This is a genomic window from Aeromonas sp. 75A (assembly GCF_051919425.1).
Lineage (GTDB): Bacteria > Pseudomonadota > Gammaproteobacteria > Enterobacterales > Aeromonadaceae > Aeromonas > Aeromonas veronii.
In genome coordinates, this window is sequence record NZ_JBQBES010000002.1 from 921,598 (window position 1) to 1,275,000 (window position 353,403).

330 protein-coding genes, 10 tRNA genes, 2 rRNA genes, 1 riboswitch and 1 other annotated feature (2 of these 344 cut by a window edge) are annotated in these 353,403 nt (G+C 58.7%); of the genes, 152 read left to right on the forward strand and 190 right to left on the reverse strand.

Annotated features, from left to right (window positions below; all coding sequences use genetic code 11):
• The 3 genes from dtpB to ACTG2T_RS04045 form a co-directional block, all read right to left on the reverse strand.
• Nucleotides 1-1,064, reverse strand: the 5' portion of a protein-coding gene (gene dtpB / locus ACTG2T_RS04035) for a dipeptide/tripeptide permease DtpB (RefSeq protein ID WP_439973774.1). The gene continues 442 nt to the left of window position 1, outside the view; 1,064 of the gene's 1,506 nt are visible here — the first part of the coding sequence; its start codon is at nucleotides 1,062-1,064; its stop codon lies beyond the left edge, outside the window.
• Between the two features lie 718 nt (nucleotides 1,065-1,782).
• Complete coding sequence (gene yidZ, locus ACTG2T_RS04040) at nucleotides 1,783-2,751, reverse strand: HTH-type transcriptional regulator YidZ (protein ID WP_330124161.1); 969 nt, start codon at nucleotides 2,749-2,751, stop codon at nucleotides 1,783-1,785.
• A gap of 18 nt (nucleotides 2,752-2,769) precedes the next feature.
• The gene (locus ACTG2T_RS04045; RefSeq protein WP_330124052.1) at nucleotides 2,770-3,942 is read right to left on the reverse strand and encodes an MFS transporter; all 1,173 of its coding nucleotides are present in this window, start codon (nucleotides 3,940-3,942) and stop codon (nucleotides 2,770-2,772) included.
• Between the two features lie 356 nt (nucleotides 3,943-4,298).
• Here ACTG2T_RS04045 and ACTG2T_RS04050 point away from each other — a divergent pair, with 356 nt between their 5' ends.
• The 3 genes from ACTG2T_RS04050 to ACTG2T_RS04060 are packed head-to-tail and all read left to right on the forward strand — an operon-like array spanning nucleotide 4,299 to nucleotide 8,225.
• Nucleotides 4,299-5,228: an AAA family ATPase gene (locus tag ACTG2T_RS04050; protein WP_439973775.1), complete on the forward strand. Its 930-nt coding sequence runs from the start codon at nucleotides 4,299-4,301 to the stop codon at nucleotides 5,226-5,228.
• Complete coding sequence (locus tag ACTG2T_RS04055; protein WP_330124051.1) at nucleotides 5,228-6,223, forward strand: DUF58 domain-containing protein; 996 nt, start codon at nucleotides 5,228-5,230, stop codon at nucleotides 6,221-6,223. Before ACTG2T_RS04050 ends, ACTG2T_RS04055 begins: the two co-directional genes overlap by 1 nt.
• On the forward strand, nucleotides 6,210-8,225 hold the full coding sequence (locus tag ACTG2T_RS04060; protein ID WP_330124050.1) for a transglutaminase family protein: 2,016 nt from the start codon (nucleotides 6,210-6,212) through the stop codon (nucleotides 8,223-8,225). Before ACTG2T_RS04055 ends, ACTG2T_RS04060 begins: the two co-directional genes overlap by 14 nt.
• Before the next feature lie 62 nt (nucleotides 8,226-8,287).
• On the opposite strand, the gene ACTG2T_RS04065 is transcribed toward ACTG2T_RS04060, so the two are convergent.
• Entirely contained in the window at nucleotides 8,288-9,718 is a 1,431-nt protein-coding gene (locus tag ACTG2T_RS04065; protein ID WP_330124049.1) for an alanine/glycine:cation symporter family protein, read from the reverse strand.
• Nucleotides 9,719-10,419: 701 nt separating this feature from the next.
• Here ACTG2T_RS04065 and tal point away from each other — a divergent pair.
• Nucleotides 10,420-11,370: a transaldolase gene (tal, locus tag ACTG2T_RS04070; RefSeq protein WP_330124048.1), complete on the forward strand. Its 951-nt coding sequence runs from the start codon at nucleotides 10,420-10,422 to the stop codon at nucleotides 11,368-11,370.
• Between the two features lie 160 nt (nucleotides 11,371-11,530).
• Nucleotides 11,531-11,713 carry a DUF3545 family protein gene (locus ACTG2T_RS04075; RefSeq protein ID WP_005338547.1) on the forward strand — a complete coding sequence of 61 codons (183 nt, stop codon included), beginning with the start codon at nucleotides 11,531-11,533 and terminating at the stop codon, nucleotides 11,711-11,713.
• A 313-nt stretch (nucleotides 11,714-12,026) separates the two neighbouring features.
• Here the strand turns inward: ACTG2T_RS04075 and accA are convergent, their stop codons facing one another.
• The 17 genes from accA to rpsB form a co-directional block, all read right to left on the reverse strand.
• Nucleotides 12,027-12,977 carry an acetyl-CoA carboxylase carboxyl transferase subunit alpha gene (gene accA, locus ACTG2T_RS04080; RefSeq protein ID WP_005338549.1) on the reverse strand — a complete coding sequence of 317 codons (951 nt, stop codon included), beginning with the start codon at nucleotides 12,975-12,977 and terminating at the stop codon, nucleotides 12,027-12,029.
• Between the two features lie 15 nt (nucleotides 12,978-12,992).
• On the reverse strand, nucleotides 12,993-16,472 hold the full coding sequence (gene dnaE, locus ACTG2T_RS04085; protein ID WP_164537521.1) for a DNA polymerase III subunit alpha: 3,480 nt from the start codon (nucleotides 16,470-16,472) through the stop codon (nucleotides 12,993-12,995).
• 38 nt (nucleotides 16,473-16,510) lie between these two features.
• A complete protein-coding gene (gene rnhB / locus ACTG2T_RS04090; RefSeq protein WP_330124047.1) occupies nucleotides 16,511-17,101 on the reverse strand; it encodes a ribonuclease HII in 591 nt (196 codons plus the stop codon).
• A 119-nt stretch (nucleotides 17,102-17,220) separates the two neighbouring features.
• A complete protein-coding gene (gene lpxB, locus ACTG2T_RS04095; protein WP_040098041.1) occupies nucleotides 17,221-18,360 on the reverse strand; it encodes a lipid-A-disaccharide synthase in 1,140 nt (379 codons plus the stop codon).
• Entirely contained in the window at nucleotides 18,353-19,144 is a 792-nt protein-coding gene (gene lpxA / locus ACTG2T_RS04100; RefSeq protein WP_005338557.1) for an acyl-ACP--UDP-N-acetylglucosamine O-acyltransferase, read from the reverse strand. The genes lpxB and lpxA overlap by 8 nt, the downstream gene beginning before the upstream one ends.
• Nucleotides 19,145-19,149: 5 nt before the next feature.
• Nucleotides 19,150-19,611: a 3-hydroxyacyl-ACP dehydratase FabZ gene (gene fabZ / locus ACTG2T_RS04105; RefSeq protein WP_005338559.1), complete on the reverse strand. Its 462-nt coding sequence runs from the start codon at nucleotides 19,609-19,611 to the stop codon at nucleotides 19,150-19,152.
• Nucleotides 19,612-19,635: 24 nt separating this feature from the next.
• Nucleotides 19,636-20,655 carry a UDP-3-O-(3-hydroxymyristoyl)glucosamine N-acyltransferase gene (gene lpxD, locus ACTG2T_RS04110; RefSeq protein ID WP_236352924.1) on the reverse strand — a complete coding sequence of 340 codons (1,020 nt, stop codon included), beginning with the start codon at nucleotides 20,653-20,655 and terminating at the stop codon, nucleotides 19,636-19,638.
• A 3-nt stretch (nucleotides 20,656-20,658) separates the two neighbouring features.
• Nucleotides 20,659-21,171, reverse strand: a complete 513-nt coding sequence (locus tag ACTG2T_RS04115; RefSeq protein WP_005338563.1) for an OmpH family outer membrane protein — start codon at nucleotides 21,169-21,171, stop codon at nucleotides 20,659-20,661.
• A gap of 149 nt (nucleotides 21,172-21,320) precedes the next feature.
• On the reverse strand, nucleotides 21,321-23,852 hold the full coding sequence (gene bamA, locus ACTG2T_RS04120; protein ID WP_330124046.1) for an outer membrane protein assembly factor BamA: 2,532 nt from the start codon (nucleotides 23,850-23,852) through the stop codon (nucleotides 21,321-21,323).
• A 34-nt stretch (nucleotides 23,853-23,886) separates the two neighbouring features.
• Nucleotides 23,887-25,239 carry a sigma E protease regulator RseP gene (gene rseP / locus ACTG2T_RS04125; RefSeq protein WP_330124045.1) on the reverse strand — a complete coding sequence of 451 codons (1,353 nt, stop codon included), beginning with the start codon at nucleotides 25,237-25,239 and terminating at the stop codon, nucleotides 23,887-23,889.
• Nucleotides 25,239-26,435, reverse strand: a complete 1,197-nt coding sequence (ispC, locus tag ACTG2T_RS04130; protein WP_330124044.1) for a 1-deoxy-D-xylulose-5-phosphate reductoisomerase — start codon at nucleotides 26,433-26,435, stop codon at nucleotides 25,239-25,241. Before ispC ends, rseP begins: the two co-directional genes overlap by 1 nt.
• Complete coding sequence (locus ACTG2T_RS04135) at nucleotides 26,435-27,292, reverse strand: phosphatidate cytidylyltransferase (protein ID WP_026034918.1); 858 nt, start codon at nucleotides 27,290-27,292, stop codon at nucleotides 26,435-26,437. Before ACTG2T_RS04135 ends, ispC begins: the two co-directional genes overlap by 1 nt.
• Nucleotides 27,293-27,319: 27 nt before the next feature.
• Nucleotides 27,320-28,096 carry a polyprenyl diphosphate synthase gene (uppS, locus tag ACTG2T_RS04140; RefSeq protein ID WP_005338574.1) on the reverse strand — a complete coding sequence of 259 codons (777 nt, stop codon included), beginning with the start codon at nucleotides 28,094-28,096 and terminating at the stop codon, nucleotides 27,320-27,322.
• 72 nt (nucleotides 28,097-28,168) lie between these two features.
• A complete protein-coding gene (frr, locus tag ACTG2T_RS04145; protein ID WP_005338576.1) occupies nucleotides 28,169-28,726 on the reverse strand; it encodes a ribosome recycling factor in 558 nt (185 codons plus the stop codon).
• Between the two features lie 101 nt (nucleotides 28,727-28,827).
• Nucleotides 28,828-29,562, reverse strand: a complete 735-nt coding sequence (pyrH, locus tag ACTG2T_RS04150) for a UMP kinase (protein ID WP_005338577.1) — start codon at nucleotides 29,560-29,562, stop codon at nucleotides 28,828-28,830.
• 71 nt (nucleotides 29,563-29,633) lie between these two features.
• A complete protein-coding gene (tsf, locus tag ACTG2T_RS04155) occupies nucleotides 29,634-30,515 on the reverse strand; it encodes a translation elongation factor Ts (RefSeq protein ID WP_005338578.1) in 882 nt (293 codons plus the stop codon).
• A 104-nt stretch (nucleotides 30,516-30,619) separates the two neighbouring features.
• Nucleotides 30,620-31,348: a 30S ribosomal protein S2 gene (rpsB, locus tag ACTG2T_RS04160; RefSeq protein ID WP_005303470.1), complete on the reverse strand. Its 729-nt coding sequence runs from the start codon at nucleotides 31,346-31,348 to the stop codon at nucleotides 30,620-30,622.
• A gap of 371 nt (nucleotides 31,349-31,719) precedes the next feature.
• On the opposite strand from rpsB, the gene map reads away from it, so the two are divergent.
• The 4 genes from map to ACTG2T_RS04180 all read left to right on the forward strand — a co-directional run bounded on the left by map (nucleotide 31,720) and on the right by ACTG2T_RS04180 (nucleotide 36,755).
• Nucleotides 31,720-32,508 (forward strand): type I methionyl aminopeptidase, encoded by a 789-nt coding sequence (map, locus tag ACTG2T_RS04165; RefSeq protein ID WP_005338579.1) that lies wholly within the window; start codon nucleotides 31,720-31,722, stop codon nucleotides 32,506-32,508.
• Between the two features lie 86 nt (nucleotides 32,509-32,594).
• Nucleotides 32,595-35,243, forward strand: coding sequence for a bifunctional uridylyltransferase/uridylyl-removing protein GlnD (gene glnD / locus ACTG2T_RS04170; RefSeq protein WP_330124043.1), 2,649 nt, complete (start codon nucleotides 32,595-32,597; stop codon nucleotides 35,241-35,243).
• Nucleotides 35,244-35,417: 174 nt separating this feature from the next.
• Nucleotides 35,418-36,245, forward strand: coding sequence for a 2,3,4,5-tetrahydropyridine-2,6-dicarboxylate N-succinyltransferase (dapD, locus tag ACTG2T_RS04175; protein WP_330124042.1), 828 nt, complete (start codon nucleotides 35,418-35,420; stop codon nucleotides 36,243-36,245).
• Nucleotides 36,246-36,371: 126 nt separating this feature from the next.
• On the forward strand, nucleotides 36,372-36,755 hold the full coding sequence (locus ACTG2T_RS04180; RefSeq protein ID WP_005338583.1) for a DUF3461 family protein: 384 nt from the start codon (nucleotides 36,372-36,374) through the stop codon (nucleotides 36,753-36,755).
• 276 nt (nucleotides 36,756-37,031) lie between these two features.
• Here ACTG2T_RS04180 and ptsG read toward each other — a convergent pair whose 3' ends face one another.
• The 6 genes from ptsG to ACTG2T_RS04210 all read right to left on the reverse strand — a co-directional run bounded on the left by ptsG (nucleotide 37,032) and on the right by ACTG2T_RS04210 (nucleotide 43,489).
• The gene (ptsG, locus tag ACTG2T_RS04185; protein ID WP_005338586.1) at nucleotides 37,032-38,462 is read right to left on the reverse strand and encodes a PTS glucose transporter subunit IIBC; all 1,431 of its coding nucleotides are present in this window, start codon (nucleotides 38,460-38,462) and stop codon (nucleotides 37,032-37,034) included.
• Between the two features lie 423 nt (nucleotides 38,463-38,885).
• Nucleotides 38,886-39,857: a MalM family protein gene (locus ACTG2T_RS04190; RefSeq protein ID WP_330124041.1), complete on the reverse strand. Its 972-nt coding sequence runs from the start codon at nucleotides 39,855-39,857 to the stop codon at nucleotides 38,886-38,888.
• Nucleotides 39,858-39,948: 91 nt separating this feature from the next.
• On the reverse strand, nucleotides 39,949-41,310 hold the full coding sequence (locus ACTG2T_RS04195) for a maltoporin (protein ID WP_108612675.1): 1,362 nt from the start codon (nucleotides 41,308-41,310) through the stop codon (nucleotides 39,949-39,951).
• Nucleotides 41,311-41,852: 542 nt separating this feature from the next.
• A complete protein-coding gene (locus ACTG2T_RS04200) occupies nucleotides 41,853-42,293 on the reverse strand; it encodes a flavodoxin (protein WP_330124040.1) in 441 nt (146 codons plus the stop codon).
• A 90-nt stretch (nucleotides 42,294-42,383) separates the two neighbouring features.
• Complete coding sequence (gene truC, locus ACTG2T_RS04205; RefSeq protein WP_076492940.1) at nucleotides 42,384-43,157, reverse strand: tRNA pseudouridine(65) synthase TruC; 774 nt, start codon at nucleotides 43,155-43,157, stop codon at nucleotides 42,384-42,386.
• Nucleotides 43,154-43,489 carry a YqcC family protein gene (locus ACTG2T_RS04210; protein ID WP_005338596.1) on the reverse strand — a complete coding sequence of 112 codons (336 nt, stop codon included), beginning with the start codon at nucleotides 43,487-43,489 and terminating at the stop codon, nucleotides 43,154-43,156. Before ACTG2T_RS04210 ends, truC begins: the two co-directional genes overlap by 4 nt.
• A gap of 276 nt (nucleotides 43,490-43,765) precedes the next feature.
• On the opposite strand from ACTG2T_RS04210, the gene ACTG2T_RS04215 reads away from it, so the two are divergent.
• The 5 genes from ACTG2T_RS04215 to ACTG2T_RS04235 all read left to right on the forward strand — a co-directional run bounded on the left by ACTG2T_RS04215 (nucleotide 43,766) and on the right by ACTG2T_RS04235 (nucleotide 46,698).
• Nucleotides 43,766-44,806, forward strand: a complete 1,041-nt coding sequence (locus tag ACTG2T_RS04215) for a DUF3549 family protein (RefSeq protein WP_330124039.1) — start codon at nucleotides 43,766-43,768, stop codon at nucleotides 44,804-44,806.
• A gap of 111 nt (nucleotides 44,807-44,917) precedes the next feature.
• A complete protein-coding gene (locus ACTG2T_RS04220) occupies nucleotides 44,918-45,217 on the forward strand; it encodes a DUF3301 domain-containing protein (RefSeq protein WP_047435589.1) in 300 nt (99 codons plus the stop codon).
• Between the two features lie 74 nt (nucleotides 45,218-45,291).
• Nucleotides 45,292-45,528 carry a DUF2789 family protein gene (locus ACTG2T_RS04225; RefSeq protein ID WP_005338602.1) on the forward strand — a complete coding sequence of 79 codons (237 nt, stop codon included), beginning with the start codon at nucleotides 45,292-45,294 and terminating at the stop codon, nucleotides 45,526-45,528.
• Between the two features lie 84 nt (nucleotides 45,529-45,612).
• The gene (locus ACTG2T_RS04230; RefSeq protein WP_005343755.1) at nucleotides 45,613-45,909 is read left to right on the forward strand and encodes a DNA-binding protein; all 297 of its coding nucleotides are present in this window, start codon (nucleotides 45,613-45,615) and stop codon (nucleotides 45,907-45,909) included.
• A gap of 3 nt (nucleotides 45,910-45,912) precedes the next feature.
• Entirely contained in the window at nucleotides 45,913-46,698 is a 786-nt protein-coding gene (locus ACTG2T_RS04235; protein WP_330124037.1) for a Zn-ribbon-containing protein, read from the forward strand.
• A gap of 104 nt (nucleotides 46,699-46,802) precedes the next feature.
• Here the strand turns inward: ACTG2T_RS04235 and syd are convergent, their stop codons facing one another.
• Nucleotides 46,803-47,351: a SecY-interacting protein gene (syd, locus tag ACTG2T_RS04240; protein WP_330124036.1), complete on the reverse strand. Its 549-nt coding sequence runs from the start codon at nucleotides 47,349-47,351 to the stop codon at nucleotides 46,803-46,805.
• 204 nt (nucleotides 47,352-47,555) lie between these two features.
• On the opposite strand from syd, the gene queF reads away from it, so the two are divergent.
• From queF to ACTG2T_RS04275, 7 genes are all read left to right on the forward strand, one after another.
• Complete coding sequence (gene queF / locus ACTG2T_RS04245) at nucleotides 47,556-48,404, forward strand: NADPH-dependent 7-cyano-7-deazaguanine reductase QueF (RefSeq protein ID WP_330124035.1); 849 nt, start codon at nucleotides 47,556-47,558, stop codon at nucleotides 48,402-48,404.
• 209 nt (nucleotides 48,405-48,613) lie between these two features.
• Nucleotides 48,614-50,896, forward strand: coding sequence for a tetratricopeptide repeat protein (locus tag ACTG2T_RS04250; RefSeq protein ID WP_330124034.1), 2,283 nt, complete (start codon nucleotides 48,614-48,616; stop codon nucleotides 50,894-50,896).
• A gap of 83 nt (nucleotides 50,897-50,979) precedes the next feature.
• Nucleotides 50,980-52,596, forward strand: coding sequence for a GGDEF domain-containing protein (locus tag ACTG2T_RS04255; RefSeq protein WP_139477604.1), 1,617 nt, complete (start codon nucleotides 50,980-50,982; stop codon nucleotides 52,594-52,596).
• Nucleotides 52,597-52,744: 148 nt separating this feature from the next.
• Nucleotides 52,745-54,100 carry a nucleotide 5'-monophosphate nucleosidase PpnN gene (gene ppnN, locus ACTG2T_RS04260; protein WP_005338611.1) on the forward strand — a complete coding sequence of 452 codons (1,356 nt, stop codon included), beginning with the start codon at nucleotides 52,745-52,747 and terminating at the stop codon, nucleotides 54,098-54,100.
• Nucleotides 54,101-54,287: 187 nt separating this feature from the next.
• Complete coding sequence (gene xni, locus ACTG2T_RS04265) at nucleotides 54,288-55,088, forward strand: flap endonuclease Xni (RefSeq protein WP_330124033.1); 801 nt, start codon at nucleotides 54,288-54,290, stop codon at nucleotides 55,086-55,088.
• 159 nt (nucleotides 55,089-55,247) lie between these two features.
• The gene (locus ACTG2T_RS04270) at nucleotides 55,248-56,255 is read left to right on the forward strand and encodes an isocitrate dehydrogenase (protein WP_005349723.1); all 1,008 of its coding nucleotides are present in this window, start codon (nucleotides 55,248-55,250) and stop codon (nucleotides 56,253-56,255) included.
• 117 nt (nucleotides 56,256-56,372) lie between these two features.
• Entirely contained in the window at nucleotides 56,373-56,831 is a 459-nt protein-coding gene (locus ACTG2T_RS04275) for a hypothetical protein (RefSeq protein WP_005349721.1), read from the forward strand.
• A gap of 82 nt (nucleotides 56,832-56,913) precedes the next feature.
• Here ACTG2T_RS04275 and rlmM read toward each other — a convergent pair whose 3' ends face one another.
• The 6 genes from rlmM to dinB form a co-directional block, all read right to left on the reverse strand.
• Nucleotides 56,914-58,008, reverse strand: a complete 1,095-nt coding sequence (gene rlmM, locus ACTG2T_RS04280; RefSeq protein ID WP_139405780.1) for a 23S rRNA (cytidine(2498)-2'-O)-methyltransferase RlmM — start codon at nucleotides 58,006-58,008, stop codon at nucleotides 56,914-56,916.
• The gene (locus tag ACTG2T_RS04285; protein ID WP_106842357.1) at nucleotides 58,001-58,387 is read right to left on the reverse strand and encodes a DUF423 domain-containing protein; all 387 of its coding nucleotides are present in this window, start codon (nucleotides 58,385-58,387) and stop codon (nucleotides 58,001-58,003) included. Before ACTG2T_RS04285 ends, rlmM begins: the two co-directional genes overlap by 8 nt.
• Before the next feature lie 51 nt (nucleotides 58,388-58,438).
• Nucleotides 58,439-59,068 carry an alpha/beta family hydrolase gene (locus tag ACTG2T_RS04290; protein ID WP_330124032.1) on the reverse strand — a complete coding sequence of 210 codons (630 nt, stop codon included), beginning with the start codon at nucleotides 59,066-59,068 and terminating at the stop codon, nucleotides 58,439-58,441.
• Nucleotides 59,061-59,981 (reverse strand): transcriptional regulator GcvA, encoded by a 921-nt coding sequence (locus ACTG2T_RS04295; protein ID WP_005338622.1) that lies wholly within the window; start codon nucleotides 59,979-59,981, stop codon nucleotides 59,061-59,063. The genes ACTG2T_RS04290 and ACTG2T_RS04295 overlap by 8 nt, the downstream gene beginning before the upstream one ends.
• A gap of 284 nt (nucleotides 59,982-60,265) precedes the next feature.
• The gene (locus tag ACTG2T_RS04300; RefSeq protein ID WP_330124031.1) at nucleotides 60,266-62,407 is read right to left on the reverse strand and encodes a methyl-accepting chemotaxis protein; all 2,142 of its coding nucleotides are present in this window, start codon (nucleotides 62,405-62,407) and stop codon (nucleotides 60,266-60,268) included.
• A gap of 66 nt (nucleotides 62,408-62,473) precedes the next feature.
• The gene (gene dinB / locus ACTG2T_RS04305; RefSeq protein ID WP_080559470.1) at nucleotides 62,474-63,529 is read right to left on the reverse strand and encodes a DNA polymerase IV; all 1,056 of its coding nucleotides are present in this window, start codon (nucleotides 63,527-63,529) and stop codon (nucleotides 62,474-62,476) included.
• Nucleotides 63,530-63,660: 131 nt separating this feature from the next.
• Between dinB and ACTG2T_RS04310 the strand changes: the two genes are divergently transcribed.
• Complete coding sequence (locus ACTG2T_RS04310) at nucleotides 63,661-63,867, forward strand: hypothetical protein (RefSeq protein WP_005338629.1); 207 nt, start codon at nucleotides 63,661-63,663, stop codon at nucleotides 63,865-63,867.
• Nucleotides 63,868-63,978: 111 nt separating this feature from the next.
• Here ACTG2T_RS04310 and ACTG2T_RS04315 read toward each other — a convergent pair whose 3' ends face one another.
• Together ACTG2T_RS04315 and ACTG2T_RS04320 are read right to left on the reverse strand one after the other, a co-directional pair.
• Nucleotides 63,979-64,539, reverse strand: coding sequence for a DJ-1 family glyoxalase III (locus tag ACTG2T_RS04315; protein ID WP_330124030.1), 561 nt, complete (start codon nucleotides 64,537-64,539; stop codon nucleotides 63,979-63,981).
• A gap of 37 nt (nucleotides 64,540-64,576) precedes the next feature.
• Nucleotides 64,577-65,530, reverse strand: coding sequence for a ketopantoate reductase family protein (locus tag ACTG2T_RS04320; protein WP_330124029.1), 954 nt, complete (start codon nucleotides 65,528-65,530; stop codon nucleotides 64,577-64,579).
• 200 nt (nucleotides 65,531-65,730) lie between these two features.
• Here ACTG2T_RS04320 and ACTG2T_RS04325 point away from each other — a divergent pair, with 200 nt between their 5' ends.
• Nucleotides 65,731-66,213: a YajQ family cyclic di-GMP-binding protein gene (locus ACTG2T_RS04325; RefSeq protein WP_005338634.1), complete on the forward strand. Its 483-nt coding sequence runs from the start codon at nucleotides 65,731-65,733 to the stop codon at nucleotides 66,211-66,213.
• A gap of 107 nt (nucleotides 66,214-66,320) precedes the next feature.
• On the opposite strand, the gene ACTG2T_RS04330 is transcribed toward ACTG2T_RS04325, so the two are convergent.
• From ACTG2T_RS04330 to ACTG2T_RS04350, 5 genes are all read right to left on the reverse strand, one after another.
• The gene (locus ACTG2T_RS04330; RefSeq protein ID WP_005338635.1) at nucleotides 66,321-67,142 is read right to left on the reverse strand and encodes a nucleoside-specific channel-forming Tsx family protein; all 822 of its coding nucleotides are present in this window, start codon (nucleotides 67,140-67,142) and stop codon (nucleotides 66,321-66,323) included.
• A 156-nt stretch (nucleotides 67,143-67,298) separates the two neighbouring features.
• Nucleotides 67,299-68,678: an AmpG family muropeptide MFS transporter gene (locus tag ACTG2T_RS04335; protein ID WP_041202292.1), complete on the reverse strand. Its 1,380-nt coding sequence runs from the start codon at nucleotides 68,676-68,678 to the stop codon at nucleotides 67,299-67,301.
• Between the two features lie 172 nt (nucleotides 68,679-68,850).
• A complete protein-coding gene (locus ACTG2T_RS04340; RefSeq protein ID WP_042053243.1) occupies nucleotides 68,851-69,438 on the reverse strand; it encodes a peptidylprolyl isomerase in 588 nt (195 codons plus the stop codon).
• A 2-nt stretch (nucleotides 69,439-69,440) separates the two neighbouring features.
• On the reverse strand, nucleotides 69,441-70,025 hold the full coding sequence (locus ACTG2T_RS04345) for a YajG family lipoprotein (RefSeq protein ID WP_005349692.1): 585 nt from the start codon (nucleotides 70,023-70,025) through the stop codon (nucleotides 69,441-69,443).
• 17 nt (nucleotides 70,026-70,042) lie between these two features.
• Nucleotides 70,043-71,176: a methyltransferase gene (locus ACTG2T_RS04350; RefSeq protein ID WP_216948125.1), complete on the reverse strand. Its 1,134-nt coding sequence runs from the start codon at nucleotides 71,174-71,176 to the stop codon at nucleotides 70,043-70,045.
• A 204-nt stretch (nucleotides 71,177-71,380) separates the two neighbouring features.
• Between ACTG2T_RS04350 and ACTG2T_RS04355 the strand changes: the two genes are divergently transcribed.
• From ACTG2T_RS04355 to nqrM, 9 genes are all read left to right on the forward strand, one after another.
• The gene (locus tag ACTG2T_RS04355) at nucleotides 71,381-71,695 is read left to right on the forward strand and encodes a BolA family protein (RefSeq protein WP_330124028.1); all 315 of its coding nucleotides are present in this window, start codon (nucleotides 71,381-71,383) and stop codon (nucleotides 71,693-71,695) included.
• Nucleotides 71,696-72,130: 435 nt separating this feature from the next.
• A complete protein-coding gene (locus tag ACTG2T_RS04360) occupies nucleotides 72,131-73,474 on the forward strand; it encodes a Na(+)-translocating NADH-quinone reductase subunit A (RefSeq protein ID WP_005349684.1) in 1,344 nt (447 codons plus the stop codon).
• 3 nt (nucleotides 73,475-73,477) lie between these two features.
• Entirely contained in the window at nucleotides 73,478-74,707 is a 1,230-nt protein-coding gene (locus ACTG2T_RS04365) for an NADH:ubiquinone reductase (Na(+)-transporting) subunit B (protein WP_005338642.1), read from the forward strand.
• Nucleotides 74,697-75,485 carry a Na(+)-translocating NADH-quinone reductase subunit C gene (locus ACTG2T_RS04370; protein WP_005338643.1) on the forward strand — a complete coding sequence of 263 codons (789 nt, stop codon included), beginning with the start codon at nucleotides 74,697-74,699 and terminating at the stop codon, nucleotides 75,483-75,485. The genes ACTG2T_RS04365 and ACTG2T_RS04370 overlap by 11 nt, the downstream gene beginning before the upstream one ends.
• The gene (locus ACTG2T_RS04375; RefSeq protein WP_005338644.1) at nucleotides 75,478-76,110 is read left to right on the forward strand and encodes an NADH:ubiquinone reductase (Na(+)-transporting) subunit D; all 633 of its coding nucleotides are present in this window, start codon (nucleotides 75,478-75,480) and stop codon (nucleotides 76,108-76,110) included. Before ACTG2T_RS04370 ends, ACTG2T_RS04375 begins: the two co-directional genes overlap by 8 nt.
• Nucleotides 76,111-76,113: 3 nt before the next feature.
• Complete coding sequence (gene nqrE, locus ACTG2T_RS04380) at nucleotides 76,114-76,710, forward strand: NADH:ubiquinone reductase (Na(+)-transporting) subunit E (protein ID WP_005338645.1); 597 nt, start codon at nucleotides 76,114-76,116, stop codon at nucleotides 76,708-76,710.
• A gap of 32 nt (nucleotides 76,711-76,742) precedes the next feature.
• Entirely contained in the window at nucleotides 76,743-77,966 is a 1,224-nt protein-coding gene (gene nqrF / locus ACTG2T_RS04385; RefSeq protein ID WP_005338656.1) for an NADH:ubiquinone reductase (Na(+)-transporting) subunit F, read from the forward strand.
• A 3-nt stretch (nucleotides 77,967-77,969) separates the two neighbouring features.
• Entirely contained in the window at nucleotides 77,970-79,007 is a 1,038-nt protein-coding gene (locus ACTG2T_RS04390) for an FAD:protein FMN transferase ApbE (protein ID WP_005338666.1), read from the forward strand.
• A gap of 9 nt (nucleotides 79,008-79,016) precedes the next feature.
• Nucleotides 79,017-79,241 carry a (Na+)-NQR maturation NqrM gene (gene nqrM, locus ACTG2T_RS04395; RefSeq protein ID WP_005338668.1) on the forward strand — a complete coding sequence of 75 codons (225 nt, stop codon included), beginning with the start codon at nucleotides 79,017-79,019 and terminating at the stop codon, nucleotides 79,239-79,241.
• Nucleotides 79,242-79,314: 73 nt separating this feature from the next.
• On the opposite strand, the gene ACTG2T_RS04400 is transcribed toward nqrM, so the two are convergent.
• The 17 genes from ACTG2T_RS04400 to ACTG2T_RS04480 all read right to left on the reverse strand — a co-directional run bounded on the left by ACTG2T_RS04400 (nucleotide 79,315) and on the right by ACTG2T_RS04480 (nucleotide 92,354).
• Nucleotides 79,315-79,854 carry a DUF3833 domain-containing protein gene (locus ACTG2T_RS04400; RefSeq protein ID WP_330124027.1) on the reverse strand — a complete coding sequence of 180 codons (540 nt, stop codon included), beginning with the start codon at nucleotides 79,852-79,854 and terminating at the stop codon, nucleotides 79,315-79,317.
• 14 nt (nucleotides 79,855-79,868) lie between these two features.
• Complete coding sequence (locus ACTG2T_RS04405; protein WP_330124026.1) at nucleotides 79,869-80,411, reverse strand: chalcone isomerase family protein; 543 nt, start codon at nucleotides 80,409-80,411, stop codon at nucleotides 79,869-79,871.
• The gene (locus ACTG2T_RS04410) at nucleotides 80,368-80,586 is read right to left on the reverse strand and encodes a TIGR02450 family Trp-rich protein (protein WP_123174202.1); all 219 of its coding nucleotides are present in this window, start codon (nucleotides 80,584-80,586) and stop codon (nucleotides 80,368-80,370) included. The genes ACTG2T_RS04405 and ACTG2T_RS04410 overlap by 44 nt, the downstream gene beginning before the upstream one ends.
• Complete coding sequence (locus ACTG2T_RS04415) at nucleotides 80,586-81,062, reverse strand: DUF2878 domain-containing protein (protein ID WP_167556722.1); 477 nt, start codon at nucleotides 81,060-81,062, stop codon at nucleotides 80,586-80,588. Before ACTG2T_RS04415 ends, ACTG2T_RS04410 begins: the two co-directional genes overlap by 1 nt.
• A 2-nt stretch (nucleotides 81,063-81,064) precedes the next feature.
• Nucleotides 81,065-82,321 carry a cyclopropane-fatty-acyl-phospholipid synthase family protein gene (locus ACTG2T_RS04420; protein ID WP_330124025.1) on the reverse strand — a complete coding sequence of 419 codons (1,257 nt, stop codon included), beginning with the start codon at nucleotides 82,319-82,321 and terminating at the stop codon, nucleotides 81,065-81,067.
• The gene (locus ACTG2T_RS04425; RefSeq protein WP_330124024.1) at nucleotides 82,321-83,103 is read right to left on the reverse strand and encodes a DUF1365 domain-containing protein; all 783 of its coding nucleotides are present in this window, start codon (nucleotides 83,101-83,103) and stop codon (nucleotides 82,321-82,323) included. The genes ACTG2T_RS04420 and ACTG2T_RS04425 overlap by 1 nt, the downstream gene beginning before the upstream one ends.
• Nucleotides 83,100-84,359, reverse strand: a complete 1,260-nt coding sequence (locus ACTG2T_RS04430; protein ID WP_330124023.1) for an NAD(P)/FAD-dependent oxidoreductase — start codon at nucleotides 84,357-84,359, stop codon at nucleotides 83,100-83,102. Before ACTG2T_RS04430 ends, ACTG2T_RS04425 begins: the two co-directional genes overlap by 4 nt.
• A complete protein-coding gene (locus ACTG2T_RS04435; protein WP_330124022.1) occupies nucleotides 84,356-85,090 on the reverse strand; it encodes an SDR family NAD(P)-dependent oxidoreductase in 735 nt (244 codons plus the stop codon). The genes ACTG2T_RS04430 and ACTG2T_RS04435 overlap by 4 nt, the downstream gene beginning before the upstream one ends.
• Nucleotides 85,087-85,515, reverse strand: a complete 429-nt coding sequence (locus ACTG2T_RS04440) for a nuclear transport factor 2 family protein (RefSeq protein ID WP_043819061.1) — start codon at nucleotides 85,513-85,515, stop codon at nucleotides 85,087-85,089. The genes ACTG2T_RS04435 and ACTG2T_RS04440 overlap by 4 nt, the downstream gene beginning before the upstream one ends.
• 1 nt (nucleotide 85,516) lies before the next feature.
• Nucleotides 85,517-86,938 (reverse strand): deoxyribodipyrimidine photo-lyase, encoded by a 1,422-nt coding sequence (gene phrB, locus ACTG2T_RS04445; RefSeq protein WP_330124021.1) that lies wholly within the window; start codon nucleotides 86,936-86,938, stop codon nucleotides 85,517-85,519.
• Complete coding sequence (locus tag ACTG2T_RS04450) at nucleotides 86,935-87,822, reverse strand: MerR family transcriptional regulator (protein ID WP_323935509.1); 888 nt, start codon at nucleotides 87,820-87,822, stop codon at nucleotides 86,935-86,937. The genes phrB and ACTG2T_RS04450 overlap by 4 nt, the downstream gene beginning before the upstream one ends.
• Nucleotides 87,823-87,891: 69 nt before the next feature.
• A complete protein-coding gene (locus ACTG2T_RS04455) occupies nucleotides 87,892-88,839 on the reverse strand; it encodes a YbgA family protein (protein WP_123173627.1) in 948 nt (315 codons plus the stop codon).
• Nucleotides 88,840-89,019: 180 nt separating this feature from the next.
• On the reverse strand, nucleotides 89,020-89,661 hold the full coding sequence (locus tag ACTG2T_RS04460) for an autotransporter (protein WP_330124020.1): 642 nt from the start codon (nucleotides 89,659-89,661) through the stop codon (nucleotides 89,020-89,022).
• Between the two features lie 189 nt (nucleotides 89,662-89,850).
• Entirely contained in the window at nucleotides 89,851-90,423 is a 573-nt protein-coding gene (locus ACTG2T_RS04465; protein ID WP_252656046.1) for a DUF3157 family protein, read from the reverse strand.
• Between the two features lie 106 nt (nucleotides 90,424-90,529).
• Entirely contained in the window at nucleotides 90,530-91,366 is an 837-nt protein-coding gene (locus ACTG2T_RS04470) for a hypothetical protein (RefSeq protein ID WP_042080710.1), read from the reverse strand.
• Between the two features lie 79 nt (nucleotides 91,367-91,445).
• Nucleotides 91,446-91,724: a DUF6482 family protein gene (locus ACTG2T_RS04475; protein WP_139460088.1), complete on the reverse strand. Its 279-nt coding sequence runs from the start codon at nucleotides 91,722-91,724 to the stop codon at nucleotides 91,446-91,448.
• Nucleotides 91,725-91,742: 18 nt separating this feature from the next.
• Nucleotides 91,743-92,354, reverse strand: a complete 612-nt coding sequence (locus tag ACTG2T_RS04480; RefSeq protein WP_330124019.1) for an HAD family hydrolase — start codon at nucleotides 92,352-92,354, stop codon at nucleotides 91,743-91,745.
• Between the two features lie 170 nt (nucleotides 92,355-92,524).
• Nucleotides 92,525-92,646 (forward strand) — a sequence feature (Phe leader region).
• A 38-nt stretch (nucleotides 92,647-92,684) separates the two neighbouring features.
• On the opposite strand from ACTG2T_RS04480, the gene pheA reads away from it, so the two are divergent.
• Nucleotides 92,685-93,857: a prephenate dehydratase gene (gene pheA / locus ACTG2T_RS04485; protein WP_005343631.1), complete on the forward strand. Its 1,173-nt coding sequence runs from the start codon at nucleotides 92,685-92,687 to the stop codon at nucleotides 93,855-93,857.
• A gap of 76 nt (nucleotides 93,858-93,933) precedes the next feature.
• Here pheA and ACTG2T_RS04490 read toward each other — a convergent pair whose 3' ends face one another.
• Nucleotides 93,934-94,359 carry an LPP20 family lipoprotein gene (locus ACTG2T_RS04490; RefSeq protein ID WP_005349622.1) on the reverse strand — a complete coding sequence of 142 codons (426 nt, stop codon included), beginning with the start codon at nucleotides 94,357-94,359 and terminating at the stop codon, nucleotides 93,934-93,936.
• 10 nt (nucleotides 94,360-94,369) lie between these two features.
• Nucleotides 94,370-94,990: a FlgO family outer membrane protein gene (locus tag ACTG2T_RS04495; protein WP_005338718.1), complete on the reverse strand. Its 621-nt coding sequence runs from the start codon at nucleotides 94,988-94,990 to the stop codon at nucleotides 94,370-94,372.
• A 206-nt stretch (nucleotides 94,991-95,196) separates the two neighbouring features.
• Between ACTG2T_RS04495 and ACTG2T_RS04500 the strand changes: the two genes are divergently transcribed.
• The 6 genes from ACTG2T_RS04500 to ACTG2T_RS04525 all read left to right on the forward strand — a co-directional run bounded on the left by ACTG2T_RS04500 (nucleotide 95,197) and on the right by ACTG2T_RS04525 (nucleotide 102,515).
• Nucleotides 95,197-96,351, forward strand: coding sequence for a flagellar assembly protein FlgT (locus tag ACTG2T_RS04500; protein WP_019446850.1), 1,155 nt, complete (start codon nucleotides 95,197-95,199; stop codon nucleotides 96,349-96,351).
• A 50-nt stretch (nucleotides 96,352-96,401) separates the two neighbouring features.
• Nucleotides 96,402-96,478, forward strand: a tRNA-Arg gene (locus ACTG2T_RS04505).
• Between the two features lie 189 nt (nucleotides 96,479-96,667).
• Complete coding sequence (locus ACTG2T_RS04510) at nucleotides 96,668-97,552, forward strand: DMT family transporter (protein WP_323935500.1); 885 nt, start codon at nucleotides 96,668-96,670, stop codon at nucleotides 97,550-97,552.
• Nucleotides 97,553-97,657: 105 nt separating this feature from the next.
• Nucleotides 97,658-99,595 carry a methyl-accepting chemotaxis protein gene (locus tag ACTG2T_RS04515; protein WP_123173633.1) on the forward strand — a complete coding sequence of 646 codons (1,938 nt, stop codon included), beginning with the start codon at nucleotides 97,658-97,660 and terminating at the stop codon, nucleotides 99,593-99,595.
• Between the two features lie 502 nt (nucleotides 99,596-100,097).
• Complete coding sequence (locus ACTG2T_RS04520; protein WP_005338723.1) at nucleotides 100,098-101,546, forward strand: OprD family outer membrane porin; 1,449 nt, start codon at nucleotides 100,098-100,100, stop codon at nucleotides 101,544-101,546.
• Between the two features lie 141 nt (nucleotides 101,547-101,687).
• On the forward strand, nucleotides 101,688-102,515 hold the full coding sequence (locus ACTG2T_RS04525; RefSeq protein WP_042054211.1) for an SDR family oxidoreductase: 828 nt from the start codon (nucleotides 101,688-101,690) through the stop codon (nucleotides 102,513-102,515).
• Between the two features lie 91 nt (nucleotides 102,516-102,606).
• Here the strand turns inward: ACTG2T_RS04525 and ACTG2T_RS04530 are convergent, their stop codons facing one another.
• On the reverse strand, nucleotides 102,607-102,939 hold the full coding sequence (locus ACTG2T_RS04530) for a DUF1904 family protein (RefSeq protein WP_330124018.1): 333 nt from the start codon (nucleotides 102,937-102,939) through the stop codon (nucleotides 102,607-102,609).
• Nucleotides 102,940-103,027: 88 nt separating this feature from the next.
• Between ACTG2T_RS04530 and ACTG2T_RS04535 the strand changes: the two genes are divergently transcribed.
• From ACTG2T_RS04535 to ACTG2T_RS04550, 4 genes are all read left to right on the forward strand, one after another.
• Nucleotides 103,028-103,915 (forward strand): TraB/GumN family protein, encoded by an 888-nt coding sequence (locus ACTG2T_RS04535; protein ID WP_330124017.1) that lies wholly within the window; start codon nucleotides 103,028-103,030, stop codon nucleotides 103,913-103,915.
• Between the two features lie 136 nt (nucleotides 103,916-104,051).
• Nucleotides 104,052-104,231, forward strand: coding sequence for a DUF3149 domain-containing protein (locus ACTG2T_RS04540; protein ID WP_047439337.1), 180 nt, complete (start codon nucleotides 104,052-104,054; stop codon nucleotides 104,229-104,231).
• A 187-nt stretch (nucleotides 104,232-104,418) separates the two neighbouring features.
• On the forward strand, nucleotides 104,419-105,000 hold the full coding sequence (gene smrA, locus ACTG2T_RS04545) for a DNA endonuclease SmrA (protein ID WP_330124016.1): 582 nt from the start codon (nucleotides 104,419-104,421) through the stop codon (nucleotides 104,998-105,000).
• A 138-nt stretch (nucleotides 105,001-105,138) separates the two neighbouring features.
• A complete protein-coding gene (locus tag ACTG2T_RS04550) occupies nucleotides 105,139-106,617 on the forward strand; it encodes a carboxypeptidase M32 (RefSeq protein WP_323924036.1) in 1,479 nt (492 codons plus the stop codon).
• A 104-nt stretch (nucleotides 106,618-106,721) separates the two neighbouring features.
• Here the strand turns inward: ACTG2T_RS04550 and ACTG2T_RS04555 are convergent, their stop codons facing one another.
• The 6 genes from ACTG2T_RS04555 to ACTG2T_RS04580 form a co-directional block, all read right to left on the reverse strand.
• A complete protein-coding gene (locus ACTG2T_RS04555; RefSeq protein ID WP_005338740.1) occupies nucleotides 106,722-107,123 on the reverse strand; it encodes a VOC family protein in 402 nt (133 codons plus the stop codon).
• Between the two features lie 94 nt (nucleotides 107,124-107,217).
• Nucleotides 107,218-108,837 (reverse strand): DUF7305 domain-containing protein, encoded by a 1,620-nt coding sequence (locus ACTG2T_RS04560; RefSeq protein ID WP_330124015.1) that lies wholly within the window; start codon nucleotides 108,835-108,837, stop codon nucleotides 107,218-107,220.
• Complete coding sequence (locus ACTG2T_RS04565) at nucleotides 108,834-109,394, reverse strand: PilW family protein (protein ID WP_330124014.1); 561 nt, start codon at nucleotides 109,392-109,394, stop codon at nucleotides 108,834-108,836. The genes ACTG2T_RS04560 and ACTG2T_RS04565 overlap by 4 nt, the downstream gene beginning before the upstream one ends.
• The gene (locus tag ACTG2T_RS04570) at nucleotides 109,388-109,780 is read right to left on the reverse strand and encodes a type IV pilus modification PilV family protein (RefSeq protein ID WP_005358533.1); all 393 of its coding nucleotides are present in this window, start codon (nucleotides 109,778-109,780) and stop codon (nucleotides 109,388-109,390) included. Before ACTG2T_RS04570 ends, ACTG2T_RS04565 begins: the two co-directional genes overlap by 7 nt.
• Entirely contained in the window at nucleotides 109,777-110,196 is a 420-nt protein-coding gene (locus tag ACTG2T_RS04575; RefSeq protein WP_005338751.1) for a GspH/FimT family pseudopilin, read from the reverse strand. The genes ACTG2T_RS04570 and ACTG2T_RS04575 overlap by 4 nt, the downstream gene beginning before the upstream one ends.
• A 1-nt stretch (nucleotide 110,197) precedes the next feature.
• Nucleotides 110,198-110,587 carry a type IV pilin protein gene (locus tag ACTG2T_RS04580; protein ID WP_042080667.1) on the reverse strand — a complete coding sequence of 130 codons (390 nt, stop codon included), beginning with the start codon at nucleotides 110,585-110,587 and terminating at the stop codon, nucleotides 110,198-110,200.
• Nucleotides 110,588-110,998: 411 nt separating this feature from the next.
• On the opposite strand from ACTG2T_RS04580, the gene ACTG2T_RS04585 reads away from it, so the two are divergent.
• From ACTG2T_RS04585 to ACTG2T_RS04605, 5 genes are all read left to right on the forward strand, one after another.
• Nucleotides 110,999-112,543, forward strand: a complete 1,545-nt coding sequence (locus ACTG2T_RS04585; RefSeq protein ID WP_330124013.1) for a DNA-3-methyladenine glycosylase 2 family protein — start codon at nucleotides 110,999-111,001, stop codon at nucleotides 112,541-112,543.
• A complete protein-coding gene (locus ACTG2T_RS04590; RefSeq protein ID WP_330124012.1) occupies nucleotides 112,540-113,058 on the forward strand; it encodes a methylated-DNA--[protein]-cysteine S-methyltransferase in 519 nt (172 codons plus the stop codon). Before ACTG2T_RS04585 ends, ACTG2T_RS04590 begins: the two co-directional genes overlap by 4 nt.
• A gap of 136 nt (nucleotides 113,059-113,194) precedes the next feature.
• Nucleotides 113,195-113,416: an AAA family ATPase gene (locus ACTG2T_RS04595; protein WP_330124011.1), complete on the forward strand. Its 222-nt coding sequence runs from the start codon at nucleotides 113,195-113,197 to the stop codon at nucleotides 113,414-113,416.
• Entirely contained in the window at nucleotides 113,407-114,099 is a 693-nt protein-coding gene (locus ACTG2T_RS04600) for a hypothetical protein (protein ID WP_330124010.1), read from the forward strand. The genes ACTG2T_RS04595 and ACTG2T_RS04600 overlap by 10 nt, the downstream gene beginning before the upstream one ends.
• A gap of 184 nt (nucleotides 114,100-114,283) precedes the next feature.
• Nucleotides 114,284-115,087, forward strand: coding sequence for a hypothetical protein (locus tag ACTG2T_RS04605; RefSeq protein ID WP_330124009.1), 804 nt, complete (start codon nucleotides 114,284-114,286; stop codon nucleotides 115,085-115,087).
• A gap of 132 nt (nucleotides 115,088-115,219) precedes the next feature.
• On the opposite strand, the gene ACTG2T_RS04610 is transcribed toward ACTG2T_RS04605, so the two are convergent.
• From ACTG2T_RS04610 to ACTG2T_RS04620, 3 genes are all read right to left on the reverse strand, one after another.
• A complete protein-coding gene (locus ACTG2T_RS04610) occupies nucleotides 115,220-117,079 on the reverse strand; it encodes a peptidase U32 family protein (RefSeq protein WP_330124008.1) in 1,860 nt (619 codons plus the stop codon).
• A gap of 97 nt (nucleotides 117,080-117,176) precedes the next feature.
• Nucleotides 117,177-117,785 carry a LysE family translocator gene (locus ACTG2T_RS04615; protein ID WP_330124007.1) on the reverse strand — a complete coding sequence of 203 codons (609 nt, stop codon included), beginning with the start codon at nucleotides 117,783-117,785 and terminating at the stop codon, nucleotides 117,177-117,179.
• 127 nt (nucleotides 117,786-117,912) lie between these two features.
• Entirely contained in the window at nucleotides 117,913-118,854 is a 942-nt protein-coding gene (locus ACTG2T_RS04620) for a LysR family transcriptional regulator (RefSeq protein ID WP_330124006.1), read from the reverse strand.
• Between the two features lie 226 nt (nucleotides 118,855-119,080).
• On the opposite strand from ACTG2T_RS04620, the gene ACTG2T_RS04625 reads away from it, so the two are divergent.
• From ACTG2T_RS04625 to ACTG2T_RS04675, 11 genes are all read left to right on the forward strand, one after another.
• Complete coding sequence (locus ACTG2T_RS04625; protein WP_330124005.1) at nucleotides 119,081-120,169, forward strand: ketoacyl-ACP synthase III; 1,089 nt, start codon at nucleotides 119,081-119,083, stop codon at nucleotides 120,167-120,169.
• A gap of 254 nt (nucleotides 120,170-120,423) precedes the next feature.
• Complete coding sequence (locus tag ACTG2T_RS04630; RefSeq protein ID WP_330124004.1) at nucleotides 120,424-121,638, forward strand: methyl-accepting chemotaxis protein; 1,215 nt, start codon at nucleotides 120,424-120,426, stop codon at nucleotides 121,636-121,638.
• A gap of 9 nt (nucleotides 121,639-121,647) precedes the next feature.
• The gene (locus tag ACTG2T_RS04635) at nucleotides 121,648-122,016 is read left to right on the forward strand and encodes a response regulator (RefSeq protein ID WP_005338778.1); all 369 of its coding nucleotides are present in this window, start codon (nucleotides 121,648-121,650) and stop codon (nucleotides 122,014-122,016) included.
• Nucleotides 122,017-122,029: 13 nt separating this feature from the next.
• Entirely contained in the window at nucleotides 122,030-122,356 is a 327-nt protein-coding gene (locus ACTG2T_RS04640) for an STAS domain-containing protein (RefSeq protein ID WP_005358513.1), read from the forward strand.
• A gap of 22 nt (nucleotides 122,357-122,378) precedes the next feature.
• Nucleotides 122,379-124,589: a chemotaxis protein CheA gene (locus tag ACTG2T_RS04645; protein WP_330124003.1), complete on the forward strand. Its 2,211-nt coding sequence runs from the start codon at nucleotides 122,379-122,381 to the stop codon at nucleotides 124,587-124,589.
• A 10-nt stretch (nucleotides 124,590-124,599) separates the two neighbouring features.
• Nucleotides 124,600-126,525, forward strand: a complete 1,926-nt coding sequence (locus tag ACTG2T_RS04650; RefSeq protein WP_330124002.1) for a HAMP domain-containing methyl-accepting chemotaxis protein — start codon at nucleotides 124,600-124,602, stop codon at nucleotides 126,523-126,525.
• Nucleotides 126,526-126,537: 12 nt separating this feature from the next.
• Entirely contained in the window at nucleotides 126,538-127,107 is a 570-nt protein-coding gene (locus ACTG2T_RS04655; protein ID WP_257700099.1) for a chemotaxis protein CheW, read from the forward strand.
• Nucleotides 127,108-127,150: 43 nt separating this feature from the next.
• Nucleotides 127,151-128,905, forward strand: a complete 1,755-nt coding sequence (locus ACTG2T_RS04660; protein ID WP_330124001.1) for a methyl-accepting chemotaxis protein — start codon at nucleotides 127,151-127,153, stop codon at nucleotides 128,903-128,905.
• Nucleotides 128,906-128,961: 56 nt separating this feature from the next.
• Complete coding sequence (locus tag ACTG2T_RS04665) at nucleotides 128,962-129,765, forward strand: CheR family methyltransferase (RefSeq protein WP_330124000.1); 804 nt, start codon at nucleotides 128,962-128,964, stop codon at nucleotides 129,763-129,765.
• Nucleotides 129,766-129,768: 3 nt separating this feature from the next.
• Nucleotides 129,769-130,260, forward strand: coding sequence for a chemoreceptor glutamine deamidase CheD (gene cheD / locus ACTG2T_RS04670; protein WP_005338793.1), 492 nt, complete (start codon nucleotides 129,769-129,771; stop codon nucleotides 130,258-130,260).
• Nucleotides 130,257-131,315, forward strand: a complete 1,059-nt coding sequence (locus tag ACTG2T_RS04675) for a protein-glutamate methylesterase/protein-glutamine glutaminase (protein ID WP_042080649.1) — start codon at nucleotides 130,257-130,259, stop codon at nucleotides 131,313-131,315. Before cheD ends, ACTG2T_RS04675 begins: the two co-directional genes overlap by 4 nt.
• A gap of 98 nt (nucleotides 131,316-131,413) precedes the next feature.
• Here the strand turns inward: ACTG2T_RS04675 and pnp are convergent, their stop codons facing one another.
• From pnp to rlmE, 15 genes are all read right to left on the reverse strand, one after another.
• Nucleotides 131,414-133,561, reverse strand: a complete 2,148-nt coding sequence (gene pnp, locus ACTG2T_RS04680; RefSeq protein ID WP_201937376.1) for a polyribonucleotide nucleotidyltransferase — start codon at nucleotides 133,559-133,561, stop codon at nucleotides 131,414-131,416.
• A 167-nt stretch (nucleotides 133,562-133,728) separates the two neighbouring features.
• Nucleotides 133,729-133,998 carry a 30S ribosomal protein S15 gene (rpsO, locus tag ACTG2T_RS04685; protein WP_005338797.1) on the reverse strand — a complete coding sequence of 90 codons (270 nt, stop codon included), beginning with the start codon at nucleotides 133,996-133,998 and terminating at the stop codon, nucleotides 133,729-133,731.
• A gap of 143 nt (nucleotides 133,999-134,141) precedes the next feature.
• Nucleotides 134,142-135,092, reverse strand: a complete 951-nt coding sequence (gene truB, locus ACTG2T_RS04690) for a tRNA pseudouridine(55) synthase TruB (protein ID WP_005338798.1) — start codon at nucleotides 135,090-135,092, stop codon at nucleotides 134,142-134,144.
• Nucleotide 135,093: 1 nt separating this feature from the next.
• On the reverse strand, nucleotides 135,094-135,531 hold the full coding sequence (rbfA, locus tag ACTG2T_RS04695) for a 30S ribosome-binding factor RbfA (RefSeq protein ID WP_005338799.1): 438 nt from the start codon (nucleotides 135,529-135,531) through the stop codon (nucleotides 135,094-135,096).
• 55 nt (nucleotides 135,532-135,586) lie between these two features.
• Entirely contained in the window at nucleotides 135,587-138,280 is a 2,694-nt protein-coding gene (infB, locus tag ACTG2T_RS04700) for a translation initiation factor IF-2 (protein WP_005338806.1), read from the reverse strand.
• A 20-nt stretch (nucleotides 138,281-138,300) separates the two neighbouring features.
• Complete coding sequence (gene nusA, locus ACTG2T_RS04705) at nucleotides 138,301-139,803, reverse strand: transcription termination factor NusA (protein WP_005338808.1); 1,503 nt, start codon at nucleotides 139,801-139,803, stop codon at nucleotides 138,301-138,303.
• A 14-nt stretch (nucleotides 139,804-139,817) separates the two neighbouring features.
• Entirely contained in the window at nucleotides 139,818-140,276 is a 459-nt protein-coding gene (gene rimP, locus ACTG2T_RS04710; protein ID WP_005338809.1) for a ribosome maturation factor RimP, read from the reverse strand.
• A 166-nt stretch (nucleotides 140,277-140,442) separates the two neighbouring features.
• Nucleotides 140,443-140,519, reverse strand: a tRNA-Met gene (locus tag ACTG2T_RS04715).
• A gap of 91 nt (nucleotides 140,520-140,610) precedes the next feature.
• Nucleotides 140,611-140,695: transfer RNA gene (locus ACTG2T_RS04720), tRNA-Leu, on the reverse strand.
• 7 nt (nucleotides 140,696-140,702) lie between these two features.
• A complete protein-coding gene (secG, locus tag ACTG2T_RS04725; protein WP_005338811.1) occupies nucleotides 140,703-141,029 on the reverse strand; it encodes a preprotein translocase subunit SecG in 327 nt (108 codons plus the stop codon).
• Nucleotides 141,030-141,794, reverse strand: a complete 765-nt coding sequence (gene tpiA / locus ACTG2T_RS04730; protein WP_330123999.1) for a triose-phosphate isomerase — start codon at nucleotides 141,792-141,794, stop codon at nucleotides 141,030-141,032.
• Between the two features lie 131 nt (nucleotides 141,795-141,925).
• The gene (glmM, locus tag ACTG2T_RS04735; protein WP_113739043.1) at nucleotides 141,926-143,260 is read right to left on the reverse strand and encodes a phosphoglucosamine mutase; all 1,335 of its coding nucleotides are present in this window, start codon (nucleotides 143,258-143,260) and stop codon (nucleotides 141,926-141,928) included.
• Between the two features lie 15 nt (nucleotides 143,261-143,275).
• Nucleotides 143,276-144,121 (reverse strand): dihydropteroate synthase, encoded by an 846-nt coding sequence (gene folP / locus ACTG2T_RS04740; protein WP_113739044.1) that lies wholly within the window; start codon nucleotides 144,119-144,121, stop codon nucleotides 143,276-143,278.
• A gap of 59 nt (nucleotides 144,122-144,180) precedes the next feature.
• Nucleotides 144,181-146,127 (reverse strand): ATP-dependent zinc metalloprotease FtsH, encoded by a 1,947-nt coding sequence (gene ftsH, locus ACTG2T_RS04745; protein WP_042060094.1) that lies wholly within the window; start codon nucleotides 146,125-146,127, stop codon nucleotides 144,181-144,183.
• Between the two features lie 45 nt (nucleotides 146,128-146,172).
• Nucleotides 146,173-146,802, reverse strand: coding sequence for a 23S rRNA (uridine(2552)-2'-O)-methyltransferase RlmE (gene rlmE / locus ACTG2T_RS04750; RefSeq protein ID WP_005338828.1), 630 nt, complete (start codon nucleotides 146,800-146,802; stop codon nucleotides 146,173-146,175).
• 97 nt (nucleotides 146,803-146,899) lie between these two features.
• Here rlmE and yhbY point away from each other — a divergent pair, with 97 nt between their 5' ends.
• Nucleotides 146,900-147,196: a ribosome assembly RNA-binding protein YhbY gene (gene yhbY / locus ACTG2T_RS04755; protein ID WP_005338829.1), complete on the forward strand. Its 297-nt coding sequence runs from the start codon at nucleotides 146,900-146,902 to the stop codon at nucleotides 147,194-147,196.
• Between the two features lie 103 nt (nucleotides 147,197-147,299).
• Nucleotides 147,300-147,881 (forward strand): PilZ domain-containing protein, encoded by a 582-nt coding sequence (locus tag ACTG2T_RS04760; protein WP_127006339.1) that lies wholly within the window; start codon nucleotides 147,300-147,302, stop codon nucleotides 147,879-147,881.
• Between the two features lie 76 nt (nucleotides 147,882-147,957).
• On the opposite strand, the gene greA is transcribed toward ACTG2T_RS04760, so the two are convergent.
• The 3 genes from greA to pomA form a co-directional block, all read right to left on the reverse strand.
• Nucleotides 147,958-148,434 carry a transcription elongation factor GreA gene (greA, locus tag ACTG2T_RS04765; RefSeq protein WP_005338833.1) on the reverse strand — a complete coding sequence of 159 codons (477 nt, stop codon included), beginning with the start codon at nucleotides 148,432-148,434 and terminating at the stop codon, nucleotides 147,958-147,960.
• Nucleotides 148,435-148,590: 156 nt separating this feature from the next.
• On the reverse strand, nucleotides 148,591-149,484 hold the full coding sequence (locus ACTG2T_RS04770) for a flagellar motor protein MotB (protein ID WP_005349528.1): 894 nt from the start codon (nucleotides 149,482-149,484) through the stop codon (nucleotides 148,591-148,593).
• A gap of 8 nt (nucleotides 149,485-149,492) precedes the next feature.
• On the reverse strand, nucleotides 149,493-150,251 hold the full coding sequence (pomA, locus tag ACTG2T_RS04775) for a flagellar motor protein PomA (protein ID WP_005349525.1): 759 nt from the start codon (nucleotides 150,249-150,251) through the stop codon (nucleotides 149,493-149,495).
• 211 nt (nucleotides 150,252-150,462) lie between these two features.
• Here pomA and xseB point away from each other — a divergent pair, with 211 nt between their 5' ends.
• Genes xseB through dxs form a run of 3 tightly spaced genes read left to right on the forward strand, consistent with a single transcriptional unit; the run spans nucleotide 150,463 to nucleotide 153,495 of the window.
• Nucleotides 150,463-150,714 (forward strand): exodeoxyribonuclease VII small subunit, encoded by a 252-nt coding sequence (xseB, locus tag ACTG2T_RS04780; protein WP_005343524.1) that lies wholly within the window; start codon nucleotides 150,463-150,465, stop codon nucleotides 150,712-150,714.
• Entirely contained in the window at nucleotides 150,715-151,605 is an 891-nt protein-coding gene (gene ispA / locus ACTG2T_RS04785; RefSeq protein ID WP_042080637.1) for a (2E,6E)-farnesyl diphosphate synthase, read from the forward strand.
• A gap of 21 nt (nucleotides 151,606-151,626) precedes the next feature.
• A complete protein-coding gene (dxs, locus tag ACTG2T_RS04790) occupies nucleotides 151,627-153,495 on the forward strand; it encodes a 1-deoxy-D-xylulose-5-phosphate synthase (protein ID WP_150995891.1) in 1,869 nt (622 codons plus the stop codon).
• Between the two features lie 133 nt (nucleotides 153,496-153,628).
• Here the strand turns inward: dxs and ushA are convergent, their stop codons facing one another.
• Nucleotides 153,629-155,353: a bifunctional UDP-sugar hydrolase/5'-nucleotidase UshA gene (gene ushA, locus ACTG2T_RS04795; RefSeq protein WP_330123998.1), complete on the reverse strand. Its 1,725-nt coding sequence runs from the start codon at nucleotides 155,351-155,353 to the stop codon at nucleotides 153,629-153,631.
• Between the two features lie 268 nt (nucleotides 155,354-155,621).
• Between ushA and ACTG2T_RS04800 the strand changes: the two genes are divergently transcribed.
• The 3 genes from ACTG2T_RS04800 to ACTG2T_RS04810 all read left to right on the forward strand — a co-directional run bounded on the left by ACTG2T_RS04800 (nucleotide 155,622) and on the right by ACTG2T_RS04810 (nucleotide 157,429).
• Nucleotides 155,622-155,966 (forward strand): DUF2956 domain-containing protein, encoded by a 345-nt coding sequence (locus ACTG2T_RS04800; RefSeq protein WP_100654424.1) that lies wholly within the window; start codon nucleotides 155,622-155,624, stop codon nucleotides 155,964-155,966.
• A 144-nt stretch (nucleotides 155,967-156,110) separates the two neighbouring features.
• Entirely contained in the window at nucleotides 156,111-156,446 is a 336-nt protein-coding gene (locus ACTG2T_RS04805; protein ID WP_019446897.1) for a hypothetical protein, read from the forward strand.
• Between the two features lie 113 nt (nucleotides 156,447-156,559).
• Complete coding sequence (locus ACTG2T_RS04810; RefSeq protein WP_330123997.1) at nucleotides 156,560-157,429, forward strand: hypothetical protein; 870 nt, start codon at nucleotides 156,560-156,562, stop codon at nucleotides 157,427-157,429.
• A 54-nt stretch (nucleotides 157,430-157,483) separates the two neighbouring features.
• Here ACTG2T_RS04810 and ACTG2T_RS04815 read toward each other — a convergent pair whose 3' ends face one another.
• Both ACTG2T_RS04815 and fkpA read right to left on the reverse strand, forming a co-directional pair.
• Nucleotides 157,484-158,890 carry a sigma-54-dependent transcriptional regulator gene (locus ACTG2T_RS04815; RefSeq protein WP_100654426.1) on the reverse strand — a complete coding sequence of 469 codons (1,407 nt, stop codon included), beginning with the start codon at nucleotides 158,888-158,890 and terminating at the stop codon, nucleotides 157,484-157,486.
• Nucleotides 158,891-159,041: 151 nt separating this feature from the next.
• Nucleotides 159,042-159,845, reverse strand: coding sequence for an FKBP-type peptidyl-prolyl cis-trans isomerase (gene fkpA / locus ACTG2T_RS04820; protein WP_005335283.1), 804 nt, complete (start codon nucleotides 159,843-159,845; stop codon nucleotides 159,042-159,044).
• Nucleotides 159,846-159,963: 118 nt separating this feature from the next.
• Here fkpA and ACTG2T_RS04825 point away from each other — a divergent pair, with 118 nt between their 5' ends.
• Nucleotides 159,964-160,932 carry a hypothetical protein gene (locus ACTG2T_RS04825; protein WP_330123996.1) on the forward strand — a complete coding sequence of 323 codons (969 nt, stop codon included), beginning with the start codon at nucleotides 159,964-159,966 and terminating at the stop codon, nucleotides 160,930-160,932.
• 14 nt (nucleotides 160,933-160,946) lie between these two features.
• Nucleotides 160,947-161,162, forward strand: a complete 216-nt coding sequence (locus ACTG2T_RS04830) for a SlyX family protein (RefSeq protein ID WP_005335285.1) — start codon at nucleotides 160,947-160,949, stop codon at nucleotides 161,160-161,162.
• Nucleotides 161,163-161,288: 126 nt separating this feature from the next.
• Here ACTG2T_RS04830 and ACTG2T_RS04835 read toward each other — a convergent pair whose 3' ends face one another.
• The 13 genes from ACTG2T_RS04835 to glyA all read right to left on the reverse strand — a co-directional run bounded on the left by ACTG2T_RS04835 (nucleotide 161,289) and on the right by glyA (nucleotide 174,864).
• Nucleotides 161,289-162,230 (reverse strand): ABC transporter permease, encoded by a 942-nt coding sequence (locus ACTG2T_RS04835; RefSeq protein WP_040068611.1) that lies wholly within the window; start codon nucleotides 162,228-162,230, stop codon nucleotides 161,289-161,291.
• A gap of 2 nt (nucleotides 162,231-162,232) precedes the next feature.
• Nucleotides 162,233-163,207, reverse strand: a complete 975-nt coding sequence (locus ACTG2T_RS04840; RefSeq protein WP_113739053.1) for an ABC transporter permease — start codon at nucleotides 163,205-163,207, stop codon at nucleotides 162,233-162,235.
• A 99-nt stretch (nucleotides 163,208-163,306) separates the two neighbouring features.
• On the reverse strand, nucleotides 163,307-164,863 hold the full coding sequence (locus tag ACTG2T_RS04845; protein WP_021230378.1) for an ABC transporter substrate-binding protein: 1,557 nt from the start codon (nucleotides 164,861-164,863) through the stop codon (nucleotides 163,307-163,309).
• A 70-nt stretch (nucleotides 164,864-164,933) separates the two neighbouring features.
• Complete coding sequence (locus tag ACTG2T_RS04850) at nucleotides 164,934-166,658, reverse strand: dipeptide ABC transporter ATP-binding protein (protein WP_100654430.1); 1,725 nt, start codon at nucleotides 166,656-166,658, stop codon at nucleotides 164,934-164,936.
• A 487-nt stretch (nucleotides 166,659-167,145) separates the two neighbouring features.
• Nucleotides 167,146-167,640 carry a phosphatidylglycerophosphatase A family protein gene (locus tag ACTG2T_RS04855; RefSeq protein WP_151286983.1) on the reverse strand — a complete coding sequence of 165 codons (495 nt, stop codon included), beginning with the start codon at nucleotides 167,638-167,640 and terminating at the stop codon, nucleotides 167,146-167,148.
• A complete protein-coding gene (gene thiL, locus ACTG2T_RS04860; protein ID WP_026034998.1) occupies nucleotides 167,637-168,596 on the reverse strand; it encodes a thiamine-phosphate kinase in 960 nt (319 codons plus the stop codon). Before thiL ends, ACTG2T_RS04855 begins: the two co-directional genes overlap by 4 nt.
• Before the next feature lie 57 nt (nucleotides 168,597-168,653).
• Complete coding sequence (gene nusB / locus ACTG2T_RS04865; RefSeq protein WP_005343514.1) at nucleotides 168,654-169,067, reverse strand: transcription antitermination factor NusB; 414 nt, start codon at nucleotides 169,065-169,067, stop codon at nucleotides 168,654-168,656.
• A gap of 14 nt (nucleotides 169,068-169,081) precedes the next feature.
• The gene (gene ribH, locus ACTG2T_RS04870; RefSeq protein ID WP_005338866.1) at nucleotides 169,082-169,552 is read right to left on the reverse strand and encodes a 6,7-dimethyl-8-ribityllumazine synthase; all 471 of its coding nucleotides are present in this window, start codon (nucleotides 169,550-169,552) and stop codon (nucleotides 169,082-169,084) included.
• A 276-nt stretch (nucleotides 169,553-169,828) separates the two neighbouring features.
• A complete protein-coding gene (gene ribBA / locus ACTG2T_RS04875; RefSeq protein WP_265774469.1) occupies nucleotides 169,829-170,938 on the reverse strand; it encodes a bifunctional 3,4-dihydroxy-2-butanone-4-phosphate synthase/GTP cyclohydrolase II in 1,110 nt (369 codons plus the stop codon).
• 149 nt (nucleotides 170,939-171,087) lie between these two features.
• Complete coding sequence (locus ACTG2T_RS04880; protein ID WP_201952517.1) at nucleotides 171,088-171,741, reverse strand: riboflavin synthase; 654 nt, start codon at nucleotides 171,739-171,741, stop codon at nucleotides 171,088-171,090.
• Between the two features lie 55 nt (nucleotides 171,742-171,796).
• On the reverse strand, nucleotides 171,797-172,906 hold the full coding sequence (gene ribD, locus ACTG2T_RS04885) for a bifunctional diaminohydroxyphosphoribosylaminopyrimidine deaminase/5-amino-6-(5-phosphoribosylamino)uracil reductase RibD (RefSeq protein WP_330123995.1): 1,110 nt from the start codon (nucleotides 172,904-172,906) through the stop codon (nucleotides 171,797-171,799).
• Nucleotides 172,907-173,010: 104 nt separating this feature from the next.
• Complete coding sequence (gene nrdR / locus ACTG2T_RS04890) at nucleotides 173,011-173,460, reverse strand: transcriptional regulator NrdR (RefSeq protein ID WP_005338880.1); 450 nt, start codon at nucleotides 173,458-173,460, stop codon at nucleotides 173,011-173,013.
• A gap of 150 nt (nucleotides 173,461-173,610) precedes the next feature.
• A complete protein-coding gene (gene glyA, locus ACTG2T_RS04895; protein ID WP_159162994.1) occupies nucleotides 173,611-174,864 on the reverse strand; it encodes a serine hydroxymethyltransferase in 1,254 nt (417 codons plus the stop codon).
• A 324-nt stretch (nucleotides 174,865-175,188) separates the two neighbouring features.
• Between glyA and ACTG2T_RS04900 the strand changes: the two genes are divergently transcribed.
• Complete coding sequence (locus ACTG2T_RS04900; protein ID WP_100646668.1) at nucleotides 175,189-175,473, forward strand: hypothetical protein; 285 nt, start codon at nucleotides 175,189-175,191, stop codon at nucleotides 175,471-175,473.
• Between the two features lie 52 nt (nucleotides 175,474-175,525).
• Here ACTG2T_RS04900 and torS read toward each other — a convergent pair whose 3' ends face one another.
• Entirely contained in the window at nucleotides 175,526-178,351 is a 2,826-nt protein-coding gene (gene torS, locus ACTG2T_RS04905) for a TMAO reductase system sensor histidine kinase/response regulator TorS (protein ID WP_330123994.1), read from the reverse strand.
• Nucleotides 178,352-178,421: 70 nt separating this feature from the next.
• Here torS and torT point away from each other — a divergent pair, with 70 nt between their 5' ends.
• On the forward strand, nucleotides 178,422-179,468 hold the full coding sequence (gene torT, locus ACTG2T_RS04910) for a TMAO reductase system periplasmic protein TorT (protein ID WP_330123993.1): 1,047 nt from the start codon (nucleotides 178,422-178,424) through the stop codon (nucleotides 179,466-179,468).
• Between the two features lie 37 nt (nucleotides 179,469-179,505).
• A complete protein-coding gene (locus ACTG2T_RS04915; RefSeq protein WP_330123992.1) occupies nucleotides 179,506-179,910 on the forward strand; it encodes a GFA family protein in 405 nt (134 codons plus the stop codon).
• A gap of 36 nt (nucleotides 179,911-179,946) precedes the next feature.
• Here ACTG2T_RS04915 and torR read toward each other — a convergent pair whose 3' ends face one another.
• The gene (torR, locus tag ACTG2T_RS04920; protein ID WP_042080622.1) at nucleotides 179,947-180,660 is read right to left on the reverse strand and encodes a two-component system response regulator TorR; all 714 of its coding nucleotides are present in this window, start codon (nucleotides 180,658-180,660) and stop codon (nucleotides 179,947-179,949) included.
• Between the two features lie 145 nt (nucleotides 180,661-180,805).
• Here torR and torC point away from each other — a divergent pair, with 145 nt between their 5' ends.
• From torC to ACTG2T_RS04945, 5 genes are all read left to right on the forward strand, one after another.
• Nucleotides 180,806-181,972 (forward strand): pentaheme c-type cytochrome TorC, encoded by a 1,167-nt coding sequence (torC, locus tag ACTG2T_RS04925; protein ID WP_330123991.1) that lies wholly within the window; start codon nucleotides 180,806-180,808, stop codon nucleotides 181,970-181,972.
• Between the two features lie 27 nt (nucleotides 181,973-181,999).
• Nucleotides 182,000-184,492 (forward strand): trimethylamine-N-oxide reductase TorA, encoded by a 2,493-nt coding sequence (torA, locus tag ACTG2T_RS04930; protein ID WP_330123990.1) that lies wholly within the window; start codon nucleotides 182,000-182,002, stop codon nucleotides 184,490-184,492.
• Between the two features lie 99 nt (nucleotides 184,493-184,591).
• Complete coding sequence (gene torD, locus ACTG2T_RS04935; protein ID WP_042060061.1) at nucleotides 184,592-185,260, forward strand: molecular chaperone TorD; 669 nt, start codon at nucleotides 184,592-184,594, stop codon at nucleotides 185,258-185,260.
• A 7-nt stretch (nucleotides 185,261-185,267) separates the two neighbouring features.
• Entirely contained in the window at nucleotides 185,268-185,636 is a 369-nt protein-coding gene (locus ACTG2T_RS04940; RefSeq protein ID WP_042080620.1) for a hypothetical protein, read from the forward strand.
• A gap of 153 nt (nucleotides 185,637-185,789) precedes the next feature.
• The gene (locus tag ACTG2T_RS04945) at nucleotides 185,790-188,234 is read left to right on the forward strand and encodes a sensor domain-containing protein (RefSeq protein WP_047438153.1); all 2,445 of its coding nucleotides are present in this window, start codon (nucleotides 185,790-185,792) and stop codon (nucleotides 188,232-188,234) included.
• 55 nt (nucleotides 188,235-188,289) lie between these two features.
• Here ACTG2T_RS04945 and ACTG2T_RS04950 read toward each other — a convergent pair whose 3' ends face one another.
• Nucleotides 188,290-188,571, reverse strand: coding sequence for a hypothetical protein (locus ACTG2T_RS04950; protein ID WP_225315392.1), 282 nt, complete (start codon nucleotides 188,569-188,571; stop codon nucleotides 188,290-188,292).
• A gap of 167 nt (nucleotides 188,572-188,738) precedes the next feature.
• Here ACTG2T_RS04950 and acs point away from each other — a divergent pair, with 167 nt between their 5' ends.
• The 7 genes from acs (at nucleotide 188,739) to ACTG2T_RS04985 (ending at nucleotide 196,709) form a co-directional block, all read left to right on the forward strand.
• Nucleotides 188,739-190,685: an acetate--CoA ligase gene (acs, locus tag ACTG2T_RS04955; protein WP_330123989.1), complete on the forward strand. Its 1,947-nt coding sequence runs from the start codon at nucleotides 188,739-188,741 to the stop codon at nucleotides 190,683-190,685.
• Nucleotides 190,686-190,973: 288 nt separating this feature from the next.
• The gene (gene aroQ, locus ACTG2T_RS04960; protein ID WP_005338907.1) at nucleotides 190,974-191,423 is read left to right on the forward strand and encodes a type II 3-dehydroquinate dehydratase; all 450 of its coding nucleotides are present in this window, start codon (nucleotides 190,974-190,976) and stop codon (nucleotides 191,421-191,423) included.
• A 36-nt stretch (nucleotides 191,424-191,459) separates the two neighbouring features.
• Nucleotides 191,460-191,918 carry an acetyl-CoA carboxylase biotin carboxyl carrier protein gene (gene accB, locus ACTG2T_RS04965; RefSeq protein WP_005338908.1) on the forward strand — a complete coding sequence of 153 codons (459 nt, stop codon included), beginning with the start codon at nucleotides 191,460-191,462 and terminating at the stop codon, nucleotides 191,916-191,918.
• Nucleotides 191,919-191,933: 15 nt separating this feature from the next.
• Nucleotides 191,934-193,274: an acetyl-CoA carboxylase biotin carboxylase subunit gene (gene accC, locus ACTG2T_RS04970; RefSeq protein ID WP_005338910.1), complete on the forward strand. Its 1,341-nt coding sequence runs from the start codon at nucleotides 191,934-191,936 to the stop codon at nucleotides 193,272-193,274.
• A gap of 207 nt (nucleotides 193,275-193,481) precedes the next feature.
• Entirely contained in the window at nucleotides 193,482-193,745 is a 264-nt protein-coding gene (locus tag ACTG2T_RS04975) for a YhdT family protein (RefSeq protein ID WP_005349483.1), read from the forward strand.
• Nucleotides 193,735-195,192: a sodium/pantothenate symporter gene (gene panF, locus ACTG2T_RS04980; protein ID WP_021230396.1), complete on the forward strand. Its 1,458-nt coding sequence runs from the start codon at nucleotides 193,735-193,737 to the stop codon at nucleotides 195,190-195,192. Before ACTG2T_RS04975 ends, panF begins: the two co-directional genes overlap by 11 nt.
• An 89-nt stretch (nucleotides 195,193-195,281) precedes the next feature.
• Complete coding sequence (locus ACTG2T_RS04985; RefSeq protein ID WP_042080616.1) at nucleotides 195,282-196,709, forward strand: PTS transporter subunit EIIC; 1,428 nt, start codon at nucleotides 195,282-195,284, stop codon at nucleotides 196,707-196,709.
• 1 nt (nucleotide 196,710) lies between these two features.
• Here ACTG2T_RS04985 and ACTG2T_RS04990 read toward each other — a convergent pair whose 3' ends face one another.
• Nucleotides 196,711-197,583: a LysR family transcriptional regulator gene (locus ACTG2T_RS04990; RefSeq protein ID WP_005358412.1), complete on the reverse strand. Its 873-nt coding sequence runs from the start codon at nucleotides 197,581-197,583 to the stop codon at nucleotides 196,711-196,713.
• Nucleotides 197,584-197,683: 100 nt separating this feature from the next.
• On the opposite strand from ACTG2T_RS04990, the gene ACTG2T_RS04995 reads away from it, so the two are divergent.
• The 4 genes from ACTG2T_RS04995 (at nucleotide 197,684) to ACTG2T_RS05010 (ending at nucleotide 201,917) form a co-directional block, all read left to right on the forward strand.
• Nucleotides 197,684-198,700, forward strand: coding sequence for a zinc-binding alcohol dehydrogenase family protein (locus tag ACTG2T_RS04995; protein WP_139740031.1), 1,017 nt, complete (start codon nucleotides 197,684-197,686; stop codon nucleotides 198,698-198,700).
• Nucleotides 198,701-199,237: 537 nt separating this feature from the next.
• Nucleotides 199,238-200,116, forward strand: coding sequence for a 50S ribosomal protein L11 methyltransferase (gene prmA, locus ACTG2T_RS05000; protein WP_005338919.1), 879 nt, complete (start codon nucleotides 199,238-199,240; stop codon nucleotides 200,114-200,116).
• Between the two features lie 202 nt (nucleotides 200,117-200,318).
• Entirely contained in the window at nucleotides 200,319-201,296 is a 978-nt protein-coding gene (locus ACTG2T_RS05005; RefSeq protein WP_330123988.1) for a D-2-hydroxyacid dehydrogenase family protein, read from the forward strand.
• Between the two features lie 66 nt (nucleotides 201,297-201,362).
• Entirely contained in the window at nucleotides 201,363-201,917 is a 555-nt protein-coding gene (locus tag ACTG2T_RS05010) for a sugar O-acetyltransferase (protein ID WP_247823981.1), read from the forward strand.
• Between the two features lie 381 nt (nucleotides 201,918-202,298).
• On the opposite strand, the gene ACTG2T_RS05015 is transcribed toward ACTG2T_RS05010, so the two are convergent.
• Both ACTG2T_RS05015 and ACTG2T_RS05020 read right to left on the reverse strand, forming a co-directional pair.
• Nucleotides 202,299-202,847 carry an NAD(P)H nitroreductase gene (locus tag ACTG2T_RS05015; protein ID WP_182963008.1) on the reverse strand — a complete coding sequence of 183 codons (549 nt, stop codon included), beginning with the start codon at nucleotides 202,845-202,847 and terminating at the stop codon, nucleotides 202,299-202,301.
• 114 nt (nucleotides 202,848-202,961) lie between these two features.
• A complete protein-coding gene (locus tag ACTG2T_RS05020; protein WP_330123987.1) occupies nucleotides 202,962-204,989 on the reverse strand; it encodes an NADPH-dependent 2,4-dienoyl-CoA reductase in 2,028 nt (675 codons plus the stop codon).
• A gap of 208 nt (nucleotides 204,990-205,197) precedes the next feature.
• Between ACTG2T_RS05020 and sppA the strand changes: the two genes are divergently transcribed.
• Nucleotides 205,198-207,042, forward strand: a complete 1,845-nt coding sequence (gene sppA, locus ACTG2T_RS05025) for a signal peptide peptidase SppA (protein ID WP_330123986.1) — start codon at nucleotides 205,198-205,200, stop codon at nucleotides 207,040-207,042.
• A 92-nt stretch (nucleotides 207,043-207,134) separates the two neighbouring features.
• Here sppA and ACTG2T_RS05030 read toward each other — a convergent pair whose 3' ends face one another.
• The 8 genes from ACTG2T_RS05030 to ACTG2T_RS05065 all read right to left on the reverse strand — a co-directional run bounded on the left by ACTG2T_RS05030 (nucleotide 207,135) and on the right by ACTG2T_RS05065 (nucleotide 216,283).
• A complete protein-coding gene (locus tag ACTG2T_RS05030; protein WP_005338927.1) occupies nucleotides 207,135-208,055 on the reverse strand; it encodes a L,D-transpeptidase family protein in 921 nt (306 codons plus the stop codon).
• Between the two features lie 511 nt (nucleotides 208,056-208,566).
• Nucleotides 208,567-209,808, reverse strand: coding sequence for a tetratricopeptide repeat protein (locus ACTG2T_RS05035; RefSeq protein WP_330123985.1), 1,242 nt, complete (start codon nucleotides 209,806-209,808; stop codon nucleotides 208,567-208,569).
• Nucleotides 209,809-209,819: 11 nt separating this feature from the next.
• Nucleotides 209,820-210,455, reverse strand: coding sequence for an energy transducer TonB (locus ACTG2T_RS05040; RefSeq protein WP_005343441.1), 636 nt, complete (start codon nucleotides 210,453-210,455; stop codon nucleotides 209,820-209,822).
• A 16-nt stretch (nucleotides 210,456-210,471) separates the two neighbouring features.
• The gene (locus ACTG2T_RS05045; protein ID WP_005338933.1) at nucleotides 210,472-210,879 is read right to left on the reverse strand and encodes an ExbD/TolR family protein; all 408 of its coding nucleotides are present in this window, start codon (nucleotides 210,877-210,879) and stop codon (nucleotides 210,472-210,474) included.
• A 67-nt stretch (nucleotides 210,880-210,946) separates the two neighbouring features.
• Entirely contained in the window at nucleotides 210,947-211,474 is a 528-nt protein-coding gene (locus ACTG2T_RS05050; RefSeq protein WP_005338936.1) for a MotA/TolQ/ExbB proton channel family protein, read from the reverse strand.
• A gap of 10 nt (nucleotides 211,475-211,484) precedes the next feature.
• Nucleotides 211,485-212,858, reverse strand: a complete 1,374-nt coding sequence (locus tag ACTG2T_RS05055) for a MotA/TolQ/ExbB proton channel family protein (RefSeq protein ID WP_107682561.1) — start codon at nucleotides 212,856-212,858, stop codon at nucleotides 211,485-211,487.
• Nucleotides 212,855-213,619, reverse strand: a complete 765-nt coding sequence (locus ACTG2T_RS05060; RefSeq protein WP_160881524.1) for a DUF3450 domain-containing protein — start codon at nucleotides 213,617-213,619, stop codon at nucleotides 212,855-212,857. Before ACTG2T_RS05060 ends, ACTG2T_RS05055 begins: the two co-directional genes overlap by 4 nt.
• A gap of 108 nt (nucleotides 213,620-213,727) precedes the next feature.
• Nucleotides 213,728-216,283, reverse strand: a complete 2,556-nt coding sequence (locus ACTG2T_RS05065) for a TonB-dependent receptor (RefSeq protein WP_236340977.1) — start codon at nucleotides 216,281-216,283, stop codon at nucleotides 213,728-213,730.
• A gap of 739 nt (nucleotides 216,284-217,022) precedes the next feature.
• Between ACTG2T_RS05065 and ACTG2T_RS05070 the strand changes: the two genes are divergently transcribed.
• The 5 genes from ACTG2T_RS05070 (at nucleotide 217,023) to ACTG2T_RS05090 (ending at nucleotide 223,301) form a co-directional block, all read left to right on the forward strand.
• Entirely contained in the window at nucleotides 217,023-218,048 is a 1,026-nt protein-coding gene (locus tag ACTG2T_RS05070; protein ID WP_005349436.1) for an ABC transporter permease subunit, read from the forward strand.
• Nucleotides 218,049-218,157: 109 nt separating this feature from the next.
• Nucleotides 218,158-219,201: an ABC transporter permease gene (locus ACTG2T_RS05075; protein WP_013724081.1), complete on the forward strand. Its 1,044-nt coding sequence runs from the start codon at nucleotides 218,158-218,160 to the stop codon at nucleotides 219,199-219,201.
• A gap of 149 nt (nucleotides 219,202-219,350) precedes the next feature.
• Entirely contained in the window at nucleotides 219,351-221,168 is a 1,818-nt protein-coding gene (locus ACTG2T_RS05080) for an extracellular solute-binding protein (protein WP_330123984.1), read from the forward strand.
• Nucleotides 221,169-221,199: 31 nt separating this feature from the next.
• Nucleotides 221,200-222,258 (forward strand): ABC transporter ATP-binding protein, encoded by a 1,059-nt coding sequence (locus tag ACTG2T_RS05085; protein WP_330123983.1) that lies wholly within the window; start codon nucleotides 221,200-221,202, stop codon nucleotides 222,256-222,258.
• Nucleotides 222,255-223,301, forward strand: a complete 1,047-nt coding sequence (locus tag ACTG2T_RS05090; RefSeq protein ID WP_330123982.1) for an ABC transporter ATP-binding protein — start codon at nucleotides 222,255-222,257, stop codon at nucleotides 223,299-223,301. The genes ACTG2T_RS05085 and ACTG2T_RS05090 overlap by 4 nt, the downstream gene beginning before the upstream one ends.
• Before the next feature lie 101 nt (nucleotides 223,302-223,402).
• Here ACTG2T_RS05090 and ACTG2T_RS05095 read toward each other — a convergent pair whose 3' ends face one another.
• A complete protein-coding gene (locus ACTG2T_RS05095) occupies nucleotides 223,403-224,014 on the reverse strand; it encodes a YitT family protein (RefSeq protein WP_005349421.1) in 612 nt (203 codons plus the stop codon).
• Nucleotides 224,015-224,257: 243 nt separating this feature from the next.
• Between ACTG2T_RS05095 and ACTG2T_RS05100 the strand changes: the two genes are divergently transcribed.
• The 5 genes from ACTG2T_RS05100 (at nucleotide 224,258) to ACTG2T_RS05120 (ending at nucleotide 228,766) form a co-directional block, all read left to right on the forward strand.
• Nucleotides 224,258-225,637: a UDP-glucose dehydrogenase family protein gene (locus tag ACTG2T_RS05100; RefSeq protein WP_110303409.1), complete on the forward strand. Its 1,380-nt coding sequence runs from the start codon at nucleotides 224,258-224,260 to the stop codon at nucleotides 225,635-225,637.
• Nucleotides 225,634-226,647 (forward strand): NAD-dependent epimerase, encoded by a 1,014-nt coding sequence (locus ACTG2T_RS05105; protein WP_236315832.1) that lies wholly within the window; start codon nucleotides 225,634-225,636, stop codon nucleotides 226,645-226,647. Before ACTG2T_RS05100 ends, ACTG2T_RS05105 begins: the two co-directional genes overlap by 4 nt.
• A gap of 110 nt (nucleotides 226,648-226,757) precedes the next feature.
• On the forward strand, nucleotides 226,758-227,363 hold the full coding sequence (locus ACTG2T_RS05110) for a DUF2076 domain-containing protein (protein ID WP_064338692.1): 606 nt from the start codon (nucleotides 226,758-226,760) through the stop codon (nucleotides 227,361-227,363).
• Between the two features lie 204 nt (nucleotides 227,364-227,567).
• A complete protein-coding gene (locus ACTG2T_RS05115; RefSeq protein ID WP_064338693.1) occupies nucleotides 227,568-227,756 on the forward strand; it encodes a hypothetical protein in 189 nt (62 codons plus the stop codon).
• 155 nt (nucleotides 227,757-227,911) lie between these two features.
• On the forward strand, nucleotides 227,912-228,766 hold the full coding sequence (locus ACTG2T_RS05120) for a lytic transglycosylase domain-containing protein (protein WP_064338694.1): 855 nt from the start codon (nucleotides 227,912-227,914) through the stop codon (nucleotides 228,764-228,766).
• Between the two features lie 8 nt (nucleotides 228,767-228,774).
• On the opposite strand, the gene ACTG2T_RS05125 is transcribed toward ACTG2T_RS05120, so the two are convergent.
• Together ACTG2T_RS05125 and ACTG2T_RS05130 are read right to left on the reverse strand one after the other, a co-directional pair.
• The gene (locus tag ACTG2T_RS05125; RefSeq protein ID WP_168769907.1) at nucleotides 228,775-229,338 is read right to left on the reverse strand and encodes a YgjV family protein; all 564 of its coding nucleotides are present in this window, start codon (nucleotides 229,336-229,338) and stop codon (nucleotides 228,775-228,777) included.
• A 57-nt stretch (nucleotides 229,339-229,395) separates the two neighbouring features.
• Nucleotides 229,396-229,971, reverse strand: coding sequence for a Crp/Fnr family transcriptional regulator (locus ACTG2T_RS05130; protein ID WP_330123981.1), 576 nt, complete (start codon nucleotides 229,969-229,971; stop codon nucleotides 229,396-229,398).
• 242 nt (nucleotides 229,972-230,213) lie between these two features.
• Between ACTG2T_RS05130 and ettA the strand changes: the two genes are divergently transcribed.
• The 3 genes from ettA (at nucleotide 230,214) to ACTG2T_RS05145 (ending at nucleotide 233,912) form a co-directional block, all read left to right on the forward strand.
• Complete coding sequence (ettA, locus tag ACTG2T_RS05135) at nucleotides 230,214-231,881, forward strand: energy-dependent translational throttle protein EttA (RefSeq protein ID WP_005338959.1); 1,668 nt, start codon at nucleotides 230,214-230,216, stop codon at nucleotides 231,879-231,881.
• A 93-nt stretch (nucleotides 231,882-231,974) separates the two neighbouring features.
• Entirely contained in the window at nucleotides 231,975-232,304 is a 330-nt protein-coding gene (locus ACTG2T_RS05140; protein ID WP_330123980.1) for a hypothetical protein, read from the forward strand.
• Between the two features lie 264 nt (nucleotides 232,305-232,568).
• Nucleotides 232,569-233,912: an NCS2 family permease gene (locus ACTG2T_RS05145; protein ID WP_139461203.1), complete on the forward strand. Its 1,344-nt coding sequence runs from the start codon at nucleotides 232,569-232,571 to the stop codon at nucleotides 233,910-233,912.
• A 171-nt stretch (nucleotides 233,913-234,083) separates the two neighbouring features.
• On the opposite strand, the gene gltX is transcribed toward ACTG2T_RS05145, so the two are convergent.
• Nucleotides 234,084-235,499 (reverse strand): glutamate--tRNA ligase, encoded by a 1,416-nt coding sequence (gene gltX / locus ACTG2T_RS05150; protein WP_330123979.1) that lies wholly within the window; start codon nucleotides 235,497-235,499, stop codon nucleotides 234,084-234,086.
• A 274-nt stretch (nucleotides 235,500-235,773) separates the two neighbouring features.
• On the opposite strand from gltX, the gene ACTG2T_RS05155 reads away from it, so the two are divergent.
• The 3 genes from ACTG2T_RS05155 to ACTG2T_RS05165 all read left to right on the forward strand — a co-directional run bounded on the left by ACTG2T_RS05155 (nucleotide 235,774) and on the right by ACTG2T_RS05165 (nucleotide 239,128).
• Nucleotides 235,774-237,876: a methyl-accepting chemotaxis protein gene (locus ACTG2T_RS05155; protein WP_330123978.1), complete on the forward strand. Its 2,103-nt coding sequence runs from the start codon at nucleotides 235,774-235,776 to the stop codon at nucleotides 237,874-237,876.
• Nucleotides 237,877-237,975: 99 nt separating this feature from the next.
• A complete protein-coding gene (locus tag ACTG2T_RS05160; RefSeq protein WP_330123977.1) occupies nucleotides 237,976-238,644 on the forward strand; it encodes a LysM-like peptidoglycan-binding domain-containing protein in 669 nt (222 codons plus the stop codon).
• Between the two features lie 274 nt (nucleotides 238,645-238,918).
• Complete coding sequence (locus ACTG2T_RS05165; protein ID WP_005338972.1) at nucleotides 238,919-239,128, forward strand: cold-shock protein; 210 nt, start codon at nucleotides 238,919-238,921, stop codon at nucleotides 239,126-239,128.
• A 239-nt stretch (nucleotides 239,129-239,367) separates the two neighbouring features.
• Here the strand turns inward: ACTG2T_RS05165 and ACTG2T_RS05170 are convergent.
• The 8 genes from ACTG2T_RS05170 to orn all read right to left on the reverse strand — a co-directional run bounded on the left by ACTG2T_RS05170 (nucleotide 239,368) and on the right by orn (nucleotide 240,790).
• Nucleotides 239,368-239,443: transfer RNA gene (locus ACTG2T_RS05170), tRNA-Gly, on the reverse strand.
• A gap of 24 nt (nucleotides 239,444-239,467) precedes the next feature.
• Nucleotides 239,468-239,543: transfer RNA gene (locus tag ACTG2T_RS05175), tRNA-Gly, on the reverse strand.
• A 24-nt stretch (nucleotides 239,544-239,567) separates the two neighbouring features.
• A tRNA-Gly gene (locus tag ACTG2T_RS05180) sits at nucleotides 239,568-239,643 on the reverse strand.
• 24 nt (nucleotides 239,644-239,667) lie between these two features.
• Nucleotides 239,668-239,743, reverse strand: a tRNA-Gly gene (locus tag ACTG2T_RS05185).
• Between the two features lie 25 nt (nucleotides 239,744-239,768).
• A tRNA-Gly gene (locus ACTG2T_RS05190) sits at nucleotides 239,769-239,844 on the reverse strand.
• A gap of 33 nt (nucleotides 239,845-239,877) precedes the next feature.
• Nucleotides 239,878-239,953: transfer RNA gene (locus ACTG2T_RS05195), tRNA-Gly, on the reverse strand.
• Between the two features lie 37 nt (nucleotides 239,954-239,990).
• A tRNA-Gly gene (locus ACTG2T_RS05200) sits at nucleotides 239,991-240,066 on the reverse strand.
• 178 nt (nucleotides 240,067-240,244) lie between these two features.
• Nucleotides 240,245-240,790 (reverse strand): oligoribonuclease, encoded by a 546-nt coding sequence (gene orn, locus ACTG2T_RS05205; RefSeq protein ID WP_219277670.1) that lies wholly within the window; start codon nucleotides 240,788-240,790, stop codon nucleotides 240,245-240,247.
• A 91-nt stretch (nucleotides 240,791-240,881) separates the two neighbouring features.
• On the opposite strand from orn, the gene rsgA reads away from it, so the two are divergent.
• From rsgA to ACTG2T_RS05230, 5 genes are read left to right on the forward strand one after another with little or no spacing between them, the layout of a single operon-like run.
• A complete protein-coding gene (gene rsgA / locus ACTG2T_RS05210; protein ID WP_076492802.1) occupies nucleotides 240,882-241,916 on the forward strand; it encodes a small ribosomal subunit biogenesis GTPase RsgA in 1,035 nt (344 codons plus the stop codon).
• A gap of 28 nt (nucleotides 241,917-241,944) precedes the next feature.
• Nucleotides 241,945-242,817 (forward strand): archaetidylserine decarboxylase, encoded by an 873-nt coding sequence (gene asd / locus ACTG2T_RS05215; RefSeq protein ID WP_330125486.1) that lies wholly within the window; start codon nucleotides 241,945-241,947, stop codon nucleotides 242,815-242,817.
• Nucleotides 242,814-243,083, forward strand: a complete 270-nt coding sequence (locus ACTG2T_RS05220; RefSeq protein ID WP_005349372.1) for a VF530 family DNA-binding protein — start codon at nucleotides 242,814-242,816, stop codon at nucleotides 243,081-243,083. The genes asd and ACTG2T_RS05220 overlap by 4 nt, the downstream gene beginning before the upstream one ends.
• A complete protein-coding gene (locus ACTG2T_RS05225) occupies nucleotides 243,073-243,324 on the forward strand; it encodes a DUF2960 domain-containing protein (RefSeq protein ID WP_330125487.1) in 252 nt (83 codons plus the stop codon). Before ACTG2T_RS05220 ends, ACTG2T_RS05225 begins: the two co-directional genes overlap by 11 nt.
• 2 nt (nucleotides 243,325-243,326) lie before the next feature.
• A complete protein-coding gene (locus ACTG2T_RS05230) occupies nucleotides 243,327-243,716 on the forward strand; it encodes a hypothetical protein (RefSeq protein ID WP_330125488.1) in 390 nt (129 codons plus the stop codon).
• An 86-nt stretch (nucleotides 243,717-243,802) separates the two neighbouring features.
• Here ACTG2T_RS05230 and ACTG2T_RS05235 read toward each other — a convergent pair whose 3' ends face one another.
• From ACTG2T_RS05235 to gpt, 5 genes are all read right to left on the reverse strand, one after another.
• Nucleotides 243,803-245,056, reverse strand: coding sequence for a glutamate-5-semialdehyde dehydrogenase (locus tag ACTG2T_RS05235; RefSeq protein WP_236372646.1), 1,254 nt, complete (start codon nucleotides 245,054-245,056; stop codon nucleotides 243,803-243,805).
• Between the two features lie 34 nt (nucleotides 245,057-245,090).
• Nucleotides 245,091-246,194, reverse strand: a complete 1,104-nt coding sequence (gene proB / locus ACTG2T_RS05240; protein ID WP_279497509.1) for a glutamate 5-kinase — start codon at nucleotides 246,192-246,194, stop codon at nucleotides 245,091-245,093.
• Nucleotides 246,195-246,373: 179 nt separating this feature from the next.
• Entirely contained in the window at nucleotides 246,374-246,766 is a 393-nt protein-coding gene (gene crl / locus ACTG2T_RS05245; protein WP_005339003.1) for a sigma factor-binding protein Crl, read from the reverse strand.
• A gap of 62 nt (nucleotides 246,767-246,828) precedes the next feature.
• Entirely contained in the window at nucleotides 246,829-248,097 is a 1,269-nt protein-coding gene (gene frsA / locus ACTG2T_RS05250; protein ID WP_005349360.1) for an esterase FrsA, read from the reverse strand.
• 172 nt (nucleotides 248,098-248,269) lie between these two features.
• A complete protein-coding gene (gpt, locus tag ACTG2T_RS05255; RefSeq protein ID WP_005339007.1) occupies nucleotides 248,270-248,737 on the reverse strand; it encodes a xanthine phosphoribosyltransferase in 468 nt (155 codons plus the stop codon).
• A gap of 946 nt (nucleotides 248,738-249,683) precedes the next feature.
• Here gpt and ACTG2T_RS05260 point away from each other — a divergent pair.
• A complete protein-coding gene (locus ACTG2T_RS05260) occupies nucleotides 249,684-251,135 on the forward strand; it encodes an aminoacyl-histidine dipeptidase (protein ID WP_330125489.1) in 1,452 nt (483 codons plus the stop codon).
• Between the two features lie 81 nt (nucleotides 251,136-251,216).
• Here ACTG2T_RS05260 and djlA read toward each other — a convergent pair whose 3' ends face one another.
• Genes djlA through ACTG2T_RS05275 form a run of 3 tightly spaced genes read right to left on the reverse strand, consistent with a single transcriptional unit; the run spans nucleotide 251,217 to nucleotide 253,745 of the window.
• Nucleotides 251,217-252,050: a co-chaperone DjlA gene (gene djlA, locus ACTG2T_RS05265; protein WP_021231926.1), complete on the reverse strand. Its 834-nt coding sequence runs from the start codon at nucleotides 252,048-252,050 to the stop codon at nucleotides 251,217-251,219.
• Between the two features lie 19 nt (nucleotides 252,051-252,069).
• Nucleotides 252,070-252,738 carry an N-acetylmuramate alpha-1-phosphate uridylyltransferase MurU gene (gene murU, locus ACTG2T_RS05270; protein ID WP_330125490.1) on the reverse strand — a complete coding sequence of 223 codons (669 nt, stop codon included), beginning with the start codon at nucleotides 252,736-252,738 and terminating at the stop codon, nucleotides 252,070-252,072.
• A complete protein-coding gene (locus ACTG2T_RS05275; protein ID WP_330125491.1) occupies nucleotides 252,735-253,745 on the reverse strand; it encodes an aminoglycoside phosphotransferase family protein in 1,011 nt (336 codons plus the stop codon). Before ACTG2T_RS05275 ends, murU begins: the two co-directional genes overlap by 4 nt.
• A gap of 174 nt (nucleotides 253,746-253,919) precedes the next feature.
• On the opposite strand from ACTG2T_RS05275, the gene lptD reads away from it, so the two are divergent.
• From lptD to ACTG2T_RS05305, 6 genes are read left to right on the forward strand one after another with little or no spacing between them, the layout of a single operon-like run.
• Nucleotides 253,920-256,406, forward strand: coding sequence for an LPS assembly protein LptD (gene lptD, locus ACTG2T_RS05280; RefSeq protein ID WP_330125492.1), 2,487 nt, complete (start codon nucleotides 253,920-253,922; stop codon nucleotides 256,404-256,406).
• Between the two features lie 26 nt (nucleotides 256,407-256,432).
• The gene (surA, locus tag ACTG2T_RS05285) at nucleotides 256,433-257,731 is read left to right on the forward strand and encodes a peptidylprolyl isomerase SurA (RefSeq protein WP_005349338.1); all 1,299 of its coding nucleotides are present in this window, start codon (nucleotides 256,433-256,435) and stop codon (nucleotides 257,729-257,731) included.
• Nucleotides 257,731-258,726 (forward strand): 4-hydroxythreonine-4-phosphate dehydrogenase PdxA, encoded by a 996-nt coding sequence (gene pdxA, locus ACTG2T_RS05290; protein WP_330125493.1) that lies wholly within the window; start codon nucleotides 257,731-257,733, stop codon nucleotides 258,724-258,726. Before surA ends, pdxA begins: the two co-directional genes overlap by 1 nt.
• On the forward strand, nucleotides 258,716-259,528 hold the full coding sequence (gene rsmA / locus ACTG2T_RS05295) for a 16S rRNA (adenine(1518)-N(6)/adenine(1519)-N(6))-dimethyltransferase RsmA (protein ID WP_005339016.1): 813 nt from the start codon (nucleotides 258,716-258,718) through the stop codon (nucleotides 259,526-259,528). The genes pdxA and rsmA overlap by 11 nt, the downstream gene beginning before the upstream one ends.
• 4 nt (nucleotides 259,529-259,532) lie before the next feature.
• On the forward strand, nucleotides 259,533-259,895 hold the full coding sequence (apaG, locus tag ACTG2T_RS05300) for a Co2+/Mg2+ efflux protein ApaG (protein WP_139399085.1): 363 nt from the start codon (nucleotides 259,533-259,535) through the stop codon (nucleotides 259,893-259,895).
• A gap of 6 nt (nucleotides 259,896-259,901) precedes the next feature.
• Nucleotides 259,902-260,723 (forward strand): symmetrical bis(5'-nucleosyl)-tetraphosphatase, encoded by an 822-nt coding sequence (locus ACTG2T_RS05305; protein ID WP_330125494.1) that lies wholly within the window; start codon nucleotides 259,902-259,904, stop codon nucleotides 260,721-260,723.
• Between the two features lie 119 nt (nucleotides 260,724-260,842).
• Here the strand turns inward: ACTG2T_RS05305 and ACTG2T_RS05310 are convergent, their stop codons facing one another.
• Nucleotides 260,843-261,343 (reverse strand): 2TM domain-containing protein, encoded by a 501-nt coding sequence (locus ACTG2T_RS05310; RefSeq protein WP_021231934.1) that lies wholly within the window; start codon nucleotides 261,341-261,343, stop codon nucleotides 260,843-260,845.
• Nucleotides 261,344-261,515: 172 nt separating this feature from the next.
• Nucleotides 261,516-262,505 carry a luciferase-like monooxygenase gene (locus ACTG2T_RS05315; protein WP_330125495.1) on the reverse strand — a complete coding sequence of 330 codons (990 nt, stop codon included), beginning with the start codon at nucleotides 262,503-262,505 and terminating at the stop codon, nucleotides 261,516-261,518.
• A gap of 304 nt (nucleotides 262,506-262,809) precedes the next feature.
• Between ACTG2T_RS05315 and ACTG2T_RS05320 the strand changes: the two genes are divergently transcribed.
• Nucleotides 262,810-263,148: a hypothetical protein gene (locus ACTG2T_RS05320; protein WP_108542556.1), complete on the forward strand. Its 339-nt coding sequence runs from the start codon at nucleotides 262,810-262,812 to the stop codon at nucleotides 263,146-263,148.
• 84 nt (nucleotides 263,149-263,232) lie between these two features.
• Here the strand turns inward: ACTG2T_RS05320 and ACTG2T_RS05325 are convergent, their stop codons facing one another.
• The 4 genes from ACTG2T_RS05325 to rplU all read right to left on the reverse strand — a co-directional run bounded on the left by ACTG2T_RS05325 (nucleotide 263,233) and on the right by rplU (nucleotide 266,959).
• Nucleotides 263,233-264,603 carry a YjiH family protein gene (locus tag ACTG2T_RS05325; RefSeq protein WP_005339025.1) on the reverse strand — a complete coding sequence of 457 codons (1,371 nt, stop codon included), beginning with the start codon at nucleotides 264,601-264,603 and terminating at the stop codon, nucleotides 263,233-263,235.
• Nucleotides 264,604-264,969: 366 nt separating this feature from the next.
• Nucleotides 264,970-266,172, reverse strand: coding sequence for an Obg family GTPase CgtA (cgtA, locus tag ACTG2T_RS05330; RefSeq protein ID WP_005339026.1), 1,203 nt, complete (start codon nucleotides 266,170-266,172; stop codon nucleotides 264,970-264,972).
• Between the two features lie 200 nt (nucleotides 266,173-266,372).
• Nucleotides 266,373-266,630, reverse strand: a complete 258-nt coding sequence (gene rpmA / locus ACTG2T_RS05335; RefSeq protein ID WP_005339028.1) for a 50S ribosomal protein L27 — start codon at nucleotides 266,628-266,630, stop codon at nucleotides 266,373-266,375.
• A 17-nt stretch (nucleotides 266,631-266,647) separates the two neighbouring features.
• Nucleotides 266,648-266,959: a 50S ribosomal protein L21 gene (rplU, locus tag ACTG2T_RS05340; RefSeq protein WP_005304210.1), complete on the reverse strand. Its 312-nt coding sequence runs from the start codon at nucleotides 266,957-266,959 to the stop codon at nucleotides 266,648-266,650.
• Nucleotides 266,960-267,201: 242 nt separating this feature from the next.
• On the opposite strand from rplU, the gene ispB reads away from it, so the two are divergent.
• Nucleotides 267,202-268,173 carry an octaprenyl diphosphate synthase gene (gene ispB, locus ACTG2T_RS05345; RefSeq protein ID WP_330125496.1) on the forward strand — a complete coding sequence of 324 codons (972 nt, stop codon included), beginning with the start codon at nucleotides 267,202-267,204 and terminating at the stop codon, nucleotides 268,171-268,173.
• An 81-nt stretch (nucleotides 268,174-268,254) separates the two neighbouring features.
• Here ispB and ACTG2T_RS05350 read toward each other — a convergent pair whose 3' ends face one another.
• The 11 genes from ACTG2T_RS05350 to ACTG2T_RS05400 all read right to left on the reverse strand — a co-directional run bounded on the left by ACTG2T_RS05350 (nucleotide 268,255) and on the right by ACTG2T_RS05400 (nucleotide 279,063).
• Nucleotides 268,255-268,443, reverse strand: coding sequence for a DUF2065 domain-containing protein (locus ACTG2T_RS05350; RefSeq protein ID WP_058059476.1), 189 nt, complete (start codon nucleotides 268,441-268,443; stop codon nucleotides 268,255-268,257).
• Nucleotides 268,444-268,548: 105 nt separating this feature from the next.
• Nucleotides 268,549-269,433 carry a protease modulator HflC gene (gene hflC, locus ACTG2T_RS05355; protein ID WP_005339038.1) on the reverse strand — a complete coding sequence of 295 codons (885 nt, stop codon included), beginning with the start codon at nucleotides 269,431-269,433 and terminating at the stop codon, nucleotides 268,549-268,551.
• Nucleotides 269,434-269,436: 3 nt separating this feature from the next.
• Nucleotides 269,437-270,588, reverse strand: a complete 1,152-nt coding sequence (hflK, locus tag ACTG2T_RS05360; protein WP_005341060.1) for an FtsH protease activity modulator HflK — start codon at nucleotides 270,586-270,588, stop codon at nucleotides 269,437-269,439.
• Nucleotides 270,589-270,679: 91 nt separating this feature from the next.
• Nucleotides 270,680-271,966, reverse strand: coding sequence for a ribosome rescue GTPase HflX (hflX, locus tag ACTG2T_RS05365; protein ID WP_005339043.1), 1,287 nt, complete (start codon nucleotides 271,964-271,966; stop codon nucleotides 270,680-270,682).
• A 63-nt stretch (nucleotides 271,967-272,029) separates the two neighbouring features.
• Entirely contained in the window at nucleotides 272,030-272,293 is a 264-nt protein-coding gene (gene hfq, locus ACTG2T_RS05370; protein ID WP_330125497.1) for an RNA chaperone Hfq, read from the reverse strand.
• A 72-nt stretch (nucleotides 272,294-272,365) separates the two neighbouring features.
• Entirely contained in the window at nucleotides 272,366-273,295 is a 930-nt protein-coding gene (gene miaA, locus ACTG2T_RS05375; protein WP_330125498.1) for a tRNA (adenosine(37)-N6)-dimethylallyltransferase MiaA, read from the reverse strand.
• A complete protein-coding gene (mutL, locus tag ACTG2T_RS05380; RefSeq protein WP_330125528.1) occupies nucleotides 273,285-275,156 on the reverse strand; it encodes a DNA mismatch repair endonuclease MutL in 1,872 nt (623 codons plus the stop codon). Before mutL ends, miaA begins: the two co-directional genes overlap by 11 nt.
• A 3-nt stretch (nucleotides 275,157-275,159) precedes the next feature.
• On the reverse strand, nucleotides 275,160-275,339 hold the full coding sequence (locus ACTG2T_RS05385; protein WP_330125499.1) for a hypothetical protein: 180 nt from the start codon (nucleotides 275,337-275,339) through the stop codon (nucleotides 275,160-275,162).
• Nucleotides 275,340-275,355: 16 nt separating this feature from the next.
• The gene (locus ACTG2T_RS05390) at nucleotides 275,356-277,044 is read right to left on the reverse strand and encodes an N-acetylmuramoyl-L-alanine amidase (protein ID WP_330125500.1); all 1,689 of its coding nucleotides are present in this window, start codon (nucleotides 277,042-277,044) and stop codon (nucleotides 275,356-275,358) included.
• A gap of 23 nt (nucleotides 277,045-277,067) precedes the next feature.
• Nucleotides 277,068-277,541, reverse strand: coding sequence for a tRNA (adenosine(37)-N6)-threonylcarbamoyltransferase complex ATPase subunit type 1 TsaE (gene tsaE, locus ACTG2T_RS05395; protein WP_005339056.1), 474 nt, complete (start codon nucleotides 277,539-277,541; stop codon nucleotides 277,068-277,070).
• Nucleotides 277,542-277,551: 10 nt separating this feature from the next.
• Nucleotides 277,552-279,063 (reverse strand): NAD(P)H-hydrate dehydratase, encoded by a 1,512-nt coding sequence (locus ACTG2T_RS05400; protein WP_330125501.1) that lies wholly within the window; start codon nucleotides 279,061-279,063, stop codon nucleotides 277,552-277,554.
• A 60-nt stretch (nucleotides 279,064-279,123) separates the two neighbouring features.
• Between ACTG2T_RS05400 and queG the strand changes: the two genes are divergently transcribed.
• Together queG and ppgK are read left to right on the forward strand one after the other, a co-directional pair.
• Entirely contained in the window at nucleotides 279,124-280,278 is a 1,155-nt protein-coding gene (gene queG, locus ACTG2T_RS05405) for a tRNA epoxyqueuosine(34) reductase QueG (RefSeq protein ID WP_330125502.1), read from the forward strand.
• 111 nt (nucleotides 280,279-280,389) lie between these two features.
• Nucleotides 280,390-281,130: a polyphosphate--glucose phosphotransferase gene (gene ppgK, locus ACTG2T_RS05410; RefSeq protein ID WP_330125503.1), complete on the forward strand. Its 741-nt coding sequence runs from the start codon at nucleotides 280,390-280,392 to the stop codon at nucleotides 281,128-281,130.
• Nucleotides 281,131-281,234: 104 nt separating this feature from the next.
• On the opposite strand, the gene ACTG2T_RS05415 is transcribed toward ppgK, so the two are convergent.
• Nucleotides 281,235-281,690 carry a hypothetical protein gene (locus ACTG2T_RS05415; protein WP_064338722.1) on the reverse strand — a complete coding sequence of 152 codons (456 nt, stop codon included), beginning with the start codon at nucleotides 281,688-281,690 and terminating at the stop codon, nucleotides 281,235-281,237.
• A gap of 505 nt (nucleotides 281,691-282,195) precedes the next feature.
• On the opposite strand from ACTG2T_RS05415, the gene metN reads away from it, so the two are divergent.
• From metN to rfaH, 4 genes are all read left to right on the forward strand, one after another.
• Nucleotides 282,196-283,239 (forward strand): methionine ABC transporter ATP-binding protein MetN, encoded by a 1,044-nt coding sequence (gene metN / locus ACTG2T_RS05420; RefSeq protein ID WP_330125504.1) that lies wholly within the window; start codon nucleotides 282,196-282,198, stop codon nucleotides 283,237-283,239.
• The gene (locus tag ACTG2T_RS05425; RefSeq protein ID WP_005339070.1) at nucleotides 283,220-283,873 is read left to right on the forward strand and encodes a methionine ABC transporter permease; all 654 of its coding nucleotides are present in this window, start codon (nucleotides 283,220-283,222) and stop codon (nucleotides 283,871-283,873) included. The genes metN and ACTG2T_RS05425 overlap by 20 nt, the downstream gene beginning before the upstream one ends.
• Before the next feature lie 25 nt (nucleotides 283,874-283,898).
• Nucleotides 283,899-284,699 (forward strand): methionine ABC transporter substrate-binding lipoprotein MetQ, encoded by an 801-nt coding sequence (gene metQ / locus ACTG2T_RS05430; protein WP_127007865.1) that lies wholly within the window; start codon nucleotides 283,899-283,901, stop codon nucleotides 284,697-284,699.
• Between the two features lie 96 nt (nucleotides 284,700-284,795).
• Nucleotides 284,796-285,296 (forward strand): transcription/translation regulatory transformer protein RfaH, encoded by a 501-nt coding sequence (rfaH, locus tag ACTG2T_RS05435; protein ID WP_058057235.1) that lies wholly within the window; start codon nucleotides 284,796-284,798, stop codon nucleotides 285,294-285,296.
• A gap of 59 nt (nucleotides 285,297-285,355) precedes the next feature.
• On the opposite strand, the gene ACTG2T_RS05440 is transcribed toward rfaH, so the two are convergent.
• From ACTG2T_RS05440 to arcB, 6 genes are all read right to left on the reverse strand, one after another.
• Nucleotides 285,356-287,332 (reverse strand): HAMP domain-containing methyl-accepting chemotaxis protein, encoded by a 1,977-nt coding sequence (locus tag ACTG2T_RS05440; RefSeq protein ID WP_330125505.1) that lies wholly within the window; start codon nucleotides 287,330-287,332, stop codon nucleotides 285,356-285,358.
• Between the two features lie 39 nt (nucleotides 287,333-287,371).
• A complete protein-coding gene (locus tag ACTG2T_RS05445; protein ID WP_330125506.1) occupies nucleotides 287,372-288,583 on the reverse strand; it encodes an EAL domain-containing response regulator in 1,212 nt (403 codons plus the stop codon).
• Nucleotides 288,564-292,805 (reverse strand): ATP-binding protein, encoded by a 4,242-nt coding sequence (locus tag ACTG2T_RS05450; RefSeq protein ID WP_330125507.1) that lies wholly within the window; start codon nucleotides 292,803-292,805, stop codon nucleotides 288,564-288,566. The genes ACTG2T_RS05445 and ACTG2T_RS05450 overlap by 20 nt, the downstream gene beginning before the upstream one ends.
• Before the next feature lie 223 nt (nucleotides 292,806-293,028).
• Complete coding sequence (locus ACTG2T_RS05455) at nucleotides 293,029-293,232, reverse strand: hypothetical protein (RefSeq protein WP_005349248.1); 204 nt, start codon at nucleotides 293,230-293,232, stop codon at nucleotides 293,029-293,031.
• 315 nt (nucleotides 293,233-293,547) lie between these two features.
• Nucleotides 293,548-294,912, reverse strand: coding sequence for a dGTPase (gene dgt, locus ACTG2T_RS05460; protein WP_330125509.1), 1,365 nt, complete (start codon nucleotides 294,910-294,912; stop codon nucleotides 293,548-293,550).
• A 51-nt stretch (nucleotides 294,913-294,963) separates the two neighbouring features.
• Nucleotides 294,964-297,276 carry an aerobic respiration two-component sensor histidine kinase ArcB gene (arcB, locus tag ACTG2T_RS05465; protein ID WP_330125510.1) on the reverse strand — a complete coding sequence of 771 codons (2,313 nt, stop codon included), beginning with the start codon at nucleotides 297,274-297,276 and terminating at the stop codon, nucleotides 294,964-294,966.
• A 206-nt stretch (nucleotides 297,277-297,482) separates the two neighbouring features.
• Here arcB and ACTG2T_RS05470 point away from each other — a divergent pair, with 206 nt between their 5' ends.
• Complete coding sequence (locus ACTG2T_RS05470) at nucleotides 297,483-298,469, forward strand: DUF2860 family protein (RefSeq protein WP_064338730.1); 987 nt, start codon at nucleotides 297,483-297,485, stop codon at nucleotides 298,467-298,469.
• Between the two features lie 67 nt (nucleotides 298,470-298,536).
• Here the strand turns inward: ACTG2T_RS05470 and ACTG2T_RS05475 are convergent, their stop codons facing one another.
• The 4 genes from ACTG2T_RS05475 to ACTG2T_RS05490 all read right to left on the reverse strand — a co-directional run bounded on the left by ACTG2T_RS05475 (nucleotide 298,537) and on the right by ACTG2T_RS05490 (nucleotide 301,458).
• Entirely contained in the window at nucleotides 298,537-299,235 is a 699-nt protein-coding gene (locus ACTG2T_RS05475; RefSeq protein ID WP_164537653.1) for a DUF3334 family protein, read from the reverse strand.
• Between the two features lie 89 nt (nucleotides 299,236-299,324).
• The gene (locus tag ACTG2T_RS05480) at nucleotides 299,325-299,771 is read right to left on the reverse strand and encodes an HIT domain-containing protein (protein ID WP_005358267.1); all 447 of its coding nucleotides are present in this window, start codon (nucleotides 299,769-299,771) and stop codon (nucleotides 299,325-299,327) included.
• Between the two features lie 74 nt (nucleotides 299,772-299,845).
• Nucleotides 299,846-300,487, reverse strand: a complete 642-nt coding sequence (locus ACTG2T_RS05485) for a DUF2057 domain-containing protein (RefSeq protein ID WP_330125511.1) — start codon at nucleotides 300,485-300,487, stop codon at nucleotides 299,846-299,848.
• A 71-nt stretch (nucleotides 300,488-300,558) separates the two neighbouring features.
• A complete protein-coding gene (locus ACTG2T_RS05490) occupies nucleotides 300,559-301,458 on the reverse strand; it encodes a LysR family transcriptional regulator (protein ID WP_330125529.1) in 900 nt (299 codons plus the stop codon).
• A 97-nt stretch (nucleotides 301,459-301,555) separates the two neighbouring features.
• Here ACTG2T_RS05490 and ACTG2T_RS05495 point away from each other — a divergent pair, with 97 nt between their 5' ends.
• Nucleotides 301,556-302,158 carry a short chain dehydrogenase gene (locus ACTG2T_RS05495; protein ID WP_330125512.1) on the forward strand — a complete coding sequence of 201 codons (603 nt, stop codon included), beginning with the start codon at nucleotides 301,556-301,558 and terminating at the stop codon, nucleotides 302,156-302,158.
• 128 nt (nucleotides 302,159-302,286) lie between these two features.
• Here ACTG2T_RS05495 and ACTG2T_RS05500 read toward each other — a convergent pair whose 3' ends face one another.
• The 3 genes from ACTG2T_RS05500 to dapA all read right to left on the reverse strand — a co-directional run bounded on the left by ACTG2T_RS05500 (nucleotide 302,287) and on the right by dapA (nucleotide 305,565).
• On the reverse strand, nucleotides 302,287-303,390 hold the full coding sequence (locus tag ACTG2T_RS05500) for a phosphoribosylaminoimidazolesuccinocarboxamide synthase (protein ID WP_201938465.1): 1,104 nt from the start codon (nucleotides 303,388-303,390) through the stop codon (nucleotides 302,287-302,289).
• Between the two features lie 167 nt (nucleotides 303,391-303,557).
• A complete protein-coding gene (gene bamC / locus ACTG2T_RS05505; RefSeq protein ID WP_042080542.1) occupies nucleotides 303,558-304,685 on the reverse strand; it encodes an outer membrane protein assembly factor BamC in 1,128 nt (375 codons plus the stop codon).
• Nucleotides 304,678-305,565, reverse strand: coding sequence for a 4-hydroxy-tetrahydrodipicolinate synthase (gene dapA / locus ACTG2T_RS05510; protein WP_005349232.1), 888 nt, complete (start codon nucleotides 305,563-305,565; stop codon nucleotides 304,678-304,680). Before dapA ends, bamC begins: the two co-directional genes overlap by 8 nt.
• Nucleotides 305,566-305,770: 205 nt before the next feature.
• Here dapA and ACTG2T_RS05515 point away from each other — a divergent pair, with 205 nt between their 5' ends.
• From ACTG2T_RS05515 to ACTG2T_RS05525, 3 genes are all read left to right on the forward strand, one after another.
• Nucleotides 305,771-306,304 carry a glycine cleavage system protein R gene (locus ACTG2T_RS05515; protein WP_005349229.1) on the forward strand — a complete coding sequence of 178 codons (534 nt, stop codon included), beginning with the start codon at nucleotides 305,771-305,773 and terminating at the stop codon, nucleotides 306,302-306,304.
• Between the two features lie 24 nt (nucleotides 306,305-306,328).
• The gene (bcp, locus tag ACTG2T_RS05520) at nucleotides 306,329-306,793 is read left to right on the forward strand and encodes a thioredoxin-dependent thiol peroxidase (RefSeq protein ID WP_005358255.1); all 465 of its coding nucleotides are present in this window, start codon (nucleotides 306,329-306,331) and stop codon (nucleotides 306,791-306,793) included.
• Between the two features lie 163 nt (nucleotides 306,794-306,956).
• Nucleotides 306,957-307,457 (forward strand): YfbU family protein, encoded by a 501-nt coding sequence (locus ACTG2T_RS05525; protein ID WP_157161377.1) that lies wholly within the window; start codon nucleotides 306,957-306,959, stop codon nucleotides 307,455-307,457.
• A gap of 59 nt (nucleotides 307,458-307,516) precedes the next feature.
• Here ACTG2T_RS05525 and yfbV read toward each other — a convergent pair whose 3' ends face one another.
• Nucleotides 307,517-307,957 (reverse strand): terminus macrodomain insulation protein YfbV, encoded by a 441-nt coding sequence (gene yfbV / locus ACTG2T_RS05530; RefSeq protein ID WP_005339116.1) that lies wholly within the window; start codon nucleotides 307,955-307,957, stop codon nucleotides 307,517-307,519.
• 304 nt (nucleotides 307,958-308,261) lie between these two features.
• Here yfbV and ACTG2T_RS05535 point away from each other — a divergent pair, with 304 nt between their 5' ends.
• From ACTG2T_RS05535 to ACTG2T_RS05555, 5 genes are all read left to right on the forward strand, one after another.
• A complete protein-coding gene (locus ACTG2T_RS05535) occupies nucleotides 308,262-309,464 on the forward strand; it encodes an acetate kinase (RefSeq protein WP_005349210.1) in 1,203 nt (400 codons plus the stop codon).
• A gap of 54 nt (nucleotides 309,465-309,518) precedes the next feature.
• The gene (pta, locus tag ACTG2T_RS05540; protein WP_005339119.1) at nucleotides 309,519-311,699 is read left to right on the forward strand and encodes a phosphate acetyltransferase; all 2,181 of its coding nucleotides are present in this window, start codon (nucleotides 309,519-309,521) and stop codon (nucleotides 311,697-311,699) included.
• Between the two features lie 377 nt (nucleotides 311,700-312,076).
• The gene (locus ACTG2T_RS05545; RefSeq protein ID WP_150997405.1) at nucleotides 312,077-312,397 is read left to right on the forward strand and encodes a ComEA family DNA-binding protein; all 321 of its coding nucleotides are present in this window, start codon (nucleotides 312,077-312,079) and stop codon (nucleotides 312,395-312,397) included.
• A 95-nt stretch (nucleotides 312,398-312,492) separates the two neighbouring features.
• A complete protein-coding gene (gene galU / locus ACTG2T_RS05550; protein ID WP_111900684.1) occupies nucleotides 312,493-313,404 on the forward strand; it encodes a UTP--glucose-1-phosphate uridylyltransferase GalU in 912 nt (303 codons plus the stop codon).
• Nucleotides 313,405-313,617: 213 nt separating this feature from the next.
• The gene (locus ACTG2T_RS05555; RefSeq protein ID WP_040065012.1) at nucleotides 313,618-315,015 is read left to right on the forward strand and encodes a peptide MFS transporter; all 1,398 of its coding nucleotides are present in this window, start codon (nucleotides 313,618-313,620) and stop codon (nucleotides 315,013-315,015) included.
• Between the two features lie 74 nt (nucleotides 315,016-315,089).
• Here the strand turns inward: ACTG2T_RS05555 and ACTG2T_RS05560 are convergent, their stop codons facing one another.
• On the reverse strand, nucleotides 315,090-316,061 hold the full coding sequence (locus ACTG2T_RS05560) for a response regulator (RefSeq protein ID WP_330125513.1): 972 nt from the start codon (nucleotides 316,059-316,061) through the stop codon (nucleotides 315,090-315,092).
• Nucleotides 316,062-316,301: 240 nt separating this feature from the next.
• Here ACTG2T_RS05560 and ACTG2T_RS05565 point away from each other — a divergent pair, with 240 nt between their 5' ends.
• The 3 genes from ACTG2T_RS05565 to ACTG2T_RS05575 all read left to right on the forward strand — a co-directional run bounded on the left by ACTG2T_RS05565 (nucleotide 316,302) and on the right by ACTG2T_RS05575 (nucleotide 318,695).
• Nucleotides 316,302-317,000: a DnaT-like ssDNA-binding domain-containing protein gene (locus ACTG2T_RS05565; protein ID WP_005349201.1), complete on the forward strand. Its 699-nt coding sequence runs from the start codon at nucleotides 316,302-316,304 to the stop codon at nucleotides 316,998-317,000.
• Nucleotides 317,001-317,071: 71 nt separating this feature from the next.
• Nucleotides 317,072-317,926: a DnaA ATPase domain-containing protein gene (locus ACTG2T_RS05570; RefSeq protein ID WP_042010405.1), complete on the forward strand. Its 855-nt coding sequence runs from the start codon at nucleotides 317,072-317,074 to the stop codon at nucleotides 317,924-317,926.
• 133 nt (nucleotides 317,927-318,059) lie between these two features.
• Complete coding sequence (locus ACTG2T_RS05575) at nucleotides 318,060-318,695, forward strand: SDR family oxidoreductase (RefSeq protein ID WP_330125514.1); 636 nt, start codon at nucleotides 318,060-318,062, stop codon at nucleotides 318,693-318,695.
• A 110-nt stretch (nucleotides 318,696-318,805) separates the two neighbouring features.
• Here the strand turns inward: ACTG2T_RS05575 and ACTG2T_RS05580 are convergent, their stop codons facing one another.
• From ACTG2T_RS05580 to ACTG2T_RS05595, 4 genes are all read right to left on the reverse strand, one after another.
• On the reverse strand, nucleotides 318,806-320,002 hold the full coding sequence (locus ACTG2T_RS05580; protein WP_330125515.1) for an ABC transporter permease: 1,197 nt from the start codon (nucleotides 320,000-320,002) through the stop codon (nucleotides 318,806-318,808).
• Nucleotides 320,002-321,156 carry an ABC transporter permease gene (locus ACTG2T_RS05585; protein WP_330125516.1) on the reverse strand — a complete coding sequence of 385 codons (1,155 nt, stop codon included), beginning with the start codon at nucleotides 321,154-321,156 and terminating at the stop codon, nucleotides 320,002-320,004. Before ACTG2T_RS05585 ends, ACTG2T_RS05580 begins: the two co-directional genes overlap by 1 nt.
• Complete coding sequence (locus ACTG2T_RS05590; RefSeq protein ID WP_330125517.1) at nucleotides 321,156-322,160, reverse strand: HlyD family secretion protein; 1,005 nt, start codon at nucleotides 322,158-322,160, stop codon at nucleotides 321,156-321,158. Before ACTG2T_RS05590 ends, ACTG2T_RS05585 begins: the two co-directional genes overlap by 1 nt.
• 73 nt (nucleotides 322,161-322,233) lie before the next feature.
• Nucleotides 322,234-323,631 (reverse strand): TolC family protein, encoded by a 1,398-nt coding sequence (locus ACTG2T_RS05595; RefSeq protein ID WP_042656819.1) that lies wholly within the window; start codon nucleotides 323,629-323,631, stop codon nucleotides 322,234-322,236.
• Between the two features lie 292 nt (nucleotides 323,632-323,923).
• Between ACTG2T_RS05595 and dusB the strand changes: the two genes are divergently transcribed.
• The 6 genes from dusB to ACTG2T_RS05625 all read left to right on the forward strand — a co-directional run bounded on the left by dusB (nucleotide 323,924) and on the right by ACTG2T_RS05625 (nucleotide 328,910).
• A complete protein-coding gene (dusB, locus tag ACTG2T_RS05600; RefSeq protein ID WP_019445016.1) occupies nucleotides 323,924-324,889 on the forward strand; it encodes a tRNA dihydrouridine synthase DusB in 966 nt (321 codons plus the stop codon).
• A 26-nt stretch (nucleotides 324,890-324,915) separates the two neighbouring features.
• Nucleotides 324,916-325,212, forward strand: a complete 297-nt coding sequence (gene fis / locus ACTG2T_RS05605) for a DNA-binding transcriptional regulator Fis (protein ID WP_005309538.1) — start codon at nucleotides 324,916-324,918, stop codon at nucleotides 325,210-325,212.
• A 112-nt stretch (nucleotides 325,213-325,324) separates the two neighbouring features.
• Entirely contained in the window at nucleotides 325,325-326,206 is an 882-nt protein-coding gene (locus tag ACTG2T_RS05610) for a DMT family transporter (RefSeq protein ID WP_330125518.1), read from the forward strand.
• Nucleotides 326,207-326,464: 258 nt separating this feature from the next.
• Entirely contained in the window at nucleotides 326,465-327,283 is an 819-nt protein-coding gene (locus ACTG2T_RS05615) for a DUF3100 domain-containing protein (RefSeq protein WP_127007839.1), read from the forward strand.
• Entirely contained in the window at nucleotides 327,280-327,729 is a 450-nt protein-coding gene (locus ACTG2T_RS05620; protein WP_322862721.1) for a hypothetical protein, read from the forward strand. The genes ACTG2T_RS05615 and ACTG2T_RS05620 overlap by 4 nt, the downstream gene beginning before the upstream one ends.
• The gene (locus ACTG2T_RS05625; protein WP_330125519.1) at nucleotides 327,729-328,910 is read left to right on the forward strand and encodes a M20 metallopeptidase family protein; all 1,182 of its coding nucleotides are present in this window, start codon (nucleotides 327,729-327,731) and stop codon (nucleotides 328,908-328,910) included. The genes ACTG2T_RS05620 and ACTG2T_RS05625 overlap by 1 nt, the downstream gene beginning before the upstream one ends.
• A gap of 90 nt (nucleotides 328,911-329,000) precedes the next feature.
• Here the strand turns inward: ACTG2T_RS05625 and ACTG2T_RS05630 are convergent, their stop codons facing one another.
• The 8 genes from ACTG2T_RS05630 to ACTG2T_RS05665 all read right to left on the reverse strand — a co-directional run bounded on the left by ACTG2T_RS05630 (nucleotide 329,001) and on the right by ACTG2T_RS05665 (nucleotide 335,974).
• Entirely contained in the window at nucleotides 329,001-329,960 is a 960-nt protein-coding gene (locus ACTG2T_RS05630) for a LysR substrate-binding domain-containing protein (protein WP_330125520.1), read from the reverse strand.
• 134 nt (nucleotides 329,961-330,094) lie between these two features.
• Complete coding sequence (locus ACTG2T_RS05635; RefSeq protein ID WP_330125530.1) at nucleotides 330,095-330,721, reverse strand: LysE family translocator; 627 nt, start codon at nucleotides 330,719-330,721, stop codon at nucleotides 330,095-330,097.
• A gap of 103 nt (nucleotides 330,722-330,824) precedes the next feature.
• Nucleotides 330,825-331,319 (reverse strand): acetolactate synthase small subunit, encoded by a 495-nt coding sequence (gene ilvN, locus ACTG2T_RS05640; RefSeq protein ID WP_005311605.1) that lies wholly within the window; start codon nucleotides 331,317-331,319, stop codon nucleotides 330,825-330,827.
• Nucleotides 331,319-333,037, reverse strand: a complete 1,719-nt coding sequence (locus ACTG2T_RS05645; protein WP_330125521.1) for an acetolactate synthase 3 large subunit — start codon at nucleotides 333,035-333,037, stop codon at nucleotides 331,319-331,321. Before ACTG2T_RS05645 ends, ilvN begins: the two co-directional genes overlap by 1 nt.
• Nucleotides 333,038-333,427: 390 nt before the next feature.
• Nucleotides 333,428-333,580, reverse strand: coding sequence for a hypothetical protein (locus ACTG2T_RS05650; RefSeq protein WP_005339147.1), 153 nt, complete (start codon nucleotides 333,578-333,580; stop codon nucleotides 333,428-333,430).
• Between the two features lie 37 nt (nucleotides 333,581-333,617).
• On the reverse strand, nucleotides 333,618-334,727 hold the full coding sequence (locus ACTG2T_RS05655) for an MJ1255/VC2487 family glycosyltransferase (protein WP_330125522.1): 1,110 nt from the start codon (nucleotides 334,725-334,727) through the stop codon (nucleotides 333,618-333,620).
• On the reverse strand, nucleotides 334,724-335,227 hold the full coding sequence (locus ACTG2T_RS05660; protein ID WP_005339149.1) for a phosphatase PAP2 family protein: 504 nt from the start codon (nucleotides 335,225-335,227) through the stop codon (nucleotides 334,724-334,726). The genes ACTG2T_RS05655 and ACTG2T_RS05660 overlap by 4 nt, the downstream gene beginning before the upstream one ends.
• A 126-nt stretch (nucleotides 335,228-335,353) precedes the next feature.
• Nucleotides 335,354-335,974, reverse strand: a complete 621-nt coding sequence (locus ACTG2T_RS05665) for a TetR/AcrR family transcriptional regulator (RefSeq protein ID WP_005349170.1) — start codon at nucleotides 335,972-335,974, stop codon at nucleotides 335,354-335,356.
• Nucleotides 335,975-336,382: 408 nt separating this feature from the next.
• On the opposite strand from ACTG2T_RS05665, the gene leuA reads away from it, so the two are divergent.
• The 5 genes from leuA to ACTG2T_RS05690 all read left to right on the forward strand — a co-directional run bounded on the left by leuA (nucleotide 336,383) and on the right by ACTG2T_RS05690 (nucleotide 342,313).
• Nucleotides 336,383-337,945: a 2-isopropylmalate synthase gene (gene leuA / locus ACTG2T_RS05670; RefSeq protein ID WP_330125523.1), complete on the forward strand. Its 1,563-nt coding sequence runs from the start codon at nucleotides 336,383-336,385 to the stop codon at nucleotides 337,943-337,945.
• Nucleotides 337,946-338,137: 192 nt separating this feature from the next.
• The gene (leuB, locus tag ACTG2T_RS05675; protein WP_330125524.1) at nucleotides 338,138-339,223 is read left to right on the forward strand and encodes a 3-isopropylmalate dehydrogenase; all 1,086 of its coding nucleotides are present in this window, start codon (nucleotides 338,138-338,140) and stop codon (nucleotides 339,221-339,223) included.
• Nucleotides 339,224-339,256: 33 nt separating this feature from the next.
• On the forward strand, nucleotides 339,257-340,654 hold the full coding sequence (gene leuC / locus ACTG2T_RS05680; protein ID WP_330125525.1) for a 3-isopropylmalate dehydratase large subunit: 1,398 nt from the start codon (nucleotides 339,257-339,259) through the stop codon (nucleotides 340,652-340,654).
• Between the two features lie 12 nt (nucleotides 340,655-340,666).
• Nucleotides 340,667-341,266, forward strand: a complete 600-nt coding sequence (gene leuD / locus ACTG2T_RS05685) for a 3-isopropylmalate dehydratase small subunit (protein ID WP_330125531.1) — start codon at nucleotides 340,667-340,669, stop codon at nucleotides 341,264-341,266.
• A gap of 117 nt (nucleotides 341,267-341,383) precedes the next feature.
• The gene (locus ACTG2T_RS05690) at nucleotides 341,384-342,313 is read left to right on the forward strand and encodes a transglutaminase domain-containing protein (protein ID WP_330125532.1); all 930 of its coding nucleotides are present in this window, start codon (nucleotides 341,384-341,386) and stop codon (nucleotides 342,311-342,313) included.
• A 30-nt stretch (nucleotides 342,314-342,343) separates the two neighbouring features.
• Here ACTG2T_RS05690 and ACTG2T_RS05695 read toward each other — a convergent pair whose 3' ends face one another.
• The gene (locus tag ACTG2T_RS05695; protein WP_005339160.1) at nucleotides 342,344-342,634 is read right to left on the reverse strand and encodes a PilZ domain-containing protein; all 291 of its coding nucleotides are present in this window, start codon (nucleotides 342,632-342,634) and stop codon (nucleotides 342,344-342,346) included.
• An 89-nt stretch (nucleotides 342,635-342,723) separates the two neighbouring features.
• Nucleotides 342,724-342,814: riboswitch (TPP riboswitch) on the forward strand.
• A gap of 60 nt (nucleotides 342,815-342,874) precedes the next feature.
• Here ACTG2T_RS05695 and thiB point away from each other — a divergent pair.
• Genes thiB through thiQ form a run of 3 tightly spaced genes read left to right on the forward strand, consistent with a single transcriptional unit; the run spans nucleotide 342,875 to nucleotide 346,153 of the window.
• The gene (gene thiB / locus ACTG2T_RS05700; protein ID WP_330125526.1) at nucleotides 342,875-343,855 is read left to right on the forward strand and encodes a thiamine ABC transporter substrate binding subunit; all 981 of its coding nucleotides are present in this window, start codon (nucleotides 342,875-342,877) and stop codon (nucleotides 343,853-343,855) included.
• The gene (thiP, locus tag ACTG2T_RS05705) at nucleotides 343,852-345,471 is read left to right on the forward strand and encodes a thiamine/thiamine pyrophosphate ABC transporter permease (protein WP_330125533.1); all 1,620 of its coding nucleotides are present in this window, start codon (nucleotides 343,852-343,854) and stop codon (nucleotides 345,469-345,471) included. The genes thiB and thiP overlap by 4 nt, the downstream gene beginning before the upstream one ends.
• Nucleotides 345,458-346,153 carry a thiamine ABC transporter ATP-binding protein gene (gene thiQ, locus ACTG2T_RS05710; RefSeq protein ID WP_139710428.1) on the forward strand — a complete coding sequence of 232 codons (696 nt, stop codon included), beginning with the start codon at nucleotides 345,458-345,460 and terminating at the stop codon, nucleotides 346,151-346,153. The genes thiP and thiQ overlap by 14 nt, the downstream gene beginning before the upstream one ends.
• Before the next feature lie 82 nt (nucleotides 346,154-346,235).
• Here the strand turns inward: thiQ and ACTG2T_RS05715 are convergent, their stop codons facing one another.
• From ACTG2T_RS05715 to ACTG2T_RS05740, 6 genes are all read right to left on the reverse strand, one after another.
• Nucleotides 346,236-347,606 (reverse strand): PhoH family protein, encoded by a 1,371-nt coding sequence (locus ACTG2T_RS05715; protein WP_139747920.1) that lies wholly within the window; start codon nucleotides 347,604-347,606, stop codon nucleotides 346,236-346,238.
• Nucleotides 347,607-347,826: 220 nt separating this feature from the next.
• Nucleotides 347,827-348,510 (reverse strand): TSCPD domain-containing protein, encoded by a 684-nt coding sequence (locus tag ACTG2T_RS05720; protein WP_021231985.1) that lies wholly within the window; start codon nucleotides 348,508-348,510, stop codon nucleotides 347,827-347,829.
• A gap of 10 nt (nucleotides 348,511-348,520) precedes the next feature.
• Nucleotides 348,521-350,668, reverse strand: a complete 2,148-nt coding sequence (locus ACTG2T_RS05725) for an adenosylcobalamin-dependent ribonucleoside-diphosphate reductase (protein ID WP_330125527.1) — start codon at nucleotides 350,666-350,668, stop codon at nucleotides 348,521-348,523.
• 211 nt (nucleotides 350,669-350,879) lie between these two features.
• Nucleotides 350,880-351,332 (reverse strand): pullulanase, encoded by a 453-nt coding sequence (locus ACTG2T_RS05730; RefSeq protein WP_127007809.1) that lies wholly within the window; start codon nucleotides 351,330-351,332, stop codon nucleotides 350,880-350,882.
• A 282-nt stretch (nucleotides 351,333-351,614) separates the two neighbouring features.
• Nucleotides 351,615-351,729: ribosomal RNA gene (rrf, locus tag ACTG2T_RS05735) — 5S ribosomal RNA — on the reverse strand.
• Between the two features lie 121 nt (nucleotides 351,730-351,850).
• Nucleotides 351,851-353,403 (reverse strand): 23S ribosomal RNA (locus ACTG2T_RS05740) (it continues 1,337 nt past the right edge of the window).

Sequence of the window (353,403 nt, forward strand, 5' to 3'; positions counted from 1 at the left end):
AACATCCCGAGGGTGAACTTGAGCGGCATGGTGAGATCCCGCCCCTTGCTGCCCATTCGGGTATAGATCATCGCGAGTACCGGGCTACCCACCACCACCCAGAAGGGGTTGAGCGCCTGGAAGCTAATGGGGTTGACGCTCATGCCCAGCATCTCGTGGTGCATGTTGTTGATGGCAAAGAAGTTCAGAGACGTCGGCATCTGGGCATACAGCACGTAGAAGAGCACCGCCTCCAGCATCAGCACGAAGGCCACATACATCTTGTTGCGGCCCACTGTGTCGAGCCTGAATGCCTCGCGGAAGAAGAAGATCACCACGGCGATGGTCACCGTCATCAACACCATGTTGGCGATCACCACGTGGTGCATCAGCCAGGCGCAAAAGAAGACCATGGCTACCGAGCCCAATATAACCAGCAGCAGCTTGCTGTAATTAAGTGGCAGGTGATCCGGCGCGGAGCCAATATCCTTGACCATATTGCGGCAGGCAAAGAAGGTGAGCAGCGCAATAATCAGCCCCACCCCGCACAGGTTATAGGTCACGGTATAGCCGTAGTGATCGGCAATCACCGGAGCGAGCGAGAGGGAAATAAGGGAGCCGATATTGATCGACATATAGAACAGGGTAAACGCCCCATCCAGCCGCGGATCTTTTGGCTGGTAGCATTTTGACAGCAGGCTGGCCGGATTGGCCTTGAACAGGCAGTTACCGACCGCGATGGTGCCCAGCGCATAGAAAATCAGGTCGGGATTGTAGATCGACAGGCCGGTCATAAAATAACCGACCACCAACACGATAGCCCCGAGCACCATGGTGCGCTTGGTGCCGAGCACATGGTCGCCGACATAGCCGCCGACCGAGATCAGGCCATATACCAGCGCCGAGAAGGCGCCGAAAGTAATAAAGGATTGCTCTTGGGAAAATCCCAGTTGTTGCACAAAGAAAACAGCCAATATCCCCTGCACGCCGTAATAACCGAAGCGCTCCCAGAGTTCGACGAAAAATATCATGAAGAAGGGTTTGGGTTGTTGTAACAACCCTGTGGGTGCTGTTGCTGGACGCATATCAACCTGCCTTTGCTGAGATTTATTTTTATTAATCTGGTGGTGGCTGCCGCACTATTTTTGCCCGCCATTGCCATAACGGGGAGCTCAGTCAGCCTGCCAATCTGGCTATTTTCGGGTGCACGCGCCCCGTTCGATGAAAGGTGTCTTTCATCTAGCCGGTTTCAATTACGGGTTATCGGGGGATGATGAGTGGCATCTCCCAGTACAGTTACCGGCTCCGGGTTCTACCTTTGCTGCATCCCTTCACTCAAGCCGGTTTATCAACCTTGATGCTTATTCCCCTCTGCTCCGTCACTCATGGCTGGTGGCCAGATAGCCGGGGCATGACACGGCCACAGACGACCTGTGGGGCTGGCTCACGCCGCGCTCTAATGGCAGTCACCTACGCAGGCGCTATCTAACCTCGCCATTCCAAGGCGGGTCATGCTATATCACTGCAAATACAGGAACTTAATGGTCGATCACACTTTAAAAGTGACCATTAGTGAAGTTTTCTAATGAAACCACATGAATTTTTTTCGTGAAAAGAGCCTCACTCGAGACGTGCAACCAAGACCAATCTGTGCATAAAGAGAGTTGAATGGCACACAGCTTGAACCCGTGCCCCCCCGGCGCGGCACTTCAGTCGTGCAAAAGCCCACTCATCAGGGCGATGCGACAACAAAAAGCCGGAGCAGATGGCTCCGGCTCATCGATAGGCACCGTCACGGCCACATTAGCGTGAGCGTGGCGATTCGTCGTTGTAGAGTCGCCGGATCTCGTTGCGCAGCCACATCACCTTGGCATCCTGATTGTGCCGCTTGTGCCACAGCAGGATGAAGGCGATCTCCAGCTGGGCGTAGAGCTTCTCGGGGAGCGGCAGCGGCATGGCGATCAGATTGCCATGATGCCGACTGGCATAACCACCACAGTAAGAGGGCGCCACCGCAATCAGCTCATGGCTCGACTGGGAGGCAATATGCAGCGCCTGCTCGAAGCTGGAGACCATGATGGGCACCTCCCGCTTTAGCCCCTCGTCCTCCAGCAGACTGTCGAGGGCCCAGGTATCGTTCGCTTCCCACACCATGCTGATCTGGGGGCAGGCCAGAAAGTTCTCCAGCGACCACTTCTGCTGGAGCAAGGGGTGATCCTTGCGCAGAAAAACCACCGGGCGATCGGTGAACAGCACCTCGTGATCGATGTAGTAGGGCAACCGATTGACCTTGGCCTGAGAGCGGCCATGGGTCTCGCGGGCACAAAAGCCGAGATCCGCATCACCGTTGACGATGTCGTTGAGGGAGTGGTGATCCCACCCCAGCATCCTGACCACCGAGTTGGGGTACTTCTGGTAGATGGTCATGGGCAAATCGCTCAGGAAGCTGATGTAGAAGGGGGACTCCATCACCAGCGTGAAACGGGCACCGTCGGGGATCGCCTCGCTATTGAGCGAGGTGATGCTGTCGGTGAGCTGGAACCAGACCTTCAGCTCCTCCTCCAGGGTCAGGGAGAGGTTGGTGGGCTGCAACCCCTGCCGCACCCGCACAAACAGGGGATCGTCAAACCACTCCCGCAATTTGGCGAGAGACTTGCTCACCGCCGACGGAGTGACACAGAGCTTTTTGGCCGCCCCTGCCACACTGCGCTCCTGCATCAGGTACTTGAAGACCACCAGCAGGTTCAAATCGAGTTCACCCAGATTGCGCATATTCCCTCTCATCTTCCATCAGCCCTGCGATCGCGCTTCACGAAGCGCGATCCATGGTAACAGCCCTTTGATAGCCAGGTAACTGAGCAGAGCCAGCAGCAGGGCGCAGATCAGCATCTCGGACGGAGTAAAGCCGAGCTGGCCAAGCAACCAGATATAGAGGCCGGAGAGGCTGATCTGCATGATGCAGAGCACCGCGCTGGCGAACGCCACATTGTGTTGACAACCATCGAGCGCCTCCCCCATAGCTACCCCGAACCCACAGGAGAAGCCGACACAGACCAGTGCAAATCCCGGCAGCAGCAGATGGATATCGCCCCCCGTCTGCCAGCTGCCGATCAGTGAGCACGCCGCCAGCAGATAGGAGAGATGAGACAGCGCCAGAACTTTCTGTTTGCCCAGCCAGCGCAACAGCAGGGGCGTCAGGAAGGAGGTGGACATACTCACGCCGGCCATCACCATCATCACGATGGAGTACTGCTCGGTGGTGAAGCCAAACTCCTTCATCAGGATCAGCGGCGAGACGCTGACATAGACCAGAATGGCGGTCACGCTGGCACTGGTCAGCAGGGATAGCAACATAAAGCGCGGCGAGCGCAGGAGGGCAAAGGGCAGCGCAGCGCCACTGTCCGGTTGCCGCGCCGGGCGGGTCTCCTTGAGCAGCAACAAATTCACCAGACCGCTGATGGCCGCCACCAGCGCCATCGCCACGAAGATCCCGCGCCAGTCAAAATGGGACAGGATAAGGTAACCGAGCACCGGCGCCAGCACCGGGATCACGCAGATAACCCCGTTGATCATCGAGAGCGCCATCGCCAGCCGCTCCTGACACAGCACGTCCCGCAGCACAGTAAAGGTCATGATATAGAGCGCACCGGCCCCGACCCCCTGCCAGAAACGGCCGAAATAGAACTGACTTATCCCCTCCGCATTGCCTGCCACCAGCGAGGCGAGAACAAAAATCAGGGCGCCCCCGAGCACCACCCAGCGCCGCCCGAAGTGATCGGCAATCATCCCCCCCAGTAGCACGGTCGCTGCCATGCCAAACAGATAGATAGAGAAGGCGGTGTGGATCTGCGCCTCGCTCGCCTGCAGGGTATCGGCAATCTGGGGCACAGCGACCAGATAGAGATCGATCCCGACCGGATAGAGGATGATCATCAGAAAAGTGCACAACAGGAATACAGGCATGGATGCTCCATAACAGATTGGCGTGCCGATGCCTGCCAGATCACAGCGACAGGCGAACAGTGGCGGGGCCAAGGTGGTGACAAAGGTAGCAACACAGCGCGTCGCAATGGGGCAACTATATGGGCGCCCAGCGCCCTCACCTAGTGAAGAGATGGAGAACGGTACATTCCAATCAGGAAATATTCTATTGAGTTACGTGCCTGGACGGCCATATTGAATCGAGCAGACTCACTAATAAACCGGGTCACCTCCCGCTCATAGCCATCCCTGCACTGCACTTTTACCACCCGTCTGTTATCCGCCTTCGCCCTTGCGGGCGTATAAGCTGTAGGTGCGACGCAATACAGGGAATGTGTATGAAGGGAATGAAGAGAGAAGAGCAGATTGCCGGGCTGCTGGCGGCACTGGAGCAAGTCATTCTGGGCAAGCCGCTGCAACTGAAAATCGCGCTGGTCACCCTGCTGGCGCGCGGTCATCTGCTAATCGAGGATCTGCCCGGTATGGGCAAAACCACCCTGGCCCACGCGCTGGCACAGGTGCTGGGGCTGGCATGCAGGCGGATGCAGTTCACCGCCGATCTGCTCCCCGCCGACCTGCTGGGGCTTCAGATTTTTGACCCCCAGCAGCAAACATTTCGCTTTCACCCCGGCCCCATCTTCACCCAGGTGTTGCTGGCGGACGAGATCAACCGCGCCAGCCCCAAGGTACAGAGCGCCCTGCTGGAGGCGATGGCCGAGGGCAAGGTGAGCATTGAGGGGAATACACATTCCCTCCCCACTCCATTTTTCGTCATCGCTACCCAGAACCCTGCGGATCAGGCGGGCACCTATCCACTGCCGGAATCCCAGCTCGACCGCTTCGCCGTGCGACTCTCTTTGGGTTTTCCGCCGCGAGAAGCGGAGCGCCAGCTACTGCGGGGCAACAAGCCAACTGGCCCGTTGCCCGCCATGCTGGATGCTGCCGGACTCGCCACCTTGCAAAGCGAAGGGGATGCTATCCATGTTTCCGATGCCACCCTCGACTACCTGCTGGCGCTGGTGCACCAGAGCCGCTTTGATGGGGATCTGCCACAGCCCCTCTCCCCCCGTGCAGCCCAGACCTTGCTGGCGGTGAGCCGTGCTTGGGCGCTGGTGGCGGGGCGGCGCTTTGTCACGGTGGAGGATGTACAGGCAGTCTTCCCCTATGTGGCCGAGCATCGGCTGCGGGGCAGCTTTGGCGTACAGCACGGCGAAGCCTGTCCCCTTAGCCAGCGGCTGCTGGCCAGGGTCGATCCGGACAATCCCTGATGAGCAAATTGCTAAACCGTTGGCAGCAGTGGCGAGCCCGCTGGCAGCGACGCTGGCTCGACCGCCGCATTCCCCCGGCCCGCCAGATCACGTTGGGTACCCGCAGCCTCTTTATCCTCCCCACCCGCATGGGGCTGCTCTATCTGCTGGTGCTGCTCGCCATCTATCTGCTAGGCACCAACTACCAGAACAATCTGGTACTGCTGGTGGCCTACTGCCTCGGCAGCCTGTTTATGGCAGCCATGTGGCTCACCCACCGCAACCTGCTGGGGCTGGAGCTGCTGGGTGGCCCGCTGGTGCTCGGGGAAGCGGGTAGCCAGCTTCCTATCCGCATCTTGGTGCAGAGCCCGCGCCCGGTGCTGGCACTTCACTTTAGTCTCAACGAAGGCACCCTCTGGCTGGCACAGGCCGACGCTGTGCCCAGCACAGTTATCCTGCCAGTATCGGGCTCGCGCCGTGGACTACTGCCCCTTGGTCGATTGCGGGTCGAGAGCCGCTCCCCCCTCGGCCTGTTTCGCTGCTGGTCCCTGCTGGACTTGCAACTGGAGGGCTGGCTTTCCCCCAAACCCGCGTTCGGGGCGCTAAGAGGGGAACATGCGACCCAAAGCGAGGGGCATCAGGGCCAACCCGCTCCAGCAACTCTCGGTGACTTTGATACCCTGCGGACACATCAGGACGGTGAGCCACTGAGCCGGGTCGCCTGGAAGCAACTTGCCCAGGGGCGCGGCCTGCTGACCAAGCAGTTTCATGAACCTCAGCAGGATGACACTCACCTCACCTTGCAGCGGGTCACGGGTGGGGATCTGGAGCTGCGGCTGGCGGTGCTGGCCTGGTGGTGCGCCGATTACGGCAAGCGGGGCATCCCCTTTACCCTGACGCTGGCAAACCAGACGCTGGGGCCCGATAGCGGTGCCGCCTTTGTGCAGCGCTGCCTGCTGGCACTGGCCCGATTCAATGCCACACCACCGAAGAGCACGCCAGATGCTGCTCGATAACCGCCGCCTGCTGCCACTCATCGCCCTGCAACAGCTGCTGCTGGTCGCGGCGCTCTGGCCCCAGTTGCAAGTCTGGGTAGTGGCAGTAGGCGCCATCACCCTCGGCGTCCGGGCCATGATGCTGTGGCGCGGCTGGCCGCCCCTGCCTGCCCGCTGGTTGGCGCTGCTGGCCATCACTACTGTGCTGTTGCTGGGGCTGCAGTGGCGTGGGCTAGGAACCCTGCCAGCCCTGATCAATCTGCTCTGGCTCGGCTATAGCCTCAAGATGCTCGAGGTACGGCGCGAGCGGGATATCGAGCAGGTGCTGCTGCTCGCCTTCTTTCTGATCGCGCTGGCGCTGGTACAACGCCAAAGCATCGGCTGGACGGCCGGGATGGCAGTGGCACTCTGGCTGGCAGTGACCGCGCTGGTGGCAGCCATCGCTCCCGAGCAGAAATGGCCTTGGCGCAGCGCGGGTGGCTCCCTGCTGCTGGCGCTTCCACTGCTTATTACCCTGTTTTTGCTGCTGCCAAGGCTCCCGCCCCTCTGGCAGATGCCCACCACCAACCGCGCCCTGTCGGGGCTCTCGGAAGAGCTGGCCCCCGGCGATATCAACGAACTGGTCAACTCCTCCGAACTGGCGTTTCGGGTCACTTTTGCCGATGGCCCGCCCCCTGTCCGCGAGCGCTATTTTCCGGTGATGCGCCAAGAGGTTTTCGATGGCCAGCGCTGGTTGCTGAGCCCCGAGGTCAAAGCATGGCAGCAGACAGTGCCGGTGCAGACCGGGCTGACCCTTCTGGCATCCTCTTCACAGGCCAACACTCAACTGGCAGATAACCCGTTGCCAGCCGGGAGCTACGAGGTGATCGCCGAGCCCCAGCGCCACCGCTGGACCTTTGCCCTGAGTGAACCGCGTCTGCTGGCGGGCCCGGTGCTGCTTACCCCTCTCGACACCCTCTATCGGCAGGGGAGCGGCGAGGTGGCGATCCGCTATCGCATTGGCCGTGGCGAAGCGCTGCCCGAGGATGACCACCAAGCTGCCCAGCGCAACCTGCAACTGCCTGGCGGGGGCAACCCGAGAGCGCGAGCCTATGGCCAAGAGCTTGCGGCACGCTATCCGGATCGCAGCACGCTGGTCGCCGCCCTGCTCGAACAGTTTCGCAGCCAATCCTATTACTACACCCTGACCCCGCCACGACTTGGCCGTGACGGGGTGGATGAGTTTCTGTTCGATACCAAGCGCGGCTTTTGCGGCCACTACGCCATGGCGACCGCTTTCGTGCTGCGCGCCGCCGGTATTCCGGCACGGCTGGTCACCGGTTATCTCGGCGGCGAGTGGAATCCCAGAGGCAACTATCTTGCGGTACACCAGTTCGATGCTCATGCCTGGGTGGAGTATCTCGATGAAGGAGGAACATGGCGGCAAATCGACCCCACGGCGGCAGTGGCACCGGAGCGCATTGAAGGCGGCGTGAGGGAGGCGTTGAGCGACGAGTTTACCGCTGCCGACCCCCTCGCTTTGCAGCGTTATCGCAACTGGGCCCTGCTCAATCAGCTGCGCTGGTGGGGCAACAATATCGACTACCAGTGGAGTCGCTGGGTGATTGGTTACGATGCGGGCCAACTCTGGCAACAAATCGGCCTGCGCTGGCCCGCACTGGCGGGGCACACCCCTTGGTTGATCCTCGCCAGCCTGATGCTGGTCGCCCTGCTGGTGAGCCTGCCCCTGCTGTTGCCCGCCCGCCTGCCGCCAGAGCGGCGCATCTGGCAGCCCTTGCTCAAACGGGGCAAACGCAGCGGCTATCCCCCAGAGCCCGCCGAGAGCATGGGGGCATGGTGCGAGCGGCTGGCACGGCTGCGTCCCGACCTTGCCCACTCCCTGCTAAAGAGTGCGTGGCTCTATCGACTCTGGCGTTATGCCCCCCTCAGCGAACGGCAACAAGGGCGCTGTGGGCGCCAGTTGCAACGGCGTGTCAGGCAACTCGTTCGGCGCTGGGATCAACAGCCAACGAGTGCACCATAAAAGAAGGGGGAGCCACCGGCTCCCCCTTCAGGTTTTAATCAAGAGGTTTGACTCACCGCTTGTTATTTTTTGGTCGGATTGTCCCAAATCCCCTCTTCCAGCTGGGAGCGGATCTCGGGGTATTTGTTGGCATCGAAGGTGGGCACCTTGCCCAGCCGGAGCTGGTCGTTGTAATCCTTGGCCAGCTTGATGGCAACGCTGGAGAGCAGCAGGATCGCCACCAGGTTGACGATGGCCATCAGCCCCATGGAGACATCCGCCATCGCCCACACAATCGGCAACTCACCCACGGCACCGAACATCACCATCCCCAGTACGAACACCCGGAACAGCATCAGGCCACCCTTGTGGTTGTGCTCGAGGAACACCAGATTGGTCTCGGCATAGGAGTAGTTCGCCACGATAGAGGTGAAGGCGAAGAAGAAGATGGCCGCAGCAATGAAGATGTTGCCACCGCTGCCAATCTGGGAGGAGAGCGCCCGCTGGGTCAGCTCGACACCGGTCACGCCGGATCCCGGCTCAAACTGACCGGACATCAGGATGATGGCGGCGGTACAGCTGCAGATGACGATGGTGTCCATAAAGACCCCCAACATCTGCACATAACCCTGGGAGGCCGGATGCGGCGGATAGGGAGTGGCAGTCGCCGCAGCGTTGGGCGCAGAGCCCATCCCCGCTTCGTTGGAGAAGAGACCGCGCTTGATACCGTTGATCATCGCCTGAGAGATGGCATAACCGAGCGCACCTGAGCCTGCCTGCTCAATCCCGAAGGCGGACTTGATGATCAGCATGAAGACATGAGGCAACTCGGTGATGTTCATCGCCACGATCACCAGCGCCAGCAGGATATATGCCAGTGCCATAAAGGGCACCACCAGCTCTGCAAAACGGGCAATGCCACGAATGCCGCCGAAGATAATCAGGCCGGAGAGCGCCACCAGCGCCAGACCGCTGACCCAGTCAGGAATGCCAAATGCCACCTTCATCGCCAGACTGATGGAGTTGGCCTGCACCGCGTTGAACACCAGACCAAACGCCAGGATCAGGCAGAGCGAGAAGACCACCCCCATCCAGCGCATGCCAAGGCCTTTCTCCATGTAGTAGGCCGGGCCACCACGGTAGTTGCCATCCTCATCCTTGACCTTGTAGAGCTGGGCCAGGGTGCTTTCGACGAAGGCGGTCGCCATACCGATAAAGGCAATCAGCCACATCCAGAAGATGGCGCCGGGGCCACCCAGATAGATGGCGACAGCCACACCGGCCAGGTTGCCGGTGCCGACACGGGCGGCAAGGCTGGTACAGAGGGCCTGGAAGGAGGAGATGCCTGCGTTGTCCGATTTACGGCTGTTTTTCAGCACGGAAAACATGTGGCCAAAGTGACGGAGCTGGATAAAACCCAGGCGGAAGGTGAAAAAGATACCGACCCCGATGAGCAGGTAGATGAGCACGGCTCCCCACATCAGGTCGTTTAGCATCGCAATCAAGGTGTCCATAATTCTCTCGTTGTTATTCACATCCATGGTCAGTCTGCGCTGACCGTTTTCTGTCTGTCGTTTAATTAGCGTTTCGCTAAAGGGGCGGAATCTAGCACAGCGGGAGAGCCCGGAATAGTGATCCCGGTCACGCGAGACACAAAAAACGAACGGTAAAAGCCCATAAAGCTCCATTTAAATCGCAAACTTTCAACAAACTCAATAATTCAATCAGACAGGCTATCATTAAGCCCCATAAGAGAACCATTTTGATATATCCCCGATGAGCTATCCGAAAACGCAAACGCTTGCATGAAATGGCTTTCAAACGGCGATATTTCGCCAAACGTTTTCGCTGTAATTAAATTTCAAGTACGTAGCGAGATAATTTATGTGATCGACGACACAAATATGGATATTGGCTAAAAAAGTTCAGCTGAAAGCAAACCGGAGCGAGGTCGGGAGAAAATGTAAAAAACCTTACTAATCATATAGTTTCAAGCCATAAAACGGGATAACTCAACAGCCTGAATGTTTAACAACCAAGCGCCCCTATTGCAGGATGCAGCACATCAGTATTAATTAGGCAGGCAATGACGATGGGCCGCCCCCATCGCGCTTTTCTGAGTCTGAGGCACCAAGATCCTGTAATTTTATTTCAGAACCACCGTCTCAAGCCCGCAACCCAGGGATTACTCCCTCATTAAGAGATGATATTCGCTATGGCCGATAAATTAACCCAGCTGAAAGCCCTGACCACTGTTGTTGCCGACACCGGTGATATCGAAGCCATCAAACGCTATCAGCCCATCGATGCCACCACCAACCCCTCTCTGGTTCTGAAGGCCTCCGAGATCCCCGAGTACGCTCCGCTGATTGAAGACGCAATCAAGTGGGCCAAAGCCCAGAGCCAGGACAAGACACAGCAAATCATCGACGCGGGCGACAAGCTGGCCGTCAACATCGGTCTGGAAGTGCTGAAGATCGTTCCGGGCCGTATCTCTACCGAAGTGGATGCCCGTCTCTCCTTCGATACCGAAGCCAGCATCGCCAAGGCCCGCAAGCTGATCCGTCTTTACAACGAAGCCGGCATCAGCAACGACCGCATTCTGATCAAGCTGGCCTCCACCTGGGAAGGGATCCGTGCCGCCGAGGTACTGGAGAAAGAGGGTATCCAGTGCAACCTGACCCTGCTGTTCTCCTTCGCCCAAGCCCGTGCCTGTGCCGAAGCCGGTGCCTTCCTGATCTCCCCGTTCGTGGGTCGCATCCTCGACTGGTACAAGGCCAAGCACAACCGTGACTACACCGCCAGCGAAGATCCGGGCGTGGTCTCCGTCACCTCCATCTACAACTACTACAAGCAGCACGACTACCCGACCGTCGTGATGGGCGCCAGCTTCCGCAACACCGGCGAGATCCTGGAACTGGCCGGTTGCGACCGCCTGACCATTGGCCCGGCCCTGCTGGAAGAGCTGAGCAAGACCGAAGGGACCGTGGTACGCAAACTGGACTACACCGGTGAGCGCAAGGCCAAACCGACCCCGATGACCGAAGCCGAATTCCGCTGGGAACTGAACCAGGACGCCATGGCTCACGAGAAGCTGGGCGAAGGCATCCGCATGTTCGCCATCGACCAGGGCAAGCTGGAAACCATGCTGGCAAGCCGCCTGTAATCGGTTCTTTTTTCTGATAAAAACCGGGCCCCTACCAAGGGGCCCGGTTTTTTTTCATGGGCTTTTTTAGCGCTGTCATAGAGTCGTCACGAAAACGTTTTAATTTCAGATTCGTTATGTTATACGGGTGGTGAAAACGATAAAAACCAAGGAGGGAGCCATGGAAATGTTCAACTTCGATTATGACGAGGTGGTTGAACTCGGTTCGCGTAGCCGCGGGACAACGGGAAAAAAACGTAAATGGCGTGAAATCGAGGCGTTGAAAGACAAACATCGCCTGCAGAAGGAGCTGCAATCCATCGATATCGCCTATGAAGGTCTTACAGACGAGATTGAACTGTAATACCGCCAGACACCTGTAAAAGCGCTCCGCATAGTCGGGGCGCTTTTTTATGCCGCAATCGGATGAACACGTGGCTTGTCATGCCATCGCCAGCGATGCCACAGGATGCAGCGGGCAGGCGACAGACAACGCGTTGCCGCAGTCCCTGACAGCCCTCACCAACGGCATGGCATACCAATACAGCCCCTCACCCGCGAAGAGTGAGCTGCGCCGTTTCAGGGCGCGTTGGCGCAAACATCGCAAGACAGGTCATCAGCAATAAAAAGCCCCCGTCGCTGACGGGGGCCTGAATACTCGGGGCTGACGGCTGCGCTTAGCAGTAGCCGTAGCCCAGCAGACGCTGGTAACGCTGCTCCAGCAGCTGCTCGGTATCGAGCGGACGCAGAGCGTCCAAATCCTGCTTGATGCGAGCCTTGAGGTTTTTGGCCATCTTCTCCACATCGCGGTGGGCACCGCCGAGGGGCTCGTCGATCACGTGGTCGATCAGCTTGAGCTCCTTCAGACGCTGGGCAGTGATCCCCATCGCTTCGGCAGCCACAGAAGCCTTGTCTGCGCTCTTCCACAGGATGGAGGCACACCCTTCCGGCGAGATGACGGAGTAGGTGGAGTACTGCAGCATGTTGACCCGGTCACCCACGCCGATTGCCAGCGCACCACCGGAGCCACCCTCACCAATCACGGTGCAGACAACCGGCACGGTCAAACCTGCCATCACTTTCAGGTTGCGGGCAATCGCTTCGGACTGGCCACGCTCTTCGGCACCGACGCCGGGGTAAGCGCCCGGGGTGTCGATAAAGGTGATGATCGGCATCTTGAAGCGCTCGGCCATCTCCATCAGACGTAGGGCCTTGCGGTACCCTTCCGGACGCGGCATGCCGAAGTTGCGCTTGATCTTCTCTTTGGTCTCGCGACCCTTCTGGTGACCAATCACCATCACAGGCTCACCGTCGAGACGGGCGATGCCGCCGACGATAGCCTTGTCATCGGCATAGGCGCGATCGCCAGCCAACTCGTCGAAATCGGTGAAGATATGCTCGATATAGTCAAAGGTGTAGGGGCGCTGGGGATGACGCGCCATCTGGGATACCTGCCAGGCACCCAGATCACCGAAGATCTTCTTGGTCAGCTCTTCGTTTTTCTTCTCCAGCCGGCGGATCTCGTCTTTCAGATCCACGGCGTGATTGCCTTCACTCACATGTTTGAGTTCATCAATCTGCGCCTGCAACTCGGCAATCGGCTGTTCAAAATCCAGAAAAAGACTCATAGGGCCTTAGAACCTCTAATCAAAAACCAATTCAACCCGCTCTCGTCCAAGCAGGACTCGCAAGTCATCTATCAGTTGATCGGTGGGCGTCACCCGCCACTCGGTACCGAGCGTCAATCGCACCCGGGAGCCGGGGCGACGATAGTTTACCTGAACCGGACAGACTCCGGCACGGGCGGGCTCCAAAATCTCGCACAAACGCGGGAAAAAGCGATCATCAATCCGCTGTTCATCGAGGGAGATGCGGATTGCTCTGGCAAAACGCTCCCTCGCATCGTTGATATCCAGTAATTCTCGAGCCGACATTTTAAGGCCACCGGAGAAGTCATCAAAGCTGACCTGTCCAGAAACCACCAAAATGCGGTCTTTTTGCATCAATTCTTCATATTTTTCCAGCGCTTCACTGAACAGGGTCACATCGAGGCGACCGGAACGGTCGTCCAGGGTGAAGATCCCCATCTTGTTGCCACGCTTGGTCACCATGCTGCGGGCCGCGATCACCAGCCCCGCCGCCGTGGTTACGGTATCGCGGGAGGTGGGATGCAGATCGCACAGGCGACCCGAGGTATAACGACGCAATTCGCTGCTGTACTGGTTGATGGGGTGGCCGGTGAGATAGAGCCCGAGGGTCTCGCGCTCCCCTTCCAGCCACACCTTGTCAGGCCAGTGCGGCACGTTGGCAAACGCCTTCTTGACGTCGTCAATCTCTTCGGTGAGCACGCCGAACATGTCGACCTGCCCCACCGCCTGCGCCTTGGCGTGCTGCTCGGCGGCACGCATCGCCTCCTCCAGGGTCGCCATCAGGGCGGCGCGGTGCGGGCCGAGCCGATCCATGGCGCCGGAGAGGATCAGCTTCTCCATCACCCGCTTGTTGAGCTTCTTGATATCGACCCGGTTGCAGAAGTCGAACAGATCGCGGAACGGGCCGTCCTGATCCCGGGCGCTCAAGATCGCATCGATGGGGCCTTCACCGACCCCCTTCACCGCCCCGATCCCGTAGACGATATGGCCATCTTCGTTGACCGAGAAGCGATAGCGGCCGGTGTTCACATCAGGCGGAATCACGGTCAGCCCCATCCGCTGACACTCATCCACCAGGGTCACGATCTTGTCGGTGTTGTCCATATCGGCGGTCATGACCGCCGCCATAAACTCGGCCGGGAAGTGGGTCTTGAGCCAGAGGGTCTGGTAGGAGACCAGCGCGTAGGCGGCGGAGTGGGATTTGTTGAAGCCGTAGCCCGCAAACTTCTCCACCAGATCGAAGATCTTCATCGCCAGTTCGCCGTCGACGCCATTCTTGACGGCGCCCTCCTCGAAACCGGCCCGCTGCTTGGCCATCTCCTCGGGCTTTTTCTTACCCATCGCCCGGCGCAGCATGTCTGCGCCACCGAGCGTGTAGCCCGCCAGGGTCTGGGCGATCTGCATCACCTGCTCCTGATAGAGGATGATGCCGTAGGTCGGTTCCAGAATCGGTTTCAGGCTCTCGTGCTGCCACTTCTCATCCGGGTAGGAGATAGCTTCATTACCGTGTTTACGGTCGATGAAGTTATCCACCATGCCTGACTGGAGCGGGCCCGGACGGAACAGGGCCACCAGTGCGATCATGTCTTCGAAGCAGTCGGGACGCAGCCGCTTGATGAGATCCTTCATGCCGCGGGATTCGAGCTGGAATACCGCTGTGGTCTCGTAGCGCTGGAGCAGGTCGAACGACTTCTTGTCATCGATAGGGATGGCGGCAATATCCACCGGCGGCTTGCCCTCTTTGGCAAGACGCGGGTTTATCATGCCGAGCGCCCAGTCGATGATGGTGAGCGTTCGCAGACCCAGGAAGTCGAACTTCACCAGACCCGCGTATTCCACGTCGTTCTTGTCGAACTGGGTGACCGGGTGATGGCCCTCATCATCGCAATAGAGCGGCGCAAAGTCGGTGATCTTGGTGGGCGCGATCACCACGCCACCTGCGTGTTTACCGGCGTTGCGTACGACCCCTTCCAAGCGGCGGGCCATGTCGATGAGGTCTTTGACCTCCTCATCCTGCTCGTAGAGCTCGGGCAGCTTGGGCTCGGCCTCGAATGCCTTGGCAAGCGTCATGCCCGGATCCGGCGGGATCAGCTTGGAGATACGATCCACAAAGCCGTAAGCGTGGCCCAGCACCCGGCCCACGTCCCGCACTACTGCCTTGGCCGCCATGCTACCGAAGGTGATGATCTGGGAGACCGCATCCCGGCCATACATGTCGGAGACGTGCTCGATCACCTCGTCGCGTCGGTCCATGCAGAAGTCGACGTCGAAGTCGGGCATGGATACCCGCTCGGGGTTCAGGAAACGTTCGAACAGCAGGTCAAATTCCAGCGGGTCGAGGTCGGTGATCTTGAGGGCGTAAGCCACCAGAGAGCCCGCCCCCGAGCCCCGGCCCGGGCCAACGGGAATGCCGTTGTCCTTGGACCACTGGATAAACTCCATCACGATGAGGAAGTAACCCGGGAAGCCCATCTGGTTGATCACTTTCAGCTCGACATCGAGGCGCTCGTCATACTCGGGACGGCGCTCGGCCCGCACCGCCGGATCCGGGAACAGAAACTCGAGACGCTCCTCCAGACCCTCTTTCGACTTGGCCACCAGAAAATCTTCGGTAGTCATGTCACCGGTCGGGAAGTTGGGCAGGAAGTATTCGCCAAGACGCACCGTCACGTTGCAGCGCTTGGCGATCTCCACCGTGTTTTCCAGCGCTTCGGGGATATCGGCAAACAGCTCCGCCATCTCCTCCTGACTGCGCAGGTACTGCTGGGGGCTGTAGCGACGGGGACGGCGTTTGTCCATCAGGGTATAGCCATCGTGGATGGCAACCCGGATCTCGTGGGCATCGAAGTCATCGGCGTTGAGGAACACCACCTCGTTGGTGGCGACCACTGGCAGCTCGAACTCGGTGGCGATGGCCACCGCCATGTGCAAGTAGACCTCTTCGTCAGGTCGACCGGTACGCAGCAGTTCGAGGTAGTAGGCATCGGGGAAGTGGGTCTGATAGAAGGCGACGCACTGCTCGGTCATCTGCCGGTTGCCCTTGAGCAGGAACTTGCCCACATCCCCCTCGCGCCCGCCGGAGAGGACGATCACCCCCTTGGCATGCTCGGCGAGCCAGCTCTTGTCGATAACCGGACGCCCCTGCACGTGGCCGCGCTGGTAACCGCGGGAAATAAGCAGGGTGATGTTCTGGTAGCCGTCGTTATCCATGGCCAGCAGGGTGAGACGGAACTGCTCGTCGCCGAGCTCATCGCTCTGCACCCAAAAGTCGGCACCGACGATGGGCTTGATCCCCTTGCCGTGGGCCGCGCCATAGAAGCGCACCAGACCGCACATATTCATCTGATCGGTCAGCGCCAGCGCCGGCATGTTGTTGGCCGCCGCCGCCCCGACGATGGGGTTGATCTTCTGCAGGCCATCGACCATGGAGAAGTCGGAGTGGACTCGCAGGTGGATAAAACGGGGTTCAGCCATCGTCATCTCCTCTCGCTGCTCAAACTAAATGGCATGGTCTACTCGATCCCCAGTGCGCGGCGCACCGGTTTGAAGCTCTTGCGATATTCGGGCAACGGGCCACGCTCGGCCAGAATGGCGAGGTGCTCAGGCGTAGGGTAACCCTTGTGGCGGGCAAAACCATACTCGGGATGGCGACTGTCCAGCTCGGTCATCTCCGCATCTCGGGTCACCTTGGCGAGGATCGAGGCGGCACTGATGGCGGCCACCAGGCTATCGCCCTTGACCACGGCACGCGCCTCCATCGGCAAACTTGGGCAGCGGTTGCCATCGATAAAGACCAGTTCGGGGGTGACCTTCAATCCCGCCACAGCGCGCTGCATCGCCAGCATGGTGGCATGCAGGATGTTGAGCTCGTCGATCTCCTCCGGAGTGGCGCGACCGATGGCCCAGGCGAGCGCTTTCTCTTTGATCTCGTCAAACAGCGCCAGCCGCTTCTTCTCGGAGAGCTTCTTGGAGTCGTTGAGCCCCGCGATCGGATTGGCGGGATCGAGAATGACCGCAGCGGTGACCACGTCACCCACCAGGGGGCCACGGCCCACTTCGTCCACACCGGCAACCAGCTTGTCGTCAGGAATATCGATCATCATCTTGTAGCCTTGAATCAAAACAGGCCCCGTGGGGCCTGACAGGGGTCGACTGGCGCGGCATCACCGCTCGGAAAACGGATTAACGGGCTGTGCGGCGCAATCGACGGTCCGAAATAGCGTTATCTGCCAAGCAGATCCGCCACCGCATCGGCGGCCTGCGAGTCTGCATTGCAGCGGATCAGCTGGTGCAGCTCGGTGAAGGTGTTGACCAGCGCACTGTTGTCGTGCTCGAAGTACTTGCTCACCTCTTCCACCAGATTCTCCGGGGTGCACTCGTGCTGGATGAGTTCCGGCACCAGCATGCGCCCAGCCAGCAGGTTGGGCAGAGAGACAAATTCGGTCTTTACCAGTCGCTGGGCCAGCCAGTAGCTGAAGGGCTTGAGCTTGTAGCCCACCACCATCGGCTTTTTCACCAGCATGGCTTCGAGCGCCGCGGTGCCAGAGGCCAGCATCACCACGTCGGCAGCGATCATCGCCTCGCGGCCCTGCCCTTCCAGCAGCACCATGTCGAGACCCGGCGCTACCTCGGCCTTGATGGCCATAAACTGCTCGCGCCGTTTCTGGTTGACCAGCGGCACGATGAAGCCGAGATCCGGATAGCGCACCGTCAGGTGTTTGCACGCTTCGAGAAACAGGGGGGACATAAAGCCCACTTCTGCGGTGCGGCTGCCCGGCAGCACTGCCAGCCAGCGGCGATTGGCATCGATACCGAGATTGCGACGCACGGCAGCCTGATCCGGCACCAATGGAATATCATCCGCCATGGTGTGACCGACAAAACGGCAAGGGGCGTCGAAGCGGTCGTAAAAGGCTTTCTCGAACGGCAGGAAGGCGAGCACCATGTCGGTAGCGGCCTTGATCTTGTGAATGCGGTTCTGGCGCCAGGCCCACACAGAGGGGCTGACATAGTGAACCGTCTTGATACCGGCGCGGCGCAGTTTCAGCTCCACTCCGATATTGAAATCCGGTGCATCCACGCCGATGAAGATATCGGGCGGATTGGCAATAAAGTGGCGCAGCAGTTCGCGACGGACCTTGAGAATACGCGGCAGACGGCCCAGCACCTCGGTGATCCCCATGACGGAGAGCTCTTCCATCTCGAACAGCGCCTTGACGCCGAGGGCCTGCATCCGCGGCCCGGCGATCCCTTCGAACTGCGCATCCGGGTAGCGGGCCTGCAGCTCGCGCACCAGACCGGCAGCCAGAATGTCGCCGGAGACTTCTCCGGCGACGATACCGATACGAACCGGATCAGGCACGGATGATCCCGCGCTCGTTATCTTTGAGGAAGTCCACATAGAGCTGGACGGCCGGTTCGGCTTGCGCCATCTCGATCAGCACCGGCAGCACCTCTTCGATGGTCTTGCCGGAACGGAAGATCTCTTTGTAGGCACGCTTGACGGCAGAGATGGCCTCGGCGCTGAAACCGCGGCGACGCAGACCTTCGGAGTTGACCCCGAACGGCTTGGCGTAGTTGCCGGCGGCCATCACGTAAGGCGGCACGTCCTTGTTCAGGGCGGCGCAGCCACCGACGAAGGCGTGGGAACCGACGCGGCCGAACTGGTGAATGGCGGAGAGACCACCGAAGATCACGAAGTCACCGATCACCACGTGGCCCGCCAGGGTCGCGTTGTTGGCGAAGATGCAGTTGTCACCGATGATGCAGTCGTGGGCAACATGAACGTTGACCATGAACAGGTTGCCGCTGCCGACCTTGGTCAGGGATTGATCCTGAATGGTGCCACGGTGGAAGGTGCAGTTCTCGCGAATGACGTTGTTGTCGCCAATTTCGAGGAAGGTGCGCTCACCGGCGTACTTCTTGTCCTGGCAATCCTCACCGATGGAGGTGTGCTGGAAGATCTTGTTGCCGCGACCAATCTTGGTCGGGCCCTTGATCACCACATGGGAACCTACCCAGGTGTTGTCACCGATTTCCACCTCGGCGCCGATGACAGAAAAGGGGCCGATTTCAACCCCTTTACCGATCACGGCAGACTCATGGACGATGGCAGTATCGTGAATGATGGCAGTCTGGTCGATCACGTGTGTTAAACCTCGCGTTTGGCGCACATCAGCTCGGCGGTACAGACCACTTCACCGTCGACGGTGGCGACACCGGTGAACTTGGCAATACCGCGACGCTCTTTCAGGAACTCCACGTCGAGCACCAGTTGGTCACCGGGGCCGACCGGACGCTTGAAGCGAGCGTTGTCGATTGAGGCAAAATAGTAGAGTTCGTTGGGAGACGGCTTGCCCACCATGGTAAAGGCCAGGATACCGGTGGCCTGTGCCATCGCTTCCAGGATCAGTACGCCCGGGAACACCGGCTTGGCCGGGAAGTGCCCCTGGAAGATCGGCTCGTTGAACGAGACGTTCTTGATGGCGCGCAGGGTTTTGCGCTCATCGCTGATCTCGTAGTCGTCTACACGATCCACCATCAGAAACGGATAACGGTGGGGCAGCAGATCCATGATTTCCTGGATACCCAGGCTCTTCTTTTCAGTAGTCAAAACAGTACCCTATACCAATCGTGATTATTCTTGATCCAGCTTCTTCTCAAGCTTGCTTAACCGCTTGTGCATCTCTTCGATACGCATCACCCGGGCGGCGGTCTTGCGCCACTCTTTATTGGTTTGCAGAGGGATGCCGGAAGAGTAGACACCGGGCTCGGTAATGGGTCGCATCACCATGGCCATACCGGTGACGGTGGCCTGGTCGCAGATCTCCATATGCCCGTTAAAGACGGAAGCGCCGCCAATGATACAGTATTTGCCGACCTTGAGACTACCAGCCATCACGGTAGAGCCCGCCACGGCGGTGCCGTAACCGATCTCCACGTTGTGGGCGATCTGGCACTGGTTGTCGATGATGACGTTGTCAGCAATGCGGGTATCTTCCAGCGCACCGCGGTCAATGGTGGTACAGGCACCGATCTCGACCCGGTTGCCAATGGTCACACCGCCGAGCTGGGGGATCTTGATCCACTCGCCACGCTCGTTGGCATAACCGAAACCATCGGCGCCGATCACTGTGCCGGATTGAACCAGACAGTCGGTACCCATGGTCACATTGTGATAGAGGGTGACGTTGGCCCACAGCCGGGAGCGGGCTCCCAGCCGGGTATTTCTGCCAATAAAACAGCCCGGGCCAATGCGTACATCGTCACCCAGCACGACGCCGGATTCGATCACTGCATTGGCGCCGATGGCCACTCTCTCGCCCAGTTGCACGTCAGCCGCGATAACGGCGCTCGGATGGATATCCGTGGCCGGCTGCGGGGTGGTGTCCAGCAGTTGGGCTACCCGGGCAAAGCCCACATAGGGGTCTTTGAGCACCAGGGCATTGGTGGGACAAAATGGCAGATCCGCTTCTGTAATAAGCACGGCGGTCGCCTTGCTCTGCTCCAGATAGTGCCGGTACTTCTTATTGGACAGGAAGGTGATATCCCCCTCCCCGGCCTTTTCCAGTGTCGCTACCTTGCGGATTTCCAGGGTTCCGTCGCCATGGACCTGGGCCCCCAGTTGCTGGGCCAGCTGTGCGAGAGTGAATGCCATCAATTAGTTGCTCTTGCTTACCTGAGAAATAACCTGGCCGGAGATGTCCAGCTTGCTGGCGGCATACGGGGCGGCATTGCGCTCCAGCACCAGATCGTAACCATTGCTCTTGGCGATGGAATCGATGGCAGCCTGCACCTTGGTCAGGATCTTGTTGCGCTCTTCGGACTGACGGCGACCGTTGTCCTGCTCAAAGGCTTGACGCTTCTGGTTGAACTCCATCTGCAGCTTGGCCAGCTTCTCCTGGTTCTGCTTCTTCTGCTCGGCGCTCATGAAGGCTTCATCCTTGCGGAACTTCTCGACCAGCTTCTGGCCTTCCTGTTCCAGCTTCTGCAGCTCACGCATACGCGGCTCGAATTCACCTTTCAGCTTGGCTGCAACGGCTTCACGCTGGGGCAGCTTTTGGAAGACTTCGCCCATATCAACCACGGCGATCTTGGTCTCAGCGAAGGCAGAACCCATGCCGGCAGCCATCAGTGCAAAGCTCAAACCAGCTACTTTCAACGCTTTATTCACACTTACTCCTTGTTCCCTCATGGCGAGGGCTACCTGATTTACCCGATTATGCAAGCGGCGTTAGGACCGTCTTGTTACCTGGTGAGGCACGCATACCGCGCGTCCCATCATTGAAGACCCCCACCGCATGGGTGGGGGCGAAACTCTGCTTAGAAAGTACGACCGATGTTGAAGGAGAAGACTTCGGTGCGATCCCCTTCATATTTCTTGATCGGCTTGGCCAAGGCAAACACCAGCGGGCCCATCGGCGAGAGCCACTGCAGGGAGACACCGGCAGAGACCCGGATATTGCCCGGGTTGGAGTAGTCCTGGCTCAGATAGTTGCAATCAGAACCGGCGGCGCAAGGATATGCCCCGTTGGCAAAATCAGTGCTCCAGACGGTACCTGCGTCCATAAAGACGGTGGAACGGATCTGCGGACGATAGGTCTCGGAGACGAACGGGGTCGGGAAGACAAGCTCCAGTGAGGCGACGGCCAGAGCGTTACCGCCCACCGAGGTGTCGGAACCTTCATAGTAGCCAGTTTCACACGGCTGAGACCCCGTGCAACTGCCAGCACCCGGCTTGTTGTAGGTCTTGTAGATCGCCTTGGGACCAATGGTATTGCTCTTGAAACCACGCACCGTATCGAAACCACCGGCATAGTAGTTCTCGAAGAACGGCAGCATGGAGTCATCGCCATAGCCGTTACCGTAGGAGACACGACCCTTGCCGATCATTACCCAACTGTGATCCGCATCGAGCGGGAAGTAGTGGGCATCTTCGGCAGAGAGCTTGTAGTACTGCAGCTCCATGCCCGGTACGGTCACCTTGGCGTTGATACGCTGACGATCGCCAGAAGTCGGGAACATCCCCTTGTTCAGGGTAGAGCGGGTCCAGCCAGCGGTGACATCAACGGTCACGAAATCGAGGTTGGAACCATCCTGTGAGTAAGCATTCCAGAACTGATCCATCTGTACCGACTGGCGGTTATCATTCCACTGATCCCAGCAATAGGTATTGCCATCAGTATCCGGATTGTCCTTCAGACACTCCTGATAGTTCTGGGCATTGAATGACGGACGGCTCAGCTTGGTGCTCTCGATACCGGTACTGAAGTCGAGACGGTTGAACTCGTTGACCGGGAAGCCGCTGGAGAGACGGAAACCGATGGTTTCGTTCTCGTAATCAACGATATCGGCATCATCGGCGCGGAACTGGTTGTAGTAGACCCGACCACCCAGGCTGACACCATCCACGGTGAAGTAGGGGTCGTTGTAGCTCAGGTCAACGTTCTTGGAGTAGTCGTTGGTGCTGGCGTTGATGGAGACCTTTTTACCGGTACCCATAAAGTTGTCCTGGGAGATCCCCGCCTGCAGGCTCAGACCAGATTCGGTACCGTAACCGATACCGGCGTTGATGGAGCCTGCTGGCTGCTCCTTGACCTTGAAGTCGAGGTCAACCAGATCATCGTTGCCCGGCACCCGCTTGGTGTCCACTTCGACGCTCTCGAAGTAGCCAAGGCGGTTGAGACGGCTCTTGGACTGCTCGATGTTGTCGGAGGAGAGCCAGGTGCCCTCCATCTGGCGCATCTCACGACGCAGTACCTGATCTTCGGTAGTGGCGTTACCGCTGAAGTTGATATTGCGCACATAGACACGGGGGCCCGGCTCAACGTTGACGATCAGCTCGACTTCTTTGGTCTTGTCATTGACCTGTGGGAAGGTGACCACTTTCGGATAGGCATAACCGTAACGGCCGAGGAACTTGGAGAGCACCTCTTCGGTATGAGTCACCTGACTGGCAGAGTAAGTGCTGCCGGCAACGATCGGGATCAACCCCTTCATCTCGCCACCACGGTCGATCAGGTCACCCTTGAGCTGGACACCGGAGACCTTGTACTGATCCCCTTCCTTGATGTTGAGGGTGACATAGACCCCCTTCTTGTCGGGGGTCATGGAGACCTGGGTAGACTCCTGCTGGAAGCGGATATAGCCGCGGTCCATGTAGTAAGAGCGCAGGGTCTCGATATCACCGGCCAGTTTCTGCTTCTGATAGCGCTGATCGGCGGTGAAGTTCCACCAGGGCACTTCGTCGCGCAGGGAGAGCTGGGCAATCAGCTTCTCTTCAGGGAAAACGCTGTTGCCGACGATGTTGATCTGCTGGATCTTGGCCGCTTCCCCTTCCACGAAGGTGAACTTGAGGTCGACCCGGTTGCGCGGCAACGGGGTGACGATGGCCTTGACCTTGGCGGAATATTTACCCACGCCATAGTAGAAATCTTCCAGTCCCTTCTCGAGGGAGGTGAGCACGGTGCGATCCAGCGGATCGCCCACACGGATACCGGAGGACTCCAGACTCTGGGTCAGTTGCTCCTCTTTGATATCCTTGTTGCCGGCAAACTCGATGCTGGAGATGGTCGGACGCTCCTTGACCATCACTTGCAGCACTTGGCCGTCACGGTAAACCTTCACATCCTCGAAGTTACCCGAGGCATAGAGCTTTTTGATGGCGCTGGCCAGAGCCACGGAGTCGACGGTATCACCGACCCGGATCGGCAGGTTCAACAGTGCGGCACCCAGGGTCACCCGTTGCAGACCTTCGACCTGGATATCTTGCACCACAAAAGAGGCAGGGGCCGCCTGGACCAGGAAACTGGCACCCAGCAGGCAACTCAACACCAATGCTTTTTTAACAGCCATTTTGTTCTTATGTGTCCTTGTTGATGCTCTGGCCTCAGAGGCGAGCGAAATCATTAAACAGCGCAATGCCCATCAATAACATCAGAATGGCGGCGCCGATCCTGAAACCCACTTCCTGTATTTTCTCTGATACCGGCTTGCCGGTGACCGCTTCGATCAGGAAATAGACCAGATGGCCACCGTCGAGCACCGGCAGGGGGAACAGATTGATAATCCCCAGGTTGACGCTGATCAGCGCCAGAAAACTCAAGAAATAGACCAGACCATAGTCGGCACTGCTGCCGGCGCCCTTGGCAATGGAGATGGGGCCGCTCAGGTTGTCCAGCGACACGATGCCACCGATCAACTTGCCAATCATGTCAAAGGTGAGCGTGATCAGGCTCCAAGTCTTGTCCCCGCCATGCCACAGCGCCTGCAAAGGCCCATACTGTAACAGAATTCGATATTCATCCGGTAATGGAACCAGTTGCGGTGAGAGACCGACGAATCCAACAAGCTTGCCCTGCACCTTGCGGCTATCCGGGGTCAGGGTCACGTTGAGATCACTGTTGTTGCGCTCAACCACCACTTGCAGGGGTTCACCCGGTGCCTGCTGCACCAGCTCGACAAACTCGGCCCACGCGGTAATAGGCTGATCGCCGACCTGTTTGATACGGTCACCAACCTGCAGCCCCGCCTTTTCACTGGCACTCTTGGCCACCACGGCAGCCACGACTGGCAGCACTTTGCCACTCAGGGGGACAATTCCCAAGCTGCCGATGGGCGACTCTTTATCCGGATCGAAGGTCCAGCCGGTCAGCGACAAGGTTTTATCGGTGGCATAGCTGGTATTGGGTGCCTGCACCTTGAGAGTCACAGCATCATCACCCAGATGGCTGATAAGGGCGTAAGTGACGCTCTCCCAGTCACCGGTCTGCTCATCGCCAACCCCGACAATCTCCATCCCCGGCAGCACACCCGCCTCGGCCACGATGGATGCAGGACGCACCTCACCGATCACCGGCTTGACGCTCGGCACCCCGATGATAAACATCAGCCAGAGGGCAAACAGGGCAAAGACGAAGTTGGCCATGGGACCCGCGGCGACAATCGCCATTCGCGCCCAGACACTCTTGTGGTTGAAGGCATACTGCTCGTCACCGGGTTTGAGTTCGTCGACCCGGCCATCGAGCATCTTGACGTAACCGCCGAGCGGGATCAGCGCCAGCACATATTCGGTGCCATCTTTACCCATCCTGCGCCAGATCGCCTTGCCAAAACCGATGGAGAAGCGCTCAACCTTGACGCCACAACGACGGGCCACCCAGAAGTGACCAAACTCGTGCACTGCGACCAGCAGGCCCAGCGCAACAACAAAGGCACCGATATTCCACAACACACCGCCCATCAGCCAAGCTCCTCAATCAAAGTGTGAGCACGGGCTCTTGCCGCACCGTCCAGGGCAAACAGATCATCGAGCGAGCCGACGGCGCTGCTCTCCAGCGCCAGCATCACTGCCTCGTTGATCCGGGCAATATCCATAAAACCGATGCGCCCGGCCAGGAAGGCGGCAACCGCCTCCTCGTTGGCTCCATTGAGCGCAGTGGTCGCCGCTTGTCCCTTCTGGCAGGCATTGATGGCCAGCGCCAGACAGGGATAGCGATCATAATCAGGCCGGATAAAGCTGAACTCTCCGACACTGAAGAAATCCAAAGGTTCCACACTGGAGGGGATGCGATTGGGATAAGCCAGCGCATGGGCGATGGGGGTACACATATCCGGATTGCCAAGCTGAGCCAGCACGGAGCCATCCTTGTACTGCACCATGGAGTGGATCACCGACTGCGGGTGGATCACCACCTGAATCTGCTCGGGCGCAGCATTGAACAGCCAGCGCGCCTCGATGTACTCCAGCCCCTTGTTGATCATGGTGGCGGAGTCGACCGAAATCTTGGCCCCCATCGACCAGTTGGGATGGGCGATGGCCTGCGCCGGTGTCACCTTGGCCAGCTCGCCGATCTCGGTGTAACGGAACGGGCCGCCGGAACCAGTCAGCAAAATCTTGCTGATCCCCGCCGCCGCCAGATCGCAAAAACCGGGCTGGCGCTGCACAGCGGTCGGCAGACACTGGAAGATGGCATTGTGTTCGCTGTCGATGGGCAGCAGCTCGGCGCCATGTTCGCGCACGGCCTCCATGAAGAAAGCACCGGACATCACCAGCGCCTCCTTGTTGGCCAGCAAAATACGCTTGCCGGCACGTACCGCGGCCATGGTCGGGGCCAGACCGGCCGCCCCCACAATGGCGGCCATCACGCTATGGGCGTCGGGGTGAGCGGCAACCTCGCAAAGGGCTGCGGCACCAGACATGACCCGGGTCGCACTGCCGTGCGCTTTCAGACGGGCAGCCAGTTCACGGGCGGCATCCTCATCGACCATCACGGCAAAACGGGGGGAGAATTCGAGGCAGTCCCGCAACATGGCATCCACGTTGCGGGCGGCGGTCAACGCCAATACTTGCCAACTGCCCGGGTTATGGCGCAGCACTTTCAAGGTACTCTGACCGATGGAGCCGGAGGCTCCCAGAATAACCAGTGACTTGTGCATCAAAACTCCTGACTGAGTAGCAGATAACTGAGCAGAAACACCGGCAGGGCGGCGGTCAGGCTGTCAATCCGGTCGAGAATGCCCCCATGACCCGGCAGCAGGGTGCCGGAGTCCTTGATGCCCGCTTCGCGCTTGAACATGCTCTCGGTCAGATCACCGAGTACGGAGGCAAGCACCGCCAGCAGAGAGCAAAACAGCACGGTGATCATCTTGGCAGGAACAAATCCCATCGACCAGGTAACGCCGATGGCCAGCAGGCTGGCGGTAAAGAGGCCGCCACACATTCCTTCGATGGTTTTGCCCGGACTCACAGCCGGTGCCAGCTTGTGCTTACCGAACGCCTTGCCGAAAAAATACGCGCCAGAATCTGCCGCCCAGACCAGTCCCATCACGAACAACAGGATCCAGGCCCCCATCATGGGGTCATGGTAAAAGTTGTAACCACGGATTGCGACCAGCGACCAGAAGAAGGGAACCAGGGTCACCAGACCAAACAGCGACTTGAGCCAGATAGACTCTTTCCACAGCTTGGCGCTTTGGGGATAGCGCAGCACCAGCAGCAGGCCCAGCAGCCACCAGCTTACCGCGGTCCAGAGCACGCCCATCACCAGGGGGTGCAGATGGGGCGTCCAGAGTTGCTCTACCGGCAGCCAAAAGAGGCTGGCACCGAGCAACAGACAAAATACGATGGGCAACCATTGCTGCGGAGCAGCAGAGACAAACCCACTCCATTCGCGACTGGCCAACAAAAACACCAGCGCTGCCAACAGGGCAAAAAATTTCAATGGCAGAAAGAAGAGCGCCCCCAACACCAGGGGGATCAACATCAAAGCAGTAATAATTCGTTGTTTTAGCAAAAGAAACCTCTCTCTTGGGAGCGGGGTTTAGCCGGTCTGCTGCTCGGCGATCAATTCCCGTATCTGTTCACCCGTGCAACCGAAGCGACGCTCGCGGGCAACGAAAGAGGCAACCGCCTCACTGAACTCGGCCTCGTTGAAATCAGGCCACAATACCGGGGTAAAATAGAGCTCGGCATAGGCGAGCTGCCATAACACAAAGTTGCTGATGCGATGATCGCCACCGGTGCGGATCAACAGGTCCACGGGTGGCAGATCGGCCATGCAAACCTCGCGGGTCAACATGGATTCATCAATGTCGTCAGCGGCCAGTTCACCGGCCGCCACTGCTTTAGCCAGCTTGCGGGCCGCCTGGGCGATATCCCACTGGCCGCCATAGTTGGCCGCAATGTTCAGGGTCAACCCCTTGTTATTGGCGGTCAAGGCTTCCGCCTTGGCGATTTTGGCCTGCAACCGCTCACTAAAGCGAGCAGTATCGCCAATCACCTTGAGCCGGATCCCGTTGTTGTGCAGTTTCTGCACCTCACGACCCAGCACTGTGATGAACAGTTCCATCAAGGCACTGACCTCCCCTTCCGGGCGGCGCCAGTTCTCGCTGGAGAATGCAAACAGGGTCAATGCCTCGATCTTGGCTCGCGCAGCAAAGGTAACGGCCTCGCGCACTGACTTGACGCCCGCCTTGTGGCCATAAACCCGCATCTTGCCTCGGTTCTGGGCCCAGCGACCGTTACCATCCATGATGATGGCGACGTGACGGGGTAAAGACGAGTTGGCACAATCACCCAACGCAGCCAAAAGCGACATGTAATTCTCCCACAAAGACAAAAGCGCCGTGCAGGGGCACTACACGGCGCTCGTAATATACCTTTCAGACGGTTAGATTTCCATTAGCTCCTTCTCCTTTACGGCAAGGGCCTCATCGACCAGCTTGATGTAGGAGTCGGTCAGTTTCTGGATCTCTTCCTGGGCGCGACGATCATCGTCTTCGGAGATCTCTTTGTCCTTCAGCAGCGCTTTCAGATCGGCGTTGGCGTCACGACGGATGTTGCGCACGGCAACACGGGCGTTTTCCGCTTCGGCACGGACGATCTTGGTCAGGTCACGACGGCGCTCTTCGGTCAGCGGCGGCAGCGGCACGCGCAGGGTCTGGCCATTGCTGGACGGGTTCAGGCCCAGATCGGAGGTCAGGATCGCCTTCTCTACCGCCTGGATCATGGAGCGGTCAAAAATGGAGATGGAGAGGGTGCGAGCATCTTCTGCCACGACGTTGGCCAACTGTTTCAGCGGAGTGGCAGCACCGTAATACTCAACCTGGATGCCGTCGAGCAGGCTCGGGTGAGCGCGGCCGGTACGGATCTTGGACATTTGAGTCTTGAGCGCTTCTACGCTCTTGCCCATACGGTCCTTGGCGTCGTTTTTAATCTCGTTGATCACAGTGGTTTTCCTTTTGGCGAACGAGCCGCTACACGGCCCGTGTCTATCTTATTTACTGACGTGATGGATAGGATAAGAGCGCCAGGTGGCTCACTTTTATCTTATTTACCAACGTGGTGGATCAGAGTGCCTTCCGGTTCACCCATGACAACCCGGCGCAGGGCACCCGGTTTGTTCATGTTGAACACACGGATCGGCAGATCATGGTCACGTGCCAGGGTAAAGGCAGCAAGATCCATCACCTTGAGCTCTTTTTCAAGAACTTCATCATAACTCAGTTCATGATACAGCACGGCATCCGGATTCTTGACCGGATCTTCGTTGTATACACCATCAACCTTGGTGGCTTTGAGCACCACGTCAGCTTCGATCTCGATCCCGCGCAGGCAAGCCGCAGAATCGGTAGTGAAGAAGGGGTTGCCGGTACCGGCAGAGAAGATAACGACTTTGCCAGCACGCAGCTGGCTGATTGCCTCAGCCCAGCTGTAGGAGTCGCAGACGCCTTGCAGGGAGATGGCTGACATAAGACGGGCATTCACATAAGCACGATGCAGGGCATCACGCATGGCCAGACCGTTCATCACGGTTGCCAGCATACCCATGTGGTCGCCCACCACGCGGTTCATGCCCGCTTTGGCAAGACCGGCACCACGGAACAGGTTGCCGCCACCGATGACCAGACCGACCTGAACACCCAACTCAACCAGTTCTTTGATCTCTTGGGCCATCCGCTCCAGCACCGCCGGATCAATGCCGAAACCCTCGGATCCTTGCAGGGCTTCACCACTCAACTTCAGAAGAACACGTCTGTATGCAGGTTTGGGATTGGTACTCATGTCACTGATTCCTGGTCATATAAAGACCGCGACATAAGTCGCGGTCTGGGGAAACGGAAAAACCGGTTCGATTAGGCCTTTTGAGCGGCCGCGATTTGGGCTGCAACTTCAGCAGCGAAATCGGTCTCTTGCTTCTCGATGCCTTCGCCCACTTCGAAACGGGTGAAGGAGACAACGTCAGCGCCTTCTTTCTTCAGCAGCTCGGCAACGGTCATGGAAGGATCTTTCACGAACGGTTGACCAGTCAGGGAAACCTCACCGGTGAACTTCTTCATGCGGCCTTCAACCATCTTCTCGGCGATCTCTTTCGGCTTGCCGGAGTTGATGGCGATGTCGATCTGAATTTCGCGCTCTTTGGCAACGACTTCAGCAGACACGTCTTCAGGCTTGACGAATTGCGGGCTGTTGGCAGCAACGTGCATGGCCAGATCTTTGGCCAGCTCGGCAGAACCACCGGTCAGCTTGGTGATAACACCAATGCGGGAACCGTGAACGTAGGTACCCAGGTTGTCACCTTCAACCAGCATCACGCGACGCAGGTTCATGTTCTCACCGATCTTGGCGATCAGGTTGGTGATGGTCAGCTCGACGGATTCGCCGTTACCGAAGTCAGCGGCTTTCAGCGCGTCAACGTCAGCAATTTTCTGGGTCGCAGCGATGTCAGCGATCTTCTGGCCCATTGCCATGAAGCTGGCATCTTTGGCGACGAAGTCGGTTTCGCTGTTCAGCTCGATCATGACGGCAACGTTGCCTTCGGTGCGAGCAAAGATAACGCCTTCAGCGGCGATACGGCCAGCTTTCTTGGCGGCTTTGGCCTGACCGGATTTGCGCATGTTCTCAATTGCCAGCTCGATATCACCAGCAGCTTCTTCCAGTGCTTTTTTGCAATCCATCATGCCAGCGGCAGTGCGCTCGCGCAGTTCTTTTACCAGGGCGGCAGTAACGTTAGCCATGTCCAGTATCCTCGGTCTTGAATTGACAAGAAACAGGGGCCACAAGGGCCCCTGCTAACCAATTACATCAGCTTGGTTAATAAGGGCTTTACAGTCCTTATCAATTACTCAGCTTCAACGAAGCCATCTTGTTCGGCTTGAACAACGATGTCCTGAGCGCGAGCTTCCAGTACGGTGTCAGCAGCAGCATTCAGGTACAGCTGTACGGCACGGATAGCGTCGTCGTTACCCGGGATGACATAGTCAACGCCGTCCGGGTTGGAGTTGGTATCAACGATGGAAACTACCGGGATACCCAGGTTATTGGCTTCTTTGATAGCGATATGCTCGTGGTCGGCATCGACAACGAACAGAACGTCAGGCAGGCCGCCCATGTTCTTGATACCACCCAGGCTCTTCTCCAGCTTTTCCATTTCGCGAGTACGCATCAGCGCCTCTTTCTTGGTCAGCTTGTCGAAGGTACCGTCCTGGCTCTGGGTTTCCAGATCTTTCAGGCGCTTGATAGACTGACGAACGGTTTTCCAGTTGGTCAGCATACCGCCCAGCCAGCGGTGGTTTACATAGAACTGGTCGCAACGCTCAGCGGCTTCTTTTACGGCTTCAGACGCGGCACGCTTGGTACCAACGAACAGTACCTTGCCTTTCTTGGCAGCTACGGAGCTGATGAAGTTCATGGCATCGTCAAACATCGGAACGGTTTTTTCCAGGTTGATGATGTGAACTTTGCTGCGTGCACCGAAGATGTAGGATTTCATTTTCGGGTTCCAGTAACGAGTCTGGTGACCGAAGTGAACGCCGGCTTGCAGCATGTCGCGCATAGAAACTTTAGCCATTTTATACCTCTGTATTGGGGTTAGGCCTCCACACATCCCATATAACCGACCCGTTAAGGCACCCCGGCATATGTGTCGATGTGTGTGTGTTGTTTAAGTAAGGGTGATGAAATCGGGACGCAAGTTCCCCATTCCGGCGCGCTTTATACCATAACTTTGTTCAGGACACCACCGGCCGACACCCTAAACAGATGTAAATATGGATCCCGCCAGAGGATGCTGCGACGCCGATTTGACGTTGTGATGACAATCACACTGGAAGTACGCGGGGGTTGCGGATAAAATTTTGCCCTGATTGCAAACGCATCTATTTTTCATTACCTGTCCTGTCTGCCCTCGCAGGCCCAGTGGCAGGCCGCAAGAGAGATCCCATGTCCATTAAAATCAAGACACCGGAAGAGATTGAAAAGATGCGCGTTGCCGGCCAATTGGCCGCCGATGTGCTGGTCATGATTGCGCCCCATGTCAAAGCTGGCGTCACCACTGACGAACTGAACACCCTCTGCCACGACTATATTGTCGACGTACAACAGGCGGTTCCAGCTCCGCTCAACTACCACGGCTTCCCCAAATCCATCTGCACCTCGGTGAACGATGTGATCTGCCACGGTATCCCGAATCACAAGAAGCTGCGCGATGGCGACATCATTAATCTGGATATCACCGTTATCAAGGATGGCTACCACGGCGATACTTCTGCCATGTTCATCGTGGGCGAGACCACTCCACTGCGCCGCCAGCTCTGCAAAGTTGCGCAAGAGAGCCTCTACGCCGCCATCAAGAAGGTGCGTCCGGGTGCCTGCATTACCGAGATTGGCGCAGTGATCCAGCCCATCGTCGAGAAGGCCGGTTTCTCCGTGGTGCGTGACTATTGTGGTCACGGCATCGGTGCCGAGTTCCACGAAGAGCCGCAGATCCTGCACTACCGCAACAGTGGCAAGCTTGAGCTGAAAGCGGGCATGTGCTTCACCATCGAGCCCATGGTCAACAGCAAGAAGTATCACTGCAAGGTCAATCCGAAGGATGGCTGGACCGTGACCACCAAGGATGGCGGCGACTCCGCCCAGTGGGAACACACCCTGCTGGTGACCGAGGATGGCTGCGAGGTGCTCACCCTGCGCCCCGATGACACTATCGACCGCTTCATCAAACACAGCTAACATCGAACCCCGGCCCTGAACTTCCAAAGCGCCGGGGTTTTTACTTCTGTTTCAGCCGTTTGCCTGCCACTTGCGTGTGAGATGCCATGGACGCCAGCCTGCTTTCCCCCCATTTGTTACCCGATGACCAGCTCACTCGCGACAACTGCAAAGAGTACCTGAGCCGCTTTCTCGGCTGGCTGCACGCCCGTTTTGATGCCGGCGACAACATCATCGAGCTGGTCGCCACCCGCTCCGAGTATATGGATCAGCTGCTCTGCCGGCTGTGGCAGAAGTTCGGCTTTGACAAGAGCGATTTGACCCTGATCGCGGTAGGGGGCTATGGCCGTGGCGAGCTGCACCCCCACTCCGACATCGACCTGCTGATCCTCTATGATGGCGACGAACTGGACGAGGTGTTGGGACTGCGCATCGGCGAGTTCATCACCTTGCTGTGGGATCTCAAGCTGGAGGTGGGTCAGGCGGTGCGCAACGTGGCGGAGTGCCTCGAGCAGGGGCGCGCCGATATTACGGTAGCAACCAACCTCATCGAGGCCCGCTACATCACAGGTCGCCAAGAGGGCTTCCAGCAGCTCAAGGAGGCCACCGGCCCCCAGTACTTCTGGCCGAGCGAAGCCTTCTTTCGCGCCAAGCGCCAGGAGCAGGCGGAGCGTCATCAGCAGTTTCTCGGCACAGCCTACAAGCTGGAGCCGGATCTCAAGAGCAATCCGGGCGGCCTGCGGGATATTCAAACCCTCGCCTGGGTCGCCCGCCGCCACTTCGGCGCCACTACCTTGTTCGAGATGACCAGCCACGGCTTTCTCAACCGCGCCGAGTATCGTGAGCTGCTCGACTGCCAGAATTTTCTCTGGAAGGTGCGCTTTGCCCTGCATATGGCAATCAACAAGGGAGATAACCGCCTACTGTTCGATCGCCAGCGCACTGTAGCCCAAATGTTGGGGTTCGAGGGGGAAGGCAACACTCCGGTCGAGCAGATGATGAAGCGCTTCTACCAGACGGTGCGGCGGGTCTCCGAACTCAACGAGATGCTGCTGCAGCTGTTTGACGAGGCGATCCTCGGCAACACCGCCATGGATGTGCGCCGCCTCTCCGACGAGTTCCAGCTCCGTGGCCGCCTCATCGATGCGGTGGATGCGGAGCTGTTTAGCCGTGAACCGGCCGCTATCCTGCGCCTCTTCTATCAGATGGCCCAGCATCCCGAGATTGCGGGCATCCACTCGGCCACCTTGCGCCAGCTGCGCGAGGCTCGCCGCAAACTGAACTGCTGGTTGCAGGACTTGCCTGACTGCCGTCGCCTCTTTATGGCGCTGCTGCGCCACCCCAACGGCATCGGCCTGCCGCTCACCCTGATGCACAAGTACGGCATTCTGGCGGCCTATCTGCCCCAGTGGAACCTGATCGTCGGCCAGATGCAGTTCGATATGTTCCACGCCTACACGGTGGATGAGCACACCCACAGGCTGCTCAAGAACATTCATCAGTTTCCCAATCCGACCAGTCGCCAGAGCCACCCGCTCTGCCACGAGGTGTTCACCCGGCTGCGCAAACCAGAGCTGCTCAGCATCGCCGCCCTGTTCCACGACATCGCCAAGGGACGGCGCGGCGATCACTCGGAACTCGGCGCCGTCGATGCGCTGGAGTTCTGCCAGCTGCACGGCCTCGATCGCTACGAGAGTCGACTGGTCGCCTGGCTGGTGCGCCACCATCTGCTGATGTCGGTCACAGCCCAGCGCCGCGATATCTACGATCCCGACGTGGTCACCGACTTTGCCCAGAAGGTGCGCGACGAGCAGCATCTCGACCTGCTCTACTGCCTCACCGTGGCCGATATCTGCGCCACCAACGATACCCTGTGGAACGACTGGAAGGGCACCCTGCTGCGCGAGCTCTACTTCGCCACCCAGAAGGCGCTGCGCCAGGGGCTGGAGAATCCGCCCGACATGCGGCTGCGCATTCGCGAGAACCAGCGTCAGGCCAAGCAACTGCTGGCGCAACGGGATGTATCGGAAGAGGCGATCAACCAGCTCTGGGCCGATTTCAAGGCCGACTACTTCCTGCGTCACAGCCCGGAACAGATCGCCTGGCACTGCCGCCACATCATCGAGCATGGCGACAACCCGGCACCGCTGGTGATCATCGGCAAACACCCGACCCGTGGTGGCAGCGAGGTGTTTATCTACTGCCGCGATACCCCGAATCTGTTTGCCACCGTCGCCTCGGCGCTGGATCAGAAGAACCTCAACATTCACGACGCCCAGATCATGAACTCGCGCAGTAACTATGTGCTCGATACCTTCGTGGTACTGGAGCCGAGCGGCGAACCCATCAGCCCCAACCGCACCGCCACCATCAAGAAAGCGCTGGAGAAGGCGCTGCAGGAGCCGGGCAAGCTGGTGCTGCGCAACAAGCCGCTGTCGCGGCGCCACCGCCAGTTCAGCGTGCCGACCCGGGTGGTCTTCCTGCCCCGCTCTTCGCCCACTAAAGGGGAGAGCCGTCATACCCTGATGGAGCTGACGGCCCTCGATACCCCCGGCCTGCTGGCGCGGATCGGTGCCGTTTTCCAGCAGTGCGGGCTGTCGCTGCACGCCGCCAAAATTGCCACTTTCGGTGAGAGGGTCGAGGACTTTTTCAGCCTGACCAGCCTCGATGGCGAGCCATTGACCGCCGAGCAGCAAAAACAGCTGGAAGAGCGACTGGTACACCAGCTCAATCCCCAGCAGTCGGTACTGGATTAAGCGAAGAGTGATTCGAAAGAGGCTGATTGTCGGGCGTTTTTTGCCATGCCAAACAACTGGTTGGCGCACACCGGATGAAGAAATGGCCGCTGGCCGGAAGAATTCCGGTCAACCCCTTAAAAACAGTCGGAAAAGTGTGATACAACAAACAGAATTTTTTAAAGGAAACCTGTCATGACCGAGTTGCAACAGATCATTGAAGCGGCCTTCGAGCGCCGCGACACCATTACTCCGGGCTCCGTGGATAGCGCCACCAAGTCCGCCATCCTGCAAGCCATCGACCTGCTGGACTCTGGCAAGGCACGGGTTGCCGAGAAGATTGCCGGTAAGTGGGTTGTCCATCAGTGGTTGAAGAAAGCGGTACTGCTCTACTTCCGCATCAACGACAACGGCATCATCAAGGGCGACGATGCCCAGTACTACGACAAGGTTCCCCTCAAGTTCTCCAACTACACCGCCGAGCAGTTCAAGGAAGCGGGTGTGCGCGTGGTGCCGCCGGCAACGGCCCGCAAAGGCTCTTTTATCGCCCCTAATACAGTGCTGATGCCCTCCTATGTCAACATCGGCGCCTTTGTTGACGAAGGTACCATGGTCGATACCTGGGCTACTGTCGGCTCTTGCGCCCAGATCGGTAAGAACGTCCACCTCTCCGGCGGCGTCGGCATCGGCGGCGTACTGGAACCGCTGCAGGCCAACCCGACCATCATCGAAGACAACTGCTTTATCGGTGCCCGCTCCGAAGTGGTTGAAGGGGTCATCGTCGAGGAAGGTTCCGTCATCTCCATGGGCGTCTTCATCGGCCAGTCCACCCGCATCTATGACCGTGAAACCGGCGAAATCCACTACGGCCGCGTACCGGCTGGCTCTGTAGTAGTCTCCGGCTCCCTGCCCTCCAAGTGCGGCAAGTACAGCCTCTACGCGGCGGTGATCGTCAAAAAGGTCGATGCCAAAACCCGTGCCAAAGTCGGCATCAACGCCCTGCTGCGCTCCATCGACGAGTAATCAGCATTGCGGTGATGAAAGGGCGCCTTATGGTGCCCTTTTCATTTTGGCGCCCCTGTCACAGGCAAGCCATGAGGCATCGGTTAAGATGGATGGGACAGGATCGTTTCAAACCGAGGAAGCCTGATGTACGAGAATCTGAAGAGCCTGGGGATCCAGGATCCCGCCTCCGTCGACAGCTACACCCTGCGCCAGGAGGCCAACCACGACATCCTCAAGATCTACTTCAAGAAGCAGAAGGGCGAGTTCTTCGCCAAGAGTGTCAAATTCAAATACCCGCGCCAGCGCAAAACCATGCTGGTTGACTCGGGCACCCATGAGTACAAGGATGTCACCGAGATCAATGCCAACCTCAAATATGTGGTGGATGAGCTGGACAACCTGACCCAGGGCGTCCATCAGCAAGCCGACCCTGACATCAAGCAGAAGATCCTGCGCGACCTGCGCCATCTGGAAAAAGTGGTGCAGAACAAGATCAGCGAAATCGAGCGGGATCTGGAGAAACTCTAATCCCCTCGACTCGACAAAAGAGCGCCCAGGTGGCGCTCTTTTTATTGGCTGATTACTGGATGACTTTATCTGGCTATAAGGTTGATCTGGTGATGGTGTGCGATAAGGCGAGCGAGGCACAACGCCGACAGAGGGTATCCCGTTACACATCGCATCTTGGGCAACGAGACTCCTGCCGAGATCGATCTACAGCGACTCGCACGCTCCATAACCACAAATAGCAAGAGGGAGGCTTTCGCCTCCCTCTTCAAACACGCTGATATTCAGGCAACAGAATTAGTTGCTCTTCATCCAGATGTCCATGTCGGTTTTCAGGTTGTCGGACTTGGTACCGAAGATGGCTTGAACGCCGGAACCAGCCACTACCACACCGGCAGCACCCAGCTTCTTCAGACCAGCCTGGTCAACCTTGGCAACATCTTTCACGCCAACACGCAGACGAGTGATGCAGGCATCCAGAGAAGCGATGTTCTCTTTACCACCGAAGGCGGCAACCAGAGCAGCAGACATCTCGTCTTTGCCTTGGCCAACGGCCTCTTCAGCAGTCTCGTCTTCACGACCCGGGGTTTTCAGGTTCATGGCACGGATAACGAAGCTGAATACGACGTAGTAGATGGCCGCGTAAACCAGACCCAGACCTACCAGCAGCAGCATGTTGTCAGCACGCGGAGATTGCACCACGAAGTCGATGAAGCCGTTGGAGAAGGTGTGACCGTGTACGATACCCAGAGAGTTGGTCAGCACATAAGCCAGACCAGCCAGTACAGCGTGAATGGCGTACAGAACCGGAGCGATGAACAGGAAGGAGAATTCAATCGGCTCGGTGATACCGGTCAGGAAAGAGGTCAGGGCAGCAGAGGCCATGATACCAACGATCTTGGCGCGGTTTTCCGGCTTGGCAGCGTGAGCGATGGCGAACGCAGCAGCAGGCAGACCGAACATTTTGAACAGATAGCCACCAGCCAGCTGACCAAAGCCGTTACCGGCAGCGCGGGACGCGTCATCAGCAGTCAGGAAGCAGGTCATGATACCGTGAACAGTTTCACCGGCACCGTTAACGCAAGTACCAGCCTGATAGAAGAACGGTACGTTCCAGATGTGGTGCAGACCGAACGGGATCAGGGAGCGCTCAACCACGCCGTAGATACCGAAGGCCAGTACCGGGTTCTGGTTGGCAGCCCAGTCAGAGAAGGCACCGATAGCGCCACCAACTGGCGGCCAAATCACGGACAGGATCACACCCAGACCGATGGAGAGGAAACCGGTGATGATGGGTACGGCACGTTTGCCCGCGAAGAAACCCAGGTACTCTGGCAGCTGGATCTTGTAGAAACGGTTGAACGCCCAGGCAGCGATACCACCGGCCAGGATACCCCCCAGCACGCCGGTTTCGATGGTTTCAACACCCATCACAGGTGCCATGACCTTCAGGGTTGCGACCATGATGCCGTAGCCAACGATAGCTGACAGACCGGATACACCGTCGTTATTGGTAAAGCCCAGAGCAACACCCACTGCAAACAGCAGGGCCATCTGGCCAAATACGGAACCACCGGCTTGCTCCATCAATTGGGAGACAATTTCCGGCATCCAGCTGAAGTGGGCAGCCCCCACCCCCAGCAGAATACCTGCGACTGGCAAGACTGATACTGGCAGCATCAGCGCCTTACCAACCTTTTGCAGATTAGAGAAAGCATTTTTGAACATTGTGTGCGCTCCTGAATGGATTGTCGTCCCTGAACGATCTATCTGGATGAAATAAGGACTGATTCATTCAGATATCTTCGAGTCGGGCTTGTTTATTTTGACCATCAGAATATAACCCAGCGGGTCAAAAATTGCTGCTTTCGAAGGCGGGGGAATATTGAATTTGGAGGGAAGATCACAACTTGTTTAGCGGCTAAAAAACGCATCTAATACAAGTTAATAATCTGCATTGTCACTCTATTACAAAGACATATAAATAGCAGTTTCACTTTGTATTTTAATAATGCCATTTACATCAAAAAGCAACTCACTGTAACCAAATGTAACGGCGTGATTTTTATTTATTACAGTCTACCGATTAAAAAGGCCTCCAACAAGGGAGGCCTCAATAAATATATCTGACCAACAAAGAGTCGTATTATTCTATTTTTGCGAGCGCTTGACCGCATCAATAAACACGCTTTTTGCCTTGGTTGAACCGGCCCGTTCAGCCTCGTTCACCAGCTTCATCGCCTTGTCGATATCCCCCGCCTTGACCGCTTTTTCGATCTGGCTCTGGTAGAAGGCTTCTGTTTCACTCAGCATGGCAGGAGCAGGTTTGGCTGCGACCGCAGCTGTTGCAGTTGTGGTAACGGCTGCGGTAGTCGCTATCGCTGCAACCTGCTGACCCTGGCTCATGGCCACCTTGTCGGCATATTCGGGTTTGAATACCGCTTCAAGACCACTTCCACGGGCCATATCTTTGACTTTGATCTGCACCAAACCCCACGGGGAGTGCGGGATCACCGGATCCTTGATATCAGGCTCAACGGTACCATTAGCGCGAGCAAATGCTTTTGATGGATGCAGGATTGTTGTGCTGCCAGAGAGCTTATCCGCGGGCGCATAAACGATCATGTATGTTTCGCTGGCCGGGTTGCCAGGCATGCTGCGGTCAACAAAAACACGTCCTTCGATACGGTCGTTATCGAGCAAGTGAGCAGGCTGATAGCTGAATACTGACTCACCCAGGACCCGAGTCACCTTGAACTCGGCATCCAGCATAATGACCTTGGGCACCATCACGGTTTTACTCACCTGTGATGCCAGGTTGATCGCCAGATTGCCGGTGTTGGTCGGCAAGCGATAAGCAGCAAAGTAACTCATCCCCTCATCAAACTGAAAAGTGGGTTGCTTGCCATCAATGGCCAGCAAGGTCTCACCTTCAGGCAAGGGGGCATAACTGAAATCTTTAAACGCCACACAGCAGCTTGAGGCTTTGGCCAACGCTTGCTTGGCTTGATCTGCATCGCTCAAGATCGAGCCATGTTCTTCAAGAGGAACAACCATGTTTCCGGCACAACCGGTTAATAGCGCAGTGATTACGGCTGCAATAGACATCTTTACCCGTTTCATTTTTCTTATCTCCATAATCCGGTGGCCGTGATCCGGCGAAACAAAACTGCCCCCATAAGGGGGCAGTCACTAACTTAACTTAAACTTTTGCTTACCACCAAGCTTCTGCTTGAACACCAAATTGGTAGGTGTCTTTGGAGGTATTGCCTTCGAAGACTTTCTTGTCTTCGTCGTTAGCCAGATAGGAGGCGAACACACGGATTTCCGGACGGGCCCAGAAGCTGGAACCGGCAGACCAAGCTTGTGCCAGGGTCAGCTTGTAGCCAGCATCTTTGTCTTCGCTACCATTGGTAGACTTGTTGTTGTCCTTGAAGTAGCCGCCTTCAAAGATGGTCTTGTTGAAGTCATCCCACTTGTACATCGGGCGGATAACAGCGGACATGGTTTCGTACTTGTCGTTGCCGTCCCACATTTCGTTGCCTACACCGTAAACCAGCTGGTGACCCATCTCCCAGGAGTTGCCCATCGGAACAACGCCCCAGTTGATGATACGGAAACCATCAGCACCGTCTTTGGCTTCAGCGCCGTACCAGGAACCATCGCCATAGAAAGCCATGGTCTTGGAGTAACCTTCGGTACCGTATTGCAGCACGGTTTTGTTGAAACCACCGAGGATGCCTGCGGTCAGTTCAGCAGTCAGCATAACGCCGTCTTTCGGGTCTTTTTTCAGTGCTTTCTGATCATTGGTCTCATTGACCAGAGCGTAATCCACGCCCAGCTCCAGAGAAGCATCGGTCCACAGCGGGATGCCGGCATAACGCAGATCCAGAGTATTGACGTTCAGGTCTTCATTCTTGGTGTAAGTAGGCTCTTCGATGTAATTACCGGTCGGATTACCATTGGCATCCAAAACGGGTTTCTTAGTTACACCTGTTTTGGTGTATTGGCCAAACACATCGGCAGCGCTGCGATCGTTGCGTACCCATGCGAAAGAGACTTTACCCGGACCAGCCTGGATGCCTTCGATACCAGCACCAGCACCGGAGATGTTCCAGTAGTAGAAGTCGGAGATATGGATGTCATGGCGTTGATAGTAACGCTTACCAGCCCACAGGGTTGCTTCAGGAGCAAAGTTCAGCAAGCCTTTGGCTTGTACGTTGAACTGACGCAGAGCGAAGTCAGAATCACCATTGCACTGCTTGGCATCGAAGTTACAAACAGTACCGGTACCTTCCCAGTCGTTTGAACCGTTGGAAGCCATGGCAAACATGGAATCAACATAGAAAGTCTTGCCATCTTTGTTGAATACTTCCTGACCCAGTTGCACTTCACCGTAGGTATCATTTTCGTTACCCAGACGGCCAACTTTATTGACGTTGTATTTAACCATGTCGCCGTCGCCGGAAACACCGACGCCGGAACGGAAGTAACCGTGGAAATCTACGGCAAAGGCGGCTTGGGAAGCCAGGGCGGCAGTAACAGCTGCTGCAATCGGGAGCCACTTCATTTTCATTGTCATATTCCTTATTTCCCGCAGTGAGGAGTGTGATCCTGAATATTCAACTTCTTATCACCATGTAATCCTGTTGGTGATAACCGAGGTTGATTATAGGGAGCGTATTTCACGACAAATATGAAGCGACTCACAAAATGGCGACAAATCGCTCGGCAAACGATAGCCACAACACCTGCCAGCAAAAAAACGGCCAACAAGGCAACAGTTAACCAATAAAACCGCAAAACAAGCAACCACACCAAACCTGAAAGCGTTACCAGTAATTAATTCGCGACTGAACCAAAGTCGTTATTTTACGATCGAATGACAAAAACATGACTGAGATCGCTTTCAAGATTGAACTTTTATTTGGAGAACGGGTCTGCGGTGCGCTTGAAACCATTACGCCGATGGAATGCCAAAAGGGGAAAATATCCCTCCGCCACTATCGACAATAAGAGTGGGAAATATGCTTGCTGAGTGAGATGACATTTGTGCAAATAACAATCCCCTGCCGGTTAAGGATCAGGGGATTGATATGGCTCTTTTTCAGAGAATATTCAGGGCTGAATATCCCACTTTTTCAGCCAGCTGAGTGCCACCTGTTCGGGTTCATCGTGCACGGTAGCATCTAGCTCCAGCGGGGGAATCACTCGCGTGGCGCCCAGCTCTTGCAGCAATCCGTCCAGCCGACGGCCCGCGCCACAAAAATGGTCATAGCTGCTGTCGCCCATGGCAATCAGGGCATACCGCAGCCCCTTGAGCCAGGGCGCCTTGTCAGCCAGCTCGCTGGCAAAGGGCTGCAGATTGGGAGGAATGTCCCCCTGTCCTGTAGTGGCACTTACCAGCAATAAAAAACGGCCGGGGTCGATGTCCGCCAGCCGAGCTTCTTCGTGCAGAGAACAGTGATGCTCCTTGCGTTCCAGCTCATCTGCCAAGGTCTCGGCCACCAGCATGGCTGCGCCGTAGACAGTTCCTACCACGATATCGATCTGCGCCATTCTCCTCTCCCTGCTTGAGTCACTCTTTTGAGCAACTCTATCAGCAAGCTGGCGTCAGATGCCACCGGTTCAAGGCTGAGGATCAGGCGCTTAGTAGTCGCTCTCGCTGGCGGGCCAGCCCAGCTCGGCAAACAGGCGCAACACATCCTGACCGAGCGGCGCCTGGATCCGCATCGGCACCTTGAGCACCGGATGGGTAAAGCTCAGGGTGCGGGCCACCAGCAGCAGCCGTTCGCAGCCGAAGTGCTCGCGAAAAAAACGGTTGTGGCGCCCATCCCCGTGGGTGGTATCGCCCACAATAGGATGGAACAGATGATCCATATGGCGGCGCAACTGATGCTTGCGGCCGGTCTTCGGGAACAATCTGACCAGACTGTAGCGACTGGTAGGGTGCTTCTTGGAGACCGCGTGGGGCAGCTCGACCTTATGCAGGCGCCGGAAGGTGGTGACGGCATCCTGCGCCGGGCGATCCGGGTTGCTCATGGCATCGGCAATCTTGTCCAGCTGCTCCTTGAGGGGATAGTCGATCACCCCCTGCTCGGGCGCCCAGCCACGCACCAATGCCAGATACTCCTTGTGCACCTGACGTTGGGTAAAGGCTTCGGTCAGTGCGCGGGCAATCACCGGATCGAGCGCAAACAGCAGCACACCGGAGGTGGGTCGGTCGAGGCGATGCACCGGATAGACATGGCGACCACCGATGAGATCCCGGGTCATCTGCATGGCAAAACGGGTCTCGCCCTTGTCGAGCCAGCTGCGGTGCACCAGCAGACCGGACGGCTTGTTGACCGCCACCAGCCACTCATCCTGATAGAGCAGGGTCAGCTTCAGGTCACTCTCTTCTCGGGTTTGCGCTGGCATCATTGTTCGATCACTTTGCCGGAAAGCAGCAGATCGAAGCGGGCGATCAGGCGCAGCAGCGCTTCTGCTTCGGCCAGATCTTCTTTGTAGACTTCGCTGGCCATGGGATAGAGGGAGACGCTGGTGGGCAGCGGAGCCTGCAACATCACCAACTGCTCCATGCGCGGGATCAGCACGAACTGCAGCCACTGATCAAAGCTCAGGGTATCGACACAAAAAGGCAGGGTGCTTGCCAGGGCTTCGTCACCGGGATGGTCAGCTTGCCAGCGCTCAAGGCGCTGCAACTCGGCGGTGAGTTCCCCCAACAGGCCAGCTACCAGCAAATATTGATTCATCTCGCTCTCTTCCTCATAACCACAGATTGATCCGCTGACCCGACAGGGTCAGCCAGGATGCCGATACATTCGGTCGCGCAGCACCGGCGATTAAGCCTGCTCGTCGACATACACGGCAGCCAGCGCGGCCTGCCGACTTTAAAAAAGGGCGATACTATACACCTCCCCCCGCATGGCTGCCATGTTGATATCTGCCGCAACGCGCGTCTGCTGCCACTGGCTATCCTCGGCAAGGGCCTTATAATCGGCCCGCATCACCATTAGCCGGATCTCACCATGTCTGTGACGCCTACTGCCATCAATACCTTGACCGAATTTCTGACTCAGGCTGGCACCCAGTTCCAGCTGTTTGACATGGGCCGCCAGGTGCGGCCACTGGCAAGCGATACCTTTGTCCGCATCGAACAGCAGCAGGAGCCCTACCCCTGGCCGCTGCAGCAGCACGCCTGGCTGGGTGTGCACTTCTTCCAGCCGAGCGAGTCTCGCCACTACCTCTGGTTCCTCAAGTTTGCCCTCGATGAGCGCGGCCTGCTGATGTCAAATGGCCCCAAGCTGTTCATGGATCAGGTGGTGGAGACCCTGGGCTACAAGCTCACCGGCGATCTGGATGAAGAGAAAGCCCAGCGCTTGGCCGACAATCCCTACACCTTCCGCCCGGCGGAGTCCAAGATGGCCAGTCTGCATGCCAAGCTGGCGCGACAACTGGAGCAGGCCCCTTCTGCCTATTACGATGCCCTCTGCCACTATCTGGCCGCCCCCAACGACACCGGTTGGCAGACGCTGGGGCTGCAGGGCTTTGCCGACCTTGCGGAGCGGCTGCATGATGAGCGCAATCTGGCGCTGATCTGCAAGGCGCTGCCCAAACTGCCGCAAGAGCCGCTCTATGCCCTCTGCCAGAGCCTTGAAAACGCCCCGCTGCCGCCAGCAGTACAAGGCGCCCTGCTTGAGCGGATCGGCAAGGAGCAGGAGTGCGCCGCCCCCAACCCTGAGACCCTAGCCTACCTCTGCCGCGCCATGGCCTCCTGCCCCGGCAGCACTTTGCGCACCAACAAGCTGCTGACCCTGCTGCAAACCCAGCCGAGCCCTGCGCTGCTGCTCGCCATCGCCGGCCGGCTCTGGCCCGATCTGAAAGATGCCAATCTGCTCAGCCACTATCTGGAACAGCTGGCACTGCAACCGACCCAGTTCTTCAATCAGGTTTTTGCCGAGTTGGTCACTTTACCGGCCCTTCGCAATGATATGCTGGCCAGACTACGTGACCCCGACCGCAGCGATGCGCTGGGCAAGGCCATCGGCCGTCTGTTTGCCTCGGCCTGATCCCTCGCCTCCCCCTCACGCCACGAGGCAACACGGCGGGAAATAGAAAAGGAGATCGGGAGTGCCGAGCAGGACTCCCGGTTATCGACATCACGATAAGGAAGCCCGCCTATGGGAGAGATGCTCGGAATTTTGTTGCTGATTGCCGTAGCCGGCCTGTTCTGGCTGCAACGCCAACAGGCAGAAGTGGCCTGGCAATACATGCGCCGCTACTGCCAACACCATGATCTGCAACTGCTGTCGCTGGCTCGCCATCGGCGGGAGCTGGCGCATAATCCCCTGCGGCTGCTGACTCACTATCAGTTTGAATTCTCCAGCGATGGCGAGAGCCACTATCAGGGCACCCTCAAGATGCAGGGACTGCACATCGTGGGCGTCGATCTGCCCCCCCATCGCATCCCCTCTGCCTGATCCCCAATCTCGTCTCTGCACCCGGTTGCTGTGCCTGTCTATAATCTCAGGGATTAAACAAAGGGAGAGACGAGATGGAACCCCTTGTCCATGATCTGCCAGCCCTGTTTGCCCAGCTCGGGATGGCCAACGACGAGCTGAGCCTGCACCGCTTTGTGCACGACCATCACCTCGACAATGAGACCCTGCTGCCGGAGGCCGGTTTCTGGAACGCCGCCCAGGCCAGCTTTCTGCGCGACGCCCTGTGGAACGATTCCGACTGGTGCGAAGCGATCGACCAGCTCGATGTGATGTTGCGCCAGCCCCGCTAAGCCGCCCGCCCCTTTCCTCCCCTGATGGCTTTGGTTAAGATCCCGCCCCGATATCGATCCCTCCTTCTCACCCAGAGCATGCTTATGTCCGCCCACGAGATCATCCGAATTGCCAACGAGCTGGCCGCCAAGGGCCTGACACCCACCACCGCCATGATCAAGGCCCGCCTTACCCAGCCCGTGCCGATGGCAGAGCTGCTGAAAGTGCTGAGCCAGTGGAAGCAGCAGCCCGTCGCGACCGCCGAGAGCGAGATCCTGCCAGAGGCAGTGCCCCAGCCTGCACCGGAGCTCACCTTGCAACAACTCGCCGAACAGCTCGCACGCATCGAACAGAAGGTGGATCGCCTGACCGACCTGCTCCTCCAGCAGGGGCAAGGCTGAACCATGTATATCGTCGAACTCTGCTTTGAGTGCTACCGCGATACCTCCCTTGGCGAAGCCGAGCGGGCTATCGTCAACTACCTCGACATGCTGCGTTATCAGGGCCAGATCCTCGGGCGGGAGTTCCCCACCAGCATGCACGACGGCTATTTCGTCAGTCGGGTGGTCTGCCCGGAGCAGGATAGTTTGCATCCGGACAACCAGAGCGATCAGGTCAAGCTGGCCGAACAGCAGCTCAATCAGGCCGGACTGCTGGCGCCCAAACTCCAGCTGCAGGGGGCAGATTTACTCTCTGACAGCACCGACCCTTGCGGCGAGCAGGGCGAGCGGCCGAGCTGGATGCTGCTCTATACCAGCTTTTTGCATACCTGCTCGCCGCTGCGCTGTGGCGACCACTTCGCCCCCATTCCGCTCTACCAGCTGCCCGCAGTCGCCAACGGAGATCAGAAGCAGATCATCAAGTGGCAGGAGGATTGGGAGGCGTGCGATCAGCTGCAGATGAACGGCTCCATCGCCGAACATGCGGCGCTGCACGAAATCGGCGAAGTGGGCAGCCGGCTCTACCGGCGCGGCAGCGATCTGGCCAAACGGCTGGAAGTGCTGAGCGGCATCCCTACCTACTACTACCTCTACCGGGTGGGCGGGCTGAGCGCGGCCGAGGAGAAGGCGCGCCCCTGCCCCAGCTGTGGCGGTGAGTGGGCGCTGGCAGAGCCACTGCACGAGATCTTCGACTTCAAGTGCGACAGCTGTCGCTTGGTCTCCAACCTCTCCTGGGATTTCAAGGATTAAGCGCGTTCCCTGTACGCGATGCCATAAAAAAGAGCCTTGCCGCATGGCAAGGCGCTTTTTGTTTCGATATCTGTTCCGCCAAGCGATGGTGGCTCGGACAGACGCTATTGCGGCAACGTCTCCAACCGTTCAAGAAACGCCGGCAAGGAGGGAGCCAGCGTCAGACGGCGGCCTGAATCGAGCCACTCCAGCCACACCTGACCACTCTCGTTATCCAGCGAGATGAGCGTCATCTCGTTGCGGGTGGTGGCAATAAAGATGGAGGGGGTTCGTTTTAACTTGCGCAGCATCAGCAGGTGGCCGATGAGGTTCTCCCTGAGCAGGTCGAGATCCGCCTCGTTCCACGGCAGGATCAGTTCAAGGTGCAGCCCCTTGAAGAGGCAGGGGATGGGGCGGCTGAACCAGTGCCCGAACAGGGCAATGGCGCAGGGATGAATCGTCAGCTCAAGGGCATCGGCCATGGCCGTAAAATCGGCGGGTTCGGGGCGCTGGTGAGGGCGCCAGGCCACCCGACCATCGGCGGGCTCACCAAGCTGGCAGGGGGAACGCCAGTCCGCCTCCCACTCGCACAGGGGCAGGCCTCGTCTGGCCTCGCCATCCCGTTGCCAGCGGGCAAAAAAGTGCTCCAGGGCAGACAAAACTTGATCCGACATCGAAAATCCCCACAATTGCTGGCAAAGTCCGCTATTGCACCACCAAACCCGGTAACAGACAAGGTTGCCAGCCGACCTAGTGACCCGAGAAACAGAATCCGGGATACAGAGAGGCCAACGCCCAAGCCAAGCGGCTGCAACCATCCGGCCCTGCAATGGCCCGTTTCATTCCACTCATCATGAGCACATTACGTGAGCAACCCTGTGAGCAAACAAGATAGATACGCCGGAGCCAGCGCCCTGACCGGCCTGAGCCTGGGCCAGCAATCCGATTACATCAGCCAGTACACCCCCTCCCTGCTGCAGCCGGTTCCCCGCAGCCTGAACCGGGATGATCTCCAGCTGGGCGATGACCTGCCCTTCACCGGTTGCGATGTCTGGACCCTCTATGAGCTCTCCTGGCTCAACGCCAAGGGCAAACCGATGGTGGCGGTGGGTGAAGTGACCATCCCGGCCACCAGTCCGAATCTGATCGAATCCAAATCCTTCAAGCTCTACCTCAACTCCTTCAACCAGACCCGTTGCGACTCTATCGAGACAGTCGCCGCCATGCTGACCAAGGATCTGAGTGCCTGTGCGGGCGAGACCGTCAAAGTGACCCTGTTCCCCCTCGACAAGGCGCCGCACCAGATTGCCCAGCTGCCCGGCGAGTGCATCGACGAGCAGGATATCGAGGTAGACAATTACGAGTTTGATGCGTCCCTGCTGCAAGGTGCAGCCGGTAGCGATCAGGTAGAAGAGACCCTGCACAGCCACCTGCTCAAATCCAACTGTCTGGTGACCAGCCAGCCCGACTGGGGCTCTGTGGTGATCCGCTACAAGGGGCCGAAACTCGATCGGGAGAAGCTGCTGCGCTATCTCATCTCGTTTCGCCAGCACAACGAGTTCCACGAGCAGTGCATCGAGCGGATCTTTATCGACCTCAAGCACTATTGCCAGCCTGAGCAGTTGACCGTCTATGCCCGCTATACCCGCCGCGGCGGCCTCGACATCAACCCGTTCCGCTCCGATTTCGAAGCCGTGCCCGCCAACCTGCGTCTGATCCGCCAATAAAGTCGAGCTGCGACAGAGAGGGCAGGTACGCTGCCCTCCATGACTGGCAAAAGGCTTCAATTGATGCTTTACGCAGCAGGGATAAGGGGGCTGGATAATAAAATCCAGACGAAACCCACTTGCCGGCCACCAGCAAACCACAGTAAACGCTGGACTCGCAGGGGGGGGCTTGGATAACATGCCAACACCTCTGCGCCGTCCTTAATCCAATGAATCAACTGTTTTTTCTGGCCATGATGATGTCCTCCCTGTCAGCTCCGAATCTGGATCTGGACAAGGAGCAACTCTCTATCGATCTGCAACAAGCGCAATCGATGGTACTGACCGATCCTGCCAGATGCGTCCAGATCACCACCGCCTTCCTGACGCGCGCAGCCAATAATCCCCAGCAAATCATCAGCAATCGCCAGGAGTTCGGTTATCGCGAGCCCATCCTGAGTTACAGCACGGCGGCCCAGACTATAAGCGCCCATCTGCTCAAAGGGGAGTGTCTGCTGCAACTGGGCCAATATCAGGCCACCCAGCAAGCGCTCGACAAGGCGATGGCGCTGGCAGACAAAGAGCGACAACCGGAACTCAAGGCCCACGGCCTCTATCTCAAGATCCGTAGTCAGGCCCTCAAACCGGATAACCAGAGCACCAGCCGCGCCCTGATGGATCAACTGGACGAGCAGCTGGCCGTCCCCACGCTCAAGCAGAGCCAGCTCCAGATTTATGGCCGCCTGCAACGCACCAGCTACGACATCGAGAACCAGCACTTCGATGATGCCAAGGCCCACTTGGCAGATGCGCGGATCTGGGCCGCCAAGACCCCCAATCCCCTCGCCAGTGCCTGGGTCAGCGCCATCAGCGGCGATCTTTATCGCGCGCTGCAGCAGCCGCAACTGGCGCTGGGGGAATATATCGATGCCCAGCAACAGGCCAAAAGCCTCAATGACCCGCTCTTTCTCGGCCTGCTGTCGAACCAGATAGTGAAACTCTACCAGCAGGAGCAGGAGCCCCAGAAAGCGCTGCAGTATGCCAATGAGGCGGCCAACTACTTCCACTCCATCGGCAACCCCTCCCTGCTGTGTGACTCCCTGATGGTGCTGGCGCGACTCAATCGCGAGCAGGGCGACCTCAATATGGCGCTGGTCTACTTCTTCAATGCGCTGGATCTGCTCGATGAGGGGAGCAACCGACCACAAGCCTCCCTGCTCAAATACGAAATCGGCAAAACCTACCTGCAAAGCGGCAACCTCTCGCTGGCCAGCAACTACCTCAATGCGGCCCGTCAGTCCCACGAGCTGAGCGATGCCAAAGAGCCGCTGATCGATACCCTGCTGCTGCTCGGCGAGCTCTATCTGAAGAAGCAGGAGGCCGCCATCGCCATCTTGCAGTTGGAGAACGCCCGCGCGCTGGCCAATCAGCTCGGTGATACCCGCCGTCAGTACGAGGTATTCCGCCTGTTGTCGCTGGCCTACGAGCAGAAGGGGTATCTGCGTCAGGCTCTCGACAGCTACAAGCGCTTCCACCGTCTTGGCGAGGAGGTGCGCCAGCAGGAGCAGGCCATGGAGCAAGCGGCGATCCGTGACAACTATGTCCAGGTCGAGCGGGTGCAACATATCAAGGAGCTGGAGCAGCGGCTTAACAACAGCCAACATCAGCAGGAGCGCTATCTCTGGTCGAGTATCACCACCAGCCTGCTGCTGGCGCTCTTTATCTACCTCTTCTTCACCCTCTGGCTCAAGCTGCGTACTGCCCGCCTGCAACTGAAACGGACCAATGAGGCCCTGCTGATCGAGCCACGCTCGGGGCTAGCCAACTGGCAGCGGCTGATGAACCGCTGGCCGCGGGAGATGGCAAAGCGCCAGCTGAAATCGGATCGCTGGTACCTCAGCGAACAGCCCTCCAGCGAGTTCGATGACAAGCTGCACTATCTGCTGTTCCGGGTGCCTTTCCTGGTCAACACGCTGGAGCGCCACGGCTATCAGGCCAGCAGAGAAATCGAGCAGGCCTTCGGTGCCTATATGGACACCCTGACCCCGCAAGATGGCCGTATCTATGACTTGCGTGAAGGACACATGCTCTATGTGGTGCCACAGCGCCACGTCACCAACCTGCATCAACTGGCGGGAGACCTGCTGACCGCCATCGCCGCCTTCCCTTGCAACTATCCGCTGGATCGCCGGATCAGCCTCGGGATTGTCAGTCACCCCTTCCTGCCGAAAGCGGCAACCGCGCTCGATCACAATGGCCTGTTTGACCTCTGCTATCTCGCCCTGTCGGGAGCCATTCAGCTCAGTGAAAAATGCCAGCAAAACGCCTGGTTGGAGCTCGCGGCGATCGATTGCCAACAAGCGGCATTTTTTAATGGAGATGTGTGGCAATGCGGCCTGATGGCAATTGACAAGGGACTGGTAAAAGTCAATTCTTCTCATGAAAAGCAATGGGTTAATTGGCCCAGCCTTGCAAGGAAGCCGGCAGCCGATAACCACCAGGAAATAATGTAGATAACAGGCGAGGATCGAAACCAAGTTCGACCACTGTTGCTATCCAACACCAAAAACAATAATGACAACAGGGCGACCTGATAATGAATGACATCGCTGCCGTAGCAGGACAATTGGCAAGACTCAGGGAATCCCTTCAGCAGAAACAGCTGGAACTCGACGGCGTACTGTCGTTTTCCGATGCAGAGCGTGCTCGCGGTATCCAGTTTATCAACAAGTTGATGCTCTCCTGCCGTGGCTTCGACCGCGAGCTGGACAATCGCTTCGCCAAGCTCAAGCAGAAACTGGATAACAATCCCGCATTTACCGCGCTAGACGAGGATCTGCTGGCCATTGAAAAACTGCTGCAGCAGCACAGCAATGCGCTGGAAGAGTCGATCACCCTGACCCAGACCGCCATCGAACTTGGTTCCAAACAGCTGAAAAACATCAAGGGCTTCCCGGAAGAGACCCGCAAGTCCCTCAAGGAATTTCTGGCAAGTCCCGCCGGTTACGGCATTGCCGATCACCAAAAGAAGGTGATCAAGCTGCTGGAGTTTTACCAGCAGGCGATCAAGATCCAGCTGCTGCCAAGCCAACCCCTGTTGGCACCGTCAGGTGCAACTCAACAAGAAAGTGATACTGCCAACAACGATGGCCAACCCGATGTAGACCCGTTTGATCTCAAGGATCACGCCCGTATCGCCGATGAGCTGCAGCGGCTTATCACCGAACTCGACTTTGCCGGCGCCATCGGCGAGAGCCTGAGCGACATTCGCCGCCAACTGCTGATCGGGATCAACCCTGCCCTGCTGGCGGAAACCTGCCTGCAGGTGATCGAGCTCATCATCGAAGGCACCCGTGAGGAGCGCAAAGCCTCCCGCGCCTTCCTCAGCTCCCTCAACGAAAGCCTGTCTGCAGTACATGTCGGCTTTACCGAATCCCTCGATGAGGGGCGTGCGCTGCAAAACGAAACCCGAGAGACCCGCGAGGCGCTGGTCAACGAGTTGCAGGCGATCGATCACTCCCTGGCCAGCCATAACTCCATCGATGCGCTCAAGCGCGCCATCTCCGGCCATATGGGCGCCATCAACCTGCTGCTGCAGGAGCGTGACAGTACGGCGGCGCGGGAGCGTCACCTGCTCACCCGCCTCTCCACCATGGAGTCCAAGCTGCGCTTGATGAAGGAGGAGACCGCCGAGTACAAGAAGCGGCTGACCATTCAAAAACACAAGCTGTTCCTCGACAGCCTGACCCAGGTACACAACCGGGCCGCCCTTGATGAACGGCTGGAGCAGGAGTACAAACGTTGGCTTCGTTACCGCACTCCGCTCTGCATGGCGATCATCGACATCGATCACTTCAAGAACATCAATGACAACTACGGCCATATGGCGGGTGACAAGGCACTGAAAGTGGTCGCCAAAGCACTGCAGAGTGCACTGCGTGACACCGACTTCATCGCCCGCTTTGGTGGGGAAGAGTTCGTGGTGTTGCTGCCCAACATCAACCCGGACAAGTTCCAGAAGCCGCTGGAGACCCTGCGCCAGACCATCAAGAGCATCCCGTTCCGTTTTCGCGATGCCAAGGTGGAGATCACCATCTCCATCGGTGCAACCCTGTTCAAGGATGGGGACAACCCGTCAGATGTGTTCGAGCGGGCGGACAAGGCGCTCTACCACTCCAAGCACACCGGTCGGGATCAAGTGACACTGGCCTGACAAGCGGCTAAAAAAACAGCGAACAGTCGTCGCCCTATTTCCCTCCACCCTCTGTTACCACTACTATCGATCTCAGGGGATGCAACATAGCGTCCCCTTTTCTCCCCAGGGAAAAACACAACGATAACAAGTGAGTAAAGGGGAACCTATGATTACGCACATCAATCCCGTCGGCAGCATGGATTTGCTGTCACAGCTTGAGGTGGATCGCCTCAAGCAGACTGCCTCCAGCGATATCTATCAACTGTTTCGCAACTGCTCGCTGGCAGTGCTCAATTCCGGTAGCCATACCGACAGCTCCAAGGAGATCCTGGAGCGCTTCAAATCGTTCGATATTCATGTGATCCGGCGCGAGCGCGGGGTCAAGCTGGAACTGTTCAATGCCCCCGAGCACGCCTTTGTCGATGGCGAGATCATTCGCGGCATTCAGGAGCACCTCTTCTCTGTGCTGCGCGACATTCTCTATGTCTCCAATCAGCTCGAGTCCAACCGCCAGGTCAATCTGACCAACTCCACTCATATCTCCAACGTGGTGTTCGCCATTCTGCGCAACGCCAAGGTGATCCTGCCCGGCGCCGATCCCAACCTGATCGTCTGCTGGGGTGGCCACTCCATCAACGAGATCGAATACCAGTACACCCGCGCCGTGGGCAGCGAACTGGGCTTGCGTGAGCTGAACATCTGTACCGGCTGTGGCCCGGGTGCCATGGAGGGCCCGATGAAGGGTGCCGCCGTCGGCCATGCCAAACAGCGGGTACGCAACGGCCGCTACATCGGCCTCACGGAGCCTTCCATCATTGCGGCCGAACCGCCCAACCCCATCGTCAACGAGCTGGTGATCCTGCCGGATATCGAGAAACGGCTGGAAGCCTTCGTGCGCCTCGGCCACGGCATCATCATCTTCCCGGGCGGAGTCGGCACCGCCGAAGAGCTGCTCTATCTGCTCGGCATCATGATGCATCCGGCCAACGAGCGGCAACCGATGCCCATCATCCTGACCGGCCCGAAAGAGAGTGCCGACTACTTCCGTGCTATCGACGACTTCATCAAGGCGACCCTCGGTGAACCGGCGACCAAGCTCTACCGGATTATTGTCGGCGATGCACCGGAAGTGGCCCGGGTGATGAAAGAGGCGATGCCGAAAATCCGCGAATACCGCAAATCGGTCGGCGATGCCTACTCCTTCAACTGGTCCCTCAAGATTGAGCCGGAGTTCCAACTCCCCTTCGAGCCGGATCACGCCAGCATGGCCAGTCTGGATCTGCACCGCAACCAGCCGCCCCAGTTGCTGGCCGCCAACCTGCGTCGTGCCTTCTCCGGCATCGTCGCCGGCAACGTCAAGGAAGGGGGCATTCGCGCCATCGAGAAGAAGGGCCCCTTCAAGCTGCACGGCGACAAGGAGCTGATGCACCTGATGGACAAGCTGCTGGAGAGCTTCGTCAAGCAGCAGCGGATGAAGCTGCCGGGCAGCCAGTATGTACCCTGCTACGAAATCGTCCGCTAGGGTACAGATACATCATCGACAGAGGGGCGCATCGGCGCCCCTCTTTATTGGCGCTATGCCTTCCCGACTGCCATCAATCCCCCATAAGGCGAGCGGTTTGTTACAATGGGGCGTCCCGACCGCCATCAATCCCCCATAAGGCGAGCGGTTTGTTACAATGGGGCGTCCCGACCGCCAAGAGTGCCCCATGTCAACTATCCGGCCACACCTGCTCATCATCGATGCCCTCAACCTCATTCGCCGTCTGCACGCGGTACAGGCCCAGCAGGCACTGACCCCTGCCCAGGCGCTGGTTGCAACCCGCGCCAACCTTATAAATACCTGCCGCAAGCTGCTGGCCAATAGCGAGCCGACCCATGTCATTGCCGTGTTTGATGGCGAGGTGCATAGCTGGCGCAAAGAGGTCTATCCGGCCTACAAGGAGGGGCGAACCCCCATGCCCCCCGAACTGCGTGAAGGGCTGGCGACCCTGCAGGATGCCTTCTGGGAGTGCGGTGTCGATGCCCTGCTCTCCGAGACCGATGAAGCGGATGACCTGATCGCCACCCTGGCCAGCGGCATCGCCAGCCATGGCCATCAGGCGACCATCATCTCCACCGACAAGGGCTTCTGCCAACTGATCTGCCAGCAGATCCAGGTGCGCGACTACTTCAACAAGCGCTGGCTGGATGCGGCCTTCGTCCAGCAGCAATATGGGGTAGCCCCTGCTCAGCTGGTCGACTTCTGGGCCCTGACAGGTATCAGCGGTTCCAATATCAAGGGGGTTCCGGGGATTGGCCCCAAGACCGCCACCCAGTTGTTGCAGCAATATTGCAATCTTGCAGCCATGCTCGAGGCCTGCCAGCAAGAGGATGCAGCCAAGCCACTGATCAAGCTGCGCCAACATCAGGATGAGGCCCTGCTGGCCCAGCGGCTGGTGCGCTTGCAGCGGGATATTCCGCTGGGATTCAACCTGCGGGACATCCGCTACCCGCCCCAGCCGGACTAAAGTGCCGAACAAAAATGCAGGCAAGGGCGTGAACCATGACGAGACTCACCCTCGCTGTTGATAAAAGTGAGTAGAATGTAAAGGAATGTGGTTGGTTTGCTGAGTAAATGCTATAAAGCAGCCCCATCCTCCCCTATACCCTGGAAGTGGAACCCTCTCATGTCCAAAAGAAAAATTACCGTGATCCCCGGCGACGGCATCGGCCCCAGCATCATTGAATCAGCCATCCAGATCCTGACCCATGCGGGCTGTGACTTTGAGTACGAATACGCTGATGCGGGTCTGGTTGCCCTCGAGAAGCATGGCGAGCTGCTGCCCCAGGCTACCTTGGATCTGATTGAGAAGAACAAGGTGAGCCTGAAAGGGCCATTGACCACCCCGGTCGGCGGCGGTTTTACCTCCATCAACGTCTCCCTGCGCAAGAAATTCAACCTCTACGCCAACGTGCGTCCGGTCATCTCCTTCAAGGGCACCAGAAGCCGTTACGACAACATCGACATCATCACAGTGCGTGAAAACACCGAAGGGATGTACTCGGGAGCAGGTCAGAAGCGCAGCGATGACAACAAGAGTGCCGAGGCGATGAGCATCATCACCCGCGAAGGGGCCGAGCGCATCGTCAAGTTCGCCTTCGAGCTGGCCCGTCAGGAAGGGCGCAAGAAGGTCACCATCATCCACAAGGCGAACATCCTCAAGTCGACCTCCGGCCTGTTCCTCGAAGTGGCACGTGAAATCGCCAGCCACTACCCAGATATCCAGAGCGAAGAGATGATCGTCGATGCCGCCTGCATGAACCTGGTGATGTACCCGGAGCGTTTCGATGTCATGGTCACCACCAACCTGTTCGGCGATATCCTTTCGGATCTTTGCGCCGGTCTGGTTGGCGGCCTTGGTATGGCGCCCGGCGCCAACATCGGCGATGGCGCCGCCATCTTCGAAGCGGTGCACGGCTCGGCACCGGATATCGCAGGCAAGAATATCGCCAACCCGACCTCGGTGATCCTAGCCTCCATCCAGATGCTGGAGTACCTCGGCATGCAGGATAAAGCAGAGCGGATCCGCGAAGCAGTACGAGCCACCATCGAATCCGGTGATCGGGTCACCCGCGATCTGGGTGGCACGGCTTCCACCAGCGAATTCACCCAGGCCATCATCGATCGTCTGTGAGTTAATTCATTGATTTTAAAAGGGAGCTTCTGCTCCCTTTTTTATATTTCCGAATCCTTTGCCACTCCCCGAACAGCAACTATGTTCAATAGAGAAGAAGAACAGGGAGTGTTTTTCATGAAGGGATACGGGTGCTATCTGGTTTCGGGTCTGATGCTGGTTTGTGGTACTGCCAGTGCTTTCGAGCAGGATCAACAGACCCAAACCGCCAAACTGCCACAGCAGGAAAAACGGACTGCCACCGAGGTATGGCGCTCGAGCCTGAATACCAACGACCTGCTCAAGGCACCCAAACCCCTGTCGTTTGGTATTGAAGTCTCCACCGACAACTTTGGCAATCAAAAGATCACCTCCTACCCGCAGCTTAATCTAACCCCGGAAAAGAGCGTCAGTCTGTCGGTTGAACGCTTCAGACCCAAGGTCAAGTTCAAGGCTGGCGGAATGAACACCGCCCTCAGGCTGAGAGGAGATGGGATAAAGATGCAATTCAATCCGGTCGACAAAACCATCCCGTTGCAGATAGAGATCAAGGTGACCGACGACGAATCCTCCCTGCGCCTCGATTACCGTTTCTGATATTTTCCGGCAGCCGAATAGCAAAAGGCCGACAGGTTTCCCTGTCGGCCTTGGTATTTATCGTACGGGCAGAACTGCTACATCACGCCTTGGGCTCGAGTTTGGAGACCCAGTACTTGTTGTAAACATGCACGGTGATCTCTTCTCGATCGTGATAGAGCTGCTTGGCCTGGATCACGAACGCGTTGTCGATCTCCTTGAGCATCTCGCGCAGCACCTCGATATTGTGCACCGACTCGGCATAACGCTTCTTCATCGGCAGCTTGAGGTTGAACATCGCCTCCTGGCAGTCACCCTCACGGAACCAGTCCGCAATCATGTGAACGACCCGCGCCGGTTTATCGACCATGTCGCACACCAGCCAGTAGGTGTTCTTCTTGCTCGGACGCCAGACGAAACCGTCATCCCGGATATGCTTGACCTGACCGGTATCCATCAGGGATTGGGCCATCATACCGTTGTCGACCGCCGTCACCATCATGCCACGGCGCACCAACTGATAGGTCCAGCCACCCGGGCAGGCGCCCAGATCCACCGCCTTCATGCCTGAACAGAGACGCACATCCCACTCTTCCCGCGGCACGAACACGTAAAACGCCTCCTCCAGCTTGAGGCTGGAGCGGCTCGGTGCATCGGCCGGGAAGCGCAGGCGCGGGATCCCCATGTGGAATCCGGAGTTGTTGAACGAGTAGGAGTAACCCAGCAACACGTGATCATTGGCCATGAAGAAGGCGTGGAACACCGGACGGTTTGGCGTCTCCTTCTTGGTCAGGATCTCGTTGCTGCGCAGCGCCTGACGAAGCGGCACGGTGAACTTGCGGCAGAAGGCCGACAGCTCTTTCGCTTCGTTGGTATCCGCGGTTTCGACCCGCAGATCGCCGCAAATGGTGTAGTCACTCACCGCCTCAAGGATGGGGGAGATCCTGTCCGCGACATCCAGCTCCTTCAGCTCATGGGTGACCACCAGCATCTGGCGGATGAAGATGAGCTCCCGGAATGGCAGCTTGCGAGCCAGCAGGTCCGCCTGCTCCTCGTCATACAGTTCGAAGATCACATAACCGCTGTCGTCCTTGACCCGGGCGAAACCGTAGCACTGCATGTTACCGGCACGCTCGGTGATCTCTGCAGCCGCCTCTTTCTCAAAACCGGGGCGGCAATAAAGCAGCAGATTATTCATTTTTTCCTCCAAGACGACAGCCAGCCCAGATCAGGGCCGTCCATCCCAACATAAAACAGAGGCCACCGGCCGGGGTAATCAACCCCAGCCCCTTGCTGCCAAGCAGCACCATGGCGTAAATACTGCCGGAGAATCCGATGATCCCCAGCACAAAAGCGGTGCCAGCTAGGTGGATCACCCTGCTGCGCACACCACACCAGCCCAGAACCAGCAGGGCCAGTGCGTGAAAAAACTGATATTGCACGGCGGTATTGAACGCCACCAGACGCTCGGGCGTAATGCCGGTCGCCGCCAATCCATGGGCGCCATAAGCCCCCAGCATGGTGGCCGTCAACCCGAAGAGACCGGCCAGTATCAGCCAATGTCGATGGATCTGCATCCTCACACTCCCTCTCTCATCACGGCTGGCAATCAAACCAACCCTCTCGTGCTATCCGTGCCGGGCCACAAAATGGCTGATGGCCGCCGCTGCATGCTGCATATTCTCCTGCTCACTCACGCCACTGGCTTTACGCGGTTTGAAACCATGATCACCATCGGTCAACCAATGGACCGATACGGCGGGTGAGAAGGGGAAATCGGCCAGTTCGGCGCGACTACCGAAGGTATCGCGCTCCCCCTGCAACAGCAGAGTTGGCACTGCAATATGCTTGAGTACCTCGCCTCGCCAGCTGTCGGGCTTGGCCGGAGGGTGGAAAGGATACCCGAGAATGAGCAATCCTGCAGCATTCATCTCACCCTCGCCTTCGCTATACAGTTCCGCCGCCATCCGCCCGCCCATCGACTTGCCCGCCAGAAACAGCCGTGGATGGGCAAACTCGCGGATCATGTCGCGCCAATGGGCGAGCAGCACATGTGCTCTGTCCGGCGGACGGCGCTTGCCATCCTGTGCTCGCTTGGTCATGTAGGGAAAGTTGAAGCGCACCACTTCGATGTCGGGGCCAGCCAGCAGACGTGACATCTCGGCAAGAAAGACATGATCCATCCCCGCGCCTGCCCCGTGGGCCAGCAAAATGCGAACGGGGGCATCAACTGCCCCCTCGCGGATCACCTCATGCATCGGCGAGCCTTGCCCTGCGACGCGCCTCTTCCTGCTCCACCAGCTCCAGCATCCAGTCGCGGAAGGCAACGATCTTGCCCTGATCCGACTGCTGCTCCTGGCACACCAGATAGAAAGCATTCTTACTCACCAGCACCTGCTCAAACGGACAGATGAGGCGACCAGCCTCAATCTCGGGCTGAGCCAGCACGCTGTGACCAAGTGCCACTCCCTGACCGTGGATCGCCGCCTGGATCACCATGGTGGAGTGGCTGAAGATGGGGCCCTGATTGACGTTGGGGGCATCGATGTCGAGCTGGCGGAACCAGGCCTTCCAGTCGCGGCGGGAGGTATCGTGCAGCAGGGTATGAAGTGTCAAATCTTGCGGCGTACGCAGCGGTTTGGGCCCGGTCAGCAGCAAGGGGGAACAGACCGGGATCAGGTATTCGGTATGCAGCTTGTCCGAGCGCAGACCCGGCCAGTTTCCGCGCCCGTAGTAGATGGCGACATCCACATCGTCGGTGAGCGACCCTTCGTCGAGATCGACCGCCTTGATCCGCACGTCGATATCGGGGTGGCGCTCGCTGAATTTGACCAACCGCGGCACCAGCCACTGGATGGCGAAACTCGGCTGCAAACTGACAGTCAACGCCCCCTTGGCACTGCGGGCCAGCAGCTTGTCGGTCGCCTCAGAGATGGAGGCAAAGATGTCCTTGATATCCAGGAAATAGCCCTGCCCCTCTTCGGTCAGCAACAAGGAGCGGTTTTTGCGGCGGAACAGCTTGATGCCAAGATACTCCTCCAGCGCCTTGATCTGGTGACTGATGGCAGCCTGAGTCACAAACAACTCTTCTGCTGCGCGGGTAAAGCTTAAGTGACGAGCCGCTGCTTCAAAGGCCTTGAGGGCATTGAGCGGGGGTAAACGACGAGACATGACACCAGCCGACGATGAGTTTTTCTAATGGGGCGCATTATAATTTGTCGGTTGCGGGTCGACCAGTGAATAAACATAATTCGCCCAGCAATCAGTCGTCATATGGCTCACATTTTCTACTACGTGTTGGTTTACATGTGTTTTTAGTGAGTCTTTCGACTGCGATTGTGGTGTTGTGTTTCTTCCTCTGCGGGAAGAGGGGCTCAAATCTCACCGGTTTGACCCAGTCTGTCATCTGAATGTGTTTGGCGCCTCCAGCTGGATGGCGCCTTTTTTCATCCCTTCTATACCTTGAACTGCCCCACCAGCTGCTGCTGTTTGTCCGCCAGCGCAGAGAGCTCGCGACCATTTTCGGCGGAGGTCGCCGCCTCGGCCCGGATGGTGTGGCTCACATCGCGAATGTTGCTGACGTTGCGGTTGATCTCATCCGCCACCCGGCTCTGCTCCTGTGCCGCCCGGGCAATCTGCTCGTTCATCTGATGGATGGTGGAGACCGACTGGATAATCTGCTCCAGCACCTGCACCGAGAGATCCACCTTGGCGAGGGTCTCGTCAGCCTGTCCATGACCATCGCGAATCGCCTTGACCACGGCGCCGGTACCGGATTGCAGTTGGCTGATCAGAGTCTGGATCTCGACGATGGCATTCTGGGTGCGACCCGCCAGATTGCGCACCTCATCAGCCACCACGGCAAAGCCACGGCCCTGCTCACCGGCCCGCGCCGCTTCAATAGCCGCATTCAGCGCAAGCAAGTTGGTCTGCTCGGCAATTCCCTGGATCACGATGAGGATGTCATTAATGTTGTCGCTGTTGGCGGAGAGTCGCTCCACCACCGGCTGGGCATCGTTGATGATGGTCATCAGCTTGCGCATCGCCTCCTGGGTATCGGCAACGACATATTTACCCTCTTGCGCCGCGGCATCAGTGGTGTTGGCGGCAGCCACCGCCGAGCCGGCATTACCGGAGACCTGCAACGCCGTGGCGCTCAGCTCCTCAAATGCCGTCGCCACCAGATCGATCTCCTGATACTGGGCCTGCATGCCACTGCTGGTGCGCTCGGCCACTTGCGCGGCTCGCTCGGCACTGTTGCGCGTACCGGAGACGGTATCAATCACCTGACTGATGGTGGATTGCAACTTGTTGAGGAAGCTGTTGAACCACTTGGCCAGCTCGCCGATCTCGTCTTGCCGCTGGATCTCGATACGCTGGGTCAAATCCCCCTCACCACTGGCGATATCCTTGAGGCGGGCAACTACAGCGCGGATGGGTGCCACAATCTGGCGCGCCATCAACCAGATAAAACTCAGGGCAACCAGCGAGATCAGCACTCCGATCGACAGCTGCGAGACCACGCTGCGATTGGCTTCACTGGCCAGCTCATCTTGCAATTGCTGGGCCGAGGCCAGCACTACGGCCCGTGGCAATTCAATGTAGATGCCCCATTTACGGTCGGTGCCACGCATGGATACCGGGACAAAGGTCTGCAACAAGGTGCCATCGCTACTCCAGCGAGTCAGCTCCTGACCCTGACTGAGCCAGCCTTTCAGCTCGCTGGCCAGCCCCTGATACTTCTGATCCAGCCCGCGCCCCATGGTCACATCGAACTCATCGGCTCCCGCCACGCGCCCCTCGTGACTGACCAGCAATATTCTGCCCTTGCCGTCATAGAGCTCCTTGTCCATGGTGCTGACCAGACTCTGCAAAGTGGCCAGCGAGATATCGACCCCGACCATCCCCAGCAAGGTCTCCTGCTCCAGTAGTGGGACCGTCACCGAGGTCATCAATATCTGTTTATCGCCCACATCGTCCAGATAGGGCTCCAGCAGGCAGAGGGCACGGGTGCGAATACTGCAGCGATACCACTCGTTTTCGATTCCACCAGCCTCGGTCGGGCTCTCATCGGCCAGTACATCCTCATTCTGCACTTCCGGCTCAATCTTGCCGTTGTCATAGGCCCAGTAACTGGAAAAACGCCCCTTGTTGTTGGAACCCAGCGCCGTTGAGCCCTGATAGTTGCTGTCTTCCCCATCCAGCTGATCAGGCTCGAACACCGCGTAGACACCAAGCAGATTGGTCGATGAGGCAACTGCATCGTGCAGTTGCTGATTGACGGCGCTGCGCAGCGCCTCCGAATGGACAAAGTTCTCGGCCGCATTCTTGCGCTGGAACAACACGCTCTCCGCCAGCAAACTGGCGCGGAAATAGGCCTCATCGAGATAGCTGGTCACCTTGGCCGCCTGCTCCGAGCCCATCGCCTTCATCCAGTTCTCGGCCGACTGCTGCGCCTCATGCATGGTGGCTTGCCGCACCTGCTGTTGCATCTTGTTCGCGTTGTAAATCGAAGAGGCAACCAGAGCGGCGGCTGTCACCAACAGACAGCAACCGGCGATCAGGGTAATCCGACCCTGGACAGAAAGAGCGCTCATGCCAATATTCCTACGTCATACAGATATGGATAGATTATCGACTTTATAAACAAAAACTTAACTCTCTCACAGCAAATCCAGCGAGAGTTGATTAACTTCACCCTCTTTTGGCAAACCCACCACCAAGCCCAGCAGGCGAACCGAACGCCCTTGCGCCCGCTGTAATCCCTCTTTGAGCAGGGGAACGAACAAGGCTGGCTGATAGCCACCCTGACTGCGATAGACGGTGGTCTGGTGGAAGTCGGCAAACTTGAGTTTAATCCCCTGCCCCATCACCTGCTCGGCAGGACACGCCAGCTGAAATCGCCGCTCCAGCTCCGGCAGCAGTTGCTGCAATACCGTCAGGCAGGCGGCTTCGTCACAAACATCGCTCGCCAAGGTGGTCTCCACCCCGATGGTTTTACGGATCCGGTGTGCCTGCACCGGCTGTTCATCCAGCCCCCAGATCCGGGTCGTCAGCATCTCTCCCAGCTTGCCAAAACGACTGCACAGCTCTTGTGCCGACAAGGCCCGCGCATCCTCACAGGTGTAGAGCCCCTGTGCCTCCAGCCGCTCGGCAGTCTTGCGCCCCACCCCGGGCAGTTTGCCGAGGGGCAACTGGCAGACAAATTCGGCCACTTCGTCGGGACGAATGACAAACAGACCATCAGGCTTGCGCTGCTCCGAGGCGAGCTTGGCGAGAAACTTGTTGGGAGCCACTCCGGCCGAGGCGGTCAATCCCAGTTCGGTGACGATGGCTTGCCGGATCTCTTGCGCCATCAGGGTGGCGCTGCCGCCACAACAGCGACTGTGGGTCACGTCGAGGTAAGCCTCGTCCAGCGACAGCGGTTCAACCTGATCGGTATAGCGCAGGAAAATGGCCCTGAGCTGACGGGAGATATCCTTGTACACCGCCATTCGCCCAGGGATCAGTACCAGCGGTGGGCAGAGTTTTTTCGCCAGCGCGCTCGGCATGGCGGAGCGCACACCGAACCTGCGCGCCACATAGTTGCAGGTCGAGATGACGCCGCGCCGCTCGGAGGACCCACCGATGGCGAGCGGCACCTCCCGCAACGCCGGATTGTCCCGCATCTCCACCGCGGCAAAAAAGCAGTCCATGTCGATATGGATGATCTTGCGCATACTACTGTATAAATAAACAGACATGGCATCATCTTACCCCAAGGATAACCGCAGCTCTATCTCTCTCGTTGCGGCTAAAATAGTAGACTCCAAGGAGACCTTTACTACCACAATGACAAGGAGCGTTCGGGATGAAATATCTTTGGCTGGGACTCTGTTTGCTGCCGTTGACCGGCATCGGCAAGAACAACCCGACGGCAGAGTGCCGCTGGCTATACGACCGGATTGAGATACTGGAACAGGCCATCAAGAAAGGGGACAAGCTCGGCACAGAGCAAGAATTGGCACGCTGGAAAACTGAGTACAACAAAAAACAGTGCTCACAGTACGACTACTGAGCCGGACAAGATGGCGTGACCGACAACAGCAGATAACAAACGGGCCCCGATCAAGATGACCGGGGCCCGTTTTTCAAAGCATGGCCAGCTTGATTCTGCAGCAGAGTGCGCTCAAGGCAGCACCATAGGGCCAGCGACAGTGGCCGCCACTTCATCCCCACGCAGCACCCGGACCAGTTCAAGCGCAAACTCGATGGCGCTGCCCGGCCCCTGGCTGGTGATAAGGCGATGAGCCTCATCTCTGACTACCCGCTCATGTGACAGCTGCGATGTCGGTAGTCGGGACTGAAAGCCGGGATGACAGGTAACGATGGCATCACCCAGCAGACTGTGATGTTGCAACACCACCACAGGGGCGGCGCAGATGGCAGCACGCCAGCGACCAAGAGCGGCCTGCTCTTTGAGCAGATCAATGGCCAGCGGGGTATCGCGGATCACTTCGCTGCCGGGCAGCCCACCGGGTACCACGATGGCTTCAAAGTCCCGACGGGTTAGCTCGTCGATATGACAATCGGCCACCAGCTGTACCCCGCGCGATGCCTTCACCTGCCGGGATCCGGCAGGGCAGCAAGAGGCCAGCACCACCTCGATGCTGGCGCGCACCAGGGTATCGACAATCGCAACCGTCTCTATCTCTTCCGACCCGGGGGCCACCAGCACCAGTACACTCACGTTCGCCTCCTTGCTGCTTGCTCTGCCATGTAGAAGATCAGACGACCTGACTCTTCTCTTTGATTGCCTGATAGAGACCCTGATTGACCGGTACGGCGATGCCATGCCGGGCTGCCTTGGCCAGCAGGAAGCCGGTGATGGCCTCAATCTCGGTCTCGCGTCCCAGCTCCATATCCTGATGCATGGAGGAGTAATTGTCAGCGGTCAGTTCCACCACTGTCATCACCCGACGTTGCAACTCCTCTGCCGTGGTCGCAACTCCTTCGGCACACATCACATCCACCACTTCCACGCAGATCTGCTGCAGGGCATCGGCAAAACGGGGGCCAGCCAGCTCGCCATTTTTCAGCTTGTAGAGGGCCGTCAGGGGATTGATGGCACAGTTGATGGCAAGCTTTTGCCACTGGCGCGTCAATACCTGTTCATCCCAGCCAGCCTGCCCCAATGCCAGCGCCAGCTCGTCCGCGAGCCCAGCATGGGCCTTGGCGGCATCGTTGATCGGACCAAGCCAGGTTTCCCCCTTGCCAGTATGACGGAAGACAAAATGGCCGCACTGCATGGCACCATGGCTGGTGACACCGGCAATCACCGGATTGTGCGGGAACATCTCGACCACCTGCTCGGCAATGCCCATCCCGTTGTGCAGCAGCACGATCGGCACGCCGGCATCCAGATTGCCCACCAGCGGTGTCAGTGCGGCAATCACCTGACTGGCCTTGGTCATCACCAGCAGACGCTGGATCTTGCCGGGTTTGCTGACAAACCCGCGCTCGATATTGAGCAGCTGGACATGCCCCTCCAGCGAGGTGAAATCGATCCCCGGATGGAGCGTGGACTTATGATGTTCGCGCAACAAGACACGGGTGGATTGACCACTCTGGGTCAGCAGGGAGGCAAAAACGCCGCCGAGGGCGCCACAACCCAACAGTGACCACTTCGGAGTAACGGGTGGAATAACGGGCTGTCGGGAATTTTTTAATCCGCTTGGCATGGTGTGACTCTGTCAGGGTAAGGGTTGCAATCCTCTCAACCTGTTACCGGGGATAAGTGAAGATGTCGCTGGTGGACACTAACGGGTCCACCCGTCCTGTGCGCAGGGGATTCTAGCAGAGCAACCCCATCAAAATCAGCAAATTTGCCCGTTTTCTGGTAGATTTGCCCCCCGATAACGCAACATGAGGAGCTCCGGCTATGCCGTCATTCGATATTGTCTCTGAAGTCAAAATGAACGAGGTGTTGAACGCAGTCGACAACGCCAATCGTGAACTGGCCACCCGTTTCGATTTTCGTGGGGTAGAAGCCAGCTTCGAGTTGAACAAGGAAGAGGTAAAACTGGAAGCCGATGCCGATTTCCAGCTCAAGCAGATGGTCGAAATCCTGCGCGGCGCCCTGCTCAAGCGCAACATCGAAAACAGCTCCATGGAAGTGGGTGACTCGGTTCACTCCGGCAAGCGTTTCCACCTGACTGTCAAATTCAAGCAGGGGATCGAGAAAGAGATCGCCAAGAAGCTGGTCAAGCTGATCAAGGACTCCAAAATCAAGGTACAGGTCGCCATCCAGGGTGATGAAGTACGTGTCACCGGCAAGAAGCGTGACGATCTGCAAGAGACCATGGCACTGGTCCGTGGCGCCGAACTGGGTCAACCGATGCAGTTCCAGAACTTCCGCGACTGATTTATCCACTAAGCCGCGGCGCACTTGATGACTCGCGCCACGCTATCTAAATCGCGGCCATAAAAAAACCGGAGCAGATGCTCCGGTTTTTTGTACCCCAAGTTTTATTAGAACTTGTAGGTAACAGAGAAGTAGTGACCGAAACCGGTAGTGTTCAGACCACCAAAGGCACCATTGTTGATACCGTAGATTTCGTTGAAGTACTTCAGACCGTAACCAACCGCGTAGCGATCGGAGTGCCAGTAGATACCGTGGAAAGTACCCAAACCGTTAGCACTCTGGTTGTTGTCGCCATGGATATCTTTATCAAACAGATAATCCAGGTAGCCCTGATAGGAGACGAAGCTGCCGTTGGAGAAGGTATAGAAAGGCTTGAACCAGTTCATGGAGAACTGATAACCGTTCCAGTCACCCTCTTCGGCCTTGAAGCCACTTTCGGTTGCATGGCGAGCATACAGGTTCATGCCAACTTTACCGAACCAAGGCACCTGTACATCAGCACCCAGACCGATCATGTTCTCCATCATGGAGTCATCAACGTTGTTCAGGGTAGCGATGTAGAGCTCTTGTACCGGGCCGAAGGAGAGATCTTTACCAGTCAGGGCATCCAGAGAAAGACGCGGGGCGAACTTCATGAAGATGTTCTGGCCATTGTGTTTGTCGCTATGGCTGCTTTGGAAAATATCGAACACATCGACATAGCCATACAGATCAAACATACCGGAACGACCACCGAATTCCATTTCCAGGTAGGTGTCGTTGTAGTCGCTGCCCATGTAAGGACGCTGGTCAATGGTATGCATTACGTTGAACTGCATCCATTTGAAATCATTCTTGTGGATATCACCGCTGTAGTCAGCAGCGAAGGCCGGGGTAGCGGCAGCAGCCAGCAGACCGGCAGCGATCAGAGTCTTGGTAAATTTGGCCATTTTATTGGTCTCTTGTGCGTTAGTTGAGGTTTTCCGTAGCCTGCCCACAAGGAGCGAGAGGGATTCTAATCAAATAAAATTGGGGGTGAAACAACTTCTCGGGAACTTTATCCGGAAGTGTGAATCTAATCACCCCCGATTCTACGCAAACGCTTGCTATTTGTCAGCCGTTGAGAGCAACTCACTCCCTTTTCTGGCGACAAGCACAATCAACAACAACACGGGCAAGCCCAATAAACTGGTTCCGACAAAGAAGGCACTGTAGCCAATCTGCTCCACAACCTGCCCGGAAAAACCGGCCAGCAACTTGGGTAGCAGCAACATTACCGAGCTGAACAGGGCGTACTGAGTGGCCGAAAATGCCACATTGGTCAGGCTGGAGAGATAGGTCACGAAGGCTGCGGTAGCGATACCGGCACTGAGGTTGTCGAGGGAAATGATCAGCGTCAGCAGTTCCAGATTGTGACCAACCTGATTGAGCAGGGCAAAGAGCAGGTTGGTGCTGGCGGTGAGCAGCGCCCCCAAGAACAGGATGCGCAGCGTGCCGAAGCGCATCACCAGCACTCCCCCCAAGGCCGCTCCCACTAACGTCATGATGACGCCAAACACCTTGGTAATGGTGGCAACCTCGGTCTTGCTGAACTGCATATCCACATAGAAGCTGTTGGACATCACCCCCATCACCACATCGGCAACCCGATAGCAGGCGATCAGAGCCAGGATCAGCAGCGCCGAGCTGCCATAGCGACGAAAGAAGTCAGCAAACGGACACCAGACCGCCTCATAGCCCCAGGCCCCCGCACTAGCCAGCAGCGCAGGCCACCCTTTTTCCAGGAGCTGCGCCTTGCGTTCGGCCTGTTGTTTGCCCTGCTCGGCCAGATCGATATCCGGCTCGTGGCAAAACAGCGTGGTGATGACCCCGAGTGACATCAGACCCGCCATCACCAGATAGGTAATCTGCCAGCCACGATAGTCATAGCCACTATTGCTGCCAAACCAGGCTGCCAGCGCCAGCGCACCGGCGCCCGCCATGATCATCGCCAGCCGGTAACCGGTCATGTAGGAGGCCGCCATCGCCGCCTGCAGCCGCTCGGGGGCGGATTCGATGCGATAGGCGTCGATGACGATATCCTGCGTGGCCGAGGCAAAGGCCACCAGCAGGGCAAACATCGCCAGCTGGGCCAGCTCGGTCTTGGGATCGCAAAACGCCATGCCGACCAGCGCGGCGGCAATCAGCAGTTGGGAGAAGAACATCCAGCTACGGCGACGCCCCAGCAGCGTGGAGAGCAACGGCAGCGGCATGCGATCCACCAGCGGTGACCACAGCCATTTAAAGCCATAGGCGAGCGCCACCCAGCTCATATAGCCGATATCGGTCAGGCTGACATCGGCCTCACGCAACCAGAATGAGAGAGTACCGAACACCAGCAGCAGCGGCAGACCCGATGAAAAACCCATGGCAAAGAGAATAAACACCCGAAATTCGAGATAAACGGCGAGGGACTCTCTCCAGCTTGGTTTGCGGATCATGTTCAACTACCTGACGACTTTGGAAAAGTGCGTCATTTTGGCAGGTTGATGGCAGATAGCCAAGGCGAGCAAAGAGATAGGTCAAAGAAGCCCGGATAGAGAAAAGGCCCATCCCGAACGGGATGAGCCTTGTATCGTGACCTGACGAGGCGAGGTGACGAGCCGCGTCCGATGAGGATTACTTGCCCGCTTTCTTGTCGACTTTCTTGTCTGCTGGAGTTTCTGCCAGCAAGACCACCTTCTTCAGAATGATGGGACTGGTCGGCACATCGTTGGCGCGCAAAATGGGGCTGTAACCGGTCTGTACCTGAGCCAGCTTGTCCAGCACCTCCATCCCCTGAACCACCTGACCGAACACGGTATAACCCGCAGAGCCACCGGCGTTGAGGTTATTGTTGTCGACCAGATTGAAGTAGAACTGGCGAGTAGCGCTGTCGACCGCCTGGGTGCGAGCCATAGCGATGGAGCCACGCTTGTTGGGCAGACCGCCGCGCGACTCGTTGACCACAGGCTCATAGGTTGGCAGTTGCTGGAACTGCTGGTTATAGCCCCCACCCTGCACCACGAAATCCTGGATCACCCGGTGGAAGATGCTGCCGTCATAGCTGCCATCAGCCACGTAACGCAGGAAGTTCTTCACCGTCTGGGGCGCCTGCTTGGACGCCAACTCCACTACGATATTGCCGTGGTTGGTCTCCATTCTGACTTTCGGGCCTGCAAACGCCAGCGGGGCGATCAGCATGGCCAGCAACCAGAGTTTTTTCATCATCAGACCCCTGCACCGTTCGGTTGACCTTTCAGGTAACCGCGCAGCGCATCATCCGCCATGATCTGCTGCAGCACGCTACCCAGTTGCAGGTTCAGTGTAGACTCCAGATCGGCCATGCTTGGCTCGCTCGGGCTCTCCTTGCTGGAGGACATGTTGAACTGCTTGGTCAGACGGTTGCCCTGGAAATCGGCGATCACCTGCAGGCTGACGCGGGATTTGGTGACATAGGTAAAGGTCTTCTCTTCCACATTGACTGCGGCGTTGGAGATCACCAGCGTCAGGTTGGTGGTGCCACTGTTGCCCACTTCGAGACCCTGGCTGCGCAGCCCTTCGGCCAGCCGCTCGGCCATCAGCAGGTTGAGCGGACGCTCGCTGTTGACCAGCACGGGGGCTTTCTCTTTATGTTTGATGGAGAAGACGTAGGCAGCCTCACGCTTGTCTACCCCTTCCATGGTGATGCGATTGCCAGAGTAGTATTGCTGGTTGGCGGGGATCACCTGCGGATTGAGCAGCGCAGTCTCCGGCCAATGAGTGGCACACCCGCCCAGCATCAGGGCGGCCAGCAGCAAGAGTGACTTTTTCATCATGGTTTCCTTTGGCTTTAGCGTTTGATGGCTTTCAAAATAACGAATTTGCTGTTCGACGCAACGACTTGTGCGTTGGCAAACAAGCGCTTGAGTTTGTTGTGATAGTCCAGATGACGGTTGCCTACTATCCAGAGTTCCCCCCCCTGAGGCAACACCCGGTGCGCATCACTGAACATCTGCCAGGCGATATGATCGGTGATCGCCTGCAGCTGATGGAAAGGAGGGTTGCAGAGGATCCGATCCGCCGAGCCGACCGCCACCCCGTCGAGACAGTTATTGACCATAAAGCGGGCACGCGGCAGTGCATCGGGCAGATTGTGCTCGACGTTGAGCTGTGCCGAGGCGACCGCCATATAGGATTCATCGATAAAGGTCACCTCCACCTCGCTGTCTTTGGCGAGCAGCGACAGACCCAGCACCCCGTTGCCACAGCCCAGATCGATCACCTTGCGGGCACTGTGGATGGGCAGGTTGTCCAGCATAAAGCGGGCACCGATATCGAGACTGGTGCGCGAGAAGACGTTGGCATGGTTGTGGATGAGCATGCCACTCCCCTCCAGCGGCCAGACAGTCGGGAAGGGGTTGGCCAGCGCGGGACGTTCTGCCTGCGGCTCGCAGTGAATGAGGCGCGCCTTCTTCCAGGCCAGCGAGGTACGGGTAGGCCCCAGATACTTCTCGAACAACTTGAGGGTGGAGGTATGAATATCCTTCGCCTTGCCGGCAGCGATAACGCGGGTTGCCGGTGTCACCACCGCACGCAATGCCAGCAGTTGCTGCTCCAGCAGTGCCTGATATTTGGAGACCTTGATCACTACCAGCGCAGGAGCATCGGGCAGCGGCGCCAGCGCATCCTGCAAGCGGATCCCACCTGCATCCAACCCGTTTTCGGCCAGATTGGCCAGGGTCGCCCGCTCACTGATGTAGGAGTCGGTGACGCAGCAGGGGGAGTGCGGATGCAGATAGGCGGCCAGCGCGCCAAAGCCATCATTCATGATGATGACGGGGCCCGCCTGCTCGAGGGGAGACTCCGCCAGGGTATTGATCAGATATTCGTCAGCCGCATCCCAGGCTTGCAGGGTCTCCTGACTCTGGCGCGGATAGCGGTAGAGCGTGAGCTGGCAATGGGGAGTGTCGAGAAGGGTTTGCATAGGAAAAGTCCAACCTCGGCTTTATTCGTGTATACAGGCGCCAGGGGCGACGCAAAGTGGCGCTATTCTAGCGAGGAGCAGGAATTTCACCAGTTCGATGCGCATCAAGGGGGCAACTGACGGGTGATTTCCCTCTTCCGGGGGCTTATTCCATCCCGCGACTGCCGATAGAATGGCCCGACATTCACTCTGGAAGCCGATCCGATGACCATCCAACAACTGATTGAAGCCAAGCTGACCGCCGCCCTCTCCCCCACCGTGCTGGAGGTGATCAACGAGAGCCACATGCACCGTGTGGAACCAGGATCTGAGAGCCACTTCAAGGTGGTGATCGTCAGTGAGCAATTTGCAGGGCAGCGACTGCTGGCCCGTCATCGTCAGGTCAATGCGGTGCTGGACGACGAGCTGGCCGGTGCCGTTCATGCACTGGCACTGCATACCTACACAGAGAGCGAGTGGCAGGAAAAAGGCCACGCCCCGCGCACCCCGAGCTGCGTTGGCAAACCGTCACTCTCCTGAAACCGGTTGTACCACAGGATTTCCCTCGAGAACCTGCCAACAAAAATTAAACAAATTTCCCCCATTGGCCCCGAAAAGGCTACATCCAAGGGGGTATATTTCGGCATCAAGGCTTTTTTGCTCATAGTGGAGGCAACGGCAAATACCCCCATCGAGGTATCGAAATAAAAAAACCTTTAAAACCACTACTTACAAGGTGTCAGGGGCTTATTCATTGCAGGTTAATTTTGTGATGGCACGGGGATTTTGCCCATTTGGCATGGCAGAAAATGCACCTTAAGTGGTAAACTCAAGCGCTTTTGAGTGAGCCTGCATGTTGAATAATTGTTGAGCCTGCCCACCTGGCGCAACCACAACACCGACTCATTCAACCACCCGTCGTGATGTATTTCTCGGCGCTAACCAACCTCTCCCGTAACGGTAGTGCAAGTAAGTATGATTACAATCAAAAGAGGACTGGACATCCCCGTGCTGGGTGCGCCAGAGCAAGTAATCTACGATGGCCCCGCCATCACCCGTGTTGCGACACTGGGCGAGGAGTTTGTGGGGATGCGACCTACTATGTTCGTCAAAGTAGGTGATCGCGTCATCAAAGGTCAGGATCTTTTTGAAGACAAGAAGAATCCGGGCGTTAAATTCACAGCTCCTGCCACCGGTGTGGTTTCAGAGATCAACCGTGGTGCCAAACGTGTTCTCCAGTCTGTGGTCATCGACCTGGACGGTTCCGATGAACAGGTGACGTTTGAGCATTTTGCCTCTGCCGAGCTGGCCAAGCTCGAGCGCAGCAAGGTGCAAGAGATCCTGGTCGCATCAGGTCAGTGGACTGCGTTGCGTACCCGTCCGTTCAGCAAAGTCCCCGCGGTAGCGTCTGCCCCGCGCGCCATCTTTGTGACTGCAATGGACACCAACCCGCTGGCAGCCGATGCCGAGCTGATTATCAAGGAACAGCCGCAGGCCTTCCTCGATGGTCTGGCCGTATTGACCCGCCTGACCGACGGCGCAGTCTACGTCTGTAAAGGCGAAGGCAGTCTGCCCCACTCTCCGCTGGCTCAGGTCAAGGAAGAGATCTTCGTTGGTCCGCACCCTGCCGGTCTGCCGGGTACCCATATCCACTTCCTGGATCCGGTCAGCAGCACCAAGGTGCAGTGGCACATCAACTATCAGGATGTGATTGCATTCGGCAAGCTGTTCACCACCGGTCAGATCTTCACTGACAAGGTGATCGCGCTGGCTGGCCCGAACGTGCTCAAGCCGCGTCTGCTGCGTACCCGTCTGGGCGCCTGCATCAGTCAGCTCACCAATAATGAGCTGCGTGCCGACGAAAACCGTATCATCTCCGGTTCTATCCTGAGTGGTGCCAAAGCCGAAGGTGTTCACGACTACCTGGGCCGCTACCACAATCAGGTTTGCGTGCTGGGTGAAGGTCGCGAGAAAGAGTTCCTGGGCTGGATCAACCCCAGCGCCAACAAGTTCTCTATCACCCGTACCACCCTCTCTCATCTGATGAAGGGCAAGCTGATCAACTTCACCACCACTACCAACGGTAGTGACCGTTCCATGGTGCCTATCGGCAACTATGAGCGGGTGATGCCACTCGACATCCTGCCGACCCTGCTGCTGCGGGACATGGTCTCCGGCGATACCGACGGTGCGCAAGCACTGGGCTGCCTGGAGCTGGATGAGGAAGATTTGGCGCTCTGTACCTTTGTCTGCCCCGGCAAGACAGAGTACGGCCCGATCTTGCGTGAGTGCCTGACCAAGATTGAACTGGAAGGTTAAGCGATGAGTTTCAAGCAACTTCTTGAAAATATGGAACACCACTTCGAACCGGGTGGAAAGTACGCCAAGTACTATGCCCTGTTCGAAGCGGCGTACACCCTGTTCTACACCCCGGGTAGCGTTACCCGCAACGCCTCCCACGTTCGTGATGCGCTCGATCTGAAGCGCATGATGATCATGGTGTGGCTGGCCGTGTTCCCGGCCATGTTCTGGGGCATGTACAACGTTGGTAACCAGGCGATTGCCGCCATTGCCCACATGGGCTCGGCTGCTGGTGCCAGCAGCTGGCAATATGCCCTGGCTACCATGCTGGGCGCCTCCCTCGATCCGGCTGTTGCCGGTATCGGCAGCAAGATGCTGATCGGCGCCACCCACTTCTTCCCGATCTACATCACCGTCTTCTTTGTCGGTGGTTTCTGGGAAGTGCTGTTCGCCATGGTGCGCAAACACGAGATCAACGAAGGCTTCTTCGTGACCTCCATTCTGTTTGCCCTGATCGTGCCGCCCGAGCTGCCCCTGTGGCAAGCCGCGCTGGGTATCACCTTCGGTGTGGTGATGGCCAAAGAGGTGTTCGGTGGTACCGGCAAGAACTTCCTGAACCCGGCGCTGGCTGGTCGTGCGTTCCTGTTCTTCGCCTACCCGGGCCAGATCTCCGGTGACGCAGTGTGGGTTGCTGTTGACGGCTTCTCCGGCGCGACTGCCCTGAGCCAGTGGGCCCAAGGCGGCCAGATGGCGCTGATCAACGGTGCAACCGGCCAGGCTATCAGCTGGATGGACGCTTTCCTGGGTAACCTGCCGGGTTCCATCGGTGAAGTCTCTACCCTGATGATCCTGCTGGGTGCCGCCATGATCGTCTACATGCGCATCGCCTCCTGGCGCATCATCGCCGGCGTGATGATCGGTATGATCGCCACCTCCCTGCTGTTCAACGTCATCGGTTCCGATACCAACCCCATGTTCAACATGCCGTGGCACTGGCATCTGGTACTGGGTGGCTTCGCCTTCGGTATGGCCTTCATGGCGACCGACCCAGTCTCCGCCGCCTTTACCAACAAAGGCAAGTGGTGGTATGGCGCCCTGATCGGCGTAATGGTCGTGCTGGTTCGCGTGGTTAACCCTGCGTTCCCGGAAGGCATGATGCTGGCCATTCTGTTTGCGAACCTGTTTGCGCCCCTGTTTGACCACTTCGTCGCTCAGGCAAACATCAAGCGGAGGATTGCTCGTGGCGTTTAATAAAGATTCAACCCTCGGCACCGTCAGCGTGGTCACCGGCCTCTGTCTGGCCTGTTCCATCGTGGTATCCGTTGCCGCTGTGGGCCTGCGTTCTACCCAGCAGGAAAACAAGGCGCTGGACAAGCAGAGCAACATTCTCGCCGTAGCCGGTGTGGATGTAAGCGAAGTGGCCAAGCGCGACCTGGCCAAACTGTACGGCGAGAAGATCGAAGCGCGTCTGGTGGATCTGGCGACCGGTGACTTTGTTGACGGCGATGCCGACAACTTCGACACCAAGCAGGCAGCCAAAGATCCGGCCCGCAGCATCCGTCTTGCCGCCGCTGACGACAAGGCCAGCCTGCGTCAGATCTCCAAGCAGATCCCGGTATTCTTCGCCAAGGATGCCGAAGGCAAGATCGACAGCATCATCCTGCCCATCTACGGTCAGGGTCTGTGGTCGACCATGTATGCCTTCGTCGCCGTTGCCGCTGATGGCCAGACCATCAAGGGCATCACCTACTATGACCACGGTGAAACCCCGGGTCTGGGTGGCGAGATCGAAAACCCGGCCTGGCAGGCGCTGTTCAAGGACAAGAAACTGTTCGACCAGAATGGCATGCCGGCGCTGCGCGTCATCAAGGGCCATGCTCCGGCGGGCTCCGAGCACGAGATCGATGGTCTCTCCGGTGCCACTCTGACCGGTAACGGCGTACAGCATACCTTCGACTTCTGGATGGGTCCCAAGGGCTTCGGTCCTTTCCTGGCCAAGGTTCGTGCAGGAGAAATCAACAATGGCTGACAAGAGCGAAATGAAGAAGTTGCTGTTGACGCCTGTGCTGGGCAACAACCCCATCGCCTTGCAGGTGCTGGGTGTCTGTTCTGCACTGGCGGTTACCAGCCAGATGAAAACTGCGTTTGTAATGACCCTCGCGGTCATGGCGGTCACCGCCTTCTCAAACCTGTTCATCTCCCTGATCCGCAACCAGATCCCGAACAGCGTCCGGATCATCGTGCAGATGGCGATCATCGCCTCACTGGTTATCGTGGTTGACCAGGTGCTCAAGGCGTACGCCTATGACATCTCCAAGCAACTGTCGGTCTTCGTGGGTCTGATCATCACCAACTGTATCGTAATGGGCCGCGCCGAAGCGTACGCCATGAAGAGTGCCCCGCTCCCCTCCTTCCTGGATGGTATCGGCAACGGTCTGGGCTATGGCGCCATTCTGCTGAGTGTCGCGACCGTGCGTGAACTGCTGGGCTCCGGCACCTGGTTTGGCATCGAGCTGCTGCCGCTGGTGAACAACGGTGGCTGGTATGTGCCCAACGGCCTGCTGCTGCTGCCGCCGAGTGCATTCTTCATCATTGGTCTGATCATTTGGGGCGTACGCACCAAGGATCCCAAGCAGGTGGAGGCGAAGGATTAAGGTATGGAACACTATCTGAGTCTGTTGATTAAATCGATCTTCATCGAAAACCTGGCACTCTCCTTCTTCCTGGGGATGTGTACCTTCCTGGCGGTGTCCAAGAAGGTAAAGACCTCCATGGGTCTGGGTATTGCCGTTATTGTGGTGCAGACCATCGCGGTTCCTGCCAACAACCTGATCTACAACTACGTGCTTAAAGATGGCGCTCTGGTATCCGGTCTGGATCTGAGCTTCCTGAGCTTCATCACCTTCATCGGTGTGATTGCAGCACTGGTACAGATCCTGGAGATGGCGCTGGACAAGTACTTCCCGGCACTCTACAACGCGCTGGGTATCTTCCTGCCGCTCATCACCGTGAACTGCGCCATCTTCGGTGGCGTCTCCTTCATGGTGCAGCGTGACTACAACTTCATGGAGTCTGTGGTCTACGGTGTGGGTTCAGGGGCAGGCTGGATGCTGGCGATCGTTGCGCTGGCGGGTATCCGCGAGAAGATGAAGTACTCCGATGTTCCAGAAGGCCTGCGCGGTCTGGGCATCACCTTCATCACCGCCGGTCTGATGGCGCTGGGCTTCATGTCCTTCTCTGGTATCTCCCTGTAATCGGCTTTCCTGCAATCAGAAAGGAACGATAGATGGAAATTATTTTGGGTGTGGTCATGTTTACCGTGATCCTGCTGGCACTGGTGGCAGTCATTCTGTTCGCCAAGTCCAAGCTGGTGACCGCGGGCGACGTGACAATCAGCATCAATGGTGACCCGGCCAAGGCTGTGACCAGCCCGGCCGGTGGCAAGCTGCTCGGCGTGCTGGCTGGCAGCGGTATCTTCGTCTCCTCCGCCTGTGGCGGCGGTGGCTCCTGCGGCCAGTGCAAGGTACGGGTGAAATCCGGTGGCGGCGACATTCTGCCGACCGAACTGGATCACATCAGCAAGGGCGAAGCCCGTCATGGCGAGCGTCTGGCCTGTCAGGTTACCGTTCGCTCCGACATGGATATCGAACTGCCGGAAGAGATCTTCGGGGTCAAGAAGTGGGAATGTACTGTTATCTCCAACGATAACAAGGCCACCTTCATCAAGGAGCTCAAGCTGCAGATCCCCGATGGAGAGAGCGTGCCGTTCCGCGCCGGTGGTTATATCCAGATTGAAGCCCCGGCTCACCACGTGCACTACAAGAACTTCGATATTCCCGAGGAGTATCGCGGTGACTGGGATCGCTTCAAGATCTTTGAGCTGGAGTCCAAGGTCGATGAGCCGATCATCCGTGCCTACTCCATGGCCAACTATCCGGAAGAGTTCGGCATTATCATGCTGAACGTGCGTATCGCGACCCCGCCCCCGAGCAACTGGACTGCCCCTCCGGGACAGATGTCCTCCTACATCTTCAGCCTGAAGGCTGGCGACAAGGTGACTATCTCCGGTCCGTTCGGTGAGTTCTTCGCCAAAGACACCGATGCCGAAATGGTATTCATCGGTGGTGGTGCAGGTATGGCGCCGATGCGTTCCCATATCTTCGACCAGCTGCGTCGCCTGAAGTCCAAGCGCAAGATGAGCTTCTGGTACGGTGCCCGTTCCAAGCGCGAAATGTTCTATGTCGAAGACTTTGACATGCTCGCCGCCGAGAACGAGAACTTCACCTGGAATGTCGCGCTGTCTGATCCGCAACCGGAAGACAACTGGGACGGCTACACCGGCTTCATCCACAACGTGCTCTACGAGAACTATCTCAAGAACCACGAAGCACCGGAAGATTGCGAGTTCTACATGTGTGGACCTCCGGTGATGAACGCTGCCGTCATCAACATGCTCAAAGACTTGGGCGTTGAAGACGAAAACATCCTGTTGGATGACTTTGGTGGTTAATCCATGCACAGTGTTGTAAAGACCTGGCTAGCCTTCGGGCTAGCCTTTTTCTTGACTGGGTGCGGTCAGGAGACGGTCCAATCCAAACCGGAGATCCACATCACCGGCAGCACCATGGGCACTTATTACTCCATCAAGGTGGCGGACAGCGCCATCAGCGATCCGGCCAAGCTTCAAGCTGAGGTGGATGTGTTGCTGGAGCGGGTCAACGATCAGATGTCGACCTATCGCCCCGATTCCGAGCTGTCGCGCTTCAACCAGAGCCGTGACAACAAACCGGTAGTGGTCTCCCGCGATACCGCACGGGTCGTCACAGAGGCCATTCACATTGGCCGTGAGAGCCAGGGGGCGCTGGACGTCACCGTTGGCCCCTTGGTCAATCTGTGGGGCTTTGGCCCGGACAAGAAGCCGACCAAGGTCCCCTCCGACGAGCTGATCACCCAGACTCGCCAGAAGACCGGTCTGGGCAACCTGCACGTCATCACCTCGGTGGATGCCGATACCCTGCAAAAAGACATTCCGGATCTTTACGTCGATCTCTCTGCCATCGCCAAAGGCTTTGGTGTGGACAAGGTAGCCGAGTATCTGGAGTCACTGGGTGCGCGTAACTATCTGGTGGAGATTGGCGGCGAGTTGCGGATCAATGGCGTCAACGGCAAGGGTCACCCCTGGCGCGTGGCCATCGAGAAGCCCACCGCAGGCACCGGCACGGTGCAAGAGGTGATCGTGCCCGGTGACAACGGGGTGGCCACCTCCGGCGATTACCGCAACTACTATGAACTGGATGGTCAGCGCTTCTCCCACACCATAGATCCGCGCAGCGGCAAGCCGATCCAGCACCGCCTGGTATCGGTCACCGTGATCCACCCCTCCTGCATGACCGCAGACGGGCTGGCCACCGTGTTTATGGTGATGGGGACCGAGAAAAGCCTGGCCTATGCCAACGAGCGCGGCCTGGCGATCTTCGTGATCACCAAGACGGACAACGGCTTTGAAGAGGCTTACTCCGATGCCTTCAAGCCCTATCTGGTCAAGAAGTAAGAGGTAGAGATGCAGATTTTTCTGATCACCTTCGGGGTATTCATGCTGGTGATAGCCGCCATGGCTATCGGTTATATCTTCCAGAAGAAGACCATCTCCGGCTCCTGTGGCGGTCTGGGTAGTGTCGGCATCGAGAAAGAGTGCGATTGCCCGGAACCCTGCGACAACCGCAAGAAGAAGATGGCCAAGGAAGAGGCCCGTCGCAAGATGCTGGAAGAGAACCGCATCATCTGATGACTCTGGTTTTTCGGTAAACAAAAGCGCGCCATCGGCGCGCTTTTTACTGGCCGTTATCTTGCGTTAACGGTCAGGGCTGACGTTCGATATAGAGGATCACCTCACCCAGATGGATACCGAACTTGCTGATCTCGGCACGATTGATCAGACGATCTTCGTCCAGCAGGTACATCCAGTCATCGAAGCTCACCCGCACTACCTCGCCATCCGGCAGCGCCAGATCAAGCTGATAACGCCAGTTGAGGGCGAACCCTTCGCTTTTACCCACCGCCTCTCCCACCACATCGGAAGCATTACCTCGCCAGTGACCGTCAACCCCCTTGCTCAGATACCAGGTACGGGTCTGTTGGCGGCCATCATCAAAGTAGAACTGCTCGAACAACTCTCCCTTGCCATCCTTCCAACGACCCACCATCTCGACCCGAAAGCGACTGGTCACTTCGCCGCTGCGGTCGGTCACCAGGCCGTGAGCCACCAATTTGCCATTGAAGAAACGGGCGAGATCCCAGTTTGGCCCCTGCCCCCGATAGTCATCGAGACTGGCACCACAGCCACCCAGCAGCAGAAAGGGGAGCAACAACAACCAGCGGTATGCACGATAGAAAGGCATCAGAGACTCCATGTTCAGGGTTGGCCACGCAGGCGGCGGGTCAGGGCGGGATCGCGGCTGTTGTCAGCCAGCCAGATGGCGAGAAAAGCGGCCGAGAATTGCGGATCGGCCAGAGTGCCGAGGGGTTTTTCCTGCCACCAGAAGTGGCCTACCCCGCCCTTGTCGACATAGAAGGTGAGCTTGTCACCTGCCTGCACATCGGGCCAGAGTGATGCGAGCTGGCCGAGCCAGCGCTGACGCTCGACTTCAGTGCCAAGACCGAGCCGCTGCCACTCGGCGGCGGTGGCGCTCAGCAGGTCTTCCCGCTCGATGGATCTGGCATAGGTGAGGGTCAGGGCCTGCGGATAGTGACCGGGCTGATAGTGCCCGCTCGCACTGTAGAGGGTGGCATCGTAGAGCTTCAACCAGAGCCAGTTCATCTCCCCCTGCCCGACCGGGCGCAGCTGCTGCCAGGGGGCGGCAGAAGCCTGCACTGCGGTTGCAGCAAAGAGCGTAAACGCCAGCAGTTGCGGGTTAATTCCACCCCATATGCCAGTGGTTGGGGTCTTCCAGTTCATGCCAGTCCATCTCCTGTTCCTGCAGGGTGTTGATATCCTGCATCACCACCTGCACCAGCTGCCCTTGCGCATCCCGCTGGCAGGCAACCACCAGATAGAAGCGATCAGTCAGCTCATGCTGGCTCTCTTTGGTCCATTTGGAAAAAAGCAACGAGTCGGTCGAAAAGGTGTTTATCATGACTCACCCTCCAGCTTGACCATTACCCACAGGAGTACGGGTAACCACCACATCCAGATCACAGCCAGCAGCGCCGTGCTGATCCAGATGCCCCAGGGTAAGTGTACTGCCCCCATGGCAGCCCCCGCCACATAGGAGGAGGCACCGCCAAACACGCCAAACAGCGCCTGCTGCCAGCGAGGCAAGCGCAGCAGCCAGCGCATACCGTGGGCCAGCGTCAGGGCAAAACCGAGCCAGAGCAGCACCAGCCAGAGGGGAAAACCGGACGGGAACCGGAACAGGCCGAGCTGCCAGAGCAGCACATCCAGCAGACAGCCGGCCACCGCGATGGGGAGCAGCCGCCAGTCACGCAGGCGGCTGGGTGAGAAGAGAAAGTGCAGCAGCAAGATTGCCAGCAGCGGGCCCGGCTGCTGCCACTTCACCGCCAGCAACCAGTAGAGGTTGAACCCCAGCAGGTGAGCCCACTGCCACATGATCAGTGACCGCTTACTGGCACATCACCCGACCAGCCAGCGGGCCCCGGCTTGGCGGCCTCCAACTGCACCAGACTGATGGTGCGCTCCCAGAATCCCCCCTCGCAATAGGCGAAGTAGAAGTGCCACAGCCGGATGAAATCCTGGCTGTAACCGAGCTTGGGCAGCTCGGGCGCCAACGCCAGAAAGCGCTCGCACCAGTGAGCCAGGGTGCGGGCATAGTGATGGCCGTGATCGTGCAACCGCACCAGCTGCATGTCGGTCTCCCGCGCCAGCAACCCCGCCATCTGGGAGACGCTCGGCAAGCAGCCACCGGGGAAGATGTAGCGCTGGATGAAATCGACTCCGCGCAGATATTGGGCGTGGCGCTGATCGGCGATGGTGATGGCCTGAATGAGCAGGCGGCCACCGGGCTTGAGCAGCCGTGACAACTGGCGGAAATAGTCGGGCAGGAAGGCGTGCCCCACCGCCTCGATCATCTCGATGGAGACCAGCTTGTCATAGGTGCCTTCCAGCTTGCGGTAATCCTCCAGCAGCAAGGTGATGCGATCCCCCAGCCCCTCCCGCGCAATCCACTCCTTGGCATAGTCATGCTGGGCCCGGGAGATAGTCGTGGTGGTCACCCGGCAGCCATAGTGGCGGGCGGCATAGACGGCGAGGCCACCCCAGCCGGTGCCGATCTCCAGCAGATGATCGTCAGGCCCCAGCTCCAGCCGCTCGCAGATGGTGCGCAACTTGGCTTGCTGACCCTCTTCCAAAGTGGCCTCGGCGCTCGGGTAGATGGCGCTCGAGTACTGCATATGGCTGTCGAGAAAGCCCTGATAGAGGGTATTGCCGAGATCGTAGTGGGCGGCGATGTTGGAGCGCGAACCGGTCAGGGTATTGCGGTTGAGCCAGTGGCGCACCTTGTTGAAGGGGAAGCTGAGCCAGCCGAGGCGCCGTTCGAGGGAGTCGAGCAGGGTCAGATTGCGGGCCAGCAGCCGCACCAGCGCCACCGGATCCGGGCTGGTCCAGAGTCCCTCCACCCAGGTTTCTCCGGCGGCAATGCTGCCCCCCAGCAACAGGCGACGATAGAAGGCAGGATCCAGCACCACCAGTTCGGCATGCAGATCGGTACCCACGACGCCAAAGCTGTGGCGCTCACCGCCATCCCGCAGCAGCAGCTGGCCATGTTCGAGGCGACCCAGCAGATTGAGCAGCAGTTGCCTTGCCCCCTTGTCGATGAAAGAGGCAGAGAGGGTTGATTGAGCAAGTTCCATTAGCGGCTCTCCGGATGGGTAAATATCGGGGTTCGTTTGATAAATAGACGCAGGGCCTGCCAGTAGATCCCGAGCAGCACCTTCATGGTCATCCAGGGCCAGCGGGCCAGCAGGGCCACCAGCCCCTTGCGCGACAAGGGTTCGCGAGTGAGCGCCAGGGTTGCGTCAAACAGCTTGGCTTCACCGGATACGGGATGACTCTCGATGTGGATCAGTGTCTCCTGTGCGGGCGGCCTGATCCGCCAGTGATAACGCATCGCCAGCCCCATAAAGGGGGAGACGTGAAAATCCTTGTCATGGGGTGCCAGCGCCGCCAAATCCAGCAGGTAGTAGTGACGCTCGTTCCAGGGGGTGTTCGACACCTCTGCCAGCAGATAGCGCGCCTCGCCCTGCCGGTAGCAGAAGTAGAAGTTGACCGGGCTGAAGTAGAACCCCAGACAGCGCACATTGCCGAGCAGCAGTACCCGCCCCTCGGGCTCGGCATCGCCACCCAGTTCGCTCACCTTTTGCCACACCGCCTGCTTGAGGCTTCCCTCACTCCCCTTGAGATAGTCATGGCTGTGAAACGAAAGCAGCCCCGAGCGCTCCACCCCGAACCAGCGCCCCTGATCGAGCTTCGGCAGCTCGTCGAGATCCAGTCCCAGCATAAAAAGGCTGTAGGAGAAGGCGTGAGCCCGCGGCGCAAAACGGCGGTGGCGTACCGAGCCCTGCCAGATAGCGCTGGTAACACCGGCCAGTTCGTCGGCACGCTCATGTGCGGTGGCCACGGTGGCGCCGTTCATAGCTCGGCCCCGAGGCGTCTGACGACATCCAGCGCGCTGCGCACCCCATCCTCATGGAAGCCGTTGTACCAGTAGGCGCCGCAGAAGTGGGTGTGCTGCTGACCACAGATCTCCGCCCGCCGCTGCTGGGCGGCGATGGAGGCCTGATTGAACACCGGATGGTGGTAGACGAAGCGGCGCAGTACCTTGCTCTCATCCACCTTGCCCTTGGGATTGAGGCTGACACAGAAGGGCTCCGGCGAGTTCACCCCCTGCAGGATGTTCATGTTGTAGCTCACCAGCGGCCGCGCCTCGTCGTTGCCATCTAGCTGATAGTTCCAGCTGGCCCATGCCTTGCGGCGGGTGGGCAGGCAGCGAGCATCGGTATGGAGCCAGACATCGTTGGCCTGATAGGGCATATCGCCGAGAATAGCCTGCTCCCGCTCGCCGGGATCCGCCAGCAGCGCCAGCGCCTGATCGCTGTGGCAGGCGAAGATCACCTCGTCAAACCGCTCCTCGCCGTAACTGCTCTGGATCACCACGCCATCCGCTTCCCGTCGCACACTCTGCACCGGACAGGCGAGGCGGATCTGCGACTGCCAGCCCGCGGTAAGGGGGCCGATATATTCCCGCGAGCCACCCGGGATCACATACCACTGGGGGCGATTGGCCACATCCAGCAGACCGTGGTTGGCAAAAAAGCGCAGGAAGAAGCCAAGGGGGAAGGCGCGCATATCGGCCAGGGTCGATGACCAGATTGCCGCCCCCATCGGCAAGATGTAGTGGCGGGCGAAGTAGTCGCTAAACTCCCCCGCCAGCAAAAAATCTCCCAGGGTCAGCTCGGGACCCGTCCCCTGATGTTGACCATCCGCCAGCCAGGCTCGCGCCTCCCGGTTGAACCGCAAGATCTCGGCGACAAAACCGTAGAAACGGGGGCTCAACAGATTGCTGCGCTGGGCAAACAGGGTGTCGAGGTTGTGACCGTTATACTCCAGCCCCTCCGGGCTCTTCACCGAGAAGCTCATCTCGGCCGGTTGCCGTGCCATGCCGATCCGCGCCAGCAACTTCAAGAAGTTGGGATAGGTGCGATCGTTGAAGACGATAAAACCGGTGTCGATGGCATAGCTGCGGCCAGCCTGATTCACATCGACGGTCGCAGTATGGCCGCCCAGGGTCGGCGCCGCCTCGAACAGGGTGATGTCATGGAGTTTGTAGAGCAGAAAACCGGCGGTGAGCCCCGAGATCCCTGAACCGACGATGGCGATCTTTTTCTTCATGAATGGCTTCCTTTCGATACGAGTGCGCGGCCAAGGCGCAGCCAGAGCCCCACCGGCAGCGCACCAAGCAGGCGCAGCAACCAGATGAAACGGCGGGGAAAGTGGATCTGGTGACGACCAGCGGTCAGCCCGTCCATGATGGCGCGGGAGGCCTGCTCCACCGTCACCAGGCAGGGCATGGGAAAATCATTTTTGGCGGTGAGCGGCGTCTGGACAAAGCCGGGGCGGATCAGGGTCACCCCGATCCCTTTGCTGGCCAAATCGAGGCGCAAGGTATCCGCCAGATAGTCGAGGGCCGCCTTGGAGGCACCATAGGCCTCGGCTCGCGGCAGCGGCAGCCAGCTCACCGACGAGCTGACGATGGCCAGCCGAGATCCCGCCCCGAGCAACGGCAAGAAGGCAGCCAAAGCATGGCCGGTGGCGGTCAGATTGGTCTCAATCACCCGGGCAAACAGCTCGCTGTCGAACCCCTCCGCCACATCCATGTACTCGCAGTTGCCTGCGTTGAGGATTAGCAGATCAAGGGATGGCAGCGTAGCAGCCACCCCGCTCATTGCGGCCAGATCCCGGGCATCGAACTGCAGCGGCGTGATGCCGTGCAGCCCCAGCGCCTGCAGCCGTTCGCCATCGCGGCCACAACCCCACACCTGCCAGCCTGCACGCTGGTAATCGAGCGCCAACTGGCGACCGATGCCGGAAGTCGCGCCTGTAATAAGCACCCGGCCGCTCATGCGCCAAGCCTCATCTTGATAGTGCGCACCACGGGCCCGAGCAGCGGCAACTGCTCGTAAAGCATGGCGCCCAGGTCAAAATAGTCCCGGTGCTGGCACACCTTGCCCGCTTCGTCGAATTCGAGGCGGGTGGCCCCCTCCACCGTCACCGGCTCACCACCACGCAATCTGGGGTGAGAGAAGGTCATAGTCCAGCCGAGCCAGGCCTGCGGCCCTTGCTGCTGCTGACTGGTGATGACGAAGCGACAGTAGGCGAGGCGCTGATAGAGGGCGGCAAAATAATCGCCAAGGGCCGCCAGCCCCTCAATGCGGTGGGCCGGATCGGTAAAGACCACCTGTTCGGCATAGACCTCGGGCAATCGATGCAACTGCTGTTTGTCCAATTGCTGATAGAGGCCAATAAAGCGGGCCAGCGGCTCGTTCATCCTATTTCTCCAGAGAGCGAAACATCTCGATGGCTCTCACCCGGGCAACGGCGTGATCCACCATGGGTGCCGGATAATCCTGTCGTCCCTTGAGCCGCAGCCAGTCGTGGGGCTGATGCACATAAGCGGCAGGAATATCGGCAAGTTCAGTTACCCAGGTACGGATAAACTCCCCTTGTGGATCAAATCGTTGCCCCTGAGTGGTGGGGTTGAAGACCCGAAAGTAGGGGGCCGCATCGGCGCCGGTCCCCGCTGCCCACTGCCAGCCGCCGTTGTTGGCCGCCAGATCTCCATCGATGAGCCGACTCATGAAGTAATCCTCCCCGAGCCGCCAGTGGATATGGAGATCCTTGGTGAGAAAGCTCGCCACTATCATCCGCAGCCGGTTGTGCATCCAGCCGGTGGCGTTGAGGCAGCGCATCGCCGCATCGACGATGGGGTAGCCAGTGCGCCCCTCGCACCAAGCGGCGAAGGCATCCGGGTCCCAGCTCCACGGCAAGGCCGCCATCTCCGCCTTGAAAGGGCGATTCATCGAAAGAGTCGGGATCAGCACCAGCAGGTGGCGATAGAACTCGCGCCAGATGAGTTCATTGAGCCAGACAAAGCCGGGCTGGGCCTTGGACTGGGGCCGATAGCCAAGCCGCTGCTGGAGCGCCGCCACACACTGACGCGGGCTGATGATGCCCGCCGCCAGATAGGGGGAGATCACGGACGTGCCCGCGATGGCAGGAAAATCCCGGGTCTCCCCATAGTCGAGCACCGCCTGCTCCAGAAAATCGTTCAAACGGCGCCGGGCTTCCGCCTCCCCCACTGGCCAGCGTGGATCAGGCGTCAGCTCGCCGAGCGCCTCATCAACCCACGCCCGCTCGGCCAGCGGCTGCCACGGCAGTGGCTCGCCCCGTGGCGCAGGAGCGCGATGAATGACAAACCCCTCCTCATCGAGTGCCTTGAGCCAGGCTCGGCTGAAAGGGGTGAAGACCTTGAACATCTCACCCGAGCCGGTCAGCACCCGCCCCGGCGGCAATACGCAGCAGCCGTTGAACCAGTGACCGCTCACCGCCTGCTCTGCCAGCGCGGCAGTGACGGCATGGTCGCGACGCAGCTCATCGATCTCGATAGCCTGATTGGCGTAGAGCTGGGTCACCCCCTGCTCGCGGCAGAGGTCTGCCAACGCAGCGGGCACCTCGGCAAAGGTCTCTACTCGCAGCAGATGGAGCTGGATGCCGAGGGCCGCCAGCTCGCGTCCCAGCACATCGACCTGCGCCAACATAAAGCGCTGACGGACGGGGGCCATTTTGTGCTGCCGCCACTGGGTGGGAGAGATGATAAAGAGCGCGACCACCGGCTCATCACCGGCGCAGGCATGCCGTAGCGCAGGGTTGTCGGCAAGGCGCAGATCATTGCGCAACCAGACCAGCTTCATGATTTTTTCCTCCCGCGTCCGCTGGCGCCAGCCGCAGCAGGTACGTCCACCATCAGCTCGGCAAGGCTCGCCTGCCAGCCGTGGGCGTTAAGCCACTCATCGTCGTAGAGGCGCCCCAGCTCGCCAAACAGGCGCGTACCGGCGGGCCACCCGGCGGCCAGCTCCTGTTTGCCAAGACCGGCTCCCAGCAATACCAGCCAGGGGGTAACAGCACGTCCTTCCAGCAGGCTGACATGGCGAGGTTCGACCGCCCCCAGCAGTTGCACCTCATAGCCCTGACCGATCAGCTCGTAGGCGACCCAGACCAGATCGAGGGGGCCGACCAGTCCCCAGCTCGCCAAGGTGATCGGCACGCCCTTCTCCTGCTCGATCAGGTGGCGGGCGAAGCGGGTATGGAGCCAACCCAGCCACACCTGTTGCAGCAACTCGCCATCGGGCCGCTCGCGCCACAGCCCCAGCAGCCGCTCCACCAGCGGTTGCAGTACCCGGCTGCGCACCAGCTCGAATGGATAACTCGCCAGCAGGTCGTTGAGCTCGGCCTCCGCCTTGCGCTGGTTGAAGGCGAGCAGCGCCTGACTGAACTGCTCCAGGGTCTGCTGCCAGTGATCGCTCACCGGCGCGGAATGAGGTTCGCTCAAGAGCCCCTTCACCTGCCCGATACTCACTCCCCGCTCCAGCCAGCTCAGGATCTCGCCGATTTGGCGGATATCCTGCTCGCTGTAGAGGCGGTGGCCCTTTTCGGTGCGGGCCGGTTGCACCAGACCGTAGCGGCGCTGCCAGGCGCGCAGGGTCACGGCGTTGACGCCGGTGAGGCGGGAGACCTCGCGAATGGGGTAGATCCCCTCATCAGCCAGAGGAGCAATTTCTTGCGATAAATCAGACATGACAACGTCCATCAAACAGAGGGGTAAGGCTCCCCGGCGCAAACCATGCGCCGGGGCAACAGAACGGATTCAGAGCCCGTAACGCAGCTTGAGCGTATCGGGGTGCGGATTGAGATAAACCTGCTCGGCGAGATAGGGATTGGGGTACTCGCGCAGGTAGTGACGGATCAGGGTGAGCGGCACCAGCAAGGGGAATATGCCGGTGCGGTACTTGTCGATGGTATCGGCCAGCTCCTGCTTCTGGGCCGGGGTCAGCACCCGCTTGAAGTAGCCCTGCAGGTGCATCAGCACATTGGTGTGGCTGCGGCGGTTGGCTCGCAGGGTCAGCGCCGTCATCAATCCCTTGATGTAGTTGTCGGCCACCTCCTGCAAATTGGTGGACTTGCCCAGATTGCCGAGCAGCTTGCCGAGCGCCCTGTAGTGGGTGGTGGCGTGGGAGAGCACCAGATACTTGTAGCGGGAGTGGAAGCGGATCAGCGCAGAGGCGGTAATGCCGCGGGCGCAGAGTTGCTGCCAGTCATGGTAGGCGAAGACCCGCAGCACAAAGTTCTCCCGCAGGATGGGGTCGCACAGGCGGCCATCCTCTTCCACCGGCAACAAGGGGTTGGCCTCCATCAACGCCTTGGCAAAGAGGCCAATCCCCTCCTTGGCGCTCCCCTCGTTGTTGGCGCCATAGACCTTGACCCGCTCCATACCGCAGCTGGGTGATTTGGCACAGAGGATGTAGCCGGAGATAAAGTCGAGCTGACGAGCCTTCTGCTCGCTGAAGGCAATCAGCTGTTCGGTGACATCGAAGCTACCGTTGCTCGCCTCGGCGCGGATCTCGCCGTTGCGCTTGACCAGCCGGATGGCGGCACGGGGCGCCCCCAGACCAATGGCCATCTCGGGACAGACGGGGTGATAGTCAAAGTGAGCGCCAAGATCCCGTTCACAGAAGCTGGAGCGCTTGTGGCCCCCATCGAAACGTACCTCTTGTCCCAGCAGGCAGGCACTGATACCGACTTTAATCTTGTACATGATGACACTCCTTGTATAAGCATTGATTCAGTTATAGCAGTTATACAAAAAAATGAAAGTTGTATAACTATTTGCGACTGATACGACACAAGGAGAAAAAAGGGATCACCGGAAAAAGAAAAAACCCATGGCGAACGCCATGGGTAAAAATCAAGACACTACGGACTACGGGAAGGAAAATTAGAAGCTGTACTTCACACCCAGGCTGGAGATGGAACCTTTTTGCAGATCCCAGTTGCGATAGGTGTAATCGGCTGTCAGTGCCCAGTTCTGGTTGAGCTTGTAGGCACCGCCCACCTTGAAGTCGTGCATATCATCGGTCATGTTGGCGTAGCGGTAGGCAGTGGAGAGCTCGACATTACCGATGTCATAGCGCAGACCCACTTCACCGTACATGCTGCCGCTATCTTTGCGAGCAACAGCATCCCACCCTTTGTTAGCGATATCGCTGGCAAGTTCACGCTCCAGGGTGTAGCCCATCACACCGGTTTCACCGTAGAGGTTCAGACCCGTGCTGAGCGGAGTAAAGACACCGACACCGATGCTGGAGATCGACATGCTGTCGTTGCCGTTGCTGCGAGAGGTGTATTCAGTGCTGCCGCGACCATAGAAATTGGAGCCGAAGCTCTTGGAGAGATCCAGGCTCAGACCGCCAAAATCACGGGTTCCTTTGCTGTCATTGCTGAAGGTACCGTTGAGATAGTCGGATTTGGTGTGCGCCCAGGTAGCAGCGCCCTTACCGTAGCTAAAGGCATCCTGCGCCATGACGGAAGTAGAGGCAAACCCGGCCAGAACCAGAAGAGAGACAGTTGCTTTTTTCATGATGATAACTCCATGTGATTGGGCCCGTTGCTAGCGAGCTGGTATGGAGTCATTGTGCGATCAGGTTCCCGGCTTGCCGAGCTGCAAGCTGTTGCAGAACCATGTCAGATGTAAGCAGATATTGCAGGGGGTGTCAGCGGCAACAAGTTGCCGGCCCACACGGTTTGCATGGGCCGGAACAACGCCAAATCAGCGGAAGACCACCTCGTCAATTTCAACCCGCACCAGCGGCTGACCGGTCAATCCGGCAGGACGGGGGATCTCGAGTGCCAGTGACGGACGGGCTTGCCCCTTGCGCAGATAGGTTTCCGGCAGGCGGTTCTCGGCAACCCAGAAGCGGGCCTCCTGACGGCTCAGCTGCACCCCGTCAGCACTGAACAGGGTCACCATGCCACGCACCCCGACTACATTGCGGGTGCCGGTATTGCTCACCATAAAGGTCAGCACCAGCGGGTCAGATCCCGCGATCTTGTCCAGCTTGACCACCACACCGTCACGCGCCATCTGGGCAAGCAGTTCCGGATTGGCCTTGGCCTGATCGGTCAGCACCGGAGCAGCGACGGCAACCACGGCCCCAGCCTTCCCATCAGCAGCCACGCCCTTTACGGACTCGGCCGGTTTGACCACCAGATACTCCCAGGTGAAGTCGTCGTTGAGCTGAACCTGCCGACCATCGGGCAGCGTCACCTGAGAAAGAGGGGCAGCCTGCGCCAATACGGGGGAGAGGCACAGGGCAATCAGCAGACGGGAGAAGGGTTTCATTGGGCGAAGCTCGGTAACGGGTGAAAGGGCGACAGTATAAACAGTCCCGTCGCCCCTTGCCTATGACGGCACTCACGTTCTGGCACCCGCATCGCTTGCCCGCAGGCTAGATGGCGAGATCGTGCCGCTCTTTCTGTGCCATATCCAGGGTCACCAGATCAAACTTGCTCCCCTTGAGGGCGGACAAAATATCCGATTGCATATCAAAGGCCTGCGCACGCTGATGCTCGGGCAGACGCACCCGGGCCAGGGTGGTGGAGCAGTCGCACAGGGTATGGAAAAAGACCTGTGCCTCGTCCAGCCCCATGTCGGCCAGCATCTGCTCTGCCTGATCCACCATTCGCAGATAACGCTGCTCAAGCTGCCGTGGATTGGTGAAGCGATTGCTGAGGCAACCGTTGCTCCCCTTGCCCCAACGACCGAGCTGACGCTTGTTGAAGCCGTAACGATAATCGCGGCGCATCAATCCGTTGTCGGCAAAAAACCAGATGGAGTTGGCAGGCAGAGACCCGAACTGGGCAAGATAATCATCACGCTCCTCCACCGCTGCCGGAACCAGTAACGGCAGATGAGTCCATTCCGGACGAGTCTGCACATACTCACCAATGCGGCGAACCGGGTCGATCAGCCCTTCAATATTTGGCAGGCGATCGCAAAAGACGATCTCGTCACTCTTGATGACCCAGTGATCGATGCCATAACGCTGGCAATAACGGCGGGCTCGGGCCACTTCGCTGCGACTGCGGGTCGGATTATCGAGGGTAATTGCGTGGATTTTCACACCGGCAGCGCGGCACAACTCGATGCTGTAGCAGGATTCCAACCGTCCCGAAAAAGAGACAACCAGCTCGTCAAAACTTGCCAGTCGCTCAATCAGCAGCTGTTCCCTGGCTTGAAAAGAGTGATCATATCCCTGATTCAGTACAACTACATTGGCACCCATTAAACAGCTCCGGATGATGAACAGGTGCAGTATTGTGCGGCAAACAAACTGAATAGACCCTTAAAGAGTCTGGTTAAAATTAAAACTTGATGATTATTTCCTGTGATTCTGCTGCTAAATCTTCATTTTGGGCGTCATAAATTCGTAATCTTGCTTGGTGAACCAGATGGGCTCGTAAGAAACCCTGCGCCTGATCCAGCGAGGTGAAGGTCAGGCGCCCTCCCTCGCTGTCGGTCAGGCAGAGGCACTCCCCTTCTGCCTCAACACAGAGCTGATAACCGCTGCCATCCTTGCAGGCGATGATCAGGGTCGCCTCGGGATAATGACTGAGCCAATTGCGAAACCGGCCATGCTCCATAGTGCTCCTAGAGGGGCATCACCCCCTGCCGGTGGCGGGCAAACAGCCCAGCTCACCCAGTTGCTGGCGGCAACTTGCCGCGTCGGTAAAGACGATCCCCCTGATACCGAGGGCCTCGGCGGCCGCGATGTTGGCAGGACTGTCATCGATGAAGATGCACTCTGCCGGTTTCAGATCGAACGACACCAGCAGATAGCGGTAGATATCCGGCTCCGGCTTCATCATCCGCACCCGCGCCGAGACCACCTTGCCGCTGAAGAAGCGCCAGAAATCCTGATGCTGCTCCAACCAGTCGATGCTGGCATGACCCATGTTGGAGAGGGCATACAGAGTGTGCCCCGCCCCGTGCAGCTCGGCTATCAGGGTTAGCATAGCGGGATCTGGCTGCAGGGAGGCCGGAACGGCCTGTAAAATGGCCAGATTCTCCGCCGCCGAGAGGCCGGTACGCGCTTGCGCTTCCCGGGCCATGGTGTGGAGCGACATGGTGCCTCTGTCTACCTCCAGCCAGTCCGGGTGGTTAAAGAGCAGCTCAGCCAACTGTTCGGCTCCTTGCGGGCCACGCACGGAACGCACTATGCCTACCGGATCCCAGCTCACCACCACCCGTCCCAGATCGAAAATAATCGCCATCGTCTTTACCTCCCCCACTGGATTTCAGTCATAAAAACAGAGTCAATAGAACATCGCTCATATGCCATTTTCTTAACCGGATACCCTGCCCCCATCCCCGCCCGCGGGCAAGTTTTACTTGCATCAGGCCGACAAATCCCTTAATGGTTATGACGTTACTTCAAGGACACACCTATGCACGCACCATTCTTCTTTGCTTTCTCGTTTATCCGGCCCGCTTGAGGGAAGGCCTGTCGTCGTGTGAACAGAAAGCAAAGACGAATCGAGCCTCCCCTAGCGGAGGCTTTTTTTTGCATTAATATCAATCGATTACTTGGATAGGGAACAATCATGGCAACGCTCGACGAGATCAGACAAGACATCACCCGGTTGGATCAGGAGCTGCTTGCCCTGCTGGCGAAACGCAAGACACTCAGCATCGAGGTCGCCCGTGCCAAGCAAGCCAACCCGCGCCCCATCCGTGACCACCAGCGGGAGCAGGAGCTGCTGGTCGCCCTGATCCAGAAAGGGCGTGTGCTGGGGCTGGACGCCCAGTACATCACCCGCATCTATCACACCATCATCGAAGACTCTGTGCTCTCCCAGCAGGCCTATCTGCAGAGCCTGCTCAACCCGGAGCAGCAGGAGCCGATGACCAGCGTCGCCTATCTGGGACCGCGTGGTTCCTACTCCAGCCTGGCCGCCCGCAAATATCTGGCGCGCTACAAGGATCAGGTGATCGAGGTGAACTGCCAGAACTTCCGCGAAGTGCTGGATGCGGTGGAGTCAGGCCGCGCCGCCTTTGGCGTGCTGCCCATCGAAAACACCAGCTCGGGCTCCATCAACGAAGTCTATGACGTGATGCAGCATACCAGCCTCTCCATCGTCGGCGAGCTAACCTACCCCATCGAGCACTGCATCCTCACCGCCGTACCGACCGAGCTGAGTCGCATCAAAACCTTCTATGCCCACCCGCAGGTGTTCCAGCAGTGCTCCCACTATCTGAGCAAGCTGGAAGGTGCCCGTCACGAGATCTGCGACTCCTCCTCCAGCGCCATGATGAAGGTGAAAGAACTGGCCAGCCCGGAGGCCGCCGCCATCGGCAGCGCCGCCGGTGGCGAACTGTATGGTCTGGATGTGCTGGCCGAGCAGCTCGCCAACCAGAAAGAGAACTACAGCCGCTTTATCGTGGTGGCGCGCAAGCCCATCGACGTGGCACCGCAGATCCCGGCCAAGACCACCCTCATCATGTCCACCTCCCAGAAACCGGGTTCGCTGGTCGAGGCGTTGCTGGTACTGCGCAGCCACGAGATCAACATGACCAAGCTCGAATCCCGTCCGGTGCAGGGCAACCCGTGGGAAGAGATGTTCTATCTGGATGTCTCCGCCAACCTGCAGACCCCAGCGATGCAGGCCGCACTGGTGGAGCTGACCAAGATCACCCGCTATATCAAGGTGCTGGGCTGCTACCCGAGCGAGGATGTGAAACCCACCGCAGTGCCGCCGGTGCTGATGGGAAGCTAAACAGCCCACAACGACAAAAGGCGAGCACCCTGCTCGCCTTTTGTTTTGATGCCTGTTTTCAGGTCAGGCAATCAACTCAGAACTGACCCGCCATCAACTGATTGATGTTATAGAGGGCACGGGTATCGAGCTCCATCTCGGTGGCATAGGTATTGCCGCGCGGATAAGAGGCAACCACCCGGGCACCACGCACCACACCGGCGACCGACACATCCAGCGAGTTGGAGGTCTGGGTCAAGTCACGATAGCTGCTCTGGCCGCGCACCTGCTGACCATTGAGCTGCTCGGCCAGCTCGCGATATGCATCCATTTTGGAAGCGCGAATGGCTTGCAGCATCTTCTCCGACTGGGAGGGGCCAGGCTGGATGTCGATCACCGCATAGCCTACCGCCTTGAGCACCGGAAAATCATCGGGCTTGCCACCCTGGGTGTAATCCACCACCCGGTTGTAGCTGCAACCAGTGAGCAAGAGTGCCAACAGGCAACCAAACAGGATCTTCATGACTCGCTCCTCACGGGGTCAGGTTGACCAGATGACCGCCCGGCCGGGCCTGACTGTCACGCATCAGATAACCGCGATTGATCGATGCCCGACCAAACGAATTGTTGGCACCGAACAGATATTTTTGCGGGATCAGGCTCTGGGCCGTGGTCTCCACCATCTTGGTGCGCATGTCGATAACGCGGGCGTTGACCAGGATCCCCTTGCTGTTGCGGCTGAAGGTGCCGACCAGAATGCGGGAGATCGGCAAACGGGAAGAGAGCTCCTTGTAGTTGCGGCTCAGCACGAAGTCCCCCTGCGGCGTTACCTTGATACTGCCGGTCAGCTTGAAGTCCACCACCACCTCGCCGCGGCGGTTGAGCTCGTAGATAAAGCTCTCCTCAATCTGCTGCCCCATCCAGTTGGTATCCTGCAGGGTGTCGAGATCAACGAAAGAGGCCACCGCGATGGGCTCGGTCAGGGTGGTCAGCGATTTGCGCTCCATCAGCTGATCGGTCATGCGCGCCACCAGCCAGTTGAGCTCCATCCCCTGCGCCGCCTGGCGGGGGTCACCCTGATCCCGATTGATAGGGTCGGAGCCGCACCCGGTCAATGCCAGGGCAAGCGCCAACGCCGTGATGAGTTTGTTCATGGATACCTTTCCTGTATCTGCACCTGACTTATTATCGGACGCGCTGGACAAAGCTTGAGCCGGGAATGAGGCATGATTCTTGCTTTTTAATGGTCATCGTCAGCGCCAACGTGCGCTGCCAATTGGAACGTGTTGTGATCCATGTCGGCCAGTAGGTGCCATTTCCTCAAAATGGCTCGGCTGCCCGCCAACTCAAGGTATCTGCTATGAAATTACCGCTGCTGTTGACCCTGCTGCTGGCCAGCCTGAGCGCCCGCGCCGAGCTTATCGAAGCGCAGGGCAGCGCCGCCATTCTGGGGGGCGATGAGGTCTATGCCCGCGAGCAGGCGACCCGCGACGCCCTGCGTCAGGCGCTGCTGGCCAGCGGCGCGGCCGTTTCCAGCGTCCAGCGTCTGGAAAATGGCAGCCTGCGCTCCGAGCAGATCCAGATCCGCTCCGGCGGCGACATTCGCCAGTACCGGCTCAAGCGGGAAGAGGTGCGCAACGGCCGCATGTATATCACGCTAGTGGCCGACATTCAGGCCGAGCGCCAGATCTGCCAGACCCAGCACTTCGCCAAGGATTTGACACTGGTCAGGCTGCGGATGCGCTATCCGGACCAAGCCAGCTACGGCGCCATGGACGACATGCCGGAAAACCTCTCGCGCCGGCTGTTCGAAACCCTCGCCAACGCGCCGCAAGGGGTCGCGGTGCGCCAGTGGCTGGATGAAAACCTGCGCATCGATCCGCTCCATCTGCAACAGGGGGATCGCAGTGCCCTCGAAGAGATCAAGGCCCTCAGCCTGCGCACCGACAGTCAGTATCTGGTGCTCGGCAGCATCGACGATCTCTCCATCGAGCCGCAGGGCAACCAGCTGACCAGCTGGTATGAGGATCCCGTACGCAACTTTCGCATGCAGCTCTACCTGTTCGATGGCATCAACGGCAGTCTGGTCAACCGCAAGGTCTACGAAGGGCGTGCCACCTGGACCTTTGGCAAGCGGGAACAGGTGGGCAGCAGCAGCGGCCAGTTCTGGCAGTCAAGCTATGGCCAGGAGGTCAACTACCAGTTGCAGCAGGCGGCTCAGGATCTGGTAGCCCAGCTCACCTGCGCCCCGGTCACCGCCCGGGTGGTTGGCCAGAACGAACGCGGCCCCTACATCAATCTGGGGCGGCGCAACGGTGTCAAGCTTGGCGATCAGTTCCGCATCCAGCACAACGCCGACTTTATCGACCCCTACGGCAAGTCGCGCATGATGCGCAACCCAGCCGACGGCCTGTTTGAGGTAGTACAGGTATTCGACGATGGCGCCATCATCAGCAGCCAGAACAAATATTCGCCGTTTAACATCCAGAATGGGGATTTGGCAGTATTGGAATAAGAATCAAGGGTTTAAAAGGGAATTGCTTCTTGTATAATGCCCGCCACACAGCTCCCGTAGCTCAGCAGGATAGAGCGGTCCCCTCCTAAGGGACAGGTCACTGGTTCGACTCCAGTCGGGAGCGCCATATAAAACAAGGGGTTGGCATCATTACGATGCCAACCCCTTGGTCGTTTTTGGCGACAACGAATCCGACCATCCAACCGTAATGACCCTCTCCTTTCTGCGTTCAGAGCGTGCGATCTCTCTGATAGACTGCTTGCCTTTGGCTTGTCTTTGAGGCCAAGCCCTGTTTCATCTTGCAAAGGAGTGTTGGATGTCCGGATGTTCCTGGTGGGATAGATCCACCGGTTTTGCACTGCTGACCATTGTGCTGTGGGCCTCGCTGGCGGCGCTGACGTCACGGGTCACCAGCGTGTCACCGCTGGTGCTGGTCGGGCTGGTGCTGTTGTTCTGCGGGGTCGGGGCTTTGCCGTTCTGGCGCCAATGGCGCGCTCGCCCTATTACCTGGCTGGTGACGGTTACGGCATTGCTGCTCTACCATCTGCTGCTCTTTATGAGCTTTCGCCATGCCCCGGTGCTGGAGGCCAACCTCATCAACTACCTCTGGCCGCTCTGCATCATTCTGTTCACCCCGCTGTTGTTGCCCGGCCATCCACTCCATGCCCATCACCTGCTGGCTGGCGCCTTTGGTCTGGCGGGCTCCATGCTGGTGATGGTCAACGGCGAGCTGCAACTACAGCAGACCTATCTGCCGGGATACCTGTTGGCGCTCGGTGCAGCTGTCGTCTGGGGAGCCTACTCGGTATTATCACGCCGTCTGCCGCCAGCCCCCGCCGTGGTCACTGCGGCAGCCTGTCTGCCCGCGGGTTTGCTGGCGCTGCTGCTTGCCCGTCTGCTGGAGGGGCCCCTGCCACTCGCGCAGATCCCCACCAGTGACTGGTGGCTCATCATCGGGCTGGCGCTGGGCCCCATGGGGGCGGCCTTTGTGACCTGGTATCTGGCACTGCGAGACGGCGATCCACGCCGGATCGGTGCCCTTGCCTACCTGACACCGCTGCTGAGTACCTTGCTGCTGGTGTTGCTCAATGGAGAAAGGCTGACCTCGCGCCATCTGCTGGCCGGTGCACTTATCATGGGCGGCGCCCTGCTCGGTATGCTGGGCCAACGCAACAGAGCACTGGCATCCCCAGCCAGTTAAGTCGGTAAAATAGGGCCACCTGACCATGCTGTCATAAAAACGCCATCATCCCTGTTTAGGCTCGGGCCACGCTCCCCCATGGTCTGTGCTGACAGGAATTACCCCGTGAAAATCGCCCATTACGCCACCCTCTCCTCCCTTGTTTTGTTACTGGTCGCGGGAGGACAGGCGCTGGCCCTCTACCACGGCTGGCAGCAGCTTGCCCGTACCAATCAGGCCCAGCATCAGCACGAGACGCTGCAACAACTTGTGACCGTGACCCTGCAAAACAGCCTGCGTGACTACCTCAACAGCGGCGATCCGCAACAACTGACAGCAGCGGAGAAGGTCCGCCAGCAAGCGCTCTCCTCGCTGGCCGCTCAGGATGATGCCGTGGCAGCCCCGCTCAGACAGCAACTCGAACAGATGGCGCAGCGCATCGCGCACGACTATCAGGCCGCAGGCAAGCTCTCGGGCAACAGCCAGCTGCTGCTGCAAAATGCCGAGAGTGAGCTGGGCAGCCAGGCCATGGAGCTGATCCGCTATGGGGAGCAAGGTGCCAACACGGAACAATCTGCCGCGGCACAGCAATATCGCCGCGGTGCGGCCGAGATCCTGGCGGGCCTGCCGCGCCTCGCCCATTTGCGCCAAAGCTATATGGAGCAGGGCAATGAAAAGCTGCTCGAAGGGATCCGCTTTGAACTGGAGGCACTGCAAAAACAGGCGCAAGCGCTGCAAGCCTTGCCGCTGCTCGGCCTGTATGAAGAGGCGCCCGCCGATGAATTCACGCTGGGGGAGCCGGTACGCAAGGAGCTGGGAGATCAACCGCGCAGCGAATTACGCTCGCTGCTGGGTCGCTATCCGCAGGAATTGGCCAACAGCCGCACGGCGCTTCAGCAACAACAGGCTGGCCGCCAGACCGTGCAGCAAGACATCATGGCGATGTTGCAAGCGACCAGACAGATGGGGGAACAACTTGCCCACGAACGGCAAGCCGTCAATCAGGAGCTGGCCACCATCCTCGGCACGCTGGCGCTCTGTCTGGTGATAGTCGCCCTGCTGTTTGCGCTGGTGCAACGACGCTGGCTGCTCACCCCCTTGTTGCGACTGCGCGGAGCCTTTATGCAGCTTGATCAGACGGGGCAGGCCGAGCCGTTGCCTGCCGGGCGCGATCGCAACGAGCTGGCCGATATTGTTGCCAGCTACAATCGGCTGATCGGTCGCCTGCAACTGGACCAACAACAAAAAGAGGGGCAGCTGTCAGCGGTATCCCTCAGCCTGCAAGGGATGGTCAGTCAGGTTGACGAGATCCACCACAGCACCCGCACCACCGAACAGGTGGTCGACGAGAGCGGCCAGATGATGGATGAGCTGAACCAGCTGGCCGGAGAGGTCCATCAGGTCGCCGCCGACATCGCCCAGCATGCCCACCATAACGAACAGGCAATGAGCCAGAGCGAAGATCTGGTGGGGAGCATGCTGCATGCCACTCATCAGACAGGACTGGCGATTGACGAGAGCGATGAGGCGCTGCAAGCCCTCACCCGCTCGGTTGCCGATGTGACGGCCATTGTCGATGTGATCGGTCATATCGCTCAGCAGACCAACTTGCTGGCCCTCAACGCCGCCATCGAAGCGGCCCGCGCAGGGGAACAGGGACGGGGCTTTGCGGTGGTCGCCGATGAAGTACGCCACCTCTCGGCCAATACCCAGCAATCCCTCAACCAGATCACCGATATTCTGGGGCGCCTGACCCAATCCGGCGAACAACTTGGCACTGTACTGAACCGAATAACCAGCGAATCAAGCCGCCAGCGGGCACAGGCGGAACAACTGCGCCAGACTACCCAGGCGGTGCGGGAGATCGCCCGCAACACCGCAGTGATCGCCCTGCAGGGCGCCGACAACGCCAAAAGTCAGGAGCACAAACTGGCCAGTTTTGCCGATCTGATCACCCGTATCCATCAGCATGCCCGTCAGGTGAGTCAGCTCTCGGTGCAGGTCTCCTCCCATATTCACCATCAGGCGCAGCAGATCCCCCGCATCCTCGGCCAGCAAGGCTGAACCCTATTCGCCCCGCATCCTCACCAGATCACTTTCCCTCAACCAGAGGGAAAGTTTTTTTGTAGCACAAAATTATCTGTTATCGGCAGGTTAACTGACACCTCTTCCCCCGTACCGGATGAAAACCCGTACTAGCGCTGGCCGCAGCCTCAAGAAAACGCTCTCATCACCGTGATACCTGCCATGAGGCTGTTTACGACCTTGCCCATGATTATTTGCACTCGGTCATACTTTTGAAACGTTGAGGGAACTTTTCATTGATATTTCGCACCGCGAACGTACTCTTGAGGTTGTCCGATAGCCAAGAATCGGAACATAAAAAAACAACATGTGATGATCAGGACTGCCAACTACAGATGTGCCAAGACATCCGGGTTTGCAGGTAGCCAAGACAAGATTTTTTGCCCTTCGGGGTTTTGATTGCAATGCCAATACCGAGCGGTAGGCCCGATGCCAACTGCCGGAAAAAAAAGCTAAGTCCATAAAATCAGGAGCAATAAAAATGGAAAAAGTGATCTTCAAGCGCGCCGCTTTGAGTGCCGCTGTGGTAGCCGCTCTGGTCGCCCCCGGTATGGCGTTGGCAGCTCAGGATATGATGAGCCCGGAATACGGCCAGTCCTATGAAACCTTCGTTAAAGACTCCAAACTGACCGGCGGTCTGTTCTACTTCCAGCGTGATCGTCAGCGCATCGATGGTGACCCGACTGCAGCCAAGAAAGAAGGCAAATACCAGTCCAACCTGAGCCATTCCACCGTGCAAGCCGCTCTTAACTTCAACTCCGGTTATGCCTGGGACACCGTAGGTCTGGATCTGGGCGGCTTCGGTGCCTATGACTTGGCCGTTACCGAAAATCACCCGGTCAACCAGGAAAACGAATTCTCCTTCGCTGGCCGTTCTTGGGGCAACAACGCCAAAGATGGCTCCCCTGAAGGTGGTTTCAGCCTCTCCAACGCAGCGATGAAGCTGAAATTCCTGGACGGCGGCATCACTGCCAAGGGTGGTTATACCCAGCTGTATGTCCCTGGCCAAATCGGTGTTAACTGGTCTTATCAGCCGGGTACCTATCGTGGTGGTCAAGTTGAAGGTAACTTCGGTGGCCTCTACCTGACCTACGCCATCGCTGACGAGTACAAGGCCCCCTGGTACAAAGAGACTCAGGTCTTCTCCCGTGCCAAAGCGTGGATGGATCCGTTCGCTGATGAAAACGTCATCGACTACATCCACGGTATCGCAGCCCGTTACACCTTCGAAAATGGCACTGCAGTGACCGGTTCTTTCGGTCAGTCCGAAGGCTACATGGACAGCTACCACTTCAAACTGGCTCACAAGTTTGACGTACTGGGCGGCCTCTCCACCAGCTACCAGTTCTACGGTTCCGAGACCGAGACCTACACCAAGGGCGCTTCCCAGATCGAGACTTATGACGGTCTGGCATGGCAACAAGCTCTGACAGCTGCCTGGGGCATGGGCCCGTACGGCTTCCGTCTGGAAGGTCTGTGGACCAAGGCTGAAGGTGCGGAAGGCAACTACCTGCCCCGTCTGACCCGTGGCTACGCCAACTCCCAGGGTGCCAACGAAATTTGGTGGGACTCCCGCTCTGACTGGAACGCCAACAACGAGAAAGCGCTGTTCTTCGGCGTGACCCGTTCTCTGGATGACCTGGTTGGTGCGCCTGGCTGGTCCGTCGGTGTATCCGGTGCTTACGGTTGGGATATCGAAACCGGTCAAGGCAAGAAAGCAGCCAACGGTGAAGATACCGAATGGGCAGCCAACTTCGATGTCACCTATACCGTGCAGGATGGCAAGCTGAAAGGCACCCTGTTCAAACTGCACTACACCGACTACAACAACGACATCAGCCAGGGCGGCGGTTGGACCGATTACCCCAACATCTTCGCCTCCGAGCACGACGTCAAGTTCCACATCATCATGCCGCTTACCTTCATGTAATCAGGCAATACGATGTCAGCAAACCGGGCCACTTGGCCCGGTTTTCTTTTTGCCGGTTGGCAAGCTAACATGCGAGCCGGATAAGAATTTTACCCGCTCACCTACCCACACGCTTTTGTCAGCAGTCACAAGGACGCCATCATGCCCCGTTTTGTTCTGATCACCGGTTGTTCCAGCGGTATTGGCCTCGCCGCCGCACAGGCGCTGGGGCAGCACGGTTTTACCGTGATCGCCTCGGCACGCAAGGCGGAAGATGTGGCCCGTTTGCAGCAACAGGGATTGCTGGCGGTACAGCTGGATCTGGCGGACCCTGCTTCCATCGAGCTGGGTGCCAGTGCGGCGCTCCATCTGGCGGGCGGACGCCTCTATGGCCTGTTCAACAATGGCGCTTATGGCCAACCCGGGGCGCTGGAAGATCTGCCTACCGAAGCGCTCAGGGAGCAGTTCAATACCAACCTGTTTGGCTGGCACCATCTGATCCGTCAGGTGCTGCCGCCGATGCTGGAGGCCAAAGAGGGTCGGATAGTGCAGAACAGCTCGGTACTGGGGCTGGTTGCCATGAAGTATCGCGGCGCCTACAACGCCAGCAAATTTGCACTGGAAGGTTATAGCGACACTCTGCGCCTCGAACTGGCGGGTAGCGGGGTACATATCAGCCTGATTGAACCGGGCCCCATCGATACCCGTTTTCGTGCCAATGCCCGCAGCGCCTTCTTGCGGCACATCGATCCGGCCCAGAGCCGTCATCAGTCGGCCTACCGCCAGACCCTGACACGGCTGGAAAAAGAGGGGGCCACCAGCGGCTTTACCCTCCCAAGCGAAGCCTGCATCCCGCCGCTGCTCCATGCGCTGACCCACGCCCATCCCAAGGCACGCTATCCGGTGACCACTCCGACCCGGCTGTTTGCCTTCCTGCGACGGGTATTGCCCACTCGCTGGCTCGATAAACTGCTGGCCAAATCGGCCTGATCCCGTGATGGGCGACAAGCATCCTGCCGCCCAAGTGGCGTTAGCCGGGTAGCGGCATCACCCGTCCCGCCAACCTGGTTTTTCCCTCTCTTCAATAGTGCTCGCCATTGCTGTAGTAGGCGCTCTTGACCAGAGGGATCACCTGCACCACCACATAGGTCTGCTCCCCCAGCACCCGTTTCAAATGGCGCGTGATAAGGCGCGCGGCCGCGTCCTGCATCTCTTGTGGCCGCTCGAACCAGTGCAGCTCAACAAACGGAAAACCCGTCTCTGGCTCGCCGTTGCGGATCCAGCAGCTATCAATCCGCTCCATGGTGACAAACTCCGGCTTGCCGCCGGTCAGCTCGCAAAGCTCGGCCAGCAGCGGGCCGCTAACCTGTTGCAGGGTATCGAACGTCACGGCGCGAAAACGAAGATGGGGCATGGCAAACCTCTTGGTTATCTGAAATGAGGACTTATCATAGGGGTTATTGTCAGCAAGAGAAGTCACCCGGCGCATATTAAGGATCCCCATGAGTTTTCATCGCACCCTCTTTGCCTTCCTGCTCTGCCTGCTGCTACCGCTGCACGCCTTTGCCGATCCCGCCTTCTATCGGGTGAGCAAGGGCAACCAGCAACACTGGCTGCTGGGCTCCATCCATGCGGGCAAACCTTCCCTCTATCCTCTGCCCGAGCCGGTGGAGCGTGCCTGGCTGCAGAGTCACGCACTGGTGATGGAGGTGGACATGAACAGCATCACGCCGGATCAGTGGCAACAAACCAGCTCCCTCACCCGACTGGTGGATGGCAAACCGCTCAAGGATCATCTGCCTGCCGAGCTCTATCAACGCACCCTGATGGCGGGCGCCCGCTATGGCATCGACGAGGCGACCCTCGCCACCCTGCGCCCCTGGTTTGCCGCCATTACCCTGACCCAGGCCGCCATGGCCCGCTCCGACTTCAAGAGTGAACTCGGGATAGACCAGCACTTTGCCACCCGGGCCGCCAAAGAGGGCAAACCTGTGGTGGGCTTTGAAACCTTGCTGGAACAGCTCGGTTATCTGGCCAGCGTGGGTGACAACCAGACCCTGATGCTCGCCAGCACCCTGGATGAGCTACCGATGCTGGAGAGTGGTTTCGCCGCCGTGATGAAGGCGTGGCAGCAGGGAGATGAGGCAACGCTGATCAATCTGCTCAAGGAGGAGATGGCCCCGCCCGCGCTACAGAGCTGGATGGAGCAGACCCTGCTGGCCGAGCGCAACCATAACTGGCTGAAAAAATGGTCCACCCTGCCCAACGAGAGCTTTATCGTGGTAGGCGCCCTGCACCTTTACGGCGAACAGGGGTTGCTGGCGTTGCTGGAGCAGCAAGGGTGGCGCATTACCCCGCTCACCACACCGGGCCCTGTGCAGGCTCGGTAGCAAGGAGTCCAGTGAGAACGATCACAGATCGCGCTGGTTATTAAACAACCTGCAAGGGAGTTGATCGGGATCATCCCGGACGGGGCAAAGAGGTATTTATCATGCCTGTCATCAACTGGGTGACAGGAGCAATAAAATGGACTTTTGGCTGGACCTGATGTTTGGCAACAGCGTGGGATTGATGTCGATGCTGGTGATTATCGGCACCTTCTTGCTCATCAGCTCTTACGCGGCCTACTTCATCTACAAGGTGATGCACTCGCAACCGCCTCATTCACAGCACCCCCATTCTCAACAACCCAAAGAGGGCAAATAATCCTCTGACCACAGGCGGCAGTTCACACTGACCGCCTGTGCTGTTTTATGGTTCGCGACTGTGATTCCCGGGCCAGACTGCACTAATGTCCATGCTGGGCGCCCCTTATCCCCTCCCCCTTTCCCCGTTTTCTGTGCCGGTTGCGGCCGTTATAATGGCCCCCACTTTTTCTTATGGGGAGCCTGCCGTGTCTCATAACGACGAACTCTCGCTATTCATGAATGAAGTGGCCGACGTGCGGCCCATTCGCAGCGACAACATCCATCCCCATGCGGCCAAATCCGCCCCGACCGAGGCACAGCTCGCTCGCCGTCAGGCTGCCACCGCCGAACAACTCGCCCTCGACCACCTCACCATGGAGGCCATCGAGATGCTAGATCCGCACGAAATCGTCGGCTTCAAGCGTGATGGGGTGCAGGAGGGGGTCTACAAGAAGCTGCGGCTCGGCAAATACGAGCTGCAGGCCAGCCTGGACTTGCACCAGAAAACCCTCAATGAGGCACGCCAGACGCTGGTGCAGTTCATTGCGGATTGTGAAGTCCGGGATATCCGCTGTCTGCTGATCCTGCACGGCAAGGGGGATCGCAGCACCCCGCGCGCCCTGCTGAAAAGCTATGTGAGCGCCTGGTTGCCGCAACTGCCCGCCGTCATGGCGATCCACAGCGCCGAGCGTCGCCACGGCGGCAGCGGTGCTCTATACGTGCTGCTGCGCAAAAGCGAACGCAAAAAAGCGGAAAACCGCGAACGGCACCAGAAGCGGCTCGGCTAATCCGCGTTTCGCCCCCACGCCTTTGGCCCGCCTGCATGAAGGTGGTCAACTATACAGCGGCGGTGTTAGCATCGAACGGCCCCGATCATGCCAGGTACGGGGCGGCATACCATCAGGGACGATAACAAGGACAATCCCATGTCATATCAAAAGCTTGAACAACATCAGCAGCAGATCCACCGCTTTAGCCATCTCGCCGCCATCTGCGGCTGGGATCAGGCGGCCATGATGCCGGAAGGGGGCAATGATGCCCGCGCCGAAGCGATGGCCGAACTCGGTCTGCTGATCCACCAGAAGCGCACCGCTCCCGAGCTGGGCGACTGGATTGCCAAGGCCGAGAGCGAACCGCTCGATGAAGTGCAACGTGCCAACCTCGGCGAGATCAAGCGCCAGTGGCAAGATGCCAGCCTGCTGCCCGGTGAGCTGGTCGAAGCGCTATCGCTCGCTGGCAGCAAGTGCGAGCACGCCTGGCGCAGCCAGCGCAAGAACAACGACTGGGCCGGTTTTGCCCCCAATCTCGAGGAGGTGGTGAAACTCTCCCGTGAAGTAGCGCAGCTGCGGGCCGATGCGCTTGGCGTGCGCCCCTACGACGCCATGCTGGCGCTCTATGAGCCGGGCATGACCAGCGCACGGCTCGATCAGATCTTCGGCGATCTCGCCAGCTGGCTGCCGGCTCTTATCCAGACCGTGAGTGAACAACAAAAGGGCGATGCCCTGCTGCTGCCGCAAGGCCCCTTCCCCATCCCGACCCAACAGGCACTCGGTCAGGAGGTGATGGGACTGCTCGGCTTTGATTTCGCCCACGGCCGGCTCGATGTGAGCAGTCACCCCTTCTGTGGCGGCGTGCCGACCGACGTGCGGATCACCACCCGCTATAACGAGCAGGAGTTTGTCTCCAGCCTGATGGGCATAGTGCACGAGACCGGTCACGCCCGTTACGAGCAGGGGCTGCCGCACCATCTGCTGGGTCAGCCGGTGGCCGAAGCGCGCTCCATGGCGATCCACGAGAGTCAGAGCCTGTTTTGCGAGATGCAGCTGGGGCATCATCCGGCCTTCCTCGCGCTGCTGGCACCACGCATTCGTCACCACTTCGGCGAGCAGGCGGCGTTTGCGCCGGACAATCTGGCCAAGCTCTACAGCCGGGTCGAGCCGGGCTTTATCCGGGTCGATGCGGACGAGGTGACCTATCCGGCCCACGTTATCCTGCGCTACGAGCTGGAGCGCGATCTGGTGGAAGGGAAGATCGAGGTGGCCGACATCCCCGAGCTGTGGGATGCCAAGATGCAGCAGTGGCTGGGGCTCTCCACCAAGGGCAACTACCGCAATGGCTGCATGCAGGATATTCACTGGACCGACGGTTCGTTTGGCTACTTCCCGAGCTACACCCTGGGCGCCATGTATGCCGCCCAGCTGCGCTTTGCCCTCGAGAAAGAGCTGGGCAGCATGGGTGAGGTGATCGCGGCGGGCCGCCTGCCGGAGATCTTCGGCTGGCTCGGACGCAACATCTGGTCACAGGGGAGCCGGCACAGTACCGACGAGCTGGTGCGCCGCGCCACCGGTGAAGCGCTCAACCCGCACTGGCTGCGCCAGCATCTGGAACAGCGCTACCTGAAGTAATGAGCGCAGTAAGCTAACAGCAGAACGGGGCCCTTTTTAGTTGACCACTATAGGGCCCCGTTTTTATGGCGGTGCATGGCACACATGCTGTAAAAAGAGAAAATTCAGAGAGGATCAGGGGAACCCAGCAACTCGCGCAGTTGCAGGATATTGCCCTCCGGGTCGAAGGCGTTGCGCACCACAAAGCCGGGCCCAGTCCACTGCTGTGGCAGCAGGCCGCCGCCGAGATCCGCCGCCTTCGCTTCCGCCCAGGCGAGGCTGGATACGGTGAAGAACAGCTTGATGGCCCCCTCTTCCCGCAGTGCTGGCGGCCGCTTGATAACGACTTGCCCGGCATAAGGCTCAGGAATGGCATGGATCAGCAGCTGGATATCGCTGTTTTCCAGCACTACCAGCTGCTCATCCTGACTGCAGACCACCATCTGCAGCAATGTACGGTAAAAGTGGGTCAGCAGGCCCGGATCCTTGGCATAGATCAGGGCACCGGCGCGAGCGGGGCCTGGCATGGAGCACTCCTCAATAGTGAACTGCTGGGTGGACAGATCTCCACCTTCTCACAGTTGCGTGCCCCATTCGATCCTTTTTAGCGGCTCGCCAGCCTCACTGCACAAAGTGCCACTGCCGCAGTGCCAGCGTCGGAGGCGGCCCCTGATCGTCCCCCAGATCTGCCATGCCCAGCGCCTCGTCGTAATGCACACCGCCCGCACCGCTCTCGGTCAGGTGCTTGGCACGCACCGCCCCGTACAGACCGCCACTTCCGCTGATCTGCATCTCGGTCAGCGGGGCATAGAGGGCGGCATAGAGCGGGGTATTGCCCGACAGCTTGATCCCATCCTTGCCGCTATAGGCGGAATAGATGGAGATAGCAGGCGTACCGCCAGCAGTCAGCCCCTGCTTGGCTGCCGTCACCTCGGCTCCGGCCCCGAGATCGACCTTGCCGCTGACGATCAGGGTCAGGCTGCTCCCCTCGCTCACCGTCAACTTGTTGCTGCCAGTCATGGTGAAATCCTTGTCGATCAGCAGCACCACATCCCCCTTGATGGTGAGGCTGGCATCGGCCCCCATATTGAGGCTGTCGAGCTGATAAATGGTCTGATCCTTGCCAAACAGCTCCCCCTTGCCGGGTAGCGGCAGCCCGGGCTTGTGCTGGTTGCTGCTGGTGACCGAGCCAGTGGCAGGATCCGTGGTCAGCACCATCTGCTGGGTGGCGCCCAGCGTCAGGGGCCCATTGATGGGCAATGTTGCAGGGGGAAACGATTTGGGCAACGCGGCCACATTGAGCGGGTCACACACCTGCCCGGCCACGGGTGGCAACTTGGGGTGGGTGCGGTACTCGGGATCCAGATATTTCTGGTTCTCCTGATCTTTAAAAAAACCAGCGCCACCATAATTGAGCTTGCCGCTGTCGATGCTGGTGCCCCAATCCATGGAGACATTACCGTTGACCGCCACCTGACCACCGATGCGTCCCCCTTTCAGAGTCAAACTGCCGCTCCCTTTCACATTGCCGGAAACCCGGACAATCTTGTCCGAAGAGGGGGAGATAATGACGTCGCTCCCGGCATTCACGTTGCCGGAGATGGGAGAAGATCCGTTCAGGGTCACGGAGCCGGTCGCCCGTACATCGCCCCAAATTGGCGAATTGCCGTCGAGCACTACATTGGCCTTGTCACTGACGGTCGCCACCTTGGCATTCTGGTTAATGTTGGTGCCGCCATATTTGCCCTTGCGCGAGTCATAGCTGTCGATAAAACCGCTACCGGAGAGGCTCAGCCCTTCACACGCCACCACCGAATCCTGAAAGATGAAATTGCCGGGCTCGCGCTTAAGGGCAAACAGGGCATTGAGGCTGGCATTTCCCTCCAGATAGCGGCCATGGCTCTGCAACGCCAGCTTGCTGCCGGCGGAGGCATCCAGCTGATCGATGCTAAAGCGACTGCCCGCCATGGCCCCTTCCCCCTTGCCAGGCACCTTCTGCACCAGTTGCTCCCACTCTATCCGCGGTTCGGCGCCAAGCGCCTGATGCAGGGCACGATAACTCTCGTTCATCCCCTGCTCGGCACTGAGCTGCGCATTGATCTTCTTGTGAAAATTGCCGCTCAGGCGAGTCTGCAACTGGTTCTCCTGAATGCTGGTAAACACCAGCAGACTCGACAGCAGGCTCACCACCAGTACCACCAGCAGTACGGCTCCTCGCTGCCCCTGTAATCCCTTGTTCATCCCGCTCCCCCTGCTGTGGCGTTGGCACCGGATGTGGCCAACGCTGCTGCCCAGACCGCCTTGCGGCGGGCCACCTGCACCTCTACTCCCGGTGCCAGATAGCTCGGCAGCCCTTCGGGCAAGATGCGGATATTGACCAGTGCACCCTGCTGGCCGAATTCAAGATCCTGAAGATGTGCCAGCAACAGGCGCGGGCCATCTCCGTCATCGCAACTGAGCACCGGCGGTGTGAAGCGGTACTGCTCGGTAAAATCGGCGGTTTTCTGGTTGCCAAGGCAGGAGAGCACCTGATTGCCCCCCTCCACCTTGAAAGCCAGCGTAAGGCGATAAGGGGTGACGGCTATCAGCTGATCCGCCTGCTTGATGCTGTTGGTAAAGGTGAGAGTGGCAAAGCGCAGCACTTCGTTCGCCTGCTCCAGCGCCTTGCTCTGTTCGACCGTGCTCTTGATTGGGGCGTAACCGGCAAAAATCGCCAGCATCAGCATCAGACCGAGCACCATGGAGATCATCAGCTCGACGAGACTGACGCCTCGTTGCCGTGAGGGGACGCTCAGCATAAAGGCGGAAATCCTGCGTTCAGCTCCACCCGCTTGGCGCCGGAGACCCGCTCATCCTGCCACTCGATAGCGACCACAAAGTTGTCGCTATAACGGTTCGGTAGCACCAGCCGGTGGCCATCCTGCAGGGTGAAACGGGCAAGAAAATCGGCCTGGGTGAACCGCTCGGGCTTGCGCTGCACTTCGCACAGTGAACTCCAGATCTGCTCCACGCTGTTGCTCGCCTCGATCGTGGCCAGCGTGCTCTGCAAGCTGTAGTGCGCCTGCTGCAACGAGACCACCTGCCCCTTGGCGAGACCGAGAAACACCATCACAGCCAACACCATGGAAACCATGATCTCCACCAGATTGAAACCCTGCTGGCGGGCAAGTGCGGCGTGTCTCATGAGCAGCTCCCCTGCAGCAGCTGGCCGCTCGGGGCCACGCAGAGCACCCGCTGCTCACCGAGCCGATTGGCCAGAATGATCTCGGCATGGCTGCTGCTGCCGGTTGGCGCGATCTGGATGGGGTCAAACGGCTTGATCACCACTCCGCCTGCAGGTGCTGCCGCCTGACGCAGCAACTTGCTGTCAGCCATCACCTCCCAGCCACCGTTCTCGGTGCCCTGCAGTACCACCGGCAGGGTCAGCTTGACCGCTTCGCTGCGGGCAAAGCGGTAGGCTGACGCGAGCTCGGTCGCACTGCGATCGAGCCGTTCGGCCGCGAGGCGCTGACTCATGGAGGGCAACCCGACCAATAGCAAGATGGCGGCGATGCCGACCGTGATCATCAACTCAATCAGAGTAAATCCGCGCACATTCATCTTATGATCCCCAGCAGTCATGGCGATTGGCCGCGCGATAACCGGTCTGATCGAGAGTCAGAGTGCCGCACTCATCCTGTTGTCGCGTCGTTGGAATGGCTTTAAGCAGGTAGTCGCCAGCATCTTGCTGGCTGTAGCTGAACTGGTAGAAATCCGTGTTGGAAGGGGTGGCAAACGTGTCGGGATAACGGCCCTGTTGGGTATAGATACGTTCGAGGGTGAGCGCCTGCTCTAGCAATTGCTGTTGCGCTTCGTAACGACGTCCCTGTTGCAGATAACCCTGATACGCAGGCAACGCGATGGCCGCGAGAATGCTGACAACCGTCATGGCGATCAACAACTCGATCAGACTAAACCCCCGGCAATGGGGCCATGCCTTACAGTCGTTCACTTATCATCCTTGGCAAGTGTTGTTGTTATTGGTCGGCCCTGGGCCGCAAATACGATGACTTAATAATCACCAAAAATTAACTGACTCGATTGAACAACACAAAATCACCACACTCAATGTAAAAAAGATAATTATGTGATCTGTTATTAATTTTTAAGCAGTTTTCGCCGCCACTAATCTCGCTAAGCAAATAAAGCTAAGCCAATCGTGCCTACGACCCATCCGTTATGCCCCCTTCTGTCGAGCCGCGATACATGAATAACAGCGTGACGAAGAGTGAAACCCGGCCGTGCAATAAAAGAGCAAAAAAACCTTTGGCCAATTTTTGCTATCTCTGTCCGTTTCTGGCTAGTCATGGCCCCCGAGCCCCCTTACTCTTTTGCCATCTATTCCAGCAAAGCCGCCAACACCATGAATGCAAAGCCCAGCCCAGAGTCGTCACCGGATGAGGTGATCAACACCCTCAGCCGCGAGCAGTGTCACGCCGCACGGCTCGCCCGCGATGCTCGCTTCGATGGCCGCTTCTTTACCGGCGTGCTCTCGACCGGCATCTACTGCCGGCCTGTCTGCCCGGCACGGCCACCGCACGAGCACAATGTGCGCTACTTCCAAAGCGCCGCAGCTGCCGAGCAGTATGGGCTGCGTCCCTGCCTGCGCTGCCGCCCAGAGCTGGCCCCCGCAGCCCGTGGCGATCTGCCGGTTGAACTGGCTCGCCTGCTGGCGCGTATCGATCGCGGCGAGCTGGCAGACAGCACGCTCGCCGAACTGGCAGCGGAGAGCGGTATCAGTGAGCGCACCCTGCGCCGCCAGTTCGAGGCATACCTTGGCGCCTCACCAAAACAGGTGGAGCAGACGCGCCGCCTGCTGCTCGCGAAACGGCTGCTGACTGAAACTGGGCTGCCCATTACCGACATCGCGTTTGCCGCCGGCTTTGCCAGTATCCGCCGCTTCAATGACGCCTGGCTCAACGCCTACGGACTGGCCCCGCGCTCCCTGCGCCAGCAGGAGCAGCACGGTGACGCGCCAGAGCACATGAGCGCGCAGCCGCGCGGCGCAACCCTGACACTGCAACTGCCCTACCGCCCCCCGTATGACGTGGCGGCCATGCTGGCATTCTACCGGCTGCGAGCTATCCCCGGGCTGGAGCGGGTAGATGGCGAGGTGTATGAGCGACGCTACCGGGTCGGCGATCTTGTCGCGCTGGTGCGCATCGCGCAGGGCAAGGGGCACAGCCTGCAACTCACAGTCCATGATCTGCCGCTCGCAGCACTGCCCGATCTGCTCTATCGGGTGCGCCGGATGTGGGACCTCGATGCCGACATGCAGCGGATCGGCGATCAGCTCGGTCAGGATCCACTACTGGGCCGTTTGCAGACACGCTGGCCCGGCGTGCGGCTGCCGGGTGGCTGGGACGAATACGAGGTGATGCTGCGCGCCATCGTCGGCCAACAGGTCTCGGTCAAGGGAGCCATCACCATACTCGGGCGACTGGTAGCCCGTACCGAGGTGCAATTCGGGGTGGCGCAACTACCGACCCCCGCCCAGTTGTGCGAACTCGATCTCGACGGTATCGGCATGCCCGGCAGCCGTATTCGTACCCTGCGGGGCGTGGCACAGGCGCTGGCCAGCGGCGAGCTGACCCTCACGACAGCAAGTAACGAGCAGTTGCTGGCGCTGCCGGGCATAGGCCCGTGGACGGTCTCTTACTGGCGGCTGCGCTGCGGGCTGGATACCGATGCCTTCCCCGCTTCCGATCTGGTGCTGCAAAAGGCACTCGGCGGCGGCACCAAGCTGCCGGTAAAAGAGGTGTTGGCGCAAAGCGCAGCATGGCAGCCGTGGCGCAGCTATGCGGCCAGCTGGCTGTGGCATGCCATGAGTGAAGCGCCCGATTTGCTACTCCGTGCCACTGGCAACGAACAACAGCCAGATACCCAACAACAGGAGATAACACCATGATCCGCTACGATATTCTGCCGACCCGCTGCGGCGATCTGCTGGTCGCCATCAATGAATCCGGTCTGGTGCACGTGGACTTTGTGGCGGGCCTGCGGGCACTGCCCGATATGAGTGGCTGGCAGCAAGATCACGGAGCGCTGGCTCCCTTCCTCGCCGAATTTGACGCCTATTTTGCCGGTCGCTTGCAGCGCTTCTCCCTGCCCCTTGCCGCCCGTGGCACCGCCTTTCAGCAGGCGGTATGGCAAGCATTGTGCGACATCCCATACGGCGAGACCCGCAGCTACAGCGATATCGCTCGCACCATCGGCAAACCCGATGCGGTGCGGGCCGTGGGCGCGGCGAACGGCCGCAATCCGCTCTCGATCATCGTCCCCTGCCATCGGGTGATCGGCCAAAACGGCAGCCTGACCGGCTATGCGGGGGGATTGGAGATTAAAAAAACGCTGCTGACTCTGGAAGTAAAAACATTATTGAAGCCCAATCTTAGCCCTAGTGAGTCATACCTAAAAAGGTAAATCACAGTGACAAGTCTCTCACAACTTGGCAGAAGAGCTTCATTCTAAACCCAACAACACATATAATGACAAAACAATCATTTGATGCATTTTCCTCCACCATGAGGCAGGATTAAGAACATTATTAAGGTATTTTATGTTGATAGGATGTTTCATTCGTGGTTACAAGATATTCCATACAGTAACATTTGTTCCGTTTTTATCAAAAGAAAAAACAACTCTGAGTATTTTTATCGGTGATAATGGCGTAGGTAAATCATCTATATTAGAAGCATTAGATCTTGCATTTAATGATCGCGAATGGAATGTAAATAATACAGCCAAAAATCAGAAGCATTTATTTGCCCTGTGTTTCTGATTGAAAAAAAGACATGTCAGATAAAAAATAAAGCTCTTTCTCTTGTTAGTGACATTTTTTGGAGCTATAAGCCTCCCATCACGCAAAATAACTTCTCATATGATGGTATGGATAAGTTCATTTCATTTCGAGATGAACTAACTGAATGGGCAAATCCTGCAGACTATTACTTAATATCTGTTGGGTTAAATATTGACAAAGAAACATACTTTACATCAACCCTTGACAAAAAGATCAGAACCTCTCTACGCCCGAAGTCAGTTTCTGGTTCAGACCTAAATGAGTTAAAAAATGAGATATATAAACTCTATGAATTTATATATCTTCCTGTTGATGTATCTTCAAAACAAATCTTAGATATTCAATCCGATGCTTTACAAGGATTGATGGATAAGAATTTAACAACTGAAATAGAAAAACTATTGAATCAACAACGAGAAAAAGGTGGTAGTATCGTTTCTGAAATAAATGAAAAATTAGATCTTTTTCTTACAGAAATTAATAAAAAACTTTTTAATGATGACTACAATTTTGCCACCCCTACTATTGGTAAAAAAACAATTCATGCCAGTGATATTACTGACTCGATCATTAAAGGTTATTTTGAGATAAGAACACTACAGAAAGAAAAGAAAAGAAAAACATATCAAATCTCAGCTCAGGAGAACAGAGAAGAGCACTAATTGATGTTGCTAGTGTATTTGTCAAAGATACTCTTGAACGTAGAAAAAATTAATTCTATGCATTGATGAGCCTGAAGCCTCTCTATCCGTTACTTCATGCTACGAGCAATTTAAAAAAATATTTGATATATCTCTGGCAAATCAGGTCCAAATGATAATATCAACCCATTGGTATGGTGTGTTGATGTCATCTGAAAAAGCTTCACTACATCACTTGTCTAATGAAGGGAGTAAGATTGAACTGAAATCATTTAATCTACATTCTGTACATGAAGAGAGGCGATCATTTCCTGCATCTGTTGAAATGAAAAGTTTTTTGGATTTAGTTTCATCTATGCTGATGATTATGAAAAGCGCTGGAGGGAAATGGATTGTTTGTGAAGGTTCAGATGATAAAAATTATTTAGAGAAATTAATAGACCCTCGCCATAATGATGTTAACATTTTACCCCTTGGCGGTGTTTCAAATGTTGTCAAGCTCTTCGAATACTTTAGAATTGCAGCATCTGACAAAATTGAGCGGATAGCTTTAAAAGGTAAGATATTATTTATTATTGACAGTGATAAAGTTCGACTAGACATTGATGCATCTGTCCACAAGGAAGTATGTAACAAAATATCAATCAGACGCTTTCAAATGTTTGATGATGGCCCCAAACTGATTGAACCTAAAAATGCTGGGTTATATACAGAAACAGAACTAGAGGATTGTCTTGATGCTGCCGACTTTTATTTTGCAGCAGAGCAGATCATTACTGAAAATTACAATGCATTCAGCAAAAACTTCAAACAAAATAAAGATTTAAAATTTACCGAAATTAATAATTTATTAAAATTCCTTATTCCAAAAGGGGCAAAGGGATATCAAGACTTAAATGTCATAAAATCTATACTTTCAAACCACAAAATAAAATATGACATTTCTATGAATTATAAACAATCATCTCCTTTAGCGTGGGCGAATGATATTAATAGTTATTTTGATTGATGTTTTAATACATAGTTAGAACAACATAAAACATCTTCTCTTACTCTATGTATAAAGGGGCAAGTCCAATAACACAGAAAAATCTGTTTACTTGGTTGCCCCTCAATAATTCTCTTCGAGAACGGCGACAGCCTATTGTTTTAATCTCCCCATCACATGCATCTCGCAGCGGTTACAGTCAAAACGCAGGCGGAAGGTGTCTTTACCCATCTTGAGTTCCAGCGGCTCGGCCTTGAGACCGGGCACCTCGTTCGGACAGAGGTTCTGGCTGTAGCGGATGCAGTGTTTGGTGATCATCAGCACCACTTCCCGCTCCTCCTTGTTCGCCTCATAGGCGGGAGCAATCCGCTCCACCCCGTGTTCGCGGAAGAACTGCTCGGCCGCGCTGTTCAGCACATTGCCAAGGTAGGAGAGACGGTGCTGGGGATAGTTGATATCCCGCAGGGCGATACGTCGCTCGGGGCGCTGGTAGCTGGCCACGCGTGCGGCCTCCAGCACAGCGATGCCATCCCGGCGCAAGCCATTGAGCTGTGATGCGGCGATAAATAGCGGGTGAGTGAATGCCAACTCAATCTTGCGCGCCACAAACAGGGTATTGCCGAGCTTGCCAAGTTGATCCCGCGCCTGTTGCAGCGCCCGCTCCGGATTGTCGGCAGGTTGTTTGTCACAGGGAAGCGTCACCACGGCACTGATGCCCTGCTCGTCGTTGAGCGTGAGGCTCACGCCCTCATCGCTCTCTGCCAGCACCATATCGACCCGGATACGGCGATCCGCGCTCGCCTTCTCCAGCATCTTGCTGAACGCCTGATCGTGGTTGCGGTAGATTTCTGTCCCCACCTTCAGCCCCGGCATGCGTTCTGACAGGAGTAACTGCTTACCTTCGACTTTGTTGAGACGCATCCCCACCAGCTCGTTATTCGGCTTGAAGAAGCCCAGACCGTCGCCGTTGTTGAGGGTGACCTGTCTGCCATCGATCTCGATACCGTCACGGGTCACCTTGGTGACCCGCCCCAGCGGTTCGCCCACATATTTCGGGCTTTTGGTGGAGTCGATACCCTGCTGGCGACCATGGAGGAAGTAGTCTGTGCTGCCGCGGTTGAAACTTTTCTTGGGGTCAGGCGTGAAGCTGTAGCTGCAACGGCCAGCAGAGGCAGCCACCAGATCGGAGCGACTATCCAGAATGGCGTCCAGCTTCTGCCGATACCAGGCGGTAACGTTCTTGACGTAGTCGAGCCCCTTGAGGCGCCCTTCAATCTTGAAGGAGCGGATCCCCGCCTCGATCAAGGCCTCCAGGTTGTCAGTCTGATCCATATCCTTGAGTGACAACAGGTGGCTGTCTGCCACCAGCACTTCGCCATCCGGCTTTTGCAGCGAGCAGGGCAGACGGCAGAGCTGGGCACACTCACCACGGTTGGCACTGCGGCCGGTACGGGCATGGCTGATATTGCACTGGCCGCTGTAGGAGACACAGAGCGCGCCGTGGATAAAGAACTCCAGCTGCACATTGGTCGCCGCACTGATCTCGCGGATCTGCGCAAGGGACAGTTCGCGCGCCAGCACCACCTGAGAGAAGCCCACATCCTGCAGAAACTTCACCTTCTCCGGCGTGCGGTTGTCGGTCTGGGTACTGGCATGAAGCGCGATGGGTGGCAGATCGAGCGCCAGCAGCCCCATATCCTGCACGATGAGCGCATCGGCACCCGCTTCATAGATTTGGTGGGTCAGGCGCCGGGCCTGCTCCAGCTCGTGATCGTGCAGCAGAGTGTTGAAGGCGACAAAGACCTGGGCGCCGAAACGGTGGGCGTGGCGCGCCAGCGCTTCGATATCCTCGATGGAGTTGCCCGCCGCACTGCGGGCGCCAAAGGCAGGGCCACCAATGTAGACGGCATCGGCGCCATGGTTGATGGCTTCGATGCCGTAGGCGAGGTTCTTGGCCGGAGCCAGCAGCTCCAACCGGTTGTTGTGGCTTAACGGGTGCTTGTTCTGGTGCATGGTCTCGGGATCAGGGCGGACAGCAAATGGGCGCTACTCTAGCCCATTCACCACCCACGTGCCTTGATCCCGCTTAAGGTATCTGCGAAATACAGGATTACATAACCACCTTGAGTGCCAGTCCCAACAGCACCAAGCCGCTCACCTTATCGATCACAAAGGATTTGGCTTTAAGCCACGCCAGCACCGGCCCGCGTGAGAGCACCAGCGCCACCAGCACGTACCAGACTGCATCGATCCCGCCCGCGGTGAGCATCATGATGCCCCCTTCGCTCCAGCCGGTATCGGCCCGCACAAACTGGCTGAACAGGGCGATGAAGAAGACCGCCAGCTGGGGGTTAAGGAAGGCCACCATAAAACCTTCAAAGGCCCCTTGCCGACCACGCAGCTGGTGCATCTCTTCACTCGCTTCACCACTGGCTGGTTTTGCCAGCAGGGCTTTCACCCCGAGCCAGGCAAGAAACGCAGCACCGCCGTAGCGGATCAGATCAAACAGGATAGGGGTCTGGGTGATCAGGATCGAGAGGCCAAGCGCGGTTACCAGCGCATAGATACCAACCCCGAGGCCGTGGCCAAGCGCAGTGGCGACGCCGTGCCTCTGCCCGCCCTGCACCGTGTTGCGGATGATCAGCGCCAGACTCGGCCCCGGGCTGATGGCCCCCATCACGCAGATTGCGGCCAGTGCCAGCCAACTCGTCAGTTCCATGCTTTTCCTCTTTTGTGCTCGATATGATGACCTGCACTCAGGGTACGGGCTGACTCATTATGCCAGTAGTGAAAGTTATGAATAGAACCCATAACCCATGGCTATGGTGCCATACAACTGACCGGGGCTAACCGCCGAGCTCGAGCAGCTTGCGACTCTCGCCAACGGTAAGTTGCAGGTGATCCCGCAGGAAGGGGTAGGCCAGCTCGCGAAACCAGCGGTGGGCCGGATCCTGATGGTGGCGCTGATGCCACAGCAGATGATACTGCTGGTCGCGGGTCGCAAAGGGCAAGTCGACAAAGGTGAGCTCATGGCCGCAGGAGAGCTGCCAGGCGATATGGGCCGGGGTAGTCATCAGGCAATCGGTGCGCAACAACACCTCCACCGCCGCCTGAAAGAAGGGAACTCTGGCAAACCAGCGCCGCCTCAGTCCCTGCGGCGCTAACACCTGCTCCACCGGGCTGTCCTTGTCGCCACCGCCACTCACCTGCAGGTGAGGCCAAGCGAGATAGTCATCGAGACTCAGCGCCTTGCCTGCCAGCGGATGCTGACGTCCCATCAGCACCGCCAGTCGATCTTCCCCCTGATGCAGACCACGGATCTGCTCCGGTACCAGCTCGGTGATGGTGGAGACCAGATCGAGCTCGGACTGCCACAACTGCGGCAGCTGACGCTTGTCCCACAGGCTGTACTCCAGCGCCGCCAACGGCGCCTCTTTGGAAAGCGCGGCGCAGATATCGGGCAGAATATGTTGGGCAACATAATCAGAAGACGCGAGCCGAAATACCCGCTCGCAGCGGCTCGGGTCAAATCCGGGCGCCTCGTAGAGCCGCTCCAGCGCACCGAGAGAATCCGCAAGCTGAGCGGCCAACAGTTCGGCCCGTGGCGTCAGCAGCCAGCGTTGCCCCTCCCGCACCAACAACTCGTCATCAAACTCGCTGCGCAACTGGGCAAGCTGCTTGCTGATGGAGGGCTGGCTAAGGTGCAGCAGCTCGGCGGCGCGACTGATATTACGGGTCTCCAGCAGCACCTTGAGGGTCGGCAACAAGTTGAGATTGGCTCTGAGCAAGGAGATACCCTCATAGGTGGTGAAACGCCTATATTAGGGCAGAGGAGTCCCGCGTTTTAAGCAAAATTTCCTGCCATGTTCAGCACGTTGCAGCCCTTTGCGACCAGATGGCACAGCGGATCCCCCCGCACATAACCATGACCACAAGATGACAGTGGTTGTCTCGTACGGCATAATTGCACGATTTTCCGCCCGCGGGCGATCCACTTTGAGAAGCGGTAACAAGATGAAATACGCCAATATCACCGGCTGGGGCAAATGCCTGCCTCCCTCTGTGCTGACCAACGACGACCTCAGCACCATCATGGATACGTCAGACGAGTGGATCTATCCGCGCACCGGCATCAAGGCCCGCCGGATCTCCCATGTCAGCACTTCGGATCTCGCCACCCTGGCCGGTCGCCGCGCGCTGGCCTGCGCCGGTCTGGAAGCGAGCGATCTCGATGGCATCATCCTGGCCACCGCCACCCCGGACAACCTGCTGCCAAGTGCCGCCTCTGCGGTGCAAAAGAAGCTCGGCGCCGTCAACGCCGCCGTGTTTGACCTCAACGCTGCCTGCACCGGTTTCGTCTACTCCCTTTCCGTCGCTACCTCGCTGGTGCAGACCGGCATGATGAAGAAGGTGCTGGTGATTGGTGCCGAGCGCCTCACCTACCTGCTGGACTGGGCGCGCCGCGATACCGCCGTGCTGTTTGGCGATGGTGCCGGTGCCGTGGTGATCGAGGCAAGCGAGCAGGAGTGTGGCCTGCTCGCCAACAAGCTGGGCTGCGACAGCGAAGCGCGGGAGATCCTGCACGTACCGAACTTCGGTACCGATCGGGTGCGTTTTGCCGATATCGATGGGCTGTTCACCTTCAACTTCGAAGGGCCGGAGATCTTCAAACGCGCCGTGCGCGGCATGGGTGAAGCCACCAGCACTGTGCTGGCACAAGCTGGCATTGCGCCGGAGCAGGTCGACCTGATCGTTCCCCATCAGGCCAATTTCCGCATCATCGAGACCCTCGCCAAACGGATGAATGCGCCGATGGAGAAAGTGATGGTCAACATCGAAAACTATGGCAACACCTCCGCAGCCACAGTGCCCATCGCCCTGTGCGAAGCGCTGGAGCAGGGCCGCGTCAAGCCGAACTCCTATCTGCTGACCGCCGCTTTCGGTGCCGGCCTGACCTGGGGGGCCGCCATCATCAAGTGGGGCGATCGCGTCACCCCTATTAAGGCGTGCGATGCCGAACTGCCCCCGTGCGACCAGAGCGCGCTGGAGCTCATCGCCCATGCCGTCGAAGGGTGCCAGAAGGCCCACGCCAACGAGGCGTGATCCTCATCAGGAGCCTGAATCCTCAGGCTCCTTCTCTCCTTTTCATCCCCACCTGGCTCACCCCCCCCACCTCGCAAGCCGCTTGATACGGCAATCGCTGATACAAACAACTCCGATTTGCAGCCAATTAATTTTTTTCCGCTAACCTTATTGTGCCAACTATAAATAAAGAAAAGAGCGTCAAGGGGCACCATGACTGTTTCGGTCCTGCGCCTTTACCTCTTACCAAATAATTGCACAGGGATAAGCTACGTATGGCACAACACAAAAGTGGCGTGAACACACCGCTTTGGGAACCGGTTTGCTGGATTTGCTGCATCGGGCTTGCTCTGCTGAGCTGCCTGTTGCTGCAGCTCGCCGATGCGCTGTCACCTCTCTACCTGCTGCTCAATGTGCTGGTTGCTATTGCCGCCGCGCTCTGGACATCAAATCACTTCCACCAGCACCCACTCCGACATCGTGCAGGAGAGGAACAAACCGTCGCAACCGATCCTCTCGCCCACTCCATCATCGGGCTCGAACAGGTGTGCGAGAAGGCACTCCCCATCTGGTCCCAGCAAATTGAAAGCTCTCGTCAACAAACCGAAGCCGCGATGATTGACCTGACTCAACGCTTCAGCGGCTTGGCCAACAAGCTGGAAGAAGCCGTCAATGCTTCTCATCTGGCAGCCGGAGAACTGGGTGATGCCAATTCCCGTGGCATGGCAGGAGTCTTGAGCGAGAGCCAGCAGCAACTCAATGAGGTAGTGGCCATCCTGCACTCCGCCCAAGCCAATCGGGACGCCATGCTGGGTGAGATAAAAAGCCTGACCACCTACACCATAGAGCTCAACACCATGGCCATGGATGTGGCCAAAATCGCCTCCCAGACCAACCTGCTGGCCCTCAACGCCGCCATTGAAGCGGCTCGTGCAGGGGAAGCAGGCCGTGGCTTTGCTGTGGTCGCTGATGAAGTGCGCAACCTCTCCCGCCTCTCCAGCGAAACCGCCCAGAAGATGACCGACAAGGTTGACACCATCAATACTGCTATCGGTCGCGCCTTCCAGATTGCCGAAAATGCTGCCGCACGGGATCACGCCTCGGCGCTCAACTCGGAGCAGACAATCGAACAGGTACTGGCCCGTTTTCGCCATGCCACTGACAGCCTGGCGGAATCCGCCTCCCTGCTGCAAAACGAGAGCACCGATATCCATCGCGAAATCTCCAGCGTCATTGTCTCGCTGCAATTTCAAGACAGGGTCAGCCAGATCCTCAGCCACGTCAGACAAAACATGGAGAGCCTCTCCAGCCACCTGGTTGCTTCGGAGCAGAGCAGCAATGCGACAGGGCCAATCCAGATCGATGCCAATCGCTGGCTGGCAGAGATGGAACTCTCATACGCCACCGACGAACAGCGCAATATTCACCATGGTCGCACCACCCGTTCTGTCAACGCGCAACCAAGCAGCGCCGACATCACATTTTTCTAGGAGAGAGATATGGGCAAAACGATCCTGATCGTGGATGACTCGGCAACTATTCGCCAAGTCGTAGGCATGACCCTCAAGGGAGCCGGTTATGAGGTCATGGAAGCCTCTGACGGCAAAGATGCGCTCAACAAACTAGATGGCAAGAAGATCAACCTGATCATCAGTGACGTCAACATGCCGAACATGGATGGCATCACCTTCGTCAAAGAGGCTAAAAAGCTGGCCAACTACAAATTTACCCCTGTCATCATGCTAACCACCGAGTCTCAGGACAGCAAGAAGCAGGAGGGACAAGCCGCGGGGGCCAAAGCCTGGGTGGTCAAACCCTTCCAGCCCGAACAGATGCTGGCCGCAGTCGCCAAGCTCATCATGCCGTGACCCGGAGCGCATCATGCAACTACAGAGTGAGCTACTCGACAACAAGGTAGTGGTGACCATGCCGGACGAGATCACCATTTATACAGTCAGCGAGCTGAAAGATGCCCTCTCGCCCTTATTGCATCAGGGGAACGAACTGGAGCTGAATCTGGCAGCGGTATCCGAGATAGACAGCGCCGGGCTGCAACTGCTGCTGGCAGCGAAGAAAACCGCTCTGCAGCAAGGCTCCTCCCTGGCACTGGTCTGGCACAGCCATGTTGTGCTTGAACTGCTGGAGCTCTGCCAGCTCTCGGCCTTTTTTGGCGACCCCACCCTCATCACCCATGGCGAACGGCCCTGAGCCACCATGACAAGGAGTCACCGTGAGCATCGATCTTGATCAGGCTTTACAAACCTATATCGCCGAGGCACGCGAGTTGCTTGAAGAGATGGAGTCAGCCCTTCTATCACTGGAATCTGACCCTGACAATAGCGAGCTGATTGGAGCCATCTTCCGTGCTGCTCATACCATCAAGGGGTCGGCTGGCCTGTTTGGTCTGCAACCAATAGTCGGGTTTACCCATATTGTCGAGGATCTGCTAGACCAGATCCGCAATCAGCAGCTCACCGTCACCTCTCCTCTGATCAAGGATCTGCTGGAGAGCTGTGACCACATCCAGACGCTCATCAGTGTCGTTGCAGAGCAGGGCAGCACGTTAAGCGATGGCGATGCCAACCAGGATGAACGGCTGAGGCTCACCCTCACCCGTCATCAGTGCGTCCCCCATGCCACGCTGCCAGATACTGTACATACGCCGGAACCCAAGATCGAAAAAGAGGGAGGGATTACCAGCTCCGCCTCCCTGTGGCATATCTCCCTGCGTTTTGGTCCCGATGTGCTGCGCAATGGCATGGATCCGGCCGCATTTCTGCGCTATCTCGGCACTCTCGGAACCATATGCTCGGTGGAGACTATCCATCAGGTGCTACCGGATTGGGAACAGTTCGATCCGGAGAATTGCTACCTAGGCTACGAGATAGACTTCGACTCGCAGGCAGACAAGACGGCCATCAGCGATGTCTTTGAATTTGTCAGAGATGACTGCCAGATCAGCATCTTGCCACCCCACAGCAAGATCGCCGAGTACATCAACCTGATCGAGTCGCTGCCTGAAGATAGCGCCATGTTGGGGCAGTTGCTGGTCAACACCGGCGCCCTGACGGCAGAGGAGTTAGCAAGCGGTCTGCAGGCACAACAAGCGACCCCGGCAGAACAAGCGCCAAGACTCGGAGAAATCCTTATTGCGCAGGGTGCCGTCAACGAAGCCGTCGTCGATGCTGCTCTGAAAAAACAGAACCAGACCAAGGAGAGCAAGAGCAAAGAGGGCCGTTACGTCAGGGTGCATGCCGACAAGCTGGACGATCTAATCAATCTGGTCGGGGAGTTGGTAGTCGCCAGTTCAGGAGCCAATCTGCTGGCCCAACGTACCCGCGAAAGCCAGCTGCAGGAAGCCACCTCGGTCATTGCCATGCTGGTGGAAGAGATCCGCGACAGTGCACTGCGCCTGCGCATGGTGCCTATCGGCGATACCTTCAACCGCTTCCAGCGGGTGGTGCGCGATGTCAGTCAGGAACTGAACAAGGATATCACTCTGGTGATCTCCGGAGCCGAGACTGAACTGGACAAGTCGGTGGTAGAGAAGATCGGCGATCCGCTGATGCATCTGGTCAGAAACTCGATGGATCATGGCATTGAATCGGCAGAGCAACGGCTGCTGGCAGGAAAACCCCCCCGTGGCACCCTGAATCTCAATGCCTATCACGACTCCAACAGTATCGTCATCGAAATTCGGGATGACGGTGCAGGTCTCAACAAAACCAAGATCCAGCAAAAAGCCATCGAGCGCGGTCTGATCAGCCCAACCACCACGCTGACGGATCAGGAGATATACAACCTGATCTTCGAGCCGGGGTTCTCTACCGCCGAGGCGATAACCAACCTCTCCGGTCGCGGGGTTGGCATGGATGTCGTCAAACGCAACATCACTGCCCTGCGCGGCACGGTCGATCTGGACAGCATCCCGGGAAAAGGAACCCGTGTGCAGATCCGCCTGCCGCTCACCCTTGCCATCATCGACGGCTTCCTGGTGCGAGTCTGCGACACCCACTACGTCATTCCCCTCGATATGGTGATCGAGTGCGTTGAATTGACCCAGAGTGCACTGTCCGACACCCAGGGTCGCAATTACATCAATTTGCGTGGCGAGGTGCTGCCCTTTATCCGCCTGCAACACTACTTCGATACCAATGGCAGCAAGGGGCGGCGCGAGAACATTGTCGTGGTCAGCCACGCAGGCAAAAAATCCGGACTGGTGGTGGATGAGCTGCTGGGAGAATTCCAGACCGTCATCAAACCGTTGGGAAAATTGTTCCAGCGCCTGCAGGGCATCAGTGGCTCAACCATTCTGGGGGGGGGAGAGGTAGCCCTGATCCTCGACATTCCTTCGCTGATCCAGCACGCAATCACTCAGGAATCCTGTCAGCTCAACAGGTTGACAGTGTCGCGCAACCTGCCTCAATCCAGCATCAACTGAGGGGACCATCATGTTAAAAAATTCCACCATCAAATTGCGTCTTATTGTACTGCTCTGCATGCTCTGCCTGCTGCTGCTGGCCGTTGGCAGCCTCGGGTTATACAACATGCAGAGCAGCAATACCGGGTTGCAGCGCGTTTACAACGACAGGGTGGTTCCCCTCAAGCAGCTGAAGACCATCTCCGACAGCTATGCCGTCTCGATCATCGACAACCTCAACAAGGCCAATGCGGGGCTGATCCCAGCAGAAGAGGCTTTGAAGCAGATACAACAGGCCCAGCAGACAATCAAAAACGAGTGGCATCACTACCAGTCCACCACTCTCACACCGGATGAACAGCGTTTGTCAGCCGAGGCGACAACCCTGTTCAACGCGGCTGATACCGATATTGGCAAGCTGGAGAAATACCTCGCCACCCAGCACGGCATGATTACTGGCATGCTGAACAATTTTGACGGCGCCCTCTATGGCTCCATCGACCCGATAGGCAACAAAATCACCGAGCTGGTCAACCTGCAGCTCAATGTGGCCAAGTCGGAATATACCGCAGCGCAATCCTGGTATGGCGTGATGCTGATAACCATGGCGGTGGTTATCGCGGTCGGCATCGCACTCGCAGCCTGGTTTGGCACCCTGCTGATCAAAAGCATCGTCACCCCTATCGAACAGGCTCTGCGCGTGGCCAATAGTCTGGCCGATGGCAATCTGGATGTATCGATCCAGATAGACTCCAACGATGAAGCGGGTCAGCTCTTGATGGCGATGGATAACATGGTCAAGAAACTGGGGGCCTTGATCACGGATATCGAGACGCTGGTCACCGCCGCTGTCGAACAGGGCGACTTCAGCCACAAGATTGCGCTGGAGGATCGTCAGGGCTACATCAAGCGGGTATCAGAGCTGCTGAATCGCCTCTCCCATGTGACAGATACCAGCCTGGAAGATGTGATGCGCATCGCCACCGCACTCTCCAAGGGTGATCTGACCCAACGGATCGATGAGCCCTACCCAGGTATTTTCGGCCAGACCAAAGACGGCCTCAACCGGACCATCACTGCGCTGACCAATATCATCGAAGAGGTACGCAACGCCGCCGACAACCTGACCAATGCCTCCAATCAGGTGAGCAACACGGCGCAGGCATTGAGCCAAGCCACCAGCGAGCAAGCGGCCAGCGTTGAAGAGACCAGCGCCTCTATCGAGCAGATGAGCGCCAGCATCAATCAGAACACCGAGAACGCCAAGATCACCGACAGCATGGCCAGCAACTCGGTGTTGGAGGCCACCGAAGGGGGCCAATCCGTTCAACAGACGGTGACCGCCATGCAGCAAATCGCCAAGAAAGTCAGCATCATCGACGACATTGCCTACCAGACCAACCTGCTTGCCCTCAACGCCGCCATCGAGGCGGCTCGCGCCGGAGAGCATGGCAAAGGCTTCGCGGTGGTTGCTGCCGAGGTGAGAAAACTGGCAGAACGCAGCCAGATCGCTGCGCAGGAGATTGGCGAGCTCTCCTCCGACAGCGTCAGCAAGGCAGAGAGGGCTGGCAACCTGCTGGAGAGGATCGTCCCCTCCATTCGCAAAACCTCTGACCTGGTACAAGAGATCAATGCCGCCTCAGGTGAACAAGCCAGTGCAGCCAACCAGATCAGTCTGGCCATGAACCAGCTTAATCAGGTGACACAACAGAATGCGGCCAGTAGCGAGGAGCTGGCGGCCACGGCCGAAGAGATGAGCTCGCAAGCCAGCGAACTGCAGCAAACCATGGCCTTTTTTGCTCTGGAAAAAAGTGCGCAACTCAACACCAGGACCCATGAAACCGGCCACAAGGGCATTCCCCCCAGAGGCAGTTTCATCGCCCCCCCACAACGGGCCAGCCAGCCCAATCAACCATCATCCCATTCCATTGATGACGCGGATTTTGTCCGCTTTTAACCGGAGGCGACCATGCATACATCCACCGACATCACGGTGCCATCAGCGGCCGCTGACGAGAGCAGTGGCGATGCCCAGTACCTGACATTTCTGATCAACAACGAGATGTTCGCCATCAATATTCTGGGGGTCAAAGAGATCATCGAATACGGCAATATCACTCCGGTTCCGATGATGCCAGGTTTTATTCGCGGCGTAATCAACCTCAGAGGAGCGGTAGTGTCGGTCGTAGACTTGAATGCCCGCTTTGGCAATGCACCTTCGGTCATCACTCGCCGCAGTTGCATCGTCATTATTGAGGGGGTGGCCCCGCAGGGCGATGAACCTGTAGGTCAGGATATTGGCGTTGTGGTGGATTCCGTATCGGAAGTACTGGGTATCCCACAAGCAGATATCGAGCCCCCACCCAGTTTTGGTGCCCGCATCCGGGCCGATTTCATCAGCGGCATGGGCAAGGTCAACGGCAAATTCGTCATCCTCATCGATACCGGGAAAGTGTTGTCACTCGATGAGATGGCTCAACTCAGCGAACTGGCCCAGCCACAGGCAAGGTTGCCACAAGGCAACCTGCAACCCTCCTGAACAGGCCTCCATACTCCACGACATGCAGCATAAGGAAACGCTCATGACCCAATCACTCTTAGGAAAACTCTTCGGAGACAATGCCACCGAAGTGAGGCAGCGGACCCAGTTACTCGACGCAATAGGCCAGTTGCAACACGCAGTCCTGGCAGAGCAGGTTCCAGCACCACTCGATCTTTCCGGTATGGATAGCCCCTTGCGTGAAGTAGGACATGCCATCAACGAGGTGGTCACCTTGCTCAGTGACAAGCTGGAACAGAGCCGCAACGACATTAAAAAGAACCAGGTGCTGCTCCATGAGAACCAGCTGGTTCGCAAAGCACTCGACTGCGCCAGCACCAACGTGATGATTGCCGATACCAACCTCGACATTATCTATATGAACGAGGCTGTGACCGGCATGCTCAATCAGGCCGAGACCGACATCAAGAAAGAGCTATACAGCTTCAACGCCAATCAGCTGATGGGCGCCAACATCGACAGCTTTCATAAAAATCCCGGCCATCAGCGCGCCATGCTGGCCAAACTCAACAGCACCTACCGTACCCAGATTCAGCTGGGGGGGCGCACCTTCTCCCTGATCGCCAATCCGGTCTTCAACGATACCGGTGAACGGTTGGGATCCGTGGTCGAATGGGCCGACAGAACCAAGGAGGTGATGATAGAGAAAGAGATGTCCGACATTGTGCAGGCCGTGATCAATGGCGAGCTGCACCGCAGGATGGAACTTGCTGGCAAGAGCGGCTTCTTTCAGGCGATGGGAGAAGGGATCAACCAGATTGCCGAAGTGATCGACAGCACCCTCAACGACGTCATCCGGGTCGTGCAATGTCTGGCAAAAGGTGACCTGACCCAACAGATTGAGGCGGACTATCCCGGCGTGTTTGGCACCACCAAGGATGCGCTCAACAAGACCATCGCATCGCTCACCAACATCGTCACCGAAGTGCGCGGCGCCTCTGACAACCTCTCCAGTGCCGCCGAGCAGGTAAGCGCGACCGCCCAGTCGATCAGCCAATCCAGCAGTGAACAGGCCTCCAGCATGGAGGAGACCAGCGCCTCCATCGAGCAGATGAGCGCCAGCATCAACCAGAATACCGACAATGCCCAGGTCACCGATGGCATGGCCAGCAAGGCAGCCAAAGAGGCCGTAGAGGGAGGAGAAGCGGTCAAACTGACTGTGGATGCCATGAAGCAGATCGCCAGACGGATTGGCATCATCGATGACATCGCCTACCAGACCAATCTGTTGGCACTCAACGCAGCTATCGAAGCGGCGCGGGCAGGCGATCACGGCAAAGGCTTTGCCGTAGTGGCGGCGGAGGTGCGCAAACTGGCCGAACGCAGCCAGGTGGCAGCACAGGAGATTGGCGAGCTGGCCTCCAGCAGTGTCGAGATGGCGGAAAAAGCAGGTCGCCTGCTCGATCAAATGGTGCCCTCCATCAACAAGACCTCGGATCTGGTTCAGGAGATCAGTGCCGCTTCGGTTGAGCAATCCACCGGTGTCAGCCAGATCAATCAGGCCATGAACCAGCTGAGTCAGGTTACCCAGCAGAATGCCTCTTGCAGCGAAGAGCTGGCTGCCACAGCAGAAGAGATGAGCAGCCAGGCTGAACAGCTGCAGTTGGCCATGGAGTTCTTTACCCTGGAGGCCCACACCAAAGAAGGTAAAGCAGCCACCTCGCATCTTCACCCCAATACCCGAGGTCGCTTTATGAACGAGAGCACGGCCAACAGTCGGGAACGAGCCGCCACAGTCCAACGCCCCACGGGCGATGGCGATTTTGTCCGGTTCTAGTCACGGGAGAGGCGTTGCCTCTCCCATCTCCGACAACACAGGTAGAGGGATAGTTTTTGTATCAAACCCAGCTGCATGATGATGAGTTCTCCCGTTTCCAACGCTGGCTTCATCAAACGGCGGGGATAGAGCTGTCTCCTGCCAAGAAGGCGCTGGTAGCCAGCCGCCTGGCGAAACGCCTCTGCCACTATGAGCTGGATAGTTATGACGACTATTTCCAGCTCATCATGAACGATCGCAGCAGCGAACTGCAGCTGGCACTTGATCTCCTTACCACCAACGAAACCTACTTTTTCAGGGAGCCCAAACACTTCGAGTTTCTGACGCGGGAGATAGTCTCAGCGCTCCCGCCCGAGCAACCACTGCGGGTCTGGAGCGCTGCCAGCTCATCCGGCGAGGAGCCCTACAGTCTGGCCATGACCCTCGCGGAAAAACGCAGCACCTTCAACTGGGAGATCCTGGCCTCCGATATCTCGTCCAGGGTGCTGGAACAGGCGATGAGCGGTCGCTACCCCATCGAGCGGGCGCAAAATATTCCACTGCCCTTTTTGATGAAATATTGCCTCAAGGGTGTGGGCCTGCAGGAGGGCATCTTCATCATCGATCGCAAGTTGCGGGACAAGGTGCAGTTCATGCAGATCAACCTCAATCAGGATCTGCCGGACATCGGCATGTTTGACGTCATCTTCATCAGAAACGTGATGATCTACTTCAACAAGGAGACCAAAGGGCAAGTATTGCAGCGGCTGGTACCCAGACTCAAACCCGGTGGCTACCTGCTGGTGAGCCACACCGAGAGCCTGCATGGCCTGCACCACGGCCTGCTGCTTGTCTCGCCTTCCATCTATCAGAAGAGATAAGTCATGACTCGGGAGGTGATCCTGCAACCGGGAGAGCTCTTTTTTGGCAAGGAGGATGTGGTGGTCAGAACCGTACTGGGCTCCTGTATTGCCATCACCTTGTGGCATCCGGAGCAGAAGCAGGGAGGAATGTGTCACTACATGCTGCCAAGTCGGCGCAATCCCTCTGCCAAGCTGGATGGGCGCTATGCCGATGAGGCCCTCGCCTTGCTGCTGCAAGCGGCCAGTCACTATCCCGCCCCCATCCATGAATATGAGGCCAAGTTGTTCGGGGGTGGCAACATGTTTACCGAGCCTCAATACGCACAGAGCGACAACAATGTCGCCGCCAAAAATATTCAGGCAGCCTGGCAGCTGACCCGACACCTTGGCCTTGATATCAAGGCTCATCATCTTGGCCATAGCGGCCACCGAAGCTTGCTCTTTGAGCTCAGCAACGGCAGTGTCTGGCTCCGCCATCATCGTCTGCCACATCAACGGGAGTCGCGAGAATGAAGCAGATCCGGGTCATGCTGGTGGATGATTCCGCCGTGGTCAGACAGGTATTGCAAGCGGTGCTGGAGCAGGAGCCTGATATCCGGGTGATAGCCACGGCATCGGATCCCCTGTTTGCCCAGGAAAAACTGAAGAAAGAGTGGCCTGACGTCATCGTGCTCGATGTGGAGATGCCCCGTATGGATGGCATCACTTTTCTCTCCAAGATCATGGCAGAGCATCCAACCCCGGTGGTGATCTGCTCCTCCCTCACAGAAAAAGGGGCCGAGACCACCCTGCAGGCAATGGCTGCCGGCGCGGTGGACATCATCACCAAACCGACCATGGGGATAAAAAGCTTTCTGCAAGAATCTGCCCACGACCTGGCCATGGCAGTACGTGCCGCGGCCCAGGCCAACCTCAAGCGCGTGGGCAAGCCCTCCTCTGTGCCGGTCAGCACCAAACTCAACGCGGATGCCATGCTGGCGCCCAACCAGCACGCCATGGCACAAACCACCGAGCGGCTCATCGCCATCGGCACCTCGACCGGCGGTACCCAGGCGCTGGAAGCCGTGCTGACAGCCTTGCCCCGGGTAAGCCCCGGCATTGTCATCGTGCAGCACATGCCGGAGAAATTTACCGCCATGTTTGCCGAGCGGTTGAACGGGGTCTGCCAGATAGAAGTGCGGGAGGCGAGGAACAATGACCGGGTAATCCCGGGGCTGGCGCTGATTGCCCCCGGAGGCAAGCATATGCTGCTCAAACGCAGCGGTGCCTACTATCACGTCGAGGTAGTCGACGGGCCGCTTATCAATCGCCATCGCCCCTCGGTAGATGTGCTGTTTCGCTCCGTCGCCAAATATGCCGGCAAGAATGCCACCGGCATCATCATGACCGGCATGGGGGATGACGGAGCCCGGGGATTGCGCGAGATGCTGGATGCGGGTGCCAACACCTATGCCCAGGATGAGGCCTCCTGCGTGGTCTTCGGCATGCCCAAGGAGGCGATCAAGCTGGGAGCAGCCCGCCATGTACTTCCCTTGCAAGAGATGCAGTACGCCATCCTCGGCAAGTAATCCCTTATTGCGCGTTTTGACCATAAAAAAATCCGGCTCCCATTGGGGAGCCGGATTTTTTACATCAACCGGAACCTATCCGGTATCAGGCGAGCAGATTACTCTGCAGCAGGCGCTTCTTCTGCGACCGGAGCGGCGTCAGCAGCAGGTGCAGCTGCTTCGGTCGGGGCGTTCGCTTCCTTGATGGAGAGACGTACGCGGCCCTGACGGTCCACTTCCAGTACCTTCACCTTGACTACGTCACCGATGGTCAGGTGGTCAGCCACGTTCTGCACGCGAGCGTCGGTGATCTGGGAGATGTGTACCAGACCATCTTTGCCCGGCAGAATGTTGACGAATGCACCGAAATCGGCCAGACGAACAACTTTACCTTCATAGATGCGGTTCACTTCGATCTCGGCGGTGATGGCCTCGATGCGACGGATCGCTTCCATGGCGGCTTCGTTGGCCACGGCGGAGATACGTACAGTACCGTCATCATCCAGCTCGATGTTGGTGCCGGTCTCTTCGGTCAGCGCACGGATCACGGAACCACCCTTACCGATCACGTCCTTGATCTTCTCGGGATTGATCTTGATGGTGTGGATACGCGGTGCGAAATCGGAAATCTGGGCACGGGGAGCCTGGATAGCTTCGTCCATCACTTTCAGGATGTGCAGACGAGCGCCACGAGCTTGCTTCAGCGCAATCTCCATGATCTCTTTGGTGATGCCTTCGATCTTGATGTCCATCTGCAGCGCGGTCACACCTTCGGTGGTACCGGCTACTTTGAAGTCCATGTCGCCCAGGTGATCTTCGTCACCCAGAATGTCGGACAGCACGACGAAACCTTCTTCTTCCTTCACCAGACCCATGGCGATACCGGCAACGGAGGCCTTGATCGGCACACCGGCATCCATCAGCGCCAGAGAGGAACCACAGACAGACGCCATGGAGGAGGAGCCGTTGGATTCGGTGATTTCAGAGACCACGCGCACCACGTACGGGAACTCGGCGGCGCTCGGCATCACGGCAGCAACGCCGCGCTTGGCCAGACGGCCGTGACCGATTTCACGACGCTTCGGGCTACCCATCATGCCGGTCTCACCGACACAGTATGGCGGGAAGTTGTAGTGCAGCATGAAGCGATCGGCACGGTTGCCGGTCAGCTCGTCGATGTTCTGGGCGTCACGCTCGGTACCCAGAGTGGCGACCACGATGGCCTGAGTTTCACCACGGGTGAACAGGGCAGAACCGTGGGCACGGGGCAGAATACCGGTACCTACGCTCAGGGCGCGGATCATTTCCGGATCGCGACCATCGATACGCGGCTCACCACGTACTACGCGACCACGAACGATGCGGCTTTCCAGGCTGTGGAACTCTTCGCCGATCTTCTTGGCATCTTCTTCCACACCGGAAGCGATAACTTGCTCAACCACACGACCCTTGATGGCCGCGATAGTTTCGTAACGAACAGCCTTCTCGGTGATGCGGTAGGCTTCACCCAGCTCGGCGCTCGCCAGCTCGGCAACCTTGGCTTTCAGCGCTTCGTTGACGGCAGGCGGAGTCCAGTCCCACGGCTTGGTGCCGACGGCAGCGGCAAACTCGTTGATCGCATTGATCACGGTCTGCATCTGCTCGTGACCGTACACCACGGCGCCCAGCATCACTTCTTCGGAAAGGATGGCCGCTTCGGACTCAACCATCAGCACGGCATTGGCAGTACCGGCAACCACCAGATCCAGATCGCTCTGCGGCAGTTCGGTAGTGGTCGGGTTCAGCACATACTGACCGTTCATGTAACCCACGCGAGCAGCACCGATCGGGCCGCCAAACGGGATACCGGAGATGGCCAGTGCAGCAGAGGCACCGATCATGGCAACGATGTCGGGGGATACGGCCGGATTCACGGACATTACGGTCGCAACGACCTGAACCTCATTGAGGAAGCCTTCCGGGAACAGCGGACGAATAGGACGGTCGATCAGACGGGAGATGAGGGTCTCGCCTTCGCTCGGACGGCCTTCACGACGGAAGAAACCACCCGGGATACGACCAGCAGCATAGGTACGCTCCTGGTAGTTGACGGTCAGCGGGAAGAAATCACGGCCGTGATCGGCCTCTTTCTTGCCGACTACGGTCACAAATACGCAGGTATCGTCCATGCTGACCATAACGGCCGCAGTGGCTTGACGGGCCATCACACCGGTTTCCAGAGTGACGGTGTGTTGACCGTACTGGAATGACTTTACAATAGGATTCACGTGAATTTCCTTTTTACAATTTGGCTCTTTAAATTCGCGCACAAGTATACTTGATTCGATGCAAAAGGTAAGCGGCGACGCGAATTCTGTGAGGCAGGCAACGGCTTGAAGAGCAATAAAAAAGGGGAACCTGACGGTTCCCCTTTTTCGCGAAATCTGATGGTCGATTAACGACGCAGACCCAGCTTGGCGATCAGAGCAGCATAACGCTCGGAATCTTTACGCTTCAGGTAGTCCAGCAGCTTACGACGCTGGGAAACCATGCGCAGCAGACCGCGACGACCGTGGTGGTCCTTGGAGTGCTCTTTGAAGTGACCTTGCAGATGGTTGATCTGGGCAGTCAGCAGGGCAACTTGCACTTCGGGGGAACCGGTGTCGTTGGCGCAACGAGCGTTGTCAGCAACGATTTGAGCTTTGATCTCAGCATTTAGAGACATGGTAATACTCCAGTAGAGTGTTTAAAGGTTCACAGCCAATCTCTAATTCAGCCGTGAAATGAGGGCCGTATCATAATCGTCCCCGCCCCTTTTCGCAACGATAAAGAGGCGAAACGGGAAAGACGCGCAGATACGCCTGAGGATCACTCCTCGTCGTGATAACGCACCAGTCGCTTGGGGGCGACGCGGCCATCATCATCAATCTCGCCAACACCGATGAACTCGCGCTCCGGGCCGACCGTCATGCGAACCTGACCGCTTTGCGGCGCACCCGCTACCTGCACGGCCTGGCCCTGATTCACATAGGCAGCCACAACAGCCAGCATGTTCACCTCGGGCAAGCTTGCCACGGCGGTATCCATCGGTAACAACAGCGGATCCAGCTGCTCGCGCGGCGGGATGCTCTCGGCCTTGGCCTGCTCGAAGATGCACTCGAGTTGCTCCAGAGTCAGCATCCGCTCGTACGGATAGCTGGCCACCTGGGTACGACGCAACTGAGTCACGTGGGCACCACAGCCCAGCACTTCACCCAGATCATCCACCAGAGAGCGGATGTAGGTGCCTTTGCTGCAGTGCACTTCAAGGCGCACTTCATCACCTTCGAAGCTCAGCAGTTTGAGCTCGAATACGGTGATGGGACGGGCTTCACGCTCAATCTCGATGCCTTCGCGGGCATATTCGTAGAGCGGACGGCCGTTGTGCTTGAGCGCGGAGTACATGGAGGGCACCTGCATGATGGGGCCACGGAACTGGTCCAGCGCCTCGATCAGGGTACCGACAGCCACGTTCACCGGACGGGTGGAGACCACCTCACCGTCGGAGTCGCTGGTGTTGGTGCGCTCGCCCAGTTTGGCGGTCACCTCATAGCGCTTGTCCGCTTCCAGCAAATACTGGGAGAACTTGGTGGCCTCGCCGAGGCAGATCGGCAGCATGCCGGTCGCCAGCGGATCCAGTGCGCCGGTGTGACCGGCCTTGGCGGCGTTGTAGATGCGCTTGACCTTCTGCAACACATCGTTGGAGGTCAGGCCGGTCGGCTTGTCCAGCAGCAGAATGCCGTGCACATCACGGCCCTTGAAACGACGTCTTCGGGTCATCTCAGGCTTTATCCTCAGTCGTGTCATCCGGTGCGGATTCAGCTTCTTCGTCACGGCCGGATTCGGCCATGCGACGCTTGTCTTCACGCACAGTGTTGGTCACCAGGTTGGAGAGACGCATCCCCTCGACCAGGGTCTGGTCGTAGTAGAAACGCAGCTCGGGCACCACGCGCAGACGCATGGCACTGCCCAGCAGACTACGGATATATCCGGCTGCTTCGGTCAGACCCTGCAAGCCTTCCTTGATGCGCTCGGCATCATTTTCCAGCTGCAAGAAGGTGACGTAAATCTTGGCATAGTTGAGGTCACGGGACACTTCCACATCGGAAACGGTCACCATGCCGATGCGCGGGTCTTTCACCTCGCGCTGCAGGATCAGCGCAATTTCACGCTGGATCTGCTGTCCGACCCGACGGGTCCGGCTGAATTCTCTGGCCATATTCTATCCTGCGATAAAAGGGGGCCGCGGCCCCCTATTTTGTCTAACTCTCGGCTTACAGAGTCCGTTGGATTTCAACAGTCTCGTAAACTTCGATCTGGTCGCCTTCGCGTACGTCGTTGTAGTTCTTGACCGCAATACCACACTCGTAGCCGTTGCGAACTTCGTTGACGTCATCCTTGAAGCGGCGCAGGGATTCCAGCTCGCCTTCATAGATAACCACGTTGTCACGCAGAACGCGGATACGGTTGGAACGCTTGACCACACCTTCGGTAACCATACAGCCGGCAACGGCGCCGAACTTCGGAGACTTGAAGACGCTACGCACTTCAGCCAGACCGATGATCTCCTGACGATACTCAGGGGCCAGCTTGCCGCTCATGGCCTGCTTCACTTCGTCGATCAGGTCATAGATGACGGAGTAGTAACGCAGATCCAGGCTCTCGGATTCGATGACCTTGCGCGCAGATGCGTCGGCACGGACGTTGAAACCAACCAGGATGGCGCTGGAAGCAGCAGCCAGGGTCGCGTCGGTTTCGGTGATACCACCTACGCCGGAACCCACGATCTTCACCTTCACTTCGTCGGTGGAGAGTTTAACCAGCGCATCGCAGATCGCTTCCACAGAACCTTGTACGTCGGCCTTGATCACCACGTTCACTTCGGACACTTCGCCCTCGGTCATGTTGGCGAACATGTTTTCCAGCTTGGCCTTCTGCTGGCGAGCCAGCTTGACTTCGCGGAACTTGCCCTGACGATAGAGCGCCACTTCACGGGCTTTCTTCTCGTCACGGACAACGGTGGCTTCGTCACCGGCAGAGGGAACGCCGGACAGACCCAGAATTTCCACCGGCAGGGACGGACCCGCTTCCTTGATCTCGCGACCCAGTTCGTCACGCATGGCGCGAACACGGCCGTACTCGAGACCACACAGAACGATGTCGCCCTGACGCAGAGTACCTTCTTGTACCAGTACGGTAGCAACCGGACCACGACCTTTATCCAGGAAGGATTCGATCACCACGCCGTTGGCCATGCCGTCAACCACCGCTTTCAGCTCCAGTACTTCAGCCTGGATCAGGATGGCTTCCAGCAGGTCGTCGATGCCTTCGCCAGACTTGGCGGATACGTGCACGAACTGGCAGTCTCCACCCCAATCTTCGGACATGACGTTGTAACGGGCCAGTTCGGTCTTGACGCGATCCGGATCCGCTTCAGGCTTATCGATCTTGTTGACCGCAACAACCAGCGGCACACCGGCAGCCTTGGCGTGCTGGATAGCTTCGATGGTTTGCGGCATCACGCCGTCGTCAGCTGCAACAACCAGAACAACGATATCGGTCGCCTTGGCACCACGAGCACGCATGGAGGTAAACGCCGCGTGACCCGGGGTATCCAGGAAGGTGATCATGCCACTGTCAGTCTGGACGTGGTAAGCACCGATATGCTGGGTAATACCACCGGCTTCGCCAGCAGCAACCTTGGCTTTACGAATGTAGTCGAGCAGCGAGGTCTTACCGTGGTCAACGTGACCCATGATGGTAACGACCGGTGCGCGCGGCTTGGCTTCGGAGGTCTCGTCACGATCGGACAGTACCGCCTCTTCCAGCTCGTTCTCACGACGCAGCACAACCTTGTGACCCATCTCCTCGGCGACCAGCTGAGCAGTCTCCTGGTCGATCACCTGGTTGATGGTGGCCATGGCGCCCATCTTCATCATCACCTTGATGACTTCAACGCCCTTGACGGCCATCTTGTTGGCCAGCTCAGCCACGGTGATGGTCTCGCCGATGACGACGTCGCGGTTCACCACGGCAGCCGGCTTGTTGAAGCCGTGCTTCATGGCGTTCGGCATGGCGACCTTGCCGCGCTTGCCTTTGCGGGCTCGCGGGTTGCGAGAGTCGCGATCATCTTCACGACGACCGGCTTTCTTCGGTGCCTTGGCAGCTGCAGCAGTGCGGCGGCTGGTCTCTTCTTTCCGATCCAACTCGTCTTCTGCGGCTTGCGCATGCTTGTTGGTGGTCAGATGGTAGTCGCTGCTCTCTTTGGCGCGAGCGGCCTCTTCTTCAGCCCAGCGGGCTGCGTTCTGTTCCGCCATGAGACGAGCCTCTTCGGCTTTCTTCGCGGCGAGTTCTTCAGCTTTTTTCAAAGCTGTTTGTTCCTGTTGGCGCTTCAGTTCTTCTGCTTCGCGCTTGGCCATCTTTTCTGCCTCTTGCTGAGCTGTGCTACTGGCTGCTTTGGCGGGCTGTGAAGCCTGTCGAGCCTTTGATTGTGCCTCGATCCGCGCCTTTTCCTCAGCTTCACGACGAGCCTGCTCAGCCTCACGGCGAGCCTTCTCTTCAGCTTCGAGGCGAGCCTTCTCTTCGGCCTCGCGACGAGCTTTTTCTTCTGCTTCCAAACGCGCTGTTTCCTCGGCTTCCGCCTGACGCTGTTCATCTTCCAGCGCCGAGCGTCTTACATAGGTGCGAGACTTGCGCACTTCTACCTGCACTTCCTTGTTCTTGCCGCCAGTACCCTGAACACTGATGGTGCTCTTGGTTTTGCGCTGCAAGGTCATGCGGGCAGGAGCGGCGACCTCGTCACCTCCATGCTGTTTCTTCAGGTGTGCCAGCAGGGCCTGTTTCTCAGACTCGCTGACCATGTCGTCGGCCTTGCTCTTGCTGATACCGGCATCGACAAACTGCTGGAGAAGACGATCAACCGGTGTGTCGATGTCAGTGGCAAGTTGTTTGACTGATACTTCTGCCATTCATTTTCCTCCGTTTGATCTTACTCGGACTGCTCTTCTCCGAACCAACAGATATTGCGAGCAGCCATAATGAGCTCACCTGCCTTCTCGGCAGTCAGCCCTTCAATATCAGCAAGGTCATCGATACCTTGCTCAGCCAAATCTTCCAGGGTGCCCACGCCACGGCCCGCCAGAGCGTAAGCCAGTTCGCGGCTCAGACCGTTCAGATTGAGCAGCTCTTCGGACGGCTCAACACCATCGAAAGACTCTTCTTTGGCCAGTGCCTTGGTAGTCAGGGCATCTTTGGCGCGCTTGCGCAGCTCTTCGACCATGTCTTCATCCAGACCGTCGATAGCCAGCAGCTCGTTGACCGGTACAAAGGCGATCTCTTCCAGGGTAGAGAAGCCCTCTTCCATCAGCAGACCGGCGAAATCGTCGTCGATATCCAAAGTGCTGGTGAACAGGTTCATGATGCGGTCGTTTTCGGCCTGGTGCTTGGCACGCATGTCCTCAACGGTCATCACGTTCAGCTCCCAACCGGTCAGCTGGGAGGCCAGACGCACGTTCTGACCATTGCGACCGATGGCCTGAGCCAGGTTGGCAGCTTCCACGGCGATATCCATGGTGTGGTTGTCTTCATCAACGATGATGGAAGCCACATCGGCAGGTGCCATGGCATTGATCACGTACTGGGCCGGGTTGTCATCGTACAGCACGATGTCAGCGCGCTCACCGCTCAGCTCGGCGGAGACAGCTTGCACACGGGCGCCACGCATGCCGATACAGGCACCGATCGGGTCGATACGACGATCGTTGGTCTTCACCGCGATCTTGGCGCGGGAACCCGGATCACGGGCCGCGCCCATGATTTCGATCATCTCTTCACCGATCTCCGGTACTTCGATACGGAACAGCTCTTTCAGGAAGTCCGGGCTGGAACGACTGACAAACAGCTGGGAACCACGGGCTTCCGGGCGTACTGCGTAGAGCAGGCCACGGACACGGTCGCCCGGGCGGAAGGTTTCACGCGGCAGCATGTCATCACGGAAGATCACGGCTTCAGCATTGCTGCCCAGATCCAGGATGACGTTGTCGCGGTTGCTCTTCTTGACCACACCACTGATGATGGTGCCTTCTTTATCTTTAAACTGATCAACTACTTGTGAACGCTCGGCTTCGCGCACTTTCTGCACGATAACCTGCTTGGCGGTCTGGGTAGTGATACGGTCGAAGGTCACAGAGTCGATCTGGTCTTCAACATACTCACCGATCTGGATTTCCGGCTGATCAATTTGTGCCGCTTCCAGGGTGATTTCAGCATAGGGGTTCTCCATCGCGGCTTGATCCGCAATTACTACCCAGCGGCGATAAGTGTCGTAGTCACCGGTCTTGCGATCGATTTCGACCCGGACTTCAATCTCGCCTTCATATTTCTTCTTGGTCGCAGTCGCCAGCGCGGTTTCCAGAGCCTGGAAGATCTTCTCGCGGGGTACCGCTTTCTCGTTGGATACTGCGTCAACGACCAGCAAAATCTCTTTATTCATATCCGATAGCCTCGTTAACCAAAGTTCGGCACTATGTTCGCTTTTTGGATATTGGTGAAAGCCAACACGTCGTCCTTACCATCTACTGTCAGGGTGATCATGTCGCCTTGCACAGCTTTGATTACGCCTTTGAACTTGCGGCGGTTGTTTGTTGCCATCCGAAGCGTTACCGCCGCCTCTTGGCCAACGTATTTTTCGAAATGGGCAACCTTGAACAGGGGACGATCCAGGCCGGGGGAGGATACCTCGAGGTAATACTCCTCGGTGATGGGATCTTCGACGTCCATGATGGCGCCAACCTGATGGCTGACCTCAGCACAGTTCTCGACAGTCACACCCTGCTCGCCGTCGATATAGACACGCAAGGTGGAGTGTTTACCCGCGCGGATAAACTCAATACCCCAAAGTTCAAAACCCAAGGCAACGACCGGAGCCTCGAGCAGATCGGTCAAACGTTGTTCCAACGTAGCCAAAGTCACCCTCCGAAAAACAAAAAAAGGGCATAAAGCCCAGATAGAGATCGATTCAGAGTAAATCGCACATAACAAAAAGCCCCGATGTCAAATCGGGGCTTGGCGCTTTACCCTGATTGTCGCCTCGCAGCGACCGCCTTCCTGAGCGTAGGAAATGCGTGAAATTTGGTTGCGGGGGCCGGATTTGAACCGACGACCTTCGGGTTATGAGCCCGACGAGCTACCATGCTGCTCCACCCCGCGTCCGAAATCGTGCGAGATTATAGCCACTTCATTCTTTCTATACAAGACTGACTTGGCTATAACATCCCGGTTACCCGGGTCACTGCTTAATTGGTGCCGTGGGCGGGACTCGAACCCGCACACCCTAGAGCACTACCCCCTCAAGATAGCGTGTCTACCAATTCCACCACCACGGCAAAACTCTTATTCGGGAACGTCAGTATCTTTCTTCACTGGCGCTTTGGTCTGCTCAACCTGTTGGGTTTGTTGCAGATTTTCCCATTCACTGCCCTGTTTTACCTTGTTGCTGGACATAGAGCCGAGCACCAAGCTGATAACGAAAAACAGAGTAGCCAAAATTGCTGTTGTTCGGGTCAGGAAACTGCCTGAACCACCGGAGCCGAATACTGTGTTCGATGCCCCTGCGCCGAAGGAGGCGCCCATATCAGCCCCTTTACCTTGCTGAATCATCACAAGACCAATCAGGGCCAGTGAAACCAGCAGATAAACGACTAAAAGAATCTCGTACATTTAACTTGCACCCTTTGCCGCTTCAACAATTCCTAAAAACGCATCGCTATCGAGGCTTGCTCCGCCAATCAGTCCGCCATCAATGTCGGGCTGTGCAAACAAATCTCTCGCGTTGCTTGGCGTTACGCTCCCACCATAGATGATTCTAACTTTCTCACCTATTACCGGAGTATCCTCCGCCAAGCGACCACGTATAAAGGAATGAACCTCTTGTGCCTGCTCGGGTGTGGCGCATTTACCTGTACCTACAGCCCAAATCGGCTCGTAGGCGATGATAGCATTATCGAAAGCCATCGCGCCATTTTTCTCTATGACGATATCCAGCTCTTCAGCGATCACCTCGAAGGCTCTTCTCGCCTGCCTCGCCGCGCCTGATTCACCTAAACAGAGGATGGGAATCAAGCCTGCCGCTCTGGCTGCCGCAAACTTCTCTGCGACGATAAAACTGGTCTCACCAAAGATACGCCTGCGCTCGGAGTGCCCTACCAATACGTAACGACACCCTGCCTCAACCAGCATCTGACACGAGATTTCTCCGGTGTAAGCGCCAGCCTCGTGCTGACTCACATTCTGAGCCCCCAACTTTATTACATTCTGCTCATTAAGCAGTGAAGCGCTAAAGTCGAGATGCACATGGGAGGGACAGAGAACCACATCTACTTTTCCGTCAACGCCGTTTAGGCACTGACTTGTAAACTGCTCTAACTGCGACCTACTACCGTGCAACTTCCAGTTGGCTGCTACAAACGGCTTGCGATGTCCCATCGGCAACTCCCTTGCGAAAGCGGGGCTGATAATATCCAGAGGATGCTCAGCTGACAAGTGCTATTTTTAAATTTTTGAATCGTTTGAACAAGATACAACCAGGGCGGCTAAAAAGCCGCCCCGAGTGTTCATTAAAACGCCGATTCAACCTGCTTGGCGATGCGCTGAGCCATGTCACGTACCTGCTGTTCATGCTCCCCTTCGACCATGACCCGGATCAGCGGTTCGGTACCTGATTTACGCAACAGTACGCGACCACGACCAGACAGCTCCTGTTCCACCTTGGCAACCTCAGCCATGACAGCATCCGCGGCCAGCGGATCCTTGCCTTCGGCAAAGCGAACATTCACCAGCACCTGCGGGAACTTGCTCATGCCGGAGCGCAGCTTGGCAAGCGGCATCTCGGCACTGCGCATGGCGGTAAGTACCTGCAAGGCAGCCACGATGCCATCCCCGGTGGTAGTCTGATCCAGACAGATAATGTGACCGGAGTTCTCGCCACCGATACGCCAGCCCTTCTCTTCCATCATCTCCAGCACATAGCGGTCACCCACTTTGGCACGGGCAAACGGAATGCCCAGGGTTTGCAGCGCCAGCTCCAGACCCATGTTGGCCATCAGGGTGCCGACGACACCGCCTTTGAGGCGACCATTGCGCAGGGCATCGCGCGCGATGATATAGAGCACTTCATCACCGTCGATGAGATAGCCGGTATGGTCAACCATGATCAGACGATCACCATCACCATCAAAGGCAACCCCCAGATCGGCCTTGCACTCCAGCACCTTGGCCACCAGAGCGTCAGGTGCAGTCGAACCGACACCATCGTTGATGTTGAGACCATCCGGGGCACAGCCCATGGTGATCACTTCGGCACCCAGTTCGCGGAAAACCGACGGCGCAATGTGGTAAGTGGCGCCGTGGCCACAGTCGACCACCATTTTCACCCCATCCAGATTCATGTGGGAGGGGAAGGTGCTCTTGCAGAATTCGATATAGCGACCGGCGGCATCATCAATGCGCACCGCTTTGCCAAGTTCGGCCGACTCGACACACTTGAGCTCGTGATCCAGCTCGGCTTCGATAGCCAGCTCGACATCATCGGGCAGCTTGGTGCCGTCGGCGGAGAAGAACTTGATGCCGTTGTCGTAGAAGGGATTGTGGGAAGCGCTGATGACGATGCCAGCTTCGGCACGGAAAGTGCGAGTCAGGTAGGCAACCGCCGGCGTGGGCATCGGTCCCATCAGAATGGCCTTGAGGCCTGCCGCAGAGAGCCCCGCTTCCAGCGCGGATTCCAGCATGTAACCGGAGATGCGGGTATCTTTGCCAATCAGCACCTTTTTGGTGCCCTTCTTGGAGAGCACCTTGCCGGCAGCCCAACCTAATTTCATTACAAAATCAGGGGTGATCGGGTATTCGCCAACCTTGCCGCGCACACCATCGGTACCGAAATACTTTCTTGCCATTGTCTGTTCTCTTTATTATCTGGAAATAAAATCTTGTCCCGTCATTGCCAGCCAACCGACGCGCAATGCGTCCATGGTCTCCCGTACATCATGTACCCTGATGATGCGGGCCCCATGCTGCATGCCGATAAGGGCGCATGCCAGACTGCCCGCCAGACGCTCATCCACCGGACGGCCCAGCAGGTTGCCTATCATAGACTTTCGCGACATCCCCACCAATAGCGGCAAGCCATAATCAAGCAGTTCCTTTTGAGCCGCCAACAGCTGATAGTTGTGTGCAAGGGTTTTGCCAAAGCCATATCCCGGATCCAGCAACAGCTCTTCACGACGGATCCCGACCGCCAGACAAGCCGCAATACGCTCATCAAAGAAGGCGCGCACCTCCCCGATCAGGTCGTCATAGTGCGGCTCGACTTGCATGGTTCTCGGCTGCCCCTGCATATGCATCAGACAGACCGGAACCCGCGCTTCGGCCGCGGCTTGCAGTGCTCCCGGCTCTTGCAGTGCCCGCACATCGTTGATCAGATGGGCTCCCGCCTTGCAACCCTCCCGCATCACAGCCGCTTTGGAGGTATCGAGGGAGATCATCACATCCAGCTCACGGGCCATCTGCTCCACGACAGGAATGACCCTGTCCAGCTCCTCCTGCTCGTTCACATCGGGCGCACCAGGGCGGGTTGACTCGCCACCGATATCGATAAGGGTCGCCCCATCCGCCACCATTTGACGGGCATGGGCCATTGCCCGTTCAAACTGGTTGAAATTACCGCCATCGGAGAAGGAGTCGGGCGTCACATTGAGGATCCCCATCACATGGGGACGATCGAGGGAGAGGCTGAGCCCCTTGCTGGTTAACTGCATTTTCACGTCCATCTGATAAAGAAAAACCCCGGGCAAGCCCGGGGTTTGGAGAGTCACAATTATTTAGCCGGCGCGTCATTGGCTTTGTCGATAGTGACATCCGCCACCGGTGCAGCCTCATCGGCAGGCTTGGCCTCGGCAGCCACAGTGGAACCGCCTTGCGGGGTATCACCATGCTCGTCATGCCAGTTGCTCGGAGCACGAACCTCGCGACGGGCCATCAGATCATCGATCTGTTTGGCGTCGATGGTTTCGTACTTCATCAGCGCATCTTTCATGCTGTGCAACACGTCCATATTATCCAGCAGGATCTGCTTGGAACGGGCGTAGTTGCGGTCGATGACCTGCTTGACCTCTGCATCGATCACGCGAGCGGTATCGTCGGACATATGCTTGGCCTTGGCCATGCTGCGACCGAGGAACACCTCGCCATCTTCTTCCGCATAGAGCATCGGGCCGAGACGCTCGGACATACCCCACTGGGTCACCATCTTGCGTGCAATCTCGGTGGCACGCTCGATATCGTTGGATGCACCGGTCGATACCTTCTCGGCACCGTAGATCAGCTCTTCTGCCAGACGACCGCCATACAGACTGGAGATCATCGACTCCAGATGCTGCTTGGAGTGGCTCCAGCGATCCTGCTCCGGCAGATACATGGTCACACCCAGCGCACGACCGCGCGGAATGATGGAGACCTTGTAAACCGGGTCATGGTCAGGAACGAGACGACCAATGATGGCGTGACCAGCTTCATGATACGCAGTCATCTCTTTCTCGGACTCTTTCATCACCATGGAGCGACGTTCTGCGCCCATCATGATCTTGTCCTTCGCCTTCTCGAACTCAGCCATGGAGACCACACGGCGACTTTCGCGAGCGGAGAAGAGCGCAGCTTCGTTGACCAGGTTAGCAAGGTCAGCGCCGGAGAAGCCGGGCGTGCCGCGGGCAATCAGCGCCGGGTTGACATCATCTGCCAACGGAACCTTGCGCATGTGTACTTTCAGGATCTGCTCGCGACCACGGACATCCGGCAGACCGACCACAACCTGACGGTCGAAACGGCCCGGACGCAGCAGTGCCGGATCCAGTACGTCAGGACGGTTGGTGGCAGCAATGACGATGATGCCTTCATTGCCTTCAAAACCATCCATCTCGACCAGCATCTGGTTAAGAGTCTGCTCACGCTCATCATGACCACCGCCCAGACCGGCGCCACGCTGGCGACCGACGGCGTCGATTTCATCGATGAAGATGATGCAGGGAGAGGATTTCTTGGCCTGCTCGAACATGTCGCGTACCCGGGAGGCACCGACACCGACGAACATCTCCACGAAATCGGAACCCGAGATGGTGAAGAACGGCACCTTGGCCTCACCCGCAATGGCCTTGGCCAGCAGAGTTTTACCGGTACCGGGAGGACCAACCAGCAGTACGCCAGTCGGGATCTTGCCACCCAGTTTCTGGAATTTGCTCGGGTCGCGCAGATAGTCGACCAGCTCCTTCACCTCTTCCTTGGCTTCATCGCAACCTGCAACATCGGCAAAGGTAGTCTTGATCTGATCTTCGCTCATCAGGCGAGCCTTGCTCTTGCCGAACGACATGGCACCTTTGCCACCGCCGCCCTGCATCTGACGCATGAAGAAGACCCAGACACCGATCAGCAGCAGCATCGGGAACCAGGAGATGAAGATAGAGGTCAACAGAGACGGCTCTTCCGGCTTCTCGCCCATCACTTTGACATTGTGATTGAGCATGTCGTTGAGCAGCTGGGGATCCGGCGCAGGGATGATGGTGGTGAATCGTTCACCAGTACGCTTGACGCCATTAATGACCTTACCGTCCATCCGCACTTCACGGATCTGCTCTTGGGTCACCTCTTTAACGAAGCTGGAATAGTCCAGCTGGCGACTGGTGGTATCGCTGGGGCTGAAGCTATTGAACACCGACATCAAAACGACGGCGATGACCAGCCACAGGATTAAGTTTTTCGCCATGTCACTCAAATCAGTAACCTCGCAGACTGACAGTTAACGATGAAGGTTAGGGTACTACAGTTTAAAACCGGTAGCCACAATGTAGACTTCCCGTGATCTGGCGCGGGATGAGTCTGGTTTACGAATTTTGACAGCGGAGAAAAGTTTACGAATTTCATTGAGATAGGCATCAAAGCCCTCTCCCTGAAACACCTTCACTACGAAACTGCCGTCACTACGCAATACCTGATTGCACATGTCCAGCGCCAGCTCGACCAGATACATGGCGCGAGCCTGATCCACCTGCTGGGTACCGCTCATGTTGGGCGCCATATCAGACATCACGACATCGACCTTGTCGGGACCCACTCGCTCCAGCAAAGCGCCGAGTACAGTTTCCTCCCGAAAGTCCCCTTGCAGGAAATCGACACCAGCAATGGGATCCATCGGCAAAATGTCACATGCGATGACGCGACCCGAATCACCAACCTGTTCAACCGCGAACTGGGACCAACCACCGGGGGCTGCTCCCAAATCCACTACGGTCATGCCATGTTTCAGCAAGCGATCCTTGCCCTGGATCTCGTCAATCTTGAAAACAGCACGAGAACGCAGGCCCATTTTCTGGGCTTTTTTGACGTATTGATCGTCGAAATGTTCTTTTAACCAGCGAGTTGAACTGGGGGAACGTTTTTTCTGGGTCATGATAATCGACTTTAAAAAACCACAAGGGTTATTAGTATTAAGGGCTAAGTGGGGGTAGAATACGCCCCTTTCAACCCTGACTTATGAAGAAATTGCGATGATTCTCAACAATAAACAGAAACAGTACCTCAAGGGCCTTGCCCATAGCCTCAAGCCTGTCGTCCTGCTGGGTCAGCATGGTCTGACCGAAGGTGTACTGGCCGAGATCGATCTGGCACTGAACCATCACGAGCTGATCAAGGTTAAGGTTGCCTCTGAAGATCGCGAAATGAAACAACTGGTTATGGATGCTATCGTCCGTGAAACCGGTTCAATCAAGGTGCAAAGCATGGGTCATGTGCTGACCATTTATCGTCAAGCCAACGAACCCAAAATCCAGCTGCCCCGCAAGTAAAAGGAAAGAGCATCGCTCTTTCCTTATTCCACTTCTTCCCGAGTCGCTTGCCAAAGTAGTCGCAAAGCCCTTAACCTGCGATGAATACTTCCGGACACGCATTATGGCTCACCATCCTATTCTGACCGACGATGAGCTGGCCATGCTGCGGGACTTGGGGAGCAATCAGGACACCCATGTTCTGAGTGGTCACCTCGATGCCCCCATGCTTGGCTTGCTGCAAAAAGCCGAACACCTTGTACTCGAAGCCCGCTTCGCAGGTCATCAGCTGCGTTTTCCCCTGAGCTTTACCCAAGGGGAAGATGGCTTCGTCGAGCCCCGGTTATCTGCACCGGTCATCAGGGAGCTGGGGTTTGCCCAACCGCGCGCCTGGCGTCTCACCCAAAAAGCCAAGCTTTGCAGCGAGCTGGGCCTGTTTCAGGTGCTCAGCCTCTCCCTCAACGGCCTCATCGTGGAAAATTTGCCAACCGACATGGTGGCCGATACCCCCATCAACGGCGAGCTCTGCATCGAGCAAGAGGCCCCTCTTCCCTTGCAGGGACGACTGGTAAGGCGCATCAAAGCCAATGCCGACCATGCCACCTGGGCGCTGAGCTTTCAGATGAGCGAGAACAACATCGAACGGCTGCGCCACTGGTTGTTTCAGCGCCATCAGGACGCCTTTACCGAGGCGTATCTGTCCTGATTTTTATCAATAATCACATAGATAAAGACAAACAGGGGAGCGCAAGCCCCCCTGTTTCATCGTCTGTAGCATTCGCTTAGATATAAGCGACTTCCAGTACTTCGTATTCCACATCACCGCCCGGGGTCTTGACGATTGCGACATCGTCCACTTCCTTGCCAATCAGGGCGCGGGCAATGGGGGAGTTGACAGAGATGAGGTTCTGTTTGATATCAGCCTCATCATCACCCACGATGCGGTAAACCACCTCTTCCTCTGTCTCGCTCTTGAGCAGAGTCACAGTCGCGCCAAAAATAACGCGGCCGTTGTTGGTCATCTTGGTGACATCGATCACCTGAGCATTGGAGAGCTTGGCTTCAATCTCCTGAATGCGGCCTTCACAGAACCCCTGCTGCTCGCGAGCGGCATGGTATTCGGCGTTTTCCTTCAGATCGCCGTGCTCACGGGCATCGGCAATCGCTTCGATAATCTGGGGACGAAGCTCGGTCTTGAGATAATCGAGCTCTTCGCGCAGCTTCTCAGCGCCGCGAACAGTCATCGGAGTATGATTCATAGTCGAAACCTGGGTTGCTTGAAAATAGAAACTGCGGCCATCTGCAAGGAGGCCGCAGCAATCGGTTCGGATGAGGCATCTTAATATGAAGCCAACACAAAATCCACGTCAGCCCCCTGATGCAGATCCCACTTGCGTCATCGATATTACCCTCGCTTACTTCCCTTCCGGTACGGAAATGGGGGCCGAAACAGTCGGTTTGCCCTGCATGATGGCGATCTCCACCCGCCGGTTCATCCGACGATTTTCCGGGGTCGTATTGGGCACCAATGGTTGGGAGTCCGCCATCCCCTGCACAACCAGTCGCCCCTGATCAAAACCGGGGACCTTCAGCATCTGGTGCGCCACCGCCACCGCCCGTTGCGACGACAGCTCCCAGTTGGATTGGAACAGCTCATCTTCGGTCGCCACGTTGTCGGTGTGACCGGAGATGGTGATTTCACCCGGCACATCCTTGAGCAGGGTCGCGACCTTGCGAATGACCGGCCAGAACTGGGGCTGCAGAAACGCCGAACCAGCCGGGAACGACGCTTTTTCCCTGATCCGGATGATGATCTGCTGGCCCAGCGCCTCAATTTCGATAGCACCGTCCTGGATCTGATCTTTCATCTGCTCTGCGAGGGCTTTGGCCAGGGTATTGGACTGTTCTTGCGCCTTCTTCGCATCCTGCGCGGTATCGCCCCCCGTCTGTTTGCCATCACTCTTGTCCTGACCACCGGCCTGATCCGACTCGCCGGGCAGAAACTCCAGTTCTGTCTGGGTCAGATCGATAGTCTGCTGCATCACAGTATCAATTGGCGTGGGTTCCGGGCGACCGGGCCTGAACTCCTGGGCAATCACCGAGGTTCCCTTGGGAATATCTTTCACCTCAAGGATGTTCTGTACCCCGAATGCCTTGTCCATGGAACCGGCTATCTGTTTGAACTTCTGCACATCCATCTCGGCAAAGGAGAGCAATAGCACGAAGAAGCACATCAGCAACGACATCAGGTCGGCAAAGGTTCCCATGTAACCAGGGAGCCCTGGTGGCGGGCACTTGCAATCAGACATAACGCCCCCTATTCGGTGCCGGTATTACGTTTGGACTGGTTCAGATAGTTTTGCAGCATGGACTGGATCACCCGCGGATTCTGACCATCCTGAATCCCCATAATGGCATCAAGGATCAGGGTACGACTGAGCTTCTCCTCCCCGCTGCGCAGCTCCAGCTTGTCGGCAATCGGGATCGCCAACATATTGGCCTCTATCGCACCGTACAGGGTGGTAAGCAAGGCCACCGCCATCGCCGGCCCGATCGACTTGGGGTCACTCATGTTGGCCAGCATGGCCACCAGGCCCACCAACGTACCTATCATCCCCATGGCAGGGCCCAGATCCCCAAGGGTACGGAAGACCTTGATGGCAATGACATGGCGCTCGGCTGTCAGATCGATATCCTTTTCCATCACGGCGCGCACCACTTCGGCATCGTGACCATCCACCAGCATATCGATCCCTTTTTTCATAAATGCATTGGGGATCTCTGCGGCCTCCAGCGCAAGAAAGCCCCCTTTGCGAGCCGCGTCAGCCAGTTCAACGGCTTTGGTAATCAGGTCTTCAAGCTTGTCGCCCTTGTACATAAAGGCTTTACCCGCCACCTTGAATGCCATCAGGAACTGGCCAAGGTTGAACTTCATCATGGCGATGAAGATTGAGCCCAATACAGTGATGTAGACCGATGGCATATCAACATACATGCTCATGGGGCCACCCAGCAGCATGCCGTACACCACCACCCCGAAACCCAGCACTATCCCTATCAGACTGCCTAGATCCACGTCCCTACTCCTGTCACCGGTTCTTATGTCTATTTATAGTTTGTTGAATTTTCTGCTATTGCGACCCATGCGGCAAGCATGCATCCACTGAGAATGATGGCTCATTATCGGCCAGTTTAGCGAGAGTTTGAGGGGGCAATGCTTTTCTGCCTCCCCCCTGTGGACGGTCGATGTTAATATAAGCCGTTTTTTTCAATCCCCGAGGATGGACATGGCCAGTAAAAAAATCGACCGTCTGAGTTTTGATGCCACTCTGGAAGAGCTGGAAACCATCGTTCATCAGCTGGAACAAGGTTCCCTACCCCTGGAAGAGGCACTCAAGCAGTTCGAGCAGGGCGTTCATCTGGTTCGGGCCGGTCAGCAGAAGCTGGAGCAAGCCGAACAGAAGATCCAGATCCTGCTCAGTCAAGCCGATGGCAGTGACCAGCTCGCCCCCTTCCAGCCAGAACAAGGAGAGGAGTGAGTGGCGCTGGACCATTTTTCCCGTCTGCATCGTCAGCGTATTGACGACTGTCTGTCAGCACAACTTGAATCCTTGCCCGCCATGGCACCGCGCCTGCGCGATGCCATGAGTTATGGCCTGCTGCTGGGCGGCAAACGGGTTCGCCCGTTTCTGGTCTACGCGGTCGGCGAGATGCTGGGCGTCAAGAGCGAACTGCTGGATGGCCCCGCGGCTGCCGTGGAGTGCATCCACGCCTACTCCCTGCTGCACGATGACCTGCCCGCCATGGATAACGACGACCTGCGTCGTGGTCAGCCAACCGTTCACAAGGCGTTTGACGAAGGAACCGCCATTCTGGCCGGTGATGCGCTACAGACCCTGGCGTTCTCCATTCTGGCCGATCACCCCATGCCCGATACCTTGATGGCCAACCGGGTGCGGATGCTGAGTACCCTCGCCCGCGCCTCCGGCTATCTCGGTATGTGTGGTGGTCAGGCGCTGGACCTGCAGGCTGAAGGGCGCCAGATCACGCTTGCCGAACTGGAGCAGGTACACCGCCACAAGACCGGTGCGCTGATTGAATGTGCCGTGGCGCTCGGCGCCCTGTGCAAAGCCGATGTCGATGACGCCACGCTGGCTGCACTGCAAACCTACGCCGCCGCGATTGGCCTCGCCTTTCAGGTGCAGGATGACATCCTCGACATCACAGGTGATACCGCCACCTTGGGCAAGCCACAAGGTTCTGACCTGGCGCTGGAGAAAAGTACCTATCCGGCCCTGCTCGGACTCGAAAATGCCCGTGAGCTGGCTCGCGAACTGCATGGGAAAGCCTTAACAGCCCTGCAATCCTTGCCCTACAATACCGACATTCTGGAAGCGTTTGCCGATTACATCATCGAGCGAACCCACTAAACGCTGGATAACAGTAACAATATGAGCGTTGATATTAGCAATTTCCCCAACCTGGCCCTCGCGGACACTCCGGTCGAGCTGCGTTCCTTGCCCAAAGATCGGCTGCCGGTGCTGTGCAACGAGCTGCGCGAATATCTGCTGCGCTCTGTCAGCCGCTCCAGCGGACACTTTGCCTCCGGTCTCGGCACGGTCGAACTGACCGTCGCCCTGCACTACGTCTACAACACCCCGTTCGATCGGCTGATCTGGGATGTGGGCCATCAGGCCTATCCCCACAAGATCCTGACCGGGCGCCGTGACCAGATCCACACCATCCGGCAGAAGGATGGCCTGCACCCCTTCCCCTGGCGTGGCGAGAGCGAGTACGACGTGCTCTCCGTCGGCCACTCCAGCACCTCCATCGGTGCGGCGCTCGGTATGGCGGTCGCCGCCGAGAGTGAAGGGCTGGGTCGCAAGGTCGTTGCCGTGATCGGTGACGGCGCCATTACCGCAGGGATGGCTTTTGAAGCGCTCAACCACGCCGGCGATGTTCACAAGGACATGCTGGTGATCCTCAACGACAACGAGATGTCCATCTCCGAGAATGTCGGGGCGCTGAACAACCATCTGGCCCGGGTCATGTCCGGCAAGCTCTACACCACCATCCGCGAAGGCGGCAAGAAGGTGCTGGCGGGTTTGCCACCGGTCAAGGAGCTGGCCAAGCGGGCCGAAGAGCACCTCAAGGGGATGGTGGTGCCCGGCACCCTGTTCGAGGAGTTCGGCTTCAACTATATCGGCCCCATCGACGGTCACGATATCGAGGCGCTGGTCGAAACCCTGCGCAACATGCGCAACCTCAAGGGCCCGCAGCTGCTGCACGTCAAAACCAAGAAGGGCAAGGGTTACGAGCCGGCGGAGAAAGACCCCATCGGTTATCACGCCGTGCCCAAGTTCAATCCGGACGAGTGCGCCCTGCCCAAGGCGAGCAGCGCCAAACCCACCTTCTCCGCCATCTTTGGCCAATGGCTGTGCGACATGGCCGCCAAAGACGAAAAGCTGGTCGGCATCACCCCCGCCATGCGCGAAGGCTCGGGGCTGGTAAAATTCAGCCAGCAATATCCGGATCGCTACTTCGATGTGGCCATTGCAGAGCAGCATGCGGTCACGTTCGCCGCGGGTCTTGCCATCGCCGACAAGAAGCCTGTGGTGGCCATCTATTCGAGCTTCCTGCAGCGCGCCTACGATCAGGTGATCCACGACGTAGCGCTGCAAGATCTGCCGGTGCTATTCGCCATCGACCGGGCCGGTCTGGTGGGCGCCGATGGCCCGACCCATCAGGGGGCGTTCGACATCAGCTTCCTGCGCACCGTGCCCAACATGGTAGTGATGACGCCATCTGATGAGAATGAGTGCCGCCAGATGCTCTATACCGGCTATCTCCATCAGGGCCCTGCCGCAGTGCGCTACCCCCGCGGCAGCAGCCTGAGCGACGCCCCCATCTCGTCAGAAATGCAGGCACTGGAGCTCGGCAAGGGACGAATCCTGCGAGAGGGCAAGGGCACTGCCATTCTGGCGTTTGGCACCTTGCTGCACCACGCGAAAGCGGCCGCCGAAGCACTGGATGCCACCCTGGTGGACATGCGCTTTGTCAAACCGATGGATGAGGCGCTGGTGCTGTCGCTGGCGGCCAGCCACGATCACTTCGTCACCATCGAAGACAACGCCATCATGGGCGGCGCCGGTTCGGCGGTGAACGAACTGCTGATGCGCAGCAAGCAGTGCAAGCCGGTGCTCAACCTCGGCTTGCCGGATCGCTTCGTGGAACAGGGTACCCAGCAGGAGATCTATGCCCTGCTCGGTCTGGACGATGCAGGCATCCAGCGCAGCATCGAAAGCTGGCTGCAAGCCTGACGAGACACGATGTGATGCAATAGACTGGAAAATTCACTAACGGTTCGAAAAAATCCCCAGGTAATGCCTGGGGATTTTTTTAAGAAGACAGCAGAGTGTGACTACTGTTGTGACGATACCGAATCGACAGCGCTTAGTTACACCCTTCGGTAGAGGCTGAGTTCAGGTAGCTCACCTCATTGCCTGGCTGATAATCAGCCACGTTGATGGTCTTCTTGATCTCGATGTACTCCTTCAGCACGGCAGCATCGACCAAACCGGCATTGATGGTATCGATCTTCGGATAGCCATCACCACCGGAGGCGCTGAAGCTCGGGATCGCGAAGCTGTAAGTTGCTGCCGGATCAAACGCCTTGCCACCGATACTGGTGATATTGACGCTCTTGGCCTGGCAATCCACCGCCATGTTGATACCGCCAAACTGGGCATAACCACCGGTATTGCGGGTCTTGCTTGCCACTTGGCCCAGATAGGTCGCCAGATCGCTTCCCTTCATGACAGCCTTGTTGACCGTGTTGCCAAACGGGTGCACCAGCAACACGCTGCGGTAGGTGATATCACCGGCCGGGATGCTGTCACGGACGCCGCCAGAGTTGACGATACCAAAGTCGACACCCAGCTTGCTGCTGGTCGCCGTGGTGATGAGGCGACCCAGGTTGGTCTGCTTGTTGCGAACCGAGTTGCGATCACCAACCAGCAAGCCATCTGCCGAGCCAATGACGACATTCAGCTCTTGCTGACCTTTCTCCTGATAACCCAGCAGGGTGTTATACAGCTCGGGATCCTTGGTGATCTCGTCCTGTACGAACTGCATCTTGGCCGGATCCTTGGTTACGGCGCCGTTGGCATCGATCGCCTCGCCCTTGGCGTTGCGCTTGATCAGGTTGACCGGGATCAGGTCATAGCTGGTCAGGGTCAATTTGCCATTCTGGTACTCAAACTGGGCACGGCCCACATACTTGCCCCACTCGTGAGCCTGCATGATCCAGGTGCCGTTTTGCTGATCCGGCTGGCAGTTATCACCCGGTTTGAAATTGGCGTACTTGTTGGTGGTACCCGGTTCCATACAGACCGGATTCTGGGAGTGGCCACCAATGATGGCATCCAGAGTCCCTGCCGGCAGTGCACGAGCCATCTCTACATCGCCCGGCGCATTGCTGCCGTGCTGACCATTCTCGTAATGGCCCATGTGAGTGATGGCGAAGACCAGATTGGCCTCCTTGTTACTGCGGATCTGCTGGCCCAGTTTGGCCGCCTCGCTGGTCGGATCGCGGAACTCCAGGGTCTGCACGTTGTTGGGATCAACCAGCTGGGCGGTATCCTCGGTGGTCAGGCCCAGTACGGCAACCTTGAGACCGCTCTCCAACTTGAACACCTTGTAGGGGTCAAAGTAGTGTTTGCCACTGGCCTTGTCGTAGATGTTGGCCGAGAGCATGGGGAACTGGGCCCACTTGCGCTGCCTCTCCAGTACGTTGAGGGGGTTGTCGAATTCATGGTTGCCCACCGCCATGGCATCGTAGCGAATGTTGTTCATCGCCATGAAGTCAGGCTCGGCATCCTGCAGATCGGACTCCGGCACGCCGGTATTCACATCACCACCGGAGAGAACCAGTACGTCACTGCCAGCAGCCTTGGCATCCGCACGCAGCTGTTCGACCAGAGTCTTCTGGGCAGCCATACCATACTCATTTTCAGCGTTGTGCCAGAAACGGCCGTGGGTATCGTTGGTGTGCAGGATAGTCAGTTTGCAGACATTTTCGGTGCAGGGTGCAACGGTGTCATTGGTCGAGGTATTACAGCCAGTCAGTGCAGCAAGCACGGCCAGTGCCACGCCGCCTTTGATAAAGTTATTATTCATTTCCATATCACCTTGATTGTTTTGTTATTTATCAACCCTGTCCAGCGGGTCGGGCGCCAATATAACAAACAACAGATGACCGTTTTTCATCGATGACTCACAAATTCTGCTAAATGTGATCTTCGGCCCAACATCCAGCTTCCTGCTGATTTATCAGTTTTTTTGTTGAGCAGTCACTCACTTGCTCCCCTCCCGCACCAAGGAGGCGCCACCCGGACGCGCCTTTATGGCATACTCCCCAGCCAGCCATGCCCGAGGAGATGATTTGATGGCCAAGTACGACAAGATTTCCCCCGAGACTCAGCAGGAGGCGATGAAAATTGCCCGTGCCAACCAGAAGCCGGGGCAGAGCAAGGAACAGACCCAGCTTATCGCGCAAGGGATCCAGAAAGGCATCGACGAATACAAGAAACAGATGAAGGCGCGGGCCCGTGAAGCGAGCCGCCAGAAAAAATTGCAGGCCAAAGCCAGGCAGCCACAGGGCGCGCCCCAAACCGAAGAGCCAGACGATCAGCTGGAGCTGGTTGAAGTAAGCCATCAGCATCCCCTGCCCTGGATCTTGCTGGTGCTGAGCTGGCTGGGATTTGCGGCAGCCTGGTTCTGGTTGCACTAAGAGTGCGCTAGCAAACCTTTATCCGGGATCCTCTTCACAGCCCGGGCCCGGGCTGCTGGTGATTACCTGCGAAGAGTGGTTAAATCCCGCGCCTCTTGCACCGGATAACCGGTTTTTTGACGATCAGTTTTCAGGAAAGATGTTATGAACCCCGCTCCGCTCTATCTGCTGGCCCCTTTTGTTCTGTTCCTTGTGACCATGCTGCTCTATCGCATTTCGCCGCTGCGGGCGGTCGCCGCCGGTGGGGTACGCTGGTTTATCCTGCCGGCCTTCACCCTGTTTATTTTGCTGATCATCATCAACAGTGCCGCCGATCCCGCCCTGCGCGATCCGGCATTCCACTGGTTGATGCCGGGCCTTGGCTTTGCCCTGAGCCTGTTTCCGGCCCTGCCCAAGGCGCTGGTACCACGGCTCGCCATCAAAGAGGGGGCCTTTGCCGCCCTCGGTCTGATGCTGATGAGCCTGGCTATGGTCTACTGAGCAACTGGCCACAGCCGTTAACATGACTCAAGGGGCGCTCTGTGACGGGCGCCCCTTGTACAAACAATGGCCTGCAGGCATCTTGGTGACAGGATAACCAGCAAGGAGGCCAAATGGACAATCCGCCCGATTTCATGGCGCTGTGGGATTATCAGGATCCCGCCGCCAGTGCCCTTCGTTTTCACACCCTTCTTCCCGAAGCGCGCGCCGCCGCCGACCTGCAACTCGAACTGGAGTTGCTGACCCAAATTGCCCGCACCCATTCACTGCAGCGCCAGTTTGCCGAAGCCCATCAGCTGCTCGACGAGATAGATCCTCGCCTCACAGATACAACCCCCAGAGCCCGGATCCGGACCTTGCTGGAGCGAGGCCGCACCTTTAACTCGGCGGGCGACAAAGCCAGTGCCAAACCGCTGTTTGAACAAGCCTGGCAATGGGGGCTCAAGGAGAAGGAAACCTATCTCGCCATCGACGCCGCTCACATGATCGCCATCGCCGCACCACTGGAAGAGCAGAGCCGCTGGCATCAACTGGCGATGGAGCTGGCGGAACGCAGCAGTGACGAGAAGGTGCGTGGCTGGCTGGCCCCCCTTTACAACAATCAGGGCTGGACCCTGTTCGAACTGGGCCGCTTTGATGAGGCGAAAATCCAGCAACAGAAGTGTCTGGCCTGGCATCTGCAACATAACCAGCCGGCCAAGGCGTTTATCGCTCGCTGGAGTCTGGCTCGCCTGACCCGGGCCCAGGGTCAGCACCAGCAGGCACTGGCAGAGCTGCACCAACTCAAGGTTGATATGGCCGAGGCAGGCGAACCTGAGGATGGTTATCTGTTCGAGGAGCTGGGGGAGAATGCCTTGGTGCTGGACGATCCGCTGGCCGCGGAATACTTTTCCCGCGCCTGGTTTCTGCTGTCACAGGACCGCTGGTTCAGCGCCAACGAGGGAGAGCGACTGGCCCGCCTCAAGCGCCTAGCCAAACTCTGATCCCCAAAATAGCAAGGGCGGCACGCTAGCCGCCCTTTCTGCTGACAAGATGGTTCAGGCCCGATTGGACTCCTCCCACCCCTGCTTTTTACGGTAAATGGTGGAGGGGCTGATCTCGAGCAGGGCCGCCGCCTTGGGAATATTGCCGTCACAGCTGGCGATCGCCTGTTCGATCACCTCTTTCTCCACCAGCCAGAGCGGACGAATCGGCCCGTTGGCCACGCCAGTGGCGGCCGGAGCCGATGCCACCGCTGCCGCAATCGCAGTCGGCAGCTGGGGGCGCACCCCATTGAGCGGTGGCGGCAGAATATCCGGGCTCACCAGCTCCTTGTCATTGAGCACCACGATATTGCGCACCACGTTTTGCAGCTCGCGTACGTTGCCGGGCCAGGGGTAGTCGAGCAGCACTCGCGCCGCCTCAACGTCAAAATCCTTGAAGCGTTTGTTCTCCTCCTTGGCGTAGCTCTGCAGCAGGGTGCGCGCCAGCAGCAGTATATCCTCGCCCCGCTCCCGCAGCGGCGGCAGGGTGAGGGGAATGACGTGGAGCCGATAGTAGAGATCCTCGCGAAAACGGCCCGCTTTTACCTCTACCAGCGGATCCCTGTTGGTGGCGCAGATAAAGCGCACATCCACCGTCTCGAGCTTGCCGCTACCGACCCGCTGCACTGTGCCGGTCTGGATAAAGCGCAGCAGCTTGCTCTGCAGGTCGAGATCCATCTCGCAGATCTCGTCGAGAAACAGGGTACCGCCATCGGCCAGACTGGCCGCCCCCTTGCGATCCCCCTGGGCGCCGGTAAAAGAGCCCTTCACATGACCGAAGATCTCGCTCTCCATCAAATCATGGGGAATGGCGGCGCAGTTGAGGGCAATAAAGGGCTGCTCGCTACGGGGACTGCACTGGTGAATCGCCTCGGCACACACCTCTTTGCCGGTGCCGCTCTCGCCAGTGATAAAGACGGTCGCCTTGCTGGGCGCAGCGCTCTCGATGATGCGATAAACCGCCTGCATCGACATGGAGGCACCGATAAAACCGAAGAAGGAGCTGCGCTCGAAGTTCTCCCGATAGTGGGCAACCAGCGAGCTCAACTGCTGGTGTTTCAAGGCATTGCGAACGGTGGCGCAGAGCCGCTTGCTGTCAAACGGCTTGGTCAGAAAATCGAAGGCACCGAGGCGCATCGCCTCCACCGCCACATCTACCGAGCCGTGGGCGGTGATCACCACCACAGAGCAAGGCAACTGCTGTTCGGTGATCATCTGCAGAATATCCATACCGGACATATCCGGCAGCTCCAGATCCAGCAGCACCACGGGGGGAGGACTTGCCAGCAACTGCGCCAACGCCTGCTGACCACAATCGGCCAGCACCACCTCATACCCCTCCTGGCGCAGGTACTGTTCATAGACCACCGCCAGACTACGGGTATCTTCCACCAGCAGGACACGCGATTTATTTTCAGCCACTGGACTCATCCTTGTATTTGATTCTGCGATCTATTTTGCCTTATTTTCGCGCGCAAACCCAACGCCAAGACAGCTCTGTTATCCCGCGATTGCAGGGAATACACAAGTAAAAACGGCTCCTTAAGGAGCCGTTTTTAACTACAAGAAGGGATTACTTCTTGGCGTCGTCTGCAGTCGGCTTCTCGATAGCCAGCAGCTCAACGTCAAACACCAGCACGGCGTTCGCCGGGATGGAGCCTGCACCGTGCTCGCCATAGGCCAGCTTGGACGGCAGGAAGAACTTGAACTTGGAACCAACCGGCATCAGCTGAACACCTTCAGTCCAACCCGGGATAACCTGATTGAGCGGGAAGGTAGCCGGCTCGCCGCGATCGACGGAGCTGTCGAACTTGGTGCCGTCGGTCAGGGTACCGGTGTAGTGAACCTTGACGATGTCGGTAGATTTCGGCTTGGCGCCAGTGCCCATCTTCTCGACCACGTACTGCAGGCCGGATTCAGTGCTCTTCACACCCTCTTTCTTGGCGTTGGCAGCCAGGAACTCTTCGCCCTTCTTCAGATTCTCAACGGCGTCTTTCTCGGCCTTGGCCTTGGTCAGCTCGTTGATCTTGGCGTCGTAATCCTGCAGTACCTTCTGGATCTCTTCATCAGTCATCTTGGCTTCTTTGCCCAGACCGTCAGTCACCCCTTTCAGGATCACGGCGTTGTCCAGTTTGATGCCCAGTTCCTGCTGACGCTCCAGGGTATTGGCGATGTAACGACCCATGGAGAGGCCAATTGCGTAGCCAGATTGCTCTTCAAAGCTCTTGGCTTCGGCCTTGGTCGCCTCTGCCGGCTTGCTGGCTTCTGCCTTCACTTCGGCGGTATTGGCCGCAGCAGGCTTCTCGTCTTTTTGGCAAGCAGTCAGACCGACGGCAACGGCCGCCGCCAACAGGGACACCTTCAGAAATTTGTTCATCAGTTTCTCCAAACTCCAAATACCGCTCTCGGTTCCATCGTGAAATGAGAGGTTTATCGTGATAAGCGCCTTATACTAACGCCGTGATCGCAGGTAACAAAAGCGTGAGACCGCAAAAATGATAAAAAGTGCCATTTATCTGGTGAGCCTCTGTTTAATGCTCACCGGTTGCGAGCAGAGCTCCCAACCCAACCAGCAAATGACCCTCGCCAGCACGGGTCTGCTGACCGCAGATCTCTCCAGTGATGGCAAGCAGGCCATCGTCTCCAGCATCAGCCAGGGCATCATCGTCTGGGATCTGGAACAGAACCGTCAACGCTGGCGCTGGAAGCAATCCGACTCTGCGGAAGATCTGGTATTCATTACCCGCTTTTCCGAAGGCAACAGCCATGCCGTCACCGCCACCCACGATACCTTTGCAACCTGGCGGCTGAGCGACGGGCAATCACAAGGCTACTACTCACTTCCTGAATCCAGGCTGAGGGACATCGCGCTCTCTGCCGACGGTCGTTATGTGCTGATCGGGCGGGAAGATGGCAAGGCCGAGTGGCTCGATACCCGAAGCGGTCGTCGCCTGCAGTTTCTGGGGCACACCGAGCAGGTCAATACGGTGGATCTCTCCGCCAACGGTCGCTATGCCCTGACCGGCGGCAACGACTATAGCGCCTATCTGTGGGATACCCGCAGCGGGCAGGTAATTTGGCGCTTCAACCATGGTGGCCGAGTGATCATGGCCAGGCTGGAGCCGAGCGGCCGCTACGCCTTCACCGCCGACAGCAGCCGGGCCAGCATCTGGGATCTGAAAACCGGCAAGGAGGTGAGTCAGCTGCAATATGATCACCGCTTCGAGGTCTACACCAGCGCCCGCTTTGCCAACGATGGCAAGTGGCTCATCACCGGCGCCCCTTCCCGTCAGCTCTCCCTGTGGCAAGTGAGCGATGGTGCCCTGCTGCAGAGCTGGCGCGTCTCGCCGCAACCCAAGGTGAAACCGCCCAGCGCAGTGGTCTACGGCGTCGCTTTGCGCGACAATAGCCACCTTGTCAGTGCCAGCTCTAGTGGTCTGGCCGAAATCTGGACAATCAAGTAAGGACCCGAAGGCCCATGAGTCAGCAACTTAACGATCGCATCGAAACCCTGGAAACCCGTCTCGCCTATGCGGAGTACACCATAGAGCAGCTCAACGACGAGGTAACCACCCAGGGCCGTGAACTCGATCGGCTCAAATACCAGATCCAGCTGCTGATCGACAAACTGCAAAGCGTACAACCCAGCCAGATTGCCAGCATGGCCGAAGAGACCCCGCCGCCGCACTATTGATGGGTGTGGAATCAACAAGCTGTCTGCTCAAGACCAATAAAAATCCGAAACCGGCTAAACCGGTTTCGGATTTTTTTATCCAAATGACCTGATAGCTGCGACTCGGCGCCTCAGAATCAGCCCGCGTTAACCTTTGTAGATCTTGGGGTTAAACACATCCCGCAGCCAGTCACCCAGCAGGTTGATGACCAGCACCAGCACCACCAGACAGATGCCCGGGAAGGCGGTGATCCACCAGGAGCCGGAGAAGATGTAGTTGAAGCCGACGCTGATAAGCGAACCGAGCGAGGGCTGATCAACCGGCATCCCCAGACCGAGGAAGGAGAGCGCCGCTTCGCTCATGATGGCGTTGGCCACCTGCACGGTGGAGATCACCAGAATGGGCGACAGGCAGTTGGGCAGAATGTGACGGAACATGATGCGCGGGGCGCGGAACCCCATCACCTTGGCCGCTTCCACATACTCCTTCTTCTTCTCCGCCAGCACAGAGGCGCGCACAGTACGGGCGTACTGCGGCCACTCGGCGATACCGATGATCACCACCAGCATCATGATGGCAAACTTCGAGTAAAACTCGGAGCCAAATGTTGCCTGAAAGATAGCGGAGATGATGATCGCCACCATCATGGTGGAGAACGACAACTGCACGTCGGCAAAGCGCATCAGTAGGTTGTCGATGCGGCCACCGAAGTAACCGGCAATCAGACCGATGACGATACCCAGCACCAGCTGCAGCGCCACCGCAAACAGGCCGATGGTGAGAGAGATACGGGCGCCATAGAGAATGGTGCTCCAGATATCCCGCCCCTGGTTATCGGTACCAAGCCAGAAGCGCTCCTCGCCGCCTTCGAGCCAAGAGGGGGGCAACTCGGCATCCATCAGATCAAAACTGGTCTGGTCATAGACGTTGTGCGGGGCGAGCCAGGGCGCCAGCAGCGCCGCCAGCACGAACACCACAAACACCGCAAAGCTGAACATGGCTACCTTGTCCCGCAGGAAGTAGTAGACGATGTCAGAGTTCTTGAATCGTGCCCAACGGCTTGGGCTTGCAGTTACAGCGTTACTCATGCTTACCCCTTGGCAGTCAGGTTAACGGTCGGGTTAATCAACCCGTAGAGCAGGTCGACCAGGGTATTGGTCACCACGAAGATCAGTCCCACGAAGATGACGTAGGCGGTGATGAGGGGCGTATCGACCCGGTGGATCGCCTCGAGGAACAGGAAGCCGGTACCCGGCCACTGGAACACACTCTCGGTCAGAATGGTGTAGGCCACCATGGTGCCGATCTGCACCCCGCCGACGGTAATAACCGGCAGCATGGTGTTCTTCAGAGCGTGCTGATAGTAGACCTTGTTGTTATCCAGCCCTTTGGCGCGGGCGAATTTGACGTACTCGGAGGAGAGCTGCTCCAGCATCTCGGAGCGCACCAGCCGGATAAACAGCGGCAGCATGATGGAAGAGAGGGACACCGCGGGCAGGATCAGGTGCAGGATGCCATCCCAGGTAAAGAAGCCCGACTCCCAGCCCAGCAGGTTATGGGTCTCGCCGCGGCCATAGGCAGGCAGCCAGCCCAGCTGGATGGAGAAGAGGTACATCAGCATGATGGCGGTCAAAAATACCGGGATCGAGATGCCGATACTGCTCCCCGCCATGATGATCTTGGTGGGAATGCTGCGCGGGCGGATCGCCGAATAGACACCGAGTGGAATGGAAACCACCACGATGATGAGCGCGGCAGCAAACACCAGCTCAAGGGTAGCCACCAGCTTGTCGAGGATCACCTCGAGAGCGGGTCGCTTGAAGAAATAGGAGGTGCCCAAATCCCCATGCACCGCATTTTTCAGAAAGCGGCTGTATTTGATGAGGAAGGGATCGTTAAGGCCCATCTTCTCGCGCAACTCGTGACGCTGGGCTTCGGAGACGGATTGTCCCACCAGCTCACGCAACGGGTCACCCAGGTTGTCCTGGATGGAGAAGGCGACCAGGCTGATGACGAACATCACTATCACGGCCTGATAGAACCGTTTCAGCAGGAATGTAAACATGCTTGTCCTTCTACGTGGCCTGTGTCGTGGCACAGGCTTCTGTTAGTGGGCGGAGTGGCCAGCTGACCACCCCGCCCCGTCCTTCCTTGCGACGTTCTCTTACTTGCTGACCACCAGGTCACCCAGGTAAGGGAAGTTCATCACGTTGACCACTGGCTTGATGTCGACGTTCTTCTTGGCGCCATAGGCCAGATCTTCCCAGTGCAACGGCACGTAGGCAGCATCTTCGATCAGCATGGCTTCGACCTTCTTCAGCATCTCTGCACGCTTGGCCGGATCGGTCTCGGCGTTGGCATCCATCACCAGCTTGTCAGCTTCGGCGTTGGCGTAACCGGCGCAGTTGTACTGACCCATACCGGTCTTGGCATCCTTGGTGAAGGTCAGGAACTCGAAGAAGTTCGCGGTATCTTCAGTGTCGGAGTGCCAGCCAATCAGCTGCATGTCTGCGGCGCACTTGTCAAACTCAGGCCAGTACTGGGCCACCGGCATGGTCTTCAGATCCACCTTGATGTTGATCTTGGCCAGCATGGCGGAGACAGCCTGGGCAATCTTGACGTCGTTGACGTAGCGGGCAGCCGGGGAGATGAAGGTCATCTTGAAGCCTTTCTCGTAACCGGCCTCTTTCATCAGCTCCTTGGCCTTGGCCAGATCATACTGGGGCACCAGCGCCTCGTTGTGACCGGCATAGCCTTTCGGGCTCAGCTGGCCAGCAGGGGTACCGAAGCCCTTGTTGATCTTCTCGACAATGCCCACCTGGTTGATGGCGTAGTTGATCGCCTGACGTACACGCTTGTCTTTCAGCGCCGGGTTGGTGTTCTGGTTCAGCTCGATGATGATGGCGCGGGTACCGGACAGGGTGACCAGCTGGGAATCCTTGCCATTCTTCACGCGCTCCAGATCGTTCGGCGCAACCGGATAGATCATGTCCACGTCGCCACCCAGCAGGGCTGCAACACGGGTCGCATCTTCCTTGATCGGCACCACGGTCAGGTTCTCGACGTTACCCTTGGAGGCTTTGTCCCAGTAGTTGGCGTTGCGGGCATAATCCAGCTTCACACCCTGCTCGCGGAACTTGACGGTGAACGGGCCAGTACCGGAGACGTGGGTAGAGGCATAGGAGTCGCCGTTTTTGACGATCTCGGCCTTGTCTTTGCCCGCTTCGGTCTTGCCGGTGTAGAACTTGGAGTCCATCGGGAAGATGTAGGTGACGGTCTGCAGCACCAGCGGGAACGGCTTGGCGGTGACGAGATCCACGGTGTAGTCATCGACCTTCTTCACTTCGCTGATGGGATCGAAGATCGCCTTGAAGTCGACGGAGGATTTCAGGCGGTTGACGGTCCACACCACGTCGTCTGCGGTGAAGTCGTTACCGGAGTGGAACTTGACCCCTTTGCGCAGATGGAAGCGGACGGTCTTGTCATCGACACGCTCGAACTTCTCGGCCAGACGGGGCTCGAACTGCAAGTCCTGGGTGTAACGCATCAGGGGATCGAATACCAGGTGCGACATCTCCAGGGTCTGACCGGAGAGCTGCTCCTGCGGATCCAGCGAAGTGGCGTCAGAGGCGACACCCACCTTGATATCAGCGGCTGAGACACTGAAGGCGAAACCGGCGGCAAACAGCGCCAGGGCAATCTTGGACAATCCTTTCTTCATCTTGTTCTCCATGCTTTTGGCTTTCTTATGACACTTTTTTTGACAAGCAGACCGGCGCACCGGCGCTCTCCTAGCTTGCGATTTCCAGCCCCTCGCGGGACATTCCCTTGAACTCCGGCATGAGGGAGATCAGCTTGCGGCTGTACTCATGCTCGGCATTGGTAAAAAGTTTCTCGGTCTCGGCCACTTCCACCAGATGACCATGCTGCATCACCCCGATGCGGTCGCACATCTGGCGGATCACTGGCAGATCGTGGCTGATAAACAGCATGGTGAGCTTGAGCTCCTGCTGCAGATCCTTGAGCAGGTTGAGGATCTGGGCCTGCACCGACACATCCAGCGCCGAGGTCGGCTCGTCACAGATAAGGAAGCGCGGGCGAGTGGCCAATGCGCGGGCAATGGAGATTCGCTGGCGCTGACCGCCGGAGAACTCGTGGGGATACTTGAGGCCAGCACCACGGCCAAGACCCACGTGATCCAGCAGATCGCCGACAATCCCCTCGATCTGGCTCTCGCTGCTCGCCAGCTGATGGAAGCGGATCGGCTCGGCAATGATGTCGCGCACCTTCATCCGCGGGTTCATCGACGAATAGGGGTTCTGAAACACCATCTGCATCTGGCGACGCAGCGGGCGACGCTCGCGCTCGCTCTTGAGAGCGGTCAGATCGATCCCCTCGAAGAAAATCTTGCCGGTATCAGGCGGATAGAGACCGGTGATGGCGCGGGCAATGGTCGATTTGCCGGAGCCGGACTCCCCCACCAGACCGAAGGTCTCCCCTTCGAAGATCTCGAAGCTGATGTTATTGCAGGCGCGAACATACTGGCGGCGGCTCGGGAAGATGGAGTCCTTGGTGACGAACTTCAGATCGACGTTCTCCACCCGCAGCAGCGCCCCTTCATAGGCACGCTCGTCCTGACTCTGGCCGAGCCAGTGGGTCTTGAGGTCGATATTGGTATCCGGCGCACTGGCATCCTCGATATAGGAGACCAGCGGGAAACGCACCAGCTTCACGTCGGAACGGGGGACCGCCGAGATGAGGCTGCGGGTATAGGGGTGATTGGGGCTGCCCAGCACCTGTTCGGTAAGGCCGAACTCCACCAGATCGCCGCGATACATCACCGCCACCTTGTCGGTAACGTTGGAGACCACGCCCATGTCGTGGGTCACCAGCATGCAGCCCACCTGACGCTCTTTGCAGAGGGCGCGGATAAGCTGGAGGATCTGATCCTGGATGGAGACATCCAACGCAGTGGTAGGCTCATCGGCGATGATCAGCTCCGGATCGCAGGAGAGCGCGATGGCGATAACCACCCGCTGACGCATGCCACCGGAGAACTGGTGCGGATACTGCTTGATGCGCAGCTCCGGCTGTGGAATACCCACCGCCCCCATCAGCTCCAATGCCTTGGCAAAAGCGGCTTCGCGAGAGAGGTCGGTATTGGCCAGAATGGTCTCCACCAGCTGATGCTCAACGGTGAACAGCGGGTTGAGGGAGGTCATGGGGTCCTGGAAGATGAACCCGATACGGGAGCCACGGATGGCCCGCATCTCATTCTGGCTCTTGCCGGAGATGAGTTCGCCATTGAGATAGATATCGCCACGGGCGATGCGACCCGGCGGGCTCAGGAGATCGATAACGGCGTTGCCGATGGTGGACTTGCCGGCGCCGGATTCACCGACCACTCCGACAATCTCACCCTTTTCGATAGAGAAAGAGAGATCCTTCACCGCGGCCAGCACCCCGTAGCGGGAGGGGTACTCGATCCGCAAGTTCTTTACTTCGAGCAAGGACATGTTTACCTCTGCGGGGGACATCCGTCCCAAATAATTCGTCCGTAAATCAGCCGCAGATGCCGGTTGTTACCTTGGGCAATATTTGCTCAATCCATGAGGCAGCGAAACCAGCGATCCGGGCGGGTTTTTTGCATTTTTTTGGAATAACCCGCGAGTAACTTAGACGGTTTGACCACGGGTGTAAATGATTGAGTTATACAATTCCGCAATGTTTTGTGCAGATAACCACCAATTCGGCAGAGATAAATGATGATATTCATCACACAAATGGCCGGTGCGTCCGTACTTCTATTGGTATCATTACTTTAATTTCAACAACAACGCAACAAGCAGCATTTATCACTATTTCCAAAACAATCACGAGCCCCGAATGAGTAGTGAATATTTATGTGAAATGGATGATAAACGGCAGCATATGCCGATGAATGAAAATTAAGCAGATATAAATCGGGGAATGCCAGAACGGTCATCCCCCGGAAGATGGCTCTCAACCGAGCCAGAATGCCAGTAATTGCATACAAAACAGGGCGAACAGGCCGGCGATCAGATCGTCCAGCATGATGCCCAGGCCACCGTGGATCCGGCGATCAAACCAGGAGATGGGCCAGGGCTTGAGCACATCAAACAACCGGAACAGCGCGAAGCCCGCCACCACCCACTCCCAACCGGCTGGCGCGGCGATCATGGTGACGCCAAAGCCGATCACCTCGTCCCAGACGATGGCGCCGTGATCCGGCATGCCGATGGCATCGGTGGCGCTCTGGCAGATGCGGATACCGATCAGGAATCCCACCACCAGCAGGGCGATAAACCAATAGGTCGGCAGCCCGCTCACCAGCAGGTAGAGCGGAATGGCCGCCAGGGTGCCCATGGTGCCCGGCGCCTTGGGGGAGAGACCGGAACCAAACCCCACCGCCAAAAAATGAAGCGGATTTTTCAGATCCAGTCGTGTCAGCTCGGGCTTTATCCTGAACAAACTCATGCGAAGTGATCCCACCCTTTCAGTTGCAACTCGACCGCCTGGTCGCCACGCAGGTAGTCGATGCCCGGCTCGCCCGCCACGATGCGGCCGATGCGGCTGAACTTGACCCCGCTGTGGGCCAGCGCCGTATCGAGCGCGCCGCGGTGCTCCTCCGGTACGGTGAAGCAGAGCTCATAGTCATCGCCACCGGCCAGCGCCAGTTGCCACGCCTCCTGCTCGCTCACCGCATCCTGCAGCACCGGCGAGAGCGGCAGCAGATCGAGATCGATCTGGGCCCGTACACCGGAGGCCTTAAGGATATGGCCGAGATCGGATGCCAGACCATCGGAGAGATCCAGCGCACTGCCCGCCAGCCCGCGCAGCGCCTGACCGGCCAGAATGCGGGGATGGGGGTGGTCGAGCCGTGGCAGCACCGCGGCCAGCTGGTTCTCGTTGAGGGTGCGTTTGCCCAGCAGGTGGGAAAGCGCCAGCGCGGCATCTCCCAAAGTGCCGGTCACATAGATGCCGTCACCGGCTTTGGCGCCGCTGCGCATCAGGGCGCGACCGGCAGGCACCGACCCCTTCACCGAGATGGTGATGGAGAGCGGCCCGCGGGTCATGTCTCCGCCCACCAGCGCCACGTTGTAGTACTCGGCCAGCTCCAGAAACCCTTCGGCAAAACCGGCAACCCAACCTTCGTTGATGGCAGGCAGGGTCAGCGCCAGCGACACCCAGCGTGGCTCGGCACCCATGGCGGCGAGATCGGAGAGATTGACCGCCAGCGCCTTGTAGCCGAGATCCACCGGATCCATGTCGGGAAAGAAGTGTACGCCGCTCACCAGAGTGTCGGTGCTCACCGCCAGCTGGGTATCGGGGGGCAGGGTCAGCAGGGCACAGTCATCTCCAGGGCCCATCACCACGTCCTTGCGGGCGTGGGGGACCTTGAAGTACTTATCAATCAGCTCAAATTCACCCATACAGTAAAAAGCCAGCAATAAGCTGGCTCCTCTCTTAGATGCTGACGGACAGCAGGATCAACGCTTGTTCAGCGATTTGATCACCTTGTCCAGTACACCGTTGACAAACTTGTGGCTGTCATCGGCAGCAAAAGCTTTGGCCAGCTCGATCGCTTCGTTGATGACCACGCGCGGCGGTACATCATCACGACGGGTCAGCTCGTAGGTCGCCAGACGCAGGATCGCCTTGTCCACCATGTCCACTTCTTCCAGCGGGCGGGAGAGGAAAGGTGCAAACACCTTGTCCAGCTCGCTGCAGTGGAGGGCTACCCCGAACAGCAGATCGCGGAAATAGTTCAGGTCTACACCCTTGGTGTCCTGATCGATCTTGAACTGCTCTTCGATGTCACCCACGTTAGCCTTGGTCATCTGCCACTGGTAGATGGCCTGGGTGGCGCAATGGCGGGCTTTACGGCGCTCAGACGGTTTCAATGTACTTCTCCTCGTTACACGTCCAGTTCTTTCAGGACGTTGATCATTTCGAGCGCTGCCAGTGCAGCCTCTGCACCCTTGTTACCCGCCTTGGTACCTGCACGCTCGATGGCTTGTTCAATGTTTTCAGTGGTCAACACACCGAAGGCAACGGGAATTTCATATTCCATCATTACCTGTGCCATGCCCTTGCTGTTCTCGTTTGCCACCAGGTCGAAGTGGTAGGTGCCGCCACGGATGACAGTACCGACCGCCACGATGGCATCGTATTGACCACTCTTGGCCAGCTTCTTGATGACCAATGGCATTTCAACCGCGCCCGGCACTTTTACCAGTGTCAGGTTGCTGTCCTGCACTTGACCTTGACGCTTCAGTACGTCCACCGCGCCGTTCACCAGACTGTCGTTGATGAAGCTGTTGAAACGGGCAACAACAATAGCAACGCGCGCCTCAGGAGCGGCGATATTTCCTTCGATAACCTTCATTGGAAATCCTGTATCTGTGCAATCAAAAGGGCCGGAGTCAAAAGTGCGCACATTCTAGCACAACAGACCCACGACAAAAACCATGGCCGCAATAGACGGCCATGATCGCGATTTAACCAGTCCGGCGCGCTTACTCGCCGGTAAATTCCACGACTTCCAAGCCGAAACAGCACGGAAGGGGATGGTACTGCTCTGGTAGAACTTTACTCGCCGATGTACTCAACCACTACCAGACCGAAGCCACCCGGAAGGGGATGGTACTTCTCTGGTGGAACTTTACTCGCCGACGTACTCAACCACTTCCAGACCGAAACCACCGAGGGCATGGTACTTCTTCGGCGAGCTCAACAGGCGCATCTTGCTTACGCCAAGGGCCTTGAGGATCTGGGAGCCAACGCCCACCCGACGCGAAGTACCCTGCCACTTGGCTCCTTCCGGCGCCAACCCCTTGTCGGCAGCTTCAAAACCCTTGACCCGGGCCAGCAGCTCGGCGCCGTGGGCTTCCGCCCCCAGGATCACCAGCACCCCGCCCTCGTCGGCAATGCGAGCCATGGACTTGGGCAGCGGCCAGCTGCGGGCGGCATGGCGATCGGTCAGCAGCAGATCGCTCAGCACGTCGTGCAGATGGACACGAACCAGGGTCGGCTGGTCGGCCTGCACCTCACCCTTTTTCAGAGCGAAGTGAACCTGATTGTCGATGGTGTCGCGGAAGGTGATGAGGTCGAACTCGCCAAACTCGGTGGGCAGCTTGCACTCGGCCACCTTCTCGACCGTGGTCTCGTGCTGGTTGCGGTACTCGATAAGGTCGGCGATGGTGCCGAGCTTGATGCCGTGCTCCTCGGCGAAGATCTCCAGGTCAGGACGGCGCGCCATGGTGCCATCTTCATTGAGGATCTCGACGATGACGGCGGCAGGCTCGAAACCGGCCAGACGGGCCAGATCGCAGCCCGCTTCGGTGTGGCCGGCACGGGTCAGCACGCCGCCATCCTGCGCCATCAGCGGGAAGATGTGGCCCGGCTGCACCAGATCGGCCGCCTTGGCGTTGGGCGCCACAGCCGCCTGCACGGTCACCGCGCGATCGGCGGCGGAGATACCTGTGGTCACCCCTTCTGCCGCCTCGATGGAGACGGTAAAGGCGGTGGAGAACTGGGCATTGTTGCGATCCACCATCAGCGGCAGCGCTAATTGCTTGCAGCGATCCCGGGTCAATGTCAGGCAGATGAGGCCACGGCCGTAGCGGGCCATGAAGTTGATATCCTCCGGACGGACGCAGGAAGCGGCCATGATGAGGTCCCCTTCGTTCTCCCTGTCTTCGTCATCCATCAGGATCACCATCTTGCCAGCCTTGATATCGGCAATGATTTCCTGGGTTGTGCTCAGCGCCATGGGCTACTCCATCAGTGTGCTTGGGGGTTGAGCCAGCAGGCTCAACGCAAATGCGAGTGTATGTTGCTCTAGATTGGGGCTAGCGGCTCCATTTCAATCAGAGCGGGATCACAGAAAATCGTTTTGGGGGCCAGATTCAGCGCTCACCGTCAGAGAAAACCGGCCTTGGCCAGCGTCTCCATGGTCAGGGTCGAGGCGCTGCTCTCCTGACTTTTCCCCATCATCAGCCGCTCCAGATAGCGGGCGATCTGATCCACCTCGAGGTTGACCTTGTGGCCCGGCTTCCAGCTGGCGATGGTGGTCTCCTGGGCGGTGTGGGGCACGATCGTCAGGCGGAAAAGGTCCCCCTGCACCGCGTTGACGGTGAGGCTGATGCCATCCACCGCAATGGATCCCTTCTCGGCGATATAGCGGGAGAGCTCGCCCGGAGCCTTGATCCAGTACTCGATAGCGCGGCCGCTGCTGGAGATGCTTTTCACCTCCCCGACCCCGTCCACGTGGCCGGAGACCAGATGGCCGCCGAGGCGGGAGGTGGGCATCAGCGCCTTCTCGAGGTTGACCCGATCGCCCACTCTGGCGGCGGCAAAGCCGGTACGGGAGAGGGTTTCCAGCGACACGTCGGCGGTATAACTCTTGTCGCCCAGCGCCACCACGGTGAGGCAGACGCCGTTGGTAGCGATGGAGTCGCCCAGTTTGACGTCGCTAAAATCCAGACCTGGTGCGTGGACGGTGAGGGCCATGTCATCGCCCTGACGTCGCAGCTCGGCCAGGGTTCCCACCGCTTCGATAATTCCGGTAAACATGCAGATCACCTTGCTGATGACGGGGGCTGATTATACCCCCTTGAACATTGATAAATCAGGCTATTTTGGCGGTAATGCGAATATCCGGCCCCACCATGCGCACGTCCTTGATGGCGAGCTTGGGCGCCTGGAACAGCCGGGTCAGGCCCGGCAGATGGAACAGGCCGCGCCCTTCGTCACCCATCAGTTTGGGTGCCTGATAGAGCACCAGCTCATCCACCAGCCCTTTTTCCAGCAGAGCGCCGCAGAGCCGCGGGCCCGCCTCGACCAGCACCGAGTTGACGTTCTGCTTGGCCAGCAGCATGAAGAGGCTGACCAGATCCAGCTTGCCATCCAGCAGCGGCAGCTCCAGCTGCTGCACCCACTCGGGCCACTCGCCGGACGCCTTGTGACGGGCCAGCAGCACCGGGCTCTCGCTCTGGAATAGCGGCAGATCCGGGGTGAGCCGGTTTTGCGAATCGACGATGACCCGCAGCGGCTGGCGCAGGGTCTCCTTGGGATAACTCGCCTTGACCGAGGGGGGCAGCTCGTCCCAGCGCACGATCAAGGAGGCACCGTCAGCCAGCACGGTTTCAGCACTGGAGAGCACCGCATCGTGGCGGGCCCGCAGCCGCTGCACGTCACGGCGCGCATCGGGGGAGGTGATCCACTGGCTCTCGCCGCTCGCCATGGCGGTGCGGCCATCGAGGCTGGCCCCCAGCTTGACGGTCACTCGCGGGAAGGCGGTACGCATCCGCTTGAAAAAGCCCGGGTTGAGCGCCTCGGCTTCACTCGCCAGCAGGCCGAAATCGGTCTTGATGCCCGCTTCGGAGAGCATCCGCAGGCCACGCCCGCCCACCTGGGGATTGGGATCGACCATGGCCGCCACCACCCGCGCTACGCCAGCATTGATCAGCGCCTCGGCGCAGGGGGGAGTACGACCGTGATGGGAGCAGGGTTCGAGGGTTACATAGGCGGTAGCGCCACGGGCGTTGTCACCGGCGGCGCGCAGGGCATAGACCTCGGCATGGGGCTCGCCCGCCTTCTGATGCCACCCTTCGCCAACCACCACGCCATTTTTGACCAGCACGGCGCCGACGCAGGGGTTGGGGGCCGTGGTGTAGCGGCCGCGGCGGGCCAGTTCGAGGGCCCGACTCATCCATTGGTAATCATCTTGACTAAACATTCGGGCTCCTGTTTTCAACAACATCCAAGCCGTATCGCATCAGGTAATGGCTGCGTTACCGCATCCGATGACGCTTCGCTAATCGAGCCAGCTTCCGGGAAGATTTATTTTTCCAGCTTGGCAATCTCTTCGCCGAACTCGCGAATATCTTCGAAGCTGCGATAGACGGAGGCAAAGCGGATATAGGCCACCTTGTCCAGACTCTTGAGCTCATCCATCACCAGATTGCCCACCAGCTCGGAGGCGACTTCGCGCTCGCCGGTGGCACGCAGGCGGGATTTGATATGGTTGACCGCTTTTTCGATGGCCTCCATGCTCACCGGCCGCTTCTCCAGCGCCCGCAGGATGCCGGCGCGCAGCTTGTCTTCGTTGAACGGCTCGCGGGAGCCGTTGGACTTGATGACGCGGGGCATCACCAGCTCGGCCATCTCGAAGGTGGTAAAACGCTCGTGACAGAGCAGACACTCACGACGGCGGCGCACCTGATGGCCTTCTGCCACCAAACGGGAATCGATCACCTTGGTATCAACCGCACTACAGAATGGGCAATGCATCGGACCTCCGGCGTTAATGGAACAGGGACCGGCCCGGCGGGCCAGGATCTAGGTCGGCCAGTGTAGCACGGCCATCCAAAACCGGTAAAAGCCAGAAAAAACAATGCCACCCGCAGGTGGCATTGGTCTCAAACCGGATGGTCTGACTTATCAGCCATAAACCGGGAAGCGGCGGCAGATATCCAGCACCTTCTCACGCACGGTGGCCAGCACGGCATCGTTGTCGTGGTTGTCCAGTACGTCGCAGATCCAGTGGGTCAGCTGGATGGACTCGGCTTCCTTGAAACCGCGGCGGGTGATGGCCGGGGTACCGATCCGCACACCGGAGGTGACGAACGGGGAGCGCGGGTCGTTGGGCACGGAGTTCTTGTTGACGGTGATGTTGGCTTTGCCCAACGCAGCGTCAGCATCCTTACCGGTCAGCTCGCGGCCGATCAGGTCAACCAGCATCAGATGGTTGTCGGTACCGCCGGAGACGATCTTGTAACCGCGCTCGATAAAGGTGGCAGCCATCGCCTTGGCGTTCTTGACAACCTGAGCCTGATAGGTCTTGAACTCCGGCTCCAGCGCCTCTTTGAAGGCAACGGCTTTACCGGCAATAACGTGCATCAGTGGGCCACCCTGACCACCTGGGAAGACGGCAGAGTTGAGCTTCTTGTAGAGCTCCTCGTCGTCAGCGGCGGAGAGGATCAGACCACCGCGCGGACCGGCCAGGGTCTTGTGGGTGGTGGAGGTGACCACGTGAGCGTGGGGAACCGGGTTCGGGTAGACGCCAGCGGCAATCAGACCCGCCACGTGAGCCATGTCGACGAACAGGTAAGCACCGACCTTGTCGGCGATTTCGCGCATGCGGGCCCAGTCAACGATGCCGGAGTAGGCGGAGAAGCCACCGATCATCATCTTCGGCTTGTGCTCGACAGCCTGACGTTCCATGTCGTCGTAGTCGATCTTGCCGGACTCATCGATACCGTAAGGCACAATGTTGTACAGCTTGCCGGAGAAGTTGACCGGAGAGCCGTGGGTCAGGTGACCGCCGTGTGCCAGGTTCATGCCCAGTACGGTGTCGCCCGGCTGCAGCAGAGCCATGTAAACGGCGCTGTTGGCCTGAGAGCCGGAGTGCGGCTGCACGTTGGCGTAAGTGGCACCGAACAGCTCTTTGGCGCGCTCGATAGCCAGGGTTTCGACCACATCCACATACTCGCAACCACCGTAGTAACGCTTGGAGGGGTAACCTTCGGCGTACTTGTTGGTCAGCTGGGAGCCCTGGGCTTCCATGACACGGGGGCTGGTGTAGTTCTCAGACGCAATCAGCTCGATATGCTCTTCCTGACGACGGGTTTCGTCTGTGATGGCCTGCCACAATTGCGGATCATAATTGGCGATGGTCATGTCACGTTTCAACATCCGTTTCTCTCCTGAAAATCGTTTGCGCGTTAGGTGAAGTGGGCGCGGGCATTGTAACGTGAGCTGGATCAAAGAGACAGTCCAACCACCTAAAAAAATGTTGAATTTATGTTGTAAAAAGCAAGATTCCCTCCCCGTTCAATACCCTGGCCGCTCCGCCAAACGGCACATTTTTCATCCCGCTGCGGACGGGCAAAACCCGAAGGGGATCACAACGCCCTCTTTATCCATCCAGTAACATATTCATTCGAAACAAATTTAATGATGATGGAGCTGATTGCAGCCATGCATCCGAGGGGCTGCACCTAACCGGAGGAGTTCAAGATGGACCATCTGCTGACATTCGTGATCCTGGCTGTCTTTTTTCTGTTCTACTGGGTCTACTACACCAGCCAACGCAAACATCTCCCCACCACCTCGTGGGAGCAGCTCCCCACCAAAGCCGAATATCTGGCGGCCCACCCTGAATCAGTCGATGGCGACATCATCTTCTGTTATCACTGCGGCCACCACGAGTTGCTGGAGGTAGGCATGGTGCACCTGACCGATTTTCGCCGGGAATGGGTCTGTGCCAAGTGCAAGCAGGTGCTATTTCGGGAGATCGAATAAACGGCGCAGGGACTGGCCACCCCCTATGAACGTTGTACATCGCCAGCAGGGATCAGAACGGCGCATCCCTGTTGGCCGCCAGCCACTGCTGCAACCCGCTCACCGCCGCGTCAAATTGCGCCCCGATTGTCGCAGGCTCCCCGCCTCCCGCCTCAAGAGCCGCACAGTGGCTGGCAAATTCGGTCAACCCAAGCGCCAGCGCACTCCCCTTGAGCTTGTGCGCCAGCTGACGTTGCTCACTTCCCTCACCCTGAGCCAACTTATCTACCAACACCCGCCCTTGCGACTCAAACAGCGCGACCAGCTGGCGGATCCGCGCCATGCCGAGCAGGGGCAGATCGGCATCCAGTACCGGATTGGCCCACCCGGGCTGGTTAATTGGGGGCACGGCTACTGATAACTGCACCTGCGGCTCGATAGAGGCCCCTTCTTGTCGAAATAGTTGATCTATGGCGTTCGCCAGCACCGCCAGCCGCACCGGCTTGCCGACAAAATCGACAAACCCGGCGGCAAGGCAGTGGCGGATATCCTCCGGATACATCTGGGCCGAGATGGCGATGGCGGGCAGCGGCCGCTCATGCATCTCCTCGCTGATGGCTGCCAGATCCTCGCGCAGGGTCATGCCGTCCATATCGGGCAGATTGATATCGAGCAGCGCCAGCTCGAAGGGACGCTCGGTCACCAGCGCCAGTGCGCTGCGACCATCCTCCGCCAGGGTGACGCGATGGCCGAGGCGGGTCAGCATGCCGTGCGCCACCAGCCGGTTGATCTCGTTATCCTCCACCAGCAGGATGTCACGGGACTGGCCAAGGTGCAGCGGTTGCGCCTCGGCAGGCAGCTGGGCACTCGAGCGTTGCAAGGGCAGGCTGAAGCTGAATTCACACCCCTTGCCCGGTTCGCTGGCAAGGATAAGCTCGCCCCCCATGGCGGCCACCAGCTTGCGACTGATCGCCAGTCCCAACCCGGTGCCGCCCTGATGGCCTATATCGCGCTTGCGCTGGCGAAACGCCTCGAACACCGCCTCCTGCTCATCGGCAGGAATGCCGGGGCCGGTATCGCGCACCACGAAGCGGATGCAGGGCTCGGCGCAAGGGCCTTGGCAGGCAAGAGGCGCCACCGTCAGGGTAATCTGGCCACGGGCGATAAACTTGACCGCATTGCCGAGCAAGTTGCCGAGCACCTGGCGCAGCTTGCCCAGATCCCCCTCGACCACAGGCGCCAGCCCGGGCGCATATTCCAGCGCCAGAGTGACCCCCTTGGCCGCAGCCTTTGGCCGGAACAGCGAGCTGAGCTCATCCACCAGCTGGAACAGGGGGAAGGGTTCGCGGCGCGCCTCCACATGGCCCGCCTCTATCTTGGAGTAGTCGAGAATGTCGTTGAGGATCTCCAGCAGGGATTCGCCACTGTGCTCGATGGCGGCCAGATAGCGCTGCTGGGTATCGCTCAGGTGGGTATCTTCCAGCAGCGTCAGACCGCCCAGAATACCGTTCATGGGGGTGCGGATCTCGTGGCTCATGGTGGCGAGAAACACCGACTTGGCCCGGTTGGCCTGCTCGGCCTCGGCGCGGGCCTGCCGCTGCTTCTCCACCTCCTCATTGAGGCGCTCGTTGGCGTGGCTGAGCTGGCCGGTGCGCTCCTCGACCCGCGACTCCAGCTCGCGCTGATAGCGGCCCAGCTCCACCGCATTGTCACGAAACACCTGCAAGGCCCGCCCCAGCTCCGCCAGCTCATCGCGCCCGGTACTGGCGATAGGCTCAAGATGGGCCAGATCCCCGCGCGCCAACCGGCTCATCCCCGCCACCGCCCGTTGCAGCGGCCAGACGATCCGGCCATAGACCATACGCCACATCAGCAGCATCAGTAGTAGCAGGGTGAGCAGGCCAATGGCCATCAACGCCTGCTCCAGCAGCCTGAGGCGCTGGCTTAGCGCCTGCTGGCTCTGCCCCAGCGAATCGCGGGCACGGCTGACCAGCTCTCCGACCTGCTGGTTGAGACTGCTCATCAGAGCTTCATTGGCATTGGCCAGCACCCGCAGCGCCTCCCCCTTGCCGAGCCAGTCGCTGCGCAGTTGCACCAGCTTGTCGCTCTGTGCCAGCACGGTCAGCGCCTGTTCCACCGCCTGCCGGCGGGCCGGGTCGGTCACAGCCCCGGCCCGCAGTTGCAAGATGGCCAGCTCCCGCAGCCCCTCTTGCAATAGCGTTTGCAACTGTTCCTGTCGTTCGCTGCGCCACATCTCCTCGATGCGCTGCTGCTGCATCAGGGTACGATGACGCAGCTCGGTCATCTGCTCCAGCCAGTCAAGATCCTGCTCCAGCAGGCGGTCCAACGTCCGGGTCGCCTGCGCACCTTGCTGTTGGTAGAGGGAACCCAACCCCGCCACCATCACGGTTTCGGCGTTCTCCATCTGGCTTCTCGCCAGCTCGGCGATCTGCCCAGCCGCCGCCACCAGACGGGCCCGCTGCGCCTCCCCCTGCGCCATCAGGGTCAGTCGCTCTCCCACCAGCCAGCCCTGCTGACCCAGATTACCAATAATGCTCTGGCTGAGCTGATCGAGGCTTGTTGAACCCTGCCCACGGCCAAGTTGTGCCAGTACCTGCTGCAACTGTTGCCCCTGCAGAGTGAGCAAGCGCCCCTGATGCTCCCGCTCCTGCTCGCTGGTTGCGGTGGCCAGCAGCCGAGACGCGCTCTGGATCTCGCCGCTGAGGCGAGAGAGCGTGCGGGCCAGCTCCTGATCGGCCAGAGTCTGCTGCACCCCTTGCTCCAGCTGGCGCAGATGGCTAAGCCCCACCCAGCCCAGCAGGGAGGCACTCAGGGTCAGCAACGCCATCAGGGAGAAGGCCAGCAGCAACTTGCCACCCAGGCCGGAAAAGATTCTCACGGGAAGTCCCTTGGTTGTGGTCGGCTTTGACCGGATAATATGGCCCAACACTTTAACAAAACCCCTGGCCATGCGAAGCGTCTATCTCTCCCCGTTGTTGCTGATCTGGTTGCTAATGCTTCCCCGCGCCGCCCTCGCCTTTGCGGTCGATATCTGGCGCGGCGGCGAATTCAGCGGCCAGCCGGTGCGCCAGCAGTGGCCGGAACCCGCAGCGGCAACCAAACCGCTGACCCTCTGTGCCCTCTACCCCCATCTGCGCGACGCCTACTGGCTTTCGGTCAATCAGGGCATGGTTGACGAGGCGAAGCGGCTGGGAGTCAAGTTGCAGATCCACGAAGCGGGGGGGTACGGCGCCCTCGCCGAGCAGCGCCAGCAGTTGCAACGCTGCGTGCAGGAAGGAAGCGATGCCATCTTGCTCGGCGCGGTGAGCTATCAGGGCCTGCGCGAGGCCATCAAGGCCACGCCGCTGCCGCTCTTTGGACTGGTCAACGATCTGCCCAGCGGTCTGGTGCAGGCGAAGGTGGGGGTCTCCTGGTACCAGATGGGCTGGCAAATCGGCCACTGGCTGGCGCAGCGTCACCCCGCCGGCAGCAAGCCGGTCTCGGTCGCCCTCTTCCCCGGCCCGCAGGCAAGCGGCGGCAACAACTTCGTCGAGCCGGGCTTTGCCGATGCCATCAAGGGGAGCGCCATCAAGCTGGTCACCACCGAACGCGGCGACAACAGCCGGGAAATCCAGCGCACGCTGGTGCAGCAAACTCTGGCCCACTATCCCGACCTCGACTATCTGGTGGGGGGCGCCATCGCCGCCGAAGTGGCCGTCAACGAGCTGGCGCAGCGCCATCTTGACAGGCCCCAGGTGCTGAGCACCTACTTCAGCCACGGGGTACAGCGGGGCCTGCGCCGGGGCAAGATCCTCGCCGCCAACAGCGATCAGATGCGGCTGCAGGGGCGCCTTGCGGTGGCTCAGGCGGTCTGCCTGCTACAACACCCTGATGCCAATGCCGAGCAGTGCCCTCGGGTGATGGGGCCACCCATTCTGACGCTGTCTGCCCCGCTGGCCAACCCCGCCGATTCCCTCTCGGATGGCGCTTTTCGCCCCGTCTATCGGGTCGAATAGCCGTTCCAAATCCGATTAGCACACTCAAGGAGAAGAGATGAAAGAGTTACATGCCAGCTGCCTGTGCGGCGCCGTCGCCCTGACCCTGCCGGATCAGTTCGACTATATGGGGAACTGCCACTGCAGCGAATGTCGCAAGTTTTCAGGGGGAGATTACGCCTCGGTTGGCGGACTGGATGGCAGCAAGGTCAGCATAGTGAAGGGAGAAGAGGCCATCGGCCGCTACCGGAAATCGGCAGAGACCACCCTCGCCTTCTGTCGTCACTGCGGCTCCAGCCTGTTCAGCCAGAAGATCAGCAGCGGCAAGATCAATCTGCGGTTGGGGGTACTGGACGACGTGCCGAGCCAGCGACCCGCGTTTCACATCTTTGTCGGCTCCAAGGCGCCCTGGCACCAGATTGGCGACGACTGCCCGCAATTTGATACCCGCCCGCCGGTCTGATACCCGGTCAAACAGGTCAAGGCCACCGTAACGGGCTCAGGAGGCTATCTCGCCGGCAAACAGATAGCCTTCACCATGGACGGTGACAAACAGCTGGGGATCCCGCGGATCCGCTTCCATCTTGCCGCGCAGCCGCCGGATCAACACGTCTATGGTGCGATCGCTCGGGCCATCGCCGCGATGGCTGATGAGGGTCAGGATCCGCTCCCGACTGAGCACCCGTCCGGCATGGGCGACAAAGGCCACCAGCACTTCATATTCCGCCTTGGTCAGACGCACCGGCACTCCGTCCTTGCTGAGCTGGCGGCGGGGAATATCAAAACGCCAGGGGCCAAAGCGCACCGCATCGTCAGCCACCGCAGGCTCGCTCGGCGCGGCGGCCGCCAGCGAGATCCGCCACAGCAGATTCTTGACCCGCACCAGCAGTTCCCTGAGCTCGAACGGCTTGGTGACATAGTCATCGGCCCCCATCTCGAGGCCGACTATCCGGTCTACCGCATCACTGCGGCCGGTGACCAGAATGATCCCCACCGTGCTGCGCGCCCGCAGTTCACGGGTCAGCAGCAGACCATCTTCCCCCGGCAGGTTGATATCCAGCATCACCAGATCGACCGTCTGTTCCGCCAGCACGGCGCGCATCTCCTGGCCATTTTCGACCGCCGTCACCCGATAGCCCTCCCGCTCGAAATAGCCGGTCAGCTTCTCGCGGGTAACCGCGTCATCTTCAACAACCAGAATGTGGTAGCTCATGGGCAGGGTTCACGATGGTCGACAAGGGAGGATTATTCTATTCACATTTTGTCATAAATACCCCTATTTCATTAATTTGTGGCGGCAGCCCTGTTCACAACGCCTCCCTATCATGGCTCCCATCAAAAAAGTGATGTGAGAGAGCATGATGAAAAAACTGTGGCACTTCCTGCGCACCCCCAGCCGTCGCTGGTCGGTACTGGCGCTGCTTCTGGTGGGCGTCGGCGTCACCCTCGCGGGCACCGTCGGCCTGCACTATGGCTTTGAGAAAACCAGCAGCCTCGAATTCTGTATCTCCTGCCACTCCATGAAAGACACCGTCTATCCGGAGTACAAGGAGTCCATCCACTTCAAGAATGCCTCAGGGGTACAGGCGGTCTGTACCGACTGTCATCAGCCGAAAGATTTCGTCGGCAAGGTGGCCCGCAAGATGGAGGCGGCCAACGACCTCTATCAGGAGTACATAGGCCACAGCATCGACACCCAGGAGAAGTTCGAGGACCGGCGCCTGCATCTGGCCGAGAAGGTGTGGGCGCGGATGAGCAGCCAGAACTCCAAGACCTGCAAGTCCTGCCACAGCTACGACAACATGGATCACGCCAAGCAGTCCCCGGCGGCTGCGCTGGCGATGAAAGATGCGGCGGCGAAGAACATGAACTGCATCGAGTGCCACAAGGGCATCGCCCACGAACTGCCCAACATGGCGGGCGGCTTCCGGGCCACTTACGCCACCCTGGTCAACGACGCGCAAGAGGCGCCAGCCGCCGAGACCCTCTACAACCTGGGTGAAAAAGATCTCTATGCCAGCGAACAGAGCACCGACCCGGTCGGCAAACTGCTGCCCGCCTCCCGTATCGACGTGGTGGACCGCAGCGGCGATCGCCTCAAGGTGACCATCGAAGGGTGGCGCGAGAGCGATGGCAAGGGGCGGGTGCTGAGCGAATACATGGGCAAGCGGGTCTTCGTCGCCACCATCCGTGACGAACTGAAAGCGAACGAGAAAGTGCTCAAACAGGAGACCGACAGCGCCACCCATATCAAGTGGGAGCAGGTTCAGGTGCAGGCCTGGGTCGATGGAAAGGGCTTTGAGTCCTCGCTCAAGCCGATCTGGGATTACGCCGGCGAGATGTACAAATCCACCTGCAACTCCTGCCACGGCGCGCCGGATCCCGCTCACTTCACTGCCAACGGCTGGATCTCGGGGCTCAAGGCGATGTCTGCCTACTATCGCCTGAGCAAGGAAGAGGAGCGCACCCTGCTCAAATACCTGCAAAACCATGCCGCCGATACCGGTGGTCAGGGCAGCCACTAAGTCCGGATTCGAAAGAGGAATAACAAGATGATCAATATTTCCCGTCGTGGTTTTTTGGGTGGCTTGCTGGCCAGCGGTGCCTCTGCCCTGATTGGCCCCTCCCTGCTCGGTCGCGCCGTGATGGCCGCCGAGTCTGGCGACAAGCTGGTGCAGTCCGGCTCCCACTGGGGCGCCTTCCGTGCCCGGGTGGTCGATGGCCGCTGGGTCGAGACCCTGCCGTTCGAGCATGACAAGCACCCCACCGACATGCTCAAAGCCTTGAGTGAAGTGGTCTACAACCCCTCCCGCATCCGCTACCCCATGGTGCGGCTGGACTGGCTGCGCAAGGGCCACCAGTCCGACACCAGCGAACGCGGCCAGAACCGCTTCGTGCGGGTCACCTGGTCCCAGGCGCTGGACTTCTTCTATCACGAGCTGGAGCGGGTGCAGAAGACCTATGGCCCGAGCGCCCTCTATGCCGGTCACTCCGGCTGGCAGTCGGTGGGCAAGCTGCACTCTGCTGGCGCCATGTTGGGGCGTGCCATGAACCTGCACGGCACCTATCTGGCCAAGGCCGGTGACTACTCCACCGGTGCCGCCCAGGTGATCCTGCCCCACGTGGCGGGCGCCATGGAGGTGTATGAGCAGCAGACCTCCTGGCCGCTGGTGCTGGAGCACAGCAAAACCATCGTTATCTGGGGCTCGGATCCCATCAAGAACCTGCAGGTGGGCTGGCTGGTGCCGGATCACAGCGTCTACGACTACTGGGCACAGCTGAAAGAGAAGGTGGCCAAGGGCGAGATCCGGGTGATCAGTGTCGATCCGGTCAAATCCAAGACCCAGAAGTACCTCAATTGCGATCAGGTGACCCTGAATCCGCAGACCGACGTACCGCTGATGCTGGGCATCGCCCACACCCTCTACAGCGAGAAGCGCCACGACGAGGCGTTCCTGAAGAACTACACCACCGGTTTTGACAAGTTCCTGCCCTACCTGCTGGGCACCAGCGATGGTCAGGTGAAGGACGCCGAGTGGGCCGCCGCCATCTGTGGCGTACCAGCCGAGACCATCCGCGAGCTGGCCCGCACCATGAGCAGCGGCCGCACCCAGCTTATCGGCGGCTGGTGCGTGCAGCGCATGCACCACGGCGAACAGTACGCCTGGATGTTGGTGGTTCTGGCCTCGATGATTGGCCAGATCGGCCTGCCGGGGGGCGGTTACGGCTTTGGCTGGCACTACAACGGGGCGGGCACCATCACCTCCAGCGGCCCCATCATGTCCGGTTTCAGCTCGGTCATTCCCGGGGTCAAGCCGATCCATGATGGCGACTGGAAGGGCTACTCCAAATTCATTCCGGTGGCACGTTTCGTCGACTGCATCCTCAATCCGGGCAAGCAGATCGCCTTCAACGGCCAGACCATCACCTACCCCCACATGAAGATGGCGGTGTTCTGCGGCAACAACCCGTTCCACCACCAGCAGGATCGCAACAAGATGGTTGCCGCCTGGCGCAAGCTGGAAACCGTGGTCAGCATCGATCACCAGTGGACCGCCAGCTGCCGCTTCGCCGATATCGTGCTGCCCGCCACCACCACTTATGAGCGGGATGACATCGAGCAGTGGGGTTCTCATTCCAACGCGGGCATTCTGGCCATGTACAAGGTGATGGAGCCGCTGTTCGAGGCGCGCGATGACTACGACATCTTCGCCGACCTCTGCCGTCGCTTCGGTCGTGAGGCCGAGTTCACCGGTGGCAAGAGCAAGCTGGAGTGGATCCAGAGCATCTATGACGACGCCCGCCTGCAGGGCCGCGGCATCGGCATTCGTCTGCCCCGTTTCAGCCAGTTCTGGCACGGCGAGGGCTTCGTCACCTTCCCGGCGGGCCAACCCTGGGTGCGCCACGAGTCGTTCCGTCAGGAGCCGGATCTGGAGCCGCTGGGCACCCCGTCTGGCCTTATCGAGATCTACTCCAAGACCATCGCCGACTACGGCTATGGGGATTGCCCGGGCCATCCGGTCTGGATCGAGCCCTACGAGCGCTCCCACGGCGGGCCGGGCAGCAAACAGTACCCGCTGCACCTGCAATCCTGCCACCCGGACAAGCGGCTGCACAGCCAGCTCTGCTCCTCCGACAACTACCGCGCCACCTACACGGTGCAGGGTCGCGAACCTGTCTACATGAATCCGCAGGATGCCAAATCCCGCGGCCTCAAGGACGGCGATCTGGTGCGGGTGTTCAACGGCCGCGGTCAGGTATTGGCTGGTCTGGTGGTGAGCGATGATTACGCCCCCGGCGTGGTGCGCATTCAGGAAGGTGCCTGGTATGGCCCGCTAGAGGGTGGCAAGGTGGGGACTCTCTGTACCTACGGCGATCCCAACGTGCTGACCGCCGACATCGGCTCTTCCAGCCTGGCGCAGGCCACCACGGCCCATACCGCGCTGGTGGAGATCGAGAAGTTCCGCGGGCAGGCACCGGCAGTCACTGCCTTCGGCGCGCCGGAATCGGCCAAGGGCATCGACCCCATGTTCCCGGCACTCTGACCCCAAGGGGACGAAAGCGCCCCCTTGAGTTTCCTTTATTTTTAAAGTCGTTAGAATCGGGAGCCATCAAGGCTCCCGATTGCCATCCACGGAGGAAAAATGCAGGAATTTATGGCTACCAGCGAACGCCGGGCCGAACTCTACTGGTGGTTCTCCACCCTGTTCGCCGCCGAACTCAGTGATGAGCAGATCGCCGAATATGACACCTATGATGTGCGAAGCTTCCTGAAAAGCCTCTCCACCCTGGATCCGATGCGCGAAGCCGTGGCCGAACTCAACGAGGCCATCGCCCGCCTGCTGGTGCGCCCGGATCGCCAACTCGAACTCGCTGCCGACTTCGCCGGCCTGTTTCTGGTGGATCCCAAACAGGGCGCCCTGCCCTACGAATCGCTCTACCGTGGCGATGCCAAGCTGCTGATGCAGGCCCCGATGGCCGAGATGCAGGCTCGCCTCGATCGCCTTGGTATCAATGTCAGCGACAAATACAAAGAGCCTGCCGACCATCTGGCCATCGAGCTGGATCTGATGGGCAATCTCATCATCCGTGCGGCGGAAGCCAAGAGTGCGGCCGAGCGGGAACGCTGGCTCGACGAGCAGGAAGCACTGCTGCACGGTCATCTGCTGGGCTGGTTTGACAAGTTCGAAAGCGCCTGTCGCGCCGCCGACCGGTTTGGCTTTTACGGCGCCAGTGCCCGTCTGCTGGGGGTCTTCCTCAAGATGGATGCCAACTACCTCTCTCTGGTCAAACCGGCACCGTCTGCCGACTGAGGCCGCGATGAAGACAGCCCTGCTTCTGATTGCATGCTGGCTGCTGGCCCTGATCCCGCTGGATCAGGGCATTACTCCCCTGATTGCGCTGCTGTTCAACCCGGATCGCGAGCTCTACGGCACCGCCCAGCTCACCGGCTTTGCCGGCATCCTGCTCACCCTCTACCTTGCCAATCTCGGCGTCGAGGTGGTGCTGCGCCGCCGCTTCCAGATTGCCGGCATGCTGGCGCTGCTGGCCGCCTGGATCGACTTCATCAACAGCAGTGGCAGCGAGTCGCACTTCCTGCTGCTCTATCTGCTTGCCCTCCCGTTCCATCTGCTCGGCTGGCTGGTATTTGTGCGCGGTATTCAGGCGTTTGGTCGCCAGAAGGGATAACCACTCGCCCCCTTTTTCCATCCTTTTTATCAGGTTTTTCTGCCTATTCTTGCCGTCAAAACAACCAGATAACTCCGCTTGACTCCCGGCCAAACAGTTCGTGCCATACTGACAACTGATGCAAGTGATAAAACAATCAATGCCGAGGTCATCATGGATGGGAAGCTTTTCAACGCCGACACCGAGGCAATGTTGACCCAGCTGTCAGATCATACCGTCCTGGAACAGCTGATGGATAATGCCCCTCTGGGCATCGGCGTCTTTGACTGCGAATTTCGCTACCGTAAAGTCAATCAGGTGCTGGCCGACATCAATGGCAAAAGCATCGAGGAGCATCAGGGCAAGCACCTCAGAGAGGTGGTTCCCAAGCTGGCACCGACTCTGGAGCCCATGTTTCAGCAGATCATGCGAAGCGGCATGCCCTACGTGGATATCGCCATCACGGGCCAAACCGCGGCGTATGACAGCAGCTCCCGCCGCTTTCAGGCCACCTACAGCCCGATGCGTGATGAGAAGGGGGAGCTGAACGGTATCCTCGCCATCGTGCGGGACATCACCGAGCAGTACGAAACCGAGCAACGGCTGCAACTGGCAATGCGAGCGGCCCAAATCGGGGTGTGGGAGTGGCACGTGGCGGAGGACAGATTGCTGTTCGACGGCCAGATTGAGCCGCTGCTGGGCATCGAGGCCAACCAGTTCCACGGCGGGCTGCAAGCGTTCGTCGACTGTTTTGAACCGGAATCCGGCAGCCAGCTCAAGGCCGCCCTGCAAAGTCATGACCCCATCCATCTCACCCTGAGCTACCTTACCGCACTCAACGAGCGCCACTGGGTCGATATTCATGCCGACCATGTCCCCGCCACCGAGTCGGTCGGCCACCGGGTCATGGGGGTCATTCACAATGCCACCGCCCGCCGCCGTCAGGAGGAGCGGCTCCATCAGGCCAACGTGGTATTCGATACCACGGCCGAGGGGATCATCATCCTCGACAGCGAGCACCATATTCTGTCGGTCAACCCGGCCTTCACCATGCTGACCCAATACAATGCCGAGGAGGTGATAGGCCGTACCCCGGATATCATCATGCATCCCAGGCGCTACACCGACCTCGACTATCCCTGGTATCACCTGCGCCCCGGCAACAACGCCTGGCATGGCGAGATGGTTTGTCTGCGCAAGGATGGCAGCTACTTCTCCTCCTGGCAGCAGATCAGCGCTGTCTATGACAACTTCAACAACACTACTCACTATGTGATCGCCCTCTCCGACATCAGCGCCATTCGCAAGGTGGAGGCCGAACTGAATCACCTTGCCTATCACGATCCCCTGACCGAGCTGGGCAATCGTCATCTGTTGCAGGAGCGGCTGGCCCTTGAGCTGAAAACCGCGCAGCTCAATCGCAAACGGTTGGGGCTGCTCTTTATCGATCTGGATGGCTTCAAGCTGATCAACGACAGCCTGGGCCACGGGGTTGGCGATGAGCTGCTCAAGCGGCTGGCAGAGCGGATCCGCGGCTGCCTGCAGCACAACGATCTGGCGACCCGCCTCGGGGGAGACGAGTTTCTGGTGCTGATCCCCTATCTGGAGGAGCCTGACGAGCTGGCAACCCTGGCCAATACCCTGCTGACCGTGTTGCGTGAACCGGTTGAGCTGGCCCATGAGCTGGTGGCAATCTCGGCAAGTATCGGTATCGCCATCTATCCGGATCATGCAGACAGCCCGGAAACCCTAGTCAGCGCCGCCGACAGCGCCATGTACGAGGCGAAAAGTCAGGGGCGCAACGGATTCCAGTTCTATACCCCCTGCATGGCGGCTCGAGCCCGCGAGCGGATGCAAATTGAGCAGGGTCTGCTCAAGGCCCTGGAGCTCGAACAGCTCTGCATTTTCTATCAACCCATGACCAATCTGGCCAACGGCCACCTGAGTGGACTGGAAGCCCTGCTGCGCTGGCAGCATCCGAATGAGGGGATGATAGCGCCGACCCGTTTTATTCCGGTGGCGGAGGAGTGCGGCCTGATCGAGAAGATTGGGGAGTGGGTGATGCGCAACGCCTGCGAGCAGGGACAAAACTGGCTGGCCGCCGGACTGCCGGTGCCTCGCTTGTCAGTCAACGTCTCGGTGCGGGAGATGCGCTCCCCGGGCTATGTTGAACGGGTCGCCGCCATTCTGGCCGAGACCGGATTTCCGCCAGAACGGCTCGAGATCGAGGTGACGGAGAGCATCATCCAGCGGGTCGAACAGAGTCTGGATCTCTTTACCCGCCTGAAAAATCTCGGCGTGCAGATTGCCATCGATGACTTTGGCACCGGCTTCTCGTCACTGAGTCTGCTCAAGACCCTGCCGATCGATCGCATCAAGATCGACCGGGCGTTTGTGCAGGCATTACCGGAAGACAAGAACAGTCGGGAGCTCTGCCGCACCATCATCAATCTGGCCGACAGTCTGGATATGGAGGTCACCGCCGAAGGGATTGAAACCAAGGCACAACACGCCTTTTTGCAGTCACTCAACTGCGGCGAAGGACAGGGCTATCTGTTCAGCAAACCACTGCATGTCGAACATATGGGAGATCGCCTGCATCAACGCTACGTCTCATAGCGGCAGGCAATCATCATCACCAGCCGGGAGGCATCCGCCTCCTGGCTGGACCGGATTACCACTCGATCTGCAAGCGGGATTCCCAACCATCATCACGATCATTGAGCATGCGCGTCAGCGGTGATTCGCCAGCATAACGGGGGGCTGGCTCGCTGAAGGTAAGTCTGGTACCGGGCTCCTTGGCCTGCCATGCATGACCAAGCTGATCGGCCACCCGATCCCGCAGCGCAGGTGAGGCCTCCTGATGGGTGATCGCAAACTCTTTCGGGGGTTCGCCAGCGGGCACTGGCGCATCAAACTGCCAGAGGGATGCACAGAGCAACAGAGAAAACATCATGACCTCCAATTAATCGACACGCCCCCTTTTACCCACTCGCCGATTAATTGTCACTCTTTGTCCTGTAACCAACTGTTGCCGCCTATCCAAAAGTCTAATTGCCCCCCGCTACCAAAGGTATAAGTTGTTACTTAATTATTAAAAGTATGTGTTCAAAGGAGTGAGTGATGAGCGAGAGCAAGGTCTACCCGGTCAAACCCCACATCAGCAGCAATGCACTGCTCGACAAGGGCGACTACGCCGCCATGTATCAGGCCTCCGTCGAGGATCCCGATACCTTCTGGGGAGAGCAGGGAAAAATTCTCGACTGGATGAAACCCTATAGCAAGGTCAAGAACACCTCCTACGATCCGGGCCATGTCTCCATCAAATGGTTTGAAGATGGCCAGCTCAACGTCTCGGCCAACTGTCTCGATCGCCATCTCGCCGAACGGGGTGACAAGGTCGCCATCATCTGGGAAGGGGACAACCCGGCCGAAGATCGCAAACTCACTTACCGCGAGCTGCACAGCGAAGTGTGCAAGTTCGCCAACGTCTTGAAAGCACAAGGGGTTCACCGCGGCGACGTGGTCTGCCTCTATATGCCCATGGTGCCCGAAGCCGCCATCGCCATGCTGGCCTGTACCCGCATCGGCGCGGTACACAGCATCGTATTCGGCGGCTTCTCGCCGGAAGCACTGGCTGGTCGTATCATCGACTCGGGCTCGCGCATCGTGATCACCGCCGACGAGGGACTGCGTGGCGGCCGTCCGGTGCCACTCAAGAAGAATGTGGATGAAGCGCTCACCAACCCGGATACCCAGGTCAACAAGGTGATCGTGCTCAAGCGCACCGGCGGCAATGTCGCCTGGCACAACCACCGCGACATCTGGTGGCATGAAGCGACCGCAGCCGTCAGCAGCGACTGCCCGCCCGAGGCGATGAACGCCGAAGATCCGCTCTTTATCCTCTATACCTCCGGCTCCACCGGCAAACCCAAAGGGGTGCTGCACACCACCGGCGGCTATCTGGTCTATGCCACCCTCACCTTCAAGTATGTGTTCGACTACCACGAAGAGGATATCTACTGGTGTACCGCCGATGTGGGCTGGGTTACCGGTCACTCCTATCTGATCTACGGGCCGCTTGCCAACGGCGCCACCACCATCATGTTCGAAGGGGTGCCCAACTACCCGGCCACCAACCGCATGAGTCAGGTGGTGGACAAGCACCAGGTCACCATTCTCTATACCGCCCCCACCGCCATCCGCGCCCTGATGGCCAAAGGCAACGAAGCGGTCACCGGCACCTCGCGCCAGAGCCTGCGCATCATGGGCTCGGTGGGTGAACCCATCAACCCGGAAGCCTGGGAGTGGTACTACCGCACCATTGGCGATGAGCGCTGCCCCATTGTCGATACCTGGTGGCAGACCGAGACCGGCGGCATCCTGATTACGCCGCTGCCCGGCGTCACCGACCTGAAACCGGGCTCGGCGACTCGTCCCTTCTTCGGGGTGCAACCGGCGCTGGTCGACAACATGGGCGAGCCGCTGGAGGGCGCCACCGAGGGCAATCTGGTGATCACCGACTCCTGGCCGGGCCAAATGCGCACCGTATTCGGCGATCACGAGCGCTTCGAGCAGACCTACTTCTCCACCTTCCCGGGCCGCTACTTCACCGGCGACGGTGCCCGTCGCGACGAGGACGGCTACTACTGGATTACCGGTCGGGTGGATGATGTACTGAACGTCTCCGGCCACCGCATGGGTACCGCCGAAATTGAATCGGCGCTGGTGGCCCATCCCAAGATCGCTGAAGCGGCGGTGGTGGGGGTTCCTCACGAGATCAAGGGTCAAGGCATCTATGCCTATGTCACCCTGATCGCCGGGGAAGAGCCGAGCCGCGAGCTGCACAAAGAGGTGAAGGAGTGGGTGCGCAAGGAGATTGGCGCCATCGCTACGCCAGATGTCATTCACTGGGCGGAAGGGCTGCCGAAGACCCGTTCCGGCAAAATCATGCGCCGCATCTTGCGCAAGATCGCTACCGGCGAGACCGACAGTCTGGGGGATATCTCCACCCTGGCGGATCCGGGCGTAGTAGACAAACTCATCCGCGAGAAGTCGGAAGCTGCATGATCCCGCTTCGTTTGTTGCTCAACAAAGCCGGCCTTGTGCCGGCTTTGTCGTTTCTCATCCGCCAGCAAACAGCAAGGCGGTAGCTACGAAGCCTTGCTGACCAAAATGTGCAATAAATAGCCAGATGTAGAGATTAGACCAGTAAAATGCTGCTAATTTTCACGAAATCAATATAATTGCGAAATCTGTGTGCCAGGGCACACCGATTTGCGCAGAAAATGGCTAGATTTCTGGTAGTCCACAAGATAGCTGATAGATAGCAGCATTATCATCGAGGATGTACTCAATATGTCGCAAAATCACCGAATCCTCCTGCTCAACGGACCAAACCTGAATCTGCTGGGCAAACGGGAACCGGGTATCTACGGCAGCAAGACGCTTGATGAGATCGTCGCCGATCTGAAGCTTAACGCCAGCGAACTCGGTGTCACTCTGGAACATCTGCAATCCAATGCCGAACATGAGTTGGTCGGCCGCATCCATCAGGCCATGGGCCAGGTGGATTTTATCATCATCAATCCAGCCGCCTTCACCCACACCAGCGTCGCCATTCGCGATGCGCTGCTGGGTGTCGCCATCCCTTTTATCGAGGTTCACCTGTCAAATGTCCATGCCAGGGAGCCGTTCCGTCATCACTCCTATCTGTCTGATGTCGCAAAAGGGGTCATTTGTGGTCTGGGGGCCGATGGCTACCAATTCGCTTTAACCGCGGCCGTGCACCATCTGCGCGCGGCTTGATAATCACTGATCAGATAAAGAAGAAAGAGAATGCTAATGGATATCCGCAAAATCAAGAAGCTGATTGAACTGGTTGAAGAGTCCGGCATCGCCGAACTGGAGATCTCCGAAGGTGAAGAGTCCGTTCGCATCAGCCGCAACTTCTCCGGTCAGGTGACCACCGCCATGCCGCAGATGATGATGCAGCAAGCCGCTCCGGTTGCCGCACCTGCTGCTGCCGCCCCGGTTGCCGCCGCACCGGCCGCCGATGCCGCCCCGAGCGGTCACCTGATGCGCTCCCCGATGGTTGGCTCCTTCTACCGCTCCTCCAGCCCGGATGCCAAGCCGTTCGCGGAAGTGGGTCAGCAAGTCAATGTCGGCGACACCCTGTGCATCGTCGAAGCCATGAAAATGATGAACCAAATCGAGTCTGACAAGGCCGGTGTGATCAAAGCGATCCTGGTTGAAAATGGTCAGGCCGTCGAATTTGACGAGCCGCTGTTCATCATCGAATAAGGGAAATCGCCACCCATGTTGGACAAAGTAGTCATCGCCAACCGCGGTGAAATTGCCCTGCGGATCCTGCGCGCCTGTAAAGAGCTCGGGATCAAGACAGTGGCCGTTCACTCCACCGCCGACCGGGAGCTCAAACATGTGCTGCTGGCCGACGAATCCATCTGTATCGGCAGACCGGCCAGTACTGAATCCTACCTCAACGTCCCGGCCATCATCGCCGCCGCCGAGGTAACCGGTGCCGTGGCCATCCACCCGGGTTACGGCTTCCTCTCCGAGAACGCCGATTTCGCCGAAGTGGTCGAAAAATCCGGCTTCATCTTCATCGGCCCGCGCGCCGAGACCATTCGCCTGATGGGTGACAAGGTCTCCGCCATCGAAGCGATGAAGAAAGCGGGCGTACCGTGTGTACCGGGCTCTGACGGCCCCGTCGACAACGACGCCAAGCACAACGCCGCCATTGCCAAGCGCATCGGCTATCCGGTGATCATCAAGGCCGCCGGTGGCGGTGGTGGTCGCGGTATGCGCGTGGTGCGCAATGAAGCGGAACTGGCGGGCGCCATCGCCCTGACCAAGTCCGAAGCAGGCCAGTTCTTCAAGAACGACATGGTCTACATGGAGAAGTACCTGGAAAACCCGCGCCACATCGAAATTCAGGTGTTGGCAGACGGCCAGGGCAACGCCCTCTATCTGGGCGAGCGTGACTGCTCCATGCAGCGTCGCCACCAGAAAGTGGTGGAAGAGGCACCGGCACCCGGCATCACCGCCGAAATGCGCAAGTTCATCGGTGAGCGCTGCGTGCGCGCCTGTATCGAGATCGGTTACCGCGGTGCGGGTACTTTCGAGTTCCTGTACGAGAACGGCGAGTTCTATTTCATCGAAATGAACACCCGTATTCAGGTTGAGCATCCGGTCACCGAGATGGTCACCGGTATCGATCTGATCAAGGAGCAGCTGCGCATCGCCGCCGGCCAGCCCCTGTCGATCACCCAGCAGGATATCCGCATCCGTGGCCATGCCATCGAGTGCCGGATCAACGCCGAAGATCCGGCCACCTTCATGCCCTCTCCGGGTCTGGTTCAGCGCTTCCACGCGCCGGGTGGTCTGGGCGTGCGTTGGGACTCCCACATCTATGCCGGTTACAAGGTACCGCCCCACTACGATTCGATGATCGGCAAGCTGATCTGCTACGGCGAGAATCGTGACATTGCCATCGCCCGCATGCGTCATGCGCTGGACGAGCTGGTGGTGGAAGGGATCAAGACCAACGTACCGTTGCAAAAAGAGATCATGAAAGACGAAAACTTCCAGCACGGTGGCACCAATATCCACTACCTGCACAAGAAGTTAGGTCTGTAAGGATCGCTGATAGAGACCCGATGACATTGCACGGTGGCAGTACCAACGCCCACTATCTGCACAAGAAGTTGGGTCTGTAAGGATCGCTGATAGAGACCGGACTTCCGGTGGAAGTCTGCTCCGCAAGGAGCCTCTGCTGAAAAAGGGCCATGGCGACATGGCCCTTTTTTGTTATCCTTGCGCCCCTCAAATTTGTCGGAGGCCAAGGTGAACCGTTTTGCTCTCGCCCGCCGGGAAGCAGCTTTCTGCCTGCTGCTGACCCTGTTCTACTTCTTTGCCTGGTATGGCACCGCCTATTTTATCCCGCTCCAGCTGGAGTTGTGGGGGCTGCCGCTATGGTTCCTGCTCAGTTGCATGGTGATGCCGCTGCTGTTCATTCTGCTCTGCGCCCTGATGGTGAACCGGCTGTTTGTGGAGATCCCCCTCGATACCCACTCCCCTTCCGGCAAGGAGTCATCCCATGAATCTTGAGTTGATGCTGCCGCTCGTTATCTATCTGGTGCTGGTGCTGGGGGTGGGTTTCTGGGCCAGCCGCCATCGCGCGCAAGGCAACTTCGTGCAGGAGTACTTCATCGGCAACCGCAGCATGGGCGGGCTGGTGCTGGCGATGACGCTAGTGGCCACCTACACCTCGGCCTCCTCCTTTATCGGTGGGCCGGGCGCGGCCTACAAGATCGGTCTGGGCTGGGTGTTGCTGGCGATGATCCAGCTGCCCACCGTCTGGCTCACTCTGGGGGTGCTTGGCAAGAAGTTCGCCATCATCGCCCGCCGGGTCAATGCGGTGACCATCAACGATATGCTGTGGGCCCGCTACCAGAGCAAGGCGGTGGTGATCCTCGGCTCCGTTACTATCATCCTCGCCTTTATCGCGACTATGGTGGTGCAGTTTATCGGCGGCGCCCGCCTGCTGGAGACCGCCACCGGCCTCTCCTACCAGCAGGGGTTGATGCTGTTTGCCAGCTGTGTGCTGCTCTACACCATCATCGGCGGCTTCCGCGCCGTGGTGATGACTGATGCCCTGCAGGGGATCATCATGCTGATCGGCACCGGCGCCCTGCTGGCAGGAATTCTGATTGCCGGTGACGGCCTGCCGAACCTTATCCACCAGCTCAGGGAGATCGATCCCAAGCTGGTAAGCCCGCAAGGGGCCGGCGACATGCTGACCCAGCCCTTTATGCTGAGCTTCTGGATCCTGGTCTGTGTCGGGGTGGTGGGGCTGCCCCACTCGGCATTGCGCTGTTTTGGCTATCGCGACAGCAAGGCGCTCCATCGCGGCATTCTGATCGGCACCGTGGTCAGCGCCCTGCTGATGTTCGGCATGCATCTGGCGGGCGCCCTCGGCCGCGCCATCCTGCCCGGCATGGACAGCCCTGACAAGATCATGCCCTCCCTGATGATGGAAGTGCTGCCCCCCTGGCTGGCCGGGGTCTTCCTGGCTGCGCCGATGGCGGCCATCATGTCCACCATCGACTCCCAGCTGATCCAGGCTTCCGCCACTCTGGTGAAAGATCTCTACCTCAACTATCTGAGTCCAAAGCAGGAGAAGCTGGAGGTGCGCATTCCCCGCCTCTCTCTGCTCTGCACCCTGATCTTGGGCACTCTGGTGCTGCTGGCGGCGTTGCAACCGCCCGAGATGATCATCTGGCTCAACCTGCTCGCCTTTGGCGGCCTGCAGGCGGTGTTCCTCTGGCCGCTGGTGCTCGGTCTCTACTGGTCACGGGCCAACGGCCCGGGCGCGCTGGCCAGCATGGTAAGCGGCATCGTCTGCTATGGGGTACTCAGTCAGTGGGGGATCAAGCTGGCTGGCCTGCACGCCATCGTGCCAAGCCTCACGCTGGCACTGGTGGTCTTTATCACGGTCAGCCTGCTGACGGCACCGCCCTCGCGGGAAGTGCGCGAGCTTTTCGGGCAGAAATAATAAAAATATAAATTAGGGGTTCCAAAACTATCCCCAAATAGGTGTTTTCCGGTTAAACTGTGCGCCAAGTCACAGAACGTAGCCGCTGTATGCCCGTTAAAGCCACTCGACAAGTCGTTACTCAAGCCCTGCAGCGGCTCGGTTATGCCCTGCTGCTGCCCGTCTCCATCCTGCCGATGGCGGCGTTGATCTACCGGCTTGGACAACCCGACGTGCTCGATTTGGCGGTGCTCTCCCTCACCGGTCAGGCGATCTTCAGCCAGATGCCGCTTATCTATGCGGTGGCGATCGCCTTTGGTCTGAGTCGGCAGGAGCTGGGCGGACAGACGCTGGCGGGGGCGGTCAACTTCCTGCTGCTCAGCACCGCCTTCAATACGCTGGCCCCCAACCTGCACGCCGACATGATCTGCGGCCTGTTGGCGGGGCTCACCACCGCCATCATCTACCCCTGGGTACACCAGCAAACCCTGCCCCGCTGGCTGCAGATCGCCAGGGGGGAGTTTCCCAGCCTGCTGGTGTCGGCCTTGGCCTGCCTGCTGATCGCCATCCCCCTCTCGCTGCTGTGGCCGCCACTGGAACGCGGGCTGACCCTGCTCACCTCCGAGCTGCTCACCACGCCGTTTGGCGCCTTCTGCTACGGCACCCTCAACCGACTGCTGATCCCGCTCGGGCTCCATCAGGTATTGGGCAGCGTCATCGGCCTTGGCGAGAGCAACCTGCAGGCGCTGGCCACCGCCCAACCCCTTCATGAAGGGTATGTGGCCGGTCTTTACCCCATCATCATGTTCGGCCTGCCGGGCGCCTGTTTTGCCATCTGGCTGCACCGCCAGCGGATGCAGCGGCTGCCACAAGGCGGGCTGCTGCTCACCCTGGCGCTCACCTCGGCACTGGTGGGTATCACCGAACCTATCGAATTTCTGTTCGCCTTTACCGCCCCCTGGCTGTTTCTCGCCCACGCCCTGCTGACCGGGCTATCGCTGGCGGTCTGTAGCGGGCTGGGGATCAAGGTGGGCAGTTACTTCTCCGCTGGTCTGCTGGATCTGGTGCTGAGCTATCAGGCAGGGGAGCACAGCTTCTGGCTCATTCCGGTCGGTATCCTGTTCTTCGTTGCCTACACCCTGCTGTTCTATCAACTGCTGGAGCGTGCCCCCCTCAGCATGCCGAGCAAGCCCATCGCGGTGGAGCATCCGCGCCTTGCCAGCGTTGCCCCCTCCGACCCGCAGATGCTGGCGATCCAGTACCTCAAGGTGCTGGGCGGGATGGACAATCTGGTGGCGATGAGTGTCTGTATCACCCGCCTCAGCCTGCGGGTGCGCGATATTTCACTGGTGGATGAATCTCGCCTGCTGGGCCTCGGCTGCCTCTCCTGGATCCAGCTCAACGACCACCAGCTGGTGCTGGTGCTGGGCCCCAGCGCCAGCCTGATTGAAGGGCAGATCCGCATGCTGGCGGAGCGCCAGTCGGTCCCCCTTGGCCTCAAACCCAATCAGGAGTCGGCCAGCCAGAGCAGTTGGTAACTCAGGCGAACGGCAACCGCTCGGCCACGAAATCCATCAGGGTGCGCAGGGCGGGAGCCAAATGCTCCCGGCTCGGATAGATAAGGTAAAACGGGTTGGCCGGAATGGGCTGATCCGGCAACACCTTCTGCAATCGCCCCGCTGCCAAATCCCCTTCACAGACATGGTGGGGCAACAGGGCAATCCCCCCGTCATGGAGTGCCATCTCCCGCAGCGCCAGCAAGCTGTTGCTGACACAGGCCCCCTGCGGCCGCCAGCCGCCCTCCTGCAATGGCCACACCGGCATGGCCGAGTGCACCAGACAGGCATAACGACCCAGCTCGCTCAGCTGTTGCGGCATGCCGTGGGCCGCCAGATAGGCGGGCGCTGCCACCAGATGACGCGCCACCTGACCGATACGCCGACAGATGAGGCTGGAGTCTTTCAGCGGCGCCGCCCGCAGCGCCAAATCATAACCTTCCCCCACCAGATCGAGCTGTTCATCGCTCAGGGTCAGTTCCAGCACCACTTCGGGATAGAGGGCGCGAAACTCGGCGAGGATCCGGCCAAGCAGCAGGGTGCCGGTTGCCTCAGGGGCTGTGATCCGCACCCGCCCCGCCGGGGCCGAGCGCAGCCGTGCCATCGCCAGATTGGCGCTGCGGGCCAGTGCCAGCAGCCCCTGACAGTGCTCCACATAGAGCTCCCCCTGCGGGGTCAGGCTCAACCTGCGGGTGGTGCGCTGCAACAGCCGTACCCCGAGCTGGGATTCCAGCCGCGAGATCTTCTGGCTCACCGATGACTTGGGCATACCAAGCAGCTCGGCGGCCCGGGTAAAGCTTCCCTGCTCCACCACGGTGGCAAACAGTCCCATCAACTCCAGATCGACATTGTTCATATATTCAAACAGTCTTTACCGATTACCCATCTTAATCTTGATAATCAACCAGACTAGAGTGAGTGGCAATCCCGAACACAGCGATTTGAAAGGAAAAACCATGAAAGCCATTGCCCTGACTCACTATCTGCCAAGCGACCACCCCGACTGCTTCATCGCCGCCAACCTGCCCGATCCGGTTCCGGGTCCGCGGGATCTGCTGGTACGGGTCACCGCCACCTCCGTCAATCCGGTGGATACCAAGGTGCGTTCCCCCAAGGCCAAAATTGAAAGTTCGCCCCGGGTACTGGGCTGGGATGCGGTGGGGGAAGTGATCGCCATCGGCAGCGAAGTCACCCTGTTCAAGGCGGGCGACCGGGTCTGGTATGCCGGCGATATCAGCCGTCCGGGCAGCAACAGCGCCCTGCAACTGGTGGATGAACGCATCGCCGCCATCGCCCCCACCAGCTTGAGCGATGTGGAAGCCGCCGCCCTGCCGCTCACCGCCATCACCGCCTGGGAGACCCTGTTCGAGCGCTTCGCTCTTACCCGCGAAAGTCGTGGCAAACTGCTGATCATCGGCGGCGCCGGTGGCGTGGGCTCCATCGCCATCCAGCTGGCCCGCCAGCTCACTGGCATGGAGGTGATTGCGACCGCCTCCCGCCCCGAGAGCCGCGAGTGGTGCCTCGAGATGGGCGCCCATCAGGTCGTAAACCACCACAAGTTGCAGGAGGAGCTGACCGCCCTTGGCATCACTCAGGTCGATGCCATCTTCTGCACCAACGCCACCGCCGAGCACTGGGCCACCATGGCCGGGCTGATCCGCCCGTTCGGCCATATCTGCACCATCGCCGAATCGAGCGAGCCGTGGGATCTCTCCCTGCTCAAGAGCAAGAGCGTCACCTTCAGCCAGGAGTTCATGTTCACCCGCTCCCTGTTCCAGACGCCGGACATGATCGAGCAGCACCGCCTGCTCGGCCGGGTGGCGGCACTGGTCGATGAAGGGGTATTGCAGACCACCCTGACCAGAACCATCCCGTCACTGACCCCGGTCACGCTGGCTCAGGCCCATGCCGAGGTGGAAGCGGGCCGTATGGTTGGCAAGCTGGTGATCGACATGAGCGGCTTTGCCAACTAAGCCCTCCAACGCACCATGATGGGATAAGTTCACCAAGGAGATGCCCCAAACGGGCACAATCAGCGGCACTCATGACAGCCTGTGGCAGACCAACGCCCGACAATCAGCCAAAAAAGAGGCCATTTCGCGAGAAATGGCCTGAATACCTGAACATTGGGGTAACAATCACACACATATCCTTATGCAGGACATATTAGTCTGTGCATCTGGCGTGCCAACAGCAGCATGAATGCGCCAAAACGGCGTCAGCCCGTCCTTGAGCAAGGTGCCGACCTTGCTCTTTTTTTATCTGGCAGACTTTTTACCAGGCAAACAAGTGCAGATAAAAAAATGCCACCCGAGGGTGGCAGTGAAAGATGACGGAACTTGAGCAAAGCGTTCAGCGAAAACCGGTCGTCTTCGCCTGCATAGAGCAATACAGGAACCGTGCCAATCCGGCAAAAGCCCCCGAATCCCTCCACGTCATGGGCAAACCACGACAGCACTGCCCCATGATGGTAGAATCTCGCGGTTTCACATTTATGAAGAGTCGACGCCATGCCCTGGATACAAATTCGAATCAACGCCACTGCCAAGACCGCAGACAAGGTGAGCAACATGCTGCTGGGGCGTGGAGCCCAGGCGGTGACCTTTATGGATGCCAAGGATGTGCCCGTCTACGAACCCATGCCCGGTGAAACCCCGCTCTGGGGCGAGACCGAAGTGATGGGTCTGTTCGATGCCGAAACCGATCCGGCCCCCACCATCGCCTTCTTCCAGCAGATCTTCGGCGAAAATGTCGGCTACAAGGTCGAGCAGCTGGAGGACAAGGACTGGGTGCGCGAGTGGATGGATCACTTCCATCCCATGCAGTTTGGCGAGCGCCTCTGGATCTGCCCGAGCTGGCGCGATGTGCCGAACCCCGATGCGGTCAACGTCATGCTGGATCCGGGTCTGGCCTTCGGTACCGGTACCCACCCCACCACCGCGCTTTGCCTGCAGTGGCTGGACGGACTGGATCTGACCGGTAAAACCGTGGTCGATTTTGGCTGTGGCTCCGGCATTCTCGGCATCGCCGCCCTGAAACTGGGTGCCGCCCGCGTCATCGGCATCGACATCGACCCGCAGGCCATTCAGGCCAGCCGCGACAACGCCGCGCGCAACGGCGTTGCCGACCAGATTGAGCTCTATCTGCCAGCCGACCAGCCGCAAGATGTCGAAGCGGACGTGGTGGTTGCCAACATCCTGGCCGGCCCGCTGCGCGAACTGGCACCGCTGATCGCCGGCCACGGTAAAGCGGGCAGCCTGATGGCCCTCTCCGGCGTGCTGGAGAGCCAGGCCCCGGAGCTGGAAACCATCTACGGCCAGTGGTTCGAGATGGACCCGACCGCCGTCAAGGAGGAGTGGTGCCGCCTCTCCGGCCGCAAGCACGGCTAAGCGCGGGCAACATAGACGCCAACCTCATGCCATCAGGGCTCCCATTCGGGGGCCCTGATTGTTTTGGCCTGTCAGGCTCTTCCCGGTCCGTGGACATGGGCTTGATCGCCCTCCCTTCTGATTGTGTTCGTTTGAAAACAACAGACACCTTTTATTCCGGTAAGATAGCGGTCCGAGCCAACGCAACCGAGAAGGATTTCTTATGCGGATTGCCATTCTGGATGACTATCAGGATCAGGTGCGCCACCTCCCCTGCTTTGCCCTGCTGGCGGGTCATGACGTCACCATCCTCAACCAGAGCGAACCCGATACAACGCGCCTTGCCGCACTGCTGGAAGGAATGGAAGCACTGGTGCTGATCCGCGAGCGTACCCGCATCGACGAACAGCTGCTGATACAGCTTCCCACCCTTAAACTCATCAGCCAGACCGGCAAAGTCAGCCAACATATCGACCCGGTACTGTGCCAGCAGTACGGCGTTGCCGTGGCAGAAGGGATCGGCAGCCCTATTGCTCCCGCCGAGCTCTGCTGGGCGCTCATCATGGCAGCCTCCCGCCATATACCTGCTTACAGCCAGGCGTTAAGCCAAGGCCAATGGCAGCAATCTGGTGACCTAGGTTTGGGACGCACGCTGCATGGGTTGACGCTCGGCATCTGGGGCTACGGCAAGATAGGCCAGCGGATCGCCCGCTATGGCAAGGCATTTGGCATGTCGTTACTGATATGGGGCAGTGAGGCTTCGCGCAGGCAGGCCGAGCTGGATGGCTATGCCTGCGCCTCCAGCAAGGAGGCGCTTTTCAGTCAAGCCGATATCCTCACGCTGCATCTGCGCCTGAGCGAGGCAACCCGCGGCGCTGTTACACGCGCAGACCTGGCCCGCATGAAAGTTGACTCTCTGCTGGTCAATACCAGCCGTGCCGAACTTATCGAGCCGGGCGCCCTCTATGCAGAGCTCAGTAACCATCCTGAGAAACGGGCCGCGCTCGATGTATTTGACATCGAGCCGGCGACACAGGAAAGCGAGCCCCTGCTGCGTCTGCCCAACGTATTGGCGACGCCTCATCTCGGCTATGTGGAGCAAAACAGCTACGAACTCTACTTTCGCGTGGCGTTCGAGAATGTGCTGGCCTTTGCCGAAGGCAGACCTGCCAACCTGGTTCTGCCCATATCGGGTGGATGATCACGTTACTTCTGCCGTATTGGCGCCAATATCCAAATCCCTGGCAGATAAAGGAAAGCAACCTTCATGATCGAATACCAGAAGATGATCAGCAGCCAACCGTACAACTGCATGGCACCCGAGTTGGCCCAGTTGCGCCGGGAGGCGGCACGGCGCTATCGCCGTTTCAATCAGGCGGAAGAGGAGACAGAGCAGCGGGCACTACTGGCGGAGCTGATTGGCGAACTGGCAGAGAATGCCTTTATCTGCCCGCCCCTCTACTGCACCTATGGCCGCCACATCCACCTGGGCAAGGACTCCTACATCAATATGGGGGCGACCCTGCTGGACAATGCCCCCATTCGCATCGGCGCCCATGTGATGATTGGGCCAAACGTGCAGATCTATACCGCAGCCCATGCACTGGAGGCCGACGAACGGATTCAGGGCACAGAGACGGCGCTGCCGGTCACCATTGAAGACAAGGTCTGGATTGGGGGCGGCGCCATCTTGCTGCCCGGCGTCACCATAGGGCGGGAGGCGATCGTCGGCGCGGGCGCCGTAGTCACCAAAGATGTACCGGCCGGAGCTCGGGTAGTCGGCAATCCAGCCCGGATCCTGCCAGCCAAAAACAGGGCATAAGGCTGCCAACCGGGCTGCATCTTGATGCCGCCATCAACTCACAACAACCCCGACACCCCATAAAAAATAAAGCCCAATGTCACGAAGACGTTGGGCTGTTAAAAGGTGCTACGGAATTGCGACTCTCATCGCAGAAAAATTAGAAGGAGTACCCTTCTAAACTGGCAGTGAGATATTAGCGAATGCGCAAACGTTTTACATAGTGAAATACAACAGGATTGCGAGGTACATCGCACTATTTAAATAATTACCTGCTATGGTGCGCGAAGCCTCTTTGACCCATTTATTTTCCCCAATCACTCTGGTTACTATTCACGGTTAAACAGAAAAGCCCCGATATCTCGAGGCTTTGCTTCTCTTAACCGCAACGTGGCCGAAAAATCAGAAACGGCGGACAAACTCATCGAGCGGCAGCTCGCGCAGTTTGCGTGCTTCCAGCATGGGGGTGCCGAGATAGAGGAAACCCACCAGCTGATCCTCTGCCGCCAGTCCCAGTCCCTTGTTGATCTGCTCATCAAAGATAAACCAGCCGGAGCGCCAGATGCCGTTGAAGCCCTGCGCCTGCGCCGCCATCTGCATCGCCATCAGGGCGCAACCTGCGGAGAGCTCCTGCTCCAGTTTCGGCACCTTGGGGTGATCCTGATAACGGGTTGCCACGGCGATGACCAAGGGTGCCCGCAGCGGCGCTTCGTTGCACTTCTTGATGCTCTCTTCATCTTCGCCACGGGCACGGGCGGCGTCCGCCAACAGCTTGCCCAGCCGCTCGCGCCCCTCTCCTTCAAACAGAATGAACTGCCAAGGGGTCAGGGTGCCGTGATCCGGCGCGCGCAAGCCCGCCTTGAGGATATTGTCGAGCACCTCACCGCTCGGGGCGGGATCGGCGAGACGGCCACAGGAGTGGCGATTGAGCAACAGGGTGAGGGCATCCATGGGCAATTCCTTCTCTAGGGCAATGATGGCGCTACCTTAGCACAGCACCGAATGAAGAAAACCCCTGAGGCTCAGGGGTTTATCGCACTATAAAGGACAAGAGGGCACAGTTTGCTAGATGATCGCAGCCAGCTCGGCCCCTTGCCGGATGGCGCGCTTGGCATCCAGCTCGGCAGCCACGTCGGCTCCGCCGATGATATGCACCGGCTTGCCTGCCGCCTGCAACCCGGCCTGCAGTTCTTTAAGGGGCTCCTGCCCGGCGCAGACGATAACCTGATCCACCGGCAGACACTGCTTGGTCTCGCCCACCTGAATGTGCAAGCCCTCGTCATCGATCCCCAGATATTGCACCCCGGAGAGCATCTGCACCTTGCGGTTCTTGAGCACGGTACGGTGGATCCAGCCGGTGGTCTTGCCAAGGCCGTCGCCCACCTTGCTCTCCTTGCGCTGGAGCAGCCAGATCTGGCGCTCGGGCGCATCGACTTCAGGGGTGGTGAGGCCACCGCGCTCGCCGAGATGCTTGTCGATGCCCCACTCCTTGAGCCAGTGATCACGGTGCCCATCGGCATCCATCTCCACCTTCTTCTCTACCAGATACTCAGCCACATCGAAACCGATGCCGCCGGCACCGATCACCGCCACCTTCTGGCCGACCGGCTTGTGATCCCGCAATACATCGAGGTAGTTCAATACCTTGGGATGCTCGATCCCCGGGATATTGGGGGTGCGCGGACGGATACCGGTAGCGAGGATCACCTCGTCAAAACCGCCGCCGAGCAGGCTCTCGGCACTCTGGCGCTGGCCGAGATAGAGCTCGACGCCGCACTTCTCCAGCCGTTTGGCGAAATAGCGCAGGGTTTCGTGAAACTCCTCCTTGCCCGGGATCTGCTTGGCGAAGTTGAACTGGCCGCCGATTTCGCTGGCCTGATCGAACAGGCTCACCTGATGACCGCGCTCGGCAGCGTAGCAGGCAAATGCCAGCCCGGCCGGGCCCGCCCCCACCACCGCCAGCTTTTTGGGCTGGGGCACGCGGCCAAAAGTCAGCTCGGTCTCGAAACAGGCGCGAGGATTGACCAGACAGGAGGCTCGCTTCTGCTTGAACACATGGTCAAGGCAGGCTTGATTGCAGGCGATGCAGGTGTTGATCTCGTCCGCACGGTTCTCGGCCGCCTTGATGACAAACTCGGGATCCGCCAGGAAGGGGCGCGCCATGGAGACCATATCCGCCTCGCCACCCGCCAGAATGCGTTCGGCCACCTCGGGGGTGTTGATACGGTTGGTGGTAATGAGGGGCACCTTGAGGTGTTTTTTCAGCTCGGCGGTCACCCAGCTGAAGGCGCCGCGCGGCACACTGGTGGCGATGGTGGGAATGCGCGCCTCGTGCCAACCGATGCCAGTGTTGATCAGGGTCACCCCCACCGCTTCCAGCGCTTTGCCAAGGGCAATCACCTCTTCCAGGGTCGAACCCTGTTCCACCAGATCCAGCATGGAGAGGCGGAAGATAATGATGAAGTCGGTGCCGACCCGCTCGCGGATGGCGCGGACAATCTCCACCGGGAAGCGCATCCGGTTTTCACTGCTGCCGCCCCAACCATCGGTGCGCTTGTTGGTGCGCTCGCAAATGAACTGGTTGATGAGATAACCTTCCGAGCCCATCACCTCGACGCCGTCATAACCGGCCGCCTTGGCCAGCGCTGCTGTAGCCGCGAAGTCGCGAATAGTGCCGCGGATCTGCCGCTCGCTCATGGCGCGTGGTTTGAACGGAGAGATGGGGGCCTTGAGGGCGCTCGGCGCCAGACTGAACGGATGATAGGCGTAACGACCGGCATGGAGGATCTGCAGCGCTATCTTGCCCCCCTCCTGATGCACGGCGCTGGTCACCTTCTTGTGCTTGCTCACCTGCCAGGGGAAGCTCAGCTGGGAGCCGTGAGGTACCAGCCGACCGCGCAGATTGGGGGCAATGCCGCCGGTGACGATAAGACCGACGCCACCACGGGCACGCTCGGCGTAAAAGGCGGCCAGCTTGTCAAAACCGCCCTTCTCCTCTTCGAGGCCGGTGTGCATGGAGCCCATCAACACACGGTTGCGCAGCTGGGTAAAACCAAGGTCGAGCGGGGTCAGCAGGGTCGGATAGCGGCTCACGATGCCTCCAGTTAATTTTTTGTTATCAAACTGAGGCTAGAGTAAAGAATCGAAAATTCTTTTTCAAACAAATGTTTGGACAATTTTTCAGCGAACAGCCGTGCCCTGAACGAAGATAGGCGGGATCCGCCAGTCGGAAATGGCAATTTCGCCCGCAACTGGTTAATAATGGCTCTTCTCTACCCATTAACAGGGCGATAACGCGACTATGTCTATTTTCAAAGGTCTGGGTTGGTTGTTCCGCAGCCTGTGGCGCCTGCTCAATTTCACCCGGCTGATGCTGGTCAATCTGCTGTTTCTCATCGTAGTGCTGGTCATCGTCTTCAGCGTCAGCCAGAAAGAGGCCCCCAAGGCGCCCATCGAAGGGGCGCTAACCCTCAATCTCAACGGCGTACTGGTGGAGCAACGCTCCCAGACAGATCCCACCGTACAACTGCTGCGCCAGATGGACAGCAGCGACGAGCAGCCGAGCGAGATCGTCCTCTCCGACCTGCTGTGGGCCATCAAGAGTGCCAAGGATGACGAGCGCATCAAGGCGCTGGTGATCAAGCCGCAAGGGCTGCAGGGAGCCAACTTCACCAAACTGCAGGAGGTGGCGAGTGCCATCGACTCCTTCCGGGAGAGCGGCAAACCGGTGATCGCCATGGCCGACTTCTACACTCAGGGGCAATACCTGCTGGCGGCCCACGCCGATCACGTGCTGCTCAACCAGAGCGGCGCCGTGGTGATCGAGGGGCTTGGTGTCTACCAGACCTACTTCAAGTCGGCGCTGGAGAAGCTCAACATCACCCCGCATGTATTCAAGGTCGGCACCTACAAATCCTTCGTCGAACCCTATACCCGCGACGAGATGTCTCCCGAGAGCAAAGAAGCAAACCAGCGCTGGCTGGATCAGCTGTGGCAATCCTATGTGGCTGACGTAGCCGAGCAGCGGGAGACCGAACCCGATGCGGTCGCGCCGGGCAAGGATCGCTTCCTCGAGCTGCTGCGCAAAGCCGGTGGCAATGCCGCTAACTACGCCCTCGACAACGGGCTGGTGGATCAGCTGGCCACCCGCGACGAGATGACCCAGGCGGTCATTAAAGAGGTGGGTGAAGCGGACGATCACGGCTGGAAAGGGGTCGGCCTGAAAGAGTATCTGGCTGCCATTCCGGAACAATATCCCCAGAGCGGCAAGGATGAGGTGGGTCTGGTGGTCGCAAGCGGCGCCATCATGGATGGCGTCCAGCCTGCCGGTACCATAGGCGGTGATAGCCTCTCCGACCTGCTGGCCGATGCCCGCCGCGATGACAAGGTCAAAGCCGTGGTCCTGCGGGTCGACAGCCCCGGCGGCAGCGCCTTCGCCGCCGAGCAGATCCGCGCCGAGCTGCTGGCCCTGAAACAGGCAGGCAAACCGGTAGTGGTCTCCATGGGCAGCTATGCCGCCTCCGGTGGCTACTGGATCTCCGCCGATGCGGACAAAATCTTCGCCTCCCCCACCACCCTCACCGGCTCCATCGGGGTGTTCGGCATGTTCGCCACCATCGACAAGGCGTTGGCCCAGTTCGGCGTGCATACCGACGGGGTTGGCACCACAGATTACGTCGGCGTCGGCCCGACCCGCGCCCTGCCGGATCACGTCGGTCAGGCCATCCAGCTGAGCGTGGAAGATACCTACCAGCGCTTCATAGGTCTGGTGAGCAAGGGCCGCGGTCTGAGCCCGGAAGAGGCCGAGAAAGCGGCCGAAGGCCGAGTCTGGACCGGCGAAGATGCCAAGGCCCTGGGTCTGGTGGACGAGTTCGGCAATCTGGATGACGCCATCAAGGCCGCCGCCGAGCTGGCCAACCTCAAAGAGTGGCAGGTGACCCCCATCGAGCAGGAGGAGTCCACCAAGGACAAGTTCCTGCGCCAGCTGTTTGACAGCAGTGCCCAAGTGCTGGCCCCCCAGTTGCAAAGCTGGCTGCCGGCTGGATTTGGCAAGGCATTGGTGGAAGTGAACCGCAGTCTCAACCCGCTCACCCGCTTCAACGATCCGCAAGGCACCTACGCCTTCTGCCCGGTCTGCGTGCAGTGAGCAAGCGGTGACTCTCCCCATAAAAAACGGCGACCATCTGGTCGCCGTTTTCTTTATTTAGCCAGTGCGCGCGGCACCGCCAACTTGCTCAATCAGGGATTGAGGCGGGTCGGCATACCGGTACGCTGTTCCAGCACCTGCTTGACCACGTTGGAGTCAGACTCGGCGTGAGCAATGAAGCGGGTGATGGCCGGTGTCATCGGGAGCGGCACGGAGGCGGTGGAGTTGAACTCCTCCTCGGTGCGCGACAGCGGCTCGTGTACTTCCATGTAGCGACCGCCATCCGGCTCGACCGTGGTCTTGACCGGCTGGTTGACGAACTGGACGCGGGTGCCGACCGGCACGTTGTCGAACAGATACTTGATGTCGTCAGCGCGCAGACGCACGCAGCCGCTGCTCACCCGCAGACCGATACCGAAGGTGGCGTTAGTGCCGTGGATGGCATAGAGGTTGCCGATGTAAAGGGCGTGCAGACCCATGGGGTTATCCGGACCGGCTGGCCAGACTGCCGGCAGGGTCTTGCCCTGGGCGGCATAGCGACGACGGATGTTCTCGGTCGGGGTCCAGGTCGGGTTGGCGCGCTTGCGCTCTACCTTGGTGATCCAGTTCTCCGGGGTGTTTACCCCCAGCTGACCGATGCCGATGGGCAGCACTTCCACCACGTTCTTCCCTTTCGGGTAGTAGTAGAGACGCATCTCGGCAACGTTGATGACGATCCCTTCGCGGGGCGCGTTGGGCAGGATCAGCTGGTGTGGGATGATCAGGGTGCTACCCGCCTTCGGCAGATAGGGATCAACGCCCGGGTTGGCTTCCATGATGTTGGTCAGACCCAGCTGGAAGTCAGCTGCGATCTGCTCCAGCGGACGGTTGTCCGCAGGCACCACGTATTCCTGGTTTTCACCGATCAGGCGGCTGTTGGCCGCAGGCAGACGGTACTCGACGGCGGCAGCCTGCTGGCTGACCAGCGCAAATGTGCATAAAAGGGCCGAAGCGGCAGTGCGAAGGGGATTCATAAAATTCCTGTGTGGTTTCCTGTACCAAATGGGCCGGGGGCCGTCTCATCCTCGGTCTGCCGGTGGCGGGTCAACCTGCCCCACGACGCCAATAACCGAGCGCGCATTCTTTCCTGAGTCGGCCAAAATTTCAACTTCCATATGTTGCTTTTCTTGTTAAAAGTAGCCGTTTTCGGTGTGACGCTTATCAACAGGGCAAAAGCCACACTGGCAAGTCGCAGCAAAGAGAAAGATGAATGGCTCGGCCCGCCTGGCTGCGAGCCACCCGAGCACCCGTCCACCACAGCGCTGCACTACCTTGTGTCACGGTTGCAGCAGTGGTTAAAACGTTTGTCACATCGGGAGAGATAGACCAATGTCGAGGGAGGCTCTTTATTGGCATGAAGAGGGATAAAACAGCGCATCGGCCACCCGCCGGTGCTGGCTGCCACCATAAAAAAACCGCTCCGAAGAGCGGTTAATGGAGCCACCAGGCAACCATAAAAGGGACTACAGGTAGTTGTCATTGGAATTACTGGACGGCTGCCTCCCCTGCACCGCTCTGCTCTTTGAGGAAGCTGATCCAGGGGGATGCCCGACCGCTGACGTTGCCATTCTGAGCCGCCTGGGTGAAGGCGTTGAGGGCCTCCTTCGGCTTTTGTTGCTCAAAATAGGCGACCCCGGTCAGGAACTTGAGATCAGCACGCTGTTCACCATTGGCATTGGCTGCCGGTTTGGCGGCCAGCGCCACCAGATCCTGATAGCGCTTGCTCTGGATCATCATGCGCGCCATTTTCAGCTGCAATTCGGCGCTCGGGGCCAGCTGGTAGGACTTGGCCAGGGTGTCGATGGCCGGATCCAGCTCCTTGGCCTGATGCCAGTAGTTGGCCAAGGTCTTGTAGTTGCTGGCGCTCTGCTCAATCACCCCGTCCTTCATCCCCTTCTCCATCACCCGGGCGGCGCGATGGGGAATACCGGTGAAGGCGAGGTAGTTGGCGAGGCGCTGCAGTTCGGCGGCCTCGGTCAACATGCCGAGGTTATAGGCTGACTCCAGCGCCGCCAGCGCCTTGGCATCGTTGCCTGCCTGCATATGCATGGCCGACAGCTGGGTCCAGTACTTCTTCTTCTCCGGGAAGATGTTGACCAGAGAGGTCAGCACCTCGGTCGCCGGTTTGTACTGTTTCAGCTCGTAGTGAGCGCCCATCTTCAGCAGATACCAGGACTCCGGCGCTTTACCTGCAGACAGCTTGATCGCCTGATCCACCGCCGGGATCGCGTCACGGTACTGCTTGAGCTGCACGTGGGCGTTAGCCAGCGTGATATAGGCATGGGAGTTGGGCTTGTCATCCTTGCCCTGGTTGGCAAACCACTCCTTCATGGTCTTGATCGACCCCTGATAATTGCCCTCCGCCATATAGAGCTGGGCCAGGTTGTAGCGTACCTGCTGGGCCACCGGTGGCGGCAGGCCGCCTGTCGCGATGGCATCGGCAAAGTACTTGGTTGCCTGACCGTATTTCTCCTGCTGTGCGGCCACGAAACCGAGAGTCTGCAATATGACCCCCTTGTCGTAGACTCGCTCGCCCGCGCCGGAGAGCGCATCTTGCAGCTTGGCATTGGCCTCACCGTATTTCTTCTCGGTGATCAGCTCCTGCGCCTTGTTGACCGCACGATAGGCCCGATCCGACAGGGCCGGCTGCTCGGCGGCCCAACTGGCGGTGCTGAGCAGCACCGCCATGGCGACCGGGGCGAGGATCATCTTGTGTAACTTGTTCATCGCCACCTTCCTTAGTTGACCGCAAACTCGATCTCTTGCTGCATACGGCTCGCCTGCGGCTTGCCATCCACCATGGCCGGTTTGAACGTCCACTTGGCGATGGTTTTGCGCGCCTCTTTGCCGAGGTCATAGCTGCGCGGCTCTTCCTTGACGATCCGCACGTTGCTGACGGTGCCGCGCTCGGTGACGGTGAACTCCACCAGCACCTTGCCGGAGGCCAGCCCCGCCAGTGCCGCCTTGCGGGGCATCATGGGCTCGAAGGTTGCCAGCGGAATGGCGCCGTTGTTGCCACCGACGCCACCACCACCGCCGCCGGTGCTGTAGGCACCCAGCGCGTTGCCACCACCGATGTTGACCGGGATGTCGAGCTTGGGCATGTCCATCGGCGCGCTCTCCATCTTCGGCCTATCCGTGCTGGCCACCTCCATCTCGGGAGGCGGTGGCGGACGCTTGGGCGGCGGCGGTTTGGGCAGCTCCCGCTGTTTCTCTTGCAGGGTCTCCTGGGGCTTGAGGCGAATGAAATCGGTCATGGTGACGTCATCCTTCTCCACCAGCTCCCGGTGATCCGGTGTGATCAGCTTGTTCATTCCCAGAAACAGAAAGAACACCACCACACAGGAGACCGCCAACGATATCAGGTATCTCATAGGTCTCTCTCCGGCATCAGCTGCTCTTGTCTGCCGCGATGGAGATGTTCTGGACACCGGCCATGCGGATCTGATCCATGACCTGCACCACCAGACCGGAACGGGATTCGTTATCGGCCTGGATCACCACGGCGCTCTCCGGGTTTTCGGCCCGCAGCCGCTCGATGTTGGCGCGTACCGCCCCCACCTCGACCACCCGCTTGTCGACCCAGACCTGACCGTTTTCGCGCACCGCGACCATGATATTGCCCTTCTTCACCGTCTCGGCCGTGCTGGCACTGGGACGGTTGATCTCGACACCGGACTCCTTGACGAAGGAGGTGGTGACGATGAAGAAGATCAGCATGATGAACACTATGTCCAGCATGGGGGTCAAATCGATAGCCGCCTCGTCAGCACCGCTGTCGCTGTAACGTTTTCTCATAGCAGAAACTCCTTGCTTGTTCTGTGCCCCCGGCAGGCCATGCCTCGCCGGGGGTATGCATCCTGCATCAACCGTGTTTCAGGTTGTCTTCCAGCTTTTGCACCGCCAGTTTGGCCTTGTGATCGAGCTGGTTGACAAAAAACAGGCCGGAAAGGGCGGCGATCATGCCCGCCATGGTCGGTACCGTTGCCTTGGAGATCCCCGATGCCATCGCCCGCGGCGAACCGGTGCCGGTGATGGCCAAAGTGTCAAACACCTGCACCATCCCCACCACGGTCCCGAGCAGCCCCATCAACGGGCAGAGAGCGATCAGCACCTTGATGACCGGCATCCCCTTGTCCACCGCCATGGCAACCCGTGAGACCAGCTCGCGGCGGATCTGCTTGGCAGACCAGGAGAGATGATCGGTACGGGCCAGCCAGGTCGCCTTGGTCTGCTTCACCTGCTTGGGGTAGACCGCCATGAAGTAGAACCAGCGCTCCAGCAACAGGGCCCACATCATCAGGGTCAGGAAGAACAGGGCGACCAATACATCGCCCCCCAATCCCAAAAACCGGCGGACCGACTCGACTTCTTCAATCAACCAGAACCACATGGGTGACTCCTTACGCTGCGGCTTTGGAGGCGTGCAGACGTTCCTGATAACGGGCAACGAAACCGGCGCTCTGCTCTTCCAGCACCTGGATCAGACGACGGCTCTGGGTCTGCACAATGGTGTAGAGGAACAGCATGGGCACCGCGACGACCAGACCCTGCATGGTGGTCACCAGCGCCTCGGAGATACCGCCCGCCATCAGCTTGGGATCGCCGGTACCGAACAATGTGATGGCCTGGAAGGTGGCGATCATCCCCACTACGGTGCCAAGCAGCCCCAGCAGCGGCGCGACGGAAGCGATCAGCTTGATGATGCTGATACCCTTCTCGAACTTGGGCACGTTGCGCAGGATAATCTCGTCGAGCTTGGACTCCAGATCCTCGATGTTGTCACCGCGATGGCTCTGGTAGGCCCCCAGCATGTCACCAATGGGGTTGCCCTTGATGATCTGATCGGATTTCAGCTGCTTGCGCATGGACGAGCCGATCAGCGACAGGCGGATACCGCAGAAGATGGCCAGCAGGGTACCGAGCACACCGAGCACCATGATGACGTAACCCACTTCACCACCCTGATCGATCCGCTCCTTGAGAGTCGGTGACTGCACCAGCAGAGAGAGGATCACGCCGCGAGACGGGTCGATAAAGATGGGTTTGACCCCGTCACCGCCCTGTTCAAACTCGGCGATCGGTTCCAGCACCCCCTTGTCAGGTTGACGGGAAAGCTGCTCGAACTTGCCGGTCTCCGGCACGAAGGTGAGGTACTTGCCTTCGGAGACAGTGTTGAACTCACCGATCTGGGTGACGGTCTTCTCGGCCTGGTTGCCTTCGCCATAGACCACAGTCGCCGGGATCTGGCTCACCTTGCCACCGTCCACCATGCGGCTGAGGGTGGTGGTCCAGAACGCTTCCAGATCGTCGCTGGAGGGGAGCTCTTTACTCTCGGCCAGACGGGTCAGCAGCGCGGTCTGTTCCGGATGCTCGACCCGACGGGCGGAGGCGTTGAAGATACCCTTGAACTCACCGGCGAACTGACGCAGTACGCCGAACATCTCGCCCATGTTGCCGGAACGCTGGCGCAGGGTTTCAGTCAGCTCGGTCAGCTGCTTGTCATTGGCATCGAAGGTCGCCTTGAGCTGCTCGCCCTTGGCGGTTTCGGCAGCCAGCTCGGCCTTGGCCTTGGCCAGCAGCGCCCCCTGCTCGTTCTTGTCAGCCAGGAAGCGGGCTTCCCGCTCCTTGTTGAGTTGGGATTCGCTCAGGCTGGAGGCCTTGACCTGATTCAGCAGCGCATTGAGATCCACCGGTTTTTCGGCGGCGGTCACCGGCAGGGTGACCAGGGTTGCTCCCGCAATCAGGGAGGCAATCGCAAGTTTGATTCCTTTCATGATGCTTTCTCCGCAGTTTGAACCGGCAGCTTGATCAGAGCGGGAGGCGCCTGCTTCTTGGCGATGCGAAGGCCCTGTTCAACCGCACTGCGATACTCCTGGGGCAACTCTTCCCACTGGCGGGTCTGCTTGTTCCACATCCCGGTTTCATTGCCATCCGGGGATTGATAAAGCAGCGCGATGCGGCCAACCCGCAGGAACTCGTAGGTCTTCTCGCTGCCATCCTTGTCCAGGCTCGCCTTGTAGGATTCGATGGTGCGGCTGAAGCCCTCCTCGATCTGGTAGGCCTCCAGGATCTTGCGGTACTTCTCGGAGATGGTGACATCGGCCCGGTTCATCAGGTCGGTCAGGGCTGCTACGCGGTCCTCGCGCTCGACCTTCTGGAACGGCAGATCCAGCGCCACAAACTGCTCGAGGGAGTCGATCATCTTGAGCATCAAGGGCACCACTTCGGTGCTGGTCTGATCAATCTGGGCGATCTGCTTTTGCATCGACGCCAGCTCGGCGCTCTGGGACTCGACCATCTTGCTCACCTGCTCGTTGTAGGTGCGCAGACTGTCGACCTGACGCAGGGCAGCCTTGTACTGGGCCAGTGCGGATTCGGCAGATTCGGCATAGCTGTCGATTTTCTGCTGGGAAACTTTGGATGCGTTGTCGGTGGCGGCTTGAGCGTCCACGGCCTGACCGGCAGTGGCTGCACTCAGATTGAAGCTGGTCAACAAGGCGGCCGAAACCAGGCTGCCAAGGAGCGCTTTCTTCATTGTAATGGTCCTTGTCTTCATAGGATTACCCTATCTCCGTAACTTCCTTGGACGTTGGGCACAGCCGGCCCGACCGGGCCGGCTGAGGTTGTATATCAACAGGGTTGATTAGAACTTCTGGGTGTAGTCGATGTAGTAGACGCGACCGTCGATGCCGTAGAGGTATTCATCGTAAGTGAAACCATCGTTGGACAGGGAAGGCCCGCGGTTGAACATGTTCTTCACACCGGTCTGGATCTTGGCATTCCAGCTGGTATCGACCGCCACGTTCAGGTTCCAGATGGTGTTGGAAGCGATATGGCCCTCTTCCTTGTCATCCACATAGTCCTGACTCTGGGAATCGATATAGTTGGTGCTCAGGTAGGTATCCAGATTCCACAGCTGCGGGAAGTTGGCACCGATCCCGGAGTTGAAGCGGAAGTCGGGTTTGCCATTCCAGCCCTTCTTGTCGACCATTGGGCCACCAGCAAACAGACCTTCCTCATATTTCAGGATGTAGCTGCTGCCAAAGTCGTAACGCAGGGTGAAAGAGTTGAAGTCGTACTTGTAGTCCGCCTTGAAGTCGATACCACTGGTCTTGAGCTGCCCCAGGTTGACCATGCCGGCATAGACCTTCTCGACATCGCCGTTGGCATCACGGATGACGTTCGGGTTGCTGCCGGTATTGAGCTCCTGATAGAACTGGGTCTGGGTGGTAGCCAGCTGGATCACGTCATCAATCTTGATGTAGTAGTAATCGAGCGACAGGTTCAGGTTGTCCAGCGGGTTGTAAGCAGCACCGATGGTAAAGGTGTCAGCCGTCTCTTCCTTCAGGTTCTTGTTGGATTGACGTGTTGTCTCGTACTGCGCTTCGGAACAGTTGGCAATGCCATTGGCCTGGCAGTAGACATAGTCCTTGGCAAAGTCCGCTGACTGGGCATCCGCCGCATAGAGATCGTTCAGACCCGGCGCGCGGAAAGACTGGGACCAGGAGGTACGGAACATCAGCTGGTCGAGCGGTTGATAACGCAGACTCGCTTTGGGCGAGAAGGCGCTGCCAAAGTCGCTGTACTTGTCGTAACGACCCGCCAGGTTAAGCTCGATCTGCTCGGTGATGGGGATCAGGCTCTCGATATAGGTGGCAAACACATCGCGCACACCGCCACCAGAGTTACCGGATGAGCCCAGTACGTTGCCTGCTTCGGACTGGCTGTCATAGGTATCGGAGTAAACCCAATCGTTATACTCGGCCCCCAGATACCAGCTGACCGGGCCAGCGGGCAGTTCACCCATCTCCCAACCCACGCCACCGTACCACTGGAAGAAGTCCATCTTGGAGTTGCGGCTGGTGGTATAGGAGAGATCCTTGGTAGCCGCATCAGAGAAGCTGCCATTAACGAACTTGCCGGTATTGACCTGAGTTTCCACAGCGGGGGCCAGCACATACCCATTACCAGTACTCTGGTTATCTGTTTTGGAATACATGTAACCGGCATTCCATTCCAGATCGCCTACCGCTTCGGTCGGCACCACCCCTTCAAAACCCAAGTTCAGGGTACCGGTCAAGTCAGTCACATCGTTGTCACGGGGACCGACGTTGTTAAAGCGGTAGTAAACGGTCGCGGCCTTGGCGGTGCTGAAGTTGTTGGCAGACAGAACTGCTGCGCTTTCAGGGGTGGAACCATCCACGGTAAAGGCACCGGCAGCTGGCGCGAAGCGGCCAAAACTGGTGACGCGGGAACCAATCATCTGTGGCACGAAATCCACATTGTCGTTGATATGGTAGCGCCCGTTGAGATAGACGGTATCGCGGGTACGAGAGGCAGTCTTGGCAGCGACCTGGGCAAAGTCGAAGCGGCAAGCCGTGCCCTTGGTGACGAAACCGGTGCCGGTACCTTCACAGTCAACTCCCTTCAGGGTACGGGTAACCGTCTTGCCGGTAGTGGCATCCACTCCCTTGATATTGCGGCCATAGAGACTCGGAGCAGTTGCCCCCTCTTTCGCCAGATAGTCGCGATCCTTGTAATAGATCTCGTCTTTCACATCGTGCTCGTAGACCATCATCAGGGAGCCTTTCTCACCCGAGATGCCGCTAACGATGGAACCACTCTGCTCGTCACCACCCTCTTCGGTCGGTGAACCGACGCGCCCCTGGAATGACAAACCTTCAAAACCCTCTTTGAGGATCACGTTGATAACGCCGCCGATGGCATCAGAGCCATAGAGTGCGGAGCCACCATCCAGGTTCACTTCCACCCGCTCAACCGCCGCCATGGGGATGGTATTGAGGTTGATGGCAGTGCCACCCATAGAGGGAGAACCAGCGATACGCTTGCCATTAAGTAGCACCAGCGTGCGATCTTCACCAAGGCCACGCAGCCCTACTGTGGCTTGTGACTGGGCAGAACTACCGGAGGATGGGGAGAAACCACCAAAGGAGTTGTAGGAGGCCTGTTTCAGATAATCCGCCACAGTCTGCTGACCAGACTGTTCAATTTGAGCCTTGCTGACAGAGACAACCGGAGTCGCCCCCTCAACATCAACACGGGAGATACGGGAGCCAGTGACTTTGATTTTCTGCAGTTTTTCGACGTTCTGCCCTTCTTCGGCAGATACGGATGGGGCCGCTGCAAGGCTCGCCAAGGCGAACGCAATCGCAGCAGAGATTCTGCTCTTCCTAAGCATCGCTTATATCCTTCCTGGTTGTTTATTGTTTGCTTCCTGATACCGCCCTCTTTGGAGCGATGTGTAAGGCTTATCAATCTTTGACTAGCGACGTCAATGGAGCAGGGGTGTGGCGAGGTCAGGCGTAGAATAAGCGGAGTGTATTAATTTTGACCGGAATAATTAGTGAATAATTCTGCCAAAAACAACCCGCGCAATGTAAAAACATTGTTAAATGGCATAAATGGCGCTGAATTAAAATTTGATGAACTTATTAGTTAACGTGCTGTCCGTTTATATCTTATTTTGATTTATCGGCCTTAATAAGAATAAAACACTAACTTCATGAGGGTTGAACCTGACCGCTCCCATGGGGATAACAGTTAAAGTCGTTGAGATGATATCGTTTTCCTTCAATTTCACCACCCAAACAAAAGCACTATAAATCAACAACTTAAAATCACTAAAAACTCAAACAAACAGCTGTTTATGTTTTTTAAAATAATGTTGAGCAGTAGCGTTTTGTTTTGATTTTCACTTTTCAGATAAAAAACGTCATTTTTCGGTGCTTTTGGTCTCAGCGGGTCATTTGTCCCAGTTTTCCATTTCCTTGTACTTGATTTTTGTTGCAGAGCTTTTACAGTGGCCAAGCGGATTGTCTGCTGTTTGGCAACCAATCCAGCGCGTAATGCCAGGAAGGACAGGCCCGTCACCGGATTTGACTGGCCGCAAAAAAGAACAACAAGGACGAGGTTCCACCATGCTGTCGTATTTCCTACGCCGGATGCTTTTGATCATCCCGACGTTTCTCGGTATCACCCTGCTCGTCTTCACCATCACCCGTTTCGTGCCGGGCGGTCCGGTCGAACGCATGCTGCTGCAAGCCCAGGTTTCCCAGAATGAATCTGGCCGCTCCAGTGGCAGCAAGGGGGCGCAGGCCCTCTCCGATGAACAGATCGAGGAGCTCAAGGCCTTCTATGGGCTCGACAAGCCGATGCTGGTCGCCTACTGGGAGTGGCTGCAGAAGCTGGCGGTGCTGGATCTGGGCGAATCGACCCGCTACTACGAGCCGGTGTGGGATCTCATCAAGGATCGGCTCCCGGTCACCGCCTTCTTCGGGCTGGCGACCTTTCTGCTGAGCTATGCGGTCTCCATTCCGCTGGGGGTGGCGAAGGCGCTCAGGCACAACAGCCGCTTCGATTCGTTGAGCTCCATGCTCATCTACATGGCCTATGCCCTGCCCGCCTACGTGGTGGGGATCTTCCTCATCACCGTCTTCGCCTTCCATCTGGAGTGGCTGCCGATGGGCGGTTTTCCGGGGGATGATTTTGAGTACATGGAGAGCAGCTGGGATCAGATCCGCACCGTCTTTGCCCACGCCCTGCTGCCGCTTATCGCCTACGCCATCGGCGATTTCGCCATCCTCACCATGACCATGAAAAACAGCCTGATGGAGAACCTGTCGGCCGATTATGTGCGTACCGCCGTGGCCAAGGGACTGCCGTTTCGCAAGGCGGTCACCGACCATGCCATGCGCAACAGCCTGATCCCCATCGCCAGCCACCTGGGGTCTGTGCTCACCGTTTTCTTTGGCGGCTCCTTCCTCATCGAGACCATCTTCAACATCGACGGCATCGGCCTGCTCGGTTACGAGGCGATCGTCGAGCGGGATTACCCCACCGTCATGGGCATTCTGGCCATCACCTCCATGCTGATGCTGATAGGCAATATCGTCTCCGATATCTGCGTTGCCCTTGTTGATCCCCGCGTGCGGTTTGGAGATTGACCATGAACCAGACCTCTATTGCCATGCCGATGCTGATATCACGCCATATCGTCTCCGATATTTGTGTTGCACCCTCTGTTGACCCCCGCGTGCGGTTTGGAGACTGACCATGAAGCTCAATCCGGTTACCTTGAAAAAACTCAAGCGCTTCAAGTCGATCAAGCGCGGTTACTACTCCTTCATCATCTTCACCACCCTGGTGCTGCTCTCCCTGCTGGCGGAGCTGCTGGTCAACAGCCGGGCACTGATGGTGAGCTATCAGGGCCAGCTGCATTTCCCCACCTATGGCGATGTGATCCCCGGTCAGCAGTTCGGGCTCGATTACGAGTACGAAACCAACTACCGCCAGCTCAAGGCCAAGTTTGCCGCAGAGGGCCAGGGCGACTGGGTACTGCTGCCGCCGGTACCCTGGAACCCCTACGAGCAGGATTTCAAGGAGGATGCCTACCCACCCTACGCCCCCAGCGCGGCCGAGCGCCACTTCCTCGGCACCGACACCAGCGGCCGAGACGTGCTGGCGCGACTGGTTTACGGCTTTCGCATCGCCATCGGCTTTGCCTTTATCGCGCTGGCGGCCAGTTACGCCATCGGGGTAACCATCGGCTGTCTGATGGGCTTTCTCGGCGGCCGCTTCGATCTCATCCTGCAACGCTTTATCGAGATCTGGTCCCAGGTGCCGTTTCTCTACGTCATCATGATCTTGGTGTCGCTGGCCAAGCCCAACTTCGGCCTGTTTGTCGCCATCAACGTGCTGTTCGGCTGGATGGGGATCACCTGGTATATGCGCACCCTCACCTACAAGGAGCGGGCACGGGACTATGTGATGGCAGCACGGGCGCAAGGGGCGACTACCGGGCGGATCATCTTCAACCACATCCTGCCCAACACCCTGATGATGATCGTCACCCTGGCGCCATTCGCCGTGGTGGGCAATATCTCCACCCTGACGGCCCTCGACTATCTGGGCTTCGGGCTGGCACCGCCGACCCCGAGCTGGGGGGAGCTGCTCTCCCAGGGTATCAACAATCTGGATGCCATCTGGATCGTCAGCTCAGTGGTGGCAGCGGTGAGTCTGGTGCTGATCATGGTCTCCTTTATCGGTGAGGCGATCCGCGAGGCGTTTGATCCGCGCAAATTTACCCGTTACCAATAAGCCAGCCGATGCCAGCGCATCGGCAGGCGCCGGGTAACGAACAGTGATTAATGAAGGACGGGCCGCCGCCATCGGCGGTCCCGGGAGCAAGGGATAATCCCGTTATCAATCAAGACCCCCAGTGCAGGGGCCAGACCTGGAAGTCAAACATGAAAAATAAAATCAAATGGATAGGTGCTCTCTTTGTGCTGGTAAACGGATCCTGGGTCTGGGCGGCCAGCCTGCCCGCGGATCTCAAATGGGAGACCAACGACACGGATCCTGTGTTCGCCTCCCCCAAGGCGCTGCCGGGTGGCAACCTCAATATGTTTGTGGAGAGCTTTCCGCTGACGTTCCGCACCGTAGGGCCTGACTCCAACGGTTCGTTCCGCTCCTTTATTCTCGATAACCAGTTGCGACTCATCAGCTTTCACCCCAATACCGGCAACCCCATCCCCTCGCTCGCGACCCACTGGGCCATCGCGCCAGACAGCCAGACCGTCTACTTCAAGCTGGATCCCCGCGCCAAATGGTCGGATGGCAAGCCGGTCAATGCTGACGACTACACCTTCGGCTACGAGATGATGCGCTCCAAACACATCAAGGGGCCCTGGTTCAACAACTACTACACCACTGAAGTGGTAGCGGTAGAGAAGATCGATGATCACACCATTATGGTCAAAGCAGGCAACCGCAAGGCCAAGATGGACCTGCTCAACACCACCGAGCTGTGGCCCCAGCCCAAGCACTACTACAAGCTGACCCCCAACTGGGTGAAGCAGTACAACTGGGCCGTGGTGCCCACCACAGGTCCCTACGTGATCAGCGACGTCAAGAAGGGCAAGTCGGTCACCTTCAGCAAGCAGAAGGATTGGTGGGCAAAAGACGATCGCTATAACCAGCACAGATTCAACATCGACACCATCAAGGTACAGGTGATCCGCGACCACAACATCGCCTTCCGCCACTTCCTGAAAGGGGAGATCGATACCTTCGAGATGATCCTGCCCAACTGGTGGCATGAAAAAGCGGTCACCCCGGAGTACAAAAAAGGCTACGTGCAGAAGGTGATGGCCATGACCGACACCAAACAGGGCGGTCAGGGGGTGCACCTCAATGTGGCCAACCCCAAGCTGGCGGACGTAAACGTGCGCCTCGGCATCCAGCACGCCTTCAACATCGACAAGATGATCGAGACCGTGCTACGCGGCGACTACGACAGAGCCACCACCTTCGACTCGGGCTTTGGCGAGTTCACTGACATCACGCTGCCGGAGCGGGCTTATGACATTGGCAAGGCGCGGGAGTACTTTGCCAAGGGCAGCTACAACAAGCCGGGGCCGGACGGCATCCTGCAAAATGAGAAGGGGGAGCGGCTGACACTGGCGCTCACCTACACCAGTCAGGAGCACTCCAAGCGACTGACCGTGCTGAAAGAAGAGGCCAAGAAAGCGGGTCTGGATCTGGAACTTAACCTAGTGGATGGCGCAACCGGTTTCAAGGTGATGCTGGAGAAGAAACACGAAGCGGCCTGGCTCGGCTGGGGCGGCGGCGGTCTCTATCCGCAATATTGGGAGTTTTTCCACTCCGCCAACGCCAACAAGCCGCAGACCAACAACTTGTTCAACGTAGCGGACAAGGAGCTGGACGCGCTGATCGACGCCTACAACGTCGAATTCGACATGGCCAAGCGGGCCAAGCTCTCCCAGCAGATCCAGCAGCGCATCTATGATCTCGCCATCTTCGTGCCCGGGGTGCAGCTCAACTATGTGCGGGCCAGCAGCTGGCGTTATGTGATGCTGCCGGAGGTGCCTGCCACTAAGAACACGCCGGATCTGCTCTACTGGCCGATGGACGGTTATCCTCACAGTAGTGGCGGTCTGCTCTGGCTCGATCCCAAGGTGAAGGAAGAGACCCGCAACGCCAAGGAGGCAGGGGAGGCGCTGGCGCCCATCAACCTGCTCGACAAGACCTATGCACGTCATTGATATTCAGGCCATTGCGAAGGGAGCAGCCGTTATGCCCAACACTCAGGCCCCCATTCTTGACGTACCGGATAACGGGGGGGAGTTCGCCGTTGATAACGGCCAGCACCAGGCCCCAATCCTCGAAGTACGTGATCTTGAGGTGGAGTTCGCCGTCGATGACGGCAAGATCAAGGTGCTCGATGGGGTCAGCTTCAAGGTGGCCCCCGGTCAAACTCTGGGGATCGTCGGTGAGTCCGGCTGTGGCAAGAGCGTTACCTCGCTCGCCATCATGGGGCTGCTGCCCAAACCCCACGGTCAGGTGGTCGCCGGTTCCATCCGCTTTCAGGGGGAGGAGCTGCTGTCGCTCGCGCCGGATCAGATGTACAAGGTGCGCGGCAACCGCATCTCGATGATCTTTCAGGAGCCGATGACGGCCCTCAACCCGGTGCAGACGGTGGGGGAGCAGCTGATGGAGGTGTTTCGCCTCCACCGCCCGGAGTATGACAAGGCCCAGCGTAAAGCCGCAGCCATCGCCATGCTGCAGAAGGTGGGGATCCCTGAGCCTGCCCAGCGCTTTGCCGTTTACCCTCACAACCTCTCAGGCGGCATGCGCCAGCGGGTGATGATCGCCATGGCGCTCTCCTGCGAGCCGGACCTGCTTATCTGCGACGAGCCGACCACGGCGCTGGATGTCACCATTCAGGCCCAGATCCTCGAACTGATGAAAGAGCTACAGGCCCAGACCGGGATGGCCATCATCTTTATCACCCACGATCTGGGGGTGGTTGCAGAGCTGTGTGACGAAGTGGTGGTGATGTATGCCGGGCGGGCGGTAGAGCAGGCCGACGTGTTCGAACTGTTTGACCACCCCCGTCACCCCTATACCCACGGCTTGATGAGCTCAATCCCGCGCCTTGAGGATGAGCCCAAGAGCCTGCTCAAGACCATCAAGGGACAGGTGCCAGCCCTGCACGAGATGCCCGCTGGCTGCCGCTTCTCCAACCGCTGCCCCCATGCGACCGATCTCTGCATCAGTGCCATTCCGGCGGTGGAGCAACTCAATCCGCGCCACCATGTCGCCTGTCACTACTGGAAGGAGTTGACCCCATGAGCACTCTGTTATCGGTCAGGGATCTGAAACAGCACTTCCGGCTGGGAGGCGGCTTCCTGCGCAAGCAATATACGGTTCATGCGGTGGATGGCATCAGCTTCGATCTCAAGCAGGGGGAGACGCTGGGGCTGGTGGGTGAGTCGGGCTGCGGCAAGTCCACCCTCGGGCGCAGCCTGCTCAAGCTGTTCGAGCCGACCGCTGGTACCATCACCTTCGAGGGGCGCGACATCACCGCCCTCAGCCCGAAGGAGATGCGCTCCCTGCGCCAGGAGATGCAGATGGTGTTTCAGGATCCTGCAGAATCTCTCAACAGCCGCCACACCGTGGGCCAGATTTTGGAAGAGCCCTTTATCATCCACGGTAAAGGCAACACTGAGCAGCGGCGCGGCTGGGTGCAGGAGTTGCTGGCAAAAGTGGGCCTGCCGGGCAGTGCGGTGGATCGCTACCCCCACGAGTTTTCCGGCGGTCAGCGCCAGCGGATCGGCATCGCCCGCGCCATCGCCCTCAAGCCCAAGCTGCTGGTGTGCGACGAGGCGGTCTCGGCCCTCGATGTCTCGGTGCAGTCGCAGATCGTCAACCTGCTGCTCAGCCTGCAGCGGGAGATGAATCTCTCCATCATCTTCATCGCCCACGATCTGTCGGTGGTCAAACATATCTCGGATCGGATTGCAGTGATGTATCTGGGACGGATCGTCGAACTGGCGGATGCCCAGTCGCTCTATCTGGCGCCACGCCACCCCTATACCCAGGCACTGATCTCCGCCATTCCGGTGCCGGATCCACGCAGGCGCAGCCAGCGCATTCTGCTGACCGGCGATGTGCCCTCCCCAATCTCGCCGCCAAGCGGCTGCCACTTCCACCAGCGCTGCCCCCATGCGACCGAGTTGTGCAAAAGCAAGGCGCCCAAGCTTGAGGCGTGTGATGAGTCCCATCATCAGGTGGCCTGTCACACCCCGCTCGCTGTTGGTGGTCACGCTATCAGCGGCAGCGCCATCAGTGGCCACGCCATGAGCGGCGACAGCAGGCTGGAGCAGGCGAGCTAGGCGCAGCGAACAAACATCAGGGTAGAAACAGACGAGGCGGCCATCAGGCCGCCTCGTGCTATCGGGTCACTCTTGTCTTATCGGGTCACGGCTACCGCTCATCAGGCAATCTGGTAGCGGCCCGGCTTGTGGTTGAGTGTCAACACCAGATTACAGATAACCGCCGCCACGATGGAGAGCGCCAGAATCCAGGGCTGCACCACGAAAAACGAGGCGACAACAATGGCGCAATCGAGCCCCATCTGCAGCTTGCCAGCCCGGATGCCAAAGCGATCCTGAATAAAGAGCGCCAGTATGTTGAAGCCCCCCAGACTCGACTTGTGGCGAAACATAATGAGCAGACCCATGCCAATCAGGGTACCGCCGATCAGCGCCGCATAGAGAGGCTCTATCTTGCCGATCTGCAACACCCCGTTGAGGTGATCTGTCATGTAGGAGACCGCCGCCACCGAGACAAAGGTGTTGAAGGTAAAACGGGGCCCCATCCGCAGCCATGCCAGCGCATAGAAGGGCAGGTTGATGCCGAAAAACAGCAGGCCGAAGCTGATACCGGTCACCTTTTGCAGCAGCAGCGCCAGCCCGGCAGTACCGCCAGTGAGCAGGCCAACCTGATGAAACAGAAAGATGCCGAGGGAAACAAAGCCGGCCGCCGTCAGCAGGGCCAGCACATCCTCATAAATAGGATGAGCAGTGCGAATCGAGGTGTTGTCCATAACCTGTATCCAAGCGAAGTAAAGAGAGAGTGTCTGTCGCCTGCCGTTGCGGGCGGGCTGCGAGCCCTGTCCACAGGGCTTCGTTATGGGGTCCAGTCTATTTTTTGTGAAAAGGATCACAACAGTCAGGCTGAACGCCCCATTCTGGTGCCTGTCATCTGGCATTGACACCCGCTGCACCAAGATGCAGCATGCCGCGGTTTAAGCGCACCATCACCCCATTCACAGCACGAGGCACTTTTCATGAAGGTCACCATTTTTGGCACAGGCTATGTCGGGCTGGTGCAGGCCGCCGTTCTGGCCGAGGTGGGCCATCAGGTCTGTTGCGTGGATGTGGATGATGAACGGATCGCCACCCTCAGGCTGGGGCAGATCCCCTTCTATGAGCCGGGGCTGGCCCCGCTGGTCGAGAGCCATCTGGCCAGCGGCCGCCTGAGCTTCACGGTCGATCCCGCCATTGGCGTGGCACACGCCGACCTGCTGCTGATCGCCGTGGGTACCCCGGCTGACGAGGATGGCTCGGCCGATCTGCAACATGTGCTGGCGGTGGCCGACACCATAGGCCGACTGATGAGCCGCCCCAAGCTGGTGGTGACCAAAAGCACTGTGCCGGTCGGCACGGCGCAGCAAGTAAGAGAACACATTGAGCAGCAGTTGGCCGAGCGTGGGCTGGACCTCGCCTGCGAGGTGGCCGCCAATCCCGAGTTTCTCAAGGAGGGAGCGGCGGTCAACGACTGCATGCGGCCAGATCGCATCATCATCGGCTGTGACAGCGAGCGGGCACTTGAGCAGTTGCGCGCCCTCTACGCCCCCTTCAACCGCAATCACGACCGGATCGTGGTGATGGATCTGCGCAGCGCCGAGCTCACCAAATACGCCGCCAACGCCATGCTGGCCACCAAGATCTCCTTTATGAACGAGATGGCGGCCCTCGCCGAGCAGCTGGGGGCCGATATCGAGGCGGTGCGTCAGGGGATGGGAGCCGATCCCCGCATCGGTTACCACTTTATCTACCCGGGCTGCGGCTACGGAGGCTCCTGCTTCCCCAAGGATATCAAATCGTTGCGCCATACCGCGGCGAGTGTCGGCTGCGACGCCCCGCTTTTAGCGGCGGTCGAGCAGGTCAACCAGCGCCAGCAACAGAAGATGGCGCAAACCCTGCTGACCCGCTTCGGCCCGGATCTGCGCGGCCGCACCTTCGCCCTGTGGGGGCTGGCGTTCAAACCCGGCACCGACGACATGCGCGATGCGCCGAGCCGCCCGCTGCTGGCCGCCATCTGGGCTGCCGGTGGCCGGGTGCAGGCCTTTGATCCCAAGGCGATGGAGCGCGCCCGCCAGATCTACGGCCAGCGGCCGGATCTGCTGCTCTGCCCCACTCAGGAATCTGCGCTGGAAGGGGCTGATGCCCTGCTGATCTGTACCGAATGGCAGGCGTTTCGCGCCCCCGATTTCCAACAGTTGAAAGCACTGCTCAACCAGCCTGTCATCATCGATGGCCGCAACCTCTATGACCCGCGCCAGCTCAGCGAACTCGGGTTTGACTATCACGCCATCGGGCGACCACATCTTCCCGCCAAAAAGCCGCCTGCCAACACCAGCTGCAACCCGGAGACTCAACCATGATCTATCTGGTCACCGGCGTCGCCGGTTTTATCGGCTTTCACGTGGCCAGCCAGCTGTGCGCCGCAGGTCATCAGGTGGTGGGGATCGACAACCTCAACGACTACTACGAGGTGAGTCTGAAAGAGGCGCGGCTGGCCCAACTGGCCAGTTTCCCCAATTTTCGCTTCGAGCGGCTGGATCTGGCGGATCGCGAGGCGATGGCGACCCTGTTTGCCAGCAACCGTTTCGAACGGGTGATCCATCTGGGTGCGCAAGCGGGGGTGCGCTACTCCATCGACAATCCGTTCGCCTATGCCGACAGCAACCTCACCGGTATGCTGACGGTGCTGGAGGGGTGTCGTCACCACGGGATTCAGCACCTCATCTACGCCTCCTCCAGCTCGGTCTATGGCATGGGGGATCAGATGCCCTACTCCACCGCACAGCAGGTGGATCACCCGGTCTCCCTCTACGCCGCCACCAAGAAGAGCGGCGAGCTGATGGCCCACGCCTACTCGGCGCTCTATGGCCTGCCCACCACAGGGTTGCGCTTCTTTACCGTCTACGGCCCCTGGGGTCGGCCCGACATGGCCATCATCAAGTTCACCCGCGCCATTCTGGCGGGGGAGCCCATCGACGTGTACAACCACGGCGATCTCAGCCGCGACTTCACCTACATAGACGACATCGTCGCTGGGATCCTCGCCGTCGCCGATCAGCCGCCCCGCCCCAATTCCGATTGGCACGCCAGCGAGCAGAGAGCGGCCGAGAGCGCCGCTCCCTACCGCATCCTCAATATCGGCAACGGCCAGCCGGTGCGGCTGCTCGATTTTATCGAGGCGCTGGAGGATTCCATCGGCAAGCCCGCCATCAAGCGGATGCTGCCGATGCAGGCAGGTGACATGCACGCCACCTGGGCTGACAGCGAACCGCTGCACACCCTCACCGGCCTGCGCCCCGCCACGCCCCTCAAGCAGGGGGTTGCCGAGTTTGTCCGCTGGTATCTCGACTACTACCGGCCCGCCCGCTGACGAGCGCGGGTAGCCCCTCGGTCATTGATGAGTTAATCAGATACCACTGATGCCCCGCGGGTTTTAGGATGGCTGAACGCACTGTCTGCGCACCATAGCGAGGATTTGAGATGCAATCACAGGAACAGGGTCTGATCGATGGACTGTTCGACCGCCTCAAGCAAGCGCAAGCCAGGGATAGCAAGCGAGACCAACAAGCGGATCAGCTGATCCGCCAGCATCTGGCCCAGCAGCCCGATGCCCCCTACTACATGGCCCAGGCGCTGCTGCTTCAGCATGCTGCCCTTACTCGCCTCAACGAGCGGATCAAGGAGCTGGAAGCCAGCCAGAGCACCCCAAGTGGTGGCAGTTTTCTCTCCGGCCTGTTTGGTAGCGAAAGCAGCCCGCCTCCGCGCTTTACGCCGCCACCGGCATCCGCGCCTGCCCAGCCAGCATCCCGTACCAGCTCCTTTTTGGGCGGCGCCCTGCAAACCGCCGCCGGTGTGGCCGGTGGCGTCATGTTGGCCGATATGATCGGCGGGCTGTTTCACAGCAATCGGCCCGAGGAGATCATCGACATCATAGAGCCTGCCCCCATCGCCAATCCGGTCGATGCGGAACCGGTTCGCTGGGACGGCTGGGATTCACCTCCCGATGCTGGCAGCAGTTTTCTCGACGACGATAACCTGAGTGGCGGCTGGGCCGACAGTGACGATAACAACGGCGGTTTCTTCTGACCGTCAAACCATTACTGGCCCCGCATCTGGCGGGGCCCAACTCGATACGAAACCCATGACTATGGAAAGTGTGATGACACCACGGATCGGCAGCGGCATGACGCGATATACTCAGTGCGCTTCGTGCCACCCGGGAACAACTCCCGACCCCAGGCGCTCTGTCCGTGGCCACGCAACACCCCCATGACGACAAGGAGCCACCTCATGATCCGAACCCTGCTTTTGATCGGTGCCGCCATTGCGGCCTATGCCCTGACCCAGAGCCACTCTCTGCTTCCCCTGCTCAGCCTGCTGGCCCTGCTTTCGCTCTGGGTTGTCAGCGAAATTGGCAGCTTCTATCGCGCGCTTCCTCCCGCCGTAGTGGATGAGCAGGAGTATCACCACGACTTTTAACCGGATGAAAAATGGTGTGAAACGGTCGAGATGCCGTTAGTTCCATACCGTTTTGCTCTCTGAAATCTCCACGCTATAACAACAGGATCCACTGGGTTCGTGGCGATAGCAGCCATGTTCCTCTATATCTTCTGTACTCAAACAGGAGATAACCCATGAGGCACATCAGCGAAAACGGACTGTTTTTGCTGCTTTTTTTGTCGTTGTTACTGGCAGGTACGCCGCGGGCGATGGCACAAGGCAGGGATTTCAGACAGGCCCCCAAGGCGCTAACGGCGATCAAGCAGGGTCAAGTGGCCCAGCAACACGGCAATCTGCAAAAGGCGATAGCCCTCTATTGCGTAGCCGCCAGCACCGGCAATCCCGAAGGTTACTTCCGGATCGGGCGTCTGCTCGCCACCGGCCCCGCCTCGGTGCGCAGCGCGAAAATGGCCAACAGCTATCTCGCCATGGCGATGCGCCTTGGCAACCAGCAGGCCAGCCGCTACTACAACCCGCGGGTCGGCAATGCCCCCATGGGCGATCAGTGCGGTGTCGGCATGCGCGGCGGACAAGGGAGTTATTTCGCCCTGCCCAGCACACCGTTCAATGTCGAGGCCTATCTGGCGCGCCAGTCACCGGGCAAACAGAAGCTGGCCACCATGCTGCGCCACGCAGCCAAGCGCCATCAGGTCGATGCACGGCTGGTACTGGCGATTGCCATCGCCGAATCCAATCTCAACAGCCGCGCCGTTTCACCCAAGAATGCTCAGGGGCTGATGCAACTCATCCCCGAAACCCAGCAGCGTTTTGGTGTCACTCAACCCTTTGATCCTGCTCAGAACATCAAGGGCGGCGTCAGTTATCTCAAGTGGCTGGATCGCCGCTTCGATGGCGACTGGGTGCGGATCTCGGCGGCCTACAATGCCGGGGAAAAAGCGGTGGAACGCTATGGCGGCATCCCACCCTATGACGAAACACAGGAGTACGTGAAACGGGTGCTTTACTTCGCTGGCCACAAGCAGCCCTGAGCGGAAAATCAGAAGGTCGCCCGATCGGAAGGCGGCACACTTATCTTTCTACGCTCACTGTGGCGGCCACGCCCCCAATAATCGAAGCCATAGTGGCGGTAGTAACCCACCAGATTGCTGATCAGAAACAGCCCCTCCATCAGCACGGCGACCGGTGAGCCCACCAGCAAGTTGTTACCCAGCCAGCAGAGGGTACCGAGCAGCATCCAGCGCCTCAACAGGCGATCATCCGGGCAAAACGCGGCACGGGTTTGCAGAAAGCTCGCCAGCAGCCCGATCCATGAGAGCAGGCCCTGATAGGTCGCCAGCGCCGCTGCACAGGCCAACCCCATGAAAAACCACATCAAGATGCGGCGAACCAGCCAGATACTCACAACAAAGCGCATACTGGCCAGCAGCAACAGGCTGGCGGCCGACCACTGCCCGAGCAGGGTAAAGTGACCGGCATTGAGCGCGCAGGAGAGGGCCAGACAGGCCAGGATCCTACGGCGATCCCGCAACTGAAACGACAACAGATCGAGCAACAAGGCCAGGCTCACTACCAGCTGCGACCACAGAAACAGCGACATCATCCACACCTCATCCGTCATTTGGATGGCGCAGCATGAGGGGATGGTCGGAGAGCGGCATTAACCCGTGTTAATGCGCCTGCGGATCCGTGACAGGGTGACCGGGCTGATACCGATATAGTTGGCGAGCTGCACCTGAGTGAGCCGCGCAGGCCAGTGAGGGAAGGTGTGGCAGAGCTCCCGATAACGCTCCTCGGGAGAGTGGAGCAGCAAAAACGCCTCCTTGCGCTCCTTGTAACCGAGCTGCTGTCGCAGCAGGGCCATGCAAACCGGCTGCCAAACGGGCTCTTCCAGCAGGGCGATCGGAACCCGCACAACTTGCAACTCCGTCAGCGCCTCCAGCTGGTAGCGGGCGGGCGCCCCCGTGAGCCAGCTGTCATAGAGCAGGCAGAGCTCCCCTTCGAAGTAGAACTCCTTGCAGCGCTCCTGTCCGTCCCGGGTGTAGTGGCAGGCGCGAGCGATGCCCGCTTCGATATAGAAGGCAGCTTCCTGTTCGGCCCCTTGCGCCAACAGTGCCTGACCGGCGCGCAGCGTCTGCCGTGGCAAGCGCAGGCTGATGGCTTCGCTCAGCGCGGCGTCCAATCCCATTGTGCAGAGAAAGGTGGCCAGTGAGGGGGCTTGAGTAGATGGGGTCATGAGGGCTCCGGAACAAAACGGCAGCCCACATCATGCCCAAATTGCAAGGCTGATGCAGCAAGGCGTGACCGCTGCGGCAAAGGGGGGACATAGCCGGGTGCCACCTTTGCCCACCCTCGTCCGTTGGTTTACAATCGACGGGTTTTTTGGAACCCGGTTGACCTGTGTCGACCTGGCCCCACCACGACATCAGTCTGTTAATGCCAAGACATTAACCTGCTGAAAAGGAAGAGAATTAGCCAATGGCTCAATTTATTTACACCATGAACCGGGTCGGCAAGGTAGTGCCGCCCAAGCGTCATATTCTCAAGAACATCTCCTTGAGCTTCTTCCCGGGCGCCAAGATCGGCGTGCTGGGTCTGAACGGCGCCGGTAAATCGACCCTGCTGCGCATCATGGCGGGCATCGACACCGAGATCGAAGGGGAAGCCCGTCCGCAGCCCGGCATCAAGATCGGCTACCTGCCACAGGAGCCGAAGCTGGAACCGGAGCAGACCGTACGCGAAGCAGTCGAAGAGGCCGTTGGCGAGGTGAAGCGCGCCATGGCCCGTCTGGACGAAGTCTATGCGGCCTACGCCGACCCGGATGCCGACTTTGACAAGCTGGCCCGCGAACAGGGCGAGCTGGAGGCCATCATCCAGGCCCAGGGCGGTCACAACATGGAAAACCAGCTGGAGCGTGCGGCCGATGCCCTGCGCCTGCCGGCATGGGATGCCAAGATCAAGCACCTCTCCGGTGGTGAGCGCCGCCGTGTGGCACTCTGCCGTCTGCTGCTGGAAAAGCCGGACATGCTGCTGCTGGACGAACCGACCAACCACCTGGATGCGGAATCCGTGGCCTGGCTGGAGCGCTTCCTGCACGACTACGAAGGCACTGTTGTGGCCATCACCCACGACCGTTACTTCCTCGACAACGTGGCGGGCTGGATCCTGGAGCTGGACCGCGGCGAAGGTATCCCGTGGGAAGGCAACTACTCCTCCTGGCTGGAGCAGAAGGACGCCCGTCTGGCGCAGGAAGCAAGTTCCGAAGCGGCCCGTCGCAAGTCCATCGAGAAAGAGCTGGAGTGGGTTCGTCAAAACCCGAAAGGGCGTCAGGCCAAGTCCAAGGCCCGTATGGCTCGCTTCGAAGAGCTCAACACCAACGACTACCAGAAGCGCAACGAGACCAACGAGCTGTTCATTCCGCCCGGACCGCGCCTCGGCGACAAGGTGGTGGAAGTGGCCAACCTGCGCAAATCCTATGGTGATCGGGTGCTGATCGACGATCTGTCGTTTGCCATTCCGAAAGGGGCCATCGTCGGCATCATCGGTCCTAACGGTGCCGGTAAGTCGACCCTGTTCCGCATGATGTCGGGTCAGGAGCAGCCGGATTCCGGTGCCATCACGTTAGGTGAAACCGTGGTGCTGGCCTCTGTCGATCAGTTCCGCGACAGCATGGATGACAAGAAGACGGTATTCGAAGAGGTCGCTGACGGTCAGGATATCTTGCGCATCGGCAACTACGAGTTCCCGAGCCGCGCCTATATCGGCCGCTTCAACTTCAAGGGTTCCGATCAGCAGAAGCGGGTTGGCGAACTCTCCGGTGGTGAGCGCGGTCGTCTGCATCTGGCCAAGCTGCTGCAGACCGGCGGCAACGTGCTGCTGCTGGATGAACCGACCAACGATCTGGATATCGAAACCCTGCGCGCCCTCGAGAACGCCCTGCTGGAGTTCCCGGGTTGTGCCATGGTCATCTCCCACGACCGCTGGTTCCTCGACCGTATCGCCACTCACATCCTCGACTATCAGGATGAGGGCAAGATCGAGTTCTTCGAAGGTAACTTTACCGAATACGAAGAGTGGAAGAAGAAGACCTATGGCGCCGAGGCGATCCAGCCCCATCGCGCCAAGTACAAGCGCATCGCCAAATAAGGCTGACTGCGTGTTGAGGGGAGCTTCGGCTCCCCTTTCTCTTGCCTTTTGACTTACAATCCTAGACGGATGCCTTTGCATGGATGTAGCACGATGACGACCCCGATAGAGAAAAAACTCACCATCCAGATCCGGGTTGAACCGGGTTGCCTCGGGCCGGATGGCAAGGAGCACATAGAGACCTTCTGTGCCGCCGCCGCCAAGATGTTTGCCGCCGTGGAGCCCGAGCTGGTGAGCTGGGTGCTGATCCCCCGCTACGACAAGCAACTGCCGGAGCAGGAGTTCTTTATCGAGGGGCGCAAGCTAACCGAAGAGCAGGCAAGCCTCTTTCTGCGCCGCTTCGGCCGCGAGCTGGGTGAGTTACAAGACCGGCTCGACTCGGTGCTGGCCCAGCTGGTCGAACGCTACTTCAAAACCCTGTAAGCCCCCAATTTTCGATAAAAGGTTCTCTGCTGAGAACCTTTTCTCATGCTCAAAAAGCAAACGTTTGAATTTTTGCTCTATTCATTGATCTGCTTCGCAGATCCGGGGTTTGTAAACGGCGCCGCCTGTGTAAAAATGTGCGCGCTGTCACGGTATCAGGACGAGTCTGGTTACTTAACCGCCAGAAACAGGGCAATTTACCCCGCATGGATGGGATAGCCCGTTCCCCTGCTGCTTATTTCACGTCACCTATTGGAATCCAACATGAATCAACAACACCAAGCTGCCAATCAGGCTGCCGGGCAAGGATTGCTTGAGCGCCTGTTTGCCCTGCAAGGCCATGGCACTAACGCCCGCACCGAGGTGATCGCCGGTATCACCACCTTCCTGACCATGGTCTACATCGTGTTCGTCAACCCGCAGATCCTCTCTGCGGCGGGCATGGACACCCAGGCCGTGTTCGTCACCACCTGCCTCATCGCCGGTATCGGCAGCATCCTGATGGGCCTGTTGGCCAACCTGCCGATCGCGCTGGCCCCCGCCATGGGCCTCAATGCCTTCTTCGCCTTCGTGGTGGTTGCAGGTATGGGCTACTCCTGGCAAGTGGGTATGGGCACCATCTTCTGGGGCGCCATGGGTCTGTTGATCCTCACCCTGCTGCGGGTGCGTTATTGGCTGATCGGCAACATCCCGCTCACCCTGCGGGTTGGCATCACCGCCGGTATCGGTCTGCTGATCGCCCTGCTCGGCCTGCACAACGCCGGGATCGTCGTGGCCAGCCCCGCGACTATGGTGACCGTGGGCAATCTCACCTCCCTGCCCTGCCTGCTGGGTCTGCTCGGTTTCTTCCTGATCTGCATCTTCTCCGCCCGCGGCGTCCACTCCGCCGTGCTGATCGCCATCGTGGTCACTACCGGTCTGGGCTGGCTGTTTGGCGATGTCACCTTCAAGGGCTTTGTTTCCATGCCCCCCAGCATCGAGCCAGTGTTCGGCCAGCTGGATCTGATGGGCTCGCTCGATATCAGCCTCGCCGGGATTATATTCTCCTTTATGCTGGTCAACCTGTTCGACTCCTCCGGCACCCTGATCGGCGTCACCAACCGCGCCAAGCTGGCCGATGACAAGGGCCACTTCCCGCGCATGAAACAGGCGCTGATGGTCGATAGCGTCAGTTCCGTCGGCGGCGCCTTCATGGGCACCTCCTCGGTCACCGCCTTTATCGAGAGCAGCTCCGGCGTTGCCGTCGGCGGCCGTACCGGTCTGACTGCCATCGTGGTCGGCCTGCTGTTCCTGCTGGCGATCTTCTTCTCTCCGGTCGCCGCCATGGTGCCGGCCTACGCCGCCGCTGGCGCCCTTATCTATGTGGGTGTGCTGATGTGCTCCGAGCTGACCCGGGTGAAGTGGGAAGATCTGACCGAAGCGGTACCGGCCTTTATGACCGCGGTGATGATGCCGTTCAGCTTCTCCATCACCGAGGGGATCGCCGTGGGCTTTATCTCCTACTGCGTGATGAAGGCAGGCACCGGCCGCTGGCGCGAAATCAACCCCTGCGTGCTGGTGGTAGCCCTGCTGTTCGTGCTCAAGTTCGTCTGGGTCGACAGCCACTAAGCGGCACTCTGTCCCAATAAAAATGCCAGTCAGCTGACTGGCGTTTTTTTATCCAAAGCTTTTCGGCCTGTGCGCAGGCCATAAAAAAATCCGAAACCTGTGGTTTCGGATTTTTGCTATTCAGCATATGGCAGAGCGAGGTTATCCCCTCGCCTGCCACCTCGGCAGCACTTACTCGGCAGCCATGCGGGCTTCGATGTAAGCCAGTGCGCGGTCGATACGCGCCAGTACACGCTCTTTGCCCACCAGTGCCATCACGGCATCGATGGCAGGAGATTGGCCTAGGCCGGTGACGGCCACACGCAGCGGCATACCAACCTTGCCCATGCCCTGACCCAGCTCGGCGGCGGTCGCTTCAATCAGCTCGTGCAGCGCCTCGGTGGTCCAGCTCTCCAGGGCCGCCAGCTTGGTCTTGGCCAGAGCCAGCGGCTCGGCAGCGACGCCACGCAGGTGCTTCTTGGCAGCCGCTTCGTCGATCGCCTCAAAATCTTCGAACAGATAGCGACTCTGCGCGGCCATCTCGACCAGGGTGTTGCAGCGCTCGGCCAGCAGGGTGACTACCTCGGCCAGTGCCGGGCCATTGCTGGTGTCGATCTTCTGGTTTTCCATGTGCCAGGCCAGGTGCTTGGCCACATAGGCCGGATCCAGGCTGCGCATGTAGTGGTTGTTCAGCCACAAGAGCTTGTCGGTGTTGAAGGCAGAGGCGGACTTGGAGATGGCATCCAGGCTGAACAGCTTGATCATCTCTTCCAGGGTGAAGATCTCCTGATCGCCGTGGGACCAGCCCAGACGTACCAGATAGTTCAGCAGCGCTTCCGGCAGGTAGCCGTCATCGCGGTACTGCATCACGGAAACGGCACCGTGGCGCTTGGAGAGCTTGGCACCGTCATCACCCAGGATCATGGAGACGTGGGCAAACTCCGGCACCGGTGCGTTCAGCGCCTTGTAGATGTTGATCTGGCGCGGGGTGTTGTTGATGTGGTCTTCACCACGCACCACATGGGTGATCTCCATGTCCCAGTCATCGACCACTACGCAGAAGTTGTAGGTCGGCGCGCCGTCGGTACGGCGGATAATCAGATCGTCCAGCTCGGTGTTGGCGAACTCGATGCGGCCACGGACGTGGTCATCGAACACCACGGAACCTTCGGTCGGGTTGCGGAAGCGGATGACGTGCGGCGCATCGGCCGGGTGATCGTGGGCGTGGTCGCGGCACTTGCCGTCGTAACGGGGCTTCTCGCCGTTGGCCATCTGGCCTTCGCGCAGTGCTTCCAGACGCTCTTTGGAGCAGAAGCACTTGTAGGCGCGGCCATCAGCCAGCATCTCGTCGATCAGACCGTTGTAGCGATCGAAGCGCTTGGTCTGGTAGTAGGGGCCCTCATCCCAGTTCAGCTCCAGCCATTCCATGCCCTCAATGATGGCGTCGATCGCCTCCTGAGTGGAACGTTCCAGATCGGTATCCTCGATACGCAGCACGAACTCACCGCCCTGGTTCTTTGCAAACAACCAGGAATAGAGTGCGGTACGGGCACCGCCGACATGCAAAAAGCCGGTCGGGCTGGGAGCAAAACGGGTTTTGACTTTCATCTTTAAGCCTTGTGTAGAGGGCCTTGGGCCAATTCGTTAGAAAAAACCGTCGCATTTTAGCACCGACAATCACGGATGGGAAAACCATGACGCCATTGCGGACTAAAGTAGGGGATTAAATCTGTCGCCATTTGCATCTGTAGCCCGATATTTGAAGAGGATCGCAAAACAGAAGCCCCGTTTCCGATTTGCTATGCACAATGCTGGAGAGCTGCCTCCTCCGGTCGATACCCAGATAACGCTCACCACACTTCTCACGAACAAGGAAGAGACGATGCAGTTCCGTTCTATCCAGAATCGCATTCTAGTGATGGCCGGGATCGCCATGACCGCAGCCCTGGTCATCCTGATCCTGCTCAACCAATACTCCGGCCAACAGACCCAACAACTGACCATCAGCTCCAGCCGTGAAGCGCTGCAGCAGGAGGCATGGCAGAAGGTCAGCGCCAATGCCCGCGCCGAGGCGGCCACCATCACCCAGCTGCTGCAAAAAGGGCTCTCCTACACCCAGCAGATGGCCAGCGCCCTCGCCCTGCAACAACAGGGCAAACTGCCGCTGGATCGCCAGCAGGCCACCGACCTGCTCAAGGCACAACTGGCGTTGGAGCCCCAGCTTTATGGCGCCTTCGCCGGCTTCGAGCCCAACGGTTTCGACGGTCAGGATGCCAGCTTTGCTGGCCAGAGTGCGCTGGGCAGTGATGACAAGGGGCGCTTCGTGCCCTACTTCTATCGCGACAAGGATCAAATCGGTACCGATCTGCTGCTCTCCATCGAAAAAACCGACCCGGACGAATTCGGCAATCCCGCCAACGACTACTACGCCTGCCCGAAGCGGGAAGGACGCTCTTGCCTCATCGATCCCTTCAAGGTGGATATCAACGGTCAGCAGGTGCTGGTCAGCACCATCACCACCCCCATCATGGTGAATGGTCAGTTCAAGGGGATCGCAGCGCTCGATCTGGCGGTGGACTCCATCAGCCGTCAGGCCAAGAGCCTCAACAGCAACATCTATGACGGCCAGGGCGAAACCCTGATCGTCAGCGCCGCCGGTGTCATCACCGGCACCAGCGGCGATGCCAGCCTGCTCGGCAGCAGCGCAAGTAAGGTGCTGGGCAACCAGTGGCAGCAGTACCTGAAACCGGAAGTTCAGCGTCAGGAGCTGGACGAGTCATTCCGCATTTCCGTCCCCATCATGGTGCCGGGAATGAGCCGCAACTGGGCCATCATCGTCACCCTGCCCTACAAGGTGGTACTGGCGGGGGCCGATCAACTGGAAAGCCAGCTGAGCGACATGAACCAGGCAGCCATGACCCAGCAATTGGTGGGTGCCGTTATCGTACTGGTGCTGGCGCTGGCCACCATGCTGGTGATTGCCCGCAGTATCACTGGCCCCATTCGTCAGATGGTCAGCCTGGTGGATGACATCGCCGATGGGGAAGGGGATCTCACCAAGCGCCTCGCAACCCGCTCGGTGGATGAGCTGGGGGATCTCGCCAAGGGGATCAACCGCTTTATCGACAAGCTGCAAGGGCTGCTCGGGGATGTGCTCAAGACTGCCAGCGAGGTGAACCGCTACGCCGGTGATACCGATCGCATCGCTGGCCAGACCGACACCAACCTGCAGCATCATCAGGCCGAGATGGAGCAGATGCTGACCGCGGTGCAGGAGATGTCCTACGTCAGTCAGGAGGTCGCCACCCACGCCAACAACACCGCCGACTCGGCCAAACAGGCGCAAAGCGCCGCCGATCAGGGTAAGGAGCGCTTCCAGCAGGTGATCCAGTCTATGCACAAGGTCGCAGCAGAAGCCGGCAAAGGGGCAGAAGTGGTGGAAGGGCTGGCTCACGACAGCGCCCAGATCACCAGCATCCTCACCGTCATTCAGGGGATTGCCGATCAGACCAACCTGCTTGCCCTCAACGCCGCCATCGAGGCAGCGCGGGCCGGTGAGCAGGGACGCGGTTTCGCGGTGGTTGCCGACGAGGTGCGCAAACTGGCGGGCAACACCCAGCAGGCGGTACAGAACACCCAGGAGCTGATCGAGAAAATCCGCCTCAGCTCCACCAATGCAGTCAACGCCATCACCCAGAGCCAGCAGCTGACCCATCAGGCGGTGAGCGAAGCGGATCTGGCGGAAGAAGCGCTCGGCAGCATCTACCAGGCCATCTCCACCATCAACGACATGACCTATCAGATCGCCTCCGCCGCCGAAGAGCAGAGCTCTGTCTCAGAAACCGTCTCCGGCAACCTGTCAAAAACCAACGCACTGGCCAACGACATTGCTCAGGATGCGACCGAAACGGCCAAAGCCAGTCAGGCTTTGCGTCAGGCTGCCGACAAATTGCAGCAATTATTGGGTCAATTTCGTCTCAGTTGATAATTTTCCGCCTCAGGACTCTCCCCCTCGGGGGCGAGTCCGTTTACCATAGGCGACGAATTTGCCTGATGGCAGGCAATGTAGTGAGAGGTAAATGCCGTGCCCACCCCGGACCGTCGCCCACGAGGCCATAACAGACGAGCCCAGCAGCGTCGCCAAGACGAATCACAAGGATCCCTGCTCCATCGCATCAATGCCGCGACCCTGTCCCTGCGCCAACGTTTTGGCCAAGGGATGAGCAACCTCGGCCAACGTCGCCAGGATGCCAAAGCAGGCAAATTCAAGCTGTCCAGCCCGTTGCCCCACAAAAACACCATAGGTCTGCTGATCCTGATCCCGCTCTGGTTGCTGGTACTGGCCTGGGAGCCGGCACCATCCGCTCCCAAAGCAGCCCCTTCCGGCTCGCTGGAAGTGCCGCTGGCCGTACCTGCTCAAGCTCTAACTGTCGGCAGTGGCGCGGCAGGCGGTGCGCCCGTGGCAGCCAAGCCGGTCGAAGAGAAGGTCAACGGCACCTGGCTGCAACACGATGTGCAGGCGGGTGAGACCCTCTACTCCATCTGGCGTAAATTCGAGTTGCCGGGTGCCGAGCTGAGCCGCCTGATCGCCATCGAGGGGCCGGATCGCCCCCTGACCCGCCTGCAATCGGGCCGCTCTATCTTCATCCTGGTGGACGACACCCGCCGCATCCAGCGGGTGGAGATCCGCTCCTACGGTCAGGCAGTCTACCGCTACGACCGGCAAGGCGAAGGGTTCGCCCTCAAGGAATAATAAAAACGGGAGGCGCTGGCCTCCCGTTTTTTTCAGTCAAATATCTTCAAATAAGCTACTGACTTCACAATATTTTTAGCTTGTTCAAAAAACGAAAGGGGTCAAATTGACAAGGATCGGCGCTAACGTACAATCGTTTGTGCTTTAGACAGGGATTGTTCTACGTGCTACTGGGACAAAGAGACGTGGTCAGTCATGAGCCAACCCCTGCTTGCAAGGCAAATGCAGCCCAGCACGGGCTTAGTTTCATTTTGTTATTGATAGGATTTAGCACATGTCTGACATTCGCACCGGCCAGGTAAAATGGTTCAACGAAACCAAGGGTTTTGGCTTTATTGAACAATCCCAGGGTCCGGACGTATTCGTTCACTTCTCCTCCATCCAGAGCACCGGTTTCAAAACCCTGGCTGAAGGTCAAAAAGTCCAGTTCACTGTGACCCAGGGTAAAAAAGGCCCTCAGGCTGAAAACGTTACTCTGGTCTAAGCCCGCGCCAGTGAATCATGCAGGAGGAGCCAAGGCCCCTCCTCTTTTTTGCCCGCAATTCTCGCCTCCCACCACCTGTTACAACCGCTTGCCTCGTACAATCCGCACCATGAGCCCACATCCCCTTACTGTTGGCAGGAGGTGGTAGAGACGCGCCTAGTAAACGCCAGATACAACAAAACATCGCAGCGCGATGTGAAGGGCAATTCAAAGGGATTATGAAAACTTCGAAGAGAGATTGGAGCGGGAAACGAGACTCGAACTCGCGACCCCGACCTTGGCAAGGTCGTGCTCTACCAACTGAGCTATTCCCGCAACAGAATGTCATTTACAAGTGATTGGAGCGGGAAACGAGACTCGAACTCGCGACCCCGACCTTGGCAAGGTCGTGCTCTACCAACTGAGCTATTCCCGCAACGGAATGTCACTTACAAATGTTTGGAGCGGGAAACGAGACTCGAACTCGCGACCCCGACCTTGGCAAGGTCGTGCTCTACCAACTGAGCTATTCCCGCAACAGAATGTCATCTGCAAGTGATTGGAGCGGGAAACGAGACTCGAACTCGCGACCCCGACCTTGGCAAGGTCGTGCTCTACCAACTGAGCTATTCCCGCATCGGAATATCACTTACAAATTTTTTGGAGCGGGAAACGAGACTCGAACTCGCGACCCCGACCTTGGCAAGGTCGTGCTCTACCAACTGAGCTATTCCCGCAACAATTTGGTTGTCTTTAGGCTGGCTGATGATTGGAGCGGGAAACGAGACTCGAACTCGCGACCCCGACCTTGGCAAGGTCGTGCTCTACCAACTGAGCTATTCCCGCATCGGGCTGGTTTGCACCAGTGTCATCATCAGATTTTTGGAGCGGGAAACGAGACTCGAACTCGCGACCCCGACCTTGGCAAGGTCGTGCTCTACCAACTGAGCTATTCCCGCAACTACCTTAAAACAGGCCGTACAGCATTTGGTTGCTTGCGCTACTGTACGGGAGCCGAATTATAAGAGCAGTCATTCCAATTGCAAGGGCTTTTTTGTCTGGTTGCGCGCGTTCGCTCAAAAGCTGGCCGAACTGTCGATTTTAGCAGCCAGAGTATGACAAACCCTTGCCGGGGAATCAGATCTTAAAGACGTGGCTGCGATAGAACTGCAGCTCGGCGATAGATTCACGGATGTCGTCCAGCGCCTGATGGGTACCGCTCTTCTTGAACTGATCCAGCAACTCCGGCTGCCAGCGGCGTACCAGCTCCTTGATGGTGCTGACGTCGACGTTGCGGTAGTGAAAGAAGGCTTCCAGCTCGGCCATGTGCTTGACCATGAAGCGGCGATCCTGACCGATGCTGTTGCCGCACAGCGGGCTGGTTCGCTCCGGCACCCACTGACGAATGAACTCGAGGGTCTCGGCAACGGCTTTCGCCTCGTCGTGCTGGCTCGCCTTGACCCGGGCCACCAGACCGCTCTTGGTATGGGTGTTGACGTTCCACTCGTCCATCTTGGCCAGCTCTTCATCACTCTGATGAATGGCGATGACCGGCCCTTCGGCCAGTACGTTCAGATCCTTGTCGGTGACTATGGTGGCAATCTCCAGTACCACGTTCTCTTCGGGGTCAAGACCCGTCATCTCCATGTCGATCCATACCAGGTTCTGCGCGCTGACTGTCATGATTGCTCTCTCTATTGGGAGGAATGGCGGAATTTTGCCAATTTGCATGTATCATACTGGCTTTGGATCTGTTCATAAACTGGCGAATCGAGTGGCAAAGAAAGCAAAACTCAATCTGGGTCAACAAAGGCGCGTCCAGGCCAACCGCGAACGGCGGCTGCAAAAAGATCACACCACAGTGGTGGATGACACCCTGTTTGGCCCCGCCATCGAAGGGGTGGTGATCAGCCGTTTTGGTCAGCACGCAGACGTGGAAGCGGTCGATGGCACCATCCACCGCAGCAACCTGCGGCGCAGCAGCATCAGCAGTCTGGTCTGTGGCGACAAGGTGGTGTGGCGTCCCGGCCTCAATGCCGCGACAGCGGGCGTCATCGAGGCGGTGCATCCGCGCCACTCGGTACTGACCCGGCCGGACTTCTACGACGGGGTCAAACCCATCGCCGCCAATATCGACCAGATCATCATCGTCTCGGCGGTGATGCCCGAGTTCTCCACCAACATCGTCGACCGCTATCTGGTGGCCGCCGAGGATGTGGAGATCCGCCCCCTCATCGTGCTGAACAAGGTCGATATGCTCGATGATGTGGCCCGCGCGCGCATCGAGAGCCAGCTCGAAACCTATCGCAAACTCAATTACGAGGTGCTGCTGGTGAGCTGCGAGAGCGGCGAAGGGCTGGATGAGCTTAAAGCCGCACTGACCGACAAGATCAGCATCTTCGTCGGCCAGTCCGGGGTGGGCAAATCCTCGCTCACCAATGCCCTGATGCCGGGGCTGGATGTGCTCACCGGCGAGATATCCGAAAACTCGGGGCTCGGCCAGCACACCACCACCACGGCGCGGCTCTACCACTTCCCGAGCGGTGGCGATCTCATTGACTCCCCCGGGATCCGCGAGTTCGCCCTCTGGCATCTGGAGGCCGACCGCATCACCTGGTGCTTCGTCGAGTTTCGCGACTATCTGGGTGGCTGCAAGTTCCGCGACTGTACCCACAAGGACGATCCCGGCTGTGCCCTGCGCGCCGCGGTCGACGCGGGCGCTATCAGCGCCGATCGCTTCCACAACTATCACCGCATCCTGGAAACCATGCAGGAAGCCCGTCACGGTCGCCAGCAAGCGCGCCTGTGACCCTAATAAACCTACGTTGATGATGAACATGAGCATTACTGACAACCTGAAAATTGCCGGTCAATACTGTCTGCCCAAGCACGCCCTCTCCCGTCTGATCGGCAAGTTTGCCGCCGCCGAAGCGGGCAACATCACCACCAAGGTGATCGAGGCTTTTATCAAGCAGTATCAGGTCGACATGAGCGAGGCGCTGCACGAGAGCCCGGCCCACTACAAGAGCTTCAACGAGTTCTTCACTCGCGAGCTCAAGCCCGGTATCCGTCCCGTGGTAGAAGATGCCATGACCCTGGCGCTGCCGGTGGATGGCACCGTCAGCCAGCTCGGTCCGATCCAGCAAGGTCGCATCATTCAGGCCAAGGGCCACGACTACAGCGCTCGCGAGCTGCTGGGCGGCTATGAGGATCTGGTTACGCCGTTCAAGGATGGCGACTTCGCCACCATCTATCTGGCGCCCAAGGATTACCACCGCATCCACATGCCGCTGGACGGCGTGCTGGAGAGCATGGTGTTCGTGCCGGGGGATCTCTTCTCCGTCAACCCGCTCACCGCCGAGAACGTGCCCAACCTGTTTGCCCGCAACGAGCGGGTGGTCGCCACCTTCCGCACCCCGCACGGCCCCATGGCGCTGGTGCTGGTCGGTGCCACGATCGTGGCCAGCATCGAGACCATCTGGGCCGGCAACATTGCGCCGACCAAAGAGAAGAAGGTGGTGCGCTGGGACTACACCGGCGACGAAGCCATTACCCTGCAGAAAGGCGCCGAGATGGGCCTGTTCAAGCTGGGCAGCACCGTGGTCTGCCTGTTTGGCCCGGGCATGCTGGCCGGTTTCGAACCCCATCTGGCCAATGGCGTCACCACCCGCATGGGCCAGCCCTTTGCCAAGCTGGCGGAGCAGGCATGAGCGAGCAACCGAATGCCTCGCAGAAAAACAACCCGCTGCACGGGCTGACGCTGGAAGCCATCGTCACCGCACTGGTCGAGCACTATGGCTGGGAAGAGCTGGGGCAGCAGATCAATATCCGCTGCTTCACCGATAATCCCAGCATCAAGTCCAGCCTGAAGTTCTTGCGCAAGACCCCCTGGGCTCGGGAGAAGGTCGAAAGCCTCTACCTCTACGTCCAGCGCAAGCAAGCCAAATCGAAGAAGGAAGGGCAAGATGGCCTTTAAGATTACGTACACCTATAAAAAACAGGCCAAAGAGATCGGCTACGCGAACGACAAGTTCCGCAGCATCTACGACGCCGTCGCCGCTGCTGAAGGGCTGGATCTCACCAGTTTTCACACCATGGAGGCCCAGCTGGCTCAGGTGTGCCGGCGCGACAAGAAAAGCGTGAAGGATTATCAGGAGAACTACTTCAAAGAGTTGGGATTCTCCAACATCGTCATCGAACGGGATCTGCAGGAGTAACCATGCGCACCTTGACCCTGATGGCCGCCTCTCTGCTGCTGGCGGCATGCAGTACACCGGAACAACATCTGGTTGGCAGCGATCGCGACAGCCACGGCTGTATCGGCAGTGCGGGCTATCAGTGGTCAGCACTGACTGGCAAATGTGTGCGCCTGTTTGAGCAGGGTATCCGGCTCAATCCGACCGATGCCAGCCAGACCAGCAGCGCCTTCGTGCTGTTCAATGCAGACCAGACGCAGGCCGAACTGCATCTACCAAGCGGCGAGCAGCACCTGCTGACCCGTCAAGGTGCGGAGGGCAACTGGTCGTGGCAGGGTAGCGGCTACACCCTCTTCCCCTGGAAGGGCTATGTGCTCAAATCCGGTGACAAGGTGCTCTATCAGGGGGAGTAACCCGAGCGCCTGATATCTTCCCGATATCCGCCAAATAAAATGCCGACCCAAGTGGTCGGCATTTTTGTATGTGAAACAGACTGTTATCAGGCGCGGCTGAGGTAATCGGCCTGCCCTACCCACTTGTAGCTGGTGAGCTCGGTCAACCCCATGGGGCCACGGGCATGCAGCATCTGGGTCGACACCGCCACTTCAGCGCCCAGACCAAACTGGCCACCATCAGTGAAACGGGTGGAGGCGTTGACATAGACAGCCGCCGAACCGGCCCCGTTGACAAAACGCTCGGCGTTGGCCAGATCGTTGGTCAGGATGGCATCGGAGTGACCGGCGTTGTGCTCGCGCATATGGGCCAGTGCCTCGTTCACATCCGCCACCAACTTGACCCCCAGGGTCAGCCCGAGCCACTCGGTATCGAAATCCTCCGGCCCCGCCTCGCACAGGTTGTCGGCGCCCGCCAGCAGCGTCATGGCGTTGGGCGCGGCCACCAGCGTCACCTTGCGCTCGTTCATCAGCGTCACCAGCTGCGGCAGGAAGGTGGCAGCCACCTTCTCGTGCACCAGCAGGGTATCGAGGGCATTGCAGGCGGAGGGGCGTTGCACCTTGGCGTTGTCGATGACCGCCAGAGAGCGCACCAGATCGGCACTCTCGTCGACGAAAATATGGCTGATACCGAACCCGCCGATGATGACCGGAATCGAGCTGTTCTCCTTGCACATCTTGTGCAAGCCGGCACCACCGCGGGGAATGATCATGTCCACATAGCGGTCGAGGCGCAGCAACTCGCCGACCAGCGCCCGATCCGGGTTGTCGATGTACTGCACCGCCGCCTCGGGCAGACCGGAGGCCGCCAAGGCATGCTGGATCACCCGCACCAGCTCCAGATTGGAGTGGAAGGTCTCGCGCCCGCCACGCAATATGCTGGCGTTGCCAGTCTTGAGGCAAAGGCTGGCGATATCGATGGTGACGTTGGGGCGCGCCTCGTAGATGACGCCGATAACCCCGATGGGCACCCGACGACGAGAGAGCCGCAGGCCATTTTCCAGCACCCGGCTATCCATTTCGGCGCCGACCGGATCATCCAGAGTAATTACCTTGCGCACATCCGCCACGATACCGGCCAGCCGGGCCGGATTGAGTAGCAGGCGATCCAGCATGGCTTCTGACAAGCCTGCCTCACGGCCGGCGGCGATATCTTTCGCATTGGCGGCGAGGATCTGCTCACTGCGCGCCTCCAGCTCGTCGGCGATGGCGGCCAGCGCCCGATTCTTCTGCGCCGTGCTGATGGTAGCCAGCTGATAGGCGGCTTCTCGGGCCGCCTGCCCCATTTTCTCCAGACTCATCTCATTTCCCTTTGTTCATGCTGTGCCGCCCTGATTAGAGCAGCACCATATCGTCTCGATGGATGGCTACTGAACCATATCCATAGCCCAGTACCTGCTCAATCTGATCCGAGTGGACGCCGCGCAGTTTATCCAGCTCCAGATGGTCGTAACGGCAGATACCGCGCGCCAACTCGGCGCCTTTGGGATCAAGAATACGCACCACATCGCCCCGAATGAAATCGCCCTTGACTGCCACAATCCCCTTGGGCAGCAGGCTGGAGCCTTTCTCCTTCATGGCGGCCACTGCGCCCGGATCCACATGCACTTCGCCGTGAGGAGGTGGGCCTGCCAGGATCCAGCTCTTGCGTCCTTCCAGCGGGGACGCCAGCGCGGGAAACAGGGTGCCAATCCGCTCCCCCTTGGCAAGACGGCCAATCACCTCCGGCATCTGGCCGGTCGCGATCACCACGTTGACACCAGCTCGACGGGCCACATCGGCGGCCTGCAGCTTGGTAGCCATGCCGCCGGTGCCAAGGCCGCTGACACTGTCACCCGCCAACGAGCGCAGGGTATCGTCGATGGTCTGCACCTCTTCAATGAGCTGGGCATCGGGATTGGTACGCGGATCGGCGGTAAACAGCCCCTTCTGGTCTGTCAGCAGGATCAGCAGATCCGCATCCGCCAGAATGGCGGCCCGTGCGGAGAGGTTGTCGTTGTCGCCGACCTTGATCTCGGCGGTCGCCACCGCATCGTTTTCGTTGATGACCGGAATAATGCGGTGATCAAGCAGGGTGCGCATGGTGTCGCGGGCGTTGAGGTAGCGCTCCCGATCTTCCAGATCGGCGCGGGTCAGCAGCATCTGGCCGATATGCAGACCGTAGAGGTTGAACAGATCTTGCCATACCCGAATAAGCTGGGTCTGACCAACCGCCGCCAGCATCTGCTTGTTGGGCAGGGTTGGCGCCAGTGGCGGGTGACCCAGATGTTCACGCCCGGCGGCGATAGCCCCTGATGTGACGACCACGACCCTGTGGCCGTGACGGTGCAAGGCCGCACACTGTCTGACCAGCTCTACCATATGGGCACGATTGAGCTGGGAAGACCCCCCTGTGAGCACGCTGGTGCCCAACTTGACAACTATGGTTCTGTTTTCCATGGGAGCATAAAGGCTAAAAAGTAAGGAATATCTTTATACCCACGGCCATGGAGCCCTGCAAGGCAATTAACGCCGGAGGGAGGAGATGTGGCAAAGGCTCGGATGATTGCGGGCGGAAGGGAAGATGGCTGACTGATGGCCCGGCAAACAGCGGGATGCTGCTCGCCGGGCATCAGGGATCAAGCCGCGGTCACGGTCAACTCATTGGTGACCTGATCCGCTGGCGCTAACTGGCACTCCAGTGCCGTCAGTTTGTCGCTGATGAGCTTGTAGAAACGGTTGAGGGTCCGTTCCACTTCTACCTGGTGCTTCTTGGGGATCGGCTTGTCCAGCCACTCACCATCAGCATTGTAGAAACCGAGCTGATAGTGGTAACGGAAGTGGTGATCGTCCTGCTCCAGTACCAGCCACCAGCCCCAGAACTCCCGCTTGTCCGGCGCCGGCTTGGCACTGACACAGACCGACAGGCAGTCGAAACGATAACGCCCCTCTTCGCAGAGATCTTCGCGCAAATAGGGGCCAATGGCAGCAAACTGCCTCAGCAGTCGCTTGTAGGTCACTCTTTCAGACATGTTAACCTCCCTGTTAAACAAGCCGCGCCACCTCGGGATGGCGTCAGTTCTTTAGCGCAATGTCAGGTACACAAATGCTGTTTCAGCCACTCGACGATTTCGTCCAGCGCCTTGTCATACACCTCCAGCAAAGGCTGTTTGTCGAATACGATGGCCTTGCCGTTACGACTGGCCGCCGCCAATGCCCGTACATCCTGCTCGGGACAAATAAAATCTCGCTTGTGTCCAATACTCAATATCGGCACTGAGGTGCGAGTCCCCAGTAATCCTTGCGTTTTAAGTGAAAAAACCTGGCACTTGGTGCGCATGCCGTCCCACTGCGCCGCATCCGCCCCCAACCGGTTGGCCAGACTATCCCGCATCATGCGCGGGCACTTGGCAAACAGCTCCTGATTGGTAAACACCTGATTGACCCCGGCGCCGACACAGACCACGGTGCGCAGCTTGAACGGTTCGATAAAGGCCAGTCTGGCCGCGATATTGCCCGCCAGACGCATCCCCACCATGGCGATACGCTGATGATCGACCCAGGCCACTTCGGAGAGGTAATGGAGCACCGCCTGATGGAGGCGGCTGGTATCCTGCACCAGCGGCCAATGCTCGGCATAGCCGACCCCGGGCATATCGAGGGAGAGCATGCCGATGCCGTTGGGCTCGAGCCGTTTGAGATAGAAGTTGAGGAAATCGAGCTGCAGGGAGTCGATCCCGCCGCTGATGATCACCAGCGGCACCGGTTTTTCGGTCGTCGGCAGGTGGAGATAACCCTGAATATGCTTGCCGCGAAAAGGCACCTGGATCTCTTTGAGCGGCACCTTGAACAGGCGACCCGCCTCGCGATAGGCCATGTTGCCAAGCAGCTGGGCCTGATCCGCCAGCTCGTCATCCTTGAGATGGGGATAGCTGGCGATGGAGTAGTAGCGCACCGCCTTGAGCAGCTGTTTCAAGGCGCCAGAAGGATCACCCTTCTCGCGCAGTTCGCGGCCCTGCTTGAAATAGTTGCCAGCCACCTGGCTCCACTCGTAGATCCAGTTGCCGGGCACATAGCCCTTGATGGTATCGAGATAGCAGTCATGGGTACGCTCGCCGGTCGCCATGGCGATACGGGCCAGGGTCTGCTCCACTTCGATGGGATCAGCACCCTGCCAGGTCCAGGAGGGGCGACGCAGCAAGCGATACCAGCTCTTTGACATGGAGCCGTCGATAAACATCTCGTCTGACTCGGCTTGCGCCAGATCAGCCGCACTGGAGTTGGAGATCTCGGATGTTTCCAATACCTTCTTGACGCGGGTAAAGAGCTGTTCGGTCAGGTTTAGGTCTTCGTTCAAGTCCAAGATAGTATCCCATTCATATCAGGCAATAGCTCATCTTAACCACTTTTACTGCCCATCAGCCACCCTGCAACAGATTGATACACAAAAAAACAGGGCTCCAAATTGGAGCCCTGTGAAACCATTATTGCCGGTTGCGACCAATGGACGCAGCGAGCGTCACATCCCGATCCCGTTACTTTTCATCGCAGATCGGTGTGGCGAACTCCAGTGCCATATCCCACGGCTGTTCGATCCAGGTATCCTGCGGGATCGCCACTTCGAAATCGTCCAACAGCGCTTCGCCCATCGGCTTGGCGAAGATCGCGATGAACTTGGCTTTCGGGTAGAGCTCGCGGATCGCCTTGGCGGTAGTGCCGGTGTCGACCAGATCTTCCACCACCAGCCAGCCTTCGCCGTCACCAGCGGTGGTGGCAGCCTTCACGACCACCAGCTCGCGCTGGCTGTCATGGTCATAGCTGGAGATGCAGAGGGTTTCCACATTACGAATGCCAAGTTCACGGGCCATCAGGGCTGCGGGCACCAGGCCACCACGGCTGACCGCGATGATACCTTTCCACTGGCTGACAGGCAGCTGACGACGGGCCAGACGGCGAGCTTCACGTTGCAGGTTGTCCCACGACACATAGAACTTTTTCGGCATGTTATCTATCTCGAATAGTTATTTAAAAACAATCACTTAAAATAACAACACCCGCAATTATCCCTGCGGATGCCAGTAAATGGCGGCCCTTGCCCGACTGAATTCAGATTGCACTTCGGCTGCCTCAGGGCTAAGCCTCGGCAGCAAATCTGATAACAATGGAAGCAAGATGGGCTTATCCGGCGATCGGTTAGATGATGTGTCCAAACCGCGAACAGGCTGTTGGGCCGATATGATAGCACCGTTTGCAGAGAAAATGCCTGGCAAACGTATGCCAAAAACAGGAAAAATCGGCATCACCCTCTCCATTCGGCACATCTCGAGCGCCAAACGACTAACCTTCCGTCCCTGCTGCCGAGTCCTAATGGGCTGTGCGGCAAATCGCAGATAAAAAAATAGCAGGGGGAGGATTTACCTCACGCACCTGCTGCTTTCTCGCCTCGCCTGGTTGGGCAGCTCGTCTTAGCGACGAGTGACGAAGGGGTTAGGGTAGCTGAAACCCTGGGTATACAAAGAGGGGGCAAACCAATAGGTTGAGTTGCTGCCTGGCATATTGAAACTCCTGATTGCTTAACAAGTTACGTACCTTTAATGCGGGCTCAAATCCTTGAACGAACACTCGGTTCCATGGAGGCGCACTTGCTTTGCTTCGGTTCCCTGGAGGCTTTCATCGTCATCCTGACGGGTGGCGAACCACGGGAGCTAATTTACCAGTCGGTGCGTTAAATTCAATATTTTTGTGAGATCGGTCACACATTTTCTTTTCTATCGGTCAGCGTCGTCCGAACCTGACGATCGTACTGCCTGGTTGCCATCAGCCAGCACACGCTGCCTGCGATTTGCGCTGATTGCTCACATTTTTGTGTGATTGACTGTATTATCGTTATCCTCTTCCCCGGCCCGCTGATGGGGCCCTGTTAATTCCGTGCTGGTAAGGAGTCCCGACGTGGCACAGCTTAGCTCTCTCTCTCCCAAACTGATTTGGCATTTCTTCGAACAGATCTGCTCCATCCCACACCCTTCCAAACATGAAGCCAAACTGAGCGCCTGGATCATCCAATGGGCTCAAGGGGAAGGTCTGACGGTCAAGCAGGACAAGGTCGGCAACATCATCATCAAGAAACCGGCCACCCCGGGGATGGAAAACCGCAAAGCCGTGGTACTGCAAGCTCACATCGACATGGTGCCGCAGGCCAACGCCGACACCAAACACGACTTCGCGACCGATCCCATCGATGCCTATGTCGATGGCGAGTGGGTCACGGCCCGTGGCACCACGCTGGGTGCCGACAACGGCATAGGCATGGCCGGTTGCCTGGCAGTGCTGGCTGACAAGACCATCAAACACGGTCCGCTGGAAGTGCTGCTGACCACCGACGAAGAGACCGGCATGACCGGCGCATTCGGTCTGGAAGCCGGCTGGTTGGAGGGCGAAATTCTGCTCAACACCGACTCCGAAGAGGATGGCGAAGTCTATATGGGCTGCGCTGGCGGTGTGGATGCCAATATCCGCTTCCCGCTCGAGCTGGTTGACGCCAGCGAAGGCGAAGCGTTCGAGCTGGCCGTGAAAGGGCTGCGTGGCGGTCACTCCGGTTGCGATATCCATCGCGGTCGTGGCAACGCCAACAAGCTGCTGGTGCGTCTGCTCAAAGCAGCCGAGCCGCTGGGTGTTCGTCTGGCCGAGATCCACGGCGGCACTCTGCGCAACGCCATCCCGCGCGAAGCCCGTGCCACCCTGCTGGTGCCCGCTGCCAGCGTAAACGAGTTCAAGGCGCTGGTTGACCGCTACACCGGGATCTACCAGACCGAACTGGCCGCCACCGAGCCGAACCTGACCGTGCTGGTCAACAACGCCGCCAAACCGGCCAAGTTGATGAGCGTCTCCCTGCAGCAGCGCCTGCTGGATGCCCTGATGGCCTGCCCGAACGGCGTGATGCGCATGAGCGATGCCATGCCCGGCGTGACCGAAACCTCTACCAACCTGGGGGTCATCAAGACTCAGGATGGCGAAGTGTACGTCCAGTGCCTGATCCGCTCCCTGATTGACTCCGGCCGCGAGAGCATCGAGCAGATGACCCGCTCCCTGTTCACCTTGGCAGGCGCCAGCTGCGAATTCACCGGGGCCTATCCGGGTTGGGCGCCGAACGTGGACTCCCCCGTCATGGCGCTGGTACGCAACAGCTACCAGACCCTGTTTGGCACCATGCCCAACGTCATGGTGATCCACGCCGGCCTCGAGTGCGGTCTGTTCAAGAGCGCCTATCCGGAGTGGGACATGGTCTCCTTCGGCCCGACCATCCGCGGTGCCCACTCCCCTGACGAGAAGGTACATATCCCGGCGGTCGAACGTTTCTGGCAACTGCTGGTGCACGTGCTGGAAGCGATTCCGGCCAAATAACCCGGCCTGCGCCACACGGCAAAACAAAGCCCCGCACTGCTGCGGGGCTTTTTATTGTCTGTTACAGCCAGATTTTGGCGCTTAACGGATGCCGCGGGCCTCGCGGATCCACTCCCAGGCTTGCTGGATCTCCTGGGTCTTCTCCTTGGCCATCTCCATCATCTCCGGCGGCAACCCCTTGGCGGCCAGCTTGTCCGGGTGATGTTTGCTCATCTCCTTGCGGTAGGCGCGCTTGATATCCTGATCGCTGTCGCTCTCGCTCACCCCCAGCAGCTGGTAGGCATTCTTGAGGCGCTCCGCAGAGGGTGCCGCCTGCCGATACTGCTGGCCACCGGAATGGCCCCCCTGATACTGGCCATGGGCCTGATTGAAGAAGTTCATCTGCGCTTCGGCCATTGCCAGAATGCGAGCCAGCTCGATGCGGCTGAAACCCAGCTCGTCGGCAATGGTGTGCAGAATGGCGCGCTCGCCCTCCTCTACCCGACCATCTGCAAAGGCCGCCTGCAACTGCACTTCGAGGAAGAAGCGCAGAATATCGCGCTGCCCCAGACTGGCACGGCGGAACTCGGCCAGGGTTTCGCGCAGCGGGAAGTCAGCCTCCTTACCGAGACGAAACGACTCCTGCGCCCGGGCACGCTGTTCGCCCGCCAGCCGCATACGATCCATCAGGTTGGAAGCAACCCGGATCTCCTGTTCGGTCACCTGACCGCTTGACTTGGCGATGTGACCCATCACCGAGAAAGTGGCATGGAAGAAGACGGCTTGCTGCTCCTGACTCGGACCGCGACGAAACGCCCCCTGCAGCCCCATGCCACGGTCGAAACGGTGGCCGATCCAGAGGCCAATCAGGGCGCCGATGATATTGCCGAGCAGAAAACCGAAGAAGGCGCCCAGCACCTTACCCCAAATACGCATGGTTCAAGACCTCTTGAAGTTAATGAGTGCGGGCCTGGAGCTGGTCATCCAGCTCGCGCAGACGGTCGACCGTGCCGATATCGCGCCACTCGCCAGCGAGCAGGCTGCCGCCCACCCGCCCTTGCGCCATCCAGTCACGGAGCAGGGGCGCCAGTTTGCGGGCACCGCCCGCGAGACCGGCAAAGGCCGCCGGATCATATAGTCCGACCCCGCTGAAGGTAAACGCTGGCGTATCCACGACTCGCCCTTCTTGCAGGGCAAAGTCCCCGTTCGGGTGCTGGGGCGGATTGGGCACCAGCCAAAGGTGGGCCAGATCCGTACCCAAGGGCTGAGTCACCAAGGTGTGATAATCGAGGTCGAGCCAGGTGTCGCCGTTGATCACCAAAAAGGGTTCAGAGCCCAGCAGCGGCAGCGCCTGCACAATGCCGCCCGCGGTCTCCAGTGCGCTCTCCTCGGCTGACCAGTGGATGGTCACGCCAAGCGCACTGCCATCACCAAGGCTCTCGACCAGCTTGTGGCCAAGCCAGGCGTGGTTGATCACCAGCTCGGTCACGCCAGCGGCTTTGAGTTTTTCGATGTGATGAACGATGAGCGGCTTGCCCCCCACCGCCAGCAGCGGCTTGGGCAGCAGGTCAGTCAGCGGGCGCATCCGCTCGCCACGGCCAGCGGCCAGGATCATCGCCTTCATGATTTAACTCCAGCATTGGCGATCCCCGGCAACACCACCTGCTCCAGCCACTGACCAAAACGGGCCAATACCGGATAGGCGCTACCGTGAGTGCGACAGACATCCACCACATAGCCGAGGGTACGGGGAATATCCTTGAGATAGCCGGACTTGCCGTCGCGATGATAGAGACGGGTAAAGATTCCGGCCGCTTTGAGGTGGCGCTGCATGCCGGTCAGGTCGGCATCACGACGGAAACTGGCATAATCGAGCTCGCCAAGCAGACCCGCCTGTTGCAGGGTGGCAAAGCCGTGGCGCATACCTTCATCGATCACCTCGTCAGGCCAGCGCACGTAACAATCTTTCAGCAGGGAAACCAGATCATAAGTGAGCGGCCCGATGACCATATCCTGAAAATCGATGATGGCGAGTTCGCTGCTATCAGGAGTGCCTCCGCCGCACACCATCAGGTTGCGACTGTGGAAGTCACGGTGCATGACCCCTTGCGGCTGAGCCAGATTGCAGGCGGTGAGGCAGGCGAAGGTCTCGTCCAGCAGTTGCTGCTCTTCATGGCTCAGGCGCAGTTGCAGATGATGGCCCAGCAGCCACTCGGGGAAAATGCTGTTTTCCCGCTCCATAAAAGCCGCATCGAAGGGTTCAAGCGCCAGTTCAACCGCCCCCAGGCGGGGCAGCAAATCAATCGCCTTGCCATACCAGGCCAGCACATTGTGCTCGTTCAGGCAGCTGATCAGCTGGGTATCGCCCAGGTCACTGACCGCCAGCAGACCCTGTTCGTAGTCCACCGCCTTCACCTCTGGCGCCAACAGCTGACGCGCCTGCAAGGCGGCCGCGTTACGAACAAACTCATGATTTTTTTCGGTTTTCGGATTGGCATCCACCCACACCAAACCACCACCACGAGAGTAGCGGCGGAAGCTGGCATCACCGGAAATGAGGGTCAACTGAAGATTGGCATCACCGGAAATACGGCGTGCCCACTGCAATAGCAGGGAATCGCGATCGTGCATAAGTAGAGGACCAAGGTGGAAAGCAGCACTTGGCTGTTAGCCCTGGCCGCAATAATGCTTTATCATTGCCGGCTAACATAAAGCAATGACATGCAATGTCAACTCGATGAAACCTGTCGTAAAATGCATGCCTTGGATCAACCGTATCTATCACGGATTGCACGAGTCTTTCACATGACAAAATGGACACTGGGGTACCGCTATCCCATCGCCCTGACTATCAGCCTGGCCCCCGCACTCACCCCTATGATGGTGCAGGCGGCCCCGTTCGAAGCGCCGCCAGCCACCGGCATTCTCGATAGTCTCTGCTATGACTATGTTCCCAAGATAGAGAAGCCTGCATCGGATCAGGATGCCAACGCGCAGCCGGTCGAGGTTGATGCCGACCGTCTCGAGGCCAAACAGGGCGGCACCGCCGTCTATGAAGGTGACGTCAAGGTTCGTCAGGGTGTTCGCAAGTTTGACTCCGACTATGCCCAACTCGACCAGAAGAGCCGGGATGTCATCGCCATCGGCAACATCTATTACAACGACGGTCAGGTGACCGTCACCAGCGACAAGACTCTCAAATCCAACCTGGATACCAAGAACTCCGAACTGGAAGAGGGCAAGTATCAGGTGCATGGCTCACCGGTGCGCGGCTTTGCCAAGCGCGTGGTGATGACCAACAACAACCAGAACATCACCATGGAGGGGGCCCAGTACACCACCTGTCCCCCCGGTCAGGAAGTGTGGACCCTCAAGGCGGGCAGCATCGACATCGACCAGAAAGAGGTGTTCGGCGAAGCCTGGAACGCCAGCCTCTGGCTCTATGACTACCCGGTGTTCTACTTCCCCTATATCAACTTCCCCATCAAGGATGAGCGGAAGACCGGTCTGCTCTACCCGGGTTACAAGCAAAGCTCCAGCAACGGCATGGATATCACCCAGCCCTTCTACTGGAACATTGCCCCCAACTATGATGCCACCATCACCTCCCGTTTTATGGATAAACGCGGCCTGATGGAACAGGTGGAGTTCCGCTACATGCCGGACCCCGCCCACACCGGCACCCTCTATTTTGAAAGCCTCAGGGATGACAAGCAGTATGATGCTGGCAACCCGAGCTTTACCAACCCTTCGACAGGGACTCCGTACCTCTCCGATGGGCATCGTTACCTGATGAACGTCCGTCACGGCTCCGCCCTGATGGATGGCAGCCTGCGTTTGGGCATCGACTACACCCAGGTGCGCGACAAGGACTACAACTATTTCAACGACTTCAGCCCGCAAGTGGGCACTCAGGTCGACAGCCAGTTGCAGCAATCCTTCACCGCCGGCTACTACCAGCACAACTGGAACCTCACCTCCGAGGTGCGCCGCTACCAGATCCTGAGTCCGTATGCGCAGCTGCCCCACGAGATGTTGCCGCGTATCGACTACAACTACTTCCAGCAGGGCAAGTGGTTCGATCTGGCCTGGAACAGCGAACTGACCAAGTTTGGCTATAACAGCGGCAGTGCCACCATCCAGCAAGCCGGTGAGCGCTATACAGCTACTCGCCTGCATCTGGCACCGACCCTGACTGTGCCCCTGGTGGATGCACCGGGTTACTACCTGACCAGTCAGTACAAACTGATGTTTACCTCTTACAACCAAGATGTTCCAAAACAACTTACTCAAGCCGATATCAATAACTTCGATCCGATAAGAAAACAGGGTGAAAATGGTCGTCAAGAAAATGTAGTTCTCAAAGACGGCACCATTACCCGCACTCTGCCGTCCTTCCGCCTCAAGGGAGGGATCAACTTTGATCGGCCGCTCGACTGGTATGATGGCAAGGGGACACAGACCCTGGAACCCGAGTTCCAGTACCTCTATATCCCTTATAAAAACCAGGACGAGATCGGGATCTACGACACCACTACCACCCGTCAGGATTACTACAGCCTGTTCAGTGATCGCCGCTTTGCCGGTCTTGACCGCATCAGCGATGCCAACCGGGTCACCGTTGGCCTGACCAGCCGGGTCTATGACAATGTGGGTGATGAACGGTTGCGTCTGGCAGTAGCCCAGGCCTTCGAAATGACGCCACCCAAGGTGCGCCTCTACCCTTCAAATCCGGAAAGCACCAACGCCCGCTCCCTGCTCTCGTTTGAGGGGGATGCACGGATCACCGATGAGTGGTTTGCCCACGCGGGGACCCAATACGATACCTCAGAGGGTGAATTTACAGCTGGCAATGGTGCGGTCGAGTACCGGACCGGCAAGCTGACCACTCAGGCCAACTACCGCTACATCAAGGATGGCAACCTAGACTATCGCTATCCGACCAACACGGCACTGGCAGAAGATCTGAGCCAGGCGGGTCTGGTGATGATGGCGCCGATCGCCGATCAGTGGCAGATGTATGGCGGTTACTACCGTGACATCAAGCAGGATGTGAACATTGACCGCAAGATCGGTGTCAAATACGACTCCTGCTGCTGGAGCATCAACATGAGCCTGGAGTGGCACAATCAGCCGGACAACGTCACCCTGAAGCCCACTTCGGAAAAAGTCATTGGTCTGCAGTTTGAAATGAAGGGACTTGGCAGCGTTGGTACCGGTGGCCGCAGCGTCACACTGGATACCGAGCTGTTGCCCTATGTTCGCCCGTTTAATCTGAAAGGCCAGCAATGATGCTGGTCCAGCCTTGAGAGATGGATATGAAAAAGACCCTGATTGCCCTGCTGACCGCGGGAATGTTCGGTGCCATGAGCCAGGCCGCACTGGCTGCGCCCGAGCTGATGGACAAGGTGCTGGCCGTGGTCAACAAGGACGTGGTGCTGTCCAGCCAACAGGACGCACTGGTCAACAAGGTAAAACTCTCCGCTCAGGAGAGCGGCCAGTCCCTGCCTGACGATGCCACCCTGCGCAAACAGGCGCTGGATCGGCTGATCCAGGAGAGCCTGCAGCTGCAACTGGCGGAGCGCCAGGGGCTGAAGATCAGCGACACCCAGCTGGAACAGGCTATTCAGGGCATCGCTGCCGACAACAAGATGACCCTGGATCAGCTGCGGGCCCAGCTCGCCCGTGAAGGGATGACCTATGCCCAGTATCGGGAAGAGGTTCGCCGCGAGATCCTGATGAACGAGGTGCGCCGCAACCAGGTGCGCCGCCGTATCAACATCTCCGAGCAAGAGGTGAAGCAGGTGGTGGAGATCCTGAAGAAACAGGGTCAACAGCAGAACGAATACCACGTCGGCCATATCCAGATTGCCCTGCCGGACAACCCCACTGCCGCCCAGCTGGATGCAGCAAAGAGCAAGATCGAGCGCATTCTGGCCGCCCTCAAGCAAGGTGCCGACTTCCGCAAACTGGCCATTGCCGAGAGTAACGGTCCCAAGGCGCTGGAAGGGGGCGACTGGGGCTGGATGAGCCCGCAAGAGATGCCGACCCTGATGGCGGAAGCGGTACAGGGTGCCAAGAAGGGCGACATCGTCGGCCCGCTGCGCTCCGGCGCCGGCCTGCACATCGTCAAGGTGTTCGACACCAAGGGTCAGCAGCAAGTGATGCAGACCGAGGTGAAAGCACGTCACATCCTGATCAAGCCCTCCATCATCCTGAGCGAAGAGAAAGCCAAGGGGATGCTGGATGGCATTCTGCACGACATCAAGAGCGGCAAGGCCAGCTTCGCCAGCATGGCAGAGAAGTACTCCGAAGATCCGGGCTCTGCGGTGCAGGGTGGCGAACTGGGCTGGTCTGATCCCAACGTCTATGTCCCCGAGTTCCGCGACATGGTCAACCGTCTGCAACCGGGCCAGATCAGTGCCCCGTTCCGTACCAGCCACGGCTGGCACATCGTGCAGGTGGAAGATCGCCGCAGCCAGGATGCGACCGACAAGGCTCAGGAGCAGCGCGCCTACCAGCTGATCTACAACCGTCGCTTCGTGGAAGAGTCCCAGGCGTGGCTGGATGAGCTGCGTGACGAGGCCTACATCCAGATCGAAGGAGCCGGTAGCTGATGAGCTGCCGTCGCCTTGCCGTTACCCCGGGCGAACCGGCCGGGATCGGCCCGGATCTGGTGCTGCAGATTGCCCAGCAGGATTGGCCCCACCAGTTGGTAGTGATTGCCGATCAGGTATTGCTGCGCGAGCGGGCGGCCCTGCTGGGACTGCCCATCGAGCTTGAGCCCTACGATGCCGCCGCCCCTGCTCATCCGCAGCGGGCGGGCACCCTGACCGTCTGTCCGGTCACCCTCGGCGCCCCCGTGGTGCCGGGCGAGCTGAACGAAGGCAATGGCGCCTATGTGCTGGCAACCCTGCAGCGCGCCTGTGATGGCAACATGAGCGGCGAATTTGCCGCCGTGGTGACCGGGCCGGTGCACAAGGGGATCATCAACCAGGCCGGGGTCTCGTTCAGCGGCCACACCGAGTTCTTTGCCCAGCAATCCAACACCGCAGATGTAGTGATGATGCTGGCAACCGAGGGGCTGCGGGTCGCATTGGCGACCACCCATATTCCGCTGGCCTATGTGGCGATGGCCATCACCGAGGATCGCCTCGGCAAGGTGATCCGGATCCTCAATGAGGATCTCGCCACCAAGTTTGGCATCGCCAAACCCCGTATTTACGTCTGCGGCCTCAACCCCCATGCGGGGGAAGGTGGCCATCTCGGACGTGAAGAGATTGACGTGATCGAACCCGCTCTGGCCACCCTGCGCCAGGAAGGGATCGATCTGGTCGGCCCATTGCCGGCCGACACTCTGTTCCAGGAGAAATACCTCAAGGATGCGGATGCGGTACTCGCCATGTACCACGACCAGGGGCTGCCCGTGCTCAAGTACAAGGGCTTCGGCAGTTCGGTCAATATCACCCTGGGGCTTCCCTTCATCCGCACTTCGGTGGATCACGGCACCGCGCTGGATCTGGCAGGCAAGGGCCTGGCGGATTCGGGCAGCCTTGTCACCGCGATTAACCACGCCATCAAGATGGTAGAGAAAAAAAGATATGAGCAGTAAGGTGCACATGGGCCACACGGCCCGTAAGCGTTTCGGTCAAAACTTCTTGCACGACCGGTATGTGATCGATCAGATCGTCGCCGCCATCAACCCGCAGCCGGGTCAGAATCTGGTGGAGATCGGTCCGGGTCTGGCCGCGCTGACCGAGCCGGTTGCCGCCCAGATGGACAAAATGACCGTGGTCGAGCTTGACCGGGACCTGGCAGCTCGCCTGCGCGAGCACCCGACCCTCAAAGACAAGCTGACCGTCATCGAAGCGGATGCCATGCGTTTCGACTTCGGCACCCTGATGGGTGAAGGCAAGGGGCCGCTGCGCATCTTCGGCAACCTGCCCTACAACATCTCCACCCCGCTCATCTTCCACCTGTGCGAGTTCGCTGATCGGGTAGAGGACATGCACTTCATGCTGCAAAAAGAAGTGGTGTTGCGCCTGGCCGCTGGCCCGGGCAGCAAGGCTTATGGTCGGCTGAGCGTGATGACCCAGTACTACTGTCAGGTAGTGCCTGTGCTGGAAGTGGGCCCGGGAGCCTTCAAACCGGCGCCAAAGGTGGACTCTGCCGTAGTTCGCCTGATCCCGCACAAGAATCCGACCATAGTCGCAAAAGATATTCGTTGTCTGAATCGGGTCTGTACCGAAGGCTTTGGCCAGCGTCGCAAGACCATCCGCAACAGCTTCTCCAACTTCATCACCGACGCCCAGCTGACCGAGCTTGGTATCGATGGCAACCTGCGCCCGGAGAATCTCTCCCTCGAGCAGTTTGTCATGATCGCCAACTGGCTGGCGGATCAGCAACAGGCCTGATGCCGTGGCACCCCCGCACATCGAGATCCGCCCATACCCCGTGTATGTGGCGGGCTCCAAAGACCCTTACCAGTTTCACTATCTGATCGAGATTGAGAATCTGGGGCCCGGTCCGGTGCAACTGCTGCATCGGCGCTGGCTCATCACCGATGCCAATGGCAAGATGCTGGAAGTGGCAGGCCCGGGCGTGGTCGGGGAACAACCCGTCATTGCCGAAGGTGAGACCTACCGCTACCAGAGCGGCGTGCCGCTGGCGACCCCGCTTGGGGTGATGGAAGGGAGCTATACCCTGCAAGATGGCTCTGGTCAGCAGTTTGAGGCGCCCATCGCCCCCTTCACGCTGGCTATCCCCAATATTATCAACTGAGGTTTCATGGCGAACTGTTTTGTCGGTGACATCCAGGGCTGTTACGACGACTTGCGCCGTCTGCTGGATCTTGCCGCGTTCGATCCCGACCAAGACGTGCTCTGGCTCTGCGGCGATCTGGTCGCCCGCGGCCCGGACTCCCTCAATACCCTGCGTTTTGTCAAAGGGCTGGGCAACCGTGCAGTTACCGTGCTCGGCAACCACGACCTGCACCTGCTGGCGGTCGCCGATGGCGTTGCACCGCTCAAGAAGAAAGACAAGCTGCAAAGCCTGATGGATGCCCCTGATCGGGATGAACTGCTGGAGTGGCTGCGCCACCGCCCGCTACTGGCAGAGCATCCGGAGCTGCCCATCATGATGGTGCATGCGGGGATCTCCCCTGCATGGGATGCCCGTACCGCCCGCAACTGTGCCCGTGAGGTAGAGAGCCTGCTGCGCGGAGACCAATACAGCTGGCTGCTGCACAACATGTATGGCGACCTGCCCGATGGCTGGAAAGATGATCTGGTCGGGATCGACCGCTACCGCTACATCATCAACACCTTCACCCGGATGCGCTTCTGCTATTTCGATGGCCGACTCGACTTCAAATGCAAGAAGGGGCCCAAGGAGTCGACCCCGGGGCTGCGTCCCTGGTTCGAACAGCGCGAACACCACGTGGATGACCCCATTCTGGTGTTCGGCCACTGGGCCGCCCTGATGGGCAACACCGGCAAGAGCGATATCAAGGCGCTCGATACCGGCTGCGTCTGGGGCAACAGCCTCACCCTGTGGCGCTACGAGGATGATGCCCTGATCACCACCCCCTGCCCAGTTCACGCCAGCTAGGGAGTGCGCTGCAATCGGGCGGTCGCTGCCGCACGGATTGCCACAACCTGCACCAATAACAAAGCCCGGCAGGTTGCCGGGCTTGCTGTTTTAGGTTCCCTGTTTTCCGGCGAATGAAGTTACAACTTGCGCCCCAGCCGCTTCTCGATCTGGCGCCTCTCCCACTCAGGGCCAAACAGCTTGAAGGGCTGAAACACCCGAACAGCATGGGAGGCAAGCCCCAGCCCCCATCCCAGGGTTGGCCACCAGGCCCAGATGTACTCCGGATTGCTCAGGTAGTTGATGACAAACAGCCCGCAGATCACCACCACATAGCTGGCGACATGGTGATAGAAGCCCTTGAGCTCCTCCACATAGCGCATTGCCGCCCGCTCCTCTGCCGATACCTGCACCGCATCCTGACCCATAGTGTCACTTCCTCTCATCTCGCGCTCCTGTTGCTCTGATCCATCCAGTTGAGCCACATCGAGTTCAAAGACGGCGGCCAGGGCCTTGAGAGATTCCAGTCCGGGTTGCTGCCCCTGCTCGATCCGCTGGATAGTGCGGACACTCAAACCAGTCAACGTTGCCAACTGATCCTGAGACCAACCCCGTTGCAATCTCAACTTCCTGACGATCATCTCGAACTCCTTGTGGTAATTGACAGGGCCAGCATAGGGCTTGCGCCGCGAAAGGTGACACGACAGATGGCCGACATCAACCTGACAACTCTTTTAAATCAATTAGTTGAATAAACATAAAGAGATATAAGGCCAAGCTCTGGCACACATGCAGATGTGCCCGGATGTGTAATCACAGGCTCTGCATCAGCTCGGCGGCAATTTCAAAGGTGCGCAGTCGGGCCTGATGATCGACGATGGGGCCATTGAACATCAGCTCATCGGCACGGGTTTCCGCCAGCAGCGCCTTGAGGCCATGACGAACCTGTTCAGGGTCACCCACCAGAGAGCGCGCAAGGGTCTGCTCCATCGCCATCAGCTCACGGGGTGCCCACTCGTCGCCAAGCTGGACGACCGGCGCGGGCAGCTTGCCCGCATCACCGCGATGAAGGCGCAAGAACTGCTGCTGCACGGTAGTGAACTGGAAGCGGGCCTCCTGCTCGCTGTCGGCGGCGATCATGTTGATGCAGACCACCGCATGGGGCTTGGGCCAGCGAGCAGAGGGGCGATACTGGCTACGATAGATCTCCAGCGCCTGCAGCAACATGGCGGGCGCAAAATGGGAGGCAAACCCGAACGGCAAACCCATCGCCGCCGCCAGTTGCGCGCTGTAAAGGCTGGAACCCAGCAGCCAGATGGGCAGATGCAGCCCCTGGCCGGGCACCGCCTGCACCGCGCCGATCTCGTCGCCAAAATAACTCATCAGCTCACGCACATCGGCTGGGAAATCATCCACCTCACCGCTGCGCATACGTCGCAGCGCCCGCATGGTGCGCTGATCGGTCCCGGGGGCGCGACCAAGGCCCAAATCGATGCGGTCGGGATAGAGAGAAGCCAAAGTGCCAAACTGTTCGGCAATCACCAGCGGCGAGTGGTTCGGCAGCATGATGCCACCCGCGCCGATCCGCAAAGTGGTGGTGGCCTCGGCCAGATGACCGATCAGCACCGAGGTGGCGGCACTGGCAATGCCCGGCATGTTGTGATGCTCGGCCAGCCAGTAGCGCTGGTAACCCCAACCCTCGGCATGGCGGGCAAGATCCCGCGAACGGCGAAATGACTCGGCAGGCACGGAACCCTCGGCAACAGGCACCAGATCGAGCACGGAATAGGGGATGGCAGACATGGGTCACTCCATTGATTTACAGACCAGTAACAAGTGGGGCAATGTAGCACGGGATACCTGAATGAATCACTATCTCCTGCCACACTCTGCCTGCCAAGCGCAGCAATCGAACGGAACAAATCTCAGGCAAGTATTGTTTGAACGCTCATCCTGCTGGCCGCGCATGCCCGAGGGTGGATCATATTTTCTTACATTTGCGGGCTGGCCTGAGCGCCCCCGGCTGGTTATAACGGTGCCCCTATAGCGAAGGGGGAGCAATAGACTCCCCCTCACTCTTTGTCACACCACACTGTTCAGGTTATCTATGTCAAAACATCTCATTCTGCTGGGCGCGCTGACGCTCTCCGGTTGCGCCCTGTTGTCTCCCCCCGCCCCTACCGTCACCCCTGTGCACCTTGCCGATACCAGCCAACGCGGCTTCTACATCGAGTGCAGCAGCATGAAAGCCTGCTTCCAGCAGGCCAACCAGACCTGCCCACAAGGTTACAAGGAGACCGACCGTCGTCAGCAGACGCTCTACAGCACCCAGTATCTGGGGGGAAGCTATGACGACGAGAAGAAGGTCTACAAGGCAGCCAAGCCCTATCGCATCGCCAACACAATCCACTCGCTGACCATCCAGTGTCCCGTCACTACAGGCTAAACCAACCGATGGGGTACTCTCTCCCGTTACTGCGAAAAAGAAAACGGTCAACCGAGGTTGACCGTTTTTCACTGCGCTGCGCCCTTAGAACAGCAGGTGTGCCACCCCGGCAATAACCGGCAAGGTAACCAGAGTGCGCAGCAGGAAGATAACGAACAGCTCCCACAGCTTGACCGGGATCTTGCTGCCCAGCAGCAGGGCGCCCACTTCCGACATATAGATCAGCTGGGTTACCGACATGGCGGCAATCACGAAGCGGGTCATGTCACTCTCGATGGTCGAGGCCAGCACCGCCGGAATGAACATGTCGGCAAAACCGACCATGATGGTCTTGGAAGCCGCTTCCGCCTCCGGCAGTTGCAGCAGCTCCAGCAAGGGGACGAACGGAGCGCCGAGCCAGTTGAAGATAGGGGTATGTTCCGCCAGCATCAGGGCACAGGTACCTATCGCCATCACCACCGGCAGCACACCAAATACCATATCCAGTGCATTCTTCACCCCTTCCCGTGCGACGGCGCCGAGATCAGTCATGCTGTCAGCCTTGGTCAGCGCACGCTCGAAACCATAGCTCATTACGCTGTGCTGGTGCGGCACTGCTTCCTGCTTGCGGCACAGGGGAGTGCCATCGGCATAGATGTCCTTCTTCCAGCAAAGTGGCGGCAAACGCGGCACCACGATGGCGGCAACCACCCCCGCCAGACAGACGGTCAGGTAGAAGGGGACAAACATGTGTTCCAGCTTCACCTGGGAGATCACCACCAGACAGAAGGTGATGGAGACAGCAGAGAAAGTGGTGCCAATCACCGCGGCTTCACGCTGGGTATAGAACTTCCCTTCGTACTGCTTGCTGGTCAGCAGGATACCGACGCTGCCATCGCCAAGCCAGGAGGCAAAGCAGTCCACAGCCGAACGACCCGGCAACCGGAACACCGGACGCATGATGCGGGTCATCATGGTGCCGACAAATTCCAGCAGCCCGAAATCGAGCAGCAACGGCAGCAGCAGGCCGGCAAAAATGAAGACCGAGAACAGTACCGGCAGCAGATCGTTGAGCACCAGTCCACCGGTTGCGCCGGAGTAAAGCACCTCTGGCCCCACCTGGAAGAAGGTCAGCAGCACGAAGATACCGCCCAATACCCGCACGCAGGCCCAGAAAGGGGAGACATTGAACAAACTGTTGAGGAAAGGACGACGCACCAGAATCGCTGGCTTGAACAGCCAGGCAATCACCGTCATCAGCATGGTGGTGGTGATCACCGCACTGACCATGGCGACCAGATAATCGGCAAAAACGCGCTGTACCAGCTTGGCCAGCACGGCCACCGGGATGGTGACGTTACCGTCATAGACGACCGGCGTCATGAACAGCAGGATCCCGATAAGTGACGGAACCAGAAACATCAACAAATTACGGCGAGTATTGACCGCAGGTGCTTCGAGACTCTTTTCCAACATGATATGACTGCCCTAATGTTACTTTTCCCTAGCCCGGCCAACCTGCGTATTCATGCATTAACCGGCAAAACGGGCGCAAGAATACTCCAAAAAAATGCACAAACAAGCCCTTAAGGCAGAAATCTGCGCATAAATATTTCCACAGGTAAACCTTCCATTAAAACAATAAGATACAGCGGCGCATATCGATTCAATCGACATCGCCAGATGATTGTTTCGTTATTGTTAATTTTGGTGGGCAGTATAATCGGTTATCAGTAGCAGGCAATAAGTGACATCACAAATATACCTAATGAGTTGCTGCTCGATAGACATAAAAAAACCGGAGCCTGTTCAGGCTCCGGTTTTCAATGAGAGTGACGGGGATCAGTCACGGACGTAGATGACTTCAACGCCATCATCTTCGTCGTCATCCCAATCGTCATCATCAAGCCCTTCATCGAAGGCAAGAGAGGCAGCCAGTGCTTCCGCTTCAGCCTTGGCCAGCTGGTTCTTGTGGTAGTCGTCCCACTTAAACTCCACCTTCTCGATGGCGTCTTTGGCATCTTCCGCCAGCTGACGGGGCATGGTATCCAGCAGATCCAGAATGTCGTAGCAGACCTTCTTGGTGCCTTCCTTGCTGATGGCAGTGATGGCATAGACCGGACCTTCGTGGTTCAGGGCCGCCTTGACGCGATCCATCACCTCCTGGGCTTCTTCTTCCAGGATCAGATCCATCTTGTTAAACACCAACCAGCGCGGCTTGCCAGCCAGTTCCGGGCTGTACTTCTCCAGCTCCTTGACGATGGTCACGGCATTTTCAGCAGGATCGGAGCCATCAACCGGGCAGATATCCACCAGGTGGATCAGCACGCGGCAACGCTCGAGGTGTTTCAGGAAGCGGATACCCAGACCTGCGCCTTCGGCAGCACCTTCGATCAGACCAGGGATATCGGCGATCACGAAGGAGCGGGAGTTTTCACCACGCACCACACCCAGGTTCGGTACCAGGGTAGTGAAGGGGTAATCAGCCACTTTCGGGCGAGCCGCAGAAACGGCGCGAATAAAGGTAGACTTGCCTGCGTTGGGCAGACCCAGCATGCCGACATCGGCCAGCAGCAGCAGTTCCAGCTTCAGGGTACGCACTTCACCCGGAGTACCATTACTCTTCTGGCGGGGAGCACGGTTGACGGAGCTCTTGAAGCGGGTGTTGCCCAGACCGTGGAAACCACCTTTGGCAACCAGCAGCTTCTGCTCGTGGTGGGTCAGATCCCCCAGCAATTCACCGGTATCCTCATCGGTCGCCCGGGTACCGACAGGCACACGCAGGATCTTGTCCTTGCCGCGGCGACCGGTACAGTTGGCGCTCTGGCCATTCTCACCGCGCTCGGCAGCATGGAAACGCTCGAAACGGTAGTCGATCAGGGTATTGAGGTTCTCGTCGGCGATCAGATATACGTCGCCACCATCACCGCCGTCACCGCCGTCCGGACCACCGTTGGGAATATATTTTTCACGGCGAAAGCTTACACAACCGTTACCACCGTCACCGGCATCGACTCGAATCTGGACTTCATCAACAAACTTCATAGGTAACCGTCACCTTAATTCGAAAAACCGATACGCAATTATAGTGGTACAGACCCCTGCGGGCGATACGCATCTTGCCAATCATGCCCGTCAGAGCCAAAGTCAGCTGCGTTCCGTTTTTTCGTCAACGACATCAGAAAGACGTCAGAAAAACAAAAGCCCCGCCTGTTGGCGGGGCTTCGGATCCTTGCGGTCCGTAATTACTCAGCAACGATGCTAACGTACTTACGATTCAGCGGACCTTTAACTTCGAACAGGATTTTACCAGTCGCGGTAGCGAACAGGGTGTGATCCTTGCCCAGACCAACGTTGGTGCCAGCGTGGAATTTGGTACCACGTTGACGAACGATGATGCTGCCAGCCAGAACTGTTTCGCCGCCGAAACGCTTCACGCCCAGGCGTTTAGCTTCAGAATCGCGACCGTTGCGGGATGAACCGCCAGCTTTTTTGTGTGCCATTTATCGGACTCCTCTAATTAAGCGCTGATGCCAGTGATTTTGACTTCAGTGAACCACTGACGGTGGCCCGCTTGCTTACGATGGTGCTTACGACGACGGAACTTGACGATAGTCACTTTCTCGCCACGGCCGTGAGCCACAACTTCAGCTACAACCTTGCCACCTTCAACGAAAGGAGCACCTACTTTAAAAGTGTCGCCTGCAGCAACCATCAGAACTTCGTTGAAGTCGATGGTAGCGCCAGTCTCAACGTTCAGCTTTTCCAGACGAACGATTTGACCTTCGGCCACACGGTGTTGTTTTCCGCCGCTTTGGAATACCGCGTACATTTGATTAACTCCGTAAAGGCATGTCTTTTGCTCAAGGCTAGACATGCGCAAAAACCTATAACAATGGGCGGGCATTCTACGCAAATCGATCTGCTCAGGCAAGGCCAATTTAGCAAAAAGTTTATTTTGTGCGCATATCTGCCGCCGTGGATAAACGCCTAACTGTAACCCATTGTGAAATCGTGTAGAATCCCTGCCATTACTAAAATCGCAGTTATTGCTGCTGTCACGTTACGAGACTTATGGACCAACAGACTATCCGTGCGCTCTGTGCCGCCGACATGACGGCGGTCAATGAACTGATCCTGGCCCGACTCCAGTCCGACGTTAGTCTGATTAATCAGCTGGGTTTCTACATTGTCAGCGCCGGCGGGAAACGGATGCGCCCCATGCTGACCGTGATGGCTGCGCGTGCGCTCGGCTATGAGGGTGAGGATCACCTGAAACTGGCCGCCATCATCGAATTCATTCACACCTCTACCCTGCTGCATGACGACGTGGTCGACGAATCCGACCTGCGCCGTGGCCGAGAGACCGCCAACGCCATGTTTGGCAATGCCGCCAGCGTGCTGGTCGGTGACTACCTTTATAGCCGCTCCTTTCAGATGATGGCCGAACTCTCCAACCTGCGGGTGATGGAGATCCTCTCGGATGCCACCAACACCATCGCCGAAGGGGAAGTTTTGCAGCTGATGAACTGCAACGATCCGGATACCACCGAAGAGAGCTACATGACGGTCATCTACTGCAAGACCGCCAAGCTGTTCGAGGCCGCTACCCGACTCGCCGCCGTGCTGACCCATCAGCCCGAGCCCGTCGAACAGGCCATGACCGATTACGGCAAGTATCTGGGCACCGCGTTCCAGATCATTGATGACGTGATGGACTACTGCTCCCAGAGCGAAGAGATGGGCAAGAACGTCGGCGACGATTTGGCCGAAGGCAAACCGACCCTGCCGCTGCTGCGCGCCATGGAAGTGGGCACGCCGGAAGAGCGCCAGCTGATGCGCGATGCCATCGAGCACCGCAACGGTATGGAACATCTTGAGCAGATCCTCGGGATTCTCGACCGTACCGGCGCGCTGGAGTACTCCCGCATGCGGGCCCGGGAAGAGGCCGACAAGGCCATTGCCGCCCTCGCCATCCTGCCGGACTCCCCGCACAAGCACGCGCTGGAAACACTGGCCCACATGGCCGTGCAGCGCAGTGCCTGAGTAAACGACATGCATGAAAAAAGAGGCCGTTGGCCTCTTTTTTATTGTCTGCTATCTGCTGAACTGTGCATTGCGCCAGACTCAGCGACTCAGCATCCAGAGGATCACGCTACCCGCAACCACTAGCGAGCCGCCGATACGGCGCAACTGCTCCGGTGGCTGATCGCTCAGCAACCGTAACATCTGCTGCCATGCCTTGGGCATCAACAACGGGCCTAGCCCCTCGAACAACAGCAGCAATCCCAACCCCATCAGCATGGATGTCAGCATCCGACCTCCTTCAATGCAACCAGCCCCCTGGGTCGACGGCTGGCATTGGCACCAAAAACAAAAGGGTCTGACAATGCAGACCCTTTGAATGTGACCTCGTGGCGATTACTGCTTGGTGCCGTGAGGAGACTTGAGGTAACGGAAGAACTCGCTGTCCGGCTTCAACACCATCAGGTCGTTGCCACCGGCGAAGCTCTTGCGATAGGCCTCCATGCTACGCACGAAGCTGAAAAACTCAGGGTCTTTCTTGTAGCTGTCGGCATAGATCTTGGCAGCTTCCGCATCCCCTTCACCGCGCAGCTGGCGAGCGTTACTCTCGGCGTCGGCGATCATGACGGTCACCTTGCGGTCGATATCGGCACGCAGGATTTCAGCCTTCTCGCGACCCTGAGAGCGGTGCTCACGGGCGACAGCGGTACGTTCGGCACGCATCCGTTGGTAGATGGAGTTGGAGACTTCCACCGGCAGGTTGATCTGCTTGATCCGCACATCCACCACCTTGATACCGAGCTCGGAGGAGCGCGCCATCTTCTTCAGGGCATCTTCCATTACGGTACTGCGCTCACCGGAGACGATGTCCTTGATGGTGCGGTTACCAATCTCGGAACGCAGACCGTTGTTGATCTTGCGCTTGAGCAGGTCTTCAGCCTGCAGCTTGTTGCCACCACCGGTTGCCAGGTAGTACTTGGAGAAGTCCTCGATCTTCCACTTCACGTAGGAGTCGATGATCAGGTCTTTCTTCTCGGAGGTGACAAAACGGTCGGCCTGGCTGTCAATGGTCTGGATGCGGGCATCCATCTTGCGAACCTGGTCGATGAGCGGCACCTTGAAGTGCAGGCCCGGCTCATAGAGGCGGGGTTCACCGGAGTCAACCCGCTTCACCTTGCCAAACTGCACCACAATCCCCTTCTGACCTTCATCAACGATAAAGACAGAGGAGAAGCAGACCATGGCCGCGACAGCGATTGCACCAATAGCTAGCTTTTTCATCTATCAGTTTCTCCCTGAGCTGAAGCGGTCACCGCTACGCAGCGGCATTGTCGGGGTAGAGTTGGCACCCTCGTTGGAAACGGGGACCTGCTCTGTGACCGGGGCGGCAGTGGCACGATCAGACTGGGTTACCTTCGGCTTGCCAGACAGCTTGTCGAGCGGCAGGTAGATCATGCTGTTGTTGCCAGCCGGCATGTCGACCACCACCTTGTTGGCCTGCTGATAGAGCTCTTCCATGGTTTCCAGATAGATACGCTCACGGGTCAGCTCGGGGGCAGCCAGATACTGGGGCAGCAGCTCGTTGAAGCGAGCAACTTCACCCTGGGCTTTCAACACGATCTGGGATTTGTAAGCTTCCGCTTCCTGCTCCAGACGCTTCACCTGACCACGGGCCTTGGGCTCCACTTCACGGGCATAGGCTTCTGCTTCACGAATGAAGCGCTGTTCATCTTCCTGAGCGGAGATGGCGTCATCAAAGGCGTCTTTCACCTCTTCCGGCGGACGCGCCGGCAAGAAGTTGACGTCGACGATCTGCAGACCCATCTGGTAGGGCTCGATGATGCCATCGATCACCTGCCAGGTCTCCTGACGCACCTTCTCACGACCGGTAGTCAGGACGTCATCCATCCGGGTATGACCCACCACGTAGCGCAGGGCGCTATCGGTGGCCTGACCCAGACTCTCGTCGGCATTGGTCACGCTGAACAGATACTGCTCGGGATTGACCACACGGTACTGCACGTCCATCTCGACCCGTACCACGTTCTCATCCTGAGTCAGCATGAAACCGGAGGCAGGCAGGGAGCGCACGGACTCGACGTCCACCGGGATCACCTGATCGATAAAGGTCGGCTTCCAGCGCAGGCCCGGCTCGACAATATGGGAAAACTTGCCAAACCGCAGCACGGCACCACGCTCCGCTTCGCGAATGGTGTAGAAGCCGCTGACGACCCACACCACCACAGCCACAACCAGCGCGATGGAGATACCAAAGCGACCTACATCGCCGCCAGATTTGCCGCCACCAAACAAGCCACCGAAACGGCGACTCACTTTGCGCAGCATTTCATCCAGATCAGGGGGTCCCTGATTCTTGCCGTTATTCCCCCAAGGGTCACGGTCTTTGCCGTTGTTACCAGGCTCATTCCAAGCCATCAGCGTCTCCATTAATACATGCGGATGGATATCATCTCTATCGGGCCATCATACGTTGAGAAGCCCCTAAGGGTTCACCTTCATCAACGAATCAATGCCTGATAAAGCGTTGTAAACTCTCACCTTCCTGTTTCACGAGGCGGTTCCAGTCGGCCACTTGCAAGCGGACTTCCAGCACGAAATCCCCCTCCTCGCTAAAACCTTCCTGCTCAATCCCTTTCAGCTGATAGAGCGCACTGCGCAATCTCGCGGCAGAAGGAGGCAACTGCAGGGTGTGATGCACCATGGAGCCAGCCAGCAATTCGGTCAGCGCCGTAAACAGATGCTCACAACCTTCACCGGTCTGGGCCGACAACCAGACGCGCAACGGGCGCCCCTCGTCATCTCGCTCCAGACCTGCCGGACGATCCGCCAGCTTGTCGATCTTGTTGCAGATCATCAGCTGGGGCCTGTCATCGGCTTCAATCTCGGCCAATACCTGCTGCACGGAGTCGATATTCTCCTGCATCTGCTCATCGGCACAGTCCACCACATGCAGCAGCAGATCCGCTTCACGGGTCTCCTGCAGGGTCGCCTTGAAGGCCGCGACCAGATCATGGGGCAAGTGTCGAATAAATCCAACTGTATCCGCCAAAATCACATCACCCACATCTCGGATCACCAGTTTACGCAGGGTGGGATCCAGAGTTGCGAACAATTGGTCGGCAGCATACACGCTGGCAGCTGTAAGTTGGTTGAACAAAGTGGACTTTCCGGCGTTGGTATAACCAACCAGTGACACCGTCGGCACTTCGTTGCGGTTGCGGGCGCGGCGTCCCTGCTCCCGCTGCTTGGCCACCTTGTCGAGCCGACGCAAAATCGCCTTGATGCGTTCCCGCAGCAGACGTCGGTCAGTTTCAAGCTGAGTTTCACCCGGGCCACGCAGACCGATCCCGCCCTTTTGACGCTCAAGGTGGGTCCAGCCTCGCACCAGACGAGTGGAAAGATGGCGCAACTGGGCCAGTTCGACCTGCAGTTTACCTTCGTGGGTACGGGCGCGCTGGGCAAAGATATCGAGGATCAGGCCGGTTCGATCCACCACCCGGCACTGGAACAGACGCTCCAGGTTGCGCTCCTGGGCAGGGGTCAGGGCATGGTTGAAGATCACCACGTCGGCATCCAGCATCTGGACTTGGGACGCGATCTCTTCAGCCTTGCCACTGCCGACAAAAAATTTGGCACTGGGCGCACTGCGACTGGTGGTAATTACCCCCAGCGCATTGACTCCGGCCGAGCTCACCAACATCTTGAGCTCTTCCAGATCCTCCCGCTCACCCTCATCACTGAAGTTGACATGCACCAGAACGGCCTGTTCGCCAGCTTCATAACGGTCAAACAAGCGCTTGCTCCTTAACAGGAATCATGATGAATCTGAGTTGGCGAGTCGACTCGCCCAGGGATATCACGCTTCGGCATCACCCTGTTCATCAGCCGCGCCACCCAGAGTGGGCTGGTGATGATTGACGGCACGGGCCGGTACGACAGTCGAGATGGCGTGCTTGTAAACCATCTGGCTCACGGTGTTTTTCAGCAGGATAACAAACTGGTCAAAAGACTCGATCTGACCTTGCAGTTTGATGCCGTTCACCAAATAGATAGAAACAGGAATCCGCTCACGGCGCAGCGCATTCAAAAACGGGTCTTGGAGAGATTGCCCCTTAGCCATTTTTCTTTTCCTTATAGTTTGTTGTTTTTAAACACCGAATATCAATATAACAACCTGATTATACAGGGAGTGTCAAGCCGCACCAGCGCGAGCAAGCACGCGGTCGAGATTGCCAGACTCACCAGATTCCAACCAGGTCACATCGGGCCAGCCGCGCAACCAGGTCATCTGTCGTTTTGCCAATTGGCGTGTGGCAACAATGCCACGATAACGCATCTCATCATACCCCACTTCACCGCACAGGTAGTCCCACATTTGGCGATAACCCACACAGCGAATGGAGGGGAGATCCGGGGTCAGATCGCCGCGCGCCATCAGCGCACGAACCTCCTGTTCAAAGCCACCTTGCAGCATCTTGTCAAAGCGCTGTTCGATCCGCTGATGCAGCACGGCGCGATCGCTCGGGGCGATGGCAAACTGCTGCACCCGATAGGGTAAGCCCTCCCCCTGCACCTGCGTCAGTTCGGTAAGGGTCTTGCCGCTGATGCGGTAGACCTCCAGCGCCCGGGAGAGCCGCTGCGGGTCATTGGGGTGGATCCGCGCCCCGGCCACCGGGTCGATGCGTACCAGCTCATCGTGCAGCGCCTGCCAACCGAGGCGGGCTGCCTCTTCCTCAATCCCGGCACGAACGGCGGGATCGGCGGAGGGCAATGGGGACAATCCCTCCAGCAACGCCTTGAAATAGAGCATGGTGCCGCCTACCAGCAGCGGAATGCGGCCGCAATCGGCGATCTCTTTCATCTCTCGCAGGGCATCCCTGCAAAAATCGGCTGCCGAATAGCTCAAGGCCGGGTCAAGAATGTCGATCAGCCGGTGCGGGGCACGTGCCAGTTCATCGGCGGTGGGCTTGGCCGTACCGATATCCATGCCGCGATAGATCAGCGCCGAATCGACGCTGATGATGTCGCAGGGCAGCGCCTGGCACAGTTCAATGGCGAGATCCGTCTTGCCGGAGGCCGTCGGCCCCATCAGAAAAATTGCGGTCGGCAAGTCACTCGCCATGTTCAAACTCCTCTAGCACGGTCGCCAGCGAAAGGGGGCGCACCATGCGAATGTCTGCCAGTTGGTCACTGAAATCAGTCACAAGTTCCGTCAGCAGACGACTGGCAGTTGAAAAATCGTATATCTTCTCGCGGCTTATCCCCTGCTCCACCAGCCATTGGCATAATACTTCAGCCTGCTGACCAGCATCACTGTCAGATCCGCCCTCGATAATTTGCAGCAATTCGGGTAACAGACGCACCAGATCGGTCTGGCGCAGCAGAGCCGGCACCCGAGTCAGGATCATGGTGTCACGCCCCCCGCTTTTCAACTCCAGCCCCATCCGTTTCAGCAAACGTTCCTGCTCGGTCACCAGCGCGATCAGATTCTTCGGCAATTTGAAGGAGACCGGCAGCAACAGTGGCTGGGCCGCCAGTCCCTGGCCCCAGGTCTCCAGCAGCCAGTGGCGCAGCAGTACCCGCTCGGCGCGCACCAGCGATAGCAGCGCCAGCTGATTATCCCGCTCGATCAACAGGTAGGCCTGATCCACCAGTGTCAGGGCGCGACATCCCCCCTGTTTGGGTGACGGCACTGTGTCGGTGGACTGTGCGGGAGCAGCCTCAGCCGCAGTTGCGATAGGCAGCGTAGTGAGCAGAGCGCCCATGCCGCGCATCGCCTCCCGGCTTGGGGGCTCGGGCGGTTGATAATTGCTGGCTCGGCCAGCCCCACCGCCCCCCTCACGCACCTGTGCAGGTGCCCGGTAGCTGTGCTCGGCACCGTACCACTCCGGGCGTGGCGCCTGACCGGGATATTCAATCTGCGGACTGACCGGCAACTCGACCAGGGTTTCGGCCAGCGGCGCGTCCTGATGAACGGCGCTGACTCCTTCGCGGCGCAGCGCAGTAAACAGCGCCTGAAAGATAAAGTCGTGGATCAGTCGCGCCTGATGGAAGCGCACCTCATGCTTGGCCGGGTGGACGTTGACATCCACCTGACGGGGATCCAGCTCGATATAGAGCACATAAGCGGCGAAGCGATCGGGAGGCAGCAACTCGTCATAGGCCTGACGAATGGCGTGGTTGATGAGCTTGTCGCGCATCATCCGGCCGTTGACATAGGTGTATTGCAGATCGTTTTGTGGTCTTGCCCCCTCCGGAGTCGCCAACCAGCCCCACAACCGCACGTCGCTGTGTTCGCTCTCCACCGCCAGCGCATGGTGCATGAAGGGGGTTCCGCAAACGGCGGCGAGGCGACGCTCCTGCTCCGGCACGGTATTGGCGGCCTTGTACTGGCGCACCACCTTGCCATTGTGGCGCAGGATCAGGGTGGCATCGAAGCGGGAGAGCGCGATGCGGCGCACCAGCTCGTCGATATGGGCAAACTCGGTCTTTTCACTGCGCATGAACTTGCGACGCGCGGGGGTATTGAAGAAGAGGTCCACTACCTCCACCGTGGTGCCCACCGGATGGGCCGCCGGCTTGATGGTGACGCTCATCTCCCGCCCTTCTGCCTGGGCTTGCCAGGCTTCGGACTGCTCGGCGGTACGGGAGGTGAAGGTGAGACGGGAGACCGAGCTGATTGAGGCGAGCGCCTCGCCACGAAAACCGAGGCTGTTGATCCCTTCCAGATCGTCCAGCGTGGCCACCTTGGAGGTCGCATGACGCGACAGCGCCAGCACCAGCTCATCTTTGGCGACGCCACAGCCGTTGTCACGGATGCGGATCAGCTTGGCGCCCCCCTTGTCGATGTCGATCTCGACCCTGTCGGCCCCCGCATCCAGGCTGTTCTCCACCAGCTCTTTCACCACAGAAGAGGGCCGCTCCACCACCTCTCCGGCTGCAATCTGGTTAGCCAGAATGGGTGGCAAAATACGGATCGGCATCATTTACTCCTGAATTTCTATCTTGCGGATGGTCAGTCTCTTAAGGCTCCAGGAGGGCCGCACCACCACCTCTCCACCAACCGGAATCTGGTTAGCCAGGATAGGGGGCAATATACGGATCGGCATCACTTGCTCCTGAATTTCAATCTTGCTGATGGTATTCGCTAACAACGGGAGCGGCATAACCCGCTCCCGCGCGTCAGTTTTGCGGAATGTAGAGCACCTGCCCTACCTGAATATTCCGCGACTTGAGCTTGTTGATCTCTACCAGCCGTGCCTGACTCACCCCATGTTTCTCGGCAAGGCGGGAGAGACTCTCCCCCCGCTTGACCACATGGCGGATCATCTGCGACTTGTCGTCACTACGAACGGGAGCAGCAGCGCGGCTCTGCCCCTGCTGGGGAATATAGATAGTCTGACCAATCTGAATATCCCGGCTGCGCAGCTGGTTGATCTCCACCAGAGTGGACTGACTCACTCCATGCTTCTCGGCAAGGCGAGAGAGGCTCTCGCCCCGTTTGACCACATGGCGGAGCATCCGCGATTTGTCATAGTCGCCCACACTGCTGACCGGTGCACCGCTATCCTGCGCTGCCGCCGAGTAAGGCTTGATCACCCCGGCGCCGGAACCGCTCCCAGTACCGCCGTCGCGGGCAGTGGCGGGCATCTTGTTGGTCACTACCGGCTGCGACTGTGCCTGCCTGGGCTGGCTCACCGGCTGCCGGGCTACCGGTGCAGGGCGAGTAGCAGCAGGTTGGCTCACCTGCCCCTTACCGGTCAGCATGGCCCCCTTGGTCGGGTGGGCGCGGTAGTAGTTGCGGATCCCCTCGAAGATGGCGCGGGCCAGCTGGTCCTGATAGCTGGCGGTGGCCAGTAGCTTCTCCTCCGCATGGTTGGAGATAAAACCGGTCTCCACCAGCACCGAGGGAATATCCGGCGCCTTCAGCACCGCCAGACTGGCGTGCTCCGGCGCCTTCTTGTGCAGTCGGGCAACCTTGCCCATGGAGCGCAGGATCTGGCGGCTGACGTCATACCCTTCGGCACGGGACTTGTCCATGGAGAGGTCGAGGAAGGTCTGCGCCAGATAGGGGTTGGGATCAGATTCCGCCAACACCTTGCCGACACCGCCCAGCAGCTCGCCCTGCTTCTCTTGCTTCTCCAGCCAGCTACCCATCTCGCGGTTGGCACGGTTGGTCGACAAGACCCAGACCGAGGCACCACGCGGAGTCGAGTTATGAAAACTGTCTGCATGGATAGAGACCAGCAGATCAGCCTTGGCCTTGCGGGCAATCTCGGAGCGCTTGTTGAGATCGACGAAGTAGTCGCCACGACGGGTCATCACGGCACGCATCCCCGGCTCGCGGTCGATCAGTGCCGCCAGCTTCTGGGAGACCGCCAGCGTGACCCGTTTTTCATAGGTACGGCGCGGGCCGATGGAGCCCGGGTCTTCTCCGCCGTGGCCCGGGTCGATAGCAATCACCACTCCCTTGCCCTTGCCACCGACGGGCGTGGATTGCACCGCAGCCGCCGAGCGCTTCTCTTCATAAGGCAGGTCGATGACCAGACGGTGGCCATAAGGCCCGGCAGGCACCAGCGGAAAGACCACCGGTTTGATGGCGGAGCTGAGATCCATCACCAGCCGCAGACCCCCCTTCTCCAGCGGAGTGCTCTGGCGGATCTTGCGCACCAGTTCGCTGTTGTTCTCGATCCGGGCCAGATTGGCGGCGTTGCTCGCCCCTTTCAGATCGATTACCAGCCGATCCGGGCCGGTGAGGGTGAAGTAGTTGTAATTGGGGGCGCTGCTCATATCGAGCACCACCCGGGTGTTATCCGGTGATGGCCAGATTCGTACGCTCTTGAGCTGATTCGCCCAAGAGGGTAACGCCATCAAAGAGAGAGCAATAACAAGGATCAAGCGCACGTAGATGACAACCGTTCCAGAATGGCTTCGCCAATAGCAGTGCGGGCCTCTATCAGAACCTCGCGCTGCTCGCCTACATAAGTGAGGGTAATTTCCAGGTCGGGAGCCGGTAACCAGCCCTCGCCCTTCTCGGACCACTCCACCAGACAGAGAGTGTTGGCGGCAAAATAGTCCCGAATGCCCATGAATTCCAGCTCTTCCGGATCAGCCAGGCGATAGAGATCGAAATGGTAGACTTGCCAGCCATCGAGCTCATAGGGTTCGACCAGAGTGTAAGTCGGGCTTTTTACCTTGCCCTGATGGCCAAGGCCCTGCACCCAGCCGCGGGTCAGGGTGGTTTTACCGGCACCAAGCGTGCCATGCAAAAACACTGTGGTCGCCTGCTGGCAGGCCTGTGCCAGACGGCCACCCAGTGCCACGGTTGCTGCCTCGTCCGGCAGTGTCATCATCAACTGTTTTGCCATGTTCTTCTTTTTAACTTGTAATGGTGTCGGGATTAACCAGTTTGCGGATCAGCGGCAGCAGATCTGACGCCAGCATGCCCCGCTCGCCGTCGGCGGCAGCCTGATCTGCAGCCTCGCCGTGGATCACGGCGCCCAGCCAGCTTGCCATGGTGGCAGACCAGCCCTGGGCCAAAAGGGCGGCGATTATACCAGATAACAGATCGCCCATGCCGCCACTTGCCATGCCGGGATTGCCTTCACAACAGAGAGCGACCCGCTCGCCGTCATAAATAAGTGTTCCCGCCCCTTTTAACAACACCACACCGCCATAACGCCGCTGCAGCGCCTGCACGGCGGCAAACCGGTCGGTTTCAATCTCGGCAATGGAGCATCCCAGCAGGCGCGCTGCTTCGCCGGGATGGGGCGTGAGCACCCAATTATCCTGATGGCGGGGAGATTGCGCCAGCCAATTCAATCCATCGGCGTCCAAAACCAGTGGCAGCCGATCGGTGAGATTACGAGCGATTTGCGCGCTTCCCCACTCATCCTGACCAAGCCCGGGGCCAATGACCCGCACCGACGCCCACCCCTCGTCATCTGCGGTAGTGAGACTCATCAGTTCGGGTTGATAGAGGCTGACCGGCGGATGTTCCGGATGCTGACACACCCGCACCAACCCTGCCCCCGCCCGCAGGCAAGCGCGGGCCGCCAGCACGAGGGCCCCCTGCATGCCGCGATTGCCCCCCACCAGCAGTACCTTGCCATAAGAGCCCTTGTGGGAAGCGCGCGGGCGCGGGGTCAACTGCGTGCTCAGCTGCGGATAATCGATACGCCAGGCGGCGGGCAGCATAGTGTCATCAGGCATGACGCCAAGGGGATCACAGTCGAGCTGGCCGACACAATCCACCCCGTCGCCGGTGAGCATCCCCTGCTTGATACAGATAAAGGTGAGGGTGCGAGTGGCCTGCACCACGGCCCCCATGGCACGGCCGGTATCGCCGTTGAGGCCGGAGGGGAGATCCACCGCCAGCACGGGCACAGCAAAGCCATTGATTGTTGCGACGATCTTTGTCAGTAGTGGCGAGAGGGGCGTGTTGACGCCGGTGCCAAGCAGGGCATCGACTACCAGATCCGGGGTGGAGTGCTGGTCCTTATCAAACTGCTCGGCCAGCCAGACCCGGCCACCGGCCGCCAGCCACTCATCGGCGGCCCGTCTGGCATCCCCCTTCAGCTGGTCGGGTGCCCTGGCGGCAATCACCACCACCTCGATGCCAATCTGGCGGGCAAGGCGGGCCAGCACATAGCCATCACCGCCGTTATTACCGGGGCCGACGAAAATCCACCAGCAGCGACTGTCGGGCCAATGCAGGGTGGCATAGGTGTGCAGCGCAGCACCGGCTCGCTCCATCAGGGCATAGAGAGGTTGCCCCTCACGCACGGCCCAGTTGCGCTCCAGTGTGCGGATCTGTTCAGTCTGCCACAGCCCCTGTGGTAAACTGCCGCCCTCTTTTGTGCCCAACGCGCTCCTGATGATCTCTACCATGACGGCTCCCGCCTCTTATCAATCGACCCACGCCAGCAAACACCGGCCAGGCCAAGCCGCATGAGCGCACCTGACTTCCACCAGCTGGCCCACGATATCAAGCTCTGGGCACGGGAGCTAGGATTTGACCAGGCGGGCATCACCGACACCGACCTGCGTATCGAAGAGCCGAGATTGCAGGCCTGGCTGGATGCGGGCTATCACGGCAGCATGGATTACATGGCGCGCCACGGCATGATGCGGGTGCGCCCCCACGAGCTGCTGCCGGGCACGGTGCGGGTGTTGTCGGTGCGGATGAACTACCTGCCGTTCGAGGCGGGTTTTGCCGCCACCCTGCGCGATCCGACCCTCGGCTATATCAGCCGCTATGCCCTCGGCCGTGACTACCACAAGGTGCTGCGCAACCGGCTCAAACAGCTGGGTGATCGCATTGAAGCGCGCTGCGCCGAGCTGTTTCAAGGCACCGAAGATACCTTGGGTGAGTGGCGCCCCTTCGTTGACTCCGCCCCCATCCTCGAGCGGCCGCTGGCAGCCAAGGCGGGCCTCGGCTGGGTTGGCAAACACTCACTGCTGCTCAACGAATCGGCCGGCTCCTTCTTCTTTCTCGGTGAGCTGTTGCTCAACCTGCCGCTGCCGCTCGACCAGCCAGTGGAGAAGGAGCAGTGCGGCAAGTGTGTCGCCTGCATCAACATCTGCCCGACCGGCGCCATTGTCGCCCCCTATGTAGTAGATGGCCGCCGCTGCATCTCCTATCTCACCATAGAGAATGACGGCCCTATTCCGGAAGAGTTTCGCCCCCTGATGGGCAACCGCATCTACGGCTGCGACGACTGCCAGCTTATCTGCCCCTGGAATCGCTACGCCGATGCCAGCCCGGAACCCGACTTCAGCCCCCGCTCCAGTCTGCACCGCCCCCCCCTGCTGGCGCTGTGGTGCTGGAGCGAGAGCGACTTTCTCAAGCAGACCGAAGGGAGCCCGATCCGCCGCATCGGTTACCAGCGCTGGCGCCGCAATCTGGCAGTCGCCCTTGGCAATGGCCCGGCGACCCCCGAGGTGATCGCGGCCCTGCAACTGGGGCTGACCACCGCCGATCCCATGGTGGCCGAACATATCGAATGGGCGCTGGCCACCCTTGCCCGGCGTCAGGATGAAGAGAACAAGAAGACCCGTTTGCTGATCCGCTGCATCGAAAAAGGTCTGTCGGATCACGCATAAGTGATCTGCCCCTTGCCGGATTGCAGCACTTTTTTCATGCTCTGCCGACCTGCAGTGCCCATAACAGCATGGTCACTGCAAACTGGTCGGCACACAACAAGGACAACACAGATGCATATGTTGGGAGTGGATATTGGAGGCTCAGGGATCAAGGGCTGTCTGGTCGATACCAAAACCGGCGAATTGATTGGCGAGCGCCATCGCATTGCCACACCGCAACCGGCTACCCCAGCCGCCATCGCCCATACCCTCAAGGCACTGGTCGAACACTTCGACTGGAAAGGGCCAGTGGGCTGTGGCTTTCCCGCCACCATCCACAACGGGGTTGCCAAGAGTGCCGCCAACATCGACAAGAGCTGGATCGAAACCGACGCCGAGCATCTGTTTGCCGATGTCACCGGCAAGCCCTGCTATGTGCTGAACGATGCCGATGCCGCCGGTCTGGCCGAGATGCGCTTTGGCGCCGGCAAGGATCGCAAGGGGGTCATCATCCTCATCACGGTCGGTACCGGCATCGGCACCGCCATCTTCGTCAACGGCCATCTGCTGCCCAACACCGAGCTGGGCCATCTGATTCTGGAAGGAATGGTCGCCGAGCACTACTGCTCCGACGCAGTGCGCAAGCGTGAGGATCTCTCCTGGGGGCGCTGGGGCAAACGCTTCAACAAATATCTGGCTCGCCTCGAGTTTCTCTTCTCCCCCGACCTCTTCATTCTGGGGGGCGGCAGCGCAGCCAAGCTGGATAAGTTTGTCGATCGCATCGAGACCCGGGCGCCGCTTATTCCGGCGGCCAGCCTCAATCAGGCGGGCATTATCGGGGCCGCGCTCTACGCGGCCGAGCAGCAGGGCTAACCGACGCTCACTGCAAGTCAGCAGATATCAATGGAAAGGGCCCGGCACTGCTGCCGGGCCCTTTTGTTTGGCCGTCATCTTGCGTGTTTGGCGCTTATCACCCGCTACATGTCGTCGAGTCGGTGCACTCCGTGCACCAGTCGGGTCAGGCGGGTCTGCTCCAGCCTGGCCAGATTCTCGAGCAAGGCGGTGGTGGCCGGTGTCGGACACTCCCGGGCCAGATGGCTCAGCTCGCCCACCAGCTGCTCTTCCCAGCGGCATACCTGAGTAACGATATCCTGGGTCTGGACTGATGCCGGCAGCTCGAAGCGGGTAATGGCAGGCAACATATCCTCGCTGAAACTCTGGTTCAGCCAGGTCTCCCTGACCGCCTCTCCCAGCTGAGCGGCATATTCGTGCAAATGGGCACTGGCCGCATCCTCACGCCCTTGCAGATAGACCAGCAACATCCGGCTCCGCTCGCTGTCCACCTGACTGGTCAAACGCCCGTAACAGAGTCCGAGCTGATGGTGAACCTGCTCAAGATAGTGCAGCAACTCTTTGATCTGTTGGAATCTCATCGCACTGCCCTCCATGCTTGTCGACGTCATTAGTATAAAAAAACGGCGCCACCGACCCAATCCCTATCCGAGCCCCCCTTGCGCTGCATCAAGGTTGACGCCGACAAAGTGGCCGCCAGGTGAGCCTGTCACGAATAGGGAACGATTTGTGCAGCAATTTGTGCAACGATGGAGGAACATTAAGCTCGACAGCAGATGTGAACAGAAACGGGCTGGCACACTAATAAAACCAGCATATACCCGATATAAACCATCTTTAATTCGGTTATCTGCCGCAGGGACGAAACAGGATCTGGCAGAGCAACACTACCATCCTGATCGTTATCCGCCTGACAGAAATCCTTATCAGTTTTTTAGACGTCTAGACGTAAAAACATGCGTTGACATGGCCATCCAGACATCTTAGCATCATCCTCCATGATGACAGAGTAACCCAGTGGAACCTCTGCCCAATTTCCCCGCCTGTAGCGCCCTGTGCTTTAAGGCTGTTAGCACGGAAGAATCCATGATTAAGTTGATCGGTCTCAACAAAGTCTACGGTACAGGCAGTGACGCCGTGCACGCCCTGCGTGATGTGAGTCTGCATGTACCCCAAGGCAAAATTTTCGGGGTGATCGGTGCCTCCGGTGCCGGCAAGAGTACCCTCATTCGTTGTGTCAACCTGCTGGAGCGCCCGACAGAGGGTCAAGTCATCGTTGATGGCCAGGATCTGGTCGCCCTGAACGAACGGGATCTGACCCAGGCTCGCCGCCAGATCGGGATGATTTTCCAGCACTTCAACCTGCTTGCCTCCCGCACCGTGTTTGCCAACATCGCCTTTCCGCTGGAGCTGGCAGGCTGGAGCAAAGAGAAGATCCAGCAACGGGTTGCCGAGCTGCTGGCGCTGGTCGGGCTGGAAGCCCGTGCCCAGGCCTATCCGTCCGAGCTTTCCGGCGGTCAGAAACAGCGCGTCGCCATTGCCCGCGCACTGGCACCGGCCCCCAAGGTGCTGCTCTGCGACGAGGCCACCTCGGCCCTCGACCCGCAGACCACCCGCTCGATCCTGACCCTGCTCAAGGAGATCAACGTCAAGCTGGGGCTCACCATCCTGCTCATCACCCACGAGATGGATGTGGTGAAGGGGATCTGTGACGAAGTGGCCATCATCAGCGACGGCCGTCTGATCGAGCAGGGCGAAGTGGCCTGGTTCTTCAGTAATGCCAAAACCCAGCTGGCGCGTGACTTCATCCACTCCACCATCCATCTGGAGGTACCGCAGGAGTATCAGGATCGGATGAGTGCGGAGCGGGTGCCGAGCAGTTACCCGCTGGTGAAGCTCGGCTTTACCGGCAGCACGGTCGATACGCCGCTGATCTCCGAGGCGAGCCGCCGTTTCAATATCGACATCAGCATTCTGAGCGCGGACATCGAGTACGCCGGTGGCGTCAAATTCGGTTTCCTGCTGGCCGAGCTGTTCGGGGATGAAGCCCAATGCGAGGCCACCCAGCAGTTCCTTATCGACAACCACATTCAGCTGGAGGTAATGGGTTATGTCCGAAGCCATGATTAATCTGCTCATCACGGCCCTGGGCGACACCCTGATCATGGTGTTTGCCTCCGCTCTGTTCGGCTGCCTGCTGGGTCTGCCGCTCGGCGTGGCACTGCATGTGACCAAGGCGGGCCAGATCCTGGCCAACCCCTTGCTCAACCGTACTCTGGGCATGGTGGTCAACGTGGGTCGCTCGGTGCCCTTTATCATCCTGCTGGTCGCCATCATTCCGCTAACCCGGCTGATTGTCGGCACCAGTATCGGCACCATCGCCGCCATCGTGCCGCTGACTGTCGGCTGCATCCCCTTCATTGCCCGTCTGGTGGAAGGGGCCCTGATGGAGGTGCCGGACGGCCTGCTGGAAGCGGCCAAGGCGATGGGCGCCAAGCCGCTGCAAATCATCACCAAGGTGCTGCTGCCCGAGGCTCTGCCCGGCATCCTCAACAGTGTCACCATTACCCTCGTCACGCTGGTGAACTACTCGGCCATGGCCGGAGCTATCGGTGGCGGTGGTCTGGGGGATGTGGGTATTCGTTATGGTTATCAGCGCTTTGACCCGACCGTCATGCTGGTGACCGTAGTTATCCTGGTAGTACTGGTTCAACTTATCCAGAGCGCGGGTGAGCGCCTGGTCAACAAATGTGATCATCGTTAATCGTCGATTTCTGACAGGAGGTTTTATGAAATTTGGCATCAAATCCGTTGCTGCTGCCCTGCTGGCTGGTCTGGTTCTGGCCGGTTGCGGTCAAAAAGAAGAGAACAAGGTTCTGAAAGTGGGCGCTATTGCCGGCCCGGAGACCGAACTGGTTGAAGTGGCTGCCAAGGTAGCCAAAGAGAAATACGGTCTGACCGTCGAGGTGGTCAACTTCTCCGACTACGTCACCCCGAACGTGGCGCTGAACGATGGCAGCATCGACGTCAACGCCTTCCAGCACAAACCCTATCTGGATGCGCAGGTGCGTGATCGCGGCTTCAAGCTGGTGCCGGTTGGCAACACCTTCGTCTACCCGATTGCCGGTTACTCGAAGAAGATCAAGGCACTGAGCGAGCTGCAAGATGGCGCCCAGATCGCGGTACCGAACGATCCGACCAACCTGGGTCGCTCCCTGATCCTGCTGGCCAAACAGGGTCTGATCACCCTGAAGGATGGCGCCGGTCTGGAAGCGACCGTGTTGGATATCGCCAGCAACCCGCGCAACTTCAAGATTGTGGAACTGGAAGCAGCACAGCTGCCCCGTTCGCTGGAAGATGTGGATCTCGCTATCATCAACAACACCTTCGCCGGCCAGATTGGTCTGACCCCGACTGAAAACGGCCTGTTTGTTGAGGACAAAGAGTCCCCCTACGTCAACCTGATCGTCGCCCGCGACAACAACAAGGATGACGAGAAGGTTAAACAGTTCGTACAAGCTTTCCAGACCGATGATGTCTACAAGAAAGGTCTCGAGCTGTTCAAAGGCGGCCTGGTAAAAGGTTGGTAATTGCTCACTCGGCAAAAAAGGCCACGCAATGCGTGGCCTTTTTTATTGGCGCCGCTATCATATCCGCGAGCACGGCAACACGAACATACTCATAACATGAAAAAATGGTATCTGGCCTACTGCAAGCCAAAAGAAGAGGCCCGCGCCCGCGCCCACCTCGATGCCCAGGGTATCGAATCCTATTACCCCATGGTGGAGATCGAGAAGCTGCGCCGGGGCAAGCGAGTTCCGGTACGGGAACCCATGTTCCCCAACTATCTGTTTATCTTCGTTGATTTGGAAGAGGTGACACCGGTCACCCTGAAATCGACCCGCGGCATCAGCCGGATCATCCACTTTGGCAGTGAATGGACCCCCATCAGCAGCAAGCTGGTCTATCAGCTGATGAGTCGCGATGACAGCGATGAGGCGAGAGCCAGCTACGCTAACCTGCCCTGCTCGGGCGACAAGGTGCTGATTGAAGAGGGGCCGCTTGCCGGCTTCGAAGCCATCTATATGGAGCCGGATGGGGAGAAACGTGCGATTTTGCTGGTCAGCCTGCTCAACCGGGAGACTACCAGCAGCTTCGACAACCACACCTTCAGACGTCTGGACTAAACCCACGGGCCAGACGGCTCGGTAAATGGCAATAGCAATGGCGGGATGATCCCGCCATCTCATGCATCAAGATCAAAGCGGGCGATGACCGCCTTCAGCTTGCCGGTATCGCCAGCCAGTCTGGCTACGATCTCCTCCCCCTGCTGACTACGCTGACAGGATTGCCGACTGAGCGCGGCAATGTCGTCGACCGTCCCGGATACCTCGGCGGCCACCCGCGACTGCTGCTCGGTTGCCACCGAAATGGCCTCCAGCTGGCCCGACAGCGACTGTACCAGCTGGTTCATGGCACTCAGGGTATCTGTCACCAATCCAACAGCATCCCGGCCTTGCTCTACCAACCGGGTACCGCTGCTGACGGTACTCACCGTCTGGCGAGTCTGCTGGGAGATGGCCGCAATAGTCTGGCTGATCTCGGCGGTTGATTGATGGGTGCGGGTCGCCAGCTGGCGCACCTCGTCGGCCACCACCGCAAAACCGCGCCCCTGCTCGCCTGCCCGCGCCGCTTCTATCGCCGCATTGAGTGCCAGCAGATTGGTCTGCTCGGCTATAGTGGCGATCACCTCGGTGATCTGCCCCACCTGTTCACTCTGATGCTCCAGCAGCCCCATGGCTTCGTTGGCCTGGCCAATCATGGTGGCAATCTGCTGCATGGTATCGCTCATTCGCGTCAGCGCGGCCTCTCCCTGACGGGTCTGCTGCCGCACCTGATGGGCTCCATCCGCCACACCGGCAATGTTGCCAGCCACATCACGAGCACTCACTGACATCTGATCGATAGCCGCCGCCACCGCATCGACCCGCTGATCCTGCTCCGTCAGATCCACCACTATGGCTCTGGTGGTGCTGCCCACATCGAGACAGGCCACCTCGACCTGCCCCACTGCGCCCTGCAACTCCCCGACCAGATGATGTAACTGGGCAGACATCCGGTTGATGGAACCGGTCAACTCTCCCAACTCATCCTGCCCTGTGATTGGCAAGGGCTCGGCCGCCAACCGGCCATCCGCAACCTGCCCCGCCCGGGTCACCAGACAGGCAATGTCACGGGTCAGACGGCGACTAAAGAGCCATGCGACCACCATGCCAAGCACGATGGCGCTGCCGGTAGCCAACAGCAGTGTCTGGTTGATAGCCCTCCCGGCTCCGGTCATCTGCGCCGAAATCTGATCCACCTCGGCACGGGTTTTCCCCACCTGCTGGACCAACTGCTCGCTGAGGCTGGACTGCATCGGCTCGATGTCGGTGGCCATCAGGTAGTTTGCCTGATCCCAATCCGGCGCCTGGCGTTTCTCGATCACCTGCCCCACCAGCTCGGAGAAGGGGGTCGCCATCTCTTCAAACAGCTGCCAGAGGCTCAGCTGGGTGTCGGTAAAGAGCGCGGCTTGCTGCTTAACCTCAGCCACACGCTGCTGATGAAACTGGTAGTAATCCTGATACTTGCTGCGGTATTCGGGGTCGCCGGAGATGAGAAAATCCCGCAGGGCAGAGAGGGCGTTGGCGAGGCTGTTATAGGCATCTCCCACCTGTTTGAGCAGCATGCGGCGATCGCCGGAGAGTTGATCCTGCGGAGTGCCAACTTCTTCATTGGCAAAGGATTGCAACTGATCGAGCGCCGCCTCCGCCAGCGGACCCGCCTCCTGCAGCATCAGGGTGTGAGCGGGCAGATTCTCTTCACTCTGGGCGATGATCCACACCTTCTCCTGATGGCTTTTGAAGGTCTCGAGAGACTTGGCGAGCGCCGGACTGAAGGCCTGATGGGCGATGGCCTGCCAGGCCGACTCCCACTCCTGCTTGAGGCGGGAAGCCTGAGCCGGATCCTTGCCGAGGATCAGATAGCCACGCAAGGCAGAAACGGTGGCAACCAGCGCCTTCTGGCTCGTTTCATCCCGCTGCAGAGCGGGCAGCGCCTGCTCCAGCAGGGTGTGTTGGGCCTGATTGATCTGGGTCAGCCGGTAATAGACCAGCGTGGAGGAGAGCAGGATCAGCAGGTTGATAAAACCGAAGCTGAGCAGCAACTTGCTTGAGATTTTCATGAACATCCTTGTTCAAACGGAGGGATCCAGCCAACAGAATCAGATAGATATCAGTGTAGGCAATCTATCTTGCCAAGTCCGGTACCAATTAGCCAATTCACTGCGCGGCATCGGGCGGGCAGAGAAAAATCCCTGACAAAGGTCGCAACCGAGTTGGGCCAGCACTCGCCAGGTCGCCTCATCTTCTACCCCTTCCGCCACCGACTTCAGCCCCAGCTTGCGGGCCAACTCGATACTGGACTCGATGATAGCCAAACGTGACGGATCGGCATGGCAGCGATCGACGAAAGAGCGATCCAGCTTGAGCTCGGTGAACGGCAACAGTGCCAGCTGCTGCATCGAGGAGTAGCCGGTACCAAAATCATCGATGGAGAGGCCAAAACCATGCATCCTTAGCCGGGTCAGCACCTCCAGAGACTTGCCCAGATCCTGTACGAATGCGCTCTCGGTCACCTCCAGAGTGATAAGCTCCGGATTGATACTCCAGCGCTTGCACTGATCAATCAATAAGTTGCAAAGATCCCCTTCAATGAGTGAGGTGGTGGAGAGGTTCATCGACAGATTGAGTGACAACCCGGTTTCCTCCCATAAATGGCCATCACTCAGAGATTTGCTGATGATCACCTCGGTCAACGGATCGATAAGCACGTTGCTCTCCGCCAGTGAAATAAAACGCCCGGGCGGGATCAGGCCAAACTCGGGGTGTTGCCAGCGAGCCAACGCCTCCATCCCGACCCACTCGCCGGATGCAAAACTCACCTTGGGCTGATACCAGGGCAGCAGTTGATCTTGTTCGATCGCCCGACGCAACTCATCGAGTCCTATTCTGTGCCCCTCTTTCTCCCTGACGAGTTCCTGCCGGGGTGACCAAGCCTGGATAAGCCGCTGGAGCTGCTGCGGCGTTGAGGGTTTCTCTATGCGACCCAGCACCTGCAAGCCATAAGCGGTACTCATACGCAATACAGCTTCCACCACATCCCCCTCAAGTGCGCTGGAGAGGATAATGCCGCCCTGAAAACCACCCAGCGACAGGCGGCGCAACAGCGCCATGCCATCCATTCCGGGCATTCGCAGATCGCAAAACAGGATATCGACGTTGTGTTGCTGGCTAAGCGCCAACGCCTCGATACCATCAACCGCTTCCAGCAGATTCTGGTAACCCAGGCTGCGGATCTGGTGCAGCAGCGCCTTGCGCTGAAATCCATGGTCTTCCACGACCATGATGACCAACTCATGTTGTGCTTTTTTCATCGAGCCATAATCCAATGTCGTGGGCAATCGCCGTCATCAACCTCTGCACTGTGCTGACCAGATCGTCGAGCTCGTCGAGCCGCTTCAATCGCGCTGCCGATTCCAGCATGGCAGCCTGGCTGGCAAGCTCCTCCAACCCGACCATTCGGGCAGCCCCCTTGATCCGGTGGGCTGTCTCTACCAAAGCGCTGGCATCATGACAAATCAGTGCTGCCATCATGGCCTCGCCATCCTGCCGGTTGGAATCGAGATACTCCACCGCCATGGCTCGCGCGGTCAGCTCGTCACCAAACAACGCCAACCAGCGTTCAGCCTGCATGCCTGTAGCCCCATCAACGGGCGCAACCGCGCTTCTGGTTGGCGTCTTCTCTGCCAGCCAATGGGCCAGCATCTGGCGCAAGATATCCAGCGGGTAGGGCTTCAGTAACATGTCACTCATGCCAGCCTCTACCATACGAGCACTCGCCTCTTCCGACGTATCTGCCGTTACCCCTATGATGGGGGCCGTCACTCCCGCAGCCCGCAGCGCCTTGGTCAGGGCATAACCATCCATCACCGGCATATGGCAATCAGTCAGCAGCATAGAGAATTGTTGTCCCTGCCAGGCCCGCAGAGCCTTCTCGCCATCTTCCACAACCTGAGCCTCGATACCAAGAATGGCTAACTGCCGTGCCAACAAGGCACGATTGACCGGATGATCATCGGCCACCAGTACTTTGCCACCCAGCTTCTCTGCAAGCGCTGGGAGGTGCAGTGTGACCCGCTCCTGTAGCAATTCGTGGCAGCTCTCCAGCAGAAGATCCGGATAGAGAGGAGATAGACCCAGGCGCCACCATTTCTGTTCACCAATCCGACCCCGTAACGCCTCATCGGGTGACGCTATGATCCCCTTCAGCGCAGAGTGTTGCAGCCAGCTTTGCCATTCCCCCCCAAGCGCTTGCTCAAGCCACCGTTGATCGGCCAACAGCAACCCTGCCAGTGAGCGACTGAGCTCATTGGCCCCCAAGTACCTGAGCTTGGCCCCCTGCCGTACCATGGCCGCTTCGAGGTTGGCGTCATCGCTAAAGAACCACCATTCTGTGTCAGCCAGAGCTGGGGGATCCCACTGCGGATTGGTAAGCGGTACGGTAAAGCGGAAGCAGGAGCCCTCTCCTGCCTTGCTGGTCAGTGTCAGTGCCCCCCCCATTTTGCACACCAGCTGCTCACAGATTGCCAACCCCAGTCCGGTGCCACCAAAACGACGGTTGATATCTGACTCCACCTGCTCAAAAGGCGTGAACAGCAGCGCCTGCTTCTCTTCGGCGATCCCGATACCGGTGTCACTGACACTGATGGTCAGTTGCTCGCTCAGGTAGCTGACCCGGATAGTAATCCCCCCTTGTTCGGTAAACTTCACCGCATTGTTGAGCAGGTTGGAGATGACCTGACCGATACGTACCCCGTCGATGTCGGCCCAATCCGGCACATGATGCTCCCACTCCAGCACCACGTTGAGCCCCTTGTTATGAGCCAGTGCCGCATGGCCACGAATGGCATCGCAGATCACCGTTTGCAACCGGCTGCTCTGGTAATTCAACTGCAACTGACCCGCTTCTATCTTGGAAAAATCAAGGATGTCATTGACCAGATAGAGCAGGTTATTGGTCGAGGTGACCACATTGCGCACCATAAAACGCTGGTCGTCGTTCAGCTCGCTCATTTGCAGCAATTCGAGCATGCCATGCATGCCTGAGATGGGTGTTCGTAGTTCATGGCTCATGGTTGCCAAAAAGCGGCTGCGAGCCTGCATCGCCTGCTCGGCATAGGCGCGAGCTTCGCGCAGCTCATATTCCTGTTGCTTGAGGGCAGTGATGTCCTGAATCACCCCGTTAAGGATCAGTGCCTGCTGCTCCTGTCTGACAAAGTTGCCACGCACTTGCAGATAGCGATCTCCATCAGGTCGCTCCACCTTGACCTCCAGGTCGAGGGGAGCCAGAGTCTCGGCATGATTGGCCACCTTGCTGACAAAATCCTGAAGCGCCTCTTCGGTAAAGCCGAACACCTCACCACCCGATTCGGCATTGAACAGGTCCTGCCGGGAAGCACCTAGGATCTCGCTGGCCCCCTGAGAGGCATACAAAAACCGCCCCTTGCCGGGTCCTTGCCACAAATACTGATAGACCACCCCAGGCATGCTGTCGGTAATCTGGGTAAGGCGATTTTCAGCCTGACGGGCGCGCTCCTCAGCCTCCTTGATCCGACTGACATCGGTCAGTACTGTCAACACCCCCAGCATATTGCCATCGGGATCGCGATAAGGGCGTTTGGCATAGATAACATGGCAGGGCGTACCATCAGCTCGCAGGTTGCTCCCTGCCCCCTCCAGATCCTGTCCTGTCTGCCACACTAAACGCTCTTCTTCCAACACACTGTTTCTGAGTGTCTCTGGCATGTTTTGCAGCTCCTCACTGCAACTGCCAGCACCGAGAAAAGCATCGCGATAGGCCTGATTGCACAAGGTGATCCGCTGCTCGCTATCACGTAGCGCCACCATGGTTGGCAGTGAGTTGAGCAAAGTCTGCACAAACAGCAACTGTTCGTTCAGCTTGTCCTCTGCGATTTTCCGCTGCGCAATCTGGCGACGCAAACTGCGAGCCCAGAACATCACCAGCAAACCGCTGACGAGCAAGGCGCCCCCCCCTATGGCCAACCATTTGTAAATCAGGGTGTAATCGGATTCGATATTGACCAACACATTGAGCCAGCGTCGCTCCAGCAGTTGCCATTCCTCATCCGTGATGGTCAGCAGCAACTTGTCCATGATGCGGAGCAACTCGGGCTGAGCATTGTCGACAGCCATACTGATAGGTACGGAAAATTCGGGGGAGCTCAGCACCACCTGATACTTCTCATTGAAACCCTTCATTGCCTGCTGTCCCAGATTGGTCATGGTCAACAGCACATATTCAGCTCGCCCAGTGTCGAGCAAGGTCAGTAAATCGGCATCTTTGCCTACTTCGATAATATTGGCGCCCAGCGAGTGAATGAGAGAGGCTTCGTAAGAGCCCGTCACACCACCAATCAGACGCCCTTTCAGCTCGACCAACGACTTCAGCGGGCGAGCACCGTGTCTGGCTACGACATAGCTGTCGAACTTCAGATAGGAGGAGGTAAAAGAGGCAAAGGACTGACGATCCTTGAGCGGTGTCATCAAGGGAATAAGGTCCACTTTATGCTCTTTCAGCAGTTTAAGTGACTCTTGCCAGGTATTTGTCGACACCAGCTCAAAGCGGATCCCGGAGCGCAGACTCAACAACTTCATCAGGTCTGCCGTATAGCCATGCAATTCACCTTCGTCATCGATTTCACTGATGCCAGCAAATCCGGGGGCAACGGCGAACTTGATGACCTTGTTTCTCTGCTTCAGCCAACTGGCCTCATCTGGTTCCAGCAAAAGGCCAGCGTTGGCGCGTTCATCTTTCTGATGCAACCGTAATCGTGAGTCTGCAACGGGTATCTGTTGATATGCATGCCAAAGCTTTTCGCTCAGTTCTGGCTGGCGGGAGCTGGTCGCCATCGTCAGCGTGCTGCCAGAAAGCCACCCAGGAGCGACAACCCCCATTGATGCAGGCATTCTCTCCATCTTAAGGGAAACAATTGGTTCCAAATCAAGATATGCATCGACAGCGCCCAGCTTGACCATATAGGTCGCCTCGTCACGGCTCTCAAGCTCAGTTACATCAGAGATCCCCAAACGATCCAACTCAGTGCAACTGCCAAACCCGCGAATACAGACCCAGCGTAACTTGCGCGCCTGCTCCAGGGTCAATCGCTGATCCGGGGTATGCATTAAAATGGAGCGAGCATAAGAACCGATACTGCCAATAGGGTTTATCCCCTTCAATTCAAGAGCATTACGTTCAACCCCGATTAATGCATCGATCTGGCCGCCCTGGAGAGCAATCTGGGCATCCACGTAGGAGTTGTAGGGGATATAACGCAATGACACGCCCATTTCGGCTGCAATACGCGAGGCCAGCTCCTTGAGCGGACCGGCATAACGCAGGTTGGGGAGTTGATAGATGAAAGGGAGATAGCCGCCACGGGGAACCCCAACCAGCAGCTCCTTTTGTGCAGAAATCTCGTTACTTATGCTCTCATCTTGCGGTTGGGGAGCCGCAACAGCCAACATGCATGAAAACAACAGCAAAATGGGAAGAAAAAGCTGACGAAGGAGTGGCATAAGGTCTTGTCCTGATGAGTAAAACAGATAGGGCTGCCACCTCTAATCTTGCAGACCCTGACGACGCAAGGCGAGAAAACAATCGCAGCTGTTACAAAGAGGGCGGAGAGGATAATACTGAGTCACCAACATGTGAACTTGGAATCAACCATAAGATGGAAAAATGGCAGGCATGCAGCCTGCCATTTCACTAGCGAGGGGGATCTTATTCTCCCCTTCGCGATCAGGTTATTCGATTCCCGAGGCGGAAGCCGGTTTGATACTCCCGCTCGCGAACGAGGGCGATTTGACCCTGATATCCTTCCAGCCCGATATCCCTGAGCAGGGCGGGCGACAGATTGACCTGCACGAGACGACGCTCGACCCGGGCAATCCTTCTCTGGACCAGGGATTCAACACTGCGCAGTAAAACCAGTTCGATAGACATGACATTCTCCAGTTGAACATGCGGTTCTCCCGGAGAAAGTGGATATCACCCTGCGGGACGAACCGCGGGTGATAAAAAGACAGGGGTTACCTGTTTACGCCACGCGGTAAAAGAGCACGAGATTTCACGCCGCACGCAGTGCCGCGAGAGAATGCAATATTGAGCATCAGATGTTGCATTTTCGTCTCCTTACCGGGTAAAAGTTGAACAGGTTGCAGAAGTCTAAAAAATATCCGAATTTAAAACAAGCCTCTTGCGACTCCTTTTTAAACGTTTTTACGGCATTTTATGCTGCCCGACAGGGAGCTTGGGGCATCAGATCCCCGAGAGTAGCCGGTACTCTTCCAGTACATAGGTATCCGTCATGCCGCTGACATAATCGAGCAGCAACCGCACCCGGTAATACCACTCCTGCTCGTTCTGGCAGGCAAAACGCGGATCCGGGGTGGCGATCGCTAATCGATAGGCCTTGAGATGGCGGGCCGAGAGGCGGTGATAGAGGCGGCGCGCAAAGAACAGCGCCTGACTCCCCTCCCCGGCCAGCAGACGGGCAAACTGTGGCGCTGGCAGCGCCAACAGACAGGCATAACTGGTCAGCACCCCGCGCAGCGCCGCATACCCTTCCAGTTCGAGAGCCTCGACTTCGGGTCGCATAAAGACCAGCTCGCGGGCCACCTGCTTGAGGATATCGAGCACCCGCGCCGCCGGCGCCTGACCGTGCAGCAGCGCTTGCGGATAGGATCCCTGCAAAATGGCCTGATGTTCGCTGACATAGCTCTGCGCCGCCAACGCCACCAGATCCCGGGTCAGCTGCTGGCGAAAATGGGGGAAAAAGCCCCGACCAGAAGCCAGCGCCTCATCCAGCAAGGTGCCCATGTAGTCACTCTGGTCAGCGGCCCGCAGTGCCGCCAGCAGTTCACCCTGAGTCAGGATCCGCCGATCTACCGCATCTTCCAGATCGGCGATGCAGTAGGAGATGTCATCGGCCGCCTCCATGATGTAGACCAGCGGATGACGGCAGCCGGGGGCCAATCCCAGACTCTGGCCGAGGGCACGGTAGAGCGGCTGCTCGCTAAAGAAGATGCCTCGTTTGCTGCTCCAGCCATGATGCTGGCCATAGCTCACGCCGGGTTGCGGCTGCTGCGGGTATTTGCAGAGTGCCGCCAGCTGCCCGAGCGTCAGGTTAAGCTCGTGAAGGCTGTGCACCAGCCGCAGACTCTGGGCGTTGCCATCAAACAGTTGCAGGTCCTGACGCAATTCAGCCCACTGGGCCGAGGGTGTCTGCGCCAGCGCCTGCTGATAGAGGGGATCAAGCATCTCGCCGAGCCACTGGCTCATCACCTGCTCGCCAAAGTGGCCAAACGGCGGGTTACCCACGTCGTGGAGCAGGCAGGACATCTCCACCAGATTGATAAAAGCCCCTTCACAGACCATCCCGGCAGGCAAGGCAGCCAGAATGCGGCGGCTGATCTGGCGGCCGGTCTCCTGCACCTCCAGCGAGTGGGTGAGGCGGCTGCGCACCGAGGCCTTCACATCGAGCGGAAAGACCTGGGTCTTCTGTTGCAACCGGCGCACTGGCGCGGCCTGCACGATACGGGCGCGATCCTGCTCGGTCGCCTCCAGCAGCTCCTCATCCCCCCAGGAGTGGATGCGCGCGGGGGTAATCAAACGGCTATACATCCTGCAGCTCCTTGCCAACAACGTCCCTCAGACTCAAGACAACCTCCAGCCTCAAGACAACAACCAGCGCCGCAGACGGGCGATGTCGCCCGGATATTCCCGGCGCAGCGTCTCAATCCAGTCTTCCACGTTTTCCCACCAGGCGGGGTGATCCGGGCTCTGGATCAACTGTGCCGTCTGCTGCAATCGCCGCAGGCCAATGGATCCTGCCGCCCCTTTTATCTTGTGTGCCTCTTCAACCACCCCAGCTTGATCCTTGGCAATCATGTTGGAGTCGAGCACAGCCATGTAGTCCGGCATCATCTTCTCGAACAGATCAACGCTGGAGAGCAGCACCGGCTTGCCCACGGTATCGGCGTAATCGGTGAGGAAGGGGATATCCAGCAGGGCATCCTGATTGCCCGCATCAGCCTGCTCGTCCGCTTCATCCTCGGCCAGATCGGCAAACAGGTGACCAATCACCTCCCGCACCGCTTTGGAGCCAAGCGGCTTGTTGATCACATCCTGCATGCCGTGATCCCGGTAGTACTGGCGATCGCCGGTGGAGTTGGCGGTGAGCGCCACCATGGGTGGCAGGCTGTCGCCATAACGCTCCAGCAGGGTTTTCGCCACATCGAAGCCGGTCATGTCCGGCAGCTGGATATCGAGCAAAATGAGGTCGAAATCATCCGGGTTGGCCATCGCCAACGCCTGGGTGCCGTCCCGTGCCACCTGCACCTGATGACCCAGCTTGTTGAGCAAGGCGCAGGCCACCGTCACGTTAAGCTCCACATCCTCCACCAGCAGGATATCGAGGGAGGGCATCTCCTCCTCCTGCTCTGGCAACACAGGCTCGGCGCAAGCTACCTCCAGCTCGGCGGTAAAGCAGGAGCCTTCGCCCGGATCGCTGTCCACATAGAGCTGCCCGCCCATGGCCTGCACCAGCTGACGGGAGACCGCGAGGCCAATGCCGGTGCCGGTGGCGTGCTTCTTGCCCTGCACCTGATAGTACATGGCGAAGATCTTCTCCTGCTGGGCGCGCGGGATGCCGATGCCGGTATCCTCCACCTCGAAGTGCAGGGCCAGCTTACCCGGCTCGTCGGCGGGATGGGAGAGACAACGCACGGTGACGCCCCCCTCATCGGTAAACTTGACCGCATTGCCCACCAGATTCCACAGCACCTGACGCAGGCGGGTGCCGTCAGCCATCACAAATTGCGGCATGTCGCCATCGCGATCGAAATGGAGATAGAGCCCCTTCTGCTCCGCCTGAATGCGCGACAGGGTCTCCAGCTCGTCGAGGAAGGCGGGCAGGTCGATACGGGTCGGCGCAATTTCGAGGCGACGGCGATCGAGTTTGTCCAAGTCAATGATGTCGTTGAAGATATTGCCAAGGGTCACCGCACTCAGGTGAATGGTCTTGAGCTGCTGGTGCTGCTTGGGATCGAGGGGGGTATCCATCAGTATCCGGCTTAAGCCCACGATGCCGTTGAGTGGAGTACGCAGCTCGTGGCTGATGGTGGAGATGAAGGTGGTCTTGTCGCGGCTCGCCTTCTCCAGTTTGTCCTGATACTGCTTGCGCTCGGTGATGTCACGGCCAAAGCCGAGCAGGCCGAGTCGCTTGCCGAAGCGGTCGAAGAAGGGCACCTTGCGCAGCTCGAAATAAGCCTTGCGGCCATCGGGATATTCCAGCCACTGCTCGTAGGTGAGCGGCTCGTTGCTGGCAAAAACCTGCTTGTCGGTCTCTACCACCTTGTTGGCAATCTCCTGCTTGTAGACATCGAACGGGGTCAGACCGATCAGCTCGGCCTCCACCTTGCCGGTCAGCTCCTCCATGGCGCGGTTGCAACCGGAAAACTGCTCGTCCTCGTTGCGGTAGTAGACCAGATCAGGGGAGCAGTCGATAAAGGAGCGCAGCAGCGCGGTGCGCTCCCCCAGATGAAGCTGGGCTTTCTCTCGCTGGAACACCTCGTTCTCGAGATCCTCGATAGCCTGCAGACGCAGGCTCTCGGCCCGGTTGGTCTCGGCAATCTGGGCGTTGAGGCGGCTGATGTTCTCCTGCAGTTGGGTATTGAGCTCCAGATCCCGCTCGCGCATATCTTGCAGCTTGCGCACCATCCGGCTCAGTCGCTGACGGGAATCCTCCAGCTGATCCACCACGATGGAGAGAAAATAGACCGCCCAGGGGGTCACCAGCAGGCCAAAAAAGACCGAGCGAACGAAGTCGATCACATCGATATTGCCGCGCAGGAACAGGGTCACCCCCATCTGGATGGCGACCGCCAGCACGATAATGCCCGCCGCCAGGAACATGCTGAAGCGCACCAGTCCCAGCTTGGTCATCAGATCGACATAATATTGCGCCCAGGATTTAATCTGTTTCATCTTATTGTTTTCCCCCGATATTCGCGGTACAGAATACCAGCACAACCGAGTGAACTCTTCTTAATCTCGCACAATTAATTAACGATTCGCCGAATGAAATGAGTGGGTTAGGATAATTGGCAATATTGAGTCAGTTGCCATTAAGGTTTTTTCTTTATACTCACCGGCCGAAAAAATTCACCACCATTTAATTTAGGAGTTATCCGATGCGCAATACTACCTTGCTGGGCCTGGGCCTGCTGGTCGCAAATAGTGCTTATGCTGATTTGGGTGAAATTCCCAAGGAGTCTGGCTGGTCCGGTTTCCTGCTTGGCGGGGTCAGTGTCATCAATTACGAATCAAATTTTTATAGCGGTGATGATGAAAACCGCCGCCTGAGCGGACTGGGCAGTGCCGAGAGCAGCTCCGCCGTTGCCCCGCTGCTCAACGCCGATATCCGCTACACCTTTGCCGATACCCGCACCCAGGTCTTCCTCGGTAACCTGATCCAGGATGCCATCCGTTTCGACTTCACCCAGCAGCTCGGTATCCGTCAGGAGATGAGCGATAAGGGCATCGTAGCTGGCTCCGTGGTCTTTAATGCCATGCCGACCGAGCAGTGGAGCGATCCGTTCGATACAAATCATGATCGCCAGTCGACCGATATCAAGTCAAAAGGGGTTCGCTTCGCCTGGGACAGCATCTGGGGTAGCAACTTCAATGGTAGCCTGACCACCCGCAACATCGAGGTGGATGAGGAGCGCAGCGGCAGCCAGTATGGCGCCGATACTGCCGCCAAGCTGGATCGCAACGGCAAGATCCACGCCCTCGACCTCTCCTACAAATGGCAGCTGGCACCCGGTCAGATGCTGGAGCCAGCCTTTATCTACCGCCAAGCCGATCTGGATGGCAGCGCCCAAAGCTACAAAAGCAACGGCCTGCAGTTGACCTACGGCATGCGCGCTTCCCAATGGTCTTTCGTCAGCAACGCCTATCTGGGCCAGACCAAATATGATGAGGCCAACCCCATCTTTGGCCAAAACGCCGACTCCGACGAGTTTGCCCTGACCGGTACCTTCTTCTGGCACCGCCTGTTCGGTATTGCGCCGCTCTCCGCAACCTTTACCGCTGGCTACGCCAAGTCCGATTCCGACATCAACTTCTACGATTCTGAATCCGTGATGTTCAACACCGGCCTGCTCTACAACTTCTAACAACGGTTGTTCGCACCGATACAACAAGGCCACCCGAAGGTGGCCTTGTTGCTATCCGGCGATTGACTCAAATACCCAGGGAGTCGAGCAGATCGTCGTGATCGTTGGCAACCGGGGCAGCAGCCTGAGCCGGCTTGGCGGCATCCTGCTTGGCCTGGGCGATCAGCGTATCGGGATCCAGCTCTTCATGCTCCATCCCCTCATTGTGGATGCGGATGAACTCTGTTTTGTCCATCGCCAGCTCCAGATAGAAGATGTTGTTGCGGGCGGTGAAGAAAGTGACGCGGCGGGACTCCGGGCTGTCGAGATTGGTATCGACACTCAGCATCACCTGCTTGTTGAGGGCCAGCATCTTCGGCTGGTTCTGGGTGATGTGGGTCTGCAGATCCCGGCCCACCTTGACGGTGAAGCTGCCGACGATCTGGTTCATCAGCTCGCCCATCACGTTGCTCACCTCGTCAGAGGTGTGGGAGATGGCGAGATCCTCTTTGGAGAGTCCCATGCTGAGCATGTAGCTCTCGTACAGCTCCATGGCGGCGGCGGCGGAGAAGTTGATCACCACCAGACCGGAAAAACCGCCATCGAACAGCACGAAACAACCGATATCCGGCTTGAGGCAGGTCTTGCTGATCCGCTGCACCATGCCGGAAAACCGCACCTGACTCATGGTCGCGGCACTCAAAACGTCCGTCACCGAGTTGCACAGGCTGAGCAGCACATCCTCTGTGGTCAATACGGCATCGTCATCGGATCTTGTCACTATCATGGGACCTTCCTGAACATCGAAAATGGGCTTATCTATACCATAACTCTAACAGATGGCGCGGCCCGGAGACTGAAATAGCGACACGCCTCTCAGTTGACTCCGTTATCAGCAGCTACAGGGGTGAAACCGCTCAGCTTGGCGAGCCGGGCACGCCATATATCGGCCTGCTGGGCCAAAACTTGTGGCTCATAAGGCACGACCGGATGAGCGCCCCAGATGGGGCCTGGCCAGGCGCGATCCGTCGCAAAGCGGGCGACATGGTGAAGGTGGAGTTGCGGCACCAGATTGCCCAGCGCCCCAATGTTGATCTTGTCCGGGCTGAGGGCCTGTTCCATCAGGGCGGCGACGGCGCAGGACTCCTGCATCAGCTGTTGCTGCTGCTCCGGCGCCAGATGGTGAATTTCCCGCAGGTTGGCTACTCGCGGTACCAGGATCAGCCAGGGATACTGGCTGTCTTTGGCCAGCAAGACACGGCAGAGGGGCAGATCCCCGAGCCACCGTGTATCTGCCTGCAGGCGTGAATGCAATTCAAACATGAAAACCTCGTTGAGTACGATGAACAGAGCGCCTGAAAAAAGGAGTGTCCACGTTACTGCAACGGGCAGAAAACTTAAAGCTGTGGAACGGCCCAACCGATAAAGCGCTTGCGCAAGGCAGGATCGGCCTGGAGGAACAACTGCTGCAACTGCCCTTCCAGCTCGCTGGCAGCCACAACGGGTTGCGTCCCGCTGGCGATCGTGGCAGTTGGCTGCGTAGCAACGGCGCCAGCCGTCAGCGCCGCCTTGCCGCCGCTGCGGTTGTATTCAGCCAGTTTCCCGTTCCAATCCACCCCAAGCAGCATGCCACTGGTCACCAGCACATCCTGCTGGATGGCAAGCCCGCGGCCATTCTCCTGCAACGCCACCACCGGATCCTTGGCATAGGCCTGCATCCCCCGCTCGTCTCCCGGTACGCTGGCCGTCAGCTGCAAATGCTGATTGCTGCCCTGATAGCGCACCACCTGCGGCTCGGAGCTTACCTGCCGATCATTCTCGCTGCTGCTGCGACTGGGGATCACCCCCTCGAAGCGCACCAGCAGTTGCTGCTCGCCATCCGCCAGGGTGGCATGCTGCTCATCCTGCAAGGTGCCGTTGCTCACCGCGAGGATGCGGAAATTCTCCGGCACCTTCACTTCCACCATGGCCTGTACACTGCCGGCCCCCAACACTGCACAGAGCAGCACAAACCCGGTCAACCCTCTATTACTCTTCATTCCCGCTGATCTTCCTGATGCCGATGATGGGCGCAGGGTAGCAGCCGAAGATGACAGAAAAATAACGCTGCTCAGAGCAGGTAGTGGGGTCGCTCGGCAAACCACTGGGCCAGCACCTGCTTGAACAGCCGGATCTTGCGCGGCACCCGCCGCTGCTGGGCATGCAGCACATGAAGCTGGTGCAGGCCGCACTGCCACTCATCTAGCACGGTCACCAGCTCCCCTGCCCTCAGCTGCGATTCCACCAGCATCAGCGGGCACTTGGCATAGCCCATACCGGCACGTGCCAATTGCAACACGGTACTGTAGTGGTTGGCTCGCACCTTGCCTTGTACCAGAATGTGGGCCTCTTCCCCCTCACGGATAAAGTGCCACTGCTCCCAGGCCGGATTGTGCCCCTGCAACAGGCAGCTGCGCCCGCTCAGCTCATAGGGAGTGGCAGGACGCCCCTCTCGCGCCACCAGTGCGGGGCTCGCCACCACCACATCCTTGAGCCGACCGAGCGGCAGGGCCACCAGATTGTCCGGCACCTCGCTCATGGCGCGCAGGGCGATGTCGTTTTCTCCCTGACTCATGTCGACCATCTGGTTGGTGAAGTTGAGCTCCACCTCCACTCCCGGGCAAAGCGCGGCAAAGCTGGTCAGCAGTTCGCTCACCATGCGATCGCCGGTGCTGACCGGGCAGGTAAAGCGCAGGCGGCCGCAATCCTCTTCGGTCAGCGCCTGAATATCCTGCTCCGCCTGCCGTGCCAGCGCGAAGATCTCCCCCGCCTGCTGATAGAGGGTCTTGCCCGCCTCGGTCAGGCTGAGGCGGCGGGTAGTGCGCTGCAACAGTTGTGCATTGAGGGAGGCCTCCAGCGCGCTGACGTGGCGGCTCAGCATCCCCTTGCTCACTCCCAGCGTATCGGCAGCGGCCGAGAAACTGCCGCGCAGCACCACCTCATAAAAGCTGGCCAGATGGGCGATATCCATCATTAGCTCCAATATGGAAACAATGGGTTTATTTTACGCGCTTTTTCGCATTTTATGTTGCGCTAGAATCAACACATCCCAACCAGGAGTGATGCAGATGAAAATTGTGATTGTGGGTGCCTCCGGCACCGTCGGCTCAGCTGTCAGTGAACTGCTTGCCAAAGATCATCAGGTGATCCGGGTCGGCCACAGCCGTGGCGATGCCACGGTCGACATGCGCGATCCCGCCTCCATCAAGGCGCTGTTTGCCCAAGTGGGCCAGTTTGATGCGCTGGTCGTCGCCAGCGGCAGCGTGGCCTTCAACGGCCTGACCGAGATGACCGACGAGCAGTGGCAGGTGGGACTGGAGAGCAAGCTGATGGGCCAGATCAACCTGACCCGCGCCGCCATTCCCTATCTGACTGACAAGGGTTCCATCACTTTGATCAGCGGTATTCTGAGCGAGGAGCCGATCAACTGGGGCGTGAGCGCCAGCACCGTCAACGGCGCCATCGATCACTTTGTGAAAGCGGCCGCCTGCGAGCTGCCAAGGGGCATTCGCATCAACGTGGTGAGCCCCACCGTGCTGGCGGAGTCGATGGAGAAATACGCCGACTTCTTCCCGGGCTTCGTGCCGGTGCCCGCCGCCAAGGTGGCGCAGGCTTACAAAAAATCGGTGTTGGGCATCCAGACCGGCCAGGTGTTCAGGGTCAACGGCTAATCGCCGCTCGCTTGCCGCCAGACCAGCAATAAAAACGGGCCCCATAGCGGGGCCCGTCTGTTTCTCTGCCTCTCTCCATCGCCACCGGCAAACGTTTGTTTGTTGGCAACAAAAAAAGAGAGCAACCCTTAGTCGATCAGACCGTACTGATCGCGCAGCACCTCGATGATCTCCTGCTTGGGATTGGCAGAACGCGCCAGCTTGTGGCCGATTATCTTCTCGGCGATCCCTACATAGGTGTTGGAGATATCCATCATCACTTCAGTCGGCAGCTTGTTGTCGCGGGCCAGGGCGAAACGTTCCGGCATTCGGTTCTTGTTGAGCAGAATGTCCGGATCCGGGAAGTGGTTGAGCAGCCACTGACGGAAACCCTCTTTCGACTTCTCGACAATCTGACCGTCGCGCAGGGCCGCGCCATCCCAGATACGGGAGCTGTCGGGGGTGCCCACTTCGTCCATGTAGATCAGCTTTTCGTTGCCGGCGGCATCGTGGACGTAGCCAAACTCGAACTTGGTATCGACGAAGACCTGATCCAGCCCGGCCAGTGCGTCGCTGATGACGTTGAAGCCCTCTTTGAGCAGCACTTCGTAGCGGTCGATATCGGCCGGCTTGCTGAAGTTGAAGCCCTGATAGTGGCGCTCGATATCGGCACGGGAGACGTTGACGTCATCGGCTTCCGGCACGCCATCCAGCCCTTTCAGCACGCCCTTGGTGGAAGGGGTGATGAGGATTTCCGGCAGCTTTTGATCCTTTTTGAGCCCTTCCGGCAGGGTGATGCCGCAGAACTCGCGCTCGCCATCCTTGTAGGCACGCCACATGGAGCCGGTGATGTACTGGCGGGCAATCGCCTCGATCATCACCGGACGGGCTTTTTGCACGATCCAGACGAAGGGGTGTGGAATATCCAGAATGTGGCTGTCGGCCAGTCCCTTCTCCTTGAACAGCTTGAACCAGTGGCTGGAGATGGCGTTGAGCGCAGCCCCTTTGCCCGGTACGCCGTTCAGGCCATCCACACCTTGCCAGATGCAATCGAAGGCCGAGATGCGATCGCTGATCACCATGAGGGCGAGGGGCGCATCGGCCGGCACATCATAGCCTTTCTCTTTTATGAGCCGGGCACTGTCTTCGGGGGTCAACCAGTAGACGCTGCGCACTTTGCCGGAATGGACAGGTTTATCGGTACGGATCGGCAAATCGTCATTCACCGCCAATACTTGATCTGCAAGACTCATGGCTAATAACACTTCCTGTTTGTGGGGGGTAAACATCGCGAGTTCCTCACCTGCGCGCTCTGTTTGCAACGGGCTGGCAAGGGGGCTCGCATCATCGAAAACCGCTCGGAATCCCCGCGTTTTCAGGGGGATTCAGATAACAAAACAGGGGCACAAGGCCCCTGTATTTATTCTGCTTTTGCTGCTGCCTGATCGGCCAGCCCCTTGGCGAACGCCTCGGACAGGCTGATATACATCTGGGAGATAACCCCGGACGATACCGGCTTCTTGTCCTTGTCGAACAGGGTGATGGAGGTCTTGCCTCCCGCCATTTCGCCAAGCTGGAAGCGGTATTTCTCCTCCTCCAGTTTGAACGGCTCGCTCCCTTTCGCCTTCCAGAACTCGGCACCCGGCTCTTCGTACTCGACGTCGATCCAGCCCAGAGACTGCTGGGTATCCTTGATGGTGAAACCATAAGCAGGCAGTACCTGGTTGAGGCGACGCCACACCTGATCAAAGGAGCCTTCGGCAATCCATGCGCTCAGTTCATTGTTGTCCAGACCCAGTTGCAGACCCATGCCATCGTTGGACTTGTGCTGCTCGCGGGCTTTCAGCTGGCTGTCGTAATAGAGCGAGAACTGGTTCAGCACCCGCGCGGCATAGCGCTGGGCATCGGCAGGGGTCAGCTTGTTGCTGGTCTCGCCGTCGATGGTCTCTTCGTGATCCAGCACCCGGACCGACATGTTGACGGCGTGGCGCTGGGCATCGTTGCGTACGGTGAACTGGTAACGCTGACGGATTTTGAAGTCTTCGTCATCTTCACCCCAGCCATCGAGGGCGACCGTGTTGTCAAACCAGCCGGTCTGCAATACGCCATCCTGCTGATCCAGCTTCTCGGTGGTGACCTTGTACTTGGCCAGGAAGTTCATCAGGAACGACCAGGTATCGCGCTCCACGCTCTGGCTGGTGCTCAGGGCATAGAAGGCAACGGTCGGTTCGGTTGCGGTCTGCACCACCTGACTGCCCGGTACCACGGTCAGCAGTTGAGCGGGTGGGCGCACATCGACCTGGGCGCCGAGGGCACCTTCACGGCTGCTCTCGGGAAGCGGCGGGATATCGTACTGGCTGTTGAAGGTGGGGGCACTCAATCCTGCGGGGATCAAGAACGCGCGGCCCTCGAGGCGGGCATCTTCATAACCGAAGTCGCGGTTGGCCATTTTGCGATCCTGGGGGGTGCTGCAACCGGCCAATACGGCCACAGTCGCAACGCTCAGCACCAGACGTGCTCTATTTCCCTTTCCATTAGATTTAAACACTCGCCATCAACTCCGCTGTGGTCAGTGCTCGCGCCATCAGCTGTTCGCCCTCGGGGGTGAGGTCAACCAGCGGCAAGCGCAAGGTGGCTGTTGCAATCAACCCCAGTTGGGCACAGGCCCATTTCACCGGGGTGGGGCTCGGTTCGCAGAACAGAGTCTTGTGCAACGGCATCAAGAGATTGTTGATGTCATGCGCCTGCCCGGCATCACCGGCCAGCGCAGCACGACACATGTCGGCCATCTGGGCCGCTGCAATATTGGTGGTGACCGAAATCACGCCATCGCCACCTTGCAGCATAAAATCACAACCAGTGGCATCGTCGCCACTGTAGAGAGCAAACTCCGGCCCGCACAGCTCGCGCAGCAGCGGGGTGCGGCTCAAATCGCCGGTTGCCTCTTTCAAACCGATAATGCCGGGAACCTTGGCCAGACGGGCCACTGTCTCCGGTTTGAGATCGCAACAGGTGCGACCGGGCACATTATAAAGAATTTGGGGCAGACCACTAGCCTCGGCGATCGCACAATAGTGGCGATAGAGACCTTCCTGAGTGGGCTTGTTGTAGTAAGGAGTCACCGAGAGACCCGCCACCACGCCGGTTTTGGCCAGTCGCTTTGCCAATTCAATGGCATGGGCAGTATTGTTGGAGCCGCAACCGGCGATGACGGGAATGCGTCCGGCGGCATACTCAACGGTCTTTTCAACGACGGCGATATGCTCCTGCTCGCTCAGGGTCACCGATTCCCCTGTGGTACCCACCGCAACAATGGCACTGGTCCCAGCGCTGACATGATAGTCGACCAGTTTGGCCAGACTGGCCCAATCGACTTCACCTGAAGCCAGCATGGGGGTAACGAGCGCAACAATACTACCGCGTAACATGGACTTTTCTCCCGATTTTCAGGGGCGTAATGGTAAAGCTGACCCCTTTGAAAAACAAGGGAGAGAGGGGGCAAGCCGTGATACCATCCGGAACAAAAAGTAATGGACGAAAGTCGGCAGCGTCCCTCAGGGAGTGGTCATCAGGGCCGGAGGGTTGACTTGCCAGCGCGGCTTTCGCAACGAAATAACGGACGAGAGAAGATTTATGACTCACTACCTGGTCGTAACGGCCATCGGCACGGACAGGCCTGGCATCGTCAATGAAGTGACCCGCCACGTCAGTGGCTGTGGTTGCAACATTGTGGACAGCCGCCTTGGCATCTTCGGCAATGAATTTACCTTTATCATGCTGCTCTCGGGCGACTGGAACAGCATGATGCAACTCGAAATCAGCCTGCCCCTGCGTAGCCAGGAGTGGGATCTCATCACCATGATGAAACGCACCGAGCGCCACCAGTCCCTGCAGTATGACGTCCGCGCCAGTGCCGACCTGTTGATCCGCGACGAGCCCGGCATCGTAAGCCAGTGCACCCAGTTCTTCAGCGAACATGGCTGGAACATTCAGGCGATGCAATCCATGACTCTGGAGCAGCAGCCGTTCAACCTGCTGAAGATCAGTTTCCAGCTCAATCTGGCCAGAGAAGGTGAAGTGGAAGGTTCGCAAACCGCCTTCGCTGAATTCTGTCGTCAACTGGGTGCCGAATCGTTCGAGTTTATCGTCAATCGCAAACACGCCTGAAGGCGTTTTACCCGAGGAGAGCCCATGCAACCACTACAAGCTGGCAGCCCCGCCCCCGATTTCTCCCTGCCCGACCAGAATGGCAATCAGGTCAGCCTCGCTGGCCTGCGCGGCAAGAAGGTGCTGGTCTATTTCTACCCCAAGGCGATGACCCCCGGCTGCACCACCCAGGCCTGCAGCCTGCGCGATGTGAACGCCGAGTTGGCCGCCCTCAATGTGGTGGTGCTTGGCATCAGCCCGGATCCGGCCAAACGGCTGAAAAAGTTCGAAGAGCGGGACCAGCTCAACTTCACCCTGCTGGCTGATGAAGACCACGCCGTCGCCGATGCCTTTGGCGTCTGGGGCCCGAAGAAGTTCATGGGCAAAGAGTATGACGGCATTCACCGTCAGAGCTTCCTGATCGACGAAGAGGGCAAGATTGCCCACCACTTCGACAAGTTCAAAACCAGCGATCACCATCAGGTGGTACTGGATTTCCTCAAGGGATAATCCTCCCCTGCGTCATTGAAAGGCCTGCCATGCAGGCCTTTTTTGTCTGGTCAGCCGCCCCTTGCCAGCGGATTTTTCTCACCAACTCCCCCGCCCAGATCAAAAAATTCATTTTATATATGGGTTAACGTGACCCCAGAATCATCTTCCAGCGAGATATCCCATGAACATGAGCAACACTGAGCGTTTGATCCTGAGCAACCAGTACGAAATTCTGGCGAAACTCAATCCGGAGAAAGCGGACGTCTACCAGCGCGCCAGTACCATAATCGAGCGCGGCTACTGCCTGCAGATCCTCGAGCTGGAGAAGAGCTTCGGCCATCTTGATCTGGCGACCTGCCAGGAGGTAATCGACACACTGGAGCTGCACCACGCACTGGCCATCTCATGGGGCAATCTGGATGGAGCCGATCAGGGCGAGATCAACGCCAGCCGGCTGGAGTTCAACGGCTACAGCCGCAGCCAGGAGCGGGAGCTGGCTGACTACGTCTGCTTCCTGCTGGAGGTGGACAAGCGCTTCCCCGAGCTCAAGTGCCCGTGCGACGAGCTCTCCAGCGACATCGCCATGCGTGACAAGTACCAGCGGATGCTGCAGATGTGGCGTCAGTGCCCGCGTCAGTACAAGCTCTCCATCCAGGAGATCCGCAAGGTACTGGCAGCCTGATCCGCATACCAACCGCAACAAAAAAGGCGCCACTGGCGCCTTTTTGCATCTGAATCGGGTTATTCGTAGAGAAAGGATTTATCGAGCTGCTGGAAGGCGGCCTTGAGGGTATCGGCCAGCTCTTCATAGCGGGGCTGAGAGACCAGCTGACGACGGCCACCCTGCTCGTTCATCTTGCCGTTGATCTCCCGATACCAGCTCGCCAGCGACGGGGGCAAGCGGGTGTCGGCACGCTGGCCGAGCCAGTAGTAACCCTGCAGCGGCAAACTGAGCAGAAACAGCACCGAGGTGATAACGGAGGGCCAGTAGTGCAGCTCGCCAAACTGGAACTGCAGCATCACGCTCAGCACCGCCAGCGCGGGGATCACCTTGAGGGCGAACTCGGTCGCCTTGATCACCCGATTTTCAGGAAACATCGAATTGAGCTCGGGACGGCGCGGCCAAAGCGTCATATAATGGCGGCCTTGCTGTAACTTAGTTCCAAAAATGTTCATGCTCATACTACCTCCGAGCGCTTTTTGAACGTACTAACGGCAAAACCTCGACAAAATTTGATGCAAAGTAACAAAGGTTGAGGATGACTTTGTTATTTTTCAACAATCGGGTTATCCTTTGTACGCCCATTTTTGCGTCAAAAGCTTCTTGCTATTGACCTGTCAGGGACGTCTGGATTTCGGGTCTTGTATCACTATACAAGGGGCAAGCAACAGATTGCCAACCCTCATAAGGATAAGTTGAAAGTTTTTGGCCGCACCGCGTCCAACGCATCCGCCTACACAACCCAATCTGCGATAGGATTTATTCATGAGTAAGCTGGTTCTTGTTCTTAACTGTGGCAGCTCTTCCCTGAAGTTTGCCGTCATTGACGCAACCACCGGTGATGACCTGCTGTCCGGCCTGGCCGAGTGCTTCAACCTCGACGACGCCCGCATCAAGTGGAAACTGAATGGCGAGAAAGGCAGTGCCGATCTGGGCGCGGGTGCCGCTCACCAGGAAGCGCTGGACTTCATCGTCAACAAGATCCTGCCGCTCAATCCGGAACTGTCCAAGAACCTGATCGCCATCGGTCACCGTGTTGTTCACGGCGGCGAGCGCTTCACCTCTTCCGTTGTCATCTGCGAAGACGTGATCGCCGGCATCGAAGCTGCTGTTCCGTACGCACCGCTGCACAACCCGGCTCACCTGATCGGTATCCGTGAAGCTCGCCGCGTATTCCCGGCGCTGGCTGACAAGAACGTGGCCGTATTCGATACCGCGTTCCACCAGACCATGCCGGAAGAAGCCTTCCTGTACGCCCTGCCGTACAAACTCTACAAAGAGAACGGCATCCGTCGCTACGGCGCTCACGGCACCAGCCACTACTACATCAGCCTGGAAGCTGCCAAGCAGCTGAACAAGCCGGTTGAAGAGCTGAACATCATCAACTGCCACCTGGGCAACGGCGGTTCCGTCTGCGCCATCAAGAACGGCAAATCCGTTGATACCTCCATGGGCCTGACCCCGCTGGAAGGTCTGGTGATGGGTACCCGCTCCGGCGATCTGGACCCGGCCATCATCTTCTTCCTGCACGACAAGCTGGGCATGAGCGTTGCCGATATCAACACCATGCTGACCAAAGAGTCCGGCCTGCAGGGTCTGACCGAAGTGACCTCCGACTGCCGTTTTGTTGAAGACAACTACGACAGCAAAGAAGAAGCCAAGCGTGCCATGGACGTTTACTGCTATCGCCTGGCCAAGTACATCGGCGCCTACGCTGCCGCCATGGACGGTCGTCTGGACGCCGTTGTTTTCACCGGTGGTATCGGTGAAAACTCCGCCCCGATCCGTGAAATCACCCTGAACAAGCTGGGTCTGCTGGGCTTTGACGTCGATCACGACGCCAACCTGAAGGCTCGTTTCGGCAAGGGTGGCGAGATCACCAAGGCTGGCTCTACCAAGGCCCTGGTTATCCCGACCAACGAAGAGTGGGTTATCGCCCACGACGCGCTGGAACTGGTCGGCGCTTAATTGACGCAGTAACTCGAGGCCGCCCACAGGGCGGCCTTTTCCTGATCCCAAAAAATGAACAAGGGGTATAAAGTGGCACGCACTATTATGCTTATCCCGGTCGGCACTGGTGTCGGCGTAACTTCCGTGAGTCTGGGCGTTGTTCGCGCCATGGAACGTCACGGTGTCAATGTCAGCTTCTTCAAACCGGTTGCCCAGCCGCGTCCGGGTGAAACCGGTGCCGAGCGCTCAACCGCCGTTATCCGCGCTGCTGCCAACATCAATCCGCCCGAGCCCTTCACCCTCTCCTACGCCGAGAACATGATCAGCTCCAGCAACACCGACATCCTGCTGGAAGAGATTGTTGCCCGCTTCGAAGAGCACGTGAAATCCAGTGGTGCCGAAGTGCTGGTTGTCGAAGGTATGGTGCCGACCGACAAGCAGCCCTTTGCCAACAAGCTGAACTACGACGTTGCCAAGGCTCTGGATGCCGACATGGTATTCGTGACCCACCCGGGCCATGACTCCAGCCAGAAGCTGAAAGAGCGCATCGAACTGGCCTGCTCCAACTTCGGTGGTGTCAACAACCCCCGCATCGTTGGTTGCGTGATCAACAAGGTTGGCGCGCCGGTTGACGAGCATGGCGTAACCCGTCCTGACCTGACCGAGATGTTCGAAGCCCATCACCACGCTTCCGACGCTGCCCACAACCTGGAAGTGCTGCAAGTGTTTGGCAAGAGCCCGCTGCGCATCCTGGGTTGCATCCCCTGGAACACCCAGCTGATCGCCCCGCGCGCCAAGGATCTCGCCAAGCATCTGGCCGCCAAGATCCTGCACAAGGGTGAGCTGGACAGCCGTCGCCTGCAGACCGTGACCTTCTGCGCCCGCTCCATCCACAACATGGTCGAGCACTTCCGTCCGGGCAGCCTGCTGGTCACCTCTGGCGACCGCTCTGACGTCATCGTCTCCGCCTGCCTCTCCGCCATGAACGGCGTCAAGCTGGGCGCCCTGCTGCTGACCGGTAACTATCATCCGGAGCCGCAGGTAATGGCGCTGTGCCAACAGGCCATGGCCACCGGCCTGCCGATCATGATGACCGGTACCAACACCTGGCAGACCGCAGTCAGCCTGCAGAACTTCAACGTCGATATTCCGGAAGATGACCGCGAGCGTATCGAGCTGGTACAGGACTATGTCGCTGGCCACATCGACAAGCACTGGATCGAGTCGCTGACCGTCAGCTCTACCCGTTCCCGTCGTCTGAGCCCGCCGGCATTCCGTTATCAGCTGACCGAGCTGGCCCGTCAGGCCAACAAGCGTGTCGTGCTGCCGGAAGGCGACGAGCCGCGCACCATCAAGGCTGCCGCCATCTGTGCCGAGCGTGGCATTGCCCGTCCGGTGCTGCTGGGTAACCCGGAAGAGATCCGTCGTGTTGCCGAGCAGCAGGGTGTAGTTCTGACCGATCGCGTCGAAATCATCGATCCGGCCGTTGTGCGCGAGCGCTATGTGCCGCGTCTGGTCGAGCTGCGCAAGAACAAAGGCATGACCGAAGTGGTTGCCCGCGAGCAGCTGGAAGACAACGTGGTACTGGGTACCATGATGCTGGAGCGCAATGAAGTTGACGGCCTGGTATCCGGCGCGGTGCACACCACTGCCAACACCATCCGTCCGCCGATGCAGATCATCAAGACCGCTCCGGGCTCTTCCCTGATCTCCTCCATCTTCTTCATGCTGCTGCCTGACCAGGTTCTGGTCTACGGTGACTGCGCGATCAACCCGGATCCGACTGCCGAGCAGCTGGCCGAGATCGCCATCCAGTCCGCCGACTCTGCTGCCGCTTTCGGCATCGAGCCGCGTGTAGCCATGATCTCCTACTCCACCGGCACCTCTGGCGCCGGTGCCGATGTAGAGAAAGTGCGTGAAGCGACCGAGCTGGCCAAGGCCAAGCGCCCCGACCTCATCATCGACGGCCCGCTGCAGTACGATGCGGCCATCATGGAGAACGTGGCCAAGTCCAAGGCACCGAACTCACCGGTTGCCGGTAAAGCCACCGTGTTCGTCTTCCCGGACCTGAATACCGGTAACACCACTTACAAAGCGGTGCAGCGTTCCGCTGACCTGGTCTCCATCGGCCCGATGCTGCAAGGCATGCGCAAGCCGGTCAACGACCTCTCCCGTGGCGCCCTAGTTGACGACATCGTCTACACCATCGCCCTGACCGGTATCCAGGCTGCACAGGCTGACGAACAAGCCTAATCAGTGCCTGTCTGAAAAAACAGATCACAAAGGCTGCTCACCCCAAGTGAGCAGCCTTTTTTATTGGTTCTCTTTTGAAGACCAGTGAAACATGCCATCAGCGCAGTGTTGCACAGAACAATGCCATGTGATGTGCCAGAAATGCCTCGAGCGTAGCGCTGCGGGAAAGCGTGCCCGCCACCTTAAAGATGCATCTAAAATAGATTCAAGATCATACGGTTGGATTTATGAGGGCATTCATAGTGAAGCGCTTATAGCAAATATTTCGCCATCGGCATGAGGATTTGACCTGTTAGAAATAGCAGTGAAAAAGACCCGTTCGATACGCTATTCATCAATGTGCCACTCGGCAATATCCACATCATGGAGGAATGGAAATGCTGATGAAGAAGCTCTCTGCAATCATGCTGCTGGCCTGCTTGCCACTGTTCAGCCAACCTGTGCTGGCCGTAGATAAGGCAGCACCCAAGCAAACAACCACGACCGAGGTCGCCAAGGAGACCGGTAAGCTGAACATCAATACGGCCACCCTTGCCGAACTCACCAGCCTGAAAGGGATTGGCGACAAGAAGGCACAAGCCATCGTCGACTATCGGGAAAAACAGGGAAAGTTCACCTCGGTCGATCAGCTGGCGGATGTCAATGGCATTGGCCCGGCCACGCTGGAAGCCAACAGGGACATGATAATAGTCAAATAAAGTCGAATGGATCAGTTGCAAATGGGGCAGCCTGTGGCTGCCCCATTTTTCTTGGGGTATGATTGCCGCACTTTAATCCCACTGGATAGTTTTCCATGAAAAAGACTCCTCTTGTTGTTCGTAAGGCCGTGCTCCCGGTAGCCGGTCTGGGTACCCGTATGCTGCCAGCCACCAAGGCCATCCCGAAAGAGATGTTGCCGGTGGTCGACAAACCGCTGATCCAGTACGTAGTGCGCGAAGCCATCGCCGCCGGTATCAAGGAGATCGTGCTGGTCACCCACTCCAGTAAAAACTCCATCGAAAACCACTTCGACAAGAGTTTCGAACTGGAAGCGACCCTCGAGAAGCGAGTCAAGCGTCAGTTGCTGGAAGAGGTGCAACAGATCTGCCCGAAAGACGTCACCATCATGCACGTCCGTCAGGGGGAGGCCAAAGGTCTGGGCCACGCTGTGTTGTGTGCCCGCCCGCTGATCGGTGACAACCCGTTTGCCGTGCTGCTGCCGGATGTACTGATTGATGAAGTGGCCAGCGACCCGAAAAAAGACAACCTGGCCGAAATGGTGCACATGTTCGAAGAGAACCAGATCAGCCAGATCATGGTGGAAGCGGTTCCCGAGAGCGAAGTGGACAAGTATGGCATCGCCGACATCAAGGGCGAGGCCCTGAGCGAGGGGATGTCCCTTCCGATGCAGGCCATTGTCGAGAAGCCACCCCGTGACGAAGCCCCCTCCAATCTGGCGGTGGTGGGTCGTTACGTCCTCTCCTCCAATATCTGGCCGCTGCTGGAGAAGACACCGGCCGGTGCCGGTGACGAGATCCAGCTGACTGACGCCATCGCCATGCTGATGGAGCAGGAGCAGGTCAACGCCTACTTTATGAAGGGCAAGAGCCACGATTGCGGCAGCAAGCTGGGCTACATGAAAGCCAATGTGGAATATGGTGTGCGCCATCACGAGCTGAATGGTGAATTCATCGGCTGGCTGAAGCAGTTCGTCAAGCAGTTGTAATCGCTGATAAATCTGTTTTTTATAGACGTATTTAAGGGGCATCAAATGATGCTCCTTTTTCATTTTTGCAACAAAAAATCAATCAAGAGTAAATAAACTCTCAGCAAATCATAATGTTGTAATTTATTCACACATGCTCTATAAGGATTGAGGCGTGTTTCTCGCCCTTGCATAAAAAACTCAAAAAAATATAAGACACAGGTGGAAGTTCCAATGAATAACCCGTCAAAAGGGACCTTTTTAGGTCACCCTAAAGGGCTTTTTTTGCTCTTTAGTACTGAACTGTGGGAGAGATTCTCCTATTACGGCATGCGTGCCGTGCTGGTGCTCTATCTGACCGACCTGACTGCCAACGGCGGTCTGGGCTGGAGTCAGGCAGATGCCCTCAAACTCTACGGTATCTATACCGGTCTGGTTTATATCACTCCGCTGATCGGCGGCTGGCTGGCTGACACCTTCCTGGGTCAACGTCGCGCCATCCTGATCGGTGCCGTACTGATGGCCGCAGGTCAGTTCACTCTGGCACTGCCCCACGCCATGTTCCCGGATATGGTCAACACCATGTTCTACGCGGGCCTCGCGTTGCTGATCGTGGGTAACGGCCTGTTCAAACCGAACATCTCCACCATGGTGGGTGACCTCTATGAAGAGGGTGATCACCGCCGTGATGGTGCTTTCACCATCTTCTACATGGGTATCAACCTGGGTTCCCTGCTGGCAGGTGTGATCTGTGGTGCTGCCGCTACGGCCTACGGCTGGCAAGCAGCCTTCGTCGGCGCCGGTATCGGTATGCTGCTCTCTCTGGTGATCCAGGCAACCATGGCCCAGCGTTTCCTGGGTGACATCGGTCGCGTCACTGCCGCCCAGCGCGCAGCCGCCCTGCGTACTACCGAGCAGAAAGCACCGCTAACCAAGCAGGAAGTGGATCGCATCAAGGTTATTCTGGTACTGGGTCTGTTCACCATCATCTTCTGGGCCGGTTTCGAGCAGGCCGGTGGTCTGATGAACCTCTACACCCAGGAGTATACCGACCGCATGATCGGCAGCTTCGAAGTACCGACTGCTTGGTTCCAGTCCCTGAACCCCTTCTTCATTATCACCCTGGCACCGGTCGTTGCGGCCATCTGGATCAAGCTCGGCAAGAAAGAGCCGAACTCTCCGGTGAAATTCGCCATGGGTCTGCTGTTCCTGGCTATCGGCTTCCTGTTCATGGTCGGTGCCGTGCTGCAGCAGGGTGGTGACAACACCGTCAAAACCTCCATGTTCTGGCTGGTAGGTGCTTACCTGTTCCACACCCTAGGCGAGCTCTGCCTCTCCCCGATCGGCCTCTCCATGGTGACCAAACTGGCTCCGCTGCGTCTGGCTTCCCTGATGATGGGTGCCTGGTTTGGCTTCGTTGCCCTGGCCAACTACGCTGCGGGCTTTATCGGCTCCTTCGTAGGTGAAGCCGGTCCGATCGCCATCTTCGGTGGCATCGCCCTGGCTGCGATACTGAGCGCCCTGATCCTGCTGACCATGGCCAACCGCCTGGTCTACTGGATGCACGGTGCCGAAGGCCCGGCCAAAGAGCCGCAAGCTCAAGAGAAGAAACTGCAATCCGCCACCGTCTAAACGGTCAGGATTGTAAACAATAAACAGGGCGCCCATCGGCGCCCTGTTTGTTTTGGCCTGTTTATCAGGCGGCATCAGTGATGACGAACCTGCACATCCAGCGAGCCGCCGCTGTCGCTGCGAAACTGCAGGGCGAACGGTTCATGCCAGCTGCGTTTGTGCAGGGCGTAGTGGCTACTGCGCATCAGGCCAAGGGGCAAGCCGCCGGAGCGCATCAGCCAGTGGGGAGAGGTGAGCCCTGCGTTGGCAAACACCAACCCATCATGCTGATCAAACAGTAGCGCCGCCATGGCAAAAGAGTGACGAAGCCCGGACGCCATCAACTGATGGTTGAGGTAGTCGAGCAACCGGTGCGGCTGGCTCAGCAACCGGCTCTCGTTCTGCTGAAACTGGCGGTAGGGGACGTTCATCAAGGATCGCACCAGTGCCCCACAAAATGCCGCATCCGTCCCCATGATCGGCAGTTCCATCACCAGCACCAGCAGCTTGTCTTCCACCTTGAAGGTATCGGGAATAAACAACTGCCCCAGCCCCTTGAACGTGACCTGCCAGGGGCCCCACTCCTGCAAGCCCGGCGGCTTGAGCCCCGCCAGCAGGCGGCTGGCCGCCTTGTCGTGGGCACTGAAATAGTCGATGTGATCCATCAGTTCCAGTTGCTGCGCCCGGTTGACGCTGCCGTTGAGACACTGTTCAATGCTGCGCTCGACCAGCGCGTAATCCTCAAGGGGTTTGATCAGATAGTCCCGCGCACCGGCACGCAAGGCGCTGGCGACCGCCTCCATGGTGCTCTGGGCCGAAATGACGATAACCGGAATATGGGGATAGCGCGCAGAGAGGCAGGCGATCACCTCGTGGCCATCCATATTGGGCATATTGAGATCGCAGAGCACCACATCGGGATGGTAGAGAGCAGCGGCCGATAGCCCCTCAATGCCATCTTCGGCCTGAAAGACAGTTACCCCGTCCCGTGCGAGGTAACTCACTAACGAGTGGCGAAAAACAGCCTCGTCCTCCACCACCAGGATCCGTAGCCCGGCTTTTGACATCTTGATAAAGCTCTTATTAGTCAATTGGTTATTTAGGTATTAAGACTAGCTCAAAAGTGCGGTCAGCGCGGAAACCCTGCGTCAAAAGTAGACCTCGATCATACGAAGGCATCAAGAGAACCCCATCCGTCCGCGCAGCTCTATTCGCTCGGGTTGCCCCGCGACTACGACCGCCATCTGAATTGTGCAAGTGGGCGCCATAAGGGATAATGCCCCCCACTCCAGCTCGTGAAGAAGACCATGACCCCAGCCGAATACAGCGCCCTTGCCCACCCAAGATTGTCCCATCCGGCTCGCAGTCTCTACACCCTGCAGCTGCGCCGACTGGTGCTGGAAAATCAGGCTGCCCGGCTCAACTATCCCGAGCTGGGTCGGGCGCTGGCGGTGGTCGATCCGGGTGATCCCTGCGGCTTTTCGTTTCAGGTCAATGCCCGCCAGCTCACCGAGCTGTTCGATGAACTGATGGAGGCGGGCCTGCTGCAAGTCGAGGCTCAGCCCGAGAGTGAGCACTACCATCAGTGCCCGTTCCAGTTGCCACTGCTGACCCAGAAATTGCGCAGCCCGCTGCCGGAACGCCCCTTCCAGATGCATCTGCAGTGGCGCCCGGACGAAGAGCTGCCCGCCCTCGCCCGTCTGTGCGGAGTGATCGATGCCAGCTACAGCGAAGAGGATCTGGGGGAGTTTATCGCCTACTGGCTGGGGCGCCCCGAGGTGTTCGACTCCCAGCATCAATGGATGCTCAAGTTCATTCGCGCCCTCAAGACCCGCCGCTATACCCGTCGCAAACCGATGGAGGTGCAGGGCTACCAGCAGGTGACGCCGGCCCCGGCAGAGTCGGGCCCCAGCAAACGGGCCCAACAGATGATTGAAGAGGCCAAGCGACTGGCCCAACAGCAGACGCAAGAACCCGCAGCGCAGCAGGAGCCGGATAATGATTGATAGCGGCCCCCGCCTGCAGGCAGAATCAACCCCTTGTCTACCCATCCCTGATCGAGCAGAAGGAGCATTCCATGACTGACCCGCAAGATCCCCTGCGCCAGGAGCTGGAAGAGATCGAAGCCAAGCGCCAGAAGATCGCCAAGGCCAAGCAGGATCACCGCATTCACGACCCGGAATTGAGCCGCCATGTGGGTGGCCTGCTGGAGCGCATTCGTCGCCTGCAACAAGAGACCGGCGGCGGTCAGTATGACTACGAGACCCTGCGCAAGGAGTACGACGCCAAGGCCAACGCCGAGGTGCGCGAGCTGCAGAAGGCAGCCCGCCAGGAACGGATCCAGAAACTGATCGCCCAGGCCGACCTCAACCCCGACTGGGTGTTCGACAAAATGGATGCCACAGATCCGGCGCTGCAATACCCTATCGAAACCGCCCGTTACTTTATCAGCGGCTTCGAGCACTGGGAGAAGAGCGGTGGCGGCTGCATGCTGATCTATGGCGACTACGGCACCGGCAAGTCGACCCTCGCGGGGGCGGTAGCGCATGAGCTGATCGCCCGTCACCAGAAATCGGTGATCTTCCAGCAGTGGGCCTCCATCGTCGATCGGCTGTTCTTCAACGTGATCCCCGATCAGGACGAGCGCAACCAGTACCGCCGCGCGCTGGAAGAGGTGGATCTGCTGATCATCGATGAGGTATCGGCCAACCGCGCCAAGATGGCGGAGAGCCAGTCCAGCTTCCTCGGCCACCTGCTGCGCCGCCGTCGCAACCTGTCAAAGAGCGTCATCATCATCACCAACCACACGCCCCAGAGCCTGCATCAGGCGATCGGTGATTTCAGCTATGAGGCGATCAAGGCGTTCAATCCGGTGGATATCCACCTGAGCGGCCCCAGCCGTCGCCCCAGCATCGGCAACTACAACGGCTGATCCCTCTCAAAGAGTGCGAGTCGCTGACGGCTCGCACCTTCTCCTCCTTGCTGACTCACAAATAGAAACAACTCTCATTTACAGCAGACGAACAAGCCACTAGGCTAGCCCCTTTTGCCAAGGGAGCTCATCTATGCCAACCACACTGATTTTCGGAGCCAGCCGCGGGCTGGGCCGCGCCTTTACTCATCACGCCCTGAACCAAGGGCACCGGGTCGTTGCGCTGGTGCGCAGCCTCGAGATGGCTACGGAACTGGAGACGCTGGGAGTTGAGGTGATCGAGGGGGATGCGCTGGATCCGGCTGCGGTGCAGCAGGCCTGCATTGCGGCAGGGCAAGATGCCCAAGTCGTCTCAACCCTCGGCAGCTTCCGTCAGACAGCGCCAGTGGACTATCAGGGCAACCGCCATGTGATCGATGCCATGGAGCAGGCAGGCCTGAAACGGCTGCTGCTGGTCACCTCCCTCGGCTGTGGCGACAGCTGGCAGTATCTGCCGGAGCGGGCCCGCGCCGCCTTCGGTCACGAGGTACGTCTCAAGAGTCTGGCGGAGAGCTGGCTGCAGACCAGCTCCCTCGCGTGGACCATTCTGCGCCCGGCGGGCCTGCAGGATGGCGATGCCACCGGCCGCGCCGAACTGAGTCAGGACAAGGAGGTGCACGGACTGGTGCGCCGCGCAGATGTGGCCGCCCAAGGGCTGCGCCTGCTGGCGGATGAGACGGCGGTAGGACAGATCTACGCCATCGGCGATCCCGAACTCCAGCGCGGCTAAAGCAGCAGTAAAACTGCTTAACCCCACCACATAACAAAACGGTCAGCCCAAGAGCTGACCGTTTTCGCTTTACCGCACACGCTATCTCACGCGCGCTTGCACCATCCAGCTTAACCGGCGGTCATTTCACTCTGCACGACTGACGGGCGAGCAACCGGCAACGACAGCTGCCGCCAACGCAGCAGCAGGCAGGCCAGCACACCGTAGAGCAGCGCCAGACCCCACAGCTGCCACCAGTAGCGGGCAACCTGCGCGAAGTCGGCCCCCATCTGGTTAAGGCGCAGAAAACCCTCGATGGCGGGGATAGTGGGCACCCACTGAGCCAGCCAGTTGAGAGGCGCCGGGATCAGCTCGAGCGGCCAGATAAAGCCCGCCAGAAAAACCAGCGGCAGGGAGGAGATCAGCACCACCTGAGTCGGCAGATCCCGCCGGGTAAATATCGCGCCGAGCACCACGCCAAACCAGCAGGTCGCCAGCAGGAATGGCAGGGCGAACAGCCAAAGCTGCACAGGGTCAGCATGGCGAGCGATGTTGTAGTGATCGAAGCAGAAGCCGAGGAAGTAGCTCACCGGTAACAGGAACAACCCCGCCAGCACCAGGGTTCTGGCCAGCAGCAGCGGCAACACCGGCGCGCTTTGCCAGTAACCATGCTCGCCGCGGCAACTGCGCTGGTTCTGGGTCGCCCCCAGGATCCCCGCCCCCATCAGCAACACCTGATGGAGGATCAGCACGAACACCGCCGGCACCACGTAATTCACATAGCCCATGGTGGGGTTGAACACCGGTACCACGTTGAGGGCCACCGCATTCCAGCCCATGGCCGCTTGTGGTAGCGCCTCGCCGTGGCTCAACAGCCGCGCCACCTTCACCTGCGCGGCGAGAGTGCCACCGGCCTGCGCCAGTCCTTCGGCAATGGTGCCGTAGACCAGAAAGTAGGAGGCATCACCGGCATAGCTCAGGGTGACGCTCTTGCCCAGCATCAGATCCCGATAGAAGTGGTTGGGGATATGCAGGATGCCGCTCGCCTCCCCGGCCATCATCAACTGACGCGCCTCGGCCAGCGAATTGGCTCGCGCCACCAGCTTTACCTGCGGCGTGGCATCGGCCATAAACTCCAGCTGACGCGACAGCTGACTGCCATCGTCGTTGACCACCACCACCGCCTCTTCCCGCGGCAGTTGATGCAGATAGGGCTGGGGATAGAGAAACGAGTAGAAGATCACCCCGCCAAACAGGGTGAGCATGATGGCGCGATCCGCCAGCAGGGTGCGCAGCTCTAGGCGCAACAGATCGACAAATCCCAGCATCACTCAGGCTCCTTCTCGGCGACGGCCACTACGGCTGATTGACGGGCAAGCTCGGCCTGCTGCTTGTAACGGCGTACCACCAGCAGCAGGGGGAGCAGGAACAGCAGCAGCGCCCCCAGTTGCGGCAGCGCCGATGCGAGGGGCAGACCGTAGTTGCTCTGACCAATCTGCAGCTCCACATAGTGAGAGACCGGCAACAGGCTGCGCCAGAAGCGGGCGAAATCCCCCATGGCACTCACCGGAAAGGTAACTCCCATAAAGGCGAAACCGGGCGCCGTGTAAGCCCCCGCCAGCGACAGGGCGCGGGCCGGATCCCGAATGATGCCGTAAAAGAAGGCCCCCATAGTGACGCAGGCAGCCGAGGCAAGCCCCAGCCCCACCACCAGCACCAGCCAGCTGCCGTGCATGGGGTAGGAGAAGCCCTTGAACAACAGCAGCGTCCAGACTATCCCCCACCCCCAGCCAATCAGCACGTGGGGCAACAGGGTGCGCCAGAGACCAAACCAGACCCCGCGAGTGGTCCAGTCCAGCCCCAGCCGATCATTACGGGCCAGCGCATTGAGGCCGAACAGCACCACCAGGATCTGCCATACGGCTGGCAGAATGGCACTCAACAGAAACTGGGCGTAGCTGGAGTTGAGGTTATAGAGCGCCGTTACCTGACTGCTGATAGGCACCGACTGCCCGAGTGCGCCGGGCAGCGCCTTGCCATCGGCCATCGCCTCCAGCACGCCGACCTGACCGTTGAGAGTGCCTACCACCTGCGCCAGCGCCGAGTTGACCAGCTTGGCGATCAGGATGAACTGGCCGTTGTTGAACACCGTCACCTGCGGCTGGGTGCCCTGACGGGCATCCCGCTCCAGATGGTTGGGGATCACCACCAGCGCATAGATGTCGCCACCGCGCAAGGCGCGCGCCCCGGCCTCGATGGAGTCAAACTGTTGCGCCACCTTGAGCCCGGCCGAGCCATCCAGCGAGAAGGCGAGCTGGCGCGAGAGCATGCTGTGGTCGAGATCCACCAGCCCCACCTTGAGGTCGCGGACCAACCCTGCCGAGAAGATCCAGCAGAGGATCCCCATCAGCAGCAGCGGCACCCAGCTCATCAGGGCACGGCTGAATGGATCCTGCCACAGCAGCCGAAATTCACGTCCCATCAGAGTTCAACCAGCACACTCATGCCAACCCGCAGCCCCTCAACCGGTTGCAGCGGGCGAGCCTCCACCTGGAAGCTATTCATATCGAAACCCTGACGGGTATCGGTAGCACGCCAAGTGGCGAAATCCCCCATCACGGCCACATGGGTCACCTTGAAGCGCACGGTCTGGTCGCCAAGGCCCGGGATGCGGGCATCAAACTCGGTACCGACCGGGAAACGGGGCAGCAGATCCTCGCGAACGTGGAACTGGGCCCAGGCATCGCTCATGTCGAGCAGGGTCACGACAGGGAAGCCTTGTGGCGCCAGCTCGCCGCTGCGCAGCAGTACCTGACTCACTTCACCATTGTGGGGGCTGGTGATGCGGGTATCGGCCAGATAGGCCTCAACCTCGGCCACGGAACCCGCCGCCATCTTGGCCTTCTCGCGAGCGGCGATCTTGGTCTCTTCCCGCGCCCCTTCCAACGCCATCTGGTACTGTTGCCACGCCATCCCTTCGCTGTAGCGTGCAGCTTGCCAGGCAGTCCAGGCCTCATCGCGCTTTTGCAGCGGCATTACGCCGTCGCGGTGCAGGCTGGCAACCCGCTCATAGGTCTTGCCACGCAGTTGGGCGGCAGCCTTGGCTTTTTGCCACTGATCCTTGGCGGCAGCGATCTGTTGGGCACGGGCCCCCTTCTCCGCCTCTTGCGCCAGCGCACCCGCAGCGGCCTCACCGGCCTTGGCCTGGCTCAGCTTGGCTTCAATCTCGGGGCTCGCCAGGGTAAAGACCAGCTGATCCTTGGTCAGCTGATCACCCTTTTTCACCAGCACCTCGTCGATGCGGCCCGGCACCTTGGAGGAGACCGAGTACTGCTGCGCTTCAATCTGCCCTTGCAGATGCACCGGCTCCGGCTGATAAGCGAGCCAGAAGCGCCAGCCGAGCCAGACCACCAGGATCACCAGCACCAGCGGCAACAACAGCGGTTTACCCTGGCTCATCTTCTTTTTGATGGGGGGATGGCTCATCACTTCACCTCGACAAACGGGCGACCCTTGGCGGTCGAAACAGAGATAGAAAAAGGAACGGACTGGAGTGCGATCATGAGTTCACCTCGATCACCTGACCGTGCTGATATTGATTGAAACTGTTCATCTGGCCGGAGAGCGCCAGCAGACGGGCCAGCGACACCACATATTGATAGGCCGCCGCCGCACGCTGGGTCTTGACCCCCGCCAGCTGGTTTTGGGCATCCACCACATCAAGGGAGGTAGAAAGTCCCTGACCGAAGGCCTTGTCCCGCAGCAGCACGTTCTCCTCTGCCAACGCCTGAGTGGAAGAGAGGGATTGATACTCCTCCAGCCCCTGCGCCGCTTCGCGCCAGGTCTTCTCTACCAGCAACTCCAGATCCTGGCGGGTCTTGGCCTGCAGCAGATTGACCTGCAGCTCGGCGCTCTTGGCGGCCTGCACCGTCTCGGAGCGGCCATCGCGACTCACCAGCGGCATGCTGACCCCCACCCCCACCAGCCAGTCCGGCGCGGTCTTGGAGGCGAGAGAATCATCTTCATAGAGGTTGTAGTTGCCGAACAGGAATACTTCGGGGGCATATTTGCCCTGCTCGACCCGGATCAGCCCCTTGGCCTGCTCCTTCTTGGCGCTGAGCAGCTTGAGACCGGGGTGCACCTCCAAGGTCTGGCTCACCAACCCCTCAAGGCGCGGCAGCTCCTTGTTGACGAACAGGCCGCTGCCCGGCTGGGCATTTGGCAACTTCAGCATGCGGCCGAGGGCCAGTTCGGCGATCTCGAGGCTGCGGCGCGCCTTCTGGGTATCGATGCGGGCGCGGTCATAGGCCGACTGGGCGGAAAGGCGCTCCACCCTGGCGATCTGGCCCTGCGCTTCGAGCTTCTTGGCGTGATCCAGATGGTGGGCCAGCCCCTCTTCGATCTCCTGTTTGGTCTGCACCACCTGAGCAGCCAGCACCACGCCGAAATAGGTCTGGGAGAGGCTCTCGAAAGTGGATTGCTGCTTGAGCACCAGCAGCTGCTGCGCCTCGCTCACCTGCGCCTGGCGGATATCCTGCGCCGCATCGATGCGACCACCGGCAAACAGCGGCCAGAGCATCTTGACCGAGCTGGTCACCACATTCTGTTTGGTCAGGGGGGTGACAAATGCGTTGGCCCCGACCCCGAACAGGCTGCCGAGCGCCAGGATCAGATCTTTCTGCTTGGCCAGCGGATTGAGATCGAGGGCATCAAGTTCAATCGGCTGATCAAGATGGGTATAGCTGGCCCCCAAATCCACCTTGGGCAGATACATGTCCTTGGCCGCCTCGCGCAGCTGCTTGGCCCGATCGACCCCGGCCTGTTCGGCAGCCAGCCCTTCATCCTGCTGGATGACCCGGGTCCAGGCTTCACCGAAACTGATGGTTTGCGCCTGTGCCGACCCCAGCACGGCCCCCATCAGACACGGCCAGAGTGATTTAATGAACCTTGACGTCATAGATCCCCAATCCGCTTTTGTTGCATAAATGTTTGGAGCATTTGCTCGACTTAAGCCCGCTATCATAACGCAAAGCGGGCCTGCAAGTGGACTGACAATTATGCAGGCGTCCGACCCGAATGGTACAGCGCTCACTCTCCGGCAATCTGGCCGTTTTTCAATAACTCCAGAATTTGCAAGCCTTGGCGCGACGTTTTTTTCAGAAAAAAATGGCTGACGCTCAAATACTAACCTTTTCTCCTGCCTAAAAAATGCGTAATATACGCCGCCCTAAGCCGATGGTAACCGTGGAATGCAGATAGGTCCCCACACGCTTGAAACTCCCTTGATTGTGGCTCCCATGGCCGGTGTAACTGACCGACCATTCCGTGAACTTTGTTTGCGATTGGGGGCTGGCATGGCCGTTTCCGAGATGCTGCTGGCCAACCCGGATGTCTGGGATACCCAGAAAACCCGGATGAGGATGGATCACTCTGCAGAAGGCGGATTGCGTTCGGTCCAGATTGCCGGAGCCGACCCCGAGATGATGGCGTTTGCTGCCCGCTACAACGTGGAGCAGGGCGCACAGATCGTCGACATCAACATGGGATGTCCGGCAAAAAAAGTGAATAAGAAGTTGGCAGGTTCTGCCCTGCTGCGTGCCCCCGATCAGGTCAAAGCAATTTGCCGGGCCGTGGTGGATGCAGTGGAGGTGCCTGTCACCTTGAAGATCCGCACAGGATGGGATCCGGATAACCGCAATGGCGTGGAGATCGCCCGAATCGCCGAAGATTGCGGTATCGCGGCCCTTGCCGTGCATGGTCGTACCCGTGCCTGCCTCTACAAGGGCGAAGCGGAGTACGACACGATCAGGGCGATTAAGCAGGCCGTATCGATTCCTGTTGTCGCCAATGGTGACATCAACAGCCCGGAGAAAGCCCGGTATGTCCTCGACTATACCGGTGTCGACGCCGTGATGATCGGCCGAGCTGCGCAAGGACGACCCTGGATTTTCCGGGAAATCCGTCATTTTCTTGAGACGGGCACCAAGCTGCCGCCTCCCGAGAGGGAAGAGGTTCGCACCCTGATGAACGAGCATGTAACCAACCTGCACCGGTTTTATGGTGCATATCTGGGAGCGCGCATAGCCCGTAAACACGTGGGCTGGTATCTGGATGAAGAAGAGACGGGCCGAGAATTCCGTAAGCACTTCAATGCCCTGGATTGCGCAGACGCGCAACTTGAGGCACTCGAAGCGTATTTCGATGGATTAGGTTAACAAGATAACTAAAGAGCCGACCGAATATGTTCGAACAAACCCTGACTTCTGATGCATTGGTAACAACTACTCACAATCACGCTGCCGAGCCGACCCAGCGCCCCCTGCGTGACTCTGTGCAACAGGCCCTGCGTAACTACCTGGCCCAGTTGAACGGTCAGGAAGTGATTGATCTGTACGATATGGTTCTCTCCGAAGTCGAAGCGCCGATGCTGGACGTGATCATGCAGTACACCCGTGGTAACCAGACTCGCGCTGCCGTGATGATGGGTATCAACCGTGGCACCCTGCGCAAGAAGCTCAAGCGTTACGGCATGAACTGATTGCTGGCCGCGAGCCGCGACGGCGGTTCAAGGCAGATGCGAAAGGCGCCAGGTAGCAATACCTGGCGCCTTTCCTTTATGCTCTCCCATCCATTTCACCATGGCGACCCCGATGAACCGCACTCCCCTGCTGCTGATGGTACTGGTCACCCTGCTAGCCGCTGCTGGCTGGCTCTTCTCGAAAGAGGCGATCCGCGAACTGCCCCCTGCCGCCTTTATTGGTAGCCGCTTCCTGCTGGCCGCCCTGCTGCTGCTCCCCCTCGCCTGGCTGCGTGAACCGCCGCCGACCCGAGCCCAGCTGGCGCGCGCCGCCGGCTGCGGCACATTGCTCGGTGCCAGCCTGCTGCTGTGGGTCACCGCCATCAGCCAGAGCGATGCACTGGGCAGCGGCGCCTTTATCATGAGCGTCGCCACCCTGATGGCCCCGCTGGCCGCCTGGGGAGCCTTTCGAGCCAAGCCCGGCCGCCACTACTGGCTCACCCTGCCCATCGCCATCGCCGGTTTGCTGCTGCTCTCCAGCAGTACCCACTGGGGCGTGTCGCTCTCGCTGTTCTGGTTTCTGGCAGCGGCCACCACCCTCGGCATCCAGCTTGCCGTCCATCGCCACTTCGCCCAATCCATTGCCCCCACCTGGCTCACCTGCATCCAGCTGGCGATGACCGGCCTGCTCGGCACCCTGCTCTCCCTGCTGACCGAGCAGTGGCCAGAGGCTGGAGTCAGCCACGGCATCTGGGGCTGGTTTGCAGCGAGCGTCTTGATCGCCACCACATTGCGCTACTGGCTGCTCACCCATGCGTTGAGCAAGATGACCACCGCCCACGCCGCCCTGATGATGCTGCTGGAGCCGGTCTGGACTCTGCTGCTGAGCACCCTCTTCTACAACGAACCCCTCGGCGGCGCCAAACTGGCCGGTGCCGGACTGGTACTCGGCGCCCTGGTGCTCTACCAACTGCCCCTGCTGCTGCGCAGTGCACGGCTCAAAACGCCAGCCTGATACGCGTCACCGCCCTGCGGGGCGGTGTCACCATTTCCCTCCTGTTTGCTTATCTTGTCCTGCCAATGCTGACGTTCTGTTAATGGCATTTAACCCTTGGTATCCATAGGGTTAAAGGGCATACCCCATGAAAAAATGCCATATGGACAGCTTGATGAAGGTCACATTCCTACCCCTCTTCGCTCCCTATGATGCCCCCATCATAGGTCTGGACAATCCTGACGATGGCCACACATGGGAATAACAAGAGAAAAGACTATGCAGCAAACCAGCCCCCTCAAGACGGTCACGGTCAGCATATTGGCAACCGCCATGCTGATCTTTGTGGCCCAGTACCTGATAGGCAAACAGGAGCTCAAGATCGGCATCGCCATCATCCCGATCCTGCCGATGCTCTTTGCCGTCATCATCGGCATGATTGTCTCCGCCAAACCGGTCAAGGATCGCATACCCGGCTGGAAGCAGCTCTTCACCGAGAAAGAAGAGGGCTTCTGCGGCAAGATGGTGGGCTTCAGCCTGCTGATCCTGGGCACCCAGTACGCGGGGATGATCATCCCCAACCTGAAGATGATCCTGAGCGTCGGCGTGCCGCTGTTCCTGCAGGAGATTGGCAACCTGCTGCCGATCCTGATCGCCATTCCGCTGGCGGTGAAGTTCGGCTTTGGCCGCCGCGCCATCGGGGCCTGCTCCTCCATCAGTCGCGAGCCGTCCGTCGCGGTAATTCAGGGCAAGTTCGGCACCGGCTCCCAGGAGTACATCGGCGTGCTCGCAATCTACCTGTGCGGCTCCGTGATCGGCACCCTCTGGTTCAGCGTGCTGGGCAGTATCGCCCCGCTCACCGGCCTGCACCCGCTGGCGCTGGCTGCCGGCTCCGGCGTGGGCTCAGGCTCCATGCTGAGTGCCGCCTCCGGCGCCCTGATCAACGGTCTCGACGAAGCGCTGGCTCAGCAGGTGTTGAGTATCGCGGCAGCCTCGAACCTGCTCTCGTCTGCCCTCGGCGCCCTCTCCCTCACCTATCTGGGTCTGCCGCTCGCTGAAAAAATCTATGCCCTGACTGCCAAAGGAGAGAAAGCATGAAAAGCATCGTAATGGATATGCGGTTCGTCTTTCTGGCGATCCTGCTGGCCATGTTTACCCAGACCCTGACCACCGGCACTCCGCTCTGGCTTATGGGTGACAGCTTCGTCGCCATGTCACTGGTGGTGTTCGCTTCGCTGATTGCCAAGCGCTATCTGCCCTCCTCCCTGCCGGCATTTGCCTATGCCACCATCATCGGCATTCTCATCTGCCTGCCGGAAACCCCGGTGCGCGGCCTCTTCATTGACGCAGTTGCCAAGATATCCTTCCTCTCCTGCTGCGTACCGCTGCTGGCCTTCGCCGGTCTCTCGGTGGGCGGTCAGCTGGAAGAGCTGAAGAAGATGTCCTGGAAAGTGATCCTGATCTTCATGATCGTCTCCACCTGCTGCTTCTTCGGCGCCTCGCTGGTGGCCCAGCTCGGCTTCTCCATGCAAGGGATCATCTGATGAACAACATCCACATTGAACCGGCCCTGCTGGCCCTGCGCGACTTCAGTCAGGAAGTGCGCCACCATCTGCACACCATTCCGGAAGCCTCCGGCGTCGAGTTCAAGACCTCGGCCTACTGCCGCGAGCTGATGGCAGGCTTTGGCTATCGCCTCACCGACTATCCGGGCTTCACCGGTTTTCACGGCGATCTGGTGGTTGATCCTGTGCTGCCGACCATCGCCTTCCGTGCCGACATGGATGGCCTCGAGATGCACGACATGAGCGACGTTGCGTTCAAGTCAACCCACGAGGGAATGGCTCACAACTGTGGTCACGACTCCCATATGGCAATCGCCCTGACTGCAGCCAAGTTTCTGGCCGCCAACCGCGATCGCCTGCAGTACAACGTCCGCTTTATCTTTCAGATGGCGGAAGAGGACATGCGGGTGCCGGGAGCCGAGAAGATGGTGGAACTGGGCTGCATGAAGGGGGTAGACGAGGTCTATGCCCTCCATAACGACGGCGCCATGGAGACCGGCACCATCAAGTTCAACAACGGAGTCATGTCCTCCTGGGGCTCTGCTTGGACGCTGGATGTGCACGGTATCTCCGCCCACGGCTCGACCCCCCACAAGGGGCTGGATGCCATCCGCGAAGCGGTGCGGATCATCGAGGATATGGACTACATCGTCGCCAAGCGCACCAGCCCGTTCAGCCCGGCGGTGTTTGGCTGCGGCATGATCAACGGCGGCACCATCCCCAACGCCATCGCCGACCATGTGCAGGCGCGCGGCACCATCCGTGCCATGGATGCCGAGACCGACCAGATCCTGAAGAACAGCTTCAAGGAGATCGTGGCCCAGAGCGAACTGCGCGGCTTCAAGACCAAGATGGTCTATGCCGGGTATCCGGCGGTTGAGAACCACGCCGATGCATGCGCCCGTCTGCTGCAAGCGGCCGCCGATGTATTGCCCTCCGAGGGGATCAACGCTCAGGGTCAGCCGATGACCGGCAGCGAAGACTTCAGCTATATGGTCAACGCCTGCCGTGGCCGCAAGGGGGCCATATTCTTCCTCGGCAGCGGCTGTCAGGCCAAGGGGATCTGCAACTACCTGCATGCGAATCCCTACTACCTCGATGACGACTGCCTGCTGGTCGGAGCCCAGATCTTTATCAATCTGGCGACCCGCAGCGCGTAATCCCGTATACCGATAAAACCAAAAGAGAGGCCACGGCCTCTCTTTTTTTATCTCTGCATGTTTGCTCTGTGCGTGGCAAACAACCCGCGGCTAGAGCCACGGCAGCTCCGCCATATTGGTGGCAGGCGGCTGATTGATCAGATGAAGTTGCACCGTCTCCCGGCTGATATGGGGGGCGTAGAGGTGGATAAAGTCGTACATGTAGTCACGTAGATGGGCATGCTTGCGCAGGCAGATGTGGGTCGCGCTCGAGGCGATCAGGTGGTCGATATTGAGGCTCACCAGATCCTCCCGATCCCCCTCGTCGAAGGCCACGCTGGCAATCACCCCGACCCCCATCCCGAGCCGGACGTAGTGCTTGATCACGTCGGTGTCGGTGGCGGTCAGCACGATTTTCGGCGAGAGGCCGTGGCGGCTGAAAGCCTTATCCATCTTGGAGCGACCGGTAAAGCCGAACACATAGGTGATGAGTGGATAACGAGCCAGATCCGCCATCGACAGCGGCTGACAGTCGATCAGCGGATGGCCGTGGGGCACCACCACGCTGCGGCCCCAACGATGGCAGGGGACGGCGGCCAGCTCATCGAACAGATACATGGATTCGGTGGCGATCGCCATATCCACATCGCCACTTTGCACCATCTGGGCCAGCTGGGCCGGTGCCCCCTGATGGATCTGGATCGCCACCTCGGGATAGCGGCGGCTGAACTCGGTGATCACCGCTGGCAGCTTGTAGCGCGCCTGGGTGTGGGTGGTGGCGATGCGCAGCACCCCGCTGGTGGCCAGTTGCTCTCCCAGCGACAGCTGGTTGATCTGCTCTACCTGCGCCACTACCCCCTTGGCCAGCTCCATCACCTTTTCACCCGCGCTGGTCAAACCGACCAGATTCTTCCCCTTGCGGGTAAAGAGGGCGAGCCCCAGCTCATCTTCCAGCATCTTCATCTGCTTGCTGAGGGTCGGCTGGGAGGTGTAGAGCTTCTCCGCCGTCGCCGAGATGTTGAAGTTGTTCTTCACGATCTCGGTAAAGTTCTTGAGCCGGACGATGTTCATCTGGGCAAGGGATCTCGCTGCTGCGGCCAGCAATGCTGGCGTTTATAAGAGAGCGCGGGAGAGACCCGCAGCTAACAGCCGACCATACCACAGCGCCGCGCGCGATAACCTGCCCCAGGTCAGAAAGCCGCGAGCTAGTCGCTGGCGAGCTTGAGCCCGAGCCCGACAAACAGGGTACCGATGCCTCGGTTGAGCCAGCGGCCGAGACGCTGTGACAACCGTACTTTGTGGCTGGCATAGACGGCGGTAAAGACCAGCAAGTGACACCAGATGATGCCGCCCAGGTTGAAGATGCAACCGAGCAAGATAAAGGCGAGCGCCTTGTCGGGGGCATCCGGTGCGATGAACTGGGGCACAAAGGCGAGAAAAAAGAGCGCTACTTTGGGATTGAGCACATTGGTCAGCACCCCTTGCCGGTAAATCTGGCCATAGGATAGGGCAGGCAAGGTGATCCCTCTCTCCATTGCACCCGTTGCCTGCTGGCGCAGCAAGGAAAACCCCAGATAGATGAGGTAGATGGCGCCAGCCAGCTTGATAAGGGCAAACAACTCGGCCGAGGCACTGAGCAGGGCCGACAGACCGAGGGCCGCCGCCAGCACATGCACCATGACACCTGTGCCGATACCCAACGTCGCGACCGAACCGGCACGCCACCCTTGCGAGCCGCTGCGCAGCATGACCAGCAGGGAGTCCGGCCCCGGCATGATATTGAGCAGCAGCCCCGAGACCATAAACAGTGCAAGATCATGAATACCGAACATCATCCCTCCCCTCGTAAAGCAAAACCAAACAAAAAGGGCTCCGCAGAGCCCTCTTTCCTTTCCTCTGCGGCAGCTGACGCATCATCAGCTGTCCCGCCAGCCATCAGGGCCGCAACGCCTTGTCCGCCCGCGAGATACCGCAGACGCCGGAGCGCACCACTTCGATGATCTCGTTGGTCTGGGCGGCAGTCTTGATAAAGGCATCCAGCTTCTCGCTGGTGCCCACCAACTGTACCGTGTACTGCTCGGGGGTGACGTCGACGATCTGGCCACGGAAGATATCCGCCAGCCGTTTCAGCTCGTCACGGGCTCCACCGGCGGCGCGCGCCTTGACCAGCGCAATCTCCCGCTCGATATGCTCCCCTTCGCTCAAGTCGCACACCTTGAGCACATCCACCAGCTTGTGCAGCTGCTTCTGGATCTGCTCCAGCACCCGCTCGTCACCCATGGTGACTATGGTCATGCGCGACAGGGTGGGATCCTCGGTCGGCGCCACCGTCAGGGTCTCGATGTTGTAGCCGCGCTGGGAAAAGAGGCCCACCACGCGGCTCAGGGCGCCGGATTCGTTCTCCAGCAGAACGGAAATTATATGTCTCATCAGGTTCTCTCCGTCTTGCTCAGCCACATCTCGTCCATGGCACCAAACTTGATCTGCATCGGATAGACGTGCTCATCCGGGTCGACCGAGATATCCATGAACACCAGCCGATCCTTCATGGCGAAGGCCTTCTCCATGGCGCTCTCCAGCTCCACCGGATCGCTCACCGCGATACCGACGTGGCCGTAGGCTTCCGCCAGTTTGACGAAGTCCGGCAGGGACTCCATGTAGGAGTGGCTGTGACGGCCGCCGTAGAACATCTTCTGCCACTGCTTGACCATGCCCAGTGCACGGTTGTTGATGGAGATGATCTTGATGGGCACCCCGTACTGCATGCAGGTAGAGAGCTCCTGAATGTTCATCTGCACCGAGCCATCCCCGGTGACGCAGCAGACCACCGCATCCGGGTTGGCAAACTGGGCCCCCATGGCAGCCGGAATACCGAAGCCCATGGTGCCGAGGCCCCCTGAGTTGATCCACTGGCGCGGTTTGGCAAACGGGTAGTAGAGGGCAGCAAACATCTGGTGCTGGCCGACGTCGGAGGCAACGAACGCCTGACCCTGAGTCACCTTGTAGAGGGTCTCGATAACCTGTTGCGGCTTGATCTGGGTGGCCGACTTTTCGTAGGCCAGACAGTGACGGGAGCGCCACTGGTTGATCTGGCTCCACCAGTCCGCCAGCGCCTCCTTGTCGTTATCGAAGCCACACTCGCGGATCACTTCCAGCATCTGCTCCAGCACGGTTTCCACCGAGCCGACGATAGGCACATGGGCCTGCACCGTCTTGGAGATGGAGGTGGGGTCGATATCGATATGAACCACGGTCGCATTTGGGCAGAACTTGGCCACGTTGTTGGTGACGCGGTCATCGAAGCGGGCTCCCACGGCGAAGATGAGATCCGCGTTGTGCATGGTCTTGTTGGCTTCGAAGGTGCCGTGCATCCCCAGCATGCCGATAAATTGCGGATGGACACCGGAGAAAGCCCCCAGCCCCATCAGGGTGGTGGTCACCGGCAGATTCAGCAGCTCCGCCAGCTTGGTCACCAGATGGTCCGCATTGGCGTTGATGGCACCACCGCCCACGTACATCACCGGGCGCTGGGCTTCTACCAGCAGCTTAGCAGCCCGCTTGATCTGCCCTTTATGGCCAGACTTGGTCGGGTTGTAGGAGCGCAGGGAGACCGTCTCGGGATACTGGTAGGGGAATTTTTCTTTCGGGTTCTGCACATCTTTGGGCAGATCCACCACCACCGGCCCCGGGCGGCCGCTGGCGGCAATGTAGTAGGCCTTCTTGATGGCCTCGGGAATATCGCTCGCCTTCTTGCACAGGAAGCTGTGCTTCACCACCGGGCGGGAGATACCGATCATGTCGGTCTCCTGGAACGCATCCTCACCGATCATGCTGGTCGGCACCTGGCCGGAGAGGATCACCAGCGGAATGGAATCCATATAGGCGGTGGCAATACCGGTAATGCAGTTGGTCGCTCCCGGGCCTGACGTTACCAGCACAGTCCCCACCTTGCCGGTGGAACGGGCGTAACCGTCAGCCATGTGAACCGCGGCTTGCTCGTGCCGCACCAAGACATGCTCCATCTTGCCGTTTTCGAAGAGAGCGTCATAGATGTCGAGCACTGAGCCACCAGGGTAGCCGAAGACGTGCTCAACTCCCTGATCTTCCAGCGCTCTAACCACCATCTGGGCGCCTGATAACATCTCCATGATAAAGCCCTCCAGGCTTTGCTCCGTTTAGCGAATCCCGCCGACGATGCCGTGCTTCCCGGCACAGCCCGATCCATTTCTTGTTGTTATCTGAATGCAGATCGGTCCAATTCAGCCCCGTCGACAGTAGAAAAAAAGGATTTTTCCATCATTCACCCGAAAATAGGGTGAAAAACCAACTTAACCCGCTTCATAACGCTTGTCCACGGCTTTATCTGACCAGAACAGTCATACATTTCAACCGGCTATTAACATTCAATGACTTGCCGTAGCGACCATGAGACAAAAGGGAAGGAAGTCGGGGAATGGCCAGCGGATCATTCCGCAGAGGGGAAAAACAGCCACAAAAAAGCCCACCGCTCAGCGATGGGCTTGATGCCGAATGATGACTCAGTTCTCCTGATCCGGCTCCGCCAACCAGATCTGCTGATCCGGATCGGTCTCTTCACTGACCGAAATGCTGACACCCATATCGAGCAACTCGTGCAGGGTGAGATTGTCAGCCAGGTTCATGACTTCGCCGTTTTCATTGGTAAAGCGCATTTGCTCCGTCCTCTCCTTGGTGGGATCGCCTTTCAGTCTAGTCAACAACGCTCACTTGCGATAACCAGCAACTGGATAAACAGTCGCCCCCATCCAGCTCGCTCAGGCGATCACTCACCTCCTCCGGAAACAGGGTGCGAGCCCAGAGCCGCCGCGACAGAGAGGCCACGCTCTCGTCAGCGCCCGCCGCTAGCCAGCGGGCCAGCTCCCCCGCTACATCGGGGTAGCAGACCGCCCCCGGCGAGGCGCTGTCGAGCCAGGTGCGCACCAGATTGGCATCGAGCACATCCATCAGGGTCGCCAGTCCCATCATCTCGAGGGTCTTGCCGTTGGTCAGCTGCTCGAACTGGCCGCCGAGGGGTTTGACCAGCAGCTTCTTGCCGAGAGTGAGCGCCTCGGAAGCCAGCTCGAAACCCGCGTTGGAGATGACGCCGCGACAACCGGCCAGTACGGCGATAAACCCGTGCCGCGATGGTGGTTCGAAGCGCAGGTTGCGCCATTTGCTCGGGGTGCGAATGGCGGGATGAAAACAGACGAAGCGCTGCTGACCACAGCGCGACAACAGGGCGGCGATCGCCTCGGTCTGCTCGAATGGCAGATAGACCAGGATCTCGCCGTTATCCGGTGCGGCGGCGATGGGGTCGATCACCGGCGGCAACAAGGGGTGACCAAAGTGAAACCAGTGCAGCCCGAGTGGCTGATCCACAGGAGCAAAGTGGCGCATCAGCTGGCGGCTGACCCCATCCTCCCCCCAGCGCGGGATGGGCCAGTTGAAGCTGGCCTGATGGCTGACGGTGAGGCTCGGCTTGCCATAGCGGCGGGCTGCGTGGGCAGTCAGCGGCTCAAAATCGCTCACCACCAGATCGTATTCGCTGCAGTCGAGAGACCGCAGATCCCGCCAGAAGGTGAGCGGCGAGGCGGCTTGCAGGGTACGCCACGGAGAAACTCGCCCCTCGTGACTGACAAAAGTGAGGCCGGGAAAGGCGCGGTAGGCGCCAAACTCCTCCATGTCGAAGTAGCGGTCGGCAGGGCGACCGCTGAAGAGATAATCCACCTCGACCCCTGCCGTGCGTAGCGCCCGCGCCAGGGTGCGACTGCGACTGATATGACCGTTGCCAGTGCCTTGCACCCCAAACAGTATCCTCATGAGTGGCTCCAGCCGAGCGCCAGCACGGCGCAACCGCCCCCCAGCAGGGCACCGGCCACCAGATCGCTCAGATAGTGTACCCCGAGCAGTAGCCGGGATGCTCCCACCAGCGCCGCCCAGCCAAACAGCAGGGGCGCCCAGAGCGGAAAGCCGGTGGCCAGTATGGTGGCCATCAGAAAAGCGGCGGCGGTGTGGCCGGAGGGGAGGCTGTAGCGATCGGAAGGAGTGATAAAGACTGGCAAGCCGACCGGCCGTTGCCGTTTCAGGCTGTTTTTTAGCAGCAGATAGAGGGGCAGTTCGATGGCGAAGGCAAGCAGCGCCAGTCGCACCAATTCCCGCTCTGCTTCCCCCTGCCACCAGAGCAGGGCGGCCAGCACGGCGTAAAGCGGGCCATCACCGGTACGGGAAATGAGACGACTCACCCTCGCCTGCTGCCGGTTGTAGCCGTGAAGCAGGCAGACACGGCACACCTGCAGGTCCCATTGCTGGATCTTGTTCATATCCCCTCCTTCCCTGAATTCTGCTTGCAGAGTAAGAAAGCGGGATGACGTTACGTTGAACAAGGGATAACAGATTTATGAAAAAAGGGCCGAATGGCCCTTTTTAATCTCGATGTTTCGGCAAAATCAGTGGCTGCCGCGCAGACCGGTCTCCATCAGACGGCAGTTGTGGTCAGCCAGACGGGCCATGAAGTGCTCATCCACTTTCAGGCCAAACACCTGCTCGTAGAGATCTTTCATCACGAATGGCTGCCACATCATGCTGAGGAAGGAGATCTTCAGCATGTCGGGATCCAGGTTGTCACCCAGCTCGCCGTTGGACTTCATGGTTTCCAGCAGGGCATCGAACTGCGGCAGCTGACGTTCCAGCAGGCGGTTCAGCACAAAATCCCGGCCCGGGCTCTTCTCGGTTGACAATGCGCTGGAGATGGCCGAGGTCAGCTCGCTGTTGGGCGCCATCACCTGATAGTAGGTGTTGAGAAGCTCGTTGAGGCTGTGATTGCTGTGTTCATCTTGCCAGGCATGGTCGAGGGGCTCGGCGACATCGCCCAGCACCGCTTTGTAAAGACCCTCTTTACTGCCGAAGTAGTAGTGGATCATTGCCAGATTGGAGCCAGCAAGCTCCGCGATTTCGCGTGTAGTCACCTTGCTATAGGGAGTATTGAGAAAACGCTCACGGGCGGCAGCAAGCAACTTGTCACGAATGTCAGAACGTCCGACCGGACGACCAGGTCTACGTTTTTCCATTTAACACCTCAGATAATTCAGCCAATGCTGATAAGTCGATCTGGTTGTGCAGAGAATAGAGCACAGCAGGAATGACCAGATAATCGGTCATGGGCCGAATATGGGACAAGGAAATTTGCAATCCTTTACAATCCGATTAAATACGTCAGCAGATTGCCCCTGACCTTCCGTGTTGACACAGCATAAAAATCTCGATATTGGTAAAAGCGTTATCGACTGGAAGGAATAACAACGTCATGCGTATCGCCACCCCGCTACTACTAATCTCCCTAATCGCGTTAACTCGCGCGGGATCCTTGTAGCCGGGCTAAGGCATAGCCGGAATTTACAAAAACCCGTGCACCCTGCACGGGTTTTTTTATGCCGCCGCAGGATGCACGTTACCGAACTTAGGAAGAGGGAAGTCACATGTCAGATCGGGTCATCATATTCGACACCACCTTGCGTGATGGTGAGCAGGCCCTGGCGGCCAGTTTGACAGTCAAGGAGAAGCTGCAGATCGCCCAGGCACTGGAACGGCTCGGTGTCGACGTCATGGAGGTGGGCTTCCCGGTCTCTTCTCCCGGCGATTTTCAATCGGTGCAGACCATCGCCCGCCACATCAAAAACAGCCGGGTCTGCGCCCTCGCCCGCGCCCTGCCCAAGGATATCGATGCCGCCGGTGAAGCCTTGCGGGTCGCCGAGGCGTTTCGCATCCACACCTTTATCTCCACCTCCTCCATCCACGTGGAGAGCAAGCTGAAAAAGAGCTTCGAGGATGTGCTGGAGATGGGGGTCGGCGCCATCAAGCACGCCCTGCGCTACACCGATGATGTGGAGTTCTCCTGCGAGGATGCAGGCCGCACGCCGATCGATAATCTCTGCCGCATGGTGGAGGCCGCCATCAAGGCTGGCGCCCGCACCATCAATATCCCTGATACCGTGGGCTACACGGTGCCGACCGAATTCTCCGGCATCATCCACACCCTGTTCAACCGGGTACCCAACATCGACAAGGCGATCATCTCGGTCCACTGCCACGATGATCTGGGGCTCTCGGTGGCCAACTCCATCGGCGCGGTGCAGATGGGTGCCCGCCAGATCGAATGCACCATCAACGGCATCGGCGAGCGGGCGGGCAACTGCTCGCTGGAAGAGGTGGCGATGATCCTCAAAACCCGCGCCGACCTGCTCGGGGTGCAAACCAATATCCGCCACAACGAAATTCATCGCACCAGCACGCTGGTCAGCCAGCTGTGCAACATGCCGGTGCAGCCCAACAAGGCGATCGTCGGGGCCAACGCTTTCTCCCACAGCTCCGGCATCCATCAGGATGGGGTGCTCAAGGCGAAAAATACCTACGAAATCATCACTCCCGAGAGCATCGGCCTGACCCAGAACAACCTCAACATGACCTCCCGCTCCGGCCGCCACGTCATCAAGCACCGGATGGAGTCCATGGGCTACGCCGAGAGCAGCTACGACCTCGACCACCTCTACGGCAAGTTCCTGACCCTGGCCGACAAGAAGGGGCAGGTATTCGACTACGACCTCGAAGCGCTGGCCTTCTTCAGCCAGATCCACGAGGAGCCGGAGCACTTCAAACTGGAGTACCTCGGGGTGCAGAGCGGCAGCTCGGTACTGGCCACCGCCTCGGTCAAATTGAAGGTGGGTCAGGATCTGATCTGCGAAGCAGCCACCGGCAATGGCCCGGTGGATGCGGTCTACCAGTGCATCAACCGCATCACCGGCTATGAGATCCGCATCGATAAATATGCTCTCAAGAGCAAGGGCGAAGGGGAAGATGCCCTCGGTCAGGTCGATATCGTCGCCGAGTACAAAGGACGCAAATTTCACGGCATGGGGCTGGCCACCGACATCATCGAATCCTCAGCCCACGCCCTGCTCCATGTGATCAACAGCATCTGGCGCGCCGATCAGGTGGCCGAGCAGATGGAACGCAATCACAGCATCAAATCAGAAACCGTCTGAGCCGAACTCGATACCAAACAGACGGAATGGAATGACAGCATCAAATCGGAAACCGTCTGAGCAGGACTCGCAGCCACACAGACGGCATGGAATGACAACATCAGGACGGGGAACGTCTGAACCGGCAACCGCGCGCAGCGTCGGGGAAACCGGACAGAGGGATCTCAAAGACAATATCAGGATGGAGAGTGTATGAGCAGTTATCGGATCGCAGTATTGCCGGGTGACGGCATTGGCCCTGAAGTGATGGCCGAGGCCATCAAGGTGCTGGAGAAGGTGCAGGCCAGGTTCGGCCTCGCCTTCGAGTATGATCGCCATGACGTGGGCGGTATCGCCATCGACAACCACGGCACCCCGCTGCAGCAAAGCACCATCAAAGGCTGTGAAGCGGCCGATGCTGTGCTGTTTGGCTCGGTGGGCGGCCCGAAATGGGAACATCTGCCACCCAACGATCAGCCTGAACGTGGCGCCCTGCTGCCCCTGCGCGCCCACTTCAAGCTGTTCTGCAACCTGCGTCCGGCCCGTATCTATACCGGTCTGGAACAGTTCTCACCCCTGCGCGCCGACATCTCCGATCGCGGTTTTGACATCGCCTGCGTGCGCGAGCTGACCGGCGGCATCTACTTCGGCCAGCCCAAGGGGCGCGAGGGAGAGGGGGCGAACGAGAAGGCGTTCGACACCGAGGTGTACCATCGCTTCGAGATTGAGCGCATCGCCAAGATTGCCTTTGAGTCGGCTCGCGTGCGCCGTGGCAAGGTCACCTCCATCGACAAGGCCAACGTACTCGCCTCTTCCATTCTGTGGCGCGAGGTGGTGACGCAAGTCGCCAAGTCCTATCCGGACGTAACCCTCAACCATATGTACATCGATAACGCCACCATGCAGCTCATCAAGGATCCGTCCCAGTTCGATGTGCTGCTCTGCTCCAACCTGTTCGGTGACATCCTCTCCGACGAGTGCGCCATGATCACCGGCTCCATGGGACTGCTCCCCTCCGCCAGCCTCAACGAATCGGGTTTCGGCCTGTTCGAACCGGCCGGTGGTTCGGCCCCGGATATCGCCGGCAAAGGGATTGCCAACCCCATCGCCCAGATCCTCTCCGCCGCCCTGATGCTGCGCTACAGCCTGGGCCAGGAAGCTGCCGCACAGGCCATCGAGCAGGCCGTGGCCCAGACCTTGGCCGAGGGTTACTTCACCACCGACCTGCATCAGGCCAGCGCCCGCCATCCGGTGCAGAGCACGTCCGAGATGGGTAGCCAGATCGCCGCCCGGATCTGAGCCGCATAACAGATAACAAGGAAGAGAGAAGCAATGGCCAAGACCCTCTATCAGAAAGTATTCGACGCCCACGTGGTACGGGAAGTGGAAGGGGAGACCCCCCTCATCTACATCGACCGCCATCTGGTGCATGAAGTGACCAGCCCGCAGGCATTCGACGGCCTGCGCGCCATGAATCGCCAGCTGCGCCGCCCGGATCTGACCTGGGCCACCATGGATCACAACGTCTCCACCACTACCAAGGACATCGCCGCCTCCGGCGAGATGGCTCGCATCCAGATGGAGACGCTGGCCGACAACTGCAAAGAGTTCGGGGTTCGCCTCTACGATCTCAACCACAAATATCAGGGGATCGTCCATGTGATGGGCCCCGAGCTCGGCATCACCCTGCCCGGCACCACCATCGTCTGCGGCGACTCCCACACCGCCACTCACGGCGCCTTCGGCTCGCTGGCGTTTGGCATCGGCACTTCCGAAGTGGAACATGTGATGGCGACCCAGACCCTGAAACAGGGCCGCGCCAGGACCATGCGCATTTCGGTCAACGGCAAGCTGGCCGAGGGCATCAGTGCCAAGGACGTGGTACTGGCCATTATCGGCAAGGTCGGCCACGCCGGTGGTACCGGCTACGTGGTGGAGTTCGCTGGCGATGCCATTGCGAGCCTCTCCATGGAAGGGCGGATGACGGTCTGCAACATGGCCATCGAGCTGGGCGCCAAAGCGGGGATGATTGCCCCCGACCAGACCACCATCGACTACATCCGTGGCAAGGAGTTTGCTCCCAAGGGCGAGGTACTGGAGCAGGCCATCGCCTACTGGCAGAGCCTCAAGAGCGACGATGGTGCCCACTTCGATGCCGAAGTGGTGCTGGACGCCGCCGACATCGCCCCGCAGGTCACCTGGGGCACCAATCCAGGTCAGGTGATTGCCGTCAATGAACCGATTCCGGCACCGGAATCCTTCAACGACCTGATGGAACAACAGTCCGCCCGCAAGGCGCTCGCCTACATGGACTTGCAACCGGGCCAGAAGCTCTCCGACGTCGCCATCGACAAAGTATTTATCGGGTCGTGCACCAACAGCCGCATCGAGGATCTGCGCGCCGCCGCCGCCATCGCCCGCGGTCGCAAGGTGGCCGCTGGCGTGCAGGCGCTGGTGGTGCCGGGTTCCGAGCAGGTGAAGGCCCAGGCCGAAGCCGAGGGTCTGGACAAGATCTTCATCGAGGCCGGTTTTGAGTGGCGCCTGCCCGGCTGCTCCATGTGTCTGGCCATGAACAACGACCGGCTGCAACCGGGGGAGCGCTGCGCCTCCACCAGCAACCGCAACTTCGAAGGGCGTCAGGGCCGCGCCGGCCGCACCCATCTGGTCAGCCCGGCCATGGCCGCCGCCGCCGCCGTCACCGGCCGCTTCGCCGACATTCGTGCACTGTAAGAGGAACCAATGATGACAGGATTCAAACAGCATAAAGGGATCGTCGTCCCCCTCGACAGCGCCAACGTCGACACCGACGCCATCATTCCCAAGCAGTTTTTGCAGAAGGTCAACCGCATCGGTTTTGGCAAGCACCTGTTCCACGACTGGCGCTTCCTCGACGATACCGGCCTGCAACCCAACCCCGAGTTTGTACTGAACCAGCCGCAATTTGCCGGTGCCAGCATCCTGTTGGCCCGCGAGAACTTCGGCTGCGGCTCGAGCCGCGAGCACGCCCCTTGGGCGCTGGCCGACTACGGCTTCAAGACCATCATTGCGCCGAGCTTTGCCGACATCTTCTACGGCAACGCCATCAACAACGGCATGGTGCCGGTGCGCCTGAAGGAGGAGGAGGTCGACGCCCTGTTCCAGCTGGTCGCCGCCCAGCCGGGCATCGAGATCGAAGTAGATCTGGAAGCCAATCAGGTGCGGGCAGGTAGCCTCACGTTCGGCTTCGAGATCGACGAATTCCGCCGCTACTGTCTGCTCAACGGCTTGGATGCCATCGGCCTGACCCTGCAGCACGAGGCCGCCATCAGCGCCTTTGAGGCGAAGCAGCCGAGCTGGATTTAACGCGCCAGTTGCAAAAAAACGAGTAGAATCAACAGGGAGCTTCGGCTCCCTGTTTTACTGTCCGCTACGCTTCCCACTTTGGGCCACCGGAACTGGCCCGTGCCACAGGAAAGGATGATGAAGAGACCGACGGCAATTCCTCTGCTCTGTGCCCTGCTGCTTGCCCTGCCTGCGGGTGCCAGCCAAACCAGCTTCAACAACAGCCTCGGCCAGATCAGCGTCGGCTGGCAGGATAGCGAAGGTAAACCCCAACAGCTCACCTACCGGCTCGAACAGGGCAAGTTGCCGCCTCTCATCGCCTATCGCCCGGCGAGAATGCAGGAGGAGGTGTTGCAGGTGTTGCTGCGGGAGGTGCGCCAGAACTACCCCGAGGTGCAGTTCACCCTCGCCCGTCCCTCGCTGGAGCTGCATCTGAAAAGCCGCAATCAGGACAAGGCGCGCGAGGCGATGGCCTTTCTGCAGTCCAAGCGGAGCAAAGAGGAGCAGGCGTGGCTGACCAAACACTACTTCCAGTACTTCAACACCCCCGACGGGCAGCTGGCGGTGAAGCAGGATCATGTGCGCATCGCGCTGGAGAGCCGCAGTGGGCTGGCTCCACTGGCGGATCAACTCAAACAGCAGGGCAGTACCGAAACAGAAGCGCGCCAGAAAACCGTGGCCCATATGCTCACCTTTATCCAGAGCATCCCCTATCAGCAGCTCGACAGCCTGAACGGCAGGCAGGGCAAGGGATTTCTATCCCCCCGTCAGGTGCTGGAGCAGAACCGGGGTGATTGCGACAGCAAGGTAACCCTGATGGCCGCCATGCTGGCCCAGCTCTTTCCAGAGCTGAAACAGGCCATGGTGTTCGTCCCCGGCCATGCCCTGCTGGCCGTTGACCTGCCCGCCAAGCCGGGGGATGTGACCCTCAACTGGCAGGGGCAGAACTACCTGCTGCTCGAACCTACCGGCCCCGCCACCTTGCCTGCTGGCCAAATAGCATCGACCAGCAAAACGCTGGTCGATAGCAAGCAGTTGAGTGTGCAGCCGGTTCAGGGGAAAGGCTAATCCCCTCCCTCTGCCGATGGGGAGAGAGGGTTAACCCTGAGGCAGAAACTCTACCGCCAGCAGCAACCCGCTCTCCTCCTCCAGCACCCGGATAATACGGGCATGGGCTTCAAAGGGAGGCAACAGGTTGTTATTGGTAGCAAGACTGATCCGGATGGGCTGATTGATGTCGAGCTGGTGTTCAGAGACAGCAATCCCCATGCCGTTGGCACTGAGATCCCGGCAGATCCCCTCCAGCACCAGCTGCTGCTGATAGACGGTGACCGGAGCATTGATGACCATGCGCGCAAAGGCACGCCTTTCCTTGGTATTGGTAAGCACGCGAACATCCTCTGTTGGGTGGGCGTCATCTCATGGGTATTGCACAATTGTGCTGGTCTACCCAAAAGAACGTTAATACAATGCGGTTCGTTTCTCAAACGGGGTGCGGTTTACCGCTGAGATTATACCCGTGTACCTGATCCAGATAATGCTGGCGGAGGAATTTGAGGCATGGCGCTCATTTTTTGCGCCCTCACCCGCTGGCACCTCGTTATTAACAAGTAATAGGGAGTGCCACCCATGAAGACCCTGCTGCTGGTCACCACCGGCCTGCTGTCGGCCAATGTGTTCGCCGCCGACACCCTCACCGTCTACACCTACAGCTCTTTCACTGCCGAGTGGGGTCCGGGACCCAAGATCAAACAGGCCTTCGAGAAAGAGTGCGACTGCACCCTCAATCTGGTTCCCCTCGAAGATGGGGTCGCCATCCTCAACCGGCTGCGGCTGGAGGGCAACCACAGCAAGGCCGATCTGGTGCTGGGGCTTGACGATGCCCTCATCAGCGAAGCCAAGCAGAGCGGTCTGTTCGCCCCCCATCCCGCCAAGCTGGATGGCATCAAGGTGCCGGGTGGCTGGCAGGATGACACCTTCGTCCCCTACGACTACGGCTACTTCGCCTTCGTCTATGACAAAGACAAACTCAAGCAGCCGCCCAAGAGCCTGGAAGATCTGGTGGAGCGTCCCGACCTCAAAGTGATCTATCAGGATCCCCGCACCTCCACCCCGGGGCAGGGGCTGATGCTGTGGATGAAGTCTGTCTACGGCGACAAGGCGCCTGCCGCCTGGGCCGAGCTTGCCAAAAAGACGGTCACCGTCACCAAGGGGTGGTCAGAGGCTTATGGCATGTTCCTTGATGGCGAAGCGGACATGGTGCTCTCCTACACCACCTCTCCGGCCTATCACCTGATTGCCGAGAACAAGCCCCAGTATCAGGCTGCGGCGTTTGAAGAGGGGCACTACCGTCAGGTAGAAGTGGCTGCCAAGCTGAAGAGTGCCAAACAGGAGAAGCTGGCTGACCAGTTCCTGCAATTTATGGTGAACCCCGCCTTCCAGAACGAGATCCCGACCGGCAACTGGATGTATCCCGTTATCGACACGCCGCTGCCCAAGGGCTTCGAGCAGATGATCACCGTAACCAAGCCGCTCGCCTTCAGCAGCGATGAGGTGGCCGCCAATCGCAAAGGGTGGATCCGCGAGTGGCTGCAAGCCGTCACCCAGTGAGCCGTTATCTGAAACCACAGGCTCGTCCCCTCTGGTGGTTGCCGGGCAGTGCCGCCACCCTGTTGATCCTGCTGTTATCCCTCGGGCCGCTTGCGGCCCTATTGTGGCAGGCCGGTTCACTGGCCCCCCGCACCCTGCTCGCAGATCCTTATCTGCGTCATGTGCTGGGCTTCAGTCTGGGGCAGGCACTGCTCTCCACTCTGCTGAGCCTGGGGCTGGCCATTCCGGTGGCCCGCGCGCTGGCACGGCGCCGCTTCGTTGGCCGCACCCTGCTGATCAAGCTGTTTGGTCTCTCGCTGGTGCTGCCAGTCATCATCGCCATCTTCGGCATAGTAGCGGTACACGGCAAACAGGGGTGGCTGCCGCAGCTGCTGCGCACCCTGGGGCTGGATCCCGGCAATTATCTCTACGGCCTGTTCGGTATCCTGCTGGCCCACGTCTTCTTCAATATGCCGCTGGCGGCACGCCTGATGCTGCAGAGCATAGAGAGCATCCCCGAATCGAGCTGGCGCCTCGCCAGCCAGCTCGGCATGCGCTCATCCCATATCTTCCGGCTGCTGGAGTGGCCGCTTATTCGCGGCATCTTGCCGGGGCTGGCTAGTCTCATCTTTATGCTCTGCTTCACCAGCTTCACCACAGTGCTGGCGCTGGGAGGCGGGCCGAAATCGACCACCCTGGAGGTGGCCGTCTATCAGGCGCTACGCTTTGACTTCGATCTCGCCACCGCGGGCGGATTGGCGCTGGTGCAGCTCATCCTGACCGCCGCCCTGCTCGCCCTGCAGCACAAGCTGCAGAGTACCCCGGCCAGCAGGGTGACTCCCCGTCGCCCCTGTCTGCGGCCGGACCGTCATCAGCCGGGCACGGCCGTGGTGGATCTGCTCTCGCTCTGTATCGGGCTCGCCATCTTTCTGCCGCCACTGCTGGCCATCGTGGTGGCAGGCCTCCACCCCGGTCTGCTGACAGCACTCACCTCCAGCAAGCTATGGCAGGCGAGCGGCCAGTCGCTGCTGATTGCGCTGGCGGCAGGCACCCTGGCGACCCTGCTCGGCAGCGGCCTGCTGCTCACCAGTCGCCACCTCAAGGTGCGCACCCGCCAGCGGCGGGCTGCCGCCGTGTGGGAGGCCAGCGGCTCGATGATCCTGATGATCCCGGCGGTAGTACTCTCCACCGGTCTCTTCATCCTGTTTATGCCCTTTGCCGACGTGTTCGCCCTCGGCCCCTGGCTGGTAGTACTGGTCAACGCCCTGATGGCGCTGCCCTATGTGCTGCGCACCCTCTCCGCCCCCATGCAACTGGTGGTGCGCCAATACGATCGGCTGGCGGACAGTCTGGGGGTACGCGGCCTGCATCGCCTGCGGCTGGTGGAGTGGCCGCTGCTGCGCCGCCCGCTGGCACTGGCGATGGCGCTGTCGATGCTCCTCTCGCTGGGGGATCTCGGCGCCATCGCCATGTTTGGCAGTCAGGAGCTCACCACCCTGCCCTGGCTGCTCTACCAGCAGCTTGGCAGCTATCGATTGACCGAGGCAGCCGCCACCGCTCTGCTGCTGCTGACGCTCTGTTTCTCCCTGTTCTGGCTGGTGGAACGGGGGCTTGGAGGAAAACATGCTGAACATTGATACGCTGGTGACCAGCTACCCCGACTGGCGCGTCAGCTTCAGCGCGACCCTGCCCAAGGGAGAGGTCACCGCACTGATCGGCCCAAGCGGCGCAGGTAAATCGACCCTGCTCGGGATGATCGCCGGCTTCGTGCCGGTGGAGTCAGGCTGCCTCAGCTTCGATGGCGAAGATCTGTTGCCGCTGGGCCCGGCCGAGCGACCAGTCACCACCCTGTTTCAGGATCACAACCTGTTCCTGCACCTGTCGGTGTTCGACAATATCGCCATCGGCTTGCACCCGGGTCTGCGCCTGAGTGCCGCCCAGCGGGCACAGGTGATCGATGCAGCCGCGCGGGTTGGCCTCGGCGAGATGCTAAGCCGCCTGCCGGAGCAGCTCTCCGGCGGCCAGCAGCAGCGGGTCGGGCTGGCCCGTGCGCTGGTGCGGGGCAAACCGCTGCTGCTGCTGGATGAACCCTTCTCTGCCCTCGATCCCGCCCTGCGCCGGGAGATGCTGGCGGAAGTGGCGAGGCTAGCCTGCGAACAGGGCATTACCGTACTGATGGTCTCCCACAATCCGGAAGATGCCCAGCTGATTGCCGATCAGGTGCTGTTTGTCGACGAGGGCCGCATCGCCCTGCAAGGCAAGCCGGATATTCTGCAAAATAGCGACCACCCGGGGCTGCTGCGCTACCTTGGACAGTGACCCAAGGACACTGAACTGGTGACGGGATCAAAAAAGGGAAGCCAAGTGGCTTCCCTTTTTCATATGAAGATAGTCAGCTAAATCAGAGATTTTCCTCGGCGAACGAAGCCAGTCGGCTGCGCACCACGCCATTGAGGAAGATGTTGGCACTGCCGTCGAAATCCTTGAAACGCTCGACGATGTAGGTGAGCCCCGAAGTCACCGGGCTCAGGTAGTTGGAGTCGATCTGGGCCAGGTTACCGGAGCAGACGATCTTGGTGCCCTCGCCGCAACGGGTAATGATGGTCTTGATCTGGGATGCGGTCAGGTTCTGACACTCATCCAGCAGCACGAAGGTATTCTGGATGCTGCGCCCGCGCATAAAGTTGACCGATTTGAACTGGATGTTGGCCTTCTCCATGATGTAGCTGAGCGAGCCACTCATGTTCTCGTCCTGCTTGTGCAGCACCTCCAGGGTGTCAGTCACCGCCGCCAGCCAGGGCATCATCTTCTCCTCTTCGGTGCCGGGCAGGAAGCCGATGCTTTCGGCAATTTCCGGGGTATTCCGGGTGACGATCACCTTCTCGTAAATGCCCTTCTCAATCACCAACTCCAGCGCAGCAGCCATTGCCAGCAAGGTTTTACCGCAACCGGCCGGGCCAGTCAGGATCACCAGATCGATGTGCGGATCGAGCAGTGCATCCAACGCCATCCCCTGATAGACGTTCTTGGGATGTACACCCCACGCCTTGCGGGACATCAGTCGCTCGCGGCCCAGATCCTTGATGCGGATCTTGCTGCCATCGTGGCTGAGCACCCGGGCTGCGAAGAAATTCTCCTCATCCACCAGATACTGGTTTACGTGAACTCCCTCCAGCAGGTTGGCATCGATCACATGGATGGTGTCGCGGCCGTGGGTCTCGCTCTCGCACTCGCCGACGCGCTCCCAGAAGCTGCCGGACACAACCTGAAAGCCCTTGGCCAGCAGGCGGATATCGTCGATCAGCTGGTCGCTGCGGTAATCTTCAACGTGAGCAAGCCCGGCCCCTTTAGCCTTGAGGCGCATGTTGATGTCTTTGGTGACCAGCACCACCTGACGCTTCAACTCGTGCTTTTGCAGATAGAGGGCCGCGTTGATGATGCGGTTGTCGGCCTCCTTGTCGGTAAAGACCTCGGCATCCTGCGGCAGATGGTGATCGCTGAAGATGCAGATATTGCCGCTCGCTTCGCCAGCCAGCGGAACGCCTTGGGTGATCTGATCCGGGGTTGCATCGCGGAACACATCTTCCAGCGCACGAATGGCCACCCGCGCGTCGCGGCTGACATCCTTGTTGCGATCCTTGATGTTATCGAGCTCTTCCAGCACCGTCATGGGGATGAGCACGTCGTGCTCTTTGAAGGAGTAGATAGCGAGGGGTTCGTGAAGCAGAACGTTGGTATCCAGGATAAACAGCTTTCGGTCCGTATTGTCCATAAGCATCCTCCTTGGCACTGAAGGGCCACGTGTGTGAATCTCAGATGTCATTGAAACCACACGGCCGTGACAGTTTTATTACCTTCAACGCTACGCCCGATTTTACTATCGCGCAACAAATCACTTGGCCGCCTGATTTGATTGCGCATAAAAACAGCAATGCAAAGACCGGCACTGCGGCCGGTCTTTTCTCTATCGTTCAACTACTTGGGCATGTCTGTCAGCCGCACTTGGAGTCGCCACAGTTGAGGCAGGTCATGCAGCCATCCTTCAGCACCAGTGCCTTGGTATGGCACTTGTAGCAGAGCGCGGCATTGGCCGGAAAACCACTGCTCGCCTGCTGCTCTTCAGCCTCCTGAGCGGCTTTCAACTCGGCCTGCTTCTCGGCCAGAAATGCCTGCTGATGCTCGTCCAACCCCGGCGCCTTGAGCATGCCTATCTCGGTGAGATGGCTCTCGATCACGTTGCCAATTTCGGCGATCAGCGATGGTACATACTTGCCCTTGTTCCAGTAGCCGCCCTTGGGATCGAATACGGAACGCAGCTCCTCGACCAGGAAGGTGACATCCCCACCCTTGCGGAATACCGCCGAGATGATGCGGGTTAGCGCCACGATCCACTGATAGTGCTCCAGGCTCTTGGAGTTGATGAAAATCTCGAACGGACGGCGAGTTTCGTGCACTGTGCCCTCGTTGAGAATGATGTCGTTGATGGTGATGAACAGTGAATGCTCGGAGACATGCTCAGGCGTCTTCAGTTTGTAGGTGGTGCCCATCAGCCGCTCCGGGCGCAGCACGGTTTCGTGCATGTGCACCACGTCATCCTGCGCAGAGAGATCTTCTTGCGGCTCATCCTTGGTACGCACCTTGTAGGCGACGATTTTCTTGTCGATCTTCTTGACCATAATGTCGTTCTCAGAATTTACCGTAATAGCCTTCTTTCAAGGCGTCGTAGAGGTTGGCGGCCGTATGCAGCTCGCCATCATATTCGATCTCTTCGTTCCCCTTGACGGAGATGACGGAGCCATCCTCCAGGGTGAAATCGTACAGGGTGTTCTCCAGATCCTTCTCCTTCACCAGCACGCCCTGGAAAGCCTCCGGATTGAAGCGGAAGGTGGTGCAGCCCTTGAGGCCAGAGTCCGAGGCATACATGTAGATGTCCTTGAACTGCTCGAACGGGAAATCGGTTGGCACATTGGCAGTCTTGGAGATGGAGGAGTCAATCCAGCGCTGGGCCGCCGCCTGAATGTCCACATGCTGGGCCGGGCTGATGTCATCGGCAGTAATGAAATAGTCCGGCAGACGGCTCGCCTCATCATCGGCATAGGGCATGGCGGCCGGATTCACCAGCTCGCGGTAGGCCAGCAGCTCGAAGGAGTAGACATCGACGCTCTCCTTGCTCTTTTTGCCCGGCTTGATGACGTTGCGGCTGTAGTGGTGGGCAAAGCTCGGCTCGATGCCGTTGCTGGCGTTGTTGGCCAGTGACAGCGAGATGGTGCCGGTGGGCGCAATACTGCTGTGGTGAGTGAAACGCCCACCCACTTCGGCCAGCTCGGCGACCAGCGCAGGATCCACTTCGGCAACCTGCTGCATATAGCGGCTGTAGCGCGCATGCAGCACCTTGCCCTTCACCTTGTCGCCTACCTTGATGCCATCAGCCGCCATTTCCGGGCGCAGACGCAGCATCTTGCCGGTTACTTCGAACTCCTGCTCCATTATTGGGGCAGAGCCCTTCTCCTTGGCTAGACGCAGGGACTCCTGCCAGCCGGTCATCGCCAGCTCCTGGGATACCTGCTCGGTAAAGGCCACGGATGCAGCGGAGCCGTACTTGATCTGCAGCATGGTGAGGGTCGAACCAAGCCCCAGGAAGCCCATGCCGTGACGGCGCTTGGCAGTGATCTCCTCGCGCTGTTTGGCCAGCGGCAGTTGGTTGATCTCTACCACGTTGTCGAGCATGCGGGTAAAGATGGCTACCACCTTGCGAAACGCCTGCCAATCGAACGCAGCGCTTTCAGTAAAAGGGTCGCGCACAAACTTGGTCAGATTGACCGAGCCCAGCAGGCAGGCGCCATAAGGCGGCAAAGGCTGCTCGCCACAGGGGTTGGTCGCGCGGATCTCTTCACAGAACCAGTTGTTGTTCATCTGGTTGACCTTGTCGATCAGGATGAAGCCGGGCTCTGCATAGTCATAGGTGGAGGTCATGATGACATTCCACAGCTTGCGGGCGGGCATGGTCTTGTAGACCTTGCAGGCGACCTGCCCCAACTCGTTGAATACAACCCCTTCCTTGTTGGGCCAGTCGGCCCATAGCACCTGAGCGGGATCGTTCAGCCCAATGCCATCCTGCTCCACCTCTTTAGCGGTATAGGGGAAGATCAGCGACCAGGGGGCATCCTCTTTCACCGCCTTGACGAAATCTTCGGTGATGAGCAGAGAGAGGTTGAACTGACGCAGGCGGCCATCTTCACGCTTGGCCTGTATAAACTCGATCACATCGGGATGGCGGATATCCATGGTGCCCATCTGGGCGCCGCGACGGCCACCGGCTGACGAGACGGTGAAACACATCTTGTCATAGATATCCATAAAGGAGAGCGGGCCGGAAGTGTAGGCTCCGGCACCGGAGACAAAGGCACCGCGCGGGCGCAGGGTCGAGAAGTCATAGCCGATACCGCACCCAGCTTTCAGGGTCAGACCGGCCTCGTGCACCTTGCCGAGGATATCGTCCATCGAATCTTCGATGGTGCCGGAAACAGTACAGTTGATGGTTGAAGTGGCAGGCTTGTGCTCAAACGCCCCCGCATTAGAGGTGATGCGGCCCGCCGGAATGGCCCCATTGCGCAGCGCCCACAGGAACGGCTCATACCAGGCTTCCGGCTCCAGCTCCTGCTCTGCCAACGCACGGGCTACCCGCTGGTAGGTCTCGTCGATAGAGCTGTCGATGGGAGTGCCATCCTTGCTCTTGAGGCGATACTTGCTGTCCCAGATCTCGAGGGACGTTTCCTGCATGGGGATAAGGCGGGAGCCAAGCTCACTCTCCAGCACCGGGTTCGATTTAGCCATTTTCAATCAACCTTATGTGAATGCATCAACATCATGACAACAGCAGAAAACACCACTAATGGTGCCATCTAAAATTAATGGCACAACATATAGTACACCTGATGCCATGAGGGCGCCGATTCTAACCTAAAAAAATGCCCCGGCCAGCAGATTTCTGGGCCAGGGCACTTAACTGATTAATTTGCAGAGGGATTTAACACTCAGAGATAGATCAGGGCTTCTTGACGTAAACTGACGGCGTTTCACCCGCCATATTCAGATAGAACTCATAGACGCCATCAGCATCCGGTGAGAACTTCATGTCCTCATACTTGGAGCAGGGGTTAACCGGCACCGCCTCACCACCCAACACGGCAACACCATCACTCGGGCTCTTGTAGCCAAAGTTGGTACCGCAGCTCCAGCCTGAATCAGCAAACTTGAACTTGTAGGGGGCCCACTCTTTCTTGAGGGTGCCTTTGGCCATATAGAGCTTGTCGGCCACCTTGACTACCTTGCTTTCATCAGTGGCCATCCAGTCGTTCATCTCCCCGCGCAGGTAGATGGACTTGCCACCGAAGTCGCTGTTGTCTGCCCCCGCCTGCTCTGCACCACCATTGGATGCGCAACCGCCTAATACCAGGGTTCCCGCCACCAGCATCATCGTTACTGTTCTTTTGAACATGGGTCTATTCCTTAAATTATTGTGATTCCTTGGTCCATCCATGTGGACTGAAGAATTAAACCAGAGCAGGCATCACAAGAAAGGTAGAGGCATCACATTCTGTGCTTTTTATATCCAACACATTGAACTAGTGAGGAAATATCGAACAGAAAAGAGGCCTTTTTGGGGCTTTAGAAGGGTAATCAATGAATGACAAGAAGGGGAAAGTCTAATAATCCGGCGACGTGCTGAATTGCAGGCAATAAAAAACCCCGCTCGATGAGCGGGGTTCTTAAATTGGGTGCCTGGCAGTGTCCTACTCTCGCATGGCGAATGCCACACTACCATCGGCGCTACCGCGTTTCACTTCTGAGTTCGGCATGGGATCAGGTGGTTCCACGGCGCTATGGCCGCCAGGCAAAATCTTCAATCTTGGAAAGCTGACGTGAGTAGTGATGTTGCGCTTGGCTTGTCACTATCACTGAATTTGAGTAGTTCGCTCATTCGCTACAAGGCCCAGAACACTTCTTGGGTGTTGTATGGTTAAGCCTCACGGGTAATTAGTATGGGTTAGCTCAACACGTCGCCGCGCTTACACACCCCACCTATCAACGTTGTGGTCTCCAACGGCCCTTTAGGACCCTCAAGGGGTCAGGGATGACTCATCTCAGGGCTCGCTTCCCGCTTAGATGCTTTCAGCGGTTATCGATTCCGAACTTAGCTACCGGGCAGTGCCACTGGCGTGACAACCCGAACACCAGAGGTTCGTTCACTCCGGTCCTCTCGTACTAGGAGCAACTCCCTTCAATCATCCAACGCCCACGGCAGATAGGGACCGAACTGTCTCACGACGTTCTGAACCCAGCTCGCGTACCACTTTAAATGGCGAACAGCCATACCCTTGGGACCGACTTCAGCCCCAGGATGTGATGAGCCGACATCGAGGTGCCAAACACCGCCGTCGATATGAACTCTTGGGCGGTATCAGCCTGTTATCCCCGGAGTACCTTTTATCCGTTGAGCGATGGCCCTTCCATTCAGAACCACCGGATCACTATGACCTACTTTCGTACCTGCTCGACCTGTCCGTCTCGCAGTTAAGCTGGCTTATGCCATTGCACTAACCTCCTGATGTCCGACCAGGATTAGCCAACCTTCGTGCTCCTCCGTTACTCTTTGGGAGGAGACCGCCCCAGTCAAACTACCCACCAGGCACTGTCCGCGAGCCCGATTCAGGGCCCTGCGTTAGAACATCAAACATACAAGGGTGGTATTTCAAGGACGGCTCCAGCGCAACTGGCGTCACGCCTTCAAAGCCTCCCACCTATCCTACACATGTAGGTTCAATGTTCAGTGCCAAGCTGTAGTAAAGGTTCACGGGGTCTTTCCGTCTAGCCGCGGGTACACCGCATCTTCACGGCGAATTCGATTTCACTGAGTCTCGGGTGGAGACAGCATGGCCATGGTTACACCATTCGTGCAGGTCGGAACTTACCCGACAAGGAATTTCGCTACCTTAGGACCGTTATAGTTACGGCCGCCGTTTACCGGGGCTTCGATCAAGAGCTTCGCTTGCGCTAACCCCATCAATTAACCTTCCGGCACCGGGCAGGTGTCACACCCTATACGTCCACTTTCGTGTTTGCAGAGTGCTGTGTTTTTGATAAACAGTCCCAGCCATCTGGTCACTGCGACTCCCAACTGCTCCATCCGCAAGGGACTTCACTGTCAAGAGCGAACCTTCTCCCGAAGTTACGGTTCTATTTTGCCTAGTTCCTTCACCCGAGTTCTCTCAAGCGCCTTGGTATTCTCTACCCGACCACCTGTGTCGGTTTGGGGTACGATGACTTGTAATCTGAAGCTTAGAGGCTTTTCCTGGAAGCAGGGCATCAATGGCTTCCGCACCGTAGTGCGTTCGTCTCGTGTCTCAGTGTTGTGTCTCCGGATTTGCCTAGAAACACCACCTACGCACTTTCACCAGGACAACCGTCGCCTGGCCCACCTAGCCTTCTCCGTCCCCCCATCGCAATTACAAGTCGTGCAGGAATATTAACCTGCTTCCCATCGACTACGCCTTTCGGCCTCGCCTTAG

Bases quoted from the DNA above. Each gene is read 5' to 3' on its own strand.
- ACTG2T_RS05115 (WP_064338693.1), top strand. From the start codon at position 227,568: ATGATCCGAACCCTGCTTTTGATCGGTGCCGCCATTGCGGCCTATGCC.
- ACTG2T_RS04595 (WP_330124011.1), top strand. From the start codon at position 113,195: ATGTTGATAGGATGTTTCATTCGTGGTTACAAGATATTCCATACAGTA.
- ettA (WP_005338959.1), top strand. From the start codon at position 230,214: ATGGCTCAATTTATTTACACCATGAACCGGGTCGGCAAGGTAGTGCCG.
- rfaH (WP_058057235.1), top strand. From the start codon at position 284,796: ATGAAAAAATGGTATCTGGCCTACTGCAAGCCAAAAGAAGAGGCCCGC.
- ACTG2T_RS05425 (WP_005339070.1), top strand. From the start codon at position 283,220: ATGTCCGAAGCCATGATTAATCTGCTCATCACGGCCCTGGGCGACACC.
- fkpA (WP_005335283.1), bottom strand. From the start codon at position 159,845: ATGAACAAATTTCTGAAGGTGTCCCTGTTGGCGGCGGCCGTTGCCGTC.
- ACTG2T_RS05385 (WP_330125499.1), bottom strand. From the start codon at position 275,339: ATGCCGCTCCCGTTGTTAGCGAATACCATCAGCAAGATTGAAATTCAG.
- yhbY (WP_005338829.1), top strand. From the start codon at position 146,900: ATGATTCTCAACAATAAACAGAAACAGTACCTCAAGGGCCTTGCCCAT.
- ACTG2T_RS04055 (WP_330124051.1), top strand. From the start codon at position 5,228: ATGAGCAAATTGCTAAACCGTTGGCAGCAGTGGCGAGCCCGCTGGCAG.
- ppgK (WP_330125503.1), top strand. From the start codon at position 280,390: ATGCATATGTTGGGAGTGGATATTGGAGGCTCAGGGATCAAGGGCTGT.
- rlmM (WP_139405780.1), bottom strand. From the start codon at position 58,008: ATGAATAATCTGCTGCTTTATTGCCGCCCCGGTTTTGAGAAAGAGGCG.
- dapD (WP_330124042.1), top strand. From the start codon at position 35,418: ATGACCGAGTTGCAACAGATCATTGAAGCGGCCTTCGAGCGCCGCGAC.
- thiQ (WP_139710428.1), top strand. From the start codon at position 345,458: ATGCTGAACATTGATACGCTGGTGACCAGCTACCCCGACTGGCGCGTC.
- xseB (WP_005343524.1), top strand. From the start codon at position 150,463: ATGGCCAGTAAAAAAATCGACCGTCTGAGTTTTGATGCCACTCTGGAA.
- ACTG2T_RS04435 (WP_330124022.1), bottom strand. From the start codon at position 85,090: ATGAGCGGCCGGGTGCTTATTACAGGCGCGACTTCCGGCATCGGTCGC.
- dusB (WP_019445016.1), top strand. From the start codon at position 323,924: ATGCAGATAGGTCCCCACACGCTTGAAACTCCCTTGATTGTGGCTCCC.
- ACTG2T_RS05690 (WP_330125532.1), top strand. From the start codon at position 341,384: ATGAAGAGACCGACGGCAATTCCTCTGCTCTGTGCCCTGCTGCTTGCC.
- ACTG2T_RS05085 (WP_330123983.1), top strand. From the start codon at position 221,200: ATGCCCAACACTCAGGCCCCCATTCTTGACGTACCGGATAACGGGGGG.
- torT (WP_330123993.1), top strand. From the start codon at position 178,422: ATGCGAAGCGTCTATCTCTCCCCGTTGTTGCTGATCTGGTTGCTAATG.
- ACTG2T_RS04520 (WP_005338723.1), top strand. From the start codon at position 100,098: ATGGAAAAAGTGATCTTCAAGCGCGCCGCTTTGAGTGCCGCTGTGGTA.
- ACTG2T_RS05075 (WP_013724081.1), top strand. From the start codon at position 218,158: ATGAAGCTCAATCCGGTTACCTTGAAAAAACTCAAGCGCTTCAAGTCG.
- accA (WP_005338549.1), bottom strand. From the start codon at position 12,977: ATGAGTCTTTTTCTGGATTTTGAACAGCCGATTGCCGAGTTGCAGGCG.
- miaA (WP_330125498.1), bottom strand. From the start codon at position 273,295: ATGGCGAGTGACTTGCCGACCGCAATTTTTCTGATGGGGCCGACGGCC.
- ACTG2T_RS05305 (WP_330125494.1), top strand. From the start codon at position 259,902: ATGGCGAACTGTTTTGTCGGTGACATCCAGGGCTGTTACGACGACTTG.
- tal (WP_330124048.1), top strand. From the start codon at position 10,420: ATGGCCGATAAATTAACCCAGCTGAAAGCCCTGACCACTGTTGTTGCC.
- dxs (WP_150995891.1), top strand. From the start codon at position 151,627: ATGAGCGTTGATATTAGCAATTTCCCCAACCTGGCCCTCGCGGACACT.
- ACTG2T_RS04830 (WP_005335285.1), top strand. From the start codon at position 160,947: ATGAGTCAGCAACTTAACGATCGCATCGAAACCCTGGAAACCCGTCTC.
- ACTG2T_RS04195 (WP_108612675.1), bottom strand. From the start codon at position 41,310: ATGAAAATGAAGTGGCTCCCGATTGCAGCAGCTGTTACTGCCGCCCTG.
- uppS (WP_005338574.1), bottom strand. From the start codon at position 28,096: ATGTCGCTTTTGGCTGCGTTGGGTGATTGTGCCAACTCGTCTTTACCC.
- djlA (WP_021231926.1), bottom strand. From the start codon at position 252,050: ATGCGTATTTGGGGTAAGGTGCTGGGCGCCTTCTTCGGTTTTCTGCTC.
- nqrM (WP_005338668.1), top strand. From the start codon at position 79,017: ATGCAGATTTTTCTGATCACCTTCGGGGTATTCATGCTGGTGATAGCC.
- ACTG2T_RS04440 (WP_043819061.1), bottom strand. From the start codon at position 85,515: ATGAACGAGCCGCTGGCCCGCTTTATTGGCCTCTATCAGCAATTGGAC.
- ACTG2T_RS04560 (WP_330124015.1), bottom strand. From the start codon at position 108,837: ATGAACAAGGGATTACAGGGGCAGCGAGGAGCCGTACTGCTGGTGGTA.
- ACTG2T_RS05155 (WP_330123978.1), top strand. From the start codon at position 235,774: ATGCAGTTCCGTTCTATCCAGAATCGCATTCTAGTGATGGCCGGGATC.
- bamA (WP_330124046.1), bottom strand. From the start codon at position 23,852: ATGGCTGTTAAAAAAGCATTGGTGTTGAGTTGCCTGCTGGGTGCCAGT.
- ACTG2T_RS04835 (WP_040068611.1), bottom strand. From the start codon at position 162,230: ATGAGTAACGCTGTAACTGCAAGCCCAAGCCGTTGGGCACGATTCAAG.
- ACTG2T_RS05665 (WP_005349170.1), bottom strand. From the start codon at position 335,974: ATGGAAAAACGTAGACCTGGTCGTCCGGTCGGACGTTCTGACATTCGT.
- hfq (WP_330125497.1), bottom strand. From the start codon at position 272,293: ATGGCTAAGGGGCAATCTCTCCAAGACCCGTTTTTGAATGCGCTGCGC.
- ACTG2T_RS04540 (WP_047439337.1), top strand. From the start codon at position 104,052: ATGGACTTTTGGCTGGACCTGATGTTTGGCAACAGCGTGGGATTGATG.
- ACTG2T_RS04455 (WP_123173627.1), bottom strand. From the start codon at position 88,839: ATGTACAAGATTAAAGTCGGTATCAGTGCCTGCCTGCTGGGACAAGAG.
- ACTG2T_RS04225 (WP_005338602.1), top strand. From the start codon at position 45,292: ATGGAACCCCTTGTCCATGATCTGCCAGCCCTGTTTGCCCAGCTCGGG.
- ACTG2T_RS04625 (WP_330124005.1), top strand. From the start codon at position 119,081: ATGAAATACGCCAATATCACCGGCTGGGGCAAATGCCTGCCTCCCTCT.
- ACTG2T_RS04650 (WP_330124002.1), top strand. From the start codon at position 124,600: ATGTTAAAAAATTCCACCATCAAATTGCGTCTTATTGTACTGCTCTGC.
- torA (WP_330123990.1), top strand. From the start codon at position 182,000: ATGATCAATATTTCCCGTCGTGGTTTTTTGGGTGGCTTGCTGGCCAGC.
- ACTG2T_RS05040 (WP_005343441.1), bottom strand. From the start codon at position 210,455: ATGAGATACCTGATATCGTTGGCGGTCTCCTGTGTGGTGGTGTTCTTT.
- ACTG2T_RS05235 (WP_236372646.1), bottom strand. From the start codon at position 245,056: ATGAGTCTGGAGAAAATGGGGCAGGCGGCCCGAGAAGCCGCCTATCAG.
- galU (WP_111900684.1), top strand. From the start codon at position 312,493: ATGAAAAAGACTCCTCTTGTTGTTCGTAAGGCCGTGCTCCCGGTAGCC.
- ptsG (WP_005338586.1), bottom strand. From the start codon at position 38,462: ATGTTCAAAAATGCTTTCTCTAATCTGCAAAAGGTTGGTAAGGCGCTG.
- arcB (WP_330125510.1), bottom strand. From the start codon at position 297,276: ATGAAACAGATTAAATCCTGGGCGCAATATTATGTCGATCTGATGACC.
- ACTG2T_RS05615 (WP_127007839.1), top strand. From the start codon at position 326,465: ATGCAGCAAACCAGCCCCCTCAAGACGGTCACGGTCAGCATATTGGCA.
- glmM (WP_113739043.1), bottom strand. From the start codon at position 143,260: ATGGCAAGAAAGTATTTCGGTACCGATGGTGTGCGCGGCAAGGTTGGC.
- surA (WP_005349338.1), top strand. From the start codon at position 256,433: ATGAAAAAGACCCTGATTGCCCTGCTGACCGCGGGAATGTTCGGTGCC.
- ACTG2T_RS05145 (WP_139461203.1), top strand. From the start codon at position 232,569: ATGAATCAACAACACCAAGCTGCCAATCAGGCTGCCGGGCAAGGATTG.
- ACTG2T_RS04415 (WP_167556722.1), bottom strand. From the start codon at position 81,062: ATGTGGCAGTGGGCTCACCTGCTGGGGTTCAACCTCTACTGGTTGCTG.
- ACTG2T_RS04945 (WP_047438153.1), top strand. From the start codon at position 185,790: ATGGATGGGAAGCTTTTCAACGCCGACACCGAGGCAATGTTGACCCAG.
- ACTG2T_RS05470 (WP_064338730.1), top strand. From the start codon at position 297,483: ATGCGCAATACTACCTTGCTGGGCCTGGGCCTGCTGGTCGCAAATAGT.
- ACTG2T_RS05130 (WP_330123981.1), bottom strand. From the start codon at position 229,971: ATGACCCCATCTACTCAAGCCCCCTCACTGGCCACCTTTCTCTGCACA.
- ACTG2T_RS05095 (WP_005349421.1), bottom strand. From the start codon at position 224,014: ATGGACAACACCTCGATTCGCACTGCTCATCCTATTTATGAGGATGTG.
- lpxD (WP_236352924.1), bottom strand. From the start codon at position 20,655: ATGGCATTCACTCTCGCACAGCTGGCCCAGCAACTGGGGGCCCAGGTC.
- ACTG2T_RS04345 (WP_005349692.1), bottom strand. From the start codon at position 70,025: ATGAAAAAGTCACTCTTGCTGCTGGCCGCCCTGATGCTGGGCGGGTGT.
- ACTG2T_RS05610 (WP_330125518.1), top strand. From the start codon at position 325,325: ATGAACCGCACTCCCCTGCTGCTGATGGTACTGGTCACCCTGCTAGCC.
- ACTG2T_RS05055 (WP_107682561.1), bottom strand. From the start codon at position 212,858: ATGAAAGGAATCAAACTTGCGATTGCCTCCCTGATTGCGGGAGCAACC.
- ACTG2T_RS04500 (WP_019446850.1), top strand. From the start codon at position 95,197: ATGAAATTACCGCTGCTGTTGACCCTGCTGCTGGCCAGCCTGAGCGCC.
- glyA (WP_159162994.1), bottom strand. From the start codon at position 174,864: ATGTTGAAACGTGACATGACCATCGCCAATTATGATCCGCAATTGTGG.
- ACTG2T_RS05660 (WP_005339149.1), bottom strand. From the start codon at position 335,227: ATGAACAAGATCCAGCAATGGGACCTGCAGGTGTGCCGTGTCTGCCTG.
- torC (WP_330123991.1), top strand. From the start codon at position 180,806: ATGATGAAAAAACTGTGGCACTTCCTGCGCACCCCCAGCCGTCGCTGG.
- ACTG2T_RS04840 (WP_113739053.1), bottom strand. From the start codon at position 163,207: ATGTTTACATTCCTGCTGAAACGGTTCTATCAGGCCGTGATAGTGATG.
- rpsO (WP_005338797.1), bottom strand. From the start codon at position 133,998: ATGTCTCTAAATGCTGAGATCAAAGCTCAAATCGTTGCTGACAACGCT.
- ACTG2T_RS05310 (WP_021231934.1), bottom strand. From the start codon at position 261,343: ATGATCGTCAGGAAGTTGAGATTGCAACGGGGTTGGTCTCAGGATCAG.
- ACTG2T_RS04555 (WP_005338740.1), bottom strand. From the start codon at position 107,123: ATGCCAGGCCCCGCTCGCGCCGGTGCCCTGATCTATGCCAAGGATCCG.
- ACTG2T_RS05565 (WP_005349201.1), top strand. From the start codon at position 316,302: ATGACCCCAGCCGAATACAGCGCCCTTGCCCACCCAAGATTGTCCCAT.
- ACTG2T_RS04530 (WP_330124018.1), bottom strand. From the start codon at position 102,939: ATGCCCCATCTTCGTTTTCGCGCCGTGACGTTCGATACCCTGCAACAG.
- rnhB (WP_330124047.1), bottom strand. From the start codon at position 17,101: ATGATGATCGATATTCCTGACGACAAGCTGGTTGCCGGTGTGGACGAA.
- ACTG2T_RS05585 (WP_330125516.1), bottom strand. From the start codon at position 321,156: ATGGGACGTGAATTTCGGCTGCTGTGGCAGGATCCATTCAGCCGTGCC.
- leuB (WP_330125524.1), top strand. From the start codon at position 338,138: ATGAGCAGTTATCGGATCGCAGTATTGCCGGGTGACGGCATTGGCCCT.
- ACTG2T_RS05490 (WP_330125529.1), bottom strand. From the start codon at position 301,458: ATGGATATCGCCCATCTGGCCAGCTTTTATGAGGTGGTGCTGCGCGGC.
- pta (WP_005339119.1), top strand. From the start codon at position 309,519: ATGAACAAGGGGTATAAAGTGGCACGCACTATTATGCTTATCCCGGTC.
- ACTG2T_RS04235 (WP_330124037.1), top strand. From the start codon at position 45,913: ATGTATATCGTCGAACTCTGCTTTGAGTGCTACCGCGATACCTCCCTT.
- ACTG2T_RS04575 (WP_005338751.1), bottom strand. From the start codon at position 110,196: ATGAATGTGCGCGGATTTACTCTGATTGAGTTGATGATCACGGTCGGC.
- hflC (WP_005339038.1), bottom strand. From the start codon at position 269,433: ATGAAAAAGCTAGCTATTGGTGCAATCGCTGTCGCGGCCATGGTCTGC.
- ACTG2T_RS05220 (WP_005349372.1), top strand. From the start codon at position 242,814: ATGAGCGAGCAACCGAATGCCTCGCAGAAAAACAACCCGCTGCACGGG.
- ACTG2T_RS05515 (WP_005349229.1), top strand. From the start codon at position 305,771: ATGACTCACTACCTGGTCGTAACGGCCATCGGCACGGACAGGCCTGGC.
- ACTG2T_RS04950 (WP_225315392.1), bottom strand. From the start codon at position 188,571: ATGATGTTTTCTCTGTTGCTCTGTGCATCCCTCTGGCAGTTTGATGCG.
- ACTG2T_RS05325 (WP_005339025.1), bottom strand. From the start codon at position 264,603: ATGTTGGAAAAGAGTCTCGAAGCACCTGCGGTCAATACTCGCCGTAAT.
- ACTG2T_RS04615 (WP_330124007.1), bottom strand. From the start codon at position 117,785: ATGGAACTGACGAGTTGGCTGGCACTGGCCGCAATCTGCGTGATGGGG.
- ppnN (WP_005338611.1), top strand. From the start codon at position 52,745: ATGATTACGCACATCAATCCCGTCGGCAGCATGGATTTGCTGTCACAG.
- ACTG2T_RS05495 (WP_330125512.1), top strand. From the start codon at position 301,556: ATGAAAATTGTGATTGTGGGTGCCTCCGGCACCGTCGGCTCAGCTGTC.
- metN (WP_330125504.1), top strand. From the start codon at position 282,196: ATGATTAAGTTGATCGGTCTCAACAAAGTCTACGGTACAGGCAGTGAC.
- ACTG2T_RS04060 (WP_330124050.1), top strand. From the start codon at position 6,210: ATGCTGCTCGATAACCGCCGCCTGCTGCCACTCATCGCCCTGCAACAG.
- acs (WP_330123989.1), top strand. From the start codon at position 188,739: ATGAGCGAGAGCAAGGTCTACCCGGTCAAACCCCACATCAGCAGCAAT.
- gltX (WP_330123979.1), bottom strand. From the start codon at position 235,499: ATGAAAGTCAAAACCCGTTTTGCTCCCAGCCCGACCGGCTTTTTGCAT.
- ACTG2T_RS05575 (WP_330125514.1), top strand. From the start codon at position 318,060: ATGCCAACCACACTGATTTTCGGAGCCAGCCGCGGGCTGGGCCGCGCC.
- ACTG2T_RS05445 (WP_330125506.1), bottom strand. From the start codon at position 288,583: ATGAAAAAAGCACAACATGAGTTGGTCATCATGGTCGTGGAAGACCAT.
- ACTG2T_RS04375 (WP_005338644.1), top strand. From the start codon at position 75,478: ATGGCTGACAAGAGCGAAATGAAGAAGTTGCTGTTGACGCCTGTGCTG.
- ushA (WP_330123998.1), bottom strand. From the start codon at position 155,353: ATGAATAATAACTTTATCAAAGGCGGCGTGGCACTGGCCGTGCTTGCT.
- rpmA (WP_005339028.1), bottom strand. From the start codon at position 266,630: ATGGCACACAAAAAAGCTGGCGGTTCATCCCGCAACGGTCGCGATTCT.
- torR (WP_042080622.1), bottom strand. From the start codon at position 180,660: ATGAGCTACCACATTCTGGTTGTTGAAGATGACGCGGTTACCCGCGAG.
- rplU (WP_005304210.1), bottom strand. From the start codon at position 266,959: ATGTACGCGGTATTCCAAAGCGGCGGAAAACAACACCGTGTGGCCGAA.
- ispC (WP_330124044.1), bottom strand. From the start codon at position 26,435: ATGCACAAGTCACTGGTTATTCTGGGAGCCTCCGGCTCCATCGGTCAG.
- ACTG2T_RS04880 (WP_201952517.1), bottom strand. From the start codon at position 171,741: ATGTTTACCGGAATTATCGAAGCGGTGGGAACCCTGGCCGAGCTGCGA.
- ACTG2T_RS05440 (WP_330125505.1), bottom strand. From the start codon at position 287,332: ATGAAAATCTCAAGCAAGTTGCTGCTCAGCTTCGGTTTTATCAACCTG.
- ACTG2T_RS05105 (WP_236315832.1), top strand. From the start codon at position 225,634: ATGATCTATCTGGTCACCGGCGTCGCCGGTTTTATCGGCTTTCACGTG.
- ACTG2T_RS04330 (WP_005338635.1), bottom strand. From the start codon at position 67,142: ATGGCCAAATTTACCAAGACTCTGATCGCTGCCGGTCTGCTGGCTGCT.
- dnaE (WP_164537521.1), bottom strand. From the start codon at position 16,472: ATGGCTGAACCCCGTTTTATCCACCTGCGAGTCCACTCCGACTTCTCC.
- ACTG2T_RS05090 (WP_330123982.1), top strand. From the start codon at position 222,255: ATGAGCACTCTGTTATCGGTCAGGGATCTGAAACAGCACTTCCGGCTG.
- ACTG2T_RS04390 (WP_005338666.1), top strand. From the start codon at position 77,970: ATGCACAGTGTTGTAAAGACCTGGCTAGCCTTCGGGCTAGCCTTTTTC.
- ACTG2T_RS04985 (WP_042080616.1), top strand. From the start codon at position 195,282: ATGCCCGTTAAAGCCACTCGACAAGTCGTTACTCAAGCCCTGCAGCGG.
- ACTG2T_RS05485 (WP_330125511.1), bottom strand. From the start codon at position 300,487: ATGAAGAGTAATAGAGGGTTGACCGGGTTTGTGCTGCTCTGTGCAGTG.
- dgt (WP_330125509.1), bottom strand. From the start codon at position 294,912: ATGTATAGCCGTTTGATTACCCCCGCGCGCATCCACTCCTGGGGGGAT.
- ispB (WP_330125496.1), top strand. From the start codon at position 267,202: ATGGACCAACAGACTATCCGTGCGCTCTGTGCCGCCGACATGACGGCG.
- ACTG2T_RS04480 (WP_330124019.1), bottom strand. From the start codon at position 92,354: ATGGCGATTATTTTCGATCTGGGACGGGTGGTGGTGAGCTGGGATCCG.
- ACTG2T_RS04850 (WP_100654430.1), bottom strand. From the start codon at position 166,658: ATGTCCTTGCTCGAAGTAAAGAACTTGCGGATCGAGTACCCCTCCCGC.
- ACTG2T_RS04800 (WP_100654424.1), top strand. From the start codon at position 155,622: ATGGCCAAGTACGACAAGATTTCCCCCGAGACTCAGCAGGAGGCGATG.
- ACTG2T_RS05120 (WP_064338694.1), top strand. From the start codon at position 227,912: ATGAGGCACATCAGCGAAAACGGACTGTTTTTGCTGCTTTTTTTGTCG.
- ACTG2T_RS04585 (WP_330124013.1), top strand. From the start codon at position 110,999: ATGAATGCAAAGCCCAGCCCAGAGTCGTCACCGGATGAGGTGATCAAC.
- ACTG2T_RS04420 (WP_330124025.1), bottom strand. From the start codon at position 82,321: ATGGAACTTGCTCAATCAACCCTCTCTGCCTCTTTCATCGACAAGGGG.
- rseP (WP_330124045.1), bottom strand. From the start codon at position 25,239: ATGGGCGGTGTGTTGTGGAATATCGGTGCCTTTGTTGTTGCGCTGGGC.
- ACTG2T_RS05655 (WP_330125522.1), bottom strand. From the start codon at position 334,727: ATGAGGATACTGTTTGGGGTGCAAGGCACTGGCAACGGTCATATCAGT.
- ACTG2T_RS04365 (WP_005338642.1), top strand. From the start codon at position 73,478: ATGAGTTTCAAGCAACTTCTTGAAAATATGGAACACCACTTCGAACCG.
- ACTG2T_RS05525 (WP_157161377.1), top strand. From the start codon at position 306,957: ATGAACATGAGCAACACTGAGCGTTTGATCCTGAGCAACCAGTACGAA.
- leuD (WP_330125531.1), top strand. From the start codon at position 340,667: ATGACAGGATTCAAACAGCATAAAGGGATCGTCGTCCCCCTCGACAGC.
- ACTG2T_RS04635 (WP_005338778.1), top strand. From the start codon at position 121,648: ATGGGCAAAACGATCCTGATCGTGGATGACTCGGCAACTATTCGCCAA.
- ACTG2T_RS05500 (WP_201938465.1), bottom strand. From the start codon at position 303,390: ATGAGTCTTGCAGATCAAGTATTGGCGGTGAATGACGATTTGCCGATC.
- ACTG2T_RS04675 (WP_042080649.1), top strand. From the start codon at position 130,257: ATGAAGCAGATCCGGGTCATGCTGGTGGATGATTCCGCCGTGGTCAGA.
- ACTG2T_RS04250 (WP_330124034.1), top strand. From the start codon at position 48,614: ATGAATCAACTGTTTTTTCTGGCCATGATGATGTCCTCCCTGTCAGCT.
- ACTG2T_RS04570 (WP_005358533.1), bottom strand. From the start codon at position 109,780: ATGAGACACGCCGCACTTGCCCGCCAGCAGGGTTTCAATCTGGTGGAG.
- ACTG2T_RS05560 (WP_330125513.1), bottom strand. From the start codon at position 316,061: ATGTCAAAAGCCGGGCTACGGATCCTGGTGGTGGAGGACGAGGCTGTT.
- asd (WP_330125486.1), top strand. From the start codon at position 241,945: ATGAGCATTACTGACAACCTGAAAATTGCCGGTCAATACTGTCTGCCC.
- ACTG2T_RS04075 (WP_005338547.1), top strand. From the start codon at position 11,531: ATGGAAATGTTCAACTTCGATTATGACGAGGTGGTTGAACTCGGTTCG.
- greA (WP_005338833.1), bottom strand. From the start codon at position 148,434: ATGAATCATACTCCGATGACTGTTCGCGGCGCTGAGAAGCTGCGCGAA.
- rsmA (WP_005339016.1), top strand. From the start codon at position 258,716: ATGAGCAGTAAGGTGCACATGGGCCACACGGCCCGTAAGCGTTTCGGT.
- murU (WP_330125490.1), bottom strand. From the start codon at position 252,738: ATGAAGGCGATGATCCTGGCCGCTGGCCGTGGCGAGCGGATGCGCCCG.
- cheD (WP_005338793.1), top strand. From the start codon at position 129,769: ATGACTCGGGAGGTGATCCTGCAACCGGGAGAGCTCTTTTTTGGCAAG.
- ACTG2T_RS04340 (WP_042053243.1), bottom strand. From the start codon at position 69,438: ATGAAAAAACTCTGGTTGCTGGCCATGCTGATCGCCCCGCTGGCGTTT.
- ACTG2T_RS05065 (WP_236340977.1), bottom strand. From the start codon at position 216,283: ATGCTTAGGAAGAGCAGAATCTCTGCTGCGATTGCGTTCGCCTTGGCG.
- ACTG2T_RS04565 (WP_330124014.1), bottom strand. From the start codon at position 109,394: ATGCTGAGCGTCCCCTCACGGCAACGAGGCGTCAGTCTCGTCGAGCTG.
- dinB (WP_080559470.1), bottom strand. From the start codon at position 63,529: ATGCGCAAGATCATCCATATCGACATGGACTGCTTTTTTGCCGCGGTG.
- proB (WP_279497509.1), bottom strand. From the start codon at position 246,194: ATGGAAAACAGAACCATAGTTGTCAAGTTGGGCACCAGCGTGCTCACA.
- accB (WP_005338908.1), top strand. From the start codon at position 191,460: ATGGATATCCGCAAAATCAAGAAGCTGATTGAACTGGTTGAAGAGTCC.
- aroQ (WP_005338907.1), top strand. From the start codon at position 190,974: ATGTCGCAAAATCACCGAATCCTCCTGCTCAACGGACCAAACCTGAAT.
- fis (WP_005309538.1), top strand. From the start codon at position 324,916: ATGTTCGAACAAACCCTGACTTCTGATGCATTGGTAACAACTACTCAC.
- ACTG2T_RS04525 (WP_042054211.1), top strand. From the start codon at position 101,688: ATGCCCCGTTTTGTTCTGATCACCGGTTGTTCCAGCGGTATTGGCCTC.
- ACTG2T_RS05060 (WP_160881524.1), bottom strand. From the start codon at position 213,619: ATGAAGAAAGCGCTCCTTGGCAGCCTGGTTTCGGCCGCCTTGTTGACC.
- ACTG2T_RS05125 (WP_168769907.1), bottom strand. From the start codon at position 229,338: ATGATGTCGCTGTTTCTGTGGTCGCAGCTGGTAGTGAGCCTGGCCTTG.
- ACTG2T_RS05450 (WP_330125507.1), bottom strand. From the start codon at position 292,805: ATGCCACTCCTTCGTCAGCTTTTTCTTCCCATTTTGCTGTTGTTTTCA.
- ACTG2T_RS04940 (WP_042080620.1), top strand. From the start codon at position 185,268: ATGAAGACAGCCCTGCTTCTGATTGCATGCTGGCTGCTGGCCCTGATC.
- ACTG2T_RS05635 (WP_330125530.1), bottom strand. From the start codon at position 330,721: ATGTTCGGTATTCATGATCTTGCACTGTTTATGGTCTCGGGGCTGCTG.
- ACTG2T_RS04300 (WP_330124031.1), bottom strand. From the start codon at position 62,407: ATGAGCGCTCTTTCTGTCCAGGGTCGGATTACCCTGATCGCCGGTTGC.
- ACTG2T_RS04990 (WP_005358412.1), bottom strand. From the start codon at position 197,583: ATGAACAATGTCGATCTGGAGTTGATGGGACTGTTTGCCACCGTGGTG.
- ACTG2T_RS04465 (WP_252656046.1), bottom strand. From the start codon at position 90,423: ATGAAACCCTTCTCCCGTCTGCTGATTGCCCTGTGCCTCTCCCCCGTA.
- ACTG2T_RS04065 (WP_330124049.1), bottom strand. From the start codon at position 9,718: ATGGACACCTTGATTGCGATGCTAAACGACCTGATGTGGGGAGCCGTG.
- secG (WP_005338811.1), bottom strand. From the start codon at position 141,029: ATGTACGAGATTCTTTTAGTCGTTTATCTGCTGGTTTCACTGGCCCTG.
- nusA (WP_005338808.1), bottom strand. From the start codon at position 139,803: ATGAATAAAGAGATTTTGCTGGTCGTTGACGCAGTATCCAACGAGAAA.
- infB (WP_005338806.1), bottom strand. From the start codon at position 138,280: ATGGCAGAAGTATCAGTCAAACAACTTGCCACTGACATCGACACACCG.
- ACTG2T_RS05010 (WP_247823981.1), top strand. From the start codon at position 201,363: ATGATCGAATACCAGAAGATGATCAGCAGCCAACCGTACAACTGCATG.
- ACTG2T_RS04805 (WP_019446897.1), top strand. From the start codon at position 156,111: ATGAACCCCGCTCCGCTCTATCTGCTGGCCCCTTTTGTTCTGTTCCTT.
- pdxA (WP_330125493.1), top strand. From the start codon at position 257,731: ATGAGCTGCCGTCGCCTTGCCGTTACCCCGGGCGAACCGGCCGGGATC.
- ACTG2T_RS04590 (WP_330124012.1), top strand. From the start codon at position 112,540: ATGATCCGCTACGATATTCTGCCGACCCGCTGCGGCGATCTGCTGGTC.
- ACTG2T_RS04535 (WP_330124017.1), top strand. From the start codon at position 103,028: ATGAGTTTTCATCGCACCCTCTTTGCCTTCCTGCTCTGCCTGCTGCTA.
- accC (WP_005338910.1), top strand. From the start codon at position 191,934: ATGTTGGACAAAGTAGTCATCGCCAACCGCGGTGAAATTGCCCTGCGG.
- ACTG2T_RS05630 (WP_330125520.1), bottom strand. From the start codon at position 329,960: ATGAACATCGTCCGGCTCAAGAACTTTACCGAGATCGTGAAGAACAAC.
- ACTG2T_RS05400 (WP_330125501.1), bottom strand. From the start codon at position 279,063: ATGGTAGAGATCATCAGGAGCGCGTTGGGCACAAAAGAGGGCGGCAGT.
- ACTG2T_RS05140 (WP_330123980.1), top strand. From the start codon at position 231,975: ATGACGACCCCGATAGAGAAAAAACTCACCATCCAGATCCGGGTTGAA.
- ACTG2T_RS04320 (WP_330124029.1), bottom strand. From the start codon at position 65,530: ATGCCAAGCGGATTAAAAAATTCCCGACAGCCCGTTATTCCACCCGTT.
- ACTG2T_RS05570 (WP_042010405.1), top strand. From the start codon at position 317,072: ATGACTGACCCGCAAGATCCCCTGCGCCAGGAGCTGGAAGAGATCGAA.
- ACTG2T_RS04180 (WP_005338583.1), top strand. From the start codon at position 36,372: ATGTACGAGAATCTGAAGAGCCTGGGGATCCAGGATCCCGCCTCCGTC.
- ACTG2T_RS05390 (WP_330125500.1), bottom strand. From the start codon at position 277,044: ATGGCGTTACCCTCTTGGGCGAATCAGCTCAAGAGCGTACGAATCTGG.
- pheA (WP_005343631.1), top strand. From the start codon at position 92,685: ATGGCAACGCTCGACGAGATCAGACAAGACATCACCCGGTTGGATCAG.
- ACTG2T_RS04510 (WP_323935500.1), top strand. From the start codon at position 96,668: ATGTCCGGATGTTCCTGGTGGGATAGATCCACCGGTTTTGCACTGCTG.
- dapA (WP_005349232.1), bottom strand. From the start codon at position 305,565: ATGTTACGCGGTAGTATTGTTGCGCTCGTTACCCCCATGCTGGCTTCA.
- ACTG2T_RS04360 (WP_005349684.1), top strand. From the start codon at position 72,131: ATGATTACAATCAAAAGAGGACTGGACATCCCCGTGCTGGGTGCGCCA.
- leuA (WP_330125523.1), top strand. From the start codon at position 336,383: ATGTCAGATCGGGTCATCATATTCGACACCACCTTGCGTGATGGTGAG.
- ACTG2T_RS04290 (WP_330124032.1), bottom strand. From the start codon at position 59,068: ATGCATGAGGTGATCCGCGAGGGGGCAGTTGATGCCCCCGTTCGCATT.
- ACTG2T_RS04210 (WP_005338596.1), bottom strand. From the start codon at position 43,489: ATGAATCAATATTTGCTGGTAGCTGGCCTGTTGGGGGAACTCACCGCC.
- thiB (WP_330125526.1), top strand. From the start codon at position 342,875: ATGAAGACCCTGCTGCTGGTCACCACCGGCCTGCTGTCGGCCAATGTG.
- pyrH (WP_005338577.1), bottom strand. From the start codon at position 29,562: ATGAGTACCAATCCCAAACCTGCATACAGACGTGTTCTTCTGAAGTTG.
- bcp (WP_005358255.1), top strand. From the start codon at position 306,329: ATGCAACCACTACAAGCTGGCAGCCCCGCCCCCGATTTCTCCCTGCCC.
- ACTG2T_RS05005 (WP_330123988.1), top strand. From the start codon at position 200,319: ATGCGGATTGCCATTCTGGATGACTATCAGGATCAGGTGCGCCACCTC.
- ACTG2T_RS04460 (WP_330124020.1), bottom strand. From the start codon at position 89,661: ATGAAAAAAGCAACTGTCTCTCTTCTGGTTCTGGCCGGGTTTGCCTCT.
- ACTG2T_RS05480 (WP_005358267.1), bottom strand. From the start codon at position 299,771: ATGTTTGAATTGCATTCACGCCTGCAGGCAGATACACGGTGGCTCGGG.
- phrB (WP_330124021.1), bottom strand. From the start codon at position 86,938: ATGAAGCTGGTCTGGTTGCGCAATGATCTGCGCCTTGCCGACAACCCT.
- ACTG2T_RS05045 (WP_005338933.1), bottom strand. From the start codon at position 210,879: ATGAGAAAACGTTACAGCGACAGCGGTGCTGACGAGGCGGCTATCGAT.
- ACTG2T_RS05555 (WP_040065012.1), top strand. From the start codon at position 313,618: ATGAATAACCCGTCAAAAGGGACCTTTTTAGGTCACCCTAAAGGGCTT.
- sppA (WP_330123986.1), top strand. From the start codon at position 205,198: ATGTCTATTTTCAAAGGTCTGGGTTGGTTGTTCCGCAGCCTGTGGCGC.
- ACTG2T_RS04660 (WP_330124001.1), top strand. From the start codon at position 127,151: ATGACCCAATCACTCTTAGGAAAACTCTTCGGAGACAATGCCACCGAA.
- nqrF (WP_005338656.1), top strand. From the start codon at position 76,743: ATGGAAATTATTTTGGGTGTGGTCATGTTTACCGTGATCCTGCTGGCA.
- ACTG2T_RS04215 (WP_330124039.1), top strand. From the start codon at position 43,766: ATGTCTGTGACGCCTACTGCCATCAATACCTTGACCGAATTTCTGACT.
- ACTG2T_RS05595 (WP_042656819.1), bottom strand. From the start codon at position 323,631: ATGACGTCAAGGTTCATTAAATCACTCTGGCCGTGTCTGATGGGGGCC.
- rbfA (WP_005338799.1), bottom strand. From the start codon at position 135,531: ATGGCCAGAGAATTCAGCCGGACCCGTCGGGTCGGACAGCAGATCCAG.
- ACTG2T_RS05620 (WP_322862721.1), top strand. From the start codon at position 327,280: ATGAAAAGCATCGTAATGGATATGCGGTTCGTCTTTCTGGCGATCCTG.
- queG (WP_330125502.1), top strand. From the start codon at position 279,124: ATGAGCGCACCTGACTTCCACCAGCTGGCCCACGATATCAAGCTCTGG.
- panF (WP_021230396.1), top strand. From the start codon at position 193,735: ATGAATCTTGAGTTGATGCTGCCGCTCGTTATCTATCTGGTGCTGGTG.
- ACTG2T_RS04270 (WP_005349723.1), top strand. From the start codon at position 55,248: ATGTCCAAAAGAAAAATTACCGTGATCCCCGGCGACGGCATCGGCCCC.
- tpiA (WP_330123999.1), bottom strand. From the start codon at position 141,794: ATGGGACATCGCAAGCCGTTTGTAGCAGCCAACTGGAAGTTGCACGGT.
- ACTG2T_RS04470 (WP_042080710.1), bottom strand. From the start codon at position 91,366: ATGGGTGCCAATGTAGTTGTACTGAATCAGGGATATGATCACTCTTTT.
- ACTG2T_RS04655 (WP_257700099.1), top strand. From the start codon at position 126,538: ATGCATACATCCACCGACATCACGGTGCCATCAGCGGCCGCTGACGAG.
- ACTG2T_RS05720 (WP_021231985.1), bottom strand. From the start codon at position 348,510: ATGGTCAAGAAGATCGACAAGAAAATCGTCGCCTACAAGGTGCGTACC.
- ACTG2T_RS04045 (WP_330124052.1), bottom strand. From the start codon at position 3,942: ATGCCTGTATTCCTGTTGTGCACTTTTCTGATGATCATCCTCTATCCG.
- ACTG2T_RS05230 (WP_330125488.1), top strand. From the start codon at position 243,327: ATGCGCACCTTGACCCTGATGGCCGCCTCTCTGCTGCTGGCGGCATGC.
- ACTG2T_RS04550 (WP_323924036.1), top strand. From the start codon at position 105,139: ATGTCATATCAAAAGCTTGAACAACATCAGCAGCAGATCCACCGCTTT.
- ACTG2T_RS05070 (WP_005349436.1), top strand. From the start codon at position 217,023: ATGCTGTCGTATTTCCTACGCCGGATGCTTTTGATCATCCCGACGTTT.
- ACTG2T_RS05275 (WP_330125491.1), bottom strand. From the start codon at position 253,745: ATGCACGATCGCGATTCCCTGCTATTGCAGTGGGCACGCCGTATTTCC.
- ACTG2T_RS05625 (WP_330125519.1), top strand. From the start codon at position 327,729: ATGAACAACATCCACATTGAACCGGCCCTGCTGGCCCTGCGCGACTTC.
- ACTG2T_RS04430 (WP_330124023.1), bottom strand. From the start codon at position 84,359: ATGAAGAAAAAGATCGCCATCGTCGGTTCAGGGATCTCGGGGCTCACC.
- ribBA (WP_265774469.1), bottom strand. From the start codon at position 170,938: ATGGCGCTGAGCACAACCCAGGAAATCATTGCCGATATCAAGGCTGGC.
- orn (WP_219277670.1), bottom strand. From the start codon at position 240,790: ATGACAGTCAGCGCGCAGAACCTGGTATGGATCGACATGGAGATGACG.
- tsf (WP_005338578.1), bottom strand. From the start codon at position 30,515: ATGGCTAACGTTACTGCCGCCCTGGTAAAAGAACTGCGCGAGCGCACT.
- folP (WP_113739044.1), bottom strand. From the start codon at position 144,121: ATGCAGTTAACCAGCAAGGGGCTCAGCCTCTCCCTCGATCGTCCCCAT.
- ACTG2T_RS05315 (WP_330125495.1), bottom strand. From the start codon at position 262,505: ATGTCTGCCATCCCCTATTCCGTGCTCGATCTGGTGCCTGTTGCCGAG.
- ACTG2T_RS04325 (WP_005338634.1), top strand. From the start codon at position 65,731: ATGCCGTCATTCGATATTGTCTCTGAAGTCAAAATGAACGAGGTGTTG.
- nqrE (WP_005338645.1), top strand. From the start codon at position 76,114: ATGGAACACTATCTGAGTCTGTTGATTAAATCGATCTTCATCGAAAAC.
- torD (WP_042060061.1), top strand. From the start codon at position 184,592: ATGCAGGAATTTATGGCTACCAGCGAACGCCGGGCCGAACTCTACTGG.
- ACTG2T_RS05645 (WP_330125521.1), bottom strand. From the start codon at position 333,037: ATGGAGATGTTATCAGGCGCCCAGATGGTGGTTAGAGCGCTGGAAGAT.
- ACTG2T_RS04475 (WP_139460088.1), bottom strand. From the start codon at position 91,724: ATGGAGCATGGCCGGTTTCGCAATTGGCTCAGTCATTATCCCGAGGCG.
- thiL (WP_026034998.1), bottom strand. From the start codon at position 168,596: ATGGGTGAATTTGAGCTGATTGATAAGTACTTCAAGGTCCCCCACGCC.
- map (WP_005338579.1), top strand. From the start codon at position 31,720: ATGTCCATTAAAATCAAGACACCGGAAGAGATTGAAAAGATGCGCGTT.
- ribH (WP_005338866.1), bottom strand. From the start codon at position 169,552: ATGAAGGTTATCGAAGGAAATATCGCCGCTCCTGAGGCGCGCGTTGCT.
- ACTG2T_RS05225 (WP_330125487.1), top strand. From the start codon at position 243,073: ATGGCCTTTAAGATTACGTACACCTATAAAAAACAGGCCAAAGAGATC.
- ACTG2T_RS05030 (WP_005338927.1), bottom strand. From the start codon at position 208,055: ATGAATCCCCTTCGCACTGCCGCTTCGGCCCTTTTATGCACATTTGCG.
- ACTG2T_RS05080 (WP_330123984.1), top strand. From the start codon at position 219,351: ATGAAAAATAAAATCAAATGGATAGGTGCTCTCTTTGTGCTGGTAAAC.
- ACTG2T_RS04605 (WP_330124009.1), top strand. From the start codon at position 114,284: ATGTCATCTGAAAAAGCTTCACTACATCACTTGTCTAATGAAGGGAGT.
- ACTG2T_RS04190 (WP_330124041.1), bottom strand. From the start codon at position 39,857: ATGAAACGGGTAAAGATGTCTATTGCAGCCGTAATCACTGCGCTATTA.
- ACTG2T_RS04770 (WP_005349528.1), bottom strand. From the start codon at position 149,484: ATGTCTGATTGCAAGTGCCCGCCACCAGGGCTCCCTGGTTACATGGGA.
- ACTG2T_RS05535 (WP_005349210.1), top strand. From the start codon at position 308,262: ATGAGTAAGCTGGTTCTTGTTCTTAACTGTGGCAGCTCTTCCCTGAAG.
- ACTG2T_RS04450 (WP_323935509.1), bottom strand. From the start codon at position 87,822: ATGTCTGATTTATCGCAAGAAATTGCTCCTCTGGCTGATGAGGGGATC.
- metQ (WP_127007865.1), top strand. From the start codon at position 283,899: ATGAAATTTGGCATCAAATCCGTTGCTGCTGCCCTGCTGGCTGGTCTG.
- syd (WP_330124036.1), bottom strand. From the start codon at position 47,351: ATGTCGGATCAAGTTTTGTCTGCCCTGGAGCACTTTTTTGCCCGCTGG.
- ACTG2T_RS04295 (WP_005338622.1), bottom strand. From the start codon at position 59,981: ATGTCTCGTCGTTTACCCCCGCTCAATGCCCTCAAGGCCTTTGAAGCA.
- ACTG2T_RS05650 (WP_005339147.1), bottom strand. From the start codon at position 333,580: ATGCGCTTTACCAATGAAAACGGCGAAGTCATGAACCTGGCTGACAAT.
- ACTG2T_RS05580 (WP_330125515.1), bottom strand. From the start codon at position 320,002: ATGCTGGGATTTGTCGATCTGTTGCGCCTAGAGCTGCGCACCCTGCTG.
- ACTG2T_RS04630 (WP_330124004.1), top strand. From the start codon at position 120,424: ATGGCACAACACAAAAGTGGCGTGAACACACCGCTTTGGGAACCGGTT.
- ACTG2T_RS04355 (WP_330124028.1), top strand. From the start codon at position 71,381: ATGACCATCCAACAACTGATTGAAGCCAAGCTGACCGCCGCCCTCTCC.
- ACTG2T_RS04855 (WP_151286983.1), bottom strand. From the start codon at position 167,640: ATGAGTTTGTTCAGGATAAAGCCCGAGCTGACACGACTGGATCTGAAA.
- crl (WP_005339003.1), bottom strand. From the start codon at position 246,766: ATGTCTGAAAGAGTGACCTACAAGCGACTGCTGAGGCAGTTTGCTGCC.
- ACTG2T_RS04255 (WP_139477604.1), top strand. From the start codon at position 50,980: ATGAATGACATCGCTGCCGTAGCAGGACAATTGGCAAGACTCAGGGAA.
- lptD (WP_330125492.1), top strand. From the start codon at position 253,920: ATGACAAAATGGACACTGGGGTACCGCTATCCCATCGCCCTGACTATC.
- ACTG2T_RS04310 (WP_005338629.1), top strand. From the start codon at position 63,661: ATGAAATATCTTTGGCTGGGACTCTGTTTGCTGCCGTTGACCGGCATC.
- cgtA (WP_005339026.1), bottom strand. From the start codon at position 266,172: ATGAAGTTTGTTGATGAAGTCCAGATTCGAGTCGATGCCGGTGACGGT.
- ACTG2T_RS05165 (WP_005338972.1), top strand. From the start codon at position 238,919: ATGTCTGACATTCGCACCGGCCAGGTAAAATGGTTCAACGAAACCAAG.
- truB (WP_005338798.1), bottom strand. From the start codon at position 135,092: ATGACCCGAAGACGTCGTTTCAAGGGCCGTGATGTGCACGGCATTCTG.
- ACTG2T_RS04915 (WP_330123992.1), top strand. From the start codon at position 179,506: ATGAAAGAGTTACATGCCAGCTGCCTGTGCGGCGCCGTCGCCCTGACC.
- ACTG2T_RS04810 (WP_330123997.1), top strand. From the start codon at position 156,560: ATGGACAATCCGCCCGATTTCATGGCGCTGTGGGATTATCAGGATCCC.
- ACTG2T_RS04845 (WP_021230378.1), bottom strand. From the start codon at position 164,863: ATGAAGAAAGGATTGTCCAAGATTGCCCTGGCGCTGTTTGCCGCCGGT.
- ACTG2T_RS05475 (WP_164537653.1), bottom strand. From the start codon at position 299,235: ATGATAGTGACAAGATCCGATGACGATGCCGTATTGACCACAGAGGAT.
- ACTG2T_RS04900 (WP_100646668.1), top strand. From the start codon at position 175,189: ATGGACCATCTGCTGACATTCGTGATCCTGGCTGTCTTTTTTCTGTTC.
- rpsB (WP_005303470.1), bottom strand. From the start codon at position 31,348: ATGGCTAAAGTTTCTATGCGCGACATGCTGCAAGCCGGCGTTCACTTC.
- ACTG2T_RS04640 (WP_005358513.1), top strand. From the start codon at position 122,030: ATGCAACTACAGAGTGAGCTACTCGACAACAAGGTAGTGGTGACCATG.
- leuC (WP_330125525.1), top strand. From the start codon at position 339,257: ATGGCCAAGACCCTCTATCAGAAAGTATTCGACGCCCACGTGGTACGG.
- ACTG2T_RS04760 (WP_127006339.1), top strand. From the start codon at position 147,300: ATGGCTCACCATCCTATTCTGACCGACGATGAGCTGGCCATGCTGCGG.
- nrdR (WP_005338880.1), bottom strand. From the start codon at position 173,460: ATGCATTGCCCATTCTGTAGTGCGGTTGATACCAAGGTGATCGATTCC.
- ACTG2T_RS05590 (WP_330125517.1), bottom strand. From the start codon at position 322,160: ATGAGCCATCCCCCCATCAAAAAGAAGATGAGCCAGGGTAAACCGCTG.
- ACTG2T_RS05725 (WP_330125527.1), bottom strand. From the start codon at position 350,668: ATGGCTAAATCGAACCCGGTGCTGGAGAGTGAGCTTGGCTCCCGCCTT.
- truC (WP_076492940.1), bottom strand. From the start codon at position 43,157: ATGATGCCAGCGCAAACCCGAGAAGAGAGTGACCTGAAGCTGACCCTG.
- ACTG2T_RS05730 (WP_127007809.1), bottom strand. From the start codon at position 351,332: ATGTTCAAAAGAACAGTAACGATGATGCTGGTGGCGGGAACCCTGGTA.
- ribD (WP_330123995.1), bottom strand. From the start codon at position 172,906: ATGTTTAGTCAAGATGATTACCAATGGATGAGTCGGGCCCTCGAACTG.
- ACTG2T_RS04285 (WP_106842357.1), bottom strand. From the start codon at position 58,387: ATGCAGATCCATCGACATTGGCTGATACTGGCCGGTCTCTTCGGGTTG.
- ACTG2T_RS04230 (WP_005343755.1), top strand. From the start codon at position 45,613: ATGTCCGCCCACGAGATCATCCGAATTGCCAACGAGCTGGCCGCCAAG.
- ACTG2T_RS04275 (WP_005349721.1), top strand. From the start codon at position 56,373: ATGAAGGGATACGGGTGCTATCTGGTTTCGGGTCTGATGCTGGTTTGT.
- ACTG2T_RS04610 (WP_330124008.1), bottom strand. From the start codon at position 117,079: ATGCACCAGAACAAGCACCCGTTAAGCCACAACAACCGGTTGGAGCTG.
- ACTG2T_RS04425 (WP_330124024.1), bottom strand. From the start codon at position 83,103: ATGAACGGCGCCACCGTGGCCACCGCACATGAGCGTGCCGACGAACTG.
- ACTG2T_RS05015 (WP_182963008.1), bottom strand. From the start codon at position 202,847: ATGGATGCCCTCACCCTGTTGCTCAATCGCCACTCCTGTGGCCGTCTC.
- xni (WP_330124033.1), top strand. From the start codon at position 54,288: ATGTCAACTATCCGGCCACACCTGCTCATCATCGATGCCCTCAACCTC.
- ACTG2T_RS04350 (WP_216948125.1), bottom strand. From the start codon at position 71,176: ATGCAAACCCTTCTCGACACTCCCCATTGCCAGCTCACGCTCTACCGC.
- ACTG2T_RS05320 (WP_108542556.1), top strand. From the start codon at position 262,810: ATGTCAAAACATCTCATTCTGCTGGGCGCGCTGACGCTCTCCGGTTGC.
- ACTG2T_RS04490 (WP_005349622.1), bottom strand. From the start codon at position 94,359: ATGAAGATCCTGTTTGGTTGCCTGTTGGCACTCTTGCTCACTGGTTGC.
- ACTG2T_RS05050 (WP_005338936.1), bottom strand. From the start codon at position 211,474: ATGTGGTTCTGGTTGATTGAAGAAGTCGAGTCGGTCCGCCGGTTTTTG.
- ACTG2T_RS04400 (WP_330124027.1), bottom strand. From the start codon at position 79,854: ATGCCTTTCTATCGTGCATACCGCTGGTTGTTGTTGCTCCCCTTTCTG.
- mutL (WP_330125528.1), bottom strand. From the start codon at position 275,156: ATGCCGATCCGTATTTTGCCACCCATTCTGGCTAACCAGATTGCAGCC.
- ACTG2T_RS05545 (WP_150997405.1), top strand. From the start codon at position 312,077: ATGCTGATGAAGAAGCTCTCTGCAATCATGCTGCTGGCCTGCTTGCCA.
- ACTG2T_RS04200 (WP_330124040.1), bottom strand. From the start codon at position 42,293: ATGGCGCAGATCGATATCGTGGTAGGAACTGTCTACGGCGCAGCCATG.
- ACTG2T_RS05350 (WP_058059476.1), bottom strand. From the start codon at position 268,443: ATGCTGACATCCATGCTGATGGGGTTGGGATTGCTGCTGTTGTTCGAG.
- ACTG2T_RS04825 (WP_330123996.1), top strand. From the start codon at position 159,964: ATGATAAAAAGTGCCATTTATCTGGTGAGCCTCTGTTTAATGCTCACC.
- tsaE (WP_005339056.1), bottom strand. From the start codon at position 277,541: ATGGCAAAACAGTTGATGATGACACTGCCGGACGAGGCAGCAACCGTG.
- glnD (WP_330124043.1), top strand. From the start codon at position 32,595: ATGGACGCCAGCCTGCTTTCCCCCCATTTGTTACCCGATGACCAGCTC.
- ACTG2T_RS04995 (WP_139740031.1), top strand. From the start codon at position 197,684: ATGAAAGCCATTGCCCTGACTCACTATCTGCCAAGCGACCACCCCGAC.
- ACTG2T_RS04220 (WP_047435589.1), top strand. From the start codon at position 44,918: ATGGGAGAGATGCTCGGAATTTTGTTGCTGATTGCCGTAGCCGGCCTG.
- ACTG2T_RS05100 (WP_110303409.1), top strand. From the start codon at position 224,258: ATGAAGGTCACCATTTTTGGCACAGGCTATGTCGGGCTGGTGCAGGCC.
- prmA (WP_005338919.1), top strand. From the start codon at position 199,238: ATGCCCTGGATACAAATTCGAATCAACGCCACTGCCAAGACCGCAGAC.
- ACTG2T_RS04495 (WP_005338718.1), bottom strand. From the start codon at position 94,990: ATGAACAAACTCATCACGGCGTTGGCGCTTGCCCTGGCATTGACCGGG.
- rlmE (WP_005338828.1), bottom strand. From the start codon at position 146,802: ATGACCCAGAAAAAACGTTCCCCCAGTTCAACTCGCTGGTTAAAAGAA.
- ACTG2T_RS05455 (WP_005349248.1), bottom strand. From the start codon at position 293,232: ATGTCTATCGAACTGGTTTTACTGCGCAGTGTTGAATCCCTGGTCCAG.
- ACTG2T_RS05035 (WP_330123985.1), bottom strand. From the start codon at position 209,808: ATGAACAAGTTACACAAGATGATCCTCGCCCCGGTCGCCATGGCGGTG.
- hflK (WP_005341060.1), bottom strand. From the start codon at position 270,588: ATGGCTTGGAATGAGCCTGGTAACAACGGCAAAGACCGTGACCCTTGG.
- yidZ (WP_330124161.1), bottom strand. From the start codon at position 2,751: ATGCGCAATCTGGGTGAACTCGATTTGAACCTGCTGGTGGTCTTCAAG.
- ACTG2T_RS04050 (WP_439973775.1), top strand. From the start codon at position 4,299: ATGAAGGGAATGAAGAGAGAAGAGCAGATTGCCGGGCTGCTGGCGGCA.
- ilvN (WP_005311605.1), bottom strand. From the start codon at position 331,319: ATGAGACATATAATTTCCGTTCTGCTGGAGAACGAATCCGGCGCCCTG.
- ACTG2T_RS05110 (WP_064338692.1), top strand. From the start codon at position 226,758: ATGCAATCACAGGAACAGGGTCTGATCGATGGACTGTTCGACCGCCTC.
- yfbV (WP_005339116.1), bottom strand. From the start codon at position 307,957: ATGAGCATGAACATTTTTGGAACTAAGTTACAGCAAGGCCGCCATTAT.
- ACTG2T_RS05715 (WP_139747920.1), bottom strand. From the start codon at position 347,606: ATGGACAATACGGACCGAAAGCTGTTTATCCTGGATACCAACGTTCTG.
- ACTG2T_RS05415 (WP_064338722.1), bottom strand. From the start codon at position 281,690: ATGAGATTCCAACAGATCAAAGAGTTGCTGCACTATCTTGAGCAGGTT.
- gpt (WP_005339007.1), bottom strand. From the start codon at position 248,737: ATGCCGAAAAAGTTCTATGTGTCGTGGGACAACCTGCAACGTGAAGCT.
- ACTG2T_RS04405 (WP_330124026.1), bottom strand. From the start codon at position 80,411: ATGAACTGGAAGACCCCAACCACTGGCATATGGGGTGGAATTAACCCG.